The following is a 461,373-nucleotide window of genomic DNA, read 5'->3' as shown; positions in this document are numbered from 1 at the left end:
CTCCGCGCCGCCGCCCTGGTGGCCCTGCTCGCGCTGGCCGCCGGCTGCCAGTCAGACGGCACCGCAGACGATCCGGCGGCCGGTCCCGCCACCGCCGCGCCCACCGCCGACGCCCCGACCGGTTCCGTCGAGCCGTTCGCCGCCACCTCGACGCCGTCCGCGTCCACGCCCGGCGTGACCGCCGCCAACACCGCCGAGGTGTGCGGGGAGGTCGACCGGCTGATCCTCGCCGGCAGCAAGAAGCTCGCCGCCGACTCGGCCGCCGCCACCAAGGACAAGGAGACCACCCCCGACGAGCTCAACGACCGGCTCAAGCGGACCATCGCGGGGCTGGCCGGCGACGTCCGCAGGCAGGCGGCGCGCGCCGAGGACCCGGAGATCGAGAAGCTGATCGGGGACGTCGCGAAGCAGCTCGACGGGGGCGCGAAGGCGGCCAGCCCGGCGAAGTGGCTGGGGGAGACGTTCGTCGACATCCCGCCGAAGCTGGCCCGGGACTGCCACGCCTGACTCCGCGAGACCCCAGGTTGGAAGACCCTTCGACGGTGCGGGCTTACCGCATTGTCGAGGCCCGGGATGCTTCCGTCGGTCGTTCTCGGCGTCGTTCAGACCGGGAGTCGTTTTGCCGAGGGTTCCTCCTTGGCCTGATGAGACTTGCGCAGCAACGTCGGTTCGGCGGCCCCGCGCCTGCGTCACGCCGGAGAAGGACGAATGCGCATTCCACGATCTGATCGCTGCAGATCGGGGCGCCAGGTGCATCGGGGCGCGTAGGCCGACGCTGCAGGCGGGCGGCGTGGATCGAGCTGTCGACCTAGAATGCGAGGCGACCCGAGACACGCGGCGATCAGACACCGGAGGAAGCCGAGATGGCCGAACCCGTTGACCCGTCCGGCCTCGGCCGGGCGCTCTCCGAAACGATGTCCGCTCTCGATAGCATCACCAGCACGGCCGAGGGCAGCCCGCGGCCAGAGGGGTTCGGTGAAGGTGCCGACGGCATGGTGACCGTGACCGTCGTGCCGCCCGGCGAGGTCGCCGAGTTGACGCTCGACCCCCGGGTGATGCGGCTGCCCAGCGAGACGCTGGCCGAGGAGATCACCTCAGCGGTCAACCAGGCCCTGACCGACCTGCGGGGCAAGGCGACCACCATCGGTCCCATCGACCTGAGTGGCCTCGGTGACACGCTGCGCCGGATCCAGGAGGACACCGGGCGGCGGCTTACTGCGTTCACCGATGCCCTCGTTCAGGCGCAGGACCGGATGGCCGCTCGGGGCGGCCGGTGAACGGGGGGATCGAGGTCGACCCGGATCGACTGAGCGGCTCAGGTCGCGCCCTCCAGGATCTCGCCACCCGGTTCGTCGGTGAGCTGGCCGCGTTTCGCGGTGAGCTGGCCGGCTTCGGCCGACCATGGGGCTCCGACGACATTGGTTCGCTGATCGGCGCGGCTCACGACGAGGTTTCGGCCTGGGCCTTCGAGTGCTTCGACAGCGCGTTGACCGAGATCGGGTCGGCCGGCGTGGATCTGGACGAGATGGGCCAACGGTACGCCGCCGTCGAGCAGGCCATCCGGCAGGGCCTCGACGGGATCCGCCAGCGACTGGACGGCTGACCAATGGCACTGGAACTTCCCGGCGAGCTGCGGTCCCTGCTGGGCGTGCTCGGCTACACCTGGCCCGAGGCCGACGAGGACAAGCTCTTCGAGATGGGGAACGCCTGGATCGCGTTCTCTGGGCGGCTCGGCAGCGTGGTTGTCGAGGCGCAGACGGGTGCTACCGAGGTCTGGGTGGCCAACAGCGGCAAGGACGTCACCGCCTTTCAACAGTGGTGGTCCAAGGAGGACAGCCCGGCGGCAAGCCTCTCGGACGGGGCGACCGCCGCACTGCTCACCGGCACCGGCCTGATCATCTGTGCGGCGATCGTGCTTGCCCTGAAGATCGCGGTCATCGTGCAGTTGGTGATCCTGGCCATCCAGATCGCCCAGGCCGTCGCGACATCCGCCGTGACCTTCGGTGCCTCGCTGCTGGAGATCCCGGTCTTCCAGGCGCTTGCCCGGACCGTGGTGGGGAACCTCATTCAGGAGGTTCTGTGGAAACTGGCCGACGGTTGACGCCGGATGGCGAAGGGATCGGGCAAGTCCAGCGGCCGGTTGATGCGGGCGGCGCTGACGTACCTGCGGAAGGCGAACCGGCGTAATCGCCCCGGGCGGATGAACGCTTACTTCCGGAACCATGTCTTCGGCGGGCACGTCAAGCCAGGCAACCCGAAGGGCTCGGGCTATCACTATCGGCCCGGCGGGCAGGACTTCCCCGGCCGGCGGCTGCGACCCGGCACCACCGTCCGCGACCCGCGCACCGGGGCGTACAAGGCGGAGCCCGAGTTCTTCGACCCGACCATCAACCCGCCTCAGGGCACCTGGAAGCCCAAGGCCGGCAATGGTGGGGTCAGCTCGTTCTTTCCCGACAACTGGACGCCCGCGCAGGTCGACGCGGCCATCCCCGGCGCGTTCCAGAACGCCACCCGGGTGCCGGGCACCAACATGTGGCGCGGGACGTATCGGGGAGTCGTGATCGAGGGTTTCTACAATGGCACGGGCGGGTTCACCCACGGCTGGCCCGTCGTCTGACCTGGAAGGGTTCTGCTGTGAACGGCATCAGGTTCTCGACCGACCAGTACCGGCTGCCGACGTTCGAGGTCGACGACCAGCGCCTGCGGGTTCTCGGCGCCTGGTTGATCACCGACGTCTCCAAGCATCCGCTGGTCTGCCTGGACGCCCTGGCCATGGTCGACGACGTCAGCCAGGGGCGCCCGCCCTTCGAGGAGTGGAGCAGCGAGAACTACGCCGTCTCGATCACCCCGGAGGGCGTCACGCTGCGCAACGAGTGGGTGGAGGGCGAGGAGGCCGGATACCCGCTGGCCGAGTTCCGGGAGGCGGTGGAGGCGTACTGGAGCTTCCTCGCCGGTCTGCCGGAGAATCCCCACCTGGTTCGAGAGCACCGTCCTGACCTGCCCGAGTGGGAAGCGGACCTGCTGAACTGGGAAGGGAAGTGGGGCCGGCCGCACCCGTACCGGGGCCGCCTCTTCTGATCCGCCGTCTGCCTCGGGGGCGTCCCGGGGATCACCCCTACCCGGAATCGGGGACCGTCCACTTGTGACCGCGCAACCCTCCCTGCTAACTTTCCTTTGCATGTGCAAGGGTTGGTTATGAGCGGCGAGCCGCCCATCGGGGACGACCTCCTGCGGGTGCTGGCGACCCTGGCCAACCCGCACCGCCTCCGGGTGGTCGCCGCGCTGGCCAGGGAACGCGCCTACGTCAGCCGGCTGGCACGCGAGCTGGGCATCAGCCGGGCCCTGCTCCAGGTCCACCTGCGCAAGCTGGCGGCGGCCGGGCTGGTCTCCGCGCGCCTGGAGCTTTCCGAGGACGGGAGGGCAATGAAGTACTACGAGGTGAATCCGTTCGTGTTCACCCTCACCCCCGAGGTCATCCGGCGGGCGGCCGAGACGCTGACCCCGCCGGACGCGGCCGGGCAGGAGGGGGGATGACCGGGATGAGCGGCCACGACTGGACCGAGGTGATCGGGGCGGCCGGCATCTTCACCCTGCTCGTCACCGTCGTCACGGTGCTGGTCGTGCAGCTGTCCAAGAACCGCCGGGCCAGGCTGTCCGGCGGGCGCGAGGACGACTACCGCCGGCTCGCCGAGGCGTCGGCGCGGGCCCAGGAGGCCAACGAGCGGCTCCTGGCCACGATCGACGCCCGGCTCGGCGAACTGGCGACCCGGACGGCCGCGCTGGAGCGCGTCCTGCGGGACGTCGACTGAGCGCAGGCAAGCAGTAAGGCCCTGGGCCGCCGAGCGGCAACTCGGCGACCCAGGTGGAAGCAGCATCACCTCGCCCGTGGGCGAGTTCTCTGCGCAATGCTCCTTCGAGGAGAGGACAGCATCTCATGCTGCGTACCCGCAGATCCGCCGCCGGCGGTCCGGCGAGCGTCGGCCTCCGCCGGGCCGTCGGCGCGACGCTGGCGGCGGCCGTCGCCTGCACGTTCCTCGCCGGCGCGCCCGGCGCGGCCCGCGCCGATCCGGCAGCAGAGCCGACGGTACGGCCGACGTCAGGCTCGACGGCGTCCGGGCCGATCCGGTGGGCGCCCTGCCCTGCCGACGGGTCCGCCGAGTGCGGCACCCTGTCGCTGCCGGTGGACTGGGCCGACCCGGCCGGGCAACGGTTCGACCTTGCCCTGGCCCGCCGGCCCGCGACCGACCCCGCCGCCCGGGTCGGCGTGCTGTTCTTCGGCCCCGGCGGCCCGGGGGACTCCGGCGTGCAGAAGGTGGTGGAGAGCGTGCGGTTCAGCGCCGAGCAGCGCCGCCGCTTCGACATCGTCAGCTTCGACCCGCGCGGCGTCGGTCGCAGCAACCCGGTGGTCTGCGCGGCGGACCTGCTCGCCCGGGTCCCACAGGTGATCACCGACCAGGCGCAGTTCGACGCCACCGCACGCGACAACGCGGAGCTGCGGGCGGACTGCCGGGTCCGCACCGGCCCCGTCTTCGACCACCTCGACACCCGCAGCGCGGTACGCGACCTCGACGCCGTCCGGGCCGCCCTCGGCGAGGAGCGGCTGACCTTCCACGGCAGCTCCTACGGCACGCTGCTCGGCGCGCAGTACGCCGACGAGTATCCGCACCGGGTGCGGGCCATGGTGCTGGAGAGCGTGATCGACCACAGCCTGCCGATGCGGCCGTTCCTGGCCAGCCAGGCCGTCGCCGCGCAGGACTCGTTCGACGAGTTCGTGGCCTGGTGCGACCGTTCCGTCGAGTGTGCCCTGCACGGCCAGGACGTCCGGGCCCGCTGGGCGGAGCTGCTCGACCGGGCCGAGCGGGGCGAGCTGCCCGACCCGACGCTGACCCCGTTCGCGCTGACCGCCCGCGCCCAACGTGACCTCTACGGCCCCTACTGGACGGTGCTCGCCGACCGCATCGCGACCTGGTCGGCGGCCCCGGCACCCGCCGTCGCCACCGCCGGCCCAGGAGCAGCGGCAACCGCAGCGAGCCCGCTCGCCGTCTTCTGCCAGGACTGGAGTCTGCCCGTCGGCGACTACGCCGAGTACGCCCGGCTCCTGCGCCGGCTCGCCGCGCTCGCGCCCGACGTCCGGTATCCGCTGGTGGTGCAGGCGCTCGCCCTGTGCCTCGGCGCACCCGTCGGCAACCCGCAGCACCGCCTTCGGGGGCGCACCGACGTGCCGGTGCTGGTGGCGGCCACCCGGCACGACCCGGTGAGCGAGTTCGACCGGGCCGCCGCCGTCGCCCGCCAGCTCCGCGGGGTCCTGCTCGCGTACGAGGGGTGGGGGCACGGCAGCTACACCACCAGCCCCTGCATGGGCAGCGCGATCGACCGCTACCTGGTCGACCTGACGCCCCCCGCCCCCACCACCCACTGCCCGGCACTAACCCCACGCTGACCCCCACCCCGCCCCCACCCCGGCTCGGTGATCAAGAGGTTTGCGTCATCCTGGAGATCAACTCTGACGCTTTTCTCTTGATCACCGGGACGGGGCGAGGCCGGGGTGGGGGCGGGGAGGGGGGAGGCGGGTGGCGCGGGATTCCAGGTAGCGGCGCTCGGGGAGGCTGGTGGTGGACCGGGCCGCCGCCCGGTACGCGTCCCGGGCGGCGGCCTTCTCCCCGGCCAGCTCCAGCAGGTGGCCCCGCACGGCGGCGAGCCGGTGGTGCCCGGCGACGCGCTCGTCGCCGTCGAGCGGGGCGAGCAGGGCCAGCCCGGCGCGCGGGCCGTCCACCATGGCCACCGCCGCCGCCTCGTTGAGGGTGACCATCGGGTTCGGGGCGAGCCGGCCCAGCAGCCGGTAGAGCGCCACGATCTGCCGCCAGTCGGTGTCGGCGGCGCTCGGTGCCTCGGCGTGCACCGCCGCGATCGCCGCCTGGAGCTGGTACGGCCCGGGCGGCGACCAGGTCAGCGCCTCGGTCACCAGGGCGGTGCCCTCGGCGATCGCGGCCCGGTTCCACCGGTCGCGGTCCTGCTCGGCCAGCGGCACCAGCTCACCGTCCGGGCCGGTGCGCGCCTCCCGGTGCGCGTCGGTGAGCAGCATCAGCGCCAGCAGCCCGGCGACCTCGCCGTCGTCGGGCAGCAGCCGGCGCAGCTCCCGGGTCAGCCGGATCGCCTCGGCGGTCAGCTCGGCGCGCTGGAGGTCCGGCCCGCTGGAGGCGGTGTGGCCCTCGTTGAACACGAGGTAGAGCACCTGGAGTACGGCGCGCATCCGCTCGTCGCGTTCGGCGGGCGACGGCAGGACGAACCGGGCCCCGGCCGCCTCGATCCGCTGCTTGGCCCGGCGGATGCGCTGGCTCATCGTCGCCTCGGGCACCAGGTGGGCGCGGGCGATCTGGGCGGTGGTCAGCCCGCCGGCCGCGCGCAGGGTCAGCGCGACCTGCGCCGAACGGTTCAGCGCCGGATGGCAGCAGAGCAGGAGCAGCAGCAGGGTGTCGTCGCCGGCCGGCGGCTGCTCGTCGGGCGGAGGGGCCAGCGCCGCGTACGCCGGCTCCCGGAGGGCCACCGCGACCTCGCGGTCCCGGCGGGCGCGTTCGCTGCGCCAGGCGTCGGTGAGCCGGCGGGTCGCCACGGTGAGCAGCCACGCCCGGGGGTTGTCGGGCATCCCGTCGGTGGGCCACCGGGTCGCGGCGGCGAGCAGCGCCTCCTGCACGGCGTCCTCGCAGGCGTCGAACTGGCCGTGCCGGCGCACGAGCAGGCCGAGGACCTGCGGCGCGAGCCCGCGCAGCAGGTCACCCACGGCCACACCGCCCTGCCCGCCGGGGGCGGCCGGACCGCCCCGGCCGGCGAAGACGCCCACACCATCCGGCCCGCCGGGGGCAGCCGGACCGCAGCCGGCCAGCCCGGCGAAGTGGCTGGGGGAGACGTTCGTCGACATCCCGCCGAAGCTGGCCCGGGAGTGCCACGCCTGACGCGGGTGGATCTCTTTGAAGAACCATCAGGGCTGCGACACCTGCCTTCCCGGCTGCCGGGGCGCTAGGCGGTCTGCGATGCCATATCGGCACAAAGCTTGAAATGCGCCCGTTGTTCCGAATGTCGCTCAGGGGGGCGTTCTGATTCATTCTCGCCTATGATATTCCCAGTCGATCTCGGGAGGTATCTCGCTTGAAAACAATTCCTCGTGCTCTTGTGGTCGCTCTGGTGACTGCCGTCGGGCTGACCGCACTGCTCGTCGCTCCGGCGCCCGTCTCCGCATCGGCCGTGGCTTACAACAAGAGGTCGCAGTATCTGGTGGCCAGCCCGAACGAAGGCAATCGCAGTTGCGTGTCGCGGCGGATTCTCCTGGATGAGGGCACCTACCTCAGGGACCTGGCGCTTGTCGAGGACCCGGGTGGGTCGGGCTATGAGGACGTCATTCACGGCACCATCGGTCTCGGTGCGGGATGGTATTTCTGGGAAGACTGCCTGCAGGGCACCTTCTACGGGACCTACGTGCATACCCAGAAACTCGATCCGGACAACCCCAACTGGTCCACGTCCACGTGGACGTTTGAGCACGCTTTCCTGAACGCCAACGGCGACTTCGGCTGGGGCGGGGCTCTCGAGTTGTTGTGATCATCTCGGCGGGCTCCCGTAGCCTCGGTGAGGCCGCCGCTCGGTGCGCGTGCCGGGCGGCGGCCTTGTCCCCGGCCATCCCCAGCAGGTGGCCCCGCACGGCGGCGAGCCGGTGGTGCCGACCAGTTCGCCCGAGACTCCGTCAACCCCCGCATGATCTCGTCCGCCTCGCCGAAGAGGGTGGCCCGGTCCTGCTCCGACATGCCGTCCACGAAGCCGGGCGGTCGCACGTCAGCAGCAGGTGTTGCCCGGTGTGCGGCCTCACCTGTCGGCCGGGCCCCGTCGGCGCGTCCCGGCGGGGGGTCGGGGCCGGTGTGCCGCGCCCGACACCCGGGCCGGGGCGGATCCGCCCGGGTGCAGCGCCGCCCGGTCGGCGGCGGAGGTGCCGGAGGCCCAACCCTCCTCGTCGGCGACGGTGAGCCGCTTGCTGGTCACCCCGGGGAAGAGGTCGTTCAGCCGCTCCCGCACGGCGGTCGCGCGGGAGGCGAGCACCGGCAGCAGCCGCTCCCCACCCTGTTCCCGGGCGGCCTCCCGGCCCGCCTCGTCGGCGGCGGCCCGCAGCCGCTCGCCGATGCGCAGCGCGAACGCGTTGAGGAACGACTCGTCGTACGCCTTCGTGCGCCGGCTGCCGCCGCGCGTCCGGCGCTCGGTGCGGCCCCGCAGCATGGCGGCGGTGGCCTGCACCAGCAGCGACGTGTAGAGCAGCTCGACGGCGGCCAGGTCGGCGGGGAAACCGAGCACCGTGGCGAAGCCCAGGTCGTCGGACCACACCGACTCACACCGGTTCGCCGCCGCCACCTCCTGCACCAGCAGCGCCTTCGCCCCCGGGTACGGCGGCTCGGTGCCCAGCCGCACGCCGCCGGGCGCGTCGCCCCGCTCGGCCGTCGCCTCGACCAGGGCCGCGTCGATGCTGTGCCGGGCCATCAGCTCCTGAGCCTTGCCGGTCAGCGCCTCCGCCTCCGCCGGGAAGGTCGTCGACTCGGCCTTGGCCAGCAGCGCCCGCACCCGGTCGAGCATCCGCGACCCGCTGCCGCCGCGCCCGACGGCCGTGGCCGGGGCGGTCACGCCGGGCGGCGGGCGCAGCACCGCGATCGGCGGCAGCCCCTCCACCAGCGCCAGCACGTCGACGGCGTCGCGCAGGGCGGCGATCCGGTCGGTGCCCTCCCGGGCCGCCCAGGCCGTCAGGTGTCGCCGGTCGTCGTCCCACCACACGGCCGCGTCGAGGCCGGCGAGCTGGTCGTCCCACCAGAGCGGCACCGGCTCGGGCTGGACCCTGCGCTGGGCGGCGGCCACATCGGCCACGAGCCGCCCGGCCGCCGGGCCGAGCCGACGGGTCGCGATGCGGACCAGGTCGACGGGCTGCCAGCCCCGGGGCCAGAGCCGGCCCACGCCGCGCACCAGGCGCGCGGTCAGGGCCGCGTCGACCGCCGCCGGCCCGTCCGGCACGCCGCCGCCGACCACCAGGCGGTCCAACTGCCGCTCGGCGGCGCGCACGTCGGTGCCGCGCGCCGCCGCGAGGGCGTCGGCGACCAGGGCGTCGGCGTCCGGCACGAGCTGCTCCTCAGGGTCGGGTGGCGCAACGTCCGCTGGCCGGGGCGGAGCCGGTCGGCCAGGTCCCGCCGGAAACCGTACCGCCGGAGCAGCACCCGCCGGGCGTGAGCGCCCCCACCGCCGACGAAATGACCGCCGGACGCCTCATCCGCTCCGGGTCGCCGTCCGTATCCATCCGTGCACGGGTGCGGAATCCGTCCGTGCACCGACAGCGGATCGACGGGACGGAGCGCGAGTTGTCGAGTCGTACCCATGCCAGGTCCGGCCCGGGTGGCCACCGCCGGCGGCGCGCCGCCACCCGGAACGGGCCGCTGGTCGCGTGCGTCGCACTGGCCGTGGTGGCGCTGGCCACGGCCGGTGCCGGGGCCGTCCGCCGGGGCGGGCCGGACCAGGCGGGCCGGCCGGTCGCCGCCGCGGGGGTCGCCGCGCCCACCCTCGCCGCGCCGACCACCCGGGCCCCGGGCCGGTCCGCGACCCCGACCGCGCAGGCGCCGGCCGACATCACCTTCCCACCCCGGGGTACGGGCGACTTCCGCGCCGCCACCCTGCGGGGGGCCGTCGCCGGGCGCTCCGGTGAGCTGCTGCGGTACCGGGTGACCGTGGAGGAGGGGATCGACGGCGTCGACGTGGAGCGGTTCGGCCGGGAGGTGGGCGCGATCCTCGCCGACCCCCGGGGGTGGACCGGGGCGGGCCGGTGGCGGCTGCAACGCGTCGGCCCGGACGACCCGGCCGACTTCACCGTCGCGCTCGCCACCCCGGTGACCCGGGGCGTCCTCTGCGGGGACGTCACCGACCACTACACGTCCTGCCGCAACGGCGACCGGGTGGTGATCAACGTGGCGCGCTGGGCGGGCGGCGTGCCGCAGTTCGACGGCGACCTGGCCTCCTACCGCCGGTATCTGCTCAATCACGAGGTGGGCCACCGGCTCGGCCGGGGGCACGAGCTGTGCCCGGGCGCCGGGGGTCCCGCCCCGGTCATGCAGCAGCAGACCCTGGGCCTGCACGGCTGCCTCCCGAACGCCTGGCCCGAGGTGGACGGTGCCGTGTTCACCGGCCCGCCCGGCCAGTACGACGACCCGGTGCCGGCCGGCTGGTGAGGCCGGCCCGGCGGCCCGTTCGGACCGGGTGGTGCGCTGCCGGCACGCAGGGTGAGTGCGATTGACGACGATGACGGCTACCCTGGGGACGACCGGCACCCGCCTTCTGCTACGAGGGACCGCTGCCGGTGCCGATCAGGGGAGTTCCTTTGGGCCCCGCCATGCCGCTGTCCGTTTCGCCGCCGCCCCCCGGTTGCCTGTCGATCGGCCCGCTCACGGTCGCGCAGGGCCGGGGGCGACTCGTCGTGACCGGGGAGATCGACATCGCTACCTCGGGTGAGCTGGCCTCGGTCCTCGCCGCCCTGCTCGACGGCGCGCCGCCGGCCGCCCTGGAGCTCGACTTCGGCGGCGTCCGGTTCCTCGACTCCTCCGGCATCCTGGTGCTGCTGCGTGCCCAGGGCCGGGCCGCCGACCGGGGCTGCCGCCTCACCGTCGCCGACGTGCAGCCCACGGTCCGCCGGGTCCTGGAGATCACCGGCGTGCTGGAGCTGCTCGGCCTGGGCGTCCCGGCCGACCCGCTGACGACGCCGCGCCGACCCGCTGACGACGCCGCGCCGACCCGCTGACGACGCCGCGCCGACCCGCTGACGACGCCGCGCCGACGCGATGACGCCGGAGGTGCGGGTCGGCGCTCCCGGTCAGGGCCGGTCGGCCAGCTCGCCGGTCTCGATCAGGTCGCGGGCGACGTCGAGCAGTTTCACGTTGAGCCCCTGGCTGGCCCGGACGAGCAGTTCGAACGCCTGCTCCCCGGTCAGCCGGTGCCGCTCCATCAGGATCCCCTTCGCCTGCCCGATCAGGTCCCGCACGTCCAGCGCCTGGGAGAGCTGCGCCAGCTTCCGGGCGTCCCCCATCGCCACCGCCGCGTGCGCGGCGAAGAGCACCCCGATCCGCTCCGACTCGTCGGTGAACGCCCCCGGCTCACGCGCGTAGAGGTTCAGTGCGCCGAGGCTGTCCCGGGCCAGGTAGAGCTGGAACGACAGCATGCTGCGTACGCCCAGCCCGTCGATCCGGCGGACGAAATCCGGCCAGCGGGTCTCCGCGCCGACGTCGGGCATCCGCACGGTGTGGTGCTCGAAGAGCGCCGTCAGGCAGGGGCCCTGACCCGTGTCGTACTGCGCCTGGTCGACCCGGCGTACCAGATTGCCCGTCGCCGCGCTGGTCACCACCCGGTGCCGGCCCTCGACCTCGGTGATCGCGGCGTGCCAGGCGCCCGGCACGGTGCCGACGGCGCACCGGACGATCCCGTGGAGGGTGGCGTCCAGGCCGGGTTCGTCCTGGAGCGCGCGGGCGATCTCGGCGAGGCGGGCGGCGAGGTCGTCGTCCGGCCCGGCGGCGCGCGGCCGGCGGCTCGACGTGGCCCTGATCCGGCGCGACCGGACCGGGTCCGGGCGGCTCTCGACGTCCATGACGGCCCCCTTCCGCCGCCGGCCCCTTCTCCTCTCGCCGACGGCCGTGGACCGATACCCGGGCGGTCGTCCGGCCAATCCCCGCCGACCTCGGCGGCCCACTGCCTGCGAGCGCCCCACCCTCGTCAGCGAGCACCCCACCCTCGTCAGCGGGTGCCGCCTCCCGGCGTCAGCGGGCGCCGCCCGCCTCCCTGGCCTCCCGCCGGGGGAAGGACGCCCAGATGTGCTTCGTGTCGTGGGTGGCGTACCAGCCGACGTCCAGGGAGAAGGCCCGGGCGAGCTGGAGGCCACGGCCGCCGGCCCCCAGGGGGCGGGTGCCGGCCAGCTCGGGCACGGTGGTCAGGTCGTGGTCGGCGACGTCGAGGATGAACAGGTCGTCGTCGTGGAGCAGCCGGACGGTGGTGGGCGGCAGCCCGTGCAGCAGGGCGTTGGTGGCCAGCTCGGTGGCGACGAGCACGATCCGTTCGGGGATGTCGTCGAGCTCCTCGCCCTCGGCGAGCGCGTGGCCGGTCAACGCCTCGTGCAGCGAGGCGCGCAGGGCGCGTAGCTCCGCCCCACTGGCCAGGGCCCAGGTCCGCATCTCGACGGCCCGGGGCGGTGGCGGCGACGTCCGCAGCGATCCCATGACCGGGCAGTACCCTGCGTGCTCGTCGTTCACACGGCCCCCCGGCCGGCCCGTCGCCCGGCGGGCCCGGCCGGGGGCCGCGGTCAGGCCAGCGGCTTGCCGCCGGTCACCCCGAGCACCTCGCCGGTGACGTAGCTGGACTCCTGCGAGGCGAAGAAGACGTACGCGGGGGCCAGCTCGGCCGGCTGGCCGGCCCGGCCCAGCGGGACGTCCTGGCCGAACGACTCGACGGCCTCCTCCGGCATGGTGGCGGGGATCAGCGGCGTCCAGACCGGCCCCGGCGCCACGCAGTTGACCCGGATGCCCCGGTCGGCCAGGTTCTGCGCCAGCCCCTTCGTGAAGTTGACGATGCCGGCCTTGGTGGTGGCGTAGTCGAGCAGCTGCGGGGAGGGCTGGTACGCCTGGATCGACGCGGTGTTGATGATCGTGGAGCCGGGCGCGAGGTGCGGCACGGCGGCCTTGCAGAGCCAGAACAGGGCGTACAGGTTGGTCTTGAGGACCCGGTCGAACTGCTCGGTGGTGATGTCGGTGATGCCGCCCTCCTGCGCCATCTGGTGTGCGGCGTTGTTCACCAGGATGTCCAGCCCGCCCAGCTCGTCGACGGCCCGCCGGACGATCTCCGCGCAGTGCTCCTCCTCGCGGATGTCGCCGGGCACGGTGACCACGGTGCGGCCGGCGGCACGGACGAGGCGGGCGGTCTCCTCGGCGTCGTCCTTCTCCTCCGGCAGGTAGGTGATCAGCACGTCCGCGCCCTCCCGGGCGAAGGCGATGGCCACCGCGCGGCCGATGCCGGAGTCCCCGCCGGTGATCACGGCCCGCTTGCCGGTCAGCCGGCCGGTGCCCCGGTAGCTGTCCTCGCCGTGGTCGGGGGCGTCGGGCATCCGTCCGGTCCGCCCGGGGGCCGACTGCTGTCCGCCGGTCTGCTCGTCGGGGGCGGGAAACTGCTCCTGGGGGTCCTGCCTGTCGTACTGGTCGTGGGTCACGGCCGCATCCCTTTCCTCCGGGGCCGGTGGTACGACAGTGAACTTCCCCGGTAGAGCGGGCCCAACCACGGACCGCTACCGTGTTCCGTGTTCCGGACCGGGGCGAGGCAGTCCAGGTGGAGCGGGACGGGCCGGCCGGCGTAACGGCATGGACACATGTGGGGCACCGCAGGGTGCCCGTTGCGGTCCATGATGTTCGTCGGTTGTTCGCATACCGGTTCACGGACCTGACGGGGAAGAAGACGATGACCGCCAGTACGAATGCTCCGAAAGTCAGCGTGGTGGTGCCGGCCTACAACTCGGGCCCGCACATCGAGAGGCTGATCGCCTCGCTGCTGCGCCAGTCGCTGCCGCCGGGGGAGTTCGAGGCGGTCTTCGTCGACGACGGCTCCACCGATTCGACCGGGGCCCGGCTGGACGAGCTGGCCGCCGAACACCCGCACATCCGGGTGGTGCACATCGAGAACTCCGGTTGGCCGTCGCGGCCGCGCAACGTCGGCGTGGCCAACGCCCGCGGCGAGTACGTCTTCTTCTCCGACGACGACGACTGGTTCGGCGACGAGGCCCTGGAACGCCTCTACGCGTACGCCGTCGAGAACGACGCGGACATCGTGATCGGCAAGATGGCCGGCCACGGGCGCTCGGTGCCGCGTGAGCTGTTCCGCCGGGACCGCCCGGACGCCACGCTGGACAACGCGCCGCTGATCGACAGCCTGACGGCACACAAGCTGTTCCGCCGGTCCTTCCTCGAAGAGCACGAGATCCGCTTCGTGGAGGAGAAGCGCCGGCTGGAGGACCACCTCTTCGTGGTGCGGGCCTTCCTGCTGTCCAAGCGCACCTCCGTGCTGTCGAACTACGTCTGCTACCACCACATCCGCCGGCAGGACGCCGGCAACGTGACGGCGCAGGGGCTGGACCCGGCGGGCTACTACGCCAACCTGCGCGACGTGCTGGACGTCGTCGACGCGCACACCGAGCCGGGGCCGCTGCGCGACAGGCTGCACCGGCGCTGGCTGCGCAACGAGATGGTCAGCCGGCTGCGGGGCAAGCGGTTCCTCCGAGAGCCGGCCGACTGGGTGGAGCAGGTGGCGCTGGAGTGCGGCAAGATCATCCGTGAGCGCTTCGCGCCGGGCGTGGCCGCCGGGCTCCCGCCGCTGCAACGGGCGATCACGGCCCTCACCGCGGCCGACGACGTCGCCGGGCTGCGCGAGCTGGCCGAGTGGGAGGCGGGCGTCCGCGTCCAGGCCCGGGTCGACGACCACCGGGTGGACGGGACGGTCCTCACCGTCGACGTCACCGCGCACCTCGCGTCCGGCGACCAGCCGGTGGCCCTCACCGTCTCCGACGGGCGCTACCAGATCGTCCTGCCCGTCGACCTCGCCCCGGAGATTCTCGACGTCACCGCCCGCCGGGCCATGGCCCGGCTCGACGTGGTGGCCCGGCGCAAGGAGGGCGGCGAGGAGTGCTTCCTGCCGGTCGAGTTCCGGGTCGAGGACGCCCCGGTCCAGGGCGCCGGGCCGGAGCGGGTGCATCTCGTGCACCACGCCACCGCCACGGTGGACTTCGCCACCCTGAACTCGGGCCGGACCGAGGGCACCTGGCTGCTCAAGGCCCGGCTCACCGAGAACGGGTGGACCGAGGACGCGCGGCTCCCGCTGACCTTCCGGTGCGCCGCCGACGGTGCCGCCCCGGTGCGGGTCGTGCCCGCCGCGAAGAAGAAGCCCGCCCTGCACCAGCGCGTACGCAACCGCCTGCGCCGGGTGGCCAACCGCCTGCTGGGCCGGTAAGGAAGGGCCCCCTGTTAACGCATTCGGTATAGCAGGGTTCCCCTCTCACCTCTCTCGTGGACCGGCGGGCATCCCGTGGGGCGGATGAACCGTTTCGCCGCTGCCCGCGTAGTCATCGTCAGCGCCGCGCGGCGTCCAGCCGTACGGCGGGGCGGTGCGGCGGCGGCACCGACGATCCGAGGTGTCCCGGTGGCGGGGCGACGGGAGGACCACCATGACCAGCGACCCGCGGCCCGGACAGCGGACGTTGCGCCGGGCCTGGGGACTCACCCGTTCCCTGGCCATCTACCACGGGCAACCCCACAAGCACCGGCGGGCGCTGGAGCTCTACCGGGAGTTCCTCAAGCCCGGGGACGTCGGCTTCGACATCGGCGCCCACGTCGGCGGCCGGGTACGCACCTGGCGGCGGCTGGGCGCGCGGGTGGTGGCGGTGGAGCCGCAACCCGACTGTCTGCAGGCCCTGCGCCTCTTCTTCGGCCGGGACCCGAACGTGACGATCGTGCCCGAGGCCGTCGGCGCGGACGCCGGCCGGGCACGGCTCGCCCTGTCCACCGCCACCCCGACGGTCTCGACCATGTCGACCGAGTGGATCGAGTCGGTCACGGCAGACAGCAGCTTCTCCGGGGTCCGCTGGGACCGGTCCGTCGAGGTCGACGTGGTGACCCTCGACGACCTCGTCGCCGCGCACGGCGTGCCCGCGTTCTGCAAGATCGACGTCGAGGGCTTCGAGGTGGACGTGCTGTCGGGGCTCAGCCGGCCCCTGCCCGCGCTGTCCTTCGAGTACCTCCCCCCGGCCCACGACGCGGCCCTCGCCGCGCTCGACGTCGTGGACCGGCTGGGCGGCCCGGCCGGCGGGTACCGCTACAACTATTCGCCGGTGGAGACGATGCGCTACGCCGCTGACGAGTGGCTCGACGCGGCCGGGCTGGTGCGGCTGCTGGAGCGGTTCCGCCCGGCGGGCCGCTCCGGCGACGTCTACGCCCGGCTGGGCGGGGCCTGAGGCCGGTCCCGGAGCGGGAGCAGCACGGCGTGTAACCGCCGAGCCGATCCGTTCGGTGGAGTGAGATTCGCTCCGATGGTGGTGCGTTCCGCCGCCGGGATCATGTCTGATAGCGATCGGCCGGATTCCGGCGAGGCACGGGGTGGTGAGGCGCTTTCGCCTCCTACGGTGTTCTCGGCATGCCGGCGGGTGGACGCTGCCGGGGCCGACCCGGTGGGCGATGCGGGCGCTTACAGGGGGTTGTCTCGATGCGTGTTCGGAGCCGCGTCATCGCGGGTCTGGTGGCCGGGACTGTCGTGTTGATCGGCCAACCGGTCATCGCGGCGGTGTCTGCCTGGCAGGCGGGTCTCGCCGCCAAGGCGCTCGTCGTCGAAGTACCGGGGCACACCGGCCTGGTGCCCAGCGCACCGCGTAACGACGTCCCGAGGATCACCGACGGTGAGGTCACCGACATCGAGGTGATCGGTAACCGGGTGTTCGTCGCCGGCTCCTTCACCGGGATCGCCAACGTCGGGCAGACCGCGCTCGCGCAGCGGTGGCTGGCGTCCTACAACATCGACACGGGCAAGGTCGACACCGGCTTCCGGCCGACGTTCGACGGGGCCGTCGAGGCCGTCGAGGCGTCGCCGGACGGCTCGGCGCTCTACGTGACCGGCACGTTCAACACCGTTGGTGGCCTCACCAAGCGCAAGGTCGCCCGGCTCGACCCGGTGACCGGCGCCCCGGTCGCCGGCTTCACCGCGCAGGGCAACGGTCGCGGGACCGCCCTGGCCGTGACCAACAACGCGGTGTACGTGGGCGGCCAGTTCACCAAGATCAACAGCACGAACCGCACCGGCCTGGCGGCGCTGAACCCGACCACGGGGGCGGTGGACGCGGGCTTCGACCTGCAGCTGTCCGGCGGCATCGGCGTCGGCGGCATGCTGACCGTGCAGCAGCTCAAGCTGACCCACGACGGCGCGAAGCTGATGGTCGTGCACACCGGCCGGCAGATCGCCGGCCAGGACCGCTACGGGGTCGGCCTGATCGACACCGCCGCCAAGGCCCTGCTGCCGTGGCGGACCCGGCTGTGGGAGGACAACCTCTCCTTCGTCGGCGGCATCCAGCGGGCCTTCGGCGGCGACATCGCGCCGGACGACTCGTACTTCGTGGTCACCAGCGGCTCGGGCGGCGACCGGCCGCCGATCAACGACACCGCGATGGCGTTCCCGGTGGCCGGCGGCGACAACGTCGAGCCGATCTGGATCTCCCGGCACTTCGACAGCATCTACTCGGTCGCCGTCACCGAGGCGGCCGTGTACGTCGGCGGCCACTTCAGCTGGCAGGAGTCGCCGACCGCCAACGTCCCGTGGCCGGGCCTGGACAACGTCGGGTACGGCACGGGCCAGGGCCTCAGCGGCTACGGCCTCGGCGACCAGGTGGTCCGCCGTGACCACCTCGGCGCGCTCGACCCGGCGACGGGCACCGCCCTGGAGTGGAACCCGGGTTCCAGCTCCTACGAGGGCGAGAAGGCGATGCTGGCCACCCCGCGCGGCCTCTTCGTCGGCGGCGACGGCAACACCAAGGGCGGCCTCACGGTGGGCCGGGTCGGCTTCTTCGACCTGGGCCGGGTGCCGGCGCCCTCGGCGGTGGAGACGACGATCGACACGCCCATCGAGGGCCGGGTGAAGCCCGCCAACGGCTCGTTCACCATCGAGGGCCAGGCGACCGCGCCGTCCGGCGTCAAGAAGGTGCAGGTCGAGATCCAGAACCGCGGCTCCAAGAAGTACCTCCAGCCGGACCTGAAGACGTGGGGCTCCTCCGCCGTCATCGTGTCGACCCTGGCCAGCCCGAACGCCACCTCGACCATGTGGTCGCTGGCCGTCTCGCTGCCCGTCGGCGAATACCAGATCCAGGCGAAGACGTTCGGTCGCACCAGCAGCGAGACCGACGCGACGAAGGCCGTCAAGAAGATCGAGACGTTCAGCTTCGACGACCTGCCCCCGACGACGAAGATCAGCGCGCCGGCCGCCGGCCTGCTCGCCACGAAGACCTTCGTGGCCACCGGCACCGCCACCGACGACAAGGGCGTCGAGGCGCTGACCTACTCGTTCCGCACCCCGGACAACCACTACCTCCAGGACGACGGCACCGTCGCGGCGGTCTACAACACGTTCCGCACCGAGCCGGACGTGATCGGCGCGGTGTCGACCACCTGGCAGGTCGAGGTGACCCTGCCGACCGAGGGCGAGTGGCGGATGACCGCCACCGCCGTCGACACCGCCGGCCAGGCCGACCTCAAGGGCGAGGTCCGCGACTGGATCATCGCGGAGGACGGGGTGGCCCCGACGGTGGCCATCACCGCGCCCGCCGCGATGAACCCGCCCACCGCCGCCGCGCCGCTCACGGTCGCCCCCGGCAGCCCGGTCACCTTCTCCGGCACCGCCAGCGACGACGGCACCCTGAAGTCGGTCGAGGTCTACCTGCGCAACACCACCACCCGAGAGTCGCTGGCCGCCGACGGCACGTGGGGCGTGGACGCGGTCGCGGCCTACCACCGGGTGTCGCCGACGAACCTCAACGCCGCGTCGTACAACTGGTCGTTCACCACGGCGTCGCTCACCCCGGGCGTCTACGACTTCCGGGTCCGCGCCACCGACAACCTGGGCCTGGTCACGACGAACGCCAACCTGGGCAAGCTGAGCGTCACCGCCCAGGTGCCGGGCGACGCCTTCCCGAACGGCAAGCTGAACTTCACCGGCACCGACCAGAACGTCGAGCAGCTGCACCTCGGCCTGGCCGGCACCGCGACCGACGACAAGGGCGTGCAGGGCGTCCGGGTGGCGCTGCGCGACCTGGACACCGGCCGGTACGTGCAGCCCAACGGCACGATGGCGGCGAGCTTTGCCACGGTGAACGCCACGCTCGCCGCGCCCGGCGCGACGAGCACCGCCTTCACCCTGTCGATCGACCTGCCGACCAAGGGCGAGTACAGCGTCGAGGCGTGGGCCGTCGACACGTCGGGCCAGCAGGACAGCTCGACCTCCGGGGCCACCGCCAAGTACCTCGTCTACCCGGGCGACCTCGACCCGCGCCTGGAGCCGAGCCTCAGCCCGACCAACGGCGCGGTCTTCGGCGACTCGCGGATCGTGGTGACCGGGCGCGCGGTGGACGACGTCGGCATGTCGAAGGTGGAGGTGCAGATCGTCAACGGCGCGGGCCAGGGGATGAGCTCCTCCGGCACGTTCGGTGGCGGCTCCGCCCCGTGGATCGCCACGTTCCTCACCAGCCCGGGCTCGCCGGGGTCGAACTTCGCCTACACGTCGCCGGTGGTGCCGGCGGGCAAGTACACCATCTCGGTGCGGGCGGTCGACAACTACGGGCAGCTCCAGCAGCCGGCCACCACCATCTCGGTGACCGTCAGCTGAGCTGACGTCGGTTTCACCCGGGCCGCGTCGGGGCGATCTCCGCCCCGACGCGGCCCGGCCCGCATCCGGCCGCCCGACCGGGAGCGGGCCCCGTCACCGGTCGGGGGCCGTCTCCGCGGCCGGGCGACGGGGGCACCCCCGCAGGGCGTACGCGACGAGCCCGACCACCGCGAGGAGCGTCGCGCAGGCCGTCGCGGCGGTGGTGCCGGCCGGCTGGACCAGCCAGGCGGCGATCTGCCACCGCACCTGGTCGCTCGGCCCCAGCCACGGCAGGAGCGCGACGAGGGTCCAGATCAGCGGGGCGATCCAGGACAGCGCGGCGCCCAGCAGCGCGGCGCCGAGCGCGGTGAGCCCGAGCAGCCCGGCGGTGTTGCGCGCCACCACGCCCAGCGGCTCGAACCGCACGTCGGTGAGCGTGCTGACCAGGAGCAGCGCGACGACCGCGGCGGCGGCCGCCAGCACGTGCCCGGCGCGGCGGGCGGGCCAGTTGACCGACGCGGTGTGGTCGAGCGCGTCGTCGGCGCCGCCGAGCGTGGTGCCGACGGCGACCGCCGCGATCAGCGCGGCGGCGCTGACCACCCGGGCGTTGACGGTCTGCCCGTCGGAGAAGTGCGGCCAGCTCGCCCAGAGCGACCCGATCGCGCAGACCGTGCCGGCCAGCGCCAGGGGGACCCGGCGGGCCCGCAGGTACAGCCGGAGCCACCTCACGGCTGCGCCAGGAACAGCAGCGAGTGGAACCGGTCGATCTCGCAGCCGAGCGCGGCGGCCCGGGCCGCCTGCACCCGCTTCCGCTGCTCGTCGGAGGGCAGGTTCCGCAGCTCCCGGAGGGCGGCGTCCGCCTTCTCCCGCTCCTCGGGGGCCGTCGACCCCCGACCGAGGTCCGGCTGCCCGCCGGTGAGCCAGGCGACGGCGACCGCACGGGCCAGGAAGGTCGGGTACCCGGTCTCGCACTCCCGCCACCAGGCGGCGTCGAGCAGCGCTGCCGACAGCTCGTCGGGCGAGACGTCGGAGAAGCCGGTCCAGCCGATCGAGAGGGCGTCGAAGACCAGGGTTCCGTCGTCGCGGACGTGGTTCGCGTCCGACCGGACCGTGTTGTCGACCAGCTGCCGGCCCTCCTCCACGCGGGTGGGTGCGGTGCCGGGCAGCTTCGCGTCGATGAGGGCCAGCGTCTTCCGGGCCGGGCCGACGACCTCGGGCAGCAGCGCGGCGTGCGCCCGGGTCACACAGACCTGGGGGCCGTCGTCGTCGCAGACCAGCTCGACGGCGGCCGGATCGAGCACGGCCGACCCGGAGTATCCGCCGGTGGGCAGCAACGGCACCGCGACGGCGGCGCCGACCACGGCCGGCAGCACGGCCAGTGCGACGGCGCGGCGGCCGACCGCGCCGAGCAGCAGCAGCCCGGTCGTGGCGAGGGCCGCCAGCCACAGCGCCTGGAGCAGGCTGACCGACGACGGGATCGTCTTGAAGTCGTTCAACGAATTGATGGCCGGGGCCAGCAGCAGCGCCGCCGGGTCGGGCCGGACCTTGACGAAGTTCTCGTCGTAGCCGGACATCGAGACGTAGTCGGGCACGAAGGTCAGCACGGCGAACGCGACCACCGCGAGGACGGGGGCGGTGGCCACCCGGGGCACCGCCCGGCCGGCGGCCATGCCCAGCCAGCCGGCGGCGACCAGCGCGAGCGCGCCGACCGCGGTGATCGGGATCGTCGAGACGGGGAAGTATCCGGCGCTCGGCGCCACCCAGGGGATCCCGAGGAGGAACGTCAGCAGGTACACGGTGACCAGCGCGAGCGCGTATCCGGCGGCGAGCGGGACGCTGCGCCGCCACCGGGGGCGGACGGTGGTGCCGAACAGCTCGTCGACCCGGTGCCGCCGGTCGCGGCGTCCCAGCCAGGCGCCGCCGGCCAGCGCCAGCGGCATCAGCATCATCAGCGTGGACCGGGCGTACACCGCCAACTGCGTCCACCGTCCCGCGTACCCACCGGTGACGGTCAGCATGAGCGCGGCGCCGACGATCACCAGCAGCAGGGCGATGCCGGGGACCGCCGAGCGGCGTACCTCGATCCGCATGATCCGCCCGGTCATGCCGCCACCCGCTCCCGGTGGGCGCGCAGCAGCGCCGAGTAGCCGCGCTCGGTGGCGCTGTCCCCGGCGTCGCCGGTGCCGCCCTGCGCGGCGAGCTGCGCCGTGGTGCCCTGCCACACCAGCCGGCCCTCGTGGACCAGCACCACGTCGCTACAGGCCACGGCGACGTCCTCGACCAGGTGGGTGGAGACCAGCACGCAGCTGTCCGACCCGATGTCGCGGAGCAACTCGCGGAAGTCGAGCCGCTGCTCGGGGTCGAGGCCGACGGTCGGCTCGTCGAGCAGCAGCAGCTCCGGGTCGTTGACGATCGCCTGGGCGATCCCGGCGCGGCGCACCATGCCGCCGGAGAGCGTCTTCATCCGGGAGTCGGCCCGGTCGGTCAGGCCCACCCGGTCGACGGCCCGCTGGACCGCGCCGGGGATGTCGGCCTTCGGCATCTCCTTGAGCCAGGCCATGTACTCGACGAACTCCCGGACGGTGAAGCGCGGGTAGAAGCCGAAGTGTTGCGGCAGGTAGCCCAGCCTGCGGCGGACCCGACGCAGGTCAGCGCGGCCGCTGACGTCCTCGCCCAGCAGGTCGAGCCGCCCGCCGGCGGGCTTCACCACGGTGGCGAGCGCCCGCATCAGGGTGGTCTTGCCGGCGCCGTTCGGGCCGAGCAGCCCGTGCACACCGGTGCCCAGCGCCAGGTCGAGCCCGTTGACGGCGAGGCGTCGGCCGGCGCGGACCGCCAGGTTGTCGGCGTGTACGGTCCACGCGTACGTGGTCGGTGCGGTCTCCGCCGCGCTGACGGCACGCATCATCATCTCTCCGTTCGTCGTGTCGTCGGCGGTGCCCGCCGACGGAGAAGGGTGGCGCCGGCCCGGGCGACCGGGGTCGCCGGTGACGCCCGGGCCGGTCAGCTCCGGTCGGCGCGCAGCCGACTGTGGTCGGTGGCCCGCAGGAGCACCGCCGCGCTCAGCGCGACGGTGGCCAGCGCCCAGCCAGGCCAGCTACGGGTCTCGAGGAAGATCGGCAGCTCCTGGCCGACCAGGCTCGGGGTGATCACGCCGGCGGACCAGGCGACCGCCAGGCCGAGCGCCGCCCGGTCCACCCCGACCAGCCCGCCCAGCGCCAGGGCGCCCGCGGTGAAGGCCAAGCACGGCAGCAGCCACACCGCCGGCGCGTGCCCGGTCCACCAGCCCGCCACGGCCAGCACCGGGACGACCGCCGTCAGGATCGCCAGGGCCCGGCGCAGCAGCAGCGACAGCCCGGCGCGGGGCGTGGTGGCGATCAGTTCCCAGGCCGGATCGGTGCGTCGGCTCCACGCGGCGGCCACCATCAGCAGCGGCGCCAGCGGCGCGACCAGCAGCACCGGGGACGGCATCCGGACCGACACCATCTCCAGCAGGACGGCGACGAGCACCAGCGCGGTGGCCGTGGCCAGCCAGGGCAGGAGCCGCGCGGCGACACCGGTGCGCCGCAGCCGGCGACGACGCACCGGTCCGGGCCCGGCGTCGACCCCGGCGGCGATCCCGACGGCCACCCGGTCCAGCAGTTGCCGGGCGGCCGGGTCGACCGCGCCGGCCAGCAGCGCCCGGCAGCCGGCGCAGGACTCCAGGTGCGCCTCGACGGCCCAGACGGTGACGTCGTCGACGCCGTCGTCGCCGGTGGCGTACCGGGAGAGGAGGACGGGGGTGGGGTGGTCGGTCATGACAGCGCCTCCCGTAGCGCGATGCGGGCCCGCCGCGCGTACGTCTTCACGGTGCCCTCCGGCATGCCGAGCAGCACCGAGGTCTCCCGCGTGGTCAGCCCGTCGAGCACCATGGCGCGCAGCACCCGGCGCAGGTTGGGCGGCAGCGCCAGCAGGGCCTGCTCCAGGTCGGCGTCCATCCCGCCGGCCAGCGCCTCCTCCTCGGCGGCGGGGGCGACGGTGGCGAAGGTCTGCACCGTCGGGACCCGAGCGGCGCGGGCGCGGGCACGGAACGCGTCGACCAGCCGGTGCGCGGCGATCGTCCAGAGCCAGCCGACGGCGCTGCCGCCGCCCGAGTGCCGGGCCTGGCTGGCGGCCGACCGCCACACCGCGAGGTAGGTGTCCTGGAGCACCTCGGCAACCACGTCGTCGTCGGCGCAGCGCCGCCGCAGCCGGGCGGTCAACCAGGGCGACGTGCGGCGGTACAGCTCGTCGAAGGCCCGCCGGTCGCCCCGGGCGACGCGGCGCAGCAGCGCACCCTCGTCGAGGGTCTCCAAGCTCTGTCTCACAACAGGCAAGACGATCCCCGGCCCCGCCCCGGTTTCCCAAATGCGGTGAGGCACGTCACACCGAACGGATGTCTCCGCCGGTCCGCCGCCGGGTTGTGGCGGGGTGGCCCGGGTCGACGGGGTCGGGAGCGGGTGCTCCGGCGGCGGCGCTGTTACCGATAACATAGACGCTGATAGTTATCTGGCCCGGGGTTGCCCGGTCCGGCGTCCGCGGCGGCCGGCTCCGCCGCCGAAGAGGAGACAACGATGAGACGTACCACTTCCCGCCGGCGGTGGGTGACCGCCCTGGCGGCCGGGCTCCTGCTGGTCGGCGCCGCCGTGGGCCTGCACGCCCCGGCGGGCCAGGCGTTGGAGAACGGGGTGGCCCGCACCCCGCCGATGGGCTGGAACAGCTGGAACACGTTCGGTTGCAACATCAACGAGGCGTTGATCCGGCAGATGGCGGACGCGATCGTCAGCACCGGCATGCGGGACCTGGGCTACCAGTACGTGGTGGTGGACGACTGCTGGTTCAACCCCAACCGGGACTCCGCCGGCAACCTCCAGGGCGATCCGGGGCGCTTCCCCAGCAGGATGAAGGCGCTGGGGGACTACATCCACGGCAAGGGCCTCAAGTTCGGCATCTACCAGGTGCCGGTGGACAAGACCTGCGCGCAGTACTTCGGCGGGTACCCGGGGGCGACCGGCAGCCGGGGGCACGAGGTCCAGGACGCGCGGCAGTTCGCCGCCTGGGGGGTCGACTTCCTCAAGTACGACTGGTGCTCCCCGGAGGGCTCGATCAACGACCAGGTCGCGACGTTCGCGAAGATGCGCGACGCGCTGGCGGCGACCGACCGGCCGATCGTGTACAGCATCAACCCGAACAGCATCCACGCGAAGACGGGTCCCCAGCGCAACTGGGGCGACGTGGCGAACATGTGGCGGACCACGGAGGACATCACCAACGCGTGGAACACCGGGCAGACCAACGGCTACCCGATGGGGATCCAGAACATCATCGACGTGACCGTGCCGCTGGCGTCGTACGCCCGGCCGGGCGCGTTCAACGACCCGGACATGATGGAGGTCGGTCGGGGCGGGATGACCGACACGGAGATGCGTAGCCACTTCGCGATGTGGGCGATCATGGCGTCGCCGCTCATCGCGGGCAACGACATCCGGTCGATGAACGCGGCGACGCAGACCATCCTCAAGAACCAGAACCTGATCGCGATCAACCAGGACCCCCTCGGCCTCCAGGGGGTGCAGGTGTCCAACGACGGCACCCGCCGGGTGCTGGCGAAGAAGCTGGCCGACGGCGACGTGGCGGTGGCGCTGTTCAACCAGGGCAGCGCGACCACGACGGTCTCGACCACGGCCCCCGCGATCGGCATGAGCCCCGGCACCCTCACCCTGCGCGACGCGTGGACCAACGGCACCAGCACCACCACCACCGGGACGATCTCGGCCAGCGTCCCGAGCCACGGCACGGTCGTCTACCGGGTCAGCGGCCCGGGCAGCACCCCGCCCCCCACCACGACCCCGCCGCCCACCCCGCCCTCGCCCACTCCGCCGCCCACGACGGGCCCGCCGGCGGCCGGGTGCCGGGTCGGCGCGACCGTCAACGCGTGGAGCACGGGCCTGACCGAGGACATCACGATCACCAACACGGGCAGCTCGGCGATCAACGGGTGGTCCCTGGCGTTCACCCTGCCGGCCGGGCAGAGCATCACCGGCGGCTGGAACGCCACCTACGCCCCGACCAGCGGGCAGGTCAGCGCCACCAACGTCAGCTACAACGCGGCGATCCCGCCCGGCGGCTCGGTGTCCATCGGCTTCCAGGCCAACCACACCGGCGACTCGGCCGCACCGGCGGCCTTCACCCTCAACGGCAGCCCCTGCTCCCGCGCCTGACGCGCGGGCCCAGCCCGGTGCGCGCGTGCGGCGCACCGGGCGGGGCCGGTCACGCCCGGCGGCGGGCGACCAGCACGGCGTCGTGGATGGTGACCTCGCGGCCCTCCGGGTCGACCGTGTTCCGGGCCCGGGTCTCGGTGGCCAGCACCTGCCAGGCGGCGGGGTCGAGGGCGGACGCGACCTCCTCGGCGGTGTACATCGCGTCCGGGAAGTGCATCCGGTGGGCGGTGGTGCGCAGGTCACGCGGGTGGTGCCCGACGATCAGCAGCGTCCCGCCCGGCGCGACCGCCGCGGCGAGCCGCGCGAACAGCTCCCGCCGCGCCGCGCCCGGCAGGTGCATGAACTGCGCCGACACCAGGTCGTACGCGCCCTCGGCCGGCGGCCGGACGCGCAGGTCGGCGTGCAGCCACTCGATGCGGTCGGCGACCTCGGGGCCCGCCGCCGCGGCGTGGGCGGCGGCCCGCTCCAGGGCGGTGGCGGAGATGTCGACCGCCGTGACCCGCCAGCCCCGCCCGGCGAGCCAGCCGGCGTCGGCGCCCTCGCCGCAGCCGACGTCGAGCGCCCGGCCCGCCGGCAGCCCGGTGATCTCCGCGACGAGCTGGGGGTTCGGTCGGCCGCTCCAGACCGTCGGCCGGGCGCGGTAGCGCTCCTCCCAGGCGGCCTCCTCGAACATCGTCCGCAGCCGCTCCCGGTAGGCGTCGACGGCGGCGCGGCCCTCCTCGGCGACGAGGTCGGCGTTGACCGCCGCGCCGGCGGTCAGGCCCGCCGCGGCGGAGGAGACGACCTGGGCGCGCACGTCGGCCACGTTGCCCGCGACCCACACCCCGGGCACGGCGGTGGCCCCGGTCGGGTCGGCCGGCACCTGGCTGCCGATCACCTGCCCGCCGAACTCGACGTCGACCGGCTTGCACCCCAGCGACTCCAGCACCGCGGCGCGGGCGGTGAACCGGGGCGCGACGACCACCGCGTCGAGCGCGACGACCTCGCCGGAGGCCAGCCGTACGCCGGTCAGGGTGTCGTCGGTGACCTCGACCGCCGCGACCGGGCCCGGCACGACGGTGATCTCCCGGGCGGCGAGCCGCTCGGCGTCCTCGGCGGCGAGCGTCGCGTCGTGCAGCAGGAGCAGCACGTGCGGGCTCCACTGCCGCCACAGCTCCCCCTGGTGCACGGCTGTCGGCCCGGTGGCCAGGACGCCGATGCGCCGGTCCCGGACCTCCCAGCCGTGGCAGTACGGGCAGTGCAGCACGTCGCGCCCCCACCGCTCGGCCAGCCCCGGCACGTCGGGCAGCTCGTCGACGAGCCCGGTCGCCACCAGCAGCCGCCGCGCCCGCACGGCCCGCCCGCCGTCCAGCGTGACCACGAAGCCGGTGCCCTCCCGGGCCGCCGCCTCGACCCGGCCGGCGACGATCTCGCCGCCGTAGCGGGTCACCTCGTCGCGCCCGGCCGCCACCAGCTCGGCCGGCGGGGTGCCCTCCCGGCCCAGGTAGTTGTGCACGTGCCCGGCCGGGGCGTTGCGCGGCTGCCCGGCGTCCACCACCAGCACCGACCGCCGCGCCCGGGCGAGGGCCAGGGCCCCGCTCAGCCCGGCCGCGCCCCCGCCGACCACCACCACGTCGTACGCCTCGTCCACCGTGCGCCTCCTCCACTCGTCGTGCGCCCACCGTGCCGCGCGGCCCGCCGATCCGACAAGAGAAGTTGCCGGAACGGCAAAACGCCAGGCGGCGGGTGGTCCCGCCGGAGGGGATTGCGGGGCGTGTTACCTAGAACTACTATGCATTGCAGTTCTAGGGATAGGTGGTCGGATGCACATCACCAAGGACCTCGTCGCCGCCTCGGCGACGCCGCTCGTGCTGGGGATCCTCGCCGAGGGCGAGAGCTACGGCTACGCGATCCTCAAGCAGGTCAACGAGCTTTCGGGCGGGCGGCTGGAGTGGACCGAGGGTCTGCTCTACCCGCTGCTGCACCGCCTGGAGCGGCTCGGGCACGTCGAGTCGTACTGGCAGACCCCGCCCGGGGGACGCCGCCGCAAGTACTACCGCATCACCGACCAGGGCCGGGCCGAGCTGGTCGAGCAGCACCGCCAGTGGGCCGCGGTCGTCGACGCCCTGCGCGGCGTCTGGAACACGACCCGGTCCATCAACCCGATCGTGGCACCGGCCTGGGAGGCGGGACGATGACCCTCGACAGCGACAGCGACCTGGAAGGCCAGATCGCGCAGTGGCGGGCCTACACGCGCCGCCGCCGGGAGCTGCACCACGCCGACACCGAGGAGCTGGAGGACCACCTGCGCAGCCGGATCACCGAGCTGACCGAGGCGGGACTGCGCACCGACGAGGCGTTCCTCATCGCCGTCAAGCGCATGGGCAGCCTCGACGAGCTGTCGCGGGAGTTCGCCCGCGAGCACTCCGAGCGGTTGTGGAAGCAACTCGTGCTGCCCGGGGAGCCGGACGCGCCCGCCGCCGCCCGCACCCGCCGCGAACTGCCCGTCATGGTGCTCTGCGCGGCCCTCGCGGCACTCGCGATCAAGGTGCCGAGCTGGTTCGGGCTCGACCTGGCCGACGAGGACGCCGCCTTCTACGCCCGCAACCTGAGCCTGTTCGCGCTGCCGGCGCTGGCCGCGTACTTCGCCTGGCAGCGCCGGGTCGGCGTCCGTGTCGTCGGGGCGCTCGCGGCGCTGTTCGCCCTCGGCGGGGTCGCCGCGAACGCGTACCCGCTCGCCGGGGACTCGCAGTCGTTCGGGCTCACGGCGATCCACCTGCCGCTCGCGCTGTGGCTGGTCGTCGGCGTGGCCTACGTGGGCGGTGACTGGCGCTCCGAGCGGCGCCGGATGGACTTCATCCGGTTCACCGGCGAGTGGGTGATCTACTTCAGCCTCCTCGCCCTGGGCGGTGGCGTGCTCACGGCCTTCACCGCCGGCACCTTCCGGGCCATCGGCATCGACGCCGAGGGCTTCATCAGCTCGTGGCTGCTGCCGTGCGGCGGGATGGCGGCGGTCGTCGTGTCGGCGTGGCTGGTGGAGGCGAAGCAGAGCGTCATCGAGAACATGGCCCCGGTGCTGACCCGGGTCTTCACCCCGCTGTTCGCCGCCACCCTGGTGGCGTTCCTGGCCGCCGTCGCGTGGACCACCAGCGGCATCGACGTCGAGCGCGACGTGCTCATCCTGTTCGACCTGCTGCTCGTCGTCGTGCTGGGCCTGCTGCTGTACGCCATCTCCGCCCGCGACGCCGTGGCCCGGCCCGGCCTGTTCGACCGCCTGCAACTGGCGCTCGTCGTCAGCGCCCTGGTCATCGACGTCCTGGTGCTGGTGGCGATCACCGGCCGGATCACCGAGTGGGGCTTCAGCCCCAACAAGACGGCGGCGCTGGGCGAGAACATCGTCCTGCTGACCAACCTGGCCTGGTCGGCGTGGCTGTTCCTCGGCTTCGTCCGGGGCCGCACCCCCTTCGCCCGCCTGGAACGCTGGCAGACCCGCTACCTCGCCGTGTACGCCGGCTGGGCCTGGGTCGTCGTCCTGGCCTTCCCGCTCGTGTTCGACTTCGCCTGAGCCCGTGCGCCGCCCCGCCCACTGCGGCGGGGCGGGTCACGGGGTCCAGCGGATGCCGGGGTTCACCTGGCCGGTCCAGTTGAAGATGGCCATGTTGTCCCACTGGTTGCCGGTGCCGTTGATGTTCGCCGGGTCCCACCCGTTGCCGGGGACGGCGTACCAGGTCGGCTCCCAGTAGAAGACGCCGACGGCCCCGGCGTCGCGGGCGGTGTTCTGCACCCAGGAGAACTCGGTGGCCTGCCCGCTCCAGCTCGCGGGGTGGCCGGCGCAGGGCTCGCCGCCGTTGATCGCGTTCGGCTCGCCGTCGGCGTTCGCTGCGGTGAACGGGTACGCCGTCTCGGTGAGGACGACGGGCCTGCCGTAGCGGGTCCGCGCGTCGGTGATGACGTTGTAGAGGTTGGCCAGGCTGCCGTGCCACATGCAGTAGTAGGACAGGGCGGTCAGGTCCCACTGGACGCCCTTGGCCCGGATGCCGTCGTAGAACCAGCGCGCGTTGGCCATGCTGTCCGCGTTGGCGGTGTGGACGATCACCTGGGTGCCGCCGTTGCACTGCTTCGTGGCCTGGTAGCCGGCCTTGAGCAGCAGGCTGAGGTTGGTGAAGTCGTTGTTGACGACCTTGCCGTCGTTCCACAGCATGCCCACGTTGATCTCGTTGCCGATCTGCACGCTGTCCGGCGTGGTGCCCTGCGCCTTGAGGCTCGCGCAGACGTCGTAGGTGTAGTTGTAGACGTCGGTCTGCAACTGGCCGATGCCGTGGCTGGCCCAGGCGGCGGGCTTGTACTGCTTGCCCGGGTCGGCCCAGGTGTCCGAGTAGTGGAAGTCGATCATCAGCTTGAGGCCCTTGGCCTTCACCGTCCGCGCGTACGCCAGCACCCGGGCCTTGTTGTTCCAGCCGCTGGCGGGGTTGTTCCAGACCCGGAGCCGGACGTAGTTGACGCCGAGGCCCTTGAGGATGTCCAGCGGGTCCCGCGCCGTGCCGGCGGCGTCGTAGTAGCGCGCGCCGAGGTCCAGGCTGCGCTGCACGCTGGAGACGTCCGCGCCCAGCATGGTGAGCGTGTTCGCGGCCGACGCCGGCGCGGGCGGCACGAGCAGGGCGGCCGGCAGGGCGACCAGCGCGAGGAACGCGGCGATCCAGGCGTGCGGGCGGGAGCGGTGCCGGGTCATCCCGACCTCCTCGGTGGCGGGCGCGGGGCCGGGGCGCGGCACCGCCGGACATCAATTGATGTCAATATATACCACAGGTGGCGGGCCCGTCAGGCGTTCCGCTCCGGGTGGTCGCCCGCCGCCGTCGGGGCGGCAGCCTGGTCGACCGGGCTCACCGCGAACGGGTGCCGCAGCCGCCGCATCGCCTCCTCGCTGCCGTCGAAGGTCACGCCCCGGTCGTCGAGGTCGTCGGCGGTCGGCGTGACGAGGAACAGGGCCGAGCGGTCGTCGTCGTGGAAAGTCATGCGGAGATCCCGTTTCTGGAGAGGAAGAACCTGGGCGGCTGCGGGTGGTGGTGCCGCATGGCCCCCAGTCGGCGCTCACACCGGCGCCCGATCACGATGCCTGACGGCGGAGGGACCTCCTGCCGACACCGTCACTCCGCACCATACCCGGCGCCGCCCGCATCCACGGCGGCCGGACGTCGCCGGACTCAGTCCGTCGAGGCCCCCACCGTGGTCGCGGACGCCCGGCCCTCCTGCCGGGCCCGGTCGAGCAGCAGGTCGAGCCGCCGCTGCCGCCGCCGACGGACGGCCCGCAGCGCCAGGGCGACCGCGACGAGAACGGCCAGCAGGGCGAGCTGCGGCCACGGCACCGCCCAGACCGTCACGGTGGCCGTGGCCTGCCGGACGTCGGCGACGGTCCCGTCGCCGAGTGCCGCCGGGGTCACCGTCACGGTCGTGCGCAGCGGGCCCAGCCCCCAGACGCCGCCGACGCTGGCCTCGGCCACGCGGCTGCCGCCGGGCAGCAGCTCCGCCACCTCGACGGTGGTGTCCCGCCCGGCGAGGCCGAACGCCTCCGAGACGGTCACCCGGCCCGTGCCGGCGGCCCAGACGTTGCCGCCGTTGGTCACCGCGTACCGCAGGCGCAGCGTGCCCGGCGCGAACGGGTTCCAGGACCGGGAGTACGTGGCGGTGAGGTCGTCGACGGCCAGGGCCGCCGTGGCCGTGCCGCTGGCGCGCAGCATGACCCGGAAGCCGACCCGGCTCTCGACGGCGACCGTGCCGCCGGTGCTGGTGACCGACGCCGCGATGCCCGCCGGATGGTCGCCCGGCGCGGCGTCGGCGGGCACGGTGATCGTGAAGGGCACCACCTTCGTCTCGTTCGCGCCGACGGTGACCGTGTCGCGCACCGAGATCCAGGTGCCGCCGTCCTTCGACGTCTCGGTCGAGGGCAGCATGTTGAAGCGGCCCTTGTCGGTGAGATAGCCGTCGGCGGCCTGGAGGCGGAAGACCGCGGCGGCGGCGCTGAAGTTGCGCACGGCCAGGTGTTCCGTCACCACCTGGCCGGGGTCGAGGGTGCGCTCGATCCACCGCCGGCCGTCCGGACCGTCCGGGTCGGCCGGCTGTACCGCCCAGGTCAGCTTCGGCGCGGCGGGTTCCGCGCCGGCGTCGGCGGGCGCGACCGGCACGGCGACGAGCACCGCCGCCAGCACGGCGAGCAGCCTCGGCAGCGCCTGCGGCACGGAACGGATCATCGGGCGTCCTCCGGCGGGGTGCGGGGGCGGGGCCGCTGCCGGCCCCACCCCCGCACGTGATCATTCGAACAGGGACAGGGTCAACGTCGAGGTGTACGCGCCCGCGGCGACGTCCGCCGGGGTGCGCAGGTACAGGTCGGCGTTGACCGAGTACGAGTCACCGGCGACCGCCCCCGAGTCGTACGTCGACATCAGCAGCTCCTGGTCGGCCAGGCCGACATTGTTGCCGGGCTGGGTCGGCTCGTCCAGGACGGTCACGACCTCCTCGCCCTCGGTCACCGAGCCGGTGGCGCCGCCGTCGATCAGCCGCGGCTTCCAGCCGAGGTGACCGGCGCTGATCGGGGCCTGCCCGGAGCTGCCGACGAAGTCGCTCGCGCTGCCGACCACGGCCCAGGCCGCGCCGGCCGGGACCTCGTCGGCGGTGCGGGTGTCGGTGACCGTCACCGTCGGCAGGGTGCCGACGAACTGGCGCACCAGCAGGGTCGAGCCGTCCTCGGACAGCGCCACCGAGTCGCCCGCGACCGACAGAGCGAGCACGCCCGGCTCCCGGATCTCCTCGATGTCGACCGTCACCCGCACGTCGGCGCCGTCCTCCGCCAGGGCCGGTGCCGGCAGCGCCGCCGCTCCGGCCAGGATGGCGGCCGCGGCACCCGCCGCGTACAGCCGCTTACGCTTCCATGTGTTCATTCGATCTCCGTTGACGTCCGTGGTGGGTGGGGTTGGTGGTCATCCGCCGCAGCTCTGGGCGGGGTGGGTGGTGGTGACTTCGGTGGTGACGGTGGTGCCGTCGACGGTGCCGGTGGCGCGGATGGTGGCGGTGCCGGCGGGGATGGAGGTGGCGCGGGTGGTGAAGGACTGGTAGGCGTTGGCGCCGGGTGCGACGTTGGTGACGGTGCGGGTGCCGTAGGGGGTTTCGAGGGTGATGTCGACGGGTGCGGTGTGGCCGTTGGTGGCCTGTACGGCGACGTAGGCGCGGCCGCCGACGCAGCGGGTCTGCGCGCTCGCCGTCACCGGCAGCTCGGGCTGGGCGGTCGCGGCCGCGAACTTCCAGGAGTCGAGCTCGAAGAGGTCCGTGCCGGTGGGGCCGGCGTAGGTGAAGTAGACGTCGTGCACGCCGCTGACGCCCTGGAGCGCGGCGGTCACCTCGGCCCACTCGCCGACGGGCGTGTCGACCTCGACCGTGCCGACCACGGGGCCCGCCACGTCGTCCAGGCGCACCTGGATCCGGCCGCCGGCGGCCAGCGCCCGCACCTTGGCCGTCACGCTCGCCGCGCCGGCCGTGCCGAAGTCGACGGACGACAGCGCCGTCCAGTCGCCGTTGTCGATGTCGCGCACCGCCAGGTTCGGCGCGGAGGTGCCGAACTGGGCGGAGCCGCCGTCGACCTTCGCGGTCGCGATGCCCTTGCTCCAGCCGAAGGTCTCCGCCTCGAACACCCGGTACGGGTTGAAGTCCCGGACCTGGTCCACGCCCGCGTAGGTGCCCACGACCTGCTGGATCGTGCCGTCCGGGTTGAACGTCAGCTCCTGGATGTGCGGGCTGCGGTAGCCCTGCGTGGTGTTGCCGTTGATGCGCTTGTTGAGCGTCGGGGCGTGGTAGGTGAAGTAGTACTTGCCCCCGAACTCGAACACCGACTGGTGGTTGTTGCCACCGGTGCCGGCGCCGAAGAACTGCGACTGGTTCGGGAACAGCACGCCCGCGTAGGTCTCCTTCGGCCAGGACATCGGGTCGTCCGAGATCAGGTAGCCGATCTGGCCGCCGCCGGGGTAGCCGGGCAGCGGGGTCTGGTTGCCGCCGAAGTCCGCCCCGCCGAAGTGCGACGAGTACGACAGGTAGTACTTGCCCTGGCGCTTGAAGACCTGGGCCGCCTCGAACGAGACCGGGGTGTCGACCACCACGGCCGAGCCCTGGGTCGAGACCATGTCGTCGCCGAGCCTGATCGCCCGGATGTTCTTCGGGTTGTTGAAGCGCTCGGCGGCCGGCATGCTCGTCGACGCGGGGCCGCCACCGAAGTAGAGGTAGGCCTGGCCGTCGTCGTCCACCAGCGGGGCCGGGTCGAACTTCCACGCGACGTCCTCGGCGCCGGGGGTGCTGCCGTTGATCAGCGTGCTCGTCCGCTCGCTGGTCCACGGGCCGAGCGGCGACTCACCCGTGATCACGTTGCTGGAGCCGCCGCCGTTGGCGTAGTAGAGGAAGAACTTCTCCTTCCCGTTCACCATCTTCTTGGCCATGCCGGGCGCCCACGAGTTGCCGGTGAACGGCGCGACGCCGTTCGGGCCGGCGACCTGGATCTCGCCGTGGTCCGTCCAGTTCACGAGGTCCTCGGAGGAGATCAGCGTGATCTGGTTGATGTTGCCGTAGTTGATGCTCGGCGAGATGCCCGTGACCGGGTCGGGCGCGTAGCCCTGGGTGTCGTTGGTCAGGTACAGGTAGACCCGGCCGTCGTGCACGAAGCCGAAGCCGTCGGCGCCGAACTTGTGCCCGATCAACGGGTTGTGCTCGCCGGGCAGCTTGCCGACGACCTCGATGGTCCTCGACGGCGGCGGGGGCGGCGGAGCGCCGATCACCGACACGTCGTCGAGCTTGAAGTCCATGAGGTGCAGGGCCGGGTCGGTGGACGGGGTGCTCGTCCACGGCGTCTCGAAGAAGATCCGGGCCGTCGACACGTTCTGCGACGCGGGGATGGTGAACGTCCCGTTGAACTGCGCCCACTGCCCCTTCGTCGCGGTCACGCTCACCAGGTTGGTGTAGGTGGACCCGCCGTAGTGCATGGTGGCGAAGAACTGCTTCGTCGCGGGCCCGGCGGCGTTCTCGTACTTGATCCGGGCCGTCAGGGCGTAGGTCTGCCCCGCCTGCACCTTGCCGCTGAGGTCCTGCATCGGCCCGGAGCCGGTCGTCGCCCGGCCGGTGACGAGCGCCGCGCCCGACCCGGCGTAGGCGTCCGACGTCGCCGACAGCGTCGCGCCGTCGGTCGAGTTGCCGTTGTTCACGAACCAGTCGGCGACGCCGGCCTCGAACCCGCCGTTGACGATGAGGTTCTCCTCGGCGGCCTGGGCCGGTGCCGACGCGGCGGCCAGTCCCGCGGCCAGCATGACGCCGACCGCCGCGATCGCGGTCACCCGTCGCCGGGCGGCCCCTCGCAAGCGTTGTCTCACTCGGTGTGCTCCTTCGTTCGGACGTGCACGTGGTGGTGGTACGCCGGTCGCGTCTTCGGACCGGTCGGCTATGCGCCGCAGCTCTGGGCGGGGTGGGTGGTGGTGACGACGGTGGTGACGGTGGTGCCGTCGACGGTGCCGGTGGCGCGGATGGTGGCGGTGCCGGCGGGGATGGAGGTGGCGCGGGTGGTGAAGGACTGGTAGGCGTTGGTGCCGGGTGCGACGTTGGTGACGGTGCGGGTGCCGTAGGGGGTTTCGAGGGTGATGTCGACGGGTGCGGTGTGGCCGTTGGTGGCCTGTACGGCGACGTAGGCGCGGCCGCCGACGCAGCGGGTCTGCGCGCTCGCCGTCACCGGCAGCTCGGGCGCGGCCCGGAGCACGCCGAGCCGCGCCAGCTGGAAGCTGAGCGACCGCTCCGGCGCGTCGATCTGGTTCTGGGTGCCGAACCGGCCGGCCCGGGCGGCCTTGGCGGTGGCGAGGGCGGCCCGCATCGCCGCCCAGGCGTCCGCCGGGTAGTGGCGGCTGTCGAGCGTCTCGGCGTGCGCGACGGCCGCGTCGAGCGCGTCGGTGTCCAGCGGCAGGCCCTGCGCGGTCAGCGTGTCGCTGAGCAGGTAGTGGTCGAAGTCGACCCGCCCGCCCGTGGTCTGCGTCGCGTAGTTGAACAGCCCGACCCGGTGGCCCATGAAGTGCGCGAGGCTGCCGTCGAGCGTCTGCGGGCCGACCCGGCTGCCGAGCTGCGTCCAGGTGAGCCCGTCGAGGCTGTAGTAGAAGGTGGTCCAGAGCTGCCCGACCGGCGCGGCGAAGTCCAGGTCGGCCTTCACGTGCACCACGGTCGCGTCGCCCAGCGGCACCGTCGTGCCCGGCAGGAAGCTCTCCAGCGCGGCCTGGTCGAGGTCGACCGCGAACGGCTGCCCCCGGTTGACCACGCCGAGGGTGTTCCGGCCGTCGACGCGCTTGACCGCCACGTACGAGAAGCCCCGGTTGTAGGCGGCCAGGCCGGCGACGTCGCCGTCGCGCATGCCGGAGATGTCCATCCGGGTCTCGGCCGACTGGCGCGGGCCGAAGGTGCGCTGCGACAGGGTGTTGCGGGCCTCCTCGAACCAGGCGAGCTCGGCCCGGTTCGACAGCTTCGTGTAGACGTACTCGCCGGTGACGACCTTGCCGGTGGTCAGCCGCAGCCAGCCCTCCCGGTCGGTGAGCGACCAGTACCGGTTGTCCGGGGCGTGGTTCCACTCCCAGGCCAGGTCCAGCCGCGAGCCGTTCGGGGCGATCTCCGCCTCGGTCGGGTGTTCGGTGGTCACCGGCTGCCCGACGACCGAGAGGTCGTCGATCAGGTATTCCACGCTGGACGACGCCGGCTGCGGGTTGCCCCACGGCGTCTCCACCGCGAACTTGACGTTGGCGAGGTTCGCCGTCGCCGGGAACGTGTACCGGCCGGTGACCGTCGTCCACTGCCCGGCCGGGACGGTGCCGAAGGCCATCACCTGCACGCCGGAGCCCCAGTCGGCGGCCAGGTTGAACCGGACGCTGGCCGGGCCCGAGGCGTACTTGATCTTCGCCGACACCGTGTAGGTCACGCCGTGCTGGAGCTTGCCGGCGAGATTCTGGTGGGGGCCGGAGCCGTTGAGCGTGCGGTTGCCGACCCGCAGCGCCGCCGAGCCCGAGGCGGCGTCGGCCGGGTCGAGGGCGAGGGTGGCCCCGAACTGCGCGGCCCACGGCGAGACGCTGCCGGACTCGAAGCCGGCGTTGCCGAGCAGCTCGACGCCGAGGAGCGACTCGTCGAGGTCGGGCGGCGTCGGGATCGTCCACTCCTCGTCCTGGTACGCCTTGTGCGGCGCGTCGTTGGCGAAGTCGTCCGAGGCGACGATGCTCTTCTGCCGTTCGAGGGTCTCCTCGGCCGGGCTGAGCCGGATCGGCTTGTCGAACAGGCCGTCGACCGGCACGACCCCGTTGTTGCCGAACGTCGGCCACCCGTCGGACCAGGTGGCCGGGATGAGCGCGGGGATGCGGCCGATCGGGAACGTGTCGCGGAAGAACATCCCGTGCCAGTCGGTCCCGCCGCCGGTGCGCGCGACCGGCACGAGGCTGCCTTGGGCGAAGCCGTTGGAGTTGAGCACGCCGCGCGCCTCGTAGGTGTTGCCCCCGCCGGCCGAGGTGTACCGCCCGAGCAGGTCCTTCGAGCGGAACATGACGACCTGACGCCCCTGGCCGGAGGGCCAGGTGATGATCACGGCGTAGTACCAGCCGTCGATGTGGTAGAACTGCGCGCCCTCGAACAGGCCGCCGATGAACGGCTGGCCGGCGTAGTCGGCCGCCGTGAAGATGTTCGGGTAGTCCTGCTCGATCGCGGTCAGGCCGGCGTTGAGGCGGACGGCGCTGGTGCCGCCCGAGCCGTAGAAGATGTAGGGCGTGCCGTCGACGTCGAAGAAGAGCGACGGGTCGTGCAGGCCACGGCCGAGGGCGGTGCGCTGCCACGCGCCGTTCTCGATGTCGTCGGTGCGGTAGATGTACGCGCCGTTGAGGTTGTTGGTGTTGAACGCGACGTAGTACATGCCGTCGTGGTAGCGCAGGGACGACGCCCACTGCCCCTGCCCGTAGGAGTTCTGGCCGTTGCGCAGGGAGAACGAGTCGCCGATGCTGGCCCGGTCGAAGACGTAGTTGACCGTCTCCCAGTTGACGAGGTCGTACGACTTCATGATCGGCGCACCGGGGCTCAGGTGCATCGTCGTGCTGATCATGTAGTAGATGTCCCGGCCCTCGTCGTTGTCGGCGGCCGGGACCCGCTCGACGCTGATGTCCGGCACGTCGGAGCGCAGCAGCGGCACGGAATATCTGCCGTCGCCCCGGTCGGTCGACGTGTGGGACGACTCCGGGGACCAGTCGTCCGCCGCCTGCGCCGCCGTGCCGGCGGTCACGAGGCCGGCGCACAGCAGGAGGGCACCCACCGCCGCCAGCGAGACCCGTCGTAGCCCTCCGGAGGCACCACGACTCACGGTTACCTTCATGCGAACTCCTGCCGCCAACGTAACGGGAAGCTCATAGTGTTATCGCTCACATGCGCTGTCAAGACGTTCCCGAGACTTGCCGGAAATCTTCGTGAAACAGGCGTGATGCAGCGTGGAAGCGCTCCCGAAGTGGCAGATCAGGCGCGCTGTGATCAGGTGCAAGTCGCCCACTTCCTGACGAGTCGCCTGAGCGCGACCTATCCGGCAAGAGCTGTCGAGTGCCGAATATCGGGCCTACATGTTTGCGCTAACACGATTCGGTCCACAGAGCGTCACGAAATGACGGTGTCGTCCCCTCACAAACACCCGGCCGGCGCAATTAAGAATGAGTCATGTCGATGTGCCGATGCATTTTCCGGGGTGCCGGGCCGCCCGTCGGACGCCACCGAGGAGGGCTGACCCGGCAGCCGGCCGCCGGGCAGACTGCGAGACGGCCCGCACCGCGCGGGCCACCTCGACCCCGGGAGGCAGCAGATGACTCCGGCCCAGGCCCACCCGACCCCCGGCGCCGCCGGCTGGAGCGACGGCGCGTTCACCAACCCGGTGCTCGCCGGCCTGCACCCGGACCCGAGCGTCTGCCGGGTCGGCGACGACTACTACCTGGCCTGCTCCAGCTTCGAGTACTTCCCCGGGGTGCCCATCTTCCACAGCCGCGACCTCGTGCACTGGGAACAGATCGGCAATGTGCTGGACCGGCCCAGCCAACTGGTGCTGCCCGCGACGATGCCGTCGTCCGCCGGCATCTACGCGCCGACGCTGCGCCACCACGCCGGCCGCTTCTGGCTTGTCGTCACCAACTGCGCCGAGGGCGGCGGCAACCTGATCTGCACCGCCACCGACCCCGCCGGCGACTGGTCGGATCCCGTCCGGCTGCCCGGCATCGCCGGAATCGACCCGGACCTCGCCTGGGACGACGACGGCACCTGCTGGTGCACCTACGCCGGCATCGAGCAGGTGCGCATCGACCCGCACACCGGGCGGACGCTCGGCGGGCCCCGCCGCCTGTGGTCCGGCGCGCCCGGGGCCCAGGCCCCGGAGGCCCCGCACCTGTACCGGATCGGCGGCTACTGGTATCTGCTGATCGCCGAGGGCGGCACCGAACGCGGGCACGCCGTCTCGATCGCCCGCTCGACCGCGCCCGACGGGCCCTACGAGCCCTGCCCCGCCAACCCCGTCCTCACCCACCGGGGCACCAACCGCCCGATCCAGAACACCGGCCACGCCGACCTCGTCGAGGCGGCCGACGGGACGTGGTGGATGGTGCTGCTCGGCGTACGCCCCGGCGGCGGCACCCCCGGCTGGCACGTGCTCGGGCGGGAGACGTTCCTGGCCCCGGTGACCTGGGTCGACGACTGGCCGGTGGTGGGCGCGGTCGAGCCGGTCATGCCGGCCCCGTCGTGGCCCGCACGCCCGGTGCCGCCCCCGCCCGTGCGGGACGACTTCGACGCCGACGGGCTGCACCCGCGCTGGGTGTCGGTGCGGTCCCGGCCCGCCGGGAGCTGGTCGCTCACGGAGCGGCCGGGCTGGCTCACGCTGCGGGCGCGCGGCGCGTCGCTGGACGAGCCCGACGTCACGTTCGTCGGCCGCCGCCAGCAGCACCTGTCGTGCCGGGTGCGGACGCTTGTCGACGCGACCGGGGGGCGCGGCGGGCTCGCCGTACGCCTCGACGAGCGGCACCACTACGGGATCGAGGCGGGCGACGGCGGGGTGCGGCTGCTCGCGCGGATCGGCTCGGTGCTGTCCACGGTGGCCACCCGGCCGGTCGCCCCCGGCCCGGTGCGGCTGCGCGTCGACGTGGTCTCCCCGTCGCCCGGCGACTGGCATCCGGCCAAGGAGCCCGATGTGCTCCGGTTCGGCATCGAGGCGGCCGACGGCGCGTACGACGTGCTGGGCGAGCTCGACGGCCGGTACCTGTCCACGGAGGTCGCCGGCGGCTTCACCGGCCGGGTCGTCGGCATGTACGCCGGGGCCGGCAGCGTCCGCTTCGACTGGTTCGACTACGCCCCCGGCGATGCCGGGGGCGCGGACGGGACGCCGCCGGCCGGGGCCGGACCGGCGCGCTGACAGCGGGCGGGCCCGGAGCCGGGTGGCTCCGGGCCCGCGTCGTGCCGTGCTCAGGGGCTGGTGCAGGAGACGCCGCTGGGCGCGGGTCCGTCACCGGTGGCGGTGAACCCGAACGTGGTCGAGGCGTTCGGGGCCAACGTGCCGTTGTAGGGGGCGTTCTTGACGGTGACGCTGCCGGTGGTGCCGGTGTTGACGCCGTTCCAGACGCTGCTGATGGCCTGGCCGCTGCCCAGCGTCAGGCGCACGGTCCAGCCGTTCAGCGTGGCGGAGGTGCCGTTGGCCACGGTGACCTCGCCCTGGAAGCCACCGGGCCAGCTGTTGACCGCGCGGTAGGTGGCGGTGCAGGTGCCGGGCTCGCCGGTGGGCGGCGGGGTGGTCGGCGGCGGCGTGGTGGGCGGGGGCGTGGTGGGCGGCGGGGTGGTCGGCGGCGGGGTGGTGGGCGGCGGGGTGGTCGGGGGCGTGGTCGACGCGAACTGGCTGAAGAACTTCCAGATCTCGCCCGAGGTCCAGGTCCGGGAGTCGTTGGGGCTGGAGGAGCCGTCCACCGGGCTGGGGGTGTGGTCGCCGTCGAAGGCGGCCCACTGCACGGGGTAGCCGGCGCGGCAGCCGGAGTAGAGGGTCGTGATGTGGGTGAGGCTGCCCCGGCTCGGCTCGCGGGGGCTCTGCGCGGTGCAGCCGTTGTTCCTGACGAACGTGTCGCGCAGCGACCGGCCCGCCGAGATGTTCAGCACGCTGTCGTAGATGCCGTGGATGCCGAAGTACGCTACCGGCTGGGTGCCGGGGTTGCAGCCGCTGAGGTTGGCCCCGGACAGGACGCTGACCGCCCGGATGACGGTGGGCCGGGCGCAGGCCACCGCGTAGCTCATGGCCCCGCCGTAGCTCCAGCCGAGCGCGAAGCGCTGCGTCGTGTCGACGCAGAGGTCGTTCTCGACCACCCGGGAGATGTCGTCGAACAGGGTCAGGTCACGGCCGTTGGTGTTGGCCCAGCCGTTGTCGATGCCCTGCGGCGCGACGAAGATCGTGCTGTTGTTCGACAGCGGCAGCAGCCCGTAGTAGCCGGCCGAGGCGACGTTGTTGGCCGAGCCGTTCAGCCAGTGGAAGCCGAAGATCAGCCGGTAGGGGCGGTTCCTGTCGTACCCGTCGGGGATCCGCAGGATGTAGCTGCGGTTCTGTCCGCTGCTGGAGATCGTGCGCGTGCCGCTGGTCAGCGTGGGGGCCTTCCCACAGCCGGCGGTCGCCGCGAGCGTGCCGTTGGTGGCGGCCTCCGCCGCCTCGCCGAGGCCGCCGGTCAGCACGCCGCCGGCGGTGGCCACGACGAGCGCCGCCGCGGCCGCGACGGAGGAGAGAACGTATCTGTGTTTCCAGTGCCTCGCCATGCCTGGCTCCTTTCATCGGTCGTCCTGTGCGGGTGGGGTGGGGTCGGATCGCCGGCCGGGGCCGGGGTGGCGTGGGACGACATGGCCGTGACGCTGCCGCGCGTCGCCCTGCCCTGGGGGCGACCGTGCCGCCCGTCGCCCTGCCCTGGGGCGACCGTGCCGCGCGTGCCGGAAGTGGTGCAGCCGTGTTAACGCTCACGCATCGATGGTCGTATGTTTTCAGAAAGTTGCGGATTCATCAAGCGATAGTTTCGATCTTGGGTCGGCGGTGCGCACGCGCGGCGCGGCGCGTGCGCGCAGCGTGATCGATCGACTACTTCTCCCGGCGGTGCAACTCCCCGGGCGGTCGGCTCCGTTCTACCTCCGTCACGAGGAGGCAGGCGACTTGAAAGCCGATGACGAACAGGCGTTCCGCGAGTTCGTGACGTCACAGATGGCGTCGCTGCGCAAGCTGGCGTACATGACCTGCGGCGACTGGCACACGGCGGAGGACGCCGTGGCCAATGCGCTGATCAAGCTCTATCCCCGCTGGCGGAGGCTGGAACGGCCCGATCTCTACGTCAAGACCATGGTCTACCGGGCCGCGATCGACGAGACCCGCCGGCCCTGGCGGCGCGAGCGGTCGGTCGGCGACGCCATGCCGGACGTCGCGCTGCGGGACCCGGCCGCCGCGACCGACGAGCGGATGCGCCTGCGGGCGGCGCTCGACGCCGTGCCGGCCCGGCAGCGGGCCGCGGTCGTGCTCCGGCACTACCTGGGCCTGAGCCTGGAGGACACGGCCGGCGTCCTCGACTGCACGGTCGGCACGGCCAAGAGCCAGGTCTCCCGTGGCCTGGCGAAGCTGCGCGAGGCCCTCGCCAGCGAGCACATCAGTCTCAGCGGGAAGCAGATGGAGGAGTGGACCAGTGCAGTTGCGTGATTTCGTGGACGCCGTGACGGGTGAGGAGCCGCCGATGGTCCGTACCGTCGACGACATCGTCGCGGCCGGGCGGCGGGCGGAGCGGCGACGTCGGGCCGGCTTCGCCTCGGCGGGCGCGGCCGGTCTCGTCGTGGTCGCGGTCGCCGGCGCGTTCCTGCTGCCGGCCTTCGGCGCCGGGCGGGACACCGCCGCCGCGCCGGCCGGCGCGGCGGCGGCCCGGCCGGGCGAGGCGAAGTGGCCCGCCGCCGCGCCGTTCACCTTCACCTTCCAGGGGTACGACGCCGGCACGCTGCACGTGCAGGACCCGATCGTGGCGTCCACCACCTACCAGATCGCCTCCGTCTACTCCGACCTCCACACCTCGAACGACAAGCCCGTCACGGCGGAGGAGGCCGAGGCGCAGGGCGACAGCGTCGAGCAGAAGAAGCGGGCCGCCCGGGGGAAGCCGAGCCTGTGGGCGTACCTGACCGTCTACCGGCCGGGGGCCTTCGACCCCGCCGGGATCAGGAACGGCAGGAAGGTCACCGTGGCCGGGCACCGGGCCGTCGAGGCGACGCTGCCGGTCGGCCTCGACCCGCAGGGCCCGGCGGTCGCGGGCAACAAGCTCTTCGCCTGGGAGTACGCCCACGACGCCTGGGCGGCCGTCACGTCGGTTTCCGGCGACGAGGCCACGCCGAGCTTCCAGGACCTCGGGGGCCTGGTCGAGGGCCTCAGGCCCAGCAAGCCGGAGCCGGCCCCGGTGCCGTTCACGGTGGGCTACGTGCCGGCGGGCTACGTGCCGTTGCAGAGCGGCACGCACGCCATGCCCGGCCTCAGCGGCATCGCCGCGGCCCGCGCCGGTGACTACGGCGGCGCGACGTACACCAGGCCGGCCATGCCCACCACGGGCCTCACCGCGCCGTACGACCAGGCCGAGGGCGCCATCAAGGACGGGTTCCACATCTTCGTCACGCCGAGCACCAGCTCGAACCAGTCGCCGGAGCCCGGCACGACGAAGTGCCACCGCAGCACCGACGGCCCCGCGCGCGGTGGCTTCTGCAACGTCTGGAGCGCCGACGGCACCGTCGTCCTCCAGGTCAGCAGCCAGGGCCTCGGCAACAGGCTGCCGCTGGCCGAGGTGGAGAAGATCGCGCGGGGGATCACGGTCGCCGACGTGACGGACGAGTCGACCTGGACCCCGGCCGCGAAGGCCCTGCGCCCGTAGCGGGTCGGCACCGGGGCTGCGACGGTGCCCGGCACGGCCGATCCCCCGGGGGGTGGGGGTGGGGAGCTGAAGCTGGCCCGAGCGCCACGGCGACAACGGCACTGCGCATCACCGGCAGTGCCGTTGTCGCCGTTTCGGGGTGCGGGACGGCCGTCGGCCGCAGCCGAAACTTTCGGGCCTCTCGTTCGAAACTACCGGTTGAAACGTCCGGGGTTGTCTGTCAGCCTTGGTAACCATCGATCGATGTGAACGTTGACCTGGCCCCGTCCCGGCCGGACCCACCACACCCACCCCACCACCAGGAGGTACCGACAGTGCGAGGACACGCGCACCCCCCGCCCCCGGGGAACACCAGGTCAGACCGGGTGCCCCCCGGCTTCCGGGGCCGGCTGGCCAAGCTGGCCGCGGCCGGGATCGCCGCCGCCGTCGGGCTGTTCACCATCGCGGTGGCGACCGGCTCGGCGTCGGCCGCCGACAACCCGTACCAGCGGGGCCCGGACCCCACCCGGGCCAGCGTCGCGTCCGAGAACGGCCCCTTCGCCAACACGTCGGTCGCCGTCCCGACCGGCTACGGCTTCAACGGCGGCCGCATCTACTACCCGACCGACACCAGCCAGGGCACCTTCGGGGCCATCGCGATCTCGCCCGGTTACACCGCGCTGTTCTCGGTCGAGCTGGCCTGGATGGGGCCGTGGCTGGCCTCGCACGGCTTCGTCGTCATCGGCATCGAGACCAACAGCCGCAACGACTTCGACACGGCCCGGGGCACCCAGCTCCTCGCCGCGCTGGACTACCTGACCCAGCAGAGCCCGGTACGCGACCGCGTCGACGCCAGCCGGCTGGCCGTCGCCGGTCACTCCATGGGCGGCGGCGGGGCGCTGAGCGCGGCCATGCGGCGCTCGTCGCTGAAGGCGGCGGTCGGCATCGCGCCGTACTCGCCGTCGTCGAACCTGGCCACCGACCGGGTGCCCACGATGGTCTTCTCCGGGCAGGCGGACACGGTGGTCACCCCGTCCTACGCCACCGGCCTCTACAACAGCCTCCCGACCACGACGGAGAGCGCCTACCTGGAGGTCGCGGGCGCCGACCACGGGTTCATGGTCGGCCGGTCGAACCCGGTGCTGATCCGGACCATGCTGCCGTTCCTCAAGATCTTCATCGACAACGACGCCCGGTACAGCCAGTTCCTCTGCCCGCTGCTGGACTCCAGCGGCGTGGTCACCTACCGCAGCACGTGCCCGCTGCTGCCCACCCCGCCGACCAGCCCGACGGCGACGCCCACCACCACCCCGACCACGCCCCCGCCCACCAGCCCGCCCGGTGCCGCCAGCCAGATCGTCGGCGCGCAGTCGGGCCGGTGCGTCGACGTGCCCAACGCCTCCCGTGCCAACGGCACCCGGGTGCAGCTCTACGACTGCAACCGGCAGTCCAACCAGTCGTGGACGTACACCTCGACCAAGCAACTGCGGGTGTACGGCGACATGTGCCTGGACGCGGCGGGTTCGGGCAACGGCGCGGCGGTCCAGATCTACGGCTGCCACAGCCAGACCAACCAGCAGTGGAACGTCAACTCGAACGGCACCATCAGCAGCGTGCAGTCCGGGCGCTGCCTGGACGTCTGGAGCACGGCCAACGGGGCGCAGATCCAGCTCTACGACTGCCACGGGCAGACCAACCAGCGGTTCAGCCTGACGCCCCTCGCGTGACGATCGTCGTCGACGGGCCCGGGGCGGGCCGGGAGTCCGTTGCAGCCCGACCCGGCCGCACCGCCTGACGCCGTAGTGATCGCCGACCGGCCCCGCTCGTCCGCCGAGCGGGGCCGGTCCCGGTCCCGGTGATCGCCTGCTGCGCAGCACGCCGCTGCCGTTCCTCACCCGGCTCGGTCCTGGGCTGGCGAGGGACCGCGCCTGTGGCGCGCTCATCGACCAGGCTGGCGTCAGAAGCCGGGTCCCGTCCACCCGGCAACCGGTCGACAGCCAGCACCACCGCGCCTCCGCGCGGGACCGGTCGTCGTGACACTCACTGGGACATCGTGCAGCACGAGGCACTGGCCGAGGGATCTGCGGTTCGACCTGGTGGTGATCGCGCCGGTGGCCGCGTACGCCGTGGCGACTCGATGCGCCGGCTACTCGCGCTTGACCCATTGGGTATGCGTGCCCGCATCGGGTCGCCGAGGGCTAGCATCAGGACGCCGCCTGTTACAGGTCGTTGCCCCAGCCCCCCGGCATCAGTTGATTCATGCCGAGGTGAGGCTATGGCCCAGGTGTCCGGCGCGGATTTTGTCATCACCGTACTGACTGCCCCTCGATGCCCCACCGCGTTGGTCTGCCTGGCAGGTGAGATGGACATGGAGGCTGGCCCGGCTTTGTCGGTGATGGGGCGCTCAGGGACCTGACTGAAGGCGGCCCGGTTCCGGGGAGCCGATGCCGTGCTCGGCGCAGAACCGCCGGACGAGCGGGCGGGCGCGTCGCAGGTCGGGGCACTCGCCTCGCGGGACGGCGTCCGTCCCGATTATCCCCTTTTAGTGCACTTCGGCATATTGTCATGCTTTTGTGTGGATACACTCCGGCCCGAGGCTGAGGTGCTCACCGCGAGCGCCGGTACAACTTTCGCATTCTGAATCGTGCCCGCTGGCGGGCTCGTGATTGGTGGGGGCATCCGTGTCGAGATCCGCTTGGCTCGCGTACCGCGTGCGTCGTCGGTCTACCGCGATGTTGATGGCGGGGGCGGTCGCCGCTACGACGATCCTTGTCGGTGTCGTGGGGACACCGGCCTGGGCCCAGTCCCCGGTGCCGTTGGGGGTTGCCGAGACCTACGGGGTGTTGGCCGGTCAGGCGGTCACCGACGTTCCGCCCCCCGTCGGTCCTTCGGTCATCAACGGGGACTTGGGTGTCTGGCCGGGTACGTCGGTTACCGGGGCCCCGGTGGTGAACGGTGCCACGCACGTCGGTGACACAGAGGCGATGCAGGCCCAGGCCGATCTGACCACCGCATACAACTTCGCGGCGGCCGAGCCCACGACCAGCACGGTCGGCGAGCTCGGCGGCCAAACCCTGGTCGCAGGGGTGTACACGTCACCCGCCACCATGTCTCTGACCGGCACCGTCACGCTGGACGGGCAGAACGATCCCAACTCGGTGTTCATCTTCCAGGCGGGATCCGATCTGATCACCGCGGTCGACAGCCGGGTCAGCCTGGTCAACGGGGCCCAGGCGTGCAACGTGTTCTGGCAGGTCAGTAGCTCGGCGACCCTGAACACCCGGACCGTCTTCGTCGGAAGCATCCTGGCGCTGCAATCGGCGACCCTGGGTGAGGGAGCCACCGTCGCTGGACGGGTGTTGGCCCGCAACGGCGCCGTCACGTTGATCCACAACACGATCACGCGACCGTTCTGCGTCGCGTCCATTGCGCCACCGACCATCTCGAAGGCTTTCGGAAATGCGACGATCCCGGCGGACGGGACGACGTCGCTGAGCTTCACCCTCACCAACCCCAACGTGGGTACGGCGTTGACTGGCGTCACCTTCACCGACGCGTTGCCTGCGGGGCTGGTGGTGGCCACTCCGAATGGTCTGACTGGTTCGTGTGGTGGTGGGACGGTCGCTGCGGGGGCTGGTGGTGGCAGCATCAGCTTGTCTGGTGCGACGTTGCCGGCTGGTGGGAGTTGCACGTTCTCGGTGAACGTGACCGGCACGACCAGTGGTACGAAGGTCAACACGACAAGTCCGGTGGACTCGAACGAGAGCGGCCCGGGCGCCGTCGCGTCGGCGAGCGTCACGGTCGGCGCGGCGGTCGTCGCGCCGCCGACGATCGCCAAGGCTTTCGATGACGCGACCATTCCGGCTGGCGGGACGACGTCGCTGGGTTTCACTCTCACCAACCCGAACGTGGATACGCCGTTGACCGGGGTCGGCTTCACCGACGCGTTGCCTGCGGGGCTGGTGGTGGCCACTCCGAATGGTCTGACTGGTTCGTGTGGTGGTGGGACGATTGCTGCGGGGGCTGGTGGTGGCAGCATCAGCTTGTCTGGTGCGACGTTGCCGGCTGGTGGGAGTTGCACGTTCTCGGTGAACGTGACCGGCACGACCAGTGGTACGAAGGTCAACACGACAAGTCCGGTGGACTCGAACGAGAGCGGCCCGGGCGCCGTCGCGTCGGCGAGCGTCACCGTTGCCGTCGCCACGCCACCCACGATCGCCAAAGCCTTCGGGGCCACGACCATCGCCGCGGACGGGACGACGTCGCTGAGCTTCACCCTCAGCAACCCCAACCCGAGCACGCCGTTGACCGGGGTCGGCTTCACCGACGCGTTGCCTGCGGGGCTGGTGGTGGCCACTCCGAATGGTCTGACTGGTTCGTGTGGTGGTGGGACGATCGCTGCGGGGGCTGGTGGTGGCAGCATCAGCTTGTCTGGTGCGACGTTGCCGGCTGGTGGGAGTTGCACGTTCTCGGTGAACGTGACCGGCACGACCAGTGGTACGAAGGTCAACACGACAAGTCCGGTGGACTCGAACGAGAGCGGCCCGGGTGCGCCCGCCGCGGCGAGCATCACCGTCAGGGTTGCGGGAGCGCCGACGATCGCCAAGGCTTTCGAGGACGCGACCATTCCGCTCAACGGAACGACGAGGCTGGAGTTCAGCCTGACCAACCCCAACGCGAACACGACGCTGACCGGTGTCAGCTTCGTCGACAACCTTCCTGCGGGGCTGGTGGTCGCCACTCCCAATGGCGCGCAAACCGACTGCGCCTCCGGCACGATCGCCGCGACTGCCGGGAGCAGCAGCATCAGCCTATTCGGCGCCACCCTGCCGGCCAACGCGAGCTGCACCGTGTCAGTCAACGTCACCGGCACAACCACCGGAACGAAGGTCAACACCACCGCTGCGGTCACCTCGGTCCAGAGTGGTCCGGGCTTGCCTGCCTCGGCAAGTGTCACGGTCGGCGCGGCGGTCGTCGCGCCGCCGACGATCTCGAAGGCTTTCGAAGACGCCACCATTCCGATTGGCGGGACGACCTCATTGGTCTTCACGCTCAGCAACCCCAACGCGCGCACCTCGTTGACCGGGGTCGGTTTCACCGACGCGCTGCCTGCGGGGCTGGTGGTAGCTACTCCCCGCGGTGTGAGTGGATCGTGCGGTAGTGGCACGGTCGCCGCGACCGCCGGTGGCAGCAGCATCCGGCTGACCGGTGCGACGTTGCCGGCTGGCGGGAGTTGCACGTTCTCGGTGAACGTCACCGGCACGACCAGCGGAACGAAGGTGAACACGAGCGGTCCGGTGGACTCGAACGAGAGCGGCCCAGGTGCTACCGCCTCGGCAAGCATCACGGTCGGCGCTGTCGCGGCACCGACGATCGCCAAGACCTTCCAGGATGACATCATCCCCCTCAACGGGACGACGTCACTGAGCTTCACCCTCCGCAACCCCAACCCGGCCATGTCGCTGACCGGAGTCGGTTTCGTCGACAACCTTCCTGCGGGGCTGGTGGTCGCCACGCCCAACGCCGCGCAGACCAACTGCGCCTCCGCAACGGTCACCGCGACTTCCGGCGGTAGCAGCATCAGCTTGGCCGGAGCGACCCTGCCGGCCAACGGGAGTTGCACGGTGTCGGTGAACGTCACCGGCAAGACCGAGGGGAAGAAGGTCAATACGACGGCAGCCACCTCGATCGAGAGCGGCCCAGGCGCTCCTGCCTCGGCAAGCATCACGGTCCGTAAGAGCATTCTGCCCGTCACCGGAAGCCGGATCTCCAGCTACGCCGCGATCGCACTGACCATGCTCGGCCTGGGTGGAGCGCTCATCGTGATGAGTCACCGGCTGGCCCGGCGTCGGCGTCGAACCGCCTAGTGCCTCGTCCTGAACGTTGATCAGGTAATCCGTCAGGTTTTGAGTACCGATGGCCGAGCTGCGCAGGGCGATCGTGGGCGAATGTCCGCCCGGGGAGCCGGACCACATGGAGCGGGGCCGCACCGAGACGGATCGATGACGCAGACCCCCATCGGGTCTGCGTCATCGCCCGGTGCGGCCCCGTTTCCCCGGCTGTCGGCTCCGCCTCAAGCGGTTGAGGTGGCATTGACGTCGGCCAGCCGTTCTTCCGCCGATTGCTGGCCGAGCCCCGTGACTACCTGATCCAGTCGGGCTCAGGCTTCAGGCTGCTGGCCTCTCGTCCTCGGGGGTCACCAGGATCATCCGGCGCCGCCGGGCAGCGAGGAACAACACGCCTCCGACCGCCAGTGCCGCGACGCCGATGCCGCCGATCAGCCCGGCCTGCGGCCCGGTGACCGGCAACCCACCGTCGCCGCCTCCTTCGCCGCCGTCGCCGTCACCGCTCTTCGCGGCCAGCACCACGGCGAACCCGTCCTCGTTGTCGCTGTCGTCCGTGTCGGCCACCCGCACGGCGACGGCGTTCGCGGGCAGCTCGGCCCGAGCAGCCTTGGAGCGGTCGTCCGTCGAGCGCTCGGCGAGGCCCTCCACTTGCACGGTCCCGCCCTGCAGCGTCGCCGGGGCGGCGGCGGACGCCGCAGTCGTCACCAGGTTGAACAGCTCGACCGCCGAGTGGACCGCGTCGTTCGGGTCGGTGTCCTCGGCGGCCGGGACGAGGGTGAGGCTGTCGTAGGTGCAGACCGCCGACCGCCCGGCGTCGGAGAGCACACACTGGGCCGGCGGCCTGGTGAAGGTCGCGCCCTTGGGCAGGCGCAGCGTGACGCGTACCCCGACGACCGTCCGCCGGCCCTGGTTGGCGACGGTGTGCCACACCGCGCCCGTCTCACCCGGGCGCAGCGTCCCGGTGGGCTCGGGCGTGCCGTCGGCCCCGGTCCGCACCGACTGCTTCACGTCCCCGGCGACCACCGAGAGGTCGGCACTGGGCTGGTCGACCAGCTCCAGCGGGAACCACCGGGTGTTGTCGGCCGGATTCGCGTCCTCGCCCGGCCCGCTGGTGACCGAAACCTCGAACCTGCCCGCGTAGGGCTCCGTGGCCCCGGCGGCGGTGGCGTCGATGGGCACGTCGACGGTCTCGCCCGGCCCCGGGATCAGCTCCGGCGACAACTGGCAGTAGAACCCGCCGAAGTCGCCGTCGCACTCGCCCACGCCCCCTCCCGAGTGCCAGATCAGGGTGACCGGCAGGGGGTCGGGGCCCTCCTGCGGCTGGCGGACCCTGACGACGACGTCGCCCGGGGTCTCGTCACCCAGGTTGCTGATCTTCAGATGGGCGACCTTCCGCTCGACCCCCAGCGGGATCGTCGTCCCGGAGGCGTCGACCGCGAGGTCCGGCCCCCGCCCGGCCGCCTCGGCGGGAGCGGCGGGGACGGCCACCCCGGCGAGGAGGAGCAGCGCGGCGGCGACGGTTCGCGGCGGCCGCCGACGACCAAAGCTCATGACAGGACCCTTCGGGACGCGCGGGCAGTGGGGCTGAGAACACTATCGGCGATCGCTTCACTTTCGTCGATCGGCCGTCGCGCCCGTTCGGGCCGTACGCGAGTCGTGCCGTCTCGCGTGACGCCCCAATGAGGTTATTGCCAAGAGTTGGCAACTGCGCGATAGTGGCATCAGTGGGCGGGTGCTCCGGCGACGCGATGATCGGAACCATCGCCGGAGGCCCGCCCGGTTCGTGCGACGACGAGGATCCGAGGAGCTGCCCCGCATGGTCAGGCCCCTGCCCGCGCGCGTGACGGCGACGGCCGTCGCCGCCCTGCTCGCCGTCGCCGGTTGCTCGTCGGGGGCGACATCGTCCGGCGGGACGGGCGACGCCGGCACGCTGGTGGTGGCCACCGCCGGTGAGCCGGACACCCTCAACCCGGTGCTGAACTACGGCGTCGACGGCGCGTCGCTGATCTTCGACGGGCTGGTCGCCCGGGACGCCGGCAACCGGCTGGTGCCGGCCCTGGCCCGCGAGCTGCCGACCGTGTCGGCGGACGGCAGGACCGTGACGGCCAGGCTGCGCGAGGGCGTGCTGTTCCACGACGGCACCCCGCTCACCGCCGAGGACGTCGTCTTCACCTATCGGACGGTGCTGGACCCGAAGGTCGACTCCACCCTCCGCTCGGACCTGGACATGCTCGCCTCCGTGGCCGCACCCGACCCGGCCACCGTGGTGTTCACCCTGAAACACCCGTACGCGCCGTTCCTGCAACGACTGGCGCTGGGCGTCGTGCCGGCGAAGGCGTTCGTCGGGCAGGACGTCAACAAGGCGGGGTTCAACCGCAAGCCGGTCGGCACCGGCCCGTACCGGGTGACGTCGTGGACGCCGGGGGACCGGCTCGTCCTGGCCGCCAACGACAAGCACTGGGGCGGCAGGCCGAAGAACCCGGGTGTCGTGGTGGCGTTCGTCGCCGACGACAACGTGCGCGCCCAGCGGATGCGGGCCGGGGAGTTCGACGCGGCCGAGCTGCCGCCCAGGCTCGCCACCGGCTTCGACGGGCAGGGCGGCTACCGGGTGCACCGGGTCCCGACCGCCGACTACCGGGGCGTGATGCTGCCCATGGGCGGTCCGGTCACCGGCGACCTGGCGATCCGGCGGGCCCTGAACGCGGCGGTGGACCGGCAGGCCATGGTGACCGGCGTGCTCGGCGGCGCGGGGGAGCCGGCGTTCGGGCCGGTGCCGCCCTCCTCGGAGTTCGCCGCGCCGTCGACCGCCGGCAGGCCCGCCGCCGACCCGGCCACCGCGACCGCCACCCTGGACGCCGCCGGCTGGCGGCCCGGCCCGGACGGCATCCGGGTCAGGGACGGCCGGCAGGCCGCGTTCACGCTGATGTACCCGGCCACCGACAGCCTGCGCAAGGAGTTCGCCCTCGCCGTCACCGCCGACGCGAAGAAGGTCGGCGTCAAGGTCACCCCGGAGGGGCTGACCTGGGACGCGATCACCCCACGGATGGGGACCGACGCGCTGGTCATGGGCTACGGCACCCCGTACGACCCGGATTTCGTCTCCTACAAGCTGTTCGGCTCGGCCTTCGCCGGGCAGGGCTTCTTCAACCCCGGCTCCTACCGGTCCGCCGTCGCCGACCGCGCGTTGCAGCAGGGCCGCGACAGCGCCGACCCGGCCGTCCGCAGGGCCGCCTACGCCACCTTCCAGCAGCAGCTCGCCGCCGACGTGCCGTGGGTGTTCCTCACCTACCTCCAGCACACCTACGTCGTGAAGGACACCGTGACGGGCGTGACGCCGCGGGTGGAGCCGCACGAGCACGACGTCGCCAACAGCCTCTGGTGGAACGTGCACGCCTGGACGAAGCAGCCGTGACCGCGGCGACGGCCGGGCGTCGGCGGCTGGCCGGGGCCGGGGCGGTGGTCCGGCGGCGGCTGCTGGTGGCCGTGCCCGTGCTGGCCGCGACCAGCATGGGCATGTTCGCCCTCGGCGCGGCCTCCCCGATCGACCCCGCCCAGCAGTACGCGGGCGCGGCGGCGTTCACCACCAGCGAGGAGAACCTTGCCCAGCTCCGCGCGAACTGGGGCGTCGACGACCCGCTGCCGGTGCAGTACGCCCGCTGGATCGGCAACCTGCTGCGCGGCGACCTGGGCTGGTCCACGAGCCGCCACGAGCCGGTCACCTCCGTGCTGGCCGCCCGCGCCGGCTGGACCCTGCTGCTCGTCGGCGCCGCCCTCGCCCTGGTCCTGGTGGCCAGCGTGCTGCTGGGCACCCTCGCCGCGTACCGGCGCGGCGGCTGGTTCGACCGGGCGCTGCGCGCCGCCGCGTACGCCGTGCAGTCGATGCCGGTGTTCTGGATCGGCCTCGCGGCGATCGCCGTGTTCGCCCTCGCCCTCGGCTGGCTGCCCGCCGGCGGGCTCACCGACATCACCGCCACCGGCACCGACCCCGCCGACGTGGCCCGGCACCTCGTGCTGCCCGTGACGGTGCTGGCGGTCTCCCAGGCCCCGTGGTTCGTGCTGTTCGTCCGCGACGCCGTCGCCGAGAGCCTGCGCGACGATCACGTGCTGGCCGCCCGCGCCCGTGGCCTGCCGGGCCGCACCGTCCTGTTCGGCCACGCGCTGCGCACCGCGCTGCTGCCGTTCCTCACCCTGGTCGGCACGCACCTGCCCGAGCTCGTCGGCGGCGCGGTCCTGGTGGAGACGGTGTTCTCCCTGCCCGGCCTCGGCGCGGTCACCGTCGCGGCCGCGCTGGGCGCGGACTTCCCGTTGCTGGCGGCCACCACCCTGGCCACCACCGTCGTGGTGCTGGCCGCGAACCTCGCCACCGACCTCGCCTACGCCGCCGCCGACCCCCGGGTACGCCTCGATGACTGACCTCGCCCCGCCGCCGGTCGCCACCCCGACCCGCACCCGCCCGGCCCGCCGCCCGCCGGCCCGGTCCCGCCGTGGCCGCCTCGGCGCGGGGGCGGCCGTCGGCGTCCTCGCCGCCGCGGTGGCCGCGTGCCTGCTCGCGCCGCTGCTGTGGCCACTCGACCAGAGTGCGGTGGACCTCGCCCGTACCCGCCTCGCGCCCTCGCCCGACCACCTGGCCGGCACCGACGACCTCGGCCGCGACGTGGCGCTGCGCAGCCTCTACGGCCTGCGGGTGTCGCTGCTGGTCGGCGCGGTCGCCGCCCTGGTGGCCACCGTCGTCGGCGGCCTCGTCGGCGCGGTCGCCGGCACCCTCGGCGGCCGGGTCGACCGGGCCCTCATGCGCGTCGTCGACACCGTCGCCGCCCTGCCGCACCTGCTGCTGGGCATCTTCGTCGTCGCGATGCTGCGCCCCAGCCTCGGCGCCGTCGTCGCCTCGATCGGGCTGACGCACTGGCTGTCCACGGCCCGCATCGTCCGTTCCGAGCTGCTCAGCCTGCGCACCCGCCCGTTCGTCGACGCCGCCATCTCCGGCGGGGCCTCCCGCGCCCGGGTGCTCACCCGGCACCTGCTGCCGCACGTCCTGCCGCGGCTGGCCCTGGCCACCACCCTGATGGTGCCGCACGCCGTCTGGCACGAGACCGCCCTGTCCTTCCTCGGCCTCGGGCTGCCCCCGCACCTCGCCTCCATCGGCAACATGATCAACGACGGGCAGCGGTCCCTGCTCACCGGCGCCTGGTGGGCCAGCATCGTCCCCGGCCTCCTCCTCGTGGCGGTCACCCTCGCCCTCGCCGTGCTCACCGGCCGCTGGCGCGACCGCCTCGACCCCCGCGTCCGGGCGGAGCTGCACCTGTGACCGCCGCCGTCCGCACCGACACCCGCCGCGCGGCGGCCCTGCTGGGCGTCGACGGGCTCACCGTCCGCTTCCGCCTCCCGGGCGGCACCGTGCACGCCGTCACCGACCTGAGCCTCACCCTGCGCCCGGGCGAGCTGCTGGCCGTCGTCGGTGAGTCCGGCTGCGGAAAGTCCGTCCTCGCCCATGCCCTGCTCGGCCTGCTGCCGCGCAACGCCACCGTCACCGGCCGCGCCCACCTGCACCCGCCGGGCGGCCGTCCCGTCGACCTGGTCGACGCCGGTGAACGACACCTCGCCCGCCACGTGCGCGGCCGCGTCGTCGGCCTCGTCCCGCAGAGCCCCGCCACCGCGCTCACCCCGGTGCGCAGCGGCCGGCGGCTGCTGGAGGAGACGCTGCGCGCCCACGGGCATGCCCGCCGCGCCGCCCCCGCCGCCGCCGACCGGATCGCCGCCGCCGTCGGACTCGACCCCGGCGACCTGGACCGCTACCCCCACGAGCTGTCCGGCGGCACGGCCCAGCGGCTGGCCACCGCCCTGGCCCTCGCGCCCGACCCGCCGCTGCTGCTCGCCGACGAACCCACCACCGGCCTCGACCGGCCCCTGGTCGACCACACCCTCGACCTGCTGCGCCGCCGCTGCGACAGCGGCGCGGCCGTCCTGCTCATCACCCACGACCTTGCCGCCGCCCGCCGCGTCGCCGACACCGTCGCCGTCATGTACGCCAGCCGCATCGTCGAACACCGCCCCACCGCCGCCCTGTTCGACGCCCCCGCCCACCCCTACACCGCCGGGCTGCTCGACGCCCTGCCGGACCGGGCCTTCACGCCCGTGCCCGGTCATCCGCCCATGCTCACCGACCTGCCCGACGGCTGCGCCTTCGCCCCACGCTGCCCCCACGCCGGCGACGCCTGCCGCACGCCACCCCGCCTCGTGCCCGACGGCCCGGGGCGGGTCGCCTGCCACCACCGGCTCACCCCCGGAGCACCCGGATGACCGCGACGACCGACGACACCACGCACGGGGCCGCAGCCGGCGGGCTCGCCGCGCACCGGGTCACCGTCCGCTACGGCCGGCAGCGCGTCCTCGACCGGGTCGACCTGCACGTCGCCCCCGGCGAGACGGTCGGACTGCGCGGGCCCTCCGGCAGCGGCAAGTCCACCCTCGCCCGCGTCCTCGCCCTCCTGCACGCCCCCGACAGCGGGCACGTCGCCATCGGCGGGCGGCCCGTCGCCGGCGTCCGGCACCGGGTGCCCGCCGCCCTGCGGACCCGCGTCGCGATCCTGTTCCAGAGCCCCCGCGCCGCCACCGACCCCCGGCTGAGCCTCGCCGACCTCGTCGCCGAACCGCTCCGCGCCACCGGCGTCCCCCGCGACCAGGCGGCCGCCCGTACCGCCGAGCTGGCCGACCTGGTCGGCCTCACCCCCGATCTGCTCGCCCGCCGCCCCCACGCGGTCAGCGACGGGCAACTGCAACGCGCCTGCCTCGCGCGCGCCCTCGTGCACCGGCCCGACTACCTGCTCTGCGACGAGGCCACCGCCATGCTCGACGCCTCCACCCAGGCCCACGTCGCCGCCGTCGTCGGCGACTACCAGCGCCGCACCGGCGCGGGGGTCCTGCTCATCACCCACGACCCGGCCCTGCTGCGCCGCTGGGCGACGCGGGCGGTGGACCTCCCGACGCCGTGACCGGAGCTCTACGCGGTCAACCGGGGGTCACCCCAGGCCAACTCGGGAAGACCGTTGGACCGGCCGCCCGCGACGTTGGCGCCCGCTTGCAGCGGGTTGTCGACGGTGTCCGTCCGGTAGGCCAGCAGTTTCAGCCGCACCGCGTCAGGAGGAAGGTCGATCCTCATCGACCTGGGCTTCCCGAGGGTCGCGCTGACCTTCTTCACCGGGGAGCCGTCGACGAACACCTCGAAGTATCCGACCTGGTCGGCGTCCTGGGCATCGTCGAGGACGCCGACGGTGGCCTCGAAGGTGCGGTATCGGCCGCCGAGGTTGAACTCCACGGTGCCGCGAGGGCTGTTGCAGAACACGGAGCAGCGGTAGACGACGCTGTGGCCGTAGTGCGCTCCCCGGATCTCCGCTGACCCGACATCGATGTCAGACGCCCGGTTGAGCAGGTCCAGATCAGTGGCGTACACGGTCTCCACCGTGGGGCTGGCGGACTGCCCCGGGGTGGCCTCCGGGTGAGGAGACGCCGTGGGCGGCGCAGTGCTGGTGACGCCCAGGGCTGGAGGGGTGGTGGCCCCCGCCGACGGGGACGCTGGCGCGACGAGCTCAGGGCCGTTCTTTCCGGTGACGAAGCTGACGATACCCATCAGGTCGGCGATCAGCCCGATGACGGTGAGCACCGCCACCACGCCGATCATGGCGAGGACACGGTGCAACCAGGACGGTGGTCGTTCAGTCCCCGTGGGGGTGTCGCTCGGCATCGTCATCACCCTCCCCGCCAAGTGTGCCAGCGACGCCCGTGGGGTCCGGGTGAGGGCGCGCTCCGCCGGGCCGGGCCGGCGCGGAGCGCGCGCTGCCGACCTGGCGTCCGTCGGTGTGGCCATCGGGGGCCGCCCGCCGAGCGGCCGCGGAGCCGGCGGGGGGCGTGTCGGGTGCCTGACCTCGGCGGTACGGGCTGGCGGCGTTCCACACGCCGGTGAACTGCTCGTAGAAGTAGTCGAACCACTCGCCCTCGCGTCTGCGGTTCAGTCTGAACGTGGGCCGCAGTTCGTGTTGGCCGCCGAAGGAGCCGAGGCGAACGTCCATGGAGCCGTCGTCGAGTCCGGGATCGTAGGCGTAGAGGGTGTACGGGGGCAGGTAGTCGACCAGGCGCACCTCGAGGGCGTTGCCCTGTTCGAGCCGCCGGTCGAGCAGTCCGAGGTTGATGGCGAGGTGTTCCTCCAGCCTCGTCAGGCCCCAAGCCGGTCCCGCGCGGAAGGCCAGCATGGACATTGCCGCTCCGCCGGGGCGGATCAGCAGAACCTTGACGCGGACGTCGCGGGCCAGCGCCTGCCCGAGATAGTTGTCGAGGAAGGGGATGTGCATCGACAGGGTCGTGCCCCACAGCCATACCTCGTCCTGGGCGCCCTGGATCAGGCGGGAGATCTCGATCAGGTCGTCCTGTTCCACGAAGAACCGGTTGGCGGAGGCGGGCTGCTGCAGATCGCCGAAGCTGCGGTGCCGGGTCTGGATCGACTTCGACTTGTGGATGCGGTCGAGCGCGTCGAGCCACGCCGACACCTCCTGGTCGTCGCGGACGTCGCAGGCGACGAGGAGATTGAGCAGGAGTTGCCTGCCAGGTGGCCGGACTCCGGCGCGGGCCTCTCCGAGCGAAGCCCGGGGCATCGGGCGGTTGTGCGCGATCCCCCACGACTCCAACTCCCGCAGGGACAGATTGCCGTTGCGGGACAACAGGTTCCGGATGCACCCGGCCAGTGCCTCCGTCGTCTGCACCGACTGGAGTTCGGACGCCATGCTGCGGTCGGCCATGGTCCCTCCCCGGGAAAGCTGGATGCGACCGAGTATTGGCGACCTTCGGTGTGTCTGGCACCCGCTCGGGCGTCCGGTCGGACACATCGAGCGTTTGTCGCTCGGCTGAACCCCTGGTGTGCCACCGGACGGTGGTGGTGTCTGAGCCTCAAGGAGACTCTTGTCGGACGGGTGGTCCGAGATGCCTGCTGGTTTCATGCCCACCAACAAGTCGTTCGCGCCAGAATCCTGTCAGCAGAAGGCGCCTTCGGAGGCCGAGAGCGGCCGCGACCGTGTGCTCCGGAACAAGGTGTTCCCGGTGGTGACCGCTGGCGCCGCGTCCGGTGTCGCGCGAGCGCTGACCTCGTGGCTTCTCGACCATGTCAGCCTCTAGCGCGCGGGTATCACCACGGCACATGTGCGCCCAGCGAGAGCCCTCGTTCGCCGGGGCTCACGTGGCCTCGCTGGTGTTTGCACGTCGTCGGGAGCTCCGTGCAAACCCAGCGAGGTGAGCGCTCACATGGCGGACGCGGTGCGACCGAGGCGTTACAGCAGGGACGGTTCGATCAGCCCCGACTTGATCGCGGTGACCACGGCCATCGTCCGATTGGGCGAGCCGAGCTTGAGCAGCAGGCTTGCCACCAGTCGTTTCGCCCCGTGGTCGGAGATGCTCAGGCGACGGGCGATCTGCTTGTTGCTGAGCCCGTCGGCGAGCAGCGCCAGGGTCTCGCTCTCCCGGCTGGTCAGCTTGGCCGGTCGGGCTGCGCGCGCGGGCAGCGGGGCCGCCGCGCGGCGGATCAGTTCGCTCGCGAGTCGGGCCGGGATCTGGCTCTTGCCGACGGCCACCCGGCGGACCGCCTCGTCGATGCTGGTGGGAGTCAGATCCTGGCGGGCCAGGAATCCGTGGGCCCACGGGGGCGCGTCCTTGAGCGCGGTGCGCAGGTCGGTCGCGTCGACCAGGACGAGGACCTTGGTCTGGACGCCGTCCGGTAGTTGGCAGCCGCCGTAGCCGGCCTCCGCGATGATCAGGATGTCGACCGGGGTGGCCGACATGAGCTGGCAGGCCTGTTCCCAGCTCTCGCAGTAGAAATCGTCTCCGACGATGGCCAGGTCGTCCAGTATGGAGTTCAGGCCGCGGCGCACGAGCTCATTGCTGGCGCAGACGGCGACGGTGAGGCGGAGGTCGACCGGCACTTCCCGCGATCCGATCTGGGTCATCGCTTGCGAATCCCCTTCAGGCCGCGGTTCGGCCGGAGTCGGTCGCCGACCGGGTGCGCAGAGAACAGCGGGAGCGGCAGCGCGGTTACCAGACCGCATTCGGCGTTGCCGAACCCTGATCGGTATCCCGAGTCTTCGCTGCTGAGCCTTCCGAGGGAAGGCAGACTTCCGAAATCCACTATGGATCCCCCTTCGTCACCAGCCGACCACGGATTCCCCCGCTGTGGCGTGCGGCGGTCGGCGAGCTTCCGTCCTATATAGACAACCCCCCACGGAGCCGTTGGTCAACAGTTGGCTCATGTGAAACGGCTGAGTGGCCGTATCGATCTTGGCAACGTGGGATATTAATTGACTGTTGTCACTGTTTTGGGTAACGTTTCGGGTTTCGAGCGTGATGAGGACTCTGGTGGGCTGACCGGGTGCGTCCGTGGTGTCCCCTGCGGGGAGTTTCGAGGCGTTCAGACTGGTTGGGGCAGTGCCTTATCCAGGCCGGTCGACGGTCGGGATCCATGATCGTTCGGACGGTGCCGCCCAGGGGGTGCCGCGGCGCACGGTCCGAGGACGGGCGCGGTGGCGTGGCGGCGGCAAGGGTCCGGTTCACGACCGCGTCCGAGGCCGTCGCGGCGCGGGGTTGCCGCACGTGCCTCAGGCGCGGCGACGGGGCGGCCGCCCGCGCCGGCCGGCGGTGCGGTGCGGCTCCCGCGCGGTCAGCCGACGCCGAGCCCGTGCCGGTCCGGCGCGTCGCCCTGGCCGGCCCAGCGGTCGGCGACCGCGACCAGCCGATCGAGGTGGTCCAGCGGGTCGGGGTCGGCCAGCAGCCGGTCGGTCCGGGCGGGGCACGGGCAGTCGCCCCACGCCATCGCCGGGGCCAGCGCGTCGGCCCGGGGGTGCAACCGGAACGCCGACAGCGACTCGACCAGCACCGGACGGCACAGCTCGCAGCTGTCCGGCCGGGACTGCACGACGTCGTCCAACTGCGGGTTGAACCAGGAGATGTCGAGGTCGCCGTAGCCGTCGGGGCCGATGGCGTCGTCGGCGCACGCGGCGAGCAGCCGGACCAGCATCCACAGCGTCGGCGGTTCCCACAGCCCCTGGTCGTGCGCCCAGCCCAGCAGCGTGCCGGCCTTCGCGCTCAGCGGGAAGACCATCTGGGTGCGGTACCCGGCCGCCCGCGCACCGCGTACCCCGGCCAGCGTGTCCAGGTAGGCTTCCCGGGGCGACAGGCCCAGGCCGCCGAGGGTGATGTTGGCGATCGGGTCGAAGCCCAGGTCGAGCAGTGTGCGCGCGGTGTCCAGATAGGCCTGCTGGCGGGTCGGCTTGAGGTGGCACATCGAGCGCACCTGCGGATCCCACGACTCGACGCCGATCTGGCACACCAGCCGCGTGCCGGGGGCGAAGTACCGCCGCAGCCGGTCGAGCTTGTCGCGGTCGCAGACCTCGGGGCGGCTCTCGAACGCGAACGTGGCCGGGCGGCGCGCGGCCGCTGCGCGCAGCAGCCGGTCGCGCATCTCCGCAGGCACCTCCCGGTCGTCGAGCAGGCTCCCGGACGGCGAAAGATACAGGCAGGCGCCCTCGGGAACGGTGGCCAGTTTGCGCTCGACCGAATGGGCAACGACCTCCGGGCGGATTTCGGGGCCGATGCCGTAGTTGCACATGCTGCATTGGCCGGCCCGATCGTACGTGCAGCCTCGGGTGCGGAACCAGAACTGATACATCTGGTATTCGATCCGGGGGGCGCCGAAGGTCACCGGGTAGGTGCGCAGGAATACATTGTTGTATTCGGGGTAGAGTGGGCGTCCAGCGCGAATGGCAATGTTCGCGCGGACCAGCGCGTGGCGAAGGCGACGTTTCTCCGAATCATTCACAGAAATTGCTCCCGCGTCCGGTTGGTGGTTGTGCTCCGACCGCCCGGATACGAGGAATCGGTATCGCCTTTAGGCACCCGTGGCCGGTGAGGACGCCGTTTCGGCATCCTGGGCAAGCCTCGAACCAATTGGCTCGACTCTTCCCCGGCCATGCTACGCAGCGCAGGCGAGACCACCCCCGGTCGTGCGGGGCACACATTCGGGCGATGGTCCGGCGCGACCGGCGGCCATACCCGATCAGCCGGGTTCGGAAGTGCGCGCTTCCCGTCCTTACCCCGGATCGCACCGAGTGCCTATGTTGATCGGCGTCATCCGGCAGCTTGCACGCAGACGGGACGGGACACGTGGCGGAGACTCCACCAGATTTCCTCGGACGGATTCGGTCCGCGCTCGGTGCGCCGGGGCCACTGGTGCTGCTCGGCAACTTCGAGGTCGAGGACCAGTGGGCCCGGGAACAGCCGGGCCTGCCGCGGCTGTCCTCGGCGGGCAGCCGCGCCGTGGTGAACCGGATGGACGAGTTCGCGCTGCTGCTCGGCGACGCGGGCGACACCGTGGTCCTCAAGGCGGCCCCGGATCCGGACTACCTGGCCTACCTGCACGAGCTCGAACTCCCGGTGCCGCGGGTGCTGGCCTGCGGCTCCCAGGATGCCCAGCAGACCGTCACCGAGGACGCGCTGGCCGACTCCCGGCTGGTCGACGAGCTGCGCCGGCTCGCCGCCGGTGGCGCGCGGCTGTGGCCGCACGGCGTCTCCGCGGTGGAGGAGAAGCTGGCCGAGGCCACCGGCCTGCCCCTGGGCGCGCCGGACGCCCGGCTGTGCATCCGGGTGAACAGCAAGATCTACAGCCGACGCGTCGGCGACGAGCTGGGCCTGCGCCAGCCGACGGGGTGGGCCTGTGAAACGCTCGACGAGCTGGAGAAGGTCGCCGGTCCGGTCGCCGAGCTGCTCGCCGCCGGCCACCGGTTCGCCGTGAAGGACGCCCTCGGGGTGTCCGGGCGGGGCATCACCCTGGTGGACGACGTCCGTCGGTTCGAGCGGCTGTGCCGGATGATCCTGGCCCGGGAACGACGAGCCGGTTGCAGCCGGGCCGACGTCGTCGTCGAGGAGTGGGTGGCCAAGGAGACCGACCTCAACTACCAGGTGACGGTCGGCCGCGACGGTGCCGTCCACCTCGACTTCGTCAAGGAGGCGATCACCGAGGGCGGGATCCACAAGGGCCACCGCATCCCGGCCCGGTTGTCCCGGGCGCAGGCCGCCGAGCTGGCCGAGGTCGCCGTCGCGGTCGGCGCGCGGCTGCACCGCGACGGTTACTTCGGCGTGGCCGGGATCGACGCCATGATCGATCCCGACGGCCGGCTCTACCCGTTGGTGGAGATCAACGCCCGGAACAACATGTCGACCTACCAGGTGGGCATCCAGGAGCGGCTGATCCCGCCGGACGCGATCGCGCTGGCCCGGCACTACCCGCTGCGGCTGCGCCAGCCGGTGGCCTTCCACCGGCTGCGGTCGGTGCTGGGCGAACTGCAGTTCGAGCGCCGCAGCGGCGTCGGCTTCCTGGTGAACAACTTCGCCACCGTGAACGCGGCCGCCCCGGCACCCGGCGACGGCCGCGACGGAGCGGCGCACCCGACGTTCGACGGCCGGCTCTACGGCATGGTCGTCGGCCGCTCGGCCGACGAGGTCGCCGAACTGGACCGGCGGGTGGGCGAGCGCGTCGCCGAGCTGGTCGGCGGTGCGGCATGACCGACACCATCGGCGGTCTGGCCGTCACCGACCTGGCCCGCGAGTTCGGCACGCCGCTGTACGTCTACGACGCCGACGTGCTGCGCGAGCGCTACCGGCAACTGCGCGAGGTGCTGCACCCCGAGGTGGGGATCCTGTTCTCCCTGAAGGCGAACCCGAACGTGTCGATCTGCGCGGTGCTGCGGTCGCTCGGGGCCGGAGCCGAGGTGTCGTCACTGGCCGAGCTGCTGATCGCCGGCCGGGCCGGGGTCGCTGCGGAGGACACCATCTTCCTGGGACCGGGCAAGTCCGCCCAGGAGATCGACGCCTGCCTGGCCACCGGGGTGCACGCCATCGTCTGCGAGTCGTGGGGCGAGCTGGCCGAGATCGACGCGCTCGCGGCCCGGCGCGACACCGTCGCCCGGGTCGTGCTGCGGATCAACCCGTCCTTCACCGTCAAGGGTTCGCGGCTCACGATGAGCGGCAAGCCACGCCAGTTCGGCATCGACGAGGAACAGGCGCTGGAGGCTGCGCCCCGGGTGGCCGGGCTGCGGAACGTCCGGCTGATCGGCGTGCACGTCTACATGGGGACCCGCATCCTGGCCGAGGAGGTGGCCGCCGAGAACACCACCCGCATCCTCGACCTGGCCGAACGGGTCGCCGAGCGGCTGGGCTTCGAGCTGGAGACGGTGGACGTGGGCGGCGGTCTCGGGGTCGCCTACTTCGACGGCGAACGCGACCTGGACCTGCGCCGGCTCGCCGACCTCGTCAACCCCGCGTTCGCGGCCTTCCGGGCCCGGCACCCGCGGACCCGGCTGTTCACCGAGCTCGGCCGCTTCCTCACCGCCGAGTCGGGCACCTATCTGGTGCGCGTCCGCCAGGTCAAGGAGTCCATGGGCGAGTGGTTCGCGGTGACCGACGGCGGGACCCACCACCACATGGCGGCGGTCGGCGTCGGCTCGTTCGTCAAGCGGGACTTCCCGATCCGGCTGCTCGGCCGGGAGGCGACCGAACCGGCCCCGAACTGGCGGGTCACCGGCCTGTTGTGCACCCCGAACGACACCCTGTCCACGCACACCCCGCTGCCGCCGCTGCGCCCCGGCGACCTGCTCGGGGTGCTGCGCTCGGGCGCCTACGGGCCCAGCGCCTCACCGGTGCTGTTCCTCAGCCACGGCCATCCGGCCGAGGTGCTGGTCGACGCCGGTCGGCCGTACCTGATCAGGGATCGGGACCGGCCCGCCGACATCGTCGACCGCCAGCGCCTGTACGAGCGGGCACCCGGGGTGCCCTCCGCCTCCATCCCCTGAACCCCTCCTTCCGGAAAGGCACAGGCATGACGAACACCGAAGCCGCCCTGACGCAGGCGCACAGCCGTGTGGTCGACACGCTCGCGGAGATGATCCGACGCGACGTCGGCGCGCTGAGCGCCGACAAGCGCATCGTCGACGACCTCGGTCTGGACTCGACGAGCATCCTCGAGCTGCTGATGAAGCTGGAGGACGAGTTCGGGGTCGAGTTCGACCCGGACACCTTCGAGCCCCGTCACTTCGAGACGATCGGGACGCTCACCGAGTACGTGGCCGGTCAGGCCGAGGAGCAGGAGTAGCATGGCCGACCGCAGCGGCTCGGTCGCGGCCGACCGGTCCGGGACCCGACGCGCCATCGCCGGGCTGGCGCTGCCGATGACGATCGCCGACGTCGTGCTCTTCGTCGAGATCATCGGCGTGGTGGCGCTCCTCGGCCGGGTCAGCAACGAGGCGCTCTACATCCGGTCGTTGACGATGCCGATCCTGCTGCTGTTCGTCGCCATGAGCACGGCGTTCGCCATCACGTACCAGGTCATGGCGTCGATCAGCAGGGGACGCGAACGACCTGAGGACCTGGTTCCGACCGCGGTGGCGCTGTTGCGGGTGTTCGTGGTCACCGGGGTCGTGCTGTGCCTGGTGCTCTACCTCGGTGGCCCCGCGCTGGGCGCGCTGCTGGACGTGCCGGCGGCCGAGCGGGCCGAGTTCGTCCGGTTCCTGCGCTGGACGTCACTGGCCAGCCTGACCGTGGTGCTGCCGGCGCTGTGCTCGGCGGCGCTGCGCGGCTTCGGGCACGCCCGGGCGGCCGCGGTGGTCACCCTCACCAGCGCGGCGGTCGAGTTCGCGCTCGTCGGCCTGCTCGGCTTCGGCGCCGGGCTGGGGCTGTTCAGCGTGCCGATCGCGACCGCGGTGGCGAGCGCGGCCGCGGCGGTCCCCGGCATGTGGTTCATGCGTCGCCACCGGCTGTGGGGTCGCCTCACCGGAGTGCCGGTGCGCGGCGAGGTCGCCGGCTTCCTGCGGGGCGTCGGGCTGCCGGTCGCCCTGTCCTACGTGCTGATCTCGCTGTTCAACGTGGGCATGCTGTGGGTGCTGACGCCCTTCGGCCCGGACACGATCTCGGGCTACGCCGCGGCGTCCACGCTCCAGGCGCTGATCATCATCCCGGGCATCCAGCTCGGCGGGGCGACCGCGATCGTGATCAACCAACGGCGCGGTGCGGGCTCGGTGGACGGGGCGGGGGAGATCCTGCGCGCCGGCCTGGAGCTGACCTTCGTCTTCTACGCGGTGGTGGCGGCGGTCATCTGGCTGCTGCGCGACACGGTCGGGCGGATCGTCTCCGACGACCCGCGGGTGGTCGCCGCGGTCGGGCTCTACATCGGCGTGGTCGCCCTGACCTACCTGGCGCAGGGCCCGGTGCTGGCCTCGCTGACCTTCCTGGAGCACATCGGCAACGGCACGCTCGCCCTGCTGCTCAACGTCATCTACTTCGCCGAGATCGTCGTCGTCGGCGGGGTGCTGGCGCGGGCCCTCGACGACCCGACGGCGCTCTACGCGACCGCCGCCGTGGGCAACGTGGTCGGCCTGGTCGTGGTGGTGATCGCCGTGCGACGGGTGCGCCGGATGCGCCCGGTGGCCATGGTCGAGGCCCCGCTGGCCGGCGGTACGCGATGACGTCGCTGGTCGCGGTGGCGAGCCACATCCCGGAGGCGACGGTGCCGGTGGCCGCGTTCCTGCGCGAGCACGGCATCCCCGAGCCGCGGGTACGGATGTACGAGCGGTTCTTCGGGTTCGACCGGATCCCGCTCGACCCGGCGGCCGGCCCGGCCGACCTGCTGGTCGCGGCGGCGAACGGGCTGCCCGACTTCGCCGCGTACCGGCCGCGGATCCGCTACGTGATCCAGGCGCGAACCATGCCGGTGGTCGCCCCGCACCCGGTCAACCCGCTCGCCGAGGCGTGCCGGCGGCTGGGGCTGGAGGGCGCCACCGCGATCTGCCTCACCCAGCACGCCTGCGCCTCCGGGCTGCTGGCCGTCGAGGTGGCCGGCGAGCTGCTGGCCGCCGACCCCGATCCGCAGGCGCTGGCCCTGCTGGTGGCCGGGGAGAAGGCGTTCACCACGGCGGGCAAGGTGTTGGCCGACACCGGCGTCATGGGCGAGGGCGCCGCCGCCGTCCTGGTCGCCGCCGGTGGTGACCGGGACCGGATGCTGGCCTACGCGACCCGCACCTGCGGGAAGTTCCACCGCGGCGCCTGGCTCGACGAGGAACTGACCGCGGCCTTCCACGACGAGTACCCGGCGCTGCTGGCCGAGGTGATCGACGCCGCGGTGCGCAGCGCCGGGCTCGACCTCGACGACATCGCGCTGATCCTGCCGCACAACGTCAACCGGATGTCGTGGCTGCGGGTGCTGCGGCTGCTCGGCGTGCGCGGCGCCGATCGGCTGTTCATGGACAACCTGGCCGGCTGCGGGCACTGCTTCGGGGCCGACAGCTTCATCAACTACCGGACCGCGGTCGACGCCGGACGGCTGCGGCCGGGCGACCGCTACCTGATGACCTCGGTGGGGCTGGGAGCGACCTTCTCGGCCATGGTCCTCGAGCACTGAGCCCGGTTGCCGCCGCACCGACCCGATCGAGCCCGCAGGAGGAGCCACCGGCATGTACATCACGGTTTCCCGACCGGCCGACAACGGCCGGGCCGGGCCGCGGGATCTGCGCCTGGCCGCGGTCGCCCAGCGCACCGGGATCGACCGGCGCGAGTTCCGCCCGCAGGACCACGACTACTTCCGCGACCTGTACGGCACCTTCGGGCTGGCGGCCGACCAGGAGGGGCTGGCGGCCGGGCGGGTGTCGTTCACCGACCTGGTCGAGGCCGTGCTGCCCGACCTGAAGGGCCACGGCGACCGGTTCGACCTCGCCGTCATGGCCAGCGCGGCGCCGGACGCCGAGCCCGGCTTCCCGATGTGCTTCCTCGACTCGGCCGTCCCGGACGTCGGGCTGGTCTTCGGCGTCGCCGACCTGGGCCTGCTCGGGGTGTTCACCGCGCTGTGGCTGGCCGAGAACCGCAGCCGGCTGGACGCCCGCCGGATCCTGGTGTTCGCCCTGGACCAGGCCAGCGTGCTGCACTCCGAACCGGTGCCGGCGCACCTGCGGGTCGCCGAGGACGCGGTGACCGTGCTGGTCCTGGACGCCGACGCGGCGCACCGGGTCGAGACGGCGCAACCGCATCCCGTGCCGCCCGACCAGGTGGCCGCCCGCTGGTCGGCGCTGCTGGCCGGGGAGCGACCCGCAGCGGTCACCGCGCTGGCCGGTCCCGGCCTGGTGGCCGCCTGCGGCGACCGGCTCCCGGCGGGCACCGTCGCGGTGCCCGCCGGACGCCCGGCCAGCGGCATCTGGTCCGTGCTCGCCGCCGAGTGGGACGGCTGGCGTCGCACGGGCCGCCGGGTGCTGCTCGCCGACTACGACCCCGGGCTGGGTCAGTTCGCCCACTGCGCGATCACCGTCGAGGCCGGCCCCGTCGAGCCCGGTGCCGTCGAGCCCGGTGCCGACGGGCACGTCGTCGACCCCGAGGAGCAGGAGAAGCTGCCATGACCAGGACAGGCACGGCCCTCGGCGCAGCGTGGCCGGCGATGCTCGCCGTCGCGCACGCGAGCGGCTGGTCGGCGGCGCTCACGGCGCTGCACGCCGCCGTCGATCCGGGGGTCGTGGTCCTCGGCCCGGCCGGTCACGGGCTGGTGCCCGACGAACTGGCCGCGACCGCGGACCGGCTGCGCCAGGGCGAGTGGGAGTGGGCCCCGGCCGACACCGTCGAGCGCCTGGACACCGGCGTGCCCGGCCTGACCGGGTTGCGGGCCCGCCGGCCGGTGACCGCCGTCCGGGTGCCGGAGGCGCGCTCGTGGACCACCGCGCTGGCCGGGCTGCGCCTCGGCCTGTCCTACCGGCTGCTCGAAGGCGCGCTGCGCTACCTCGACCGGCGGTACACCGGGGACGTGGTGCTGTTGCAGCACAGCGTGGTCAAGAGCGCGGTCGCCGACGTCGTCATGGAGCAGTTGCAGGTGCGCTGCGCGCTCGACGGCGCCGGGCCCGACGGCCTCGACGCCCCGGCCGTCGCCGACCTGCACGCGCAGATCACCGCCGTCGACCGGGCCGGGGTCCGGCTGCTCGGCGCGCACGGCTACGTCGAGGGCGGTCCGGGCAGCACGGTGTACGTGTCCGAGCTGCTCGCCGACGCCTACCGCGCCGGGACCGGGTCGATGCCAGGGGGGTTCGACGAATGACCGAGCTCGAACCGCGGCTCCGCCGGTTGCAGGCCCAGGCCCGGGAATGGGCCGCGGAGATGCGTCCGTACGCCCTCGAGGTGGACCGGGACCCGGACGCGGTCACCCGGGTGGCGCATCTGCCGGCGCTGGCCCGGGTGGCCGCCCTCCAGATCCCGCCGGAGTTCAACCCGGAGCCGCTGGTGCTCGGCGACCAGACCTACTACCTCATGAGCGCGTCCGAGCGGGTCGTCTTCTTCGAGGAGGGGGCCTGCGCCGACCTGGGCATGATGCTTGGCTCGCCGGGCGGTCCCATGAGCGGCGTCGTGGTGGACGCGCTGGGCAGCCAGGAACAGAAGGAGTGGTTCTACGGTCGGCTGCTGCTGCGTCCGACCTGGACGTTCTTCGCCCTCTCCGAGCCCGAGCACGGCTCGGACGCCGCGAACATGGCGACCCGGCTGACGCCGTCCGCCGACCCGGACGGCCCGGCCCGGCTCAACGGCGTCAAGCGCTACGTGGGCAACGCGGGCCGGGCCGAGTTCGGCGTCGTCTTCGCCCGGACCGGGCCCGGTCCGCTGGGGTTCGCGGCCGTGCTCGTCGACGCGACCGCACCGGGGTTCGCCACCACCCCGGTGCGGACCATCGGCGTACGCGGCGCCGGGCTCGGCGAGATCACCCTCGACGACGTCGAGCTGACGCCCGACCGGGTGCTCGGCGCCCACCTGCGGCCCAGCCGGCGCGGGATGGCCGCCTGGCTGCGCACGTTCAACCTGCTGCGCCCCGCGGTGGCGGTCATGGGGGTCGGCGTCGCCCGCGCCGCCTACGAGTACGTGCTGGCCGAGCGCAGCTCGTTGCGGGTCGCCGAGCGGCTGCGCCTGGAGCGGATGGAACGGGCCATCGCCACCACCCGGCGGATGCTGCGCGCCGCGGCCGCCGCGGTCGACCACGACCCGTCCGCCGGGCATCTCGCGTCGGCGGCGAAGGCCACCTCGGCGCGGCTGGCCGAACGCGTGACGCTGGCGGCCCTCGACTTCTTCGGCCCCGGGGCCCGGCTGGAACACCCGCTGCTGGACAAGCTGGTCCGCGACGCCGGTTCGGTGGAGTACATGGAGGGCACCAGCAACATCCAGCGGCTGGGCGTCTTCGGCGGCCTGCTGCGTGGTGCCTTCCCGCCGTTGCAGGCCGCCCGGCTGCCGACCGAGAGCTGATCCGACCCATGCCGACCGCGGAGGACAGGTGGGGACAATGACCGACGACATCGGCGAGCTGATGTCGGTCGTCGCGCACACGATGGGCGACGTGCTGCTGCGTGCGCCGCTGGCGCCGACCGAGGACTTCTTCGACTGCGGCGGCGACTCGATGCGGGCCGTCGAGGTGCTCTCCCGGCTGATCGAGCGCTACGAGCCGGTGGGCGAGGACGCCGTCGAGCGGCTCCGTTCCGAGCTCCTCACGGCGATCTTCGACGACGCCAGCCCCGCCGCGCTGGCCTCGGTCATCGTCGACCACCGGGGCGTCGAGGTGGAGACGTGACGGCGGCCCCGCGCGACGACGTGGCGGCCGGGGCCGGACCCGCCGCGATCGACGAGCTCGCCTACTACGCCGCGCAGAGCCCGGTCACCGACCCGGGACCGCAGGCCGCCCGCCTGGTCGACCTGCCGGCCGACCCGCTGGCCGTGCGCGCCGTGGTACGCGGGCTGTTCACCCACTTCCGCTCCACCGACCTGGCCGCCCTCGGCATCCCGGCCGGCCGGCTGGCCGAGGTCGACCTGCGCTACTCCGAGGCGATGCTGCGGCGCATCGTCGAGCTCGACGACCGGCCGATCGTCGAGGAGCGCCCGCCCAACCGGCGGATGGTCGGCAGCTGCCGCGACTACGCGGTGCTCTACCTGACCCTGCTGCGCCACGCCGGTGTGCCGGCCAGGGCCCGGGCCGGCTTCGCCTCGTACATCATCCCGGGCTGCACCATCGACCACGAGCTCGTCGAGGTGTGGGACGCCGGGCAGCGCCGCTGGCGTCGGGTCGACGTCGAGCTGCCCGACGTGCACGTCGACGAGACCGACGGGGTGAGCTTCAGCTCGTCGGACGTCCCGCCCGACCGCTTCATCGTCGCCGGCGACGCCTGGCTGCGCTGCCGCAGCGGGCTGGCCGACCCGATGTCGTTCGTCGTCGACCCCGACTTCGAGGACGGGCTCACGAAGGGCTGGCCGTTCCTGCGGCACAACCTGGTCGACGACCTGGCCGGGCTGAACAAGGTGGAGATGCTGCGCTGGGACTACTGGGGCATGACCCGCCACGGCGAGATCAACGCCGCGGACGCCGCGCTGCTCGACCGGGTGGCCGCGGTGACCACCCCGGAGGTCCCCTTCGACGAGGCCAGACGGCTGTACGCGGGGGAACCCGAGCTGCTCACCGTGCCCCGGCGGGTGCTCAGCTACAGCCCGTCCGCGCCTACCCCCGTCGAGGTGGAGCTGGTCGGCGGACTGGGCGGCTAGCGACGCCCCGGCGTCTCCGGGGCGGGCCGGCGGGCCGCGGTCAGCGCGAGCTGACGGGCCAGGTAGGGCGCGATCGCGCTGTCCGGGTGGGTGGCGAGCAGCTCCGGCGGGCCGGCCGCGACCAGCCGGCCCCCATCCTCGCCGCCGCCCGGTCCGAGATCGACGAGCCAGTCGCTCGCGGCGGCGAACTCCACGCTGTGCTCGATGACGACCACCGTGTTGTCCCGGTCGACCAGGTCGTGCAGGACGTCGAGCAGCACCTGGACGTCGGAGAAGTGCAGGCCGGTGGTGGGCTCGTCGATCAGGTAGAGGGTCCCGCCCTCGTCGCGCCGGAGCAGCTCGCGGGCGAGCTTCAGCCGTTGCGCCTCCCCGCCGCTGAGGGTGCCGGTGTCCTGCCCGAGCCGCAGATAGCCGAGCCCCACCTGGGACAGCGTGCGGAGCGGACCGGAGATCGCCGGTGCGTCGGCGTAGAGCTCGATCGCCTCTCCGACCTCCAGGGCGAGGGTCTCGGCGATCGTGCGTCCCCGGTGGGTGATCTCCAGGACGCGCGCCGAGTACCGCAGGCCGTCGCAGGACGGGCAGCGCACCGAGACGTCGGCGAGGAACAGCATCTCGATCCGCACCGCGCCCTTGCCCGCGCAGCGGTCGCAGCGCCCGCCCGCCTCGGTGTTGAAGCTGAACATCGCCGTGGAGTACCCGCGCCGCACGGCCTCGTCGGTGCCGGCGAACAGCTTGCGGATCTCGTCGAACACCCCCAGGTAGGTCGCGGGCGTCGACCGGGACGAGCCGCCGATCGAGTCCTGCGTCACGGTCGTCACCCGGCGGACGTGCTCCGCGCCGCGGAGCCGGTCGAACGGGCCGACGGGGGTGCGCCGCCACCGCACCGCGGCGTCGACGGCCGGCTGGAGCGTCCGGGTGATCAGGGAGCTCTTGCCGCTCCCGCTCACGCCGGTGACGCAGGTCAGCACCCCGATCGGGATGATGAGATCGACGCCGCGCAGGTTGTTCAGCCGGGCGCCGGTCAGTTCCAGCCTGCGGTCGTCCGGGCGGCGGCGCTCCGGCCGGGGCGAGACCACCGCCCGCTCGTTGCGAAGGTACGCGCTGGTGGCCGACGTGCCGTGGGCGACGACCTCGGCGGTCGGACCGGACGCGACGACCAGGCCGCCGCGCGTCCCGGCGCCCGGCCCCATGTCGACCAGGTGGTCGGCCGCCTCCATCGTCTCCCTGTCGTGCTCGACGACGAGCACCGTGTTGCCCGCGTCGGCCAGCCGGCGCAGCATCCCGATCAGCCGCCCGTTGTCCCGCGCGTGCAGGCCGATCGACGGCTCGTCCAACACGTAGACGACGCCGACCAGACCCGATCCGAGCTGCCGGGCCAGCCGGAGCCGCTGGCCCTCGCCGGCCGAGAGCGTGGGCGCGGCGCGGTCGAGCGAGAGATAGTGCAGGCCCACCTCGAGGAGGAACTCGACCCGGGCGTCGACCTGGTCGAGCAGTTCGGCGGAGAGCGCGGCCAGGTAGTTGCCCGCCAGCTCGGCGCGGACCTCGCCGACCCAGTCCCGCAGCCGGGAGACCGCCAGCCCGTTGACCTCCGCGATGTTGCGGCCGGCCAGGCGCACCGCGAGCGCCTCCGCACAGTGCCGGGTGCCGCCGCAGGCACCGCACTGCCGCTGGACCATGAAGCCCTGGTAGAACGCCTTGCGCTCGGGCGAGTCGGCATCCCTGAACAGCCGCTCGATGTGCTCGGTCAGATCGCCCAGGATCCGGTCGGCGGCCGCGGCGGCCAGATCCTCCCAGGGGGTGTCCAGGCCCGCCCCCGCCTCGGCCAGCAGGTCCGGCAGATTCCGCTGCGGCCACCAGGTCTTCTTGCCCCGGCGGCGGTCGCCGTAGAAGGTGAGCGCTCCGGAGCGGACCGACTCGCGGGCGTCGCCGACGAGCCGCGCGGTGTCGACGCGGTAGGTGAAGCCGAGCCCCTGGCAGTGGTCGCACATCCCGGCCGGCGAGTTCGGCGTGAACCACTCCGACGACGTCGCGTGCACCTCGGTGCCGCAGTGCGGGCAGACCCAGCCGGCCGCGAGGTGCCGCACCGGCGTCCGATCCCGCAGCACGGTCAGCCGCCGCTCGGCCCGCAGCTCCCGTTCGACGAGGAGCCCGGCGTCGGCCAGCGTGTCGGCGTCCGGGGCGGCGTTCAGCCGCAGCACCTCGGTCTCGCCGCCGTCCGGCTCGGCGGCCACCAGCCGTACCGGCCCCTCGGCCGCAGCCTCGGCCAGCGCGGCGAGGTGCGCGGCGGTGTCCAGCGGCGCGACCCCGGTGCCGCACTTGCGGCAGTCGTGCCGTCCGGTACGGGCGAAGAGCAGGCGCAGGCGGTCGGAGATCTCGGTGATCGTGCCGACGTTCGACCGTGGGTTGCGGCTGATCGTCCGCTGCTCGATCGCCACGGTCGGGCTCAGGCCGCTGACCCAGTCGACCGTGGGCCTGGCGACCTTCGGCAGCCTGCGCCGCACGTGCGCGGAGAGGCTGTCGAGGTACTGCCGATGTCCCTCGGCGTAGATCGTGTCGAACGCCAGCGACGACTTGCCGCTGCCGGAGACTCCGGTGACGACGGTCAGGCCGCCCCGGGGCAGGGACAACTCCCCGATCCGCAGGTTGTGCTGGCGGACACCGCGGAGCACGATGCGATCCGGGTCCCGCACGTGTTCACCCATCGGCTGTCCCTTCCGGTGCTGCGCGGGGCGTTCTCGGCCACCCGGCCGGCGCGGGCGGGGGCGGGCTGCGGGTCACCCCGCCGCCACCCGGGCGGCGGGCACGCAACGGCGCGGAGGCCGCCGCCGTCGACACCGTCGCGCGTGGAGGTCACCATTGACCGTCCACAAAGGAGCCGCGAGCGCTCATCGGGAAACCCTAGGCGAGGCCGATCCGATTGGCGAGTGCCTATTCGGGGATGCCCTCTGGCCTGCCACATCGGGGCACGGGCCGGCCGGTCTGACGACCTCGTGCCGCCCCGGCACGCCTGATACGGTTGCCGGGCACTGCTCCGGACACCCTGCGCCCGGCCACCGCAGGAACCCTGCGAGCTCCGGGGTCCTGTGCGAAAACTCGGCTCCGCGCGATGAGCACGACGTGCCGGTGCTGACGGCGACGCCGCGCTGCTCCGCACGAGCGGCGAGCCGACCGCGGCGCCGGGCCCGACGATTTTGAATCGCGCGTCGCGTCCGGCTCGGCGGCCCACTTCACCACTGCTCCGGAAAGCGGGGAGGTCTCGCAATGGACGACCGAGATGCGGCCGAGGCGCGACGCGTCGCGGCGGATGCCGGGGAGCAGTGCCCGCTGAGCCCGGGGCGTCCCGTGGCGGCGGGCGTGACCGGGGACGGCCCGGCGTGAGCGCGCTCGCCGTGGTGGACCCGGCCACCGGTGCCGTGTTCGCCTCTGCGCCGGCCTGCACCACGGCGGAGCTCGACGCCACGGTCGCCGCCGCCGCGGCGGCCGCTCCCGGGTGGGCCGCGCTCCCGCTCGACGAGCGCCGCGCCCGGCTGCGTGCCTGCGGGGCGGCGCTCGCCGACGCCGCCGAGGAGGTCGCCGCGCTGCTCAGCCGCGAGCAGGGCAAGCCGCTGGCCGCCGCGCGCGCCGAGGTGGACCTGGCCGCCGGCTGGTTCGGGCACACCGCCGATCTGCCCGGCACCGACGAGGTGGTGGCCGCGGGCCCCACGGCGTCGATCATGATCGGCCGGGTGCCGCACGGTGTGGTGGCCGCGATCGCCCCCTCGAACTTCCCGATCATCCTGGCGGTGTGCAAGGTCGCACCGGCGCTGCTGGCGGGCAACGCGGTGGTGCTCAAGCCGTCGCCGGAGACGCCGCTCGCCACGCTGCGGACGGGCGAGCTGCTCGCGCCGCACCTGCCCCCCGGCGTGCTGTCGGTCCTCTCCGGCGACCACGCGCTGGGGCAGGCGCTGACCACGCACCCGGGCATCGACATGGTGTCGTTCACCGGCTCGGTGGGCACCGGGCAGGCGATCGCCGAGCAGGCCGCGGGCCGCTTCCTGCCGGTGGTGCTCGAGCTGGGGGGCAACGACGCCGCGGTGGTGCTGCCCGACGCCGACGTGACGGCGCTGGCCCCGGCGTTGTTCGCCGGTGCGATGGTCAACAGCGGCCAGTTCTGCGCGGCCGTCAAGCGGATCTACGTCAGCGGCGCGCAGGCCGGCGAGCTGGTCACCGCGTTGGCGAAGCTGGCCGCGGCGGCGGTCGTCGGCGACGGCGGCGACCCGGCCACCGAGTACGGCCCGCTGGTGAGCCGGGCCCAGCTCGACCGCGTCAGCGCGCTGGTGGACGAGGCCGCCGCCGCCGGCGCGCGGGTGGTGACCGGCGGCGCCCGGTTGCCCCGGCCCGGCTGGTTCTATCCGCCGACCATCGTCACCGACCTCCCGCCCGGCACCGACCTGGAGCTGGAGGAGCAGTTCGGCCCGGTGATCCCGGTGATCGCCTACGACGACCTCGACGAGGCGATCGCCCGGGCCAACGGCACGCGCTACGGGCTCGGCGCGTCGCTCTGGGGTGACGCCGGGCGTGCCCGTGCGCTGGCGGGCCGGCTGACCTGCGGCACCGTGTGGATCAACACGCACGGGGCGCTGCGCCACGACACCCCGTTCGGTGGGGTGCGCAGCTCCGGGGCCGGCGTCGAGTACGGCTGGTGGGGGCTGCTCGAATACACGCGGATCAAGGTCGTCCACGAGCTCCATCCGGGAGGGTGACTCCCCTCCGCATCCGACACCGGCGGCTCGGCTGCGGTGGGGCCGCTACCCTGGCGGGGCGGCTCCCGCCCGCCCGAACACCCGCGCCGACCGAGGACGTGCATGTCAAGCAGCTGGTCCGTGCACAGCGCCTACTCCGATCCCGGCCGCCACCGGGCGCTGTTCGCGGAGCTGCGCGGCGAGGTGCCGCGCATCTGCGCGGCCGCGCGCAACGTCATCGCGCACTATCGCATCGAGCTGCCCGAGCTGCCCCCGGCGCGGCACGACGAGATTCACAGCCGCTGGTTGGAGGCCATCCTGGAGCTCGACCAGGAGCGCCACCCGGGGCCGCTGACGACGCCGAGGGCGACCGCGGAGAAGGTCGCCGGCTGCTGCCGCGACCACGTGCTGTTCGTCGTCGGCGCGCTGCGCGACCGTGGCGTGGCGGCGCGCAGCCGCGTCGGGTTCGCCTCCTACCTGGCCGAGGGCTACTTCCTGGACCACGTCGTCGCGGAATACCGGGCCGGCGACCGGTGGCGTCGCGTCGACCCCGAGTTCGCCCCCGGCTCGGTCGAGTTCGACGTCGAGGACATGCCCACCGGGCCGGGCGCCCCGTTCCGGACGGCGGCCCAGGTCTGGCTGGCCCACCGGTCGGGGGAGACCGACGCCGAGCTGTACCGGGTGTCCCCGGAGTCGGAGCTGGGTGGGCCAGGGTTCATCCGCGACTGCGTGGTCACCGAGCTCGCCCACCGGCAGAAGGACGAGCTGCTGCTCTGGGACGCCTGGGGCGACGCGGCGCACCAGGTCGACGACCCGCTGGTCGACGAGCTGGCCGAGCTGCTCGTCCGGGCCGACGCCGGCGACGACACCGCCGAGCGCGAGCTGGCCCGGCGCTACCGCGACGACCCGCGCCTGCACCCCGGCGACGCCGTCACCCAGTACTCCCCCTACGGCCAGCCGCCCCGCGCGGTCCGGCTGCGCTGAACCGTCGACGGTCGACGCCATAGCCGTTCGCGCAGGGTCATCCGTGCGCTCGTCCGGATCTTCCGGTTGGCCGCCCGGAGAGCGACCCTGGTCACGGGATCATGAGTCGAAGCCGGAGCGACACGATTCGGGAGACGGTCACATGGCGAATGCGGACTCGATCAATCAAACGGTACGGCCCGCCGACGTCCCGGCCCCGATCGGGGTGGCCGTGCTGGTCGGCAACGAGGTCACCCGACGGGGTCTCGAGTCGATCCTGACCGACCTGCCGGGGGTCGCCGAGGTCTCCTACCACCTGGGTGTGGCCGAGGCCCAGGCTGCGCTCGCGACCGGACGGGTCGACGTCCTGCTGGTCACCAGCTCGGCCGGCAGGGCGGCGCTGTCGGTGGCCGGGGGCGGGGCCAGGGTCCTGGTCCTGGTCGACGACGGCAGCGGCGTCCAGGAGCTGTTCGGCGTCGCGACGCGCCCGCCCGACGGCATCGTGCTGCTGGCCGACCTGACGCCGGACGGGCTGGCCGAGGCGCTGCACCGGACCGCGACCGGGCAGACCCACGTGCCCGACCGGCTGGCCCGCGAGCTGATGGACCAGGCCCGGGTGGAGCTGTCGACGCCGACGCACCCGGCACGGCTCACCGCCCGGGAGAGCGAGGCGATGGGGCTGATGGCCGAGGGCATGAGCAACAAGCAGATCGCCGGACGCCTGGGCATCTCCAGCCACGGGGCCAAGCGGCTGGTGGCCAGCCTGATGCTCAAGCTCGGCTCGCCGAACCGCACCGCGGCCGTGGTCAACGCGATCAAGTCCGGCCTGGTCCGGTGATCAGAACGGGTCCGCCGACGGCAGCAGGATGACCTTGTCGGCGACCCGCGTGTCGAACAGCTCGTAGCCGCGGGCCGCCTCGGCCAGCGGCAGCCGGTGCGAGACCAGGGCGCTCGGGTCGACCCGACCGGTGCGCAGCAGCGCCATCACCGGGTCGCGGGAGCGGATCGGGTTCCCCACCGCGAACCGCAGGGTGAGTTCCTGGACGAACGCCCGGCCGGCCGGGAAGGCGACGTCGTCGGCGCCGTGCGCGCCGACGACCAGCACCGTGCCGTGCGGCCCCGCCGCGTCGACCGCGCAGGCCAGCGCCGCCCCGGAACCGACCGCCTCGATGACGACCGCGGCCTCGTCCCGGCCGCGCATCCGTTGCATCGTCGCGGCGAGCCGTTCGGGCTCCACCACCGCCGGCACCAGCGCGCCGGCCCGCTCCCGCCGGGCCGGGTCGACGTCGCAGACCACGACCGTGGCGCCCAGTTCGGCGGCGCACAGGGCGGCCATCAGCCCGACCGGCCCGGCCCCGACGACCCCGACCAGGCGGTCCGGCCCGACGTGCGCGTCGGTGACCGCGGCGTGGGCGGTGGCCAGGACGTCCCCGGCGAACAGCGCCTGCTCGTCGGTGACCGCCGCCGGCACCGGCCCCAGCACGACGTCGGCGAACGGCACCCGGACGTACTCGGCCTGCCCGCCGGCGACGGCGTCGCCGACGACGGTGGAGTAGCCGAACAGCGTCGCCGACGGGCAGTGGTAGTGCCAGCCGCGCGCGCACCGCGGACACCGGCCGCAGCCGATGAGGTACGAGGCGACGACCCGCTCGCCGACCGCGAACGGCACCTGCGACCCACGCTCGGTGACCACCCCGGCGAATTCGTGCCCGAGCACGGTGCCCGGGGCGAAGCCGGGCATCTCGCCGCGGTAGGGGTGCAGGTCGCTGCCGCAGATCGCGGCGCGGGTGACCCGCACGACGGCGTCGCGTTCGGACTCCAGCCGGGGCATCGGCAGGTCGTCGACGACCTCGACGTGCCGCGGGCCGCGGTAGACGACCCCCCTCATGCCATGCCCACCGTGGTCGAGGCCGCCCTGCGGGGGGTCATCGGGAGTCGTGCCACGGTCCAGCCCTTCTCGGTGAGGTCGACGACCAGATCCGCGTCGGGGTCGTCGCCGTCGCGGCCGACCCGCACGGTCACCGCGCGGTCGCGGTGGTTGACCAGGGCGACGCCGCCGTCGACCGGCACGACCTCGACCTCCGGGTCCGAGCAGCGCACGACGGGACCGACCCCGGCCAGCTCGGTGAGCCGCCGGTAGAACCGTTCCCACGGGGCGAGCGCGAACCGCCCGGCCGCGTCGAGCTGGCGTTCGAACGGGACGTTGGTGAACACCAGCCGGCCCGCGCCGACGGCGTTGACCACGACGGCGGGCGTGCCGTCCGGGTACGTGGCCAGCACCCGGCCGGAGGTCGCCCGGAGCGTGGTGGGCACCGCGCCCGCGACGGCCCAGTCCACCGGCAGCACCTCGCCGTCCCAGCGGATCTCCTGCCGGTCCCGGCCGGTCAGGTCGTAGTCGACGATCTCGGCGCCGACCAGCTCCGCCCCCGGGAAGCCGTGCAGGTGGTCACCCAGCGAGTAGTACACGGTGGCCCCCCGGTGCAGGGCGGCCCGCAGGTGCTCCAGGTCGGCAAGCGTCACCTGGTCGACCGACGGGCAGACCAGCAGGCGGTGCCCGGCGGCCGGAGCCGCCACCACGTCCGCGTCCACGTGCAGGCGTTTGAGCAACAGGTAGGCGAAGAACGGCGAGACGGCGTCGCGGTGGGGATCCAGGTAGGACCCGCCGCCGGCGGGCCGCCCGGTCACCGGCCACACCGCGACCCTGGCCGGTCCGGCCGTGCGGACCAGCGCCGGCGCGGCGTCGACGACCTGCCGGTAGGCCGCCATGGCCGGCTTGGGCGTCCCGTCGGCGCGGTGCAGCCCGACCATGCGCTCGGCCGGGCGTCGGTCGTAGGGCTCGGCGGTGGAGGTGCTGTCCTGCCAGCACCACACGATCACCCCGGCCGCGCCGTTGGCCAGCACCGAGGCGGCCGAGGCGCGCAGGTACGCCGCGGCGACCTCGTCGCTCGCGCCGTAGGTCCCGAGCTCGTCGACCAGGGCCACCCCGTACGCGCCGGCCAGCCGGGCCAGGAACGCCGGCAGCTGGGTGGCCTTCGGCGACAGCGTGGACTCGATGTGCCCGGGCGACCAGAGCGGGAACCCGTGCACCGCCAGCAGGTCGAGGACCCGGCCGGTGGCCGGCCCGAAGGCCGACCCGCCGAGCACGGTCAGCGCGTTGTTGGCCTGGCAGACCAGCACCTCGGGGGCCACCTGCCGGATCGCGCCGACCAGCCGTCCGTACCAGTGGGCGACCTCGGCCGACGTCAGCGTCGCGGCCTCGTCCGGGTCCACGTTGGAGATCTCGTCGCCCAGGTCGAGCGCGAGGACGTTCGCGCGGTCGGCGACCGTGGCGGCCACCGCTCGCACGAACGTCTCCTGGGCCGCCAGCATCTCCGGGTCGCGCCACAGGCTGCGCCCGCCCCGCCACGGCAGGTCCAGCAGTTGGCCGTTCATGAACAGGGTCAACACCGACAGCACGCAGCTCAGCCCGGCGGCGTCGGCCAGCTCGACCAGTCGGCGCAGCCGGGCCAGCGCCTGCGCGTCAACGTGCCCGGGCTCCGGGTGGAAGTCGCGCCAGAAGACGAACACCCGGACGGTGTTGAGGCCGGCGTCGGCGATCCGGCGCAGGTCGGCCGCGACGACGTCGGGATCCCAGTCGACCCACAGCCGGCAGCCGGCACGGACCGGGAAGTAGGTGACCCCGAGGGCGGTGAACGGCTCGTCGTCACGCAGCAGACGGCCCTCGCGCAGGCGGAACGTCATCGCGTCAGCCCTCCCGCGCGGGGGTGCGCAGCGCGGCCGCCAGGGTGTGCACGACCCGCCGCACGTCGTCCTCATCCATCCCGCGATGCAGCGGCAGCGACAGCAGCCGGTCGGCGATGGCGTCGGTGACCGGCAACGGGCTGGCCGCGGCGGCGTAGTAGCTGAGCCGGTGCATCGGCGGGTAGTGCACCGAGGTCTGCACGCCCGCGGCGAGCAGCGCGGCGCGTACCGGACCGCGGTCGGTCCCGGCGGGCAGCACGACCGGCATCAGGTGGTGTGCGGAATCCTCGGCCCCCCGGTCGGCGAACGGCACGACCAGCCCGGGCAGCGCGCCGAGCAGGTCGCGGTAGCCGGCGGTGAGCGCCCGTCGGATCCGGCGGTCGACGCCGAGCCGGCCCAGCTGGACCCGGCCGATCGCCGAGGTCAGGTCGGTCGGCCGGTAGTTCAGCCCGAGGTCGGCGACGTCGTAGCCACCGGACCCGCCGGTCATCCGCTGCTGCGGCGAGGTGCCGATGGAGTGCGAGCGCATCCGGCGGATCCGGTCGAGCAGCGCGGGGTCGCGGGCCAGCACCATGCCGCCCTCGCCCGCGGTGACGTTCTTGGTGGCGTGGAAGCTGAAGCAGCCGACGTCGCCCCAGGTGCCCAGCATCCGGCCGGCCACGCACACGCCCGGCGCGTGCGCGCTGTCCTCGATCAACCGCAGTCGACCGGCCCGGCACAGCTGCGCCAGCGCGGCGATGTCGGCCTGGTAGCCGGCGTAGTGCACGGTGATCACCGCCCGGGTCCGGGGGGTGATCAGCCGTTCCACCTCGGCCGCGGTCAGCACCGGGTCCCCGGCCGCGCGCACGTCGGCGAACACCGGCGTGGCCCGGTGCAGGGCGACGACCTCGGCGGCGGCGACGAAGCCCAGCGCAGGGATGATCACCTCGTCGCCCGGGCCCAGGTCGAGCGCGGCGACGGCCAGGTGCAGCGCGGCGGTCCCGCTGCTCACCGCCACCGCCTGCGGGGCGTCGTGGGCCGCGGCGAACTCCTGCTCGAACGCCTCGGTCACCGGCCCGGCCGACAGCCAGCCGGAGCGCAGCACGGCGACCACGGCGTCGATCTCCTCCTGACCGATCACCGGGTCGGCCAGCCGCACCGCGGCATCCGTCGCGGTGCCCGCCGCCGTCACCGCTCACCGCCGGAGACCGGGAGCCGCGCGGACTCCGTCGGGTAGCCCGCCGCCACCGCGGCCGCCACCTGCGCCCAGGTGTTCTCCCGTCCGACGCGCCGGCGGCCCGCCGCGCCCATCGCGCGGCGTCTCGGCTCGTCGGCCAGCAGGCCGACCAGCGCCTCCGCCAGCGCGCCGGGTTCGGCGTCGACCACCAGGCCGTCCACGCCGTGCCGGACCACCTCGCGCGCGCCCTGGAACGGGCCGCTGACCACCGGCGTGCCGCAGGCCCAGGCCTCGACGAAGACCAGCGGGTACACGTCGGAGGTCGAGGGCAGGCAGAGCAGGTCCGCGGCGGCCAGCAGCTCGTGCTTGACCGTGGCGTCGACGACGCCGAAGTCGTGCAGCCCGTCGGCGGTCGAGGTGGCCGGGCCGTCCGCACCCGGTCCGGCCAGCCAGAACGCCGTCCCCGGGCGGCTGCGCCGGACCAGCGGCGCGGCCGCGAGCAGCACCGGGTAGCCCTTGAACGCGGTCCGGCGGCTCAGGAACAGCACGGTTCCGGTGGCCCCCGCGAAGCGGGCCCGCAGCCCGCTCGGGTCCACCGCCCCGTCCAGGTGCGGGGCCTGCGGGACGTACCGGATCGCCGCCGGGTCCGCTCCGGCGGCGACGACGTTGTCGGCCTCGGCACTGGTCAGCACGTAGACCGCGGCGGCCGCCCGGCAGGCCGCCCGCCCCAGCTCGGGATCGGGCCAGAGCTCGACGGCGGTCGCCGGGGTGAGCACGAACGGGCACCCGAGGTCGGTGGCGGTGCTCAGCGCCACCGCCACCTGCTTCGGGCGGGCGAGGTCGAAGGCGTGGACCACGTCCGGGCGGCCGAACTCGCGCGGGTCGGCGATGCGCGGCCACGGGCCGGCGTCCGGCGGCTGCGGTGGCAGCGAGTCGGTCAGCACGGCGCCCGTGTGCCCGTGCACCGCGAGGTGCTCGGCGGTCTTCCAGGCCATCCGCTCGGCCCCGCTCCACTCGCCGCCGTAGCCGCCGAAGGCGATCAGGACCCGGCTCACGACGCGCTCCGGTGCGCCGCGTACCAGTCGAACGTCGCCCGCAGCCCGGCGTCGAGGGTGACGGCCGGCTCGTAGCCGGTCAGCCCACGCAGCCGGGTCAGGTCGGGCAGCCGGCGGCGCGGGCCGCCGGGGACCGGCCGCACGGCGAACTCGGGGCGCAGCCCGGCGAGGGCGCAGATCCGTCGGGCGAGGTCGAGGATCTCGACCTCCTCCCGGTCGTTGCCGATGTTGACGACCAGCGGATCCGGCTCAGGCAACGCGCACAGCCGCAGCACCGCCTCGACCGCGTCGTCGACGTGGCAGAACGCCCTGGTCTGCTGCCCGCCGTAGAGCGGGAACGGGTCGGTGCCGGCCAGGGCCCGCTCGATCAGCTGCGGCACCACGTGCTCGTTGCCCATCCGTGGGCCGTAGACGTTGTAGAAGCGGGCCACCCGCACCCGGCCCGGCGGGCCGGCGTGCAGGAACAGGTACTCGGCGACGAGCTTGCTCAACGCGTAGGACGTGCGCGGCGATCGCGGCTCGCCCAGCACGAACGGCGCGTCCTCCGGGACCGGCAGTTCGGCCAGCCCCGCGGTCGCGGCGCCGTCGCCGACCTCGCTGGTGGAGCTGAGGAACAGCACGCTCGGCTGGGTCCGGGCGCACCAGTCGAGCAGCGAGACGGTGGCCAGCACGTTGGTGCGCATGGTGTGCACCGGCCGGTCGGTGACCCGCTGCACGCCGACCACCCCGGCCAGGTGGTAGACGGCGTCGCACCGGTCGAGGTCCGCGGGCAGCGGTGTGGTCAGGTCGTGGCGGACCAGCTGCACGTCGCCGGCGAGGGCGTGCAGCTCGGGGTCGTCGGCGCCGCGGGAGAAGTCGTCCAGGACGGTGACCTGCACGCCCTCGTCGAGTAGTCGTCGCACCAGGTGCAGGCCGATGAACCCGGCCCCTCCGGTGACCAGGGCGCGGTCAGCCACGGCCGAGCCGCAGGTAGGTGAGCCCCTCGACGCCGGTGAGCTCGGCGTCGAGCAGGCCCCACATGTCGAACACGACGCCGCGGCCGCGCATCCGGCCCAGCAGCTTGTCCGCGGTGAGCGTGGCGTAGCCGGGGTGGTCGGACAGCAGCACGACCGCGTCGGCGTCGGCCACCCCCTCGTCCAGCCCGACCGGTTGGTAGCCGAGCTCGGCGATCCGCTCCGGGCGGACGATCGGGTCGTGGCCGGCCAGCGTGCGTACCCGGCCGCGCAGCAGGGCGGCGACGTCGGTGGCGGCGCTGCCGCGCACGTCGTCGGTCTCCGGGCGGCCCTTGTAGGCGATGCCACACACCAGGACCTTCGCGTCGGCGAGCCGGCCGGGGTCCGGGTCGGTCAGGGCCGCGACCACCCGCTCGACCGCGTGGCCGGGCACGCGCTCGTTGGTCCGCCGGGCCGCGGCGACCATCGGCATCTCGGTGTGGCCGGCCGTGGCCGCGCTGTGCATCAGCAGGTACGGGTCCTTCGTCAGGCAGCTGCCGCCGACGAAGCCGGGTCGGGACAGGTCGGGCCGGGGGTAACGGAGGTTGGCGGAGGCGATCAGCTCGGTGGCGTCCAGGCCAAAGGCCGTGGCGGCCAGCGCCACCTCGTTGCCGAACCCGTAGATGAGGTCGGTGTGCGCGTTGCAGATCAGCTTGATCATCTCGGCGGCCTCCAGCGAGGACACCAGCACGCGGTCCGGGCAGACCGCCGCGAACAGGGCCTCGGCCCGCTTGGCCGAGGCGTCGTCCAGGCCCCCGATGATCTGCGGGAGCGAGGCCAGCTCGGCCATCGCCGAGCCCTGGATGATCCGTTCGGGGCAGAAGGCCAGCAGCGGGGAGGCCGTGACGCGTCGCATGGCCGGCTCGACGAGATCGCGGCAGGTGCCGACGGGCACGGTGCTGCGTACCACGAGCAGCGTGTCCGGGGTGATCCGCGCGGTCGCGGCGGTGACGGCGGCCCGCAGCGGGCCCAGGTCGCAGCGGCCGGTGGCCGGGTCGACCGCGGTGCCCACGCAGATGATCACCGCGTCGGGCGTCGCGTCGGGCAGCCGGTCGGCCACGGTGAGCGCGCCGTCGTCCAGCGCGGCCAGCGCCTCGGCCAGCCCCGGTTCGAAGAACGGCGGCCGGGCGCGCGTCACCGCGTCCCGGACGTCGGGGTTGACGTCCACTCCGACGACGCGGACTCCGGCGCGGGCCAGGGCGACCGCGAGCGGCAGGCCGACGTAGCCGAGTCCGACGACGGCGACCTCTGGCGGGGGTGTGGTCATGTTCGGGTACTCCTCCTCGTGGCGGTGGTGCCGCCCGGCGCACCGGCGCCCCGACCGGCGATCAGGTCCCGCAGCGCGGGGGCGGCGACCTTGCCGAGCGCGGTGCGCGGCAGCCGGTCGACGGCATGGACGTGGTGCGGGACCTCGTAGGCGGTCAGCCGCTGCCGGCAGCCGGCGACCACCGCCGCCGGGTCGGTGCCGGGCGTCAGCTCGACGACGGCGTGGATCTCCTCGTTGCCGCGGGCGTCCGGCAGCCCGCAGACGTGCACCGCGCGCACGCCGGGCAGCTCACCGATCAGCCGCTCCAGCCTGCGCGGGTTGACCTTGCGGCCGCCGACGTTGATGAAGGTCGCCTTGCGGCCGACGATCGTCACGTCCCCGGCGTCGTCGACGTCGACCAGGTCGCCGGTGTCGTAGTAGCCGTCCGGGCGCAGTGCCTCGGCCCCGCCCCGGCCGACGTAGCCGGTGAACATCGTCGAGGTCCGCACCAGCAGACGCCCGGCGGCGGAGCCCCGGACCGGCTCGACCCGCCACCGCACGCCGGGGACGAAGCCGCCGACCCCCTCGGCCGGCCACGGCCGGGACCGGCCGGACTGGCAGGCGATCAGCCCGGTCTCGGTCGAGCCGTAGACCTGGCGGACCGGGCAGCCGAGGCGACCGCCGGCCGCCCCGGCCGCCGCCGGGGTGAGCGGCCCGCCCGAGCAGAGGGCGACCCGCAGCCGGTCCGGCCGGACCCGCCCGTGCAGGAGGTCCGGGACCAGGCCGTACACGAACGGCGTGGCCAGCAGCGCGGTCGCGCCCGCGTCGAGCCCCTCGACCAGGCCGCGCCCGGTGAACCGCACCAGCAGCGCGAGCGTGCCGCCGGACAGCACCGCGGCGCACAGCGCCCCGACGAACCCGAACGAGTGGGCGAGCGGAACGGCGGCCAGGATCGTGTCCCGCTCGTCCAGGCCGAACAGGTCGCGGTAGAGCGCGCCCCCGCGCAACGCCGCTCCCAGCGGGACCGCGGCCACCCGGGGTTCGCCGGTCGATCCGGAGGTCAGTTGCAGCACGGTCGCCGCACCGGGCGTCCGGTCCGGCCACTCCGCCTGCGGCGCGCCGGCGACCAGGTCCTCGACGGCCAGCCGGCGCAGTTCCCCCGTCGCCGCGGGCCGCGGGCCGTCCACCGCCGCCACCACCGCGCCCGGTCGGGCCGCGTACACCGCGGACAACGGGTCGGCCAGGTAGGAGCTGTCGTGCTCGACCAGGACGACGTCGAACCCGGCGGCCAGCAGGCCGAGCAGCACGGCCGCGTGCGCGCCGGTGTTGACCGTCGCCACCACGACCGCGCGGCCGGCGGGCAGCTCGGCGGTCGCGCGGGCGGCCACCCGCCGCGCGGTCGCGGCCAGTTCCCGCCAGGTCGTCCCGGACCAGCCGGCGGCGGTACGCCAGCGGACGGCCGGGGCGTCCGGGCGCTCGTCGGCGTGGGCCGTCAGCCGCTCCCGCAGCGCGGCGACGGCGTCGTGGTCGGCGTGCGGCGCGCACGCCGGGCGGCGGTCAGTTGGCATGCGAGACCCGGAACTCGTCCCGGTCGACGCCGGGTAGGTAGACCTCGGGGGTGTCGGTGAACTCGGCCACCGCCCGCTCGTAGCGGCCCGGGGTGCCGATGTCGTGCCAGCTGCCGGTGAATCGGTAGGCCCCGACCGCCCGGCCCGCGCCGATCAGCGAGGTGATCAGGTCGGGCATGTCGACCACCGACTCCGCGGCGATGAACGAGCGCACGGACGGGTCGACGACGTAGACACCCATGCTGACGTCGACCCGGACGCGGGGCTTCTCGGTCACCCGGCACACCCGGTCGTCGGCGATCTCGAGGGCACCGGAGTCGATCGTCACCTCGGTCTGCCGACAGGCGATCGTCATCGCGCAGCCGCTGCTCCGGTGCACCCGGTGCACGTCGGCGAAGTCCAGGGTGGTGAGCACGTCGCCGTTGAGCACCAGGGCCGGCTCGTCCCAGTCCGCGACCAGCAGCAGCGGGCCGGCGGTGCCCCGGGGCTGGGCGTCCACCGAGAAGTCGACCACCATGCCCTCCGGGATCGCCCCGAACAGGTGCTCGCGGATGGCCGTCTGCAGGTGCGACACACAGAGCGTGACCCGCTCGACCCCGCAACCGCGCAACTGCCGCAGGAGGATGTCGAGCAGCGGCCGGCCCCCGATGTCCATCAGGATCTTCGGTCGCTCCGCGGTGAGCGGCAGCAGGCGCCGCGCCTTGCCCCCGGCGAAGATGATTGCGCGCACATCAACTCCCACTCATCGGGTCGGCCGGGAATCGGCGACGATCAGCGCAAGCGATCGTCGGCAGTTCTTCCGAGCCTCGGCACGAACGCAATTTTCGATCGGTTGCGGTCGGCCCGAAATGCTCGTCCGGGCGCGCCAACAACCGCACATCCCAGCCATAGCCGAAGGTGCGCCGGCGATCCGGCCGACCGGGCTTGACAGGACACCGGCCGCGGTCGACGCGGCCGGGCGCGCCGCGCGACGGGCACGGTGGACCGGCCCGTCGGCGGGCGGAGAACAGGCGATGGTACGGCGGCTCAGCCGGCCGTCAGCTCGCGGCGCGCACCCTCCGGTGGCGTCGCGGACGGTCCCGACCCCAGCGCCGGACGGCCGATCGGACCCAGCGCCCGGGCCAGCACCCGGGCGGTCTCCAGCACCGTCCGGTCCCCCAGGCGGGGGCCGGCCACCGCGACCCCGATCGGCACGCCGCGCGCGTCCAGGCGGACCGGGACGACGACCGACGGCAGGTAGCACATGCCGGTCACGCCGGCCCACACCAGCTGGTCCCAGTACGGCCGAGGCCGGCCGTCGACGGTGATGGTGCGCTGGGCGAACGGGCGGTGGTCGTGGGCCGGCGCGGTGTTCGGCGCGACCGGCAGCAGCAGGGCGTCGTAGCGACTGAAGAACGCCCGCCAGCGCAGGCCCATCCGGGTGCGCAGCTCGTTGGCGACGATCCAGTCGCGGTGGCTCTGGTGGACGTGCTCGCCGCCGAGCACGCCGGTGGGCGGCCGCATGCCGGCGGCGATCAGCTCGGCCTCCTCGCCGGAGATGTCGTCGATCGCGGTGCCCGCGATGAGCTTGCGGAAGATCTGGTCGCTCTGCTCGAGCCGGATCCCCAGCGGGCTGGTGGCCCGCACGGCGACTCCGGTCCCGGCGAGGGCGTCGGCGGCCTGTTCCACCGCCGCCCGCACCTCGCCGTCCACCGGGCAGTAGGGGTCGTCGAACCAGGCCGCCACCCGGCGCGGCCGGCTGGCCGGGGGCAGGCTCAGCCGCCAGGCGGCCCGGTCCCAGGGGTCCGGGCCGCTGATCGCGTCGAACAGGATCTCCAGGTCGTCGACGTCCCTGGCCAGCGGCCCGACCATGGCGATGTCGGGCAGGGCCCGGTTGAACGGCATCGGCGGCACGTGGCCGTACATCGAGACCGTGCCGAAGGTCGGCTTGAGACCGATGACGCCGCAGAACCCGGCCGGGATCCGGATGGACCCGGCGACGTCCGAGCCGATCTCCAGCGGCGTGAACCCGGCCGCCAGCGCGCCCGCGGCCCCACCGGAGGAGCCGCTGGTGGTCAGCGTCGGGTCCCACGGGTTGCGGGCGGTGCCGAACAGCTCGTTGTAGGCCTGCAGGTCGCGCGAGGCGCGGGGGAGGTTGGTCTTGCCGAGGATGATCGCGCCCGCGCGCCGGGCCCCGGCCACCGCGGCCGCGTCCTCGTCGGGGACGAAGTCGGGCAGCAGGCCGCCGGTGGTACGCAGCCCGGCGGTGGCGAAGCTGTCCTTGACCGTCATCGCCACGCCGTGCAGCGGCGGCAGCGGGTCGCCGCGCACCACCGCCTCGTCGGCCGCGGCCGCCTCGGCCTCGGCGCGTTCGTTGCGGGTCACCACGAGCCCGAGCGCGCCGTCGTAGCGGTCGATCCGGGCCAGCAGCGCGCGCAGGTACTCCCGGGCGGAGAGCTGCCCGTCGGCGATCGCCCGCGCCACCTGTCGGGCCGGCCACCAGCACAGCTCGTCGTCCATCACACCTCGGCTCGGTCCGCGGCGAGTCGGTGCGCGACGCCCGACGCATTCCCGGCTGTTTCACCCGCCCGTCGACATTGGTCCCGGCGAATTGTGCACCGTTCTGCGCCGGAGTCCCACGACAGATGAGCCGGAAGAACGGGCATGGCCGTTTGCGCACTGACCTGAGCCCTGACCGCCGATTACTGTCCGGGAGATGGCGCGACGACTGCGGCCGGGCCGCCCCACCGGCGGGCGCGGGCGGTGAGCCGGGTGCGGGTGCTGATCGGGCGCCAGCCACAGGTCGCCGGCCGCTTCCCCCGCCCTGGTCCACCGACCCACACAGGAGGTCGTCAGACATGTCGCCATCGGACGCCGGCACGGGGGAGTTCCCGCTGACCTGGGCCCAGCAGCAGTGGATGGCAGGTCCGCCGCCGCTGGACGAGAACGACGCCTGGCGCTACGAGCTCAGCCTCCCGGTGCCCGTCGGGCCCGGCCTCACGGTGCCCGACACGGTGGCGGTGGCCGGCGAACTGGTGCGCCGCTACCCGCCGCTGCGGTCGCGGCTGCGCCGCGGCGTCGACGGGCAGCTACGGCAGGAGGTGTTGGCGCCCGACGACCCGGTGGTGCTGGACGGGGTGCAGCGGCTCGGGGTGTGGTGCTTCGACTTCGTGACCGACGCGCTGTTCGACGCCGGCCGGCGGATCGGCCAGTTCGTGACCGACCCCGACGCGGGGAACCTGATGATCGTGGTGCCGCCCGTGGACACCGGTGGCGACGTCGAGATCTCGGTCGCGCACGCCTTCGTCGACGCCAGCGGGGCCGGCGCACTGGTCGCCGCCTTCCTGGCCGTCCTGCGCGGTCAGCAGGGCGCGCCGATCCAGCGGACCTGCTACGACATCCTCGAGTTCGAGCGCGGCGAGCGCGGCGCGGAGCTGTCCGCGCGCAACGTCCGCTACCTCGTCTCCACCGCACGCCGCGCCGAGGAGCGGGGCCTGAGCGACCCGCGCGGGACGGCCCCGGAGCCGACCGTGGACGGCTGCCGGCTGCGCAGCCGCAAGCTCCTGCGGGCCCTGGCCCGCAGCCGACCGGACTCCCGCCTGGCCCGTGCCGCGCTCGTCCTGGCCCTGGCGCTGATCGCGTTCTGCCGGGTCCGGGGGACCGACGGCGCGTGGGTCACCATCGTCGTCGGCAACCGGGCCACCCCCGAGGCGGAGTCCTTCGTCGGCCTGGCCATGCAGTGGGGTGCGCTCAGCGAGACCCTGCGGCCCGAGGACTCCCTGCGCACCGTGCGCGACCGGCTCACGCTGCGCCTCGCGCAGAGCCTGCGGCACGGCCGGTTCGACCCGCGCCGGGTCGAGGAGGAGTTCGACCGCGCCGGCATCGGCGGACGTCCGGTCTTCACCTTCAGCCACTGGGAGTCGCCGACGACGGACTGGGACACCGCCCGCAAGCCCGTCGAGGAGCACGCGGTGCAGTCGGACCACTACGAGTGGGCCAGCATGCCGGCCGGAGCGGGCGGGGCCGGCATGGAGGTCAACACCTCCACCCTGATGGATCAGGCGCTGCTGAAGGTGAAGTGGGACCGGCGGCGTTACGCCGACGCCCGCATGCGCGACTACATCGCGCACGTCGAGCGGATGCTCGACCTGGCCGTCGACGATCTCGACGTGCCGGTGGCGCGGCTGCGGGACCTCGACCTGACCTGAGCGCGAGCACTCGGGGTGGCCCACCGCGCCGCCCCGAGGCCGGCGGAGCGTCCCCGATCGGGATTCCGCGGCGGGCCGATGGCGGTCGCCGCGACCGGTCGCCGCCGTCGGCCCCCGGGTCCTCGGCGGGGGAGCGCTGGTGGCGACCTTGCCCCATCGATGCATGTGCATCTATCCTTTGGCGGCCCATCGGCTGCCAGTGCCGGCAATCGAATATCGTCGAATCGCTTCGACAACCCAGCGTGACGGTTGGCTCGAAGACGGGAGATGCTCGTGAGATCCACCCTCAGGAAGGTCCAGTTCGCCATGCTCTCCGGCGTGCTGGCGCTGGCCGGAACCGCAGCCGTGCTGCCGAGTTCCGCGTCGGCCGACAGCATGGCCCAGCTCAACGCCACCCAGCTCGTCGCCGACCTGGGGGCGGGCTGGAATCTGGGGAACGCCCTGGAGGCCAACGCCAACGGGATCCCCAGCGAGACGGCATGGGGCAACCCGGTCGTGACCCAGGCCTTCATCGACCGGGTGAAGGCGGCCGGATTCAAGACGATCCGCATCCCGGTCTCCTATCTGGGAAACATCGGGTCCGCCCCGAACTACACGATCAACTCCGCCTGGCTGAACCGGATCCAGGAGATCGTGGACTACGCCTACGGGCGCGGCCTGTACGTGCTGATCAACATGCACGGCGACGGTTACAAGACCATCACCGGCTCGTGGTTGATCTGCGACTCGTCGAACCAGACGACGATCAGGGACAAGTACCAGAAGGTCTGGCAGCAGATCGCGACCAGATTCCAGAGCTACGGCGAGCGCCTCATCCTCGAATCCATGAACGAGGAGTTCGACGGCCAGTACGGCAATCCCACCCAGCCGTGCTACTCGAACATCAACGCCTACAACCAGATCTTCGTGGACACCGTCCGGCGGACCGGCGGGAACAACGCCTCGCGCTGGCTGCTCGTCCCCGGCTGGAACACCAACATCGACTACACCGTGGGCAACTACGGCTTCGTGCTGCCGACCGACCAGTACCGGTCGTCGTCCATCCCCGCCAACGAGCAGCGACTCATGATCTCCGTGCACTACTACGACCCCTGGGACTTCGCCGGCGAGGAGAACGGCACCATCACGCAGTGGGGGCCGGCCGCCACCAACCCGGCCCGGAAGTCGACCTGGGGACAGCAGGACTTCATGGACGGGCAACTGAAGAAGGTGCGCGACACCTTCGTCTCGCGCGGATACCCGGTGTTCGTCGGTGAGTACGGTTCGGTCGACAAGACGTCGGCCGACTCGACGAACAACAGGTACCGCGCGGACTACGCGCGCACCCTGGTGTCCACCGCCAAGAAGTACGGGGCGGCCACCGCCTACTGGGACAACGGCTACAACGGGGCGTACGGGTTCGGGCTGTTCAACCGCAGCAGCGCCACGGTCACCCAGCAGGGCATCATCGACGCCATCATGAGCGCCATCGGCAGCACCACCCCGACCACGCCGCCGACCACCACGCCGCCCCCGACCACCGCTCCGCCCACCACCGCCCCGCCGACGACCCCGCCGCCGACGGGCAGCCGGTCCTGCGCGGCGTCGTACACGGTCACCGGTCAGTGGCAGGGCGGCTTCCAGGCCGAGGTGCGGGTGACCGCCGGCGGCTCGGCGATCAGCGGTTGGACGGTGACCTGGACGTTCGCGAACGGACAGCAGGTGTCGCAGGCGTGGAGCGCGACGCTGACCACCAGCGGCACCACGGTCACCGCCCGCAACGTCAGCTACAACGGTTCGCTCAGTGCCGGCGGCAGCACGACCTTCGGCTTCCTGGGCTCGTCGGGCGGCACCAACGGGGTGCCGTCGTTGTCCTGCGCGGCGAGCTGAGCAGGGCGTGAGCCAGCGGGCCGGGCGTCACGGACGCCCGGCCCCGGCCCCCCACGGCTGCCGACCGCTGCCAGCCGGCGCGTCTCGTCCCAGTCGCACCCAGCGCCCGGCGTGGGTCCCGGTTCCCGGGCGTGGTCGATCGGGCCCGGATCGTGTCATGCTGCACGGACCCGACGGGAGGACGGCGATGACTGCTGGCGATGCCGTACAGGTCAGGCCGGCGCGACGGTCGCTGCGACCGCTGGTGTCCGGGGCGACGCTGGTCGCGGTCCTGGTGTTGCTGTTCGGCCTGCCGTGGTGGACGTTGACGGTGGCGGCGCGGTGGCCGGCGGCGGTGGTGGCGGCCGGCACGAGCGTGTTCGTCGTCGCGCTGGTCGCGTTGCCCGTTCTGATGTATCTCGGGCACGGCCACCGGCGGCTGGACGCGGCGGCCCGCGCGGGGGACACCCTGCTCGGCCTGGTGTGGATCCTGTTCGTCTGGGCGCTGATCGGCAATGTGGCCCGGCTCCCGCTGGCCGCGGCGGGGGTCGCCGACCCGGTGCGGTCGCGATACGTGGCGGCCGGCGCGGCGGTCGTCTCGGTCGTCCTGGCCGTCTGGGGCTACGCCGAGGCGATGCGGGTGCCCCGGGTCCGGCGGGTGGACGTCACCATCGACCGGCTGGGAGCGGGTCTCGACGGCGTCCGGGTGGTGTTGCTGACCGACACCCACTACGGCCCGATCGACCGGGCCCGCTGGTCGGCCCGCACGATCGAGGTGGTCAACGGCTTGGCCCCGGACATCGTCTGCCACACCGGCGACATCGCTGACGGCACGGTCGACCAGCGTCGGGCGCAGGCGGCGCCGCTGGGTGCCGTCCAGGCGCGGCTGGCCCGGGTGTACGTGACGGGCAACCACGAGTACTACGGCCAGGCGCAGGGCTGGGTCGACCACATGCGGACACTTGGCTGGGAGCCCCTGCACAACCGGCATCTCGTGGTGGAGCGGGGTGGCGACCGGCTCGTCGTCGCCGGGGTGGACGACGTGACCGCCGCCTCGTCCGGCGTCGTCGGTCACCGCGCCGACCACGCGGCGGCGCTGGCCGGCGCCGACCCGCAGCTGCCCGTGCTGCTGCTGGCGCACCAGCCGAAGCAGATCGACGACGCGGTCGCGGCCGGCGCGGACCTGCAACTGTCCGGGCACACCCACGGTGGCCAGATGTGGCCGTTCCACTACCTGGTCCGGCTCGACCAGCCGGTCGTGCAGGGGCTGAGCCGGCACGGCAGGACCCAGCTCTACACGAGCCGGGGGACCGGGTTCTGGGGTCCTCCGTTCCGGATCTTCGCGCCGAGCGAGATCACCCTGCTCACCCTCCGGGCGGGATAGCCCGTCTCAGCAGTTGATCAGCGCCACACCGGACGTGCGGTCTTCTGCTCGCCGTTCGGGCAGGTCGTGGGCGGATCTCTGTCAGCCAGCCCGAAGCCGCTGGCTGGCAGCGCCCCCGACACTGTGCGGGCGGTGGTTTGCGTACCCCTGCCACCCTCACCGCGTGTCATCCAAACTGATTCGCGGCCTCGCCGCGTTCGCGCTGGCCCTGGGGCCAGTCGCCGTGATCACGGAACCCGCCGTGGCGGCGCCCGTGTGCGACGTCCCCGAGCCACCTCCGGTGTGCGGCGGGGACGTCGACGACGACAACGCCTGGGTCAACCTCACCTCGGCCAGCCGGGTACCGGCCGGCGTGCAGGTCAAGGGGAGCGCCGGTGATCCGGACGCCACCACGTCGGTCCAGGTCATCGCCAAGATCTCCGGTGTGGAGGTGGGCCGGTTCGGTGTCGCCTCCGGCTCGGCCTTCATCCGGACCCTCCCCGCCCGGTACGGGGACACCGTCTGCCTCACCGTCGTCAACCAGGGAGCCGGGGTCGGCGAGACCGCCTGTCGGGCGCTCGCCGTCCGGTTCGACCCGTTCGGCTCGTTCGACGAACTCTCCCCCGGGCCGTCCGGCCTGCGGGTGCGCGGCTGGGTCATCGACCCGGACACCGCCTCGCCGCTGACCGTGTCGGTGCGGGTGAACGGCCGGCTGTACACCGCGCTGGTCGCCTCGACGACCCGCACCGACGTGGCCGCCAGCTACCCCGTCTACGGCGGCGACCACGGCTTCGACCTGCTGGTGCCGGCGGCCCGGGGCGACCACACGGTCTGCGTCACCGCGATCAACGCCGGCGCGGGGGTGGACACCGCGCTGCCCTGCCGGACGGTCACCCAGGGCGGCGCACCGGTGATCGACCACTTCCTGGTCCGGGCCCCCGACTACCCGACCCCCCGGATGGAGGTCGACGTACGGGTGGGTACCCAGGACGCCACCCAGGTCAGCGTGTGGCGGGGCCCCACACCGAACGGGCCGTGGACCGACTGGCCCACCCCGCACAGCACCTGGAGCAACCCGGCCGGGTACTGGGAGATGGACCTGACCGTGGACTGGGGGCGCACCTACTGCTACCTCGCCACCGCGTACAACGCGTACGGCTCGCACACCCCGCCGGCGGTCTGCGCGACCACCTGGGCCGGGGCGTACCCCCAGCCGGCCCGGGTGGGGGTGACCGGAGTCTCGGACACCTCGATGATGCTGAGCTGGGACGACGTCGCCATGGGCGAGGCCGAGTGGCGGCTGGTCCGGTCCGGGGTGCCCGACGTGGTGCTGGCCGGCACCCCGGGCACCGGACGGATGAGTCACCTGGTCACCGGGTTGCAGCCCGGCACCCAGTACTGCTTCCTGCTCGGGGCTCGCTCGCCGGGCTGGGCGGGCAACCCGTACTTCTTCTGCCAGTGGACCGCGAAGGCGGCTGCCGACCCGACCACGTTGCAGGGCGTGGCGGCCATGAACCTGTGGAACTGCGATCCGCGCGGTCGGGCCGGCACGGTGTGGTCGACCGACGCCAACGGCCGCTGGGTGCGGCAGGGCGCGCTGCCCAACAGCCTGGTGGCGGGGGCCTGCGGCCCGGCGACCAGCGCACCGGCGGCCCGGGTGACCCTGCCCAGCGGGCGGACCACCACGCTGGCGGTGGTGGTGGTCGACAGCCGGTACTGCGTCGCCGACGACCCGTACGACGCCAACTGCCGGGTCTGGCAGACGCCGCCCACGCTCGGTGACCCGAAGGGCATCACCGAGAACCGGCTCCTGTTGGGTTGACCGTGCTGTCCAGGGGTGGGCGCGACGTTGTCGGCCCACCCCTGGGCCTTCCGTTATGCCGATGCGCCAGGATGCCGAGGATCCCCGCCGGCGTCGGTTCCCCGATAGCGCTGCGGACCGTCACGTCGAGAGGCCCGGCCCCGATCCCCGCCGGCTCGCTGGCGTCGACCGTGCCGGACGCCGTCGCCCCGATGATCCGGCTGGCGGAACCGTCGGCAGCGACCACGTACACGTCGGCGCTGATCCGACGTCGACGCAGACCGGCCTTGGTCGACGGGCCGAGCGCATTGAGCTCTGTCAGCGGAGCGGATTCCGGCCGACAGCCGAGCAGCCGCACCTGCGTCACCATGGGCGCGGTGTCGGCGTGCGAGAGGGCTTGAGCCGACAACGAGACTCCCCGCTGATGACAGAGTCATCCCAAAGTGTTGACGGTGTCATCTCGACTGCATACGCTGGTTGTGTTGACGCCGTCATCTTGCCGCGCCGAGGCCCCTCGGCCTGCGGGGGTCGACATCCGCACGGATGCCACGGGCGTCACGCAATCGTCGAGGAGTGTCGATGAGAGTCTTTCTCACGGGCGGATCGGGCTTCGCCGGAGGAGCAATCCTCCGGCGGCTGGTCAACGACGGGCACACTGTGCACGCGCTCGCGCGGTCCGCGGCCGCCGCGGACGCGATCACATCGGCCGGCGGGCTCCCGGTCGGCGGTGACCTGTCGGACCTGGCCAGGTCCGGCAACGGGCCTGCCTGGCTACAGATTCTCGGCGAGGTCGACGCCGTGGTGCACTCGGCGGCCTTCATGGCCTTCTGGGGACCCGACCAGGTCTTCGTCGACCGCAACCTGCTGCCGACCCGCGACCTCTACCAGGCCGCCGTGGACGCACGGGTCAGGCGATTCGTCCTGGTGTCCGCGGCCAGCGTCTCCACCGGCACCAATCACGACCACACCGTCGACGAGAACTCCGACCCGGGCAAGGCGAACATCGCCTACAGCCGCGTGAAGCTCCGCACCGAGCAGGAACTGCTTGTCCTGCCGCACGGGAACACGTCCCTGGTCGTCATCCGTCCACCGTTCCTGTGGGGCCAGGGCATGACCCACACCTTGCAGGGATTCATCGACTCCGTGGAAGCCGGCCGATTCTCCTGGATCGACGGAGGGCGGCACATGGTCGACTTCTGCCACGTCGACAACCTCGCCCACATCATCGCGCTGGCACTCGACCGTGGGGATCACGGCTTGATCTGCTACGTCACCGACGGCAGCCCTCGCCCCGCCCGCGACTTCCTCACCCCGCTGCTGGCCACCCGCGGCGTCGACGTCAGCGCGGCCAACAGCGTTCCCCGGGCAGTCGCCTCACCTCTGGCCACGCTCATGCAGACCGCCGCGAAAGCACGCCGCAGCGCCACCGCACCACCGCTCACCCCTTGGATCGTCTCGTTCATGGGCCGCGACCGCGTCTACGACATCACCCGAGCGCGACTTCGACTGGGCTATCGGCCGGCGATCACCGTGGAGGAAGGGCTCCGGCAGATGGCGCGATCCCGCACCGTGGGCCGCTGAATCTCGCGTCCACGCCACCCGACCGGCGGAAGGAACCTCCATGAGGCAGTTCACAGTGGATGACCAGACGTCGAAGGTGCGTCGAGTCACGTTCGCAAACCCACCGCACAACCTGATCGGCGCGGACACCGTGGCCGAGCTGTTGGACATCGTCGACCGTCTGAGCGGCGAGGAACAGGCCAGCGTCGTCATCTTCGACAGCGCGACGCCGGGGTTCTTCCTCAACCACGTCGACAGCGACCAGATCCCGGCCATCGCGGACATGGCCGGCAGCGGGCCCTTGCCCGAGTTCGTCGAACTCGGCGTGCGCCTGGCTGCCGCACCGTTCGTCAGCATCGCGTCGATCCGGGGACGTGCCCGTGGCGGCGGCGCGAAGTACACCGCCGCCTTCGGCCTGCGCTACGCCAGCCGGGAACAGGCGATCTTCTGATCTTCTGCCAGCCCGAGGTCGGCCTCGGCCTGGTCCCCGGCGCCGGCGGCACCGAACGACTGACACACCTCCTCGGCCGCGACCGGGCTTTGGAGGTACTCCTGACCGGTCAGGACTACGACGCGGACCGCGCCGCACAGTACGGCTGGGCCGCCCGGGCGATCCCCGACGCCGAACTCGACGACTTCGTCAACGCTGTGGCCCGGCGGATCGCCAGCTTCGACAGGCAAGCCATCACGGCGGTCAAAACCCAGGTGAACCGCTCCACCTTGCCGTCGGAGGAGAACCTGCTGGCGTCGTTCGTCGAGTCCGCCCGATCCACCACGGGACCTGGCGTCGAGGCGCGAGGGCGGGCCGTCGGCAAACTCGTCGCCCAGATCGGGATCGACGACCTCGAACGAAACCTGGGCCACCACCTCGAGTCGCTGGCCGAACAGCCGTAGCAACCTCAGGGGCCGGCAGCCACGACCCTTCGCCTACGGTCGGCGAAGGCGTCCTGACCCGGCCATAGGATGAGCGGATGATCCGGGCTGAGACCGCCGCCGCGACACGCCAGGCCCTGCTCGAAGCGGCGGCCGAGCTGCTTGACCAGGGCGGCCTCGAAGCCGTGACCCTCCGTGCCGTCGGAGCGCGGGCAGGGGTCACCCGTGGAGCCCCCTACCGGCACTTCCCGGACAAGGAACACCTCATGATCGCGGTCGGCAGCCAGGCCTGGGACGAACTCGGTCAACGAATCGGCGCCATCCACCGAGACCCCAGCCTCACCGCGGCCGCAAAACTGCGGGCCCTCCTCGCCGCTTTCATCAACCTCGCCCGCCGCCAACCCCATCTCTACCGGCTGATGTTCAGCAGCCCCGCCAGCGATCCCACCGCGTTCGCCCGGGCTGCCCAGCCAACGCAGGACGAATCCCTGCAAGTAGTCGCCGCCGTGACCGGCGAACACCACGCCCGCCGATACGCCGCCCTACTCCTCGCCAGCGCCGACGGCATCGCCGGCATGGAACTCACCGGCCAGCTCGGCGGCGACAAATGGCAGACCACCGCCGAAGAGCTGATCGACACCCTGGTCACCATGGTCGCCGCGCAAACCCACGGAAGCGCCACGTGAGGTTCCCCCGGTATTCGGATGTCGGATGGCCCGCCGGCCCGCGCGGCGTCGCACCGAACTCCTGACGATCACAGATACTGGCCGATCGCGGGCGGTTGGTCGTGGCCGCCGAAGCTGGTCGGCAGGTCCTCCACCACCAGCTTCCGGACGACCTCCGCCGGCGCGTCGGCCAACTCGATGATCCGTGCTGCCTGCTTGGCGACGGTCGCCTCCAGCAGGTTGCGTACCGTACGGCCGTTGCCGAACGACGACCCCGGGGAAAGACGGGCGAGCGTCCTACGAACCCGGTCCGGTACGCCGTCGGCGAGCTGGTAGCCGGCGTCGTGGGCGAGGACGGTGAAGATCTGCACCAGCTCGTCGAGGTCGTAGTCGGGGAACTTGAGGAGCGTGGGGAACCGGGATGCCAGACCACTGTTCGCCTCGAGGAACCGCCGCATCTCGACCTCGTAGCCGGCTGCGATCACCACCAGGTCGTCCCGATGGTCCTCCATCAGCTTGAGCAGCGTGGCGATGGCCTCGTGACCGTAGTCCCGCGGCGAGTCGGACATCGACAGCGAGTACGCCTCGTCGATGAAGAGCACGCCACCGAGCGCCCGTTCGAACGCCGCGTGGACGCGCGGGCCGGTCTGCCCGATGTACTGGCCGATCAGGTCCGTCCTGGTCACCTCGACCAGATGACCGGAAGCGAGCAGCCCGAGGTCGGCGTAGATCCGGGCGATCAACCGGGCCACCGTGGTCTTCGCGGTGCCCGGATTTCCGACGAACACCATGTGCCGGGATCCTCGGCTCACCGCGAGCCCGGCCCGGGTCCGCAGGCTTTCCGCCCGGGCCTCCGCGACCAGCAGCCGCACCCGCGCCTTGACGTCGGGTAGCCCGATGAGCGTGTCCAGCTCCGCCATCGGGTCGCCCTTGTGGGCGGGCGCGAGCACGACGGACGCCGGTGCCGTGATGTCCTCCACCAACAGCTCGGCCAGCTGCCCGACCGTGGGTGCGGCCGACCGGCTGACCCGCATCGCCTGGTGCGACGCGGACTCGTCGACGAGGTTACGGACCACCCGGGCGTTGTCGAAGCCGGCGGCGCGCGGCATCCGCGTGACCAGGTTCCGGACCCGGTCGAGCACACCGTCGGCGGGAACGAACCCGGACGCCCTGGCCTCCCGCTCGAAGAGTCGCACCAACTCGTCGTCGGTGAAGTCGACGAAGTTGAAGGTGTTCGGAAACCGCGCCGCCAGGCCGACCTCACTGGACAGGAACTCCGCGACGTCCTTGGGCTGCCCGGCGATGACGACCACCAGGTCCTCGCGGTGCTCCTCGATCAACCTGGTCAGCGTCGCAGTGGCCTCGCGCGCGGCGGGGTTCTCCGGGACCGCCCGACCGACGTTGATCATCAGGACGCCGTTGAGCGCGTTGCGTACGGCCGCGGTCACCTTGGCGCCGTTGAGCAGCTCCGCCCTGGCCACCTCGACCAGGTGGCCGGAGGCCAGCACGCCGTACGCGGCATAGACCCGGCCGATGATCGTGGCGATGGTGGTCTTCCCGGTGCCCGGGTTGCCGGCGAACACCATGTGCCGTCGGTTGCGGGCCGGTGGCAGACCGGACTCGCGGCGTAGCGCCTCGACCCTGGCCTCCGCGCGGAGCCGGACGACGCGTTGCTTGACCGGGGACATCCCGATCATGTCGTCGAGGACGCCCATGGCGTCCTGCTCGGTGTGCTCGCCCGGGGCGCCCCCGGGCCGGGCCGGTCGGGGTGGGGCGGTCGTGGGCTGCGCCGGTCCCGGAGTGTCGGCGAGGGCGGACACCAGCGGGTTGATGACGGCGGGCCGTGGCTGGCCGAGCATGCGCAGGCTACGCAGGTATCTCAGGCAGAAGAAGAGCCCGCTCTGCACGTCCCGGTGCGGGCCCGGCCAGCCGTTCAGCGCGGTGGCACAGCTCCACTCCAGGCCCACCCAGATGCGTGCGGTCTCCGCCTCGCCCGCGATGATCGCGTGGTCCAGCCACGCGAACACCGTCCGGTACCAGACGTCGTAGTCGAAACCGGGCTTGAGCATGTCGTACGCGCGGCGGACGGCGTGGAAACCGTCCTGGCCCAGCCCGGTCGTGGCGATGACGGCGGGCACCGGTTTGCCGAGCTTCAGCAGCATGGCGGCGACCAACTCGTCGAAACTGCCGACCTCGGCACCCACCGTGTCCACCAGGCGCTGGTGGGCGGCCCGGAGGCCGGTCAGAGTCCAGGACAGGTAGTCGGCCGGTCCGGCGTAGTCGGGCAGGGCGGCCCGCTCCGCGTCACCGAGCAGGGCCGATCCCCACTGGGCGGCGAGTTGCCGCCTCGACCCCGTCCGGTGCTGTTCCAGTAGCGCCGGGTCCTCGGCTATCCGGGCGTACAACCTGGCTAGCGTGTGTCCACGCTCGGCGAACGGTGGTGCCTCGACGAGTATCCCGAGACAGTCGCGGTAGTAGCGGATGATGCGGTCCCGGCGTGCCGGGCTGTCGGAGTCCGCGAAGACGCGTCCCGGTGGGACCGGCATGACCTGGGTCTGCCAGGTCGCCTCCGGGTCCGTCGTCGGAGTCAGGGGTGCCGTCAGGCGGTCAGCCACCAGGAGGTCACCGAGCCGCCACAGCGGGCCCGACACGCTGGTGGACGCCCCGAGCGCGCCCTGCGCCAGCCACTTCACCTCCTCGACCGCCATCGACGTGCCCGGCTTGAGTCGTGCCGCCCGGGCGGGCAGGTCGGTGAGCCCTTCCCGGGCGGCGACGGCCATCAGCCGGGCACGGGTGTCCTCGAGCCACCCCGCGGGCGGCACCCATGGCCTGGTCGGCCCGAACACGTTGAGGTGCGGCGATCCGGTCAGCAACGGCACCAGATGGTCAGGCAGATCGATCCGGCCACTGGCGGGCCGCGCGGCGACCGGGGCGGCACTACCCGGGGGCCAGGTGGTCATGCCTGAACTCTAGGTCTGACCACCGACACTTCTCCGGCTCCACCTCCGGCCGGCCCGCTGGAGCGGGAGCCGCTAGATGATCTTCGATGACGTGTGCCGTTTGTGCTCGTCAGCGGATGCCAACCCAGGCGTTCCGGTGCCAGGGAACGACCCGCGCACCGGCTCGGCCAACCCGCCACCCCACTCTCAACAGCCAACATGGCCGCCGTCGAGAGTGAGCCGTCACCGGCGACTACGAGGGGACCTGCCTCGGCGTGTCACCGACCCGGCGAACGTTCGTGGTCAACGCACCAGCTAGGCGACCACCTCGCGCCCAGACCCCGGACCCGACGCCGTTCATCGGGATCCGGCAGGCTGAGATCGGCCGGCTCCGTCGGTGCCGCGTTCACAGGTGGCGGCGGCGGGCCATGTTCGACGACGCGGTTCTTGAGCCGGCTGCTCTCGGCGGACCGGATATCCCATTGTTCTGGGATGGTTGCCAAACGGAACGGGTGGCTACGCTCGCCGTGCGGGCTTGAGGCACCTTCTGCCTTCCGCGCTTTTCGCCGTTTGATTCGGCCGTGCGGATTCCGCCATTCTGTGAAGCGAGGTTCGATGCGTCCGTTCCCGTCCTGTTGGCGTACCGGTATGGCCCTACTCCTGGCCAGCGTGAGCGTCATGCTCGTCGTGCTGGGAGGGGGACCGGCCACCGCTGGTGGCCCGCAACCTCCGCCGAGCAGGCCGACGGAGCCGTCGACCGGGCCCTGCCCGCTCGGCAAGGCACCGCGCGACATGGAGATCGGTGAGTTCAAGGACTTCGTCGCCAAGCACGAGAGCCCGCACGGGCTCGCCGGGGATCCTCACGTCTACGTCGACACGAAGGGGCACCCGACGGTCGGCATCGGCTTCAACCTCGACCGGGCCGACGCGCGAGCGCGCCTTGCCGCTGTGGGCGCCAACTACGACGACGTGCGGGCCGGCCGTGTCAACCTGACGCAGGTCCAGATCACCATCCTGTTCGAGCAGACCATTGCGGACGCGACCACCGACGCGTACGCCCTGGTCCCGAACTTCGACCTGCTGTCGACGGCCCGGCAGGCCGTCCTGATCGACATGATCTTCAACCTCGGACGGACCGGTCTGGCCCAGTTCCAGAACATGCTGGCCGCCCTCAACCGCGGCGACTACGAGACGGCAGCCTCCGAGATGGAGAACTCGGCCTGGAAACAGCAGACGGGCACCCGTGCCACCCAGGACGTCACCCTGATGCGCCGAGGGCTGATGTGCGACCCGCTCCCGCCGGGCGTCATCCCCGTGATCCCTCCCGTGTCGTCTGACATCCCCGGCTATGTCCACCCCGGGGGCACCGGATACCCGGGTGGCGTGATCACCTTCCAGCCGTCGAACGGCGACGGCACCGGCGACGGCGGAACCGACACGATGCGCTGCAACTTCAGGAAGATCGAGGTCTTCTACAACAACCACTGGATCACCGTGCTCGACATCTACTGCTGACCGTCGGCAGGCGGGACGGCCACGCGCTGGCGATGCCGCATCGATCGGCGGTAACGTTACCGCGTGGTCGTCCGCCGCCGAGCCAACGGAGGGCAGGCCCAGCAGAACGTCGTCGCGGCACTCGCCGACATCACCGCCGCCCGCCCCCACTTTCCCGACCTGTTCGGGCAATGCACCCAGCTGCTCCGCGACGTCCTCGGGTTCGACGCGGCCTGCTGGCATCTGAACGACCCCGTGACCGGCCTCATCACCACCATCCACTCCGACGGACTGGACCCGCGCGGATTCGCCCAGGCGGCGCTACTGGAGTTCGGCCGCGACGACGTGGCGACATTCGCCAAGATCCGAAGCAGCGGCCAGCCGGCGGAAACCCTGAGCAACGCCACCCAGGGACACGTCGCCCGCAGCATCCGCTACCGAGAACAGCTCCAACCCGCCGGGTTCGGCGACGAACTGCGGGCGAACTTCGACGCACAGGGCGGCCGCTGGGGATGCGCGGCATTCATGCGCGCAGCCGACCGAGGCCCCTACACGCCGACCGAACTCCGGATCGCCCGTCAGATCGCCCGGCAACTCGGAACAGCCCTGCGTGGCATGCACCACCCCGCGCCCGACCCCGGCCTGGAAGCCGAACTGCTCCCGGCGGCGGCCGTGCTCGGCCCCCGCGACGAGCTCCTGGCCGCCGACCCGGCGGCAGAAGCACTCATCGCCGAGCTGAACGCGAACCAGCCCCAACTCGGCGTGCCCGCCTCCTTCCTCGTCGTCGCCGGGCGAGCGCGACGGATGCAGACGGCCCGCGCCCGAGTGCGCAGTAGACGCGGCACCTGGCTCGTCCTGCACGCGTCGCTGCTCGACGGCCGAGCCGACGGCCGGATCTGCGTCGTCGCCACCATCGCGTCACCGGCGGAGATCATCCCCGTCGCACTCATCGGTTACGGCCTGACGCCCCGCGAACAGGAAGTCGCCCTTCACGTAGTCCGCGGCAGGAGCACCAACGACATCGCCCGCATCCTCTCGCTGACCAACCTCACGGTCCAGGACCACCTGAAGACCATCTTCGCCAAGACCTCCGTACGCAGCCGTCGCGAACTGGTCGCGCACCTGTTCGCCGCCACAGCACCCGAGACGTGGTGAGTGTCCTTCCCTTCGTAGCCTGGAGGCACGGACCTTGAGGGACAGAGGTTCATTGCTGCGGCGAGAAGGCAGTTCGATCCGGTGACCTGGGATTCACCAGTGGGACTGGGGCCAACTGGGTGCTGGGGAACCGCGAGGCTCGCGGTGATGCCGCTGCCGCACAGTCGGCCGAGGCCATTTCAGCCCGCCAGCTTCGTAGAGCCCCCATGATTCTGGGATGGCAGACGTGCTGAGCGCCCGATTACATTGAGTCGGCCGAGGGAACTCCAAGGATTGTGTACCTGGTTGTGCAGTCCGTCTGCTGTGGCATGTGGAGGCTAGCCGACGGCCTGTGCGGGAAGAGGGCTCTGATGTACGAAGCCAGACAGGGACGGCGCCGCTCGTGCGTCACGCCACTACTCGGTCTGACCACTGCTTTCGTGATTGCACTGACCGTCGGAGCGTCGCCGGCGCTCGCCGATCTCGAAAAGCCGCCGAAGCCGCCGCAGAACGGGCCTTGCCTAGACGGGATGAAGCCACGACAAATGGAGCTGGCCGAGCTCAAGTTGTTTATCGCGAACCATGAGAGTTCGCACGGGCTGGCCGGCGACCCGCACGTATACCTGGACTCGGAGGGTATCCCGACCGTTGGCATCGGGTTCAACCTCAACCGGGGTGACGCGGCAGCCCAGCTCGCCGGGGTCGGCGCGAACTACAACGCGGTGCGCGCCGGCCAAACCGACCTGACCCAGCTGCAGATCACGCGGCTATTCGAACAGGACGTCGCCCGGGCCATCGTGGACGCGCGGGCGTTGGTGCCAGGCCTCGACTCGATCAGTACGGCCCGACAGGCCGTGGTGATCGACATGATCTTCAACCTGGGCCGGACCGGGCTGTCACGATTCACGAGCATGCTCACGGCCCTGAACCAAGGCGACTACGCGACCGCGGCGAAGGAGATGCAGAACTCCGCCTGGTACGACCAAACCGGCAACCGTGCCCGGCAGGACGTCACCCTGATGGACCGGGGAATTGTGTGTGACCCCCTTGCGCCCCAGTTCATCCCGCCGATGCCGCCCCCGGTGTCGCCGGACATCCCCGGCATTCCGGCGACAAGGCCCGGCTATACCCCGTACCCCGGCGGCGTGGAAACCTACCAGCCGGGCTGGGGCGGCAGTCCTGGCGGCGGCAGCGCGCTTTGCTCGATCAGCAAGATTGAGGTGTACTACCAGGAGTCGTGGATCGGCGTGATCTTCATCGATTGTTAGGATCAGGCGAAGGGGCGCAGAGCCGGGTGGTGCCGTCCGGCCCATCGCGGTGTCCCAGTCCGTCTCCACCAGGCGGTCACCGTCGCGAACCAGCGGCCGGGTCGGCCGGTCGGTGCTGTGGTTGGCCTGCCAACCGTGCAGGTCCTTGGGGTCGAGCCGTGTCGACGGCGCGAGGCGGCGAGCTAGATCCGGTTGGAATGCGCCGGGCCGCCGCCGACGGCCTCTACCAGCTTTTCGAGTCCGCCGGGAACCTCGCCGGCTTCTGGCTGGCCATCGCCGCCCAGTGCCTGCTGCTGCCACCGGTCGTGATCCTCGCGGACCGGATGCTCCGCCGCCCCGCACCCGAACCGACAGGGGTGTCGTGAACCCGGCAGAAGCGATCACCACCGCTTACACCGTCGCCGAGCGGCTCCGCGCGGACGCCGTCGAGCGGGACCACGCCAACCAACCCCCGCACGCCGAGATCGAACTGCTGCGCGACAGCGGCCTGCTCGCCCTCGACCCCGGCGACCACCCCACCACACACGCCGTGACCCGGATCGTGGCGGCCACCGACCCGTCGATCGGTCACCTCCTCGGCTACCACTACCTGTACCTGTGGCGGGCCACGCTCTACGACAACGCCGGGCTGGCGACCTCGCTCCGCCAGGAGGCCGCCACCAGCGGCCGCGGTCAGCAACCCACGCGACACCATCACGGCCACCACGACCAGCGACGGACTCCGCGTCTCGGGCCGCGGCGCGTTCGCCACCGGCTGCGCCGTCGCCGACCGCCTGCTCGTCAGCGCGATCCGCGACGACCACACGGCACGCCTCGTCGTCGTCATGCACGGCAGCGGCAGTGGGATATCGCACCCACCGGACTGGGACAACCTGGGCCAACGTCTGACAGCGAGCGGAAGCGTCGCCTTCGACGACGTCCGGGTCGGCCAGGGCGACGTGCTGGGCACCTTCCCGGCAGACGAAGACGAGTCCAGCCCCCGCCACCTACGCCTGTCCCTGGTGTCGCTGGCCTTCCAGGCAGTCCTCGCGCAGGTTCTCGTCGGCATCACTGCCGGCGCGATCAACGAGGCCACCAGATACACACGCGATCGTTCGCGCCCCTGGCCCGCGAGCGGACTCGAGCAAGCCGTCGACGATCCCCACGTGTTGACGGGCTACGGGGAGCTCACCGCAGCCCTGGACGCGGCGCGCCTCCTGGCCGACCACGCCACCCGCGCCCTCACCGAGGCCGACGCCCGCGGCCCCGCCCTGACCCCGACCGAACGCGGCCGGACGGCACTGACCGTCTCCGCCGCGAAGGTCGTGTCCAGCCGACTGGCCACGGATGCGACGAGCCGGATCTTCGAGTTCACCGGCGCGCGTGCGACGGCCCGCGCCACCGGGGCTCGACCGGTTCTGGCGTGACGCCCGCACGCTCACCCTGCACGATCCCGTCGCATACAAGGCCCGGGAACTCGGCGACCACCTTCTCACGGGGCGGTATCCACGCATGACGGCACACAGCTGACCGACCCCCGGCATCCGGCGGTGGTCCGACAGAGAAGACCGCGGTGAGGAGCCTGTCGACGCGGGTTGTTCAGATCCGGTCACCGGTGTGGTCCGCGTGGGCACTCGAGGCCGGGGAGTCGACCACGACCGCGAGCGGCTGAGGGGTGACTCCGTCACGCCTCTCGACCCCTGACAGCTGGCCGGGCCGTATCCGAGCCGGCCAGTACCCGGGTGAGACGTTCACACATGCTGTCGGTGGAGTCGCCTTCGGCGACGATCGCCTCGATCCGCGCCAGCCGGGCCCGGGCTTGACGCACCTCGTGCTCCAGCCGGGTGGCGCGGGCAGCGGTTGCGCCTACCTGCCGTCGACAGGCGTCGAGGCGTTCGAAGTCCTCCGGGCGAATCGCCACCCATTCGCTGCCGTCCACGAGCACGGCCACCCTGTCGATCCTATTGCCCATTCGTCACCTTCTCGTCGGACGGATCGAGGCTGCTGCCGCGATGTCTCTTTGTCTCGAAGGGGGACGCGCCAACGCCGATCGCTTCTGGACACCTAGGATAGACAGCAGTGCTGGTTCGCTGTGACGTTCGAGCGTCGCGGCGTCGTAAGAGGGAACCCGGTGCGAGACCGGGACTGCCCCGCAGCGGTGAGTGGGAACGACCGCCGTCATCAAGCACTGGACCGCGAGGTCTGGGAAGCGACGGCCAGTAGGCGACCGGACAGGTCATGCCCACGAGTCCGAAGACCTGCCCGCACCGCGTACGCCGGCCGGTGTGCGCCGCTGACGGTCTCTCGGGAAGGCCGGGGCGGAAGCCGGTGCGCCCCTGCGCCTCTTCCCTCCCGCCCTCGCGCGAGTCCTCGGACGCTTCGAGGGAAGGACCCATGAGCACCACATTCGGTCAGAGCACCGTGCTCGGTTATCCACGTATCGGTGGTAACCGTGAACTGAAGAAGGCCGTGGAGGCCTACTGGGCGGGCCGCATCGACGCCGCGGAGTTGGAGAGCACCTCGGTCGCGCTGCGCGCCGGGGTCTGGCGGACGCTGCGCGATGCCCGCCTGGACGCGATCCCGTCGAACACGTTCTCCTACTACGATCACGTCCTCGACACGGCGGTGGCCGTCGGCGCGGTCCCACGACGCTTCGCCCGACTCGGCCTGTCAGGGCTCGACACCTACTTCGCCATGGCCCGCGGCGTCGACGCCGAGCCGGCGCTGGAGCTGACGAAGTGGTTCGACACGAACTATCACTACCTGGTCCCGGAGATCGGATCCGACACCGTCTTCGCCGCGAACCCCGACAAGGCGTTGCGTGAGTACGGAGAAGCCCGCGCGCTGGGTATCGAGAGCCGACCGGTTCTGGTCGGGCCCGCCACGTTCCTGCTGCTGGCCAAGACCTCCACGCCAGGTGCGAAGGCGTTCGATCGGATGGCCGAACTCGTCGACGTGTACGCCGACATCCTTCGTGCCCTCGCCGCCGCCGGTGTCACGTGGGTTCAGCTGGACGAACCCGCCTACGTGGCCGACCGCACCACGGCCGAGATCGAGGCGCTACACGATGCGTACACGCGGTTGTGCTCCGTGCGGCAGCGGCCGAGGATCTTCGTCGCCACCTACTTCGGGGAACTCGGTGACGCGCTGCCCGCGCTGCTGGACACGCCGGTCGAGGCGCTCGGCCTGGACCTCGTTGCCGGGCCCGGCAACCTGCGACGTCTCGCCGGAGCCGGCCCACTGCACGGCAAGACGATCGTCGCCGGGCTCGTCGACGGTCGCAACGTCTGGCGCACCGACCTGCGGGCGGCGATAACGACCGGTGCCGCGGTCACCGGGCTCGCCGACCACGTCGCCGTGTCCACCTCCTGCTCCCTGCTGCACACGCCGGTGGACCTCGCCGCCGAGACCGCGCTCGATCCGCAGCTGCGACGGCGGTTGGCCTTCGCCCGGCAGAAGGTCGACGAGGTCGTCCTGCTCGGCCGCGCCCTGCGCGACGGCACGACGCCGCTGCCCGAACCGCTACCACCCGCCCCGAAAGCATGGCGCGACGACACCGTGCGGGGCAGGCTCGCCGCGCTGCGCCCCGGTGACAGGCAACGGGGCGACCACCGGCGGCGGGCGTCGGCCCAGCAGGCCCGGTTGCACCTGCCGCCGCTGCCCACCACGACCATCGGCTCGTTCCCGCAGACCGCCGAGCTGCGGGCGGCCCGCGCCGCACATAGGTCCGGCCGGCTCGACGACTCCGGCTACGTCCAGCGGATGCGCGCCGAGGTCGAGCATGTCATCCGGCTCCAGGAGCGGCTGGGCCTCGACGTGCTCGTGCACGGCGAGCCGGAACGCAACGACATGGTCCAGTACTTCGGCGAGCAACTGACCGGTTTCGCCACCACCGAGCACGGCTGGGTGCAGTCGTACGGCTCCCGCTGCGTCCGTCCGCCGGTCATCTACGGCGACGTGGCCCGCAGGGCTCCCATGACGGTCGCGTGGTCGTCCTACGCGCAGTCGCTGACCGGCCGGCCGGTCAAGGGCATGCTCACCGGGCCGGTGACGATCCTCGCCTGGTCGTTCGTGCGCGACGACCAGCCGATCGACGTCACCGCCGACCAGGTCGCCCTCGCCCTGCGTGACGAGTGCCGCGACCTTCAGGCGGCCGGCATCCGGGTGATCCAGGTCGACGAGCCGGCGCTGCGCGAAACCCTGCCCCTGCGCGCGGCGGACCAGGATGCCTACCTGGACTGGGCGGTAGGCGCGTTCCGCCTGGCAACCAGCGGCGTCGCCGACGACACGCAGATCCACACCCACCTGTGCTACTCCGAGTTCGGTGAGATCATCGCCGCCATCGACGCCCTCGACGCCGACGTCACCAGCATCGAGGCGTCCCGCTCGAAGATGGAGGTCCTCGGCGACCTCGCCGCGGCCGGCTATCGCCGGGGAATCGGGCCAGGCGTGTGGGACATCCACTCGCCCCGGGTGCCGCCACGTGAGGAGATCGTCGAGGCGCTTCGCCGGGCCGTGGCGGTGGTGCCGGCCGAGCGGCTGTGGGTGAACCCCGACTGCGGCCTGAAGACCCGCGGCTACCCCGAGGTCGAGGCGTCCCTCGCGCACCTCGTCGCCGCCGCCGTCGAGCTGCGCGGCAGGTGACCGCGTGCCGGGCGGGACGCCGACACCGTCCCGCCCGGCACGGCCGAACGACCGTGTCATCCCGTCGCGGCGGTCACCGTGCGTCGATGTCAGGCGACTCATTGACACGTGCCGCCCCGCCCGGCCAGACTGACCCGACAACTTCATCAGCGCGTCCGTGTGGGGGAAGTCCGGTCGAAGTCCGGCGCTGGCCCGCAACGGTAGGCCATCGGAGTGCGCTCCGATGACGAGCCCGAATACCCGACGTACGCGCGATTCCGCTCCCCACCCGTCGTGGCCCACGGGTCGGAGTCCCGGTCGACCCCGCGCCGTGGTGGTCGTTCGGGTTCTGACGACCGCCGGGCCGGAAAGGCGCTTCCGATGGTCGTTCGCCTGAGCCGGCACCGCCTGCTCGCCCTGTTCTGCGGTGTGCTCGCCGCACTCACCCTCACCACGCCCGCGCTCGCCGCGCCCGCACCCGCTGGCACGACGCGGGCGGAGGCTGCCGCCGGGTGGCTGGCCAGGCAACTGGTCGACGGGGAACGCTTCGAGGTGGTCTACGACGGGGTTGCCTACCCGGACCAGGGGCTCACCCTCGACGCGGTGTTCGCCTTCGCCGCTGCCGGCGTCGCCGACGACTCCGGCACACGGGCGCTGGCGTGGGTCACCCGGCCGGATGTCCGCGACGCGTACGTGGGCGACGGCGCGACCGAGGCGTACGTCGGCGCCACCGCCAAACTCGCCCTCGCCGTCGCGGTGCGCGGCGGTGACCCGACGGATGTGGGCGGGGTGGACCTGGTCGCCCGCCTGCGCTCGCTCCAGTCGCCGACCGGCCGGTTCACCGACCGGTCGGCGTTCGGCGACTACAGCAACGCCTTCAGTCAGTCCTTCGCGATCCTCGCTCTGGACCGGACCGCACAGGGCGTGCCGGCGGCGGCCGCGTCCTGGCTGGCCGGCACCCGCTGCGCCGACGGTGGCTACCCGCTGCTGCCCGCCCAGCCGGTCTGCACCTCCGACGTGGACGCCACCGCGCTCGCGGTGCAGGCGTTGCGGGCGGCCGGCCGCGGGGCCGACGCCGCCCCGGGGCTGCGCTGGCTGCTCTCGCTGCAGGGCACGAACGGCGGGTTCGCCAACGCGGCGGGAACACCGAACGCGAACAGCACCGGGCTCGCCGCGCAGGCGCTGCGCGACGGTCACCGGCCGCTGGCCTGGGCGCGGGCCCGTACGTTCCTCGCCGGACTCCAGGTCGACTGCGCCGGCGCGCCAGCCGACCGGGGGGCGGTCGACTTCGACGGCGGCGCCTTCGACCCGGCCACCGCCGCCCGCGCCACCGCGCAGGCCGTCCTCGGTCTGACCGGCGCTGGGTACGCCCACCTGTCCGCCGCTGGCGCGACGACCGGCGCACCGACGCCCGACTGCCCGTGAGCCGTCCCGTCGCTCGCCTGATTCTCATTCGTCTGCTCTCGGGGAGGACCCATGTCTCGAATCGTCATTCGTAGGCGGCTTGCCGGACTGTTGGCCGCCGCCGTCGCCGCCGTCGCGCTGACCGCCGTCGAGCCTGCGCCGCAGGCCGCGCACGCCGCCGCGTGTACCGGCACGTCGGGGGTCACCGTGGTGGTCGACTTCGCCGCCCTCGGCGGCGGGGTCCAGGTGGCCTGTGCCCTCGGCGACCCGGCGACTGGGCTGGCCGCCCTCCAGGGCGCGGGCTTCACCGTGACCGGAACCTCGCGCTGGGGACTGGCGTTCGTGTGCCGGATCAACGGCAAGCCCACCGCCGCGACCGAGCCGTGCGTCAACACTCCACCCGTCACCGCGTACTGGTCGTACTGGCACGCGCCGAGCGGCGGCGCCTGGTCCTACAGCACGTCCGGCGCGACCAGCTACAACCCCGCGCCGGGCAGCGTCGAGGGCTGGTCCTTCGGCGCGGGCGCCCCACCGAGCATCGCCGCTCCCTGACCCGTCGACCGACGTGCCGGGTGCCGGCCACCGCTCTGGCGTCACTCGACGCGCGGGCGGTACCGTGTCGGCACCCGGTTCACGCCGGGCACACAACTGCATACGTCCCGTGTGGGGGAAAGCCGGTTGAAGCCGGCGCTGACCCGCAACCGTGAGCGGAGCATCGACTCCGCGAGCCGGAATGCCTCGTCCGGGACGAGCGGCTTCCACTGTCGAGGTCTACAGGGTGAAGTCCGGGCCGCCGAGGTCCGTCCATCCCGCTCAGAGCGTCACGCGAGCGGGGTGCCGTCTCCTCGGGCGCGTTCCGGCACCTTCACCGACCGCTCTGCGAAAGGCACCTCCATGCCCCTGTCCCGGCACCGGCGGATCGGCACCGGTCTCGTCGCCAGCACGGCGGCGACCCTCGCCGCGATCGCCGCCCTGCCCCTGACCGTGGTGGCGGCACCCGCACCGGCCGACGCCGCCGCGGCACGCGAGGCCGCGTCCTGGTTGGCCGGTGAGGTCACCGACGGGGCGCTTCCCGGGCCGTTCGGCGGCCCGGACTGGGGCCTGACCATCGACGCGGTCATCGCCTTGTCCGCGACCGGGGTGGCCGCCTCGACCCGGCAGACGGCGACCGCGCAGGTCGCGGCGCACGTGCGCTCCTACAACAGCTACGACGACTGGGGCATCGAGGGCTTCACCGACGGTGGGGCCACCGCGAAGCTGCTCTACGCGGCCGCCGCCGCCGGAGCCGATCCCACCGACTTCGGCGGCTTCGACCTGCGGGCCGAGGCCCTGTCGCTGGTCGCCGGGGCGGACGCCGGGCATCAGCGGGGGCGGATCACCAGCCGCACCACCGCCGACAGCGGTCCGGACGCCAGCAACACCTTCGACCAGTCCTTCACGGTGCTGGGCTTGGCCCGCAGCGGCGACGTCCCGCAGGACACCGTCGACTTCCTCGTCCGGCAGCAGTGCGCGGCCGGTGGCTTCCGGCTCTACCCCGACACGGGGGACGGCCCGTCACCGTCGTGCGACGAGCAGGCCGATGCCACCCTCGACGTCGACTCGACCGCGATGGCCGTGCAGGCGCTGCTGGCCGCCGCCGACGAGGGGGCCGCGGGTGCCGCCGACGCGGCAGATCGGGGCGTGACCTGGTTGGTCGCCCAGCAGCATTCCGACGGGTCGTTCGGCGGCTCGGGGCCGACGACCGGCGCGAACTCCAACAGCACCGGCCTGGCCGGGCAGGCGCTCGCCGCCGCCGGACGCCAAGCCGAGGCCGCCCGCGCAGCGGGCGCGCTCCGCGTGCTCCAGCTGACCACGTCGCACGGCGGCGAAGCCGCCGCCGACGCGGGGGCCATCGCCTACAACGCCGAAGGCATGACCGCCGCTGTCGGGTCCGGGATCGACGACGTCTCCCGGGACCAGTGGCGCCGGGCCACCGCGCAGGCCCTGCTCGGTCTCGCCCAGGTGCCGCTCGGCCGCATCGGCCTCGACCTTCCGCCGTCGTCGCCCGGGCCGACTCCAACGGGCACGGCCTCACCGACCGGAACGGCGTCCCCCACGCCCACCGGGTCGCCGACGCCGACCGCACCGGCCAGCCCGACCCCGAGTGCGTCCGCCAGCACCACGGCACCGGCCCCGTCACCCACCGTGTCGGCGACCGCCGCCCCGACCGCCACGCCGACCGCCCCGGGGGGTGCGGGTGGCCTACCGACGACCGGCGCGGCGATCACCACGTACGTGCTGATCGCGCTCCTGATGGTCGGTGGTGGGTCGCTGCTGCTGCTCCTCAGCCGACGGAGGGCGACGTGATCGTCCGGATCGTCCGCGCCGGGCTGGCCGTCGTCCTGGCCGCCGTCGGCGTGGTGGGCGAATCGGGCAGCCCGGCGATGGCAGCCGGTGCGGCCGGCTACTGCCCGGACGCCTCCGGCGTCACGGTGGTGGTCGACTTCAACGAACTCGGCGGCGGGACGGTGGTGCGGTGCGCCCGGGGCGAGCAGTCCACCGGCCTGACGGCGCTGAAGAGCGCCGGTTTCCTGGTCACCGGCACGCTGCGCTGGGGCGAGGGGTTCGTCTGCCGGATCGAGGGCAAACCGTCGGCGGCGGCCGAGAAGTGCGTCGACACGCCTCCGGCCAGCGCCTACTGGTCGTACTGGCATGCGGCCAACGGCGGCAGTTGGACGTACAGCGACAAGGGTGTGCTCAACCGCAAGCCGCCGGCCGGCACCTTCGAGGGCTGGTCGTTCTCCCTCAACCGCACCGCCAACGACGCGCCCCGTCCCGGCATCGCACCGAAACGACCGTCGCCACCACCACCGCCCACCACCGGTGGCGCACCGGTCACGCCACCGGCCGGCGGCGGGCCGGTCGCGTCTTCGTCGGCGGCCGGCGGTGGCCCCGGTTCGGCAGCGCCGACGACACGCGCGTCCGGGTCTGCGGCGCCCTCCGCTACGACACCGGTCAGTGGATCGCCGGAGACACCTGGCGCGCCGGCCACCGCGCCGCCGACCGGCGGGTCCGGCGGCCCATCGCCGGGCGACTCCGAGGAACCGGTGCTGACCGGTGTCGCCGCACCCCGTGACGACGGTGGCGTCCCGCTGGGCACGGTGACGGGGGTGTTGCTGCTGGCGGCACTCGCCGCCGGTGGCGTGATCGCCGCGAGGCGGCGGCGGGCCGTCGACCAGGATGACTGACCGGGACAGGCGTCACTCGGGCACGACCCCCCGAGCCGGCCGGGCGACATGGTGGTGGCCGGCGCCACCGTTGCCCCGAGGCCTGCACCCGGGAGCGTGGTGGCTCTGGGCGCTGGGCCTGGCCACGGCGGCCAGTCACACCACCAATCCGTTGCCGCTGGCACTGCTGATCGCCGTCGCCGCGCTGGTGGTCGTCCGGCGGCGCGGCGACGCGCCCTGGGCGCTGGCGTTCCGGATGTACCTGGTGCTCGGCGCGGTGATCGTGGTGATGCGGGTGGTGTTTCGCATCGTGTTCGGCGGCGGGCAGGGCGACCACGTGCTGATCCGGTTGCCGGAGATCCCGCTTCCCGCCTGGGCGGCCGGCATCCGGTTGTTCGGCCCCATCGCCGTCGAGCAGGTCCTCGGCGGGTTCTACGACGGGCTGCGGCTGGCCGCGATGCTGATCTGCCTCGGCGCGGCGAACGCGCTGGCCAACCCGAAACGGCTACTCAAGGCGGTGCCCGGCGCGTTGTACGCGGTCGGCACGGCCGTCGTGGTCGCGTTGTCGGTCGCCCCGCAGCTGGTGGAGAGCGTGCTACGGGTCCGCCGGGCACGCCGGTTGCGTGGCGCGTCCGGGCGCGGGATGCGGGCGCTGCGGGGCATCGCCCTGCCCGTGCTGGCCGACGCGCTGGACCGGTCCCTGGCCCTCGCGGCGGCGATGGACTCCCGGGGTTACGGCCGGACCGCGGCGGTGCCCCCGGGCCAGCGCGCCACCACCGGCGCGCTGGTGCTCGGCGGGCTGATCGGCGTGTGCGCCGGCACGTACGGGCTGCTCGACACCGGGCCCGGTTACCTCGGCCTGCCACTGCTCCTCGGCGGCCTGGCCACCGCCGTGGCCGGGATGCTGCTGGCCGGCCGCCGGGTCCGCCGCAGCCGCTACCGGCCGGATCGCTGGCACCCGGCCGAGCTGCTCGTGGCCGGCTGCGGCGTGGCCGCCGCCGCGCTGACCATGCTGGCCGGCTCGGTCGCCCCGGAACTGCTCTATCCGCCGGTCAGCCCGCTCACCTGGCCCCGGTTGACGCCGCTGATACTGCTCGCCGTCGCGGTCGCGGCGGCCCCCGCCTGGCTGGCGCCGCCACCACCCGTGGCGCGGGCCACCCGCCCACCGGCGGTGGTCCCGGCACTCCCCGCCCCAGGCCCGCGGGTGGACACGGCGCGTCCCACCACCACGTCGTCGCCGGTGACGGGAGGTCCCTCATGATCACCTTTGACCGGGTCACCGTCCACTACGTCGAGGGCGGGCCGCCGCCGCTGCGGGACGTGACGCTCCGCGTCGAGGAGGGCGAACTCTGCCTGGTCGCCGGCCGGACCGGTGCCGGCAAGTCGACCCTGTTGCGGGCGATCAACGGACTGGTGCCGCACTTCACCGGCGGCACCCTGCACGGCACCGTCACCGTGGACGGCCGGGACACCCGCCGGCACCCGCCGCGCGACCTCGCCGACGTCGTCGGCGTGGTCGGCCAGGACCCCATGGCCGGGTTCGTCACCGACACCGTCGAGGAGGAACTGGCGTACGGGATGGAGCAGTTGGCCCTGCCACCGAGGGTCATGCGCAAGCGGGTGGAGGAGACCCTCGACCTGCTCGGCATCGCGGACCTGCGCGATCGGCCGCTGCGGACGCTTTCCGGCGGCCAGCAGCAGCGGGTCGCCATCGGCGCGGTGCTCACGGCCCATCCCCGGGTGCTGGTGCTCGATGAGCCCACCTCCGCGTTGGACCCCACCGCCGCGGAGGACGTGCTCGCCACCATCACCCGGCTGGTACACGACCTCGGCGTGACCGTGGTGTTGGCCGAGCACCGGCTGGAGCGGGTGGTGCAGTACGCCGACCGGCTGCTCTACCTGCCCGGCGACGGGAGCGTGATCGACGGGACACCGGCAACGGTGCTGGCGCACATCGACATCGCGCCGCCGCTGATCGAGCTGGGCCGCCTCGCCGGCTGGACACCCCTGCCGCTGTCGGTGCGCGACGCCCGTCGGCGGGCGTCCGACCTGCGGCACCGGCTCGCCGGCGTGGATCCGCCGCCGGCCACGGAGGTGACGGACAGGGCGGCGGCGCTGACCGCGCGGAAGATCGTCGTACGGTATCCGGGCACGGTCGCGGTGGCCGGCGTCGACGTCGACCTGCGTCCCGGCGAGGTCGTCGCGTTGATGGGCCGCAACGGGTCCGGCAAGTCCAGCCTGCTGTGGGCGGTGCAGGGCAGCGGCCCCCGCCACGGCGGCACCGTCGCCGTGGCCGGACCTCAGGGGACCGTCGACCCGAAGAGCCTGCCGGCGGGCCGGGCCCGCCGGCACGTCGGCCTCGTCCCGCAGAACTCCGGCGACCTGCTCTACCTGGAGACCGTCGACGCCGAGTGCGCCCAGGCCGACCGGGAGACCGCAGCGCCGACCGGCACCTGCCGGGCGCTGCTGGACCAGCTCACCCCCGGCCTGCCCGCCGACCGGCACCCCCGCGATCTGTCCGAGGGGCAGCGGCTGGCCCTCGCGCTCGCCGTCCAGCTCACCGCCGCTCCGCCGGTGGTGCTGCTCGATGAGCCGACCCGTGGCCTGGACTACCACGCCAAGCGGCAGTTCACCGAGGTCGTCCGCACGTTGGCAGCCGCCGGCCGCGCCGTGGTGGTCGCCACCCACGACGTCGAACTCGTCGCGGCCCTCGCCGATCGGGTGATCGTCATGGCCGAGGGGGACATCGTCTCCGACGGCAGCACGGCGGAGGTCATGCTCGCGTCACCGGCTTTCGCCCCGCAGGTGGCCAAGGTCCTCGCCCCCGCGCCGTGGCTCACCGTGGAACAGGTCGCCGCCGCGCTGACCCAGAGCCGGGCACCGGCGTGACCGTGTTGCGGGTCGCCCCGCGTACCGCCGTGGTGCTGGCCCTGGCCTCGGCCGCCGCCCTGGCGACCTTCACCTGGCCGTTCTTCGTCCCCGCGCAGCCGGAATCCACCGCCCGCACCGGCGAGGCACCGCTGGTCTTCTTCCTGATGCTGCCGGTGCTCGTGGCGCTCGTGCTGGCCGAACTCACCTCCGGCGGCATGGACAGCAAGGCCCTGGCGATGCTCGGTGTGCTCGCCGCCGTCAACGCCGCGCTGCGCCCCCTGGGCGCGGGCACCGCCGGCATCGAGACCGTGTTCTTCCTCCTGGTCCTCGCCGGCCGGGTCTTCGGTCCCGGATTCGGGTTCCTGCTCGGTTCGACGTCCCTGTTCGCCTCCGCCCTGCTCACCGCCGGCGTCGGACCGTGGCTGCCGTTCCAGATGCTGTGCGCGTCCTGGATCGGCCTGGGTGCCGGCCTGCTTCCGCCGAGGCTGCGCGGACGGGCCGAGACCGCCGTCCTGGCCGGATACGGCGCGCTCGCCGCCTACGGCTACGGCCTGCTGATGAACCTGTGGTTCTGGCCGTTCAGCACCGGCGCGGACACCCAACTGTCCTACGTCGCGGGCGCGCCGGTGCTGGAGAACCTGCACCGCCTCGCCCTGTTCACCGCAGTCACCTCCACCTTCGGCTGGGACACCGGCCGCGCGATCACCACCGCGGTGGCGATCGTCCTGGCCGGCCCTGCGGTGCTCGCCGCGCTGCGCCGCGCCGCGCGCCGGGCCGCGTTCGACGCTCCGGTCACCTTCGTCGCAGCCGAACCGCAGCCGCCGGACACTGCTGCCGACAGCGCCGAGGTCGCAGGCCCGACCGGCACTGACATGGCCGTTCCCGCCGCCGGGCCGGCCCCTGCGCCACCCACCCAACCGCCCGGATCCATGGGCAAGGGCGATGGGGGAGGTAGGTCACATCCAGGGCCGAGCCGGCCGTCAGCTGACCAGGAACGCTAGGCTGGTTACCGGCGCTGGTTCGCCCAGGCGTTGTCACGCTCGGGCGTCGTAAGAGGGAACCGGTGGGAATCCGGGACTGCCCCGCAGCGGTGAGTGGGAACGACCGCCGTCACCGGCACTGGGCCCGTAGGGCCCGGGAAGCGACGGCCAGTAGGAGACACCGGCGTACCCGGTCATGCCCGCGAGTCCGAAGACCTGCCCGCGCTGCGCACACAAGAGGTGTGTGCGCAGCCGTCGACCTCGCGGGCGGGTCGAACGGGTGACGCGCTGCGGCGGGTCCTCGACGTGCACTGCGAGGAGGCGCTCTTTCGATCTGCGGCTACATCCGTGTTCGATACGCGGGCCTGCGGCGTTCGACCTACGGCATCCAGCAGGTTGGTCAACTCCTGCCAGCCATTACCCGGCTCCGGTCACGCGCAGGTCGGCGATCAGCAGGTCGAGCAGCCGTTCCTCCATCACCGCGCGGCCGGTCCGCCGCATCGACTCGCCCAGCGACTCGTCCCACGGTGTCCGGGTGGGCGTACCGATCAGTGCCGTGCCGGTGCCCGCCCTCGGCAGGTAGTCAGCTGCGGTCATCCGCCACGGGACCGCGCCCCGATATCGCTGGAGAGCCGCCGCAGTCAGTCGTACGCCGGTCCAGTCGAAGTCGTTGCGCCACCGGATCGCCGCTCCGTGAGCGGCGCCGAGCAGTGTGTGGACGGCGACCGACGGCACTCCTTCGGTGCAGATCAGCGGTGGGGCCTGGGCACCGAGCGTTGTGGTGGCCGCGCGCAGCACCGCGGGGTTCTCGCAGACGTACACCTCGTCGCAGTCCAGTGTGAGCGGTGCCAGGCGCAGTTGGTGCAGGGTGACCCGGATCGGCACGCCGGCCTGCGCGGCCTCGGTGAGCCACCGCCCGAGCAGGCCGCCGGTGGCCCGTACGTTGAGCACCAGCACCTGACTGGCGAGGTCGTCCGGGACCAGACCGACCGATTCCCACAACGCCCGTTCCCGCTCACCGTCGACCGGGAGCGCCGCCTGCTGCCAGGTGGCGACGGCACGGAGGACGAGCCCGCGTAGCGGCCCGTCGTTCGTAGTCGATCGGGGACAGGTTGCCGGGACTCGAGTGGCGTCGGCGCGGGAAGTGCCATGTCTCGATCCACTCGAAAATGGCGTTGGCCAGCTCCTGGCGGGTGGCTCACGGCTGACGTTCGAGCAGCTCCAGCTGCATCGAGCCGAAGAACGACTCGACCATGCTGTTGCCGTCGCAGTCGCCGATGGAGCCCATCGAGCCGAGCAGCCCGGCCGGGCGGAGTCACTGCCCAAGCCCCAGCCGGTGTATTGGCTGCAGTGGCCGGAGTGGACCACGGTTTGCCCCTCGGTGGGGCGGCGTCGCCAGCGGGCCATGTCCAGGGCGTCGATGACCAGCTCGGAGCACAGTGGTCGGCGATCGACCAGCGCACGACCCGGCGGCGGCAAGGAGGAGCGCAACAAAAACGGCAAGGAGTCGCATCCCCTTGCCATAACTAACATATACCGCAACCGGGGGCTTGCGGCAAGGCCTGGGGGTGCGCGCAGAATCGCTGTCCGTAACTGGAATCCGCGTGGAGATGGGGGTTGCGACATGCGGGTATTGCTGTCGACATTCGGTGGCCGTGGCGATGTCGAGCCACTGGTCGGGCTGGCGATCGCGCTGCGGGAGGCGGGCGCGGGCGTGCGGGTGTGCGCCCCGCCGGACTGCGCCGAGCGGCTGGACCAGTTCGGGGTGGAGTTGGTGCCGATCGGCCAGTCGGTGCGCGAGATGGTGCACGGGCCGGCCCCGACCACGGTGCCGGACGTGCCGCGCAAGGCCGCCGAGCTAATGGCCGAGCAGTTCGCCGAGCTCCCAGCGGCCGCCGAGGGCTGCGACGTCATGGTGGCGACGGGCCTGTTCCCGGTCACGGCGAGCGTGCAGTCGGTGGCGGAGCGGCTGGGCATCCGCTATGTCTACGCCGCGTACTGCCCGATCTTCCTGCCGTCGCCGGCCCACCGCCCGCAGCCAGCGCCGACCCGGCCGCTGCCGCCGGACGTCACGGACTGGAAGGAGCTCGACGCGCTGGCGATCGAGGGCTACAACGCGGTCTTCGGCGCCGCCCTCAACCGGGAACGGGCGGCGATCGGCCTGTCTCCGGTCGACAACGTCCGCGACCACGTCTTCACCGCGGACCCGTGGCTGGCCGCGGACCCGACCCTGGCCCCGTGGCCGGCCGACGCCGCGAACCCCGTCGACGTGGTGCAGACCGGCGCGTGGATGGTCCCCGACCCGCGTCCGCTCGACCCCGGTCTGAGGGCATTCCTCGACGCCGGCGACCCGCCCGTGTACGTCGGCTTCGGCAGCATGCCCGCACCGCAGCACGCCGCGGAGGTCGCCCTGGCCGCGATCCGCGCGCATGGCCGTCGCGCCGTCGTCTCCCGCGGCTGGGCTGGCCTGACCCCGTCCGCCGACGCGGACGATGTCCGCGTGGTCGCCGAAGTCAACCACCGGGCGCTGTTCCGGCGCTGCGCCGCCGTCGTGCACCATGGCGGCGCCGGCACCACGACGACGGCCGCGTTGACGGGCGTACCCCAGGTGTTGGTTCCGCAGATGGCTGATCAGCCGTACTTCGCCGCCCGCGTCGCTGCCCTGGGCATCGGCGCCGCCCACTCCGGCCCGTCTCCGACCGTCGAGTCCCTGGCAGCCGCCCTCGGGCAGGCCCTGTCGCCCGAGACCCGGTCCCGCGCCGCCACGACGGCCGCCACCATCCGCCCGGACGGCGCTGCGGTGGCCGCGAACCTCATCCTCGACCTCTGACGCCCGCGCCAGTCCACTTCTGTCGGGCCGACGCGTCTGGTGCAGGCGCGTCGGCGGGGCGTGCTGATGACGTTCGACATCGCTGATGGTCGCATCCGCTGGATCGCGTCGTTTCCCGACCGGCGGAGACTGTCTCGCGTCGAGCGCGGCTTTCCTGATGGCTGGAGGTCAGGAAATCTGGGCTTCTGAGCCTAGACATCTTCGGCGGTGTGGCATACTCTTCTTCGAGTCAAGGGGAAAGATCCGTCAAGACGCAGACGGGTCGTCCGGCCGTGGGGTCACGACGGGCGGCGAGGAGAGGGACAGGCTGCACCGTTCCCTCCTGAGAGGCAGTAGGCAGAGTAGGAGCACGTCAGTCCCGGCGGAGTGCACGCCGGGGTGCAGGTGGGGCCAGGGCTCTCTTCGGGGCTCCAGCTGATGTTCGCCGCACGTGTCGGGGTCATGAAGTCGCGTGGGCTCCGGCGCCGGCAGACCGCACGACAGCAAGAGAAAGAAGTGGCAGAGGAAAGGGAGGGCCGTACACCGTTGGATCGCCCGCCGTCGGCCGTCATGTCAGGCCGGGCGGACACCGCAGTTTCCATCGAACGAGAGGTGGTCTCCGGTCACGCATATGCGATCCTCGCACCCGAAGCCGTCAGTGACGGTTGGTGCGGATACGACGAGCCGACGTTCCTGTCGGCAGATGGTGTTCTGACCCGTAACCCTGGGCCCCGGCGCGTAAGCGCCGGGGCCCTCGACGTGGAGGTGACATGGGGCGAAACCCCGATGACATGTTCGGCGACGAGAACACTCCGGCCTACACCATCGGTCAGGCCGCGGAGATGCTCGGCACCACGCAGGACTTCCTGCGCCGCCTGGACGAGGCGAAACTGATCAACCCGCACCGCTCCGGTGGCGGGCACCGCCGCTACTCCCGCTACCAGCTGCGCCTGGCCGCCCGGGCCCGCGAAATGGTCGACGACGGCACCGCCCTGGAGGCCGCCTGCCGGATCATCATCCTGGAGGACCAACTCGAGGAAGCCCTCCGGCAGAACGAGAAGCAGTAGCCCGACCGCGGTGACGGGGCCGGCCGGCACGCCGTCGTGCGAGGTGGTCGGCGAGCGATGAGCCAGCCGGCCAGGCGAAGGTTCCCGTCCCCGCTCGGTCCTGGCACCCCCGCTCGTCGCACCTCTTCACATCCCGGCCGGCGACCGGGATGCTGTGCGTGACCGGCGGTCCGAGGCGGTCGCCGTCCTACGTCGGCTGGCACGCCCGGGCACGCCGGGTCGGCGGCGGGTAGCGTCCGATCATGGCCAGCGGCGGAACGGACGACGTGGGTGGCGGGTGGAACACCGCTCGCGGCACCGACGACGTGGCGTTGTTGTCGGAAGAGATCACCGTTGCGCGGGTGACGGCGCTGCGTCACGCGGTCGCCGCAGCAGCCCGTTCGGCGGGTCTGGCCGGCCACGGGCTGGAGGACTTCGTCCTGGCGGTGCACGAGTTGGTCACCAACGTGGTGCGCCATGGCGGGGGCAGCGGCGAGGTGCGAGAGGGGATGCGGTGCCAGTCGCCGCCGACCGGACCGAGCAGGCCGCCGCTGGCCAGGCGGCGGCGGTGCTCAGGTAGTGGGCCGTCATGACCACGATCGTCGAGTTCGGCGCGGAGGGTGTTGGCGAAGCCCTCGGCCGTACCGAGTTGGCCGCGTAGGGCAGTGGTGGCGGGTGGGGAACGTGGCAAGCCTGTCGAGCAGGTCGGCGCGGTCGGTGCCGGCCGCGGTGTCGAGGGCATCGAGGACGGTGAGGAAATCGCGCGACTCGTCGAGGGAAACGGCGTCACCCGGGGGGCGCGTCCACGATCGCCAGGCGCGCCGGGTCGCCGAGCACGGCGTGGATCCGAGCGCGCCTCCGCAAAAAAGCAAGCTCAGCGGCCAGGCCCACCGACCGCCATCGGACCCGACGATGGATCATGTGTTACAGTAACCGAGTTGCAGTTTTGATTTCCGTAGACGTTTTCCGGCGCCTGATGGGGCATCTGAAACCCATCCAGGCGCTTTTCGTTTTTCGTGTCGTTTCGACGCGGGTGATCAACGCGGCGGCGTAGGGGTCCGCACAGTGCGGCCTCTGACAGCCTGCGAAGGAGCAGACATGACTACAGGCACCGTGAAGTGGTTCAACGCCGACAAGGGCTTCGGCTTCATCAGCCCGGACGACGGCGGCGCCGACGTCTTCGCCCACTTCTCCGCGATCTCGGCGAGCGGCTTCCGCAGCCTCGACGAGAACCAGAAGGTGGAGTTCGACATCACCCAGGGCCAGAAGGGCCCGCAGGCGGAGAACATCCGCCCGCTCTGATCCACGCTCTGCGAACGGCGGCCCGACTGGTTCAGCGGGCCGCCGTTCGGCGTCTCATGCGCTCTTCGGCACAGCGAAATCGTCCGATCGGCAAGAGGCCGGCCATGGCTCAGTAATGCTCCGCGTTCTCCCGTGGATCGATGAGGCCTCGGGCGCTGGTCTGCCAAGGTCGACTGTCAGCCGTCCAAGGCGCGCCTCTGGCTCATGAACTAGGCAGACACAAACATCGACCCATACTCCTAACGTGCGGTCGCGGCCAGGTTGAGCACACCATGGTCGGACTCGACGCCGTACCTCCTGATGATGTCAGCCAGCCGGGGCCGGGGTACACGGCGTTACGTCCTGAAGGGTTGATGACTATGACGACGACCTACTCGGGTCCTGTGAGGCTGATTCTGGTCGACGGTGCCTGCATCTCCGGCATGGCTTCCCTCAGCACCAACCAGCGCGGCGGACTCAACGGCTGGGGCGGCACGTTCCGTCCGGACGAAGGAAAACTACGCAGTCCCAGTCGAGGGCTTCGCCCAGTTCCTCACACCCCAGCCGGGAAACGCCGACGGGCTCTCGCACTGGATCAACGATGTTCGCGCGGCAGATCTGCCCCATCTGCACGCCTATGCTCGGGGCCTGGAACGGGACCGCGACGCCGTGAACGCGGCGCTCACGCTTCCGTACAGCAACGGCCCCACCGAAGGCGTCAACACCAGGACCAAACGGATCGCCCGTCAAATGCACGGACGAGCGGGCTTCACCCTGCTCCGCCACCGCATCCTCCTCGGGTAACGGCACGCACGCTCCGTCACCACCGAATGTGAGACAGGGCCGTTCGTTGACAGACCTGATCGCGCCCACGTACCCCTGAGCGGTCGCTCGACTGGGAGCTCAGTCAGCGTCAGGCAAGTCGTACCGCCCGTACGCCGCCGAACACGGACCCAGGGCGTCATCGTCGAGGTGGGCCCGGGCGGTGGCGCGGCCCAAGTTCCACTCCTGCCACGCGTCGCGCCGGTTGGACCCCGACGAGGGCGCCGAGCCGCCGGTCAGTTCGTTGGTGATTGCGGCCAGCGCGCAGGAGCGGTACGGCTCCGGCAGCTTCTGCAGCGCCGGAACGGCGTCGGCGGACAGGGTGCTGAGGTAGTACACATCGATCCCGTGCTTCTCGAACCGGTTCACGTTCTGTTGGGCGATGAACGCGTCGGGATTGAGCACGGCTAGGCCGATCAGCGCGCCGACGGCCGCGGCGAGGGCGGCCCGGGGCACCCATCGTCCCCGCAGCTTGATCCCGGCCACCAGGATGAGCAGGAACAGCACTCCCAGCCACAGTTCGCCGACGGTCACCAGCAATCGTTGCCGGGTGAACCCGTACGCCTGCTCGTAGGCCGCCATCCGGGAGAGGGCCGAGGCGACGATGACCAGGGTCAGGGCCGACAGCAGCCCCAGCAGCGTGCGCAGCAGCACCCGGTCGGACACCGTGGCCCGGGGCGCGATCTGGGCCGCTACGCCCACCACGATCACGGTGAGCCCGGTGACCACCAATAGCTGCCAGAAGCCGGCCCGGGCGTACTCGGCGTACGTCAGCCCGGCGGTCTTCGCCACGTGCTCACCGCCGCCGAACAGGACCGTCGCCTGGACCGCGACGAAGCCCGCGAACAGTGCGACCAGTCCGCCGACCGGAAGGGCCCACTCGACCCGGCGGACCAGCCCCAGCCGCGACCCCGGTTCGGGCATGGTCGTGCCGGTCAGCAGACCGTAAGCCGCGACCGCCGTCACCACGACGGCGGCCGCCGCCGACCCCAGCCACTGCACCGAGGTGCTGCCGTCGACCGATGGGATCAGCACGGACAACACCTCGGCGAACGCCGCGTCCGCCTCGGCCAGCAGGAACCCGAAGACGGCCAGCAACGCCACCGCTACCAGCCCGGCGATGGTGGTCCGCCGGGCCGCGCCCCGATCCTGAACGCGGATCCTGATCGCGTCCTTGAGCAGCCATTGCAGCGCGGCCGGCACCGAACCGACCACCCGCAGCGGGGCGGCAACCAGGCTGCCGGCCGACCAGCGATCGGCCAGGGCCACGCAGCCGACCACCCCAGCGGCAAGCATGCACAGGACGAACAGCCACTCCGCCGCGCGCACCGCGCCCACGGCGATCAGCGCCACCACGGCCACGGCCTCGCCGGCCCGGACCGTCGTACGACCGGACCACGCAAAACCGCTGCCGGCCGAGACCACTATCGCGGCGGCGACGGCGAGAGCGGTCAACAGCCACCCGATGCCCGGCCGGTCCCACGACAGCGCGACGGCCGCCACGATCGCGGCGCCCGCGGTGGCGGTGATCGCCGCTCGGGGCCGTGGCGCGGGCGTGGATTCGGGCGGCCCGGACTCGTGCGACGACGACTCGTGCGACGACGAGGCTGGCGACGACGGCTCGGGTGGCTCGCTCGGTGGTGGCGTGGCGGTCGTGACGGGCAACGACATCAGATTCCCTTCGGACGCGGTGACGCGGCTTGCGGATCTGTGTCTAGTGGGCGGCGGGTTGTCCGGCTTCGGGAATGCGGTATGGACAAACAACAGTGGACAACCGATTCGGCCGTTCCTGTGGTTCGAGGTTGTCCGGTTTCCGGATGTGGGAACTAAACAACCGTCGACCAGGCCATTCGACGACGGCCGCTGATAGCATTCGCGTCTGTCGTTGGAGGTGGGAAATGCCGCGTCCGGAGCGTCCGGTGGATCCGGGCGAGGGGCCGGTGCAGCGGTTCGCCCTCGCCTTACGGGAGCTGCGGCAGTCAGCGGGCAATCCGACGTACCGCGCGTTGGCCAAGCGGGCGCACTACTCGGCAACCGCGCTGGCGCAGGCCGCTGCGGGCGACCGGCTGCCGACCCTGGCGGTGGCGGTGGCGTACGCCCGCGCCTGCGATGGCGACCCCGAAGAGTGGACGGCCCACTGGCGGAGTGCGGTCGCGGAACTGGACGCTGCGGCGCCACCGGCGACCGGTGCCCCCGATCAGGTCGGGGACCGGCCGCCGTACCTGGGCCTGGCCGCCTACGGACCCGACGACGCGGACCTGTTCTGCGGTCGGGACCGCCTCGTCGCCGACCTCACGGACCGGCTGGCCCGGCACCGGTTCGTCGCGGTGGTCGGGCCGTCGGGCTCGGGTAAGTCGTCCCTGCTGCGGGCCGGGCTACTGCCGGCCTGGTGCGCGAACGAGGATCTGCGGACCGTGGTGATCACCCCCGGTGCCCACCCGGTGCGGGAGCTGGCGGACAACCCGGTGGCCCCGGGCGCCGACAGTCTGCTGATCGTCGACCAGTTCGAGGAGGTGTTCTCCCTCTGTGCGGACGAGTCCGAGCGGGAGACCTTCATCCGCGCGTTGCTCGCGGTGGCGGGCGAGGTGGGCGGCCGCACCTGGGTGGTGATCGGGTTGCGGGCCGATTTCTACGCGCACTGCGCCCGCGTGCCCGAGCTGGTGGCGGCGCTGCAGGACGCGCAGCTGCTGGTCGGCCCGATGACGCCCGAGGAGCTGTCGGTCGTCGTCACCGAACCGGCGGCCCGGGCCGGGCTGATGGTGGAGAAGACCCTCGTCGCCACGATCATCGCCGAGGCGGCGTCCCGGCCGGCGGTGTTGCCGTTCGTCTCCCACGCCCTGTGGGAGACCTGGCGGCGGCGGCGCGGCGCCGGGCTGTTCCTGGCCGGCTACGAGGCGGCCGGCGGCCTGGACGGCGCGCTCGCGCAGTCGGCCGATCGGGTGTTCGGGGAGCTGGACGAGGAGCACCGCCGGGCGGTCCGGCGGATCCTGCTACGGCTGACCGCGCTGGGCGACGGCACCGAAGACACCCGCCGGCGAGTCCCCCGCGCGGAGCTCGGCGACGACGCCGTCACCGCGCACGTCCTGGAACGCCTCGCGGCGGCCCGGTTGGTGACGATCGGCGAGGAGACCGTGGAGATCGCCCACGAGGCGCTCATCCGGGGCTGGCCGACGCTTCGGGACTGGCTCGCCGCCGACCGCGAGTCGCTACGCGCCCACCGCCGCCTCACCGGTGCCGCCACCGACTGGGCGACGCACGGCGAGGACGACGCGTTCCTGTACTGGGGCAGCCTGCTCGCGGGCTGGGCCGACCGGGACACCGAATCCCTCAACGGGACCGAACGCGATTTCCTCGCCGCCAGCCTGGCCCGGCAGAACCGCGACCACGCCCGCCGCCGGCGGCGGCTGCGGGTCACCATCGGCAGCCTGGTCACGGGCCTGGTCACGGTCAGCCTGCTGGCCGTCCTCGCCGGGGTACAGACCGTCACGGCGAATGCCCAACGCGACCTCGCCGTCGCCAGCAGTCTGGCCGCCCAGTCGCGCGCGGTGCTGACGACCCAGCCTGACCTGGCGAACCTGTTGGCGCTGGCCGGGCTCGGCCACTCCGTGACGGCGCAGACCGTGGCCAGCGCGCAGGCGGCACTCTCGGCCCCGATGCACGTCGCGCGGCCACTGATCGGGCACTCCGGCGCGGTGACCGCCGTCGGGTACAGCCCCGACGGCGGCACCGTCGCCACCGGTGGCGACGACGGCACCGTACGGTTGTGGACCGCCGGCCCGACCGCCGCGCTCACCCAGGGCAGTGCCGTGACGGCGATCGCCTTCACCCGGGACGGACGCCTGCTGGCGACCGGGGGAGTCGACGGGACCGTGCGACTATGGGACGCGACCACCCACCAGCCCCTCGGCACGTTGACGGGTCGCGCCGCAGTCAACGCGGTGGCCTTCCATCCGGACGGTACGGCCATCGCGACCGGGCACGCCGACGGTGCCGTCCGGCTCTGGGACACCCGCACCAGCCTTTCCCGGCCCGTGCCGGTCGGCCACGACGGCCCGGTGAACGCGGTGACCTTCGACCGCACCGGGCTGATCCTGGCCACCGGCGGGGACGACAACACCGCCCGGCTGTGGAACACGGCGACCGGTCAGACGACGATCCTCTCCGGCCACACGGGCGAGGTCTTCGCGGTCGCGCTGAGCCCGGACGGCACGACCCTCGTCACGGGTTCCGCAGACGGCACCGCGCGGATCTGGGACGCCACGACCCACGAGTCCCGGGCCAGTCTCGTCGGGCACACCCGCGTCGTGCGGGCCGTGGCGTTCGGGGCCGACGGCCGCACCGTGGTGACCGGAAGCTGGGACGGCACCGCGCGGATCTGGGACACCACCACGCACCAGCCCCTGGCCACCCTCACCGGCCACACCGACGAGGTGCTGGCCGTGGGGACGAGTCCCGACGGTACGACCGTCGTGACCGGCAGCCGGGACGGCACCGCCCGCACGTGGGACACGAGGACGAGCCGGTCCGTCGCCACGCTCGGGGGCCACACCGGCTACGTCGACGCGGTGGCGTTCAGCCCGGACGGCCGGACCGTCGCCACAGGAAGCAGGGACGGCACCGTCCGCCTGTGGGACACCGCCCGGCACGGTCAGCTCGCCGTCCTCGACGCCAGGGCCGGCTTCGTCTTCACCGTGGCGTTCAGCCCGGACGGAACGACCCTTGCCACCGGTCACAAGGATGGCCGGATCCGACTCTGGGACACCAGCACCCGCCACCAGAAGGCCACCCTCACCGGGCACACCGACGGCGTCGCCTCCGTCGCCTTCAGCCCCGACGGCCAGCTCCTGGCCAGCGCGTCCACCGACGGAACGGCCCGGTTGTGGGACCTGGCCACCCGACGCGCGTCCGCCGTGCTGACCGGCCACACCGGCTGGGTGGACGCCGTGGACTTCAGCCCCGATGGCAGCACCGCCTCGACCGCCTCGACCGACGGCACGGTCCGGCTCTGGGACTCTGACGCCGGCAGCACCATCGTTACCCTGGCGCCCAGGACCGGCCATCTGAACGCGGTGGCGTTCAGCCCGGACGGCCGTACCCTCGCCATCGCCCCCGCCGACGGCACCACCCAGCTGTGGGACATTGCCGCCCGTCGAGTGGCGTCCGTCCTGACCGGACACACCGCAGAGGTGAACGCGGTCGCGTTCAGCCCGGACGGGCAGACCATCGCCACCAGCAGTCGGGACGGCACCACCCGCCTGTGGGACCGCGACCGTGGCCGGACGATCGTCGGTCTCACCGGTCACGTCGGCTGGGTCACGGGGGTAGCCTTCAGCCCGGACGGCAGGACGCTGGCCACCACCTCCTGGGACCGCACCGCCCGCCTTACCCCCACCCCGGACACCTGGCCCGCCGAGCTCTGCCGCCGAGCGGGACGGAACCTGACCCTCGGCGAATGGGCCTACCACGTCGGGTCGGAGCCCTACCGGCGTCTCTGCCCCGAGCTACCCTCCGGCCAGGGAGCCGACCCCACCGCGCCCGCACTGACCTATCCCGACCTCTCGCCTTCCGCCGGTGGCTGACTGATTCGGCGTCTGCGCTGTCGGTGGGCGGCGCTGGTGCCACTGCTGGTCGAGACCCTCGGCGACAGCTCCCGGCTGCGCTGGTCCATCGACCTGATGATGGAGGAGTTCCGCGAGGCGCGGCCGGGCTCGGACCTGATGGCCCAGCACCTGGCCCACATGATGCTGGTCCAGGCTCTGCGCTTGTGCCTGTCCATCCGCTCCGGCGACGAGATCGGCTGGTTCGCCGCCCTCGCGGACCCGCAGATGAGCGCGGCCCTTGCCGCGGTGCACGCCGACCCTGCCCACCCGTGGACCGTGCAGGAGCTTGCCGCGCTCGTCGGCATGTCCCGCACCACCTTCGCCGAGCGCTTCCGCGCCCGCGCCGGCGAGACACCGATCGCCTACCTGACCCGTTGGCGCATGATGCTCGCCGGTGAGAAACTCCGGCACAGCGACGACACCATCGCCCGGATCGCGAGTTCTCTCGGCTACGTGTCCGAGCACGCCTTCAACACCGCCTTCAAGCGCGTCATGGGTATACCGCCCCGGCATTACGCCCGTTCCATGGCAAGGGAAACCATCGGCGAGCACCAGAGAGGCGGTTTGGCGCGGTTGCGGAGTTCATGAAGACATCTTCCGACTCGATTCATCTGGTGCCGAACGCACTGCCCGTCTTGTCGCTTCGACCGTATTACCGGTTGTCGTATGCCGCACGGGCGGCGTCGATGTGGGGAAGGTGCGTGATGCTCCACTCGAGCAGCGGCGCGGTGGCCTCGCGCAGGGTCCGGCCCATCGTGGTCAGCTCGTAGCTCACGTGGGGCGGCATTACCTCGCGAACCGTGCGGGTCAGGATCCCGTCGCGTTCGAGGTCGCGCAGCGTCACGGTAAGCATGCGCTGGCTGATGCCGTCGATGGCCCGTTTGAGCTCGGTGAAGCGCTGCGGCCCGTCCTTGAGCATGCGCACGATCAGCAGCGCCCACTTATCCCCGACGATGCCGAGGACTTCGCGGGCCTGACACGGGTCCTGCACTGGTTACCTCCTGAGAACCGGGGCACCGAAATGTGCCGTATTGCCGGGGGCGCGTCGCAGGGATCACGATGTTTCCGGTTACCCAACGGTACCGAGGCACGAGGAGGAACCAAACGGCCATGGCCACATTTCTACTGGTACACGGCGCCTGGCACAGCGGGCGGAGCTGGGACCGGATAGTCCCGCTCCTGGAGTCGGCTGGGCACCGGGTGCTCGCGCCGTCGCTGACCGGCTACGGCGACAAGGCACACCTGCTGGGCCCCGAGGTCGGGCTCAGCACCCACATCGACGACATCGTCGGCCTGATCGAAGGCGAACGACTCGACGACGTCGTGCTCGTCGGGCACAGCTACGCCGGGTTGGTCATATCGGGAGTTGCCAACCGGGCCCCGCAGCGGATCGCGCACCTGGTGTTCCTTGACGCGATGGTCCCCGAAGACAGCGAGAGCGCGGTCGACGTCCTTCCGGTCACCAAGCAGCTCATCGACGTCGCCGTGGACGGGTGGCGGGTTCCGCCGATGCCGGAGCAGCCGCCGCCGATCGGCTTGTTCGGGGTCACCGATCCCGACGACGTCGCCTGGTTGCGCTCGATGCTGTCGGACCACCCGGTGCGGTCCCTCCAAGAGCAGGTCCGGCTGGACAACCCGGCCGTGCGCACGATCCCACGCACACACATCCACTGCGTTAAGGGTCGGCCGGCGGGCATCACCCTACGTCCCGTCCCAGCAGGCGACCGGGTACGGGAGCTACCGACCGGCCACGACTGCATGATCACCATGCCTGTCGAGCTCGCCCGACTGCTGCTCGAGGCGGTCTAGTGTGTCCGCCCGATCGTGGACGTGGATGAACCAGTGCGTCCGACCATCGGCCTACGCGACCAATGCGTCGCTTAGTACTCCAGCCGCAGATGGTGGATTCGGTGTCGTCGCTGGTAGTGGGCCCGTTTGGCGCGGAATTGGTGTCGGCGTCGCCATCGTGACCATCGATGTACGTGGTCGAAGGGTGGGGTGGTGGTGATCAGGTGTGCCAGGAGACGGCGGACCTCGCCGAGACTGAGGGGCACGAGCTGTTCATGATCAGGTTCTGGGTCCCCCTTTTGGCGTGGGCGGTGGTGACGGCGAGGTAGGCGTGGGCCCACAGAACGAGCGTTATGTGGCGGTACCAGGCGTCGTAGCGGCGGACCTGGTAGTGGTCCAGGCCGACTTCGGTCTTCGCGCTCTGGAAGCACTCCTCGATCGCCCACCGGGTTCCCGCGACGCGGATCAGGGTTTCGTCGTCGGTGTCGGCGGGGCCGAAGCACAGGTAGTAGGCACGGTCGTCGGGGTTGGCGATGCTGCGTCGGATGAGCAGCCAGTGCCGGTAGCCGTCGGTGCCGGTGTCGGGCAGGGTGGCCGTAGCCCAGTCGTAGAGCCGCGGTCCCTTCGCTCCGTCTCCGCAGCTGCGCCGCTTCCACGCCTCAACGGGAGCGCCGGCGGCGAGGACGTCGGGCCGGGAGTTGCCTACCGCCGTGGGGATGCGCTGGTTGCGAGGCACAGCGAGGACGTAGCCGATCCTGTGCTGCTCCACACGGGTGCGGAACTTCGAGTCCTGGCCGTAGGCCTCATCGGCGGTGACCCATCGGGCTGGCAGTCCGGCGGCGATTGTCGGCGGCCAGCTGAATTTCCCCGTGGACGGCCAGTACCAAAGCTACGCAAGGTAACGACAGGTACCTCATCGCCCTGCGTTCGCAAAGGCAACGATCTCGTCGAGTCCAGGGCGATAGCCGTCGCTGGTGTCCACCTCGATCGCGGGCACGTCGAGCCGGATGGGCTGGAAGCCGTCGTGGCCGACGGCATGGGTTTGATGGTCGCCGAGGTAGGCGTCGGCATGGGCACGCCGAGTCGCGTTCTCGTCCTGCCGTCGCTGGACACGGTCAAAGGCCGTCTGCGCGTCGACCTGGCAATGCACAACCCGGATGTCGGCGATCCCGATCAATGGCTGCAGGCCGGGGCACCACAGGCGGTCTTGGAAGGCCGCCTCGGCGACCGTGGTGACGCCTGCGGTCAACAGCAGTTGAAGCACCTTGAAGAACGTGGGCAGGGTCCTCAGGGACAGCTCGTCGGCCGGTGCGGCGATGAAGTCGCCGGCCGCGTGGACCATGCCCTCCTTGATCTCGTCCCGGCAGATCGCCGGGCAACCGATTCGCCGGGCGAGCAGGTGGGCGAGTGTCGTCTTGCCAGCCCCCGACGGTCCGCTGATGACGACAAGGGTCGGCGTTGTTCCCATCACGTCGTTATAGCTCGGCCAGGTGCGCGGCGCAGCACCGGGAGGGATCAGCGCTGAGTAGTCATCTACGGCCAGATACCTCCCCGCTAAGTGGCCGCCAGCGGGGAATCTGAACTGGCCACCAACAGGCGATGGCGCGGTCGAGCATGCGTAGGCCGAGAGCGGGTTTGGTGGCGAACCCGACCCCGGGGCTGATCGCGGCCTCGGCACGGCGGGCGGGGTCGTCACACCAGCCGCGCGGCAGGTACAACTCCCGATCGACCAGGGTCCGGCCTGCCGGGGTGGCGTAGGCAAGGAACACCCCGAGCTGGCAGTTCTCCGTCCGACCGGCCGTGCCGGAGTACTGGCGCTGCACCCCGGCCGACTTGATTCCCTTCTTGAGGAATCCCGTCTCGTCGACGATTAGCACCCCGTCGTCGTGGCCGAGGTACTCGTTCACGTAGGCGAACAGGTCGTCACGAACAGCGTCCGGATCCCACACGGATTTGTTGAGCAGCCGTTGCATCCGATTCGGCGTGGTGTCACCGGCAGCTTCGGCGAGGGTCCAGCCGTTCTTGCTGGCCAGGTGCGACAGCAACCCGACCAGGTAGGCCAGCGCCTGCCGGCGTGGCTCTGCACGCCCGAACCGGTGCGCGAATCGCGCCAGCAGATCGTCCAGCCCTGCCTGCCAGCCCACGATCTCATCGATCAACACAAGCACGGGAGCCTGCCCGCCCTACAACTGACCACAACAGACAGGAAGTGCGCTCACCCAGCTCACCCCGCGACTAGCATCGACATCCGCAGCTACCCGGCCGACGCCGGGAAGGCGTCAACCATGGCGATGAACTGCGGAAACTCCAGATCAGGCAGGTGCGGCTGGAGTATTAGTACTCCAACGTCATTTGGCCTGCCTGCGCTGGTAGTGGGATCGGCGGACTCGGGTGCTGACCGTCGATGCCTGCCGGGGGCAGGTCCGACAGACATCGGCCGTCGGCGTTCGACCTGGCCGACAGGCGGGGGAGTGCCCGGCCGCTGACGCCCGGGGCGAAGCGGCCGGGCCGCCCCCTGGCATGAATAGGACAACGGTCCATAATGGACTGATGCCCGACGTTGCCAGTGAAGTAATGAATGCGATCCTCGACGAGAGCGAAGCGCACATCCAGAAGACCGGGCAGGTGCCTCGGCCGCAGGTGCACATCGTGGCCGAGGACATGGACGAGCCGTACCAGTACATCGGTTACATCGCCACCCGGCCGTTCTACCGGGGAGCCGACGCGGCCACCGCGGTCGCCGACCTTGGCCGCCTGCCGTCCGCGCTGGCCGCGACCAGGCTATTCGTGGTCTGGGAAGAGGTCGACCTACGACTGGCGCTGGAGATGCCGAATCATCAACCGGTCCACGGCCTGTCGGTCGTCGACGTCCGATCCGATGGTCACACCATGCTGTGGCTGCCGTTCGAGGTAGCCCAAGACGACGCGGGAATTATCGTGATCTGGGGGAAGCCGACCCGCCACGAGAACGTCAAACTGCACGCACCCATCGAAGCGCTGATCGAGACGTGGCGTGCGTCCTGCGGGGATCTGGAACGCACCGTCCTCGACCTGCAGGGATCCGGCTACCAGATCAATTGGTCCATCGCGTTCAAGAAGTGACGCGGGCCCACCCGGGGTAAGCGGGCCTGCGACGCCCGTCGCGGTCCACGGCGGCAGTCGTGGACAGCGGCAGTGGCGCACGACGGCCCGACAGCCGGTGTCGCCGCCCTACAGCCCGAGATGCACGTGGCTGGCCCACCGGGATGGCCGGTCCGGGTGCTCGTCGCGTAGTCGGGCAACCGCCTGCCGTAGGGCGCGGGCGGCGCGGCTCGGATCCGCCCGGCCGGCGGTGAGTGCGGCGTACACGTCGTGGGCGATCGACGCTGCCGCGTCGTCCCTGACGTTCCACAGGGTGCCGATGACACGTGGATAGCCGGCCAGGTGGAACGCGGACGCGATGTGGATGACCTCGTCGGCGAGGTCGGTGGTGGTGACGGCGGTGTCGCAGGCCGACAGGTACGCCAGTGACGCCGACCGCAGCCGCAGCCGGGAGATCCCCGTAGCGGTCAGTGGCTCGGTGACGTGGTCGTGCAGGAGCAGCCGACTGTCCGAGGGGTTTGCTGCGGTGGTGGCATGGCAGGCGAAGTGCGCCCAGGTGCTGTTCTCCATGGCCTCGATCACCGCGGCGGAGACCGCCTGCGGGCCGATCAGGGTGCGGGCCTGGGGTGCCTGCTCCGCGACGAGGGCGGCCTCGCGCAGTGCGGCGGGCAGGTCCGTCTCGTTTGGGGTGTTGGGCATGCCGACCACCAGCGTCCGTCCCGGTTCCGTGGACGTGCCGGCGGCGCGGGCGTGGATCAGCGCCCGGATCGACGGTGTGTACGACGGGATGCACTGATCCAGCACCGACGGCCCGTGCGGGCGTCCTGCCGCGTGCAGCGGCAGAAGGGTGAGCGGACCGGTCGGCACCCACCACAGCCGGTCGTCCGGTGCCGGAGCGAGCGCATCGAGAACGGGGCTGGCAACGGCATCCCACAGCCACGCCAGGGTGTCGGTGATGATCGTGTCGCCGCGTTCCTGCCGGGTGCGGAACATCGAGGGGATATCGTCACGGACCGCTGGGAGGAACCGCGCCACCACCTCGGTGAGCCGGTCCGAGGTGAGGTCGGGCAGCGGCAACGCCCGGATCCCGTCCGGGGTGACGAGGAGAGCGTCGCAGCGGTGCGGGCTGACGTTGACGAGCACGATCGGCCCTGCGGTAGCCCCGGCGGTGAGGTCGGCGGCCACCGGCGGCAGGAGGAAGCGATCCAGTCCGGGCGACCTACGGATCCGGGCCACCACCGCGTCGAGTTCGTCGGCCCACCTCCGACGGTCCTCGGCCGCATGCTCGCCCCCACTCTCAATCCTCGCGCTGAGCAGGTCGAAACGGTCGGCAAGCGCCGGGTCGTGCGCACGTAGTTCGGCCAGGTCGGTTCGGCCGTCCAACGCCTGTGAGGTCAGCACGGTACGGCCCAGTTCGAGCAACTCGACCGCGCGCTGCGGGGACCCGCCGGCCACCGCGAGCGCAGCCGCGTCCCGAGCCAGGCCGGCAAGGCGACCGAGCCAGTACTGTGCGTCGGTACGGTGCAGGCCCCGCGCGGCGCGCAGCGGCAGCAGCCTGACTGCGGTCTCCAGGCCCTGCGCGGCCAGGTCGGTCCGGCCGGCGGCGACCGCGATGTCGCCCCACGCTCGGGCGGCATCGAGTCGTGGGCCCACTGCCGCCGTCCGGTGCGCCGCCGCCGTCCGCAGCACGTCGATCGCCTCGATGAAGTCCCTCTCGTCGGCGTTGACGGTGCGCCGGGCGTCGAGGGCGTGCGCGAGGATGCTCAGCATCGTGCTGCGGCGGGGGTGGTCGGGGGACAGGGAGTCCAGGGCCAGACGGGCCAGGTCGACGGCCTCGTTGAGGGCCGTCGTGTCACCGGTCTGCTCGGCGCGTAGCCGTAGCGCGTCGGCGAGCACCGCTTGGGCCGTTGGCCGCTGCGGATGCTTGGACGGGGCCTCGGACAGGGCCTCACGCAGCAGTCCGACTGCGTCGTCCAGTTCGGATGTGTCAGTGGTGAAGCGACTGCGCTGCGTCTGGAGCACGGCAAGGCTCGCCACGTGGTTGAGTCGGAGCGGATGGTCGGCCGGCACCGCCGCCGTGGCCTCGTGCGAGGCCTCGAAGGCGGCGTCGAGGTCCACCAGGTTCCCGGTACGGTCGAACAGCGCGTGTAGCGACTCCGACAACACCAGCTGGTAACGCGCGTGTTCGGGATGAACAGGCGGAACCGCCGCCACTGCCGTGCGTCCCGCGTCGATGGCCTCGTGCAGCGACTGGAGTTCGCCGGTGCGCCGGTACCGGGCGTCCAGCGTCCGGGCGAGGTTCGCGTGGTAGGCGGCGAGCATCCAACCGACACCTTGGGGGGCAGTCGCGGCGGCCCGGCCGAACGTGATCGCCTCGTCGAGGACGGCGAGAACGCCGGTGAGCGCGTACCGGGCCTCCAGGAAGTTGCACAGCATCATCGCTGCCTGTGCCCAGCGCCGGTCGTCGGGCCGCAACCACCCGAGGGCGCGACGGCCGTCTGAGATGGCCTGGTCGAGGTCGTCGACGTCGCCGGTGGCACGGAACCGAACGTGCCGGACGGTGGCGAGGTTGACCAGGCACGTCGCGGCATTGTCGTCGTGGTCGGGCAGCACGTCGACCGCCGCCGCAGACGCTGCGATCGACTCGTCGAGACTTGCGCGGTCACCGGTCGCCTCGTACCAGATGCGCAGTGCGGTCCCCAGCGCGTCCAGCCGTCGCGCCGGCGTGTCGCCGGCCGGGTACCTGCCGGCCTGCCGTGCCGCGCGAACGGCGGCGGTCACGTCGGCGAGGTCACCACCGTGCTCGTAGCGCTGTTGCAGGAGTTGGCTGAGGTCGACCAGGTAGAGCCCCCGACGGGGGTCGTGGTCCGGCATCACGGCCAGGGCGTCGCGCACCGCCCGACAAGCCTGATCCACCGATTCCGGCGCTAACGTGGCGAGCGCCTCACCCACGGCAGATCGGGCGATGTCGAGAGCGTCCGCCGGCCTGTGGGTCACTCGCGGCGGCGACGTTGCCGCCGTGAACGCGTACCCGTGGTCGGCGAACGTCGCCATGGTCGTGGCGAAATCTGGCGGGTGGATGCTCCGCCAGGTGGCCAGCAGGGTGTCGATCGGCGCGGGCAGCGGGGCCCGATGCCGCGCCCGAGCCGCCTGCCGCCGCATCGGCGACCCGATGCCGGCGCCGACGACTGCGGGGAGGGGATACCAGGCCAGGCTGTGGTCGCCGGCCGTGGCTTCCAGGACGACCAGGGAGCTGCCACCCACCAACGGTTCCCCCAACGCGGCCATCAGATCAACCTGCTCCCACACCACCAGCAGGTGACTGGCGGGCAGCGCCGCCGCAGCGAAGCCCAACGCGCCGATCGCCGTCGCCGCGTCCGTGCCGCTGGCGAAGGCCCGCGCCTCGACACAGCCGACGTAGGGCTGCCGCAGACCCTCGACGAACAGGTGGACCTGGGGCCGCGGTGCCATCGCGGTCAGCCGCAGCTGCTCCTCGGCGGCCCTCCGCACGCTCTCCCGGACCCGGTCGAGATACTGGTAGCAGCTCACCGGTGCCTGGCCGGTCACTGGCCGGTGAGAGGATCCTCGGTGCCGTCCCCGGTAGCGTCGGGTCGGGCGAGCGCGCGGATGATCCGTTCGATGTCCCGCGCCGAGTAGTTACTGGCGTCGGTCAACCCGTCCTCGTCGACCTTGATGCGCTTGCCCCGGTGCCGGTCGAAGAACGCCTTGAGCCCAATCCCGACCGCGACCCACGCCGCCGGAGTATCAGCCACCGCCACCAGGGTCGTCATGAGATCACTGCCGGTGGTGCGGAACGCCGCCGGGCTCCGCTGCACTGCCACCTCCTGCGCGGCCAGCAGTGCCCGCACCTCACCGACGTACTGCTCAGTTACCACGAACTCCACGACACCGGGCTGCTCAGACCGCTGCCAGGTCAGGATGATCTCTTTGGTGTCCGAGTCCGTAACCATGCCTGACGTCCCTCCCGACTATCGACAGTGGAGCAACACACTGTAGCGGTGAGGGCCAGCCTGACAGGTGAGCCACGATGATCACTGATGGCGTGACTGTGATAGCCCTGGCGGGTGAACGCCCACGAGGAGAGAGCACATGTCTGAAGACCAGTCCGACGCAGCCGCGATCATCACCGAACTACTCGACCCGGGCCTCTCCCCGCAGGCCTTCCGGGCGGACCAGACGACACCCGTCCAGGCAACGGCCTGGCTCGGCGGCAGCGACGCACTGCAACAGCTCGGCCTGCGCCCGGGAGCACCGGTTCACGCACCCGACCTGACGCACGTCCTGCTTGGGCGACACGCCCGTAGCGGCGTACGGGTGCTGCCCGACCCGGCCCTGTACAACCTGGTCTACCTGGCCCCCCGCTCCCTGTCGATGGCGTGGACGCAGCTCGACGCTGCGGCGCAGATCGCCATCGAGGAGGCGGCACGCACCGGTATCCACCGCATGCTGGAGCACCTGATGCGCTGCGTCCCGCTGATCGACGGGGTCCGCCCGGCGCGGTCGTTCGTCGCCGCGTTGGTGTCTCACGCGGTCGGCACCCGTTCCGCCGCGGCAGGACCCATCCCGCCGATGCTGCACGTCCACTGCTGCCTGTTCGCTGTCCAGGACGAGGATGGGGCACTGACCCAGCCCGACGAGCCGGCGCTGGCCGACGACGACGTCCAGCGCGAGTGTGACGCCCTCGTCGAGACTCACCTGGCGAACCGTCTCGTCGCGCTCGGCTACCGGGTCAGGAACACCGCCGGGGCGGTCACGGGTCACTCCTTCGAACTCGACGGAGTGCCCCAGTCCCTGCTCGACAACGAGGACTTCTGGCGCAACACGGGATGTGCGACCGCCGGCGGATGACAGGACACCGGACGTCGCCGTCAATCAGCGCCCAGCCCGGCCTTGATCCTGGCGGTGTCGCGCGGAGCGCGGATGGCCGCCGGGCCCGGCGCGGTGTCCGGCGACATCGCGATCGGTGCCGTCGGCAGGGGCGGGCGGCTGCGGCCTCCGGCACCATCTGCTCGGGGCAGTCGACGTCGATCGGTCGGCCGTCAGCGTGGGGGACGCCACTCACCGGGAGCTCCCCGGAGCAGACGGAGCCGATGAGCCCCGTCAGCCTCGTGCCCGGCTCGGGCGGTGCATCGTCCGGTAACGGCCGGGCGGGGCACCGTGGGAGCGGGTGAAGGCGCGGCTGAACGCCGGCGCGGAGTGGTAACCGACGGCCGCCGCGATGGACTCGACGGGTTGGTCGGTGGTCCTCAGGCGGTCGGCGGCGAGGTCCAGCCGCCATTGGACCTGTCCTGCGTTGGCCGTTTCGTGCGTGAGTGGCGCAAGGAAGCGGGCACTCGAAACGTCTGCGCGCGCCGTGGCCAGAGAAGCCGCTTACCTCTCTCCTGCTGTCGTATTGATCACACCCTAGGTCGAGGTTTCGCTGCAACGGGTGGCTCTGTGTCACGAGGGTGACCTGTCGCTGTGGGGCGTGCCGAGTCACCTTCAGTGATCGAGGCAGGTCGAAGCGGTTCGGAGATGGCGACCGCCCGTCGGGTTGTGTGACTGCCCCGCCCGGCCAGGTGATGTTACGCAAAGTCACGTAGTGGCTGCCGAATGCAATTTCGGCTACAGTCCCGCATCAATTGATCACCATGGGCGTCGTGGGAGGCCCTGTGCTGGACGGTATGGGCAACTCGACACCCATCGGACTCGATGGTCACGGCAGGAGCTTCCCAGAAAGGATGGGCCTGCTGCCTCGGTGCGGGGCGCTTGTGGCTTCGACTGTCACGTGGCTGCTCCTGTCGGCGACGGCAGTGGCGGTGCCGACCGTTCTCGCTGCTTCGCCGGCGCGTGGGGCGTCTCCGTCGTGTAGCGGGTCGGCGGTTTCCGAGGCTGAGGCGCTTGCTTCGGCAGCGGCGTGTGACATCCCGGTGGCGGTGGAGTCCTCGCGTTCCGAGTACACGCAGGTGGTGGCGCAGCCGGATGGTCGGCTGTCGTTCGAGTCGGCGGTGGTGCCGCAGCGTGCGCGTCAGGAGGACGGTTCGTGGGCCGATGTCGATCTGACGTTGCAGGCAGGCGGCGATGGTCTGGTCAGGCCGGCGGTCTCGGTTGCGGACGTGGCCTTCTCCGGGGGAGGAACGGGGCCGCTGGTAACCCTGCGGCGCTCCGGTAAGACGCTGCAGATGTCCTGGCCGGGCGCCTTGCCCGCCCCGGTTCTGTCCGGCGATGGAGCCACCTACCCGGGGGTCTTCCCGGACGTGGATCTCGTGGTCCACGCCACCCACACGGGGTTCACGCATGTGTTGGTCGTGAAGTCCGCTCAGGCGGCGGCCAACTCGACCCTTCGCAAGATCACTCTGCCGGTGAGCGGTGACGTCGACCTTGATGCGCAGCCGGACGGGTCGCTCCAGGCCAGCGCCGGGGCGGCGGTGATCGCTCGCACCGAGCCGGCGCGTATGTGGGATTCCACGGCCGGCTCGGCCCTCCGCTCATCCGCGGCGCGTTCCTCGACGCTGGCGGCGGGCGATGCGGCGCTGACGGGTGAGGTGGTCACCAACGTCACGGCGGGCGGGGACCTGGAGCTCATCCCCGACTCGGCGTTGCTCGACTCCGACGAGGTGACGTTTCCGCTGTTCATCGACCCCGCGTGGTCGGTGGCGGAGTCGAAGTGGGCGTACGCCACCAGTAACGGCTGCACCAACACGGACTACACGATGGCGCGGGTGGGTTACAGCCCGGAAGGGCCGTGCGTGGGGGCGAAGTTCCGCTCTTACTTCACGTTCCCGATGACCAACGGCACCGTGGCCCTGGGCGGGAAGCACATCGAGTCGGCGTACGTGCAGATGAAGCTGTACCACTCGTACTCGTGTGGTGACTCGCCCGCGCACATGTACCTGACGCCCGCGATCAACGCCACGATGAAGGCGTCGTGGTCGGGGATGACGTTGAAGAAGTGGCTCGACGCCACCGACGGGCATGCGAACAAGGCGGGCGGCTGTTCGGACTCGCCGCAGGACGACATGGTCATGAACTTCACCGGCTCGACGGTCACCAGCCAGGTCCAGACCGCCGCGACGGGAAACTGGAGCACCCTGACCGTGGGGTTCTGCGCCTGCAACGACACGGGCCAGTACGAGTCGGACCTGGAACGGTGGAAGAAGTTCCGGCCGGCCAACGCGAAGCTAGTCGTGGACTACGACTCGAAACCGGGCAAGCCGAACAAGCTCCAGGTCGCCGGTGTCGACTGTCCCGTCGACGGGGTGACCATCGGCACCACCACCCCGAAGTTCTCCGCCGTCTATCCCGACGGGGACACCGGACAGACACTGACGGGCACCTACGAGTGGATCGAGGTGCCGGCCGCCGGTATGAGCGCGGTGACGGACACGGTGCCCACCCGAAAGACACCGCCGGCTCCCGCTCCGGCTTCGGCGGGCACCCGTGGCACGACTGCCACGGTCACCGTGGTCACTGCCAAGAACTACGCGTTCCGGGTGAAGACCGTCGACCCCGCCCCGTACCAGATCGGGAGCGGCTGGTCCGCCTGGTGCCAGTTCTCCGTCGACACGTCCGTGCCGCCGCCGCCCGACATCACGCCTCCCACCTTCACCCCACCGGATACGGGCCCCGGGCCGGGTGAACCCATCACCGTCACGATTTCGACGACCGCGGCTGACGTCGCCACGTTCCGCTACAGCTTCACCGGCCCGCCCGCCACCCTGTACGGCCTGCGCGCCTATCCCGGTGACGGCGTCGGCGGATTCTCGGCCACGTTCAGCGAGGCCGCCTCGGCCTGGTACACCGACGGCACCGTCCTCAGCCCGGGCGACCTCTCCGGCGACGGCAAGCCCGACGTCGTGTTCCGCCGGCAGGAAACGGCCAGCCTCTACCTGGTCAGGGGCGACGGCGCGGGTGGCTTCCTGGGCTCACCCGAGTTCCTGGAAGGCGCGAACTGGTCCACCGCGCAGTACCTGTTCTCACCGGGTGACTTCACCGGCGACGGCGCACCCGACCTGCTCTACCGTGACGCCGCCACCCAGAACCTGTGGATGCGCCCCGGCGCGGTCGGCGGCGGCCTGCAGACCACCTCGGTGCAAATCGGCACGGGCTTCTCGACCGCCAACTGGATCTTCTCGCCCGGTGACTTCAACGGCGACGGCAAGCCCGATGTGCTGTGGCGCAAGACCGACGGCACCTTCTACATGATCCGCGGCAACGGCACCGGTGGTTGGGTCACCGGAGTCTCGGAGAACATCGGTTCCGGCTGGGGTGGCGCCGCGCTGTTCGGCCGCGGCGACTTCTCCGGCGACGGCAAGACCGACGTCCTGGTGCGCCTGAACTCCACCGGCGAGGTGCGCCTGCACCGGGGCAACGGCACGGGCGGATGGTTGGACACCGTCGGCGTCACCAAGGGGACCATCCCACCAGGTGGAGGCGTCTTCACCCCCGGCGACTTCACCGGCGACGGCAAGCCGGACATCCTCGCCGCCGTAGCCGCCGCGCCGAGCTTCGGTGAGGTCCCCGCCGTCACCAGCCCCACCGATCCGAACGTCAAGACCGCCCAGGTGACCGTCCTCGCCTACAAGTACGGCAAGAACATCTTCTGGGCCCGGAGCATCGACGCCGTCGGAAACCTGGGCAACACCAGCTCCAAGGAGGTCGAGGTCGCGAAACCCTCGCGCCCGGTCGTGAGGTGGAGCATGGAAACCTACCCCGGGCACGACCAGACTGCGGCGTTGGCGGACAACCAGCCACTGCTGGGCGACACCGACGCGGCCGGCCCTCTGGCCAACGACACGCCGCTGACCACCAGCAACGTCAGCTGGGACAACGACGCCCGACTGATAGGCGGACAGACCGCCGCCATGACGGGCACCGGGAAGCAGGCCCAGACCACCGGCCCGGTCATCGACACCACCAAGTCGTTCAGCGTGGCCGCATGGGTACGCGTCACCGACACCGGCACGACCTGCTGTAGGACCATCGTCTCCCAGGACGGCGCCGTCACCAACGGGTTCAACCTGTACTACGTCCCCAACCCGAAGCAGTGGGGATTCTCGATGTACAACGCGGACGGCACCAGCACGCAGGGAAACTTCGTGTTCGCCCCCGCGGTGGCGAACACCTGGACCCACCTGTCCGCGGTGTACGACGACGAACAGAAGCAGATGCGCCTCTACGTCAACGGAACCCTGGCCGGCACCGCCAGTCACGACTCGACGTGGAACGCCACCGGGGCCTTCCACGTCGGCTACGGCAAGTGGGGCGCCGGCCAGAGCAACACCGGCCCTGGGCAGATCGCCGACGTGCAGGTCTACAACCGTGTGCTGGTCAACCACGACTTCACCGGCCAGTTGGCCTCCGACCCCGACTCCGGTGGCGTCAACGAACCAGGCATCCTCGCACCCACCGAGGTCGGCCGCTGGGACTTTGAGTGGGGAGCCCATCCCTGCTACGTCACCGACCAGGCCGACACCTGTGACGCCCAGGACAGCACCCCGTTCGCCCGGTATCTGGCGCTCAGCCGTGGCAGTGGCATCGCCCGCGGCAACCGCGGCAACGGCCTGGAACTGGACAACCGTTACTTCCCCGAAGAAGGGGAGAACAGCGAGGTCACGCAGGAAGCGGGCCGCTCGGCCGTCATCACCGGCGTGACGACGGACGAGGACGGCGTCGACTACATCGTCTGGGCGAACACCCCCGTGCTGCGCACCGACCAGTCCTTCACGGTGTCGACCTGGGCGCGAGTGGACCGCACCGACATCACCCAGACCGTCATCGCCCAGGACGGGGCCACCCACAGCGGCTTCCTCCTGCAGTACGTCGCCGGCGCCACCGCCGACGCCGGCACGTGGAAGTTCAGCATGCCCGCGAACGCGGGAGCCACCAACGCCGCCGACACCACCAGCGTCACCGCTGCGGCACCGGAACCGGGCACCTCCTGGCATCACCTCGTCGGTGTCCTCGACGCGCAGAAACGCGAGCTACGCCTGTATCTCGACGGCGCCCTGGTCAGCACAGCGACGATGAAGACGGCCTGGACCCCGTGGCAGGCCGCCGGACCGCTGACGGTGGGACGCTCCATCGCCAACGGCACCACCACCGGCTGGCTCCACGGCGGAGTGGACGACATCTCCGTCTTCCAGGGAGCCCTCGCCCCAGCCCAGATCAACGCCCTGTACCAGACGCAGGTCGTCGAAAGCTAAGCAACCCACCACGCCTCAACCCGGGCGGGCGGATACGTGCTCATATCCGCCCACCTGGCATCTCCCGCTCAACCCCTCTCGTCTGCAGGACGGTGGAGACACGATGCTCGATCTGACGTCAATGGTGATGCGCTCGAACCCAGCCGCGCGTCGCCAGACCCGTATCACGCAGCTCCGCGTTCTGCTCTGCGGCGTGGTGGCCAGCTCACTGGTGAGCAGCGCCATGGTCGTCGGTGAGCCGGCCCAGGCCAAACCCACTCCACACCTCGCCGCCCAGACCTCCACCACCAACAGCCACGGCGGCCACGCCAAGGGCAAGGCATGGCCGCACACGATCCAGCGACGGGACGCGCTGCCCGCGCCGAAGTGGCCCGCCCCCGCCACCGCCAGCGCCGCCCTCCCGGAACCGAGCGCCCGCACCGCTGGACCGGTGCGCCTGGGGCAGCTGCCAGTACAGGTGGCACGCAGCTCAGAGCCGACAGGCGAAGCGGTCTCGTCGGTGACGGTCCAGATCCTCGACCGGGCCACCATCCCCGCGAGTCTGCGCGACGGCCTGCTGATGCGCGTCACCGGCGCGACCGAGGGTGAGCCCGGCATGGCGGCCCTGTCGGTCGACTACGCCGGCTTCCGCAACGCCTACGGGGGCGACTGGGCGTCCCGCCTCAGACTGTGGCGGGTTCCCGCCTGCGCGCTGACCGATGGGCAGAAGCCCGGATGCGGCGTCACCGCCCTGCGGTCGTCGAACGACACCACAGCCGGCACCGTAACGGCGGAAGTGCCCGTCACCGCCGCCAGTTCGGCCGCCGCCACGGACACCCTGATCGCCCTGTCCGCCGGGTCCTCGGGCCCCTCCGGTGACTTTGGGGCCACGCCGCTGCAGGCGTCGTCGACGTGGTCGGCGGGCGGCTCGGCCGGCAGCTTCTCCTGGTCCCAGCCCATCCGGGTGCCCCCGGCCGTTGGTGGTCTCGCGCCGTCGATCAACGTTTCCTACTCGTCGGCGAGCGTGGACGGGCGGTCGTCGGTGACCAACAACCAGCCCTCCTGGATCGGGGAGGGCTTCGATTACTGGCCCGGCTACATCGAGCGCCGCTACGTGCCCTGCCTTGAGGACATGGCCGGCAGTGCCAACAACACCGTCAAGACCGGTGACCTGTGCTGGCGCTCCGACAACGCTACGCTGCTTCTCAACGGGCGTGGCGTCGAACTCGTCTACGAAGACGGCCGGGGATGGCACCCCCGTGAGGAGGACGGCTCCCTCATCAAGAAGGAGACGGGAGCCAGCAACGGCGACAACAACGGCGAGTACTGGAAGGTCACCACCTCCGACGGCATCCAGTACTACTTCGGCCAGCACAACCTGCCTGGCCAGAGTTCCGCCACCAACTCCACCTGGACCGTTCCCGTGGCCGGCAACCACACCGGCGAGCCGTGCCGACAGAGCACGTTCAGCTCGTCGTTCTGCGACCAGGCGTGGCGGTGGAACCTCGACTACGTCATCGACACCCGCGGCAACACCCTGTCGTACTGGTACAACAAGGAAACCAACAAGTACGCCCGCAACATTGACGACGACGACGATGCCTCCTACGTCCGCGGCGGAACTCTCGTCCGCGCCGACTATGGAACGTGGGACCGCGGGGCAGCCGACCGGTCCGTCACCCCTACCGCCCAGGTCCTCTTCACCACCGCCGACCGCTGCCTCACCTCCTGCTCCGTCGACGCCAACTGGCTCGACACCCCCAAGGACCAGGAGTGCGACGACACCTCCTGCCCCGGCAATTACTCCCCGACCTTCTGGTCCACGAAACGCCTGACCAAGATCACCACGCGGGTCTGGGACACCACGAAGACCACCCCGGACTGGCAGAACGTCGACGCCTGGACCTTCACCCAGTCGTTCCCGCCGACCGGTGACGGCAGCGACCACGACGGCCTGTGGCTTGAGAAAATCACTCAGGAAGGGCTCGTCGGCGCTACCGTGACGATGCCACCGGTCACGTTCAGCCCCGTCTCGATGCCCAACCGGGTCTTGACCAGCAACAACACCAGCAACAACTGGCAGCGCATCGACTACCTCGTCACCGAGACCGGCGCGAAGATCGACATCGAGTACTCGCTGCCCGAGTGCACCGCCTCCAACCTGCCCTCGTCGCCACAGAGCAACGACAAGCGCTGCTACCCAGTCCGGGTCATCGACCCTGACGACCCACAGGGCGAGGATCTGGAAGACGAGTGGTGGCACAAGTACGTCGTCAAGGCCATCTCCGAGTCCGACGTCCAACTGTCCAACGGCGCAGCCCCACCGAAGTTCACCTACTACGAATACGTCGGCGCGCCCGCCTGGCACTACTCCGACGACGACGGCCTCACCAAACCGAACCGTAAGACCTGGAACCAGTTCCGCGGCTACGCCACCGTCAAGACCCGCGTCGGTGACGAGCCCGGCGCGCAGACCCTCACCGAGACGCACTACCTGCGCGGCATGCACGGAGACCGGCTGACCTCCACCACCACCCGTACCGTCACCGTCCCTGCCTCACTGGGCACCGAGACGGTGTACGACGAGGACCAGTTCACCGGCATGGTCCGCGAACAGATCGTCTACAACGGCACCGACACCAAGCCCGTGTCGAAAACGGTCAACGTGCCCTGGCGGTCCCCGGCGACCGCCTCCCGGACCATCAACGGTGACACCGTCACCGCCCGCTTCGTCCGTACCCAGAAGACCTACAACGCCACCGCCCTCGGCGTCGACGGCAACCGAGGCTGGCGCACCACCAGCAGCCAGACCTGGTACTCCGACACCTACGGCACCATCGACAAGACCCAGGACAACGGCCTCGACACCGCCGGCGATGAGAAGTGCGAAACCCGCACCTACAACCGCAACATCGGCGCGAACCTCATCACCGCCGTGAAGCGGTCCACCGTCACCGCACTACCCTGCGCGACCGCCCCCACCAGCACCGCCCACATCATCTCCGACACTCGCAACTACTACGACGCCGCCACCAGCCCCGACACCGCGCCGACCACAGGAGCGATCACCAAGGTCGAACAGCTCAAGGACTGGACCGCCGGCAGTGGCACGACCTGGCAGACCACAACCCAGAACACCTTCGACGCCTTCGGCCGGCTGACCTCCAGCACCGACATCAAGGGCAACGTCGTCAACACCTCCTACACCCCGGCCAGCGGCGGCCCCGTCACCGGCACCACCACCACCCGGCCGGCACCCTACAACTGGACCAGCACCACCGTCCTCAACCCGTACTGGGGCTCCACCACCAAGATCACCGACTTCAACGGCCTCGTCACCGACGTCGCCTACGACGGCCTCGGCCGAGTCTGGCGGGTCTGGACCAGCGGCTGGGACAAGACCGGCCACGAGAACAACCCATCGGTCGAGTACACCTACCACTTCGCACCCAACCGCGACGCCTACCCCTACACCACGTCGACAGTGCTCAACGCCGCCGGCGGGCACCGCACCACCTACCAACTCTTCGACGGCTTCCTGCGGCCCCGCCAGACCCAGACCGCCGGCGCCCTGCCCAACGCGACCCTCGTAGACGACACCATCTACGACAAGCTCGGCCGCGCCGACACTCGCTACAACACACACGTTGAGGCGGGCGCCCCCTCCGGCACCCTGTGGTGGAAACCCGAGTGGGCAGTGCCCTCACTCGTACGCACCATCTACGACAACGCCAACCGGGCCACGGCGGAGATCTTCCTGCACGGCGACGGCGTCACGAATCTTGTCGAGAAGTGGCGTACCAACACCACCTACGAGGGTGACTTGACTACCGTCACTCCACCGGCCGGCGGCACGCCCACCACCACGATCGTTGACGCTCAGGGCCGCACGGTGGAGCTGCGCGAGCACACCACTAACCAAGGCGTCAGCGGCCCCTACCAGTCGACCTGGTACACCTACAACGGCAAGGACCAGCTCACCACGATCGTCGACCATGCCGGCAACACGTGGACCTACACCTTCGACGTCAAGGGCCGCCAAACCTCTGCGAAGGACCCGGACAAGGGAACCAGCACCAGCCAGTACAACGACTACAACGAACTGGAAAAGACGACCGACGCCCGAGGCGAGGTCCTCTGGTACGTCTACGACGCCCTCGGCCGCAAGACCGAACTCCGCGACGACTCCGCCACCGGAGCGCTGCGCGCCAAGTGGAAGTACGACCAGCTCTACACCGGCTCTACCGCCAAAGCGAAGAACCAACTGACCGAGTCCTACCGGTACGACCCACCAGGCTCGACGAACATCTACAAGTGGCAGATCGGCGCCTTCAACCCCCGCGGCCAACCCAGCACCACCAACTACGTCATCCCCGCCGTCGAAGGAACTGGTCTCGCCGGCACCTGGGCCTACGGTCACGGCTACTCACCGTACGACGGCACACCCACCTACACCGGATACCCGAACAAGCCCAACGGCAGCACCATCAACACCGGCCTGCCCAACGAACAGGTCGAGACCGTCTACAACGCCACCACCGGCCTGCCCACCTCGCTGACGTCGACCAGCGCGGGCACCTACGTCACCCTGCAGACCTACACCGAGTTCGGCGAACCCAACATCACCACCCGCCAAACCTCCGGCGGCCTCTACGTAGAAGACGCCACCTACTACGACGACGTGACCCGCCGCGCCAACCGCATCACCATCCAGCCGCAGACCGCCGCCGGCACGGTCTCCGACCGCCGCTACACCCCCGACGACGCCGGCAACATCACCACCATCACCGACACCCCGGCCATCGGCAGCAGCGAAACCCAGTGCTTCCGGTACGACACCCTGCGCCGCCTCACCTCCGCCTGGACCCCCACCGGCAGCACCCCCTGCAGCACCAACCCCACCACCGCCAACCTCGGCGGCCCCGCACCCTACTGGCTCGACTGGACCTTCGACGCGGTCGGCAACCGCACCCAAGAGGTTTCCCACGGCATCATCGGCAACACCGAACGTATCTATACCCACCCCACCGGTGGCCCGAATGTGGCACGCCCGCACGCCGTCACGCAGGTCACCAACACAGTCGGCACCAACCCCGCCGTCGTCACCAACTACGGCTACGACAACGCCGGCAACACCACCTGCCGGCCCGTCGGTGTCGCGGCCAACGCCTGCCCACCCGACGCGCAGTCACAGAATCTCGCCTGGGACGCCGAAGGCCGCTTGGCCGCCATCTCCGGCAATGCCCCCACGGCCGGCAGCAACATCTACGACGCCGACGGCAACCGCCTCCTACGTCGTGATGCCACCGGCACCACCCTCTACCTCCCCGGCCAGGAGATCCGCCGCGAGAACACCACCACCGTCAACGGCACCCGCTACTACACCTTCAGTGGCCAACTCATCGCCAGCCGCAACCCAACTGGACTCACCTGGACCTACACCGACCACCAAGGCACCCAAACCACCGCTATCAACGCCACCACCCACGCCGTCACCACCAGACGACAAGATCCCTTCGGCCAACCCCGCGGCGGCACGCCTAGCTGGCCCAACGCCAAGGGCTTTGTTGGCGGCGACCAGGACCCCACCGGACTCGCCCACCTCGGAGCTCGCGAATACGACCCCAGCCTCGGCCGCTTCATTAGCGTCGACCCCCTCATGGATCTCACAGATCCCCAGCAATGGCACAGCTACGCCTATTCAAGCAACTCTCCAGTTACATTCAGTGATCCCACTGGCCTCATCGACGAAGACTGCGCTCGGCCCAACATCGACTGTTCTGACTATGATCCGGGCAACGAAGGTGCCAATCGGGATGCGAAGGAGAAGAATTCGTGCTGGCCGGCACGGTGTGCGGGAGTAAGCGCTCCGAAGCCGCCGCTGAGGTGTGTGAACTGTAATACGGGGGCCGGAACACCGGGAAGTGTCTGGATTGTCCAGGCTCCAGCATTCCTGTGGGGCCCGCCCCCCGCCCCTGGGCAGTGTCTCGGTCCGACGGTTGCCCTCTCTTGTGGCGACGGTGGGTACCGGAACGGCTGCGGCCAGTTGGTGCGTGACTTTTCCTCTGTTGATCAGCCTTGTCAGGCGCCGCCACCTGCTACCCCCGCTGAGGATGACGACGATGAACCTTTCGGTACGGTGAACGTGTGTGCCGGCGCAGGGTTCGTGGTCGCCGGAGGGTTCTCACTGGAAGGCTGCTTGGAGTTTGACGACAAAGGTTTCGGGCTGGGGGGTGGATTCAAGGTCGGCGCAGGCCCGAGTGTAGGCGTTGACGCCACTATTGGAATCAATTACTCCAATCAGCAGATTAAGGATAAAGGTGGCTGCAACCCCTACGCCCAAGTGTCGGGCGGTGAGGCTCTGGTGGGGGTGGCAGGCGGCGAGTCCGACTTTGAAGGCAATTATCAATTCGGGATCGCGGGGGGTGTCGGAGCAGCCTTTACTCCCTTCCCGCCGTTTGCCTACACGGTCACAGCTGGAGTGTCATGTGCGGACGCGTTCTACCTAGTCGAATACTAAGGGTGAACTATAGTGAATGATCAATCGGCGAAGTCGAGGATCCGGCAGAGTGGACGGTGGCGCGCCGCCGTCGTCGGGCTTCGGGTTGGTGTCGTGAGTCTGCCGATCCTGCTCGTCCTGATGTTGTTGGGGCGTGTTGCCGGTGCCAAAGAGTTGGTCGTCCCAATCATCTTTTCAATCCTTCCTATCACGGTTATCTCGATTCTTGTCGGATGGGTAAGTGCGGTGCTTCTGGTTCGCGAGACGAGTCGCTACACAGGCGCAAGAACCGGATATATCAATCCTGCTCGCGTCTGGGACCTCCTGCAGGCGCTGATCTCTGATCTATGCAATTTCCGTAGATGGTAGACGAACGCAACGTTCATCGGGCAGCTAATGCCTCGTCTTGAACGTTGATCGTGGAATCCGCTGATTCTGAGAGTGGACCGGGCAGGTCGTCTCCCAGCACTCGTGGGGGGAGGTGATGGCCGGTGGGCAGGCGGCCGGAGCTGTTCGTCCGGCAGATCTCGATGGCGAGAGTCAGCGGTTGCGGCGGATCACCGGACCGCGAAGGACTCGGCGATGCTGTGTAGGGCGATGATGGTGCTGATGTCTGCCAGGGACAGCCGGCCCTGGACATCGCCCACCTGTTGAAGGCGACCGAGGACTACGTCCGCGACGTGATCCACGCGTTCAGCGAGCGGGGGTTCGACGCCCTCGACCTAGAATGGAGCGGGGGCGCACTGGGACGGATCGATGAACAGACCCGTGACTGGAACTGTGTCATCGCACGGTGCGGCCCCCGCTTCCTCGGCCAGCCCTTCTCCTGCTGGTCGCTGACCAAGCTTCGCGACTACCCTTATCGCGGCTGGTCACGTCACGACGATCAGCGTCGAGACGATCCGCCGGATCCTGCACGAACGCGGGATCTCGTGGCAGCTCTCGTTGTCGCCGCCGGACGCGGCTGGGTAATCATGGCTGCGTCCGGCCACCGCGCCGGGCGAAGATTGCCACGACGCGTGGGGCTACGTACAACTCCAAATGTGCGTGGCGCTGCGCCCGCCCGCGTCGGGTGAGGATCGCAACGCGCGATCTGTTGCTGGCATCACCCACGCAAGTCGAGGCTGCGCCCGGCCTCCGCGCCGGGCGAGGGCCGCATCGCCGCAGAGCACAGGGCGGTCAGGGGCACGAACGAGACGCTGCGCCCGGCCACCGTGCCGGCCCGGCGTTCGGGTCTGCTGCACCGGTAGGTGACATCTGAGATGGCTTGCCCTGGTGGCGGGCTGGAAGGATGTCGCTGTGCCCAAGCCTTACCCTCGTGAGTTCCGTGATGACGTCGTGCGGGTGGCCCGCGACCGCGAGCCAGGTGTGACGGTCGAGCAGATCGCGAAGGACTTCGGGGTCCACCCGATGACGTTGTTCAAGTGGCTGCGCCAAGCCGACGTTGATGCTGGCGCGAAGCCCGGCACGACCGGTGGCGAGTCAGCCGAGCTGCGCGAGGCCCGCAAGCGGATCCGGTTGTTGGAGCAGGAGAACGAGGTCCTGCGGCGGGCCGCGGCGTACTTGTCGCAGGCGCATCTGCCGGGAAAAGGCTCTACCCGCTCGTGAGCGAGCTGGCCGCCGACGGGATCCCCGTCGCGGTGACGTGCCGGGTGCTGAACATCGCTCGTCAGCCCTACTACCGGTGGCTCGCCCGGCCTGTCCGCGACGCCGAACTCGTCGCTGCTTACCGCGCGAATGCCCTGGTCGACGCCCACCGCGATGACCCGGAGTTCGGCTACCGGTTCCTGATCGATGAGGCCCGCGCCGCCGGAGAGCCGATGGCAGAGCGCACCGGATGGAAGATCTGCTCGGACAACGGCTGGTGGAGCGCCTTCAGCAAGCGCAGGAAGCCCGGCAAGGGTGGCAAGGCCGGTCCACCGGTTCACGACGACCTCGTCAAGCGAGACTTCACCGCCGACGGCCCGAACCGGTTGTGGCTGGCCGACATCACCGAGCACCGCACGGGTGAGGGCAAGCTCTACCTGTGCGCGATCAAGGACGTGTGGTCGAACCGGATCGTCGGCTACTCCATCGACTCACGGATGAAGTCCCGCCTGGCCGTCACCGCGTTGCACAACGCCGCAGCCCGCCGTGGTGACGTGGCCGGCTGCGTGCTGCACACCGACCGCGGGTCGCAATTTCGCAGCCGAAAATTCGTCCACGCCCTAAACCAGCACGACGTGACCGGGTCGATGGGCAGAGTCGGCGCCGCCGGCGACAACGCCGCCATGGAATCGTTCTTCGGCCTGCTGCAGAACAACGTCCTCGACCGCCGAACCTGGACGACCCGGCAGCAGCTCAGGACCGCGATCGTGACCTGGATCGAACGGACCTACCATCGCCGACGACGCCAACGATCCCTGTCCCGGTTGACCCCTATCGAGTACGAGACCATCATGACCCCACCGGCCAGTCAGGCCGCGTGACTGAAACTGTCACCTATCGGTGCAGCAGACCCGTTCGAGCACCACCGGCTCGTCCAAGACAAGGCCGGACTCGTGCGCGACCGGGTTGCGGATCCCGCTGAAGCACCCCACGCCGAAGTTCTCGGCTCCCACTTGGCGGCTCTTCCACGTATCGGATGTGCGGTCACCAGCGAAGCGCAACCGAGGCTCACCTGGTTTGGGATCGTTCGTGCTGAAGGCGCTGCGGCACAGCTTTGTCTCTCCGAGGTCGTGTCGGCCGAGCTTCTGCTGGAGCCGGCCGTTGACGGCCCGCGCGGCTACCCACACGGCCTCGGTCTGGTTATTGCTTTCCCAGAACGGGCGCGCTGCCTCCCAGACCCACGGATGGAACTGGTCGGCGACCAGGTCTGGTGCATCGGGCCGCAGCCGGCGGCGAGCTTCCTCGCCATACTGGTACAGCCCTGAGGCCTGCAACGCCGCATTGCGCGCGTTCCACCACCGCCCACGCCACTCGTCGTACTCCGACGAGTAGTCTCCCAAGCCCGGTCGGATCGTGTTCTCGGCCAGCCGCATGATCGGCTCTTGGCGTCGAACCTCGCGGTCGAGGTCGTCGCGCTCATCTTCGGTGTCGCGGCGCGACGTCATCTCCAAGTCAGACAGCCGGTCGATCATTCGAGCGAACTCATTGAGTTGATCGGCAGCCCACGTTGCGTCCACTGCGCGAGTGTACGAGCGTGCAGCGTCTCCCTCCGAACGACAGAACCCACCTCAGGTTGCCGCGGGTCAGCGCGCCCGGCAGGCTACGACGGCGTTGCGCGAGCTAGAGGCGTGATGACATGGTGGCGGTGGAACAAGTCGGCGAAGAACGTCGTGAGAGTGACGCGCCCCTGGCGCCGATCCAGCAGTTCGTGAGCTCCGAAGCGGTGCACCTCGTAGCCGGCGAGGGTGAGCTTGCGGCTGCCTGCCATGGTGCGGGCGTAGGTGGGCGGATCGGCGATCCACTGCTGTCCGGTGGGGCCAGTCCGTCGTTCGACGGCGTAGTGGTTGCGGCCGTCGACCTCCAGCACGATCCTGCCGCCACCGGGAACGAGCAGGAGGAAGTCCATACGCAGCTGCAGCAGCGCGGCGGTGCCGCGCATCTTGATTGTCTGCGGGTCCCAGTACAGCCAGACCTCGGGCAGTAGGGCGGGGAGGTGGTGTACGGCGGCACCGTGGATCTCGTGATACAGGTCGAACAGCAGCCGCTGCGGAGGCGAGTTCTCGGGCAGGCTTTGCCGTAGCCGCCGGTACAGCTGCGTCTTGGCATCCTGATCGCTGCCGAGCCGGTGGGTGTCCTTGAACCAGGCTTGCAGGTCACGCCACAGGACACCATCGGCGGTAATCGGCCGGTCATAGACGAGTACCTCGGCCGGGTCGCTGAGGATCTCGACATCGTTGTCGATCGCGTCGCTCAGCCGCAGGTCCGGCTTTCGGGAGGAGGCGAAGATCAGGTTCTTCGGTCGGCCCTTCCGTGACCGGGTGGCCACCACCTCGAACACCGGGTAGCCGTCGGGGGCTCCAGTTTCCCGAAGTTCTAAGCCTGCGGCCGTCAGTGGTGGGTTCATCTGAGCGACGAGGCGGCGCTGCGCGTTCTCGTCCGGAATGGTCTCGCTCGACGTGATTCCTTGGATGAGGAGCCCGAACCGTCGGTCGGAACTTTCGTCTATCGCCCCGACCGCATCGAACACCTCCTCCACGGTCCAATCCGGGTTGAGATGAAAGTGCTGGTCGATGCGTGCTCCCACGCTGAGGTCCCGTCCGCCCCAGAGCACGCCGCCGCCGAGGTCGAACAGGCTTCCGAGCAACGCGCGGAACCGCCGGTAGTAGTCGTTGAGTTCGCTGCCAGTCAGTGCCCGCGCGATCTCCCGCCTTGCCCGCTTCGGGATGCGCGGGTGTTCCTCCGTGGCCCACACCAGGTCCTGCAGGGTGCGGCGGTCCGCGTCCAGCCAGTCACACGCGGCCAGCATTGTGCGCGCTACCTCGATCAACCGGTCGTCTCGGAGCACGGCCAGGCTGCTGTCCGTGCGCTCTGTTTTGGTGGCACCGGCGGTGGACGCGGGCAGGCCAACCCGGAGCAACGCGTCGTCGAGTGTCTTGTGGGTGGCTGCCTGGCCAATCTGGTGGGCGATTCTGCCGACGACGTCACGCAGATCCGGAAGGTTGTCGACACCAGGCATCGTCAGATTCTGACAGACGTCAACGTTCGGATGCAGGTGGTGGTAGCGGGGGTGTGCGCCATGCTGGCCAGGTGTAGGCACGGGGTCGGGCACACCTGCGTTGGCAAGAGAGGGGACCTGAGCGCGACCGACTTCTCGCACTTTGCGACTTGTCGCTGCCTGGCTCGCCATAGTCGGAGTATTGCCGATGTCTGGTCTAGGCAACGACAGTGTCGGTCTTGCCGCGGTGAGGGCGACGTAGGTCGCGCGTTGCCCGTCGTGATCTGGTGTGAGACCGGCCGCGCGATGTTTGTTGCTCGGTGGAAGTCAGCCGGACTCCAACGGCGTGCCGTTCCCCGCCTTTAGCTTGTGGATGGTCAGCCCGGGGACTGGGCGGGCGACAGCGCGGCGTAGGTAGTCGGCCAGCAGGGCCGTTGTGGCAGGTGAGATCCTCGGACCGCCTTTGTCAGCCGGCGGTCCGTGGGCAGGTACTTCCGGGCAGGTCGCCTTGGAGCCACGACGGTTGCCGTCAGGGGACGTGACAGGTCTGTCCCGTGTGCCGGGACGTGTTCCAGCCGCCGCGACCACCACGTGGTTCCCGCCGGCCGATGGGAGGCATCCCTCGATCGGATCCAAGATCCGCCACCCGGATTACCCGTTCAAGGCTGCATGACGAGGCACTAGTCGCCAGGGTTGGCTATGGCCCAGCGGAGAAGACTCGTGTAGGCGGCGATCGCGGCGTACACGTCCTTACGTAGTCCGGCCATGGTGATCAGTTGGGATCTGCGGGTTCGACGGTCGATAAGGTGCCACTCCACTCGCTGGGTCTTGCCTGACCCGTCTGGTCGTGGATAAGCCTTGTCGATGACTCGGGTGATGTTTCCGTGCGCCAGATCGTTGCGGCGTCTGATAGCTGCCCATAGCTCCTCGCGTGGGAAGCTGCGGTCTGCGTCCGGGGATGCGCCGCTCGCTAGAAGCGACTCGACACGATGTAGTCGTTTGCCGATCATCCACTGGTCTGTCTCGCTTCGACGCGCCTCGGGGTCATCTGGCTTCTCCAGCTGAATGATCACGTCGCCGAGAAGGTCCTCTAGGATGGTGCTCTGCGTGATGACTAGGCCTCGCCGTTGATCGAGTACGCTGCGCTCGGCGATTTCTTCCCAGTCAAGGTCGACTTCGTCGTGGAATGACAGGAGGAGGTCGTAGTCGGAGAAGACGTTCAATGGTTCGTCCGAGTCGTCGTCGAACGACACGTTGACCACGTCGACCGACATCTCCTCCATGATCCGAACGTTGTTCTCGTCCAGCATCCCGGCGTAGGCCCAGTCGACGGTGTACGAACAGGCCAGGTCGGGATAGTCCGGTGTCCGGAAGGCGCAGCGCCAACCGCGGAGTTCGGGAACGAGATCGGAACTCTCGTGCCGCACATCGCCGTGGCGGGGGCATCTCATGTGTGCGGCGATCGAGGCCGCCTGCCAGCGTCGAAGTACCGCGACCTGCTGAGCGGTGAACGGTGCGTGGACCTTTGGTGTGTCGGTTGGAAGTCCGATCATGATTCGGAGGGCCATTCGGTGTCTCCACTACCTAGTATCGAACGGCCGCCTCGGTGTGGACGTCACGCCGCGCCCCTATCCTGCCGTAGCGCCGTCATCCTGTGCGGCCGTCATCACGGCGAATGCGGGCTGCTGGTGAGGACCGGGATGGTGAACGGCTAGGCTGCACGCGCCGGGACCATGCGGCGACCTGGCTGAGCAGTAACCCCAGGCGGGCCACTATCCTGCCAGGCGATGGGTCGTGGTGGTGAAGGTCGGGATCATGGTCGGTGCAGGACGCAGATGACCTTGCCGAGGACCGTCGCGTGGTCACCAGGCAGTATCGGGAGTGGGGTTGCGGGGGCGAGTTCGATGCGTCCGTCTCGGGTTCGGTACTGCTTGACGGCCTTCGCGTACCCAGGCGGCGAGGGCCGCCATCGCCGCACGCTGCGTCGTCGGACTGGCTTCCTGTCGTACCTTCTCGACGAGGCGCTCCCGACGTCGCCGTGCCGCCTCCCAGTAGGCGGCCAGTTCGCCCGAGATCAGCACCTCATCGGCGGCGCTCCAGAAGTAGTGCGGGTCATGGTCTAACAGGCCGAAGTAGAGATCGCCGTCAGCCAGGCGAGCCTCGGCCGCTTGAGTGTCTGCCCCGTACCTCAGCAGTTTGTCCGCAGCCCGCCGGTAGGTCGCCAGCGCTCCCGGAGGGTAGCAATGCAGCCCGTCTGGGAGCGACAGCTGGTCGAGACCACCAGACTCAGGCTGACGGTAAACCATCTCCCTGCCACGGACCTTGACGCGAGTGCACTCCGGGTCGGCGTGCCACACCTGCCCCGTCTTTGTCGTCCACATCTGAACGGACACGCCTGTGTCCTGTCCCGAGACATGTGTCAAGGGGAAGTCTCGATAGATGTGTCATGAGTTGTTGATCAAGCTGTTCGGGTGAGGCTGATGTAGTTCCGGTCGGGGGTCAGGCGGAAGTGGCCGAGGGGTTGGCCGTCGTGGTGGTAGACGGTGATCCGGGTTTGGTCGCGGATGGCGGTGACGGTGGTGCCGGCGTGGGTGGTGCCGACGCTGGTGCGGTGTCCGGCGACGGAGATGGCGCCGGTGTTGGCTACGAGGCAGTGGTGCAGGGTGGCGTCGGTTTGCGTGGGGAGGCTGGTGGGCCCGCCGAGGCTGGGTGCGTCTGTCCATGCCTGGGCGGGGGTGGCGCGTTGTGGTAGGGCGCTGTGGCGTCGTTCGGTGTTGTAGTAGCGGCGGTAGATGTCGAGCAGGTTCTGCAGCTCGGCGTGGGTGCTGGGGGCGGGTTGGGTGCTCAGCCATTTCTTGAGGGTTTGGTGGTGGCGTTCGACCTTGCCGCAGGTCTGTGGATGGTAGGGGCTGGAGTTGATTGGCCGGACGTGGTGGTCCAGGAGGCACTGGACGAAGGTGGAGATCGATCCGGGTCGGGTCAGTCGGCTGGTGAACGCGGTGCCGTTGTCGGACAACGTGATCGCGGGGGCGCCGTACTCGCTGAAGGCCTGCCTGACCGCGGTGATCGCGCCTTCGGCGGTTTCCGCGGTCGTTGCGTGACAGCTGACGAGGGTTCGGGTGCAGTCGTCCAGGACGTCGAAGACCGTGGCGGGGGTGCCGTCGGCGAGCCGGACGTTCGTGGCGTCGATCTGGTAGCAGTCGCGGGGCCGGGCGTAGGCGAACCTGCGGAACGAGCTGCGTGGCCGTTTCGCCGGGTTCCGTTCGAGCAGGTCATGCCGGGCCAGGACCCGGTTGATCGTCGACCTTGAGGGCACCCGCCACGCCGGAGCGGTAGCGGCGTGCACCTCGATCAGGGCGTCGCGGATGAAATCGGCTCCGTTGTCCAGGCCGAGTGCGGCGCGCAGCTTGCAGATCCAGGCGTCCAGGTCCGGCGGCGTCGCCCGCGGACAGTTGTGCGGCCGCCGGGACCGCTCATGCCATTCGCCCTCGTCCCGGATCCGTGCCTGATGCCGGTACACGGTACGGACGGACACGCCATGCTCGCGCGCGAACTCGGCCACGTTGATCCGCACCCCCGCAGCCAACTGGGCATCGAGCAGGTTCATGACATGCCGCCGAGAAGCCATGGCAGGCACCATGTACCAGCCCGCCCAAGATCCCTACCAACTGACACATGTATCGGGACTTCAACACTGACAGATGTCATGGGACTGAATAGAACGGACACGCCTGCCCAGGGACCCAACGGCAGATCCGCCAGGGTGACCTCACCATCAACCCGATGATCATTGCGCACCAGATGCATACCGACCACTCGCCTACCACATCGCGGCCACCCGGCCGATCATGGATGAAGGACCTGTTGACGCTACATCCTCCGACCGACAGACTCGCGCCTTCTGCAGCTGGCGCCTGGCCCTCCTTGGCCAGGTCGAGCCTTACCATCAGGCAGCGCGTGGCCGCCTTGGGACGGGTTCCGGACGGCGGTGCGGTTACAATCATGGTCACGCATGGAGTTCGGGACAGTACCTGAACCACCGCAGAGCACCGTGTTGAGGCATGGAGCGTCGGACCGCGCCCTCGCCACCGCCTCCCAATCCGTTCGCCACGCCTTGACTGCCTGTGGGCCGTCATGCGAGAGGACATGCCACCGTGACCATCTACTCCACCCACCCGAACCGCGGAAAGACCCAGGTCCTGGCCTCCTACCGCACCCCCAACGACGACATCACCAGTACCACCGTTACCAGTTGCGACGACCCGATCCTCGCCCGAACCGTTGTCGACGCGCTCAACCGCATCTCCGCCTGCGCCACCCTCCCGCTGTGCGTCTACGACCGGCGTGGAAACAGCTCAAGCCACTACCCGGCCGGCCACCTCGACACGTTGAGCGACCCGACGGCACGGGCCGGCCTGCTCGTCGGCACCCACAGCCTCTGGTACGAGCTGGTCATGTTCGAACTGCACACCGCGTTCAGCGACCTCGACCAGGCACTCCACGACACCCCGGCCCCGGTCCAGCTCGCCATCACCCAGGAACTACAGGCCGAGGCCCGCGACCTGCGCGCCGAACTGCTCAATTACAGCGAGAACGTCGAACCGACGACACCGGTTCAGCGATCGTGGCAGCGCTCGTTCCCGTTCGTCGCCCACGAGGGCGGTATGCCCCAACTCGACACGTCGACCCGGGAGTCGCTTGACCGACTGGAGGAAGGCGCTACCACTGCGGCTTTAGCCGAAGGCGTGGAGGGGCTGCGGGCACTGCTGAGCGCCTACCGACTGACCGACAATCAGGGCGCGATGCTGGACGTGTCGGCGCTGTCGATTCTCGACGACCCGTCGTGGGGACCTGCCTACTACCTGTCCATCGACAGCCCCGTACCCGGCGGAACGCATCCGCGCGGGTGGAGCGTCTACCTGGGCCGGTGGGAGCTAGACGATCCCGACGACGAAGACAGTGGCGACTCGACCGGCAGTGCGGTCGTAGTCTGCGACCTGCCTACCGCGCCCAGCGCCGCCGACCTCGTGCAACTACTCAACCTGAGCGCTGCGGGCACCAGCCAACACGAAGTCTGGGCGACCACACCGGTCGGCGATCCACTCACCGGTACCGGCTTCATCGTTACCAGCAGATACGACTCGCACAAATAGGGCGTAAAATCCGGGACAGGTTGGATCGTGGGGCGATCCGACCTGTCCCGATTGACCTGGCTGATCTGAGTAAGGCCAAGGTGGAGAGGATCGGTGCGACTAGTTTTCAGGCGGAGCCGACAGGGTCATCTACGAGTTTCGGCAAGTCGAAAGGTGCTGTTGCGTTGGCGGATCGGTGGGCATGCCGGGGCCGCGTCAGCGGTACTGGTCAGATCGATCGCGCCAGTTCGGTGAACGCGGCGGCCACCCGTAGCGTGGGCGGGGCATCGGTGGCGAGTTCGTAGTGTCCGCGTCGGAGGTTCCGCACGAAGGCGTGTCCAGTGATGCTCGTCTAGGCGGTGCGGTCGGTGCGTAGTCCGCGCATCGGTTTGAGTCGGCGTTTGAGCTGGCTGTGGTCGGCCTCGATCGGGTTGTTGGCGTGTCGTTCGACGTGGTGCCACGCCGACGGGACCAGGTTGTCGAGCACTCTCGGGTAGACCGGGTTCGCGTCGGTGACCACCTTGGTAGGCGTGACCTTCAGCGTAGTCAGCGCCCGGTGGAGGAACCGCCGGGCCGCAGCGGCGTCCCGATGCGTCGAGACGAGTAAGTCGATGACCTGGCCATGCTGGTCGCCGGCCCGGTAGACGTACCGCCATACACCGTTGACCTTGACGTAGGTCTCGTCCACGAACCAACGGTCACCCGGACAGTGGCGGGAACCGGGCGGCGTCTGCCAGCAGCGGGGTGAACCGCTGCACCCAGCGGTAGACGTGACGTGATCGGCCCTCGACACCGCGTTCGACCAGCAACTTCTCCACATCCCCGTAGGAGAGGTTGCACCGCAGGTACCAGCGGACAGCCAGGACGATCACCTCGGGTGGGAACCGGAACCCGATGAATGCCGACGGCGGTGGGGACCAGGACCGGACCCGAGACAGCAACCTCACCCGCCCAGCAGACAACACGGCCAAGCTGGAGTCGATCATGCTTTCGCTCCACGCAACAGGCCTGGTGGGGTCGATAGGCCAACGCGCATCCGACCCCGACGAGCAGGTGACGGCCTGGCTGATCGGCAGCAGCCGCCGGGTGGGGATGGCCGACTTGCCGTTGGGGTTGTGGGCGGGCGCGGTAGTGGGCTTTGCCGAATCGCCGCAGCAACCCACGTCAGAACGCGCCAGTAGAGACATCGACGGTTCCGGCCATCAGGCAGGCCCGAAACGCGTACCGTCACGCGGTTCGCGCTGCGCGCCGATGAGCTTGCGGAGTTGGGCCACCAAGGCATCCTCTCCAGCAGTTGCTGGCGCTACCTCCAGTTCCGGCATGCGGCCGGCCGCTAGCTGCTCGTGCGGGATTGTCGCCGCCGAGCCGCCCAGCTCCAGCAACTCACGCTCAGGTACCACTCGCGAGCGATCCACATGCTCGTCCAGCCGATCAGCCCAAGCCCGCATCGCCTCGGCCGTCGCACGAAGATGCCGCGCCTCTTCCGCGCTCATCTCGGGTCCGCGGGGTTCAAGCGCGAAACCCGGCACACCCGGTACCTCCTCCAGCGCAACCCTTTCCGAAGTCTGCGGCGCCGCGACGATCTGCGGCTCCACAGCGCTAACCTCCGGCTCAGCCGCTGCGGCCCGGCGGCGAGCTTTTCGAGCCTCCCGGAGCTTCTGCAATCTCGCCGCGCCGTACGGGATTATGCGTTCTTTCACATACGGGATCGCGCGGTCTTTGATCAAGCTCTCGGCGCGCGGCGCGGCCCACTCGTAACCTTTGACCAGCCCCCATCGGACGAACGCCTGAAGCACCTCCTTGTGCTCGTCCGACAACTCGAACTGCCGCCGATCGTGCTCGTACCTGCTTATGGAATCGGTGTTGCGCGATGGCGCGCCGATGTAAGCGGCAACGTCGGCGCTGGTTGCTAGCCTGAAGGTGATTTCACTGCTTTTACGTGAGCTGCCCAGCTCATGAGCAGAAGCACTGAAGTCGCCCGGAACCTTCTTCGAGTTGAACGGCTCTTCCGCGTCGTTCCACCTGACCACCGCCAGTACCTCAGTCATGCGTAGTCCCCGCCTCGCTGAACTGTCACACTCGCGCACAAGATGCTTGGCGCGACCCATCGATCACCGACCACCAATCGTCTCAGGCCGTTGGCGATCCGTACACCCGGTCTCGCATGTATCCGTGACGACGACGAAGGCGGCCTGCACGGTTGCCGGCGCTCTCACGCGAATCCGCAAGAACGCCCCACCGCAGCGAGATACCTCTTCAGGTTCCAACTGCACGTCCCGGGACAATCTTCTGTGCGGGTCCTTCGCTGGGTAACCTGGAGGCCCGACGGCTGTCTCGCTATCCGCACCGAACCGGGAAACGCGCTGATCAGAGCCCGCGCCATTCGGGCTGACAGGGGTCAGTGACCGTTCCAGGTCATCCCGACCGGCCGGTTCGTGCTTATGGGACGGCCTGATCGCGTGTCATCGGCTCAGTCGACTGTGCGGTGCACTCGGCGGGAAGTCGAATTGCCAAACGCCTGCTTATGCCCCAGTGCTCGGTCCCTTCGGCAATAGATCTCCAGGGCCACGATAGCGCAGACGGATGCCGGTGTCAGTGCGGCGCCGGCGGGCGCGCAGGACGCCTTGCCGTTCGTGATCGAGGAGAATGGCCGCCTCGCCGAGGATGTCGAAGCCTGTAGACCAAATGTTGATCTTACCTGGGCTGGCGTCGGTAATCCGCAGCCATGTGTCTGGCTCGGGGGCTGCCCCGTACCAGGTGACTTCCTGCACGTCCTTGGTCTGCTGACTCCAGCGGCGGGCGCCGCGTGTTCGCGAGGGATTGACGAATGCTTCCCATGCTGATCGTGACTCGGGTGTTGGCCAATCCGGGTTGAGAGCGTGCTGTGGGCCGAGGTTATCGATCCACCGGCGCATGCCGTCCGTCGAATCGAACGTGGCTTCGGTGCTCGTGACCGCCGATATGGCTGCGAGACGGTGGTCGAAGCCCTTGCGGATGAGGATCGAGGCGGCCTGGTTGAAGGTTCCCGTCTCGATCGTGGCCATTGCCGAGCCCGACAAGATGTCGGCATCGGCGTTACTCTGGGCCACTTCGTACACCTTGGCGGCTTCCATTCCCCAGACCAACCGGTAGATGACGTCGTCCTCAATGAACTGGGCCACCTCGACACGGTCGCCGCGAACCTCGCTCAGGGCCGATCCGCGTACCCAGTGCCGTAGTACGTCGTCCCAGTTGGCGAGATTCGTCTTCGGCTCGAAGACCTCGATCGCGAATACGGCGTCGGCGATCAGCACGATCAGGTCAGCGGCTGTTGCATGATCTTCTTCGAGGATGGCGGTTTCGGTCTGGCCCGTGAGGGCGATGATGCGACCGGATACCTGGGAGAGTTCGGAACCGTCCTCTGCCCCCAGTCCCGCCAAGAACCATCCGCGGCGCTGGGACGGTGTGGCTGTCCGCCATAGGTGCCTGGTCCGGCTGTAGACGAGCGCACGCACGGCTGCCGTGGTGATGTTCTCGTTGCGGCGGAGTTGCCGGTCCCATAATGAGTCGCGGAGTGCGTCGGCGACGATCTGGGTCGCGGCGTCGGCGATAACGTCCTGGTCGCCGTCCCCGACGATGCTGAGGATTCCGATGTCGAGAAGTTTGAGGCCTTCTCGCCAGCTTGCGGCTGCGGTCTCCCGCATGTGAGCGGTCTCGTTTGTCACTACGGGCAGAGCCCAGTCGGGGCCGCCGGTGAGGTATTCGAGTAAAGGCTCAACCGTGGTTAGCCCTTGTGAGCGGTACATCCTGCTCAGCAGGGCGCGACCGATTGTGATCAGTCCCGACTGGAGATCCTTTTCGCCGTCCCCTTGCGTCAGTTGGAACCACTCACGGCGGCGTCCTGGTGTCGGAGCGAAGATCGGGTAGAGGACGAGTCCTTCCGTATCGACGAACGCGCGGCCGGCGCGGCCGATCACGTTCGCGAACTCGGAGCTTCTGATCAGATCCTGGCCGCGGTGTAGCCCGTGAAAGAGCACTGCGGAGGCGGACAGGTTGAGTCCTTGGGCGAGAGTGGGCGAGGCGATGGTGACCTTCAGGATGCCGCGCTGCAAGAGACGTTCGATCTCGCGGCGGAAGGGGCCGGGCAACGCGCCGTGGTGAATGGCCACGCCGAGCTCAAGACACTTCAGGATGGGGTGGTCGCCGCCGAACCACTCGGCGCCCACGGCTAGCGCATCGCTCAGGTCGACGTCGGGCGGCAGCAAGGATCTCACGAGGCCCCGTGCGTGAAGATCGACGATCGCGCGGGCGTAGGGCTCGACGGATTTGCGCAGGGGACAGAAGACCAGGACGGTCTGGCCTTCCTCGACCAGCCGCCACCCGGTGGCGATGACGTGTTCACGCTGGTCGCTCGGGAACATCTTCCTGCGCCGCCCGCTTGGCTTCTTCTCCTCGAAGTAGTGTTCGATGAACGGCTGCTCCGTGCCGAGAGTGATGGACAGCCGTGCATGGTCTCTGCGCCACTCGACGAGGCCGAAGCGCTGCTGCGTTGGGCGCCACAATTCGTGGTGCAGACCGTCCGCCTCGTCGTCGGTGATCCACGCAACGAAGTCGTCCAGCTCGGGCCCGGAGGGAAATACGGCCGATAGGCAGAGAATGCGACGTTCTGAGGCGTCTGGGCGGCGCAGCAGCCGTTGGATCTGGGCTTCGTAGCGGACCTCACGCTCGGAGGCCCCAATCATGTGCCCCTCGTCCAACACGACCAGGCCGATGTCGTCGAGCAAGGACGGGTCCGATCGAAGGGCGAAGTCTAGCTTCTCGGGGGTCGCCACGACGATCTCGCTGGAGCGAAGGGTGTCCTCGTCGACGTCGCTGGTTCCCATGCTCCCGTAGAGAGACGAGACCCGGATGCCCAGCGGAGTAAACGTCCGGCCAAGGATTTGCTCAGTTTGCGCGGAGAGCGCTCGCAGCGGGGTGACGTAGACCGTACGCCGCTGTTGCGCGAGACAAGCCAAGATCGACAGCTCCGCGATGCGGGTCTTGCCCGCGCTGGTCGGCAGCGAGACGACGAGATCCCGTACGTCCTGGAAGAGCCGGTCGACGACATGCAGTTGCGAGGGCCATAAGTCGATCTCAGCGCGCTCCCGTGCCAGCAGCGACGCAACGAAGGTCCGACGCAGATACCGCCACCGCTCGACACGGTCTGCAGCCCCAGGCGGCGGATCGCTCGGAATGTTCGTCTCTAGGCTGGTATCGAACAGGCCACCCATCAGATGCCGGGTAAGCCGGTAAACCCACCATGGCCCGGGGGCGCTCACGTCCGAGGACGCCTGCTCACCGTCTCGCAACTCGGCGAGAGCATTCTCCAGCAGGGCTCGGTTGCCGATCTCGATCGCGAAGAGCCCGGCCGCGACTGCCGACAGGTAGTTCTCGCTCAGTAGGAGGACAACGGGGCCGAACTGCTCGGGTGGTGTCTCGTCATCCACCTCGTTACCCACCGGGTTCAGGGCTGCCAGCAACGCCCCGTCGGCAACTTGGTCCGAGGATCGCAGTGACAGGGTCCGCCGCTCGATGGAGCCCAGGTTGCGCATGAGCAGGTCCGCCAGCGTCTCCTCCATCTGAGTCAGCCGTCCCGACTGCCGGCTCTTCTGGATCAGCGAGAACGCCCGCGCGGCGAAGCCACCAAGGTGACTGGCCGCGCCAGCAACAAGACCATGAAACGCTAGATCTGCCGCAGAGGCCGCGTTCCGGGTCGCTGCTTCCAGGGCATAGGAACTCTGGCGGAATCCCTGCTGTGCGAGGGTGACCTGCTCGGGTGAGTCGTTCTGCGCGATCTCCAGCAGCTCAAGGCTGGTCGATAGCAGCGCGTACCCGTAGTTGAGAAGGTCGGCGTCCAGAAAGGAACTAAAGTTCGGTGCATCCGGGGGCAGGATGCCGTCACGGCGGATCATCGACTGGGCCTGGCCTTGAGCCAAGAGCCGGTTACGGAAGCCGGCATCGGTGGCCGAGGTCAGGATTTCTACCAGTTCCTGCGCCTCACGAGCCACCGGCGGACACCTTCTCGTAGGCTTCCCGGATGAACTGCTGGTGGCCCTGAACCCGGAACGTGATCGTCAGCTGCGACACGGAACCCCGGTAGGATTCGAGGTCCGCCGTCACGTACTCGCTCGGGTTGTTGCTCGTGAAGAGGAACATCAGATGATCGACATCCTCGGGGCGGACGCCCTCGCCCAGCTGCAACGCGAGCACAGCGTCCCCGACATCGCTGTCGGCCGTGGACAGTAGCCGTTCGGCAAACTGGGCGAGAGACTGCGGTGACGGCAACTCTCCGTTGCGCGACAAACCGGCGCGCGCCTCGGCGACTGTGTCCTTATACAGCTTGGCGCGGCTCTTGGCCTCCGCCTTGATGATGCGTAGCTTGCCGTCAGAACCGAACTTGGCTCCGAGCGCGTCGTCGCCCCTCATGGCCCATTCCTGGTGGTCTCGGTCGATGAGCCGGCTCGGCCCGACCACGCACCCTCGCTCCTCGTGAAGGTAGGCCGTCGCAAGGATCTCGCCCATGTCGCCGGATCGGGCGCTGGCCGAGGTAGGAAGTTTCTTGCGAAGGAACTCTGCGACGGCGTTCTTGCCCAAGCGCTCGGCGATGCGCGCGAGCGAGCCGGACTTGGTGTACGTATCGGGTAGACCGGCTGCGATCGTGGTGACACCCGTGGCGTCGTCGTGGGACTCGATGAGGCCGGCAAGGTGGCCGCCGGTTGGTACCGGTGCACTAACCGTGCACCATCGCCGAAAATCCGACATGCCTTGACGTTCACGCATCCTGTCCGTCTCCGAGCTTCAGGGGACAGACTGTATCGAGCCGACGGGCGCGTCGTGTCCCTTGTGGCTGTACGTAATGCGACTGCCCTGGCCTGCGCCTCCCACAGCGGGCTGCACAGGCGATAGTGGCCGGTCGGCGGATCCAACGATGTGGCCGGCCGGGCACCCGCCCGGCCCGCAAGCGCGAAGCCCGATCGCCCTACGGATCAGAAGGTTAGGGGTTCGAGTCCCTTTGGGTGCACACTTCACGATCAAGGCCGTGACCAGCGGAAACGCGGGTCGCGGCCTTGATCGCTTTCGCGGGCTGGGACGGATCATCCCAGGATTTGGAATCTGGTGCTCTGGTGGTGCTCCTATGTCGGCGTGCTGGTTCGGCGGTGGTTCGTGCTGGTTGGTGCTGACCAGTGCGTTTGCGTGTCGCCTGGTCTGGATCATGGTCGGGGCGCTGGTACTTCAGGGGTCGGCCATCGGCCATCGGCCACTGTGGTCGACGATGTGGATCTTGGTTTCCGAGGTGGATGTCGGTCGGTTGGTCGCCGTTGACCTGGGCTGGCGCGGGTGACGCGCGTGGGTCGGGATGTCATTGAGGCGATCATCGGCGGTGACGATCGTTGGCCTCGGGCATCTGATTCCCGCCTTGTCTCTGGGGGCGGGACGTGGGTCGACTGGTCCGCTTGCCAGGACATGCCCTTCGTGGTGAGGAGACTGCCTTTCGGGGCTGGGCGGGACGGGATAGAAGAGCTCGAAGGGGGTCCTCAAGAGGTTGCCGGTGGGTCGATTGGAGGCTGATTCGTCGCGTCAACATCGCTTGGGGTGTTGACTGCGGTGCAGTCGCGGCAGTTGGGCTGTGTGGCGAGGTGTTGGCGTGCCCAGAGGCCGGCGTCGGTTTCTTGTCGGCGAGGCGGAACGGCGCCGAGCTGTAGGCGACGCAGTAGGTGAAGGTTGGTGGGCAGTGCTGCGACGTCTGTTGCGCGCAGGCGCGGGTGGTGGACGATGAGCGTCTCGTCGCTCATGGTCACCAGGGCCCGGTACTGACGTAGGTCGTTCGGGCCGTCGGGTTGGAAGAGGGTCTCGTTGTGGCGGCTGGGACGGAGGATGTGCTTGCCATTCGGGTGAAGATGATCGAGGAACCATTCGATGAAGTCAGTGCGTACTGGCCCGTGTGTGGGGTCGTGGTGGTCGACCGCCCGGGCCCGGCGCACGAGGTCGGCGAGGGTGCGTGAGTCGACCGCGAGGAACGTGGGGTCCCGGGGGAGTTGCCACCGCTTCCAGGTGGGCCGGATGTCGGGTGCGGTGGCCGGCCGTGGGAGGCGCGGTGCCTGCTCCAAGAACGCGGTGTCGATGCCGGCTCGGGCGAAGTGCTTGCGGAGCCAGGAGCGCTGGAAGTCGTTGGCGGTCTGCCAGGTGCAGACAAGTCCGTCGTACTCGCCGACTGGCCGGGGCTGGTCGGCCCAGGGCAGGTTGTGGCAGACGTCGGCAATGAGCCGGATCTCGGCAAGGTGCCCATCTGGGTGTCTCGACCGGTCCGGGCTCGACGCCAGCGCCCGGATCTCGATCATCGCGGCTGACAGCAACACTGCGATGGCCGCGCGACGATGATCGCGTGACCATCCGTTACGTGGCTTCCGGCGTACGGGCACCACGGCACGGTATCCCTCGGCGCTGGGCGAGGAACGGGTGATCTCAACGACAGGCTGCCCATGAGGGCTACTCGGTAAAGGTGATGCCAGGCTCGGGTGTCCCGACCGCTTGTCGCGCATCGCGTGCGTTGCGCGATCGGCTGTGGCGTGTCCAGATTGCGACGTCGCGCAGGCGCAGCAGGCTGGGTGAGTCGACGCCGGCTGGGCGGAGTCCCGGATGCGCGGGCATGCTGATGGCCCGGCGTGGTGGCCGGGGTCCTCCAAGTGCTGGCTCGTCGGGATGCGGGGGCAGGGTTCAGGTGACTGGCTGTGGTAGCGCGGCCCGGCGCGTGAACGCGTTGACCAGGTCTACGGCCCAGGGCCAGCCCTCGGCGATGCGTAGGCGGGTGCGTCTGGCGGTGCGGGTGATGCGGGCTGCGACGTGTAGTAGCCGGTAGCGCAGTTTCTTGGGCTCGGCGGTGGCCAGTTCGCCGTCCAGGAGCAGGTGATGGGTCCAGGCAAGTAGGTCGATGCCGGTGAGGGCGCAGGATCTGCACGCTGCGTTTGTCGAGGGCGACCGACCGACCGCCGTCCGGCGGGGGTCTTGGGTTGGCCTTCGACGGTCTGGTAGCCGGCGGTGGTGCGGTTGCGTTCGATGGTCAGGGTGCCGCGGTCGAGGTCGATGTCGGACCACCGCAGCCCGCACAGCTCACCGCAGCGCAGTCCGCGCAGGCCGGCGAGCCACCAGAGGGCGAACAGGGGGTCGTCGTTCACTGCGCTGAGGAACTCGGCGAGGTGGTCGGCGGTCCAGACCGCGACGGCCGGCCGGGCGCCGGTCTGTTCCCAGGACTCGACGCGGGCGTCGGTCCAGACCTTGGCGTGGGGTTGCTGGTAGCCGGTGATCTCGATGTGCCGGGCCGGGTTGCAGTCCAGGATGCCTTCCTTGACCGCGAGGTTGAGGGCGGCCCGCAGGGTGGTGCGCAGATGGTTCATCGCCGAGGCGGACTGCGGACGGCCCTTGCTGTTTCTCGTCGCCGATATCTGCGCGAACACGGTGCGCAGGAGCGGGGCGTCGAGGTCGGCCAAACGGTAGCGGCCGAGCTGCGGGATGAGGACGTTCTCGACGTCTCGGGTGTAGTGAAAGCGGGTGGTGGGCCGGATCTTCGTGCGGTTGTCGAGCCAGTGCCGCAGCCACCGCTCGACCGTCCAGCCCTGTGCCGTCCGGTCCGCCTGCGTGGCGGTCAGCCATTCGTCGCGAGCGTGGCGGGCGGCGGCCTGCGAGGGGTTGCCGCCACGGCGGATCCGCTCGCGGCGGCCGAGTAGGTTCGTGGCTGAGCAGTGGAAGTACCAACTGCCGTGTCTGCGCTCCGATAGTTGAGGACAGGACCGCTCGAGTCGCCGCCGGTTCGCGTCGCGGCATCCGCACCGTTTGAAGATCACGCCTGATGTCGTCATGCCGGTGACACCTCCTGCTGTATGGGGGCAGGATGCGCCGCTTCCGACGCGACTGCCATGGCGGCCGGCGGTGTTGTGCGGGTGTCGCGTCTTCAGGCTACGAATGCTCTCGGCCGCGCTCGACCGTCGCCATCGTTACCGTCGCGCTCGCGCCAGCGGCGCGCGGCCCTACTGAAGTACTAGCAGGGCCGCGCGCAGGGGGAGCGCTGCACCGGGCTGCTGATTCTGCTGTTGAACACGGCTGGCAGCTCGGACCGTACGGCCGCCCCGCAGGCGCCCTGGACCAGGTCGGTCCCGTCTTGCACGTCAACCGTCTCGATGCTCGCCGACGCGTGCTCCATACTCGGCGGCGAGCGGCCCGCAGACACCCGCCCGGCTACTCGTCGTGGCCCTGGCGGACATCCCGCCGATGCCCGCCGCGTGGCCAGGACTTGTCCGGCGCTCCCCGTTCGCCCGCCCTCGAACTTTGGCGGTGGAGGGCATGATTGGAGCCGTGAACGCCAGACTGCGCGACGATCTTATGAGGGAGTCGCGGGTGATGTTCACAAGCGGCGATGCCCGGCAGCGGCTCGCGGCGATGGAGTGGTTCCTAGCCGTCCGGCCCGCGTTGACGCAGTTGACCGAGGCGGGTGTGCCGGAATCAGCGGAGCTGCTGAATGGAATGATCCCCTTTCTTGTGGTCCTGAAGGACTGGCCGGCAGTCGCTGACCATAGTGAACGAGGCCGCCGTCTTGCCGTGCGTGCCGACCAATACTTGATCTTCACGCAGAATCTCGGAATCGCTTTGCAGTACCTTGAGCGCGATGTCGCGGCAGAGCAACTGTCTCACGAGGTTGTCGACGGGGCAGGACGGATCGGTGAAGATGGCTTACGCGCTCGAGCCCTCGCCCACCTCGGTCAGCTACGGCGAAACGCGCGCCGTTATGGTGAAGCTGCAGATCTGTATCATCGGTCAGCTCTCGTCTACCGTGCGTGCGGCGACCTGGCCGGCGAAGCGCGTGCCTTCGGCGACGTCTCGCAGATGCTCTTCGCGACAGGCCACCACGAGGCGGCGGTCAGGTGCGCCGAAGAGTCGCGGGAGCTGTTCCGGGGTACTGGCGATCCCGAGGGTGAGGCACGTGCCGTCCGGGATCTCGCTGAAGCCCTCATGGTTGAAGACCGCATAGAAGCAGCTGTCGAACTTCTCGACGAGGCGGTCGCCCTATTCGACGCCGTGCCGTCGCCGTCCGCCGCTGCGGGAACGGCCCTGGCCGCAAGTGAGTTCCTGGCCCGGCGGTGCGGTAATTTGCCGGACGCCATCCGGTACGCGCAGCTGGCCGAGGCGCGCCTCCCCGTAGAACCGCAGGTCGTGGCGTGGCGGACGCAACTGGAGACAGAGGCGGACCTCCGGCAATTGTGTGCGGCTCGCACCAGGGCGGTAGCTGAGCAGCTGGTGGCTCAGCGGCCATTACTTCTCACAGAGCTCGCTCTGGATCTTGCCTTGCAGCTCCGCCGCGACTGCTCTGCTCGGGAACGCCGCCGGTTGGACGTGCTGTTGGCGCATCCGGACTCGGCCTTGCCTGCACGGCTCGAGGCGCAGTGGCGGTTTTTGCAGGACCTGTCGGGTGCGGCCGAGTTGCCGGACCGATTGCGAGGGCTGCTCCGCCGGTTGCTGCTAAACGACGAGCGTATCGGGACAGTGCTCGAATCGATGATCACGGCGGTACCTGCGGATCGGTATCCCGCCGTGCACGGCTTCCTGCTTCTTCAGCGGGCGCTAGCGATTGAGGCTGGCGCGAGAGGCCGCCGACGCGAGGCCATCGACTGGGCTTCCGCAGCGGCGGACCTACTGGAACAGGCGGGCGCGGAAGAGCAGTCTGCCGCCGCGCTGCTGATGGTGGGAAGTTGGTGGCGTCAGCTGGGCGGCCCCGATCCGCGCGGTGAGTCCGACAACGCAATCCGAGCGCTGAGGCGTGCGCTGCTGACCTACCGTCGCCGGACCCACCCTGCCAATTGGGCGAGAACGATGCTGGCGCTCGGCAACGCCTATCTCGAGTATCCGGTGGACCGGCGTGCATCCTTGCGGCGGGCGCGGGATCGGATCATCGCGGCGCTTGCGATCCTGACGATCGAGCATGACCCGCAGGCTCATGCAACCGCCATGATGGACCTGGGTCTCGTCTGGTCGGCGGAGGAGCTGGCAGACGTCCCGGGCAGCCTCGCCCACGCAGAGGAGTATTTGGCTAATGCACTCTCGTTGCTCGAAGACGCGGAAAAAATCGCAGCATGTCACACCAACCTCAGCCTCGTCCTCCGCGCTCGCATCGACGGTGATCGAGACGCAAATCTCGACCGGGCATTGCACCACGCTCGCGCTGCCCAGATCTTCTACGACGCGGAGGGGAGCCAGGTTGATCAAGCACAGGCCGCGGATGCCGTCGGTACTGTCCTCGCGATGCGGGCTGCCGGGGAAGGCCGACCCGCTCCGCATGAGGCCATCGAGGCCTATCGCTACGCCCTCGCGCTCGTGCCGGTCGACCAGGCGCCGCTCATCCACGCCGGTATCGCCGGAAACCTCGCCAACGCTCTGGAGTCATCGGCCAGACTGGATGCCGAGTTCCTCGCCGAGGCTGTTCGCCTCTACGAGACGGCGGTGCGTCTCTTTCGGCACCATGGCGCCGCCAGCGAGGAGTGTAAGGCCAGTCGCAATCTCGCTTACGCGCTGAGCCGGCTCTTCGACCCGGACCACGATCGGATTGTTGCCCTCCTGACCCGATGTCTTGCCGCCCGGCCGATGGCTGAGGTGCCCTCGCAGTGGGTTGAGTCAGCCCTTGATCTTGCAGAGGCCCTGACCGTACGCGGTCGAGTTGGCGATGCAGATTTGGTCACGGACCTGCTCGAGCGCTGCCATCAACTGGCAACTACCGGTATGGCGCCGGCACACGCTGGCAGGGTGTCCGCGGCCCTCGCGCATCGGTACGGGGCTGCGGACGACTGGCCACATGCGGCGCAATTGTTCCTCGAGGCCGTTGCTGAAGTCGAGAATCGCTACGGCACTGTCGTCACCGGCGCCGGCCGCGAAGCCGAACTCTCCCGCGCTGCTGGCCTGCACCAAGACGCCGCGTACGCCCTCGCCCGATGTGGTCGACTCGAAGAGGCAGTGGCAGTCCTCGAGACTGGCAGGGCGCGTGAACTCGGCCGACTGCTGGACCGGGACCGTAGCGACATCGAGCGACTTCGTACGCGAGCCGCCCGGCAGGCGGAGGACTACGAGGCCGCCGTCCTGCTCGTTGCCGAAGCCGAACGCCGACAACGCCTCCTCCTACCAGAGGACGAGGCGCAGCGCTGGCAGGTACGCGGCATGCTGGCCGATGCGCAGTCTCGGATGGGAGCGGCGCTGGAGGCAATCCGGGCACTACCCAAGTTCGAGAACTTTGCAAAGAGACCCGAGGATGTTCCGTTTCGAGCCGCTTCGCCTGAAGCGCCGATCTGCTACCTGCTCACCGCCCGACCCGGCAGCGCCGCCCTGTTGGTCACCGCCTCCCGCGAGATTATTGTGTGCTTCGGCCCGCTCACCGTTGGCATCCTCTTCGACACTCTGACCTCCGTCGAGGCTCCTTACGACAACGCGGTGCTCGACCTGCTAGGAAACAGATTCCTCGGCGCGGTGGGCGAGTTGCTGGTCAAGCGCGGGACACCCGGCGTGGTCCTAGTGCCGACGGGACTGCTTGGTGCCCTACCGCTGCATGCTGCGCGCTACCGCAGAGCCGGCCAAACCCGTTACTTCATCGACGATGCCGACGTCTCGTATACGCCGTCCGCTCGAGCGCTGCTCGCCGCGCAAGGCGCGGTGCCGTCTGACGAGGCCAGGCTACTCACTGTGCGGCCCGACGACGCGCTATCCCACACCGTACGGGAGGTCGCCGCCGTGCGGAGGCTCTTCAGCGGTCGGGTGCATGATCTCCCCGGAGCCACGGCTACCCGGGAGGGGGTCCTCGCCCGGGTGCGGGACGCCACCCACGTCCATTTCGCCTGCCACGGCAGCTATGACCCGGTAGAGCCGCTGCGGTCGTGCCTTTATCTCGCGGGATTCGACAAGCTGAGTGCACTCGACCTCTTTGATCACGACCTCCTACGTGACGTGCAGCTGGTGGTCGCCTCTGCCTGCGAGAGTGCGGTCACCGATATCGTCCGTACTCCCGATGAGGCGCTCGGACTTCCGGGGCTACTCGGTTACGCCGGAGCGGCGGCTGTGGTCGGCTCCTTGTGGCGTACGAACGACAAGTTCGGGGCGCTGTTGGTAAGCCGCTTTTACGCCAACTATCGGGACGGTGACACTCCGGCGCGGGCTATGGCAAGGGCGCAGCGATGGATGCGCGATGCCGGTCCCGGGGACCTGAAACAGTTCGCGGCCGAGACTGGAGTGTCTGCCGGGTCGCGCCATGCCGCCACGCTCCCACAGGTGTGGGCCGCGTTCGTGGTGGTCGGAAGTTCCAGCAGGCCGGTGCGGTCGCGACGACGCTGAGGCGCACCCGTACGAGGTTCAGCCCGGCATGGACGTCGATACCCCCGGCTACAGGTCAGTCCGAAAGGTCAGCGGATCGGGTGGTCTTGGCGAGGGCATGTGATGGCTATTGTGGTTGGCCATGGAACGCTCCGAGGGCTGGGACGCCGAGACGATCGGCGACGCGCTGGACTTGTTGCAGGATATGGTCTTGTGGGAATTGGTGCCTGAGCGGTGGGAACACATCGAAATCCTGCTGAGCCGGCTCGAGGTGGCCCTCGCCACCGGGGAAGCCGACGAGGTTCGGGACGTCGTCGTTGAGCTGGAGCTGAGCGGGCCAGTACGGGCGCATCGGATCGGATCGGCTGAGAAAGGCGGAATGCCGGAGCCGGTTCTCGATCGCCGGAACACGCTCGTGCATTCGCTAACCGGGGATCCACACCGCCAGAGCAGGGAGCAACAGGACACGCCGCCGACCAGGGGCGACCGTGGTGACCGACCCGATCGCTGAGCAGGAGTTCGTTTTACACCTGTTCGCTCCGCTCAGCGGGCCGGACGCCGAGCTCGCGCTGCATCAGGTGGCGCTGCTGTGGGAAGCGTGCCGTACCCAGCTGGGCATGACGCGCGCGATCGACGGCACCTCGCTGCCCGCGAACCTTCCCGTCGATGCCCACATGCCAGAAGGTGCGCTGGCGGGACTTCAGGACCCGGCCGTCAATTTCCAAGCCATCGCGCGACGCGAGCACGACGTCCTGAACGTCTCGCTGGTGATGGCCACACCGTTGGCGCCGCCGGTGCGGCGGAATCGGGTCGGCGCCGCAGTCGCCCCCGGGTGGATCGAGTACAGCCGGTGGTGGCGGGGCCTGACCGCAGGCGGCGTCAGCGCACTGCTGGGCGGTGCCGCTATCTATCAGGCGAAGTCGGCCGAACCTGAGCAAGCCGACGTGCGCGCGGCGTTGCCGGAGCAGGATGATGACGGCGATCGGTGGTGGACGAGGGAAACGCCTGTTGATCACTTCACCGTCTGGGAGGTGACACCGGGGGGCGACCACGCGCTGCGGCGACTCGTCGTGCTGGGCCGACCCGACGAGGACGACCGCCTTAGCCGGTTTACCTGGAGCTCCGGCGACGTGCTCCTACCGCCGCTGGGCCGCTATCTGATGCACGCCGCCAAATTGCGCTATGCGGCCCGCGTCCGTGGTGACGGGAGCCAGCTGGATCGAGTCCGGTACCGCGCCGCAACCCGCATGGACCGGATCACCGAGCTGTTGATCGCCGGACGCTCGCCCGCAGATGAGGCGGACGGACTCGCTGCCGACGAGGCCGCCGTGATCGGCACGCTGCAAGCGCTGAACAGCATGCGGCGCAGCGTCGACATCGCGCGCGAGAACATGACGTCAGCCTTGGCGGAGCCACTGCCCACGGATCGGGCCCTGGCGCCGGCGTTGACGCAGTGGCTCGCCGACGACGTCTACTTCTTGGAACAGGTCCGCATCCGGGCGGAACGGACACGACAGGTGCTCCCGTCTTCGGTGGATCCGGCGCCCCCGCGCTCGGCAGTCGTCGTACGTTCCGCGCAGCCGGCACCGGCGCAGCCCGTCACGATGGAACAGCGGATGTGTTTCGGGGTCGACGTGGTCGCGTTCACCGGCCGCACAGTGCTGCAGCAGATGGAGATACGGCGGCGGCTGGCCGAAATCGTGCGACGGGTCTTCGATGACATCGGCCTGGCAATGCACGACGCGGATCATCAGGACGCAGGTGACGGGATGACGGTCGTTCTTCCCGCGCGCATTGAGCCGCATCTCGCACTTCCGAAGCTGCTCAACGGCTGGCGTGCGCTGGTGGCGGCCGACAACGCCGCGCATCCGGAGGATCGGATTCGGCTGCGTCTGTCGGTGGCGGCCGGGCCGTTCCACGCGGCGGCGATCGGGTTCACCGGCGACACCGTCATCGAGACCGGCCGGCTGCTGGACAGCGAGGCCCTGCGCAGGGCCGTCACCGACCATGCCGACGCGGACCTGGCGGCTCTGATCTCGGACCGTCTGCACGCGAACGTCATCGCCGAGGGGCATTCCGGTCTGAACACTGGCCATTTCACGCAGCTGCGGGTGCGGGCCACGTCGTATGACAAGCTGGCCTGGCTCTGGGTCGGTGGGCCGGTGCCGCCTCGGCCGCCGAAGAGGCCGCCGGATCCACCTTCGCCACGGCACGCACCGCGGGATGAGCCGAAGCGGGAGCTGTTCGTAATCCACGGCGACGCCGAACGTGCTCGCAAGGCGCTCTTCGATTTTCTCCGCGATATCAGGTTGCGACCTCTGGAATGGGATGATTTGGTCGCCCGGACCGGCAGCGTCGCCCCCGAGCGCGGTGCGGTGCTCCGGCAGGCGTTCGCCGACCACACCGCCTCTCTGGTGCTCTTCGCGCCCGGTCCCGGCGGGTCACCTGACGTGCTCGCCGGCATGGCCGTCGCATTGCAACCCGACCGCACGATCCTGGTGCGGCTGGGTAGGGCAGGTCTACCGGACGCGCTTAGCGGCCGGTTCGCCGTCCATCTCGACGGTGCGAGCCCTGTCGGTCTCCATCAGCTGGCCCAGCTGCTGCGACGTCTCGGCTACGCCGTCGAGACGGACGGCACGGACTGGCTGGACACGAACCGATTCGAGGACTTCTGAACCGTCCACCCCAGCAGAGACGCCCTAAAGGGAGTCGAGGAATGCCCGGAGCTCCAAACGATCTATCCTGGCGAAATCCTCCGGTCGCAGCACGATGCGGAGCTGACTGGTGCGCAGGCGTTCACGGGATGCGGCGACGAACGACAGAAGGATGAGCCGCACGATCGACTGCTGGTCCAGTGCGTCCACCCGGGCCAGGGCCGCACCGGTGACCGGCATGGCCAGTGGCTGCCGCCCGCCATGTTCTTCCACCGCGTCCCATAGCCGGGAGAGGCTGTGCCACAGGACATCCGCCGAGGAACGTGCGACCAGACCGCCGGACATCGTGCTGTAGGCGACACAGAAGAAGTGCCGGCGTGGCATGCCCAGTACGGCCACGGTTCCGAGCGGGTAGCGGTCTAGCTTCCCGTGGGCCTTGTCGGCCCGGAGTACCGTCGACCGGGTCGGCTCACCGGCCAGTGCGGTCCGCAGGTCGGCGTCCAGCCGGTTCAGGTCGCCGTCGTACTCACGACTGAGGAACTGTGCCTGGACGCTCCCCTCATTTACGATCCTGCTGTCAGCCGGATCGGTGTCGAACACGTCGGTGAACCCGATGACCAGATGTGCGTCCTGCTGCTCGAACAGGTCTCCCGGGACGATCGCGATCCGGCAACGGGGATGGTCGAACGACCGGGTCACCGCCGAGGCCGGACGGGCGCGGAGCAGCCCGAACGCGATCGACCCGGCGGCCATCACGACGGCGACCAGACCCGCATGGCCCGGAAACGGCGAGCGGTCCCAGACCGCCTGGTAGGACTGGGCCAGCAGGGCGAACACGCCGAAGGCGGCGAAGGACTGGGTGGCCCAGATACGCAGTGCCCGCTGAGTCATCGACTGCCGTCCATGCTGCGATCCTCGTCGAGGACTGCGGCATGTCGCAATGCCATCTCGGACCGAGGTGTCAGAACGTACGGTCGTACGCCGCCAGGTTCCTGAATCGGTCGACGTCCAACCAATCGGTGCCGTTCGTGTTGACGACACATCCGGCGCCCTTGAGGCGTTGGACGATCTTGTGGAGGCTCTCGACCGTGCCGTCGAAGTGAATGGTGTTGAGACCGGCCAGGTCGGAGACCGGGCGCAGGGTCCCGATCTCGATGATGACCGTGCGGCTTCGCTGGAGTGCCAGCGCCATGCCGGCTTCCAGCAGGACATTGGGGCGGACCTGACCGGTGAGTTCTCCCTCGAATGCCCGGTCGCCGCGGTCGCGCAGGCTCTCGTGCAGGATCGCGCCGTCGTCGGGGGTCATCAGGACGACGGCGGCCTGGTTGGTCTCGAAGGCTTTGGCGAGGACCTCGCCCATGTACGGCGACGGGCCGCCCGTGGTCCGCACGACCTCCTCCCAGTCCAGCGGGTGCAGGTCGATGGACCGGAGAAAGCCCCACAGCGCCCGGCGTGCCTGCTCGTCCCGGCCGTGGATGACGAAGACGTCGCGGTTGTCGGGCATGGGTGGTGACACTCCTGTCGGTTCCGGGCGGAGGCGAGACGGGGAGAATACCCCCGAGCGGTACGCCAGCGTGGGTGCGGGCTTGGGTCAGCCGTCCGCCGTGTCCGGCCATGCGGTAACCACCCACGGCCCGCACACGTATGCCGGGCGGCGCGCCCACCGCTTCTGTACCGCGGACAGCGCTGCCGCTGGTGGGACACCTGCGGCCAGCTCCGCGTGGTAATCGCTCATCAGAGCGGGCGCGGTGGTGTCGTTGACCGGCCACAACGGCGCGGTGACGACTGCGGCGCCGGCCAGCAGGAAGGCGGTCGCGGCGCTCAGAGCCTCGTCCGGCAGGGTCGCGCCGGTGAGAGCGGCGTCGCAGGCGCTGAGCACGACATGGACGCGCCTTCGCGCCGAGTGCGCACGCAATCCCACGCGGATCGGTGGTCGGACTCGCAGCACCGTCTGCTGCGGATGGTCGACGTCGACGTCGCAATGACAGGCAAGGTGCACGATGTCAGCGGCGAGCAGGCCGTCGAGCACGGTGTCGTCGGCGAACCCGCCAGCGGGCGCGGCGCTGCGGTCGATGTGCGTCACCGCGCCCGCGTGCCGGCGAGCCACCCGTTCCGCCTCGCGCCCCGCGGCCGGGATCGGCCGGTCAGCCGGGCTGGTGTCGGCCCACACTACGACTCGGGGCGCGACGGCGGGGGCCTTGGATGGGGGTTTCCGGCTGGGGGCGGTGGCCCGGATCAGCAGGATCGGGTCGTAGGCGCCCAGCGCGGCTCGTTTGCTCGGTTCGCCGCAGGTCGTGAGCGGCAGCCAGGCCAGCCGTCCCAGCGGGAGCACGGCCAGCCGTCCGGCTGTGGCGACCAGTGGCATCAGCGGAGCCACCAGCGAGTCCAGGGTCCAGGCGGCGAACTGGTCAGCCGCCTCCAGCAGGATCGGCATCGCGTTCGAGCTGTCCTCGGCACGGCGCAGCGCCTCACGGAAGCGGCTCGCCTGATCCGCCACGGCCGGTTCGGTCGCCTGCGGCAGCTCCACGTACTGGACGCTCCCGTTCGGCGCTACCAGGACCGCTACGCCGCCGGCTCGGGTACAGCCGAGCAGCAGCACATGCCGGTCCATGCCTGCGGCTGCCGCCACGATGCCGGCGAACGACGCGGTGTCCGCGCGGATGTCCGTCGCCTCGGCGATCAGTGTCGCCGACGCCTGTTCCAGGTGGACGGCGGCCGCCGCGGCGTCGCCGGCCCGGACCGCGGCCAAGGCGGCCAGCGCCCCAATGCCCTGCACACCCGAGCGGGCGCGTTCCTTGTCGGGATGCCGTGGCCGTATCCTGGTCAGCGTCCCGGCTGCCTCCAGCGCGGCCCGGAACGCCTGCTCCGCCTCCGGCCACATCCCCACCCGCCAGGCGATGTCACCGAGCCGCCTGCCGGCGACCACCGCCAGATGCGGGTAACCGGCACCGAGCACCTCGTCGAACAGGTCGGCGGCACGTTGCAGGGTGTTCATGTCGGTACGGCCGCGACGCAGATCGAGGTCGAACCGGTCCTGCAGCCGGGCACCGAGGTTGAACGCGATCGTCGCCGTCATGGACCCCTCGATGTCGTCCTCGGCCCGGCCTGCCGCCGCCAGTGCCTGTTGCAGGCGGTCGATGGCGTGCGTCAGCGCGTCCTCCGCATCGTCCTGCTCCCATCGATCTGTCAGCCACATTGCCCAGTTGTTCAGGTACAGCGCCAGGTCCGGAGAGCCCTCGCGGGTGGCGGCGACGGCCTGCTCGGCGTGCCGTTCGGCGGTGACGAGATCGTCCCGGCTGCCGCGATGGTGCGCCCGAGCCGCGTGGAGACGGCCCGCGGTGTCGTGGCGCGCCGCGAGGTCCCAGCTGTCGGGGGCGGTCGCCTCGACGGCCTCGTTTGCGAGTGCGACCGCCCGGTCGAGATCGGCAAGTTCGGCACGAAGCTCGAATCGGGCCAGTAGGTTGTTCGCCTGGTTATTGGCGACGGTGGGGAGGGTGTCCCGGTCCACGCCATCGGCCAGCAGGCGATCGATAAGCCTGATTGCCTTGTCTAGGTCGCTGCTGTCGCCGAGCAGGTCGTAGCGCTCGGCCAGCAGGGAGGCGAGGTTCGTGGCGTACTCGCCGTCACGCCCCTGCCCGCGGACGAGTTCCAGAGCCGCCCGGGCGTCGCTGATCGCGGCGGCGAACCCGGGCTGGTCGTCACGCAGTCGTGCCATGACCGAGCGCACCGTCGACCGGACAGACAACGCCAGGGCCCGATCCGCGTCGACGGTCGCCTCCCGCACCGCGTTCTGGGCGGACACCGACGCCTCGGTGAGGGCGTCCCGCTCGCCGGTCCACTCGTATCGGGTGAGCAGCACCGACGCCAGCAACCGGTGCAGCGCCACCCGGACCGTGGCGGTGGCGGGGCGTCCGGCCGTGATCGCGGACCGGGCAAGCTGCTCGGCAAGGGCGAGGAGTTCTCGGTCGTAGCGCTGCTCGGCGACCTCGGCGACCAGGCCGGCCACGTTGACCATCTCGGGACCCGCCGTCGCTTGCTCCAAGCCCGCGGCCACGGTCCGCAACGCGGCGTCGAGCCGGTCTCGCTCGCCGCCGCGCCGCCAGAGCTGCAGGTGGACGCCGGCCAGCGCGGAGATCGCCACCGGCCGCTCCGGATCGTCGGTGGCCGCCGCCATGAGTGCGTCCTCCAGCAGCTGCCGGGCCCGCTCGAGGGACTCCGGCTCCCCCGGCACATCTGATCGTGTGGCGAGGCGGCCGGCGAGGGTGGCGGTGGCCTCGAGCCGGGCAGCAGGCGGTGAGGCCGCCCAGACCTGCTCGGCGATTGCGCAGGCTTCCCTGAGGTCGGCGATCCTGCCGTCGCGCCGGTAGCGGTCCATCAGGTCGATGCCGAAGTTCGTGGACAAGTCGAGACGCATCCACGCCGGAACCTCAGCACCGAGACCGTCCAGCGCCTGCCGCCGGATGCTGATGGCGTTGTCGAGTTCACCATCGCCCGCCCACGACTCGGCCAGCTCGTCCATCGCCGTGACCCAGGCTTCGCTTCCGGTCGTGGCTGCCCGCACCGCCGCCGCCAACGCCATGCGATCGGGCACCGCGTCCTCCCGCCGTCACGGCCGAGAATAGACGGAGCGACGGACACCGGCGAGTCTCCGCGACAATGCGGGGATGGAGCATGCTGACGAGGTGCTGCTGACCGCGCTGGCCGACCGGGTCCGGTCGTTCGTGGAGAACCACGACGGTGCCGTGGTCACCTCCGACGAGGCGCTGTCCGACGCGCGATCGGTGCTGCAGGCCGTGCGGGCCGGTCGTTTCGATCAGCAGGGCATCGCCAGCGCACTGTACATCGTGGCAGCGCTGCACTGGGCCCGGTATCGAGTGCTACCGCCCGGCCGGCAGGAACTCGACTACCTGGCAGCCAAACAGTTCTTCGGTTACATCGCCCCGCTGTCCCCCGAGCGGGTGCCGCAGCCCCTCTGGCCGGTGCTGGGCCTGCGCCCGGCGGGCGACAGTCCCGATGACCCGGCCGCCGTCGAGCGCCGGATCGCGGCGCTGGCTCAATGGGGCGCCGCACTGGCCGCACGCTGTCGGCACCGGCCGCAACCCGGCGATGCCGATGATGCTGTACGCGCCTACCGCGAAGCCGTCACGCTGGCACGGACGGCCGGCGACCCGCAGACGCCGGTGCTGGTCGCCAACCTCGCCGGTGCTCTGATGCTGCGCGGCTTCGCGGACCTCGCGGTACTGGATGAGGTCATCGCGCTGATCGACGAGGAACTGCCCGGCGCGGACGAGCGGGGAACGCACATCCTGTCGTCCAACCTGGCTGTCGCCCTGCGACACCGTTTTCAGCTCACGCGTCGGCACGACGATCTCGCTCGATCGGCGGACTTGGCCCGCCGGCGGGTCGAGCTGATGCCTGCCGGGGACCCCCTACGAGCCGGCGCGCTGTCGACTCTCGCAGTCACACTGGGCAGCTTGTTTGAGATGACCGGGCGGCCGGCGGACCTGACAGCCGCGGTAACCGCGGCGCGAGAGGCGGTGACCGCCCGAGATGCCGACCGCATGAGGCGTGCCGGTCACCTCACCAACTTGGGCAACCTGCTGCGGATCCGCTACGAGCACTACCGGCACCGCGATGATCTCAACCAAGCGATCACAGCGGGTGCCGAGGCGCTCGACATCGCTCGGGACCACCATGAGGCGGCAGCGATGTGGTCGAACTACAGCGCGGCGCTGCGGGAGAGGTTCCGGCTGGCCGCTGATAACGCGGATCTGGAGGCGGCCATTGACGCGGCACGTCATGGTCTTCGTACGGCACGGGACGGTAGCCCCCACGTCGTGCCGTGCGCCATCCATCTGGGATGCGCCCTGCTGGACCGTTATCACGCTACAAACGAAGTGGGAGATGTCCGTGAGGCGGTCGACATGCTCCGCACAGCGCTCGCCGCAATCGAACCGGAGCACCGGTTCTACGGCCCAGCGTCGGTCAACCTCGGCATCGGGCTCCGAGCTTTGTTCGGATGCACCGGCGATCGTGCCGACCTGGACGCCGCCGTCGACGCCGGCCGAACCGGGCACGCCACCCTGAACACGGATGACCCCTCCCGAGCTCTCGATGCGCTGAACCTAGGCCAATCGCTGATGGCCCGCTTTCAGCGGTCGACGGACACCGCCGACGCCAGAGAGGCCGCCGCGCTATTCCGGGAGGCCGCCGAATCGGTCTTCGCCCCCGCGAAGCTCCGCCTGGACGCCGCCCGCACCTGGGCAGATCTGGAATCAGATCTGCAGTTCGGCAGCGCACAGAACGTGACCGCCTATCGGACAGCGGTCGAACTGCTGCCTCTTGTCGCCTGGCGCGGCCTGCCGACGACCGAACGCGAGGATCTTGTGGGTGCGTATGCCGGCCTGATCGATGACGCGGCGGCCGCCGCGATCGAGGCGGGCCGCCCTGAAGAGGCCGTTGAACTGGTCGAAGGTGGCCGAGCAGTGCTGTGGGGGCAGTGGCTTGCCACCCGCGGTGACCTCTCCGAGGTGGTTGCCGCGTCCCCGGAGCTGGCCGCGCAACTGCAAGCCCTGCGTACGGTGCTCGACCGCGACCCCAGTGTGTCTCCCGCCGACCCGCGAGCCCACGAGCAACGGATGACCGCCGCGCAAGCGTGGGAAGCTGCGGTGACACGGGCACGTCGGCTACCGGGCCTTTCCCGTTTCCTCAGGCTGCCGACATTCGAGCAACTGCGTGCCGGGCTTCCGGACGGCACCACGGTCGTTGTCACCGTCAGCCGGCACCGCTGTGACGCCCTGCTTCTGACCAGACCCGACGGCGTACGGGTCGTCCGGCTGCCCGACCTGACCTTCGACGACGCGTACGACCTGACCAACGAACTGCTGCGCGCCCATGAGACGGCCGACGTCGGCGGTGACCCGGCCACCCACGAGAAGGCCATCACCGCGACGCTGTCCTGGCTGTGGCGGACCGTGGTCGCCCCGGTGCTCGCCGAGATATGCCCACCTGGGCCCGACCACCGCGTCTGGTGGTGTCCCACCGGCCCGTTGACATTGCTTCCGCTGCACGCCGCCACCAGCATCGACGGCCGGGAGAGCGCCTTGGACCGGGTGGTCGCGTCGTACACGCCGACGGTGCGCGCACTGACCGAGCGCCGCGAGCCGGAAGCCACTACGTCGGTGACCGATGTCCTCGCCGTGATCCAGCCAGCGACTCCCGGATCGGATCCGCTGCCCAACGCCGTCCGTGAACTCGACGCGCTGCGTGAGCTGACCGGCGGAGATCTCACTGAGCTGGTGGGTACGCGGGCCACGCGCGCAGCGGTCGTCGCGCAGGTCGCTGAGCACCGGGTCGCGCACTTCAGCTGTCACGGCATACAGGATCTGCGGAATCCCGGCCGCAACGGGCTCGCGGTGCACGACGGATTTCTCACTGTGGCGGATCTGCGCGCCGGTGCGCCGGCGCTGCGCGGTGACCTTGCCTTCCTCTCGGCCTGCAAAACGGCCGTCGGCGGGGTTCGGCTGTTGGACGAGGGGCTGACCGTTGCCGCGGCGCTGCACCACGTCGGATACCGACGCGTCATCGGTACGCTCTGGTCGGTGCCCGACCGGCGGGCCGCCGAGGTCAGCATCTCCGTGTACCGGCGCATCATCGTGGCCGGTCGGCTCGAGTCCTCCGCGTCCGCCTGGGCTCTGCAGGAGACGCTACGCAGCCTGCGCAACCGCTTTCCGAGGAATCCGAGCGTCTGGGCGTCGTTTGTGCACATCGGGGGTTGAAGGATGGCGGTAGCAACACGGATACCTGAGGCGAGCTTCAGGTGATCACAGCCGAGGTCATCGACGCTGCCGACCTATTCGAGACAGCGTTCTTGAGGCGCGTACTACCGCCTCGTGCCGCCTACGATCCCCGGGATCGCCGAGCTGATGACGCCGCCGCGCAAGCGGGCGACGATGAAGACCCGCTGACCGCAGGCCCTCGCGGCGCCTCTTGTGGGCCAGGGCAGTGGATCCGCGTCGCTTCTAGGCATCTTGGGTATCGCGGTGAGGAGTAGGAGTGGTGGCGCGGATAGATGTGAAATGGCGTCGACCGCGGACGTATACGACGGCGGCTTGCCGTCGCCTGGGAGGCGTCGGTGGGCACCACTGGCGAGGCAACACCCTGGACGGCTGCCGGCGTCGGAGCCGACAGGTGGCCCACCAAGCGCGACGACGCCGGTGGTTGCCAGCCGTGATGGTGCTCCGTTGGTGCTCGGATGTTCGGAGCTTGACCAGTACGCTCGGAACAGAATCAGCATAATGGGGCCCGCGCGGCCGATCGCCACACCGCAGGATGGCGCACTCCGCTTGCAGCACCGCGCTGACCAGCAGATACTCAGCCGCCTGTTCCGGCACGCAGCAGCACTCACCGATACGCGCGAAGTAGCGGTTACGCAGCGTAGGGAGCATCTGACGGTTTCGGACTACGGATCAGAAGGTTAGGGGTTCGAGTCCCTTCGGGCGCACTTTCACGATCAAGGCCGTGACCAGCGGGACGTGACGATCGCCCAGTGCTGCTTGGTCAGAAATCGCAGGCGTTTGCAGCAGTCCCGACGGCTCTGCCGGAGGCAGGTAGTCCGTGAAGTACGTCGAGGATGACTTGCCAGCGGAAGGGCTCATCGTCCTGGGGTGGGCGTAGGACTTGGGTGGGGGTGAGTCGTACGCCGTGGTCGGCGAGTAGTCGCAGGTGGGCGTCAAACGCGGGGTGGCGGGCCAGGGTGGGTTTGACGTAGGGAGAGGCGATGATCGGTAGGCCCGTGCCGAGGGATTCGTTGAGGATGCCGAGGGCCAGGCTGTCGTTGATGCCGGTGGCCCACTTGTTGATGGTGTTGAAGGTTGCCGGGACGACGGCGATGGCGTCGGCGCGTGGCAGGGTGCTGGGTTCGTCGGGGTGGCGCTGTCGGTATCTGACGGGATGCCCTGTCGTGGCGGCCAACTGTTCGGCGGGGAGCCAGGTGTAGGCGGTTTCGGTCGCGATGATGTGCACGTCCCAGCCGTCACGTTGTGCTGCTTCCACAAGTTCGGTGACGTGCCGGGCTGGCGGAGCGGCGCAGGTCACCAGGTAGAGCAGCCGCATGTTCGCAGGTTCGGGCATTACGCGGTGATCTCCGCTCGTTCGGCGAGTGCTCGCAGGCCGGGGGTGACGGCGCGGCGTTCACGGGCGAGTAGGTCACCGATCAGGTGGCGTGTTCTGGCGTGCACATGCACCGTCTGGGGTGCGATGCGTTCGGCTTCGAGCAGGTGCAGCACGGCTGCGGGATCGTTGTCGGGTGAGGTGGCGTTGGCCGCTGCGAGGTCGAGGTGAACCTGGGCGCGGCGGCTCATCAGCGCTTTCGGCAGCGATGAGGTGTCGAGTTGTTCGCCGAGATGGATGGCTAGCTGTGGTCGGTCTGTTCGGGCGGCGATATTGATGCGGTGGATCATGACGTTCGTTGGTCCGAAGCCGGTCCAGAGGTCGTTGCGGTCAGCGCCGATCCGTTGGGCTAGGGCGTACGCGTCGTTGAGATGCCGTTCGGCGGTGGCGGGCTGGGCTTGGCGGGCGGCGACCAAGGCTGCGAGCAGGGTCAGTGCTCCCTGAGTCGATAGCGTCCGAGGCCCGTGTGGATGTGGGGTCGCTGCGACGCGGTCAAGGGCCGACAGCACCACTGCCTCTGCGCTGTCGGTGCGGTTTGGCATGGCCAGCAGTGCGGTTCCCACGGAGAATGCCGCTGCGGCGACGAGGGCGGTGTCCTCGGCTTGGTCGGTGGCGATGCGGGCGGCGCGGTCGGCAGCTATCCAGGCGAGGCTGGGGTCGCCGAGTTTGACGGCGACCTTGGAGGCGGCGAGGTTCGCCGCCGAGAGGACGGCAGCGGCTCGGATGCGATGGTTGTCGGCGCAGACGCGGGTAAGGACGTCCGCCTGCTCGATCGTGTCGGCCAGCTCCCGGATCGTCTCGGCGTAGTTCCCACGCTGGTAGAGGCTGTGGATGTGCGCGACCCGTTGACGGACCTCCGGGAGCATGGTCGGGTCGATCGCCTGTTTCGGTTGGTGGGGTGCGAGCAGGTGGTGGCGAAGGTGGGTGAGCAGGCGGGCGGCAGTGCGGTTGTCGTCTTCCTCGCGGTGGCCAGCCTCCGCGTCAACGGCTGACGGCTGCCGGTGTCGTGTGGTCGTGAGGTCAGTTTCTGGCCGCTCGTTGTGGGGTTGCTTGTTGCCGAGTTCGCGGTGTTCGCAGGCTGTGGCGTCGTTGGCTGTCATGACCGCCTCGGGTGTTGCTCCCCACCGTGCTCGCTGGGCGGCCTCGGCTCTTTGCGTGTTGAACTCGGCGTGGAGATGTCGGTAGGCGTCGTAGGCGGCCAGTAGCTGACCGTCTGCTTCCAGCAGCGCATCGCAGCGAAGCCAGAAGATCCGGTCGACGACCTGCCGGCCGCGCTCGACCATGGCCAGGGTGCTGCGTGTCGTGTGTACCTGACGTGCGAGGGCTTGCTGGATGAGCCCTCGCGACGTACGCAGGGCGGCGAGTCTGCGACCGAGATCGTTTCTTGCGTGCTGGAGGTCCTGACGATCGATCATGGGCTCGGCCTTCCGCCTGCATCGGCCCGCGTCGAGCCGATTGTTGCGGTGCTTGGTACACGGCGATTCGACACTATCGGATCGCGGGCGGGCTGGGTGTGGAGCTGAATCGTGTGGCGTGCTGGCGTGGCGGGTAGGACTCCACTTCTACCTCCTGGGCAACGCGGGAGCGCTGCCGAAGATGGCCTCCGTGGCCGCTTGGGCGAGCGTGGCTTGGGTGGTGGCGGGGAGACCGAGCCGGTTCCAGTGGAAGATCACGTGTTCTGCGATGACTGCGCGTAGGCCACGGGTGAGCCTGCCTGTCTCGCGTAGGTGTCGGAGGGCGGTTCCGGCGTTGTCGAACCCGGCCTGCCAGTCGCGGGTGTCGCGGGTTGAGCCGAGTAGGAGGTGGCGGACCTTGCCGGTGAAAGCCTCCCAGGTGTGGGGAATGGTTAGCCGGTTGAGGTGTTCGGCCCGGTGCTGGGCGACGCGGGCCCAGACGTCGCCTTGTTCGTTGAGGTCCAGCCCTGCGGTGCGCATCAGCGCGGTGCACAGGGTCAGTGAGCGTTCCCGACGGTCGACCGGCGGGGTGTGGAGGTAGGTGAGGAGGTGGTGGCTGTCGTGGTGAAACAGCGTGTGGGCGGCGTTCATCGCTTCGGGGCCGCCGAAGGCGTGGATCTCGGGTTCGTAGATGTCGGTGGTCCAGGTGACCGCGTCGGTGAGTAGGCGGTGTACTGGATCGCGGCCGTCATGCGGTGGGGCTGGCAGGTAGCGGATGCGCCAGGCGCCTTTGCGTATGAACCACCAGGAGGTGATGAGCCCGGACGTCTCGGCGGCGGGCAGGATGTGGCGTAGGTGCGGTACGGCGTGTCGTTCGCGTTCCTGGCGGTCCTGTCCGGGGTAGGTGATGGTGACCTGCTTCCAGGTGCCTTCTTCCATGGTTGGCCTTTCGTCAGGTGAGTAGGAGGCAGGCGTCCCAGGAGGTTGAGGTGGCGGCGGCTGTGGCGAGGGCGGAGCCGGTGGTTCCGTCGAGGAAACCGGTGCCTTCTTCCTTGGTGCGATTGGCGTTCTGGTGCAGACGTGCCAGTGGGGTGAGGGATGTCGGCGCGAGGGCGTCTGCGGTGATGCGACGGCCGGTGGCGAGCAGCCCGGCGGTGCCGTGACAGAGGCTGCGGTCGTTGAGCCGGCGGATCTGGGCGGGGTCGTCGACGCAGGCGGTGAAGGCGGCTTCGGCGCGGCGTTGGCGGATGGTGTCGCCCAGGGCGAGGGCGGCCAGTTGCTGTGCTCGGGCGATGCCGGGAGTGCCGTAGCACCAAGAGGGGCGCAGCGGTTGCCGCTGTGCTGGTGTGCCGTGGTGTAGGTCGGCGAGGGTGAGTGTTTGCGGCCACCAGGTGGCGTCGGTGCTGTGTTGCTGCCAACTGTCGAGCCATCGGCAGATGCGGTGGATCGCGTCAGTGTGGCCGGTGACGGTGATGCCGTCGCTCAGGGTCAGAGCGAGGAGCGCGAGCGGGCCGGTGATGCCGTGGGCCATACCGTGGTTGGCGTGGCCTCCGGGTGGTGGCGGCTGGTTGCGGTCGGAGCTGTTGGCGCACCACCAGCCGGGAAGTCCGTTGAGGGGTTCGGTGAGCCGGACCAGGTAGTCCAACACCTGGCGGAGCAGGTCGTGGTCGCCGAGGCGGCGCAGGGCGACACCGAGTCCGGTCAGGCCGCGGATGAGGTCGTACTCGGCGTAGTGCGGCCGTAGGCGGGCGTCGAGGCGGCGGTGGGCTGCGTTCAGCCGCCGTCGGGTCACCGTGGCGGTCCCGGATGCTGCGACCGCTCGTGCGCGGGCGAGGCCTGGGTGGCTGGTCGAGGCGAGAACGAAGGCGAGCGCGGGGGCACCGTAGTAGAGGCTGGCGCCGTCGGAGATGCTGACGCCATTGGCGGTGGCGTCTCGCAGGGCGGCGTGTGCGGCTGGCCAGTTGCCGGTTTCCAGGTGCAGGAGGGCGACGCCGGCTGCGCCGTCGGCGAGTGACTGGCCGGTTGTCATGTCGTTTCCCGGTGGGTGCGGGCGACGGCGCGGGCCAGGCGCAGGCAGTGCCGCTCGGAGGCGGTGTCGACGCCGATCATCCGGGCGTGGTGCAGGTGCAGCAGGTCGGCCAGCACGTGGTCGAGATCGAGGCCGTCGGTGTGGGCCAGCCTCCGGTAGGTAGCCAACGCCGTGGTGAGGTCGTCGTCTCGGTGGGGGATTCGGGCGAGGTCGAGTTGGGTGGGGTTCAGGCGGGGGCCGCTGCGGTGGGGGACGTGCTCGGTGAGCCAGCGGGGTCCGTCGCTGGTGAATCCGTCGGCGATGGTGATCATCGTGGCGGCGGTGGCGGCTTGCCGGTCGCCGGTCAGCCGTCGTAGGGCCGTGCGGGAGTCAGCGGCGAACACCGCTTCGGCGGCGGCGAGGGCCGGGCCGGTGCCGTGACGGGTTTCCGGCCGGTAGGTGTGCAGGGTGTAGTCGTGCAGGACGCCGTCGTGTTCCAGGCGCTGTGCCCACCGGGCGAGGTTCCCGGCGGTGTCGGTGGATCGCCCCACCCGGTGTTGGGGGATGCGCAGCCCGTAGGTGGGGTTCGGGGTCGGGGTACCGCAGAAACCACCAGCCGGCCGGCAGGATGTTGGTGGGCTGGCGGGCGAGATCGGCGAGGATGTCGTCTGGCCGGCCGTACACCCTGGCTTCCAGCCACGGTGACTGGCCGGGTCGGTGCCGCAGGGCCGATACGGCACGGACCGGCCGGGGCGGCGGGGCGGCCGGCGGCGCGGCGGTGAGGGTGAGCAGGAGTTCGGCGGGCCTGCCACCGATCCAGCCAGCCGGGCCCGGGGCCTCGGTGAGGATGGTGCGGGCATGTCGGGCGAGGTGCGTGCGTAGTACTGCCAGGTGGGCATCGTCGTCCAGGTCCAGACGCAGCCGCACGTCGTCGTCTCCCACCAGGACCTCGCCGGGGATGCGGTGCCGGTCACGGTGTCGCTGCCAGGTGTCGCGCCACTCCGGCCACGGCGCAGTGCGAGGAAAGGCGGATCGGTCGATGGCCCAGCGGGCGGGGTGCAGGACGCTGCGTCCGTGGCGGACGCGTGGCAGGTATGGCAGGCCGTGGGCGTGGCCCCAGTCGAATCTGCTGCACGGAGCCGACCACGCCGTCCAGATCTCGGTCAGGAACCGCAGCAGGGGCTGTTGGAGACCGGGTAGCAGCACGCTGTTGAGCAGCAACGGCTCGATCGGTCGGCCGGTTGTGCGCGACACCAACCAGAGTCGTTGGCCGTCGCCGGTCACGGCGAGGTCCGCGACGGTGTAGGGCGGATCGGGGTGGAAGTCCCCGACCGGCAGGACCGGCAATAGTTCCGGGGTCCGGGCGAGTGGCGCAAGGTGAGCGTCCAGTGGCGGGCCGGACAGTTGTGTCACGTGCGCGCCGGGCAGGACGGTCGGTAGGCGCTGGTAGACCTGCTGCCACGATGCCAGCTCGGCGCTGGTGAGCAGGTGGAGGAACCGGCCGGAAGCGGCACCGGCGTGGCGGGATCCGCTGACCACGGTCAAGGTGAACGCGCCTCGGTCCAAGTCGCGTGGGGTATCGGCGGCGAGGGTGAACCGTAGCTCGGTGTGCGGCATCAGCGGTCGGTCGTCGCTGCGAAGGCGGCCGATCAGCTCGTCGTCGAGGACTATCTCCGCGCAGTCGTTCAGCGCCGACTGCTGGGCGAGCTGCGCGAGCAGGCGGTCTCGGGTGGTGAACACCGCAGGTACGCGTCGGGTCGAACCCCGGTATCCGGCGGGAAAGCCCAGGACGTTCAGCACGTCGCGTATCGGAACGGCCGCGCCCGGACCCCACCGTTCGATGAACGCTGCGTGGTACTCCGCCCATCCGGGATGCGGTGGCGCCACCGCCGCCAGCGTCGACGCGGCCCGGCCCGCCTCACGCAGCACCGCCGGGGGCAGCGTTACCGCGGCGTCGATCCGCAGATCGACCGCGACGCGGTCGCCGGGGTCGGGTAACGCAAGGTGGCGGGCCAGGTACGTGGCCGGGTCGGTGACGGTCATCGCCGGCCGCAGCGCGGACAGAAGGACACCCGCCCGTACCAGCGAGGCCAGCAGGCGTTCGGTCACGTCGACCTCGGTGAGCGTCGCCCCGGCGATCCGGGTGGCGAGTTCGGCGAAGCGCAGCGGGGACGTCGCCGCGTCGAGCGCCGCCTGGATTGGCCCGGTCAGGCGAATCTCCACATCCCACCGGCGGTCGCCGTCGGAGCGGGCGCAGGGCAGCACCCACCTGTCGCCGCGGCGGTAGCCCAACGAGTTCGTCACCACCGCGACGTTGCGCAGCAGGGCCAGGTCCTGCTCGGCCCGCGCGGTGTGGTCGGCGACGAACTGCCCGTCAGGTCGGGGCACTTCGTGATGCGCCTCGCCCCAGCGGACCGACGCGCGGGCACCGAACTCGACCGGGGCGACGCCGGCGAAGGTGCCGAACGGGGTCGCGCGGGTGGTCCATCTCAGCAGGTACCGGACAGCCGACTCGATCACGCGTCGCAGCCGGTGTGGCGGGACCGGCTCGTTGCCGGTCACGGCCTGGGTGATCTGCTCAGCCAGGTGTGGTGTGGCGCCAGCGACGGCGACGGCGAACCCGGGCAGCGCCCATGCCGTCGTCAGCCACTCCCGCCACTGCTCGGGCTGGTCGGACGTCAGGTCGGGCCATGCGGGAAGGGCCATACCGCTCGGGTAGGCGGCGACTCTGATCATCGCCGCACCAGCCGTGGAGAACATGACGCACCCTCGAAACCGGGGGCCCGGCGTTGGTCAACGCCGGGCCCGGAAGGCGTGAAAGCCGGTTACCTGCCGCCGGAGCAGGCGTTGGAGCCCGTGTTGCCCGAGCCGCAGTTGTCGTCGGTGTTGGTGGCGTACCCGCTCGCGGCGGGTCCGGCGTCCACCAGGGTGACGTCCAGGTCGTACTCCTCGAGTTCCTTGGTGTCCACTCGCTTTCCTTCCTATGCGGGGGTGAAGGTGAGGACGACACGGCTGTGCCGCTTGTCCAGCACCGTCCCGGCCGGCAGGTCGCCGTCGGGAGTACCTGCGGGCAGGACGTGCAGCACCGGCGAGGGCTGGCCAGCGTCCACCCACGCGCGCATGTGCCCGACGAGGCGCCCCGCCTCAGCAGGGGCGTCGGGCCCGTGCGCGCACGCGCCCAGGTCGAACATGTCCTCGGTCCAGCGCAACGCCGACCGGTAGGTGAACGTGCCCTCGCGCAAAATGGCGGGCGTACCGAAACGCCACGCGGGAGCGACGACTCCGGCGTCGACCGCCTCCTGCTGCGCGGAGAGCACCACGAACTGACCCGCCTCGTCGGCGAGTCGGGCCGCCAGCCACAGGTCCAGGTCGGCAAGGACGGTGCGAGGCGGCAGGCTCACCCCGGCCCACGCCTGCTCCCGCCGCCGCGTCAGCAGGCCGCCGACGGATTCCGGATCGATCCGCTGTCCCTCGTCCAGCCGCAGGTGGACGCCGTCGGCGATGTCGACGTACCGCATCTCGTGGGCGCCGGCGCCCTGCATCGCCACGAACCCACACAGCCGCTGGCTGTGGCCGACCAGCCGGTCACCAACCCGGCGCAGCGCCCACGACCGGGTCATCCCGAACGTCCGCAGCGGCGCGACGAGCACACCATCCTCGGCCAGCTGCGCCATCCACGCCGGGGGAATGTCCCACGCACCGGCCGTCACGATGATCAGGTCGTAGCGGCGGACCGGCCCGATCGGCTGCTCCGCGTCCGCGCACACAACCGTGACATCGCCGTAGCCCGCTGCCGCGAGGCACGCCACGGCCCGCGCGGTCACGTCCGGGTCGATGTCCACGGTCCGCACCGAACCCGACGCGCCTACCAACTCCCGCAACAGCGACGCGTTGTAGCCACCCGATCCGACCTCCAGCACATGCCGCCCCTGCAACCCGCCGAGGGCGTCAGCGGCCTGACCGAGCATCTCCGCGATCAGCCACGGAGCCGACACGGAACTGACGGTCTCGTCGCCGCGCCGCTTGGTGATCACTGCGGTGTCGCTGCGGTACGCCTCCTCCACCGCCACCCCCGGCGTGAACAGCTCGCGGGGAACCGTCCTCAGCGCCGCCTCCACCTCCGGCCGCATCGTCAGCCCCTTCGCCGCGTGATCAGCGACCAGCTGATCAACCATCGCGGCCCGAAGGCCCTCACCGCTCACCGTGTGAACACTCATGTACGCGCCACTCTCCCCGTCAGTCACATCCACCCCACCCGGACGCTCTTGCTCATCAACCCGAGGATGAATACGACCTCGGATGACACCTACACCAGCCAGGAGGCGCACGGTCCTCGCGGAACCAGGCCACCGCGCCGAAGTGGGTTGCGTCCACGGAAGTGGTGTACGACTTGCCCGTGTTGGGCGTGTTGCGTAGATGAGAGACGGCCATCGCGTCGATCCTTCAAGACGACCAAGTCAGAGAAGGAAGAGAGAACGCGATGGCCGCTTCAGAGAGTGTGAACCCCGTTGACCTGCTGCGCGAGCAGATCGAGGGCGCGTCGCCGGACGTGTTGCAGGCGATGATCAAAACGTTCGCGCAGGCGGTGATGTCCGCCGAGGCCGACGCGATCTGCGGCGCCGGTTACGGACAGCGCAGCGACGAGCGGGTCAACTCCCGCAACGGCTACCGGCCTCGGGAGTGGGACACCCGGGCCGGCACGATCGACCTGGCGATCCCGAAGCTGCGGCAGGGCTCCTACTTCCCGGACTGGCTGCTGACGCACCGGCGGCGGGCCGAGCAGGCCCTGGTCTCAGTGGTCGCCACGAGCTATCTGCTCGGGGTGTCGACGCGGCGGGTGGAGAAGCTGGTCGAGCAGCTCGGGATCCGGCAGCTGTCGAAGTCGCAGGTCTCGGAGATGGCCGCCCACCTGGACGCCCAAGTCGAGGCGTTCCGCAACCGGCCCCTCGACGCCGCCCACTACACGTTCGTGTGGACCGACGCGTTGACGATGAAGGTCCGCGAGCACGGCCGCACCGTCAACGTCCACGCTCTGGTCGCCGTCGGGGTCAACGCCGACGGCCAACGTGAAGTCCTCGGCGTCGACGTCGCCTCGGACGAAGACGGGGCCGGATGGCTGGCATTCCTGCGGTCCCTGACGGCCCGCGGACTGTCCGGCGTCCAGCTCGTCATCTCCGACGCCCATCGCGGCCTCGTCGCAGCGATCGGCGCCGCGCTGCCCGGCGCCGCCTGGCAACGATGCCGCACCCACTACTTGCGCAACCTGCTCACGAAGGTCCCCAGATCGGCGCAGCCGTGGATCGCCACCCTCGTCCGCACGATCTTCGACCAGCCCGACGCCGACGCCGTCCACGCCCAGTTCCGGCGGGTCGTCGCCACGATCGAAGCGAAGTTCCCCGCTGCGGCCGAACACCTCGACGCCGCCCGCGACGACCTGCTCGCCTTCACCGGCTTCCCCCGCGAGATCTGGCGCCAGATCTGGTCCAACAATCCCCAGGAGCGGTTGAACAAGGAGATCCGCCGCCGCACCGACGTCGTCGGCATCTTTCCCAACCGGGCGGCGATCATCAGACTCGTCGGCGCGGTCCTGGCCGAGCAGACCGACGAGTGGACCGAAAGACGCCGCTACATGGGCCTGGAACTCCTCGCCAAAGCCCGCCTGATCACCGTCGACACCCGCCAACACGACACCGACCAGCCCAACGCAGCACCAATCGCCGCATAGCATCAGACCGGATCACGCGATGGCCGTCTCTTACACCACCAGCGCGGACGTGACCCTTGGCGCGGGGGACCCGTTGTCGCCGTTCCAGCGGCGGCCGTACTGGTCCGGTAGGTCGCCCCAGCCCTCGTACGGGGTGGGCTGGGCGGCCATCAGGCCGAGTTCGTCGAGTGGGTCGATGCGGTGGTCGGCGACGGTGCACAGGTGGGTCCAGTCGTCGCCCATGTCGAACACGTAGGTGAACTGGTCGCTCGGGGTGAGTTGGCTCAGTGTGGTCCTGTCGCTGTCCACCGCGTCGTCCGGCATGTCTTCCCACGTTCGGAAGGAGCAGACGGGGGTCTGGTCGGCCAGGGTGAACAGCCGTAGGTGCGCGAGGTCCCAGCGGGCGAAGGCCAGGTCGATGGCCGTGCCCAGTTGCTCGAACGTGTGCGACCTGGCGGCGGCGAGGATCCGGCCCGGCCGGGGCCAGTAGTCCTCGCCCCGCCCGGAGACGGGTTCGACCCGTATCGACAACCACGTCCTGGCCACCGTTGACCTCCCGCTGCCGCTGCCGCTGGCCGACCACGCTACCGCCGCGCCACGGGCCCGCATGCCAGGACACGCCTCGCACCGCTCGCACCCGGCGTGCCGCGCCGCCGGGTGCTGTCACCACGTCACCGCGAGTTTCTTCAGCAGGGAGACCGATCATGCGATCGCCACGACGAACCCGAACCCCTACGCCCGCCACCGGTGAGGCGTCCCGCTGTGAGGAGCAGCAGGCGTGGACCGTCGAGCGGATCCGCGCGCTGGGTCCGAGCACCGACCTCGCGACGGCCGCCGCGGTCCTGGGCATGTCCCGGTCGGCCGCCTACAAGCTGGCGCGCCGCGATGCGTTCCCCACGCCGCTGTACCGGGTCGGTGCCCACTACCGGGTACCGACCGCGCCGATCCTGGCCATGCTGCACCTACCGCATCCGACCGACCCCGGCTTCGACGAAAGGGCCGCTGACGACCGCGGTGACCCGCCATGACCGCCTCACCGTATCAGCCACGCCCCACGCGGTGCCCTTCGGCCTCGCCGGGGCCGAAGGGCTGACCCCGCCGGCCGCAGTGTCGACCCTGTCGGCGGCCGATCCGTCGATGACTTGATCGTCGCGGCGTGTCACGCGTGGATGTCGATCGACAAACCGATGCCGCACCCCCAAGCCGAGGAGCACCACACGCTATGCCAGACGGGAGCATCTTCAAACGCTGCGGCTGCCGCCATCCCGATACCGGCAGGCCGCTGGGCAACGACTGCCCGAAGCTGCGTCGTCCCAACAAAGCCTGGAGCTTCGAGCACGGCCACTGGGCCTACCAGCTGGAACTGCCGGCCACCAGTGACGGCCGGCGACGGCAGTTGCGCCGGTCCGGGCTGTCGACCCGCCGTGACGCCGCCGCCGAGCTGGACCACGCGCGGGCCCTGCTCGCCCTCGCCGTCGGGGACCGGCGCCGCCGCACCGAGATCGCCGACCTGCTGCAGACCTGCGTACGGTCGGGCCGGCCGCTGCCCGAGGTGGACCGGATCCGGCAACGGCTGCGCGGTGACGGTTCGCTGGCCGACATGGTCACCGTCGGCGAGTACCTCACCGAGTGGCTCACCCACCTCACCGTCGATGACAACACCGCGGTTGGTTACGAGTCGCTCACCCGGGTGCACCTGATCCCGCACCTCGGAGAGATCCCACTGGACAGGCTGCGTACCGGCCACATCAAGACCATGTTCGCCGCGATCGAACGCCGCAACCAGGACATCCGTGAGGCGAAGGCCAGCGCGGACCCTGACGTGCGCGCGTCCGTCGTGGGTGTGCGGCCCACCGGCGCGTCGACGCGGCAGCGTATCCGCGCCTGCCTGCGTAAGGCCATCAACGACGCTCTCGCCGAGGAGGTGATCGTCGGTTCCAACCCCGCCGCGCTGGTCAAGGTCCCCGCCGACCGGCCGGTGCCGATCGTGTGGGAGGCCGAACGCGTACAACGGTGGAAGGCCACCGGGAAGGTTCCCGGACCGGTCATGGTCTGGACCGACGAACAGATCGTCGCGTTCCTCGACCACGCCCGCGAACACATGCCCGACCTGTACCCGATGTGGCACCTCATGGCCTACCGCGGCCCCCGCCGCGGCGAGGCCTGTGGGCTGCTCGACGCCGAGGTCCGCCTCGACAAACGCGAGCTGACGATCAACCACCAGATCGCCACCCACGGCTACACGCCGGTGCGCAAGAAGCCCAAGAGCAGAGCGGGCAACCGCGACCTCGCCCTCGACGCCGACACGGTCAGGGTCCTCGCCGCCTACCGGGCCCGCCGCGCCCAGTGGCGCCTCGCCGCCGGCGAGGCGTGGCCCGACACCGGCCTGTTCTTCGTCCGCCCCGACGGCCAGCCGTGGCATCCCAGCGGGGTCACCCAACGCTTCCGCAGACTCGTCCGCCAAGCCGGGTTCCCACCGATCCGCCTACACGACCTGCGACACAGCGCGGCCACCATCGCCCTCGACGCCGGAGTGGACATCAAGGTCGTCTCCGAACAACTCGGCCACTCCACCACCACCCTCACCCGCGACACCTACCAGAGCGTCACCAGAAAGATGCGCCACGACGCCGCCGACGCCGTCGCCGAGAAGATCCAACAAAGGCGGCCCAGAACCGCATAGCTACCCGCGTGCCGCCGTCGGCGGGTTCTACCGGCTCGGCTAGCGTGCCCGCCATGGTCGCGCGTTCGTCCACCCGTGGTGCCGCCCGGTGGCGGGCTCCGGCGGCACCGAAACTGCCGGCGTCACCGGACCTGACCGCCGCCGGGGACCTCGCTATCGGCGACGAGGCGACGTTCGAGCGGCTGGGCCTGGGCGACTTCGACCTGTCCGGGCGCTCGGCGGACGGCGCCGAGTTCACCCGGTGCCGCTTCACCCGCACCGACCTCAGCGGTACCCGGCTGGAGGCGGCGCGGTTCGCCGACTGCGTGTTCGAGGGTACGAACCTGGCGAACCTGCGGGCGGAGAGGTCGTCGATGCTCCGGGTGCGGCTGTCGACGGCGCGGATGACGGGCTTGCAGTGGGTCAACGGGGCGCTGCGGGACGTCACGATCTCGGACAGTCGGCTGGACCTGTCGTCGTGGCGGTTCACGGCCTTCTCGAGCGTGGTGTTCGAGGGCTGCAACCTGACCCGTGCCGACTTCCAGAACGCGGACCTGCGGGGCGCCCGCTTCACCGACTGCGACCTGACCGGCGCGCAGTTCTCCCAGGCGAGCATGGACGGTGCCCGTTTCGCCCGCTGCGACCTCACCGGGATCGGCGGCGTGATCAGCATGACCGGCGCGATCCTCGCCCACCAGGACCTCGTCGCCCTGTCGTACGCCCTCGCCGGGGCGTTGGGCGTCCGCATCGAGAACCCCGACGAGGAGTAGGCCCACTGCGCCCGAAGCCGCCTCCCGCCTGTTGCCGGGAGGGGCAGCCTGGGTGGCGGGCGCGTGTCTCTGTTCTCGTTCGGCGACGTCGCGCGGGGCGATGCCGTTCGATGTTGGGCGTGTCGGCTGCTTGATTTCGGCAACATCAACTGCGGTGTCGACTAGATTCTGTGGCATGGGTTTGCTGGATGACGCGGTGGCGGTGCTGGACGAGCGGGGTGTGCTGGAGCCGCTGGGCGGGTTGATCCGGCAGGTCTACCGGCGGGCCGCGGACCGCCACGAGCCGGACCTCGGCGATGACGCGATGAGTTTCGGCACCACGGTGTGGCGGAACCTGACGAACCTCGGCAAGGCGGCCTTCGACGGGGTCAACGGGGTACGGGTGCGGGTGGAGGACAACTCCCTGGAGATCCTCTGCGCCGGCTATGTGGTGCGGTTGTACTCGTTGCAGGGTGGGATCGAGTCGATCCGCTGGGAGGGCAGCGAGGCCCGCCTGGGTGGGGCGGTGGAGAACAGCCGCGACGGGCAGTTGGCCTTCGACGACGACGAGCAGTTCCCGGAGGTCTTCGCCGGTGTGGTGCCCCCGAAGCGGCACCTGCGGGTCGCGCACACCGGAGACATCGGCACGGGTGAGGCGACGGCGTACCTCGGGTTGCCCCGTGACAACCGTGAGGGCGGGTCGCCGTGGTTCGAGGTGACGCTCTGGTTCGGTGACGCCACCACCGGAACGCCGCTGCCGGTCGTCGCCGGCCCGGTCGGGGTGCCGGGGCAGCGGCACGACGAGCTGCCCGTGCCGGAGCTGCCGCTCGGGACGCTGCGGCCTGCTGGCGGCGTCGGCCGTACCCTCGGTGTTGTCGCTGGTCGACGGGCGTGACGGGCGGGGTTCGCCCGCCGGTGCCGGTCACCGCGGCCGTGGCGGGGTTCGAGCCGCACGCGCTGGGGTTGGCGCGGCGGTGGCGGCGGATGCGGAAGAACGAGTTGGCCCGGCAGGTCGGGGTGACGGCGGCGGCGGTCAGCCAGTACGAGCTGGGGCAGGCCCGCCCGTCGGCGGCGGTGCTGGCGCGGTTGGCGTTGGCGTTGGCGATGCCGGTGGAGTTCTTCGCCGCCGGTGTCCCGGCGCCGGCGTCGCCGGGGCGGGCGCACTTCCGTAGCCTGCGGGCCACCAGCCAGGCGGAGCGGGACCAGGCGGAGGCGTTCGGCGAGGTCGCCTGGCGGATGGTCGAGGTCGTGGGCCGGCAGTTGCGGCTGCCGCAGTTGCGGCTGCCGCAGCTCGACTGGCCGGAACCCGCGCGAGCCGAGGACGTCCGCACGGTCGCCGCGGCGGCACGTGCGGAGTTCGGGCTCGACGACGGGCCGGTGCCGCACATGGTGCGGCTGCTGGAGGCGCACGGGGTGATCGTGTTGTCCCTGCCGGACGCCTCCGAACGGGTCGACGCGTTCTCGCACTGGTACGGCCAGCGGCCGTTCGTCTTCCTCAACCCGGCCAAGAACGACAAGGCCCGCTCCCGGATGGACGCCGCCCACGAACTCGGCCACCTCCTGCTGCACCACGACGCCGAGCCGGGCAGCCAACTCCTGGAACGGGAAGCCACCGCCTTCGCCTCCGAGTTCCTCGCCCCCAGCACCACCCTCGCCGCCGAGCTTCCCGCCCGGCTCGACTTCGACCGGCTGCACGAGCTGAAACGCCGCTGGGGCATCAGCCTGAAAGCCCTCGTCTACCGGGGACACGACCTCGGCGTCTACCGGGACCACACCTACCGACGCGGCATGAGCCTGCTCGCCCAGTGGGGCCACCCCGAACCCGGCGACCTCGGCCCCCGCGAACAACCCACCCTCCTCGGCAGAGCCGCCACCCTCCTCAACCACCAACACACCACCATCGAAGAACTCGCCGCGCAGGCCGGCCTCCCCGCGGCCCTCGCCCGCACCGTGATCGACGCCGCCACCGAACACCTCCCCGAACTACGACTCACCCCAACCGGCCCCTGACCGGAGCCGGAGCACCCCCGGTCAGGGGATCCCCGCTCGGGGTACATCGCTTACTCAGGCGGTGTGACGGTGGGTGCTGTCGGCTCGACGTGGTGGCTGTCCCACACCCACTGGTCGTCGCCGTGGTCGACCAGGGTGCTGCACCGGTAACGCAGCAGGTCCACGTCCGTGCTCGGGTCCGGGCCGCCGGGATGCGGCGGCGTCGGGTCCAGCGCCGCGTCCGCGTTGTAGACGAGCCGGTCGGCCAGCCGGTAGTCACGGCGGAAGCCGGTGCGCCACTGCGAGTTGCCACCCCAGCCGTGCGACAGGTCAGCCACCGCACAGGGCACTCGTGTCAGGTGGGCTCGTGCGGCCTCACATCCGGGATCTCAACACGTCGACCTCACAGCCTCGTGCGGCTGGATCGAAGCCGTGTTCCATCAGCCAGCGGATCGCCAGCAGGCTTCGCAATGACCACCACGCGCGGATGATGTCGAGGTCGACGTCGGTGCCGTAGCCGGCGAGGACGTCACCGAGGTGATTCTCGTGCCCGAGCGTCAGGATTGCGAGGTCGTACAGGGCGTCGCCCTGGCCTGCCTCGGACCAGTCGAGCACGCCGGTGATCTCGTCGTCGTCGACGAACACGTGGGCGGTCTGCAGGTCGCCGTGCATGAACACCGGAGTCCACGGCCGAAGCGCGGCTTCGGCGACCCGGCGGTTGCGGGTGACCAGGTCAGCGGGAAGGACGTCATTCGTGACGAGCCATTCGCATTCGTCGTCGAGTTGTGATGCCAACTCGTCGAGGCGGCGACCGGGCCACGGCGGCACCGGCGCGTCGTGCAGCATCCGTGCTGCGGCTCCGGCCGCCGCCCACGCCGCCGAAGACGCGGTTGACGGCTCGCCGAGGCGGCCGAGTGCCCTTCCAGGCAGGGCGGCGAGCGCGAGTACGGGCGGCTTGCGCCACAGGATCTCCGGCGTGGGGATCGGTGCCATGGTCATCGCCTCGACCTCGACGTCGGTGCGGGTCTGATCGGCGTCGATCTTCAGGAACACGTCTCCGACGCGCAGGGTCGCGCGCTCGTGATGGGCGACGACGACTTCGACCTCTGCCACGTCGGCCAGTGTCGCGGAGATGACCGTCGACGTCACCGGGTTTCTGTTGCATGCCATCGCGCGGTCGCCGCAGCCCGCTGTCCGGTCGCGTGGCCGACTCGCTCACGTCGGCTCTGAGCGACGCATGGTGACGTCGCAGTCGGTTTCGCAGCGGGTCCAGGTGACCCCCGGAGAACGCTCCGAGGTTCGCCGGTCGGCGGTGCGTACGGCGCAGAGAGCCCTTTCGATGATCTTCGATGATGTGCGCGACGTGTGCTCGCCAGCGGATGCCAGCCCGGGTCAACCGGCGCCAACGCGGGTCACCACAGCCGATCGTGGTCGCAAACGGGGGTTCGTGTGCTCGAGCTGTGGTCCTGGGCTGCGAGAACGGGGTTCCGGGGAACGTGGGTGAACGTGGGCCACTCCCTGCCACCCCAGGTGAACCCCCAGGTCGCTAGACTAGGCCCTCGCGCCCCCGTAGCTCAGGGGATAGAGCATCGGTTTCCTAAACCGTGTGTCGCAGGTTCGAATCCTGCCGGGGGCACCTCGAAGATCAGCAGAAACGCCACCTGAGCAGCGGATACGCCCCCATATCGATCGATCGTCCTGGGCGGTCGGACATCACCCGTAACTCCTGTTCGCAGCCAACCCCGCAGAGCGTCTGCAACGATCTTGGCAGCGCGAACGAGCGGTTCGATGCGGTTTGCAGTCGTCTAGGTGCTCCATCCGGTTGAGGATCCTTGAGTGGGTCCCGCTTCGAGTGCCAGTCCTCGATGCCGTCGGATGCGCACCTCAGCCGTGGTGGGCGGTGGGCTTTGCTGGTGCCTGTGGCGGTGAGCCTGGCGGGTGTCAACGCCGGCTGAACTTTGACCCCTGTGTTCCGGTCGAATGTTGACCCCCTTGCTGGTTGTTGATGTTCAGTCGTTGGTCTTGGTGGCTGCGGGGACGCGGCCGAGGTCGCGGTCTTTGAGCCGGTAGCTGTCGCCCTTCATCGAGATGACCTCGGCGTGGTGGACGAGGCGGTCGATCATGGCTGCGGCGACTACGTCGTCGCCGAACACTTCGCCCCACCGGCCGAAGGGTTTGTTGCTGGTGACGATCAGGCTGGCTCGTTCGTAGCGGTTGGAGACGAGCTGGAAGAACAGGTTCGCCGCTTCGGCTTCGAAGGGGATGTAGCCGACCTCGTCGACGATCAGCAGCGGGATCCGGCCGAGCTTCACGAGCTCGTCTTGCAGGCGGCCGGCGTGGTGGGCGTCAGCGAGGCGGGACACCCATTGGGCGGCGGTGGCGAACGCGACCCGGTGCCCGGCCTGACAGGCCCGGATCCCCAGGCCGATGGACAGATGGGTCTTGCCGGTGCCGGGAGGGCCCAAGAAGACGACGTTCTCCTTCGACGCCACGAAGTCGAGGGTGCCCAGGTGGGCGATCGTCTCCCGCTTCAGGGACCGTTGGTGGTCGAAGTCGAACTCCTCCAGGCTCTTGCGGGCCGGGAACCTCGCTGCGCGGATGCGGCCCTCACCGCCGTGGGCTTCGCGGGCGGCGACTTCGCGTTGCAGGCAGGCGGCGAGGAACTCCTCATGCGTCCACGACTCGGCCCGGGCCCGCTCCGCCAGGCGTTCGACGGAGGCGGCCAGGGACGGCGCCTTCAGTGCGCGGGTGAGGAACGCGATCTCCGAGGCGACGTTGCGGCTGGTCTTGGCGGCCATCACGCAGCCACCTCAACGTCCAGGCCGAACAGGCGGTCGTAGTCACTCAGCGGCCGGCGTTCGACCTGGGCGTCGACCGCGGTCGTCGGCTTGTGTTGGGCGGCGACGCGCAGGTCCGCGGCGGCTTGCCGGTGGGCGGGGTCGGTGATGCTCTGATGCTTGGCCCAGCAGCGGTCATGCCGGGCCACCGTCCGGCCGTCGCAGAACACCGCCACCTGGTCGCCGTCGGCGGTGACCTCGACCCGTCGCCCGACCACGGATGGGTGCACCGAGTAGTCGTTGCCGTCCACGCGAACGTAGTGATCGCGGGGCAGCCGAGTGGTCTGCCGCCAGCCGACCACCGGCGCGACCGGCGGCAGCGGCAGCATCACCTGCAGGTCGGCGTCCCACCGCTCAGCCGGCCGGCAGCCCAGCATCCGATGCTGGCGGTTGTTCGCCCGCACCAACCACTCGGACATCTGGACGTTGAAGTCCTGCGGTGAGGCGAATCGGCGTCCGGGCAGGAACGAGGTCTCCAGATAGCCGTTGGCCCGCTCGACCAGGCCCTTGGCCTCCGGGTCCGCCGGCCGGCACTGGATCACCTTGATACCGAGGGTCCCGCGGAAGGCGTTCATCGCCTCCGTCAGCTGAGGCCTGCCGCCCCGCCACTGCCCGACGGCGGACTCGTTGTCCCACACCAAAGCCTTCGGCACCCGGCCCCACCCGGAGATCAGCGTCCAGTGCCCGACCAGCAGGTCCGCCGACTGCCGCGACGGGATCATCACCGCCGACAGCCACCGCGAATACCCGGACACCATCACCAGCACCGGCGGCCGACCGACCTGCCCGAAGCCCAACGGCACGTCCGCTGGCGGGAACCACAGATCGCACTGCGCCAGCTCACCGGGCAGATACTCCGTCCGCTGCGCCGGGTCGGGTCGGCGGAACAACGGCCGCAGCTGCTGCACCCGATCAGCGAACACCGTCTTGCCGCGGGTCCACCCGACCCGTTCCATGATCACCGTCGTCGGCATGTCCGGGAACTCGGCCAACAACGCCCTGATCTGCGGCTCGACCGCGTCCACGATCGAACCCTTCGCCGCCCGCTGATAGCGAGGCGGCTCATGACTGGCCAAGGCCTTGCGCACCGTGTTCCGCGAGACACCCAGCCGCCGACAGATAGCCTTGATCGCCATCCGCTCCGCCCGGTGCAACCGACGGATCTCCGCCCAGTCCTCCACGCTCAGCACCTCCCGATGCTTCCGAAAGGGGTCAAGATTCAGCCGGAACCACGGGGTCAGTTTTCAGGCGGAGCCGACAGCGGGTCTGGTCATGGGGTGCCGTTGCGGCACCGGGACGATGCCAGGGTGGTGGCGGCGTGCAGCAGGCGCGGTCGCCGGTGGAGTCCGACCGGGCCGACCGGGCCCTCGGCGCGGCGGCCACCGCCGCGTTCGGCGCCGTGCGCGGCGTTGCGGTGGTCCGCGTTGTCCGAGGGCGGTCCCTGCGGCCGTGATGGCGGCTCTTGCAGTCCCTTAGCTCAAGGTGAAGGTCACGTCGTCGACGTCGAAGGCCGTGACGCCGTTGCCGGCGGTTTCGCTGGCGAGAAAGCTGGCGGTCGCGGTGCGGTCGGTCGTCGCAGTCCCGGTCGACATGCTGTACTGCCGCCACTGCGACCCGCCGTCGAAGGCCAGCGAGAACCTCGTCTTCGGGGGTATCCCGGTGACTGCGAGGCCGACGTTCAGGTAGTCGCTGCGGCTGGTCTCCGTGGTGGTGGTCCGGACCCAGAAGCGGACCGTCAGGTCGCAGCCGGCCGGCACCGTGACGGTGGTGCGTAGCAGGTCGGTGTGTGTCACGTCCAGCCCGGCGAAGGCGGCGTACGCGAGGCCGGTGTGTGCGGGCCGGGCCGTGTCGCCGAGTACGACCATGCGGGGACCGACGGTCCAGCCGGTGGAGCCCAGCTCGAACCCCGGGTTCGCGTGGATCTGCCCGGTGCAGGGCGCGTCGGCCGTCGTCCGGTCGTGGGACGCGCCGCCCGCGGCGACGAGCAGCAGGGCCGCAGCCCAGGCGGTGGTGATGAAGGCCTTCACCGGTCCTCCCATGTGGGAATATTTAAGTCTATCGATTCTCATCGACCATGCGCGATGGATGCGGGCGCGTCAAGCCTTTCCCGCTGTCGCGGCCGAGATCCATATCCGCAGCGTCGGGGACGGGCACTCCATTACCGGGGCCTCCCCGGCACCGCGAGGTGTGGCGCCAGGGGCCGCGCGGTGGACGGCGACCGAGGTCGCCAGCGCGTCTGGGTGGTCGGCGTGGCGGTTGTCCCGCAGGGTGCCTTGGCGGACCAGGTTCTGCCGGCGTCCGGACGCCGCCTCGACATCGTTGGGGAGGTTCAGCCGCACAGCTACCGACAGCGTGCAGCGGGGAGTAGGTCTGCCGGCTCGAAGTGTCCGTGGACGGCATCGCCCAGGGCGGGCCGGAGCTGCTGATCGTGGCCGTCAGCGGGGCGGCGCCGGACGTGCCGTGCTGCGCTCCGACGCCGCCGCGCTCGACCTCGACCTCGGGGAGAGGCACCCGTCGGCGTGCCCTCGTCGACCCGGACGGTGACCCGCGCCAACGCCGGTGACTGTCCGTGGACCGTGGCCGCCGCCCTCACCGTCACCCCCGGCTGATCGGCGCCTCGACGTCGGTGCTCAGCCGCGCCGGCGCCACCGACGCCGGTGGGGTCGCCGCCCCGTCGCTGGCGCTGAGCGTCTCGGGGCGGCTGGCCACCACGACCGGCAACGGCGATCTGCGGGTATGCGCCGAGGGTCACGTCGGTGACGTCAGCGGCTGGCCCGGCTTCGCCGGCTGGAGGCCATCGAGGACATCACCATGCTCTGCGTGCCCGATCTGGTCACCGCCGGCCAGCAGGGGCCATCGACGACGAGGCGTCAGGGCCGTGCCGCTGGCGATGATCGTGGACTGCGAGCTGGTGGGTGACCGGGTGGCCGTCCTCGATCCGCCGTCCGGCCTGCACCCGCAGCGGATCCGGGAACGGCGGATGGGCGTCGCCGGCTGCGACTCCAGGTGCCGCCGGTCCGGATCCCGTCGGTGGATCGAGGCTCAGGCCGCCCGCCGCCAGTAGACGCTGTACTCGTCGATCACCTGAAGTGGTTCGGTGACTCCCTGGGCCGCGCGGAACTCCTGGACCGCCTTGCGGCAGGCCGGAATGACGTAGTCGTCGATCACGACGTATCCGCCCGGGCTGACTTTCGCATACAGGTTGACCAGGGCGTCCCTGGTCGACTCGTAGAGGTCGCCGTCGAGTCGCAGCACGGCGAGTTGGCTGATGGGCGCGTGTGGCAGCGTGTCCGAGAACCACCCCGGCAGGAACCGCACCTGGTCGTCCAGGAGCCCGTAGCGGGCGAAGTTGGCTTGTACGACCTCCACCGGGATGCCCAGCACGTCATTGCAGTGGTGCAGCCCCAGGGCCTGGTCCATCGGGTGACCGTCGGCCCCGGTGTCCGGGATCCCTTCGAACGAATCCGCCACCCACACCGTCCGGTCCCGGATCCCGTAGGCCTCGAACACCCCACGGGCCATGATGCACACGCCGCCGCGCCACACGCCCGTCTCGATGAAGTCACCGGGGACGCCGTCCGCGATGACCTGCTCCAACAGGGCGCGGATGTTCCTGATGCGCTTCAACCCGACCATGGTGTGCGCCATGCTCGGCCAGTCCTTGCCGTTCTCCCGGTTGGTCGCCTTGAACTCCCGCTCGTGCAGCCACTGGTTGGGCACCGGCGGGTCCTCGTAGATCAGGTTCGTGACGACCTTTTCGAGGAGATCAAGATAGAGACTTCGGGGATGCTCCATGACGGTCCTTCGCGCATTGGGATCGGCTGCGGCCACGGCGGAGGGCTCAGCGGGGAGGCGGGCGGCCTGCGGGGGCTTTCGGCATTTCCCCGCATTCTCGGTCCACCGAGGAGTTCACGGAACCACCCGCTTGCGCGGATCCGGTTCCGGACCTTCGTCCTCGCTCGGATCCCCGGACCGGAGTGACGCGGGCGCATGACTCGGGGCCGGAATCGTGCACCGCCAGACGAATCGATGTGCGGGGCGGTGGTCCCGGCCGCAGATCGAGCGAACGTCTGTACTCATCTGGCATATGATCGCACGCCCTTCGTCAGGGAATTCCCTAGTGTTCGGCGCGGTTGCGGGCTCGCCGATGTCATGGAAAACACTAGACAAGTGATTCCCGACGCCGGGTGGGCCGGCGTGGCGCCGAGCGCGGTCGCGGCGGCCAGGGACACCGGAGCCCCGCCCCGAATCCGCCGGCCAGGGCCCTCGCCGCGCGGCAGGACCTCGGTCGATCCGTCGGTCGGACCGCCGCCCGCTGCCCCTACCCGCCAGGAAGGTGCACCCTGTTCTGCTGTGGGCCAAGGTCTCGACGCCCGCCGCCTTGCGAATCCGCTGCCCCCTTCTTTTCCTGCCCTCGATCAATCGAGGTTCATCGACATGAAAGGGGCTAGGATTCCGCCAGTGCCGACCGGGCCCCGTCGCCGGATGCCCGAGCCGCGCCGAACGAACTGACCGGTCTGGCGGACGCCGCACGACGATGGGCCCGTTCACCGATCGTGCGCGATGGAGGATTGATGATCGCGAGCGCCGCACCCGTGGCTCCCCTGGCTTCACATCAATTGTTGTTGTTTCTTCTCGAGGTCGGGGTCCTGTTGCTGCTGGCCGTCATTCTGGGCCGGTTGGCGCAGCGTTTCGGCCTGCCGGCGGTCGTCGGCGAGTTGCTGACCGGGATCTTGCTCGGGCCGTCGTTGCTGGGCCAGTTGGCGCCCTCCGTCGGGCATTGGCTGCTGCCCGGTGAGCCGTCGCAGATGCACCTGCTGGACGCGCTCGGGCAGTTCAGCGTCGTGCTGCTGGTCGGCGTGGCCGGGCTGCACGTCGACCTGCGACTGATCCGACGCCGGGCCGGCACGGTCGCCACGGTGACCATGGGTGGCCTCCTGCTGCCCCTCGGGTTGGGCGTGGCCACCGGCCTGCTGGTGCCGGCGGCGCTGTTGGCGGCGACGGACCAGCGCGTGATGTTCGCCTTCTTCCTCGGGGTGGCGATGGCCGTCAGCGCCGTGCCGGTGATCGCCAAGACGCTCACCGACATGCGGCTGATGCACCGTGACGTCGGTCAGCTCATCCTCGCCGCAGCGTCCCTGGACGACGCGTTCGCCTGGTTCATGCTGTCGCTGATCTCGTCCATGGCGGTCAGCGCCCTCACCGTGGGGAACGTGCTGGCCTCGCTGCTCAACCTCGTCCTGTTCATCGTCGCGGCGGCGCTGATCGGCCGCCCGGTGGTCAGGCGTGCGATGCGGTGGGCGAACGCCCAGATCGACGTGGGGCCAGCCGTCGCCATCGCGGTCGTCACCGTCCTGCTGTTCTCGGCGGCCGGACACGCGCTCGGCCTTGAGGCGATCTTCGGCGCATTGGTGGCGGGAGTCCTGCTCGGGCTGCCCGGAGGCGTCGAGCCGGCCCGGCTGGCGCCGTTGCGTACCGTGGTGCTCTCCGTGCTGGCGCCGCTCTTCCTGGCCACCGCCGGGCTCCGGGTCGACCTGCGCGCCCTCGCCGACCCGGTGGTGCTCGTGGCCGGTCTGGTGATCCTGGTGCTCGCCGTCCTGGGCAAGTTCTGCGGCGCGTACCTGGCAGGCCGGCTGACGCGCCAGAGCCACTGGGAGGCGGTCGCCCTCGGGGCGGGACTCAACTCACGGGGCGTCGTGGAGATCGTCATCGCGATGGTCGGGCTGCGCCTGGGCATCCTCAACACCGCCACCTACACGATCGTGGTGCTCGTCGCCGTCCTCACGTCCGTCATGGCGCCGCCGATGCTCCAGCGGGCGATGCGCCGGATCGAGCACAATGCCGAGGAGGCGCTGCGGGAGGAGAACCAGGCGCAGTTGATCACCCGCCCGGTGGTGCGGTGAGGCCGCTGCCCGGGACGCCATGCTGCCCCGTGCAGCGTGCATCGCCTGGAGGGACCGCGCTGGTACGTTCGGGCACGCGACGACGCGGGCCCGAGGGAGAGAATGGTGACGGTGCGGTTCTTGGCGCGGACCCTGCGCGGCCTGGAGGAGGTCGCGGCCAGGGAGGTGGCCGGGCGCGGCTGCGGGGTCGAGCACCAGCGGCACCGTGAGGTGTGGTTCCGCGCGAGCCGTCCGGAGCCGAGCCTGCTCGACCTGCGTACCGTGGACGACCTGTTCCTCCTCGCCGGGGTGACCGAGGACGCGGACCACACGAAGGCGGCCCTGGCTGCCTTCACCCGCCTGGCGCGCGACGCTCCGCTGCGGCAACTGCTCGAGGTGCGGAAGACCTACGGCTACTCCGCCCGGGCCGGGACACTCGATGTGGCGGCGTCCTTCCTCGGCCGCCGCAACTACAACCGGTACGACGTCGAGGAGGCCGTCGGCCGCACCGCGGCGGCCCGGTTGGGCCTGCGCTTCCACTCCCGCCGCAACGGCGAGGCGCCGCCTGAGGGCAGCCTCTCGCTGCGGGTCACCGTCGAGGGCACCCAGGCGGCCCTGGCGGTGCGGATAGCCGACCGGCCGCTGCACCGGCGCTCCTACAAGACATCCTCCACGCCGGGCACGCTGCACCCGCCGTTGGCCGCCGCGCTGGCGTGGCTGGCCGGGATCCGCGCCGGGATGCGGGTGGTCGACCCGTGCTGCGGCACGGGCACGATCCTGCTCGAGTCCGGCGGGCTGAGTCCGGGAGCCGTCCTGCTCGGCCTGGATCACGATCCGGCCGCGGTCCGCGCGGCTGTGGCCAACGCGGGGGCACTCGACGGGGTCCGCCGTGGTTCGGCAGGTGGGACGCCCGGCGTCACCTGGGCGGTAGGTGACGCCGGGCGCCTGCCACTGGGCGCCGGGACGGTGGACCGCGTGGTCAGCAATCCACCGTGGGACCGTCAGGTGCTGGCCCGCGGTGCCCTCGCGGACGATCCGGCGCGGCTCTTCCGGGAGATCCGCCGGGTGCTTGCAGCCGACGGCCTGGCCGTGTTGCTGCTGCACGAGTTCGAGGAACTGACCGGGGCGGTCGCCGCCGCCGGGCTGGGCGTCGACGACGTGCGGGTGGTCAGCCTGTTCGGCACCCATCCGGCCATGGTGACCCTGTCCGGCTGAGCCGTCAGGGCACGACCTCCAGCTGGGCCATCATCCCGAGGTACGAGTGCTCGGGGTAGTGGCAGTGGTACATGTACCGGCCGACGAAGGGCGCGTCGAAGGTGACCTGGAAGCGGACGGAGCCCTTGGGCGACACGTACACCGTGTCCTTGAGACCGGTGTCCTCCGGAGCCGGCGGCCCGCCGTTGCGGCCGAGCACCTGGAAGTGCACCAGGTGCAGGTGGAAGGGATGGTCGAAGGGGTACGGATCGGTGTCGCCGTTGACGATGTTCCAGATCTCCGTGGTGCCCCGCTTGACCTGGATGTCGACCCGGTTGGGGTCGAACACCTTGCCGTCGATGAAGGCCGTCGGCGGCCGGCCGGACATGTCGAACTTCAGTTCCACGGTCCGCTCCACCGTCGGCGTGCCCAGCGGCGGCAGCTCGCGCAGGCGGTCCGGCACGCGACTGGTGTCGATGACCCTGGTGGACCCCACGTCGAAGCGCAGGATCGGGTTGTCGCCGTCGAACAGGTAGACGGGGCCGCGTCCGCGGTGTTCGGCGAAGTCGATCACGATCTCGACCCGTTCACCGGAGGAGACCGCCAGCTCGGTGTGGGTGGTGGGAGCGGGAAGCAGGCCGCTGTCCGAGGCGATCCGGACCATCGTCTGGCCGCCGAGGTTGAGCCGGAAGACGTGCTTGAGGGCCGCATTGAGCAGCCGGAACCGGTAGCGGCGGGGAGCCACCTGGAAGTACGGCTGAACCTTGCCGTTGGCCAGGATCGTCGTGCGGTCGTCGGGGTTGCCGAAGACGAACGCACCGGATTCGTCGAACTGCGCGTTGCGCAGCAGGATCGGGACGTCGTAGCGCCCCTTGGGCAGGTGCAGGTGCCGCTCGGCGGGGTCCTCGATGAGGTAGAAGCCGTGCAGGCCGCGGTAGACGTGGTCGGCCTCGTAGTCGTGGGTGTGGTCGTGGTACCACAGCGTGGCCCCGCGTTGGACGTTCGGGTAGTCGTAGACCCGCGAGCCGCCCGGCTCGATGATGTCCATCGGGTGCCCGTCACTGCTGGCCGGCACGCGGCCACCGTGCAGGTGCACGTTCGTGTGGCTGTCCAGCCCGTTGGTGTAGGTGATCCGGACGGGGCGGTTGGTCCGCGCCCGGATCGTCGGGCCGACGAACGAGCCGCCGTAGGTGTAGGCCGGGGTGGACAGTCCCGGCAGGATCTGGACCTGGGCCGGCTCGATCGGGATCTCGTAGACGTCGACGCCGCCGGCCTGGGAGACCGGGCTCAGCTGCGGTGGCACCGGCATCGGCTCGGTGAACGGGGTGACCGTCACCGTGGTCGCGCCGACCTCGCTGACTGCCGGCAGCAGGTGATTCGCGTGCGGGCTCACCGGCGCTGCCTCAGCGGTCGGTGAACCCTTGAACACCAGGCGGGCCGCCACGCCGGTGGCGGTGGCGGTTCCGAGGGCGAGTAGCTGTCGTCGGTTGAACATGGCTGGGCACCTTAGTCAATGTGACGGGGCAGGGGACGCGTGCCGGATCTGGAAAGGCGCACCGCACGCGGTCGATGCACGCGGCCCACCTGCCATGGCGGCCTTTCGAGGCGGCGGGGTGAGTCTGGCACGAAACATCCCGCTGATCGAACCGTCAGCGGGAAGTCGAACCGGGTTCGTCGAATTCTAGTCAGTTTCCCACTCTTCGCGCTCTGCCGGCGGCGCCGGCACCCGCGATCCTCGGCCCCTGTCCTGGCGGATCCGCGGTTGTGGGGGAAACCCTAGTCAGTTGTCAGGCACGGCTCGATAGGGTCGGATCAGGCGAGCCCAAGGTCAATGTCCGCGCCTTCGGCGGGCCCGGGGTCAGGTCGTGCGCCGCGGACGTGGCGAGGCTTGACATTCTCGGCCGAAAGGCGAACCTGCCGACGCTGACAGCGCGGAAGTCCGCGATTTCGCCGCAACCCGAAGGGGCAGGCTCAGCCCATGACCATGGTGGTACGGCACCCGGCCGAGCGGGTCGAGTGCAGCCCGATCGCCCCTCGGCGCGACGCCGCTGGCGTGACGCCGGTCCCGCTCACCCCGAGCGCTGCGCGTCCCCGGTCCGACCGGACACCGCCGGTCCACCGTGGGCAGGAGCCCCGGCGGTGATCGGCTTGCTGGGCCGGCTCCCGGGGGTGAACGCCGTGCTCGGGGCCGTCTCGAAGCAGCAGGCCGAGCCGACCCTCGACGAGGTGATGGCCGAACGTTTCCGCGAACGGACGGATCCGCGCCGGGGCGACTGGGCCTACGCGCACTTCATCGATCTGCGCGACGCGCTCGCCGAGGTGCTGGGCGACGCTTCCGGCAACTGGCTCGACTACGGCGCGGGCACGTCGCCGTACCGGAACCTGTTCACCGCGGCCGATCTGAAGACGGCCGACATTCCCGGCGGCGAGTCCTACCCGGCCGACTACGCGCTCGACCACGACGGACGCTGTCCGGCACCCGACGCGACGTTCGACGGCGTGCTGTCCACCCAGGTCCTCGAGCACGTGACCGACGCGGACGCCTACCTGCGTGAGGCGCTGCGGCTGTTGCGGCCCGGGGGCCGGCTGGTGCTGTCCACCCACGGCGTGTGGGAGGAGCACGGCGGTCAGGACCTCTGGCGGTGGACGGCGGACGGCCTGGCCCGGCAGGCCGAACTGGCCGGGTTCGCCGTCGACCGGGTGCTGAAGCTGACCTGCGGGCCGCGAGGACTGCTGCTCCTGCTGCGCTGGTACGGACGCGAGAACGGCTGGCCCGCGATCGGCCCGGTCGGGTTGGTGCTGCGCTCCCTGTGGTTGGTGGACCACCTGCTACCCAGCTCCCTGGACACGTATCTGGATCGCGCATTCGGCGATCTCGGGAGACGCGAGGGCCCGGACGCGCCGTTCTATCTGGACCTTCTGCTCGTCGCCCGGAAACCCCACACGAAGGAGACCGCTACGTGAGTCGGACCGCATCAGCGTATGACGAGAGCGTGGTACGACAGGTGAACGCGCGGACGGACTGCCGGGTCTGCGGCGGCACGCTCCGTACGATCCTCGACCTCGGCGACCAGTATCTGCAGGGGTCCTTCGTCAAGCCCGGGACACCCGAGCCGCCGGCGGTCAAGTTCCCGCTCGAACTCACCCGCTGCGTCGGCGACTGCGGCCTCGTGCAGCTGCGGCACACCCTGCCCCCCGGTCTGCTGTACGACACCTACTGGTACCGCTCGCGCATCAACGACACCATGCGGACGCACCTCAGGGAGATCGCCGAATCCGGGGTGGCGGCACTCGGCCGGCCGCTCCGGCGGGCCCTGGACATCGGTTGCAACGACGGCACCCTGCTGCAGAACCTGCGCGGGGCCGAACTGTGGGGGATCGACCCGTCGAACGCGACCGACGACGCGCCCGAGGGCATCACCCTGGTCCGGGACTTCTTCCCCAGCCCGGCGCTGGACGAGCACGCCGGGACGTTCGACGTCGTCACGTCGATCGCGATGTTCTACGACGTCGAGGACCCGGTGGCGTTCGCCCGCGCGGTGGAGCGGATGCTCGCTCCCGGTGGCGTCTGGGTGGTCGAGGTCGCCTACCTGCGCGAGATGCTGGCGACCACCGGGTACGACAGCATCTGCCACGAACACCTGTCGTACTACTCGCTCTCCACCCTGACCTTCATCCTGCGTCAGGCCGGGCTCGAGATCAGGCGGGCAAGCGTCAACGGGATGAACGGCGGCTCGATCTGCTGCGTCGTCACCCGGGCCACCGAGGGCGCCGACCACGCCGACGGGTCGGTGGCGGAACTCGCCGCGCAGGAGCGCGAGCTGGGACTGGACCAGAGCGAGCCGTACGAGCGGTTCGCCGACAACGTGCGGGCGCACCGCGACGAACTCGTCAAGATGCTGCATGGTCTGCGCGACAGCGGAAGCACCGTGCACGTCTACGGCGCCTCCACCAAGGGCAACACCCTCCTGCAGTACTGCGGGATCGACCGCACGCTGATCCCGTACGCCGCCGAGCGCAACCCGGACAAGGTCGGCGCGCGGACCCTCGGTACGGACATCGAGATCATCAGCGAGGCCGACTCGCGGGCCCGCCGCCCGGACCACTACCTGGTGCTGCCGTGGCACTTCCACGACGAGATCGTGGCGCGCGAGGCGGCCACGGTGGCGGCCGGAACCAAGCTGATCTTCCCGCTGCCCAGCCTGCGGGTCGTGCAGGCGTCGCGGACCGACTCGCGGGTGGGGTCGTGACCGGCTCGCTCGTCCAGCGGCTGCTCGCCGCGGCGGACGCTCCCGACCCGGGCGTGCACCTCGCGGCCGAGGATCCGGAAGCAGTGGTGGCCGTGGCCATGGCGGAGGTGGCGGGCCGGACCGTCCTCTACCCGGGCCCGGCGACGCCGCTGACCGTACAGATCGACGTGGACGTCGCTGACGCGCGACAGATCTCCTACCTCCTGGCGGCCGGTCCGGACGGGGGCCAGGCGCGGCCGGGCCGGACCGACGACCCGTGGGTGCGAGTCCGGTACGACCTGGCGGCGCTGGTGCGGGACGTGTTCGGGCCGGCCGGCCCGTGGACCGGTACCGGCCGGGACGTGGTGATGAAGGACGAGCCCGGCCCGGTGGAGTACAAGCCCGACGACCCGTGGCTGGTACGGCGGGAAGAGGCGACCCGCGCGGCCTACCAGGCTCTCCGCGCGTGCGAGCCGTACCGTGGCGACCTGGCCGCGCTGGCGCTGCGGTTCGGCTCGGACAAGTGGGGCGGGCACTGGTACACCTCCCACTACGAGCGGCACCTCGGCGGGTTCCGGGACCACCGGCTGAACCTGCTGGAGATCGGCATCGGCGGCTACCACGAGCCGGACGCCGGCGGGGCCTCGTTGCGCATGTGGAAGCACTACTTCCACCGCGGCAGCGTGTACGGGCTCGACGTGTACGACAAGTCGCTGCTGGACGAGCCACGGCTCACCACGCTCCGTGGTGACCAGGCCGACCCGGCGATGCTCGCCGACCTCGCGCGGCGGCACGGCCCCTTCGACATCGTGATCGACGACGGCAGCCACGTCAGCAGCCACGTCATCACCGCGTTCCAGGCGCTCTTCCCCCACGTGCGCCCCGGCGGCGTGTACGTGATCGAGGACCTGCACACCTCGTACTGGCCGGAGTGGGGTGGAAACGGCACCGACCTGTCCGACCCCGCCACGTCGGTCGGCTTCCTCAAGACACTCGTCGACGGTCTGCACCACCGCGATCGCCTCCACGACGGTCCGTACCAGCCGACGTACCCGGACCTGACCGTGACGGGGCTGCATCTCTACCACAATCTCGCGTTCGTCGAGAAGGGCCGTAACACCGAACAGGCCAACGCCACGTGGCGGCCGCGGAACGACCCGATGCGCGATCTGCCGAAACCGCAGCGGTCAGCGGGGGAGTGAGGACTCATGCGTGTCGTGTTGGTGACGATGGCACTGCGGGTGCCGACGGATCCGAGCCACTGGATCACGGTCCCGCCGCAGGGCTATGCCGGCATCCACTGGATCGTGGCGAACCACATGGACGGCCTGCTCGAACTCGGCCACGAGGTGTTCCTGCTCGGCGCGCCGGGCACGACGCCGGTCGCACCGGCGGTCACCGTGGTGGACGCGGGCGAGATCGAGGACATGCACGCCTGGCTGAACGGCCCTGAGGCGGCCACGATCGACGTCGTCCACGACTTCTCCTGCGGGCAGATCGATCCCGACCGGCTTCCCCGGGGCATGGCGTACCTGTCCACCCACCACCTGACCGGCAAGCCGAAGTATCCGCGCAACTGTGTGTACGCCTCGTATGCCCAACGGGCCCAGGCGGAGAACGACGTCGCGCCGGTGGTCCGCATCTCGGTGAACCAGGCGCGCTACCCGTTCCGGGCCGACAAGGACGACTACCTGCTCTACCTCGGTCGGATCTCGGAATGGAAGGGCACCTACGAGGCGGCCGCCTTCGCCAGCGCCGCCGGGCGTCGCCTCGTCGTGGCGGGCCCGTCCTGGGAAGAGGACTACCTGGCCCGGATCCTGCGCGACTTCGGGGACAGCGTCGACCTTGTCGGCGAGGTGGGGGGCGACCGGCGGCTCGACCTGATCTCCCGCGCGACCGCGATGATGGTCCTGTCGCAGAGCACCATGGGGCCGTGGGGCGTGGTGTGGTGTGAGCCCGGATCGACCGTGGTGTCGGAGGCCGCGGCGTGCGGGACGCCCGTCATCGGCACGCCGAACGGATGCCTGGCCGAGATCGTGCCCGCGGTCGGAACGGTCGTGCCCGAGGGCGCGGACTTCACCGTCGAACAGGCCCGGAGCGTCGTGGCGGCGCTGCCCGGGCCGGACGCGGTCCGGGCGGCGGCGCTGGAGCGGTGGGACCACGTCGTGGTGGCCAAGGAGTTCGAGGCCATCTACCACGACGTGCTCGCCGGTCGTACCTGGACGTGACATCCGGCTCTCCCAGTCGGTGGGACGACGCCAGCCGGCGGCGACGCACCTGCCAGTCGGCCGGCACCGAGTACCCGTGATGTCCCTCCGGGCCCACTGACGAATGGAGTTCATCGTGAAGATCGAGGTCCTGCAGCCGAGCTGCAACCTGGACACCGTCCGGGACGGCCGGGGCGGCATCTTCACCTGGGTGCCACCAGAGCCGATCCTGGAGTTCAACCTCATCACCATGCACCCCGGCAAGGTCCGTGGGCTGCACTACCACCCGCACTTCGTGGAATACCTGCTGTTCGTCGACGGGGAGGGGGTGCTGGTGACCAAGGACGATCCGGACGACCCCGACTGCCCGGAGGAGTTCATCCACGTCGCCCGGGGGACGTGTACGCGCACGCCCTCCGGAGTGATGCACGCGGTCTACTCGATCACGTCGCTGTCCTTCGTGGCCATGTTGACCCGACCGTGGGACGAGTGTGATCCGCCCATCGTCCAGGTGCAGCCGCTGCCGCACACCCTCGCGGCGAACGGCTGAGCGCCCGAGCGGGGCGACCCGCTGGTGAACCGTTGACGATGGCCGGAGGCGCAGGTCACCGGCTTTCCACCGGGTCGCCTTCCAGCGCGTGGCGCCAGAGCGCCCCGATCGCCTCGGACAGCGTCCGCCGCGGCGTCCAGCCGAGCAGCTCACGCGCCGGCCGCAGGTCGACCCGGGTCCAGTCCTCGGCGCCTGCGGCCGGCGCCGGCAGTTCGACCACGGTGGCCGGCACCTGGCTGATGTCGACGAGCATGGCGACCAGCGTGCGCACGGACACCGACTCGCCCCGGCCGATGGCGATGGGAACGGTCGTGCCGGGCACCCGGATCGCGGCCCGGATCGCCTCGGCGACGTCGCGCACGTCCACGTAGTCGCGGCGGGCGTCCAGCGCGGTCAGCTCGATGTTCGCGTGCCCGCCACGACGTGCCGCCTCGACCAGACTGCCGGCCACCAGGCCGAGCAGGCTGGCCGGCGGCACACCGGGGCCGGTGACGTTGGCCAGGCGCAAAACCACCGGGTCCACGGTCCCCTGCGCCGCGGCCTCCAGCACGGCCTCGGTCGCGGCGAGCTTGAACCGGTCGTACTCGCTGGCGGGTCGGGACGACCGCTGGGCGGCCCCGGGCGCGTCCGGTGCGGCGAGCCCACACTCGAGCACCGATCCGAGGTGCACGAACCGTGGCACCAACGAGGTCATCGCCAGCGCCGTCAGGATGGCCTCGGTCGCCCCGACGCAACTCGCCTCAAGGCCCCGTCCGGTCAGACCCCACTTGCCGCCCGTGGCGTTGACGATCGCCGCCGGGCGCTCGGCGGCCAGCATCGCGGCCAGCTCCCCGGGCCGTACCCCCGAGACGTCGATCGCCCGGAACCGGTACCCGGTCGTGGCCCTGGGCGCGTTTCTCGCCACGACGAGCACGTCGTGCCCCGCGGCCACGAGGTTCTTCGCGACCTGGCGCCCCAGGAAGCCGGTGCCTCCGAACACGATGACGCGGTTGTCGCTCACTCGTACCTCCTGGACGACGACTCGACCGGTTGGCGGACGGTCAATCGGGACAGAGCTCGATCCAGTGGAAGCCCGTGGACGGCAGCGACCCGACCTCGGCGATCCGCAGACCCGCCTTGGCGCAGAGGCCGGCGAAGTCGTCCCTCGTCCGCTCCATCCCCTGACCGTTGACGAGCAGGCCCAGGTCGGTGAGGTAGGTGGTGGGGCTCTGCCCGGGCAGCACGGTGTCCGGCATCAGGTGGTCGACGAGCAGGATGCGTCCCTGTTCCCTGGCGGCGCGGGCACAGTTGCGCAGGATCACCGCGGCATGCTCGTCGTCCCAGCCGTGGATCACGCTCTTGAGCAGGTACAGGTCGCCATCGCGCGGCACCTCCGAGAAGAAGTCTCCCGTTTCGATCCGGCAGCGGGCCGTCAGACCTGCCGCTTCCAGGGTCTGCTCGGCCGCGTGCACACCGGACGGGCTGTCGAAGAGCACCCCGCCCAGCCGGGGGTGCTCGGCCAGGATCTCGACGAGCGACGTCCCGTCGCCACCGCCGACATCGACGACCGTCCGGAAACGGCCGAAGTCGTACGCGCCGGCCAGCACCCTGGCGACTCCCCGGGTGCCCTGACTCATCGCGGCGTTGTACAGCTCGGACAGCTCCGGATGGGACGACAGGTAGCCGAAGAAGTCGATCCCGAACGCCTCGTCGAAGGCCGGGCCGCCGGTGCGCAGGCTGAACTCGAGGTTCTGCCAGGCGCTCGTCATCGTCGGATCGGTCAGCATCCGGGCCAGCGGGTACATCGATCCCGGCCGGTCGCTGCGGAACAGCGCGCCCACGGGGGTGACGGTGAACCGGCCGGGGCGGGGTTCGGCGAGCAGGTCGAGCGCGGCGAGCGCACGCAGCAGCCGCAGCATCGGACCCTCCTGGAAGCCGTACTCGGCGGCGACACCTGCCGCGTCCCGTTCCTCGTCGCCGATCGCGTCGGGCAGCCGCAGCCGGACCGCGAGCGCGACCACGTGCGTCGCCATCCCGCCGAACACCAGCCGCAGCACTGCCGGCCACGGGGAGCTCGCAGGGCTATCCACGGGCGAGTCCCGCCCGGATCGCCCGCTCGACCGGGACGTACTGCCCGTCGGCGCGGTCCAGGTCGAACTCGCCGGTCGGTTGCAGCGAGGGCTGGGCCATGAACCGGGGGCTGGTGCCGGTGTTGGTGATCGGCGTGTGCACCAGGAACGGATGGCAGAGGTAGGCGTCGCCCGCCCGCCCGGTGGCCATCGCGAGGGGGCGGTCCGCGCCCACGTCGCGGCAGGCGAGGTAGGTCCCCTCGGCGCCGTAGGGCGCCAGCAGGGGCGGCACGTCCAGGTGCGAACCGACCCGGATCAGCGTGGGCGCGTCACGCTCGCCGGTGTCGGAGTAGAGGAGCAGCACCAGCAGGGCCCGGCCACGCGAAACCAGGTTGCTGCGGAAGATCCGGTCGTAGTCCGGCGGCACGAGCGGGAGCTCGCCCTCCCAGTCCTGGCCGCTGCTCATGGCGGCCACGCCCTCGGGGCTGAGGAAGCTGGCGTCGATGTGCCAGCCGTAGTCCTCGGCCTGTTCCGGATCCCGGTCCACCGGGAAACGGATCGGGAACGTCCCGACCATGTCCAGCGGTCGCCACCGGCCCGCACCGACGAGCTGGTCGTACGCCTCGACCAACGCCGGGGTGTTGGCGCTCTGCACGAACGCGTCGTCGCCCCGCAGACCGAGCCGGACGACCTCCCTGGTCCAGGTCGAGCTGTCGTCGGGATCCACGTCGAGTTGCTTCCAGAGCAGATTGCGGCACTCGGCGGCGAGCGCGGCGGGGAAAGCGTTCGGCACCCGGACGAAGCCGTCGGCGACGAAGCTCTCGATCTGCTCGGCTGTCAGCATGCGCCCCTCCTCATGAAACTCCCCTGCCGGACCGGTTATATCCTGACGGCGCCGACGGTAGGCAGTTCCTGCGGAAGACTAGCGATTCCACCAGAGGTGCGGTCACGCCCGTTGTCGGGTGATCTCGTACAGCGTGATCGAGGCGGCGACCGTCGCGTTCAGCGAACTCGCCGACCCGACCATGGGGATCCGGAGCACCACGTCGCAGTTGTTGGCCCAGAAACTGCTCATTCCGCTTGTCTCGTTGCCGACGACGACGGCGGTCGGCCCGGTGAAGTCGTGATTCCAGATGTCGGTGACCGCGTCCTCACTCGTGCCGACGAGCGTCATCGCGTCGATCGTCCGCAGCCATTCCAGCACGGCGGTCGGGGTCTCGGCCCGCACCGCCGGAACGGCGAACAGCGAGCCGCGGCTGCCCCGAACCGTCTTCGGGTCGTAGAGGTCGGCCGCCCGGCCCGCGACGATCACCCCGTCGATGCCCAGCGCGTCGGCCGAGCGCAGGAGCGAGCCCACGTTGCCCGGACTGATCGGACGGTCGAGCACCACCAGAACGCCGTTCGGGCGTACGCGGATCCGGGTGAGGTCGTCCGGAGGGATCGCGACGACGGCGATCAGCTCGGTGGTGTCCTCGTCCTTTCCCGCGAGCTCGTGCAGCAGCTCCGGGGACAGCCGGATCACCTCGTCGGCGACCTGCTCCCTGACCAGGTCACGCGCCCACTGCGATCTCAGGTTCCCCGCGTGCAGCAGCGCCCGGATCCGCCAGTGGTGCGCGATCGCCTCGTTGATCGGGCGTACGCCCTGCACCAGGAACTCACCCAGCCGGTGCCGCGTGTTCCGGTTGGTCAGCAGCGCCTCCCACTGCTGGAATCTGGCGTTGCGCCGCTCCAGCCGGGCCTCCACGCCACGCCTCCGCGGCCCTTCTCCGATCTTGGACATGGCTGAGACCCTTCCCACGAACCCGGCTTGCGTGCCCTGCGGCGGGACAATCATGCCGGTCGTCCGCACGGGCCGGCGGGCCGGGGACAAGTGTCGGCGTCGGCTGGGGTGGCACCCGCCGTGTTCTCGGCGGCGGCCCCGAGCCCGATGCCGGCGAACGCATCGTGCTCCGTCGGCGGGAAATACCACACGAAGATCCGTTCCACATCTAGGTGGAATTCCAGACTAGTTGCGATGCGGCCATCATAGAGTCGTGGTCCGGTGGACGAAGGCCGGGGCGGCTCCGAGCTGCGGTGATGATCAACATGAATTGCGAGGAGGAGAATTCATGCGGACACCGGACATGTTCATCGGCGGTGTCGGGACGTTCATTCCGCCGCGGGTGAGCGTCGACTGGGCGGTCGCCCGGGGCCTCTATTCGGCCGAGGACGCCGAGGCGCACGAACTCGTCGGCGTCGCGGTCGCGGGCGACATGCCTCCCCCCGAGATGGCACTCCGGGCCGCACAGCAGGCGGTCAAGCGGTGGGGCGGGTCGCCGAAGGAGTTCGACCTGCTGCTGTACGCCAGCACGTGGCACCAGGGACCGGACGGCTGGCCGCCGCAGTCGTACCTGCAACGGCATCTGGTGGGCGGCGACCTGCTCGCCCTGGAGATCCGGCAGGGCTGCAACGGTCTGTTCAGCGCGATGGAACTCGCCGCCAGCTACCTGACCGCCGTTCCGGAACGCACGAGCGCCCTGCTCGTCGCGGCGGACAACTACGGCACGCCGCTGATCGACCGCTGGTCGATGGGACCCGGCTTCATCGGTGGCGACGCCGCCTCGGCCATCGTGCTGACCAAACAACCGGGGTTCGCCCGGCTGCGTTCGGTGTGCACACGGACGATGACGACCGCCGAAGCCCTGCACCGCGGCGACGAGCCGCTGTTCCCGCCCAGCATCACGGTCGGCCGCACCACGGACTTCAGCGCCCGGATCGGCCAGCAGTTCGCCAGCCGCAGCCCGGCGGCCGCAGCCATGGCCGACGTGCCGCAGCGGGTCGTCGAGCTGGTCGACCAGGCGCTGGCGGAGGCCGAGATCGGGATCGGCGACATCGCCCGGGTGGGGTTCATGAACTACTCCCGCGAGGTGGTCGAGCAGCGGGTGATGACGATGTGGGACCTGCCGATGTCGCGTTCGACCTGGGAGTACGGTCGCGGGATCGGGCACTGCGGCGCCAGCGACACCATCCTGTCCTTCGATCACCTGGTGCGCACGGGGGAGCTCCGGCCGGGCGACCACATGTTGATGCTGGGCACCGCACCCGGCGTCGTGCTGTCCTGTGTCATCGTCCAGGTCCTCGAATCGCCGGCCTGGACGAAGTGACGCCGGGCAGGCGGGGGACCCCCGCCCCGGCGTCGGGTCTGCGGCGGTGGCCCGGACCACGACGGCCGACGGCCGTGGGCCCGCTCCGCCCGTTCCGGAGGCCGGAGCGTCCAGGTGCCCGCCGGCACCTGGACGCTCACACCGAGGGCGGGTGGTCCACGTCGCCTACTTCTGGTCGCGGCGCAGGATCAGGTAGCAGACCCCGTCCTCGTTGACGAACTCGTCCAGCAGCGGCGTCAGGCCGGCCTCGACGGCCAACGAGGAGATCACGTCGATGCCGTGGAAGGAGAGGAAACCCTTGAACTCGACCGGGTTCGCCGTCAGGTACCGCTCCGCGTAGAAGTGGAAGAAGCTGCGCGTCGACGCGCCGATGTCGAGGAAGTTGACCCCGAACCTGCCGCCGGGCCGCAGGATCCGGGCGATCTGACGGAAGTAGTGGAAGAACTCGAAGACGTTGAGGTGAATGAACACGTTCAGCGAAAAGCCCGCGTCGAACTCCGCCGACGGCAACGCCGCCAGGTAGTCGTTGTCGATGTGGTGGTAGTCGACGTTGGCATGGTCCTGGCAGGTGACCCGTGCCTTGTCCAGGAAGGACCGGCTGACGTCGGTGCACAGCATCCGTCGCACCGAAGGCGCGAGGACGTTGGCCATGATCCCCTCGCCGCTGCCGATCTCGAAGATCGACGACTCCGGGGTGATCCCGAGGCGCTCGGCCATCCACTTCGCCCGGTCGACGCGGTCCTGCAGGTACTCGTCGCGGGGCTGGGTGCCGGCGAGCTGGATCTGCATCTCGTCCGGCGTCCTCCACTCCCAGACCATGTTGAGGTCGCCCATGCTCCGCAGCGGCGGCTTGGGGCCGGTGGCGGGTGTTCCTTGCGCGTTGCTCATCAGACCTCGCTCACGGTGTCCTGGGTGATTTCCTTACGTTGCGGCCCTCGCCCGGTCACCAACCCGGCGACGTCGGAGGCGGTCAGCTCACCCTCGCGGGCCAGGGTGACGAGCAGGTCGGCGACCTGCGCGGCGGTCGGCGCGGCACCGACGGACTCGCTGAGCTCGACCGCCCGGCGCCGGTACCGGTGGTCGAACAGCACCTCACCGATGGCCTTGTCGATCGCGTCGCGGTCGATCAGCAGCCCGGGCAACGTCTTGGTCGCTCCCTGCGGATCCAGCCGCCGACCGTAGATCTGCCCGTCGAAGTTCAGCGCGAGTGACAGCTGCGGCACCCCCATGGCGATGCCGTTCATCAGGCAGTTCGCGCTGCCGTGGTGGATGAGCAGGTCGCAGTCGGGCAGGATCAGTTCGAGTGGGCAGTTGCGCAGGACCCGGACGTTCGGTGGCAGCGTGCCCATCGCGTCCACCTCGGACAGCGCCGCCGTGAGCACCACCTCGGTGGCCAGTTGCGCCGCGGTCTCGACCGCCTGTCGAAGGGCCGGCAGCCGCTCGCCGAACACCCCCGTCGCGGAGTTGCCCCACACCACGCACACCCGCTTGCCCTTGACCGGGCCCAACAGCCAGGGGTCGACGTCCTGAGATCCGTTGAAGGGGTGGTATCGGATGGGTATCCGCAGCGCGTCGCCCATGGGCGGAATGGCCACGTCCGGCGACGGATCGACGGCGTACTTGATGTCGCGCCGGGTCCACTGCACGCCGTACTTCTCGAAGCAGGAGAGGGGATCCCCCGCCATCATGTTGAGCCCCGGCTCGGTCTCCACCGTGCCGATGAAGCCCGGCCCGAAGAAGACGCTGGGCACGTCGTTCAAAATGCCGACCAGCGCCCCCTCGACCGCCATGATGTCGTACACCACCAGGTCGGGACGCCAGGACGCGGCGTAGTCGACGGCGTTGTCGAAGCTGCGCTGGACCGCGGCGATGGACCTCTTCCAGAAGTCGCTCAGCATGCCGGTGTCGAAATCGCGCACGGAGCCGAGCGCCTCACCGGTGAAGGGATGCAGCGGCAGAGGCATCTCCCCGCTCTGCGGCGGGGTGTTGATCGCCAACGACCAGTAGGCCAGCCGGGCGCTTTCCATCATGTCGGCGGAGTCGAGCATCGACACCGGCATCAGGCCGGTCGCCTGGACCCCCGAAACCTGCTGGGGCGGGCAGGCGACCCGGACCTCGTGCCCGGCCGCCCGGAACGCCCATGCGAGCGGAACCATGCACATGTAGTGTCCAGCCCAGTTGGACACGGTAAACAGAATCCGCATCGGAACCTTTCCCTAGCGCCGTACCTGCACGGGTCGCTTGTTCACGTGCCGAGCCCGATCACCACACAAGCGCGAATCGACCGGCCCGGCGCGACAGGCTCCGCTGCGGTCGGCGGCTGCCCGACCGAGAGTAGCGGACCTGGACTAGCGTTTTCCCCACACCTGATCTTCGGCGGCAAGGAAACGCCTCGCATATGCATCAACCATTCTTCGCTCTGGGCCAGGAACTGTCGCGGCACCGTACGAAATCGTTGCGGAGGTCGTCGTTCAGGACACCCCGTCGTCCACCAGGCGGGTCGGATCGAGCGAGTTCATGAACGAACGCAGGGCGTCGAGATGGGTCGCGGGCTTGTCCCAGCCGAGCTCGGCGCACCAGGCGATCAGGTCCGTCAGCTCCTGGGTGGCGCGCGCCTTCTCCTCGGCCGACAGGCTGGCGACCGAGAGATCCTGCGGCCACTGCACCACGTTGGCCAGGTCCACCTCCAGCCCCTCGGTACGCGCGAACTCGAGCACGTTGCGCAGGTCCCACAGGTTGTGCCGCTGCGGGGACACCTGGAGCCAGACGTCGAAGTCGGACCGGAGCAGGCGCAGATTGGCCACGAAGTCCGCCCACTTCCCGCCGGCCCGGATGTATTCGAACACCTCGCCGACGCCGTCGCAGGAAGCCCCGATGCCCACGCTCTTGAAGTGCCGTAGGAGCTTTATCGCGTTGTCCGGGGAGACGGTCAGGTTCGAGTTGTACTGGATGTCGACGTTGTGCGCGTTCCCGGTTTCCACGAGCAGCTCGAGCATGGCGAAATGACCCGGTTGCAGGAAGGGTTCGCCGCCCGCGAAGTACAGCTTGCGGATCAGGTGCGCATTCTCCCGCAGCGTCGCCCACAACTCGTCGTCGTCGCGGTACGGGTCGATGACCGCGGACGACCACGACGGGCGTTGCTTGGCGCCCCAGGAGGAACTCACCGGGTAGGTGCACATGACGCACCGCAGGTTGCAGAGGTTGCCGAACCTGATGTCGAGAAAGAACGGGAACTCCTCGACCGTGCCGTCCGCGGCGGTACGGGCGGCGAGCGCATCGAGGTCGTACTCCTGGTGGAACCGGCGGTTGACGTTCTGCCGGTAGGACTGGGCGCCGTGGTCCTCCCGGAAGTAGCAGTACTTGCACGCCTCCACGCGCTCGCCACCGAGCATCGCCAGCCGGGTCCGCTTCATGTTGGGGCTGTTGAAGGCCTCCCGGATGCCCATCACGCGGTCCGGGTTGTCCTTGGCGTACCGCGAGCCCGGGGAGCAACCGATCGCGTCGTCGTTCAGCGCGAACGCCGGCTCCTCCTGCTCGTCGTACAGCTCCGTGTGGTACATCGAGTCGTCGACGCAGCACCGGCCGTAGACGCCGTCGATGGAGGCGCAGAGGTGGATCCACGGCAGCACACACGCGGTCTGATCGGCCGTCGGGGACGGGGTGGCGTGGCTGTCGCCCGGAACGCTCATCGGATGCCCCCCGAGCTCACCATCGCCAGTACTCCTCGTGCGCGAAGCGCAGCGTGTCGATCTCCGGCCGGTCCACCCAGTGCCGGAGCGACTCGGCCGGCTGGTAGTCGAACGGCTCCTCGTCGCCGAACTGCGGCTCGTTCGCCCGCATCTGGATGCAGGAGCGCAGGACCTGCTGTTTCAGCCCGATGTACTCCGCGCTGTGCGGGCCCAACTGCCATTCCACCTCGGCCGGCCGGTACTCGAAGTAGATGACCCGGCGCTGCTTGCCGACCACCGCGGGCGCCCCGTGCAGCGTGAGAATGTTGTGCAACAGGAGGTCCCCCGGCTGCATCACGGCTGGCACCGCCCCGGTGGTGTCCCATTCGCTCGCGTTGAGCTGGTCCGCGGTGGCGGTCAACCGGTCGTCGCCCCAGTAGTTCGACTCCGGGATGCACCAGACGCAGTTGTCCTCGGGGGCGGGGTCGAGGTAGATCCCGGCGTCGATGACCCGGCCCGCACCGGTGACGCCGACCGCGTTGTCGTAGAGCCCGGCGTCGCGGTGCCAGGCCAGCCTGGGCGCTCCGGCGGGTGTCTTGAAGACCATGCTGTCCCAGGTCGGGATCAGATTCGGTCCGACCAACTGCTCCATGATCCGCAGCAGCAACGGATGACCGGCCAGCATGGCGATGGGTCGGGCCTTGTCGACGACGTACTCGATCCGCACCGGCGCGGCGCCCGGCTGGTCGGGCTCCAACGTCCAGACCGTGTCCTCCATGGACCGGGTCGACCACGCCCGGTCGATCAGGGCCCGGCCGGCCTCCTGGACGTCGGCCAGTTCCTGCGGTGTGAGCAACCCGCGGACGACCAGGACACCCTGCCGGCGAAAGGCCGTGACGTGCTCGGGCAGCAGCCCCGTCCGCCGGATGTCGCATTCCGCGATCCGGTTGACGACACGCAGGTCTCCGACGGAACTCATCAGTCCACACCCTTCTGATCAGCGGTCGCGGGCCCGGCGGCGCGGTCCGCGACGAAGTACCAGTCCTGCTCCAGGGCCGTGGTGAGCGCGGCGCGGCTCAGCGCCCGCCCGCCCGCGAGCCACGCCGGCAGGGTGAACACCTGGTAACCCAGCTCCTCCACCAGCAGTGACCACAGGTCATCCGTCGTCGTGCCGTACTCCCGCATGACGTTGTCGCCGCCATGCTCGAAGACGATCACCGGCCGACCACGCCGCAACGTGTCGCGCGCCCCCCGCAGGGCCAGCACCTCGCCCCCCTCGATGTCGATCTTGATCAGGTCGACACGTACGTCCGCGGGAATGACGTCGTCCAGGCGCACCGTGTCCACGGTGATCTCGTGCAGCGTCTCCGCCGGCCGGTCGTAGGGACGTCGGCGCAGGCCGCTGTAGCCGGGGTTGGACACCACGTGCACGAAGCTGTGCCGGCCCGCGGCGTCGGCGGCTGCCGCCCTGACGACCGTGACCGACGGCAGCCGGTCTGCCAACTCGTCGGCGAGTGCGGGCAACGGTTCGACGGCGAAGTGGTTGCCCTCCGGCGCCACCCGGACCAGGTGCTGGGTGATCTCGCCGACGCCGGCGCCGAGGTCCACCGACACGGCCGTCCGGCCGCAGACCCGCTCGATGATCTCGACGGTGAGTCGGTCGTAGTCCTCGTTGCGCTGGGCGGGGTCGGCCGCCAGGGAGCCGCTCACGCCGGCCGGGTCCGTCCGATGCCCAGTCGCGGGCTCGTCATCAGGTACAGGCCGGTCTCCGGGTCGAACAGCTCGAGCCCGTCGATCTTGTTCAGCCCCTCGCTGACCGGCGCTTTGGGGACACCGGCCTCCGCCATCCGGCGGGCCTGCTCGGCGGCGAGGAAGAGCTGGCCGACCGAGTTGCCGGCGTCGGCCGCCGGTAGCTGCGGCGGAACCGAGCGACCGGCCATGGCGTCGCTCACGTCGGCGAGCCCGGCGATCAGCTGGGCGAACGCCTTGGCGCCGTCGACCCGTTCGAACTCGGCCTCGTCGTGCTCGCCGATCAGCCGGTCGGCGAGGGCGAAGTAGTTCGCCTTGCCGGCCTGCTGCTGGTAGACGGCCGCGACCAGGGTGAACAGGCGCTCGAAGGCGTTGCGGTAGAGCGTCTCGTAGAACCCGTAGGCCTGCTCCTCCTCGACGTCGCCGTTGACGATGCCCAGGATCGACGCCGACGCGAGCATGCCGCTGTAGAGCGCGAGGTGCACGCCGGTCGACAGCAGCGGGTCCAGGAAGCAGGCGCTGTCGCCCGCGGCGAAGTAGCCGGGGCCGCAGAAGCTGTCGGACACGTACGAGAAGTCCTGCTCGACCCGGACACCCGGCTGGTACGTCCCGGTCGCCACCAGGCTCCGCACCGTCGGCGACTCCTCGACGAGCGCGGCGAGCATGTCCTCGAGTGAGCCGTGTTCGCTGCGGCGTTCGAGGAAGCGCTTCTGGTGACACACGAACCCGACGCTGTAGCGGTTGCCCCGCAGCGGGATGACCCAGTACCAGCCGTCCGGCGCGCCGATCACGTTGATGCCACCCTGCGGCGAGTTGGGCAGCAGTGATCCGCCGTCCCAGTAGCCCCAGATGGCGACGTTCTTGAACGTGTCGTTCGCCCGCCGGTGCTTGAAGTGGCGGGCGGGGATCATGCCGGCACGGCCGGAGGCGTCCACGACGAAGTCGAACTCGGTGGTGCGCCGCTCGCCGCTGTCCGGCTCGGCCCACTCCGCGGCCACCGCGCGGTCGCCGTCGAAGATCACCCGCTTGACCTCGGCGTTCTGGATAACCGTCGCGCCCTGTTTGGCGGCGTTGTTCAGCAGCACGTGGTCGAAGTCGTCGCGGTCCACCTGCCAGGACCTGACTCCGGGACCGAAGATCTCGGTCCAGTCGATGGCCCAGTCCTCCTTGCCCCACCGCAGCAGCACACCGTTCTTCTGGGTGTAGCCGCGGGCGTCGACGTCGCTCAGCGCGCCGACGAAGTCGACGATGGTCCGGCACGAGGACGCGATCGACTCGCCGATGTGGTAGCGCGGGAAGGTCTCCTTCTCCAGCAAGGTCACCGACAGTCCCGCACGCGCGAGCAGTGCCGCGGCGGTCGATCCGGCCGGACCGCCACCGATAACCAAGACCGTGCTGACCATGAGGCTCCCAATCGTGAGGAGGACGGGACGTGATCCTTCTATTGAGAACATCACCGTACGGCGTGTCCAGATTGGCGTTCTACGATCACTGGGAAGGTCTAGTGGGAGCGCTAGTGTCATGCGCCCGAAGTGATCTACGATGGGGCTGGTTGACCGTCTGGCGTCAACCTGATCCCAGCATGTTCGGCCCGGGAACGGGTTCTCGCCGAATTGCTGGGCGGAACCCTCGAATTGGTCGGCTGTCGGCTGCGGGGGGCTTGGTGTGCGCCGCGCCGGGCACTGTCGTCCAGACATTAATGCGCATGGAGGGTTCGTGAAGATACTCTTTCTGCCGGGGCCGGTGAAATCGAACGTATTCGGGGTGGGGGCCCTGGCCGTCGCCGCACGGGTGAGCGGCCACGAGGTCATCGTCGCGTCCACCGTGGAGGGCGCCGCCGCGGCGACGGGCATCGGCCTGCCCGCCGTGACGACGAGTGAGCTGACGCTGACCCAGCTTCTGACCACCGATCGCGCCGGGAACGCGCTGGAGTTTCCTACCGACCCCGCCGAGTTGCCGACCTTCGTCGGCCACATGTTCGGTCGTCTCGCCGCCGTCAACCTCGGCCCGACGCGTGACCTCGTCACCGGCTGGCGGCCGGACGTCCTGGTGAGCGGGCCGCACGCCTACGCCGGCCCGCTGCTGGCCGCCGAGTTCGGCCTGCCGTGCGCGCGGCACCTGCTCACCGGGACCCCGATCGACCGGGACGGCACGCACCCCGGCGTCGAGGACGAGCTCGAGCCCGAGCTGAGCGCGCTCGGCCTCGACCGGGTGCCCGACTTCGACCTGGCGATCGACATCTTCCCGGCCAGCATCCGGCCCGCGGGCGGACCGGTGCAGCCGATGCGGTGGACGCCCACCAGCGAGCAGCGGCCCGTGGAACCGTGGATGGTCACGCCGGGGGACCGGCGCCGGGTGCTGCTGACCGCCGGCAGCCTGGTCACGCCGACGCACGGCATGGACCTGTTGTGGAACCTCGTGACCGCGCTCGCGGACCTGGACGTCGAACTGGTCGTCGCCGCCCCGGAGGAGGTCGGCGCGCTGGTCCGGAAGATGCCCGGGGTGGCGCACGCGGGCTGGGTTCCGCTGGACATGGTCCTGCCCACCTGCGCCCTGATCGTGCATCACTCCGGCACGATGACCGCGCTCACCGCCATGCAGGCCGGTGTCCCGCAGCTGATCATCCCGCAGGAGAGCCGGTTCGTGGACTGGGCCGGGATGCTGGCGACCAAGGGCATCGCGATCAGCCTGCCGCCCGGTGCGGACACCGAGGACGCCCTCGCGGGTGCGGCCCGCCGGCTGCTGACCGAGCCGGCCTACGCCACGGCCGCGCGTGCCCTGGCCGACGAGATCGCCGAGATGCCCCTGCCGGTCACCGTCGTCGACGTGCTGCGGGACCTGACCGAGAAGGCGCGGTGATCTCTGGGGATTTCTTGGACCGTCCCGCCCTACAGTCGGTGCCGAATCCCGTCCGCTCTGGCGAAAGGGGAGTTCATGTGACGACCGAGCCGGATCGATCTCGATACCTCTACCGACAGATGCGTCTCATCCGGGAGTTCGAGGAGCACTGCCTCGAAATGGCCGTCGCCGGGACGATCGTCGGTGGTATCCACCCCTACATCGGTCAGGAGGCCGTCGCGGTGGGCGTGAGCGCCCACCTGCGAGAGGACGACGTCATCACCAGCACCCACCGTGGGCACGGCCACGTGCTCGCGAAGGGCGCCGATCCGAAGCGGACCCTGGCCGAGCTGTACGGCGCGAGCACGGGCCTCAACCGGGGGCGTGGTGGGTCGATGCACGCCGCCGACGTGGGGCTGGGCGTCTACGGCGCGAACGGGATCGTGGGCGCGGGCGCACCCATCGCGGTGGGCGCGGCCTGGGCAGCCCGACGCCAGGGCCGTGACCAGCAGGTGGCCGTGGCGTACTTCGGCGATGGCGCACTCAGCCAGGGCGTGGTGCTCGAGGCCTTCAACCTGGCGGCGTTGTGGTCGCTGCCGGTGCTGTTCGTCTGCGAGAACAACGGGTACGCCATCAGCCTGCCGGTCGACCGGGGCCTGGCGGGCGACCCGGTGCGTCGGGCGGCCGGGTTCGGCCTGACCGCCGAAGCGGTGGACGGGATGGACGTGGAGGCGGTCACCGAGGCCGCGGGGCGGGCGGTGGCCGCCTGCCGTGCCGGTGGGGGACCGCACTTCCTCGAGTGCGTCACCTACCGGTTCCGTGGTCACCACACCGTGGAACACCTGATGGGCATCAACTACCGCGACGAGGCCGAGGTGGCCAGCTGGACGGAACGTGACCCGCTGGCGCGCCAGCGGGCGCGTCTCGCGCCGGCGGTCGCCGACGAGGTCGACGCGGAGATCGCCGCGCTGATCGCCGAAGCCGTCGCGTTCGCCGGATCGAGTCCCGGGTCCGACCCGCGCGACGCTCTGGACTACCTGTACGCCGGCACGGCGCCGACGCGGCCGGGAGCGTGATCCGATGCCGAGTCTGTCCTACATCGCAGCGTTGAACCAGGCCCTGCGCGACGAGATGGCCCGTGACGAACGGGTGTGCATCTTCGGCGAGGACGTCTGCCTGGGCCTCACCGGCATCACCAAGGGGCTGGCCGAGGCGCACGATGGCCGGGTGGTGGACACGCCGCTGTCCGAGCAGGCGTTCACCAGCCTGGCCACCGGGGCCGCCATCGCCGGCCAGCGTCCCGTCGTCGAGTTCCAGATCCCGTCCCTGCTGTACCTGGTGTTCGAGCAGATCGCCAACCAGGCGCACAAGTTCTCGCTGATGACCGGCGGCCAGGCCAGCGTCCCGGTCACCTATCTGGTACCCGGCTCCGGGTCCCGGTCGGGCATGGCCGGGCAGCACTCCGACCACCCGTACAGCCTGCTCGCGCACGTGGGGGTCAAGACCGCGGTGCCGGCGACGCCCAGCGACGCGTACGGCCTGCTGCTGTCGGCGATCCGGGAGCCGGATCCGGTCGCCGTGTTCGCGCCGACCCTGCTGATGGGCACGTCCGAGGAGATCGACGGTGACCTCGACGCCGTGCCGCTGGGCAGTGCCCGTACGCACCGGGAGGGCACCGATGTCACGGTGGTCGCCGTGGGCCATCTGGTCCCGGTCGCCCTCCAGGTGGCCGCCGACCTGGCCGGCGAGGCGTCGGTCGAGGTCATCGACCCGCGCACGGTCTACCCGGTCGACTGGGAGACCCTGGGCAAGTCGATCAGCCGGACCGGTCGGCTGGTGGTGATCGACGACTCGAACCGGATGTGTGGTTTCGGCGCCGAGATCGCGGCGACCGCGGCGGAGGAGTTCGGCTTGGCGGTACCGCCGAAGCGGGTGTCCCGGCCCGACGGCGCAGTGATCCCGTACGCCCTGAACCTGGACCACGCGCTGCTGCCCGACGCCCTCGAACTCACCAAGGCCATCCGGGCCGTGCTGCGTCGGTAGCTGCTGTGGGGGTATCGGACGCGGTGTTGAAGGAGAGAGGCCGGCACATGACATCGGGACGCCCGCGGGTGGCGACCGTCACGGTGACCACCAACGAGAGCAAGTGGCTGCGTCGCTGCCTGGGGGCGCTTGTCGACAGTGACACCGAAGGATTCGATCTTGACGTGCACCTGATCGACAACGCCTCCACCGACGGCAGCGCGGAGCTGGTCGCGCGGGAGTTCCCGAGCGTGAAGATCACCCGTAATCCCACCAACCTCGGGTTCGCCGGCGCCAACAACGTCGGCATCCGGGCCGCGCTCGCCGCCGGCGCCGACTACGTGTTCCTGGTCAACCCGGACACCTGGACCCCGCCACGGCTCGTCCGGGCGATGGTCGAATTCGCCGAGCGTTGGCCGGAGTACGGCATCGTCGGCCCGCTGCAATACCGCTACGACGCCGAGTCGACCGAGCTCGTCGAGTTCAACGACTGGACCAACACGGCACTCTGGCTGGGCGAACAGCACGCGTTCGCGGGCGACGGGATGGCTCATCCCTCCCCGGCCGGCAGCCCGCAAGGCCGCGCGCCGAGGACCCTGGAGCACGCGTACGTCCAGGGCGCGGCGCTGTTCGCGCGGGTGGCGATGCTGCGCGAGGTGGGCGTGTTCGATGAGGTGTTCCACACGTACTACGAGGAGGTGGACCTGTGCCGGCGGGCCAGATGGGCGGGCTGGCGGGTGGCCCTCCTGCTCGACGAGGGCCTGCAACACCACGGCGGCGGCGGTGCGGCCACGCGCAGCGCGTACACCCGGGTGCACATGCGGCGCAACCGTTACTACTACCTGCTCACGGACGTGGACTGGCACCCGACCAAGGCGACCCGGCTGGCCGCCCGGTGGCTGGTGGCGGACCTGGTCGGCCGGACCGTGGTCGGCAGGGTGGACCCGATGACCGGGGCCCGGGAAACCCTGGCGGCGGTGCGCTGGCTGGCGGGCCACGCGCCGACCATAGCGGAACGTCGACGCAGTCACCGGGCGTTGCGCGCGGGCCGTACGCCGGCACGGCGTGAGGTGGCGTCGTGACCGGGCCCCGCATCCTCATCTCCGGCAACTTCCACTGGCAGGCCGGGTTCAGTCACACGGTGGAGGGCTACGTCCGGGCCGCCGGCGCGGCGGGCTGCGAGGTCCGGGTCAGCGGCCCGCTGTCGCGGATGGACGACCAGGTGCCCGGGCTCCTGCCCGTCGAGCCGGACCTCGGTTGGGGCACCCACCTGGTGGTGATGTTCGAGGCCCGGCAGTTCCTGACGCCCGAGCAGATCGAACTGGCGACCCGCACGTTCCCCCGGTCGCGCCGCCTGGTCGTGGACTTCGACCTGCACTGGGCCGACGAGCATCCGGAACTGGGCGTGGACGGCACGGCGGGCAAGTACACCGCCGAGAGCTGGCGCTCGCTCTACAGCGAGCTGAGCGACGTGATGCTACAGCCGAAGCTCACCGGGAAGATGGCCCCGGGAGCGGAGTTCTTCTCGTGCATCGGCATGCCCGAGACCGTGTGCCACCCGTTGACTCTCGGCCGGCAGCGGGACTACGACCTGCAGTACATCGGCAGCAACTGGTGGCGTTGGGAGCCGCTGACGGCCCTGGTGGAGGCGGCGGTGACGCTGCGTCCCGTGCCGCGCATGCGGGTCTGCGGCCGTTTCTGGGACGGCGCCACCTCTCCCGGGTTCGAGGACGCGACCACAAGCGTCCCGGGCTGGCTGGCGGAACGCGGCGTCGAGCTCTGCCCGCCGGTGGCCTTCGGGCAGGTGATCCCGGAGATGGGCCGGTCGCTGATCTCACCGGTCCTGGTCCGTCCCCTGGTGGCGGGCACGGGCCTGCTGACGCCGCGCATGTTCGAGACCCTGGCGTCGGGCGCCCTGCCGGCTCTCTCCGCCGACGCGGAGTTCCTCGCCGAGGTCTACGGCGACGAGTGCGCGCCCCTGCTGCTCGGCGACGATCCGGCCACGACGCTCGCCCGCCTCACCACGGACTTCGAGCGGCATGCCCGGATCGTCGGTCGGATCCAGGACCGGGTGCGGGAGGAGTACGGCTACCCCCGCGTCCTGCGGAACCTGCTGGCCTTCTTCGGGTAGGGGGGCGTGGTCGGGCCGGCTATCCCCAGTCCATCCACGGGCGGGGCTCGGGGTCGGCGACCTCGGCCGGCGCGCTCATGAACACCAGCACGTACGCGCGCCGAGGCTGGTCGGTCAGGTTCGGGCCGGCGTAGTGCGGGGTTCGGAAGTCGTGCACCACCGCGCCCCCGGGCGCCAGCGGGCAGGCGACCGCGCTGGTCGGGTCGACGTCGTCGGTCATCAGGCCACGGATGCGGTCGTCGTTGTCGATGTGGTGGTGCGGGAGCACCGGACCGCGGTGGCCCCCCGGCAGGTAGTGCAGGCAGCCGCTCTCGACGGTGGCCTCGTCCAGGGTCGTCCAGATGCTCAACCCGCGCCGCCTCCACCGGGGATCCATGTAGGCCTCGTCCTGGTGCCACGGCGTCGGAGCGCCGTATCGCGGCGGCTTCAGGATGGCGTGCCCGTAGAACTCGAGCTCTTCCTCGGCCATATCGAGAAAGGCTGACGCAATTGACCGGCACCGCGCGAAGTGCGGGCTATCCAGCAACTCCGGTACGTATTTCTCCGGCTTGATGATCTGCGGCAGCAGTGGCGGCCCTTCGCGGTCGCGTTGGCCGGCGATATCGTAGAAGTCCTCCGCGCCCGGGGTCGCGCGCCGGACGAAAAGCCGGTCGTAGGCCTGGCGCAGCCACGCCACCTCCGACTCGCTCGCGACCTGCGGGAGTATCGCGAACCCACGACTGCGGAACTCCTCCCGGTCACGGTGGTCTATGGTGCCCACCACTTCCATCGCGTCCATGCCGTCTCCTTCAAGGGATGACCTCGACAGTCACGATATGGGTGCGGCACCCGACAGTCATCACCCCAGGTCAGGATTAGGGAACGGCCTAGAATCTGCGGACAAGTCGAATGTCGCCCCCCGTTGTGTCAGACTCGCCGTGTCCCTTTTCGAGCGGAAGCAGCCATTCATGACCCGACACCACGCCGTCCTCCCGGGCGGCGGCACCACGCGCGCCCTCCTCGCGCGGGCGCGGCCCACCGTGCGGACGGCCCCCGGCGGCGGCGCGCTCCGGCACGTGACGTCACGCGGTCGACGTGCTGTCACCGGCGTTCGAGTGGTGTTCCCGCTGCCGGCCGAGCGCCAGGGCTGACCGTGCCGACGGCGATCGTGGTGGGTGCCGAGGGCCAGGACGGGGTGTTGTTGAGCCGGCTGTTGCGGGCCCACGACTACCGGGTGGTGCCGGTGGGCCGGCACGGCCCGGTCGACATCGTCCGGCCCGACGACGTGGCCGAACTGGTGACCGAGCTGCGACCGGACGAGATCTACCTGCTGGCAGCGGTGCAGAACTCCGCGCAGGACCCGGTCGCCGATCCGGTGGAGCTGGCGCACCGGTCGTACGCCGTCAACACGTTGGCCGTGGTGCACTTCCTGGAGGCCGTCGAGCGGCACAGCCCGGCGACCAGGGTGTTCTACGCCGCCTCCTCACACGTCTTCGGCAGGCCGGACACGCCGGTACAGGACGAGACCACGCCGCTTCGACCGACCTCCGTCTACGGCATCAGCAAGGCGGCCGGTCTGCTGCACTGTCGTTCCTACCGGGCGCGGGGGGTGTTCGCCTCGGTCGGCATCCTCTACAGCCACGAGTCCCCGCTCCGCCGCCCCGGCTTCGTGTCCCGCAAGATCGTGGACGCCGTGGTCCGCATCCAGCGCGGCGAAGCGTTCCGGCTCGTGCTCGGCGGCCTGGCGGCCGAGGTGGACTGGGGCTACGCGCCGGACTACGTGGATGCGATGAGGCGGATTCTCGGCCTGGCGACAGCGGACGACTACGTGGTCGCCTCGGGGGTGCGGCGCACCGTCCGCGAGTTCGCGGAGACCGCCTTCGCGGCGGTCGGGCTGGACTGGCGCGACCACGTCGAGGAGAACGCCGCGGTGCTCACCCGGCCGAGCGTGCCGCTGGTCGGCGACGCGAGCCGGTTGCAGGCCGCGACCGGCTGGCGCCCGAGCGTCGACTTCGCCGGCATGGTGCGGGCCCTGCTGCGGGCGGCGGGTGCCGACCTGGTCGGGACGGGCCAGGACGGATAGCCGACCTGTCCGTGCGCGCTGCTTGTTCAGCCTGGTCGGCTGGTCCGACTCCCGGCGTCGCCGTCGATCGATAACGGACCCTTTAGTAGGGAAATCACGGGACAGACTTCGGTACCGTCGAAGAACCAGTCGCCTCCACTGCCGGAGTCCATCGTGAACCACGTTCCTGTCCCGGTCCGAACATCCAGGATCGACTCGTGAAAGCGCTGGTATTGGCGGGTGGAATCGGCTCGCGAATGCGCCCGATCACCCACACGTCAGCGAAGCAGCTCATTCCGGTCGCGAACAAACCGGTCCTCTTCTACGGCCTGGAAGCAATTCGTGACGCCGGGATCCGGGAAGTTGGCATCATCGTCGGCAGCACCGCGCCGGAGATCGAGCGGGCGGTCGGTGACGGCTCGCAGTTCGGCTTGAAGGTGACCTACCTGCCGCAGGACGCCCCGCGCGGTCTGGGGCACGCGGTCCTGATCGCCCGGGACTTCCTCGGCGACGACGACTTCGTGATGTACCTGGGCGACAACTTCGTCCTCGGTGGCATCAACGACGCGGTCGAGCGGTTCCGCCGGGAACGCCCGCACGCCCAGCTGATGCTGACCAAGGTCAAGGATCCGCACGCCTTCGGCATCGCGACGATGGGCCCGGACGGCCGGGTCGTCGATGTCGAGGAGAAGCCCCGGTATCCCAAGAGCGACCTCGCTCTGGTGGGCGTGTACGTCTTCAGCCCGGTCGTGCACGAGGCGATAGCCGAACTGAAGCCGTCGTGGCGCAACGAACTGGAGATCACCGACGCCATCCAGTGGCTGATCGACCACGACAGGCGTATCGAATCCACCATAATCACCGGATTCTGGAAGGACACCGGCAGCCTCGCGGACATGCTGGAGATGAACCGGTTCATCCTGGAAAGCCTCGACTCCGAGGTGAGTGGCGAGGTCAGTGCGGACACCGAGATCACCGGTCGGGTCGTGATCGGGCCCGGGGCGGTCATCACCGGGTCGCGGATCATCGGGCCCGTCGTGGTCGGGGCCGGCTCGATCATTCGCAACTCGCAGCTCGGCCCGTTCACGTCGATCGACTGCGACTGCACCGTCATCGACAGCGAGATCGAGCAGTCCATCGTGCTCCGCGGCGCCTTCATCGACGGCATCGGCCGGATCGAGTGGTCGATGATCGGCCGTGAGGCGCGCCTGACCCCGGGCCCGCGCGCGCCGAAGACGTACCGCTTCGTCCTCGGCGACCACAGTGAAGTACGGGTAGGCGTGTAGTGCCGAGGGTCTTCGTGGCCGGTGGCGCCGGCTTCATCGGCTCGCACTACGTGCGGGAACTCGTCGCCGGGGCGTACGCCGGGTGGCAGGGCTGCGAGGTCACGGTGCTCGACAGCCTCACCTATGCGGGAAACCTCGCGAATCTCGCCGGGGTGCGGGACGCCGTCACCTTCGTCCGCGGTGACATCTGCGACGGCCGACTGCTCGCCGAGGTCCTGCCCGGCCACGACGTGGTGCTGAACTTCGCGGCCGAGACCCACGTCGACCGGTCCATCGCCGACTCGGCGGAGTTCCTGCGGACCAACGTTCAGGGCGTCCAGTCGCTCATGCAGGCGTGCCTGACCGCCGGAGTGCCGACCATCGTCCAGGTCTCCACCGACGAGGTGTACGGCAGCATCGAGGCCGGATCCTGGAGCGAGGACGCGCCGCTGGCGCCGAACTCGCCGTACGCCGCGGCCAAGGCGGGCGGTGACCTGATCGCCCTGGCGTACGCGCGGACGTACGGACTGCCGGTCCGCATCACCAGGTGCGGCAACAACTACGGTCCATACCAGTTCCCGGAGAAGGTGATCCCCCTCTTCCTCACCCGTCTGATGGACGGTCGGTCGGTCCCGCTCTACGGCGACGGGCGCAACGTCCGCGACTGGATCCACGTGGCCGACCACTGCCGTGGCATCCAGACGGTGGTCGAACGCGGTGCGTCCGGCGAGGTCTACCACATCGCCGGGACGGCCGAGCTGACCAACCTGGAACTCACCCAGCACCTGCTGGACGCGGTCGGCGGAAGCTGGGACGCCGTCGAGAGGGTGCCCGACCGTAAGGGCCACGACCGCCGCTACTCGCTTTCCGACGCGAAGCTCCGGGCCCTGGGCTACGCCCCGCGCGTCCCCTTCGCCGACGGCCTGGCCGAGACGGTCGCGTGGTACCGCGCGAACCGGCACTGGTGGGAGCCGCTGCGGAAACAACTCGACGCCGTCCCGCACGACTGACGGTGCGGCACCGCGATTGTCCATGTTCTCAGCCAACCTTCGAAGGAGCCCGGTATGGCTCACTGCCTGGTCACGGGTGGCGCCGGTTTCATCGGTTCGCACCTGGCGGGACGGTTGACCAGTGACGGGCACCGGGTCACCGTGCTCGACGATCTCAGCGGCGGCAGCGCCTCCCGCGTGCCCGCGGGCGCCGATCTGATCGTCGGCTCGGTGACCGACGCCGACCTGGTGGAACGGGCCTTCGCCGAGCACCGCTTCGACCGGGTCTTCCACTTCGCGGCCTTCGCAGCCGAAGCGATCAGCCACTCGGTCAAGAAGCTCAACTACGGCACCAACGTGATGGGCAGCATCAACCTCATCAACGCGTCGTTGCAGACCGGGGTGTCGTTCTTCTGCTTCGCCTCCTCGGTCGCCGTCTACGGTCACGGTGAAACGCCGATGCGAGAAACCTCCATCCCGGTGCCGGCGGACAGCTACGGCAACGCCAAGCTCGTCATCGAGCGCGAACTCGAGGTGACGGCGCGGACGCAGGGCCTTCCGTTCACCGCCTTCCGCATGCACAACGTCTACGGCGAGTGGCAGAACATGCGCGACCCGTACCGGAACGCGGTCGCGATCTTCTTCAACCAGATCCTGCGTGGCGAGCCGATCACGGTCTACGGCGACGGCGGTCAGGTGCGGGCGTTCACGTACGTGGGCGACGTCGTGGACGTGGTGTGCCAGGCGCCCGACGTCGAGGAGGCCTGGGGCCGGAGCTTCAACGTGGGCGCGGCCAGCACCAACACCGTGCTGGAGCTCGCGGAGGCGGTCCGGGTGGCGGCCGGCGTTCCGGATCATCCGATCGTGCACCTGCCCGCGCGCGACGAGGTCCGGGTGGCGTACACCGCGACCGACAGCGCCCGGAAGGTCTTCGGCGACTGGGCGGACACCCCGCTGGCGGACGGACTGGCCCGGACCGCCACGTGGGCGGCCGGTGTGGGACCGACGGAACTGCGATCGTCGTTCGACATCGAGATCGGCGGCCATCAGGTTCCGGAGTGGGCGCGGCTTGTCGAAAAGCGCCTGGGATCGGCGCCTCGCTGACAGTGGTGAAAACACCAGTTTCCCGCGCGCACCCGAACACTAGGCTTGGAATCCATGGACCGTAGGGAGATTCAGCGTCGCGCGAAGGAACTCGAGCCGTGGGTGAACGGATTCGAGTTCGAGGGAATTCGTTATGCGGAGGGCTCCGACCACGGATATCTCCTCAGCCAGGATCCAGCCGATCGGGCCCGGGCGTTCTACGAGGCGTTTCCCGGTGCGACCCGGATCCTGGAGCTCGGTGCGCTCGAGGGTGCGGACACCCTCGCATTGGCCCGACAGCCCGGCACCAGCATTCTCGGGCTCGAGGGTCGCGAGGAGAATCTGCGTCGCGCCGAGTTCGTGATGGAGGTGCACGGTGCCACCAATGTGGAACTGCGGATCGCCGACGTGGAGACGCTCGACTTCGCCACCCTGGGGCGGTTCGACGCCGTCCTCTGCGCCGGCCTGCTGTATCACGTCCGGGAGCCCTGGGCGCTGCTCAAGGACGCCGCCCGGGTTTCCGCCGGGATCTACCTGTCGACCCACTACTGGGGCAGTTCCGACGGGCTGGAGACGCTGGACGGGTATTCCGTCAAGCACGTCCGTGAGGAGCACCCGGAGCCTCAGGCCCGCGGGCTGAGCGTGGACGTGCGCTGGTTGGACCGGGCCTCGCTGTTCGCGGCCCTGGAGAATGCCGGCTTCGTCGAGATCGAGGTGCTGCACGAGCGCACGTCGGCGGAGGTCTGCGACATCGTCGTGGTCGGCCGTGCCCGGCTGGGTGCGCAGATCCGTCGATTCCGGGAGGATGGCTTCGTCAACGCCGGTCCGGTCTTCGCCGACGACACGATCGCGCGGCTCAAGGCCGGTGCCATCGACCTGATCTCCCGCTTCACCGAGCACGGCCACGTCTCGGACGACTACTGGAACTACGACGTCGAGAACGAGGCTCCGGTGCTCTACCGGATCCACAACCTGGAGAAGCAGGACTGGGCCGAACGCGAGCTGCTGTTCCGCCCGGAACTGGCGGAGCTGGCCGCCGCGTTCGTCGGGTCACCGGTCGTGCCCACCGCCTTCGCCCTGGTCCTGAAGGAGCCGAAGAGGGCGGCGGGCGTCCCGTGGCACCGCGACCGGGCCAACGTCGCACCGCACACGGTCTGCAACCTGAGCATCTGCCTGGACACCGCAGGCCCGGAGAACGGCTGTCTGGAAGGTGTTCCGGGCTCCCACCTGCTGCCCGACGACATCGACGTCCCGGAGATCCGCGACGGTGGGCCCCGAGTGCCCGTCCCGTCGAAGGTGGGCGACGTGATCGTGCACGATGTCCGGCTCGTGCACGGCTCGGGCCCCAACCCCAGCGACCAGTGGCGCCGAACCATCGTCATCGAGTTCGCGAATCCCGCGATCTCACTGCCGAGCCTCCCGTCCTGACCGGCCGGACGCGGATGCCGCCTGCGGCGACCCCACCGGGTGCCTCCGCGAACCTGCGCGGCCCGCGCCGCGCACGTGCCCACATTGGCCGCGGCAGATCGACTCTGCCGCGGCCGATGTCCCGGCCGATCCGTCCGGTGTCCCGGCTCGTCAGCTAGCTCTTCGACGAGAGCAGCCCGGTCACGTGGTCGGCGATGGCCGTCACGGTGGGTTGCTGCCAGAAGACGGTGGTGGGTAGGCCCAGCCCGAGTCGTTTCTCCAGCCGACGCCGGATCACCACCGTCATCACGGAGTCCAGGCCCTGATCCGCGAGCGGGCGCCTCGGATGCAGGTCGTCCACCGCGAGCCGCATCTCGGTCGCGATCTGGAGACGAACCTCCTCCAGCACCCGTTCCCGCAGCTCGGCCGGCGGCAGGTCGGCCAGGGACATCGCCGGCTCCGCGGGGCTCGCCTCCTCGGTGCCGGCCGGGGCGGGCGGCTCGTCGATCACCGGGTAGCGCAGGCCGGGCAGCGCGGCCAGGACCCGGCCGTCCGCGGTGGCCACGAGGGCGTCCACCGTGTCGGGGCGGTCCTCGTCGAGCCGCACCTCGACGAGGACGGTCTCGGGCGGCGGGCCACTCGTCGCCACCTCGTCGATCTGCACCACCATCCGCAACTGCGGGATGCCGGGAAACGCCGCCGGCGCGATCGACATCACCGCGTCCAGCACCGACGCCCAGGTGGACGTCTCGGCGGTGTGGACGCGGGCCCGGAGGACACCGTACCCGGAGAGCAGCTGATCCACCGACCAACCGAAACCGGTCGACGGGACACCCACCTCAGCGAGCCGGCGATGGATCGACCCGGGGTCGGCCGGCTCCAGTCGGTACTGCTCGGGGTCCACGAGGGTCCGTCCCGTGAGCGCCGCCGCAGCACCGTCGGCCACGGTCGCGTCGGCGTGGACCAGCCACGGCGGATCCTCGCCGGCATCCCCGCCGGTGGCCCGGGAGGCGAGCCGGACGGCGTCGGCCTCCTGGATGACCTGGATCTCCCGCAGGTCCGCCGTCATCAGCGGGTGCCGCATCGCCACGTCGGCCAGGACCGGTGGCACGCCGTCCCGCTCGGCCGCCGCCAGGAACGTCACCACGAGCACGGCGGCGGGCACGATCTCGACGCCGTTGAGGCTGTGGCTGCCCGGGTAGGGCCGGTTGGAGTCGTCCAGGCTGGTCTCCCACACCCGCACCGCGCTCCCCGCCAGGCTGCGCCGCGCACCGAGCAGGGTGTGCGAATCAGGGTCGTGGCCGCGCCCCCCGCTCCGGGAGACCGGGGCGGGATAGTGCCAGTGGCTGCGGTGCCGCCACCGGTAGACCGGCAGGGTGACCAGTTCTCCCGACGGGTGCAGGGCCGTCCAGTCGACGGGCACCCCGATGCAGTGCATCCCGGCGAGTGCGGTCAGGAAGCCGCGTACCTCGGACTGATCGCGGCGAAGCGTGACGCCGACGTACGCCTCGTCGTCGGAACCGCCCAACGTCTCGTGGATCGAGTGGGTGACCACCGGATGCGGCGACACCTCCACGAAGGCACGGAAGCCATCGGCGAACGCCGCGGTGACCGCGGCGGCGAGCCGCACGGGCTGGCGCAGGTTCCCGGCCCAGTAGGCCCCGTCGGCCGTCATCGCCGCACGCGGGTCGTCCAGGGCGGTGGAGTAGACCCGGATCCGCGGGCTGTGCGGCGTGAAGTCGACGGCGGCGGTCAGCTCGTCGAGCAGCGGATCCATGTGCGGGCTGTGGAACGCCACGTCGGAGGCCACCCTGCGGGTCACCAGCCGCTCGGCATCCCACTGGGCGATCAGCGCATCCAGGGCCGAGGGATCGCCGGAAACCACCGTCGACGACGGCGACGACGCGATGGCCGCCACCACGTCGCTGCGACCGGCCAACCGCTCGGCGACCTCCTCGAACGGCAACGACACCATGGCCATCGCGCCCTGGCCCGCGACGCGTCGCAGGAGCGCCGATCGCCGGCAGATCAACCGGCCGCCGTCCTCCACCGTCAGCAGGCCGGCGGTGACCGCGGCGGCGATCTCACCGACGGAGTGGCCGATGACGGCGTCCGGGGTCACGCCCCGCGACCGCCACATCGCGGCCAGTCCCAGCTGCATGACGAAGATCATCGTCTGGATCCGGTCGACCGCGTCGAACTCACCGTCCAGCAACGCCTGCCGTGGCGAGAAGCCGATCTCCTCCAGGAAGACGGCTTCCAGGGAGTCGACCACCCCTGCGAACGCCGGTTCGGTGACGAGTAGTTCCCGGCCCATCCCCGCCCACTGGGAACCGTGGCCGGAAAAGACCCAGAGGAGCTTCGGAGGGTCCCCGAGCGGCGATCCCGTGACCACGCCGTCGACCGGTTCGCCCGCGGCCAGGCCGCGTAGCGCGGCACCGAGACCGTCCGCGTCGGCGGCCACGGCGACCGCCCGGTACGCGAGATGCGAACGCCGCATCGCCAGGGTGTGTCCCACGGAGGCCAGGTCGGCGTCCCGGGAGAGCCAGCCGGCGAGCGCCGACGCCTGCTCGCCCAACGACGCCGCCGAGGACGCGGAGACCGGGAACAGGGACTCACCGGTCAGCGGGCTGCGCTCCCGTCGCGTGCGCGGTGGGGCCTGCCCGAGCACGACGTGGGCCACCGTCCCGCCGTACCCGAAGCCGGACACGCCGGCCCGGCGCGGTCTCCCGCGATCGGGCCAGGACTGGTGACGGGTCACCACGCGGACGTTCAGCGCGTCCCAGGCGATGGCCGGATCGACGTCGGTGACGACCGGGGTGGCCGGTATCTCGGCGCGGTCCAGGGCGAGCACCGCCTTGATCACTCCGGCGATGCCCGCGGCGCCTTCCAGATGGCCGATGTTGGCCTTGACCGAACCGATCAGGCAGGGCTCGCCGTCGGCGCGAGCGTGCCCGTACACGGCACCGATCGCGGCGGCCTCCATCGGGTCGCCGAGCGGGGTGCCCGTGCCGTGCGCCTCGACGTAGTCGACCGAGCCGGGCGCTATCCCGCCGCTGCGCAGGGCCCGTTCCATCACGTGCTCCTGGGCCTGCCCGCACGGGGCCATGATCCCGTTGGTGCGACCGTCCTGGTTCACGGCGCTGCCGTGCAGCACCGCCAACACCCGGTCTCCGTCGCGCTCGGCATCGGCGAGGAGCTTCAGCACGACGACGCCGCAGCCCTCGCCGCGGCCGTACCCGTCGGCGGTGGCGTCGAAGGACTTGCTCCGCCCGTCCGGGGCCAGCGCACCCGCGGCGCCGAGAGTGATGGACTGGCCTGGGGAGACGATGAGATTGACGCCGCCGACCAGAGCCACCGTGCTCTCGCCCAGCCGCAGGCTCTGCGCGGCGAGGTGCAGGGCCACCAGCGAGGCCGAACACGCGGTGTCCACGGTGAGACTCGGCCCCCGCAGGTCCAGGACGTGGGAGACGCGGTTGGAGAGCGCGCAGGCGGCGGCGCCGATCCCGGTCCAGGCGTCGATGTACGGGAGGTTCTCGAGCTGGTGGGCACCGTAGTCGTAGGTGCAGGCACCGGCGAAGACACCGGTGTCCGTGCCGGCCAGCTCGCGCGGTGCGATGCCCGCGTGTTCCAGGGCCTGCCAGGCCACCTCCAGCAGCAGTCGTTGCTGGGGATCCATCAGCTCGGCCTCGCGTGGCGAGATGCCGAAGAAGTCGGCATCGAAGCCGTCGATCTCATTCAGGAAGCTGCCCGAACGGTTAGCCCGGCGTACGGCGTTCTCGAACTCGGGCCCCAGGTCCCGGTACGGCTCCCATCGGCTGGCCGGCACTTCGCCGGTGGTGTTGTGCCCGCCGGCGAGCAGGTCCCAGAAGCCGTCCGGGGAATTGACGTCGCCGGGGAACCGGCAACCGATGCCGATGACCGCGACCGATGGAGAGGCCCCCGCGAGCGGCTTGATTGCTTTCGGTTCCACGAACATCCCCTGTTGTCGATTGCCTGAACGGACGGTCGGGCGGGCATCGCCTCGGGCGGGTTACGCCCCGCGGCGCATCGAGGACTGCCGCGACCGGGCCGGTCGCCGCGACTCCGGGCGGCGCACCGCGCGTCAGACTCCATATCCCATACGGCGATCCAACGAACTCTACAAACGGTCTATATGACAGTGATATAGAACTTCTCCTAGACATTTTCTGACGCGCCCCCGGCAGGGCCTCCCGCGAGGCGATCCGGAACCGGACTCCCGCCCGGTCGTGCGGGTGCCCGGCTTGCGGTGGTTGGTGTGGACGCGCCCCGGGCATGGGCGGCGGGCGACGCCGCCGATCCGATGACCATCGGCGAATAGGGAAAGACCTAGAATCCGCCGGCGAGATGTCGGATCGGCAGCCGAGGGCTCGATCGGTCACGATGGACCGTGCGAGGATCACGCGGATGTTGTCGAAGGCACGGGAGTCATTGACGATGACCGAATACGGTGCCATCGCGCTGGATGTCGGTGGGGTCATCTATTACGATGAGCCGTTCGAGCTGGCGTGGCTGCAAGCGACGTACGATCTGCTCCGATCTGACGACCCGGCGATCACCCGGTCCGTTTTCATCGAGCATGTCGAGCGTTTCTATCACTCCCCGGACGACGGAGCCGCAGGCCGGACGCTGTTGCATTCGCCGGCCGCCGCCCGAGCCTGGGCGCAGATTCGCCGGGCCTGGCACGAACTCGCCCAGGAGATGCCGGGCGCGGTCCGGGCGGCGGTGACGCTGGCCCGCGAGGTCCCGACGGTGATCGTCGCCAACCAGCCCCCGGAGTGCGCGCGGGTGCTGGATGCCTGGGGACTGACAGAGGCCTGCGCGGGCGTCTTCCTCGATTCGCTCGTGGGCGTCGCCAAGCCGGATCCGGCGCTGCTGGGAATCGCCCTGGAACACCTCGGTGTCGCCCCCGCCGACCTGCTGGTCGTCGGCAACCGGCACGACCACGACGTCCTGCCGGCGCGGGCGCTCGGCTGCCCGGTCGCCTTCGTCCGCGCGGACCCCGGCTACCGGCCGCCGTCCGGCGTCCACCCCGATCTGATCCGGGCGTACACGTCGCTCCGCGCCGTCCGGACCGCGCCGCCGGCCGGTGACGACGAACGGGTGTCCGTCGTCGCCACGCTGGCGGCCCTGGCTCGTTCCTCGGCCACGGGCCTGCGCCCGGTCACTCGCGCCGAGTCGTCGTGACGGCAGCCCAGGTGAGGAGATGCCCGACGGCCGTCATCGGCGCCACCGGGTTCATCGGGTCCCGGCTCGTGGCCCAACTGACCCGCGCGGGGCACCCGGTCGCCCGCTTCAACCAGGCGCACCCGCCGGTGGTCGACGGGCGCCCGGCTGCCGGCCTGTGCGACGCCGAGATCGTACTGTTCCTCGCCGCACGGTTGAGCCCGGCGCTCGCCGAGCGCCATCCGGAACTGATCGTCGCCGAGCGCAGGCTGCTCGTCGACGTCCTGACGGCCCTGCGGCACTCCGCCCCCTTCCCGGTGTTCGTACTGGCCAGCTCAGGCGGCACGGTGTACTCGCCGGACGCGTGCCCGCCGTACGACGAATCGGCGTTGACCAGGCCCACGTCGGCGTACGGGCGCGCCAAGCTCGGGCTGGAACGCGAACTGTTGGGTCACGCCGACCATGTCCGTCCCGTGATCCTGCGGCTCAGTAACGTCTATGGGCCCGGCCAGCGCCCGGCGCACGGCTACGGCGTGCTGTCGCACTGGCTGGACGCCGCGGCCAGGCGGCAGCCGATCCGGGTCTTCGGTGATCCGGAGGTGGTCCGCGACTACGTGCACGTGGACGACGTCGCCGAGATCCTCAAGGCCGTGCACCGCCGTACGGTCACTACCGGTCCGGAGGGAATCCCGACCGTGTTGAACGTCGGCTCAGGGGCGCCCACCTCCCTGGCCGATCTGCTCGCGGTGGTGTCGACAGTGGTCGACCAGCGGATCGAGGTGATCTGGGAAGGCGGTCGCCAGTTCGACAGAGGTGGCAACTGGCTGGACTCCTCGTTGGCACACGAGACCCTCGGCTGGCGGGCCAGGATCGGTCTGACGGACGGCGTACGTGAATGCTGGGAACACGTGCTCGCGCATCAGACCGCCGCCGAGCGATGATCACGCCCCCACCTCAGCAGGAGCTGATCATGAAGGACGCCCCACGCGGTCACGGCACCGTAGAGACACGCCAGCGGCAGGCGCAGGCGGGACTCCGGCGCGGTGCGATGCCGGTCCCATTCCTTCCGGAACCCCGCCCACGCCTGGCCACGCCGTGACTCGCACCGACCCTGCCAGTACGCCCGCCGCAGCAGGTAGCGCAGGGTCAGCCGGGCGGGATCCACGTCGTGGGTCACGGAGCAGTCCGGCAGGAGTTGCTCCCGGGCCCCCGCGTCCTTCATGAGCTTGACGAACGTGGTGTCCTCGCCGGACTGGAGGTTGCCACCCGTCCGGCTCAACGCGAGATCGAAGTCGAGGCCCTTGGCATGGGCGAAGGCGGTGTCCACCGCCATACAGGCACCCCAGATCTTGATCTCGCGGTCGTCCCGGTGCCAGCCGAGCAGGTGGAACTGACCGGACGTCACGTACCAGGGCAGGGGGCGTGGTGGACGGGCGAGCCGAGTGCCGACGACGTGGGTGCCCGCGCGCAGGCTCTCGCGGACCGCCGTGACGGCCTTGGCGTCCAGCCGCACGTCGTCGTCGACGAACATCACGTGGTGATTCGGCCACCGGGCCAACATGAGATTCCGCGAGGCGGACAGGCCGCCGGTGGCGCCGAGAACGCGCATCGTTCCGCCGGCGGCATCCACCTCGGCCGCGACCGACTCCGCCTCCGGAGTGCTCGGCCGGTCCAACTGCACGAAGTACTCGTCACCGGACAGTTGGGCCAGGTTGTGGTGTAGGTGCTTACGCACATTCTCGACACTGAATGCGCATATAGCCACTACCATCGGATAATCGGAGGGCCCTTTTTTCTTCGTTTCCATGAGACCTCGAATCGTCCCTGCCGATGGGTCATGGGGTTGCACGGGCTGGTTTCCGTTCCGTTCAGTCGAGCCTTTCCCGGCAAACCTCCGGGGGCCAGGTCCCCACCGAAAGGATGCCCATCGAGTACACCTTGGCGATGAGCGCGGGCCGATTGGGCACACGTAGCCGCTGCAACAACTTGCTGACGTGGTATTCGACGCCCTGGCGGCTCAGGTAGACCTTGTTCGCGATATGCACGGTGCGCTCACCCGCTGCGATGCTTTCGATGATGCGGGCATCCAACTCGGAGAGGGGAAGCTTCAGACCCACAGTTTCATCTCCAATCCCTACCATGACTTGATTCGCAAGACGAGTCGATGGAACGGCGCACTGCGTCACGGTGTCGTCTTCCAACGCTTAAGTCAGGCCGAACCGGCCGTGAATCAGCCGGACGCAGGCGTGCTCAACCCGATGGAGGCCACCGAACCGGCGGCCGGCCGACGTTACGCGGTGCTGGGTCCGGACATTCGGCAGAAAGCGTCGCGCGACCAGCGGATTCCGAGACGATTGGTTGCCGGGTGCGGCAAGCCGGCGCAGCCGGTTCACCCGCCATCGGAGTTGACCTGAAGGTGTCGGAAAACCTAGCTGACAGTAAACATCCCGTAGCAGTCGCACCCCCGCTTTGCCTGCGATCGATACGTAGGTCATCCGTGTGGCCACTCCCAGAACTGACCTAACGTGGCAGTAGTGTAACCGAAAGTTGCACGTATCGCCTGCCCCGATCGGGTAAATGATCGACGGTTGTCGCTCTCTGATCGGAATTGACCCATGCGGGTCCATCGATGCCTGCGTTCGGGGGTACGCCCTGCTCCGGGCCGCGTGCGGGGTGGTCCAGCGGCTTGGCCGCAGGGGCCACCGATGGATCGAACGCTACCCTGAGTCGCGGAGTGACAACTATGAGCTCGTGCTGAGGCTTAGTGAAACACCTAGTCTCCGGGGCCTGGATCGTCCATTGAGCTGGGTGTTTTCGCCATTGATGACCCCTAGAGGGCTAAGGCGGCTTTCGAGTCGTCCGAACGCTTCGCCCGTTCTGCGGGGCCCCTCAAGGGGGCCGGCGCGGGCCTCCCCGGTGCGGCCGTGGTCTCGCCGCGCCTCAGACCTCGTGGGGCAGCCGCACGCGCGGTTGCCCTGATTTGACCCGAATTTCATCGATCAGGCGAGCCCGGGCGCAGATCTCCACCGTCTCGGCGGCACGCTGACCCGCGACGGCGACGGCTCCGACGAAGGCACGCAGCGTGTTGGCGAACTGATCCTCCGGCGGAAGGGTCAGTTCCCGCCTGACCTCCTCGTGTTCCAGCCTGATGACGGGCCGTCGCGTGGTAGGGGGCGTGTAGGCGCGTTCGACGACGATCCGCCCCTCGCTGCCCCACAGCACATAGTCCGACCGGTACGCGTGCTCGAAGCCGAAGGTCAACTGGGCGGTCCGGCCGTCCGGAGTGGACAGCAGGGCGCTGCCGGACACGTCGACGCCGCGTTCGGGGTCCAGTTTCAGCGTCGCGCCGACGACCTCCAGCTCGGGACCGAGGAAGAGGCGGGCGGCGCTCAGCGGATACATGCCCGTGTCGAGCAGTGCCCCACCGCCCAGATCCGGCCGGTAGCGGATGTCGTCCGGGCCGAGGGGAGGGAATCCGAACGCGGCGTTGACCTCGCGCAGTTCGCCGATCTCGCCGCCCTCCAGCAGATCCAGGACCGCGCTGTGCAGACCATGCCGGAGAAAGGTCAGATTCTCCATCAGGGCGAGGCCGAGGGACCGGGCGGTTTCCACCATCGCCACGGTGTGGGCGTACCGTGTGGTCAACGGCTTCTCCACCAGGACGTGCTTACCGGCCTCAAGCGCTCGGCCGACCCATTCGTGGTGCAACCCGGCGGGCAGGGGAATATACACCGCGTCCACGTCCGGCCGGCTCAGCAGCGAGCGGTAATCGGCGGCCGCCGCGCAGCCGAACTGGCCGGCGAACGCACGGGCCTTCGCCTGTTCTCGGGCCGCGACGGCGACGAGTTCGGTCGTCGGCTCACGCAGGATCGCCGGCAGGGTCCGCCGCCGTGCGATGTCGGCACATCCCAGTACGCCGAACCGGATCGGATCGTTCACCACCGCTCGCTGGGGCACCTCACTCACCACAGGCTGTGCAGGCAGGCAAGCAGACTGCGTGCTTCGACGTTGAGGTAGTAGCCGTGCCGCAGCAGCGTGGCGAGCTGATGGACGGCGACCCAGCAGAAGGTGTCCGGCACCGCCGGAAGGTCGTCGCCGACCTCCACCAGCATGTAGCGGTTCTCGGCGCGGTAGAACCGGCCGCCCTCCTCCGCGAGGACGGTGTCGAACAGGATCCGCTCGCTCGGGGCGTTGAGTATCAGGTCGAGGAAAGGAGGCCGCTGTTCGGCATCCGAACTCGGCGTGCACTGGACCGTGGGTCCCATCTCCATGGCATCCAGCAGCCCCACCTGGAACCGAGCGTGCACCAGCACGTGCGCCACCCCATTGATGATCCTGAGCGCGAATGCGATGATCCCCCGCTGCCGCGGATGCAGCAACGGTTGACTCCACTCGGTGACCTCACGGTTGTTGATGCGTACCGTGACCCCGACGATGCTGAAGTGTCGCCCGTCCTCGCGGGAGATCTCATACGGCGTGTGCCGCCAGCCGCGCAGGTCGCGGAGCGAGATCCGGCTCACCGCCAGCTCGTGCCGGCTCTTGGCCTCGGTGAACCAGCTCAGCACCGCCTCCGTGGAGCGGTGCGACGGACCCTCGCCGCTGGCGGACCGGGCCAGCGCGGCGGCCATGGCGGAGTTCGCGGGGACCACTCCCGAACCGGCGAAGAAGGTCGACGGCAGGCAGGACAGCACGGAACGGGTGTCCATGTTGACCAGAACGTCGATGCGCAGGAGCCGCCGAACCTCGTGCAGCGGCAGCCAGTAGTGGTAGTCGGAGGGCGGCACGTCGTCGACCAGCACGACCATGTTGCGGTTCCGCTTGTGCAGGAACCAGGAGCCCTGCTCGGACTGCAACACGTCGACCAGGACCCGGCCGGCGCCCGGCCGGGTGAAGTATTCGAGATACCTCGTGCCGCCGCCCCCGTGGACCCGCGTGTAGTTGCTGCGGGTCGCCTGCACGGTGGGCGACAGCTGCATCATGTTGATGTTGCCCGGCTCGACCTTCGCCTGCAACAGGCAGTGCGGGACGCCGTCGACGAGCTTCATCAACATGCCGAGAATCCCGATCTCCGGCTGATTGATGATCGGCTGGTACCACTCCGCCACCGCACCGTACGTCGTTCGCACGTGCACGCCCTCGACCACGAAGAAGCGGCCGCTCTCGTGCGCCAGGTTGCCGGTGGTCTCGTCGAACGCCCAACCACGCAGCTCGTCCAGCCGGATCCGCTCCACCTCGCAGGAGGTCATCGTCGACCGTTCGGCAAGCCAGGACCGGAAGGCGGGGCTCACCCCGCCCGCCGCCGGCTCCCACCACTCCATCGGGTCATCCCCGGACGTCATGAGCTTGCCCTCGGACAACGCGGGAAGCTCGCTCACCACAGATCGGCCAGCTCGCGAATGACGCCGCCCTCACTGCACTGCGGACCCGACAGCAGACGGAGATCGCTGTCGACCATCATCCCGACCAGCTCCTCGAAGTAGACCGTCGGCTTCCAGCCGAGGCGCTGCTGGGCCTTCGTCGCGTCGGCGCAGAGCAGGTCGACCTCGGCCGGACGCTGGAGCGCCTCGTCGAGGACGACGTGGTCACGCCAGTCCAGGTCGACGTGGGCGAAGGCCAGCTCGACCAGCTCCCGCACGCTGTGCGCGATCCCGGTACCCAGGACGTAGTCGTCAGGCTCGTCCTGGGCGAGCATCATCGACATGCCGCGGACGTAGTCGCCGGCGAAACCCCAGTCCCGCTCGGCCATCAGATTGCCCAGTCGCAACGAGTCCCGGAGCCCCAGTTTCACGGCCGCCGCGCCCAGCGACACCTTTCGCGTCACGAACTCCGGTCCGCGGATGGGTGATTCATGGTTGAAGAGCATGCCGGAGACCGCGTACATGCCGTACGACTCGCGGTAGTTCTGCACCGTGTAGTGGCCGAACACTTTGGCGACGCCGTACGGACTGCGTGGGTGGAAGGGCGTCAGCTCATTCTGGGGGGTCTCCCGCACCTTGCCGAACATCTCGGACGACGAGGCCTGATAGAAGCGTGGCCGACTCGGGCCGGGGGTACGCGAGCTGGTGATGCCTGCGACGATCCGGACGGCTTCGAGCATGCGCACCACGCCCGTCCCGGTGATCTCCGCGGTGGTGTTGGGCTGCCGCCACGAGGTGGGGACGTAGGACAGTGCGCCGAGGTTGTAGATCTCGTCCGGCCGAACCCTGTCCACCGCCGAGATCAGGCTCGACTGGTCCATCAGGTCGCCGTTGACAAGCCGAACGTCGGGGTGCACCTGCCGGCCGCAGCGCGCGCTCGGCGAATTCTGGCCCCGCACCATTCCATAGACGTCATATCCAGCGGCCAGGAGGTGCCGCGCAAGATAAGTACCGTCCTGACCGGTAATCCCTGTGATCAGCGCTCGCCTAGTCAGGATAATCTCCAGCCCCTGTGACCAACCCTCGATGTGATCGCGTCGAGGGATGGCGAACTACCGGGTTGCCCCGAGGAAAGGCATGTCCCGTTGCCGTGACTCACGGTACTGGAAAATGGAGCAGGGATCACCCTTCTCGAATGCAATATAGGGAGCTCACTAGAGGGTGCAGCCGTGCGCGAAGAACCGGCAATCCGTACTGCTTACGGGTGGGCCGGCCCGGCGTCGTTGAGGTCGGCCGCCACGAACAGGGCCGCCGCTCGTGTGCCCACCCTCAGTTTTCGCCGGGGGCGTGCCGCCCCGATCGGCGGAACCCGGCGGCCCCGCACGATCACCGCGATCACCGCGGCCGGTCGAAGCACCGAAGCGACGGCGGTGAGCATTCCGTGCAGGCCCCGACCGGCATGACCGCCGGTCCACTCCGTCTGTTCGCCGTACGGGACGTCCGTCACGACGAGATCCGGTTCGCTGCCCCCGACCGCCGAGGCCAGCGCCGTCGGGTCGAAGACGTCGGCCTGTCGGACGGCGTACGGGAGGGGGCCGCCGGCAGCCTCGAGCCGGCGGCTCAGCCGTCCGGCCGCGGCCGCGGCCTCGGCGTAGCCGGGCTTGTCGAAGCGTCGAGCCCGCTCGGTCAACTCCGCAGCCCGTGCCGCCAGGCCACCCTCGGCGAGCAGGCCGACATTGGCTGCCGCCAATGTCAGGGCCGCGTCGGCGTCGATGTCCGAGGCCAGCAGCCTCGCGATCGACCGCCGGTGCAGAATCCCGAGCACGGTCAGCAGGTAACCGCTGCCGCAGCACGGATCCCACAGGACCGCCGGGTCGGTGCCGCCGCGCACGTCGAGGGCGTGCTGGAACACCTCGGACGCGAGCCGCACGGGGAAGGCGGGAAAGCCCGGGGCGGACCGGAGAACCGCCCCGCTTGCAAGATCGCCGTAGTCGTCCCGTGTCGTCTCGTACCGATAGCCCACCCTGCTCCGATCTCTCCGCACGCCAGGGTAGCAATGGGTGTGGCCGGTGCCGCAGCACCGCTACGCACCCGCCGGGAACGAGCTTGAGGCCGGCCCGCTCATGCCTCGACGTCGCAACCGTCCTGGTCCCTGATCCACTGGTAGGCCCTGGCGATTCCCTCGGCGAGGGCTGTCCGTGCGGTCCAGTTCAACTCCCGGCCGGCCCGGGTCACATCGAGGGCGGAATGCTGGAGCTCGCCGAGACGGGCGGCCGCGAACACCGGCTGGACCGCCCGGTCGGCCGTCGCGGCGATCACCTCCAGCAACTCGAGGATGCTGGTGGAGGTGCCGGTGCCGATGTTCCACACGCCCGCGCCGCCGTGCTCGGCCGCGGCCAGGAACGCTTCGACCACGTCGGCCACGTAGACGTAGTCGCGGGTCTGCTTGCCGTCGCCGAAGATCGTGGGCCGGCGGCCGGAGAGCAGGTTCCCACAGAATATGGACACCACGCCCGCCTCGCCGGCGGGATCCTGGCGAGGGCCGTAGACGTTGCCCAGTCGCAGGACCGCGTGGGCGGTGCCGTACAGCCGGTTGTAGAGGGCCACGTACTGCTCCGCGCAGTACTTGGCGGCGCCGTACGGCGCCGCAGGCTCCGGGCGGGCGTCCTCGGGGGACGGGATCGCGCTGATCGCCCCGTACAGGGCTCCGCCGGTGGAGGCGAACACCACCCGGGCCCCGACGGCTCGGGCCGCCTCCAGGACGTTGACGGTGCCGAGCACGTTGACCCCGGTGTCGCCGCTGGCATCCGCGACCGAGGTGCGGACGTCGGCCTGCGCGGCGAGGTGGTAGATCAGGTCCGGACGGGCGTCCGCCACGATCGCGGCGAGAGCCTTCCCGTCGGTGATGGACTCCTGATGGAAGGCGACACGGACGGCCAACCGGCCGCACCGGCCGGTGGAGAGGTCGTCGACCACGGTGACGGTGTCGCCGCGCTCCAGCAGGGCGTCGACCAGGTGTGAGCCGATGAAGCCGGCGCCACCTGTCACGAGGACGCGCATGGACGGGGATCCGTGGCGGAAGAAGGAATTGACTTCGTTGGCCCTGCGATAAACAGTATCTTCACGAGGCCCTCCGTGTGTGTCCGCCGAATGTATATGGGAACGGCTCGCCGGCACAGGCCGGAAACGGCCCCGCATTGAAGCTCGAGTGATACGCCTAGACTTCACCGCCACCGGCTACTGGAGGGCCTACGCTAACCGGTGTCCACACATTCGCGGGCCGCATGTGCGTTGGCGTCGTTCCCGACCGTCAGCCATGCAATGGTGGTTTCGGTCGTGGGTAGGCGACCAGGGTCGGAATAGTGCAAAAGGAAGCGGGCGATGGCTACAGACACAGCGAATTCGCCGGTGGTGGGAGACCTGCGGGCACCGAGCACACCGGAAGGCCGCACCATGGTCGACCTGCTGACCGGCGTACTCCCGCAGATCCGGTCGGAGGCCGGTGACAACGACCGGGACGGCACGTTCCCGGTCGAGGTGTTCGGGCAGTTGGCCAAGCTCGGCCTGATGGGCGCGACCGTGCCCACCGCGCTCGGCGGGCTCGGCGTCCACCGCCTGTACGACGTCGCCGTCGCCCTGATGCGCCTGGCCGAAGCGGACGCCTCCACCGCCCTGGCACTGCACGTCCAGCTCAGCCGCGGGCTCACCCTGACCTACGAATGGATGCACGGCTCCCCGCCGGTGCGGGCGCTGGCCGAGCGGCTGCTGCGGGCGATGGCGACGGGGGAGGCCGCCGTCTGCGGGGCACTGAAGGACGCGCCGGGCGTCCTCACCGAACTGACCGCCGATGGTTCCGGCGGCTGGCTGCTCAACGGCCGCAAGATCCTGGTCAGCATGGCGCCGATCGGTACCCACTTCTTCGTGCACGCCCAGCGCCGGGACGCCGACGGCAACGTGGTGCTGGCCGTTCCGGTGGTGCGGCGCGACGCGCCCGGGCTGACCGTCGGCACGCACTGGGACGGCCTCGGGATGCGGGCCTCCGGCACCCTCGACGTCAGCTTCCACGACTGCCCGGTCGCCGCCGACCACGTTCTCGACCGCGGGCCGGCCGGCGCGCGCCGGGACGCCGTCCTGGCCGGGCAGACGGTCAGCTCGATCACCATGCTCGGGATCTACGCCGGTGTCGCGCAGGCCGCGCGGGACCTCGCCGTCGAGACGTACGCGCGTCGTCGATCGCGGCCGGCGGCCGCCGCCCTCGCCCTGGTGGCCGGCATCGACACGCGGCTGTACACGCTCCGGGCCGTCGCCGGCGCCGCGCTGCTCAACGCGGACCTCCTGGCCGCGGACCTGACCGGCGATCTCGACGAGCGCGGGCGCGGGATGATGACCCCGTTCCAGTACGCGAAGATGACCGTCAACGAACTGGCCCCGGCGGTCGTCGACGACTGCCTCTCGCTGCTCGGCGGCCAGGCGTACGACGGGCAGCACCCGTTGGCACGGCTCTACCGCGACGTCCGGGCCGGTGGGTTCATGCAGCCCTACAGCTATGTGGATGGCGTCGACTACCTGAGCGGCCAGGCGCTGGGCGCGGACCGGGACAACGACTACATGAGCGTTCGGGCGCTCCGCTCCCCGGATCCGGCGGGAGAAAGGTGAACATGACCATCCGAGTGTGGGACTACCTGCCGGAATACGAGAAGGAACGGGCCGACCTGCTCGACGCGGTGGAGACGGTCTTCGAGTCGGGCAACCTCGTGCTCGGCCGCAGCGTGCTCGGCTTCGAGACCGAGTTCGCCGCGTACCACGACGTGGCGCACTGCGTCACGGTGGACAACGGCACCAACGCGATCAAGCTGGCCCTGCAGGCGTTGGGCGTGGGGCCCGGCGACGAGGTGGTCACCGTCGCCAACACGGCGGCGCCGACCGTGCTGGCGATCGACGCCGTCGGCGCGATCCCGGTCTTCGTGGACATCCGGCCGGACGACTACCTGATGGACACGACCCAGGTGGCCGACGTGATCACCCCGGCGACCAAGGCTCTGCTGCCCGTCCACCTCTACGGCCAGTGCGTGGAGATGGCGCCGTTGCAGCGGCTGGCCCGCGAGCACGGGCTGCTGGTGCTGGAGGACTGCGCGCAGTCGCACGGCGCACGACACGCAGGGCAACTCGCCGGGACCATGGGCGACGCGGCGGCCTTCTCCTTCTATCCGACGAAGGTGCTGGGCGCCTACGGTGACGGCGGCGCCGTGCTCACCGGTAGTGAGACCGTGGACCGTGACCTGCGCCAACTGCGCTACTACGGCATGGAGAGCGTGTACTACGTCGTGCAGACGCCCGGCCACAACAGCCGGCTGGACGAGGTGCAGGCGGAGATTCTCCGGCGCAAGCTGCGCCGGCTCGACGAGTACATCGCCGGCCGCCGCGCGGTGGCCGAGCGCTACGCCGCCGGGCTGGGCGACATCGCCGAGGCGACCGGGCTCGTCCTGCCCGCCCTCGCCGACGCCAACGAACACGTCTTCTACCTCTACGTCGTCCGTCATCCGCAGCGGGACGCGATCCTGGAGCAACTGAAGCGGCGTGGAATCACGCTGAACATCAGTTACCCGTGGCCGGTGCACACCATGACCGGCTTCTCGAAGCTCGGCTATGCCGCCGGATCGCTGCCGGTCACCGAGCGGATCGCCGACGAGATCTTCTCCCTGCCCATGTATCCGTCCCTGCCGGTCGACGTGCAGGACACGGTGATAGGCGCATTGCGCGACGTACTCACGACGCTCTGAGCCGCCGGTAGCACTGGAGGACGCCACCCATGATCAGCCCAGCCGACCGGGCACGGCCACGAGCCACCTGCCGCGCCTGCGGTGGAACCGTCGTGCAGTTCCTCGACCTCGGCCGCCAGCCACTGTCCGACCGCTTCCTGACCGAACCGGAGATCCCGCAGGAGTACTTCTTCCAGCTCGCCGTCGGCCTCTGCGAGACGTGCACGATGGTGCAGCTCATGCAGGAGGTCCCCCGGGAGCGGATGTTCCACGAGGACTACCCGTACTACTCGTCCGGTTCCGCCGTCATGCAGAAGCACTTTGCCGACACCGCCCGGCAACTGTTGGAGACGGAGGCCACCGGCCCGGACCCGTTCGTGGTCGAGATCGGCTGCAACGACGGGGTGATGCTGCGGACCGTGCACGAGGCCGGCGTCCGGCACCTGGGCTTCGAACCGTCGGGCAAGGTCGCCGAAGCGGCAAGGGCCAAGGGCCTTCGGGTACGCGGGGACTTCTTCGAGGAGTCCACCGCCCGTGAGGTACGCGCGAGCGACGGCCCCGCAGATGTGATCTTCGCGGCGAACACCATCTGCCACATCCCGTACCTCGACTCGATCCTGCGGGGTGTCGACGCGCTGCTCGGGCCGGACGGCGTCTTCGTCTTCGAGGACCCCTACCTGGGCGACATCCTGGCGAAGACGTCGTTCGACCAGATCTACGACGAGCACTTCTTCCTGTTCTCGGCGCGCTCCGTGCAGGCGTTGGCCGCGTCGTTCGGGTTCGAGCTGGTCGACGTGGACCGGCTGGCCGTGCACGGCGGCGAGGTCCGCTACACGCTGGCCCGTGCGGGTGCACGCCGCCCGGCGGACCGGGTGGCCGCGCTGATCGCCGAGGAGGACGCGGGCGGCGTCGCGACGCTGGCCCGGCTGGACCAGTTCGCTGCCCAGGTCGGCCGGATCCGCGACGACCTGCGGGCGTTGCTCGAACGGTTGACGGCGGAGGGCAAACGGGTGGTGGCCTACGGGGCGACCGCCAAGAGCGCGACCGTGGCGAACTTCTGCGGCATCGGGCCGGACCTGGTGTCGCGGGTGTACGACACGACGCCCGCCAAACAGGGCCGCCTGACCCCGGGCACGCACATCCCGGTTCATGCGGCGGACGAGTTCCCGACCGACCCGCCGGACTACGCGCTGCTCTTCGCGTGGAACCACGCCGACGAGATCATGGCGAAGGAGCAGGCGTTCCGGCAGGCCGGCGGGGCCTGGATCCTGTACGTTCCGCACGTTCACGTGCGGGATTGAGTGGGGCCGTGCAGGTAGCAACCGAACTCGCCGTCGAGGGCGCGTACGTCTTCACCCCGCGGGTCTTTCCCGACCCGCGGGGGGTCTTCGTGTCCCCGTACCTGGACTCGGTCTTCACCGAGACGCTCGGATATCCGTTGTTTCCCGTGGCGCAGACCAGCTACAGCGTCTCCCGCCGCGGCGTCGTCCGCGGGCTGCACTACACCACGACGCCGCCCGGTTCGGCCAAGTTCGTCTCGTGCCCGTACGGCCGGGTCCTCGACGTGGTGCTCGACGTCCGGGTCGGATCGCCGACCTTCGGGCGCTGGGACAGCGTGGTCCTCGACTCCCAGGGCTTCAGGTCGCTGTACCTGCCGACGGGGGTGGCGCACATGTTCGTCGCCCTGATGGACGACACGGTGATGTCTTACCTGCTCTCCACGGAGTACGTCTTCGAGAACGAACGGGCGTTGTCACCGCTCGACGACACGCTCGGCCTGCCCGTTCCCGCCGACATCGAGCCGATCCTGTCGGATCGGGACCGGACCGCGATCACCTTCGCCCAGGCCCACGCGGCCGGGGTGCTCCCCCGGTACGAGATCTGCGCCGAGATCGAGGCGCGTTTCGCTCAGGGACCGCACCGTACGGCGTAGACCGTGCAGAAGATCCACCTGGGCGCGCCATCCGGTCACGGCGGTGAAGGCGGATGCGTCGACCACCAGACTGTGGAAGTCGGTCTGCCGGGCACTGGCGGGCGGCGCGACGGAGACGACCGGCACCGGCGGACGCCCCGTCTCCTCCGCGACCAGCGCGGCGATCGTCCGGAAAAGGTCACCGACCGGTTCGCCGCGGCGGCTGCCGAGCGGCCAGTGCCGGCAGACGAGCGCATCGGCATGGTCGAGGGCGGCGACGAAGGCGCTCGCCGCGTCGTCCACGTAGAGCAGCTCTCGCTGGATGGTGCCGTCGTGCCACATGGTCAGGGGTTCGCCGGCGAGCGCGCGGCGGATCATCGTCGACACGACCCCGCGGTCGTCGCCGCCACCCGGGCGGGCCGGCCCGAAGACGGTGGGCAGGCGCAGCGTGACCCCGCGGAGGATGCCATCGGCGGAGGCCCGGTCGAGCAGCGCTTCGGCGGCCGCCTTCTGCCGGTCGTATCCGGTCTCCGGGTGGTCGGGTTCGGTCCCGTCGACGGGCATCCGCTGCGCCCGGCCGACCTGTGACGCCGAGCCGGCGAAGACGACCACCCGTGGCCCGGTCCCGGCCCGCGCAACCTCGACCAGGTCACGGACGACGCCGAGGTTCACCCGCGCCGCGGTGCCGTCGCCGTCGGCGCTGCGCCACCCGGCGGTGTTGAGCACCAGGTTGATCACGGCATCCGCGCCCTCGACCGCCGCCGCGACCGCGCCTGTCTCGGTGAGGTCGGCGGTGACCACCTCGAAATCCGCGGCGGCCGGCTCCGGTGCCACAGCGGATCGGCGGGACACCGCCCGGACGGTGACTGGGCGGTCGGCCAGCGCGGTCAGGACGGCCGAGCCCACGAAACCGGACGCGCCGAGCACCGCGATCAGCGGGCGGTCCGTCATCGCCCGGCAGCTCCGGACCGGTACAGCGCCTGCCAGTAGAAGCTCCACGGGACGGCTCTCGCATCTGCGAGCAGCGCCCAGTCGCGGCCCGGCCGGTAGGCGTCGATGAACCGGCGGGACTGCGCCGCGACGGCGCGGTCGTCGAAGATGTCCACGATGTCCCTCAGCAGGCCGGTCCGCAACGCGAGCTGGACGACCGCGTCGCCCTGCGAGTGCCCGTCCAGGCTCTTGTCGAGGTACTTGCCGACCGGGTTGTTGACGTAGAGGTGGTCGGCATGGGTGGCGATGAGGTCCAGGTAGGCGCCGACGGTGTCCGGGGTCATCTCCGCGAACGAGTCGATGTTGATGGCCAGGTCGAACCGGAGCTCCCGCAGGGCGCCGCCGGCCTCCGCCTGGTCGACGCCGTGAAAGTGCACCTTGGCAAGCTGCTCGTCGGTCAGCACCGCGCCGAGGTAGCGGCTGGCCAGGTCGAGCGAGTTCTCCAGATCGACGATGTGGTACGCGGCGATCTCGTGGTTGGACAGCAGCGCGTGGCAGGTCCGCCCGTAGCCGGCGCCGATCTCCAGGATGCTCGTACCGTCGAGGGTCATCCGGCTCTCGATGAACTCCACCTCGAGCACCGCCTGCAGGTAGTCCATGCAGACCGCTTCGCCGTCGTAGGTGATCGAGAACGGATCGCCGACCTCGCGGTTGGCGATGCGGCGCAGCCGGGCCCAGTTGGCCGGGCTCAGGCCCGCCGCGAGGGTGAAGACGAGCGTTTTCAGATAGCGCACACCATTGACCCGCGGGTCCCAGAGCGCCAGCTTGTAGTTGACCTCGCTGGACTTGAAGTTGCTCAGGTCGCCGACGGCCTCCCTGGTGACCTGGGTGTTGTTGTAGAGCTCCCAGAGCGGGCTGCGGCCGTACGTCTGGCTCATGTGCCCCCCCCGCGCCGATCGAATCACTCGATGGTGACCGTACCGGCTATTTACTAGCGGTTCGCCTAGAGCCACCGTTCAAGATCACGGTGACAGGGGCTCGCCTACCCCGCGCGTCGCCGGCCGTACGCCCCCACTCGCGGGGCGCACCGGCCGGCGACGCTGTCGTCGTTACGGGGTCACGGAGAGCAGGTGGGCCTTGTAGCCCTCACCGTAGGTGCTGGTCGGGGTGCCGTTGTAGTCCTGGATGAGGACGTTGCCGCCGCTGCATCCCCACGGGTTCCAGGTCCACGCCGTGTAGCCGATCCGCTTGGAGTCCAGCCAGGTCATCACCTGGTCGATGTAGTCGTGGGCGCAGGTGTCCTGGCCGATCTCGCCGGCGTGCACCGGCACCTGCGCGGCGACGGCGCCGATCTGGCTGTCCCAGCAGGAGGCGGTGACGCAGGCGTTGAAGTTGTACGAGTGCCACGACGCCACGATGTTGCCGAGCGGGTCGTTCGGCTTGTAGGTGAGCCACTGGCTCAGGTCGTTGGTCCAGGTCAGGCCGGCGACCAGCAGGACGTTGCTGGCACCGGTGGCCCGGACGGCGTCGACCAGGTCCTGCATGCCGGCGACCTCGTAGGTGATGCCGGTGCAGGTGCCGCCGTCGCGCAGGCAGCGCCACGCGGCAGCCATGTCCGACCAGTTGTTGGCGGCGTCCGGGTAGGGCTCGTTGAACAGGTCGAACACCACGGCGTCGTTGCCCTTGAAGGCGTTGGCGACGCCGGTCCAGAACTGCGGAGTGTGCTGCATGCTGGGCATCGGCTTCTGGCAGGTGGCGTTGACGTCGGCGCAGGCGGAGATGTTGCCGGTGTACTGCCCGTGGGTCCAGTGCAGGTCGAGGATCGGGTTGATCCCGTTGGCCACGAGCAGGTTCACGTAGTCCTTGACGGCCTGCTGGTACGTCGCGCCGCTGGGCGAGCCGGAGAGGCCGAGCCAGCAGTCCTCGTTGAGCGGGATCCGCACGGCGCGGATGTTCCACGCCTTCATGGCGTTGACCGAGGCCTGGTCGACGGGGCCGCTGTCCCACATGCCCTTGCCCTGCACGCAGGCGAACTCACCGCTGGCCCGGTTGACTCCGAGCAGCCGGTAGGTCGCCCCGCTCGCCGTCACCAGCCGGTTGCCGGAGACCTTCAGCGCGGGCGCGGCCCCGGTCGGCGGCGGGGTCGTGGGTGGGGGAGTGGTGGGCGGTGGGGTCGTGGGCGGGGGAGTGGTGGGCGGCGGGGTCGTCGGCGGCGGGGTGGTGGTCGGCTCCGGGGTCGGCGAGGTCACCGAGCCGGTGCAGGTCGTGCCGTTGAGCGCGAACGACTTCGGCACGGGGTTGCTGCCGCTCCACGAGCCGTTGAAGCCGATCGTGGTCGATCCGCCCGTGCCCAGCGATCCGTTCCAGCTCAGGCTGGCGGCCGAGACGCTCGTGCCGGACTGCGACCAGGTGGCGCTCCAGCCCTGGGTGACCTGCTGGCCGCTGGTCGGGAAGTCGAAGGTCAGCGTCCAGCCGGTGAGGGCGGAGCCGAGGTTGGTGATGGCGACGTTCCCGCTGAACCCGCCTGTCCACTGGCTCTGCACGGTGTATGCCACGGAGCAGCCGGTGGCCGCGGCCGAGGCGGGGAAGGTGAGCCCGGCCAGGCCGGCGGCGACCAGGGTCGCGGTGGTGCCGACGGCCAGCAGGGCATGACGATGTCTCATCTGATCTCCTCGTGGTCGAGAGGGGATCGTCGATGGGAGCGCATCGAAGAGCTTTGTTTATTTACCTCACTAAGTCAAGCTGACGTCCGGCCCTGCTTCCCGGCCGGCGCGGGGCCGGTGGTGTGCCGGGCGATCACCGTCTCGGTGGGGCACCACCGTTCCCGGACCGGCTCGCCGTCGAGCAGGGCGAGCACGGAGGCGGCCACCAGCGCGCCGAACTCGTGCACGTCGAGGCTCATCGTGGTGAGCTGCGGGGAGGACAGGCGGCACAGGCTGGAGTCGTCCCAGGCGAGCATGCTCAGGTCGCGGGGGACCGCCAGGCCCAGCTCCCTGGCCACCTCCAGGCCGCCGACCGCCATCAGGTCGTTGTCGTAGATGATCGCGCTGGGCGGGTCGCCGTCGCGCAACAGCCGGACGGTCGCCGCCGCGCCCGACTCCTCCGAGTAGTCGCCGGTCAGGACCACGGCGTCGATGCCGGCCGGGGCGGCGGCGGCCAGCAACGCGGCCGTGCGGGTGCGGGTGTGCCGCAGGCTGTCGGGCCCGCTGATCCGCGCGATCCGGCGGTGCCCGAGGCCGGCCAGGTGCGCGACCGCCGCCCGTACCGAGCCGACGTCGTCGCGCCGCACGGCCGGGGTGTCGCCGGCTGGCTCGCCGGCCACGACCACGGGGAGGCCCAGGTCGCGCAGGACCGCCGGCCGGGGGTCCGCGGCGGTCGGGTTCACCAGCACCACGGCCTCGGCCAGCCGGAGCTGTGCCCACCGGCGGTAGGCGGCGATCTCGGCGGCGTGGTCGGCGACGATGTGCAGCAGCACCGACCGGCCGTGCTCGGCGAGACGTTCCTCGATGCCGGAGATGAACTCCATGAAGAACGGCTCGGCGCCGAGCAGGCGGGGCGCCCGGGCGAGCACCAGGCCGACCGCGCTCGTCGTGCTCATTCCGCCCCCATCACAGGTCAGCGGGCCGATCCGGGCAGCGGCGCGAACTCCCCGTCGAGGCTCTCCGACACCCGGAGCCCGCGGTGGAACGGGACCAGCTCGGACTCCAGGACCAGGGCGGCGGCCCCGACGGCGGACGCGGTGGCGGCGGACCGGGACAGCCGTACGTCGACGGGGTGCGCGGAGCGGGAGAACACCGTGTGCAGCTCCTGGCGGAGCACGGGCAGGTAGACCGAGCCGGCGACGGCGAAGCCCGGCCCGGTCAGCACGATGACCTCCAGGTCCATCACGTTGGCCAGGGTGCGGGCGGCCGCCGCGACGTACCGCGCGGACCTCTCGCACAGCGCCAGGGCCCGCTGCTCCCCGCGCCGGGCGGCGCGGCCGATCGCGGCGAAGTCGCGGGCCACCGCCGCGGGGCCGGCGCCGGTCGTGAGGCCGAGCGCCCGGGCCAGGCCGGCGTCCGCCCGCCCCGCCGCGACCACGGCGGCGGGCCCGGCGACGGCCTCCACGCACCCCCGCGCGCCGCACCAGCAGGGCGGGCCGTCCGCGGCCACGCAGACGTGCCCCAGCTCGCCGGCGTTGCCACTCGGTCCGCGATAGGTGATCCCGTCGATGACCAGCCCGGCGCCGAGGCCGCTGCCCATGTAGAGGGCGGCGGCGGCGCTCGCCGTGCCGAACCCGCCCGCCCAGTGTTCGCCCAGGGCGGCGGCTGTGGCGTCGTTGTCCAGCACCACCGGCAGCTCGGTCGCCTGCTCCAGCGCCGCGCCGAGCGGGAACTCCCGCCAGTGCCGCAGCTCGGGGTTCAGGCCGGCGACCCCCCGGCCGGTGAGCGGGCCGGGGAAGACCAGCCCCACCCCGACCAACCGGGCCCGGTCCACGCCGACGCTGTCGACCAGGGTCGGTATCTCGGCCGCGATCCGGGAGACGACCGTCGCGGGCGCCTCGACGCCGACGCCGGGCCGGGAGATCCGGGCCACCACGATCCCGGTCAGATCGGTCAGGACGTACGTCATGACGCCCTGGCCGAGGCACACGCCCACCGCGTACCGGGAGGTGTGGTTGAGCCGGAGCAGGACCCGCCGTTTTCCGCCGGTCGACTCGGCGTGGCCGGTCTCGACGACCAGGCCCTCGTCGATGAGCTTGCGGACGAGGTTGGAAATGGTGGGCGCAGTGAAGCCGGTCACGCTGATCAGGCCCACCCGGCTGATCGTGCCGGCTGCCCGGATGGCGTCCAGCACCGCGGCCTTGCTGCTCGCGTGCGGCAGCTTGTCCGCCCTCGGTCCGCTCACTGCTCCCCGGTCACGCCGTCCGAATCCCCAGCAGAGCATAGGCGTTCGCCGCTGCCGCCGCGCACGCCTACCGGCGGCCGGCGCGCGGGGCCGGCCGCCCGTCCCCCGTCGGGGGCGACGCTCAGCGTCGCAGTTCGCGCCAGCCCGAGCTGCCTCCGCGCCACGCCCCCGCGAGGATGCTCGCGGAGCTGTGGCTGGAGCATTCCAGCACCTTCGAGCGGCCGTGCTCACCACCGATCTGCGCCTGGACCTCCCAGCGCTGACCATCGGTGCGGATGTAGACGTCGCGACGCCCTCGTTTGGTTGCGTCCCCGTTCCACCAGTGTTCCTCGACGATCACCTCGCGACGGTACCAGCAGGCGCGGGTGCGGCGGCAGCCGCGACGGCGAGGGAATCTCGCACGGGCCGGCCGGGCCCGGGCCCGGCCGGCCCGACGCCGCGACTCACGTGCGGCGGCTCAGCGCGCGGCGCGCAGCGCCTCGGCGAGGGTGGTCGGCTCGCGGCCGATCAGCTTCGCCAGGTCGTCGCCGTCGACGTACAGCTCGCCCCGGGCCAGGCCCAGGTCGCTGTCGGCCAGGACGGCGGCGAAGCCCTCGGGCAGGCCGGCGGAGACCAGCACCTCGGTGAGCTTCTCCGCCGGCAGGTCGGTGTAGCCGACGGCCTGGCCGGTCTGCCGGGACACCTCCTCGGCCAGCTCGGTCAGGGTGAACGCCGGGCCGCCGAGCTCGTACACCCGGTTGGTCTCGGCGGCGCCGGTGAGCGCCGCGGCGGCGGCCTCGGCGTAGTCCGCGCGGGTCGCGGCGCTGACCCGCCCGTCGCCCGCCGCGCCGGTCACACCGAACTGGAGGTACGTCGCGAGCTGGTCGGTGTAGTTCTCCAGGTACCACCCGTTGCGCAGGATCACGTACGGCAGGCCCGACGCGGTGATCTCCCGCTCGGTGGCGAGGTGCTCCCCGGCGAGGATCATGCCGGAGCGGTCGGCGTTGGCGATGCTGGTGTAGACGACCAGCCCGACGCCGGCCTCGCGGGCGGCGGCGACGACGTTGTGGTGCTGGGCGACGCGCTGCCCGACCTCGCTGCCGGAGACGAACATCAGCCGGTCGGCCCCGGCGAACGCGGCGCGCAGCGACCCGGGGTCCGTGTAGTCGACCTGCCGGGTGGCCACCCCGTGTCCGGCGAGGCCGGCGAGCTTGCCGGCGTCCCGGCCGAGCGCCACGATCTCCCCGGCGGGCACGCCCCGCCGCAGCAGCGCGGCGACGATCAGCTCGCCGAGGTGGCCGGTGGCTCCGGTGACGACGATGGACATGGTGTGCTCCCTCTCGATGCCGGAGACGATCCCCTGGTCGGGGGGTGTGCTCCGGGTCGGACGATCCGTCGTCCGGTGCAACGGGAAGCAACCGCCATCACTTCCCGTTGGAGAGTAGGCACCTTGAAGTAAGGGACTAACTGATGGAGAGTGTTGGGATGGAAGCCACTCCCTTCGCCCGCGACTGCGGCAGCCGGCAGGTCCTCGACCGGATCGGCGACCGGTGGAGCGTGCTCGTCGTCCTCACCCTCGCCGACGGCGGGAGGCGCTTCAGCGAGCTGGCCCGGCGCATCGAGGGGGTGAGCCAGAAGATGCTCACCCAGACCCTGCGCGGCCTGGAACGCGACGGCCTGATCACCCGCACCGCGTACGCGACCGTCCCGCCCCGGGTCGACTACGCGCTGACCGGCCTCGGGCGCAGCCTGCTCGACCTGGTGGGCGGGCTGGAGGCATGGGCGACGACACACCTCGGCGAGGTCGAGGCCGCCCGCGCCCGCTACGACGCCGCCGGCTGAGCGCCCACCCGGGCCGGCCCGGTGCTGGGCGGCGCGCCCGGTGGGAATCCGATGTAACGGGAATCGGCTGCAAAGCGCTGCGTTCCGGAAGCGCCCGTCCGGTCGTACTCCGGACATAGGCTGCACCGGGTCGGAGGTCGGACACGGGGATCGAGGGGGCGTGTCCGGCCGCCGCCGCCCCACCGGCACCACCGGGCCGCGCCCCACCAGCACCGGGCCGCCGCCGTACCCGGCACCGGTCCCGCCGGTCCGCCCGGCGCGGTCAGGCCGCCAGCTGGTCGACCCGGCTGAGCACCCGGTCGATCAGGCCGTACTCCCGGGCCTCCTCGGCGGTGAACCAGCGGTCCCGGTCCGAGTCCCGCTGGATCTGCTCCAGGGAGCGCCCGCTGTGCCGGGCGATCAGCTCCTGCATCGTGCGCTTGACGTGCAGCATGTTCTCCGCCTGGATGGTGATGTCGGCGACCGTGCCGCCGAAGCCGCCCGACGGCTGGTGCATCATGATCCGCGAGTGGGGCAGGGCGTACCGCTTGCCCGCGGTGCCCGCGCAGAGCAGGAACTGGCCCATCGAGCCGGCCATGCCGAGCGCCAGGGTGGCCACGTCGTTGCGGATGTACCGCATCGTGTCGTAGACGGCCATCCCGGCGCTGACCGAGCCGCCCGGCGAGTTGATGTAGAGGTAGATGTCCCGCTCGCTGTCCTCGGCCGCCAGCAGCAGGAGCTGCGCGCAGATCTGGTTGGCCGACTCGTCGGTGACCTCCGTGCCGAGGAAGATGATCCGTTCCCGCAGCAACCGCTGGAACACCTGGTCGCCGAAGGACGGCTGGCCGCCGTCCCGCATCCACACGCCGTACCTGGTCATCGTGATCGACCTCCACGCTGCCGGCGGGCGACGGACTCCGCCCAGGGGAACCGGTCCACCCAGCGTCCGCCCTGCCGGCGCGCGGTTCCCAGCGCTTCTGCCGGAGGCAGATCCGCCGACGGCAGAACCCGGCCGGGCCTAGCGGGCGGTCAGCCGCCGGCCCGCCCGGCCCCGCCGCCGGGCCAGCGCCCGCACGGTACGCGCGGCGGGACGCCTCAGCGGCGCGGCCGCGAACAGCCGGACCGGCAGGACGTGGACGGCCGGGCCGGGGTGCGGCGTCGCCCCGCCCACGGACACCACGGACGCGCCCAGGCCCACCCCGCCGACGTGCAGCAGCCGGCCGCCCGCGCTGGGGGTGACCCCGCCGAGCCGGAGCACCCGGCCGGCGGCCACCGGCTCCCGGCACTCCACCCGTGGCCCGCCCTGCGGGGGCGCGGTCGGGTCGGCGTGGAAGCCGACGCGCAGGCGCGGGCCGGGCTCGCCGCCCACCGGGACCACCTCGTCCAGCCGGGCCAGGGCCACCCGGGGCGCGGCGGGCACCCGCCGCTCGACCCGGCGCAGGTCGTCGCGGGCCTCCTCCAGCAGGTCCGACAGGTCGATGCCGAGGGCGCGGCAGATCGCCGCCAGCACCTCGGAGCTGGCCTCCTTGCGCCCGCGCTCGACCTCGGAGAGGTAGGGCAGGGACACCCCCGCCGCCTCGGCCACCTCGCGCAGGGTGCGGCCCTGACGCTGCCGCACCCGGCGCAGCACGCCGCCGATCACCCGTCGCAGCAACGACATCCGGGCCTCCTCTTGGTGGGCGCTCCTGCCCCCATCATGCCGGTTCGGCGGGCGGCACACCCACCCCGCCCGCGCCGGGTGCCGACGCCGCCCGGCGCGGCGACCGGCTGCCGACCACCGGCGTTGTCCCGGGCTGCCGGGCCGGTCGGGCGCGCACCCGCTATGTTGTGCACGTGCAGGCGACGGAGGCGGAGCAGGTCCCGCGGTGATCCACTTTCCCGCGCAGCGGCGGGGCCCGCTGAGCGCGCTGAGCCTGCGCCTGGCCGCCGCCCTGGGCCTGGTCTTCGCCGTCGTCACCGCGGTCTACCTCGACCGCGACGGCTACCGCGACGTCAACGAGGACGGCCTGACCCTCCTCGACTGCTTCTACTACGCGGTGGTCTCCCTCTCCACCACCGGGTACGGCGACATCACGCCGGCGGCACCGTCCGCCCGGCTGGTCAACGTCCTGTTCGTCACCCCGGCCCGGGTGCTCTTCCTGATCATCCTGGTCGGCACCACCCTGGAAGTCCTGACCGAGCAGTACCGGACCGGCCGTCGTCTGACGCGGTGGAGGAAGAGCGTGAAGGACCACGTCATCATCTGCGGCTACGGCACCAAGGGCCGCAGCGCGGTCTCGGCGCTGCTGGAGAACGGCCTCGACAAGTCCCGGATCGTGGTGGTCGAGCGCAGCCCGGCGTCGCTGCGGCAGGCTACCTCGGCGGGGCTCGTCGCGATCGAGGGGTCGGCCACCCGTTCCTCGGTGCTCAACGAGGCGCACGTGCGCAACGCCAAGGCGGTGATCATCGCAACCGACAGCGACGACGCGTCGGTGCTGGTCGCGCTCACCGTCCGGCAGCTCACCGCCGGGCAGGTGCGGATCATCGCGGCGGCCCGCGAGGCCGAGAACGCGCCGCTGCTCAAGCAGAGCGGCGCCCACCACGTGATCGTCTCCTCCGCCACGGCGGGCCGGCTGCTCGGCCTGTCCACCTCCGCGCCGCCGCTGATCGACGTGGTGGAGGATCTGCTGACCCCGGGGCAGGGCATGGCGCTGGCCATGCGTTCGGCGGAGCGCGACGAGGTCGGCCGCTCCCCGCGCGAGCTGGACGCCCTGGTCATCGCGCTGGTCCGCCGGGGCAAGGTGGTCACGCTCTCCGACCGGGCCGGCGCGGTCATCGAGACCGGCGACATGCTCGTGCACGTCCGCGACGACCGGCCCCAGCCCGCCGGCACGCCGGGCTGACCGCCCGCCGCGCTTCTTCACGACGAAGGGCCCGCCACCATTCGGTGACGGGCCCTTCGCTCGCCTGACGGGTCGCCCCCGCACGGGGACGGATCAGAGGATCGTCCAGGTGTCGCCGCTGCCCAGCAGGCCGGCGAGCTGCTGCTCCGGGGTCTCGGTGACCTTCGCCTTCGCCTCCTCGACCTGGGCCTGGACCACGCTGTCGTAGGACGGGCGGTCGACCGAGCGGAACACGCCGATCGGGGTGTTGCTCAGGTCGAGCCCGGGCAGCCGGGACAGCGCGAACGCGTACGCCGGGTCGGCGACCGTCGCGTCGTGCACGACGATCTCCTCCGGGCGGACCGACGCCGTCTCCCGCACCTCCAGGCCGAAGCCGCCCGGCGGGTGGACGACGCAGAACCGGCCGTCGGCGCCGAACGTGATCGGCTGCCCGTGCTCCAGCCGGATCAGGAAGTCGTCGCGGGTGGCCGGCTCCTTGAGCTGGTCGAACGCCCCGTCGTTGAAGATGTTGCAGTTCTGGTAGATCTCCACGAACGCCGAGCCCTGGTGCTCGGCGGCGGCCCGCAGCACCGACTGGAGGTGCTTGCGGTCGGAGTCGATGGTGCGGCCGACGAAGCTCGCCTCCGCGCCCAGGGCCAGCGAGATCGGGTTGAACGGGGCGTCGGCCGAACCGGCCGGCGTCGACTTGGTGATCTTGCCGACCTCGGACGTCGGAGAGTACTGCCCCTTGGTCAGGCCGTAGATCCTGTTGTTGAACAGCAGGATCTTCAGGTTGACGTTGCGGCGCAGCGCGTGGATGAGGTGGTTGCCGCCGATCGACAGCGCGTCGCCGTCGCCGGTGACGACCCACACGGACAGGTCCGGGCGGGACACCGACAGGCCCGTGGCGATCGCCGGGGCGCGGCCGTGGATCGAGTGCAGCCCGTAGGTGTTCATGTAGTACGGGAACCGGGACGAGCACCCGATGCCGGAGACGAAGACGATCCGCTCCCGGGGGATGTTCAGCTCCGGCATGAACTGCTGCACGGCGGCGAGGATCGCGTAGTCACCGCAACCGGGGCACCAGCGCACCTCCTGGTCGGACTTGAAGTCCTTCGCGGTGAGCTTGAGGGCGACGGGCTCAGACATTCTTCAGGACCTCTTCCAGCATCGTCTCCAGCTCGGTGGCCGTGAACGGCAGGCCGCGGACCTGGTTGTAGCCGATGGCGTCGACCAGGTACTTGCCCCGGATCACCTGGGCGAGCTGGCCGAGGTTCATCTCGGGGATGACCACCCGGTCGTAGGAGCGCAGCACCTCGCCGAGGTTGGCCGGCATCGGGGCCAGGTGCCGCAGGTGGGCCTGCGCGACGGACAGGCCGCGCTGGCGCAGCCGCCGGCAGGCGGCGCCGATCGGGCCGTAGGTCGAGCCCCAGCCCAGCACCAGCAGCCGGGCGTTGCCGTCCGGGTCCTCCACCTCGACGTCCGGCACCGGGATCGCCTCGATCCGGGCCGCCCGGGTGCGCACCATGAAGTCGTGGTTCGCCGGGTCGTAGGAGATGTCGCCGGTCTTGTCGGCCTTCTCCAGGCCGCCGATGCGGTGCTCCAGCCCCGGCGTGCCCGGGATGGCCCACGGGCGGGCCAGGGTCTGCGGGTCGCGCAGGTAGGGCAGGAACGTGCCGTCGTCGCCGTTGGGCGCGGTGGCGAACTCGACCCGCAGGTCGGGCAGGGACTCCACGTCGGGCAGCAGCCACGGCTCGGAGCCGTTGGCGACGTAGTTGTCGGAGAGCAGGAGCACCGGGGTGCGGTAGGTCAGCGCGATCCGGGCCGCCTCGATGGCCGCGTGGAAGCAGTCCGACGGGGACTTCGGGGCGATCACCGCGACGGGGGCCTCGCCGTGCCGGCCGTACAGGGCCATGTTGAGGTCGGCCTGCTCGGTCTTGGTGGGCATGCCCGTCGACGGGCCGGCCCGCTGCACGTCCACGATGACCAGCGGCAGCTCCAGCGCCACCGCGAGGGAGATCGTCTCGCTCTTGAGCGCCACGCCGGGGCCGCTGGTGGTGGTGATGCCGAGCATCCCGCCGTACGACGCGCCGAGCGCCGCCCCGACCGCGGCGATCTCGTCCTCGGCCTGCATCGTGATCACGCCGAACCGCTTGTGCTTGCTCAGCTCGTGCAGGATGTCCGACGCCGGGGTGATCGGGTAGGCGCCGAGGAACACCGGCAGGCCGGAGCGGACGCCCGCGGCCACCAGGCCGAGCGAGAGCGCCGCGTTGCCGGTGATGTTGCGGTAGGTGCCCGGCACCATCTTCGCCGGCTTCACCTCGTACCGGACCGAGAAGGAGTCGGTGGTCTCGCCGAAGTTCCAGCCGGCCCGGAACGCCGCGACGTTCGCCGCGACCAGCTCGGGGCGCTTGGCGAACTTGCGCTCCAGGAAGCGCAGGGTCGACTCGTACGGCCGGGAGTACATCCAGGAGAGCAGGCCCAGGGCGAACATGTTCTTGGCCCGCTCGGCGTCCTTCTTGGACACCTGCTGGTCGGCGAGCGCCCGGACGGTCATCGAGGTGAGCGCGACGGGGTGCACCACGTAGCCGTCGAGGGAGTCGTCGTCGAGCGGGCTGGCCTGGTAGCCCACCTTGGCGAGGTTGCGCTTGGTGAACTCGTCGGTGTTCACGATGATGTCCGCGCCGCGCGGCAGGTCGGCCAGGTTGGCCTTGAGCGCGGCCGGGTTCATCGCGACCAGCACGTTCGGCGCGTCGCCCGGGGTGAGGATGTCGTAGTCGGCGAAGTGCACCTGGAAGCTCGACACGCCCGGCAGGGTCCCGGCGGGGGCCCGGATCTCGGCGGGGAAGTTGGGCAACGTGGAGATGTCGTTGCCCAGCTGGGCCGTCTCCGAGGTGAACCGGTCACCGGTCAGCTGCATGCCGTCGCCGGAGTCGCCGGCGAACCGGATGACCACCCGGTCGAGTTGACGGATCTGCTTCGTCACGCCTGCCCCTCGCTTCGCTCGGCGCGGTCGCGCGGGCGGCTGAACATGATGGTGACCTCGCCTTGCCCGGCCACATGACCTCCTTGACACAGCGCTGCCCCGCACCGCCCCGTGGGTGGTCCGGTCCGGTCTGGGTTCCTACCAGAGAGCCTACGTCGGATGAGATGTCGAGCTTGCCCAGTGGTCCGCCGACTGGGAACGGATTCCGGGCGCTTACGTCAGGGTTTGTGGTTGTTTGCCCCGCCCGCCGTAATCAGAATCACCGGTCGCCGGGCGGGCCGGTGAGCCGGCGGCGCAGCGAGACGGTCGCCAGCGCGAGCGCCAGCACCACCAGCAGCACCGAGATCACGATCAGGGCGACCGCGCCGCGCTGCGCCGAGCTGAGCCCGCCGTCGGGGTGCCGCCCGGCCCCCGCGGCGGTGAGCACCCCCTGGGATCCGGCCGGGGCGGGCGTCGCGGCCGGGGTGGCCATCGCGGCCGCCGCGGTGATCCGGAAGCTCATCTGCACCTGCCGGGCCAGCCCGCTGCGCGGATCGAGGCGGCCGACCACGGCGCCGGACAGCGGCGCGTCGCGTTGCGCCTCGGCGGTCGCGCTGACCGTGAGCCGCAGGGTGGCGGCCCCGCCGGCCCGCACCGCGCCGACGTCGCACCTGGTGCGGGTGGCGCTCAGCGCGGCACAGAAGGCCGGCGGGGCCGGGACCGTGACGCCGTCGGGCAGGACCACGTCGATCCGCCCGTCCGCGTCGACCTCTCCGGTGTTGCTCAGCCGGACGCCCAGCTCGCTGGCGCTCCCGCTGATGTCGAACGCGACCCCGTCGGCCCGCAGCGCGATGCCCGGCACCGGCGGGCCCGGCGGGAAGAGCACCGCGAATCCCTCGTTGTCGTCGACCGCCCCGGCCACCCCCGGGGCGGTGGCGCTCACCCGCACCGCGCCGCTGAGCGGCATCCGTCGCCACGCGTCGCCGTCGACCCGCACCGAGAGCAGCGCGCTGAACCGCGCGCCGGCCGCCGCCGTCCACGCCCCGCAGAGGTGCCCGCCGCCGTCGGTCGGCGCGCAACCGGCGGTGCCCGCGTCGGTCAGCCCGGCCGGCAGGGTGTACGAGAGCCGGACCTGCTCCGCGACGTCGCCCGTGTTGGCCACGGTGATCCGCAGCGTGGTCGTGGTGTCGGCCGCGTTCCAGTACGCGTCGGTCAGCACGACGTCGTCGGTGCCCACCCACACGCCGAGGCGGCCCGACACCGGCGCGTCCGGGCCGGGGGCCGACGTGCGTGCCGGCGGGGTGGTGGTCGGGGCCGGCGGCCCGGCGGTGGTCGGGGGCGCGGCCGTGGTGGCGGGCGGGCCGGCGGGCTCGGCGGGCGTGCTGGGCGGCGGCCCGGTGGGCGTGGGGGCCGGGGCGGTGGTCTCCGGCGGGGGCAGGGTCGGCGGCGCCTCGGTGGGCGACGGCTCGGCGGGCGTCGGCTCGACCGGTGGGGTCTCCTCGCCGGGGTCGCCGGCCGGTCCCGCCGGAGGGTCCGCCGACGCGGCGGCCGCCCGGGCCGGCGTCGGCGCGGCCGTGGCCCCGCCGGGCGGCCCCGCCGCCGAGACGAGCAGCCCGACCGCCACGGACGCGGCGAGCAGCGCCGCCCGGCGTCGGTCGGCTGCCCGCCGAACGGGGCGTACGTCCACGCGGGCCACTCCTCCGCCGACAGTCGGTGACGGTTCAATGGTCGGTAACAGTTGCCCGGCGGCACTAGTCTCGCTGGGAAACAGTTTCGTAACGTGCTCCGGTACCGGCACGGTAGGCTGACCCACCGTGACCGGTTACCTGGGCTCGTACGCGACGCTCGGGCTCCTGCTGCTCGCCGCCGCCCTCTTCTTCGTCGTGGCGTTCGCCGCGAACCGGGTGCTGCGTCCCGCCCGCCCGGCGGACCCGCCCGGCAAGCGGGCCGGCTACGAGTGCGGCCTCGACCCGGTGGGCGGCGACTGGGCCCAGATGCAGATCCGCTACTACGTGTACGCCTACCTCTACGTGCTGTTCGCGGTCGAGGCGGTCTTCCTCTTCCCGTGGGCGGTGGTCTTCGACCGGCCCGGCTTCGGGCTCGTCACGGTCGCCGAGATGGGCGTCTTCGTGGGCGTGCTGGCGCTGGGCATCCTCTACGCCTGGCGCAAGAACATCCTCCGCTGGACCTGAGCGCCGACGCCCGGTCGGGGCCGGCGGTCCTGCCGGGGCCGGCGGGGCACCGGGGGTCGACGGTCAGGCCAGCCCGCGCCGGGTGACGGCCGGCGGGCGGTCGCCCCGGATCGACGCCACCATGTCCAGCACCCGCCGGGTCGGCCCCACCTGGTGGGCACGGAACACCCGCGCGCCCAGCCAGGCCGACAGCGCGGTCGCCGCGAGGGTCCCCTCCAGCCGCTCGGCCACGGGCAGGTCCAGCGTCTCGCCGATGAAGTCCTTGTTGGACAGGGCCACCAGCAGCGGCCAGCCCGTGCCGGAGAGCTCGTCGAGCCGACGGGTGATCTCCAGGGAGTGCCGGGTGTTCTTGCCGAAGTCGTGCGCCGGGTCGATGAGGACGCCGTCGGGGCGTACCCCCAGGGCGACCGCGCGCTCGGCGAGGCCGGTGACCGTCGCGACCACGTCGGCCACCACGTCGGCGAAGGCCGCCCGGTGCGGGCGGGTGCGCGGCTCCAGCCCGCCCGCGTGCGAGCAGACCAGCCCGGCCCCGGTCTCGGCGGCGACCCGGGCGAGCGCCGGGTCCGCCCCCGACCAGGTGTCGTTGAGCAGGTCCGCGCCGGCCGCGACCGCCTCCACCGCGACCTCGGCCCGCCAGGTGTCGATGGAGATGACCACGTCCGGGAAGGCGGCCCGCACGGCGGAGATCGTGTCCACCGTGCGGCGGATCTCCTCGGCCACGTCCACCTCGTCGCCGGGGCCGGCCTTGACCCCGCCGATGTCGATGATCTCCGCGCCCTCGGCCACCGCCCGCTCCACCGCGCGCAGCGCGCTGTCCTGTGCGAAGGTCGCCCCCCGGTCGAAGAACGAGTCGGGCGTGCGGTTGACGATGGCCATCACCACCAGCTCGCCCGGCGCGAAGGTCCGGCTGCCGAGCCGAAGCGCCCCGGCCATGTCGCCTCCCGATCTCCCGCGGCCGCCGATCCGTCGCGGCCACCGGTCTCCGCGGCCGCCGATTCCGCGGCCGCCGGTCCTCCGTAGCCGGCCGGGCGACCCGGCCGCCCCCCGACGCTAGCGGGTCGTCCGGTGATCCTTCCTGGCGGTACGACGGCACAGATCCGCACCGATCTGTGGGAGGACCGCCCGGCGGGGTCGCTCCGGGCCCGTTCGCGTGCCACGATCTCTTGCATGGGTCAGGTGCTGCTCACGCTGGTCGTCGCGCTCACCGTCGCGGCAGTGGTCTTCGGGGCGACGGTGCTGGTCACCGGTCGCGATCCCGGCCTCGCGCCGGTCGAGCCGGACGGGCGGGCCGTCCCGCTGCCGGTCAGCCGGCCGCTGCGGGAGTCCGACGTGGGGGGCGTCCGTTTCGACACGGCGCCGCGCGGGTACCGGATGTCCCAGGTCGACCAGGCGCTGCGCCGGGCGGCCTACGACATCGGGTACAAGTCCGAGCTGATCGGCGTGCTGGAGGCGGAGGTCACCGCGTTGCGCGAGGGACGGGTCGCCGACGCCGACGCGCTGCGGCACACCCGCGAGCAGGCCGCCGCTGCCGCCGCCGAGCAGGCCGCGGGGGCCGACGCCCCCATCGCGGCTGCTGCCCCCACCGGCGCGGACACCACCGGTGCCGCCGCCCCGGCCACCGTCCCCGCCACCGGAGCCGACCTCACGGTGACCGCCGCCGCCCCCGAGGCCGGCGACCGCGAGGCGACCGACCACCCCGTCCGGTCGGAGCCGGCGTGACCGGCTCGGCGGACGCCGAGGGCCTCCGCGAGGCGGCCCAGCCCGGCGCGGGCGAGGTCACCGCCACGGTGATCGTCAACGCCCCGGCCGAGCGGGTGTTCGCCGGGCTGCTGGCCTGGGAACGACAGTCCGACTGGATCCCGTTCACCACCGTCCGGGTCGTCGAGGGCGACGGCGGCGAGGGCAGCCTCGTGGAGGCGGTCACCTCGCTCGGGCCGGCGGTGCTGCGCGACGAGATGCGGGTGGTCCGGGTCGACGCGCCGTACGAGATCGGCGTGGTGCACTGCGGCCGCCTGCTGCGCGGCCCCGGCGTGCTGCGCTGCACCCAGATCGAGGGCGGGCGCACCCAGGTCGTCTGGCACGAGTGGTTCCACGTGCCGGGCGGCGCGGCCGGGCGGGTGGCGTGGCCGGTGCTCTGGCCCGGGTCCAAGGTCAGCCTCACCCAGGCGTTGAAGAAGTTCGGCCGGCTGGTCGAGCAGGGCTGCCTGCCCTGACGACCGCCACCGCGCCGCCCGGTGCGGGCGGGTCCGGGTCGGGTGCGGCCGGGGCGTTACCGCCAGGTCGCCGACCTGGCGGGGTCCCGAGGGGGCGGATACCGCCACCACGCCCGGGCGCCCTTGCCCGGCCGGCGGCTGCGGCTAACGTGTGGGCCGTGACTGACCTGGTGATCGGCGCGGACGGACTGGCCCGCTGCGCCTGGGGGGCGAGCACCCCGGACTACCTCCCCTACCACGACCGGGAGTGGGGGCGGCCCCTGCGCGGCGACGACGCGCTCTACGAGCGGATGACCCTGGAGGCGTTCCAGTCGGGCCTGTCCTGGCTGACCATCCTGCGCAAGCGCCCCGCGTTCCGGCTGGCCTTCGACGACTTCCGCATCGAGGCGGTGGCGGCCTACGGCGACGCCGACGTGACCCGGCTGCTGGCCGACGCCGGCATCGTGCGCAACCGGGCCAAGATCGAGGCGGCCGTCGCCAACGCCCGGGCCGCCCTGGAGCTGCCCGAGGGGCTCTCCGCGCTGCTCTGGTCCCACGCGCCGGCGCCCCGGGCCGCCCGGCTGGCCTCGTTCGCCGACGTGCCGGCGCTCACCCCCGAGTCGACCGCGCTGGCCAAGGCGCTGAAGAAGCGCGGGTTCCGGTTCGTCGGCCCCACCACCGCCTACGCGCTCATGCAGGCCACCGGCATGGTCGACGACCACCTGGCCGGCTGCCACGTCACCGGCCCGTCGCCGGCGTGATGGGATCGACCCCATGACCGACACCGACGACCGCCCCGACAGCACGGTCCCCGTCCGGCCCGACGGCGGGCGGGGCGTCACCGCCTGGGCCGTGCTCCTCCCGCCGGGCCGCTACGACGCCGAGCGGCTCGTCCACCACGACACGCTGGAGCTGACCGGGCTGACCGCCGTCGGCACGGCTGACGATCCCGCCGGGGCCACCGTCACCACTGCCGCCGGGGCCGGGGGCGCCGCCGCCGGTCCCCGGCCGGGCGACCCCGTGGCCGTGCTGACCGAGGGCCCGCTGCGGCTGGTGGCCCTGGGCCGGGTCGCCCGGGCGACCGCCGAGCGCCGGGAGGACCCGGACGACCCGCAGTCCGACCCGGCGTCCGGCGCGTTCGTGGTCGCGTACACCCGGCGGGTCTTCGACGAGCCGGTGCCGGCCGACGGGCTGGCGCTCGACGGGCCGGTCAGCGCGCTGCCCGCCGACGCCTACCGGGCGCTGGTCGCACGGCTCGGCCCGCCGCCGGCCCGCCGGTCCTGGCTGGTCAGCCTGGACCTCCCGATCGAGGCGGCCACCCCGGCGGAGGCCGTCCGGCTGTTCTGGTCCTACGTGCGTGACCTGGGGCCCCGCGAGCTGCCGGCCTTCGTCTCGCCGTCCGGCGACGAGCTGGCGATGCAGGCGTTCGTGCTGGGGGCCGAGGCCAACCAGGACCCGGAGGAGGACTGACCCGCGCCGGTCACCAGACGGCGCCCAGGCGGCCCGACCAGCCGTCCAGCACCTCGGCCGGGTCGGTGTGCAGCACCTGCGCCAGGAGCGCCGCGTAGACGTCCCGGAAGTCGGTGGTGAACTTCAGGTCGCCGTCGTCGAGCTCGGTCAGGCTCGGCGGCTCGCCGTGCAGCCCGCCGCGCACCCCCGCCCCGAGCAGCAGCACGTCGGACGCCGTGCCGTGGTCGGTGCCGTCGGAGGCGTTGGCATGCACCCGGCGGCCGAACTCGGAGTAGACCGCCACCACCACCCGCCGCCCGGCCTCGCTGCGGGCCATCCGCTCGGCGAAGCCGGTCAGCGCCCGGTCCACCTGGCCGAGCAGCACCTCCTGGAGCTGCCGCTCGTCGGCGTGCGTGTCGAAGCCGCCGAGGGAGACCGAGAAGACCCGGGTGGTCACGCCGGCCTCCACGCACCGGGCCACGAGGTCGAGCTGCGCCTCCAGCGGCGTCCGCGCGCCCCCGGTGGCGGTGGCCGGGGCCTGCTCGCCGTCCGGGTCGTCCTCGGCCGCGCCGGTCGTGTCGCGTACCCCCTGGATCAGCTCGTCGACCGAACGCAGGTCCGCGAAGCAGGCGGCGGCGCGGGCCCGCGCCACGGACTCGCCGGGCTGGGCGGCGGCGAGGGCGGCCAGCGCCGGCTCCGGCAGGCCCCGCGCGGCCCCGCGGTCGGTCACCGGCACCGAGGCGCCCGCGCTGCGGGCCCCCGCGAGCAGGGGCGGCAGCGCCGGCTCGAACGACACCGCGAGCCGGGGGTCCCCGCCGGCCCGGTCGAGCCAGCGGCCCAGCCAGCCCGTGCTGCCGGGCCGCTCCGGCTCGGCCGTGTGCCAGATGTCCATCGACCGGAAGTGGCTGCGGTCCGGCTTCGGGTAGCCGACGCCCCGGACGACGGCGAGCCGGCCGGCGGCGTACAGGCCGTGCAGGCCGGCCAGCGCCGGGTTCAGCCCGACGGCATCGTCGAGCCGCTTCACCTCCTCCGCCCGGTAGGCCAGCTCCGGGCGGGCGGCGGCGTAGGCCGGGTCGGCGTACGGGACGACGGTGTTCAGCCCGTCGTTGCCCCCGTACAGGGTGACCAGCACCAGGGTGCGGGCGTCCGGGTCGGCGTCCCCGGCGGTGGCGAGCAGGTCGTCGAGCGTGTACGCGGTGGCGCCGGCCGCCAGGGCGGTCGCGCCGACCACCCCGCTGGCGACGAGGAAGCGGCGTCGGGTGAGCCTGTCCATCGTCTCGTCTCCTCCCGCTCAGCTGACGGTGTACTCGGGGCTGACCAGCCCGGCGGCCAGGAGCTTGCGCGGCTGGCCGGCCAGCGGGTCCAGGGCGGCCCGCGTGCGTGCGCTCCACGCGTCGACGACGAGCAGCCGGGCCAGGGCATCGGGCCGGCCGGCGGCCGGCGCGGCGGCCAGCCGGTCCAGCACGGTGGGCGCGGCGACGCCGGCCAGCAGGTCGGCCAGCCGCAGCCGGGCCTGCAACGACGAGGTGGTCAGCCAGGCCACGCCGGCCGGCCAGCCACCCACACTGGGCGGGCGCAGCGGCACCTGGTCCAGCGCGGTGAGGCCGGCGAGGAGCTGCCGCCGCCGCTGCTCGGACAGGCGGGACGGCCGGACGCCGAGCTGGCGCAGCGCGCCGACGGCCCACTCGACCGGCTGCTTCACCAGCGTGCCGGCGGTCCGCCCGAACTCGCCGGCGGTGAGCACGGCGCGCAGCGTGGCGAGGGTGTCCGGGCCGGCGAGCCCGGCCGGGGCGGGCGTCTCCGGGCCGGCGTACCGGAACCAGAGCCGACGGGCGACGAACTCCCGGGCGGCCGGCTGCCCGGCGAGCAGCGCGGCGAACCCGGCGGCGTCGAACGGGCCGGTGCGACCCAGGATCGTCTTCGCGCCGGCGTCGTGCCGGCGCGGCTCGAACCGGGCCGCCCCGGTGCGCCGGTCCACCACCCAGCCGGTGAGCGCCCGCGCGCCGGCCTTCACGTCGGCCTCGGCGTAGTTGCCGACGCCGAGGGTGAACAGCTCCATCAGTTCCCGGGCCAGGTTCTCGTTCGGTGCGGCCCGGGTGTTCTTCTGCCCGTCGAGCCAGAGGATCAGGGCCGGATCGCGCACCATCGCCTCGACCAGTGGGCCGAGCGGTCCCCGGCCGTGCCGGCGCAGGGTGGCGAGCTGGCCGAGCATCAGCGGCGCGGAGCGCACCTTGCGGACGCTGGTCGCCCAGTGACCGTGCCAGAAGAACAGCAGCTTCTCGCCCAGCCCGTCGTCGGCGGCGACCATCCGGTCGAGCCACCACCCGGTGACGCGCAGCACCTGCTCCCGCCGCCGCTCGTTGGCCTGCTGCCGCTGCTCACGGCTCGACTGCCGGGTGATCCCGGCGTGCGGGTCGGCACCGAGCGCCGGGGGCGGTGTCGCCGCCGCCCCCCGGTCCGGGCCCGGGGGGTCGAGCAGGGCGTCGAGCGTCGCCGCGAGGCCGGCCCGCTCGGCGGCGTCCACCTCGTCGGCGGTCGGCCCGAAGGTCGCCCGCCGCAGCAGGTGCGCCACCGCTTCCCGATCAGCCATGACACCGACCGTACGGAGCCGGTGTTCGAGAACGGTAAGGACGAGGTCCGGGCAGCGTTCAGCGGCCCTCGAAGACCGGCGGCTGCTTGTTGACGAAGGACAGGGTGGCGGCGCGGTGGTCGGCGGTGCCCCCGCAGATCGACTGGGCCTGCGCCTCGGCGGCCAGGGCGTCGGCGAGGGTGCCGGCGTCGGCGATGGAGAGCTGCCGCTTGATCGCCCCGTAGGCGACGGTCGGGCCGGCGGCGAGCCGGGCGGCCAGCTCCTGAGCGGCCGGCAGCACCTGCTCGTCGTCGTCGACCAGGCGGGTCAGCAGGCCCAGCCGGCTGGCCTCGTCGGCGGCGACCGGCTCGGCGAGCATCAGCAGCTCGACGGCCTTGGCGTGACCGACCAGCCGGGGCAGGGTCCAGGAGGCGCCGGTGTCGGCGGCGAGCCCCACCCCGGCGAAGGCCATCAGGAACCGGGTCTTCGGCCCACCGATGCGGAAGTCGGCCAGGAAGGCCAGCGACGCCCCGGCCCCGGCGGCCATCCCCCGCACGGCGGCCACCACGGGCTTCGGCAGGTTGGCCAGCCGGGCGGCGATCGGGTTGTAGTGGGCCCGGACGGTGTCCACCGGGTTCACGCCCGGCGACTCCAGGACCTGCACGTGCTCGCGCAGGTCCTGGCCGGCGCTGAACGAGCCGCCCGCACCGGCCAGCACCACGGCCCGGCAGGACCGGTCGGACTCCAGCTCGGCCAGGGCGTCCCGGAGCGCCTCCTTGAGCGCCACGTCGAGCGCGTTCATCGCCGTCGGTCGGTTGAGGGTCAGGGTGACGACGGCGTCGGTGCGGTCGACGAGCAGCGGCTCGGTCACGTCTTGACGACCCTTCTCTCACGGTTGGTGGCGTCGAGGCACTGCTCGACGTACCGGTCGGCGGCCGGCCGCAGCCGGGTGGCGTGCCGGTCGAAGAAACTGGCCGCGGCGGTGCCGGGCCAGCGCTCGGGCAGCAGCGCCGGTGGGAGCTGCGGGTCCCGGAACAGGAAGGTACGCCATGCGTGCACGAGCCGGAACCGGGCCGCGTACGCCTCCTCGTCGTCGCTGCGCACCGTGACCGCGGCCAGCAGGGGGCGCTGCTCGGCGACGAACTGCTCGTAGGCGTGCCCGATCTCGGTGAGGTCCCAGGCCCGGCGGACCACGCCCATCGCGCCCGGGGTGCCGGCGGTGTGCGCGGCGGTGAACCGCTCGTACCGCACGCCGGCCTCGTCGAGCAGGACGTCGACGTCCTCCGCCGGCCGGGTGGCCACCCAGGTCTGCTCGTCGAGGGAGCCGTAGCCGAGGAAGCTGAGGTTGGCGGCGAGCCGCTGCCGTTCCCGGCGGGAGGCGGGGCTGTCCAGGACGAGCATGTCGAACCGTCCGTCCCAGCTGACCCGGCCTGTCCGGTAGATCCGGGCGGCCGCCTCGTCGAGTCGCCGCGCGGCTTTCGGTGTGATCGAATAGCCCGGCCCCGAGGCCAGCCGGAGGGGGTCGAGCCAGCCCTGGCGAACCATCCGGCTGACCGCCGTGCGCACCGCCGGCGGGGCGATCCCGAGCGGTGCGAGCAACCTGACCAGGGCGGCGACCGGTGCGCGGCCGCCCCGGGGTCGGAGGTGGTCGCCGTACAGGTCGAAGAGTGCCGACCGTGCCTGCATGACCGCACATTGTGACAGGCCTTCTCAAGATAAGCTAGGTCCTGTTACATCAATGCCTCTTCGGTTTGGGTCCGGCGGTGTTCATCAGGGAAAATCGTTGGTCGACCCCGCCGTGCACGTCGCGGTGGGTGATGGCGAAGAGGCTGTGGGGCAACCCACCGACCCTGTTGCAGGTCTGAGGGGAGACGACATGGCGGCGATGAAGCCGCGGACGGGCGACGGTCCGCTGGAAGTCACCAAGGAGGGCCGGGGCATCGTCATGCGGGTCCCGCTGGAGGGTGGTGGCCGGCTCGTCGTCGAGATGACTCCCGACGAGGCCAACGCGCTCGGTGACGCACTGAAGGCAGCCGCCGGCTGACCGAGGCACGGTCCGGGCGGCGGTTGCCGCGCGGGCGGTTCACACCTCCCTGAGCCACCGGCCCCGCCGGTGGCTCAGGGCTTCGCCCTGGGCCCGGTCGCGTCCGGGCCCTCTTCCGACCCATCTGGAGGTCGTTCCAGCGTGCTTGCCATCCGTCTGGTGGGTGGGCCCGAGCGGCCCGACGCCCTGGCCCTGCCCATCCGACCCGCCGGGGTGGCCGGGGACGGGGCGGCGCGGGCCGTGCTGCTGCCCGGCCTGCCGGCGCTCGCCGACGACGTGCTGGCCGAGGCCGCCGCCCTGGTCCCGGCGGCCCGGGCCACCGGGCGGGCCGGCGAGGCGCACGTCCACCTGCGGCCGGGCCGGGTCCCGGCGCGGCTGCTGCTGGTCGGGGCCGGCGCCGGCGACGGCGACGAGGCCGGATGGCGGGCGGCGGGGGCGGCGCTGGCCCGCGCCGCGTCCGGTGAGACACATCTCACGATCATGATGCCGGTCGATGCCGCGCCCGACGCGGTGCGCGGCCTCGTCGAGGGGCTGCTGCTGGCGTCCTACCGCTTCCGGCTCACCGAGGCCGGCGAGACGCCGGCGCTGAGCGGCGTCGACGTCGCCGTCGGCGACCCCGCCGCCTACGCGGACGCGGTCGAACGGGCCGAGGTGACCGCCCGGATGACCCGCCTGGCCCGGGACCTGACCAACACCCCGTCCTCGGTGAAGGACCCGCAGTGGTTCGCCGAGCAGGTCGAGGCCGCCGCGGCCGGCCGCCCCGACCTGCGCCTGCGGGTCCGGCAGCCAGACGAACTGGCCGCCGAGGGATTCGGCGGCATCCTCGCCGTCGGCGGCGGCTCCGCCAGCGGCCCGCGCCTGGTCGAGCTGGACTGGCACCCCGCCGACGCGCGCACCCACGTCGTCCTGGTCGGCAAGGGGATCACCTTCGACACGGGCGGCATCTCCATCAAGCCGGTGCCCGCCATGAAGCTGATGCGCAAGGACATGGCCGGCGCCGCCGCCGTCGTGGCCGCCACGCTGGGCGCGGCGGCGCTGCGGCTGCCGGTCCGGATCACCACCCTGACGCCGCTGGCGGAGAACGCGGTCAGCGGGTCGGCGTTCCGCCCCGGCGACGTGATCACCCACTACGGCGGCGTGACCAGCGAGACCACCAACTCCGACGCCGAGGGGCGGCTGGTGCTCGCCGACGCGCTGGCGTACGCCGTCGCCGAGCTCAAGCCCGACCTGCTGATCGACCTGGCGACCCTGACCGGGGCGAACATGGTGGCGCTCGGCAAGCGCACCGGCGCGCTCTACTCCGACAACGACGAGCTGGCCGCCGACGTGCTGGCCGCGATCGACGCGGCGGGGGAGTCGGCCTGGCGGATGCCGCTGCCGGCCGACTACGTCGAATACCTGGGCAGCGACGTGGCGGACCTCTACAGCGCCCCGAACCAGGGCGGCGGGTCGGTGCTGGCCGCGCTCTACCTGCGTGAGTTCACCGGCGACCTGCGGCAGCGCTGGCTGCACGTCGACATGTCCGCGCCCTCGTGGGCCGACGGCGACGCCGCCGAGCTGACCCGGGGCGCCACCGGCTGGGGGGTGCGCGGCCTGCTGCGCTGGCTGGCCACCCTCGGGTGACGTGCGCCTCCCCGGCGGCGGGGGCGGCTCAGGGCCTCCCGCGGCGGGCGGCGAGCCTCAGCACTTCACGGCGGCGAGCAGGCCGTGGCCGACGGGGAGCAGGGCCGGCGTCCAGTCCTCGGACTCCCGGAGCGCCTTGATCGTCTCCCGGGTGGTCACCGTCTCCACGTCCCGGGCCGCCGGGTCGGCGATCCGCCCGTCGGCCAGCGTGCCGTGCAGCGCGAGCACCCCGCCGCGGCGCAGCAGCCGCAGCGCCGCGGCCACGCAGGAACTGAAGTTGGTGGCCTCGGTGTCGACGAAGACCATGTCGTACGCGCCGTCGGCGAGCCGGGGCAGCACGTCCAGGGCCCGGCCGGTGATGATGCGGGTGCGCCCCGCGGGGAAGCCCGCCTCGGTGAAGATCCGACGGGCGATCCGCTGGTGCTCCACCTCGACGTCGATGGTGGTGAGGACGCCGTCGGCGCGCATGCCCCGCAGCAGCCACACGCCGCTCACGCCGGTGCCGGTGCCGATCTCCACCACCGCCCGCGCGCTCCCGGCGGCGGCCAGCAGCCGCAGCGCCGCCCCCGTGCCCGGGGTCACCGCGTCGAGGCCCACCTCGCGGGCGAGGCTGCGGGCGGTCCGCAGCACGAGGTCCTCGGTGACGTACGACTCGGCGAACTGCGACGCCGGGGTCGTCGAGCTGCCGGAACTGGCGGCCGTGGCGATGGGACACCTCCGTCGGGGGCGGGTTGGCGGTATGAGCCTAGAGGCGGGGCCGAACGGACGCAGCCGCGAGTCCGGTGCCCGACGATCACGGTGGAACCTGCCCGATCGGGCGGTTCCCACCGGGCGGTCACGCACCGCAACCACTGACTGCACTCGCGGCATTCGTGTAATCCTGGATGCGGTATCCCCGTCGTCGGACCGGTCAGCCCTGCCGGTCCGGAGCGAGGGGCCGGGGACGACTGGGAGGCACCGACGTGACCGACGGCTGGGACTGGCGCCAGCCTGGGGGAGCTCCGACCCCGGCGGCACCGCCGGGGGCCGGTGCGCCGCCGGCCGGACCGCCGACGACGCCCGACGGCGTCCACCGGGGCGCCCCGGCCTCGCCCTGGTGGTCCGACGCGCTCGCCGACCCGTGGCGCGACCCGTACGCCCCGGCGGCCGTGGTGGTGCCCGGCCCCGTTGACGGCGCCGCGGAGCCGGAGCCGGTCGTCGACCCGGACGCACCGCGCCGGCCGACGCTGCGCCAGCTGCTGCTCATCCCGCTGGTCACCGCGCTGCTCGCCGGGACCCTCGGCGGTGCCCTGGGGTACGCCTTCGCGGTGCGTGGCGGCGCGGCCGGCGGCCCGGTGCTCGGCGCAGGTCCCGCCGAGGCCCCGGCGCTGGCCCAGCGCAAGCCGGAGTCGCTGGCCGGGGTCGCCGAGCGGGTCCTGCCCAGCGTGGTCACCGTCCGGGTGGCCGGCATGGGCGGGACGAGCGAGGGTTCCGGCTTCATCGTCAGCGCCGACGGCTACGTGATCACCAACGACCACGTCGTCGCCGGGGGCACCGGCAAGGCGTCGGTGGTGTTCAACGACGGCAGCACCGCCGCCGCCAGCGTCGTCGGGCAGGACCCGGAGTCCGACATCGCGGTGATCAAGGTGTCCTCCGTCACGGGCCTGCGACCGGTGGAGTTCGGCGACTCCGACGCCCTCGCGGTCGGCGACCCGGTGCTGGCCATCGGCTCGCCGCTGTCCCTGGCCAACACGGTGACCGCCGGCATCGTGAGCGCCCTGGACCGGACGATGCAGGCGGGCGACCCGGGCGGGCCGACCCGCTACTACGCGGCCATCCAGACCGACGCCGCGGTCAACCACGGCAACTCCGGCGGCCCGCTGGTGGACTCGGCCGGCCGGGTGATCGGGGTGAACTCGACGATCAAGTCGCTCGTCGCCGACGGGCAGGAGGCCGGCAACATCGGGCTCGCCTTCGCCATCCCGATCAACCAGGCGAAGCGGGTCACCCAGGACATCATCGGCACCGGCAAGGCCCGCCGTACGGTGATCGGCGCCCAGGTCGGCGGCAGCGGCGCGGCCAGCGGCGGCACCGGCGGCGTACGCCTGGCGTCGGTGGAGCCGGCGGGCCCGGCGGCCGCGGCGGGGCTGCGGGCGGGGGACGTGATCCTGCGGCTCGCCGGCCGCCCCATGACGGACCCGACCGACCTGATCGCCCTGGTGCGCAAGTTCGCCCCGGGGTCCGTGGTGACGGTGGAGTACCGGCGCGGGTCGAGCCGGCAGAACGCCTCGGTGACGCTCGCCGCGGACGCCAAGTGAGAGTCGACAGCCGACCGGCCCCTCCCCGAGGGGCCGTCACCTGCGTACGCTTGGCCTGATGCCGACGAGGAGGCCCAGCAGTGTTCGAGAACCTCAACTGGTGGGAGATCGCCGCGCTGCTGCTCCTGGCGCTGCTGATCTTCGGTGACCGGCTGCCCAACGTGATCAGCGACGGGCTGCGCATGGTCCGCAACCTGCGTGCCATGGCCCGCAACGCGACCGGCGACCTGAGCCGCGAGCTGGGCACCGACATCCAGCTGGAGGACCTGCACCCGAAGGCGTTCATCCGCAAGCACCTGCTCAGCGAGGAGGACGAGCAGGCGATCCGGAAGCCGCTGCAGGGCGTCTACGACAGCCTCCGCGCGGACGTCACCGGCGTGCACGAGGACCTGAAGGACGTGGCCAAGGCGGTCGACCTGCGGTCGAACAGCACCAGCGGCGCGGTCACGGCCACCTCCGGCGGCGCGGCGACGGCACCGGCCCCCCGCACGGCCAGCTACGACGACGCCACCTGAGCCACGCCCTCGTCGCCGCCGGCCCCGTCCGCCCGGCCCGTCCGCCGGTCCGGGGCGCGTCCGCCGGCCCCGGGGCGACCGATGCGCGCGTCGGCCCCTAGGGAGCTGAGTCGGATACGACATCGCCCCCCGCCCGGGCTCCCAGCTGAGCAGGACCGGGGTGAGCGTGTCGCGTCCCGCCGGCCGGCGCGACCGCCGGGGCAGCCGACCCGTCGGGCAACCCACGCCGCCCCGGCGAGATCGACTGATGTCGTATTCGACTCAGCTCCCTAGCCGCCGCGAGGGGAGTCGCCCGCGGGGAGGGCCCGGGGCCTGACCCGCTGCCCGCGCGTGACCGGCCCGCGCGTGACCGGCCCGCGCGTGACCGGCCCGCGCGTGACCGGCCCGCGCGTGACCGGCCCGCGCGTGACCGGCCCAGCCGCACCAGCCCGGGCCGGCGCCAGCGGTCAGCCGGCAGCGGTCAGCGGGCGGCGGTCAGCGGGCGGCGGGCTTGAGGCCGAGGGGCTTGCCGAGCAGCGACTCCCGCCGCACCGCGAGCCGGTCGGCGACCTGGCCGAGGGCCTTCGCGGCCGGCGACTCCGGCTCGGCGAGCACGATCGGGTTGCCGGCATCGCCGGCCTCCCGGACCCGGGTGTCCAGCGGGATCTGCCCGAGCAGCGGCACCTGCGCCCCGATCGTCCGGGTCAGCGACTCGGCGACGGTCGCGCCGCCGCCGGCACCGAAGACCTCCATCCGGGAGCCGTCGGGCAGCTCCAGCCACGACATGTTCTCGATCACGCCGACCACCCGCTGATGGGTCTGGAGCGCGATCGCGCCGGCCCGCTCGGCCACCTCGGCGGCGGCGGCCTGCGGCGTGGTGACCACCAGGATCTCGGCGTTCGGCAGCAGCTGGGCCAGCGAGATGGCCACGTCGCCGGTGCCCGGGGGCAGGTCGAGCAGGAGCACGTCCAGGTCGCCCCAGTAGACGTCGGCGAGGAACTGCTGCAACGCCCGGTGCAGCATCGGGCCGCGCCACACCACGGCCGCGTTGCCCGAGGTGAACATGCCGATCGAGATCACCTTCACGCCGTGTGCCTGCGGCGGCATGATCAGATCCTCCACCCGGGTCGGGCGGCCGTCCGCGCCGAGCATCCGGGGCACCGAGTGGCCGTAGATGTCCGCGTCGACGACGCCGACGCTCAGGCCCCGGGCGGCCAGCGCGGCGGCCAGGTTCACCGTGACGCTGGACTTGCCGACGCCGCCCTTGCCGCTGGCGACCGCGTAGACGCGGGTGCGGGAGCCGGGCTGGGCGAACGGGATCACCGGCTCCTCGGTGGCGGAGCCGCCGCGCAGCTTCGCTTGGAGGCCCTGGCGCTGCTCGGGGCTCATCACCCCGAACTCGATCTCCACGCCGGTCACCCCGGGCACCGCGCCGACGGCGGCGGTGATGTCGGCGCGCAGCTTGTCCTTGAGCGGGCAGCCGGCCACGGTGAGCAGCAGCTCGACCCGGACCACACCGTCGTCGCCGACCCGGGCGGAGCGGACCATGCCGAGATCGGTGATCGGCCGGCGGATCTCCGGGTCGTCGACGGTGGCCAGGGCGGCCTGGACGGCGTCCTCGACGGTGCTGACGGGTGCTGACATGCCCGCAATGCTACGTCGGGGGCGATAGGTGCCGGCCGTCGGCGGGCCCCGGTGTGAGCGAATCGATGGCCCGCCCGGCCTGGTCAGCGCGCCCACCCGCCCCGGCCGACCCGCCCGGCCGGCGGTCAGCGGGCGTCGGTCGACCCCTCCGGGCGGGCGCCCCGGGCGAAGTCGCCGTCCAGCTCGTCGAGGGGCTCGTCGAGCTGCGCCGTGCCCCCGCGCGGCGGCGGGCGCTCGTGCGACGGGCGTTCCTGCTGCCGGCGCTCCAGCCGCTGCCGGCGCTGGGCGGCCTCGTCCAGCTCCTCGGCCAGCCGGGCCAGCTCCGACCGGAGGAAGTCCCGGGTCGCCACCTCGCCGAGCGCGATCCGCAGCGCCGCGACCTCCCGGGCCAGGTACTCGGTGTCCGCCTTCTGCATCGTCGCGCGCCGCCGGTCCTCCTCCAGCGCCACCCGGTCCCGGTCCGTCTGCCGGTTCTGCGCGAGCAGGATCAGCGGGGCCGCGTAGGACGCCTGGAGGGAGAGCACCAGGGTCAGGAACGTGAAGGTGTACGGGTCGAAGCGCAGGTCCGCCGGGGCGAGGGTGTTCCAGCCGAACCAGGCGGCGATCACCACCGTCATGTAGACGATGAAGTTCGCCGTGCCCATGCCCCGGGCGATCCCCTCGGACCACCGGCCGAACGCCTCCGGGTCGAACCGGGGCAGCTTCACGCCCCGGGGCTCGCGCGGCTGGTCGAGCCGCTCGGCCCGTCGCTGCTCACTCATCGACGCCGTCCAGCCCCTCGTGCACGGGTGCGGGTGCGGTCGGGGCGTCCCGGTCCCGCCAGTCGCGCGGCAGCGAGTGGTCCAGCACGTCGTCGACGGTCACCGCGCCGACGAGCCGGTTGTTGCGGTCCACCACCGGCATGGCGACCAGGTCGTACGTGGCCATCCGGCGGGTGATCTCGGGCAGCGGGGTGGCCGGGCGCAGTGGGTCGATGTCGTTGACCACCACCCCGCCGAGCAGGTCGGCCGGTGGCTCCCGCAGCAGCCGCTGGAAGTGGACCATGCCCAGGTAGCGGCCGGTCGGGGTGGTCAGCGGCGCGCGGGTCACGAAGACCTGCGCGGCCACCGCGGGGGAGAGCTGCTCCTCCCGGATCCGGGCCAGCGCCTCGGCGACCGTGGCGTCCGGGGGGAGGATCACCGGCTCCGAGGTCATCACGCTGCCCGCCGTGCCCGACGAGTATTTCAGCAGCTGGCGGACCGGGTCGGCCTCGCCCGGCTCCATCAGGTCCAGCAGCACGTCCTGCTCGGTCGGGGGCAGCTCGTTGAGCAGGTCGGCGGCATCGTCGGGGTCCATCTCCTCCAGCACGTCCGCGGCCCGTTCCCGGTCCAGCGCGGCGAGGATCTCCACCTGGTCGTGCTCGGGCAGCTCGCTGAGCACGTCGGCCAGCCGCTCGTCGTCCAGCGCCGCCGCCACCTCGTTGCGCCGGGTGTCCGGCAGGTCCTGGAGGGCGTTGGCCAGGTCGGCGGGACGCATGTCCTCCAGGACGGCGAGCAGGTTCGCCGTGCCCCGGTTCTCGCCGATGCCACTGAGGCCGCGCACCCGGTCCCACTCGACCTGGTGCAGGTGGCCGCGGCGGGTGAGCCGACCGGTGTGCTCGCGGACGGCGACGCGGGTCAGCGACCACTCGCCGCCCCGGCTGCGCTCCATCGCCACGTCGACCACCGAGCCGGGCTGGCCGCCCGGGTCGAGCTGCACGCGCCGGTCCAGCAGCTCCTGGAGCACCAGCAGCTCGTTGGGGCGCTTCTCGAACCGGCGCAGGTTGAGCGTCCCGCTGCCGAGCACCACCGCGTCGGCGTCGATGGTGGTGATCCGGTTGATGGACAGGAAGATCCGCCGGCGCATCGGCATCTCGGCGACCAGGCCCACCACCTCCGGCGGGCGCTGGGTGGGCCGGAGCCGGGCCACCGCGTCGCGTACCCGGCCCACCTGGTCGCCGTTGGGGTCGAAGACGGCGACTCCGGCGAGTCGGGCGATGTAGACCCGGTTCGGCGTGCTCACGGGCACCAGCCTAAGCGCCTACTGTTTATCAACATGTCGACCTTGGCCTACGAGATCGTGGACGTCTTCACCGACCGCCCGTTCGCCGGCAACCCGCTCGCCGTGGTGTTCGGCGCCGAGGGGCTGGCCACCGAACAGATGCAGGCGCTCGCGTTGGAGTTCAACCTGTCCGAGACGGTGTTCGTGCTGCCGCCCACCCAGGTCGGGACCACCTACCGGGCACGGATCTTCACGCCCACCGACGAGCTGCCGTTCGCCGGCCACCCCAGCGTCGGCGCGGCGGTCACCGCGAGCCGCCGGGGCCTGTTCGGCGTGGGGCAGATCACTCAGGAGTGCGGGGCCGGGGTGCTGCCGATCGAGGTGACCGCGTACGGCGCGACGCTCACCGGTGGCGTGCCGACGCTCGGCCCCGAGCTGGACCTGGAGCCACTGCTGGAGATGGTCGGCCTCACCGCCGCCGACCACGCCGGGCCGCCGCCCCGGGTCGCCGGGTGCGGGCTGGAGTTCCCGTACCTGCCGGTGTGGCCGGACGCGGTGGCCCGCGCCCGGGTCGACCCGGTGGCGGCGGAGCGGTACGGCCTCGAACATGTCAGCGTCTTCTCCTGGGACGCCGACGCGCAAACCGCGCACGCCCGGGTCTTCGTCCCGGGACGCGGCGTGCCGGAGGATCCGGCGACGGGCTCGGCCGCCCTCGGGCTCGGCGTGTGGCTGGTCGCCAGCGGGCTGCTCCCCGGGGAGGGGCGCTCCGCCTACACCGTCCGGCAGGGCGCCGAGCTGCGCCGGCCGTCCGTGCTGGCCTGCACGGTCACCGCGGCCGGCGGTGCGGCGGTCGGGGCGACGGTGCGCGGCGACGTGATGCCGGTGGCGCGCGGCGAGATCGCCGTCCCGCCCTTCGTCGGCTGAGGTGCAAGGAAGGGCCCCCTGTTAACGCCCACGGTAGAGAAGGGAACCCCTCTCACCGGCCACGGGCGGCAGGCTTCCGCCGTACGCTCGCGCGGGCCGGCGGGCATGCGGGAGGATGCCGGGGTGACTGACGAGGTGGACGGGCGGTTCGGCACGCCCCTGGTCGACGAGGCAGTGAAGAAGGCCGCCGTCGCCTGGGTGGGCGTCGCGGGCGGGCCGGCGCGGGCCCTGTGGTGCGTACCGTCGCCAGGGTCGCTCCTGGTCGTGAGCGGCCCCGGCGAGCAGGCCGCGCCCGGGCTCGCGGAGGCGGCCGAGGCGCAGGTGACGCTGCGCGGCGACCACGGCGGCCGGATCGTCACCTGGCCGGCCCGGGTGACCCGGCTGGCCCCGGGCACCGAGGAGTGGGCGACCGTCGCCCCGACGGTCGCCGCCAAGCGGCTCAACGCCCCCGGGGCCGCGGCCGACCTGGCGCAGCGGTGGGCCACCGACGGCTGCGCCCTGGTCCGGCTCACCCCGGCCGGCGAACCGGCCGCCGGCGACCGGCTGCCGGACGCCTCGCTGGCCGAGCCGCCCCGGGCGGCCCCGGTGGTCCGGGTCACCCGTCGACCGTTCCGGCTGCACCGCGTCCGCCGTCGCTGACCCGACCCCCCGCCGTGCGCGGGCCGGGCGTCGGGTCAGGCCGGTAGGGCGACCGGGCCCACCAGGTCGAGGACGTCGCTCAACGAGCCCAGCTCCGGCCCGTCCCAGGCCGGCTCGGCGTTGAACACCATGTGCCCGGCGAGGTCCGGGGCGGCCAGCCGCACCGCCGTCATGCCCGCCCGCCGCGCGCCGGTGAGCTCCTGGCTGCCGCCGTCGCCGACGTACAGGCAGTCGCCCGGGGCGAGCCCGAGCGGGCCGCACGCCGACAGGTAGAGCGCCGGGTCGGGCTTGCAGCGCCCGAGCTGCACCGAGAAGACCCGCACGTCGAGCAGCGGGGCCACGGCCAGCTGCGGCAGGAACTCCGGCAGCTCGTGGGTGCAGTCGCTGACCAGGCCGGTGCGTACGCCCGCCGCGCGCAGCGCCGTCAGCACGGGCACCGCGTCGGCGCGCAGCCGGGTGTCGGCGTGGACCGCCCGCCGCCGGGAGGCGACGGCCGCGCGCAGCGCGCTCTCCGGCGGGTGTACGCCCGCCTGCGCGCACACCCAGCGCAGGGTCGCCACGGCGTCGCCGAACCGCCCGCTGGCCCGCTGGTAGTAGCTGCGGTCGAGCACGTCGACGAGTGCGTCGACCGGGCAGCCGAGCAGCTCGGCGGTGGACCGGTGGGCCGTGCCGCGTTGCACGGAGCAGGTGAGCGTGCCGAAGAAGTCGAACAGCACCGCGCGAAAGACGGGCATGGGGAGGTGCCTCCGGGCGTCGAGGGGGAGGGCCGCCGGCAGGATGCGACGATCGTAGTCGAACGATGACGTTCTGTGGTGACGGATGGTCGGCGGAGGCTCGTGTGAGGATTGCTTCCCGTGCCCGTCCCTCACCATCACCGCCCGGTGGGTCCGCTGACCGGCGGGGTCCTCGCCCTGGCCGTCCTCGCGGTCTCGTCGTCCGCGCCGCTGGTCGCCTTCGCCGCCGCGCCCGCCCTGGCGATCGCCTTCTGGCGCAACCTGCTCGCGGTCGGCGTGCTGGGCCCGTTCGCGCTGGCCCGGCGGCGGGCGGAGTTCCGGGCGTTGACGCGGTCGGCGGGCGGCGGCGACGGGCCGGCGGACGGGCACGCACCGGCGGGCGTCGGCCGGCGCGAGGGCTGGTGGTGCGTGCTGTCGGGGGTGGCGCTGGCCGCCCACTTCGCCACCTGGATGCCGAGCGTCCAGCTCACCTCGGTCGCCGCCGCCGTCGCCCTGGTCGCCACCCAGCCGGTCTGGCAGGGGCTGATCGCCCGGGGCCAGGGCCGCCGGCTGCCGCCGGCCGTCTGGGTCGGCATCGCGGTGGCGGTCGGCGGCGCGGTGCTCGCCTCCGGGGCCGACTTCGCCGTCTCCGGCCGGGCCTTCGCCGGTGACCTGCTCGCGGTGGCCGGCGGCCTGTTCGCGGCGATCTACACCGCCCTCGGGGAACGGGCCCGGGCCACCGTCACCACCACCACCTACACCACCATCTGCTACGGGGTGTGCGCGCTGATCCTGCTGGTCGTCTGCCTGGTCGGCGGCGTGCCGCTGGGCGGCTACGACACCGGCACCTGGCTGGCGATCCTCGGCTTGGTGGCCGGGGCCCAGCTGCTCGGCCACTCGATGTTCAACTACGCGCTGCGGCGGGTCTCCGCGACCACGGTCAGCCTGCTGATCCTGCTGGAGGCACCCGGGGCGGCCCTGCTCGCCTGGGCCTGGCTCGGCCAGTTGCCCCGGGTCGGCGCGCTGCCGGGGCTCGCGCTGATCCTGGCCGGCGTCACGGTGGTGGTGCTCGGCGGGGCCCGCGCCGGCCGCCGCGCCGTTCCCGTCCCGCTGCCGGCCGACGCCGCGCCGCTGTCGGCCGGCCCCGGCCCGCTGCCCGGGTCCGCACCCGACCGATCGGCGTGACGCGTCCCTCCCCGCACGCCCCGAACTCGCCGGGGTGAGCCGTCACGGCTCGACGCCGACCGCCTTCGCGCTGGCCACCCAGAGCCGGGCGGCGAGCTGCGGGTCGGTGGCCTTGCCCAGCGGTCGGCGGGGCCGGCGGTCGGCGTAGTAGCCGCCGTCGACCAGCCGGGCCGGATCCTGGTTGGCCAGCCAGACCAGGGTCTCCGCGCCCTTCTCCGGGCTGCGGAACGGCATGATCCGCATGCCGAGGGCGACCAGCCGGCTGTCCGCGCCGAACCGGGTCCGCACCACGCCCGGGTGGAAGCAGTACGCCGGGATGTCCGGCCAGCGCCGGGCCGCCTCGCCGGTGAACAGGATGTTCGCCTGCTTGCTGGTGCCGTACGCGCGCATCGACCGGTAGCCGCGCAGGCTGCCGTTGAGGTCGTCGGGGTCGAGGACGCCGCTGCGGTGCGCGCCGGAGGCGGTCACCACCAGCCGGCCGACCCGGTCCCGCAGCAGGGTGCTGAGCAGGAACGGCGCGAGGTGGTTGGCCTGCATGGACAGCTCGAAACCGTCGACGGTGGTCACCGGGCGCAGCACGATCGCGCCGGCGTTGTTGGCCAGCACGTCGATCCGGTCGTACGCGGCGCGCAGCCGCTCGGCGAGCCCCCGCACGTCGTCGAGGACCGCGTAGTCGGCCCGGAACAGCTCGGGCCGCTCGCCGCTGGCCTCCCGCACCCGCTCGCCCGCGGCCTGGAGCCGGGCCGGGTCCCGCCCGACCAGCGCCACCCGGTCGCCCCGGCGGGCCAGCTCCACCGCGGCGGCCAGGCCGATGCCGGAGCTGGCGCCCGTCACCACCACGGTCCGCCGCCCCGTGAGATCCTCCACAGGCCCGTTCACCCCAGTCACGGCACGAGGTTACCGTGGCGTCACAAGCACCTTTGCGATCGTTCAGTCATCCGGTCGCCGAACAGGTGGCGTCGGCCTGCCCGCCGCGCCGTAAGGAGGCCCCATGACCGTCGCCGGTCGTCCCCGCCGGTCCTGCCTCGCCGTGCCGGGCTCCAGCGTCAAGATGCTCGGCAAGGCCCAGGGCCTCCCCGCCGACCAGGTCTTCCTCGACCTGGAGGACGCCGTCGCCCCGCTCGCCAAGCCGGACGCGCGCAAGAACGTCGTGGCGGCCCTCAACGAGGGCGACTGGGCCGGCAAGACCCGGGTGGTCCGGGTCAACGACCTCACGACCCCGTGGACGTACCGGGACGTGATCGACGTCGTGGAGGGGGCCGGCGCGCACCTCGACTGCGTCATGCTGCCCAAGGTGCAGGACGCCGCCCAGGTGCAGTGGCTGGACCTGACGCTCACCCAGTTGGAGAAGACCCTCGGCCTGCCGGTCGGCCGGATCGGCATCGAGGCGCAGATCGAGAACGCGGCCGGGCTGGTCAACGTCGACGCCATCGCCGCGGCCTCGCCCCGCGTCGAGACGATCATCTTCGGCCCGGCCGACTTCATGGCCTCGATCAACATGAGGTCGCTGGTGGTCGGCGGGCTTCTGCCGGACTACCCGGGCGACCCCTACCACTACATCCTGATGCGCATCCTGATGGCCGCCCGGATGCACGACCTCCAGGCCATCGACGGCCCGTTCCTCCAGATCCGGGACACGGACGCGTTCCGCGAGGTGGCGAAGCGCTCGGCCGCGCTGGGCTTCGACGGCAAGTGGGTGCTGCACCCCGGCCAGATCGACGCCGCCAACGAGGTCTACTCGCCGGCCCAGGCCGACTACGACCACGCCGAGTTGATCCTCGACGCCTACGAGCACTACACCTCGGAGGCCGGCGGCCGGCTCGGCGCGGTGATGCTCGGCGACGAGATGATCGACGAGGCGTCCCGCAAGATGGCCCTGGTGGTCGCCGCCAAGGGCCGGGCGGCCGGCCTGACCCGCACGTCGCGCTTCACGCCGCCCACCGGGTGAGCCGACGCCCCGTGAGCTGCGAGCCGGCGGGCGGCGGTGCCGCCCCGGGTGGGGCGGCACCGGGCCGTCAGTAGCCGTAGCCGGTTCCGCGGTCGCTGCTGGAGCTGCCCGTGCTGATGGCGATGATGATCAGCGCCACGTAGCCGAGGATCGCCAGCACCATCAGGCCGGTGAGGATCCAGCCGACGATGATGGCCGCCTTCGCCATCCCCTCGCCGCCCTCGCCCGTCTCGCGGATCTGCTTGCGGGCCACGTGCCCGAGGATCGCGCCGATCGGCGCGGTGATGCAGGAGCCGATGCCGACGAGGGAGAGCACCAGCGCCGCGATCGCCATCCCGTTGGTCCTCGGCGGCGGCGCGTACCCGTATCCCGGGTAGCCCGGGGCCGGGTGACCGGCCGGGGCGTAGCCGGGCACGGCGTAGGGGTCGGCGACCGGCGCGGCCTGCTCCATCTTCATCCCCGCGTACGGGTCGACCGGCGCGTTCGGGTCGCCGCCGGCCGGCGGCCCGCTCGCCGGCAGCGTCGGGTCGACCGGCGGCGTGGCCGGCTGGGACCAGGGGTCGCTCGGGCTGTCGGCCGGTGGGGGGTATGTCATGGGCTCTCTCCGCGTCTCGTCGAGGGTGCGCGGTCAGGGTAGCCAGGGCGACCCAAAACGCGGCACGTCACCGGGTGCCGCGTTGCCCGGAGCAGGGCGAACAGGCAGGATCGCGGCATGGCAATCGACGCGCGCGGCGCGGACCGCTCCGGCAGCCGATCTCGACGGGACGTGAGCCGCCCGGGGATGCCCCGGCGCAGCCGCCCCACCGCCGGGGCCGGCCCGGCCGACGAGGACGCCCCGGTGGCGCTGCCGGAGCCGGTCACCATGCGGCTCGACGGCCGGGTCGCCCTGGTCACGGGCGCGGGCAGCGCCGACGGCATCGGGTACGCCACCGCCCGCCGGCTGGCGGACCTGGGGGCCCGGGTGGCCATCGTCTCCACCACCCGGCGCATCCACGAGCGGGCCGGCGAGCTGGGGGTGACGGGTTTCGTCGCGGATCTCACCGACGAGTCGGAGGTCGGCGCGCTCGCCGACGCGGTGGCCGAGCAGCTCGGCGACGTCGAGGTGCTGGTGAACAACGCCGGCCTGGCGAGCCGGGCCAGCCCAGAGGTGCTGCGCCCGGTGGCCCAGCTCAGCTACGACGAGTGGCGCGGCGAGATCGACCGGAACCTGACCACGGCGTTCCTGTGCAGCCGGGCGTTCATCGGTGGGATGGCCGAGCGCGGCTGGGGCCGGATCGTCAACCTCGCGGCCACGGCCGGTCCGGTGAACGCCCTGCCCACCGAGGCGGCGTACGCGGCGGCGAAGGCGGGCGTGGTGGGGCTGACCCGGGCGCTGGCGATGGAGATGATCGCCGACGGGGTGACGGTGAACTCGGTGGCCCCGGGCACCATCCACACCGCCGCCTCCACCGTGGCGGAGATCCGGCAGGGCCTCGGCACGCCGGTGGGTCGCCCCGGCATTCCGGACGAGGTGGCCGCCGCGATCGCCTTCCTCTGCTCGCCGGCCGCGTCGTACATCACGGGGCAGATGCTGGTGGTCGACGGCGGCAACAGCGTCCGGGAGGCGCAGTTCCGCTGACCGCCCCGGGGCCCGGCCGGATCAGTTGTAGGAGCTGCCGTCCGTGGAGCCGCCCCAGAAGACCAGCCCGAGCCAGCCGCAGCAGGCGATCAGGCCGATGACGGTGAAGACGTAGCTGAGGATCAGGCCCCAGGTGGCGAGCTGGTCGCCGTCCTCGCCGGTGCGCCGGATCTGCCGCTTGGCCAGGTGGCCGAGCACGATGCCGGCGGGGGCGAAGACGAACGCGAAGACCAGCGACAGCACGGCGAGGACGTTGGTGCCCCGCCCCTGGCCGGCAGGCGGCGGATACTGGCCCTGCCCCGGCGGCGGGCCGTACTGCCCGTAGCCCGGGGGCGGGGCCCCGTACTGGGCGGGCGGCGGTGGCTCGTACGGCGACGGCGGTTCGTGCTGGCCTGGCGGCGGCGGGGGCTCGTACGGGGATGGCGGTTCGTCCGGCTCGCGCGGTGGATAACTCATCCGGCACCTTCCGCTACCCGTCGTGACCTGGCCTATTGCGGACGCTACCCGCAGCGGTGAACCTTTTCACAGCGGTTGGGTGGACCGGCCGCCTTGGCCCCGCCGGCCCGGCGGGCCGATACTTACCGAACGTTCAGTTACCCGCGAGTAGTGCACTCGTGGGTGACGTGTCGACGAGCGACGTGCCGATTCCCCCGGAGGCTGAGATGGCCAGACTCGCCCAGACGCCCGGCCTGACCGACGTGCAGCGGTCGATCCTGGAGACCGTCCGGGAGTTCGTCGACAAGGAGATCATCCCGCACGCCCAGCGGCTGGAGCACGCCGACGAGTACCCCACGGACATCCTCGACGGGATGCGCGAGCTGGGGCTGTTCGGCCTCACCATCGCCGAGGAACACGGCGGGCTCGGCGAGTCCCTGCTGACGTACGCCCTGGTGGTCGAGGAGCTGTCCCGGGGCTGGATGTCGATCTCCGGCATCGTCAACACCCACTTCATCGTGGCGTACCTGATCTCGCAGCACGGCTCCGCCGAGCAGCGGGCCCGGCTGCTGCCGAGGATGGCCACCGGGGAGGTGCGTGGGGCGTTCTCGATGTCGGAGCCCGAGTGCGGCTCGGACGTCTCGGCGATCAGGTCGAAGGCGGTCCGCGACGGCGACACCTACGTCCTCGACGGCCAGAAGATGTGGCTGACCAACGGGGCGTACTCCTCGGTGGTGGCCACCCTGGTCAGGACCGACGCCGGGGCCGACTCGGTCTACGGCAACATGAGCACCTTCCTGCTGGAGAAGGAGCCCGGCTTCGGCGAGACCGCGCCCGGCCTCACCATCCCCGGCAAGATCGACAAAATGGGCTACAAGGGCGTCGAGACCACCGAGATGATCCTCGACGGCGTCACCGTCCCCGCCTCCGCCGTGCTCGGCGGGGAGGATCGGGTCGGCCGGGGCTTCTACCAGATGATGGACGGCATCGAGGTCGGCCGGGTCAACGTGGCCGCCCGCGCCTGCGGCATCTCCATCCGTGCCTTCGAGCTGGCGGTCGCGTACGCCCAGCAGCGCCGGACGTTCGGCCAGCCGCTCGCGCAGCACCAGGCGATCGCGTTCAAGCTCGCCGAGATGGGCACGAAGATCGAGGCCGCGCACGCCCTCATGGTCAACGCCGCCCGGCTCAAGGACGCCGGCCAGCGCAACGACGTCGAGGCCGGCATGGCCAAGCTGCTGGCCTCCGAATACTGCGCCGAGGTCGTCCAGGAGGCGTTCCGCATCCACGGCGGCTACGGCTACTCGAAGGAGTACGAGATCGAGCGGCTGATGCGGGAGGCCCCGTTCCTGCTCATCGGCGAGGGCACCTCGGAGATCCAGAAGACCATCATCTCCCGCGGCCTGCTGCGCGACTACCGCCTCTGACGGTGCAAGGAAGGGCCCCCTGTTAACGCATTCTGCATAGGAAGGGCCCCCTGCAAACCCGCCGGCAGGCGGCGCGCCGGCGGGGCGGCAGGGAGCGCGCCGGCGGGTGGCCGTCAGCCGAGGCGGGTCAGGTCCCCGGCGGCCCGCTCGATGATCAGGCAGCGGTCCTCGACGTAGTCGACGCCGGCCTCCTCGGCGATCCGCCGCGCCTCGGGCGAGACGATCCCGAGCTGCAACCACACCGCGGGCGCGCCGATCGCCACCGCCTCGCGCACCACCCCGACGGCGTCCCGCGCCGGCCGGAACACGTCCACCAGGTCCACCGGGTGCGGGATGTCAGCCAGCGACGCGTAGGCCCGCTCGCCGAACAGTTCGTCGACCGTCGGGTTGACCGGGATGATCCGCCAGCCGTACCGCTGCATCTGCGCCGGCACCCGGTGCGCGGCCTTGCCGGGGTCGCGGGACGCGCCCACGACGGCGATCACGGCGGAGTCGGCGAGGATCTGCTGGGCGCTGCGCATCCCGCGACTCTAGCCCGCCGCGCGGGTCAGAGCAGGGTGAGCTGCTCGGCCGGCGGCGGGCCCGGCTCGGCTGCCGGCCGCCGACCCTCGCCCACCCCGGCGCGGGGCAGGCCATGCCGCCGGGCGGCGATGCGCACCCGGGCGGCCACCTCCCGCTGGTACGCCTGCGGCGCGTACGCGCCCGCCCGGTAGAGCTCGCGGTAGCGGGGGACGAGGTGCGGGTGCTCCCGGCCGAGCCAGCGCGCGTACCACTCGCGGGCGCCGGGGCGCAGGTGCAGGACCAGCGGCGTCACGCTGGCCGCCCCGGCGGCGGCGACGGCCGACACGGTGGCGTCGATCGACGCGTCGTCGTCGCAGAGGCCGGGCAGGACGGGGGCCATCAGCACGCCGACGGAGAAGCCGGCGTCGGTCAGCGCCCGGACGGCTGCCAGTCGGCGGCGGGGGCTCGGGGCGCCGGGCTCCACCGCCCGCCACAGCGCCTCGTCGAGGAACCCCACCGAGTACGCCAGGCCGACCCGGGTCACCTCGGCGGCCCGGCGCAGCAGGGGCAGGTCCCGCAGCAGGAGGGTGCCCTTGGTCAGGATCGAGAACGGGTTCGCGAAGTCGCGCAGCGCCGCGATGATCTGCGGCATGAGCTGGTATTTCCCCTCGGCGCGCTGATAGCAGTCCACGTTGGTGCCCATCGCCACGGGCGCGCCGCGCCACCCCGGCGCGGCCAGCTCCCGGCGCAGCAGCTCGCCCGCGTTGACCTTGACGATCACCTGCCGGTCGAAGTCGGCCCCGGCGTCGAGGTCGAGGTAGGTGTGCGTGTTGCGGGCGAGGCAGTAGACGCAGGCATGCGAGCAGCCCCGGTAGGGGTTGACCGTCCACTCGAAGGGGACGCGGGACGTGCCCGGCACCCGATTGATGATCGACTTCGCCCGCACCTCGTGGAAGGTCATCCCGGCGAAGCCGGGCGTGTCGAAGGTGCGGATGGCCGCGCCGGGCAGCGCCAGCGGCAGGGGTGGAGCCGCCGGCGCTGCCCGCTCGGAACCGGCCTCGTCCGGGGGAGCGGAGAGGCTGTCCCAGCGCATGCACCCCATTCGAACACGCGTACGAACGAAGTGCAAGTGACGTGCCGGACACCGGCGTACGGCCGGCGGGGCGTCGGGGGGAGGATGAGGGCATGGAGAGGTCGACCTTCGTCTTCGACGGCGACTGCGCGTTCTGCACGAAGTGCGCGGAGTTCATCGAGCGCCGCATCCCGACCCGCGCGCGGGTGCTGCCCTGGCAGTTCGCCGACCTCGACGCGCTGGGTCTGACGGCGGCCGAGTGCGCCGACGCGGTGCAGTGGGTCGGCGCGGACGGCTCAAGGGCCGCCGGGCCGGACGCGATCGCGCGGCTGCTCGGCGACAGCGGTCCCCTGTGGCGGGTCGCCGGGGCCGGGCTGCGGTTCCCGCCCGTCCGCCTGGCCGCCTGGCCGGTGTACCGCTGGGTGGCCCGCAACCGGCACCGGCTGCCGGGCGGCACGGCCGCCTGCGCCGTGCCCTCGGCCCCGCGGGACTGACCCGCACCACGCCCGGACCAAGCCCTCGCCACGTTCACGCCACGCCCGGACCAAGCCCTCGCCCCGCCGGCACCACGCGCGCGACGCGCCCCGCCCCGCACCACGCCCGCGGCGCGGCGAGCGGCCGTTCCCCGCGGGAACGCCCAACGGGCCTATGGCTGGTGCAGCGGCGCGGGGCGGCGGCCGTCGCCCGTGGCCGCCCAGGGCTGGTCGTCGAGCTGGCCGGGCCGCCCCGCCGGCCCGTCCCGGCGCGGCCGTCCCCGTGGTCCGCCCCGGCCGAGCCGGCGCAGCCAGACGACCGGACGCACCCGTTCCAGCGGCAGGAAGCTGGCCATGGCCACCAGGTGCGGGGCGAACGAGATGGTGATGGTCGCCATGGTGACCAGGTGGAACGAGTAGAAGAAGCCGACCGTGGCCAGCCGCCAGCGGGGCGGCAGCACGAAGACCACCGGGCTGAGCAGCTCGAAGGCGAGGATGCCGAACTGCGCCACGAGCAGCAGGTGCGGCACGCCGGCGATCAGGTCGGCCAGGTCGGTGCCGCGCCGGATGATCGCCTTGGCGAGCACGGAGCCGGTGGCCCAGTCGAGGCCCCCGAACCGGAACTTCGCGAAGGCGGCCAGGAAGTAGGTGCAGATCACCGCGATCTGGGTGACCCGCAGCGCCCAGCCGCCGGCCTCGGTGCGGGTCGGGTCGCCGTGCCGGGCCCGGCCGGCGGTGGGCAGCGCGGCGAGCGCGACGAGCAGGCCGAACCGGTCGTGGTCGACCTTGCCGTAGCTCATCGCGATGATCATCCACTCCAGGTAGAGCGCGAAGACCGACCAGCCGAGCAGGCGGTGGGCCCGCCCGGTCGCGGCGAGCAGGGCGAGGGCCAGCAGCGCCCAGAAGATCGCGCCTACCAGCGCCGGGGTGGGGGTCGGCAACGGGAGCACCCGCCCGACGAGCAGTGGCTGATAGAGGTCGCCGGGCACGCTCGCGCGGGCGCGCACCCAGGGGGTGAAGAAGACCAGGTCGGCGGCGACGAAGAGGTAGACCAGGGTGCGGAAGGCGGCCACCCGGCCCCGGGGGACCGCCTCGGTGAGCCAGCCGATCACCCGTCCGCCCGCCAGCTCACCACGGTCTCGTCGGTCCAGCGCCCGGTCGGCCGGGCGTCGGCGATGCCGTACCAGCGGATCACGATGCGCACCTCGACCAGCGCGGCGGCGTCGGGGTGGCGTTCGGCGTACGCGTCGGCGACCCGGCGCAGCCGGGCCGGTTCCTCGACGTACCGGCTCTGCTGGCCCTCGATCTCGGCCCGGCGGATGCCGGTGGCCTCCTGGCCCAGGTCGACCAGGGCCCCGGTGCGGTCGACGCCCTCGACGCGGGTGTCGGGGGCGGCGGCGTCCGGCGGGTCGGACGTGGAGTACATCCGGAACGGCCCGAACGGGAAGTCGTCGTCGGTGCCCCAGGCGGTGCCGGCGAGCAGCACGACGAGGCCGAGCGCGGTGGCGGCCAGTCGGGCCCCCCGGCCCCGGCGGGTCAGCGTTTCCATCGGTTTCCGACGCTACGGGATGAAGGGCGCCCTTCGGGTCCCTCCGTCGGGTGGCCCGCCCCAACCGTACCGGTGACGCCCCGCCGGACGGCGGCCCTGCTGACGCGGCGGCGGCCGGGCCCCGGTGGGGGCCCGGCCGCCGGCCGGCGCGGGCTCGGTGAGCGCCCGGCGCTCAGTGCTTGTGCTCGGCCAGCTTCTTGCGGACGTCGTCCATGTCGAGGGCCTGGACCTGCTCGATGAGGTTCTCCAGGGCCGACTCGGGCAGCGCCCCCGGCTGGGCGAAGACGATCACGCCGTCCCGGATCGCCATGATCGTCGGGATCGAGCGGATGTCGAACTTCGCGCCGAGCTCCTGCTGGGCCTCGGTGTCGACCTTGCCGAAGACGATGTCGGGGTGCTTGTCGGAGGAGCGCTCGTAGACCGGGGCGAACCGCTTGCACGGGCCGCACCACTCCGCCCAGAAGTCGACGAGGACGATGCCGTCGCCGCCCGCCACCTCGTCGAAGTTCGTCGTGGTCAGCTCAACGGTTGCCATGTGGACTCTCCGATCACCGCGGAATCACGTACGCCTGCTGGAACCAGGACGGGACCCGGCGCATTCCCGGGCGTCCGCCCCCGAAACCCGGCGGGGCCGGGATCGGGGTGCCAGCGTATCGATTCTCATCTGTTGCCGGCCTCCTTGCTGCATGCACATGCATGACGCATTTGCGTGACGGGACGTGATGGGAGCGTTTCCACAGGTGGGGGGCCCGATTGCTGATCAACTTCGATGATCTGATGCCTGACTAGCGACGATTCGACCTGCGGTGATCGCTCCCACACTTCATGATCGTTACTCTTCGTATTGTTACGAAACGATAAATGTGACCCCGGTCTCTGTTGACCGGGGCGCGCGGTGGGGCAGAATCTTCCCCATCAGAGCGTGGGCGGCGGGTGCCGGGGAGGGCCCCGCCGCTCATTGCGTCTCCCCCCGGGAGCGCGGCCGGTGTGACATTTCCTCGGCCGCCGGCGGCCCCCGGCCTCGCCTTAACCCTCGATAAGGCATGCTGGCCCGAACTCCGTCGCCCGCCCGTGAAGGGGACCCCGATGCAGTTCGGCCGCTACTACGAGGAGTTCGAGGTCGGCGCGGTCTACCGGCACTGGCCGGGCAAGACCGTCACCGAGTACGACGACCACCTCTTCTGCCTGCTCACCATGAACCACCACCCCCTGCACCTCGACGCGCACTACGCCGGGTCGGCGAGCCAGTTCGGCCGCAACGTGGTGGTCGGCAACTACGTCTACTCCCTGCTGCTCGGCCTGTCCGTGCCCGACGTCAGCGGCAAGGCCATCGCGAACCTGGAGGTCGAGTCGCTGCGGCACGTCGCACCGACCTTCCACGGCGACACCATCTACGGCGAGACCACCGTCCTGGACAAGCGCGAGTCCTCCTCGAAGCCCGACCGGGGCGTCGTGTCGGTCGAGACCCGCGGCTACAAGCAGGACGGCACCATGGTCTGCGTCTTCCGCCGCCGGATGATGGTCCCCAAGCAGGCGTACGCCGCCGCGACCGTGCCCGAGGGCGTCGACCCGGAGCGGCCGAGCTTCCCCGAGCCGCGCTGACCCCGTTCGTCCGCCGGCGGTCCGCGCCGCGCGGTTGCGGGAAGGGCCCCGACCGGCCGTACGGGGTCATATGCTGGCGCCGGAGGTGCCCATGAGCCACTCCGTCGCCGGAGAGCCGTCCTCTGCCGGCCGCCGCGCCGCACCGCTGACCACCGCCGCCTACTCCGCCGCCGAGTGGGACCTGCTGACCGGCCTGCCCGGCCGGGTGCTCGTGGCCGCCGCCGAGCCCGCCCCCGGCGGCCCGCCCCGGGGCGTCGCCGCCGGGCTGGCCGGCCTCGACGCCGTGGCCGCCGGGCGGGCCTCCGACAGCGACCTGGTGCGTGCCGTGGTCGCCGCCATCTACGCCCGGCACGACGGGGCGGCCCCCGAGGACCGGCTCACCGACCTGGTCGACGTGCTGGCCGCCTGCCGGGCCACGGTCCGGGTGCTGCGCCGGCGGGCCGACCCCGCCGACTCCGCCGCGTACCGGCAGTGGGTGCAGTCGGTCGCGGCCCGGGTCCGCCGGGCCACCGCCGGGGCCCCGGCGGGCGGGCCCGCGACCCCGGCCGACCGGCGGTTCCTGGACCGGCTGGGCGGGGCCCTCGACCTGGGCTGAACCCGAGCGACCCGACGAGTGGCCCCGGCGCACCCGGCGGCGCGGGGCGGCTGGGAGGTCCGTACCCTCTCCAGATCGTGACCGGTGATCAGCCTGAGGTCGGCGTGGGGCCGTGGACCGGCGACCCCCCGGACGACCCGCGCTACGACCCGGAGCTGCTCGCCGAGGGCGACCGGCGCAACGTCGTGGACCGGTACCGGTACTGGCGGCGGGAGGCCGTGGTGGCCGACCTCGACCGGCGTCGGCACGACTTCCACGTGGCGATCGAGAACTGGCAGCACGACCTCAACATCGGCACCGTGGTCCGCAACGCCAACGCCTTCCTGGCGGCCGAGGTGCACATCGTGGGGCGGCGGCGGTGGAACCGGCGGGGCGCCATGGTCACCGACCGGTACCAGCACGTCCGGCACCACGAGACGATCGGGGAGTTCGCCGCCTGGGCGGCGGACCGGGGCCTGCCGGTGGTCGGCATCGACAACCTGCCCGGCTCCCGGCCGTTGGAGACGACGAGCCTGCCCCGCCGCTGCGCGCTGCTGTTCGGCCAGGAGGGGCCGGGGCTGTCCGAGGCCGCCCGGTCGGCCTGCGACCAGCTCTTCTCCATCGCCCAGTACGGCTCGACCCGGTCGATCAACGCCGGGGTGGCCAGCGGCATCGCCATGCACGCCTGGATCCGGGCCCACGCCGGCCCGCCGCCCGCCTGACGTCCGCCGCGCCGTGCCCTGCCGCGGCCCGCCCGCCGCATCCCACCGCGCCGTGCCCCGCCGCGGCCCGCCCTGCCGCGTCCCACCGCGCCCCGTCCGCGTGTTCGCGCCGCCATGTCGGCGACATGGCGGTGTCCCGGGCTCCCGGACCACCCAGTGTCGGCGACATGGCGGGGCCGGTCCTCCCCGGACCGGGGCCGGCCGGCGGGTGGCGACGCGCCGGGGGATTCGGCCGCTCCACTTGACTGTGGGCCGAGCCGGGGTGACGGTGGAAACGTGAGTGTCGCGGTGAGTTGCCCCAGGTGTGGTGGATCCGTCCGGGAGCCGGACCTGATGCACACGGAGTGGCGCTGCGCGCGCTGCGGTCCCGTGCCGCCGCTGCACGTGCCGGAGCACATCGGAGCGGAGATCGTGGCCAGCGTCGTGGGCCGGGTCGCCGCCGCCGGTCCCGCCGACGGCCCCGCCACGCCGGTCTGGTGCCCGTGGCCGCTGCCGCCCGGCTGGACCCTCACCGGCGTGGCGTACGCCGGGGACGAGCGCGCCGGGGTGCGGGCCACCGCCGTGGCCTTCGCCGGGCCCGAGCCGCTCGGCGGCGGCCCCGCCGACCTGGTGTTCGTGGCGGAGGAGCCGGGCGTCGGGCTGGGCACCCGGTTCGCCGGCATGGCCGGCCCCGACCCGGGTCCGCAACTCGCCGAGGCGCTGGACGATCCCGGCCCCGGGCATCCGGGGCATGTCGGGCAGGCCAGGATCCGTGTCGCCGGCCACCCGACTCCACTGTGGCTCGTGAATTCTCCGACGGATCGAAGCGCGTACGCCGGCGAGGCTCGGGGATTGTGGCTTCATGCGATAGCCTGGCCGGCGAGCGCGGGACATCTGCTCGCCGAGGACGTGGAGTTGCACGACCTCACAGAGTGGACGCCGTCCGAGCTCGTGTACGGCGCTCCGTCTCCGTACCTGCACGGGAAGGCCTGACGAGCCGAGAGGCTTGGCGAGTCTGCCCGTTCTGTCGGAGAGCGGACGCAGAGATTCACTGTACGACACCTAACTGATACTCTGGGTGCCGCTGCGGTAAATGGACCCGGCGCCGCGCGAGAGGATGGCCCGCCATGGTCAAGAAGGTCCTCACCTGGGCCGGTATCGCATTCTTGATCTTCTTTGTTGCGTACCGGCCAAATTCCGCCGCAGACGTCTTCAAGTCGATCGGCGGCGGCATCATGGACATCGCCCAGGGGTTCGGCGACTTCTTCACCAGCCTCATCGCCTAACCGCCGATGGGCAGCCCCTCCGGTCCGCCTTTCGACCCCGACGACCCCGACCGGGAGCGCCGGGACCGAGACACGGAGCCGATCCCCAGGGTCAGGCCCGACGACATTCCGGGCCCAGGCCCGGGGCCGGGCTTCGCCGACGGTCCGCCATTCTCCGACGACGCCGGCTACGGCGACGGTCCCTTCGGCGGCCAGGCGCGTTCCGGCCGGGCCTGGGTCCGTGACCCGGAGGCCGACTACCAGCCGCCGCAGATCTCCGAAGAGGAGCTCGCCGGGCTGCGGGTCGACGCCTCCGGCATGCCGCTCGGCCCCCGCCGGGTCCTGCCGCTGGAGGACGAGCCGAGCTCGCTGGTGGCGCGCTACCTCTTCCCCACCGAGCGCTACCGGGGCGAGTGGAAGCGGCACTGGATCCACCTGACCACGCCGATCCTGGTGGGCATCGGGGCGACCTTCGTCCTCGGCTACCTCTCCGGCTTCCTCGCCGGGCGGGACGTGGGCGCGCTGACCACCATCGCGGTGCTGCTCTGGTTTGCCGTGATGGGCTGGGTGGCCTGGAAGGTCGCCGACTGGTGGTACGACCGGTTCATCCTGACCAACAAGCGGGTCATGGTGGTCAACGGCATCGTCACCCGCAAGGTGGCGATGATGCCCCTCGCCCGGGTCACCGACATGAAATACGAGCAGAGTCCCACCGGCCGCGCCCTCAACTACGGCACGTTCGTGCTGGAGTCCGCCGGCCAGGACCAGGCGCTCCGCGAGATCAAGAATCTACCCAACCCGAACGAGCTCTACCTGCGCGTCGTCGAGGAGATGTACGAGCCGCAGGCGGTCGAAGCCCGGCTGGGCAAGGAGGCGGACGAGGCCAAGGCCGACGACGGGGCGTGAAACTTTCCGTCCGAACATCGGAGGAACGCCGCACCTTTCGCCGTCGCCCGGTCCGCCCCGGGCATGACAACCTGCCATGCAGGCACGGGGGTGCGGGAGGTGAGCGGTGGCCGCGAAAGACCCGCTGGAGGAGGAGTTCCGCGAGTTCGTCGCGGCCCGCTCCGGGGCGCTGCTGCGCACCGCGTACCTGCTGACCGGCGACTGGGCCACGGCCGAGGACCTGCTCCAGACCGCGCTGACCAAGACCTACCTCGCCTGCAAGCGGCTCGGCGGCATCGAGGCGATCGAGCCGTACGCGCGTCGCGTCATGGTCAACACGTCGACGAGCTGGTGGCGGCGGCGCTGGCACGGTGAGCGGCCGACCGAGGTGCTGCCCGAACGCGCCGGGGTCGACGAGATCGAGCAGCAGCTCGACCGGGACGTGCTGTGGCGGCAGCTCAGGGCGCTGCCCAGCCGGCAGCGGGCGGTGCTGGTGCTGCGCTTCTACGAGGACATGTCGGAGGCCCAGACCGCCGCGCTGCTGGAGATCTCCCCGGGCACCGTGAAGAGCCAGACCTCCCGGGCGCTGGCCACCCTGCGCCGACGGCTGGGCGCGCAGGCCGCCCTCGACCTGACCGACGCCGCAGCGGAGCCGCAGCCCGCCGGGCGGACGGGCAACCGGCCCGACCCCCGGACGCGGCCCGCCGCCGCCCGCTCCCGGCCCGCCCGGCAGGCCGACCCCGCCGCCCGCCCCGCCCCGGCGGCCCCGCCCCGTCCCGCCCCCGCGGCGGTGCCCGCCGTGCCGCGCCCCACCCGGGCCGGGACGCCCGCCGAGCCCGCCCCGGCCGGCCCCGGCCACCGGCCCGCCCCGGCCGGCGGCGCGCCGCTCCCGGTGGCCGTCGAGGCCGTCGTCGCGCCGCTCGGGGCGCCGGCCGAGGCCGTCGGCGCGGAGCGGAGGTGAGCGGGGTGACCGGTCCCGGTGACAACCGGACGCCCGTTCCCGCGCGTCCAACAGTCGTGACGGCGGACGAGTTGGAGCGCGCCCTCCGGGAGACCTTCTCCCGGCAGGCCGCCGCGCCGCTGCCGGGCACCGTCGACCCGGCCGGCCTGGCCATCCGGCGGGCCACCCGGGTCCGCCGCCGCCGGGTCCTCACCGGCACCGCCCTGGCGGGCGTGGCCACGGTGCTGGTGAGCGTCGGCATGGTGCAGCTCAGTCCGCAGTCCGGCCAGTCCACCCCGCCGACCGTGGTGCTCGGCGACCCGCGCGGCTCCTCCTGGCCGGTGCCGGAACCGGTGTCGAGCCCGTCGGCCGGATCGCCCCGACCGGCCCTCGGGCCGGCCGGCGGCGCGGTGGACCTGATCGTCGACGGCACCCTCTACACCGCCGGGAACACGAACATCACCCTCGGGGTCGTCGCCGCCGACCGGGCGCAGCGCGTAGCGGACAAGGGCGGCTGGCTGGTGGTGGGCGCCCCCACCGTCGCCGGCCGGGCCCTGCTGTCCGTGCACCCCGACGGCAGCACCCGGGTGCTGCTGGCGGGCGCGGAGGCGATCGCCGTCGCCCCCGACGGCGGCCAGGTCGCCTGGCGCGACGGCGACCGGATCTCCCTCGCCGGGATCGTCGCCGACCGGCTCGTCGCCGTCGCCGGCACGACGGCGACCGGCGCGGCCGTGCCGGTCGGCTTCGCCGGCAACTCCGTTCTGGTACGCCGCGACCCGGCCCGACCCGGTTACGCGCTCTGGCATCCGGCCACCGGCGGGCTCGCCACCGACGGCTGGCGCGACGTCCTCGCCGTCCACGGGGCGCTGCCGGACGGCCGGCTCGTCGGCCTGGTCCCCGCCGGCACGCCCCGACGCCCCTGCCTGGCGCTGCTCGACCCCGCCCGGGCGCTGGCGACGATCCGCACGGCCTGCGGGCCGACCCTCAGCGCCGACGGGCTCGGCGGGGTCTCCGCCGACGGCCGCTGGCTGCTGTTGAACGGCCGCACCGGCTCGCCCGACGGCACCGGGGCGCTCCTGGTCGACCTCGCCACCCTCGGCGGCACCCCGGTCGCCCGCCCTGCCGGCCCGACGCTGGCCGGGGCGGTGTGCTGGACGCCGGCCGGCGCCGCCTGGTATGTGGCCGCCCGGGGCGGGCTGGTGCCGGTGCGGCCCGACCGCGTGGTCGCCGGGGAGCCGGCCGTCGCCAGCCCGGTGACCGGCGTCGAGCCGGCCGACCGGCCGGTCGTCGTCACCGACCCCGCACCGTGACGGGCAGCCGGCACCGATCCGGCACTCCGACCTGCCGTGGGCGTCGACCCGCCGCTCTGACCTGCCGTGGGCGTCGACCCCGCACCCTGACCTGCCGTCGGCACCGGTAGCGTCGGACGATGACCCCGCCCCCGGTGCCGGCCGCCGCCCGGATCGACCTGCACACCCACTCGACGGCCAGCGACGGCACCCTCACCCCGACCGAGCTGGTCCGGGCCGCCGCCGACGCCGGCCTGGACGTCGTGGCGATCACCGACCACGACACCACCGCCGGGTGGGCGTCCGCCGTGGCCGCGCTGCCCCCCGGCCTCACCCTGGTCCGGGGCGCGGAGCTCTCCTGCCGGTGGCACGGGGCCGACCCGCCGGTGGCGCTGCACCTGCTCGCGTACCTCTTCGACCCGGACGAGCCGGAGCTGGGCGCGGAGCTGGCCCGGGTGCGGGCCGCCCGCGAGGCGCGCGGCGAGCGCATCGTCGCGCTGCTGCGCGCCGACGGCGTCGAGCTGAGCTGGCCGGAGATCCTCGCCGGGGCGGCCGGCGGGACGGTGGGCCGCCCGCACATCGCCCAGGCCCTCATCCGCGCCGGGCTGGTGGCCACCACCACCGAGGCGTTCGGGCCGGACTGGCTGGGCGAGCGGTACCGGCTGCCCAAGGACGACATCGACGTGTTCCGGGCGGTCCGGCTGGTGCGCGCCGCGGGCGGCGTGCCCGTCTTCGCCCACCCCCGGGCGAGCCGGCGCGGCCGAATCGTGCCCGACGAGCTGATCGTCGCGCTGGCGGCGGCCGGGCTCGCCGGCCTGGAGGCCGACCACGAGGACCATTCCCCGGCCGAGCGGGCGCACGTGCGGGCGCTCGCCGCCGAGCTGGGCCTCTTCGTCACCGGCTCGTCGGACTTCCACGGCACGCACAAGACCGTCCGGCTCGGCGCGTTCACCACCTCGCCCGAGGCGTACGGGCGGATCGTGGCCGGGGCCACCGGCGTGACCCCGGTCGCTTCGGCCTGATCCGCCTCCACCTGCGCGGCTACCCTCTCCGGGTGGATCTGAAGCTCTTCGGTGAGGTCTTCGTGACCCTGCTGGTCATCGTCGACCCGCCGGGCATGATGCCGATCTTCCTCGCGCTCACCGGCCCCCTGTCCGCCCGGGACCGCAACCGGGCCGCCTGGCAGGCGGTGGCCCTGGCGCTCGGGGTGATCGTGGTCTTCGCCGTGGCCGGGCAGACGTTGCTGGCGTACCTGCACGTCGACCTGCCGGCGCTCCAGGCGGCCGGCGGGCTGCTGCTGATCCTCGTCGCCCTGGAGCTGCTGACCGGCAAGGCGGACGACCCCACCCAGCAGGCCACCTCGAACATCGCCCTGGTGCCGCTGGGCACCCCGCTGCTGGCCGGGCCGGGCGCGATCGTGGCGACCATGCTCTTCGTCCAGCAGGCCGACCGGGCGCTCGACTACGGCGCCATCGCCGCGGCCATCGTGGCGGTGATGCTCACCGTCTGGGTGGTGCTGCGCTTCTCCGGCGGGATCGTCAAGATCCTGCGGCCGGGCGGGATCGAGGTGCTCACCCGGATCGCCGGCCTGCTGCTCGCCGCGATCGCGGTGCAGCTCATCGCCGACGCCATCGCGGCCTTCGTCACCCAGTACGCAAACGCGGCCTGAGCGGCGCCACCGTGGGCGTGGCCGATCCGGCGGCGCGACCCGCCGGCCGGGTCGGGCCGGCTGTCGTATCCGGGTGGCAGGATCGCGGGGTGCGACCAGCCTCCTCATCCGGCCGCCCCGCCGGCCGACCCGCCGCCGGGTCGGGCCGGGCCCCGCGCCCCCGCGCCGGCCAGCCCGCCCAGTCCCGCCGGGCCGCCGAGCCCGAGCAGCTCGGCTTCGACGGCATGCCGGAGCGGCTGTTCGTGTGCACCCCCAGCAAGCTCGGGGCGTACGCGGACTGCCCCCGCCGCTACCGCTACTCGTACGTGGACCGGCCCGCGCCGCCGAAGGGCCCGCCGTGGGCCCACAACTCGCTGGGCGCGAGCGTGCACAACGCCCTGAAGAACTGGTATGCCCTGCCCGTCGGCCGTCGCCGCCCGGAGGCACTGGCCGGGCTGCTGCGGGGCACCTGGGTGCGCGACGGGTTCCGCGACGACGAGCAGGAGCGCGACGCGTACCGGCGGGCGCTGGCCTGGCTGGAGTCCTACGTCGAGACGCTGGACCCGCAGGCCGACCCGGTCGGCGTCGAGCGGGTGGTGGCGGTCAGGACGGCGGTGCTGGCGTTCAACGGGCGCGCCGACCGGATCGACCTGCGCACCGGCGCGAGCGGGCCGGAGTTGGTCATCGTCGACTACAAGACCGGCCGCACGGGGCTGGACGCCGACGACGCGCGCGGCTCGCAGGCGCTGGCCCTCTACGCGTACGCCGCCGAGCGGGTGTTCCGCCGGCCGTGCCGCCGGGTCGAGCTGCACCACCTGCCCACCGGCACGATCGCGGCCCACGAGCACACCACCGAGTCGCTGGCCCGGCAGGTCACCCGCGCCGAGGAGACGGCGCGGGACATCATGGCCGCCGAGCGGGCCGTCGCCGACGGGTCCGACCCGGACGACGCCTTCCCGGCCGAGCCGGGGCCGCGCTGCGGCTGGTGCGACTACCGCCGCACCTGCCCGGCGGGCGCGCAGACGCCGGGCAAGGACCCCTGGGCGGCCATGGACCGCCGGGACTGACCCCGCCTGGCCTGTGGCCTAGCCCGGGCTGGCCCCGGGCGCGTCATGTCGGGCTGATGGCGGTATCAGAGCGGTGGGATACCCCCATGTCGGCGACATGATGCCCAGCCCCGCCCCGCCCCGCCCGGCCGGTGCGGGTCAGCGGGGGGCCAGGCGGGCGGCCCGTTCCTTCGCTGCCTGCTGCAACGGCCCCTCCCGCCAGCGCTGCGGCAGGGCCGCCAACGCCAGCCGCAGGGCGCGGACGGTGAGGTCGGCCGACAGCTCGGTGGTCGGCAGCCCCAGGCCGCCGTACAGCCGGCGGGCCCAGGGCGGCAGCAGCGCGAACGCGGTGCCGGCGACGCCGAAGTATGCCAGCCGGGCCGGCCCGAGGTTCATCCCGACCCGGGCCGGCAGGTTGAGCTTCCACGGCAGGGGCGGGGCGGTGAGGAAGACGGCCGTCTCCGCCGCCTCCCGGGTCATCCGCAGGGCCGGCCGGACCTGCCGGTAGTAGTCCGCGACCTCGGCCGCCGTGCCGGGCACGTCCGCCGGGTCGAGCCCCACCAGGGCCGCCGCTCGGCGCTGCTCGGTGTAGTAGCCGTCGACCTCGGCGTCGGTCAGCGGCAGCCCGGCCCGGCGGGCGGTGCTGAGGAACGACTCGACCTCGGTGACGTGCACCCAGCGCAGCAGCTCCGGCTCGTCGATCCGGAACTCCTGGCCGGTGTCCGGGTCGGTGGCCCGCATCCGGCCGTGCAGGCGGCGCAGCCGGTCCCCGGCGGCCTCGGCCTCGGCGGTGGTGCCGTAGACGGCGGTTTCCACGTAGGTGGCCGTCCGGACCAGCCGGCCCCACGCGTCGGTGCGGTAGTTGCTGTTCTGGGCCACCCCGGCGATGGCCCGGGGGTGCAGCGCCTGGAGGTAGAGCGAGCGCAGGCCGGCGACGATCAGGATCGGCTCCTCGTGCACCTTCCACGTGACCGATCCCGGACCGAACAGGCCGAGGTCATCGGAGTCCACCCGACCAAGGGTGCCACGCCCGGCCGCATCCCCGGGCGGGCCGGGACGGCGCTGTCAGTCGTCGGCGCGGCGGCGGGCCTGGCAGGTGGGGCAGAGCCCCCAGAAGGTGACCTCCGCCTCGTCCACCTCGAAGCCGTGTGCGGTGTCCGGGTCGAGGCAGGGCTTCTCGCCGACCGCGCAGTCGATGTCGGCGATCTCGCCGCAGCCCCGGCACACCACATGGTGGTGGTTGTCGCCGGCCCGCGCCTCGTACCGGGCGGGGCTGCCGGCCGGCTCGATCCGGCGGGACAGCCCGGCGCGGGACAGCGCGCCGAGGACGTCGTAGACGGCCTGGGTGGAGACCGAGTCGAGGCGTTCCCGCACCCGCCGGGTGATCTCGTCTACCTCCAGGTGGCCACCGGCGGCGAGGACGTCGAGCACGGCGAGGCGCGGCCGGGTGACCCGCAGGCCCCTCGACCGCAGCAGTTCCTCGCCACCGGACATGAACTCAATGACAGCACGGGGCGCACCGGGCGACAAGCGAGCGGCTGACCTGGGTGGCCCGGGCCACAGCGCCTGAAGTCGGCGTACGCTGACGCCGCGGGGATCATGACGTACACGGCCGGAGGTGTCGGTGTTCAGGGAGATCAACGGGCTGCCAAGCCACATCCTGGTGATCCACGCGGCGGTGGTGTTCGTGCCGCTGCTCGCGCTGCTGGCCAGCGCGTACGGGCTGGTGCCGAGGTGGCGTCCCCGGCTGGGCTGGGCGGTGGCGGGCCTCGCGGTGCTGACCCCGATCGTCACGTGGGTGTCGACCGAGACGGGCGAGGCCCTGGAGGAGGCGTTCGAGGAGAAGGGCTTCGACCCGGCCCTGCTCGCGCAGATCCACGACCACTCCGAGTACGCCGAGACGCTGCTCTGGTTCACCGTGGGGCTCGCCGTGGCCGCCATCGCCCTGCTGCTGGTGACCCGCAACGACGACCGGGTCTCCCGGCTGCCGTCCTGGGTGCCCCTGCTGCTGACGGTCGTGGTGGTCGCGTTGGGCGTGGCCTCGCTGGTCTACGTCTTCCTCACCGGCGACTCCGGCGCCGAGGCGGCCTGGGGCCGGGTGCTCTGAGCCGACGCGGCCGGGGCCGGCCGGCGCGGGTGGCCGGGCCGCTGCCCCGGGCCGACCGCGCGGTCAGCGGAGCGCGGGGGAGCCGCGGTCAGCGGAACGCCCTGGAGCACAGCAGGCAGAGCAAGACCAGCAGCACCACGCCGGCCACCGCGCCGGCGACCCAGGTGACGTGCTGAGCGCGCTGCTCGACCGCGTCCAGCCCCGCCATGTCCTGCGGCGGCAGCTGGCGGGGCGGGGCGGCCCGCACGTGCAACGGGGGACGCCAGCCGGGCGGCGGTGGCGTGCTGGGCGGCGGCCCGCCGTATCCGGCCGACGGGTCGGCGCCGGCCGGGCCGGGCTCCGGTGGGCGCTTCGGGTCGTCGGTCGCGCCGTCGTCGGGCGGGCGACGCCAGTAGTCGTCCTCGGGGCGGTCACCGCTGGGCGTGGTCACGCCGACCGACGCTACCAACCGTCGGGCCGCGTGGCCGGTCGGACGCGGGCCGGAACCCGGGTAGTCTTGCCGCTCGTGAGCATCGACCCGGGGGCGCAGGCGCGCGGCGACGACGACCGCGCCGTCGACCTGAGCGAGGACTTCGTGGTGCTGCCCGAGCAGACGGCCGACGACACGGACCGGGGCTGGGGCGAGACGTCGGGCGGCAACGACGACTGGCTGCTCGCCGAGCGCCCGCCGCACTGGAGCTGAGCGCCCCCGCACCGGGCGCGCCGGCCGGCCCACCCGCGGCAGGAGCCGACGGTTGGTCCGGCCCTGCGGGAGGAGTCGACGGTTGTTCCGCCCCCGCGGCAGGAGCCGACGGCCGGCCGCGCCTGTAGGCCCGGGCCGGCGCGGGCCTCACCCCCGCACCACGATCGCGAAGCGGCTGCCCTCGGGGAGCCCGACGGCGCGGTGCGCCTGCTCGGGCCGCAACGCCAGGTAGAGCGCCGAGGAGCCGTCGGTCGCGCCGGCACCGACCACGTCGAGCACCAGCGCCCGGGGCGCCAGCAGGTCGGCGTCGCCGGCCTGCCGGCCGGCCGGCACGGCGAGGAGGTCAACCCGGGCGCCCGGGCGGACGACCGCGAGCGCGGCCGGCTCGGCCAGCCGGATCGGCACCCCGACCGCCCCGTCGGGCAGCGGCAGGGCGGCCGGCGGCGCGGCGGGGTCGGAAGCCGCCTCGGCGGGCGGTGGCGCGGCGGGGCCGGGGGAGTGGTCGCCGGCCGGCGGCGGGCAGCCGGCCGGGGTCTGGAGGACCGCCGCGGCGAGCCCGAGGAGGGCGGCGACCAGCGCGGCGCGCAGCAGCGTCGCCCGCCCCGGCAGCCGGGGGCGGCGCAGCGGCCGCAGTGATCCGGTGTCCGCCCCGGCGTTCCTCATCCGGCCCTCCCGCCCGCCCCCGGCGCCAGGCGGTGCCGGGAGCAGCAGGCTAGGCCGCGCGGGGGCCGTCCCGCCGGGCCGGGGGCGGAACCTGTGGACAACCGGGCCGCCTGTGGACAACGCCCACCGGGGCCGATGATCTGCTAAGGCCCGGAATCGAGGTGAACCGTGGAAGATCCCGGCCCCGGAGGGGCCCTCTTCTTCCAGGATCTCCTGTGGCCGGAGCTGCCGTCGTCAGGAGGTGCTGGCGGCGGGGGCCTTGGCCGTGCCGCTCGACGAGGACGAGCCCGACGAGCCCGAGGAGCCGGACGACCCCGAGGACGAGCCCGACGGCGAACCCGAGGAGCCGGACGAGCCCGACGACGCCGAGGAGCCGGCGGACGAGCCGCCCGAGGCGCTCGACGAGCCGGAGTCGCCGCCGGAGGACGACTCCGAGGCGGCCGGCTTGCCGCCGTTCTTGGCCGCGTCCGAGCCGGAGCGGGAGTCGGTGCGGTAGAAGCCCGAGCCCTTGAAGACGATGCCGACGGAGTTGAAAACCTTGCGCAGCCGCCCCGCACACGCCGGGCACTCGGTCAGCGGCTCGTCAGAGAAGGACTGCACCGCCTCGAGCTGCTGGCCGCACTCGGTGCAGGCGTACTGGTACGTGGGCACGGTCTCCTCCGGATCTGGCACGGCCGGTTGGCACTCGACTCATTCGAGTGCCAATGGTGCGTCATCGGACCCGGGTTCGTCCAGCGGAAGTGCCCGGACCGACACGGAGTCGCCCGTCAGCGTACGCAGCCCGCCGGAGGGGCTCACCACCGCGCGGACGGGTCGATCGTGCGGCTCGGCGGGCAGCCGCGCGACCAGCTCGCCGTCGTGCAGCAGGGCCACCGTGAGGGCGTCCGCGCCGACGCGGGCGAGCGCCCGGTCGTAGCTGCCGCCGCCGCGCCCCAGCCGCCGCCCGCGCCGGTCCACGGCCAGGGCGGGCACCACCACCAGCCGCGCGTCGGCGATCGCCGCCCGGCCGAGCCGGGGACCCGTCGGCTTCCGCAGGCCCCGCCCGGCCGCGACGAGGCAGCCCGGCCCGGTGTACGCCGCCCAGTCCAGGTCGAGGTCGTCGCGGAGCACCGGCAGCAGCAGCTCGCCGCCCGGCGGCAGCGCCGCGCGCAGCGCCTCGGGCAGCTCCGGCCCGCCCGGCTCCGAGCCGACGGGGACGTACGCGGTGACCCGGGCCGGGCGCAGCCGGCGCACCAGATCGGTCAGCGCGGCCCGGACGCGCGCCGCGGCCGCCGCCCGCTCCGGGACGGGCAGCGCGCGGCGGCGGGCGAGCAGCTCCATCCGGGCCCGCCGCTTGGCCTCGTGGGCCACTTCCGCTCCATCAGAAAAATCCGGCACGCAACACTCCTGACGCAACGTTTGTCTCACGGTCGCACTGTGTCAGCATCGCTACATCGGGCGCGGAACTTCCGGGGGGAGCGTTGACGCTACGCGGGCGGTTGACGGCGGCCTTCCTCACGGTGGTGCTGGGCCCCGTCCTGCTCGGGGCGTTCTTCGTCGGCCTGACCATGACGACCGTCGACCGCAACCGGGCGGCCGAGCAGCTCGGCCTGGCCGCCGCGACCGTGCGTACCTCGGTCGACGCCCTCTGCCAGCAGCTGCGCGCGGCGGCCGACGCGGTCGCCCTGGCCCCCGACGCCGCCGGGCGGGCGGGCACGGCCGGGCAGGTGGTCGGCCGGGGCCTCGCCGCCGCCGTGCTGGTCACCGACGTGGCCGGCGTCCCGACGTACGTGACCCCCGGCGCCCCGGCCGCCCCCTGGCGGGACTGCGACGCCGCCGACCCGGCCGCCGGGCCGGTCGCGGCGCTCGCCGCCCGGGTCGCGCTGCGCGACCGGGCCGGCGGCGACCTGGGCGCGGTGGTCACCGCGCAGCCGGTCGACCCCGGCCTCGTCGGGCGGCTCGCGGCGGTCACCGGCGTCGCGGTCACCCTCCTCGACGGCGCGCCCGGCTCCGTCGGGGTCGCGGCCACCACCGAGGCCCCGGCCGTACGCGACGGGGTGCTCGCCGCGGCGCGCCGGGCCGCCGGCGGCCGGGTCACCGGCACCGGCGACGGCCGCTACGTCCGCCGGATCCCGCCCGCGCCGGGGCAACCGCTGCCGCTGGTGCTCTCCGTGCCCAGCGAGCAGCCCCCCGACCTGTACGCGGCACTGGTCGGCGCGGTGCTGCTGGCCGGGCTGCTGGCGGTGGCCGTCGCCTGGCGGCTGGCCCGGGTCACCACCCGCCCCCTGGTGGAGCTGGCCGGCGCGGCGGACCGGGTGGCCCACGGCGACCTCGCCACCCGGGTGCCGGTGCGCAGCCGCGACGAGCTGGGCCGGCTGGCCGACGCGTTCAACCGGATGACCCGGGAGACCGGCATCTACGTGCAGGCGCTCACCAGCAGCCGGGACCAGCTGCGCGGCCACCTCGCCGTGCTCGGCGACACCCTGGCCAGCACCCACGACCTGCAACGCATCCTGCGGGTCATCCTGCACAGCGCGATCGCGGCCACCGGGGCACGGGCCGGGGCGGTGCTGCTGGTCGACGGCGGCGTGCTGGTCGGCCGCTGCGCCGAGGGGCTCGACGGGCGCTGGTCGCCCGACGCCGGGGCGGACCAGGAGGCCACCGACGCGGCCGGCCTGCGGGTGCCCGTCGGCGGCGGGATCGTCGGCGCGGTGGCCGCGACCGGCCAGCCCCGCCGGGGGCGGGCCGACCCGGTGGCGGAGGCCGCCGGGGAGCCGCGCTGCGAGACGTACGTCGCGGTGCCCTTCGCCGCCCCCGGCGGCCCGGCCGACCCCGGCATCCGGTCCGGGGTGGACCCGGGCGCGCCCGGCGGCCCGGCGGCGGCGCTCGGCGTGCTGGTCCTCTACGACCGGCTCGGCGGCGACGAGTTCGACGACGCCGACCTGGAGACCCTGCGGACCTTCGCCGGGCACGCGGCCGTGGCGGTGGACAACGTGCGGGTGCACGAGGAGGCCCAGCGGCTGTCGTTGACCGACCCGCTGACCGGGCTGTGGAACTACCGCTACCTGCGCGAGTCGATCCGCCGCGAGGTGGAGCGGGCCAGCCGGTTCGGCCGGATGCTGAGCGTCCTCGCCCTGGACCTGGACAGGTTCAAGGAGGTCAACGACACCTGGGGGCACGCCGCCGGGGACGCGGTGCTCGTCGAGTTCGCCCGCCGGGTGCGGGGCGAGATCCGCGAGGTGGACCTGGCGTTCCGCCGGGGCGGGGAGGAGTTCGTGGTGCTGCTGCCGGAGACCGACGCGCGGGGCGCGGCGATCGTCGCCGAGCGGCTCGGCACGGCGACCCGGGAGACTCCCGTCCCCGTGGAGTCGGGCGGCGGGGCCCGGATCCGGGTGACCGTCTCCGTCGGCATCGCCGTCTACCCGGACCACGCCTCCACCGGTCAGCAGGTCCTCGACGCGGCCGACGACGCCCTGTACGCGGCGAAGGCGGCGGGCCGGGACACCTGGCGGCTGGCCGAGGCACGGCCCTGGCCGCCGGTGGAGGAGCTGGCCGTGCCGGCCGGTTCGGTCAGCCCGGCCGACGGCCTGCCCCGCGCCGGCGGCGCGTCTTCCGGTCCTCACCCGTCGCAACACGGCCTTGGCCGATAGTCTCGCGACATGTCGGAGCACTCAGCGAACCCCTCAGCGGCCACCGCAACCGGTCGTTCCCGCGCGGTCAAGGCCGTCATCCCGGCCGCCGGCCTGGCCACCCGGTTCCTGCCGGCCACCAAGGCGGTGCCCAAGGAGCTGCTGCCGGTCGTCGACCGGCCGGTCCTGCAGTACATCGTCGAGGAGGCCACCCAGGCGGGCATCGGCGACGTGCTGCTGATCACCGGGCGCGGCAAGACATCGATGGTGGACCACTTCGACCGCCGGCCCGACCTGGAGGCCCGGCTGGAGTCCAAGGGCGACGCCGAGCGGCTGGCCGCGGTGCGCCGCCCCAGCGAGCTCGCCGAGATCTACACCTGCCGGCAGCCGGAGCAGCTCGGCCTCGGCCACGCCATCGGCTACGCCGAGTCGCACGTCGGCGACCAGCCCTTCGCGGTGCTGCTCGGCGACGAGTTCGTCAAGCCGTCCGAGCCGCTGCTGCCGGCGATGCTGGAGCTACAGGCCCGCACCGGCGGGATCGTGCTGGCCTTCTTCGAGGTCGACCCGGCCGAGACCAAGCGGTACGGCATCGCCTCCGTCGCGCCCGCCGAGCCGGAGCTGACCGACATCGGCGAGGTCGTGAAGGTCACCGGCATGGTCGAGAAGCCCAAGCCGGAGGACGCCCCCAGCAACCTCGCCGTCCTCGGCCGGTACGTGCTGCCGGGGCGCATCTTCGACGCGATCCGGCGCACCGAGCCGGGCAGCGGCGGCGAGATCCAGCTCACCGACGCGATGGAGCTGCTGCGCACCGAGGGCGTCCCGGTGCACGCGATCGTCTACCGGGGCACCCGCTACGACACGGGGATGCCGCTGGGCTACCTCCAGACGGTGGTGCAGCTCGCCTGCGAACGCGAGGACCTCGGCGCGGAGTTCCGCAAGTGGCTCGCCGAGTTCGTCAACAACGGCGACGAGACCGTCACCGAGGCGATCCTCAACGGCATGCGCGACTCGTCGGGCGGTCCTAATACATGACCGCGACGGCCGACGCCGAGGCGGCCGCGAACGAGTTGACGCCGCTCGCCGACTACCTGGGCAGCGTGCTGCGCAGGTTACGCGCGCTGCCCCCGCTCGACCTCGACCTGACCCAGGCGCACGGCAACGTCCTCGCCGAGGACGTCGTCGCGCCGCACTCCTACCCGGCCTTCGACCAGGCGGCCGTCGACGGGTACGCGGCGCGTTGGGACGACCTCTCCGGCGCGGGCCGGGCGGCGGGCGGATACGCCGACCGCTCCGGCCCGCCCGGGTCCCGCACCGTGCGGCTCAACGTGGTCGGCGACCTCGGCGCGGCGAGCTGGCGGCCGGTGCGGCTCACCCCGGGGGCCTGCTTCTCGGTGGCCGCCGGCGCGCCGCTGCCGATCGCCGCCGACGTGGTGGTGCCCGTGGAGTGGACCGATCAGGGCATGGCCGCCGTGGAGATCTTCCGCACCCCCAAGCGGGGGTACGGGGTGCGCCGCGCCGGTGAGGAGCTGCCGGCCGGCACCCTGCTCGCCCGCGCCGGCACGTACGTCTCCCCGGCCCTGGTCGCCGTCTTCGCCGCCACCGGCATCGGGCACGTGGTGGTGCGGCCCAGCCCCCGGGTGGTCATCGTGGCCACCGGCGACGAGCTGGTCGACGTGGGCCGGGGCAGCCAGCCCGGGCAGGTGGTGGACGCGAACTCGCACGCCCTGACCGCCGCCGCCGCCGAGGTGGGCGCGCTGGCGTACCGGGTGGGGATCTGCGACGACGACCCGGAGGGGCTGCGCGGGCTGCTGGAGGACCAGACCCTGCGCGCCGATCTGATCATCACCACCGGCGGCACCGGCACCGGGCCCGGCGACATGGTGCGCCGCATCCTGTCCCGCCGGGAGGGCGGCCGGGCTGGGCCGGTCACCTTCACCGAGGTGGCCCTCTATCCCGGCACCGCCCTCGGATTCGGTACGGTCGGCGCCGAGGAGGTGCCGGTGGTCTGTCTTCCCGGTGAACCCGGCGCGGCGCTGATCGGCTTCGAGGTGCTGGCCCGGCCCGCCATCAACCTGTTGGCCGGGGCCGAGCCCGTGTTCCGGCCGAGCGTGCGCGCGCACCTGCTGGAGACCATCACCTCGCCGGGCGGGCTGCGCGAGTTCCGCCCCGCGCACGTCGCCGAGCGGCGCGGCGGCGGCTACACCGTCCAGCCGCTGCCGGGCGGGAAGTTCACCCTGTCCGGCCTGGCCGAGGCCAACGGGCTGATGGTGCTCGGCGAGCGCGTCACCACGGCCGCCGCCGGCTCCACCGTGGACGTCCTCCTGCTGGACCGGCGCCGGTGAGCGCGAGGAGTGAGCTTGCGAGCCCCGCAGTCGCGAGCGGAAGGCTGGCCCGGTGAGCTCTTTGTGGTCGGGGCGGTCGCCGGGGTGGCCGGTGGTGCTCGCGGACGGCCCCGTGCTGCTGCGGCCCTACCGACGCTCGGACGCGGCGGCCTGGTCGGAGGTGCGCCGTGCCAACCGGGCCTGGCTGGCCCCGTGGGAGTCGGCGCTGCCCGGCAACTGGGACGAGCTGAACTCTCCGGCGGCGTTCCGCTGGGTCCACAAGGACCAGCGCCGCTCGGCGCGCACCGGCGAGGGGATGCCGTTCGCGGTCTGCCTGCGTGAGCACGGCGGGGAGCGGCTGGTCGGGCACCTCAACGTCGGCAGCATCGTCCGGCGGGCGTTCTGCTCGGCGTACGTCGGATACTGGGTGGACTCCCGGGTGGCCGGGCGGGGCGTCATCCCCACCGCGCTGGCGCTCGCCGTGGACCACGCGTTCGGCCCCGGCGGGCTGCACCGGATCGAGGTGAACATCCGGCCGGAGAACAAGCCGTCCCGCCGGGTGGTGGAGAAGCTCGGCTTCCGCGAGGAGTCGTACCACGTGCGATACATGCATATCGACGGTGCGTGGCGCGATCACATCGGATACGCCATGACCAGCGAGGAAGTCGCCGCCGAGGGCGGCCTGCTGGCCCGCTGGCACCGGCTGCGCGCCGCCGCGGGGTGAACCGTCCCACCCCCGCCTGATCGGCGCGGCGCACAATCAACGTGGTCGGCGGCCCGTAACCTCAAGTAACTGCAAGCTGCGGCAAGCGCTGCCCGACCGCATCTTCGACCGCCCGGGACGGTGCCAGTCGAAGATTCTGCGGCCGTACGGCGGTTGCCCCGAACCTGGTGACGGGAGGGGTGAGGGTGCCGACCTCGGTGCTCCTCGCCGTCCTCGCCGCCGCCGGTCTGCTCGCCCTCGCGCCGGCGCTGGTTCGCCGGTACGACGCCACCGAGCGGCTGGTGGCGGAGCGGGCGCAGTCGACGGCGCGGGTGCTCCAGCGCCGCCGGCGGCGACGCACTGTCCCCGGACGCCGGCCGGTCAACCCCTCCCGATCTCTCGTTGTCACCTTGAGCGAGGATGTGAACACGGGTGGTCTCTCCGCTCCCGTGTCCGCCCCGCCCGCACCGGCGCGGCGACGCGGCCGGCTGCGCGCCGTGCCGCCGGCCGCGAAGTCCCGTCGACGGGCCGCGCCCCGTCGCCGGCCGCACACCCCGGCGATCTACCGCAGGCGGCGGGTGCTCGCCGCCCTGCTGCTGCTCAACGTCGTCGAGCTGATCGGGGTGGCCGTGGTCGGCCCCGGCTTCTGGATCGGCTTCTCCGTCACGGCCACCCTCCTGGTGACGTACGTGGTGCACCTGCGCAAGCGGGCCCTCGCCGAGCGCCGCCGCCGACGCGCCCACGCGCGGGAGGCCGCCTGGCTGGCCGCCCGGCAGGCCGAGGTGCGCCGGGAGCAGGCCCGCCGGGCGGCGGCCCGCCGGGAGGCCCAGCGCCGCCTGGCGGCCCAGCGTGAGGCGGTCCGCCGTACGGCGATGGGCCTGGACCGGCCCGCCGACCTGCCACCGGCGGCCAGCGGCGGCGGCTCGGTGTCGTACCGGCGGGCTGGGGGGCTGCGGGGCCGCCCGTACCAGTCGGGCCGCACCTCCCACTCGGCCTGACCGGCCTCTCCCGCCGGGCCCGGCTTGATCGACTCGCCCGGCCCGGCTTGATCGACTCCATGTCGGCGACATGGCGGGGTACAAGGGGTCGGGATGCCGCCATGTCGCCGACATGGTGAGCGTCGACCGGCCCGTGAGCAGGCACGGGCCGGGCGGGCGGGGCGGATTCGCATGGCGGGCGGGTGTGCTGTTAGTCTTGTCGCCGGCCCGCCTGGTGCAAGCCAGGTGGGACCGAAGCCGGTTCGCCGGCGGAGGGGCTGTGGCGCAGACCGGTAGCGCACCTCGTTCGCATCGAGGGGGTCAGGGGTTCAAATCCCCTCAGCTCCACCCAGTTCAAAGGCCGTTTCCCAGTCTGGGAGACGGCCTTTTTCGGTTTTGTGCAGCAGCAAGGCTATTGCTGATCGGCGGTAAGGAAGGGGGGACTGTCCCCGGTCGGTTGGTTTCGCTGGTTGGGCGTGGATGTGGTACGTCCAGCCTTCCAGTAGTTCCGTCTTCACGGGACGGACGGCCGGCTCCTCGGACTCCTTGCGCTGCCACATACTCACGGAAACCACCGTACCGGGCAGCGCCATCGATGCCGGTTCTCCGGGCGGGGTGGCGTATTCGAGGACCTGGTCCGCAGGCCCGAGGCGCTCGCTCAGCGGGTCAGCAGCGCGCGGATCTCCCCGGCGACCACGCCGGGAGCCTCCTCGGCCATGAAATGACCACACGTGACCGGGACGTGGTGGAGGTCCGGGGCCCATGCCTTCCACAGCCCGGCGGCGTCGAAGCCGAGCACGGCCCCCCAGTCCTGCTGGAGCACGGTGACCGGCATGGCCAGGGTGCGACCGGCGTCGCGGTCGGCCCGGTCGTGTTCGACGTCGATGCCGGCCGAGGCCCGGTAGTCGGCGACGATCGACGGAATGGCGGCGCGGGCGGCGTCGAGGTAGGCGCGGCGGATGTCGGCGGGGATGGCCTGCGGGTCGTTGGTCCACAGGTCGAGGAAGTGGCCGAAGAAGTCGTCGGAGGCCCCGGCGATCATCTTCTCGGGCAGGCCGGGCGGCTGGGCCATCAGGTAGAGGTGGAAGCCGACCTGGGCGCTGACCCCGTGCATGACGTTCCACATGTCCAGCGTCGGCAGCACGTCCAGCGACGCCAGGTGCGTGACGTGTTCCGGGTGGTCGAGCCCGGTGCGGATCGCGACCAGCGCACCCCGGTCGTGCCCGGCCAGGGCGAACCGGTCGTGGCCCAGCGCCTTCGCGAGAGCCACCACGTCCGTGCCCATGGTCCGCTTGGAGTAGGTGTCCGGGCCGGCCTCGGCCGGCTTGTCGCTGGCGCCGTAGCCGCGCAGGTCCGGGCAGATCACGGTGTGCTCCGCGGCCAGGTCGGCGGCGACGTGCCGCCACATCAGGTGGGTCTGCGGGAAGCCGTGCAGCAGGACGATCGGGCTGCCGGAGCCGGCCACCGCGGTGTGGAGCTCCACGCCGTCGGCGACGGGGACGCGTACGTGGTCGAACTTCATGTTTCTCACACCTTCTCTCGGGGTCGCCGACAACTGTGCGAGGTTCGGATGAGCAGCGGATGAGCGCCGGGATAGCGTGGCTCCGTGCACCGTGGGCCTGTCACGTTCGGCGTTCTCGGCCCGGTGATCGCCGAGGACGCACAGGGCCGTCCCGTCGCGTTGAAGGGGCCGATGCACCGCGCGGTCCTGGCACGGCTGCTGGTGGCGCGCCGCCGGGTCGTACCCGTCAGTGATCTTGTCCAGGACCTGTGGGTGGCGCCCCCGGACGGCGCGGTGTCCGCCGTGCGGACCTTCGTCGCGGCGCTGCGCAGGGCGGTCGAGCCGGACCGCCCGCCACGGGCGCCGGCGACCCTGCTGGTCACCCAGGGCGTCGGGTACGCGCTGCGCTGCGAGCCCGATCAGGTGGACGCCTGGCGGTTCGAGGAGGCTGTCACCAACGCCGGCGCCATGGATGCGGCCGCCGCACTGGCCCGGTTGGACGAGGCGCTCGCCTGGTGGCGTGGTCCCGCGTACGCCGACTTCCCGGACGCCGCCTGGGCGCGGGCCGACCGCTCACGACTCGCCGAACTGCGCCTGCAGGCCGTCGAGGGGCGGGCCCAGGCCCGGCTCGACCTGGGGCGGGCCGCCGAGGCCGTTCCCGACCTCGACGAGCACGTCATCGCGCATCCGTGGCGGGAACTGGGGTGGCGGTTGTTGGCGCTGGCCCTGTACCGGTCGGGTCGGCAGGGCGACGCGCTGGCGGTCCTGCGCCGGGCCCGGGAGCTGCTCGCCGGCCACCTGGGCGTGGATCCGGGGCCGGCCCTGCGCGCGTTGGAGACGGACATCCTGCGGCAGGAGCCGGGCCTGGCCGGGCCCGCCCGGCCCGATCCGGCCGGCGAGGCGTTGATGCGGGCCGTCTCCGCCTACGACCGGGTGCTCGCCGGTGGCGCCCGGGTGCGGCTGGAGTCGGCGGTCGGCCTGCTGCGCAACCTCGCGGTGACCGGAGCGGGCGGCCTGGAGGCGGCCCGGGAGCAGCGCGCGGCGACGATCAGCGCCGCCGAGGAGCTCGGCGACCCGGCGTTGACCGCGCGGGTGATCGGTGCGTACGACGTGCCGGCCAGCTGGCCTCGCTCCGATGACCCCGGGCAGGCCGCCGGCATCGTCGCCGCCGCGGAACGGGCCCTCGTGGTCCTCCCACCGGACGGCCCCGACCCGGTCCGGGCCCGGCTGCTGGCCACCATCGCGATCGAGTCGCGCGGCACCCGTGACCCGCGGCCACGCGAGTACGCCCGGCAGGCCGAGGCGATCGCCCGCGAGCTGGACGACCCCGCGCTGCTCGCGTTCGCGTTGAACGGGGTGTTCATGCAGAGCTGCCATCGCACCGGCGGCTCGGCGCGCCGCGATCGGATCGGCGCCGAGCTGGTGAGCCTGGCGCGCCGGCACGGCCTGGCCTCCGCGGAGGTGCTGGGTCACCTGATCCGGCTGCAGTCCAGTTGCGCGACGGCCGCGTTCGACCGGGCCGACCGGCACGCGGAGGCCGCCGACGACCTGGCCGGCCGGCACGAGCGTCCCCTGGTCGGCGTGTTCACCCAGTGGTATCGGGCGCTGCGCGCCGACGTCGCCGAGCAGGCGTCGGTGGAGCGGGCCGAGTCGCTGTACCGCAGCGCGGCGGCCCGGCTGGACCAGGCGGGCATGCCCGGCATGCGCGACGGCCTGCTGCCGCTGGCGCTGCTCGGCCTGCGCCTGCGCCGTGGCCTGCCGCTCGCCTCCGCGGACGACCGGTGGGGGCCGTACGGGCCGTGGGTGCGGCTCCTGCTCGAACCGGGCCGGACCGCGCTCGCCGACGTGCCGGACCCGCCTGCGGACCTGCTCGCGGAGGCGCTGTGGTGCCTGTTCGCCCGGGCCGCGACCGCCGCGGCCGACCGGGCCGCCATGGAACGGGCCAGGCGGGCGCTCGCCCCGGCGGCGGCCGAGTGGGCCGGCGCGTCGAGCGGGGCGTTGACGGTCGGCCGCGTCGCGGATCAGCTGGCGGCGCTGGACGCCGCGCTGCGACCCGGCTGACCCGTCAGAGGTAGGCGATCTCGCTGAAGGTGAGCGGGATGAAGCTGGTGGGGCCGCCGTAGGTCCAGGTGATGTAGGCGTCCGCGCCGGTGCGGTATTCGCCGGACATCCGGGGTATTCGGTGTCGGCACTCGCGGTGGTGGTGCTTTGACATCCTCTCCGTTCTAAGAGGGCCTAACTTAATGAGTTGGGCGTAACCGACTGGATGTGAGGGTCGTTCCGTCTGAACGTGAGGAGGGGTGAGCAGCCGCCGTGGATCGTCTCGGACGAGTTGTGGGCCGAGATCGCGCCGCTGTTGCCACCCCGCCCACCACGCCGCAGCCGGTACCCGGGGCGTAAGCCGTTGGATGACCGGAAGGTGTTGTGCGGGATCCTGTTCGTGCTCTACACCGCGATCCCCTGGGAGTACCTGCCCCAGGAACTCGGGTTCGGCTGCGGGATGACCTGCTGGCGCCGGTTGCGGGACTGGAACCAGGCTGGGGTGTGGCAGCGGTTGCACGAGCTGCTGCTGGCCCGGCTGCGCGGCGCGGGGCAGTTGGACCTGTCGAGGGCGGTGATCGACGGCTCCCACATCCGGGCGCTCAAGGGCGGCCCAAAACCGGTCCGAGCCCGGTCGACCGCCGCAAGCCTGGCTCGAAACACCACGTCATCACCGACGCCGGCGGCATCCCCCTCGCCATCACACTGACCAGCGGGAACAGACACGACTCCACCCAGACCACCGCCCTGCTCGACGCCATCCCCGCGATCGGCGGCCGGCCAGGGCCACCACGGCGTCACCCCGACCGGCTGTACGCCGATCGGGGCTACGACTACGACAGCCACCGCCAACAAGTCCGGGCCCGCGGCGTCACCCCGGTCATCGCCCGACGCGGCACACCCCACGGCTCCGGCCTCGGCACCCAACGCTGGGTCGTGGAACGCACCATCGCCTGGCTGCACTGGTTCCGCCGCCTGCGCATCCGCTGGGAAATCCGCGACGACATCCACGAAGCCTTCCTCAGCCTCGCCTGCGCCCTCATCTGCTGGCGCCAACTCCAACGCACCCAGAGTTAGGAGTTCTAAAGGACGGAGGTTCCCTCCACGCTGCGTGTGGACCGCGCGGCGTCCGGGTGGGTTACCGCTTCGCCGCGCGGTGCCGGGACGGGTCCCGGTCTTACCCGCGCTCCACGGTCGTTTGAGTTGTCCGCCTGCCCGGCGGCCAACACGTTGACGGCGGCGTTGACGTCCCGGTCGTGGGTTGCTCCGCAGGGGCAGTCCCACGACCGGACGTTCAGCGTCATCTTTTCGGTGAGCCGGCCACACTGCGAGCACATGCGGGTGGAGGGGAAGAACCGGTCCACCCGGGCGAACGTCCGCCCGTACCGGGCGGCCTTGTACTCCAGCATGCCGGTGAAGCCGGCCCAACCGGCGTCGTGGACGGACTTGGCGAGCCGGGTCCGGCCGAGACCGGCAACGCACAGGTCCTCGACGTACACCGCTTGGTTATCGCGGATGATCGCCGTGGACAGCTTGTGCTGCCAGTCCCGCCGGGTGTCGGCCACCCGCGCATGGGCGCGAGCTACTTTCATGACGGCCTTCTTGCGGTTGGCCGAGCCCTTCTGCTTGCGTGAGAGGGCCTGTTGCAGCCGCTTGAGCTTGCGCGCCGCGCGGCGCAGGAACTTCGGCGCGGCCACCTTCGTGCCGTCGGACAGGACCGCGAAGTGCGTCAGCCCCAAGTCGATACCGACCTCCGAGTCCAGCTCGGGCAGCGCCTCGTCCTCGGCCCTGGTCACGACGAACGAGGCGAAGTACCGCCCGGCGGCGTCCCGAATGATCGCCACGCTGGACGGGTCCGACGGCAGCGTCCGGGACCAGCGCACGTCCAGGTCGCCGATCTTCGGCAGCCGCAGACGGCCGTTGTCGAGGACCTTGAACCTGGCGTTCCTTGTGAACCGGATCGCCTGCCGGTTGTCCTTGCGCGACCGGAACCTCGGCGGGGCGACCATGCGGCCCTTACGCCTGCCGGTGACCGAGGCGAAGAAGTTCCGGTACGCGGTGTTCAGGTCCGCCAACGCTTGTTGCAACACCACCGCCGACACCTCGCCCAGCCAGGCCCGCTGCGGCATCAGCTTCGCCTCGGTGATCACACGGCGCGACAACTCCCCGTCGGAGACGTACTTCTCGCCCGCCTCCCGCGCGCACTGGCGAAGGCGCAGCCCGTCGTTGAACACCACCCGCGCGCATCCGAACGCCTTCGCCAGCGCGATCTGCTGGCCAGGCGTCGGGTAGACGCGGAAGCGGTAACGCAGCTGCACGACCACGAGTCTATCATGTTGGTCTATGGCTAATCTCGAAGGCATTCGCACTGGCAGGCATTGCGCTTTCGCCATGCACGTCCACTTGGTCTTCGTGACCAAGTTTCGGCACAAGGTGTTCGGCGACCGGCACCTGTCCCGGATGGAACAGATCATGCGGGACGTCTGCGCCGACTTCGAGGCCGAACTGGTCGAGTTCAACGGCGAGGACAACCATGTGCACCTGCTAGTGAACTACCCGCCCAAGGTCGCCGTGGCCCGGCTGGTCAACAGCCTCAAGGGCGTCTCATCGCGCCGCCTACGGCAGGAATTCCCCGACCTCGTACAGCACTACTACCGGGCGAACAAGCTGTGGTCGGGCTCGTACTTCGCAGGCTCAGTGGGCGGGGCGCCGCTGAGCGTCGTGAAGCAGTACATCGAGCAGCAAAACCGCCCGGTCTAACAGGGTGTCGGTGACGATGAACCGCTTGCGACGAGCCCGGCCAGGGCCGCCTCGTCGGGGCCGAACCAGGCGAGCAGCTCGGCCGCGTACCCGGCGAGCTGCGGGTCCGGCTCGGCGAGCCACCGGACGTACCGGTCGGTGTGCCGGGCCCCGGCCTGGAAGGCGTCGGCCGCCCAGCGGACCGCCGCGTCGTCGGCCAGGCCCGCGACCCCGTCGTGCTCGCACAGGTCGCCGGCCGCCAGATGGCGGGCCACCAGCGCCGCCTGGTCGGCGGTGACGCCGTCGGCGGCGGCGAAGGCCCGGCGCGGGTCGAACGGCAGCGCGTCGTCGCGCCGGCCGCCGAGCGCCACCGCGCGGAGCAGGCCGACCACCGCCGCCCGGTCGCCGGTGGCGGGGTCGTCGGCGAGCGCCGCCAGGAACGGCACCACGTGGCGGCTCGCCTCCCACCGCGTGCCCTGGTGGCAGACGGCGCCGGCCAGCTCGGACAGCGCGCGACGCCGGGTCGGCGCGTGCGTCGACCGGAGGGCCCGCACCTGGCCCGGCACGTCGTCGGCCGGGCCGTACGCGTGGTGCAGCGACCCCCACGGGACCCGGTCGAGCCCGGCCAGCGGGTCGGTGGACGCCGTCACGCCGGTCAGCGCCGTTCGAGCGTGAGCAGCGGTTCGGCGAGCGGGGGCGACGGCGCGTCGGGGTCGGCGGCCACGGCCTCCTCGATGCTGCGCAGGCCGGCTTCGACCTCGTCGGGGTCGAGCTGGGAGAAGAAGGAGAGCGCGCGTAGGCGCAGCCGGTCGAGCACGTCGGCCCGGGTGCCGTCGGAGGGTTGGGTGACCGTGCCGAAGCCGGTGACCCGCCAGCCGGCCGCCGTGAACGTCGCGACGACCTCGTGCAGCGGCTGGAACTGCGCGAGGTCCGCGGCGAGGCCGCGCGGGAAGTGGCCGAGCCACCACGGCTCGGGGTGGTGGTCGCTGAAGTTGCCGCGCAACAGCAGCCGCCCGCCCGGCCTGAGCGCCCGGGCCAGCTCCCGTACCGCGCGGGGCTTGTCCTGGACGTGGTGCCAGACGCAGAACATGAGCGCGTAGTCGGCGCTGCCGTCCGGCACGGGCAGGTCCTCGGCGGCGCCCGCCAGGTAGCGCACGTCGGGGCGCGGGGGCTGCGCCTGGGCCACCTCGCGCATGCGTACCGAGGGTTCGACGCCGGTGACCGGGCCGAACGCGCTTGCCAGCAGGGGAGTGAACCGGCCGGTCCCCGAACCGACGTCCAGCCCCGCCAGTGGACGCCGCTGCGGCAGCGCGGCGGCGAAGGCGCTCAGCCAGGCCCGCGACTGCTGCGCGGTGAGCGCCCGGCCGCGCGCGTAGTGCCGGTGCTGCTCCCGGTCGTAGTCGACCCGCCTCATCCGCAGCCCCCGTCAGCCAGCCGGTGTCCGATGTATCGCATCGATACATCGGCACGATACTGGGCAGCGCGCGAGAAGGCCATGCGCGTCGCGGGCCGGAACCGCCGGGGCCGGGGCCACCTCGCTCGGTGACCCCGGCCCGCTCGCGGGTCAGCTGCCGCAGATGCCGTACCCGTTGAGGCTCCACGAGCCGGCGAAGCCGTCGGCGTCCTCGTGCGCCCCCACCCGCACGGTAGTGCCCCCGGTGATGTTGACCGCGCTGAGCAGCACCTGACCGTTGCCGGCGTTGATGTCCGCCCCCGCGCTGTAGAGCCCCTTGCCGGCCGGGCACGACTTGAGGGTGCTGTCGGACGGTTCGCTCGCGCCCGTCCCCGTCACCACGATCCGCTCCAGCCCGGCGGGCGCGGTGGCGCAGACCGCGATCGCGGTGGCGCTCCAGCCGGCCGGCGAGGTGCCCTGCACCGCGACCGCCCGGACGGTCACCGACGTCAGGTCGAACGACGGCACCACCTGGTCGAGCACGACGTCGCCCAGGCCGCTGTTGACCCGCCCGCCCATCCCGATGACCTTCTTCGTCCCGCAGCTCGCCGTGACGTACTCCGTGCCGGCCGCCCCGGTCGCGGCCACGACCTGGTAGCCGGCCGGCGCGGTGGCGCACTGGGCGAGGGCCTGGAGCCCCCAGTCGCCGGCGAAGTTGACCGGGCCGGCCTCCCGCATCGTCGCGATGAAGCCGGTGCCGTTGGCCAGTGGCTCCAGCCGGTCCAGCCCGACCCGGCCGGCGGCCGACGAGCCGGCGGGCAGGAAGCCGCCGCCGCCGGTGACCACCTTGCCGACCGGGCACGACGCGAGCGCCGACTTGTCCGCGCTGCTCTCGGCCGCAGACTGGGTGACCGTCTCCAGCCCGGCAGGCGTCGCCGAGGCCGGTGCCGCCCAGCCCACGGCGGCGATCACGGCCGCCGTCGACGCGATGACCGTCAGCGCACCCTGTCCCCTGGTTACTCGCATGTCGCTCTCCCTGTCCACCGTGGCCGGCGTCGTGCCGGCCGGCCTCCCGCCGGACCGTGGTGGCGGCGGATGGGGAGAGCCTGGGCGAACCCGCTTGTCGTCCGCTTTCCGACCGCTTGTCGCCGGCCGCGCCGGCCCCGCCGTCCATAGACTGTGGTCGTCCGATCACGACCGACGAGGAAAGCCATGCGGTGGTCCCTCCTTGGCCCTGTCCAGGCGACCGCCGGGGGCCGGGTCCTCGCCATCGACCGTCCACAGCAACGCGCGGTGCTCGCGCTGCTGCTCCTCAACGCCGACCGGCTGGTGCCCGCCGGGCAGCTCGTGGCAGCGCTCTGGGCCGACGAGCCGCCGACCAGCGCCCGTAACCAGGTGCAGGTCTGCGTGTCCCGGATCCGGTCGGCCCTGCGGGACGCGGGCGCGGGCGACCTCCTGGTCACCCAGGGCGGGGGCTACCGGCTCACCGTGCGCGGGACGGAGCTGGACCTGACCGAGTTCACGGCGGCGGTCGAGCGGGCCCGGGCCGAGGAGGCGGCGGGCCGGCCGGGGGAGGCGGCGCGGCTGCTGCGCGCGGGCCTGGCGCTGTGGCGCGGGCCGGCGCTGGCCGGGGCGGCCGGGGCCTTCGTCGACGCCGCCGCCACCGACCTGGACGAACAGCGGCTGCTCGCCTGCGAGCGGCTGGCCGCCGTGGAGCTCGGCCTCGGCCGGTTCGCCGCGATCGCGCGGACCCTGCGCCCCCTGGTGACCGCGCATCCGCTGCGGGAGCCCCTGGTGACCGGCTACCTGCTCGCCCTGGCCGGCTGCGGCCAGCGGGCCGCCGCGCTGCGGCTCTACGTCGAGACCCGCCGTCGCCTCGTCGACGAGCTGGGCGTGGAGCCCGGCCCGGAGCTGAGCCGGGCCCACCTGCGGGTGCTGCGGGGGCAGTGGCCGGACGGGTCCGCGCCCCCGGAACCGCCGCCGCCCGGGCCGGCGTCCCCGGAACCGCCCCCGGAGCTGCCGCCCGCCCGGCCCGCGCCCCCGGAGCCCCCGCCCGCCGGGCCGACCCCGACGCAACTGCCCGGCCAGCCCGCCTGGTTCACCGGGCGGGCGGCGGCGCTGCGGCAACTGGACGCCCTGCTGCCCGCCGACGCGGCGGACGCCGGCCGGGACGGCGGGGCGGGCCGGGCGGTGGTGATCTCCGCGATCGCCGGCACCGCCGGGGTCGGCAAGACCACCCTGGCGGTGCACTGGGCGCACCGGGTCGCGCACCGCTTCCCGGACGGGCAGCTCTACGTCAACCTGCGCGGGTTCGACCTCGACGGCCGGGCCGTCCCGCCGGGCGAGGCGCTGCGCGGCTTCCTGGAGGCGCTGCACGTGCCGCCCCAGCGGGTGCCCACCGACCTGCCCGGGCAGGCCGCGCTGTTCCGGACGCTGCTCGCCGACCGGCGTGTCCTGGTGCTGCTCGACAACGCCCGCGACGACGGCCAGGTGCGCCCCCTGCTGCCGGGCTCGCCGGGCAGCCTGGTCGTGGTGACCAGCCGCAACCGGCTCACCGGCCTGGTGGTCAGCGACGGGGCCCACCCGGTCGCGCTGGACCTGCTCCCGCCGGCCGAGGCGCGGGAACTGCTGGGCCGCCGGCTCGGCCGGGCCCGCGCCGACCGCGAGCCGGCGGCGCGGGACGAGATCGTCCGCCGGTGCGCGGGCCTGCCGCTGGCCCTGGCCATCGTGGCGGCGCGGGCCGTCGGGCAGCCCGACGCGCCGCTGGCGGCGCTCGCCGCCGAGCTGCGGGACACCGACCCGGACCGGCTCACCGCGCTGGCCACCGGCGACCCCGCGACCGACGTGCGGGCGGTCTTCTCCTGGTCGTACCGGGCGTTGGACGCCGACTCGGCCCGGCTGTTCCGGCTGCTCGGGCTGCACCCGGGTCCCGACGCGGCACGGCCGGCGGTGGCCAGCCTGACCGGCCTGCCGCCGGCCCGGGTCGGCCCGCTGCTGGCCGGGCTGGCCCGGGTGAACCTGCTCACCGAGCGCACCCCCGGCCGGTACGCGATGCACGACCTGCTCCGCGCGTACGCGTCGGAGCTGTGCCACGGGCTCGACCCCGAGGCGGAACGGGAGGCCGCCCGGCGTCGCCTGTTCGACCACTACCTGCACGCCTCGCACGCGGCGGACCACCTGCTCGACCCGTACCGGCTGGCCCGACCCGCCGCGCTGCCGCCGCCGGAGCCGGGGGTGACGGTGGGCGACCGGCCGGACCACGCCTGGGCGACCGGTTGGTTCGCCGCCGAGCACCACGTCCTGCTGGCCTGCGTGGAGCAGACGGCGGCCACCGGCCTGGACCGGCACGCGTGGACGCTGGCGGCGGCCCTCACCACGTACCTCGACCGCAGCGGGCACTGGCCCGAGCTGGCCGCCGCGCAGCGAACCGCCCTGGCGGCGGCGCTGCGCCGGGGGGACCTGGCCGGGCAGGCCCTGGCGCACCGGGGGCTGGCCATCGCCTGCACCTGGTCGGGCGACCACGAGGCGGCGCACCGGCACTACCGCCGCGACCTGGAGCTCTACCGGGAGCTGGGCGACGACACCGGCCGGGCGCACACGCACCTCGGGGTGAGCTGGGTGCTGGCGCGGCAGGGCCGGCTGCGGGCCGCGCTGGACGAGACCCGGCTGGCCCTCGACCTGTACCGGGCCGCCGGCTACCGGGTCGGGCAGGCCAAGGCGCTCAACAACCTGGGCTGGATGCACGCCCGGCTCGGCGAACCGGAGCCGGCGCTGCGCTGCTGCCAGGCGGCCCTGCGCCTGCACGAGGAGAACGGCGACCGGCACGGCGCGGCGCTGACCTGGGACAGCCTCGGCTACGTGCAGCACGGCCTCGGCGACCACGACCGGGCCGCGGACTGCTACCGGCGGGCGCTGGCGCTGCACCGGGAACTCGGCGACCGGTACGACGAGGCGGAGGTGCTGGACAACCTGGGCGACAGCCTGCGGGCTGCCGGTGACCTCGCCGCCGCCCGCCGGGCGTGGCGGGAGGCGTTGGCGATCTTCGACGAGCTGCGCCACCCGGACGCCGACCGGCCCCGGGCGAAGCTCGCCGACCCGGCGACCGGCTCCCCGGCCGCCGGCCCGGTCGCCGCGGCGGCGGCGGGTGCCCCGGCGGGCGCGGCGGCGGCGTCAGTGACTGGCGGCGAGCTTTAGCACCAGGTCGGCGGCCCGGCCCACCCCGCCGGCCCGGCGGCACTGCTCGCCCCAGTGCCGGCTGCGTTCCCGGAAGCTCTCCTCGGTGAGCAGCCGGCGCAGCTTCCCGGCGACCTCGCTTGCGTCGACGTGCGGTGGGCGGTCGAGCGCCAGCCCGACCCCGACGTCGACCGCGCGGGCCGCGACGTCGTAGCAGTCCAGCCAGAACGGGGTCATCAGCATCGGCTGTCCGAAGTGGACGCCCTCGTGGAAGCCGTTGGCCCCGCCGTGGCAGACGAACGCCCGGACGTTCGGGTGGGCCAGCACGTCGAGCTGGGACGGGATCCACTCCTCGATCCGTACGTGCGGCGGCAGCGGGCCGGGCAGCAGGTGCCGCTGCGCGGCGGGCAGCTTCCACAGCACCTGGTGCTCGGGCCCGATCGCGGCCAGCGCCTCGGCGAAGGCGCGCACCTGCGGGCCGGTGAGCCGGGCCAGGGTGCCGAGGCAGGCGTAGACGACCGAGGTCTGCCGGTCGAGCCAGCCGGTCAGCTCCCCGCCCTGCCCCGGACCGCCTGACGGGCTCTCGCCCGGGGCGGGGTCGCGGAGCGGCACCATCGGGCCGAACAGGTGCAGGTGTTCCGGCGCGGGGAAGGGGTATTCCAGCCCGAACACCGTGTAGCCGAAGACGGCCGTCGCGGCGGCGCTGTATTTCTCGGGGTCGCCGAACGCGTTGTCGATCCGCTGGGCGCGGCGGTGCCGGGCCTGTCCGGCGAGCGCGCGCAGCAGCGACAGCCGCAGGCGGGCGCGGAAGGTCAGGTTGGTCCAGCGCTGCCGGGGGCCCAGCCGGCGGGGCAACCCCGAGGTGGGCGTCGGGTAGTCCCACGGCAGCCGGCTCAGGTAGACGTTGCTGGGCGGGAACGCCAGGCTCAGCACGTATGGCACGCCCCGGGCCAGCGCCGCGTCGAGCGCGCCCAGGTTCAGCATGTCGATCACCATCAGCGAGGGCCGGATCTCGTCGATCTGTTCGAGGGTCCGCGCCCGGACCCGGTCGGCCACCTCGGGGATCCGGATCTGCCGGGCGAGGGCGACCAGGCCCGCGGTGGTCATCGGCCCCCGGGTCATCGCCGCATAGAGCTCGTCGTCGACGCGGAGCACGGTGTCGCCGGTGGAACGGAAGCGCAGCGGGCTGCCGGTGGCGTGGGCCGCCACCCGGTCCCGCGCCTCCTCCTCGGCGGCGAACCACAGGCCCGGCTCGCCGCGCCGGGACAGCTCCCCGGCGATGGCGAGCAGGGGGTTGAGCTGCCCCGGGTGCGCGGGGCTGGCGAAGAGGACGGAGCGCATGGGTGTCCCTCCTACGGCCGGAGCCGTACCGGCAGCTGGTCGTATCCGCGCAGCACCCGGGTCGCGCGGCGGCGCGGCGTCCCGGCCAGCGCCGCGTCGGGGTAACGCTCGAAGAACGCGCGCAGCCCGAGCTGGCCCTCCATCCGGGCGAGCGCCGCGCCGAGGCAGTAGTGCACCCCGCTGGAGAACGAGAGGTGGTCGCGGGCGTTGGCGCGGGTGACGTCGAAGCGGTCCGGGTCGGCGAAGACGGCCGGGTCCCGGTTCGCGCCACCCATCATCGGCACGACGACCTCCCCGGCACGCACCCGCACGCCGGCCACCTCCGTGTCGGCGAGGCAGTAGCGGGCGGTGGTCTGGGCGGGCGAGTCGTAGCGCAGGATCTCCTCCACCGCGTTGGCCCACCCGTCGGGCCGCCCGCGCAGCTCCGCGAGCTGGTCGGGATGGCGGATGAGCAGGTGGATGCCCGTGCCGAGCAGGTTGACCGTGGTCTCGAACCCGGCCACCAGCAGCAGGCCGGCGATGGCCAGCAGCTCGTCCTCGGTGAGCCGCTCGCCGTCGCTGTCGAGGTGCACGAGGCGGCTGAGCAGGTCGTCGCCGGGGTCGGCGCGCAGCCGGGCGAAGTGCCCGCGCAGCCAACCGTTGAGCTGCCCGATGGCGGCCTCGGCGGCACGGTATTCCCGCAGCGTCAGCCCGAGGTCGAGTGTCGGGGTGGCGGCCTCGCCCCAGGCCAGGAACCGCTGCCGCAGGTGTTGCGGCACGCCGAGGATCTCCGCGATCACGGTGAGCGGCAGCAGGCTCGCGTAGCGCCCGACGACCTCCACGGCGCCGGCCGCGTCCGGGGCCAGGCCGTCGAGCAGGGCCGCGGCGTGCCGCTCGATCCGGGGCCGCAACCCCTCGATGGCCCGAGGGGTGAAGACCTTGGCGACCAGGCGGCGGTAGCGGGTGTGTGCCGGCGGGTCGACGACCAGCATCGAGGGCGGGTCCGCCGGCCCGATGGGCCGGCCCCGGCGGCCGAGGCGGCGCAGCACCGCGAGCGGGCCGGGCGCCGGCAGCGAGCCGGGGTCGCTGCTGAACGCCTCGCCGCGCAGCACCGCGACGACCGCGTCGTGCCGGGTGGTGCTCCACATGAGCCGGCCCCGGACCAGCGCGCCGGCCTCGCGGACCTCCCGGTAGAACGGGTACGGGTCGGCGCGGATCGCCGGGTCGAAGAAGAGGCGGGCCTGCGCGTCGCCCCGGCGGGCGGCGGCGCTGATGCCGAGCCGGGCCAGGCCGTGCCGGTCGACCCAGCGCAGCAGGGTCCCCGGTCTGGTCAGCTCCACCCGAACCTCCCGCCATCGGCCATGTCGGACGCCCGCGCAATTCCCATCGTGGCCACGGGCGCGTCAATTCCTATCGGCGCGGGGGATTTGCCGAGGTGATCTCGAAAAACACTTATACCCTAGCCGGAGACGTCGGCGCAACGACGTCTTTCTTTGCATGAGAATTCGATGTGAAGGTGCCGAACTCGCTGACGTAAACGTCGCTCCTCCGGTACTGTCCAGCGCCATGGCAGCGACGAAAGTCGATCAATATTGTCATGTGACGGTGCGTCGGTCGTGCGGTGCAGTCGTAAGGGGTGAGCAGTGAGGAATGTCGACCGGGCACCGTTGACCACAGTTCAGGCCGACATCTGGGTAGCTGGTCGACTATGTCCGGAGCTGCCCCAGTTCAACGTCGGGGGATACCTGCGGTTCACCGGGCCCCTCGACCTCGACCTCATGCGTACCTGCATGAAACGGGCCGTCCTGCGGAACGACGCGTTGCGGCTGCGTTTCGAGGAAGAGAACGGTGAGCCATATCAGTGGGTCGAGGACGAGCCACCGGTAATTGCCACCATCGACTTCTCGGAAGACGCCGACCCCCGCGCGGCCTGCCATTCCTGGATGGCCCGGTCGTTCGACCGCCCGTTTCCGCTGCGCCGGAGCCGAATGTACGAATCGGCCCTGCTCGTCGAGAGCGAATCGGTCAGCTACGCGTACCTCAACGCCCATCACCTCGTGACCGACGGCTGGGGCGGGCGGCTGCTGCTGCGGCAGGCCAGCGAGGACTACGCCCGCCTCCTGAGCAACGGGGCGGGCGCCGGGGAACCGCCGTCGTCGTCGTACCTGGCGGTGGCCCGCGCCCGGGCCGAGCGCCCGCGGCCGGCACCCGGGGAAGCGGACCGCGAGCACTACCGCGCCGCGCTGGCGGGCGTCGCGCCGGCCCTGTTCCCGCGCCGCGCGACCGGTGGCCCGGCCGGCGACGGCCCGGTCGACGGCGCCGCGACCGGCGACAGCCCGATCGACAGCGCCGCGACCGGCGACAGCCACCCGGCCGGTGCCGGCGGCCCGGCCGGCGTCCGGCCCGCCGCCGGCGGTCGGCACAGCTTCCCCATCGACCGGGCCCTGGTCGACCGGATCACCGCCCGGGGCGAGTCCCCGTTCACCGTCGTCGCCTCGATCCTCGCCACCTACCTCGCCCGGATCCACCGCACCGACCGGGTCGTGCTCGGCGTACCCGTGCTCAACCGCCGGACCCACGTCGAACGCCGCACGGTCGGCCACTTCGCCAACGAGCTGCCCCTGCCGGTCCGGGTCGACGGCGCGCGGCCGCTGGCGGACCTGGCCGCCGAGGTGCAGACGACCCTGCGCGCGCTCTGGGCCCACCAGGGGGTGTCCCGGGGCGACCTGCTGCGCGGCGTGGCCCTGCCCGACGGCGGCCGGCAGCTCTACGACGTGACCCTGTCCTGGATGCGCTGGCCGCGCCCGGAGCCGATCCCCGGCGTCGAGCAGCAGACGATGGCGCGCAGCCGGCTGCACGACGGGCACGCCCTCGCCGTCCTCGTCAACGACTTCGACGACGGCCCGCTGACGGTGGACCTCGACTACGCCCCGGACGTGTTCGACGCGGACTTCCCGATCGAGGCGCTGGGCCGGCACGTCGTCACGCTGCTCCGCAACGCCCTCGACGAGCCCGACCGGCCGCTCGCGCGGACCCCGATGCTGCCCCCGGTCGAGCGGGACCGGCTCACCCGGGGGCTCAACGACACCCGGGCCGACCTGCCCGACGACCTGACGGTGCACGGCCTGTTCGCCCGGCAGGCCGCCCGCACCCCGGACCGGACCGCGCTGGTCGTCGACGGCACCGACGAGACGGTCAGCTACGCCGACCTCGACGCCCGCGCCAACCAGGTGGCCCGCGCCCTGCGCGACGCCGGGATCGGCCGGGGCGACCGGGTCGCCGTCCTCGCCGACCGGGGACCGGGGCTGCTCACCGCGATCCTGGGCACGCTGAAGGCGGGCGGGGCGTACGTCGCGGTCGAGCCCGACCATCCCCCGGCGCGCCTGCGGCACCTGCTCACCGACAGCGGGGCCCGGGTGCTCGTGGTCACCGGCGACACGCCACCGCCGCCGGTCGGCCCCGGGGTCGCCGTCTGCCACCTCAAGGCGATGACCGACCGGCCGACGGCGCCCCTGGAGCCGGTCGCCGACGGCGCCGACCTCGCGTACGTCTGTTACACGTCGGGCTCCACCGGCCGCCCCAAGGGGGTGCTGATCGAGCACCGCTCGGTGGTCAACCGGCTCGCCTGGATGCAGCGGCGCTACCCGCTGACCGGCGACGACGTGCTGGTGCAGAAGACGCCCGTGTCGTTCGACGTCTCCGTGTGGGAGCTGTTCTGGTGGGCGCTCGCCGGGGCCCGGCTGGTGCTGCCCGAGCCGGAGGTGCGGCGGGACCCGGCCGTGCTGCTGCGGACGGTCGCCCGGCAGGGCGTGAGCGTCGTCCACTTCGTACCGTCGATGTTGGGGCCCTTCCTCGACCTGCTCGCCGACGACCCCGCGGCCCGCGCGGACGCCGCCGGACTGCGGCTGGTCTTCGCCAGCGGCGAGGAGCTGCCGCCCCGGCACGTCGACCGGTTCCACCGGCTGCTGCCCGCCGGGCCGCCCGCCCCCAGGCTGGTCAACCTGTACGGGCCGACCGAGGCGACGGTCGACGTCTCCCACTTCGAGTGCCGGCCCGACCCGGCCGGGCGGACCGCCCGCGTGCCGATCGGCCGCCCGATCGACAACATCCAGCTCTACGTGCTCGGCCCCGGCGACGAGCCGCAGCCGGTCGGCGCGCCCGGCGAGCTCTGCATCGCCGGGATCGGCGTCGCCCGGGGCTACCTGGACCGGCCCGAGCTGACCGCCCAGCGGTTCGGCGTCGACCCGGTGACCGGCGGCCGGCTGTACCGCACCGGCGACCTCGCCCGCTGGCTCGCCGACGGCACCGTCGAATACCTGGGCCGCCTCGACGACCAGGTGAAGATCCGGGGCAACCGGGTCGAGCCCGGCGAGGTCCAGCACGCCCTGGCCGCCGTGCCCGGCGTGCGGGAGGCGGTCGTCGTGGCCCGCACCGACCCGGCCCGGGGCACCCACCTCGTCGGCTACTACCGGGCCGACGCCGACCTCGACCCGGCGTGGCTGCGCGCCCAGCTCCTGCACGGGCTGCCCGACTACCTGGTCCCCGCCCTCTTCCACCGCCTCGACCGGATCCCGCTCACCGCCCACGGCAAGCTCGACCAGGCCGCCCTGCCCGACCCGGCCGCCGGGTCCGCCACCGATCCCGCCGTCGGGCCCGTCGACGGCGGCCCGCCCGCCGGTGCCGCCCGCGCCGACGCCGGGACCGGGCCGGGCCCCCGCGACGAGGTGGAGCGCACCCTCGCCGCGATCTGGGCGCGGGTGCTCGGGGTGCCGTCCGTCGGCATCCACCAGGACTGGTTCGCCGTCGGCGGCGACTCGATCCTCGCCCTGCGGGTCGGCGCCGAGGCGGCCCGGCACGGCCTGCACGTCACCGTCGCCGACCTGGTGGCCCGGCCCACCGTGGCGGCGCTGGCCGCCCACGCCCGCGCCGCTGCGTCGCCCGCCGGTGGGCAGGACGCGCCGCCGGAGCCGTTCGGGCTGGTGTCGCACCTGGACCGGGCCGCGCTGGGCGACGCGCAGGACGCCTTCCCGGCGACCCGGCTCCAGCTCGGCCTGCTGTTCCACGGCAGCGAACGCGAGGACGCCACCGCCTACCACGACGTGTTCCGCTACTCGCTGCGGCTGCCGTGGGACGAGGTCGCGTTCCGCGCCGCCCACGCCCGCCTCCTCGACCGCCACCCGGTCCTGCGCTCCTCGTTCGACCTGGGCGGCTGCTCCGAGCCGCTCCAGGTCGTGCACGCCCGGGTGACCGGCGGCCTCGACGTCGCCGACCTGCGCGACCTCGACGCCGCCGCGGCCGACGACGAGGTGCTGGCGCACATGCGGCAGCGGCGTCGCCACCGGTACGCGTTCGACCGCGCCCCGCTGCACCTGATGCGGGTGCACCTGCTGCCGTCCGGTGCCGTCGACCTGGTGTTCAGCTTCCACCACGTGCTCCTCGACGGCTGGAGCGTGGCCACCGTCGTCGGCGACCTGCTGCGGACCTACCTGCGCCTGGTCGGCGTCGACATCGACCCGCCCCGGGCGGCCGCGCTGCCCTCCCCGGCGGCGTACGTCGTCGAGGAACGCCGCGCGGTCGACTCCGCCGCCACCCGCGACTTCTGGCGGGCCCGGCTCGACGGCGCGGAGCTCACCCAGATCGAGGGCTGCCGCCAGTACGAGCCGCCCGGCGACGAGGGGACGATCATCCGGCACGTCCCACTGCCCGACGACCTCCAGGACCGGGTCCGCGGCTTCGCCGCCGCGCACGGGCTGCCGGTCAAGTCGGTCCTGCTCGCGGCGCACTGCCTGCTGCTGCGGCTGTACTCCGGCGCGGCGGACGTCACCACCGGCCTGGTCACCCACGGGCGGCCGGACCGGCCCGGGGCGGAACTCGTCGCGGGGCTGTTCCTCAACACCGTGCCGCTGCGGGTCACCCCCGGCGCGCGTACCTGGCTGGAGCTGGTCCGGCAGGTCCATGGGCAGGAGCGGGAGTGTCACCCGCACCGGCGCTACCCGCTGCACGCCATCGTCGGCGACCGGGGCGGCGAGCCCGTCTTCGAGACGGCCTTCAACTACGTCCACATGCACGTGCTGACCCCGCTGCTGGAGCTGACCGAGGTCGAGCTGCTCGGCTTCGACACCTGGGAGGAGACCAACTTCACCCTGCTGGTGAACGTGTTCGTCAGCCCCGCCGACCGGCGCGTGTCGCTGCGCGTCGACGCCGACGGGCGGACCCTCACCCCGGCGCAGACCGACCTGCTGATCGACGCCTACCTGCGCATCCTCGCCCGGATCGTGGCCGACCCGCAGGGCGAGCCGGACTTCGGCTTCCTCGCCGCCGCGCCGCAGCCCGCCGGCCCGCCCCTGGAAACCCCCGGCGACGTGGGACGCCGGCTCGCCGCGCACGCCAGGAACACCCCGGACGCCGTCGCGGTCACCTTCGACGCCCCGCCCGCCGATGCGGCGAACAGCGCCGGGCCTCCGAGCACTGCCGCCTCCGACGGTCCCGCCGCCCCCGGCGGCCCGCCGCAGCGGTGGACCTACGCGCGGCTCGACGAGATGGTCGACCGGATCGCCGTCGGGCTGCTGCGCGCCGGGGTCCGGCCGGGGCATCTCGTCGGGATCGCCCTGGACCGGTCGCCGGAGATGATCGCCGCGATCTACGGCATCGCGCGGGCCGGGGCCGCCTGCGTCCCGCTCGACGTGACGTACCCGGCGGAGCGCATCGCCGCGATGGTCGAGCAGGCCCGGCCGGCGCGGATCGTGACGCACCGGCGGCACCGGGGCCTGGTCGGCGACCCGGCCACCGTCCTCGACGTGGCCGACCTCGTCGCGGACCCGGCGACGGGTGGCGTCGTCGCGGACCCGGCGACCGGTGGCATCGTCGCGGGGCCCGCAGTCACCGACGAGGCCGTGGCGCTGCCCCAGGTCACCGCCGACGACCTGCTCTACGTCCTGTTCACCTCCGGGTCGACCGGCGTGCCCAAGGGCGTGGCGATGACCCACGGCGCGCTCGACAACTACCAGGCGTGGCAGATCCGGGCGGCCAGCGCGGCGGTCGGCGGCACCACGTTGCAGTACGCCCCGCTCAGCTTCGACGTGTCGTTCCAGGAGATCCTCACCACGATCAGCGCGGGCGGCACCCTGCGGATCATCGACGAGGATCTTCGGCGGGACGTGCCGGCCCTGCTGCGGCTGCTCGACCGCGAGGCCGTCGCCCGGATCTTCCTGCCGTACGTCGCGTTGCAGCAGCTCGCCGAGGCCGCGGAGCTGCTCGGCATCCACCCCCGCGCGCTGCGGGTGGTGATCTCCTCCGGCGAGCAGCTGCGGGTGACCGCCGAGATCCGGCGCTTCCTGGCCGCCCTGCCGGCCGGCGCGGTCCTGGAGAACCAGTACGGGCCGACCGAGACGCACCTGGTCACCGCGTACCCGATGACCGGCGACCCGGCGCGGTGGCCGAACCTGCCGCCGATCGGGCCCGCCATCGACGGGGTCGAGATGCACCTGCTCGACGAGCGGATGCGGCCCGTGCCGACCGGGGTGACCGGCGAGCTGTACTACGGCGGGATCCAGGTCACCCGGGGCTACCACGGCCGGCCGGGCCTCACCGCCGAGCGCTGCGTGCCCAACCCGTTCGGCCCGCCGGGCAGCCGGCTCTACCGCACCGGCGACCTGGCCCGCTTCCTGCCCAACGGGGACCTGATCTGGGTGGCCCGCACCGACACCCAGACCAAGATCCGTGGTTTCCGGGTGGAGCCCCTGGAGGTGGAGATGGCGGTCATGGAGCTGGCGGCGGACTACCCGGGCATCCGGGAGGCCGCCGTCGTGGCCCGCCGCCGGGAGGGCGTCGACTCCTACCTCGCCGCGTTCCTCGTCGGCGACCCGGACGCGGTCGACCTGGCCGACGTACGCGGCCGGCTGCGCGCCACCCTCCCCGAGCACCTGGTGCCGGCGCGCTGGCAGTGGCTGCCGGCGATGCCGCTGACCCCCAGCGGCAAGCGCAACGACCGCGCCCTGCGCGAACTGCCGCTGGACCTGGCCGAGGCGCCCCGCGTCGCCCCCCGCGACCGGTACGAGCGCGTCGTCGCCGACATCGCCGCCGACCTGCTGCACCTGCCGGCCGTCGGCGCGCACGACAACCTGTTCGAGCTGGGCGGCACCTCGCTGACCGCGATGCGGCTGGTGGTGATGCTGGAGAAGCGGTTCGGGGTGGCCGTGCCCGTCTCGGCGTTCGTCGCCACGCCGACCGTGGCGGGCGTGGCCGCGCTGCTCCGCTCCGGCGGCGCGGACCTCACGTTCGACCCGCTGGTGCCGATCCGCGCCCGGGGCGACCAGCGGCCGCTGTTCCTGGTGCATCCGCTCGGCGGCAACGTGCTCTGCTACGTCCCGCTGGCCCGCCACCTCGGCGCCGACCAGCCCCTGTACGCGTTGCAGGCCGCCGGGGTGGACGCCGGCACCGAGCCGCTGCGCACCGTGCCGGAGCTGGCCGCCGCCTACCTCGACGCGATCCGCCGGATCCAGCCCGACGGCCCGTACGTCATCGGTGGCTGGTCGTTCGGCGGGGTGGTCGCCTTCGAGATGGCGCGGCAGCTGCGCGACAGCGGGGCCCGGGTCGACCGGCTGATCCTGCTCGACCCGATCGCCCGCCGGCCCGGCGACCCGGTGCCGGTCGCCGACGACGTGCTGCTCGACTGGTTCTTCTGGGAGCTGATGCGGCTCGGCCACGACGGGCCACCGGCGCGCGGTGTGCCGGCCGAGCTGACCACACCCGAGGCGAAGCTCGACTTCATCGCGAGCCGGGCCGGCGAGAGCGGGGTGCTGCGCCCAGGCAGCACGCGCGGCTCGGTGCGCCGCCTCTTCGCGGTCTTCCGGGCCAACTGGGAGGCGATCATCTCCTACCGGCCCGAGGTCGTCGACCAGGACATCACCCTGCTGCGGGCCGCCGACCCGCTGCCCGCCGTGCTGAAGCCGATGCACGATCTCGCCGGCACCCTGCACCTCGACCCGCGCAACGGCTGGGGCGAGCTGACCACCGGCCGGGTCGACGTGATCGACGTGCCCGGCGACCACCTGGTGCTGATGGACGAGCCGTACGTGGCCGAGGTGGGGCGGCGGATCACCGGGCTGCTGGCGGGGGACGCCCCGGCCCGCCGGCCGGTCGGGGACGCGCGATGATCGCCCCCGCCGGCTCCGGCGGCCCCGCCCGCGGCGAGGGTCCGGTGCAGGCCGCCGGTTCGGGCCGCCGCCGGCCGAAGGCGATCGTCATCGGGGCCGGCATCGGCGGCCTCGCGGCGGCGAGCGCGTTGCGCCGCGTCGGGGTCGACGTGGAGATCCACGAGCAGGCCCCGGAACTCCGGGCGGCCGGCTCGGCGCTCTCCCTGACCGCCAACGCCCGCGTCGCGCTGCGCTGCCTCGGCATCGACCTCGACGTCGAGCGGCGCGGCCAGGTCTACCCGGAGCTGCACTTCCGCACCGCGACCGGGCGGCCGATCAGGACGGTCCGGTTCGCGCACCTCGGCGACCGGGTCGGCGCGCAGAACGTCGCCATCCACCGCGCCGAACTGCACCAGGCCCTGCTCACCGAGGCCGGGGACCCGCCGATCCGGCTCGGGTCCGCCGCCCGCCGGTTCCACCGCCACCGCGGCGGCATCCGGGTCGAGTTCGCCGACGGCACCAGCGCCGACGGCGACCTGCTGATCGGCGCGGACGGCTTCGGATCGGCGGTACGCCGGCAGCTCGTTGGCCCCGAGCGGCCCCGGGAACCCGGGTACGTGTGCTGGCTGGCGACCGTCGCGTACCGGCACCACCTGGTCCGCGACGGCTACGCCGCCCACTACTGGGGGCGGGGCCAGCGGTTCGGGCTGGTGCACCTCGGCGGCGACCACGTCTACTGGTGGGGCACCCGCAACATGCCGCCGGAGGCGGCCCGCGACTGGCGTGGCGGCCGGGACGAGATCCTCCGCGCGTACGCGGGCTGGGCCGACGAGGTGGTCGCCACCGTGGCCGCCACCGCCGACGCGGCGGTCATCAGCGTCCCCGCCCGGGACCGCCCCGCCCTGCGCCGCTGGGGTGACGGCGCGGTGACCCTGCTCGGCGACGCGGCGCACCCGATGCTGCCGAGCCTCGGCCAGGGCGCGGCGATGGCGGTCGAGGACGCGGTGGTGCTGGCGCGGTGCCTGGCCGGGGCCACCGACCTGCCGGGCGCGTTGCGCCGCTACGAGGCGGCCCGCCGCGACCGGACCCGGCGGATGATCCGCCAGGCGCACTCGCTGAGCCGGATCGAGCAGCTCGCCAGCCCCGCCGGGGACCTGGCCCGCCGCGCGTACCTGCGGTGGCTGCCCACGCGCCTGGTCGACCGCCGCAACCTGGCGGACCTGACCTTCCCCGACGTCCTGCCGGCGGCCGGGCGGTGAGCGCCGCGTGCGAGGCCCACCGGGAGCTCAGCCCGCTGGAGCGCTGGTACTGGATCGCCGACCAGGTCTCCCCGCTCAACGTCATCGCCCGGGTCCGGGTGCGCGGGCACCTGCCGACGGAGCTGCTGCGGGCGGCGCTGGACGAGCTCCAGGCCCGCCACCCGCTGCTGCGGGTGGCCATCGCGACCCGGCCGGACGGCCGGCGACCCCGGTTCGTGCCGACGGACCGGCCGATCCCCCTGCGCCGGGTCGCCCCCGCCGATCCCGCCAGCCCTGCCGTGCCCGATGCCGCCAACCCCGTTGATCCCGCCGGGCCGGCTGATTCGGCCGGGCCCGGCGACCCCGACGCCGGCTGGCTGCGCGAGGTCGACGAGCGGGAACTGGCCGACCGGGTCGACTGGCGGACCGGCCCGCTCTGCCGGGCGGTCGTGCTGACCGCCGGCGCGGCCGCGCCGACGGCGCGGCGCGGGCAGCCCGCGCCCGCCGGCCCCGGGCCCGCCGCCGGGGACACACACGACCTGATCCTGACCCTGCCGCACTGCGTGGCCGACGGCACGACCGCGCTGTCGCTGCTGCGCCAGTGGATCGAGCACGCCGACCGCCTGGCCGCCCGGGACCCGGCCGGCACGGAGGGCCGCACCCCCGGCGGTGTCGCCCCGCAGCGGGAGCCGGCGCTGCCACCGGCCGAGCGGATGTTCCCCCGCCGGTTCCGGGGCGTCACCGGCGCGCTGCGGCTCGGCGGGCAACTGCTGCGGGACCTGTACGCGGTGCGCCGGCACCGGCCGGCCCGGGTGACCCCGAGCCGGTTCGTGCCGTTCACCGAGCGCCGGAGCCGGCTGCTGCACCGGACGCTCACCGCCGAGCAGGTCGCCGCGCTGGCCGAAGCGTGCCGCCGGGAACAGACCACGGTGCACGGCGCGCTCGCCGCCGCCATGGTCCTCGCGGTGGCCGCCGAGACACCCCCGCCCGCCCCGGGGCACGTGGCGATCGGCTCCCCGGTGGACTTCCGGGCCGCGCTGACGCCCCCCGTGCCCGAACGGGCCGTCGGCGCGTACGTCGCGACCGTCCCCTCGTTCGTGTCCTGTCGGCCGGGCGCGTCGCTGTGGGAGGTGGCCCGGTCGATCAGCGGGGACCTCGCGGGCCGTCGCCAGCGGGGCAGCCACTTCGCCATGGTCGACCTCGTCCGCCTCTCCTGCCCGCCGTCGGTCGCGGCCAGCGGCCGGTTCGTGGAGCTGACCGAGCGGACCGGGCCGGTGAACCTCTGCCTGTCCAACCTCGGCCGGTACGACTTCCCGGACCGGATCGGGGCCTGGCGGCTCGCCGGGGCGCAGTTCGTCGCGGGGCTCTCGGTCTGCGGCTACTTCGTCGCCACGGCGAACACCAGCCACGGCGAGCTGGCCTGGAACTTCGTCCACGTGGCGGAGGCGGTCCCGGACGCCAGGGCGGCCCGCCTCGTCGCCGCCTGCGTCGACGCCGTGCTGGCCGAGATCGATGGGGAGCCGACGGACGGCGGGCACGTCCAGCCGGCGAGGGCCGATGTCGCGGCGGTGCCGGCCGGGACCGACGGAAGGGCGGGAACATGATCGGGGCCGGACGGCGCATCGACGCACGGGGCCGGGCGGTGGTGGTCACGGGGGCCTCGTCGGGGCTCGGCCGCGAGGCCGCGCTCCACCTGGAACGGGCCGGCTTCCGGGTCTTCGCCGGGGTGCGTGACCGGGCCGCCGCCGACGACCTGGCCGCCGCCACCACGGCCGGGCGGCTCACCCCGCTCCGCCTCGACGTCACCCGGGCCGACCAGATCCGGGGCGCCGTCGACGAGGTGGCCCGGCAGGTCGGGGCCGGCGGCCTCTGGGGGCTGGTCAACAACGCGGGGATCAGCCTGCCCGGCCCGCTGGAGTGCCTGCCGCCGGAGCAACTGCGGCGGCAACTCGACACCAACGTGGTCGGCCAGGTCGCCGTGATCCAGGGCTTCCTGCCGCTGTTGCGTACCGGCCGGGGCCGGATCGTGAACGTCACCTCCGGCCTGGGCCGGGTCGCCCTGCCCTACCTCGGCGCGTACGCGGCGGCCCAGTTCGCCAAGGAGGCGGTCAGCGACAGCCTGCGGCGTGAGCTGCGGCCGTTCGGGATCGCGGTGTCGGTGGTCCAGCCGGGGGCGATCCAGACGCCGATCTGGGACAAGGTCGCCCATGCCGGCACGGAGACGATGGCCCAGGCGGCGGGGCGGGCCGGCGACCTGTACGCGGAGCCGTTCGGCCGCTTCCTCGCCCGGCTGGCCGCGCAGGCCCGGCGCAGCGGGACCACCCCGGCGGACTTCGCGCGGGCGGTCGCCCGGGCGCTGACCGCCGCGCGGCCGAGGACCCGGTACCCGGTCGGCGGCGACGTGCGGCTGGGCAGCCTGGCGGCCCGCCTGCTGCCCGACACCCTGCTCGACCGCAACTTCGCCCCGCTCGTGCGGGCCCGCCCCGACCGGCGGCCCCTGACCGGGGAGCCGCGCCCCGCGCCCGGTGACCAGGGCCCCGCAGCCGGGGAACCGCGCCCCGCGTCCCTCGCCCCGACCAGCAGTGAGGACTGACCAGCATGGACGCCGACCAGCAGGCCCGGACCCAGGCCCAGGCCCTGTTCGCCCGCAATCTGGAGTTGATCTCCGAGGGCCGGATCACCGAGTGGGTGGAGCTGTTCGACCCCGAGGGGGTGCTGGAGTTTCCCTACCCCCTGCCGGGCATCCCCGCGCGGTTCACCGGCCACCGGGAGCTGTACGAGCACATGAAGGACTTCCCGAAGCAGTTCGACGTGCGCTTCTCCGGCCTGACCTTCCACGAGACCACCGACCCGGAGCTGGTGGTCGCCGAGTTCGTGGGTGACGGCCGGGGTGTCGTCACCGGTCGACCGTTCCACCAGGTCTACATCTCGGTGGTCCGGTTCCGGGACGGGCGGATCGTCCACTTCCGGGACTTCTGGAACCCCCTGGCGACCATCCGGGCCGGGCTGACGATCGGGCACGCCTGGCGTGGCCTGGTCGACCTGCTGCGGCCCGCCGCACGCCGCCGCCCGAAAGGGCCGGGCCCCGGTCGGGGGTGACCGGTCGGCCCGCCACCCCGCTGGGTGGGGACGGACGGGGGGCCGGCCCGCGGCGGCGGACCGGCCCCCACGTACGCGAGGTGGTGCGGCTACGGCTTCCAGGAGCCGGCGGTCTCCAGCTTGTGCCGGTATTCCAGCGCGCCGTTCTTGTTCGCCACGTCGAAGGTGACGCTGCCCGTGCGCTTGCTGCCCTCCCGCAGGTTGACCCCGGAGTCGAGCAGGTCGCCGCAGCCGGCCAGCGCGCCGGCGATCCCGTTCGCGGTGGTGCCGTCCTCGGCTACCCACTGGAAGTAGAACGGGTTGATCGACATGTTGCCCTTCTTCACCGTCGCGGTGACGTCCGCGATCAGGTAGAGCCCCTTGTCGGGGTCGGGCGAGTACGACTTGCAGCCCTTCGTCGAGGTGCGGAACCGCAGCACCGTGATCTCCAGGGTGCCGTCCTCGTCGTTGATGATCAGGGTCTCGCCGGCCTTCATGTTGAAGGTCTCCCCGTCGGCCGGGTCGGACGACGACGAGGAGGTCGGGCCGGCGCTCGGCAGGCCGCTCGGCGCGGTGGTGACCCGGGGCGGGGCCGGGAACTGCCGCTCGGCCTCCTTCGCCGCCTCGTTGGCCGAGGCGATCAGCGCCACGATGCCGCCGACGCAGCAGAGCAGCGCGAGCACCACCGCGACGACCACGATGATGACGATCGGCTTCTTGCTGCTCTTCTTGGCCCCCATCGGCGGGCCGAGCGGGTAACCCGGGCCCGGCGCGTAGCCCGGGCCGGGCGGGTACGCCCCGCCGGGCGGCGGCGGGTAGGCCGGACCCGGCGGCGGCGGGTAGGCCGCCTCCACGCCCGGCTGGTACGTCGGGTCGGGGGTGGGCGGCGGCGTGAACCCACCCGGCGGCGGGTACGGCGCACCGGACGTCGGCTGGTACGGGGTACCCGACGTCGGCTGGTACGGCGCGCCGGACACCGGCGGCGGATAGGGCGCGCCCGAGACCGGCGGCGGCGGGTACGGCGCGCCCGAGACCGGTGGCTGGGCGGTGGTCGGCGGCAGGGGCGGCGGGGCGGTCGGATCGGCCGGCCACGGGGGCACGGGTGTCGTCGCTGGATCCTGGTTCGGCTGGTAGGGGTCTTGCGGCGGCCCGTATGGGTCCTGGGGGTGGCTCACCGTACTCCTCGGCACCTCATCGCGATCTCGAACGCCCTGACGGTATCGCTCCTGCCCAAGTCGGGGATCACCCCGACCGTCTCAGCGGGGTAACAGGATGGCCGCGGTACGGACCACGTCGGCGTCGACCGCGAACCGCCCGGTGACCGTCGCGGGCGGATCGGGCACCGGGGCCGCGTCCAGCCGGGCGGGGGAGATCCGGGCCGTGAACAGGCCGGAGTCCGGGTCCAGCTCGACGCGGGCGTCGTGGAAGCCCAGCCACGTGCCGACGACCGGGTGCCACACCTTGTAGATGGTCTCCTTGGCGCTGAACAACACGGCCGCCCAGGGCGCGGTGGCGGGGAGCCGGGCGCAGTCGGCCCACTCCTCGGGCAGGCCGACCAGCCGGCGTACCCCCGGGTTGAGCTCCCGGTCCCGCAGCTCCGCGTCCATGCCGACCGACCGGATCTCGTCGGCGCGGGCCACGGCGGCGGCGCAGTAGCCCGGCGTGTGGGTGATGGTCCCGACCACCCCGGGCGGCCAGACCGGGGCGCGGTCCGGCGCGGCGGGCACCGCGACGGCCGGGACGCCGAGGCCGGCGAGCGCCCGCCGGGCGCAGACCCGGCCGGCGGTGAAGTCGCGCCGTCGGCGCTCGACCGCCCGCTCGCTCAGGCAGGCCCGCTCGGCGGGCAGCAGCTCGCCGTCCCAGTCGTCCCCACCGGCGACGGCCACCGCGACCTCGGGCGGCAGCAGGTCACGCATCGCAGCCCCCGCCGCTCCCGTCGCGGCCCCGGCCGCCCCGCACGCCGCTCATCGCCGTCGAACGTACCGCACCCGCCCCCGCGCCGGTGGCCCGTGGGACCGGCGGCCGGAGCGCGCCGGCCCCACGGGCCACGGCGGGGTCAGGGCCGGCGGGGGCGGCGGGTCAGCGCGAAGCCGACGACGCCGGCCACCGCCGCGAGCACCCCGCCGACCGCGGTCCAGACCCACCGCGACGACAGGTCCGGCAGCCAGCCGGTGAGGAGGCTCCCGTCGTCCTCCTCGTCGGCCGGGGCCGCCGCCGGGTCCCCGGTCAGCACCGTCCCGGCCTTCGTGTTGGGCACCAGCGGGGCCTTCAGCTCCCCGTCGTCGGCGGGGGCGTCGCCGTCGCCGACCTCGGCGACCAGCAGGTCCACGTCGACCGGCAGGCCGAGGTCCGGCTCCGGCAGCTCCACGACGGAGAGCCGCACGAAGTACGTGCCGGGCAGCGGGTCGGCCGACCACGGCTCGGCCCACGACCGGACCCGGCGCAGGGTGCAGCCCAGCGCCACGCTCGTCGCCGACGCCCCGGCCGTCGGGGTCTGCGCCCCCGCCGTGCACGCCTGGCGGCGGCGCAGGCCGTCGAAGACCTCGACCGTCCAGGTGGAGTCGCCGGTGCGGCCCTTCGGGAAGGTGACCGTCGCCGCGATGTCGTGGATCTGCCCGGCGCTGGCCGGGAACGACCAGTAGAGGTAGTCGCTGGTGGACGCGCCGACCCGGACCGGCTGGCCGGCGGTGATCGACGTGGCGGTCAGGAACGAGGTGCCGGCCTTGGTGACCGTGGCGGCACCGGGCGAGGGGGTGGGCGCGGCCAGCGCGGGGGCGGCCGGGAGCGTCAGCGCGGCGGCGGCGACCAGCGCCGCCGAGGACCGGATCAACGGGGTACGCATCGTCAGTTCTCCCTCCAGGTGGCGACCCACCAGCGGGTGAGCAGCCCGGCGACGAGCCCGGTGACCAGGCCGGCCAGGGTCAGCAGCAGCAACAGCACCCAGCCCCGGCCCAGGTCCGGCCCGCCCGGGTCCGGCGACGAGGCGACCACGTCGACGGTCAGCTCGATCGGCATCCCCGGGGCGGCCCGGGTGCCGGGGCGCGGCGCGAACGCGTTGCTGACCACCAGGCAGACGGTGGTCGGGGCGGCGTCGCCGGCCGCCGGACCCGGCGTCTCCCCGTCCCCGTCGCCGTCGCCGTCGGCGTCGGCGTCCACGTCGTCGTCGGCGGCGGCCGACCAGCGCAGGCCGGCGGAGACCACGTCGGTGCGACCGCTGCCGGCGTCCACGCCCCGCACCAGCTCCCGGCCGTCGGGGGCGGTCGCGCGCAGCAGCACCGCGTGGTCGGGGTTCACCGGGCGGTCCAGCGCGATGCTCACCGAGGCCCGCAGCTCCTGACCCGGGCGCACCGGGACCCGGTACCAGCGGTGCTCGGAGAACTGCTCCCGGTCGGTGTAGACGCCGGGGGCGAGCAGCGGCGCGTCCGGGCACCGGGCGGAGCCGCCCACCACGGTCGGCGCGGCGGTGTACGTGTCCCGGGCCCGGTCCACCAGTTGCTTGATCCGGCCGGTCAGCTCGTCCGCGCTCTGCGCGGCCGTGTACGTCCCGCCGGTGGCGCCGGCGATGCAGAGCAGCTGCCTGCGCACCTTCTCGTCGGGGGCGAGCCCGAGGGTGTCCACCACCAGCTTGGTGCCCTGGGCGGCCAGCTCGCGGGCCACCTCGCACGGGTCCGGCGGGGCGCAGGTGTCCTCGCCGTCGGTGATCAGCACGATCCGGCGGGCGGTGGCGCCGGTGCCGAGGTCGGCGGCGGCCGAGCGGAGCGCCAGCCCGACCGGGGTGAACCCGGTGGGCCGGAGGGTGGCCACGGCCGCCTTGGCCTGGGCCCGGTCCACCCGGCCGACCGGCACGATCTGCTGGGTGTCCTGGCACCCCACCTGCTTGTCCTTGCCCTTGTAGGTGGCCCCGAGCACCCGGATGCCGAGCTGGGTCTCCTCGGGCAGCGCGTCCACGACCTCGTTGAACGCCTGCTGCGCCACCGAGATCCGGCTGCGCCCGTCGATGTCCCGGGCCCGCATCGAGCCGCTGACGTCGAGCACCAGCTCGACCCGGGGCGGCTCGACGACGGGGTTCTCCTCGTCGGCCCGCGCCGGTGCGGGACCACCCAGCGCGACCGCCGGACCGACCAGGACGGTTGCCGCCAGCAGTCCGCGGAAGACGGTTGTCCATCGTCTCTTGTTGATCACCGGGGCGAGTGTAGTGAGATCCACTTTGGAGGCTCAGGCGGCCCTCGGGCGCGCCGGGCCGGGGCGGATCGGCGGCGGGCGCGGCCGGAAACCCCGATGTGTCCCCGCCGGATGACTGACGGTTAGCTGCCCCGCGTAAACCATTAGGCTGGTGTGCTCCGTCGGAAATCTGACCCGAGTCCACCCGTTGTGCCGGTGGTGCCGTGTGGTTAAGCTCCTATTGCGCGCCCCAATCGCCCGCTTCCCCCGTGGCAGGCGATCGGGGCGCGCGTCTTTGCGTCCCGGACCGTTTCCCACGCCCCGGAGGCCCGCCAACCGGGCCCGCTTCGGGGCCCGGTTGTCCGATATCCGACGCCGGCGTCAGATCCAGCGGCCGTCCAACCACATCCGGGCCGACCACTCCGCGTACGGCAGCACCTTGCCCACGAAGATCGGATAGAAGTACGCGAAGCAGATCGCCACCAGCAGCACGTACGCGCCCACGATGACGCCGCCCACGAGCCGGCGCTCCGCCACCTCGTCCTCGCCGGCGGCGGCCGCCTCCCTGGTGGCCGGGGCCCGCGCCCCGTCGGTGGCCGGGGTGACGATCGCGCCCAGCACGTAGACGACCGCGAGGACCAGGAACGGCAGGGCCGGCGCGGTGTAGAAGGAGAACATCGTCCGGCCGTCGAAGGCGAACCAGAACCAGGGCAGCAGCCCGGCGGCCACGCAGAGCAGGATCGCCCCGGCCCGCCAGTCCCGCCGCGCGAGGCCGATCCAGGCCGCGCCGAACAGGGCGGGCAGGAACGACCACCACAGCAGCGGCGTGCCCAGCAGCAGGATCTCCGAGGCGCAGCTCGGCGCGCCGCAGGCCCCCTCGCCCGACCAGTGGAAGGCGACCGGCCGGCCCAGCAGCAGCCACTGCCAGGGCCAGGACTGGTATTTGTGCGGGTCGTCGAGCTGCTTGTGGAAGCCGTACGCCGCCTTGTGGTATTCCCACAGGTTGTTCAGCGCCCCGATGATCGGGGTGTCGCTCAGGCCCGGCACGTTCGGGTACCGGGCGGCCAGGCGGTAGTAGCCGTCGTCGGTCAGCAGCCAGCCCGACCAGGTCGCCACGTAGGCGACGACCATGAGGACGCCGGCCAGCACCAGCCAGGGCAGCTCGTCGAGGAGCGCGTCGCGCCACGGCCGGCGCACCCCCGCGGAGCGGCGGACGCCGACCTCCCACAGCAGGGCCAGCAACGCGAAGGCCGGCAGGAAGTAGAGGGCGCTCCACTTGACCGCGCAGGCGAGGCCGAGCAGCACCCCGGCGGCCAGCCGCCACCACGGCCAGTTCCGCCAGCCGCCGGCGGGCCGGCCGGCGCGGCCGGGCGCGGTGGGGTCGAGGCCGGCGTCCAGCGCCCGGCTCCACCGGCGACGCCGGGCGTCCCGGTCGAGGACCAGCGCCCCGAACGCGGCCAGCACGAACAGCAGCAGGAAGATGTCGAGCAGGGCGGTGCGGGACAGCACCAGGTGGAAGCCGTCGAGGGCGAGCAGCAGGCCGGCGGCGCAGCCGAGCGTGGTGGAGCGGAACAGCCGGCGGCCGATGCGCACCAGCAGCAGCACCGACACGATCCCGGCCAGCGCCGCGCCGAAGCGCCAGCCGAACTCCGGAGCGGTCGTCATCAGGTGCCCGGGCACGGAGATGTTGTGCTCGGCGTCGGAGTAGCCGAACGCCCACTCGCCCAGGCCGATGAGCCACTTGCCCAGCGGCGGGTGCACCACGTACGACGGGCCGTTGTCCTTGTAGTTCCACTCGACGCCCTTGTCGACGAGCCCCCAGCCGTCGCGGGCGTAGTAGATCTCGTCGAAGATCTTGCCCTTGGGGTAGCTGAGGCCGACCAGGCGCAGGATCGCGGCGATCGCCACCACGACGGCGGTGGCGATCCACGAGTTGACGTCGAGTCGGGCGTCGATGGTGGCGAGCCGCCGCCGCACGATCGCGGGGACGCCCCCGCCGCCGTCGGGGGTGGGGGGCGGCCCGGACTCCTCGGTCGCGTCGCCGGTGGACCCGGCGTGCTCCGATCCCGCCCGGCCCGCGCTCGCGCTCTGCGCTGTCGACGCACTCGTCACGCAGCGATCGTAGGCTGCGGAGGTGCCCGGTGGCGTCCATCGTCCCCGATATCGGTACAACTGTCGATGAAGGAGCGCATCTCTTGGGTGAAATGTCCGAATTCGGACGCCTGATCCTCCTCGGCGCGCCGCTCGGCAACCCGTCCGACGCGTCCGCCCGGTTCCGCGAGGTGCTCGCCGCCGCCGACGTGGTCGCCGCCGAGGACACCCGGCGGCTCACCCGGCTGGCCCGCGACCTCGACGTCACCGTCGGAGGCCGGATCGTCTCCTACTTCGAGGGCAACGAGGAGCGGCGCACCCCCGAACTCGTCGAGGTCCTCCGCGAGGGATACGTCGTCGCCCTGGTCACCGACGGCGGGATGCCCAGCGTCTCCGACCCCGGCTACCGGCTGGTCCGGGGGGCCCTCGACGCCGGGGTCCCGGTGACCGCCGCCCCCGGGCCCAGCGCCGTCACCACCGCCCTGGCCCTGTCCGGCCTGCCCAGCGACCGGTTCTGCTTCGAGGGCTTCCTGCCCCGCACCCCCGGCGCGCGGCGGTCCCGGCTGCGCGCCCTGGCCGGCGAGGAACGCACCCTGGTCCTCTTCGAGGCCCCGCACCGCATCGCGGGCGCGCTCGCCGACCTGGCCGCCGAGTTCGGCGTCGACCGCCCGGCCGCGCTCTGCCGCGAGCTGACCAAGACGTACGAGGAGGTGGTCCGCCGCCCCCTCGGAGAGCTGGCCGCCTGGGCCGCCGAGCGCGAGCCGCGCGGCGAGATCACCCTCGTGGTGGCCGGCGCGCCGCCGGCCGCCGCGCAGCGCCCCGACGACGAGACGCTGCGCGCGGCCGTCGCCGAGCGGGAGGCCGCCGGCCTGTCCCGGCGCGACGCGATCACCGAGGTCGCCACCGCGTACGGCCTGCGCCGCCGCGACGTCTACACCACCGTCCACGCCTGAGGTGTAAGGAAGGGCCCCTTGTTAACGCTTTCTGTATAGGAAGGGCCCCTTCCTAACCGGCGGGCGGGGCGCGCGCAGCCGGGGCGGGCGGCGGCGGGGCCGGGCGGCGAGCGCAGCCGGGGCGGGCGGCGTCTACCAGGCGGCGGCGAGGAAGCCGACGCTGATCACCAGCGGACCGGCCACCGCCATCGCCACCGCCCAGCGACGGGCCCGCCGGTCGGTCAGCCGGGCCGCGCCGGTGTACCGGGCGATCCCCGCCCCGCAGGCCAGCACCAGCAGCAGCCCGAGCAGCCAGCGCAGGTGCCGGCCGGCGCCGGTGTCGGCGTACGCGGTGTCGCCCGACGGGCCGGTCATCCGGGCGGTCAGGGTCGAGCCGGCGGCGGCGCGCTCGGCGGGCACCCCGCTGACGCGTACCCCGAAGGCGATGAACCGCTCGCCCTCGGCGGTGAAGACCCCCCGGCAGCGCTGGGTCAGTCCCGCGCCCGTGCACTCGCCGATCACGACGGTGCCGGTGGTGGCGTGCCCGAGGGCGAGCCAGAACGGGCCGGCGCTCACCCAGGCGAAGAAGGCGGCGAGCAGGCTGAGCGCCAGCAGGGCGGAGAGGCCCTGCCACGGGTCCGGCGGGTGGGCGGGCCGGTCGGCGCGCCGTCGGCGGGCCTCTCCCCGGGGGTCCGCGTCGGCGGCTCGTCGCCACCACCAGCGTCGGCGGCCGTGTTCCTCGCGCAGGGGGGTGCCGTCCCAGTGCACCTGTTCGATCGGGGCCCAGAACAGCCCGTCGTCGCCCGACGCGTCCTCGTCGGGGGCGGGCGTCGGGCGGAGCCGGCCGCCGGGCTGGCGGACCGGCACCCGGCGCGGCACCGCGTCGACCGGGGCTCCGGTGGTCGGCTCCACCTCGACCGGCTGGTCGGGGCCGGCCGCCTGCCCGGGCAACGCCGGCGGGCCGGGCAACATCGCCTGCCCGGGCAACACCGGCGGGCCGGACTGCGTGGGCGGGCCGGGCTGGCCGGTCGGGGCCGCCTGCGGGGCGGGGCCGGGCTGGGCCGGTGGGCCGGCTTGTCCGGGTGGGCCCGCCTGGGCAGGCGTGCCGGGTTGGCCGATCGGGCCCGCCTGTCCCGGCGGGCCAGGCTGAGCGGGTGGGGCAGGCTGGCCGGGTGGGCCAGGCTGAGCGAATGGGCCCGGCTGGGCGGGTGGGCCAGGCTGGGCCGGCGCGCCGGGCTGTCCTGGCGGGCCCGCCTGGGTGGGCGGGCCTGCCTGCGCGGGTGGGGCGGGCGCCGCTGCGCCGGGCGGCTCCTCGTGTCCCTGGGCGGCGCGTCTGCCAGTCACGGTTTCATTGGACACCGGCAGGTGAAGGCGACAGGGCAGGTCAGGCCGCGTGTCGGCGACAAATCGGGCGACCGGCCCGGTGCGGTCGCGGCGAGCCGGCCTATTGGTTCGCGGTGGCCCCGCGCCGGTCACTAGGCTTGCTGGTCATGAGTCACGTTCTCGCGGCGGTAGCCTGGCCGTACGCCAACGGCCCGCGCCACATCGGCCACGTCTCCGGTTTCGGCGTTCCCTCCGACGTCTTCGCCCGGTACATGCGGATGGCCGGCCACGACGTGCTCATGGTCTCGGGCACCGACGAGCACGGCACCCCGATCCAGGTGCAGGCCGACGCCGAGGGGGTCACCCCCCGCGAGCTGGCCGACCGCTACAACCGGGTGATCGCCGAGGACCTGCGGGCGCTGGGGCTGTCGTACGACCTGTTCACCCGCACCACCACCCGCAACCACTACGCGGTGGTGCAGGAGCTGTTCGCCGGCCTGCACCGCAACGGCTACATCGTGCCCAGGGTGACCACCGGGGCGATCTCGCCGTCGACCGGCCGGACCCTGCCCGACCGCTACATCGAGGGCACCTGCCCCATCTGCGGTTACGACAGCGCCCGTGGCGACCAGTGCGACAACTGCGGCAACCAGCTCGACCCGGTCGACCTGATCAACCCCAAGTCCAAGATCAACGGTGAGGCGCCGGAGTTCGTCGAGACCGAGCACTTCTTCCTCGACCTGCCCGCGCTCGCCGACGCGCTGCGGGAGTGGCTGGACGGCCGGGAGGGCTGGCGGCCCAACGTGCTGCGGTTCTCGCGGAACCTCCTCGACGACCTCCAGCCCCGGGCCATCACCCGGGACCTGGAGTGGGGCGTGCCGATCCCCCTCGACGACTGGCGCGACCGCCCGGACAAGCGGATCTACGTCTGGTTCGACGCGGTCATCGGCTACCTGTCGGCGTCGATCGAGTGGGCCCGCCGCACCGGCGACCCCGAGGCGTGGCGCAGGTGGTGGTCCGCCGACGCCGAGGGCAAGGACGCCCGCAGCTACTACTTCATGGGCAAGGACAACATCGTCTTCCACTCGGTGATCTGGCCGGCGCTGCTCGGCGGATACTCCGGCGCGGGCGACCACGACGGCGAACCCGGCGCGCTGGGCCGGCTCAACCTGCCCACCGAGGTCGTCTCCAGCGAATACCTCACGATGGAGGGCCGCAAGTTCTCCTCGTCCCGCAAGGTCGTCATCTACGTGCGCGACTTCCTCGAACGCTACGACGCGGACGCGCTGCGCTACTTCATCGCGGTCGCCGGGCCGGAGAGCAACGACACCGACTTCACCTGGGCCGAGTTCCTCCGCCGCAACAACGACGAGCTGGTCGCCGGCTGGGGCAACCTGGTCAACCGGTCGGTGTCGATGGCGGCGAAGAACTTCGGCGCGATCCCGTCGGTCGACCCGGCCGGGCTCACCGAGGCCGACGAGGCGCTGCTGGCCACCGCCCGCGCCGGCTTCGACACCGTCGGCGACCTGATCGGCCGGCACCGGCAGAAGCAGGCCATCGGCGAGGCGATGCGGGTCGTCGCCGAGGCCAACAAGTACCTGTCGGAGCAGGCACCCTGGAAGCTCAAGGCCGAGGCGGACAAGCCCCGGATGGGCACCATCCTGCACGTCGCGCTCCAGGTGGTCAGCGACGCCAACACCCTGCTCACGCCGTTCCTGCCGCACTCCGCGCAGCAGATCCACGAGCTGCTCGGCGGCACCGGCGTGCACGCCCCGATGCCGGTGCTGGAGGAGGTCGACGACCTCGACGGCGGGCCCGCGTACCCGGTGCTGACCGGCGACTACACGGTCGGAGCGCGCTGGGAGTCGGTGCCGCTGGAGGCGGGCCGGCCGCTCGCCGCGCCGAAGCCGGTGTTCCGCAAGCTCGACCCGTCGATCGTCGAGGAGGAGCTGGCCCGGCTCGCCGGCTGACCCGACCCGCCCCGTGACCGTCCCGCAGTGACGGCGACCTGGCGGCGTCCCGACCTCGGGACACCGCCAGTCGCCGTTTCGGCGCGGGACGGCCCGGCGCGAGACAGCCCGGCGCGAGAACCGCCAGGCTCAGCGCCGCGCCATCGCCGGGGCCACCACGAACTCCAGGATCGCCCGGTTCACCTCGTCGGCGTTGGTCCACGGGATGCCGTGCGGCGCGCCCTTCAGCGTCACCAGCCGGCTGTCGGGCAGCATCGGCTGCAACCGCTGGCCGGTCACCGCGTACGGCAGGACCTGGTCCTGGTCGCCCTGCACGATCAGCACCGGCACGTCGATCCGGGGCAGGTCCGGCCGGAAGTCGGTCAGCCAGGCGTCCACGCTCTGGTACGTGCCGATCGCCGAGGCCCGCGCGCCGATGTCCCAGTGCGCCCGGTACGCCTCCTCGCTGACCAGCCTGCCCTTGTTGTCGGAGTAGTTGAAGAAGCTGTCGCAGAAGCTGGTGAGGTAGGCGAACCGGTCGGCGAGGATCGCCTGCTGGAAGCCGTCGAAGAGGTTGCGGTCCACCCCCTGCGGGTTGTCCGGGGTCTTCAGCAGGAACGGCGCGATCGGGGCGAGCAGCACCGCCCGGTCCACCCGGTTCGACCCGTACGTGCCCAGGTAGCGGGTGACCTCGCCGGTGCCCATCGAGTGCCCGACCAGGATCGCGTTGCGCAGGTCCAGCTCGGTCATCAGCACGTCCAGGTCGGCCGCGAACGTGTCGTAGTCGTAGCCGGCGGCCGGCTGGCTGGAGTTGCCGAAGCCCCGCCGGTCGTACGTGATGGTCCGGTAGCCGGCGGCGAGCAGCGCGTTGGTCTGCTTCTCCCACGTCGCCCCGTTGAACGGGAAGCCGTGGATCAGCACGATGGGCTGGCCGGCGCCGTGGTCCTCGTAGTACAGGTCGATGGGCGCGGTGTTCTCCGCGCCGACGGTCATGAAGGGCATCTCGTCTCCCGGTGCGGGGTCGGGTCGTCGGACGCCCCGCGCATTCCCGACCCGCCCCCCGATATGCCGGCCCGCCGGGACCGCGCCGCCGGGACCGCACCGACCGCCCCGCCGGGACCGCCCGGTCAGAGCGGATAGGACACGTCGACCATCCGGTCGTCGGTCACCTCGGCCACCGGGGCCCACACCTCGTAGACGCCCCGTTCCTGGCACTGCGCCCCGGTCGCGGCCACCGCGTCCGGATCGGGCCGGGTCAGCCGCAGCCGCAGCCAGCTCGCCTCCTCCCGCAGGACCAGGCAGGGCACGCCCCGCCAGGCGGCGTGCCGCAACCGGCGGGCCACCGCCTCCACCGGGTACCGGGCGGCCCGGGTCATCGCCAGCACCCGGAACCCGCCGGGCAGGTCGGCGACGGCCTCGTACACGGCGCCGGCGTACCCGCCGACGAGCTGCGTCGACCGGGCCGCCTCCCCGGTCGGCAGCCACTCCTGGTCGGGGGAGAGGTCCGGCACCCCGGCCAGCAGGTGCCGCCACTGCGGGCCGACCATCCGCAGCCAGCCCCGCTGCTCGGCCTGGTAGCTGTAGAGCACGACCTCCTCGCCCGACGGCGGGTAGGCCAGCAGGGTGGCGTTGGCCGGCATCGGCAGGTCGGCGAAGTCCCGGGTGACGAACTCCGGGACCAGCTGCGCCTCGCTCGGCACGAACCCGGTGCCCAGCACCGACGGGCCGAGCCGGTCCCGGGGCGGCAGCGCCGTCAACCCCCGGTGCTCCGCGCCGACGGGCCGCACGTAGTCCGCCGGGTCCGCCGCCCGCCAGCGCAGCGCGTACGCCACCTCCAGGTCGTCGCGGCCGCCCGGCGAGTCGGTGCGCAGCACCGCCAGGGCCGCCGGGGTACGCAGGTGCGCCACGTCGTGCTCGCGGTGGCAGAAGCCGTGCGGCAGCCAGCCCCGGGCGTAACCGGCGAGCTGCCGCGCGGAGAGCACCTTGACCATGCGGGTGCCCCGCCGGACCACCGCCGACGCCCGCACCGCCGCCAGCGTCGGGTCGCCGGCCGAGGCCGGCTGCTGGCTGAGCCGCTGCACCTGCGGCCAGCCCCGCTCGCGGTGCAACGGCACCAGCAGCGGCGCGTCCGGCTCCTCGGTCGGCTCGGCCGCGCCGTGCACCGCGTCGACCTCGCTGACGTGGGCGAACCGCCGCCACGGCAGTGGCGCCCCCGGCCGGGGAGACCACTCGAAGCCGGGTGCCTCCTCGGCGCTGAACAGCTCGTACGCCGCGCCCCGGGCGATCGCCTCCGCCAGGTAGGTGACGCCGCCGCACGTGACGCGCAGCCCCGCCCGCGCTTCGGCGGCTCCACTTGCCTGAGGGGCGACGCTCACTCCGGCGACGCTAGGCCCGCCGCGTTCCGGGCGAGTGAACGGCCGGTGACGGGCCGATGACCGGCGCCTGGTCGGCGCGCTGCCCGCCGCAGCGCCGGCACACCCCGGAGGGGCCTGGGCGGCGGACCGGGCCGACCGCCGGTGTGTGATGCTGGCGGCGATGACCGAGTCGACCGAACCCCGCCGGCAGCGGGCCGCCCGCCGGGCCGGCGAGTTCCCGCCCGCGCCCGAGCCGCTGCCCGGCCCCGTGCCGGACAGCCACACCCACCTGGACATCACCGTCACCGAGGCCGGCGCGCCGGCCGGCGGGGCGGGCGGCAACGCCACCGCCGACGACCCCGTCGCGGCGGCCGTCGCGGTCGCCGCCGAGGCCGGCGTGGACCGGCTCGTCCAGGTCGGCGTCGACGTCGCGTCCTCGGCATGGAGCGCCGACGCCGCCGACCGCTACCCGGCGGTGCTCGCCACCGTCGCGCTGCACCCCAACGAGGCGCCCCGCCTCGCCGACCTCGACGAGGCGCTGCGCGCCATCGAGGCCCTCGCCGCCCGCGACCGGGTGCGCGGCATCGGCGAGACCGGAATGGACTTCTTCCGCACCGGCGACGAGGGCCGCGCCGCGCAGGAGGCGAGCTTCCGCGCCCACATCGACATCGCCAAGCGGCACGGCAAGGCCCTCGTCGTCCACGACCGCGACGCCCACGCCGACGTGCTGCGGATCCTCGACGACGAGGGCGCCCCGGACACCGTCGTGCTGCACTGCTTCTCCGGCGACGCCGACTTCGCCCGCGAGTGCGTCCGCCGCGGCTACCTGCTCAGCTTCGCCGGCACCGTCACCTTCGCCAGCGCCGCCGCGCTGCGCGAGGCCGCCGTGCTCACCCCCCTCGACCAGATCCTCGTGGAGACCGACGCCCCCTACCTCACGCCCACCCCGCACCGGGGGCGGCCCAACGCGTCGTACCTGATCCCGCTCACCGTCCGCGTGCTGGCCGAGACCACCGGCGCGGACCTCGACGCGCTCTGCGCCGCCCTGTCGGCCAACGGCGAACGCGCCTTCGGCCCGTGGTGACCCCCGGCCTGCTCGGCCCGGCGGAGATCCGGGACCTCGCCGCCCGCCTCGGCGTCAGCCCCACCAAGAAGCTCGGCCAGAACTTCGTGCACGACCCCAACACCGTGCGCCGCATCGTCGCCGCCGCCGCGCTGACCGCCGACGACGTCGCCCTGGAGGTCGGCCCCGGCCTCGGCTCGCTCACCCTCGCCCTGCTCCCGGCCGCCGCGCACACCCACGCCGTCGAGATCGACCCGACGCTCGCCGCCGCGCTGCCGCAGACCGCCGCGCGGCACGCCGGCCCGTACGCCGACCGGCTCACCGTGCACCGCGCCGACGCGCTGCGCGTCACCGCCGCAGAACTGGCCGACCCCGCGCCGACCGCGCTGGTGGCCAACCTGCCGTACAACGTGGCCGTGCCCGTGGTGCTGCACCTGCTCGCCGCGCTGCCCAGCCTGCGGCACGGCCTGGTGATGGTGCAGAAGGAGGTCGCCGACCGGCTCGTCGCCGGCCCCGGCTCCAAGGTGTACGGCATCCCGTCGGTCAAGCTCGCCTGGCACGCGCACGCCCGCGCCGCCGGCCGGGTCCCGCCCAACGTGTTCTGGCCGGTGCCCAACGTCGACTCCGGACTGGTCGCCTTCACCCGCCGCGAGCCGCCCCGCCCGGAGGTGCCCCGGGAACGGGTCTTCGCCGTCGTCGACGCCGCGTTCGCCCAGCGCCGCAAGACCCTGCGGGCCGCCCTCGCCGGGTGGGCCGGCGGCCCCGACCGGGCCGCCGCCGCCCTCGTCGCCGCCGGGGTGGACCCGGGCGCACGCGGGGAGTCACTCACCGTCGAGCAGTTCGCCGCCGTCGCCGCGTCGGCCCCGACCGGCACGCCGGCCGCGCAGTAGGCTGGCGCGGTGCCCGGACCCCGCAACGCGTACGACCTGGTTGACGCCCGGTCCGCGCCGGCCGCCGACCCCGCCGAGGAGCTGATCGTGACCGAGCCGTTCGACATCCGCCTGCGCCTGCGGGGCATCGTCCCGTGACCGAGGCCTGGCGACCGGACGACGATGACGACCAGCAGCGACGCGGGGCCGCCGGCCCCGTCCGGGTGCGGGTCCCCGCCAAGGTCAACCTGCACCTCGGGGTGGGCCCGCTGCGCCGCGACGGCTACCACGAGCTGAACACCGTCTACCACGCGATCTCCATCCACGACGAGCTGACCGCCCGCCGCGGCGACACCCTCACCCTGACCATGGAGGGGGAGGGCACCGGCGAGCTGGCCCTCGACGACACCAACCTGGTGATCCGGGCCGCCCACGCCCTCGCCGGCTACGCGGGCGTCCTGCCGCACGCCCGGCTGCACCTGCGCAAGCAGATCCCGCTCGCCGGCGGCCTGGCCGGTGGCAGCGCCGACGCGGCGGCGGCCCTCGTCGCCTGCGATGCGCTCTGGGGCACCGGCCTGTCCCGCGACGAGCTGGCCGGGATCGCCGCCGACCTCGGCTCCGACGTGCCGTTCCTGATCCACGGCGGCACCGCGCTGGGCACCGGCCGGGGCGAGGCCGTCAGCCCCGTGCTGGCCCGCCCCACCTCCTGGCACTGGGTGGTCGCCATCGCCGACGGCGGCCTCTCCACCCCCGCCGCGTACGCCGAACTCGACCGGCTCCGCGCCGCCGGCACGGCCGGGCCGCCGCTGGGCAGCACCGACGGGCTCCTCGCCGCGCTGCGCCAGCGCGACCCCCGGGTGCTCGCCGCCACCCTCGGCAACGACCTCCAGGCCGCCGCGCTCGCCATGCGCCCGTCGCTGGCCGCCACCCTCAAGGCCGGCGAGGCCGCCGGGGCGCTCGCCGGCATCGTCTCCGGCTCCGGGCCCACCTGCGTCTTCCTCGCCGCCGACGCCGCCGACGCCGAGCGGATCGCCGCCGAGCTGGAGGCGGCCGGGGTGTGCCGCGAGGCGCGCACCGCCCACGGCCCGGTGGCCGGCGCCCGGATCGGCTGACCCACCCGCGCCCGACCCGCCCCCGGGGCGGGCCGGGCGCGTCCGCGTACCCTGGGAGCCAGGCGTCCCGAGGTGCCCGCCGGCACCGGGACGCCTTGATCATGAAAGGTGGGGCAGTGGCCAACATCGTCAACCTGGACCGGGTGTCCAAGGGCTACGGCGCCGCCGGGCCGCTGCTCACCGACGTCTCGCTCGGCCTCGACGACGCCGACCGGATCGGCGTGGTCGGCCTCAACGGCGCCGGCAAGTCCACCCTGCTGCGGATGCTCACCAAGCAGGAGGACCCCGACGACGGCCGCGTCACCCACCGCCGCGACCTGCGCGTCCTGTGGCTGCCGCAGGCCCTCGCGCTCGCCCCCGAGGCCACCGTCCGGGACGTGGTGCTCGGCACCGGCTGGCTCGACCAGAGCATGGGCGCCGAGCACGAGTGGGCCGGCGACGCCGGCGTCCGGGCCATCCTCGACGGCCTCGGCATGCCCCACCTCGGCCTCGACCAGCCCGTCGGCCCGATGTCCGGCGGCGAGCGCCGCCGCGTCGCCCTGGCCGCGCTGCTGGTCCGCGAGTCCGACCTGCTCATCCTCGACGAGCCCACCAACCACCTCGACGTCGGCGGCGTCGACTGGCTCGCGAAGCACCTCGTCGGCCGGCGCGGCGCGCTCGTCGTGGTCACCCACGACCGGTGGTTCCTCGACGCCGTCTGCACCACCACCTGGGAGGTCGCCGACCAGACCGTCCGGGCCTACGAGGGCGGCTTCGCCGCCTGGACCCTCGCCCGCGCCGAGCGGGAACGCGTCGCCGCCGCCACCGAGGCCCGCCGGCAGAACCTCCTCCGCAAGGAGATCGCCTGGCTGCGGCGCGGCCCGCCCGCCCGCACCTCCAAGCCGAAGTTCCGCATCGACGCCGCCAACGCGCTCATCGACGACGTGCCGCCGCCGCGCGACACCATGTCGCTGCAACGGCTCGCCACCGCCCGGCTCGGCAAGCAGGTGTACGACCTGGAGCACGTGCGGCTGCACGCCGGCCCCAAGGAGATCCTGCGCGACACCACCTGGCAGGTCGGTCCCGGCGACCGGATCGCCATCCTCGGGCGCAACGGCGCCGGCAAGACCACGCTGCTGCGGCTGCTCGCCGGCATCACCCGCCCCGAGGCCGGCCGCTTCCACACCGGCTCCACGGTCAAGCCGGCCTTCCTCTCCCAGGAGCTGGCCGAGCTCCCCGGCCACCTGCGCGTCCTCGAAGCCGTCGAGGAGGTCGCCCGCCGGGTGCAGCTCGGCGACCGGGAGGTCTCCGCCGCCCAGCTCGCCGAGGTGTTCGGCTTCGACGACCGCCGGCTCTGGACGCCCGTCGGCGACCTCTCCGGCGGGGAACGCCGCCGCCTCCAGATGCTCCGGCTGCTCGCCGCCGAGCCCAACGTGCTGCTGTTCGACGAGCCCACCAACGACCTGGACACCGACACCCTCGCCGCCCTGGAGGACCTCCTCGACTCCTGGCCCGGCACGATCATCGTGGCCAGCCACGACCGGTACCTCATCGAACGGGTCACCGACGCCGCGTACGGGATGTTCGGCGACGGCCGCCTCGTGCACCTGCCCGGCGGCGTCGACGAGTACCTGGCCCGCGCCGCCGACCGGCAGCCCGCCGCCCCGGCCGCCCCCGCCGGGGCCCCCGCCGCCGGCACCCCCGCCGCCGGCACGGGCGGCATGTCCGCCGCCGAGGCCCGGCAGGCCAAGAAGGAACTCACCCGGCTCGAACGGCAGATCGCCAAGCTGGACCAGCGGGAGGCCACCCTCCTCGACCAGCTCGCCGCCAACGCCACCGACTACGCCCGGGTCGCCGAGCTGGACGCCCAGCTCAAGGACGTCCGGGCCGAACGGGAACAGGTCGAGGAGAGCTGGCTGGCCCTCGCCGAGCAGGTGCCCGGCGGCTGACCAGGGCAACCGGGCGGGGGGTGTGCGGCGTCACAGCCCGCCGTGCGGGACAATCGCAGGCGACCCCTCACCCGCACGGTCTTGGAGACTCAGACATGGCCCACACCCCCGTCAACCACCCCGCGCGGCCGATCTACCGGGCGATCGGCGGGCTCGTTGGTCTGTACTTCCTGGCCTTCGGAGTGCTCGGCCTCGTCGCCAGCGCCGGCAACGACATCCTCGCCCAGGACGACACCACGGTGCTCGGTCAGGGCACCAACCTCGGCTTCTCGCTGCTGAGCCTCGTGCTGGGCGTCGCGATCCTCACCGGCACCGTGATCGGCCGCAACCTCGACGTCGCGATCAACCAGTGGCTGGCGTACGCCCTCATGGTCCTCGGCCTCGCCGAGCTGGCCTTCCTCCAGACCGACGCCAACGTCTTGAACTTCACCATCACCACCGACATCGTGGTGCTCACCCTCTCCATGGTCCTGCTGATGGCCGGCATGTACGGCAAGGTCGGCACCGACGAGGAGAACGAGGCCTGGCAGAAGGCCCGGCTCGTCCTGTAGGCCCGCACACCGCAGCGGGGGTCGGCACACGCCGGCCCCCGCTGCGGCGGTTCGGCCCGCGTCCGACGCCCGGCGGGGTGACAATCCTTCCGACTGGTGTCAAACGGACGGAGGGGTCATGGCGCACTTTCCGGTCAACCACCCGGCCCGGCCGCTCTACCGGGTCCTCGCCGGGCTCGTCGGGCTCTACATCCTGCTCTTCGGCGTGTGGGGCACGGCCGCGACCTGGGGCGAAGGTCTCTTCGACCGGGGCAGCCACTGGGCCCTCGGGCTCCGCACCAACCTGGCGTTCTCGCTCGTCTCGGTGGTCTTCGGCATCGTGCTGCTGATCGGGGCGTCCCGGCGCAGCAACCTCGGCCACTACATGAACCTCACCGCCGGCGCGGTCTTCCTCGTCACCGGCACCCTGATGATGGCCGTCCTACAGACCTCGGCGAACTTCCTCAACTTCTCGATGTCCACCGTCATCGTGTCGCTGCTGTTCGGGCTGGTGCTGCTCGCCACCGGCCTCTACGACAAGGTCGGCCCGGCCGACCACGCCGAGGCCGAGGACCGGCGTCGCCGCGACCCCGTCCCCGGCCACCGCTGACCCGACGACCGAGCGGCCGCCGGCCCCGCCGTCACCGGCCCCGGGACGTGATCAGCGTCGGCTTCGCCTCCAGGTGCGACAACCCGTTCCAGGCCAGGTTCACCAGGTGCGCGGCCACCGTCTCCTTGCGCGGCCTGCGCACCTCCAGCCACCAGCGCCCCGTCAACGCCACCATCCCCACCAGCGCCTGCGAGTAGAGCTCGGCCAGCTTCGGGTCGTACCCCCGGGTCTTGAACTCGGCACCGAGGATGTGCTCGACCTGGTGCGCGACGTCGTTCATCACGCTGCTGAAGTTGCCCGTCGCCGACATCAGCGGCGACTCCCGCACCAGCACCCGGAACCCGCTGGTCTCCTCCTCGATGTAACCCAGCAGGGTCAGCGCCGCCTGCTCCAGCAGCTCGCGCGGGTGGCCGGCGGTCAGCGCCGTGGTGATCCGGTCCAGCAGGGCCCGGACCTCCCGGTCCACCACCACCGCGTAGAGCCCCTCCTTGCCGCCGAAGTGCTCGTAGACCACCGGCTTGGAGACCTTCGCCCGGGCCGCCACCTCCTCTATCGAGGTGGCGTCGAAGCCCCGCTCGGCGAACAACTGCCGGCCGATCGAGATCAACTGCTCCCGCCGCTGGGCCGCCGACATCCGCACCCGCGACGGCGGCTTGCCCGCCGCCGGCACCGCGCGCCGCCGCCCGCCGCCCGTCCCGCCTCCGCCGACCGGACCCTCTGCCATGCCGTCACCTCGCCGGCGCGCCGTGACGCCCTGTCGTGGAATGCTGCCGCCGTCGTTGGTCGCGCCGCCGTCGTCGGTCATCCGGCCATCCTGCCAGGCTGCGGCCGGCCCGACCGACCCGTTTACCGCGGCCGACCCCGCCGCGGCGGCTCCGGGTGGGCCAGCTTGGCCGCGATGCGCTCCGGCTTCGGCCAGCGCACCGCCCACGCGGCCCCGGTCCGCTCCAACAGCCAGATCACCCGGGCCGAGATGTCGACCTGCCCGCGCAGCACGCCGTGCCGGGCGCTCGTCGGCTCGGCGTGGTGCAGGTTGTGCCAGCTCTCGCCGAACGACAGGATCGCCAGGGGCCAGAAGTTGGTCGCCCGGTCGCCCTGGCGCATCGCGAACGGCCGCTCGCCGTAGACGTGGCAGACCGAGTTGATCGACCAGGTCACGTGGTGCAGCAGCGAGATCCGCACCAGCCCGCCCCAGAACAGCGCCGTCAGCGCGCCCCGCCACGACCAGGTGAGCAGGCCGCCCATCAGCGCCGGGCCGAGCACCGTCACCACCACCAGCACCGGGAAGAGCCGGTCCACCCGGCGGGTCGCCCGGTCGGCGAGCAGGTCCGGGGCGAACCGCTCCCGGTTGGACAGTTCCCGGCCGAACAGCCAGCCGACGTGCGCGTGGAACAGCCCCTTCGCCAGCCCCCGGATGCTCTGGCCGAACCGCCACGGCGAGTGCGGGTCGCCGTCGAGGTCGGCGAACGCGTGGTGCCGGCGGTGGTCGGCGACCCACTGGATGATCTCGCCCTGCACCGCGAGGGAACCCGCCACCGCCAGCGCCACCCGCAGCCACGGCCGAGCCCGGAAGGAGCCGTGGGTGAAGTAGCGGTGGTAGCCGACCGTGATGCCCAGCCCCGAGACGACGTACCAGAACCCGGCGACCGCCACGTCGGTCCAGCCCAGCCAGCCGCCCCAGGCGACCGGCAGCGCGGCGAGCAGGGCCAGGAACGGGACGACCACGAACGCCCACAGGGCGACCAGGATGCCCCGCGACTGCGGGCCCTGGGTCAGCGGCTTCGGACCGGTGGGGCGGGGCTCGGTCAGAGCGGTCGACATGGCACCTCGCAGCGGGACGACGGAGATCACGAAGTTACGCCTACGTCACCGTAACTTAGGGCGTCGGGGAACGCGCGAGACAGTTCCCGGCATGGATGCGTGGTGTGTCGTACGCCCGTCCTAACCTGCTGTTCGTGGACGACTTCCAGCTCTTGGGCGACTCCCGGGCGGCAGAGGTCCGCCGACTGCGCACCGTCGAACAGCTCAGCGTGCGCGAGATCCGGGCCCGCACCGGCCTCGGCCGCAACCGCGTCCAGGAGTTGCTGCGCGGGGTGCCCGACATCGCGGCCCGGCTCGGCGTGGCGACGTCGACCGCGTACCGCTGGGTCCAGGGCGTGCCGTGGGAGCCCGACGCCGAGGCGGCCCGCGAGCGGCGCCGGGCGATGACCGACGCCCAGCGACCCGACGCTGGTCGAGGTCTTCCTCCGCTTCGTCGAGGCGATGGGTGTGCCCCGCGGGGCGCTGTCGTTCCGGGTGAGCATCCACGAGTCCGCGGACGCTTCGGAGGCGGTCCGGTGGTGGGCGGAGCGGGTGGGGGTGCCCGTCGACGACTTCCGGCCCGTCTCGCTCAAGCGGCACCGGCCCGCGACGGTCCGGCGCAATACCGGCGACGGCTATCGCGGCTGCCTGACGGTGGAGGTGCCCAGATCGCGGCGGCTCTACTGGAAGATCGAAGGGATCATGGCGGGAATGGGCGCTGGCGTGGAAGCTGTGGGGCGCTAAGGTGTACTAGTCCGGCCAACCGATTGGTTTGTCCGTTTTAGACCGTCCCGGGTCGTCTAATGGCAGGACGTCAGGTTTTGGTCCTGATTATAGGGGTTCGAATCCTCTCCCGGGAGCTTCCGCTGTATCGCCGTCCTCGCGTGGTTAGCATGGCCGCGAGACTGTCGCCGTCCCGACGGGAGCCACGTCGTGTCCCAGCCCCACCTCCGCACCGTCGTCGTGCTCGCCGCCGGGGAGGGCAAGCGGATGAAGTCGGCGCTGCCCAAGGTGCTGCATCCCCTGCTCGGCCGGACCCTGCTCGGCCACGTGCTCACCGCCACCGGCCCCCTGCGGGCGGAGCGGACCGTCGTCGTGGTCGGCCACGGCGCGGACCGGGTCCGGGCGCACCTGGCCGAGGTCGCCCCGGAGGCCGTCCCGGTGCTCCAGGCCGAGCAGCGCGGCACCGGCCACGCGGTCCGGATCGCCCTCGACGCCGTCGCCGACGCCGACGGGACCGTGGTCGTGATCAACGGGGACGTGCCGCTGCTGCGCCCCGAGACGGTCGCCGCGCTGGTGGACGCGCACGAGTCGGCCGGTGCGGCGGCGACCGTGCTCGCCGCCGAGGTGCCCGACCCGACCGGGCTCGGGCGGATCGTCCGGGACGAAGCGGGCCGGCTGCGGCAGATCGTCGAGGAGCGCGACGCCACCGCCGAGCAGCGGGCGCTGCGGGAGATCAACGCCGGCAGCTACGCGTTCGACGCGGTGCGGCTGCGCGACGCGCTGGGCAAGCTCTCCACCGACAACGACCAGGGCGAGGAATACCTGACGGACGTCTTCGCCCTGCTGGTCTCCGCCGATGAGCCGGTCGGGGTGCACGTGGCGACCGACCACGTGGAGACGCTGGGCTGCAACGACCGGGTCGAGTTGGCGGCGCTGCGCCGGCTGCTGCGCGACCGGGTCAACGAGGCGTGGATGCGCACCGGGGTGAGCATCCTGGACCCGGCGACGACGTGGATCGACGTGACGGTGGCGGTGGACCGGGACGCGGTGATCGACCAGAACACGCAGCTGCGCGGCCGGACGGTGGTGGGCGCGGAGGCGGTGGTGGGCCCGGACGTGACGCTGATCGACACGGTGGTCGGGCCGGGGGCGACGGTGCTGCGCAGCCACGCCGTCGACGCCGAGGTCGGCGCGGGGGCCAGCGTCGGGCCGTACGCGTACCTGCGGCCGGCGGCGCGGCTGGCCGAGAAGGCCAAGGTCGGCACGTTCGTCGAGGTGAAGAACTCCGAGGTCGGGGCGGGCGCGAAGGTGCCGCACCTGTCGTACGTGGGTGACGCGACGATCGGGGCGCGGGCCAACATCGGCGCGGCGACGATCTTCGTGAACTACGACGGGGTCAACAAGCACCGCACGACGGTCGGGGAGGCGGCCTTCATTGGCTGCGACACCAGCCTGATCGCCCCGGTGGAGGTGGGGCCGGGCGCGTACGTCGCGGCGGGCAGCGCGATCAGCCAGAACGTGCCGCCGGGGGCGCTCGGGGTGACCCGCGCGCCGCAGCGCAGCATCGAGGGGTGGGTGGCCCGGAGGCGGGCCGGCACGGCGTCGGCGGAGGCGGCGGAGCGCGCTTTGCGGGCTGCGGCGGAGGATGCTCCTGGGGCATAGTGGGGCGCAAGGGAAGGTGAGGCAATCCACGAGGGCGCCGAGGCGGTTCGGGGGCCGCCAGGCGGGGGAGATACTGCAAACCCACTAGTCCCCGGCCCCACACCGCAGCCGGGCACACCGACCAACGGGAGCAGACGGGCCCATGGGCAGCATCGTCGCCGAAAACCGCAAGAGCCTGATGCTCTTCTCCGGACGTGGTTTCCCGGACTTGGCCAGGGAGATCGGTGAGGTCCTCGGCGTCGCGCCGACGCCCGCCGACGCGTACGAGTTCGCCAACGGTGAGATCTTCGTGCGCTTCAAGGACTCGGTACGCGGTTCGGACGCCTTCGTGGTGCAGTCCGTGACGCACGGGGTCAACACCTGGGTCATGGAGACCCTGATCATGGTGGATGCGCTGAAGCGTGGGTCGGCCAAGCGGATCACCGTGGTCCTGCCGTTCTACCCGTACTCGCGGCAGGACAAGAAGCACCGTGGCCGGGAGCCGATCTCGGCGCGGCTGGTGGCGGATCTGCTGAAGACGGCGGGGGCGAACCGCATCCTGACGGTGGACCTGCACACCGCGCAGATCCAGGGATTCTTCGACGGCCCGGTGGACCACCTGTTCGCGATGGACGTGCTGGCCGAGTACGTGGAGCGCAAGTTCGCCGGGCGGCCGATGACGGTGGTGGCGCCGGACTCGGGCCGGGTGCGGGTGGCGGAGCGGTGGACCGACCGGCTGGGCGGTTGCCCGCTGGCGTTCATCCACAAGACGCGGGATCCGTTGAAGCCGAACCAGGTGGTCGCGAACCGGGTGGTCGGTGAGGTCGAGGGCCGGGTGTGCCTGATCGTCGACGACATGATCGACACCGGTGGGACGATCGCCAAGGCCGCCGACATCCTGCGGGAGTCGGGCGCGGCGGAGATCGTGGTGGCGTCGACCCACGCGCTGCTGTCGGATCCGGCGACCGAGCGGCTGAAGAACAGCCCGATCACCGAGGTCGTGGTGACGAACACGCTGCCGCTGCCGCCGGAGAAGCAGCTCGACAAGATCACGGTGCTGTCGATCGCGCCGCTGCTGGCCCGGGCGATCCGGGAGGTCTTCGACGACGGCTCGGTGACGACCCTCTTCGGTGGCCTGAGCTGAGGTGGGCACCCCGCGCCGGCCACCGGGACGGTGGCCGGCGCGGTCCGGTGTTGGGCGTTTTCACTCCTGACAGCGGGCGGGGCGGGGACTGCCGTCGGGCGCGTATTCAGCTCGGGTAGACTGTTGCGGTTGCCACGGCGAGGGTGCCCGGCGGGCCGCTGAAAAGCACCGCACGGAGGCACCGTGATCGACGCGGTGCTCCGGGCAGTCGTTCATGACGCATGAGCCCCAGCGAGCCCCCTCGCCCCAGCACCGCAAGACGACAAGCCGCCGCAGCGAAAAGCATCAGGAGTTTCCCCGTGTCCGAGGTAAAGATCAGCGCCGAGCCCCGTACCGAGTTCGGCAAGGGTGGTGCCCGTCGTACCCGCCGGGCCGGCATGGTGCCCGCCGTGCTGTACGGCCACGGCGAGAAGCCGAAGCACATCGCGCTGCCCGCGCGTGAGTTCGCCGCCGCGATCCGTAAGGGCGGCGCCAACCAGTTGTTCGCGATCGAGGTCAGCGACGGCACGCAGGTGCTGGCGCTGCCGAAGGCGATCCAGCGTGACCCGATCAAGGACAGCTTCGAGCACGTCGACCTGCTGCTGGTCCGCCGTGGCGAGAAGGTCACCGTCGAGGTCCCGGTCCAGCTGACCGGCGAGGCCGCGAAGGACACCCTGATCGTGCACGACCACGACACCCTCTCGGTGACCGCCGACGCCACCAAGGTGCCGGACCACCTGGAGGCGTCGATCGAGGGCCTGGAGGCCGGCACGCAGGTCACCGCCGCCGACGTGGAGCTGCCGTCGGGCGTCGAGCTGGCCGCCGACCCGGAGCTGTCGGTCGCCGCCGTGACCGCCGCCCCGACCGCCGAGCAGCTGGAGGCCACGCTGCCCGAGGTCGAGGCCCCCGCCGAGGAGGCCGAGGCCGGCGAGGAGACCGCCGAGGGTGCCGAGGCGCCGGCCGCCGAGGGCGAGGAGGCCCCGGCCGAGGCGAAGACCGAGGCCTGACCGGTCTGTTTTTCCGTGCGACAGGCGCCCCCGACCCCGGGGGCGCCTGTCGTCGTATCGGGACCGGGTCTGAGCTGGCCGCCGGGTGCGGCGGCGGAGCGGGAGGGGTGTGGCGTGACGGACGAGGCGGGGCCGTGGCTGGTGGTCGGCCTGGGGAACCCGGGCCGGGAGTACGCGGGCAACCGGCACAACGTGGGCTTCATGGTGGCCGAGCTGCTGGCCGCCCGGGTGAGCGGGAAGTTCGGCCGGCACCGGCGGGCGGTGGCCGAGGTGGCCGAGGGGCGGCTGGGGCTGGGCGGGCCGAAGCTGGTGCTGATGAAGCCGCTGACGTACATGAACCTCTCCGGGGGGCCGGTGGCCGGGTTGGCGCAGTTCCACAAGGTGCCGCCGGGCCGGGTGATCGCGGTCCACGACGAGCTGGACATCGGCTACGGGCAGGTGCGGGTCAAGTGCGGCGGCGGCGAGGGCGGGCACAACGGGCTGCGTTCGATGTCGAAGTCGCTGGGGACGAAGGACTACGTGCGGGTGCGGTTCGGCATCGGTCGGCCGCCGGGGCGGCAGGACCCGGCCGACTACGTGCTGTCGGACTTCTCCGCCGCCGAGCGCAAGGAGCTGGAGTTCCTGGTGGACCGGGCGGCGGACGTGGTCGAGTCGGTGGTCACCCGGGGTGTGGAGCCGACCCAGAACCTGTATCACGGGGCCTGAGCCGGGCGGGGCGGCACGGCGGGCGGTCGTGCGGCCGGTAGTCTGCGCCTTTCCGGCGGACCGCGGCCGGCAGGTGGGCGTGGCCGGCAGGTGGGCGTGGCCCGTGGGGCGGGTCGCGGCGAGGCGACGGGAGCGAGTGGTGGGCAGTCCTCCGATGATCGACGGCGCGTTCGCCCGGTGGCTGGCGACCCAGGCCGGGCAGGCGTTGCTGGCCGTGCGGGCCGAGTTGGGGTTCGCCGACCCGGGGGCGTTGCGGTCGGCGGGGGACAAGGTCTCGCACGACCTGATCCGCACCGAGCTGGCGAAGTGGCGGCCGGGGGACGCGGTCTGTTCGGAGGAGGACGAGGGGTCGCGGCTGGCGTGGGCGGCCGAGGTGAGCGCCGGGGCGGTGTCCCGGCTGACCGCCGACCGGGTGTGGATCATCGACCCGTTGGACGGGACCCGGGAGTTCTCCGAGGAGGGCCGTTCGGACTGGGCGGTGCACGTGGCGCTGTGGGCGCGCACCGCGTCGACGCCGCACCGCCTGGTGGCGGGCGCGGTGGGGTTGCCGGCGCAGCACCGGGTGCTGGGCACGGACCTGCCACCGGCGTACCCGCCGATGACCCTGGAGGCGGCGACCTCGGACGGCGGAAGGACCATCCGGTTGGCGGCCAGTCGTAGCCGTCCGCCGGTTTTCCTGACCGATCTGGCGGAGGATGTGGGCGCTCATCTGGTGCCGATGGGCTCGGCGGGGGCGAAGATCGCCGCTGTGGTGACGGGTGAGGTCGACGCGTACGTCCACGCGGGCGGCCAGTACGAGTGGGACTCGGCCGCTCCGGTGGCTGTGGCGACGGCCACCGGCCTGCATGCTTCCCGGATCGACGGTTCTGCGCTGAAATACAACGAGGCCGACCCGCGCCTGCCGGATCTGCTGGTCTGCCGCAAGGATCTCGCCAGCCGGTTGCTTGCAGCGCTGCAGAGGCATTCCGGGTAGCCTGAGCAGTCTTCTTTACGTGTCCGACCGGAAAGGTCTGGAATCCATGAGCGCAGCCGAGCGGATCGAGGCCGGGTCATGACCGCCCCCGCCGCGTACCAGGTCTCCCACCTCGACGCCCTGGAGGCGGAGAGCATCTTCGTGATGCGTGAGGTGGTTGCGGAGATGGAGCGGCCGGTGCTGCTCTTCTCGGGTGGTAAGGATTCGATCGTGATGTTGCGGTTGGCGCAGAAGGCGTTTGCGCCGGCGAGTGTGCCGTTTCCGGTGATGCATGTGGATACGGGGCACAACTTTCCCGAGGTGTTGGAGTATCGGGATCGTCGGGTGGCGGAGTTGGGGTTGCAGTTGATCGTGGCGTCGGTGCCGGAGGCGTTGGCGCGGGGGTTGGTGCGGGAGTCCGGGGACGGGATGCGGAACCGGATCCAGACGCCGGTGTTGTTGGACGCGGTGGAGAAGCACCGGTTCGACGCGTTGTTTGGTGGGGCGCGTCGGGATGAGGAGAAGGCGCGGGCGAAGGAGCGGGTGTTCTCGTTCCGGGACGAGTTCGGGCAGTGGGATCCGAAGAACCAGCGGCCGGAGTTGTGGTCGTTGTACAACGGTCGGCATCATCCGGGTGAGTCGATCCGGGTGTTCCCGTTGTCGAACTGGACCGAGTTGGATGTGTGGCACTACATCGCGCGGGAGCGGATTCCGTTGCCGTCGATCTATTTCGCGCATGAGCGTGAGGTGGTGGAACGCGACGGGATGTTGTATGCGGTGAACGAGTTCTTCACCCCTCGGGCGGGTGAGGAACGGTTCGTGGAGGTGGTGCGGTACCGGACGGTGGGGGATGCGTCGTGTACGGCGGCGGTGCGGTCGGACGCGGCGAGTGTGGCGGCGGTGATCGAGGAGGTGGCCGCGACGCGGGTCACCGAGCGGGGTGCGACGCGGGGCGACGACCGGGTCAGTGAGGCCGCCATGGAGGACCGGAAGCGGGAGGGGTACTTCTGATGAGCATCGACATGGCGCCGGTCGAGGTGGAGGCGCGGCCGATGGACCTGTTGCGGTTCGCGACGGCCGGGAGTGTGGACGACGGTAAGTCGACGTTGATCGGCCGGTTGTTGTATGACACGAAGTCGTTGTTCACCGATCAGTTGGCGGCGGTGGAGGCGGTGTCGGCGGCGCGGGGGGACGAGTACACGAACCTGGCGTTGTTGACCGACGGGTTGCGGGCGGAGCGGGAGCAGGGCATCACGATCGACGTGGCGTACCGGTACTTCGCGACGCCGCGGCGGAAGTTCATCATCGCGGACACGCCGGGTCACATTCAGTACACGCGGAACATGGTGACGGGGGCGTCGACGGCGGACCTGGCGTTGATCCTGGTGGACGCGCGTAAGGGCCTGGTGGAGCAGTCGCGGCGGCACGCGTTCCTGTGTTCGTTGTTGCGGGTGCCGCACCTGGTGTTGTGTGTGAACAAGATGGACCTGGTCGACTTCGACCGGGAGGTGTTCGAGGCGATCGCGGACGAGTTCACGGCGTTCGCGGCGAAGCTGGACGTGCCGGACCTGACGGTGGTGCCGGTGTCGGCGCTGCGGGGGGACAACATCGTGTCCCGGTCGGAGGACATGCCGTGGTATGAGGGGCCGTCGTTGCTGCACCATCTGGAGCGGGTGCACATCGCCTCGGACCGGAACCTGCAGGACGTGCGGTTCCCGGTGCAGTACGTGATCCGGCCGCAGTCCACCACGGTGACCGACTACCGGGGGTATGCCGGTCAGGTCGCCTCGGGCGTGTTGAAGGCCGGTGACGAGGTGATGGTGTTGCCGTCGGGGTTCACCTCGCGCATCGCCGCGGTGGAGACCGCCGACGGGCCGGTGGAGGAGGCGTTCCCCCCGATGTCGGTCACCGTGCGGCTGGAAGACGAGATCGACATCTCCCGTGGAGACATGATCTGCCGGCCGCACAACGCCCCGGCGGTGGCGCAGGACATCGAGGCGATGGTCTGCTGGATGGACGAAACCCGCCCCCTGACCGTCGGCGGCCGCTACGCCATCAAGCACACCACCCGCTCCGCGCGGGCCATCGTGCGGGGCCTGCACTACCGCCTCGACATCAACTCCCTGCACCGCGACGAAACCGCCACCGAGCTGAAGCTCAACGAGATCGGCCGGGTGCGGCTGCGCACCACGATCCCGCTGCTGGCGGACGAGTACCGCCGCAACCGCACCACCGGCGGCTTTGTGATCATCGACGAGGCCACCAACCGCACCGTCGGCGCGGGCATGATCGTCGAGGCCGCCTGAGCCTCTTCCCGGCCCCCGCCGGTGCCCGGCGGACGCCGCCCGGCGTTGTTAACAGGGGCCCCTTGCTATGCAGAATGCGTTAACAAGGGGCCCTTCCTTACAGGCGGTGGGCGCCGGGGGCCGGGGTGGCCAGGTGGAAGCCGGGGGCGCGGAAGCCGCGCTCGGCGTACCGGGTGGTGACGGCGTCGGCCACCGCGTCGGCGCGGTCGGCGTCGACCAGGGCGAGGACGCAGCCGCCGAAGCCGCCGCCGGTCATCCGTGCCCCGTACGCCCCGGCGGCGAGGGCCGCCTCGACCGCCGTGTCGACCTCCGGCACGGTGATCTCGAAGTCGTCGCGCATCGACGCGTGGGAGGCGGTCAGCAGCGGCCCGATGTCGCGTACCCGGCCGGCGCGCAGCAGCGCCACGGCGTCGAGCACCCGCTGGTCCTCGGTGACGACGTGCCGGACGCGGCGGCGGGTCTCGTCGTCGTCGAGGCGGGCGAGGGCGTCGTCGAGGTCGGCGGCGGCCACGTCGCGCAGGGCGGGCACCCCGAGCAGCCCGGCGGCCTTCTCGCAGGCGGCGCGGCGGGAGGCGTACTCGCCGTCGGCGTGCCGGTGCGGGGCCCGGCTGTCGATCACCAGCACGGCCAGCCCGGCGGCGGCCAGGTCGAACGGGATGTGCTCGACGGCCTCGGTGCGGCAGTCGAGGAAGAGGGCGTGGCCGGCGCGGCAGCGGATCGCCGCGGACTGGTCCATGATCCCGGTGGGCGCGCCGACGTAGGCGTTCTCGGCCCGCTGGGCGAGCCGGGGCCGCCCCTCGGCCGGCAGGTCCAGCCCGCCGAGGTCGACGAGGGCGGCCAGCACGGCGGCCTCCAGCGCGGCCGACGACGACAGCCCGGAGCCGAGCGGCACGTCGGAGGCGACGGCCAGCCGCGCCCCGGGCACCGGGTGCCCGGCCTCGCGCAGCGCCCACACCACCCCGGCGACGTACGCGGCCCAGCCGGTGACCCGGCCGGGGGCGGCCACCTCGTCGCCGCCGAACCCGACCTGGTCGCCGGTGAGCTCCGACCAGACCGTCCAGCGGCCGTCGTCGGCGGGGGCGGCGGCGGCGACGGTGCGCAGCGGCAGCGCGAACGGCAGCACGAAGCCGTCGTTGTAGTCGGTGTGCTCACCGATCAGGTTGACCCGGCCGGGCGCCGCCCAGCGGCCGGCGGCCGGTGCGCCGTACCGCTGGTGGAAGCCGGCGGCGGCCCGGTCGGCGACGTCCCCGGCCGGCGCGGGCGAGGGGTGCGCGGGGTCGGTCACGGGCGCTCCAGGATGTGCGTGCGGTAGAAGGCCCAGGCGTCGCCGACCATGTCGTGCAGGGTCGGCTTCTCGGGCGTCCAGCCCAGCTCCTCGCGGGCCAGGGCGGAGGAGGCGACCAGCTCGGCCGGGTCGCCCTCGCGGCGCGGGGCCACCTCGACCGGCAGCGGCCGGCCGGTGACCTCGCGGACCACGTCGACGACCTGCCGGTTGGTGAACCCGGCGCCGTTGCCCAGGTTGTAGACGCGGTGCCGGCCGGGCGCGGCGGCGGTGAGCGCCAGCAGGTGGGCGCGGGCCAGGTCCTCGACGTGGATGTAGTCGCGCACGCAGGTGCCGTCGACGGTGGGGTAGTCGTCGCCGAAGAGCTGGAGCTTCTCCCGCCGGCCGGCGGCGACGTCGAGGGCGATCGGGATGAGGTGGGTCTCCGGGTCGTGCCGCTCGCCGATGGCGACGTCGCCGCGCAGGTACGCCCCGGCGACGTTGAAGTAGCGCAGGGACACGGCGGCCAGGTCGTGCCCGATCGCCTCGGAGGTGAGCGCCATGTCCACGGCCAGCTTGGTGGCCCCGTACGTGTTGGTGGGGGCCTTGACGGCGGTCTCCGGAATGGGCAGCTCGGTCGGGTTGCCGTAGACGGCGGCGGTGGAGGAGAAGACCATCCGGGGCACCCGCGCGGCCCGGACGGCGTCGATCAGGGCGAGCGAGCCGACCGTGTTGTTCTGCCAGTACAGCTCGGGCCGGACCATGGACTCGCCGGCGGCGATGAGGGCGGCGAAGTGCAGCACCCCGTCGAAGCCCGCCTCGGGGGTGAGCACCCGGGCCGCCTCGTGGATGGGCGCGTCGACCCAGGTGGCGTCCGGGGCGAGCGCCTCGCGGTGCCCGGTGCGCAGGTCGTCGAGGACGACGACCTCGTGGCCGGCGTCGACCAGCATCCGGGTCACCACGCTGCCGATGTAGCCGGCGCCGCCGGTGACGAGCAGTTTCACGTCGGGGTCCTCCTGCCTGGCCGCGCCTCGCCGCGGCCGTCCGCGCTCACCCTACGGCGGCCGGCTGTGGCCGCGCCCGGCGTCGCCGCACCGCCATTCCATCACAATCTTTCAGGACTGAACAGATACGCACACCGTCACTCCGGGTGGACGACCTGTGCCGAAGCGTCGCGGGCCCTACGATGAGTTGTCATGCGGGAAGCGGGTGGTCCCGGGCTCCGCCGGCGACCGGTGGGGCGGCTCCGACGCGAACCGGGCCCCCTGGCCCGCGCCGTCGCCCGGCTGGTGGTCCGGGCCGCCGACGGCGCGACCCGGCTGGTCACCGACCTGCTCGGGGCGAGCCCCGCCGCCGGCCGGGAGCGGATCAGCGAGGCCGAGCTGCGGGACCTGGTCGCCGCCAGCACCGTCCTCGACGCCGACGAGCGGCGGATCATCGACGAGGTGCTGGCCGCCGGGGCGAGCCTGGTCCGCGAGGTGATGATGCCCCGCACCGAGGTCGTGTTCCTGTCGGTCGCGATGACCGTCGCCGAGGCGGAGCGGCTGGTCCGGGCCGAGACACACCGCCGCTACCCGGTCGTCGACGGCACCCACGACGACGTGGTCGGCTTCGTGCACCTGCGCGACGTGCTGCTGCGGCCCGACCTCGACCCGGGCGTCACCGTCGGCGAGCTGACCCGGGAGGTCAAGCGGCTGCCCGGCAGCAAGCGGGTGCTGGCCGCGCTGACCGAGATGCGCCGCGAGGGCCACCACCTCGCGGTGGTGGTCGACGAGTACGGCGGCACCGCCGGCATCGTCACCTGCGAGGACCTGATCGAGGAGCTGGTCGGCGAGATCCACGACGAGCACGACGGCGACCCGGAGCCGGAGCCGACCGGCCTGCCCGCCGTGGTCGACGGCCGGCTCAACCTCGCCGACTTCGCCGAGCGCACCGGCGTGCGGCTGGCCGCCGGCCCCTACGAGACCGCCGGGGGGTACGTGATGGCCGCGCTGGGCCGGCTGCCGGTGGTGGGGGACGAGGTGCCGGTGGCCCCGTCGAGCACGGACGGCGGAGACCGGGATCCGGACGACCCGCCCGGCGGGTGGCTGCTGCGGGTGCTCGCGCTGGAGGGCCGCCGGGTGTCCCGGCTCGCGGTCTCCGTGGTGCGCCTGCCCGAGCCGCGACGCGAGGTCACCGGCCCGCTCGCGGTGGCGGAGAGCCGACCCGCCGGCCCGTCATGACGGACGCCGGGGGTTGCTGACAGAATGCCGGCATGTCCGACGTACCCGCCCGCCCCCGCGTGTTCTCCGGCATCCAGCCGACGGCCGACTCGTTCCACCTCGGCAACTACCTGGGCGCGGTGCGGCACTGGGTGGCGTTGCAGGACACCCACGACGCGTTCTACTGCGTGGTCGACCTGCACGCCATCACGGCCGGGCACGACCCCAAGGTGCTGCGGCAGCGCACCCGGGTGGCCGCCGCGCAGCTCTTCGCCGTCGGCCTGGACCCGGAGCGCAGCACGCTGTTCGTCCAGTCGCAGGTGCCCGAGCACTCGCAGCTCGCCTGGGTGCTGGGCTGCATCACCGGCTTCGGCGAGGCCAGCCGGATGACCCAGTTCAAGGACAAGTCGCAGAAGCAGGGCAGCGAGCGCTCCAGCGTCGGCCTGTTCACCTACCCGATCCTCCAGGCCGCCGACATCCTGCTCTACCAGGCGCACGCCGTCCCGGTCGGCGAGGACCAGCGGCAGCACCTGGAGCTGTCCCGCGACCTGGCGCAGCGGTTCAACTCGCAGTTCGGCAAGACGTTCGTCGTGCCCGCGCCGCACATCGTCAAGGACACCGCGAAGATCACCGACCTACAGGACCCGACGGCCAAGATGTCGAAGTCGTCGTCCTCGCCGACCGGCATCATCGACCTGCTGGAAGACCCGGCCCGCTCGGCCAAGAAGATCCGCTCGGCGGTCACCGACACCGGCCGGGAGATCGTCTTCGACGCCGAGACCAAGCCGGGCGTGTCCAACCTGCTCACGATCTACTCCGCGCTGACCGGCCGCAGCGTCGACGACCTGGTCGCCGCGTACGCGGGGCGGGGCTACGGCGACCTGAAGAAGGACCTGGGCGAGGTGGTCCGGGAGTTCGTCACGCCGATCCAGGAGCGCACCCGGGCCTACCTCGACGACCCGGCGCAGCTCGACAAGCTGCTCGCGGCCGGCGCGGAGAAGGCCCGCGCGGTCGCCTCGGCGACGCTGCACGAGACGTACGAGCGGGTCGGGTTCCTCCCGCCGGTCCGCTTCGGCTGACCGCCCGGCGCGACGGTGCGGGTGGAGACGGGCGGGTCGGTGGCCGGAGGGGTGGCGCGGAGCGTGGATCGCAGGGACGGGGCGCCGCAGGCCGGCGACACCATCCAGATCGGGATCGCGGTGGACATCCCGGAGCCGTGGGGCGGCCTGCTCACCCGGCGGCGGGTCGAGGCCGGCGACCCCCTCGTGGTGCCCGCGCACGTGACACTGCTCGGGCCCACCGAGATTCCGACGGCGGCGCTGCCGGCGGTCGAGCGGCACCTCGCCGGGGTGGCCGCCACGCACCTGCCGTTCACCCTGCACCTGCGGGGCACCGGCACGTTCCGCCCGGTGACGCAGGTGGTGTTCGTGGCGGTGGCCGCCGGGATCAGCGAGTGCGAGCTGCTCGCCGCCGCGATCAACTCGGCCCCCGAGCTGCACCGGGAGGCCCGGTTCCCCTACCACCCGCACGTCACGGTGGCGCAGGACGTCGCGCCGGAGGCGCTGGACCGGGCGTACGAGGACCTGGCCGACTTCTCGGCGATGTTCGAGGTCGACTCGTTCACGCTCTTCTCGCACAGCGGTCAGACCCGGTGGCAGCCGCGCCGGGACTTCCTGCTCGGCGTGTCCTGAGCCGGCGACGCTCTCCCGTGCGGGCGGCGGATCGGCGAGGATGACGGCGTGGAGGTCTTCGGGCGGATCGAGGCCGGCATCGACCGGCGGGTGAGCGCGGCGCGTCGCCGGTCGCGGACCTTCGACCACCTGTGGCGGGCCGGCAACCTCTACGCGGAGGTGCTCGGCGGGCGGCTGGCGGCGGCGATCGCCTACTACGGCTTCTTCGCGGTCTTCGCGCTGGCCCTGGTCGCGTACTCGATCTTCGGGGCGATCCTGGAGGACAACGACGAGGTCAGCGACGCGGCGGCCGGCTTCCTCAAGGAGAACCTCCCCTTCCTCGACCCGGCGCAGATCGCCCAGAGCAGCAACACGGTCGGGGTGGTGGGCCTGGTCATCCTGGTCTTCACCGGGATCGGCTGGGTGGAGGCGATCCGCTCGTCGCAGCGGCTGATGTACGGGCTCAACCAGCAGCCCGGCAACCTGGTGGTGCGCCGGCTGGTCGACCTGGGCGTGCTGGTGGGGGTGTTCGTCCTGCTCGGCCTGTCGGTGGCCGCCGTGGACGCGCTGGAGTCGCTGCTGCGCTTCCTGCTGCGCAGCACCGGCTCGGTGGGGCTGACCATGATCAGTGCCGTGCTCAGCGTGCTGGTCAACGCGGTGCTGGCCGCCGCCCTGCTGGTGGCGGTGCCCCGGCTGCGGATGAGCCGCCGCCGGCTGCGCCCGGTGGTGTTCGCCGTGGCGGTGGGCATCACCCTGCTCAACACGGTCGGGCGGTTCTACGTGGTGCGCACCGAGCGGAACCCGGCTTACACGGTCGTGGCGGGGGCGGTCGGCCTGCTGCTCTACCTCTACCTGCTCAACCAGCTCGTGCTGTTCGGCGCGGCGCTCGCCGCGACCAGCCCGTACGGCCGGGTGGTGGACCTGGCCGAGGGGGCGGCGCCGGCCGACCTCGACGCCGAGGCCGACGCCGACACCGGTCCGGGCACGCCCGGCGGGGCGGGATGACCCGCGCAACGTTCGGCTGATTCGGGCGGATGCCCCACCCGGGAACGTGAGGGCCGGGCCATGATGGGCGCGTGGGCGCACTCGTGACGTTGGACCTGCCGGACGACTCGCCGATGCTCGGCCTGCCGTGGATCATCACGTTCGGCCCGCTCGACGACGTCGACGAGTGGGAGCCGGTGGTCTGCGGCCCCTACGAGCGCCCGCACGCGCTGGCCCTCGCCGAGTCGGTGGTGGCCGAGGAACAGCTCATGGCCGTGGTGGAGCCCCTGGTGCCCGCCCTGTCGCCCGACGAGATCCGCGGCGAGATCGCCGCCGCCCGCATCGCCGCCTCCGACGAGGCGGCCCGGATCGAGGCGTCCGACCTCTACGGTGACTTCGACGACGTGATCGACGACGAGCTGGAGGCCGCCGCCGAGGCGGCCGGGGAGCCGGCCGGGCCCCGTCCCGCGCCCGCCGAGGCCGAGCTGCGGGCCGGCTTCGCCCGCATCGCCAAGCTGCTCACCGAGAAGGGGAGCTGAGCCGGCCGCCGGCCCGGTCGGGCGGGGTGCCCGCCGCCCTGCCGCTCAGTGCGTGCCGCCCAGGTTGAGCACGACCACCCCGGCGATGACGAGCGCCACGCCGACGACCTTCGTCACGCTGAGCGGCTCGCCGAGGAAGGCCGCCCCGACCGCGACGATCGCCGCCGTGCCCAGCCCGGACCACATCGCGTACGCGACGCCGACCGGGATGTCCCGCACCGCGAGCGAGAGCAGCCCGAACGCCGCCAGGTAGGCAACCGCCAGCCCGAGCGTCGGCCACAACCGGGTGAACCCGTGCGTCGCCTTGAGCAGGCTCGTCCCGACCACCTCGGACGCGATCGCGAGCACCAGGAACAGATACGCCATGCGGCGATTCTCCCCGCGCCGGTCGCGGCAGACCCCGCGCCGTCCCGGATGGACGTCGGCGCCCCGTGGAGCGGAACTCCACGGGGCGCCGGCGCCACCTTCACCCCCCACCACAAGGGGTCGGCTGTCCTGGCCGCCCGTCGGCGCGCGGCACGACGGACGACCAGGGGTCCACTGCGGGCTGTACCCGGCTCAGCGCCGTTCGAACCACGCGGCGGCGTCGACCGGCAGGACGTGCCCCGTGCCCTGCCCGGTCAGCTCCGCGCTGGCCACGACCGGATCGCCGTACCCGTCGATCCGCACCGGCGCGTCGCTGAGGTTGACCACGCAGGTCAGCTCCGCGCCGCCGCCGGTGCGGCGGAACGCGAGCACGCCGGGGCCGGTCGACTCCAGCCAGGTGACGCCGTCGGCGTCGCGGGCGAGCGCCGGGTGGGTGCGCCGGGCGCGCAGCGCCGCGCGGTAGAGCTCCAGGGTCGAGCCGGGCGCGCCGGCCTGGGCGGCGACCGAGAGGGCGGCCCAGGTCGCGGGGGCCGGCAGCCAGCTCAGCTCGCTGCCGGCCGGCCCGAAGCCGTACGGGGCCAGCTCGCCGCTCCACGGGATCGGCACCCGGCAGCCGTCCCGGCTCTCTCCGGTGCGCAGGAACGACGGGTCCTGACGCAGCTCGTCGGGCAGGTCGAGCACCTCCGGCAGGCCCAGCTCCTCGCCCTGGTAGAGGTAGGCGCAGCCGGGCAGCGCGAGCATCAGCAGGCTGGCCGCGCGGGCCCGGCGCAGGCCGACCTCGCCGTCGCCGTAGCGGGTGACGTGCCGCTGCTTGTCGTGGTTGGACAGCACCCAGGTGGTCGGTGCGCCGACGATGGTCGCCTCGGCCAGCGCGGTGTCGATCACCTTGCGGAACGAGTCGGCCGACCAGGTGGCGTCGAGGAAGTCGAAGCTGAACGCCTGGTGCAGCTCGTCGGGCCCGATGTAGCGGGCCAGCCGCTGCGGCGTCTCGGCCCACGCCTCGGCCACGGCCATCCGGCCGCCGGGGTAGCTGTCCAGGATCGGCCGCCAGGCCCGGTAGATCTCGTGCACCTCGTCCTGGTCGAAGTACGGCAGCCGGCCCTTGCCGAGCAGCTCGGACTGGCGTCGGCCGCCGGTCATCGAGTTGAAGCCGACGTCGGGCAGCCCCTCGGCCTTGATCATGCCGTGGGCCACGTCGATGCGGAACCCGTCGACGCCCCGGTCGAGCCAGAAGCGCAGCACGTCCTCGAATTCGGCCCGCACCTCGGGATGCCGCCAGTTGAGGTCGGGCTGGGCCGGGTCGAACAGGTGGAGGTACCACTGGCCGTCGGGCACCCGGGTCCAGGCCGGTCCGCCGAAGATGCTCTCCCAGTCGTTGGGCGGCAGCTCGCCGTGCCCGCCCCGGCCCTCGGCGAACAGGTAGCGGGCCCGCTCCGGGGAGCCGGGGGCGGCGGCGAGCGCGGCGACGAACCACGGGTGCGCGCTGGAGGTGTGGTTGGGCACGATGTCGACGATGATCCGCAGGCCGAGCGTGTGCGCGTCGGTGATCATGTGGTCGAAGTCGGTCAGGGTGCCGAACATGGGGTCGACGTCGCGGTAGTCGGCCACGTCGTAGCCGCCGTCGACCATCGGCGAGGTGTAGAAGGGGGTCAGCCAGAGCGCGTCGACCCCGAGGTCGCGCAGGTACGGCAGCCGCTCCCGGATGCCCTGGAGGTCGCCGACGCCGTCGCCGTTGGAGTCGGCGAAGCTGCGGACGTAGACCTGGTAGACGACCGCGGAGCGCCACCAGTCGTCGTCGGAGGTCAGCGGCGTGGGGGTGCTGGCGGTCATGGGTGGCGATCCCCGTTCTGTGGCGCGGGACGGCGTGGGTGCGGGGCACGGCGGTGTGCCACCGGTGGTCAGAGCAGAATGCCGTCCCGCGGCTGCAAGAGTCAAGCAGGGCTTGCGCAAGAAATGACGGCGGTCAGCCGGCGCTCCTGGCCAGCGCGGCGGCGGGCTGCCGCGCGGCCGGCTGCCGGACGACCGCCGTGGAGCCGCGCACCACCAGCTCGGGCCGGAACAGGTACTCCGAGTGCGGGGCGGCGTGCCCGTTGATCTCGTCGACCAGGGCCCGGACGGCGGCCACCGCCATGGCGATCACCGGCTGGCGCATCGTCGTCAGCGGCGGGTCGGTGAAGGCCATCAGCGGCGAGTCGTCGTATCCGACCACGGACAGGTCGCCGGGGACGGACAGCCCGCGCTGGCGGGCGGCCCGGATCGCGCCGAGGGCCATCAGGTCGGAGCCGCAGACCACCCCGGTCACGCCGCGCTCCAGCAGCCGCCCCGCGGCGGCCTCCCCGCCCTCCACCCCGAAGAGGGTCAGCTCGGCCAGCTCGGCCAGCTCGGCCTCGGGCAGGCCCGCCAGGCGCGCCATGGCGGCCCGCCAGCCGGCGACCCGGCGCTGCACGGGGACGAACCGGTCCGGGCCGGTGATCAGCCCGATCCGCCGGTGCCCCAGGGCGACCAGGTGGGCGACGGCCAGCTCGGTCGCCTCCCGGTCGTCGCAGGAGACGAAGGGCGCGGCGATTCCGGGCACGTACCCGTTGATCATGACGACGGGCAGCGGCCGGGCGATCAGCGCGCGGTACCGGTCGTGGTTGGCGGCGGTGTCGGCGTGCAGGCCGGAGACGAAGACGATCCCGGAGACCTGGCGGTCGAGCAGCATCTCGACGTACTCGTCCTCGGTGACGCCGCCCGGGGTCTGGGTGCACAGCACCGGGGTGAAGCCGCTCTGCGCCAGGGTCGACTCGATCACCTGGGCGAACGCCGGGAAGATCGGGTTGTCCAGCTCCGGCACCACCAGGCCGACGAGGCCGGCGCTGCGCTTGCGCAGCCGGGCCGGGCGCTCGTAGCCGAGGACGTCGAGGGCGGTGAGGACGGCCTGCCGGGTCTCCGGGGCCACGCCGGGGCGGTCGTTGAGCACCCGCGACACCGTGGCCTCGCTGACTTCGGCCTGTTGGGCGATGTCGGACAGTCGAGCGCGCATGGCGGCACTTTAGCTCACGGGCAAGTTCTTGCGTACCTTTCTGCAAGCCCTTCCGGAATCTGCAACCTCTTGCTAACGTCCCCGCAACATGCGAGAGCAGCGGCGCAGCATCCCCGCGCCGGTTGGCAAGAACTTACAGAGGTTCCCACTGGCGGGCCGCCCTTCCCCCGGCGGACCGCCATGACGACAGGAGTACCGATGCGCATCCGTACCGCGGGTGTGGTCGCCGTCCTCGGCCTGGCGCTGGCCGCCTCCGGCTGCGGTGGCAGCGACGACGACAGCAGCGCGCCGGCCGCGAAGGAGTCCGCCGGCGCCACCGGCGGGAAGCTGGTGATCTGGGCCGACGACAAGCGCACCGCCGCCCTGAAGCCGTTCGCCGAGTCCTTCGGCCAGGCCAACGGCGTGACCGTCGAGGTCCAGGCCGTCTCGAAGGACCTGCAGACCACCTTCGTCACCGCCTCCCAGCAGGGCAGCGGCCCCGACGTCGTGGTCGGCGCGCACGACTGGATCGGCAACCTGGTCCAGAACGGCGCCATCGACCCGGTGCAGCTCGCCGCCGACCAGAAGAGCGGCTTCAACGAGACCGCCGTCAAGGCCGTCACCTTCAATGGCCAGCTCTACGGCGTGCCGTACGCCATGGAGAACCTGGCGCTGATCCGCAACACCGAGCTGGCCCCCGAGGCCCCGAAGACGATCGAGGACCTGGTCGCCGCCGGCAAGAAGCTCAAGGCCGACAAGAAGGCCAGCGAGATCCTCTGCCTCCAGTCCGGCCAGAACGGCGACGCGTACCACATCTACCCGCTGTACACCTCGGCCGGCGGCTACCTCTTCGGCACCGCCGCCAACGGCGACTACGACCCGAAGGACCTGGGCGTGGGCAAGCCGGAGTCGATCGCCGCGTTCCAGAAGATCGCGAAGCTCGGCGAGAAGGGCGAGGGCGCGCTCAAGCGCTCCATCACCGGCGAGAACTCGATCGCCACCTTCACCGGCAAGAAGTGCGCCTTCCTGGTCTCCGGGCCGTGGGCCATCGCCGACGCCAAGAAGGCCAACATCGCCTACGACATCTCCCCGGTCCCCGGCTTCGCCGGCGGCAAGGAGGCCCAGCCGTTCGTGGGCGTCCAGGCGTTCTACGTCGCCGCCAAGGGCAAGAACAAGGCCCTGGCCCAGGAGTTCGTGGCGAACTACACCACCAAGCCGGACCTCGCCGTGGCCCTCTACAACGCCGAGCCGCGCCCGCCGGCGCTGACCGCCGCGCTCGACCAGGTCAAGGGCAGCGACCCCGACCTGGCCAAGTTCACCGAGGCCGGCAGGAACGGCCAGGTGCTCCCCGCGATCCCGGCCATGGCCGCGATCTGGGACCCGTTCGGCAAGGCCGAGGCCGCGATCATCGGCGGCGCCGACCCGGCCAAGACGATCACCGCGGCCGGCAAGACGATCTCCGGCCAGATCAAGTAATGAGCACGAAGCTGTCCGGCCCGGGGTCCACGCGGACCCCGGGCCGGGGGCCCGCCGGCCCCGGGCTCCCGCGCACCGCCCGCACCGCGCGGCACCACGCGCCGATCACCGCGACCGGCCTCGCCGTCAAGGTGGTCCTGCTCGGCCTCGTGGCCGGGATCGCGCTCTGGGCGGCCTTCCCGCTCGTCGAGGCCGAGAAGTGGGTCGGGCTGGCCCTGCTCGCGGCCACCACCGCCGGCCTGTTCTACCTCTACCTCACCCCCCGGCACATCCCCGCCAAGTACCTGGTCCCCGGCACGCTCTTCCTGATCGCCTTCCAGGTCTTCCCGGTGCTCTACACGGCCAGCACCGCCTTCACGAACTTCGGCGACGGCCACCGGGGCAGCAAGGACGAGGCCATCGTCGCGATCCAGAGCTCCTCGGTGCAGCAGGTCCCCGGCTCCACCGAGTACGCCCTGTCCGTCGCCACCGCGGGCGACCCCGCCACCGGCGCGCTGGTCTTCCTGGTCACCGACCCGGCCACCGGCGTCGTCTCCGCCGGGGACGCCGACGGGCTGCGCCGGCTCGACCCCGCCGACGTCACCGTCGGCTCCGGCGGCAAGGTGACCGCCGCCGACGGCTACACCGTGCTCAACTTCGGCCAGGCCAGCGCCCGCAGCCAGGAGATCACCGACCTGGTGGTGCCCACCACCGGGGGCGCGCTGCGCTCCTCCGGCCTGTCCCGCGCCTACGAGGGCCGGGCGATCCGGGCGTACGACGCCGGGTGCGACTGCGTCACCGACAGCGAGAGCGGCAAGCGGTGGACGGCCGACGAGAAGACCGGCTCGTTCGTCGCCGCCGACGGCGAGCGCCTCGCCCAGGGCTGGCAGGTCAACGTCGGGCTGGAGAACTTCTCCCGGGTGCTCACCGACCCGAACATCTCCGGGCCGTTCTTCGGCACCCTGCTGTGGAACTTCGCCTTCGCGATCGGCTCCACCGGGTTCACCTTTTTGCTTGGCATGGCCATCGCGCTGGCCCTGCACTCGCCCCGGATGCGCGGCACCAACCTCTACCGGGTGCTGCTGATCCTGCCGTACGCGATGCCGTCGTTCGCGATGCTGCTGGTCTGGCGGGACATGTTCAACACCGACTTCGGCCTGGTCAACAACCTGTTCGGCCTCGGCGTCGACTGGTTCGGCGAGGCCTGGTCGGCCCGCGCGGCGGTGCTGCTGGTGCAGCTCTGGCTGGGCTACCCGTACATGTTCCTGGTCGCCACCGGCGCGCTCCAGGCGATCCCCAAGGAGCTGACCGAGGCCACCTCGGTCGACGGCGCGTCGCCCTGGCAGTCGTTCCGCGCGGTCACCCTGCCGCTGCTGCTCGTCGCGCTGTCGCCGCTGCTGATCGCGTCGTTCGCGTACAACTTCAACAACATCAACGCGATCTGGCTGACCACCGAGGGCGGCCCGTTCCCGGCGGACAACCCGCGCAACGGGGCGACCGACCTGCTGATCACCTACACCTACCGGCTGGCCTTCGGCGCGCAGGGCGCGGAGTTCGGCACGGCGGCGGCGGTGTCGATCTTCATCTTCGCGATCGTGGCGACGGTGTCGGCGATCAGCTTCCGCAACACCCGCAAGCAGGAGGAGGTCTACTCGTGACCACCTACGCGCACCCCCCGGCCGTCGACCGCGCCGCCGCCGGCCGGCGGCGCAGCCGCTGGCTGGCCCAGGTCGGCTGGCGGCACGTCGTCGGGGTGCTGGCCGTGGCGTTCAGCCTCTTCCCGATCCTGTTCGTGCTCTCGGCCGCGCTCAACCCGCTCGGCACACTGTCGTCGACCTCCCTCGTGCCGACCGGCGGGGTGTCGGGCGAGAACTTCGCCGACCTGTTCGCCGACACGGCGTTCGGGCACTGGTTCGTCAACTCGCTGCTGATCGCCGGGCTGGCCAGCCTCGTGTCGATCTTCCTGTCCTCGCTGGCGGCGTACGCGTTCTCCCGGATGCGCTTCGCCGGCCGCCGGGTCGGGCTGCTCACCCTGCTGCTGATCCAGATGTTCCCGCAGTTCCTGGCGATCGTGGCGATCTTCCTGATCTTCACCACGGTCACCGACCTCTGGCCGGCGATCGGCTTCAACACCCCGTGGGGCCTGTTCCTGCTCTACATGGGCGGCGCGCTCGGCGTGAACACCTGGCTGATGAAGGGCTTCTTCGACACGCTGCCCCGGGAACTGGACGAGTCGGCCACGATGGACGGCGCGTCGCACGCCCAGGTCTTCTTCCGGATCATGCTGCCGCTGGTGGCGCCGATCCTGGCGGTGACCGCCCTGCTGTCGTTCATCGGCACGATCAACGAGTTCATGATCGCCAACGTGTTCCTGACCGACACCGAGTCGAAGACCCTCGCCGTCGGCATGTTCGGGCTGGTCGCCGGCGAGCGGAACAACAACTTCGGGATGTTCGCGGCGGGCACCCTGCTCACCGCCGTCCCCACCGTGCTGGTCTTCCAGCTCCTCCAGCGGTACATCGTCTCCGGCCTCACCGCCGGAGCGGTCAAGGGCTGAGCCTCCTCGGCTCACGCTGCGGCAAGGGCGTCGTGTCGACGTACACCGGAGCGGTTTCCGGGCGGACCGCCGCGGTCGGGTGACCGGCCGCGGCGGGTGCCCGCCCACTCCCCGTCGAACCGACCCGAAAGGCCGCGCCATGTCCCCGCGCCGCACCGTCTCCCCGGACCGCACCGTCTCCCTGAGCCCGCACCACGACGGCTCCGCCGCCTACGTCCCCGAGCAGGAGCCCGCCCTCGGGCAGACCGTCCCCGTCCTCGTCCGGGTCCCCGCCGAGGCCGACGTGCGCGCCGTGCACGTGCGCAGCACCCCCGACGGCGAGCCGCGCTTCGCCGAGGCCGTCGTCGACCGCCGCACCGGCGCCGACGTCTGGTGGCGCGCCGACGTCGAGGTACGCAACCCGGTGAGCAACTACCGGTTCATGCTCACCGACGCCCGGGGCGACTACCGCTGGCTCACCGCCGCCGGCCTCGCCGACCACGACGTGCCCGACCACGGCGACTTCAAGCTGGTCACCCACGCCCCGCCGCCGGCCTGGGCCCGCGACGCGGTGATCTACCAGATCTTCCCCGACCGGTTCGCCCGCTCCGCCGCCGCCGACGGCCGCGCCGCCCCCGACTGGGCCGTCCCCTGCGACTGGGACACCCCCGTGGTCGGGCGCGGCCCGCAGACCCCCCGCCAGTTCTACGGCGGCGACCTCGACGGCATCGCCGAGCGGCTCGACCACCTCGACCGGCTCGGCGTCGACACCGTCTACCTCACCCCGATCTTCCCGGCCCGCTCCAACCACCGCTACGACGCGGCCAGCTTCGACACCGTCGACCCGCTGCTCGGCGGCGACGCCGCGCTCGCCCGGCTCGCCGACGCGGTGCACGCCCGGGGCTGGCGGCTGCTCGGCGACATCACCAGCAACCACACCGGCGACGCCCACCACTGGTTCACCGCCGCCGTCTCCGACGTGACCGCCCCGGAACGCGAGCTGTACTACTTCGACGCGGTGACCGGCGACTACGAGTCGTGGAACGGGGTGAGGTCGCTGCCGAAGCTCAACTGGGGCAGCGCCGAGCTGCGCCGCCGCTTCGCCACCGCCGAGGACTCGCTGCTGCGCCGCTGGCTGCGCCCGCCGTACTCGCTCGACGGGTGGCGGGTCGACGTGGCGAACATGACCGGGCGGCGCGGCGCGGACGCGTACACCCACGAGGTGGCGCGGCTGCTGCGCGAGGTGGTGGCGCAGACCCGGGCCGACGGGCTGGTGCTCGCCGAGCACGGCCACGACCACACCGGCGACCTGGACCGCGACGGCTGGCACGGCACGATGAACTACGTCGGCTTCACCGACCCGGTCTGGTCCTGGCTGCGCCACGGCTCCGAGCCGGGCGCCGCCCCGGCGTCGGCGGCCGGTGGCGTGGCCGCGGCGGCGCTGCCGAACTTCCTCGGCACCCCCGGCGGGGTGCGGCGGCGCGACGCCCACGCCGTGCGGGCCACCATGGACAGCTACCGGTCGCTGGTCTCCTGGCGGTCGTACGTGCACTCGTGGCAGCTCCTCGGCTCGCACGACTCGGCCCGGATCCGCACCGTGGTCGGCGACGCCGCCCGGCAGGAGGTGGCCGCCGGGCTGCTCGTCGCCATGCCGGGGACCCCGGTCGTCTTCGCCGGGGACGAGCTGGGGCTGACCGGGACGAACGGGGAGGGCTCGCGTACCCCGATGCCGTGGCACCGGCCGGACACCTGGGACGTTGGCACGTTCGCCGCGTACCGGCGGCTGATCGCCTTGCGCCGGGCCGAGCCGGCGCTGCGCCACGGCGGCCTGCGCTGGGTGCACGTCGACGCGGACACGCTGGTCTTCCTCCGCGAGACGCCCACCGGCGGCGTGCTGGCGCTGGCCCGGCGCGCGGCCGGCGTCCCGGTCCGGGTCGCGGGCCTGCCGGCGGGGGAGAACGTCTACGGGGGCGCCCCGGCGTTGCGCCCGGACGCCGACGGCACGGTGACCCTCCTGGCCGACGGCCCCACCTTCCAACTCTGGCGCCTGTAGGCGCAAGGAAGGGCCCCCTATTAACGCTTTCGGTAGAGAAGGGGACCCCTCTCACGCGGGGTGTTAACAGGGGGCCCTTCCTTGCGTGCGGGGAGGGGGCGGGCGGGTCGCTACTACAAGACGTCGTTGATGGGGGAGGATGGCCGGATGGAAGCTCTTCGCCTGGTACTCCTCTACGTTCACCTGATCGGGTTCGCGCTGCTGCTCGGCGGTGCGATCGCCCAGTACGTCAGCGGCCGGCTGCGGATCAACGCGGCGATGCTCTGGGGGTCGGTCATCGGCCTGCTGACCGGAATCGGGCTGTCCGCCCCGTTGCGCGACGGCGACGAACCGGCCCCCGCCAAACTTGTTACCAAGTTGGTGCTCGCGCTGCTGATCTTTGTCATGGTCTTCTTCTCCCGTAAGCGGGAGACGGTCAACCGTGGCCACTTCCTCGCGATCGTCGGGTTGACCCTGGTCAACGCGGCGGTGGCGGTCTTCTGGCGCTAACGCGCTGGCCAGGGGAGGAGCCGCGGAACCGGACGTTCGTGACGCCCGACCGGTCCACTACCGGCACGAGAAGTGATGTGCCCCACCCAAGGGTTACGTAGGGGTAACAGGCACTCAACAGTCGTGCACGATTGTCGGCCGGTGGGTGGGCGCGGGCGTACGCTCCCGTCCGTAACGTGGGACGCCGGCGGCCACAAAGCAGGCCGGCTCAAGGGCTGCCACCGCGCAGAGCGGTGTGCAATGGGAAGGAGAACGTCTTGCGCTCTGTGCGTGGGATGCGGATCGCCTCCGCCTTCGTGGCGGGTGGGCTCGTGCTGGGCGCCGCCGCGTGTGGTGAGGCCCCCAAGGACGACAACGGCACCGGTGACGCCGGCGCCAAGAAGTACAGCGCCTGCATGGTGACCGACGTCGGCGGCATCGACGACAAGTCGTTCAACACCTCCGCCTGGAAGGGCCTGCAGGAGGCGCAGAAGGCCAACGGCAACATCGACATCAAGTACGTCGCGTCGAAGGCCGAGGCGGACTACGAGGTCAACCTGACCCAGTACGTCAACCAGAAGTGCGACTTCATCCTGGCCGTCGGTGGCCTGATGGGCGACGCGACCTCGAAGATCGCGAAGGCGAACCCCAACCAGCAGTTCGGGATCGTCGACTCGAAGCTGCCGGAGACGAACGTCTACCCGATGCAGTTCGACACCGCCCAGGCCGCGTTCCAGGCCGGCTACCTGGCCGCCGGGATGAGCAAGAGCGGCAAGGTCGGCACCTACGGCGGCCTGCCGATCCCGCCGGTGACGATCTTCATGGACGGCTTCGCCGACGGCGTGGCGTACTACAACAAGACCAAGAGCAAGAACGTCCAGGTCCTCGGTTGGAACAAGGAGACCCAGAAGGGCTCCTTCACCAACGACTTCGTCAAGCAGGACGAGGGCAAGAAGGTCTCCGACACGCTGGTCGCCCAGGGCGCGGACATCATCATGCCGGTCGCCGGCGGCGCGGGCCTCGGCACCACCGCGGCGGCGCAGGCCTCCGGCGGCAAGTACTCGGCCATCTGGGTCGACGCCGACGGCTGCGAGAGCACCCCGAACTGCTCGGCGCTGCTGACCACCGTGGTCAAGAACATCGCCGACGCCGTCAAGGAGGCCGTGGTCAAGGCCGCCGGTGGCGAGAAGCTCCAGGCCACCCCGGGCTTCGTGGGCACCCTCGCCAACAACGGCGTGTCGCTCGCCCCGTACCACGAGTTCGACAGCAAGGTCCCGGCGGACCTGAAGGCCGAGGTCGAGAAGATCAAGGCCGACATCGCCGCGGGCACCGTCACGGTCACCTCGAAGGCCCAGCCGGCCAAGTGACCGCCCCGCCACCCCGCCGCGTTCCCGGCGGCGGGGCCGGCGGGACCCCAGGCACGACGACCGGCCGCCTCGACGCACGCGGGGACACCACCCGCGGGGTCGGGGCGGCCGGTCCGCACCACCCGACGCCCGGGCGGACCCGGTGACCGGCGGCTCGGCAGCGGCTACGCTGCACCATCGCTCGCACTCCAGGAGGTTGCGCTGAGACTCGAACTGCGCGGCATCACCAAGCGGTTCGGTGATCTGGTCGCCAACGACCACATCGACCTGACGGTGGAGCCTGGAGAGATCCACGCCCTGCTCGGCGAGAACGGCGCCGGCAAGTCGACCCTGATGAACGTGCTCTACGGGCTCTACCAGCCCGACGAGGGCGAGATCCTGGTCGACGGCGCGCCGCTGAAGCTGAAGGGCCCGTCCGACGCGATCGCGGCCGGGATCGGCATGGTGCACCAGCACTTCATGCTGGTGCCGGTCTTCACCGTGGCCGAGAACGTGATGCTCGGCGCCGAGCAGGTCAGGGGCGGCATCGCCGGGTTCCTCGACCGGCGGCGGGCCCGGCGCGAGGTCGCCGAGGTGTCGCAGCGCTACAACCTGCGCGTCGACCCGGACGCGATCATCGAGGACCTGCCGGTCGGCATCCAGCAGCGGGTGGAGATCGTCAAGGCCCTCACCCGGGACGTCGACCTGCTGATCCTCGACGAGCCGACCGCCGTGCTCACCCCGCAGGAGACCGAGGAGCTGCTCACGGTCATGCGGTCGCTCAAGGCCGCCGGCAAGTCGATCGTCTTCATCACCCACAAGCTCGGCGAGGTCAAGGCCATCGCCGACCGGATCACCGTGATCCGGCGCGGGCGGACCGTCGGCACCGCCTCGCCGACCGCCAGCCGCGACGAGCTGGCCGCCCTGATGGTGGGCCGCAGCGTCCGGCTGACCGTGGACAAGCAGCCCGCCGCCCCCGGCAAGCCGATCCTGGAGGTCGCCGGCCTGGTCGTCGACGACGACCGGCAGATCCGCGCGGTCGACGGGGTCGACCTGACCGTGCACGCGGGCGAGGTGCTCGGCGTGGCCGGGGTGCAGGGCAACGGGCAGACCGAGCTGATCGAGGCGATCATGGGCCTGCGGCCCGTCCTCGCCGGCACGGTCACCCTCGACGGCGAGCAGGTGCACGGCTGGTCGACGAAGAAGGTGCTGCGCGCCGGGGTGGGCTACGTCCCCGAGGACCGCAGCGTCGACGGGCTCGTCAAGGAGTTCAGCGTCGCCGAGAACCTGGTGCTGGACATCTACGACCGGCCGCCCTTCGGCAAGGGCCTGTCCCTGCAACCCGACGCCATCGCCTCCTCGGCCCGGGAGCGGATCGAGCAGTTCGACGTCCGCACGCCCTCGGCGGACGCGCCGGTCGGCACCCTCTCCGGCGGCAACCAGCAGAAGGTGATCGTGGCGCGGGAGCTGTCCCGGCCGCTGAAGCTCTTCATCGCCGCCCAGCCGACCCGCGGCGTCGACGTCGGCTCCATCGAGTTCATCCACTCCCGGGTCATCCGGGAACGGGACGTGGGCACCGCCGTCCTGGTGGTGTCCAGCGAGCTGGACGAGGTGATCGGCCTGGCCGACCGGATCGCGGTCATGTACCGCGGCCGGGTCATCGGCATCGTCGGCCCGGACACCCCCCGCGAGGAGATCGGCCTGCTGATGGCCGGCATCACCCCCGACGCGGCCCCCGCCGCCGACCCGGCCGCCCCCGCCGCCGACCCGGCGGCCCCGGTACCCGCCGCCGACCCGGCCGCCGACCCGGCGACCCCGGCCCCCGGGGCGCGGCAGCGGGACCCCGACGCGGCGACCCCGGCCCCCGACGGCCCCGGTAGCGAGGACGAGGCATGAGCAACCCCAACCCGGCGTCGGGCTCGCCCGACAAGGAACCGGCGACCGCGACGCAGGCCGCGCAGGCGGCGGCCGGCGGCGTCGACCGCGTCGCGACGGCCACCGCGCCGAAGCGGCCGGCGCAGGAGCCCCGCCCGTCGCTGGGCCGGCTCTTCCTGGACAACCTGTGGGCGGCCAACACGGTGACCGTCACGGTGCTCGCGGTGCTGCTGGCGATGCTCGTCGGCGCCGTGCTGATCATCGTCTCGGACCCGGACGTGCTGGCCACCTACGGCTACATCACCGCCCGACCGTCCGACGCGCTGAACTCCAGTTGGACGGTCGTCAGCGAGGCGTACGCGAACCTGTTCAAGGGCGCGATCTTCGACCCGGAGGCGGCCGGCTTCACCGCCGCGCTCAGCCCGATCTCGGAGACGCTGACCTACACGGCCCCGCTGGTGTTCACCGGCCTGTCGGTGGCGCTCGCCTTCCGCGGCGGCCTGTTCAACATCGGCGCGCAGGGCCAGGCCACCATCGGCGTCATCCTCGCCGCCCTGGCCGGCTTCCTGCTGCCGTTGCCCCCGGTGCTGCACCTGCTCGTCGCCGTGCTCGCCGGCGCGGCCGGCGGCGCGCTCTGGGGGTTCGTCCCGGGCATCCTCAAGGCGCGCACCGGCGCCCACGAGGTGATCAACACGATCATGCTCAACTACGTCGCGCTGTACTTCCTCTCCTGGATCATCATCCAGAGCGGCGTGCAGAACCCGAACCGGGCCGACGCCATCAGCCGGCCCGTCGACTCCTCCGCCCAGTTCCCCCGGCTGCTCGGCGACAACCTGCGGGTGCACGCCGGCATCCTGCTCGCCGTCCTCGCCACCTGGTTCGTCGCCTGGCTGCTCAACCGCTCCACCTTCGGCTTCGAACTGCGCGCCGTCGGCGCCAACCCGGACGCGGCCCGCACCGCCGGCATCAGCGTCCCCCGCACGTACGTGCTGATGATGACCATCGCCGGCCTGCTCGCCGGCCTCGGCGGCAGCCAGATGGTGCTCGGCTCCACGGCGAACGCGCTCACCCCGCTGGTGGTCGCGCAGATCGGGTTCGACGGCATCCTGGTGGCCCTGCTGGGCCGGGTGAAGCCGTGGGGCGTGCTGCTGGCCGCGCTGCTGTTCGGCGCGCTCCAGGCCGGCGGCAACCGGATGCAGGGGTACGCGGGCATCTCCCTGGAGCTGGTCACCGTGCTCCAGGCGCTGATCGTCATCTTCATCGCCGCGCCGGCCCTGGTGAAGGCGATCTTCCAGCTCCGGGCCGCCCGCGCCGCCCGGTTGCAGACGAGCCTGGCGAAGGGCTGGTAAGGCATGTCAACCATGGCTGTCCCGGACGTGGCGGTGGCCCAGGTCGACGAGGGCTTCTGGACCCGTACCCGGAAGATCGGGGCGGTGCTGCTGGCCCTCGGGGTCGTCGCGACGGTGGTCTTCGGCGCCCTCGCCACCGACCAGCAGGCCCGCTTCACCCTCAGCGAGACCGACGGCGGCGCGGCGCTGGAGATCGACGGCACGATCGGCGCGATCCTGTTCGGCGTCATCGCCGCGGCGAGCGGCGTGGCCCTGCTCACCGGGGTGCCCAAGCGCTGGCTCACCACGCTGCTCGGGGTCGGCATCGTCGCCTTCGTGCTGTCGTTCCTGTGCTGGCAGGTCTCGGCCGCCCCCGAGGGGCGCAACTTCATGCCGATGGTCAACATGGTGCGGGGCACGTTCATCCTGGCCCTGCCGCTGATCTTCGGCGCCCTCGCCGGGGTGCTCTGCGAACGGTCCGGCGTGGTCAACGTCGCCATCGAGGGCCAGCTGCTGATGGGGGCGTTCAGCGGCGCCCTGTTCGGCAGCCTCTCCGGCAGCGTCTGGGTGGGCCTGGTCGCCGCCGCGGTGGGCGGCGCGTTCATCTCGCTGCTGCTCGCCGTGTTCGCCATCCGCTACCTGGTCGACCAGGTCGTCATGGGCATCGTGCTGAACCTGCTGGCCGTCGGCGTCACCGGCTTCCTCTACGAGCGGCTGATGCAGACCGACGCGCAGAAGTACAACTCCGCGCCCCGGTTCGGCGCGTGGGAGATCCCGCTGCTCTCCGACATCCCGGTGCTCGGGCCGGCGCTGTTCCGCAGCAACCTCTTCCTCTATCTCGGCCTGCTGCTGGTGCTGGTCATCCACATCGCGCTGTTCCGCACCCGGTGGGGCCTGCGGACGCGGGCCGTCGGCGAGCACCCGACCGCCGCCGACACCCTCGGCGTGAAGGTGCTGCGCGTGCGCTACCGCAACGTGCTGCTGGCCGGGGTGGTGGCCGGGATCGGCGGGGCGTCGTACACGCTCGCGCTCTACTCGTTCACCAAGAACATGATCGGCGGCAAGGGCTTCATCGCCCTCGCCGCGCTGATCTTCGGCCGGTGGAGCCCCACCGGAGCCCTGCTGGCGGCGCTCTTCTTCGGCTTCGCCGACCAGCTCGGCACGTACCTCGGCGCGATCGGCAGCGGCATCCCGAGCCAGTTCCTGGCGATGCTGCCCTACCTGGCGACGATGCTGGCCGTGGCCGGGCTCGTCGGCCGGGTCCGGGCGCCCGCCGCCGACGGCAAGCCGTACATCAAGGGCTGACGCCGGCACCCCGTCCGGCGGCACCCTTGGTGGGGCCGACCAGCGTGAATTGGGCAGAATGGTGGAATGACCGAGATCGACTGGGAACGCCTGCGGGCCGCCGCCACCGAGGTGATGCGGCACGCGTACGTGCCGTACTCGAAGTTCCCCGTCGGGGCCGCCGCCCTCGTCGACGACGGCCGTGTCGTGGTCGGCTGCAACGTCGAGAACGCCGCGTACGGGGTGGTGCTCTGCGCCGAGTGCGGGGTGGTCTCCTCGCTGCACGCCACCGGTGGTGGCCGGATCGTCGCGCTGTCCTGCGTCGACGCCACCGGCGAGCCGCTGATGCCGTGCGGCCGGTGCCGGCAGCTGCTCTGGGAGCAGGGCGGCCCGCAGTGCCTCATCGAGGCCAAGGACGGCCCGCTGACCATGGCGGAGCTGCTGCCGCACGCGTTCGACGTGGCCGACCTGGAGGCGGTGACCGGCGAACGGCCGGTGCCCGTGGTGCCGGACCGGCTGGCCGCCTGGCGGGGGCGGGGCACCGTCTTCGTGCACGCCGACCTGTCGGCCGGCAAGCAGGTGTGGACGGCCTACTGGGAGCGGTCGGCCGGGGACACCGAGGGCGCCGAGACCGGCGTGCTGGAGGAGGGCCCGAGCTGGGCCGACGCGGCCGAGGCGGTCGCCTGGGGGCTCGCCCGCACCCCGCGCGTGGTGGTGGTGGACGAGACCGGAACGATCTTCTGGGCCGGCGAGGGGGAGCCGCCGCAGGAGATCCCCGCCCGCTGGGGTGGTTGAGCTGGGGGTGGGCCCGACCACGCCCGGCTCCGGGCGGTCAGGCTTGATCCCTGCGCCGGGCACGGTCGGGCCCACCCCTTCCGTGGCCGCCGACCCGCGCGGGCGGGATCCGCAACGACTGGAGAGATCTGAATGAGTGCCTTCACGGCGGTGGACGTCATCCGCGTCAAGCGGGACGGCGGGGTGCTGGGCGACGCCCAGATCGACTGGGTCGTCGACGCGTACACGAGGGGTCTGGTCGCCGACGAGCAGATGTCGGCGCTGGCCATGGCGATCCTGCTGCGCGGAATGACCACGCCGGAGATCGCCCGCTGGACCGCCGCGATGATCGCCAGCGGCGAGCGGCTGGACCTCTCCGCCGTCGACCGGCCGACCGTCGACAAGCACTCCACCGGCGGCGTCGGTGACAAGATCACCCTTCCGCTCACCCCGCTGGTCGCGGCGTGCGGCGGCGCGGTGCCGCAGCTCTCCGGGCGCGGGCTCGGCCACACCGGCGGCACGCTGGACAAGCTGGAGTCGATCCCGGGCTGGCGGGCCGCGCTGAGCAACGACGAGTTCATCCGCCAGCTCCGCGAGGTGGGCGCGGTGATCTGCGCGGCGGGCGCGGGCCTCGCCCCGGCCGACCGCAAGCTGTACGCGCTGCGCGACGTCACCGGCACCGTCGAGGCGATCCCCCTGATCGCCAGCTCGATCATGAGCAAGAAGATCGCCGAGGGCACCGGCGCGCTGGTGCTCGACGTGAAGGTCGGCTCCGGGGCGTTCATGAAGTCCGTCGACGACGCCCGCGAGCTGGCCCGCACGATGGTCGCGTTGGGCGGCGCGCACGGCGTGCGGACGGTCGCCCTGCTCACCGACATGTCCACCCCGCTCGGGCTGGCCGTCGGCAACGCCGTCGAGGTCACCGAGTCGGCCGAGGTGCTGGCCGGCGGCGGGCCCGCCGACGTGGTGGAGCTGACCCTCGCCCTGGCCCGGGAGATGCTCGACGCGGCGGGGCTGCCCGACGCCGACCCGGAGGCGGCGCTGCGCGACGGCCGCGCGATGGACGCCTGGCGGGCGATGATCCGCGCCCAGGGCGGCGACCCGGACGCGCCCATGCCCACCGCGCCCGAGGTGGAGGTGGTCCGCGCCGACGCCGACGGCTTCGTGGCGTCGGTCGACGCGTACGCCATCGGGGTGGCCGCCTGGCGGCTCGGCGCGGGCCGCGCCCGCAAGGAGGACCCGGTGAGCTTCCCGTCGGGGGTGGTGCTGCACAAGCGCCCCGGCGACCCGGTGCGGGCCGGTGAGCCGCTGTACGAGCTGCGCGCCGAGCACGCGGCCCGGATCCCGGCGGCGCTGGCCGAGGCCGACCGGGCGGTCCGGATCTCGCCGACCGCCCCGGCCCCGGAACCGCTGGTCATCGAGCGGATCGGCTGACCCGTCCCCGCGTGCGCGCCGGTGCCCGCCTGCCGTGGTGCCGACCGTCGTGAACCGCTATTCTCCCAGGCCAGGGGGACGACCGGCGCTTAGCCGATGCGACTGACAGGGGTCTGAGCCGTGCGCGTACCCGCTCCCGACCCGCGCGAGGTCCGTGACGCCAGCCTGGACGAGCTGTCCCGGCTGGGGCTGCCGCTGCCACCGGAGCAGTTCCCGCTGGTGTGGGAGCCGGGCGACGAGATCGAGCTGCGGCCGACGGTCGAGATCGAGGCGCGCATGGCCGTGCTGCACGTGATCCTGGCCCGGTGCTTCGGCATGCCCGCGCAGGCGGCGATGAGCTGGCTGCTCAACTCCCACCTCGTCGACCTGGTCACCCCGCCCGAGTGGCAGTTCGTGATGGGGGGCCGGGGCGACCACCGGTCGTTCGTGCTGCACCACGACGCGCTGTTCTCGCTGGCCTGGGTGCTCGGCCTGACCAAGCAGCTCGACCCGACGCTGCCGGTGGACGAGCGGCTGGTGGAGCGGCTGCCGCACATCGCGGGCGGGGAGAGCTTCGAGCACTGGCGCTCCCGCATCCTGGCCGCGCCCCAGCACCCGGCCGACGCGGCGGCCCTGCTCGACCTGCACTACTGCCTCGACTGGGCGTACCTGGAACTGGAGCGGGACGGGCGGTCGCGGCCCGGCCTGGTCGACGCCAACGCGATCGGTCAGCGCCGGTGGGCGCTGGAGTGGGCCGTGGTCCTGCGGGGGCCCTACCACGACGAGCCGCCGGGCTGGGAAGAGGTCGACCTGTCCACCTGAGGGGCGTCGCCGGCGGGCACGGCGCCCGGTTCAGCGGGGGCGGTACACGCCGAGCCGGACCGCGAGGGTCACCCCGACCGGCTCGGGCAGGGCGGCGATCCGGGCGGCGAGCACGGCCGGGTCCGTGTGCCGGGCGCTCGGCCCCATCCCGACCAGCGTGGCCACCTCCGGCGCGGTCAGGTCCAGCCGGGCCCGCAGCACCGTCTCGGCGGCCCGGTCGAAGTGGTCGACCAGGCTCCCGGCGACCCGGTCCGTCTTGTCGGGGTCGACCTTCAGCAGGTCGAGCGCGTCGACCAGTTCGGCGAGGTGGTCCCCGGCCGGGGTGACCACGAGCAGCACGCCGGCCGGGTGCAGCACCCGGCGGAACTCCGCGCCGTTGCGCGGCGCGAAGACGTCGAGCAGCACGGCGACGCTGCCGTCGGCCAGCGGGAGCCGCCGCCAGGTGTCGGCGAGCGCCGCCGCCGCGCGCGGGTGGGCCCGCGCCGCCCGGCGCAGCGCCGGCTTGGAGACGTCCAGGGCCAGGCCCACGGCGTCGGGCAGCGCCGCCAGCACCGCGGCGAGGTGCCGGCCCGTGCCCGCCCCGGCGTCCACCACCAGGGGGTACGCCCCGACGCCGCCGCCGGACTCCGCGCCCCCGTCGGCCGCCGGCGTGTCCTCCAACGCGGCGCGCGCGGTGGCGGCGAGCGCGGTCGAGACCGGGTCGTAGTGCCCGGCGGCGAGGAAGTCGGCCCGCGCGGCCACCATCTCGGCGGTGTCGCCCGCGTGCGGGGCCCGGCCGGCGAGCAGGTCGACGTAGCCCTGGCGGGCCACGTCGAAGCTGTGCCGGCGCGGGCAGCGCAACGCCCGGGCGGCCCCGGCGGCGGCCCCGGTGAGCGGTTCCGCGCAGACCGGGCAGCGCAGCCGGCCGACGACGCGGGGGTCCATCACCGCGCCATCCTCCCAGCCGGTCGCGTCGGCGGCCCGTCCGGTGGCCACTAGGGTCTCAGCATGGTCGCAATCTCATACGAGGACATCGTCAAGGCTCCCAAGGCGCTGCTGCACGACCACCTCGACGGCGGCCTGCGGCCGGCGACGATCGTCGAGCTGGCGGCCGAGGTCGGCCACGAGCTGCCCACCGTCGACCCCGGGGCGCTCGGCCGCTGGTTCGCCGAGGCGGCGGACTCCGGCTCGTTGGAGCGCTACCTGGAGACGTTCGCGCACACCGTCGCCGTCATGCAGACCGCGCCCGCGCTGCGCCGGGTGGCCCGGGAGTGCGCCCTGGACCTGGCGACCGACGGGGTCGTCTACGCCGAGGTGCGGTTCGCCCCCGAGCAGCACCTGGAGCGGGACCTGACCCTGGACGAGGTGGTCGAGGCGGTCGTCGCCGGGTTCGCCGAGGGCACGGCGCTCGCCGCCGACGCCGGCCACCCGATCCGGGTGGGCACCCTGCTCACCGCGATGCGGCACGCCGCCCGGTCGCAGGAGATCGCCGAGCTGGCGGTGCGGCACCGCGACGCCGGGGTGGTGGGCTTCGACATCGCCGGGGCGGAGGCGGGCTTCCCGCCCACCCGGCACCTCGACGCGTTCGAGTACCTCCAGCGGGAGAACTTCCACTTCACCATCCACGCCGGCGAGGCGTTCGGGCTGCCGTCGATCTGGCAGGCGATCCAGTGGTGCGGCGCGGACCGCCTCGGCCACGGGGTGCGGATCGTCGACGACATCACCCCCGGCGGCGACCGGCCGACGCTGGGCCGGCTCGCCGCGTACGTGCGGGACAAGCGGATCCCGCTGGAGCTGTGCCCGTCGTCGAACGTGCAGACCGGCGCGGCGGCGTCGATCGCCGAGCACCCGATCGGGCTGCTGCGCGACCTGCGGTTCCGGGTCACCGTGAACACCGACAACCGGCTGATGAGCGGCACCTCGATGTCCCGGGAGATGGCGCTGCTGGTGGAGGCCTTCGGCTACGGCTGGAAGGAGCTCCAGTGGTTCACGATCAACGCGATGAAGAGCGCGTTCATCCCGTTCGACGAGCGGCTGGTCATCATCGACGAGGTGATCAAGCCGGCGTACGCGAAGCTGCTGGGCTGATCAGGGCCTGATCAGGAATGGTGCGGGTGGCCGGCGAGCAGGTCGGCCACCCGGCGCAGCACCTCGCCGGCGGGGGCCGGCCGGGCGCCGAGCCCCGCCTGGCGGCGCAGCACCGCCGGCTCCGCCCGCAGCAGGGCCAGCCCGCGCCGCAGCAGCACCCGGGGTGCCTTGCGCTGCTCGGCCAGGTCGCGGGCGAGCCGCCGCAGGAAGGTGGCGCCGCGCGGCCGGCGCAGCGCGTACGCCCCGGCGAGCAGGCCCCGGCGCCGGCATTCATCGACGATCTCGGCGGCGAATATCCCTTCGGCGACGAAGAGTGGCGATCCGGCCACCTCGAATGTCCGGGTGGCCACTTGCCGGTCCGCGCCGATCGCATAAACCGGCACTTCGGCCTTGCCGTCGTGGGCCAGCCGGGCAATCGTTTCCACGGCCGCCCCGGCGTCCCACGAGCGGGGTGAGTCCCAGTCCACAAGGCCGTCGTGGCGCGGCAACGTAGGGTCATCACCGTCCTTGTAGAAGTCGTCCAAACAGAGGACGGGAAGCCCGGTTCGTTGAGCTATGTACGACTTTCCGGAGCCAGAAGGGCCGGCGAGAAGGATGACGCGATGGGGGTGTTCCATTACTCTCAGTCACTCCGGCCAGACGGATTGCGAGCAAATTGCATCAACATCTCATCACACCTTCGGCGACGGCCAGGCTGGGCTTTCTCTTTGGAACACGGCGTGATGGAATCTCGGAGGTCCGACCCGCCGGGTCGGTCGCTGGGCGTTGCCCGGGGCAACGCGCGGACGCTGTGATCGCGAGGGCGGTGACGTGAGCAAACGACCGAAGACGGCGGGTTCCTTCCTGTCGCGACTGCGTCGGCCGGCCGGCCGGCTCCGCGACATGCCGATCTGGTCCAAGCTCGGTCTCATCATGATCGTGCCGACCATCGCCACGGTCGTCGTCGGCACCAGTGGCCTCGTCGACAACCTGGAGACGCTGAACAACGCCAACCGTTCGGGCGACCTGGCGAACCTGGTGGGCTACTCGGGCGACCTGGTCAACAGCCTGCAGGACGAGCGCACCTCCGCGGTGCTGCTGCTCGGCGCGAGCGGCGACCAGGCCAAGGCGCAGTACCAGGAGGCGTACAACCGGGTCAACAGCCGGGTCGACCAGGCGAAGTCTCCCTACCTGAGCCAGCGGGCCAAGGTCGAGGACCTGCCGAACAGCCTGGAGAACCTCCTCGACGGCATCGACCAGAACCTGAAGGACCTGCCCGGCACCCGCAGCCAGGTCTTCAACGGCAAGCTGAAGATCATCGACGCCATGCAGGCGTACGAGGGCCTGATCAACGACCTGCTCTCGATCCGCGACTCCGCCACCCAGCTCGCCGGTGACAACGACCTGAGCGACCGGATGCGCGCCGCGGCCGCCGTCGCCCGGGAGAAGGAATACCTCTCGGTCCGCCGGGTCGTGGTGCACCGGGCGCTCATCCAGCGCGAGCTGACCCCCATCCTGCGCACCGACTACATCGCCAGTGGCACCGGTCAGCAGCAGGCGTTGCAGAGCTTCAAGGCGGTGGCCAGCCAGGCCGAGGCGGACCTGCACGACCAGACCGTCGCCGGCGGCGACCGGCGCGAGGCGCAGAACTACACCGGCTGGCTCGACGGCAACATCAACGGCAGCATGGCCGACGCGCCGTTCGGGCCGGACCAGTGGGACGCGGCCATGGTCGCCAACGCCAAGCTGATCCGCACGGTCGAGGCGAAGCTGGACGGCGACGTCGTCGAGCAGGCCGACGCGCTCCGCTCCGACGTGCAGCGCACGGTGTTCCTCCAGACCGGCCTGCTGCTCAGCATGCTGCTGCTGGCCATCCTGTTCGCCTACCTGGTCGCCCGGTCGATGGCCCGCTCGCTGCGCGACCTGCGGCAGGGCGCGCTCAACATCGCCCAGTACGGCCTGCCGCAGGCCGTCGCCCGGCTGCGCGACCCGCAGCTGTCCAGCCAGCTCTCCCCGGTGCAGGCGGCCAACCAGATCGCCGAGCCGCTGCCGGTGCGCAGCAAGGACGAGTTCGGTCAGGTGACCGAGGCGTTCAACGCGGTCCACCTGGAGGCCGTGCGGACGGCGGCCGAGCAGGCCGCGCTGCGCGCCTCCGTCGCGACCATGTTCGTCAACCTGGCCCGCCGCTCGCAGATCCTGGTCGACCGGCTGATCGGCCACCTCGACCGGCTGGAGCGCGGCGAGGAGGACCCGGACCGGCTGGCCGAGCTGTTCCAGCTCGACCACCTGGCGACCCGGATGCGCCGCAACGACGAGAACCTGCTGGTGCTCGCCGGCGCCGACTCCACCCGCGTGCAGCGGGAGCCGGCGGCGCTGATCGACGTGCTGCGGGCCGCCCAGTCCGAGGTGGAGCACTACACCCGCATCGAGTTCGGGGTGATCGACCGGGACATCGAGGTCGCCGCGCACGCGGTCAACGACCTGGTCCACCTGGTCGCCGAGCTGTTCGACAACGCGACCGCCTTCTCGCCGCCCGACTCGCAGGTGATGGTGGAGGCCCGCCGGGTCGGCGACCGCGCCAGCCTCTACGTCGAGGACCGGGGCATCGGCATCAGCGTCGAGCAGCTCTACGAGCTCAACGAGCGCCTCGCCACGCCGCCGCAGGTGGACGTGGCCGTCTCCCGGATGATGGGCCTGGTCGTGGTCGCCCGGCTGGCCTCCCGGCACGGGGTGAAGGTCGAGCTGCGGCCCGGCACCGACCGGGGCACCGTGGCCGACGTGACCCTGCCCACCACCGTGCTGGTGCCCCGCGCGCTCTCCGGCCGGGTCCAGCAGCCCGGCGCGCTGCCGGCCCCGCCCGCGCAGCTCACCGGCTCGCAGCCGGGCGGGTCCCCCCCGACCCTCGGCGCTTTCGCGGCCTTCGGCAACGGCCCCGCGGCCCCCGCACCCAGCCAGCGGCCGGGGCACTCGGGCAACCAGGTCACCCTGGGCGGCCGGTCCTTCGACCCGGCCTCGCGCAACGGCCACGGCGCGCCCGCGCCGACCGGTCCCACGCGGTCGATGCCGGCCTGGTCGGACCTGACCGGCGCCGCCGGCGCCGCCCCCGCCCCCCGCACCGCCAACGGGCAGCAGATCGACCCGCTGCCGCAGCGGCGGGCCCCCGGCGACGGCGACCCGGCCACCAGCGGCCAGCAGCCCGTCATCCCCCGGCAGCTGCCGAGCAGCCCGGAGGCCCGGGGTTGGACTCCGCCGCCGGTCTCGGTGCCGCCCGTCTCCGCGCCGCCCGTGCCGCCGGTCTCCGCGCCCCCGGTTCCGCCGGTCTCGGCACCGCCCGTCTCCGCCTTCCCGGTGTCGGGTCAGCCCGTCTCGGCCGCCCCGGTGTCCGGGCAGCCGATCTCCGGGCAGCCGGCCGGCACGCCCGTCTCCGGTCAGCCGTACTCGGCGCAGCCGTTGCCCAGCCGGCCGGCGCCCGCAGCCCAGGGGCCCGCGGCGCCCCCGGCCTGGCCGCCGGTGGCCGCCCCGGAGCCGGCCACCCCGCCGGTACCGGAGCGCCTCGCCGCCGCCCTGGACATGACCACCGAGCTGCCCCGGGTGCCGCGCACCGAGGCGCCGAGCGCGCCGGCCGCCCGGCCGGTCATGCCGCCGACGCCGGCCCGGCCGACGACCCCGCAGGCGCAGAACCGGCAGCAGCGCTACGCGGACGAGACGATGGAACTGCCGATCTTCCGGGAGCTGGAATCGGCCTGGTTCCGCACCCGCCGCTCGGGCCCGGAGGAGGCGGCGGGGGTCACCCCGCCCGCACCCGCCAACGGCGCCGCAAGCCCTGCGAACGGGGCCGTGACCCAGCAGTTCTCCGCGGTCGACGTCACCGGCCGGGCCGTCCAGACACCAGCACCCCGGACGACAGGTAACGCACCGATGGCAGACACCGCGATGGCCGGAGGAGTGCCACGCGACAACGGATCGCCGAGCAACGGCGGCGGTCGCCCCGGCCTCGCCGACGCCTTCGGCGGCCGGCGGCCCACGTCGCAGGGCAACGCCTGGGAGACGGCCGCGGACGACGGCTGGCGGGCCGCCACGGCGGCCACCGAGGTCCCCGTGGCGGAGACCACCCGCAAGGGCCTGCCGAAGCGGGTGCCGATGGCCCAGCTCGTGCCCGGCGGGGTGGAGAAGCCCACCACCTCGGTCCAGCGCCGCACACCGGAGGGCGTCCGAGGTCTGCTCTCGGCATACCATCGAGGCGTGCAGCGTGGGCGTACCCAGCCCGACGGCAACCCGACCACCCCGGAGGAAGCTTCGGGTGGGCAGCAATCCTCGCAGTCTGGCTCAGGCCCGGTGGCCGGGAGCGGGCAGAAGGAGCAACAAGGATGACAACTACGCAGGATCTCGGTTGGCTGCTGGCCAACTTCGCCGACCGGGTGCCCGGTGTCGCGCACGCGGTCGCCGTCTCCGCGGACGGCCTGCTCCTCGCGTCGTCACGAGACCTTCCGCGTGACCGGGCCGACCAGCTCGCCGCGATCGCGTCCGGCCTGGTCAGCCTCACGCAGGGGGCGGCCCGCTGCTTCGAGGGCGGCGCGGTGCTGCAGACGGTGGTCGAGATGGACAACGGCTTCCTGTTCCTGATGTCCATCTCGGACGGCTCGTCGTTCGCCGTGCTCGCCGCCCGCAGCTGCGACGTCGGGCAGGTCGGATACGAGATGGCCCTCCTGGTCGACCGGGTGGGCGACGCGTTGACCCCGCAGCCGCGTACGGCTGTGGGGATGATGGGCTGACCCGCGCGCTGGCCGGTGGGTCAGGCGGGGCGGCAACGACAGAAACGACGGGTTCCACCGGGTCCAGCCGGTGTCGGGGACGAAGGAGGTGAGCGGCGACATGGATCGTGACGAGCCGACCGGAGCGTTGGTCCGTCCGTACGCCGTGACCCGCGGTCGTACCCGCCCCCGGCTGGACATCGCGTTGGAGGCGCTCGTCGAGACGACGGTGCGTGGTCGGGCCACTGCCGGTTCCAACGGCGGGCAGGGCCGGGAGCACCAGTACATCGCCGCGCTGTGCGACGGACGTGTGCAGTCGCTTGCCGAGATCGCGGCGCGGATGCAGCTCCCGCTCGGCGTGGCTAGGGTGCTCATCGCCGACATGGCGACGGACGGCCTGGTCGCGGTCCACGAGCCGACCATCCTGGACGACTCCGACGACGCGGTGGGCACTGAACTGCTGGAGAGGGTGCTGAGTGGACTTCGCAGGCTCTGACATGTCGCACCGCCCGCCCGTCCCGAGCGGGCGCGTGACGTCGGCGAAGATCGTTATCGCCGGTGGTTTCGGCGTCGGCAAGACGACGCTGGTCGGCTCGGTCTCGGAGATCACGCCGCTGACCACCGAGGCGATCATGACCTCCGCCGGCGTGGGCGTCGACGACACCCGGCAGGTGCCGGGGAAGACGACGACCACGGTGGCGATGGACTTCGGCCGTATCTCGATCGACCGGGACCTGATCCTGTACCTGTTCGGCACCCCCGGCCAGACCCGGTTCTGGTTCATGTGGGACGAGCTGGTCCGGGGCGCCATCGGCGCGGTGGTCCTGGTCGACACCCGGCGGCTGGCCGACTGCTTCGCGGCCATCGACTTCTTCGAGCACCGGCGGCTGCCCTACCTGGTGGCCATCAACTGCTTCGACGGGATGCAGTACCACGACCCGCAGGACGTCCGGGACGCGCTCGCGATCTCGCACGAGGTGCCGGTGGTGGCCTGCGACGCCCGTAACCGGGAGTCGACGAAGCACGTGCTGATCTCGCTTGTCGAGTACGTGCTCACGATGCGTCGCTCGCGCGCGGTCGCGCCGGCCTGATCGACGACGGGACGCGCCCGACGACCGGCACTCCGCCGGGTCGTCGGGCGCTTCCGGCTGTCCGGGGCCGGGCCGCGACCCGTTGCCGTTGGTGGCGGGCGCCTGCACGCCGCCGTCGGCCGGCACAGGCCCGGCTGGGTCGGGAGCGCCCGCGCCGGAACCCGTGGCCCTGCGCCCCCCATGATGCGCCCCCGGCTGCCGTCACCCTCCCTAGGGGACGCTCTCGCCGCCCCTGAGGGACGTCAGGCCGCCGCAGGGGTATCCGGGAGGTCCACCCGGGAGCTCTCCGCCGCCGTGGGGCCGCGTACGCCGGCCCGCCCCGGTGACCCGCTCCACGCGGAGCCGGGGCGGCCGTGCCGCCCCGGCGGGATGGTCAGGAGCGGTAGCCGGCGGAGCGGTACTCGTATTCCCGGTCGTCGTCGCGGTCGCCGGTGTCCCGGGTGAAGTCCCAGCCGCCGGCCGCCTCACGGCCCGGTCGGCCGCCGACGGCGAAGCCGCCGATCTCCTGCCCGCGACGCCAGCCCCGGAAGTAGCCGGTGGTGTTCTCGGCGAGGCTGGCCGCGTCGCGGACTATCCGCAGGGGACGCTCCTCGCGCAGGGGCGAGCCGGGCACCAGGTTGGCCTGCGGCACCCGCTTGGGCAGCCCGGCCTTGGTCTCGGCACCCACCGCCGGGCGGGCGGCCTGCTCGGCGGCCTGCCACCCGGTGTCGGCGGTGCTCGACCAGTCCAGGTCGGCCTCGTCGTCGTGACCGACGAACCAGGCCGACTTGGCGGCGGCGAAGATCAGCAGGTCGCCGTCCCCCTCGTCGGAGACCGGCGGGGTGCGCCGCTCCATGGGGGCGGACCGGGGCGGCTGGGGCGGGGCCGAGCGGTGCTCCATGGCGGGCCGCTGCTCCGCCGGGCCGCGCTGGGCGAGCGGGGACCGGTGCTCCATCGCCGGCCGCTCGGGGCGGGGCTCCGGGGCGGGACGGTCGGCGCGGGACGCCTCGCCGCGGTCGACCAACCGCAGCGGCGGGGGCTCCAGGCGCGGGTCCGCAGCCGGGCCCGACCCCTCCCGCAGCGCCCGGTCGGCCAGCGGCGGCGGCTCGACCAGCCGCAGCATCGGCGGCTCCTGGGGCAGGTCGTCGGCGAGCCACGGCGGGGTGACCCGGCCCTCGGCCGCCGGAACCACCTCGGTCGGCGCGTCGATCTGCCGCTTCGCCCGCTCCTCGAAGGGGCGTACGACCGGGTTGTTCGGTGAGCTGTCGGCGGGGTCCTCGGGGTTGTTGACCAGCGGCCAGTTCGCCCGCGAGCCGGGGGGCGCCGACTCCTGGCCGGGACGCGGAGCCGGCAGCGGGACGCTCAGGTCGGTGGCGCTGAAGCCACCGGTGGGTGGCGGCGCGGACTCGCCCGTCGTCTTGGGCCGGGGCGGGATGATGGTGCGCTGCCGCTCGGCCCGCGCGTTCTGGATCGCGGCCGTGGTCAGCGTGGGCCGGAACGGCTCACCGGCCTCGGCCGGCGGCACGGATCCGCGCTCGCGCTGGCTCGGCGCGATCGGGGTGATGCCCGGCGGCGGGGGCGGCGGGGCGGAGACCGGCCGGTTGGTCGGACCGTCGATCAGGCGACGCGGCTCGGGCGCGGAACCGGGCGGGCCGTCGATCAGACGGCGCGGCTCCGGCGACGGCGGGCCGTCGATCAGGCGGCGCGGCTCCGGCGACGGTGGGCCGTCGATCAGGCGGCGCGGCTCGGCCGACGGCGGGCCGGAGACGGGCGGGGTGGCCGAGGCGGCCGGGACGACCGGGCGCGGGGCGACCGGCGGCGGGGCGACGGGCTCCGGCGCGACCGGCGGCGGGCCGAGCGGGCGGGGCTGGGCGGGCAGGCCGCTGCCGGGCACCGGCTCGGGCCGGCTGCGCCGCCCGGCGACGGGCTCGGGCTCGGTGGGCCGCAGCGCACGCAGGCCGGAGCCGGGGAGCTCGGCGATCGGCTCGCCCCGGCGGGCGGCGGCCCGGCGACCCGACGGCGGCGCGGGGGTGGTGACCCGGGCGTCGAGCGCGCCGACCAGGGCCTCGCAGCCCGCGTCGCACGCCCGCACCGAGGCGACCGCTTGGCGGACGGTCTCCGCCACGGCGGAGGTGAGCGCCCGGCTGACCGCCGCGCGGCGCGGGGTCTCGGCGATGGCGACCCGCAGCGCGGTCACCGCATCGTTGATCTTGCCTTCGTCGGCCACCCCGTCGGCCGCGAGGTGGGCGGCGATGGCGTCCGCCGCCACCGACACCTCTCGACCCCGGGCGATCGTCCCGCCCAGCATGCCGGGCTCGGGCAGGGCGTCCAGCACGGCCAGGGCGACCGGCTCGGCCGGGTCCGGGTACGCGCGCAGGGCGGCCGGGTAGAGCTCCCGCAGCACCTCGCGCAGCGCCACGGCGGCGGAGTGCCGGCCGCTGGCGAGCGCGGCGTGCGCCGAGAGGACCTGCTTGTAGCCGGCGAGGTCCCGGGGCGCCGGCAGCGTGACCGCCGACAGCGCGCCTGCCTGGAGGGCCCGGGCCAGCCCGACCGCCCGGCGCTCGGCCGGCGGGGACTGCATCTCCTCCAGCGAGTCGTCGTCGGCGAACCGCTCGGCGAAGTCGTCGACGGAGTCGTCGTCCGCGATGGCCAGGGGACGCCCGGCGGCGCTCAGCAGCGAGGTGACCGTGTGGTCGTCGCTGTCGGCGGCGATCGCGGCCCCGCTCGGCCCGCCCGACCGCTCCACGAGCAGCGCGACCAGCTGGGCGTAGCCGGCCGGGTCGTCGCCGATCTCGCAGACATGGAGCAGCCGACCTGCGTCGTCGACCACAGCGGACGTCAGCGTCGAACCGGCCGAGGCCGGTCGGTCGGCCGGATCCGCCGAGGCCAGACCGCAGTACACGCGCACGAGCGCCACGGCGTCGTCCTCCTCCCGGGACTGAGGTCTTTCTCTGCCAGAGACTGATGCTCCCTGGAACGCGTCAGTCGCGCCAGTCCACGACCGCAGAGATCTTGCCGACAATGGTGCGCCACCCGAGACTCGCCGTCTGCGCGCCGATCTTCTTGAGCCGACGCCGACCGAGGAAGCCCCCGATCCCGCCGTTTGCGGTGGCCCGCAGGGCTTCGTCCAGGTCGTCGAGGCTGGAGCCGGCGGAGAGCATGTCCAGCACCGCGGGCAGCCGCAGCGCGTACGCGATGTCCCGGGCCACCTCGCCGGCCTCGATCAGCAGGGTCGAGTCCCAGGTGTCGTGCCCGCCCCGCAGGTTCTCCACGACCAGGTCGAGCTCGTAGGTGTCCTCGTCGAGCGGGACGATGTCGGCCGGTTCCACCCGTTCGGACAGTTCATTCCAGCTGTCCAGTTGAGACATGTCGTTGGGCGCGCCGGACCTGACGAAGCTGACGAGCGACTCGGGCGTCTTGAACAGCAGCAACTTGCCCCGGTGGCTGAGGAAGACCGGCACCTCCTCGTCGCCCGCCTCGTCCTCGTCCTCGGCGTCGTCCGGTTCCTCCGTCGCCTCGGCGTCGGCGTCGCCGTCTGCGGTGTCGCTGACGCCGCCGTCGGCGGTCGGCTTGCGGCGGCGGGACTTCCCGTCCGCCTCCTCGGCCTCCTCGGCGTCGGCCTCGGCGAACTCGGCGGCCAGCTCCTCGTCGAGGATGACGACCTCGTCGTCGTCCTCGTCGTCGGTCTCGACCGCCTGCCTGCGGGCCAGGAACGGGTCGTCCTGGTCGCGCTCGGCGACGTCGGTCGGGGTCAGCTCCCGTGCCGGTCGGTACGCCCGCAGCGTGAAGCCGGTGCCAGCGGGCAGGGCGATCTCGACCGGGTCGATCCGCAGCTCGTCCCAGAGCGCGCGGTCGGCTTCGCGCGCCGACGGGCGCTCGGCGTCCTCCTCGACCTCGTCGAGGGTGCCGTCGGTCTCGTCGAGCTCGGGCTCGTCGGCGTCGGGCCGTTGGGGCGACTGGCGGGCCACGCTGACCTCCGTGTGCTTCGGGCTGCCCACCCGGCGGCGTCTCCGGCCGCCGAGTGACTCTGGGCACATACCCTAGTGTGCGACTCCGGGAGGCCGGTGCCCGCACCCCGGTGCCGGTCCGCGTGGCTCACAAGTGGCAGGTGCCTATGGGCGGGTCCCCGCGCGACCGCCGTGCTCTCGCCGGGGAGCGGGCCGGCTGGCGGAAGTCCCGCGAAACCGTCGGCAGTTTCGCGGCGACACCCCCGCTGCTGCGGGCCCGACCTGTCCCGCCATCCCCCGTGCCTGCCCCGCGCCCCCACCCGCTGCGCCCCGGTCACTCTTGGTGACGGTCGGCGGCAGCTGTCGTCGAGAGGACATGGCTTGCTCTGCGTGACGGTCGATGGACTCGACCGGGATGACTTGTCCACCCCTTTGCTCTGCACCATCCGCGCAACGCCTGGCCGGCTGCGCGGATGGGAACCGGGTGCGCCGGTTCGGGTCCGGCGCGTGGTCACCCTGCGTCAACCGTTGCGTATTCGGGTGCAGAACAAAGGAGGGAGCGGACGTGGGCGCGTCGGGCGGTCCCGGTTGCGATGGGTGACGAACGGGCGCGCGGGACGCCGGCGCGTCAGGGAGCCTCCGGCTTCCGTCGCCCGTGGAACGCGGCCGCGCCCGGGGTCTGCTCCGACGGAGCCTGTGCCGGCCCGGCCGGCGGGCGGCGCGCCCGGGGAATCCCGGAGCCGGCTCAGGGGCGGGGCGTCAGCGCCAGGTAACCGCGCTCGGCCGCCTCCTGGAGCAGCCACTGGTCCCGGTACCAGCCCGGCGCGGCGACCAGCTCGTCGTGCCGGCCGCGCTGGACCACCCGGCCGGCGTCGAGCACCACGATCTCGTCGAGGCCGGCGAGCCCGCTGAGCCGGTGGCTGATCAGCAGCACCGAGTGCCCGGCGGGGGTCGCCGCGAGCGCCGAGGCGAGCACCGCGTCGGCGGCGGCCGGGTCGAGCCCTTCGGTCGGCTCGTCGAGCACCAGCACCCCGGGCGCGGCGAGCAGCGCCCGGGCCAGCGCGAGACGCTGCCGCTGGCCGCCGGAGAGCTGACCGCCCTCCTCGCCGACCACCGTGTCCCAGCCGGCCGGTTGGGCGCGTACCCAGTCCAGCAGCCCGGCCGCCCGGGTCGCGGCGGTCAGCGCCGCCTCGTCGGCGGCGGGCCGACCGAGCAGCAGGTTCTCCCGGACCGTGGCGTGGAAGACGTACGCCTCGGCGAGCAGGCCGCCGACGGCCCGGGGCACCTCCTCTTCCGGGTACGCCGACAGGTCGGCCCCGTCGAGGGTGACCCGGCCCTCCGCCGGGTGCACCGTGCCGGTGAGGACGGCGGCGAGGGTGCTCTTGCCGGCGCCGCTCGGCCCGACCACGGCGATCCGGCGGCCGGCCGGCAGGTCGAGGGTGAACCGGTCGAGGGCCGGGGCGGCACCGGCCCGGTACCGCACGGTGACCTCGTCGAAGCGCACGTCGTGCGGGGCCGGGCCGACGGCGGTGGCGGTGGCACCGGCGGCCGGAGCGGCCCCGCCGTCCCCGGTGCGGGCCCCGCTCCCGCCGGTGCCCGCTCCGCCGGCCGTGGCTCCGGTCCCGCCGGTGCCCGCACCGCCGGCTCCGCCGGTCTCCGGGGCGGTCAGCAGGGCGGCCACCCGGACCAGGCCGGCCCGCAGCTGGGTGCGCTGCCGGGCGGCCCCGACCAGTGCGAGCGCCACCTCGACGGCGGCCAGCGAACCCACCGCGAGCACGCCGACCAGCACCCCGCCGACGCCGCCGCGCAGCGCGGTGACCACCACCGCGCCGGCGGTCGCCCCGGCGATCAGCACCCCGGCGGCGTCCACGGCGAAGCCGGTCGCGGCGAGCCGCCGTTCCAGCCGGGCCAGCCGGCGGGCCCGGTCGTCGGCGGCGGCCAGCGCGTGCCCGGTCGCCCCGAACGCGGCCAGGTCGGCCGCGCCGTGGGTGAGGTCCACGGCGTCCGTGGCGAGCGCGCCGCGCAGCGGAGCCACCTGGTCGGCGGCGTGCCGGGTCAGCGCGGTGGCCGCGAGCGGCAGGGCCACCCCGGCGACGAGCAGGCCCAGCGCCAGCACCCCGGCGGCGGGGAGCGACACGACGGCGGCCCCGGCCACGGCCAGCACGCCGACCGTCGCGGCGGCGGCCCCCGGGACGAGCACCCGCAGCAGCAGGTCCTGCACGGCCTCCACGTCGGACACGAGCCGGCTCAGCGCGTCCCCGGTGCGTTGCCGGGCGGCGTCGCGCCGGGCGGCCAGGGCGGCGAAGACCCCGGCCCGGACGTCGGTGATCATCCGCAGCACGGCGTCGTGGCCGGCGAGTCGCTCGGTGTAGCGGAACACGCCCCGGCTGATCGCCAGCGCCCGCACCGCGACGATGGCCACGGTGAGCCGGTCCAGCGGCGGCCGGCCGGCGGCGCTCATCAGCAGCCAGGTGGCGGTGGCCATCAGGGCCAACCCGGCGAACTCGGTGGCGGCGGCGAGCAGCCCCGCGCCGACCAGCCGGCCCAGGTACGGCCGGGCCAGCCGCAGCACGGCCCGCTCGGCGGCCCGGGCCTCCCCGCCGGTGCTCATCGGGCCGCCTCCTCTCCGGCCGGCGCGGCGGCCACCCCCGCGCCGGGACCGCAAGCCGCTGGGCCGGAAGCCGCCGAGTCGGGAACTGCTGGGCCGGGCGCTGCTGCGCCGGGCGCTGCTGGGCCGGGAGCCGTTGCGCCGGGAACTGCCGCACCGGGAGCCGCCGGGCCGGGAGCCGTTGCGCCGGGGGTCAGCTCCGTGACCCGTCCGTCGTCGATCCGCAGGATCCGGTCGGCGTCGGCGAGCAGCGCCGGGCGGTGGGCCACCAGCAGGGCGGTCCGCCCGGCGACGAGCCGACGGGTGGCGGCCAGCACCCCGGCCTCGCTGGCGGTGTCCAGCCGCGCGGTCGGCTCGTCCAGCAGCACCACCGGCGCGTCCCGCAGGAACGCCCGCGCCAGCGCGACCCGCTGCCGCTGGCCGCTGGACAGGCCGTGCCCGCGCTCGCCGAGCACGGTGTCGAGCCCGTCGGGCAGGGCGGCGACCACCTCGTCCAGCGCGGCGTCGGTGACCGCGTCGGCGAGCGCGGCGGCGGGCGTGCCGGGAGCGCCGAGCCGGATGTTGTCGGCGAGCGGTGCGGCGAAGAGGTGGGCCCGCTGCGGCACCCAGGCGACCTGACGCCGCCAGCCGTCGCGGTCGGCGGCGGCCAGGTCGACGCCGCCGACGGTGACCCGCCCGGACGTCGGGGCGACGAAGCCGAGCAGCAGGTTGAGCAGGGTGCTCTTGCCCGCCCCGCTCGGCCCGACGATCGCGATCCGCTCGCCGGGCCGGATCGTCAGCGTGACGTCCCGCAGCGCCACGGTCCGCTCGTACGCGACGGTCACGCCCTCGAACCGGATCTCGCCGCGCCCGTCGGGGGCGGGCCGCGCCCCGGCGGGCGTCGCGGCGGCCGTAGGCCCGGCGGGGGCGCCCGGGTCGGTGGCGGAGAGGGTCAGCGCCTCGTCCAGCGCGGTGAGCCCCTCCATGCTGGCGTGGAACCGGCTGCCGGCCGCCCGCAGCGGGAGGTACGCCTCCGGGGTGAGCAGCAGCACCAGCAGCGCGGTGGCGAGCGTGATCCCGCCGCCGAGCAGCCGGATGCCGACCGGCACCGCCACCAGCGCCACCGACAGCGTGGCGACCAGCTCCAGCACCAGCGCGGACAGGAATGCGATCCGCAGCGTCCGCATCGTCGCGGCCCGGTGCCCGTCGGCCATCCGGCGGACCACCTCGACCTGGCTGTGGGCCCGGCCGAACGCGCGCAGCGTGGGCAGCCCGGCGACCATGTCGAGGAAGTGCCCGCCCAGCGTCGACAGCCGCCGCCACTGCCGCTCGGTGGCGGCCTGCGCCTGCCAGCCGAGCAGCGCGCCGAAGACCGGGATCAGCGGCAGGGTCAGCGCGATGATGACGGCCGAGCCCCAGTCGGCGAAGGTGATCCGGGCCAGCACGGCCACCGGCACGGTGACGCTGAGCACGAGCTGCGGCAGGTAGCCGGTGAAGTACGCGTCCAGGGCGTCCAGCCCGCGCCCGGCCAGCGTGGCGAGTTGCCCGGCCCGCTGCCCGGCGACCCAGCCGGGCCCGTGCCGGCCGACGGCGGCGAGCAGGTCGGCCCGCAGCGCGGCCTTGACCGTCGCGGCGGCCCGCGCCGCCACCGTGCCCTGCGCCCAGGCGACCAGCGCCCGGCCGGCCACGGCGGCCAGGAACCCGGCGAGCGCCGGCCGGGCCAGCCGCCCGTCGAGCGCGCTGGCCAGCACCGTGGCCAGGGCGGTGGCCTGCCCCACGACCAGCAGCGCCGTCAGCCCGCCGAGGACCGCGAGCACGGCGAGGTCGCGTCGGGCCGCGGGGACCCGACGCAGCAGACGCGGGTCGAAGGGACGGCGGTTCACCGGTACACCGGTGTCCTGCCGTCGGTCCGTCCCCGGAACACCCACCAGCACATCGCCTGGAAGCCTAGTAGGGCCGGCAGGAGCGGCAGCGCCAGGAGGTCGTTGATCATGTCGGCGTCGTGGCGGTGTCCCGGCCGCCGGATCCCGCCAGCCCGCCGACATGATCTGCCGCTGCTCGCCGACATGATCAACGGAAGCGGGGATTCAGCTCAGGAAGAGGGAGACCGGCAGCGCGACCAGGTTGGCCGCCACGGTCAGCGCGGCGGCCCCGAGCAGCCGGGGTGGCCGGTCGGCGACCAGCAGCCGCTGGACGCGTACGTCCAGGTCCCGGTCGCCGAGCCCGAGCGTGCCGGCCGGGGTGATCCGGTGGCCGGCCGCCGCGAACCGGCGCAGCGCCCCCGCCAGGGGCGCCTCGGCGTGCACCTCGCGGGCCTTGTCGTCGGCGCGCATCTCGACCAGCAGCGCGACCCGCTCGTGCGCGTCGCGCACCCAGCGGAACCAGGGCAGCGCCCGGCACAGCGCGGTGAACGGCAGCAGCACGAGGTCGTGCCGCTCCTGCGCGTGCGCCCGCTCGTGGGTCAGCACCGCCGCCAACTCGGCCCGGTCGAGCATGCTCAGCGCCCCGGCGCTGACCACCACCCGGGGCCGCACGCCCGGCAGGCAGTAGGCCGCCGCGCCCGGGTGGTCCAGTACCAGCGCCCCGGGCACCTCCGGGTCCCGCCGGGCCACCAGGGCGAGCAGGTCCCGGTGCCGCCGCTGGGCCCGGACGGTGGCGTGCACGCTGCGTACCGTCGTGGCGAGCAGCACCGCCCCGATGCCGAAGCCGACCCCGACGAGGCCGAGGTGGACCGCGCCGAGCCCGGCCGGCAGGGTGCCGTGGGCCAGGTCGTCGGCCAGGGCGAGCAGCGCGCCTCCGGTGGGCCGGTCGTACGGGGCCACGCCGAGCGCCATCGGCAGGCCCATCGCGGAGAGCCCCAGCGCCAGCCCGACCGCCTGCCAGCAGACGATCGCCACCCGGGGGGCCCGCCACGTCCAGGTCGACGCCGCCAGGACCTGCGCCGTCAGGTAGCAGGCCAGGACCGCCCCGGCGAAGTGCACGGCGTACGCCATGACGCCGGCCCTACCGGTCCGTCGCCTCGTCGGCGAGGGCGGGCTGCCCGGCTCGGTCGGCCCGGGGGGCGTCGACCCGGTCGGCCAGCGGTCCCGCCCCGGCGCGCTCGGCCGGCGGGGCGGCCGCCTCGGCGCCGAGGGCGGCGCGCAGCACCTCGGCCTCGGTGCCGGTCACCGACCGGGCGAAGCGCACCAGCGCGGCGTCCCGGCTGCCGCCGAGGTCCAGGGCGTCGAGCATGAGCTGGGCGATGTGCGCCTCGCGGCTGGCCGCGGCCTGGTAGCGCCAGGCCCGCCCCTCCCGCTGGCGGCGCACCATGCCCTTGCCGGCGAGCCGGTCCAGCACGGTCATCACCGTGGTGTACGCCAGCTCGCGGCCGTCGAGGGCCTCGGCGACCTCGCGCACGGTCGCCCCGTCCGACGTGCCCGGGACGGTGTCCCACAGCACGTCCATCACCGCCCGCTCAAGATCACCCAGCCGCGTCACGCATGAATCCTACCCCCCGTAGTAGACCCGTCCCACGGCAGCACACGTGAGCCGTAACCCTCACGCGGCTCGGCCCAGGTCAGGTTTTCGGGGGGAGCCCGCCCGCGGAGGGATCAAGCCTGACCGCCCGGAGCGGGTGGGCTCCCCCCGAAAACCCCACAAGCTAGACCCCCTTGGGATGCCACACCGTCTTCGTCTCCAGCAGCGCCGTCATCCGCGTGACGCCCGGGTCGGCGTGCCAGTCGTGGTCGGCCGCGGCCGGCCGGAGCACCCGCTTCAGGTTCTCCGCCGCCTTGACCTCCAGCTCGGCGGCGAGCGCCGCGTCGGCCACCCCGGTCAGGTCGATCGCGTTGACGTCCATGTGCGCGGCCAGCGTCGGCACGGTCTCGGTGAGCGCGCCGGTGAGGACGTTCACCACCCCGCCCGGCAGGTCGGAGGTGGCCAGCACCTCGGCCAGGGTCACCGCCGCCAGCGGCTCGGTCGGGGAGGCCGCCGCCACCACCGTGTTGCCGGTGACGATCGCCGGGGCGATCACGCTGACCAGGCCGAGCAGCGCCGGGGCCGCCGGGGCCACCACGGCCACCACGCCCGTCGGCTCGGGCGCGGACAGGTTGAAGTACGGCCCGGCGACCGGGTTCGCGCCGCCGTAGACCTGGGGGAGCTTGTCGGCCCAGCCCGCGTACCAGACCCAGCGGTCGATCGCCGCGTCGACCTCGTCGCCCGGCACGCCCAGGGCCACGAACTGCTCGCGGCGGCCCTCCAGCATCTCGGCGACCCGGTAGAGGATCTGACCCCGGTTGTACGCGGTCGCCCCGGCCCACCCCTGCACGGCGGCGCGGGCGGCGACGACGGCGTCCCGGGCGTCCTTGCGGGAGGCCAGCGACACGTTGGAGTCCTGCACGAGATACGACCGTCCCGACTCGCTGCGCGGGAACTTCCCGCCGATGAAGAGCTTGTACGTCTTGCGCACCGCGACCCGCTCAGACATCGAGGTACCCCTCCAGCCCGTGCCGGCCGCCCTCGCGACCGTAGCCCGACTCCTTGTAGCCCCCGAACGGCGAGGTCGGGTCGAACTTGTTGAACGTGTTGGCCCACACCACCCCGGCGCGCAGCCGGTCGGCCAGCCACAGGATCCGGGAACCCTTGTCGGTCCAGATCCCGGCCGACAGCCCGTACGGCGTGTTGTTGGCCTTCTCGACGGCCTCGGCCGGGGTGCGGAACGTCAGCACGGACAGCACCGGGCCGAAGATCTCCTCCCGGGCGACCCGGTGCGCCTGGGTGACCCCCGTGAAGATCGTCGGCGCGAACCAGAACCCGCGCTCGGGCAGCTCGCACGGCGGCGACCAGCGCTGCGCCCCCTCGGCCGCGCCCGCGTCGGACAGCTCGCGGATGCGGGCGAGCTGCTCGGCCGAGTTGATCGCGCCGATGTCGGTGTTCTTGTCCAGCGGGTCGCCGACCCGCAGCAGCGCCATCCGGCGCTTCAGCGACTCCAGCACCTGCTCGGCGACCGACTCCTGCACCAGCAGCCGCGACCCGGCGCAGCACACGTGCCCCTGGTTGAAGAAGATGCCGTTGACGATCCCCTCGACCGCCTGGTCGACCGGCGCGTCGTCGAAGACGATGTTCGCGGCCTTGCCGCCCAGCTCCAGGGTCACCTTCTTGCGGGTGCCCGCGACGGACCGGGCGATGGCCTTGCCCACCTCGGTCGAGCCGGTGAACGCGACCTTGTCCACGCCCGGGTGCTCCACCAGCGCCCGGCCGGTGTCGCCCGCGCCGGTGACGATGTTGACCACGCCGGCCGGCAGGTCGGCCTGCTGGCAGATCTCGGCGAACAGCAGCGCGGTCAGCGGGGTGGTCTCCGCCGGCTTCAGCACCACCGTGTTGCCGGCGGCCAGCGCCGGGGCGATCTTCCAGGCCAGCATGAGCAGCGGGAAGTTCCACGGGATGACCTGCGCGGCCACGCCCAGCGCCTTCGGGTCGGGGCCGAACCCGGCGTGGGACAGCTTGTCGGCCCAGCCCGCGTAGTAGAAGAAGTGCGCGGCGACCAGCGGCAGGTCGACGTCCCGGGACTCCCGGATCGGCTTGCCGTTGTCGAGGGACTCCAGCACGGCCAGCTCGCGGGAGCGCTCCTGGATGAGCCGGGCGATCCGGAACAGGTACTTGGCCCGGTCCCGGCCCGGCATCGGGCCCCACACCTTCTCGTACGCGGTGCGGGCGGCGCGGACCGCGCGGTCCACCTCGGCCCCGCCGGCCCAGACGACCTCGGCGAGCACCTCCTCGGTGGCCGGGTTGACCGTCTTGTGGAGGTCCTCGCCGGCGACGAACTCGCCGTCGATGAACAGGCCGTAGGACGGCCTGAGGTCGACGATCGCGCGCGACTCGGGCGCGGGGGCGTATTCGAAGATCACGCTCAGTCCAGGGTGAAGTAGTCGGGACCGGAGTAGACGCCGGTCGTCAGCTTGGTGCGCTGCATGAGCAGGTCGTTGAGCAGGCTGGACGCGCCGAACCGGAACCAGTCCGGGTCCAGCCAGTCGCCGCCGACGGTCTCGTTGACCAGGACCAGGTACTTGATCGCGTCCTTGGTGGTCTTGATCCCGCCGGCCGGCTTCACGCCGACCTGCCGCCCGGTGGCGGCGCGGAAGTCGCGGACCGCCTCCAGCATCACCAGGGTCACCGGCAGGGTCGCCGCGACCGGCACCTTGCCCGTGGAGGTCTTGATGAAGTCGCCGCCGGCCAGCATCGCCAGCCAGGACGCCCGGCGCACGTTGTCGTAGGTGGCCAGCTCGCCGGTCTCCAGGATCACCTTGAGGTGGGCTGCCGGTCGCCCCTGGCGACCGCCATCGGCAGAGCCGCAGGCCTCCTTGACCGCCTTGATCTCGTCGTAGACCTCCTGGTAGCGCCCGGCCAGGAACGCGCCCCGGTTGATCACCATGTCGATCTCGTCCGCGCCGGCCGCCACGGCCGCCCGGGTGTCGGCGAGCTTGACCTCCAGCGGGGCCTGGCCCGACGGGAAGGCGGTCGCCACGCTGGCCAGGTGCACGCCGCTGCCCCGCAGCACCTCGGCCACGTGCGGCACCATCGCGGGGTAGACGCAGACCGCGCCGACGTGCGGGCAGGACGGGTCGGCCGGGTCGGGGCGCAGCGCCTTGGCCGCGAGCGCCCGCACCTTGCCGGGGGTGTCCGCCCCTTCGAGGGTGGTCAGGTCGACCATCCGGATGGCCAGGTCGATCGCCTGGGCCTTGGCCGTGGTCTTGATGGAGCGGGTGCCGAGCTGGGCCGCCCGCTGCTCCGCGCCGACCTGGTCCACGCCCGGCAGGCCGTGCAGGAAGGTCCGCAGAGCGGTCTCGGATCGTCCCAGCTCGGAGAGATCCGACCGGGCCGACGTCGCTGTCGCCGTCATGCCCGGAAGTCTACGCACCCGCGCGTCGCGTGATCTTGGTCACGCGGCACCGGTGGGCGGTGCCCGGCCACCGGCGGACCTTGACAGTTGTCGCTCCGTCGTGACGGCAACCGTCCAGGATCGCCGTGCGGGCCGGGTGAGCGGCGTCGCTCCCCGTGTCCCGGGACCCGACCGTTCGGTAGGTTGACCGATCGTGGACGTACACGTCATCGATCACCCGCTCGCCCAGTCGCGGCTGACCGCCATGCGGGACGCGCGCACCGACTCCTCCTCCTTCCGGGCCGCGCTGCACGAGCTGACCACCATGCTCGTGTACGAGGCCGCCCGCTCCTTCCCCGTCGAGAAGTACCCGGTGCAGACCCCCGTCACCGGTGCCGAGGGCACCCGGCTGGCCAACCCGCCGCTGCTCGTGCCCGTGCTGCGGGCCGGCCTCGGCATGGCCGACGCCGCGCTCGGCCTGCTCCCCGAGTCGTCCATGGGCTTCGTCGGCCTCGCCCGCGACGAGGACACGTACGAGCCGCGCGCCTACATGGAGTCGCTGCCCCGCGACCTCGCCGGCCTGCCCGTCCTCGTCCTCGACCCGATGCTCGCCACCGGCGGCTCCCTGGAGCACTGCTGTCGGCTGCTCGCCGACCGGGGCTGCACCGACATCACCGTGCTCTGCGTGCTCGCCGCGCCCGTCGGCATCCGGCGGCTGGAGGAGTCCGGTCTGCCGCTGCGCCTGGTCACCGCCTCGATCGACGAGGGTCTCAACGACAAGATGTTCATCGTCCCGGGCCTCGGCGACGCGGGCGACCGCCAGTTCGGCGGCATGCCCCGCTTCTGACGTGCTAAGGAAGGGCCCCCTATTAACGCTTACGGTATAGAAGGGTCCCCTTCTCACCCGGGCGGGAGGCGCGGGTCGAGCCGGCTCGTCAGGCGGGTGCGCTCGTCGGGGCGAGTTGGGGCGCGCGGGGGTGCGCTCAGGCGCTACCGTCTCGGGCCATGACTGGTGTTGCGCTGGCCGAGGAGTTGCTGCTCCTCGCGTACGACGATGAATCCGGCAAGGCGACCATGCCGCGGATCAGCCTCGACCTCGGGATGGCCGCCGCCGTGCTGATCGAGCTGGCCCTCGCCGGCCGGGTCGCGTACGCCGACGGGAATTTGGTGGTCACGGACCCCGCGCCCACCGGCGAGCCGATCCTCGACGAGGTCCTGGGCCGGATGGCCGCCGACACCCCGCACAGCCCGTCGTCGTGGGTGCAGCGGCTGCGGCACGGCCTGCGCGACCGGATCCTGGCGACCCTGGTCGCCCAAGGCGTGGTGCGCGACGTCGAGGAGACGGAGCTGGGCTTCATCCACGTGCACCGCTACCCGACGGCGGACGCCACGGTGGAGGAGGACACCCGGCGGCGGCTCGCCGAGGCGCTGGCCGGCGGGCAGCTCCCCGACGAGGCGACGGCGGCGCTGGCCACCCTGGTCGCCGTGCTGCGGATGGAGCCGGCGCTCGGCCTGACCGGCGACGCCGCCGTCGACGCCCGGCGGCGGCTGGAGGAGATCGCGGGCGGGGCCGGCTTCTCCGGCACCGTCAGCCTGGACGACTCGGTGGTGCGCCCCTCGGTGGCCCTGGTCGTCACCGCCCTGGGTCAGGCGGTCGACGCCGCCCTCGGCAAGCGCGCCTGAGGCGGCGACCGCTGAAGCGGCGGCCCCTCAGTCGGCGGCGTTAGGGCGGCGGGTCCCTGGAACAGCGGGCGGCCCTGGGGCGGCGACCCCTGAAACGGCGGCCCTGAGGCGGCTCCAGGGGCGACGACCCGTGAGCCGGCGCGCCTGGGGCGGCCTCCCGAGGGGCGAGGGACCGTCAGGGAGCGAGGCGGTCGGCCTTGACCCCGGCGACGAAGGCGGACCAGGCGGTGGGCGGGACGGTGAGGGCCGGCCCGCCCGGGTCCTTGCTGTCGCGGATGCCGACGATGCCGGCGAGGTTGTCGGCGACCTCGACGCAGTCGCCGCCGTTGGTGCCGCTGCGGGTGCTGGTGCGCCAGCGGGCGTCGGTCAGGTCACTCATAGCACTCTCCCCGGATGGCATCGATCAGCTCCGCTGATTGTCCCTCGCCGAGGGCAAGGGAATCCAGGCCGGACCAGACCCGTTCGTACGCGGCGATCTCCGCCGGCTGGTCGAGGTAGAGCGCGCCGGTGAGCCCCTCGACGTAGACGGTCGGCGGCTCGGTCGGCGCGCCGAGCGCCGAGAGCGGGAAGTCGAGCAGCACGAACGTGCCGGCCTCGGCGGCCAACGGCGGCCCGGCGGCCAGCGGCAGCACCCGGACGGTGATGTTGTGCCGCTGGCCGACGGCCAGCAGGTGCCGGAGCTGGTCGGCCATCACCGCCCGGCCCGGCACCGGTCGGCGCAGCACCGCCTCGCTGAGGATCACCGTCAGCTCGGGGGCCGGGGGCAGCCGACGGGCCAGCAGCCCCTGCCGCTGGAGCCGGAAGCCGACCGCCTTCTTGCGCTCCTCCTCGCCCAGCTCGGGCCGGTTGTGCCGGAACAGCGCCGTGGCGTAGCCGGGGGTCTGCAACAGCCCCGGCACCAGCTCGGCGTTGTAGTGCCGGATGCCGCTCGCGGCGTTCTCCAGGCCGACGTAGAGCGAGAACCACGACGGCACGGAGCTGCCGTGGGCGTGCCACCATCCCTCCGCCCGGCTCACCTCGGCGAGCCCGAGCAGCACGCGCGCCTGGTCGGGCGTCGCCTGGTAGAGCTCGCAGAGCATCCGCACGTCGGGCGTCTTGGCCGAGGTGAGGCCGCGCTCGATCCGCCAGAGCTTCTGCCGCGAGCAGTCCAGCTCGCCGGCCGCCGCGTCGATGCTGACGTGGGCGCTCTCGCGGAGCTGAGTGAGCAGCCTGCCGAGTTGCCGTCGCGGCACGGTCGAGCCGTGTGTTTCACGCACCGTGCAATACCTTTCCGCCGGAGATGCAACACCCGGACACCGCATTCGCAACGTCGAAGAAATTGAATGCCAAAGGCGTCGGGAAATGGTGGGAGCTGATGCGCCGATGCTAGTGAGTCGAACCGTTGGTAAGCAAGGGATCACGCCGGGTTGGTGTGTGCGGTCTCGGTGCCGGCGCTGCCCGCCGCCGTGATCCGCGCAGCCAGCGGGCCCCGCGGGGCGGCACGGGCACACCGCCCGCGACGCCCCTCCGCCCCCGTCGAACACGCGCCGCGCCAGGCCGAACCCATTCGAGAATGGTCGGCTGTCCGGCCGTCTCCCGCCGTCTCAGAGGTAAGAAGGGAACCCTTCTATACCGTAGGCGTTAATAGGGGGCCCTTCCTTACACCAGGGCGGCGATTTCCGTGCGGAGGGCCGCCAGCGCCGCCGCCGCGCGGCTGCGGGCCGCTGGCACGTCGTCGTCCGCGACCGGCTCCACCACCTCCAGGTACGCCTTCAGCTTCGGCTCGGTGCCCGACGGGCGGATCACCACCCGGGCCGCCTCGTTGCGCAGGATCACCACGTCCGCCTCGGGGAGCAGGTCCCGCGCCTCGGTCACCGGCTGCCCGAGCAGCGTCGTCGGGGTGGCCGCCCGCACCCGGGCCATCGTGTCGGCGATGATCCGCAGGTCGTCGACCCGCACGGAGAGCTGGTCGGTGTGGTGCACGCCGAACTCGGCGGCCAGCTCGTCGAGCCGGTCGGTGAGGGTGCGCCCCTGCGCCTTCAGGCCGGCGGCCAGCTCGGCGACGGTCAGCGCGGCGGTGATGCCGTCCTTGTCGCGGACGTGGTCCGGGGCGACGCAGTAGCCCAGCGCCTCCTCGTAGCCGTAGACGAGCGGGGCGGAGCCGCCGCCGGCCCGGACGATCCACTTGAACCCGGTGAGCGTCTCGTCGTAGGGCAGGCCCCGGGCGGCGCACATGGCCCGCAGCAGGGAGGACGACACGATGGTGGTGGCGTAGAGGCCCTGCACGCCCCGGCGCATGAGGTGGTCGGCGAGCAGCACGCCCACCTCGTCGCCGCGCAGCATCCGCCAGCCACCGGATCCGTTCGCGCCCGGGCCGGCGACGCCCGCCGCGCCCGTCGTGGCGGGATCGCGGACGGCCACCGCGCAGCGGTCCGCGTCGGGGTCGTTGGCGATGGCCAGGTCCGCGTCGGTGCGCCGGGCGAGGCCGACGAGGCGGTCGATCGCCCCCGGCTCCTCCGGGTTGGGGAAGCTGACGGTCGGGAAGTCCGGGTCCGGCACCGCCTGCTCGGGCACCACGCCGGGGATGCCGAAGCCGGCGCGGGCGAAGGCCGCGGTCAGCACGGCCGCGCCGACGCCGTGCAGCGGCGTGTACGCCACCTTCAGCCGCCGGGCCCCCGCCGGGTCGACCACGGCGGCGGCCCGGTCGACGTACGAGACGACGACGTCGTCGCCGACGACCTGCCCGGCCGGGCCCAGCGGCACGTCGGCGAGGGGGCCGACCGCCCGGATGGCGGCCTCGATGCCGGCGTCGGCGGGCGGCACGATCTGCGCCCCCGCGCCCAGCTCGCCGCCGAGCTGCGCGCCGAGGTAGACCTTGTAGCCGTTGTCCTGCGGCGGGTTGTGGCTGGCGGTCACCATCACGCCGGCCGCCGCGTCGAGCTGCCGCACCGCGTACGCGAGCACGGGGGTGGGCAGCGGGCGGGGCAGCAGCAGCGCGGCGCGGCCCGCGCCGGTGGCGACCTGGGCGGTGCGCTCGGCGAACTCCCGCGAGCCGTGCCGGGCGTCGTACCCGATGACCAGCGGGCCGGTGGCGTCCTGGGCGGCGAGCCAGGCGACGAGCCCGGCCGCGGCCTGGGTGACGACGGCCAGGTTCATCCCGTTGGGGCCGGCGCGCAGCGGGCCGCGCAGCCCGGCGGTGCCGAAGGTCAGCGGCCCGGCGAACCGGTCGGCCAGCTCGGGCGCGCTCGCCGGCAGCTCGTCGAGCACGGCCTGGAGCTCGTCGCGGGTGGCCGGATCGGGGTCGTCGTCGAGCCACCGCCGGGCCTGGTCGCGAAGGTCGTCGAGGCCGCGCGCGCCGTCGCGGTCGCGCGTCTCGTCAAGGTCAGTGGGTTCCGCCGCCATGGCTCTTGATAGCACGGCGGCGGATCACCACGTCGCGTCGGCCCGGCCGGGCCGGTGTCGCGCCGGCCCGAGCCGACCGCCGTCGGGTCGCCCGGCCGGGGTCAGTTGCTCCCGCCGCCGAGCTTGAACGACGCCACCATCTGATCGAAGATCGGCTTGCTCTCGGCGAACCGGGCGTCGGTCGAGGAGAGGTAGAACGAGTAGACCTTGCCCTCGTGCACCACCCCGCGCCACACGCCGTGCCGCTTGGTGTCGCCCTCGCCGCACGTGTATTCGAACTCCGCCGCCGCCTTGCCGTCGAGCTCCTGCTCGGTCATCGACACCTGGTTGTACGGCTTCTGGCAGGAGGCCGACCGGCTGCGCAGGCCGTTCGCGGCGGACTCGGCCCAGCGCATCGACGAGGTGCTCCACCGTTCGGAGAGGATGCGCACCTTGCGGCCGTTGTCCTCCGGGTCGACGTAGTCGACCCACACGGCCCCGTCGGCGCTGCGGCGCTCCCAGCCCTTCGGCACCTGCACGGTGACGCCCTTGGCCGACTGCTCCTGCATCTCCACCCCGGGCCCGGCGGGCGCGCCCGCGCTCGGCTGCCCCTGCGGGGTGGCCGGCGACTCCGGGTCGTCGCCGCCGGTGAAGGCGAACACGGCGACCAGCAGCAGCACGGCGAGGCCGCCCGCCGCGGCGAGCTGCACCTTGCGCGGCCAGCCCTTGACGGTGGCGACGAGGCGGCCGCCTGCGCCGCCGCCGGTGGCCGGGGCGGGCGCGCCGGCGGCCGGTGCGGTCCACGGCTGGCCGGTGCCGGGCACCGACCACTGGCCGCCGCCGTATGCTCCGCCGCCGACGCGCTGGGTGGCGTCGGGGGAGCCGCCGAAGCCGGGGACCGGCTGGGTGGCGTCGGGCTGGCTGCCGTAGGTGACCCGCTGCGTCGCCTCCGGCCGGGGCCCGAACGGCACCTGCTGCGTCGCGTCGGGCGAGCCGCCGCCGAAGCCGGGCACCTGCTGGGTGGCGTCGGCCGCACCGCCGCCGAAGCCGGAGACCCGCTGCGTCGCGTCGGGCGAGCCGCCCTGGGGCACGCGCTGGGTGGCGTCGGCGGGGCCGCCGTACGTCATCCGCTGGGTGGCCTCCGGCGCGGCGTTGCCCGCGTCGACCCGCTGGGTCGCCTCCGCCGAGCCGCCGTACGTGCGGCCGGCCGGCGGCGGGGGCGGCGCGGTCATCGCCCCGGTGGGGGTGTGCAGCGGGCCGGCGAGCGCGTCGGCGCTGGTGTCGTCCAGCGCGGCGGCGCTCGCGGCGGCGGCGGTCTTCTTCTTGCCCTTCTCGCCCCGGCGCAGCTCGGCCAGCCGGTCGGTCAGCGACTCGCCGGGGGCGAGCATCGCCCGGCCGCCGATCTGCCCGCTGGGCTTCGGCTCCTCGGCGGGCGGCGGCGCGACGACGGGCGGGCGCGGCTTGACCGGCACCACCGCGTACGGGTCGGTGACCGAGTTGACCGCGGTGGCGGTGCTGGTCAGCGGGCCGGCGAGCAGCTCGCGCAGCATCGCGCGGGAGGTGTGCACGTCGAGGCGGCGGGCCGGGTCCTTCTCCAGCAGCCCCATCAGCACCCGGGTCAGCGGGCCACTGCGCTGCGGCGTGGCCGGCGGGTCCTCGACCACGGCGTGCATGGTCTCGATCGGGTCGCCCTTGTCGAACGGGGGCCGGCCCTCCACCGCCGTGTAGAGGGTCACGCCGAGGGAGAACAGGTCGCTCGGCGGCCCGAAGTCCTGGCCCATGGCCCGCTCGGGCGAGATGAAGTGCGGCGAGCCGAGCACCATCCCCGGTGTGGTTAGCTGCACGTCGGTGGGGAGCTTGGCCACGCCGAAGTCGGTGAGCACGCACCGGCCGTCGGTGCAGATCAGCACGTTGGCCGGCTTGACGTCGCGGTGCAGCACCCCGCTCGCGTGGGCCACCTCCAGCGCGCCGAGCAGGGCGATGCCGATCTTGGCGACCGCGCGGGGGGCCACGGGCCCGTCCTCGATCACCATGTCGGCGAGGCTGCGGGCGTCCAGCAGCTCCATCACGATCCAGGGGCGGCCACCCTCGGTGACCACGTCGTAGACCTGGACGACGGCCGGGTGCTGGATGGCCGCCGCCGCGCGGGCCTCGCGCAGCGTGCGTTCGTACATGGCGTCGCGGTCGCTCGGGGCCAGGCCCGGCGGGAGGACGACCTCCTTCACCGCCACGTCGCGCCGCAACAGCGTGTCTGTGGCACGCCAGACCGTGCCCATGCCGCCGTTGCCCACCGCGGACCGGAGCGAGTATCGGTCACCGATGGTGGTGCCGGCTGCCGCACGTCCGTGGGGTGGGCTGACTGGTCCGCCGCTCCACGTCGGGATCTGAGTCACAGAAAAGCCACCGGGGGAAATCGAGGGGGCTGGGACACAACACCCCTATCTTGCTGGTTCCGACGCCCGATGCGAAACCCGACGCGACGGACGTTTACCGAACCGGACCCTACGTGGCCAGGTGTTCACCCCTCGAGGGCGCCGGGAAAGACAGGGGTCCGGTGTGCGGAATCCCTCACCCTCCGGCGCGGCGGCACGTCCTACCATCCGGGGATGAGCGAACCGCGGTCGAGCGAGTCCGGCTTCCCGATCAAGGGCGTCTACACCCAGGCGGACCTGCCGGAGGACCTGCCCGACCGGCTGGGCGGGCCGGGGGAGTTCCCGTACACCCGTGGGGTCTACTCCACCATGTACACCTCCCGGCCGTGGACGATGCGACAGTACGCCGGTTTCGGCACCGCCACCGAGAGCAACGCGCGCTACCACCAGCTCCTGCGCGCCGGCACCATGGGCCTGTCCGTCGCGTTCGACCTGCCCACCCAGATGGGGTACGACTCGGACGACCCGATCGCCCACGGCGAGGTCGGCAAGGTCGGGGTCGCCATCGACTCGATCGAGGACATGCGGCTGCTGTTCGCCGGCATCCCGCTGGACAAGGTCTCCACCTCGATGACGATCAACGCGCCGGGGTCGGTGCTGCTCCTGCTCTACCAGCTCGTCGCCGAGGAGGCCGGGGTGCCGGGCACGGCGCTCAACGGCACCATCCAGAACGACATCCTGAAGGAGTACATCGCCCGGGGGACGTACATCTTCCCGCCGAAGCCGTCGCTGCGGCTGGTCGCCGACACGTTCGCCTACTGCCGGGCGGAGGTGCCGAAGTGGAACACGATCTCCATCTCCGGCTACCACATGGCCGAGGCCGGCGCGACGCCCGCGCAGGAGATCGCGTTCACCCTGGCCAACGGCATCGAGTACGTCCGGGCGGCGCTCGCCGCCGGGCTGGCCGTGGACGACTTCGCGCCCCGGCTGTCGTTCTTCTTCGTCGCCCGCACCACCCTGCTGGAGGAGGTCGCGAAGTTCCGCGCCGCCCGGCGGATCTGGGCCCGGCTGATGCGCGACGAGTTCGGCGCGAAGAACCCGAAGTCGATGATGCTGCGGTTCCACACCCAGACGGCAGGCGTGCAGCTCACCGCCCAGCAGCCCGAGGTGAACCTGGTCCGGGTGGCGATCCAGGGGCTCGGCGCGGTGCTCGGCGGCACCCAGTCGCTGCACACGAACAGCTTCGACGAGGCCATCGCGCTGCCCACCGAGAAGGCCGCCCGGCTGGCGCTGCGCACCCAGCAGGTCCTCGCGTACGAGACGGACCTGACCGCCACCGTCGACCCGTTCGCCGGGTCGTACGTGGTGGAGGCGATGACCGCCGAGATCGAGGCGGCCGCGGTGGAGCTGATGGAGCGGGTGGCCGACCACGGCTCGGTGGTCGACGCCATCGAGGCGGGCTTCCAGAAGCGGGAGATCGAGCAGTCGGCGTACCGGATCGCCCAGGAGATCGACTCGGGCGAGCGGGTGGTGGTGGGGCTCAACCGGTTCACGGTCGACGCCGACGAGCCGTACGAGCCGCTGCGGGTGGACCCGACGATCGAGGCGGCCCAGGCCGAGCGGCTGGCGAAGCTGCGGGTCGAGCGGGACGACGCCGCCGTCGAGCGGGCGCTGGGCGAGCTGCGCGCCGCCGCCGAGGGCACGGCCAACGTGCTGCATCCGATGAAGGAGGCGCTGCGGTCGCGGGCCACGGTCGGCGAGGTCTGCGGCACCCTGCGCCAGGTCTGGGGCACCTACCGCCCCAGCGACCGGTTCTGACCCACCCCTGATCCGTCGGTTGAGGGGTCGCAAAGCGTAACCGGGCGGGTCTAGGGTCGCCGGTGTGAGCCCAACCGGGGCGGCCCCGGTGTGTGTCCGCCCGGGGCCGTGGGTAACCCGTCCGGGTGAACGGGACGGACAGCGTGTGTGAGAGCACGCCGGCCCGTCGTGTCACCGTCGGGAGTCGCCCGGCCGCCGAGTGCGGTCGGTTAGTTGTCTGAGCGGCGGTGAGCCGAAGCGACTAATGCGACAATTCGGTAGCGACGGCCCCGGATCGAGGGTGATTTCGTGACCGCCGAGTCGGTTACGGGTTGTAGGAGGTGTGGGGCAGATGACGGCGTTCAACCGCGATCTACCTGCTGTCCCGCAGATTATGGAGCCCTCCCACCAGGGCTTTCGTGACGCTGCGCGGTCCGATCACTACGGGAATGATGTTGCACAGAGTCACCGTCGAAGGTCTAGGCTGGCGGCTGTCATCCCCGAAGATCCATCCATTCCTAGTGATCGAGATTTCGACGTGACGAGTGCGTTGACGCTGCCCAACGGCAGCCACCTGGCGTCGTCGGCCTGGCCGGAGTCGCCGTCCGGGTCGCAGCCTTTGCCCTTCGAGCTCGACCATATGCTCGCCCTCCGGATGCCCGGCCTCGTCGCCACCCGCCGGCACATCCACTCCCACCCGGAGCTTTCCGGCGAGGAGTTCGAGACGGCGGCCCTGATCGCCCGCGAGATGTCCCTCGCCGGCCTGCGTCCCCGCCTGCTGCCGAAGGGCAACGGGGTCATCTGCGACATCGACGGCCGCCCCGACGGCCCGGTGGTCGCGCTGCGCGCCGACATCGACGCGCTGCCCCTGACCGACGTCAAGGACGTGCCCTACCGGTCCACGAAGGACGGCGTCTGCCACGCCTGCGGCCACGACGTGCACACCACCGTGCTGCTCGGCGTCGGCATGCTGCTGGCCCAGCTCGCCGACCTCGGCGAGCTGGACGGCCGGGTCCGGCTGATCTTCCAGCCGGCCGAGGAGATCCTGCCCTGCGGCTCGCTGGAGGTCATCGAGGCCGGCGGCCTCGACGACGTCGTGCAGATCTTCGCGCTGCACTGCGACCCCAACCAGCCCGTCGGCAAGGTCGGCCTGCGGGTCGGCCCGATCACCGCCGCCGCCGACAACGTCACCGTGCGGCTCACCGGCCCGGGCGGGCACACGGCCCGCCCGCACCTGACCGTCGACCTGGTCGACGCGCTCGGCCGGCTGGTCACCGAGGTGCCCGCCCTGGTCAGCCGCCGGGTGCCGGCCAACAGCGGGCTGCTGCTGGTGTTCGGCCACGCCTCGGCCGGCACCCGGTACAACGTGATCCCGTCCGAGGCGACCGCGTCCGGCACCCTGCGGGTGATGGACCGCGACACCTGGGACGAGGCCCCCAAGATCGTCGCTCAGGTGGTGCGGGACGTCATCGCGCCCACCGGCGCCACCGTCGACCTGGAATACCTGCGCGGCCGGCCCCCGGTCACCAACGACGCCAGGGCGATCCAGGTGCTGACCGCGGCGACCCACGCGGCGCTCGGCCCCGACGGGGTCGCCGAGACCCCGCAGAGCATGGGCGGCGAGGACTTCAGCTGGTATCTGGAGCACGTCCCCGGCGCGCTGGCCCGGCTCGGCGTCGGCCGCGCCGGCCCGAACGTCGACCTGCACCGCGCCTCGTTCGACGTCGACGAGCGGGCCATCGCGGTCGGCGTCCGGGTCATGGTGCAGACCGCGCTGCGGGCACTGGCGGCGGCGCGCTGACGGGCGGCGTCGGCGTCCGTCGCCGACGCCGCCTCAGCACCGTCAGCAGCACGGCCACCGGCACGCCGATGGCCACCGCGAACGGCAGCAGCGCCCCGAGCACCGTGAGCAGCACGCCGAGCGAGGCGACGAAGGCCGTCCAGCCGCCGCGCAGGCCGACCAGGAAGCCGGTGTCGGGCTCCGGGTCCCGGACGTCCGCCTCCGGCCCCACGAAGGTGACGGTGATGGTGGAGAGCGCCGTCAGGTCGGCCAGGCGGCGCTTCTTCGCCTCCAGTGAGGCGAGGTCGGCCTCCCGGCGGGCCACCTCGCTCTCCAGCGTCACCAGGTCGCCGATCGAGGTGGCCCGCGCCAGCAGCTTGCGGCCGCTCTCGACCCGGGCCCGCTGGGTGGCGATCCGCGCGTCGAGGTCCACGGTCTCCTCGGTCACGTCCTCCGTGCGGATCGCCCGCTGCTCCTGCCGGCCGAGCCGCGCCAACTCCTCCAGCACGGCCGTGAACCGCTCCGCCGGCACCCGCAGTTGCAGCTCCGCCCGGGCGTTGGCGGTTCCCCCGCTGCTGCGCTCGTCGCCGCCGACGAAGCCGCCGACGCCGGTGACCGCCGTGACGGCCGACCGGGCGGCGGCGTCCACGTCGTCCACCCGTACCCGCATGGTTCCGGTGTAGATGATCGACCGCTGGTCGACCCGCAGGTCCGGCGACCCGCCCCCCGCGCCGGAGCGCGCCCCACCGGCGTCGGCCCCCGGCCCCGCCTTCGCCCCGCCGGCCGGGGCCTCCTGCTGCGGCGCGACGGCCGCCGAGTCCTGCGCGCCGCCGTCGCCGCCGTCGGCGCTGCACCCGCCGACCGCCAGCAGCGCCACCAGGCCCACCGCGGCCCACCACCTGCGTCTATCGTGTCCGTCCATCAACAGCTCCGATCGTCTGCGCCCCCCGTCGGGCGATACGTCAGACGCGGCGCGGCACCGGGCCGGTTCCGGCAGACTGCGCTCAGGGACATCACGATTCGATCAATCGAGGAGTCACGATGCAGCTCACCAAGTACGCCCACTCCTGTCTGAGGGTCGAACACGACGGCGGGGTGCTGGTGGTCGACCCCGGCGTCTTCAGCGACCCGGCGGCGCTGGACGGGGCGGACGCGGTGCTGATCACCCACGAGCACCCCGACCACGTGGACGTCGCGGCGCTCACCCGGCAGCTCGACCGCCGGCCGCTGCGCATCCACGGCCCGGCCTCGCTCGCCGGCGTCCTCGGCGACGTGGCCGAGGCCCTGGAGCCGGTCGCGCCCGGCCAGTCGTTCACGGCGGCGGGCGTGCCGGTACGCGCCTACGGCGGCCGGCACGCCGTCATCCACCCCGACATCCCGGTCGTGGACAACCTCGGATACCTGCTCGACGACGTCGTCTACCACCCCGGCGACTCGCTGGTGGCACCCGGGGACGTCCAGGTGGACACGCTCTTCGCGCCGGTCCACGCCCCCTGGTCGAAGTTCTCCGAGGTCGTCGACTTCATCCGCGCGGTCGCCCCGCGGCGCGCCTTCGCCCTGCACGACGGGCTGCTCAACGACAACGGGCTCGCCGTCCTCGACCGCCAGTACGCCGCCCTCTCCGGCACCGACTACCAGCGCCTCGAGCCGGGCAGCCGGCTCGACGCCTGAGCGATGCCGCTCCCGCAGGATCTCCTCCGGCGGCTCTACACCGAGCCGCCGGAGGCGTTCGTCGCCACCCGCGACGCCGCCGTCGCCGAGGCCCGGCGCGCCGGCGACCCGGCCACGGCCCGCGAGATCGCCCGGCTGCGCCGGCCCACCGTGGCCGCCTGGCTGGTCAACCTGCTCGCCCTGCGCCGCCCCGAGCTGGTGGCCGACCTGACCCAGCTCGCCGAGGCGCTGCGCGCCGCCCAGCGCGACCTGCGCGGCCCCCGGCTGCGGGAGCTCTCCGGCCAGCGGCGGGCGGCGGTCGCCGCGCTGGTCGCCGAGGCCCGCCGGCTGGCCGCCGACGCCGGCCAGCCGGCCGGGAAGCTGCCGCTGGGCGAGGTGGAGGCGACCCTGAACGCCGCGCTCTCCGACGCGGAGGTGGCCGGGCAGGTGCGTTCCGGCCGGCTGCTGCGGGCCGCCAGCTACGCCGGCTTCGGCGAGGTGCCCCGCCCCCAGCTCCGCCTGGTCACCGGCGGAGAGGAGCCGCCACCCGCCGGCCCGACCGCCGGCCCCGGGCGGCGCGCCGCCGACCGGAGGACGGGTCGTGCCGAGCGCACCGGCCGCGCCGATCAGGCCGACCGGAAGGCCGGCCGCGCCGATCACGCCGACCAGGCCGCCCGCGAGGCGGACCACGCCGCCCGCGAGGACGACCACGCCGGGCGTGCCGCTCGGAAGGCCGGCCGTGCCGGGCGGGACGCCGCCCGTGCCACCCGGGAGGCCGAGCGGGCCGAGCGGGCCCGGCAGCGCCGGGCGCTGGAGCGGGAACTGACGCGGGCACGTGCCGATCAGGAGCGGGCCGAGGCGGAGCTGGCCGGCGCGGCGGAGGCCGAGCACGACGGCGGCGAGGAACTGGCCGGCATCGAACGCGCGCTGGCCGAGCTGGAACGGCGGCGCGCCCGGGCCGAACAGGAACTGAGCCGCCGGAAGCTGGCCCGCCGGGCGGCGGAGCGGGCCGTCACCGCCGCCCGCCGCCGCACCGGCGAGGTCGAGGGCGCGATCGAGGCGGTGGACGCCGAGGACGGGGCTGCGGCGGAGGGCCCCGGCGGGGCAGACTGAACCCGATGACGCCGGAGCAGGTCGCCGCCGCGAGCAAGCCGTTGGTGCTGGGGCTCGGGGCGGCGTTCACCCGCTGCCCGGCCACCCTGCGCCGGGCCGGCCGGCTCGGCATCCCCGGGTGGGCCTTCCACGTCGCCGGTCGGGCCGGGGCGCTGGGCGACGTCCGGGCCGCCACGGTGACCGCCGCCCTCGGCTTCGTCGCCCCCGACGCCGTCGCCGACGGGTGGGACGCCGCCGTCCGGGTGCTCCGCCCGCCGGAGGTGGCGGCGGCATACCTGGCCGAGTGCTGCCGGTGGGGCACCGAGCACCTGACCGCCGTGACCGGGGCGACCCGGCTGGCGACGCTGCTGCACCGGGTGGTCGACGCGGCCGATGCCAGCGCGATGCCGCTCTTCGCCGCCTGGCGGGCCATGCCGCCGCCGGCCGACTCACCCGCCGCCCGCGCCGCCGTCGGGCTGCTGCTGCTCCGGGAACACGTCGTCGGGGCGTGCCTGCTGGCGTCGCGGGCCGCCGGGCTGACGCCGCTGGAGGCGATGCTGACCGGCCCGGAGGGGGAGTCCGCCGCGCTCGCCTGCGGCTGGCCGCCGCCGTATCCCCCGGTCGGGTCCCTGGTGCGCCGCCGGCTGTGGGCCGACGCGGTGACCGACCGCCTGATGTCGGTCGGCTTCCGGGCCCTCACCCCGGCCGAGGGCGTCGAACTGCTCGACCTGCTGACCGCCGTACACACCCAGGTGCAAGGAAGGGCCCCTTCCTAACGCCTGAGGTAGAGAACGGTCCCCTTCTCACCACGCCGAGCGCGGCGCGGCGGATGCGGCGGGATGAGGCGCGGCGGGCGAGGCCCGGCGTCGACGCGTCAGGGGGAGCCGGGGGAGAGAAAATGGGGGGCGTGGGCCCCGGGGTGGCTGCCAGGATCGCCCCGTGACCCTTCCCGCCGGCTGGGCGGCACGCCGCCCCACCCTCGACGACGTACCCGCGATCCTCGCGGTCGTGCACGCCGCCGACACCTTCTCGATCGGCCACCCGGACTTCGACGCCGAGGACGTCGAGGCCGCGCTGACGGCACCCCACTTCGACCCGGCGCGCGACTCCTGGCTGGTCAGCGACCCGCAGGGGCGGCTCGTCGCCTGGTCCCTGGTGGACAACCCGACCGGGGTCGGCCGGGAGTTCGTCGACGTCCTCGTCGACCCGGAGCACGGCGCGGCGGTCCGCGCCCCGCTGCTCGCCCGGATGCTGGACCGGGTCGCCGAGCGGGCCGCCGAGCGGGGCCTGCCCGCGCTGACCGTCCGCGTCTCGGCGTACCGGCCGGAGACCCGGTGGGCGGCCGAGCTGGCCGGGGCCGGGTTCACCCTGGTGAAGCGGTATCTGCGGATGAGCCGGGAGCTGGCCGACCTGCCCGCCGAGCCGCCGCTGCCGCCGGGGGTGACGGTCCGTCCGCTGCGCGCCGACGACGAGGCGGACCTGCGGCTGTTCCACCGGATCTTCGACACGGCGTTCCGGGACACCCTGGACTACGAGCCGGTCGGGTACGACCAGTGGCGCGAGCACCTGCCCGCGTACGCCAGGACCTGGGACGAGTGGTTCGTCGCCGAGGTCGACGGTGAGCCGGCCGGCGCGTTGCAGTCGTCCGACCAGGCGTTGGCGCAGGACATGGGCTGGGTGCGCACCCTGTCGGTGCTGCCGGCGCACCGGCGGCGCGGCGTGGGGGCCGCGCTGCTGCGGCGGGCCTTCGCGGTCTACGCGGCCAAGGGGCGGCGGCGCGCCGGCCTCGGCGTGGACCTGGCCAACCCGACCTCCCCGGCGACGCTCTACCACTCCGTGGGGCTGCGTGAGCAGCACTGGGCCGACATGTACGAGCGCACTGTCCCCGCCGCCGCCGCGTGACGGGAACCGGCCGCCCCCGGGCAGGAACCCCGCCGCTGTGTGACGGGCCCGCCGCCGCCGGGTGACGGGCGGCCCGGCGGTGTGGGCCAGGCGACCCGGTGCCGGGCCGCCGTGCGGCCCGATCCGGGACAGAGCAGACTTGGAGGCGTGGGAGACGCGCTATGCCGACGCGGTGCCGGTGGGGCGGGACCGCAGCTCGCTGACGTAGTCGTCGGGCGCGCCCGCCTTCTCGGCGGCGTTGGCGATCTCCGACAGGTACCAGGCCGTCGGCAGGCCGCCCTCGTAGCCGTCGAAGACGTAGACCCAGGCGGTCACGTCCCCGTCGAGGGTGGAGACCCGGACGTGCAGCTTCCGGTACGTCCCGGAGGTCACCCCCTCGATCTCGTCGAGCTGGGCGGCGTCGTAGGGGTGGATGTCGTAGAGCGCCACGAACACCCGGTCGCCGGGGGACTCGACGACGGTGCTGACCGCGCCCTCCCAGCCGATCACACCCTCGCCGGCGAAGGTGAGCCGCCAGCCCTCCAGCCAGCCGACGCCGACCATCGGGGAGTGCGGGCAGTAGGCGCGCATCCGGGCGGGATCCAGGTTTGAGCCGTAGGCGGCGTAATGACGCACGGCGATGACGATAGCCCGGCGGACGGGTGGGGGAGAATACGACGGTGCGTGTCGGACGTGTCGGGGAGAAGAAAGTCACTGTGAGCATGGACGAGGGGCGACAGCTGTGAGCCAGATCGTGATCATCGGCGGTGGGCCGGCCGGGTACGAGGCGGCCCTGGTCGCCGCCCAGTTGGACGCCGATGTCACCGTGGTGGAGGCCGAGGGGGCCGGCGGCGCGTGCGTGCTGTCCGACTGCGTACCGTCGAAGACGTTCATCGCCAGCTCCGAGGTGGTCACCGGATACCGGGACACCGAGGAGTTCGGGGTGCACTCCGACGGGCTGGAGGCGGTCACCGTCGACGCGCGGACCGTGCACGAGCGGGTCAAGCGGCTCGCCCTGGCCCAGTCCGCCGACATCCACGCGAAGCTGGTCAAGGCCGGCGTCACCTTCGTCGCCGGCACGGCCCGGCTCGGCGAGGACATGCTGGGCCACACCCACCGCGTCGTCGTCACCCCGGCCGACGGCTCCGGGAAGCACTCGATCGACGCGTCGACCGTGCTGGTCGCCACCGGCGCCACCCCGCGCCAGCTTCCCACGGCCGTGCCCGACGGCGAGCGCATCCTGACCTGGCGGCAGGTGTACGACCTGCCCGAGCTGCCCGAGCACCTGATCGTGGTCGGCTCCGGCGTCACCGGCGCCGAGTTCGCCAGCGCGTACCTGGCGATGGGGGTCCCGGTCACCCTCGTCTCCAGCCGGGACCGGGTGATGCCGCACGAGGACGCCGACGCCGCCATGGCGATCGAGCGGGTGTTCCGGTCCCGGGGCATGACGATCCTCAACAACTCCCGCGCCGAGGGCGTGCGGCGTACCGCCGACGGGGTGGAGGTGGAGCTGGCCGATGGCCGGCTGGTGCAGGGCTCGCACGCGCTCATCGCGGTCGGCTCGATCCCCAACACCGCGGGCCTCGGCCTCGCGGAATACGGCGTGGAGCTGGCCCGGGGCGGCTACGTCACCGTCGACCGGGTGTCGCGCACCAACGTCCCCGGCGTCTACGCGGCCGGCGACTGCACGGGCGTGCTGCCGCTGGCCAGCGTCGCCGCGATGCAGGGCCGGATCGCGATGTGGCACGCGCTCGGCGAGGCGGTCCGGCCGCTGCGGCTGCGTACGGTCGCCGCGAACGTCTTCACCGACCCGGAGCTGGCCACCGTCGGCGTCTCCCAGGACGAGGTGGACGCGGGCCGGACCCCGGCCCGTCAGGTGATGCTGCCGCTGTCGGGCAACGCGCGGGCGAAGATGGACGACCTCGCCGACGGCTTCGTGAAGCTGTTCTGCCGCCCGGCCAGCGGCCAGGTGATCGGCGGCGTGGTGGTGGCCCCGAAGGCCAGCGAGCTGATCCTGCCGATCACGATGGCGGTGGAGAACAACCTCACGGTCAACGAGCTGGCCCAGACCATCACCATCTATCCGAGCCTGTCGGGCTCGATCACCGAGGCGGCCCGTCAGCTCATGCTCCACGAGCTGGAGTAGCCGAGCCGGCTCTCCCGGCACCCCGCGCCAGGTCAGTCGGTCGGGGGTTCGGGGCGGGCGCGGCGGGTGCCGAAGGCGGTCATCGCCCAGCCGGCCGCCGCGAAGCCGGCCGCCGCCGCCCCGGCGATCACCAGCAGCTGCCACGCCGACTCGGTCAGCGCCGTGCCGCCGAGGTGCCCGATCAGCGTCCCGTAGGTGGCCCAGCCGGCCGCAGCCAGCGCCTCGTACGTGATGAACAGCCGGTAGGGGTACCGGCTGCGGCCGGCGGCGAAGCAGGCGGCCATCCGGCCGCCGGGCACGAAGCGGCAGAGCAGGATCACCAGCGGCCCCGGTTGGCGCAGCCCCCGGGTCACCCGGCCGGCGATCCGGCGGGCCCGGCCGGGCGCGGTGGTCGTCGCCGGCCGGCGGTCCGGCGCGCGCCGGCCCAGCAGGTAGCAGGCGAGGTCGCCGACGAAGACGCCGAGGGCGCCGACGCCGATGGTCACCGGCAGGCTCAGCCCGCCGTACACGGTGAGCGCGCCGCCGGTGATCATCAAGACCTGCGTGGGTACGACCGGCACGAAGGCGTCGACCGCCAGCAGGCCGAGCAGGACCAGATAGGCCCAGAGCGGCGAGGCGACGTTGGTCAGCAGCTCAGGCACGACTCCCACCTCGCCGGGTCCGGCCGATCGGATGCACCGAGCCTGCCGGCCTGCCCGACGTCACCGCAGCCCACCCCGGCCGCGGGTGACCGCCGACACGGCCGGCGGGCCGGTAACCTCCCCGAACGGGTGGAGGCGGTCGGCGCGTCCGTGACGAGCGGCGTACCGTTGTCGGGGCGCGGCCCCGCACGTCGGGCCCTCGTTCCCGACGTCCGGGCCGCCAGGGCCGCCGGCAGGTCCCGTGCCGGCGGCCCGCCAATGTCACGACGCTCAGCCCTGGACCGCGACGGGCCTGGGTCCCGGTTCGCCGGCGGCGACCGGGTCCGGCTGGGTGAACTGGGCCTGGTAGAGCCGGTAGTACGCGCCCCGCGCCGCCAGCAGCTGCTCGTGGGTGCCCTGCTCGACGATGCGGCCGTTCTCCATCATCAGGATCAGGTGCGCGTCGCGGATGGTGGACAGGCGGTGGGCGATGACGAAGCTGGTCCGGTCGGAGCGCAGCGCCGCCATGGCCCGCTGGAGCAGCACCTCCGTGCGGGTGTCCACCGAGCTGGTCGCCTCGTCGAGGATCAGCAGCGACGGCTCGGCCAGGAACGCCCGGGCGATGGTGATGAGCTGCTTCTCGCCCGCGCTGACGTTGCTGCCCTCCGAGTCGATGACGGTGTCGTAGCCGTCGGGGAGGCTGCGCACGAAGCGGTCCACGAACGTGGCCTGGGCGGCGGCCACGATCTCCTCCTCGCTCGCGCCCGGCCGCCCGTACGCGATGTTCTCGCGGATCGTGCCGCCGAAGAGCCAGGTGTCCTGGAGGACCATGCCGATCCGGCCGCGCAGGTCGTCGCGGCGCAGGGTGGTGATGTCGACCCCGTCGAGGGTGATCCGGCCGGCGTCCAGCTCGTAGAAGCGCATGACCAGGTTGACCAGGGTGGTCTTGCCGGCGCCGGTGGGCCCGACGATGGCCACCGTGTGCCCCGGCTCGGCGACCAGCGACAGGTCGGTGATCAGCGGCTTGTCCGGCTCGTACCGGAAGGAGACGCGGTCGAACTCGACGCGGCCGTGCGGGTCGGCGACCCGGGCCGGCACGGCCGGGTCGGGGCTCTGCTCCTCGGCGTCGAGCACCGCGAACACCCGCTCGGCGGAGGCGATCCCCGACTGCAACAGGTTGGCCATCGAGGCGACCTGGGTCAGCGGCTGGGTGAACTGCCGCGAGTACTGGATGAACGCCTGCACGTCGCCGAGGCTCATCGTGCCCGACGCCACCCGCAGCCCGCCGACCACGACGATCGCGACGTAGCTGAGGTTCCCGATGAAGTTCATCGCCGGCATGATGATGCCGGAGATGAACTGGGCGCCGAAGCTGGCCCGGAACAGCTCCTCGTTCTTGGCGGTGAAGGCGGCCTCCACCTCGCGCTGCCGGCCGAAGACCTTCACCAGCTCGTGCCCGGTGAACGCCTCCTCGATCTGGCCGTTCAGCTGGCCGGTGTGCGTCCACTGGTCGATGAACCGCTGCTGCGAACGCTTCGCGATCGCGCCGGTGACCACCACCGACAGCGGCACGGCGACCAGGGCGACCAGCGCCAGCAGCGGCGAGATCCAGAACATCATGGCCAGGACGCCGACCACGGTCAGCAGCGAGGTGAGCAACTGGCTCAGCGTCTGCTGGAGGGTCTGCGAGATGTTGTCGATGTCGTTGGTGACCCGGCTGAGCAGCTCGCCCCGGGGCTGCCGGTCGAAGTACGGCAGGGGCAGCCGGTTCAGCTTGTCCTCGACGTCGGCGCGCAGCCGCAGCACCGTGCGCTGCACCACCCCGGTGAGCAGCCAGCCCTGCCACCACATGAGCACGCTGACCGCCACGTAGAGGGCGAGGGCGAACAGCAGCACCCGGCCCAGGGCGGCGAAGTCGATGCCGACCCCGGGCACCACGTCCATCCGGGCCAGCATGTTGGCGAAGTTGTCGTTGCCGGCCGCGCGGGCCGCCGCGACGGCCTGCTCGGCGGTGGCCCCGGCCGGGAGCTGCCGGCCGAGCACCCCGCGGAAGATCAGGTCGGTGGCGTGGCCGAGCACCTTCGGCCCGTACGCGCTGAGCGCGACGCCGACCAGCGCGAGGGCGACGATGGCGACGAGCTGGAGGCGGTGCGGCCGCAACCGGCGCAGCAGCCGCCGGGCCGACGGCCCGAAGCTGATCGACTTCTCGGCCGGCATGCCGGCGCCCATCCACGGCGGGCCGCCGCGCTGGCGGCCGGGAGGCAACCGTTTCGGCGTGGCCGCCTCCGCCCGGGTCGCCCCGGTGGGCCGCTGGTCCGGCAGGGCCGTCATGCCGGCACCTCCGCGGTCTGCTGGGACGCGACGATCTCCGCGTACGTCGGGCAGTTCTCCAGTAGTTCGGCGTGCCGGCCCATCCCGACGATGCCCCCGTCCTCAAGCACGATGATCTGGTCGGCGTCGACGATCGTGGAGACCCGCTGGGCCACGATCACCACCGCCGCGTCCCTGGTGACCGGCCGCAGCGCCGCCCGCAGCCGGGCGTCGGTGCCGAGGTCGAGCGCCGAGAACGAGTCGTCGAACAGGTAGATCTCCGGCTTGCGCACCAGGGCGCGGGCGATCGCGAGGCGCTGCCGCTGCCCGCCGGAGACGTTGGTGCCGCCCTGCGCGATCGGGGCGTCCAGCCCCTTGGGCAGCTCGGCGACGAAGTCGCGCGCCTGGGCGACCTCCAGGGCGGCCCAGAGCTCGGCGTCGGTGGCCTCCGGGTTGCCGTACCGCAGGTTGCTGGCGATCGTGCCGCTGAACAGGTACGGCCGCTGCGGCACCAACCCGATCCGCCGCCACAGCTCGTCCGGGGCGAGGTCGCGCACGTCCACCCCGTCGACCAGCACCGCCCCGGCCGTGGCGTCGACCAGCCGGGGGACCAGCGTGAGCAGGGTGGTCTTGCCGGCCCCCGTGCTGCCGATGACGGCCGTGGTGCGCCCGGCGGTCACCGTGAACGAGATGTCGTGCAGCACCGGCGCGCTCGCCCCCGGATACTGGAACCGGACGCCGCGCAGCTCCAGCGAGCCCCGGCTGGGCACCTCGGTCACCGGCGCGGCCGGGGGGACGACCGTCGATTCGGTGTCCAGCACCTCGACGACCCGCTCGGCGCAGACCGCGGCGCGGGGGATCATCATCATCATGAGGGCCGCCATCATGACGGCCATCAGGATCTGCATGAGGTATTGCAGGAAGGCGGTGAGCGCGCCGACCTGGACCTGGCCGGCGTCGACGGGTGCCGCGCCGAACCAGAGCACGGCGATGCTGGAGACGTTGAGCACCAGCAAGGCGATGGGGAAGACCAGGGCCGTCAGCCGGCCGGTGCGCAGGGCGGTCGCCGTGAGGTCGGCGTTCGCGCGGTCGAAGCGCTCCGTCTCGTACGGCTCCCGGACGAACGCCCGGACCACCCGGATGCCGGTGATCTGCTCCCGCAGCACGCGGTTGACCACGTCGATGCGGGTCTGCATCAGCCGGAACCCGGGCACCATCCGCCGGATGATCAGGGCGAGCGCGAGCGCGAGCGCCAGCACCGGGACGCTGACCAGCAGCAGCCAGGACAGCCCGATGTCCTCGCGCAGCGCCATCACCACCCCGCCGACGCTCATGATCGGCGCGGCGACCAGGACGGTGCAGCTCATCAGCACGAGCATCTGCACCTGCTGCACGTCGTTGGTGTTGCGGGTGATCAGCGAGGGCGCGCCGAAGCGGGCCACCTCGCGGGCGGAGAACCGGTTGACGTGGGCGAAGATCTCGGCGCGGACGTCCCGGCCGAAGCCCATCGCCGTGCGCGCACCGAGGTAGACCGCGGCGATGGAGCAGGCGATCTGCGCCAGGCTGACCAGCAGCATCCAGCCGCCGGTGCGCATGATGTAGCCGGTGTCGCCCCGGGTGACGCCCTGGTCGATGATGTCGGCATTGAGGCTCGGCAGGTAGAGCGAGGCCATGGTGCCGACGAACTGGAGCGCCAGCACCGCCGCCAGCGGCCGGCGATAGGGGCGCAGGTACGCGCGGAGCAGCCGGATCAGCACGCAGAGGTCTCCGGTCTCGTGTCGGGGTTCGTCATGTCTGGTTCCTCTCCACTGCCGATGACCTCCAGCAGGAACTGCCGGATCACGGCCGCCTTCGCCGGATCGGCGTCGACCGAGGTCAGCGGTCGTCCGGACTGCATGAGTGTGGTGAGCGCGGCGATGCGTTCCCGGCCGGCGGGGGTGAGGCCGAGCCGCACGCTGCGCCGGTCGGCGTCGTCGCGCTGCCGCTCGACCAGGCCGTCGCGCTCCAGCGTGTCGACGATGCCGGTGAGGGTGGCCGGGCGGATGAAGCCCGCCTCGGCGACCGCCCGGAGGGGCAGCTCGCCGTGGCGGGCCAGGGTCAGCAGGGTGACCATGCCCGCCTGGGTCAGACCGTGCTCCTCGGCGAGGTAGCGGTTCCACCGCTGGCCGACGACGTGGCCGGCGGTCACCAACAGCCGGCCCAGCGGCACGTCCCCCAGCCCGATCAGGTCCATGCGCTCATGTTAGCTCCCTGATAGTCAGGCCCCAAACGAAATGGCGGCAGCGGCGGTGAGGAAGGCCACCTGGAGCAACGCGCGAGGAACGAGCGGGGTCACCGGCCGGCCGGCGAGGGTCAGCCCGCGCCGGGCGGCCGAGACGTTGGCCGGGAACATGGCGAGCAGCAGCAGCCCCAGCCCGGCCGCCGCCCACCCCGCCGTGGCCGGCACGAGCAGCGCGACGGCCCCGGCCAGTTCCAGGACGCCGGTGACGGTCACCAGCAGCTCCGGGCGGGGCAGCCGGGGCGGCACCATGGCGACCAGGTCCGCCCGGCGGGCGGTGAAGTGGGCGGACGCGGTGAGCGCGAACAGGGTCGCCAGCCCGACCCGCAGCGCGGGGTGCCAGCCGTCCAGGGCGGCCACGCCGAGCAGCCCGGCCAGCCGGGCCGCGGCGAAGCCGGCGACGAGAGCGATCAGGGGTGCCATGAGGCCTCCTCGGTCAGGGGAACTTGTCGCTGACTAGATTGCGCCGGGCTCGCTATCTTGTCAATGACAAGTTAGGCTTCGCCCATGACCGGACCCCGTGGCTACCATCACGGTGACCTGCGCCGCACCCTGCTCGCCGCCGCCGTCGAGGCGATCACCGAGGCCGGGCCGGCGGCCCTGAGCCTGCGCGACCTGGCCCGCCGGGCCGGGGTCTCGCACGCCGCCCCCGCCCACCACTTCGGCGACAAGGCGGGGCTGCTCACCGCGCTCGCCGTCGAGGGCTTCGACCTGCTGGCCGCAGCGCTACGCGGGGCCGGCGACCTGCTCGACGCCGGCGTCGCGTACGTCCGCTTCGCGGTCGGGCACCGGGCCCACTTCGAGGTGATGTTCCGCCCGGAGCTCTACCGGCACGACGACCCCGAGGTGGCCGCCGCCCGCGAGCGGGCCGGCGCGGCGCTGCGGGCCGGCGTGGCCGCACTCCCGCGCGACGCCACCGCCCCGGACCAGGACTCGGACGCCCTCGCCGCCTGGTCGATCGTGCACGGATTCGCGACCCTCTGGCTGGCCGGCGCGCTGCCGCCCCGCACCGGCCCGGACCCGGAAGCCGCCGCCCGCACGGTCATCCGCCGCCTCTTCGACTGACGCCGGCCCGGTGGCTCGTCGGTTGACGTCGGCTCCTTCGCTGACGTCGGCCCGGCGCAGAGCGTGCCGGTGCCCCGGCTCAGCGCGGAGCGCGGCGCTGCGTCGGCTCGGCCGGGGTGCCGTCGGCGTACTCGCGCATCACCTCGGCCGTCTCCCGCAGGAACGCGGCGGTCGCCGCCGCCTGCTCCGGGGAGAGCCGATCGACCGCCCGCTCCACCCCGGCGAGCATCGGCCGCAGCGCCTCGACCACCTGCGCGGCGGCGTGGTCGGTCACCTGGAGACACAGCCTCCGCCGGTCGCGCGGATGCGGGGCGCGCGCCACGTGCCCGGCCTGCACCAGCCGGTCGACCAGGGTGGTCGCCGACGCCGACCGGATGCCCAGCCGGTTGCCCAGCTCCACGGGGCCGAGCGGCTCCGTGCTGGCGACGAGGTGGTCGATCGCGGCGGCGTCGGTCGCCCCGACGCCCAGCCGCCGGCCCAGCGCGGCGCGGATGTCCCCGGCGACCCGGAGCACGTCGCGCAGGGCCGCCACCGTCTCGCTGTCCGCCGCCTGCGGGCCCGCAGCCCCGTTGCCCGGCGTCCCACCGTCCACCGGCTGCCGGTCCGCAGCCCCGTTGCCCGGCGTCGCGCCGTCCGCCGGGCTCGCCGGGGCCCCCGGCACGCCAGCGCCCGCCGGCAAGGCGGGCGAAACGTGCTCCATGGGTAAAAGTTAGCATCCGGCAACAGTCTGCTCGCCAAGTAATCGATCGGGCACGCGGGCGGAAGGAACGCGGGTCACCAACTCGTCGGGAGGGGCATCCCCTCGGTGTAGCCGGCCGTGCTCTGCACCCCGACCAACGCCCGCTCCGCGAACTCCGCCAGGCTGCGCGCGCCCGCGTACGTGCACGCGCTGCGCACCCCGGAGACGATCTCGTCGATCAGGTCCTCGACGCCGGGGCGGTCCGGGTCGAGGTACATCCGGGCCGAGGAGATGCCCTCCTCGAAGATCGCCTTACGGGCCCGGTCGAACGCGCCGTCCTCGGCCGTGCGCGCGCTGACCGCCCGCGACGAGGCCATCCCGAAGCTCTCCTTGTACCGCCGGCCGTCCGCGTCGGCGTACAGGTCGCCGGGGGACTCGTAGGTGCCGGCGAACCAGGAGCCGATCATCACGTTCGACGCGCCGGCGGCGAGCGCCAGCGCCACGTCGCGCGGGTGCCGCACCCCGCCGTCGGCCCAGACGTGCCGGCCCAGCTCCCGCGCCGCCGCCGCGCAGTCCAGCACCGCCGAGAACTGCGGCCGCCCCACGCCGGTCATCATCCGGGTGGTGCACATCGCGCCCGGTCCGACGCCCACCTTCACGATGTCGGCGCCGGCCGCGACGAGGTCGCGTACCCCGTCGGCGGTGACGACGTTGCCGGCCGCGACCGGGACGCCCGGGTCGAGCTTGCGCACCGCCCGCAGTGCGGACATCATCCGCTCCTGGTGCCCGTGCGCGGTGTCCACCACCAGGGTGTCGACCCCGGCCTCCAGCAGCGCGGCGGCCTTGCCCGTGACGTCGCCGTTGATGCCGACGGCCGCCGCGATCCGCAGCCGGCCCCGGTCGTCCACCGCCGGCCGGTAGAGGGTCGCGCGCAGCGCGCCCTTGCGGGTCAGCACCCCGACGAGGCGGCCGTCGCCGTCCACCACCGGCGCGAGCCGCCGTCGGGCCGCCGAGAGCCGGTCGAATCCGGTACGCGGGTCCGCGTCCGCCGGCACCGTGTGCAGCTCGGTCGACATCACGTGCCGGAGCTGGGCGAACCGGTCCACCCCCAGGGTGTCCGCCTCCGTCACCACGCCCAGGGGGCGGCCGGTCTCGTCGACCACCACCACCGCGCCGTGCGACCGCTTCGGCAGCAGGTGGATGGCGTCGCCGACGGTGTCGGTGGGGCCGAGGGTGATCGCCGTGTCGTGCACCAGGTGCCGCCGCTTGACCCAGCCGACGACGTTGGCCACCACGTCGATCGGGATGTCCTGCGGGATCACGGCGATCGCGCCGCGCCGGGCGACGGTCTCGGCCATCCGCCGGCCGGCCACCGCCGTCATGTTCGCCACCACCAGGGGGATGGTGGTGCCCGTGCCGTCCGAGGTGGCCAGGTCGACGTCCAGCCGGGAACCGACCTCGGAGCGGGCCGGGGCCATGAAGACGTCGTTGTAGGTCAGGTCGTGCGCGGGGACCGCGCCATGAAGGAACCGCACCCGGCCATCATCGCCGGACCCGGGCTCCGCCGCCCGCGCTGGGCACGGAAAACACCCCCGTGCGGGTCCGCGCAGCCCTGCGCACACGCCACCCGGTGCCCGCCGCGCGGCGGCGCGCAGGGCGTTAGGAAGGGGCCCTTCCTATACAGAATGCGTTAACAGGGGGCCCTTCCTTACGCCTCAGGCGATCGTGCAGATGGGGGCGCCGGCGGTGATGACCGCGCCGACCTCGGCGGACAGCCCGCTGACCGTGCCCGCCTTGTGCGCGTGCAGCGGCTGCTCCATCTTCATCGCCTCCAGCACGACGACCAGGTCGCCCTCGGCGACGGTGTCCCCGTCGGCGACGGCGATCTTCACGATCGTGCCCTGCATCGGCGAGGTGAGCGCGTCGCCGTCGACCGCCGCGCCGGCCTTGGCCCCGCCGACCCGGCGGGCCGCCTTCCGCGCGGCGGGCGCGGCGGCGACCGTGCCCGCGCCGAGGCCGGCGGGCAGCGTCACCTCCAGCCGCTTGCCGCCCACCTCGACCACGACCGTCTCGCGTTCGGCCGGGCCCTCGGCGGGGCCGGCGACGGCGGTGAACGGCGGCACGGTGTTGTCGAACTCGGTCTCGATCCACCGGGTGTGCACGGTGAACGGCGCGGCGGTGAACGCGGGGTCGCGGACCACGAGGCGGTGGAACGGCAGCGCCGTGGCCATCCCCTCGACGACCATCTCGTCCAGCGCCCGCCGGGCCCGCTCCAGGGCCTCGGTGCGGGTCTCGCCGGTCACGATCACCTTGGCCAACAGCGAGTCGAAGTTGCCGCCGATCACGTCGCCGGCCGAGATGCCGGCGTCCACCCGGACGCCGGGGCCGGTGGGCAGCCGCAGTGCGGTGACCGTGCCGGGTGCGGGCAGGAAGTTGCGGCCCGGGTCCTCGCCGTTGATCCGGAACTCGATGGCGTGCCCGCGCGGCGTCGGGTCCTCGGTCAGCCGCAGCCGCTCGCCGTCGGCGATGCGGAACTGCTCGCGGACCAGGTCGATGCCGGCGGTCTCCTCGGTGACCGGGTGCTCGACCTGGAGGCGGGTGTTGACCTCCAGGAAGGAGATCGTGCCGTCCGCGCCGACCAGGTATTCCACCGTGCCCGCGCCGTGGTAGCCGGCCTCCCGGCAGATCGCCTTGGCGCTGTCGTGGATCTGGGCGCGCTGGGCGTCGGTGAGGAACGGCGCGGGCGCCTCCTCGACGAGCTTCTGGTGCCGGCGCTGGAGCGAGCAGTCCCGGGTGCCGACGACGATCACGTTGCCGTGCTGGTCGGCGAGGACCTGCGCCTCGACGTGCCGGGGCTGGTCGAGGTACCGCTCGACGAAGCACTCGCCCCGGCCGAACGCGGCGACCGCCTCGCGGGTGGCCGACTCGAACAGGTGCGGGATCTCCTCCAGGGTGCGGGCCACCTTGAGGCCGCGACCGCCGCCGCCGAAGGCGGCCTTGATGGCCACGGGCAGGCCGTGCTCGACCGCGAACGCGGTCACCTCGTCGTGGCCGGCGACCGGGTCCGGGGTGCCGGGGACCAGGGGCGCGCCGGCCCGCTGGGCGATGTGCCGGGCGGTGACCTTGTCGCCGAGGTCGCGGATCGCCTGCGGGGTCGGGCCGATCCAGGTCAGGCCCGCGTCGAGGACGGCCTGGGCGAAGTCGGCGTTCTCGGAGAGGAAGCCGTACCCGGGGTGGACGGCGTCCGCGCCGGCCTGCGCGGCGATGGCGATCAGCTTGTCGATCCGCAGGTACGTCTCGGCGGCGGTGTCGCCGCCCAGGGCGTACGCCTCGTCGGCCAGGGTGGCGTGCAGCGCGTCCCGGTCGGAGTCGGCGTAGACGGCGACGCTGCCCAGGCCGGCGTCGCGGCAGGCGCGGATGACGCGGACGGCGATCTCGCCTCGGTTGGCGATGAGTACCTTGCGCACCTGGTGGCTCCTCCCGGGATGTTACTGACGGGGAGTTTATCGGCCGAGGTCGCGGCCCTAACGATCGCTCAGTGTGGGATGCGGCACTGTCCCGCCGCCCATAGTCAAACTTGCCTAATACGCTTTTCCGGTGTCTGCCACTCGGATGATGATTCTCGGCCTGGTCAAGTGGATGCAGCCGGTGCACGGCTACGACGTCCGCCGCGAGCTGCTCAGTTGGGGCGCCGACAAGTGGGCCAACGTGCAGCCCGGCTCGATCTACCACGCGCTGCGCAAGCTCGGCGAGGAGGGACTGCTGCGCGAGGTCGCCACCGAGCAGGTCGGCGTCCGGCCGGCCCGGACGACGTACGAGATCACCCCGAAGGGGGTCGACGAGTTCGAGACCCTGCTGCGCGACCTGTGGTGGGGCAATCATCAGACGAACGACCCGTTCATGGCGGCGTTCGCGTTCCTGCCGGCGCTGCCCAGGCCGGAGGCGGCGGCCGCGCTGCGCAGTCGGGGGCAGGTGCTGCGGGCCGGCGTGGAGAGCATGCGCGCCTCGATGGCGTCGGCCTGGATCCGCGACTCCAAGCCGGCGGGCGTGAGCTGGACGTACGAGCTGTGGATCGCCAAGGGCGAGGCCGAGGCGGACTGGTGCGAGCGGGTCGCCGACCGGATCGAGGCCGGCGTGCCGTACCTGCCGGAGGGGCTGGCCGGACGGGACGACTGGCACCTCGGGGAGGGAGCGGACGAGCCGCGATAGTCAAAGTTGACTATAAAAGCTATATCGCGTTAGCCTCGCCGGGAGTGTCGGGGTCACCCGTGTGGCGTGGCGTCCCCGGGGGGAAGCCGGCCCGTCCGGCCAAGGACGACCAGGAGCAAAGATGATCGAGACCAGAGGGCTGCGGAAGTCGTTCCGCTCCCGTGCCGGTCGACAGCACAAGACCGTCGACGCCGTCCGCGGCGTCGACCTGGACGTCGCCGAGGGGGAGATCTTCGGGTTCCTCGGCCCGAACGGCGCCGGCAAGACCACCACCCTGCGGATGCTGGCCACCCTCATCGCCCCCGACGGCGGCCAGGCCACCATCGCCGGGGCCGACCTGCTGCGCGACCCCGCCGAGGTGCGCCGCCGGATCGGCTACGTCGCCCAGGGCGGCAGCACCTGGGACGACTCCACCGCCCGCGAGGAACTGGTCCTGCACGCCCGGATGTACGGCATCGGCAAGGCCGACGCCCGCCGCCGCGCCGAACGCGCCCTCGCCGCCTTCCAGCTCACCGAGTACGCCGACCGCAAGTGCAAGACCTACTCCGGCGGCCAGCGCCGCCGCGTCGAGATCGCCCTCGGCATCATCCACGACCCGCGCATCGTCTTTCTCGACGAGCCGACCACCGGCCTCGACCCGCAGAGCCGCGCCTACATGTGGGACGAGATCCGCCGGCTGCGCGCCGAGGGGATGACCGTCTTCATCACCACGCACTACCTCGACGAGGCCGACGCGCTCTGCGACCGGATCGCGATCATGGACCACGGCGAGGTGGTCGCCGAGGGCACCCCGACGGGCCTGAAGCACGAGATCTCCGGCGAGGTGCTGCTCGTCGGGCTCGACGTCGCCGCCACCCCGCAGGCCGCCCAACTGCTCGACGTCGAGCCGTACATCGTCAAGCTGGAGACCGTCGACGGCGGCGGCCTGCGGCTGACCGTCGACGAGGGGGCGACCGCCATTCCGCAGGTCCTGCGCCGACTCGACCACGCCGGCGTCGCGCTCAACTCCATCGAGCTGCACCGCCCCAGCCTCGACGACGTCTTCCTCACCAAGACCGGCCGCTCGCTGCGCGAGTCCTGACCTCCCCGGAGTCGATCATGAAGTTCGCCCGCGACACCTGGCTCGTCTTCCAACGCCAGACGCGGCTCCTGCTCCGCAACCCGGTCTGGGTCTTCGTCGGAGTCTTCCAGCCGGTGATGTACCTGCTCCTCTTCGCCCCGCTGCTCAAGCCGGCGCTGAACGCGCCGACCCAGGCCGAGGCGTACAAGATCTTCGTGCCCGGCCTGCTGGTCCTGCTGGCCATCTTCGGCGGCCTCTTCCAGGGCTTCGGCCTGATCGCCGAGCTGCGCGCCGGGGTCATCGAACGGTCCCGGGTCACCCCGGTCAGCCGGCTCGCGCTGCTGCTCGGCCGGTCCCTGCGCGACGTCGTGTCCCTGCTCGCCCAGGCCGTCATCATCACCGTGCTCGCGCTCCTGTTCGAGCTGCGCGTGTTCATCGGCGACCTGCTGCTGGCGTACCTGATGCTCGCCCTCATCGCGCTGATGACCTCGGCCGTCTCCTACGGCGTCGCGCTCAAGGTCAAGAGCGAGGACGCGCTCGCCCCGCTGATGAACACCGTCGCCCAGCCGGTGCTGCTGCTCTCCGGCATCCTGCTGCCGCTCACCTTCGCCCCCGGCTGGCTCCAGGGCATCGCCGAGTGGAACCCGTTCTCCTGGGCCGTCGACGGCACCCGGGCCCTGTTCGCCGGCGACCTCGGCAACGACAAGGTCTGGCAGGGCCTCGGCATCATCGCGGTGCTGGCCGCCGCCGGCGTCGCCTGGGCCGCCCGCCAGTTCGCCCGCAGCGTCCGCTGAGCCGCGCGCCCGCGGTGCAAGGAAGGGCCCCTTGTTAACGCTTTCGGTATAGGAGGGGCCCCCTCCAAACAGCCTGCCCCGCCGCGCCCCACCGTGATCGGGGCGCGGCGGGGCAGCCCAGCGCCCGTGCGGGTGAGCGTTCGGGCGGAAGCCCGCCCGTCAGCGCACCCGGGCCAGGGTCAGCCCGTCGGCGATCGGCAGCAGCACCGGTTCCACCCGGACGTCGGCCATCACCTCGTCGTTGAACGCGGCGACGGCCCGGTCGTCGGCGTTGCTCGGGGCGAGCACCCGACCACCGCGCAGCGTGTTGTCCACCGCGACGACGCCGCCCGGGCGCATGCGCGGCACCAGCTCCGCCCAGTAGACCGGGTAGCCGACCTTGTCCGCGTCGATGAACGCGAAGTCCAGGTGCCGCTCGTGCGGCAACTCGCGCAGCGTGTCCCCGGCTGGCCCGATCCGCAGCTCGATCCGGTCGTCGACCCCGGCCCGCGCCCAGTACCGCCGCGCCACGTCCGTGTACTCCGCCGAGATGTCGAAGCAGGTCAACCGCCCGCCCTCGGCCAGCCCCCGCGCGATCGCCAGCGAGGACATGCCGGTGAAGGTGCCCACCTCCACCGCCCGCCGCGCCCCCACCAACCGGGTGAGGAACGTCAGGAACGCGGCCTGCTCGGGGGCCACCTGCATCCTCGCCTCGGCGGGCAGCGCGGCGAGGGTCTCCTCGACCAGGTCCCGCATCACCTCGTCCGGGGCCGATCCGTGGGCCACCACGTACGCGTGCAGTTCCGGGGTCAGCGGCAGCGACTTCGTCGTCATGACCGGACCGTACCCAGCGCCTCGACCTCCTGGCCGCCCGGCGCGACCTTCGTCCACAGGTCGATGATCCGCAGGTCCAGCTCACCGAGAAGACGACGCAGCAGCGGCAGGGAGAGCCCGACCACCGTGCCCGGATCG

General features: G+C 72.4%; 386 protein-coding genes, 3 tRNA genes, 10 pseudogenes and 2 riboswitches (2 of these 401 only partly in view). Of the genes and pseudogenes, 219 read left to right on the top strand and 180 right to left on the bottom strand.

Features of this window, described 5'->3' with window-relative positions; all coding sequences use genetic code 11:
* From HDA31_RS26760 to HDA31_RS26720, 9 genes are all read left to right on the top strand, one after another.
* Nucleotides 1-507: the 3' portion of a hypothetical protein gene (locus tag HDA31_RS26760; RefSeq protein ID WP_178063106.1), read on the top strand. 9 nt of this gene lie to the left of the window's left edge; the window shows 507 of its 516 coding nt (coding positions 10-516); its start codon lies beyond the left edge, outside the window; its stop codon occupies nucleotides 505-507.
* Nucleotides 508-863: 356 nt separating this feature from the next.
* On the top strand, nucleotides 864-1,277 hold the full coding sequence (locus HDA31_RS26755) for a YbaB/EbfC family nucleoid-associated protein (RefSeq protein ID WP_178063107.1): 414 nt from the start codon (nucleotides 864-866) through the stop codon (nucleotides 1,275-1,277).
* Nucleotides 1,274-1,603 carry a hypothetical protein gene (locus HDA31_RS26750; protein WP_246384306.1) on the top strand — a complete coding sequence of 110 codons (330 nt, stop codon included), beginning with the start codon at nucleotides 1,274-1,276 and terminating at the stop codon, nucleotides 1,601-1,603. Before HDA31_RS26755 ends, HDA31_RS26750 begins: the two co-directional genes overlap by 4 nt.
* Before the next feature lie 3 nt (nucleotides 1,604-1,606).
* On the top strand, nucleotides 1,607-2,101 hold the full coding sequence (locus HDA31_RS26745) for a WXG100-like domain-containing protein (protein WP_178063108.1): 495 nt from the start codon (nucleotides 1,607-1,609) through the stop codon (nucleotides 2,099-2,101).
* Nucleotides 2,102-2,107: 6 nt separating this feature from the next.
* Nucleotides 2,108-2,617, top strand: coding sequence for an EndoU domain-containing protein (locus HDA31_RS26740; protein ID WP_246384307.1), 510 nt, complete (start codon nucleotides 2,108-2,110; stop codon nucleotides 2,615-2,617).
* A 17-nt stretch (nucleotides 2,618-2,634) separates the two neighbouring features.
* Nucleotides 2,635-3,078, top strand: coding sequence for a hypothetical protein (locus HDA31_RS26735; RefSeq protein WP_178063109.1), 444 nt, complete (start codon nucleotides 2,635-2,637; stop codon nucleotides 3,076-3,078).
* A gap of 117 nt (nucleotides 3,079-3,195) precedes the next feature.
* Nucleotides 3,196-3,534, top strand: a complete 339-nt coding sequence (locus HDA31_RS26730; protein WP_178063110.1) for an ArsR/SmtB family transcription factor — start codon at nucleotides 3,196-3,198, stop codon at nucleotides 3,532-3,534.
* Nucleotides 3,531-3,809 (top strand): hypothetical protein, encoded by a 279-nt coding sequence (locus tag HDA31_RS26725; protein ID WP_178063111.1) that lies wholly within the window; start codon nucleotides 3,531-3,533, stop codon nucleotides 3,807-3,809. The genes HDA31_RS26730 and HDA31_RS26725 overlap by 4 nt, the downstream gene beginning before the upstream one ends.
* Nucleotides 3,810-3,934: 125 nt before the next feature.
* Complete coding sequence (locus HDA31_RS26720; RefSeq protein WP_178063112.1) at nucleotides 3,935-5,440, top strand: alpha/beta fold hydrolase; 1,506 nt, start codon at nucleotides 3,935-3,937, stop codon at nucleotides 5,438-5,440.
* An 81-nt stretch (nucleotides 5,441-5,521) separates the two neighbouring features.
* Here HDA31_RS26720 and HDA31_RS26715 read toward each other — a convergent pair whose 3' ends face one another.
* The gene (locus HDA31_RS26715; RefSeq protein ID WP_178063113.1) at nucleotides 5,522-6,916 is read right to left on the bottom strand and encodes an RNA polymerase sigma factor; all 1,395 of its coding nucleotides are present in this window, start codon (nucleotides 6,914-6,916) and stop codon (nucleotides 5,522-5,524) included.
* 251 nt (nucleotides 6,917-7,167) lie between these two features.
* Between HDA31_RS26715 and HDA31_RS26710 the strand changes: the two genes are divergently transcribed.
* Nucleotides 7,168-7,593, top strand: a complete 426-nt coding sequence (locus HDA31_RS26710; RefSeq protein WP_221486695.1) for a hypothetical protein — start codon at nucleotides 7,168-7,170, stop codon at nucleotides 7,591-7,593.
* Nucleotides 7,594-7,854: 261 nt separating this feature from the next.
* Here HDA31_RS26710 and HDA31_RS26705 read toward each other — a convergent pair whose 3' ends face one another.
* A complete protein-coding gene (locus tag HDA31_RS26705; RefSeq protein ID WP_246384309.1) occupies nucleotides 7,855-9,144 on the bottom strand; it encodes a DUF2786 domain-containing protein in 1,290 nt (429 codons plus the stop codon).
* Between the two features lie 185 nt (nucleotides 9,145-9,329).
* Between HDA31_RS26705 and HDA31_RS26700 the strand changes: the two genes are divergently transcribed.
* Nucleotides 9,330-10,241, top strand: a complete 912-nt coding sequence (locus HDA31_RS26700; RefSeq protein ID WP_311774376.1) for a DUF3152 domain-containing protein — start codon at nucleotides 9,330-9,332, stop codon at nucleotides 10,239-10,241.
* Between the two features lie 161 nt (nucleotides 10,242-10,402).
* Nucleotides 10,403-10,807: an STAS domain-containing protein gene (locus tag HDA31_RS26695; protein WP_260422072.1), complete on the top strand. Its 405-nt coding sequence runs from the start codon at nucleotides 10,403-10,405 to the stop codon at nucleotides 10,805-10,807.
* A 72-nt stretch (nucleotides 10,808-10,879) separates the two neighbouring features.
* On the opposite strand, the gene HDA31_RS26690 is transcribed toward HDA31_RS26695, so the two are convergent.
* The 3 genes from HDA31_RS26690 to HDA31_RS26680 form a co-directional block, all read right to left on the bottom strand.
* A complete protein-coding gene (locus HDA31_RS26690) occupies nucleotides 10,880-11,647 on the bottom strand; it encodes a GAF and ANTAR domain-containing protein (protein ID WP_178063116.1) in 768 nt (255 codons plus the stop codon).
* Between the two features lie 169 nt (nucleotides 11,648-11,816).
* Nucleotides 11,817-12,272, bottom strand: a complete 456-nt coding sequence (locus HDA31_RS26685; RefSeq protein ID WP_178063117.1) for an ATP-binding protein — start codon at nucleotides 12,270-12,272, stop codon at nucleotides 11,817-11,819.
* A gap of 83 nt (nucleotides 12,273-12,355) precedes the next feature.
* Nucleotides 12,356-13,255, bottom strand: a complete 900-nt coding sequence (locus HDA31_RS26680; RefSeq protein ID WP_178063118.1) for an SDR family oxidoreductase — start codon at nucleotides 13,253-13,255, stop codon at nucleotides 12,356-12,358.
* Between the two features lie 245 nt (nucleotides 13,256-13,500).
* On the opposite strand from HDA31_RS26680, the gene HDA31_RS26675 reads away from it, so the two are divergent.
* From HDA31_RS26675 to HDA31_RS26665, 3 genes are all read left to right on the top strand, one after another.
* Nucleotides 13,501-15,042, top strand: coding sequence for a glycosyltransferase family 2 protein (locus HDA31_RS26675; RefSeq protein WP_178063119.1), 1,542 nt, complete (start codon nucleotides 13,501-13,503; stop codon nucleotides 15,040-15,042).
* Nucleotides 15,043-15,256: 214 nt separating this feature from the next.
* On the top strand, nucleotides 15,257-16,042 hold the full coding sequence (locus HDA31_RS26670) for an FkbM family methyltransferase (protein ID WP_178063120.1): 786 nt from the start codon (nucleotides 15,257-15,259) through the stop codon (nucleotides 16,040-16,042).
* A gap of 248 nt (nucleotides 16,043-16,290) precedes the next feature.
* Nucleotides 16,291-19,449, top strand: coding sequence for an Ig-like domain-containing protein (locus HDA31_RS26665; RefSeq protein WP_178063121.1), 3,159 nt, complete (start codon nucleotides 16,291-16,293; stop codon nucleotides 19,447-19,449).
* A 93-nt stretch (nucleotides 19,450-19,542) separates the two neighbouring features.
* Here HDA31_RS26665 and HDA31_RS26660 read toward each other — a convergent pair whose 3' ends face one another.
* The 5 genes from HDA31_RS26660 to HDA31_RS26640 form a co-directional block, all read right to left on the bottom strand.
* Nucleotides 19,543-20,157, bottom strand: coding sequence for a hypothetical protein (locus HDA31_RS26660; RefSeq protein WP_178063122.1), 615 nt, complete (start codon nucleotides 20,155-20,157; stop codon nucleotides 19,543-19,545).
* Nucleotides 20,154-21,533 (bottom strand): hypothetical protein, encoded by a 1,380-nt coding sequence (locus tag HDA31_RS26655; protein ID WP_178063123.1) that lies wholly within the window; start codon nucleotides 21,531-21,533, stop codon nucleotides 20,154-20,156. Before HDA31_RS26655 ends, HDA31_RS26660 begins: the two co-directional genes overlap by 4 nt.
* Nucleotides 21,530-22,333, bottom strand: coding sequence for an ABC transporter ATP-binding protein (locus HDA31_RS26650; protein ID WP_074475373.1), 804 nt, complete (start codon nucleotides 22,331-22,333; stop codon nucleotides 21,530-21,532). The genes HDA31_RS26655 and HDA31_RS26650 overlap by 4 nt, the downstream gene beginning before the upstream one ends.
* Nucleotides 22,334-22,428: 95 nt before the next feature.
* Nucleotides 22,429-23,223 (bottom strand): zf-HC2 domain-containing protein, encoded by a 795-nt coding sequence (locus tag HDA31_RS26645; protein ID WP_178063124.1) that lies wholly within the window; start codon nucleotides 23,221-23,223, stop codon nucleotides 22,429-22,431.
* Complete coding sequence (locus tag HDA31_RS26640) at nucleotides 23,220-23,771, bottom strand: RNA polymerase sigma factor (protein ID WP_246384311.1); 552 nt, start codon at nucleotides 23,769-23,771, stop codon at nucleotides 23,220-23,222. Before HDA31_RS26640 ends, HDA31_RS26645 begins: the two co-directional genes overlap by 4 nt.
* A gap of 246 nt (nucleotides 23,772-24,017) precedes the next feature.
* Here HDA31_RS26640 and HDA31_RS26635 point away from each other — a divergent pair, with 246 nt between their 5' ends.
* Nucleotides 24,018-25,664, top strand: a complete 1,647-nt coding sequence (locus HDA31_RS26635) for a cellulose binding domain-containing protein (protein ID WP_246384313.1) — start codon at nucleotides 24,018-24,020, stop codon at nucleotides 25,662-25,664.
* Nucleotides 25,665-25,713: 49 nt separating this feature from the next.
* On the opposite strand, the gene HDA31_RS33240 is transcribed toward HDA31_RS26635, so the two are convergent.
* Nucleotides 25,714-27,294, bottom strand: coding sequence for a bifunctional NAD(P)/FAD-dependent oxidoreductase/class I SAM-dependent methyltransferase (locus HDA31_RS33240; protein WP_178063126.1), 1,581 nt, complete (start codon nucleotides 27,292-27,294; stop codon nucleotides 25,714-25,716).
* Nucleotides 27,295-27,466: 172 nt separating this feature from the next.
* Here HDA31_RS33240 and HDA31_RS26625 point away from each other — a divergent pair, with 172 nt between their 5' ends.
* Both HDA31_RS26625 and HDA31_RS26620 read left to right on the top strand, forming a co-directional pair.
* Entirely contained in the window at nucleotides 27,467-27,841 is a 375-nt protein-coding gene (locus HDA31_RS26625) for a PadR family transcriptional regulator (RefSeq protein WP_178063127.1), read from the top strand.
* Nucleotides 27,838-29,208, top strand: a complete 1,371-nt coding sequence (locus HDA31_RS26620; protein ID WP_178063128.1) for a permease prefix domain 1-containing protein — start codon at nucleotides 27,838-27,840, stop codon at nucleotides 29,206-29,208. The genes HDA31_RS26625 and HDA31_RS26620 overlap by 4 nt, the downstream gene beginning before the upstream one ends.
* 36 nt (nucleotides 29,209-29,244) lie before the next feature.
* Here the strand turns inward: HDA31_RS26620 and HDA31_RS26615 are convergent, their stop codons facing one another.
* The 6 genes from HDA31_RS26615 to HDA31_RS26590 form a co-directional block, all read right to left on the bottom strand.
* Nucleotides 29,245-30,372 carry a glycoside hydrolase family 53 protein gene (locus tag HDA31_RS26615; RefSeq protein ID WP_178063129.1) on the bottom strand — a complete coding sequence of 376 codons (1,128 nt, stop codon included), beginning with the start codon at nucleotides 30,370-30,372 and terminating at the stop codon, nucleotides 29,245-29,247.
* An 89-nt stretch (nucleotides 30,373-30,461) separates the two neighbouring features.
* Nucleotides 30,462-30,656 carry a hypothetical protein gene (locus HDA31_RS26610; RefSeq protein WP_178063130.1) on the bottom strand — a complete coding sequence of 65 codons (195 nt, stop codon included), beginning with the start codon at nucleotides 30,654-30,656 and terminating at the stop codon, nucleotides 30,462-30,464.
* A 188-nt stretch (nucleotides 30,657-30,844) separates the two neighbouring features.
* A complete protein-coding gene (locus HDA31_RS26605; protein WP_178063131.1) occupies nucleotides 30,845-31,888 on the bottom strand; it encodes a hypothetical protein in 1,044 nt (347 codons plus the stop codon).
* 60 nt (nucleotides 31,889-31,948) lie between these two features.
* Nucleotides 31,949-32,575, bottom strand: coding sequence for a hypothetical protein (locus HDA31_RS26600; RefSeq protein ID WP_074475170.1), 627 nt, complete (start codon nucleotides 32,573-32,575; stop codon nucleotides 31,949-31,951).
* A 39-nt stretch (nucleotides 32,576-32,614) separates the two neighbouring features.
* Nucleotides 32,615-35,041 (bottom strand): family 43 glycosylhydrolase, encoded by a 2,427-nt coding sequence (locus HDA31_RS26595; RefSeq protein WP_178063132.1) that lies wholly within the window; start codon nucleotides 35,039-35,041, stop codon nucleotides 32,615-32,617.
* A 68-nt stretch (nucleotides 35,042-35,109) separates the two neighbouring features.
* On the bottom strand, nucleotides 35,110-38,034 hold the full coding sequence (locus tag HDA31_RS26590) for a family 43 glycosylhydrolase (protein WP_311774375.1): 2,925 nt from the start codon (nucleotides 38,032-38,034) through the stop codon (nucleotides 35,110-35,112).
* Between the two features lie 486 nt (nucleotides 38,035-38,520).
* Here HDA31_RS26590 and HDA31_RS26585 point away from each other — a divergent pair, with 486 nt between their 5' ends.
* Nucleotides 38,521-40,110: a glycoside hydrolase family 43 protein gene (locus tag HDA31_RS26585; protein ID WP_178063133.1), complete on the top strand. Its 1,590-nt coding sequence runs from the start codon at nucleotides 38,521-38,523 to the stop codon at nucleotides 40,108-40,110.
* Between the two features lie 50 nt (nucleotides 40,111-40,160).
* Here the strand turns inward: HDA31_RS26585 and HDA31_RS26580 are convergent, their stop codons facing one another.
* The gene (locus tag HDA31_RS26580) at nucleotides 40,161-41,486 is read right to left on the bottom strand and encodes a CE1 family esterase (RefSeq protein WP_178063134.1); all 1,326 of its coding nucleotides are present in this window, start codon (nucleotides 41,484-41,486) and stop codon (nucleotides 40,161-40,163) included.
* A gap of 385 nt (nucleotides 41,487-41,871) precedes the next feature.
* Between HDA31_RS26580 and HDA31_RS26575 the strand changes: the two genes are divergently transcribed.
* The 4 genes from HDA31_RS26575 to HDA31_RS26560 all read left to right on the top strand — a co-directional run bounded on the left by HDA31_RS26575 (nucleotide 41,872) and on the right by HDA31_RS26560 (nucleotide 49,455).
* Nucleotides 41,872-42,405, top strand: coding sequence for a SigE family RNA polymerase sigma factor (locus HDA31_RS26575; protein ID WP_074475165.1), 534 nt, complete (start codon nucleotides 41,872-41,874; stop codon nucleotides 42,403-42,405).
* Complete coding sequence (locus HDA31_RS26570; RefSeq protein ID WP_178063135.1) at nucleotides 42,392-43,609, top strand: hypothetical protein; 1,218 nt, start codon at nucleotides 42,392-42,394, stop codon at nucleotides 43,607-43,609. The genes HDA31_RS26575 and HDA31_RS26570 overlap by 14 nt, the downstream gene beginning before the upstream one ends.
* Before the next feature lie 365 nt (nucleotides 43,610-43,974).
* Nucleotides 43,975-45,315, top strand: a complete 1,341-nt coding sequence (locus HDA31_RS26565) for a poly(ethylene terephthalate) hydrolase family protein (protein WP_246384314.1) — start codon at nucleotides 43,975-43,977, stop codon at nucleotides 45,313-45,315.
* Between the two features lie 1,011 nt (nucleotides 45,316-46,326).
* Nucleotides 46,327-49,455, top strand: a complete 3,129-nt coding sequence (locus tag HDA31_RS26560; RefSeq protein ID WP_178063136.1) for an ice-binding family protein — start codon at nucleotides 46,327-46,329, stop codon at nucleotides 49,453-49,455.
* Nucleotides 49,456-49,755: 300 nt separating this feature from the next.
* Here HDA31_RS26560 and HDA31_RS26555 read toward each other — a convergent pair whose 3' ends face one another.
* Nucleotides 49,756-50,985: a COG1361 family protein gene (locus HDA31_RS26555; RefSeq protein ID WP_178063137.1), complete on the bottom strand. Its 1,230-nt coding sequence runs from the start codon at nucleotides 50,983-50,985 to the stop codon at nucleotides 49,756-49,758.
* A gap of 265 nt (nucleotides 50,986-51,250) precedes the next feature.
* Between HDA31_RS26555 and HDA31_RS26550 the strand changes: the two genes are divergently transcribed.
* Genes HDA31_RS26550 through HDA31_RS26530 form a run of 5 tightly spaced genes read left to right on the top strand, consistent with a single transcriptional unit; the run spans nucleotide 51,251 to nucleotide 56,423 of the window.
* A complete protein-coding gene (locus HDA31_RS26550) occupies nucleotides 51,251-52,846 on the top strand; it encodes an ABC transporter substrate-binding protein (protein ID WP_178063138.1) in 1,596 nt (531 codons plus the stop codon).
* A complete protein-coding gene (locus HDA31_RS26545; protein ID WP_178063139.1) occupies nucleotides 52,843-53,847 on the top strand; it encodes an ABC transporter permease in 1,005 nt (334 codons plus the stop codon). The genes HDA31_RS26550 and HDA31_RS26545 overlap by 4 nt, the downstream gene beginning before the upstream one ends.
* Nucleotides 53,840-54,739 (top strand): ABC transporter permease, encoded by a 900-nt coding sequence (locus HDA31_RS26540; protein WP_178063140.1) that lies wholly within the window; start codon nucleotides 53,840-53,842, stop codon nucleotides 54,737-54,739. Before HDA31_RS26545 ends, HDA31_RS26540 begins: the two co-directional genes overlap by 8 nt.
* On the top strand, nucleotides 54,736-55,731 hold the full coding sequence (locus HDA31_RS26535; RefSeq protein WP_219824987.1) for an ABC transporter ATP-binding protein: 996 nt from the start codon (nucleotides 54,736-54,738) through the stop codon (nucleotides 55,729-55,731). Before HDA31_RS26540 ends, HDA31_RS26535 begins: the two co-directional genes overlap by 4 nt.
* Nucleotides 55,728-56,423 carry an ABC transporter ATP-binding protein gene (locus HDA31_RS26530; RefSeq protein ID WP_178063141.1) on the top strand — a complete coding sequence of 232 codons (696 nt, stop codon included), beginning with the start codon at nucleotides 55,728-55,730 and terminating at the stop codon, nucleotides 56,421-56,423. The genes HDA31_RS26535 and HDA31_RS26530 overlap by 4 nt, the downstream gene beginning before the upstream one ends.
* A gap of 8 nt (nucleotides 56,424-56,431) precedes the next feature.
* On the opposite strand, the gene HDA31_RS26525 is transcribed toward HDA31_RS26530, so the two are convergent.
* Nucleotides 56,432-57,109 carry an NPCBM/NEW2 domain-containing protein gene (locus HDA31_RS26525; RefSeq protein WP_184871979.1) on the bottom strand — a complete coding sequence of 226 codons (678 nt, stop codon included), beginning with the start codon at nucleotides 57,107-57,109 and terminating at the stop codon, nucleotides 56,432-56,434.
* Nucleotides 57,110-57,143: 34 nt separating this feature from the next.
* Entirely contained in the window at nucleotides 57,144-58,220 is a 1,077-nt protein-coding gene (locus HDA31_RS26520) for a hypothetical protein (RefSeq protein WP_178063143.1), read from the bottom strand.
* Nucleotides 58,221-58,416: 196 nt separating this feature from the next.
* Here HDA31_RS26520 and HDA31_RS26515 point away from each other — a divergent pair, with 196 nt between their 5' ends.
* Nucleotides 58,417-58,593 carry a hypothetical protein gene (locus HDA31_RS26515; protein ID WP_178063144.1) on the top strand — a complete coding sequence of 59 codons (177 nt, stop codon included), beginning with the start codon at nucleotides 58,417-58,419 and terminating at the stop codon, nucleotides 58,591-58,593.
* A 152-nt stretch (nucleotides 58,594-58,745) separates the two neighbouring features.
* Here the strand turns inward: HDA31_RS26515 and HDA31_RS26510 are convergent, their stop codons facing one another.
* Both HDA31_RS26510 and HDA31_RS26505 read right to left on the bottom strand, forming a co-directional pair.
* Nucleotides 58,746-59,417, bottom strand: coding sequence for a response regulator transcription factor (locus HDA31_RS26510; RefSeq protein WP_178063145.1), 672 nt, complete (start codon nucleotides 59,415-59,417; stop codon nucleotides 58,746-58,748).
* A 707-nt stretch (nucleotides 59,418-60,124) separates the two neighbouring features.
* Nucleotides 60,125-61,282: a radical SAM protein gene (locus tag HDA31_RS26505; RefSeq protein ID WP_178063146.1), complete on the bottom strand. Its 1,158-nt coding sequence runs from the start codon at nucleotides 61,280-61,282 to the stop codon at nucleotides 60,125-60,127.
* A 410-nt stretch (nucleotides 61,283-61,692) separates the two neighbouring features.
* Between HDA31_RS26505 and HDA31_RS26500 the strand changes: the two genes are divergently transcribed.
* The 10 genes from HDA31_RS26500 to HDA31_RS26455 are packed head-to-tail and all read left to right on the top strand — an operon-like array spanning nucleotide 61,693 to nucleotide 71,052.
* Complete coding sequence (locus tag HDA31_RS26500; RefSeq protein ID WP_246384315.1) at nucleotides 61,693-63,024, top strand: preATP grasp domain-containing protein; 1,332 nt, start codon at nucleotides 61,693-61,695, stop codon at nucleotides 63,022-63,024.
* Complete coding sequence (locus HDA31_RS26495) at nucleotides 63,021-64,310, top strand: type III PLP-dependent enzyme (protein WP_178063147.1); 1,290 nt, start codon at nucleotides 63,021-63,023, stop codon at nucleotides 64,308-64,310. The genes HDA31_RS26500 and HDA31_RS26495 overlap by 4 nt, the downstream gene beginning before the upstream one ends.
* Before the next feature lie 26 nt (nucleotides 64,311-64,336).
* On the top strand, nucleotides 64,337-64,609 hold the full coding sequence (locus HDA31_RS26490; RefSeq protein WP_074475152.1) for an acyl carrier protein: 273 nt from the start codon (nucleotides 64,337-64,339) through the stop codon (nucleotides 64,607-64,609).
* A 1-nt stretch (nucleotide 64,610) separates the two neighbouring features.
* Nucleotides 64,611-65,978: an MATE family efflux transporter gene (locus HDA31_RS26485; RefSeq protein WP_074475151.1), complete on the top strand. Its 1,368-nt coding sequence runs from the start codon at nucleotides 64,611-64,613 to the stop codon at nucleotides 65,976-65,978.
* Entirely contained in the window at nucleotides 65,975-66,910 is a 936-nt protein-coding gene (locus tag HDA31_RS26480) for a 3-oxoacyl-[acyl-carrier-protein] synthase III C-terminal domain-containing protein (RefSeq protein WP_074475150.1), read from the top strand. Before HDA31_RS26485 ends, HDA31_RS26480 begins: the two co-directional genes overlap by 4 nt.
* A gap of 52 nt (nucleotides 66,911-66,962) precedes the next feature.
* Nucleotides 66,963-67,895, top strand: coding sequence for a hypothetical protein (locus HDA31_RS26475; RefSeq protein ID WP_178063148.1), 933 nt, complete (start codon nucleotides 66,963-66,965; stop codon nucleotides 67,893-67,895).
* The gene (locus HDA31_RS26470) at nucleotides 67,892-68,581 is read left to right on the top strand and encodes a hypothetical protein (RefSeq protein ID WP_178063149.1); all 690 of its coding nucleotides are present in this window, start codon (nucleotides 67,892-67,894) and stop codon (nucleotides 68,579-68,581) included. The genes HDA31_RS26475 and HDA31_RS26470 overlap by 4 nt, the downstream gene beginning before the upstream one ends.
* Complete coding sequence (locus tag HDA31_RS26465; protein WP_178063150.1) at nucleotides 68,578-69,768, top strand: acyl-CoA dehydrogenase family protein; 1,191 nt, start codon at nucleotides 68,578-68,580, stop codon at nucleotides 69,766-69,768. The genes HDA31_RS26470 and HDA31_RS26465 overlap by 4 nt, the downstream gene beginning before the upstream one ends.
* A 37-nt stretch (nucleotides 69,769-69,805) precedes the next feature.
* Complete coding sequence (locus HDA31_RS26460; protein ID WP_074475146.1) at nucleotides 69,806-70,090, top strand: phosphopantetheine-binding protein; 285 nt, start codon at nucleotides 69,806-69,808, stop codon at nucleotides 70,088-70,090.
* Nucleotides 70,087-71,052 carry a transglutaminase-like domain-containing protein gene (locus tag HDA31_RS26455; RefSeq protein ID WP_178063151.1) on the top strand — a complete coding sequence of 322 codons (966 nt, stop codon included), beginning with the start codon at nucleotides 70,087-70,089 and terminating at the stop codon, nucleotides 71,050-71,052. The genes HDA31_RS26460 and HDA31_RS26455 overlap by 4 nt, the downstream gene beginning before the upstream one ends.
* On the opposite strand, the gene HDA31_RS26450 is transcribed toward HDA31_RS26455, so the two are convergent.
* Entirely contained in the window at nucleotides 71,049-73,754 is a 2,706-nt protein-coding gene (locus tag HDA31_RS26450; RefSeq protein WP_221486693.1) for an excinuclease ABC subunit UvrA, read from the bottom strand. The genes HDA31_RS26455 and HDA31_RS26450 overlap by 4 nt on opposite strands.
* A 672-nt stretch (nucleotides 73,755-74,426) precedes the next feature.
* Between HDA31_RS26450 and HDA31_RS26445 the strand changes: the two genes are divergently transcribed.
* The 3 genes from HDA31_RS26445 to HDA31_RS26435 all read left to right on the top strand — a co-directional run bounded on the left by HDA31_RS26445 (nucleotide 74,427) and on the right by HDA31_RS26435 (nucleotide 77,574).
* Nucleotides 74,427-75,794 carry an aldehyde dehydrogenase family protein gene (locus HDA31_RS26445; protein ID WP_178063152.1) on the top strand — a complete coding sequence of 456 codons (1,368 nt, stop codon included), beginning with the start codon at nucleotides 74,427-74,429 and terminating at the stop codon, nucleotides 75,792-75,794.
* A 102-nt stretch (nucleotides 75,795-75,896) separates the two neighbouring features.
* Complete coding sequence (locus HDA31_RS26440; RefSeq protein ID WP_178063153.1) at nucleotides 75,897-76,757, top strand: transglutaminase domain-containing protein; 861 nt, start codon at nucleotides 75,897-75,899, stop codon at nucleotides 76,755-76,757.
* Nucleotides 76,758-76,899: 142 nt separating this feature from the next.
* Entirely contained in the window at nucleotides 76,900-77,574 is a 675-nt protein-coding gene (locus HDA31_RS26435; RefSeq protein WP_178063154.1) for a helix-turn-helix transcriptional regulator, read from the top strand.
* On the opposite strand, the gene HDA31_RS26430 is transcribed toward HDA31_RS26435, so the two are convergent.
* The 9 genes from HDA31_RS26430 to HDA31_RS26390 all read right to left on the bottom strand — a co-directional run bounded on the left by HDA31_RS26430 (nucleotide 77,575) and on the right by HDA31_RS26390 (nucleotide 88,993).
* Nucleotides 77,575-78,624, bottom strand: a complete 1,050-nt coding sequence (locus HDA31_RS26430) for an alcohol dehydrogenase catalytic domain-containing protein (protein ID WP_178063155.1) — start codon at nucleotides 78,622-78,624, stop codon at nucleotides 77,575-77,577.
* Nucleotides 78,621-80,477 (bottom strand): cellulase family glycosylhydrolase, encoded by a 1,857-nt coding sequence (locus tag HDA31_RS26425; RefSeq protein WP_178063156.1) that lies wholly within the window; start codon nucleotides 80,475-80,477, stop codon nucleotides 78,621-78,623. Before HDA31_RS26425 ends, HDA31_RS26430 begins: the two co-directional genes overlap by 4 nt.
* 4 nt (nucleotides 80,478-80,481) lie before the next feature.
* A complete protein-coding gene (locus HDA31_RS26420) occupies nucleotides 80,482-81,615 on the bottom strand; it encodes a DegT/DnrJ/EryC1/StrS family aminotransferase (protein ID WP_246384316.1) in 1,134 nt (377 codons plus the stop codon).
* Nucleotides 81,616-81,644: 29 nt separating this feature from the next.
* Nucleotides 81,645-82,688, bottom strand: a complete 1,044-nt coding sequence (locus HDA31_RS26415; protein ID WP_178063158.1) for a glycosyltransferase family 4 protein — start codon at nucleotides 82,686-82,688, stop codon at nucleotides 81,645-81,647.
* Entirely contained in the window at nucleotides 82,685-83,644 is a 960-nt protein-coding gene (locus tag HDA31_RS26410) for an NAD-dependent epimerase/dehydratase family protein (protein ID WP_074475138.1), read from the bottom strand. The genes HDA31_RS26415 and HDA31_RS26410 overlap by 4 nt, the downstream gene beginning before the upstream one ends.
* Nucleotides 83,637-84,947 carry a nucleotide sugar dehydrogenase gene (locus HDA31_RS26405; RefSeq protein WP_178063159.1) on the bottom strand — a complete coding sequence of 437 codons (1,311 nt, stop codon included), beginning with the start codon at nucleotides 84,945-84,947 and terminating at the stop codon, nucleotides 83,637-83,639. The genes HDA31_RS26410 and HDA31_RS26405 overlap by 8 nt, the downstream gene beginning before the upstream one ends.
* Nucleotides 84,944-86,494: a class I adenylate-forming enzyme family protein gene (locus HDA31_RS26400; protein ID WP_178063160.1), complete on the bottom strand. Its 1,551-nt coding sequence runs from the start codon at nucleotides 86,492-86,494 to the stop codon at nucleotides 84,944-84,946. Before HDA31_RS26400 ends, HDA31_RS26405 begins: the two co-directional genes overlap by 4 nt.
* Nucleotides 86,484-87,224: a nucleotidyltransferase family protein gene (locus tag HDA31_RS26395; RefSeq protein ID WP_074475135.1), complete on the bottom strand. Its 741-nt coding sequence runs from the start codon at nucleotides 87,222-87,224 to the stop codon at nucleotides 86,484-86,486. The genes HDA31_RS26400 and HDA31_RS26395 overlap by 11 nt, the downstream gene beginning before the upstream one ends.
* A 296-nt stretch (nucleotides 87,225-87,520) precedes the next feature.
* Nucleotides 87,521-88,993 (bottom strand): amidase family protein, encoded by a 1,473-nt coding sequence (locus HDA31_RS26390; RefSeq protein WP_178063161.1) that lies wholly within the window; start codon nucleotides 88,991-88,993, stop codon nucleotides 87,521-87,523.
* Nucleotides 88,994-89,331: 338 nt separating this feature from the next.
* Here HDA31_RS26390 and HDA31_RS26385 point away from each other — a divergent pair, with 338 nt between their 5' ends.
* The 4 genes from HDA31_RS26385 (at nucleotide 89,332) to HDA31_RS26370 (ending at nucleotide 95,714) form a co-directional block, all read left to right on the top strand.
* A complete protein-coding gene (locus HDA31_RS26385; protein ID WP_074475133.1) occupies nucleotides 89,332-90,681 on the top strand; it encodes a hypothetical protein in 1,350 nt (449 codons plus the stop codon).
* A 273-nt stretch (nucleotides 90,682-90,954) separates the two neighbouring features.
* The gene (locus HDA31_RS26380; RefSeq protein ID WP_246384318.1) at nucleotides 90,955-92,550 is read left to right on the top strand and encodes a cellulase family glycosylhydrolase; all 1,596 of its coding nucleotides are present in this window, start codon (nucleotides 90,955-90,957) and stop codon (nucleotides 92,548-92,550) included.
* A 187-nt stretch (nucleotides 92,551-92,737) separates the two neighbouring features.
* Nucleotides 92,738-93,913: a metallophosphoesterase gene (locus HDA31_RS26375; RefSeq protein WP_178063162.1), complete on the top strand. Its 1,176-nt coding sequence runs from the start codon at nucleotides 92,738-92,740 to the stop codon at nucleotides 93,911-93,913.
* Nucleotides 93,914-94,076: 163 nt separating this feature from the next.
* The gene (locus tag HDA31_RS26370) at nucleotides 94,077-95,714 is read left to right on the top strand and encodes a fibronectin type III domain-containing protein (protein WP_178063163.1); all 1,638 of its coding nucleotides are present in this window, start codon (nucleotides 94,077-94,079) and stop codon (nucleotides 95,712-95,714) included.
* On the opposite strand, the gene HDA31_RS26365 is transcribed toward HDA31_RS26370, so the two are convergent.
* Nucleotides 95,686-96,063 carry a hypothetical protein gene (locus tag HDA31_RS26365; RefSeq protein WP_178063164.1) on the bottom strand — a complete coding sequence of 126 codons (378 nt, stop codon included), beginning with the start codon at nucleotides 96,061-96,063 and terminating at the stop codon, nucleotides 95,686-95,688. The two genes, HDA31_RS26370 and HDA31_RS26365, sit on opposite strands and share 29 nt — an antisense overlap.
* A 209-nt stretch (nucleotides 96,064-96,272) precedes the next feature.
* Between HDA31_RS26365 and HDA31_RS26360 the strand changes: the two genes are divergently transcribed.
* The 4 genes from HDA31_RS26360 (at nucleotide 96,273) to HDA31_RS26350 (ending at nucleotide 98,812) form a co-directional block, all read left to right on the top strand.
* Complete coding sequence (locus HDA31_RS26360) at nucleotides 96,273-97,274, top strand: NAD-dependent epimerase/dehydratase family protein (RefSeq protein WP_178063165.1); 1,002 nt, start codon at nucleotides 96,273-96,275, stop codon at nucleotides 97,272-97,274.
* Nucleotides 97,275-97,329: 55 nt separating this feature from the next.
* Nucleotides 97,330-97,704 (top strand): enoyl-CoA hydratase-related protein, encoded by a 375-nt coding sequence (locus tag HDA31_RS31870; RefSeq protein WP_219824989.1) that lies wholly within the window; start codon nucleotides 97,330-97,332, stop codon nucleotides 97,702-97,704.
* A complete protein-coding gene (locus HDA31_RS31865; protein WP_219825072.1) occupies nucleotides 97,701-98,147 on the top strand; it encodes an enoyl-CoA hydratase/isomerase family protein in 447 nt (148 codons plus the stop codon). The genes HDA31_RS31870 and HDA31_RS31865 overlap by 4 nt, the downstream gene beginning before the upstream one ends.
* A 77-nt stretch (nucleotides 98,148-98,224) precedes the next feature.
* The gene (locus HDA31_RS26350; RefSeq protein ID WP_178063166.1) at nucleotides 98,225-98,812 is read left to right on the top strand and encodes a TetR/AcrR family transcriptional regulator; all 588 of its coding nucleotides are present in this window, start codon (nucleotides 98,225-98,227) and stop codon (nucleotides 98,810-98,812) included.
* Nucleotides 98,813-98,880: 68 nt separating this feature from the next.
* Here the strand turns inward: HDA31_RS26350 and HDA31_RS26345 are convergent, their stop codons facing one another.
* Nucleotides 98,881-101,751 carry an AAA family ATPase gene (locus HDA31_RS26345; protein WP_178063167.1) on the bottom strand — a complete coding sequence of 957 codons (2,871 nt, stop codon included), beginning with the start codon at nucleotides 101,749-101,751 and terminating at the stop codon, nucleotides 98,881-98,883.
* A gap of 771 nt (nucleotides 101,752-102,522) precedes the next feature.
* On the opposite strand from HDA31_RS26345, the gene HDA31_RS26340 reads away from it, so the two are divergent.
* The 5 genes from HDA31_RS26340 (at nucleotide 102,523) to HDA31_RS31860 (ending at nucleotide 107,032) form a co-directional block, all read left to right on the top strand.
* Nucleotides 102,523-103,245, top strand: coding sequence for a glycoside hydrolase family protein (locus tag HDA31_RS26340; protein WP_178063168.1), 723 nt, complete (start codon nucleotides 102,523-102,525; stop codon nucleotides 103,243-103,245).
* 63 nt (nucleotides 103,246-103,308) lie between these two features.
* The gene (locus tag HDA31_RS33235; RefSeq protein ID WP_178063169.1) at nucleotides 103,309-104,379 is read left to right on the top strand and encodes a helix-turn-helix transcriptional regulator; all 1,071 of its coding nucleotides are present in this window, start codon (nucleotides 103,309-103,311) and stop codon (nucleotides 104,377-104,379) included.
* 350 nt (nucleotides 104,380-104,729) lie between these two features.
* A complete protein-coding gene (locus tag HDA31_RS26330; RefSeq protein WP_178063170.1) occupies nucleotides 104,730-105,626 on the top strand; it encodes a glycoside hydrolase family protein in 897 nt (298 codons plus the stop codon).
* Nucleotides 105,627-105,823: 197 nt separating this feature from the next.
* Entirely contained in the window at nucleotides 105,824-105,991 is a 168-nt protein-coding gene (locus HDA31_RS26325; RefSeq protein WP_178063171.1) for a hypothetical protein, read from the top strand.
* A 459-nt stretch (nucleotides 105,992-106,450) separates the two neighbouring features.
* The gene (locus HDA31_RS31860) at nucleotides 106,451-107,032 is read left to right on the top strand and encodes an acyl-CoA dehydrogenase family protein (protein ID WP_219824990.1); all 582 of its coding nucleotides are present in this window, start codon (nucleotides 106,451-106,453) and stop codon (nucleotides 107,030-107,032) included.
* Between the two features lie 257 nt (nucleotides 107,033-107,289).
* Here the strand turns inward: HDA31_RS31860 and HDA31_RS26315 are convergent, their stop codons facing one another.
* Nucleotides 107,290-107,556, bottom strand: a complete 267-nt coding sequence (locus HDA31_RS26315) for a hypothetical protein (protein ID WP_178063172.1) — start codon at nucleotides 107,554-107,556, stop codon at nucleotides 107,290-107,292.
* Between the two features lie 115 nt (nucleotides 107,557-107,671).
* Nucleotides 107,672-107,885, top strand: a riboswitch (cobalamin riboswitch).
* A 114-nt stretch (nucleotides 107,886-107,999) separates the two neighbouring features.
* Between HDA31_RS26315 and metE the strand changes: the two genes are divergently transcribed.
* From metE to HDA31_RS26275, 8 genes are all read left to right on the top strand, one after another.
* Nucleotides 108,000-110,249: a 5-methyltetrahydropteroyltriglutamate--homocysteine S-methyltransferase gene (gene metE, locus HDA31_RS26310; RefSeq protein ID WP_178063173.1), complete on the top strand. Its 2,250-nt coding sequence runs from the start codon at nucleotides 108,000-108,002 to the stop codon at nucleotides 110,247-110,249.
* A 360-nt stretch (nucleotides 110,250-110,609) separates the two neighbouring features.
* Nucleotides 110,610-111,653 (top strand): prenyltransferase/squalene oxidase repeat-containing protein, encoded by a 1,044-nt coding sequence (locus HDA31_RS26305; protein ID WP_178063174.1) that lies wholly within the window; start codon nucleotides 110,610-110,612, stop codon nucleotides 111,651-111,653.
* Nucleotides 111,654-111,704: 51 nt separating this feature from the next.
* Nucleotides 111,705-112,184: an SCO2322-related protein gene (locus HDA31_RS26300; RefSeq protein WP_074475104.1), complete on the top strand. Its 480-nt coding sequence runs from the start codon at nucleotides 111,705-111,707 to the stop codon at nucleotides 112,182-112,184.
* Between the two features lie 342 nt (nucleotides 112,185-112,526).
* The gene (locus HDA31_RS26295; RefSeq protein WP_376701415.1) at nucleotides 112,527-113,978 is read left to right on the top strand and encodes a cell wall anchor protein; all 1,452 of its coding nucleotides are present in this window, start codon (nucleotides 112,527-112,529) and stop codon (nucleotides 113,976-113,978) included.
* Entirely contained in the window at nucleotides 113,975-114,859 is an 885-nt protein-coding gene (locus HDA31_RS26290) for an SCO2322-related protein (RefSeq protein WP_376701414.1), read from the top strand. The genes HDA31_RS26295 and HDA31_RS26290 overlap by 4 nt, the downstream gene beginning before the upstream one ends.
* Nucleotides 114,852-116,099: a CbiQ family ECF transporter T component gene (locus tag HDA31_RS26285; protein WP_246384323.1), complete on the top strand. Its 1,248-nt coding sequence runs from the start codon at nucleotides 114,852-114,854 to the stop codon at nucleotides 116,097-116,099. The genes HDA31_RS26290 and HDA31_RS26285 overlap by 8 nt, the downstream gene beginning before the upstream one ends.
* Complete coding sequence (locus tag HDA31_RS26280; RefSeq protein ID WP_178063175.1) at nucleotides 116,096-117,727, top strand: ABC transporter ATP-binding protein; 1,632 nt, start codon at nucleotides 116,096-116,098, stop codon at nucleotides 117,725-117,727. Before HDA31_RS26285 ends, HDA31_RS26280 begins: the two co-directional genes overlap by 4 nt.
* Nucleotides 117,724-118,710, top strand: a complete 987-nt coding sequence (locus HDA31_RS26275) for an ECF transporter S component (protein WP_246384324.1) — start codon at nucleotides 117,724-117,726, stop codon at nucleotides 118,708-118,710. Before HDA31_RS26280 ends, HDA31_RS26275 begins: the two co-directional genes overlap by 4 nt.
* Nucleotides 118,709-118,927, top strand: a riboswitch (cobalamin riboswitch). (Overlaps the previous gene by 2 nt.)
* A 179-nt stretch (nucleotides 118,928-119,106) precedes the next feature.
* Here the strand turns inward: HDA31_RS26275 and HDA31_RS26270 are convergent.
* Complete coding sequence (locus HDA31_RS26270; RefSeq protein WP_311774390.1) at nucleotides 119,107-119,574, bottom strand: DUF2399 domain-containing protein; 468 nt, start codon at nucleotides 119,572-119,574, stop codon at nucleotides 119,107-119,109.
* 63 nt (nucleotides 119,575-119,637) lie between these two features.
* Nucleotides 119,638-119,763: pseudogene (locus HDA31_RS32690) on the bottom strand (TIGR02679 domain-containing protein); the annotation flags it as partial.
* A gap of 550 nt (nucleotides 119,764-120,313) precedes the next feature.
* Between HDA31_RS32690 and HDA31_RS26265 the strand changes: the two are divergent.
* The 6 genes and pseudogenes from HDA31_RS26265 to HDA31_RS26245 form a co-directional block, all read left to right on the top strand.
* Nucleotides 120,314-121,519, top strand: coding sequence for a glycosyltransferase (locus tag HDA31_RS26265; RefSeq protein WP_178063176.1), 1,206 nt, complete (start codon nucleotides 120,314-120,316; stop codon nucleotides 121,517-121,519).
* 66 nt (nucleotides 121,520-121,585) lie between these two features.
* Nucleotides 121,586-121,708: a hypothetical protein gene (locus tag HDA31_RS32685; protein ID WP_260422069.1), complete on the top strand. Its 123-nt coding sequence runs from the start codon at nucleotides 121,586-121,588 to the stop codon at nucleotides 121,706-121,708.
* 560 nt (nucleotides 121,709-122,268) lie between these two features.
* A complete protein-coding gene (locus HDA31_RS26260) occupies nucleotides 122,269-122,565 on the top strand; it encodes a helix-turn-helix domain-containing protein (protein ID WP_178063177.1) in 297 nt (98 codons plus the stop codon).
* Nucleotides 122,566-122,807: 242 nt separating this feature from the next.
* A complete protein-coding gene (locus HDA31_RS26255) occupies nucleotides 122,808-123,137 on the top strand; it encodes an ATP-binding protein (protein ID WP_260422068.1) in 330 nt (109 codons plus the stop codon).
* 505 nt (nucleotides 123,138-123,642) lie between these two features.
* A complete protein-coding gene (gene cspE / locus HDA31_RS26250; protein WP_013283833.1) occupies nucleotides 123,643-123,846 on the top strand; it encodes a transcription antiterminator/RNA stability regulator CspE in 204 nt (67 codons plus the stop codon).
* Between the two features lie 501 nt (nucleotides 123,847-124,347).
* Nucleotides 124,348-124,629: pseudogene (locus HDA31_RS26245) on the top strand (transposase); the annotation flags it as partial.
* Between the two features lie 99 nt (nucleotides 124,630-124,728).
* Here the strand turns inward: HDA31_RS26245 and HDA31_RS33230 are convergent.
* Nucleotides 124,729-126,150, bottom strand: a complete 1,422-nt coding sequence (locus HDA31_RS33230; protein ID WP_178063178.1) for a DUF4153 domain-containing protein — start codon at nucleotides 126,148-126,150, stop codon at nucleotides 124,729-124,731.
* A 16-nt stretch (nucleotides 126,151-126,166) separates the two neighbouring features.
* Here HDA31_RS33230 and HDA31_RS26235 point away from each other — a divergent pair, with 16 nt between their 5' ends.
* The 3 genes from HDA31_RS26235 to HDA31_RS26225 are packed head-to-tail and all read left to right on the top strand — an operon-like array spanning nucleotide 126,167 to nucleotide 130,835.
* Nucleotides 126,167-126,514: a hypothetical protein gene (locus HDA31_RS26235; RefSeq protein WP_178063179.1), complete on the top strand. Its 348-nt coding sequence runs from the start codon at nucleotides 126,167-126,169 to the stop codon at nucleotides 126,512-126,514.
* 31 nt (nucleotides 126,515-126,545) lie between these two features.
* Complete coding sequence (locus HDA31_RS26230; protein WP_178063180.1) at nucleotides 126,546-130,226, top strand: WD40 repeat domain-containing protein; 3,681 nt, start codon at nucleotides 126,546-126,548, stop codon at nucleotides 130,224-130,226.
* A gap of 36 nt (nucleotides 130,227-130,262) precedes the next feature.
* Entirely contained in the window at nucleotides 130,263-130,835 is a 573-nt protein-coding gene (locus HDA31_RS26225; RefSeq protein WP_246384326.1) for an AraC family transcriptional regulator, read from the top strand.
* Nucleotides 130,836-130,899: 64 nt separating this feature from the next.
* Here the strand turns inward: HDA31_RS26225 and HDA31_RS26220 are convergent, their stop codons facing one another.
* Nucleotides 130,900-131,238: a winged helix-turn-helix transcriptional regulator gene (locus tag HDA31_RS26220; protein ID WP_178063181.1), complete on the bottom strand. Its 339-nt coding sequence runs from the start codon at nucleotides 131,236-131,238 to the stop codon at nucleotides 130,900-130,902.
* A gap of 68 nt (nucleotides 131,239-131,306) precedes the next feature.
* Between HDA31_RS26220 and HDA31_RS26215 the strand changes: the two genes are divergently transcribed.
* Nucleotides 131,307-132,056: an alpha/beta hydrolase gene (locus tag HDA31_RS26215; RefSeq protein ID WP_311774374.1), complete on the top strand. Its 750-nt coding sequence runs from the start codon at nucleotides 131,307-131,309 to the stop codon at nucleotides 132,054-132,056.
* A 199-nt stretch (nucleotides 132,057-132,255) separates the two neighbouring features.
* On the opposite strand, the gene HDA31_RS26210 is transcribed toward HDA31_RS26215, so the two are convergent.
* From HDA31_RS26210 to HDA31_RS26200, 3 genes and pseudogenes are all read right to left on the bottom strand, one after another.
* Nucleotides 132,256-132,867, bottom strand: a complete 612-nt coding sequence (locus HDA31_RS26210) for an IS701 family transposase (protein WP_260422583.1) — start codon at nucleotides 132,865-132,867, stop codon at nucleotides 132,256-132,258.
* Between the two features lie 81 nt (nucleotides 132,868-132,948).
* On the bottom strand, nucleotides 132,949-133,503 hold the full coding sequence (locus HDA31_RS26205) for a P-loop nucleotide/nucleoside kinase family protein (RefSeq protein ID WP_178063183.1): 555 nt from the start codon (nucleotides 133,501-133,503) through the stop codon (nucleotides 132,949-132,951).
* 130 nt (nucleotides 133,504-133,633) lie between these two features.
* Nucleotides 133,634-134,203, bottom strand: a pseudogene (locus tag HDA31_RS26200) (IS701 family transposase); the annotation flags it as partial.
* A 382-nt stretch (nucleotides 134,204-134,585) separates the two neighbouring features.
* Between HDA31_RS26200 and HDA31_RS26195 the strand changes: the two are divergent.
* The gene (locus HDA31_RS26195) at nucleotides 134,586-135,137 is read left to right on the top strand and encodes a hypothetical protein (protein ID WP_178063184.1); all 552 of its coding nucleotides are present in this window, start codon (nucleotides 134,586-134,588) and stop codon (nucleotides 135,135-135,137) included.
* Nucleotides 135,138-135,245: 108 nt separating this feature from the next.
* Here HDA31_RS26195 and HDA31_RS33225 read toward each other — a convergent pair whose 3' ends face one another.
* Both HDA31_RS33225 and HDA31_RS26185 read right to left on the bottom strand, forming a co-directional pair.
* Entirely contained in the window at nucleotides 135,246-138,683 is a 3,438-nt protein-coding gene (locus HDA31_RS33225; RefSeq protein ID WP_178063185.1) for a CHAT domain-containing protein, read from the bottom strand.
* On the bottom strand, nucleotides 138,680-139,087 hold the full coding sequence (locus tag HDA31_RS26185; protein WP_178063186.1) for a hypothetical protein: 408 nt from the start codon (nucleotides 139,085-139,087) through the stop codon (nucleotides 138,680-138,682). The genes HDA31_RS33225 and HDA31_RS26185 overlap by 4 nt, the downstream gene beginning before the upstream one ends.
* A 139-nt stretch (nucleotides 139,088-139,226) precedes the next feature.
* On the opposite strand from HDA31_RS26185, the gene HDA31_RS26180 reads away from it, so the two are divergent.
* Complete coding sequence (locus HDA31_RS26180) at nucleotides 139,227-139,985, top strand: relaxase domain-containing protein (protein ID WP_178063187.1); 759 nt, start codon at nucleotides 139,227-139,229, stop codon at nucleotides 139,983-139,985.
* Between the two features lie 252 nt (nucleotides 139,986-140,237).
* On the opposite strand, the gene HDA31_RS26175 is transcribed toward HDA31_RS26180, so the two are convergent.
* On the bottom strand, nucleotides 140,238-140,498 hold the full coding sequence (locus HDA31_RS26175; RefSeq protein WP_178067075.1) for a helix-turn-helix domain-containing protein: 261 nt from the start codon (nucleotides 140,496-140,498) through the stop codon (nucleotides 140,238-140,240).
* A gap of 359 nt (nucleotides 140,499-140,857) precedes the next feature.
* Here HDA31_RS26175 and HDA31_RS26170 point away from each other — a divergent pair, with 359 nt between their 5' ends.
* The 4 genes from HDA31_RS26170 to HDA31_RS26155 all read left to right on the top strand — a co-directional run bounded on the left by HDA31_RS26170 (nucleotide 140,858) and on the right by HDA31_RS26155 (nucleotide 154,267).
* Nucleotides 140,858-145,321 carry a LamG-like jellyroll fold domain-containing protein gene (locus HDA31_RS26170; RefSeq protein ID WP_178063188.1) on the top strand — a complete coding sequence of 1,488 codons (4,464 nt, stop codon included), beginning with the start codon at nucleotides 140,858-140,860 and terminating at the stop codon, nucleotides 145,319-145,321.
* A gap of 103 nt (nucleotides 145,322-145,424) precedes the next feature.
* Complete coding sequence (locus tag HDA31_RS26165; RefSeq protein ID WP_246384329.1) at nucleotides 145,425-151,820, top strand: RHS repeat domain-containing protein; 6,396 nt, start codon at nucleotides 145,425-145,427, stop codon at nucleotides 151,818-151,820.
* A gap of 93 nt (nucleotides 151,821-151,913) precedes the next feature.
* Nucleotides 151,914-152,168, top strand: coding sequence for a hypothetical protein (locus tag HDA31_RS26160; protein ID WP_178063189.1), 255 nt, complete (start codon nucleotides 151,914-151,916; stop codon nucleotides 152,166-152,168).
* A gap of 930 nt (nucleotides 152,169-153,098) precedes the next feature.
* Nucleotides 153,099-154,267 (top strand): IS3 family transposase gene (locus HDA31_RS26155; protein ID WP_178067077.1). Its coding sequence is split into 2 segments (ribosomal slippage): nucleotides 153,099-153,383 and nucleotides 153,386-154,267, totalling 1,167 coding nucleotides; the frame shifts between segments, so codons are not numbered across the junction.
* A gap of 9 nt (nucleotides 154,268-154,276) precedes the next feature.
* Here the strand turns inward: HDA31_RS26155 and HDA31_RS26150 are convergent.
* The 5 genes from HDA31_RS26150 to HDA31_RS26130 form a co-directional block, all read right to left on the bottom strand.
* Entirely contained in the window at nucleotides 154,277-154,963 is a 687-nt protein-coding gene (locus tag HDA31_RS26150; RefSeq protein ID WP_219824991.1) for a TIGR02391 family protein, read from the bottom strand.
* Nucleotides 154,964-155,046: 83 nt separating this feature from the next.
* Nucleotides 155,047-156,462 (bottom strand): AbiJ-related protein, encoded by a 1,416-nt coding sequence (locus tag HDA31_RS26145; RefSeq protein WP_178063190.1) that lies wholly within the window; start codon nucleotides 156,460-156,462, stop codon nucleotides 155,047-155,049.
* 659 nt (nucleotides 156,463-157,121) lie between these two features.
* Entirely contained in the window at nucleotides 157,122-158,009 is an 888-nt protein-coding gene (locus tag HDA31_RS26140) for a hypothetical protein (RefSeq protein ID WP_178063191.1), read from the bottom strand.
* 294 nt (nucleotides 158,010-158,303) lie between these two features.
* Nucleotides 158,304-158,834, bottom strand: a complete 531-nt coding sequence (locus tag HDA31_RS26135) for a hypothetical protein (protein ID WP_178063192.1) — start codon at nucleotides 158,832-158,834, stop codon at nucleotides 158,304-158,306.
* Nucleotides 158,835-158,899: 65 nt separating this feature from the next.
* Nucleotides 158,900-160,069 (bottom strand): DDE-type integrase/transposase/recombinase, encoded by a 1,170-nt coding sequence (locus HDA31_RS26130; protein WP_178063193.1) that lies wholly within the window; start codon nucleotides 160,067-160,069, stop codon nucleotides 158,900-158,902.
* A gap of 526 nt (nucleotides 160,070-160,595) precedes the next feature.
* On the opposite strand from HDA31_RS26130, the gene HDA31_RS26125 reads away from it, so the two are divergent.
* Nucleotides 160,596-161,594: a hypothetical protein gene (locus HDA31_RS26125; protein ID WP_178063194.1), complete on the top strand. Its 999-nt coding sequence runs from the start codon at nucleotides 160,596-160,598 to the stop codon at nucleotides 161,592-161,594.
* A gap of 208 nt (nucleotides 161,595-161,802) precedes the next feature.
* Here the strand turns inward: HDA31_RS26125 and HDA31_RS26120 are convergent.
* The 4 genes and pseudogenes from HDA31_RS26120 to HDA31_RS26105 form a co-directional block, all read right to left on the bottom strand.
* Nucleotides 161,803-162,511, bottom strand: a pseudogene (locus HDA31_RS26120) (IS6 family transposase).
* A gap of 264 nt (nucleotides 162,512-162,775) precedes the next feature.
* Nucleotides 162,776-163,621 carry a hypothetical protein gene (locus tag HDA31_RS26115; protein ID WP_178063195.1) on the bottom strand — a complete coding sequence of 282 codons (846 nt, stop codon included), beginning with the start codon at nucleotides 163,619-163,621 and terminating at the stop codon, nucleotides 162,776-162,778.
* A 474-nt stretch (nucleotides 163,622-164,095) separates the two neighbouring features.
* Nucleotides 164,096-167,599: a DEAD/DEAH box helicase gene (locus HDA31_RS26110; protein WP_178063196.1), complete on the bottom strand. Its 3,504-nt coding sequence runs from the start codon at nucleotides 167,597-167,599 to the stop codon at nucleotides 164,096-164,098.
* On the bottom strand, nucleotides 167,589-168,371 hold the full coding sequence (locus tag HDA31_RS26105; protein ID WP_178063197.1) for a Hachiman antiphage defense system protein HamA: 783 nt from the start codon (nucleotides 168,369-168,371) through the stop codon (nucleotides 167,589-167,591). The genes HDA31_RS26110 and HDA31_RS26105 overlap by 11 nt, the downstream gene beginning before the upstream one ends.
* 259 nt (nucleotides 168,372-168,630) lie before the next feature.
* Between HDA31_RS26105 and HDA31_RS26100 the strand changes: the two genes are divergently transcribed.
* Nucleotides 168,631-168,933 carry a hypothetical protein gene (locus HDA31_RS26100; RefSeq protein WP_178063198.1) on the top strand — a complete coding sequence of 101 codons (303 nt, stop codon included), beginning with the start codon at nucleotides 168,631-168,633 and terminating at the stop codon, nucleotides 168,931-168,933.
* A gap of 193 nt (nucleotides 168,934-169,126) precedes the next feature.
* Here HDA31_RS26100 and HDA31_RS26095 read toward each other — a convergent pair whose 3' ends face one another.
* Together HDA31_RS26095 and HDA31_RS26090 are read right to left on the bottom strand one after the other, a co-directional pair.
* Nucleotides 169,127-170,011 (bottom strand): hypothetical protein, encoded by an 885-nt coding sequence (locus HDA31_RS26095; protein WP_246384331.1) that lies wholly within the window; start codon nucleotides 170,009-170,011, stop codon nucleotides 169,127-169,129.
* A gap of 295 nt (nucleotides 170,012-170,306) precedes the next feature.
* Nucleotides 170,307-170,630, bottom strand: a pseudogene (locus HDA31_RS26090) (transposase); the annotation flags it as partial.
* A gap of 239 nt (nucleotides 170,631-170,869) precedes the next feature.
* Between HDA31_RS26090 and HDA31_RS32665 the strand changes: the two are divergent.
* The 4 genes from HDA31_RS32665 (at nucleotide 170,870) to HDA31_RS26070 (ending at nucleotide 178,603) form a co-directional block, all read left to right on the top strand.
* Nucleotides 170,870-171,313 (top strand): hypothetical protein, encoded by a 444-nt coding sequence (locus HDA31_RS32665; RefSeq protein ID WP_246384334.1) that lies wholly within the window; start codon nucleotides 170,870-170,872, stop codon nucleotides 171,311-171,313.
* Between the two features lie 625 nt (nucleotides 171,314-171,938).
* Nucleotides 171,939-175,949, top strand: coding sequence for a CHAT domain-containing protein (locus HDA31_RS26080; RefSeq protein ID WP_178063200.1), 4,011 nt, complete (start codon nucleotides 171,939-171,941; stop codon nucleotides 175,947-175,949).
* Between the two features lie 121 nt (nucleotides 175,950-176,070).
* Nucleotides 176,071-176,439, top strand: a complete 369-nt coding sequence (locus HDA31_RS26075; RefSeq protein WP_178063201.1) for a CATRA system-associated protein — start codon at nucleotides 176,071-176,073, stop codon at nucleotides 176,437-176,439.
* Nucleotides 176,420-178,603 (top strand): CATRA conflict system CASPASE/TPR repeat-associated protein, encoded by a 2,184-nt coding sequence (locus HDA31_RS26070; RefSeq protein WP_178063202.1) that lies wholly within the window; start codon nucleotides 176,420-176,422, stop codon nucleotides 178,601-178,603. Before HDA31_RS26075 ends, HDA31_RS26070 begins: the two co-directional genes overlap by 20 nt.
* Before the next feature lie 24 nt (nucleotides 178,604-178,627).
* On the opposite strand, the gene HDA31_RS26065 is transcribed toward HDA31_RS26070, so the two are convergent.
* The 3 genes from HDA31_RS26065 to HDA31_RS33220 form a co-directional block, all read right to left on the bottom strand.
* Nucleotides 178,628-179,473, bottom strand: a complete 846-nt coding sequence (locus HDA31_RS26065) for a macro domain-containing protein (RefSeq protein ID WP_178063203.1) — start codon at nucleotides 179,471-179,473, stop codon at nucleotides 178,628-178,630.
* A gap of 70 nt (nucleotides 179,474-179,543) precedes the next feature.
* Nucleotides 179,544-180,086: a TIR domain-containing protein gene (locus tag HDA31_RS26060; protein WP_178063204.1), complete on the bottom strand. Its 543-nt coding sequence runs from the start codon at nucleotides 180,084-180,086 to the stop codon at nucleotides 179,544-179,546.
* Between the two features lie 87 nt (nucleotides 180,087-180,173).
* Nucleotides 180,174-183,173, bottom strand: coding sequence for a CHAT domain-containing protein (locus HDA31_RS33220; RefSeq protein WP_178063205.1), 3,000 nt, complete (start codon nucleotides 183,171-183,173; stop codon nucleotides 180,174-180,176).
* 73 nt (nucleotides 183,174-183,246) lie between these two features.
* Here HDA31_RS33220 and HDA31_RS26050 point away from each other — a divergent pair, with 73 nt between their 5' ends.
* Nucleotides 183,247-186,360, top strand: coding sequence for a CHAT domain-containing protein (locus tag HDA31_RS26050; RefSeq protein ID WP_178063206.1), 3,114 nt, complete (start codon nucleotides 183,247-183,249; stop codon nucleotides 186,358-186,360).
* Between the two features lie 99 nt (nucleotides 186,361-186,459).
* Nucleotides 186,460-186,549: pseudogene (locus HDA31_RS32655) on the top strand (transcriptional regulator); the annotation flags it as partial.
* Nucleotides 186,550-187,141: 592 nt separating this feature from the next.
* Here the strand turns inward: HDA31_RS32655 and HDA31_RS26045 are convergent.
* From HDA31_RS26045 to fxlM, 7 genes and pseudogenes are all read right to left on the bottom strand, one after another.
* A complete protein-coding gene (locus tag HDA31_RS26045; protein ID WP_178063207.1) occupies nucleotides 187,142-187,696 on the bottom strand; it encodes a flavoprotein in 555 nt (184 codons plus the stop codon).
* Between the two features lie 17 nt (nucleotides 187,697-187,713).
* On the bottom strand, nucleotides 187,714-189,168 hold the full coding sequence (locus tag HDA31_RS26040; RefSeq protein ID WP_178063208.1) for a helix-turn-helix domain-containing protein: 1,455 nt from the start codon (nucleotides 189,166-189,168) through the stop codon (nucleotides 187,714-187,716).
* A gap of 147 nt (nucleotides 189,169-189,315) precedes the next feature.
* On the bottom strand, nucleotides 189,316-190,086 hold the full coding sequence (locus HDA31_RS26035; RefSeq protein ID WP_178063209.1) for a thiopeptide-type bacteriocin biosynthesis protein: 771 nt from the start codon (nucleotides 190,084-190,086) through the stop codon (nucleotides 189,316-189,318).
* A 13-nt stretch (nucleotides 190,087-190,099) separates the two neighbouring features.
* Entirely contained in the window at nucleotides 190,100-191,176 is a 1,077-nt protein-coding gene (locus HDA31_RS26030) for a lanthionine synthetase C family protein (RefSeq protein ID WP_178063210.1), read from the bottom strand.
* A pseudogene (locus tag HDA31_RS26025) lies at nucleotides 191,173-193,915 on the bottom strand (lantibiotic dehydratase). Before HDA31_RS26025 ends, HDA31_RS26030 begins: the two are co-directional and overlap by 4 nt.
* A 65-nt stretch (nucleotides 193,916-193,980) precedes the next feature.
* Nucleotides 193,981-194,124: an FxLD family lanthipeptide gene (locus HDA31_RS26020; RefSeq protein WP_074475007.1), complete on the bottom strand. Its 144-nt coding sequence runs from the start codon at nucleotides 194,122-194,124 to the stop codon at nucleotides 193,981-193,983.
* A 12-nt stretch (nucleotides 194,125-194,136) separates the two neighbouring features.
* A complete protein-coding gene (gene fxlM / locus HDA31_RS26015; protein ID WP_178063211.1) occupies nucleotides 194,137-195,372 on the bottom strand; it encodes a methyltransferase, FxLD system in 1,236 nt (411 codons plus the stop codon).
* 263 nt (nucleotides 195,373-195,635) lie between these two features.
* Between fxlM and HDA31_RS26010 the strand changes: the two genes are divergently transcribed.
* Nucleotides 195,636-196,880, top strand: a complete 1,245-nt coding sequence (locus HDA31_RS26010; RefSeq protein ID WP_178062888.1) for an IS256 family transposase — start codon at nucleotides 195,636-195,638, stop codon at nucleotides 196,878-196,880.
* A 30-nt stretch (nucleotides 196,881-196,910) separates the two neighbouring features.
* Here HDA31_RS26010 and HDA31_RS26005 read toward each other — a convergent pair whose 3' ends face one another.
* Entirely contained in the window at nucleotides 196,911-197,405 is a 495-nt protein-coding gene (locus HDA31_RS26005) for an IS1096 element passenger TnpR family protein (protein WP_178063212.1), read from the bottom strand.
* A 158-nt stretch (nucleotides 197,406-197,563) separates the two neighbouring features.
* Here HDA31_RS26005 and HDA31_RS26000 point away from each other — a divergent pair, with 158 nt between their 5' ends.
* The 5 genes from HDA31_RS26000 to HDA31_RS25980 all read left to right on the top strand — a co-directional run bounded on the left by HDA31_RS26000 (nucleotide 197,564) and on the right by HDA31_RS25980 (nucleotide 202,280).
* A complete protein-coding gene (locus tag HDA31_RS26000; protein WP_219824992.1) occupies nucleotides 197,564-197,887 on the top strand; it encodes a helix-turn-helix domain-containing protein in 324 nt (107 codons plus the stop codon).
* Between the two features lie 194 nt (nucleotides 197,888-198,081).
* Entirely contained in the window at nucleotides 198,082-199,542 is a 1,461-nt protein-coding gene (locus tag HDA31_RS25995) for a tyrosine-type recombinase/integrase (RefSeq protein ID WP_178063213.1), read from the top strand.
* A gap of 53 nt (nucleotides 199,543-199,595) precedes the next feature.
* Nucleotides 199,596-200,291, top strand: coding sequence for a pentapeptide repeat-containing protein (locus HDA31_RS25990; RefSeq protein WP_178063214.1), 696 nt, complete (start codon nucleotides 199,596-199,598; stop codon nucleotides 200,289-200,291).
* Nucleotides 200,292-200,466: 175 nt separating this feature from the next.
* A complete protein-coding gene (locus HDA31_RS25985) occupies nucleotides 200,467-201,165 on the top strand; it encodes a hypothetical protein (protein ID WP_178063215.1) in 699 nt (232 codons plus the stop codon).
* 20 nt (nucleotides 201,166-201,185) lie between these two features.
* The gene (locus tag HDA31_RS25980) at nucleotides 201,186-202,280 is read left to right on the top strand and encodes an XRE family transcriptional regulator (RefSeq protein WP_219824993.1); all 1,095 of its coding nucleotides are present in this window, start codon (nucleotides 201,186-201,188) and stop codon (nucleotides 202,278-202,280) included.
* 50 nt (nucleotides 202,281-202,330) lie between these two features.
* Here the strand turns inward: HDA31_RS25980 and HDA31_RS25975 are convergent, their stop codons facing one another.
* Both HDA31_RS25975 and HDA31_RS25970 read right to left on the bottom strand, forming a co-directional pair.
* A complete protein-coding gene (locus HDA31_RS25975) occupies nucleotides 202,331-202,597 on the bottom strand; it encodes a hypothetical protein (RefSeq protein ID WP_178063216.1) in 267 nt (88 codons plus the stop codon).
* 37 nt (nucleotides 202,598-202,634) lie between these two features.
* Nucleotides 202,635-203,408 carry a phosphotransferase family protein gene (locus tag HDA31_RS25970; RefSeq protein WP_246384336.1) on the bottom strand — a complete coding sequence of 258 codons (774 nt, stop codon included), beginning with the start codon at nucleotides 203,406-203,408 and terminating at the stop codon, nucleotides 202,635-202,637.
* Between the two features lie 414 nt (nucleotides 203,409-203,822).
* On the opposite strand from HDA31_RS25970, the gene HDA31_RS25965 reads away from it, so the two are divergent.
* Nucleotides 203,823-203,895 (top strand) — tRNA-Arg (locus HDA31_RS25965).
* Between the two features lie 373 nt (nucleotides 203,896-204,268).
* Here HDA31_RS25965 and istB read toward each other — a convergent pair.
* The 4 genes from istB to HDA31_RS32650 all read right to left on the bottom strand — a co-directional run bounded on the left by istB (nucleotide 204,269) and on the right by HDA31_RS32650 (nucleotide 207,817).
* Entirely contained in the window at nucleotides 204,269-205,057 is a 789-nt protein-coding gene (gene istB, locus HDA31_RS25960) for an IS21-like element helper ATPase IstB (RefSeq protein ID WP_178062895.1), read from the bottom strand.
* Nucleotides 205,057-206,286, bottom strand: a complete 1,230-nt coding sequence (gene istA / locus HDA31_RS25955) for an IS21 family transposase (RefSeq protein ID WP_178062896.1) — start codon at nucleotides 206,284-206,286, stop codon at nucleotides 205,057-205,059. The genes istB and istA overlap by 1 nt, the downstream gene beginning before the upstream one ends.
* Before the next feature lie 282 nt (nucleotides 206,287-206,568).
* A complete protein-coding gene (locus tag HDA31_RS25950; protein ID WP_178063217.1) occupies nucleotides 206,569-207,123 on the bottom strand; it encodes a hypothetical protein in 555 nt (184 codons plus the stop codon).
* A 568-nt stretch (nucleotides 207,124-207,691) separates the two neighbouring features.
* Nucleotides 207,692-207,817: a hypothetical protein gene (locus tag HDA31_RS32650; protein ID WP_260422066.1), complete on the bottom strand. Its 126-nt coding sequence runs from the start codon at nucleotides 207,815-207,817 to the stop codon at nucleotides 207,692-207,694.
* 157 nt (nucleotides 207,818-207,974) lie between these two features.
* Between HDA31_RS32650 and HDA31_RS25945 the strand changes: the two genes are divergently transcribed.
* Nucleotides 207,975-208,160 (top strand): hypothetical protein, encoded by a 186-nt coding sequence (locus HDA31_RS25945; protein WP_178063218.1) that lies wholly within the window; start codon nucleotides 207,975-207,977, stop codon nucleotides 208,158-208,160.
* On the opposite strand, the gene HDA31_RS25940 is transcribed toward HDA31_RS25945, so the two are convergent.
* Nucleotides 208,139-208,891 (bottom strand): TylF/MycF family methyltransferase, encoded by a 753-nt coding sequence (locus tag HDA31_RS25940; RefSeq protein WP_074476984.1) that lies wholly within the window; start codon nucleotides 208,889-208,891, stop codon nucleotides 208,139-208,141. The two genes, HDA31_RS25945 and HDA31_RS25940, sit on opposite strands and share 22 nt — an antisense overlap.
* A gap of 827 nt (nucleotides 208,892-209,718) precedes the next feature.
* On the opposite strand from HDA31_RS25940, the gene HDA31_RS25935 reads away from it, so the two are divergent.
* Both HDA31_RS25935 and HDA31_RS25930 read left to right on the top strand, forming a co-directional pair.
* Nucleotides 209,719-210,999, top strand: coding sequence for a cation:proton antiporter (locus HDA31_RS25935; RefSeq protein WP_246384338.1), 1,281 nt, complete (start codon nucleotides 209,719-209,721; stop codon nucleotides 210,997-210,999).
* A 105-nt stretch (nucleotides 211,000-211,104) separates the two neighbouring features.
* Complete coding sequence (locus tag HDA31_RS25930) at nucleotides 211,105-212,193, top strand: methyltransferase domain-containing protein (RefSeq protein WP_219824994.1); 1,089 nt, start codon at nucleotides 211,105-211,107, stop codon at nucleotides 212,191-212,193.
* A 4-nt stretch (nucleotides 212,194-212,197) separates the two neighbouring features.
* Here HDA31_RS25930 and HDA31_RS25925 read toward each other — a convergent pair whose 3' ends face one another.
* Complete coding sequence (locus HDA31_RS25925; protein ID WP_178063221.1) at nucleotides 212,198-213,667, bottom strand: multicopper oxidase family protein; 1,470 nt, start codon at nucleotides 213,665-213,667, stop codon at nucleotides 212,198-212,200.
* Nucleotides 213,668-214,341: 674 nt separating this feature from the next.
* On the opposite strand from HDA31_RS25925, the gene HDA31_RS25920 reads away from it, so the two are divergent.
* The 5 genes from HDA31_RS25920 to HDA31_RS25900 all read left to right on the top strand — a co-directional run bounded on the left by HDA31_RS25920 (nucleotide 214,342) and on the right by HDA31_RS25900 (nucleotide 219,158).
* Nucleotides 214,342-215,136, top strand: coding sequence for a class I SAM-dependent methyltransferase (locus HDA31_RS25920; RefSeq protein WP_246384340.1), 795 nt, complete (start codon nucleotides 214,342-214,344; stop codon nucleotides 215,134-215,136).
* A gap of 29 nt (nucleotides 215,137-215,165) precedes the next feature.
* The gene (locus tag HDA31_RS25915) at nucleotides 215,166-216,422 is read left to right on the top strand and encodes a class I SAM-dependent methyltransferase (RefSeq protein WP_246384341.1); all 1,257 of its coding nucleotides are present in this window, start codon (nucleotides 215,166-215,168) and stop codon (nucleotides 216,420-216,422) included.
* A complete protein-coding gene (locus tag HDA31_RS25910; RefSeq protein ID WP_178063224.1) occupies nucleotides 216,419-217,603 on the top strand; it encodes a class I SAM-dependent methyltransferase in 1,185 nt (394 codons plus the stop codon). Before HDA31_RS25915 ends, HDA31_RS25910 begins: the two co-directional genes overlap by 4 nt.
* Before the next feature lie 6 nt (nucleotides 217,604-217,609).
* A complete protein-coding gene (locus HDA31_RS25905) occupies nucleotides 217,610-218,629 on the top strand; it encodes a glycosyltransferase (RefSeq protein WP_178063225.1) in 1,020 nt (339 codons plus the stop codon).
* Between the two features lie 115 nt (nucleotides 218,630-218,744).
* A complete protein-coding gene (locus tag HDA31_RS25900) occupies nucleotides 218,745-219,158 on the top strand; it encodes a cupin domain-containing protein (RefSeq protein WP_178063226.1) in 414 nt (137 codons plus the stop codon).
* 55 nt (nucleotides 219,159-219,213) lie between these two features.
* Here the strand turns inward: HDA31_RS25900 and HDA31_RS25895 are convergent, their stop codons facing one another.
* The 4 genes from HDA31_RS25895 to HDA31_RS25880 form a co-directional block, all read right to left on the bottom strand.
* Nucleotides 219,214-220,158 (bottom strand): NAD-dependent epimerase/dehydratase family protein, encoded by a 945-nt coding sequence (locus HDA31_RS25895; RefSeq protein ID WP_178063227.1) that lies wholly within the window; start codon nucleotides 220,156-220,158, stop codon nucleotides 219,214-219,216.
* Between the two features lie 40 nt (nucleotides 220,159-220,198).
* The gene (locus HDA31_RS25890; RefSeq protein ID WP_219824995.1) at nucleotides 220,199-221,227 is read right to left on the bottom strand and encodes a methyltransferase; all 1,029 of its coding nucleotides are present in this window, start codon (nucleotides 221,225-221,227) and stop codon (nucleotides 220,199-220,201) included.
* Nucleotides 221,220-222,050: a phytanoyl-CoA dioxygenase family protein gene (locus tag HDA31_RS25885; protein WP_178063228.1), complete on the bottom strand. Its 831-nt coding sequence runs from the start codon at nucleotides 222,048-222,050 to the stop codon at nucleotides 221,220-221,222. Before HDA31_RS25885 ends, HDA31_RS25890 begins: the two co-directional genes overlap by 8 nt.
* A 102-nt stretch (nucleotides 222,051-222,152) precedes the next feature.
* On the bottom strand, nucleotides 222,153-222,986 hold the full coding sequence (locus HDA31_RS25880) for a TrmH family RNA methyltransferase (protein ID WP_178063229.1): 834 nt from the start codon (nucleotides 222,984-222,986) through the stop codon (nucleotides 222,153-222,155).
* A 328-nt stretch (nucleotides 222,987-223,314) separates the two neighbouring features.
* Here HDA31_RS25880 and HDA31_RS25875 point away from each other — a divergent pair, with 328 nt between their 5' ends.
* Entirely contained in the window at nucleotides 223,315-224,349 is a 1,035-nt protein-coding gene (locus HDA31_RS25875) for a ketoacyl-ACP synthase III family protein (RefSeq protein WP_178063230.1), read from the top strand.
* Nucleotides 224,350-224,514: 165 nt separating this feature from the next.
* Here HDA31_RS25875 and HDA31_RS25870 read toward each other — a convergent pair whose 3' ends face one another.
* The 6 genes from HDA31_RS25870 to HDA31_RS25845 form a co-directional block, all read right to left on the bottom strand.
* A complete protein-coding gene (locus HDA31_RS25870) occupies nucleotides 224,515-225,237 on the bottom strand; it encodes a class I SAM-dependent methyltransferase (RefSeq protein WP_074476997.1) in 723 nt (240 codons plus the stop codon).
* On the bottom strand, nucleotides 225,237-226,505 hold the full coding sequence (locus HDA31_RS25865) for a nucleotide disphospho-sugar-binding domain-containing protein (RefSeq protein ID WP_246384342.1): 1,269 nt from the start codon (nucleotides 226,503-226,505) through the stop codon (nucleotides 225,237-225,239). Before HDA31_RS25865 ends, HDA31_RS25870 begins: the two co-directional genes overlap by 1 nt.
* A gap of 315 nt (nucleotides 226,506-226,820) precedes the next feature.
* A complete protein-coding gene (locus tag HDA31_RS25860) occupies nucleotides 226,821-228,038 on the bottom strand; it encodes a twitch domain-containing radical SAM protein (protein WP_178063231.1) in 1,218 nt (405 codons plus the stop codon).
* A 16-nt stretch (nucleotides 228,039-228,054) separates the two neighbouring features.
* On the bottom strand, nucleotides 228,055-228,996 hold the full coding sequence (locus HDA31_RS25855; protein ID WP_074477000.1) for a phytanoyl-CoA dioxygenase family protein: 942 nt from the start codon (nucleotides 228,994-228,996) through the stop codon (nucleotides 228,055-228,057).
* Nucleotides 228,996-229,727 (bottom strand): FkbM family methyltransferase, encoded by a 732-nt coding sequence (locus HDA31_RS25850; protein ID WP_246384345.1) that lies wholly within the window; start codon nucleotides 229,725-229,727, stop codon nucleotides 228,996-228,998. The genes HDA31_RS25855 and HDA31_RS25850 overlap by 1 nt, the downstream gene beginning before the upstream one ends.
* Nucleotides 229,724-231,169 (bottom strand): NAD(P)/FAD-dependent oxidoreductase, encoded by a 1,446-nt coding sequence (locus tag HDA31_RS25845; protein WP_178063232.1) that lies wholly within the window; start codon nucleotides 231,167-231,169, stop codon nucleotides 229,724-229,726. Before HDA31_RS25845 ends, HDA31_RS25850 begins: the two co-directional genes overlap by 4 nt.
* A gap of 313 nt (nucleotides 231,170-231,482) precedes the next feature.
* Here HDA31_RS25845 and HDA31_RS25840 point away from each other — a divergent pair, with 313 nt between their 5' ends.
* From HDA31_RS25840 to HDA31_RS25820, 5 genes are all read left to right on the top strand, one after another.
* Nucleotides 231,483-232,625 carry a nucleotide disphospho-sugar-binding domain-containing protein gene (locus HDA31_RS25840; protein ID WP_178063233.1) on the top strand — a complete coding sequence of 381 codons (1,143 nt, stop codon included), beginning with the start codon at nucleotides 231,483-231,485 and terminating at the stop codon, nucleotides 232,623-232,625.
* A 119-nt stretch (nucleotides 232,626-232,744) separates the two neighbouring features.
* A complete protein-coding gene (locus tag HDA31_RS25835) occupies nucleotides 232,745-233,680 on the top strand; it encodes a thiamine pyrophosphate-dependent dehydrogenase E1 component subunit alpha (protein WP_178063234.1) in 936 nt (311 codons plus the stop codon).
* A 4-nt stretch (nucleotides 233,681-233,684) separates the two neighbouring features.
* Nucleotides 233,685-234,647, top strand: a complete 963-nt coding sequence (locus HDA31_RS25830) for an alpha-ketoacid dehydrogenase subunit beta (protein ID WP_074477004.1) — start codon at nucleotides 233,685-233,687, stop codon at nucleotides 234,645-234,647.
* Between the two features lie 47 nt (nucleotides 234,648-234,694).
* The gene (locus tag HDA31_RS25825) at nucleotides 234,695-235,708 is read left to right on the top strand and encodes a glycosyltransferase family 2 protein (protein WP_178063235.1); all 1,014 of its coding nucleotides are present in this window, start codon (nucleotides 234,695-234,697) and stop codon (nucleotides 235,706-235,708) included.
* The gene (locus HDA31_RS25820; RefSeq protein ID WP_178063236.1) at nucleotides 235,705-236,757 is read left to right on the top strand and encodes a CgeB family protein; all 1,053 of its coding nucleotides are present in this window, start codon (nucleotides 235,705-235,707) and stop codon (nucleotides 236,755-236,757) included. Before HDA31_RS25825 ends, HDA31_RS25820 begins: the two co-directional genes overlap by 4 nt.
* A gap of 19 nt (nucleotides 236,758-236,776) precedes the next feature.
* Here the strand turns inward: HDA31_RS25820 and HDA31_RS25815 are convergent, their stop codons facing one another.
* On the bottom strand, nucleotides 236,777-237,535 hold the full coding sequence (locus tag HDA31_RS25815) for a phytanoyl-CoA dioxygenase family protein (protein WP_178063237.1): 759 nt from the start codon (nucleotides 237,533-237,535) through the stop codon (nucleotides 236,777-236,779).
* 354 nt (nucleotides 237,536-237,889) lie between these two features.
* On the opposite strand from HDA31_RS25815, the gene HDA31_RS25810 reads away from it, so the two are divergent.
* The 5 genes from HDA31_RS25810 (at nucleotide 237,890) to HDA31_RS32640 (ending at nucleotide 243,563) form a co-directional block, all read left to right on the top strand.
* Nucleotides 237,890-238,819: a GDP-mannose 4,6-dehydratase gene (locus HDA31_RS25810; protein ID WP_178063238.1), complete on the top strand. Its 930-nt coding sequence runs from the start codon at nucleotides 237,890-237,892 to the stop codon at nucleotides 238,817-238,819.
* A gap of 197 nt (nucleotides 238,820-239,016) precedes the next feature.
* On the top strand, nucleotides 239,017-240,084 hold the full coding sequence (locus HDA31_RS25805) for a glucose-1-phosphate thymidylyltransferase (protein ID WP_074477009.1): 1,068 nt from the start codon (nucleotides 239,017-239,019) through the stop codon (nucleotides 240,082-240,084).
* 14 nt (nucleotides 240,085-240,098) lie between these two features.
* Nucleotides 240,099-241,073: a dTDP-glucose 4,6-dehydratase gene (rfbB, locus tag HDA31_RS25800; RefSeq protein WP_178063239.1), complete on the top strand. Its 975-nt coding sequence runs from the start codon at nucleotides 240,099-240,101 to the stop codon at nucleotides 241,071-241,073.
* A 54-nt stretch (nucleotides 241,074-241,127) separates the two neighbouring features.
* The gene (locus HDA31_RS25795; RefSeq protein ID WP_178063240.1) at nucleotides 241,128-242,156 is read left to right on the top strand and encodes an NAD-dependent epimerase/dehydratase family protein; all 1,029 of its coding nucleotides are present in this window, start codon (nucleotides 241,128-241,130) and stop codon (nucleotides 242,154-242,156) included.
* A gap of 54 nt (nucleotides 242,157-242,210) precedes the next feature.
* A complete protein-coding gene (locus HDA31_RS32640) occupies nucleotides 242,211-243,563 on the top strand; it encodes a phytanoyl-CoA dioxygenase family protein (RefSeq protein ID WP_246384346.1) in 1,353 nt (450 codons plus the stop codon).
* A 154-nt stretch (nucleotides 243,564-243,717) separates the two neighbouring features.
* Here the strand turns inward: HDA31_RS32640 and HDA31_RS25780 are convergent, their stop codons facing one another.
* A complete protein-coding gene (locus HDA31_RS25780) occupies nucleotides 243,718-247,515 on the bottom strand; it encodes a type I polyketide synthase (protein WP_246384347.1) in 3,798 nt (1,265 codons plus the stop codon).
* A gap of 455 nt (nucleotides 247,516-247,970) precedes the next feature.
* On the opposite strand from HDA31_RS25780, the gene HDA31_RS25775 reads away from it, so the two are divergent.
* Both HDA31_RS25775 and HDA31_RS25770 read left to right on the top strand, forming a co-directional pair.
* Nucleotides 247,971-248,750, top strand: a complete 780-nt coding sequence (locus HDA31_RS25775) for an HAD family hydrolase (protein ID WP_246384349.1) — start codon at nucleotides 247,971-247,973, stop codon at nucleotides 248,748-248,750.
* On the top strand, nucleotides 248,747-249,670 hold the full coding sequence (locus HDA31_RS25770) for an NAD-dependent epimerase/dehydratase family protein (RefSeq protein WP_178063242.1): 924 nt from the start codon (nucleotides 248,747-248,749) through the stop codon (nucleotides 249,668-249,670). Before HDA31_RS25775 ends, HDA31_RS25770 begins: the two co-directional genes overlap by 4 nt.
* On the opposite strand, the gene HDA31_RS25765 is transcribed toward HDA31_RS25770, so the two are convergent.
* Both HDA31_RS25765 and HDA31_RS33215 read right to left on the bottom strand, forming a co-directional pair.
* Nucleotides 249,649-250,464: a glycosyl hydrolase gene (locus tag HDA31_RS25765; protein ID WP_246384352.1), complete on the bottom strand. Its 816-nt coding sequence runs from the start codon at nucleotides 250,462-250,464 to the stop codon at nucleotides 249,649-249,651. The two genes, HDA31_RS25770 and HDA31_RS25765, sit on opposite strands and share 22 nt — an antisense overlap.
* A gap of 133 nt (nucleotides 250,465-250,597) precedes the next feature.
* Nucleotides 250,598-250,774, bottom strand: a complete 177-nt coding sequence (locus HDA31_RS33215) for a helix-turn-helix domain-containing protein (RefSeq protein WP_246384644.1) — start codon at nucleotides 250,772-250,774, stop codon at nucleotides 250,598-250,600.
* On the opposite strand from HDA31_RS33215, the gene HDA31_RS33210 reads away from it, so the two are divergent.
* Entirely contained in the window at nucleotides 250,724-251,143 is a 420-nt protein-coding gene (locus HDA31_RS33210; protein ID WP_246384736.1) for a hypothetical protein, read from the top strand. The genes HDA31_RS33215 and HDA31_RS33210 overlap by 51 nt on opposite strands.
* A 526-nt stretch (nucleotides 251,144-251,669) precedes the next feature.
* On the opposite strand, the gene HDA31_RS25750 is transcribed toward HDA31_RS33210, so the two are convergent.
* The 5 genes from HDA31_RS25750 to HDA31_RS25730 all read right to left on the bottom strand — a co-directional run bounded on the left by HDA31_RS25750 (nucleotide 251,670) and on the right by HDA31_RS25730 (nucleotide 257,146).
* Nucleotides 251,670-252,668: a Gfo/Idh/MocA family protein gene (locus tag HDA31_RS25750; RefSeq protein WP_219824997.1), complete on the bottom strand. Its 999-nt coding sequence runs from the start codon at nucleotides 252,666-252,668 to the stop codon at nucleotides 251,670-251,672.
* Nucleotides 252,669-252,691: 23 nt separating this feature from the next.
* The gene (locus tag HDA31_RS25745) at nucleotides 252,692-254,104 is read right to left on the bottom strand and encodes an NDP-hexose 2,3-dehydratase family protein (RefSeq protein WP_246384355.1); all 1,413 of its coding nucleotides are present in this window, start codon (nucleotides 254,102-254,104) and stop codon (nucleotides 252,692-252,694) included.
* Complete coding sequence (locus HDA31_RS25740; RefSeq protein WP_311774389.1) at nucleotides 254,101-255,123, bottom strand: GDP-mannose 4,6-dehydratase; 1,023 nt, start codon at nucleotides 255,121-255,123, stop codon at nucleotides 254,101-254,103. Before HDA31_RS25740 ends, HDA31_RS25745 begins: the two co-directional genes overlap by 4 nt.
* A 221-nt stretch (nucleotides 255,124-255,344) precedes the next feature.
* Nucleotides 255,345-256,109 carry an rRNA methyltransferase gene (locus HDA31_RS25735; protein ID WP_178063245.1) on the bottom strand — a complete coding sequence of 255 codons (765 nt, stop codon included), beginning with the start codon at nucleotides 256,107-256,109 and terminating at the stop codon, nucleotides 255,345-255,347.
* A 98-nt stretch (nucleotides 256,110-256,207) separates the two neighbouring features.
* Nucleotides 256,208-257,146: an NAD-dependent epimerase/dehydratase family protein gene (locus HDA31_RS25730; RefSeq protein ID WP_178063246.1), complete on the bottom strand. Its 939-nt coding sequence runs from the start codon at nucleotides 257,144-257,146 to the stop codon at nucleotides 256,208-256,210.
* Nucleotides 257,147-257,467: 321 nt separating this feature from the next.
* On the opposite strand from HDA31_RS25730, the gene evdC reads away from it, so the two are divergent.
* The 4 genes and pseudogenes from evdC to HDA31_RS32635 form a co-directional block, all read left to right on the top strand.
* Complete coding sequence (evdC, locus tag HDA31_RS25725; protein WP_178063247.1) at nucleotides 257,468-258,742, top strand: L-evernosamine nitrososynthase; 1,275 nt, start codon at nucleotides 257,468-257,470, stop codon at nucleotides 258,740-258,742.
* Nucleotides 258,743-258,744: 2 nt separating this feature from the next.
* Complete coding sequence (locus HDA31_RS25720; protein WP_178063248.1) at nucleotides 258,745-259,866, top strand: DegT/DnrJ/EryC1/StrS family aminotransferase; 1,122 nt, start codon at nucleotides 258,745-258,747, stop codon at nucleotides 259,864-259,866.
* A gap of 29 nt (nucleotides 259,867-259,895) precedes the next feature.
* Nucleotides 259,896-261,146: a class I SAM-dependent methyltransferase gene (locus tag HDA31_RS25715; RefSeq protein WP_178063249.1), complete on the top strand. Its 1,251-nt coding sequence runs from the start codon at nucleotides 259,896-259,898 to the stop codon at nucleotides 261,144-261,146.
* Nucleotides 261,047-261,628 (top strand): annotated as a pseudogene (locus tag HDA31_RS32635) (dTDP-4-dehydrorhamnose 3,5-epimerase family protein); the annotation flags it as partial. The gene HDA31_RS25715 and the pseudogene HDA31_RS32635, both read left to right, overlap by 100 nt.
* Here HDA31_RS32635 and HDA31_RS25710 read toward each other — a convergent pair.
* The 7 genes from HDA31_RS25710 to HDA31_RS25680 form a co-directional block, all read right to left on the bottom strand.
* Nucleotides 261,599-262,708, bottom strand: a complete 1,110-nt coding sequence (locus HDA31_RS25710) for an NAD-dependent epimerase/dehydratase family protein (protein ID WP_178063250.1) — start codon at nucleotides 262,706-262,708, stop codon at nucleotides 261,599-261,601. The pseudogene HDA31_RS32635 and the gene HDA31_RS25710 sit on opposite strands and share 30 nt — an antisense overlap.
* On the bottom strand, nucleotides 262,705-263,625 hold the full coding sequence (locus tag HDA31_RS25705; protein ID WP_178063251.1) for a putative sugar O-methyltransferase: 921 nt from the start codon (nucleotides 263,623-263,625) through the stop codon (nucleotides 262,705-262,707). The genes HDA31_RS25710 and HDA31_RS25705 overlap by 4 nt, the downstream gene beginning before the upstream one ends.
* A 171-nt stretch (nucleotides 263,626-263,796) precedes the next feature.
* Entirely contained in the window at nucleotides 263,797-265,350 is a 1,554-nt protein-coding gene (locus tag HDA31_RS25700) for a cellulase family glycosylhydrolase (protein ID WP_178063252.1), read from the bottom strand.
* Between the two features lie 74 nt (nucleotides 265,351-265,424).
* Nucleotides 265,425-266,285, bottom strand: a complete 861-nt coding sequence (locus HDA31_RS25695; RefSeq protein WP_178063253.1) for a LacI family DNA-binding transcriptional regulator — start codon at nucleotides 266,283-266,285, stop codon at nucleotides 265,425-265,427.
* Between the two features lie 17 nt (nucleotides 266,286-266,302).
* Entirely contained in the window at nucleotides 266,303-267,574 is a 1,272-nt protein-coding gene (locus HDA31_RS25690; protein ID WP_246384361.1) for an ROK family transcriptional regulator, read from the bottom strand.
* Nucleotides 267,575-267,695: 121 nt separating this feature from the next.
* Nucleotides 267,696-267,914, bottom strand: coding sequence for a hypothetical protein (locus tag HDA31_RS25685; protein ID WP_074477028.1), 219 nt, complete (start codon nucleotides 267,912-267,914; stop codon nucleotides 267,696-267,698).
* Between the two features lie 117 nt (nucleotides 267,915-268,031).
* Nucleotides 268,032-268,880: an SDR family oxidoreductase gene (locus tag HDA31_RS25680; RefSeq protein WP_178063255.1), complete on the bottom strand. Its 849-nt coding sequence runs from the start codon at nucleotides 268,878-268,880 to the stop codon at nucleotides 268,032-268,034.
* A 158-nt stretch (nucleotides 268,881-269,038) separates the two neighbouring features.
* Between HDA31_RS25680 and HDA31_RS25675 the strand changes: the two genes are divergently transcribed.
* Nucleotides 269,039-269,395 carry a winged helix-turn-helix transcriptional regulator gene (locus HDA31_RS25675; RefSeq protein ID WP_074477030.1) on the top strand — a complete coding sequence of 119 codons (357 nt, stop codon included), beginning with the start codon at nucleotides 269,039-269,041 and terminating at the stop codon, nucleotides 269,393-269,395.
* 262 nt (nucleotides 269,396-269,657) lie between these two features.
* Here HDA31_RS25675 and HDA31_RS25670 read toward each other — a convergent pair whose 3' ends face one another.
* Nucleotides 269,658-270,254: a ClpP family protease gene (locus HDA31_RS25670; protein ID WP_074477031.1), complete on the bottom strand. Its 597-nt coding sequence runs from the start codon at nucleotides 270,252-270,254 to the stop codon at nucleotides 269,658-269,660.
* Nucleotides 270,255-270,392: 138 nt separating this feature from the next.
* Nucleotides 270,393-271,034, bottom strand: coding sequence for a helix-turn-helix domain-containing protein (locus tag HDA31_RS25665; protein WP_178063256.1), 642 nt, complete (start codon nucleotides 271,032-271,034; stop codon nucleotides 270,393-270,395).
* 205 nt (nucleotides 271,035-271,239) lie between these two features.
* Here HDA31_RS25665 and HDA31_RS25660 point away from each other — a divergent pair, with 205 nt between their 5' ends.
* A complete protein-coding gene (locus HDA31_RS25660) occupies nucleotides 271,240-272,256 on the top strand; it encodes a potassium channel family protein (RefSeq protein WP_074477033.1) in 1,017 nt (338 codons plus the stop codon).
* 93 nt (nucleotides 272,257-272,349) lie between these two features.
* On the opposite strand, the gene HDA31_RS25655 is transcribed toward HDA31_RS25660, so the two are convergent.
* From HDA31_RS25655 to HDA31_RS25645, 3 genes are all read right to left on the bottom strand, one after another.
* Nucleotides 272,350-273,384, bottom strand: a complete 1,035-nt coding sequence (locus tag HDA31_RS25655; protein WP_178063257.1) for a 2-oxoacid:ferredoxin oxidoreductase subunit beta — start codon at nucleotides 273,382-273,384, stop codon at nucleotides 272,350-272,352.
* Nucleotides 273,377-275,221: a 2-oxoacid:acceptor oxidoreductase subunit alpha gene (locus HDA31_RS25650; RefSeq protein ID WP_074477035.1), complete on the bottom strand. Its 1,845-nt coding sequence runs from the start codon at nucleotides 275,219-275,221 to the stop codon at nucleotides 273,377-273,379. The genes HDA31_RS25655 and HDA31_RS25650 overlap by 8 nt, the downstream gene beginning before the upstream one ends.
* A 259-nt stretch (nucleotides 275,222-275,480) precedes the next feature.
* Complete coding sequence (locus HDA31_RS25645) at nucleotides 275,481-276,887, bottom strand: hypothetical protein (protein WP_178063258.1); 1,407 nt, start codon at nucleotides 276,885-276,887, stop codon at nucleotides 275,481-275,483.
* Nucleotides 276,888-277,014: 127 nt separating this feature from the next.
* Between HDA31_RS25645 and HDA31_RS25640 the strand changes: the two genes are divergently transcribed.
* Nucleotides 277,015-277,392 carry an NADH-quinone oxidoreductase subunit A gene (locus HDA31_RS25640; RefSeq protein WP_043961720.1) on the top strand — a complete coding sequence of 126 codons (378 nt, stop codon included), beginning with the start codon at nucleotides 277,015-277,017 and terminating at the stop codon, nucleotides 277,390-277,392.
* A 63-nt stretch (nucleotides 277,393-277,455) separates the two neighbouring features.
* Here the strand turns inward: HDA31_RS25640 and folP are convergent, their stop codons facing one another.
* The gene (folP, locus tag HDA31_RS25635) at nucleotides 277,456-278,325 is read right to left on the bottom strand and encodes a dihydropteroate synthase (RefSeq protein ID WP_074477037.1); all 870 of its coding nucleotides are present in this window, start codon (nucleotides 278,323-278,325) and stop codon (nucleotides 277,456-277,458) included.
* A gap of 234 nt (nucleotides 278,326-278,559) precedes the next feature.
* Between folP and HDA31_RS25630 the strand changes: the two genes are divergently transcribed.
* The 4 genes from HDA31_RS25630 to HDA31_RS25615 all read left to right on the top strand — a co-directional run bounded on the left by HDA31_RS25630 (nucleotide 278,560) and on the right by HDA31_RS25615 (nucleotide 281,054).
* Nucleotides 278,560-279,111, top strand: coding sequence for a DivIVA domain-containing protein (locus HDA31_RS25630; protein WP_178063259.1), 552 nt, complete (start codon nucleotides 278,560-278,562; stop codon nucleotides 279,109-279,111).
* Entirely contained in the window at nucleotides 279,108-279,605 is a 498-nt protein-coding gene (locus tag HDA31_RS25625) for an SRPBCC family protein (protein ID WP_178063260.1), read from the top strand. The genes HDA31_RS25630 and HDA31_RS25625 overlap by 4 nt, the downstream gene beginning before the upstream one ends.
* A gap of 158 nt (nucleotides 279,606-279,763) precedes the next feature.
* A complete protein-coding gene (locus HDA31_RS25620) occupies nucleotides 279,764-280,345 on the top strand; it encodes a DNA-3-methyladenine glycosylase I (protein WP_178063261.1) in 582 nt (193 codons plus the stop codon).
* A gap of 13 nt (nucleotides 280,346-280,358) precedes the next feature.
* A complete protein-coding gene (locus tag HDA31_RS25615; protein WP_178063262.1) occupies nucleotides 280,359-281,054 on the top strand; it encodes a hypothetical protein in 696 nt (231 codons plus the stop codon).
* A gap of 10 nt (nucleotides 281,055-281,064) precedes the next feature.
* On the opposite strand, the gene HDA31_RS25610 is transcribed toward HDA31_RS25615, so the two are convergent.
* From HDA31_RS25610 to HDA31_RS25595, 4 genes are read right to left on the bottom strand one after another with little or no spacing between them, the layout of a single operon-like run.
* Nucleotides 281,065-282,306, bottom strand: a complete 1,242-nt coding sequence (locus HDA31_RS25610) for a DUF1501 domain-containing protein (RefSeq protein ID WP_178063263.1) — start codon at nucleotides 282,304-282,306, stop codon at nucleotides 281,065-281,067.
* Between the two features lie 18 nt (nucleotides 282,307-282,324).
* Nucleotides 282,325-283,623, bottom strand: a complete 1,299-nt coding sequence (locus tag HDA31_RS25605) for a DUF1800 domain-containing protein (protein WP_074477042.1) — start codon at nucleotides 283,621-283,623, stop codon at nucleotides 282,325-282,327.
* 58 nt (nucleotides 283,624-283,681) lie between these two features.
* The gene (locus tag HDA31_RS25600) at nucleotides 283,682-284,473 is read right to left on the bottom strand and encodes an enoyl-CoA hydratase/isomerase family protein (protein ID WP_178063264.1); all 792 of its coding nucleotides are present in this window, start codon (nucleotides 284,471-284,473) and stop codon (nucleotides 283,682-283,684) included.
* Nucleotides 284,470-285,288, bottom strand: a complete 819-nt coding sequence (locus HDA31_RS25595; RefSeq protein ID WP_178063265.1) for a PaaX family transcriptional regulator — start codon at nucleotides 285,286-285,288, stop codon at nucleotides 284,470-284,472. Before HDA31_RS25595 ends, HDA31_RS25600 begins: the two co-directional genes overlap by 4 nt.
* A 190-nt stretch (nucleotides 285,289-285,478) precedes the next feature.
* On the opposite strand from HDA31_RS25595, the gene HDA31_RS25590 reads away from it, so the two are divergent.
* Together HDA31_RS25590 and HDA31_RS25585 are read left to right on the top strand one after the other, a co-directional pair.
* Nucleotides 285,479-285,646 (top strand): DUF3117 domain-containing protein, encoded by a 168-nt coding sequence (locus HDA31_RS25590; RefSeq protein ID WP_007455245.1) that lies wholly within the window; start codon nucleotides 285,479-285,481, stop codon nucleotides 285,644-285,646.
* Nucleotides 285,647-285,787: 141 nt separating this feature from the next.
* Nucleotides 285,788-287,269: a leucyl aminopeptidase family protein gene (locus HDA31_RS25585; protein ID WP_178063266.1), complete on the top strand. Its 1,482-nt coding sequence runs from the start codon at nucleotides 285,788-285,790 to the stop codon at nucleotides 287,267-287,269.
* Between the two features lie 57 nt (nucleotides 287,270-287,326).
* Here HDA31_RS25585 and HDA31_RS25580 read toward each other — a convergent pair whose 3' ends face one another.
* On the bottom strand, nucleotides 287,327-287,977 hold the full coding sequence (locus HDA31_RS25580) for an O-methyltransferase (protein WP_219825077.1): 651 nt from the start codon (nucleotides 287,975-287,977) through the stop codon (nucleotides 287,327-287,329).
* Nucleotides 287,978-288,231: 254 nt separating this feature from the next.
* Here HDA31_RS25580 and HDA31_RS25575 point away from each other — a divergent pair, with 254 nt between their 5' ends.
* Both HDA31_RS25575 and HDA31_RS25570 read left to right on the top strand, forming a co-directional pair.
* The gene (locus HDA31_RS25575) at nucleotides 288,232-289,566 is read left to right on the top strand and encodes a S1C family serine protease (RefSeq protein ID WP_376701413.1); all 1,335 of its coding nucleotides are present in this window, start codon (nucleotides 288,232-288,234) and stop codon (nucleotides 289,564-289,566) included.
* Nucleotides 289,567-289,646: 80 nt separating this feature from the next.
* Nucleotides 289,647-290,081 (top strand): twin-arginine translocase TatA/TatE family subunit, encoded by a 435-nt coding sequence (locus tag HDA31_RS25570; RefSeq protein ID WP_074477048.1) that lies wholly within the window; start codon nucleotides 289,647-289,649, stop codon nucleotides 290,079-290,081.
* 474 nt (nucleotides 290,082-290,555) lie between these two features.
* Here HDA31_RS25570 and HDA31_RS25565 read toward each other — a convergent pair whose 3' ends face one another.
* The 3 genes from HDA31_RS25565 to HDA31_RS25555 form a co-directional block, all read right to left on the bottom strand.
* Nucleotides 290,556-291,704, bottom strand: coding sequence for an Mrp/NBP35 family ATP-binding protein (locus tag HDA31_RS25565; RefSeq protein WP_074477049.1), 1,149 nt, complete (start codon nucleotides 291,702-291,704; stop codon nucleotides 290,556-290,558).
* A 125-nt stretch (nucleotides 291,705-291,829) separates the two neighbouring features.
* Nucleotides 291,830-292,465 carry a DUF1003 domain-containing protein gene (locus HDA31_RS25560; protein ID WP_074477050.1) on the bottom strand — a complete coding sequence of 212 codons (636 nt, stop codon included), beginning with the start codon at nucleotides 292,463-292,465 and terminating at the stop codon, nucleotides 291,830-291,832.
* The gene (locus HDA31_RS25555; protein ID WP_178063267.1) at nucleotides 292,458-293,744 is read right to left on the bottom strand and encodes a magnesium transporter MgtE N-terminal domain-containing protein; all 1,287 of its coding nucleotides are present in this window, start codon (nucleotides 293,742-293,744) and stop codon (nucleotides 292,458-292,460) included. The genes HDA31_RS25560 and HDA31_RS25555 overlap by 8 nt, the downstream gene beginning before the upstream one ends.
* A gap of 33 nt (nucleotides 293,745-293,777) precedes the next feature.
* Between HDA31_RS25555 and HDA31_RS25550 the strand changes: the two genes are divergently transcribed.
* Both HDA31_RS25550 and HDA31_RS25545 read left to right on the top strand, forming a co-directional pair.
* Nucleotides 293,778-294,647 carry a PhzF family protein gene (locus tag HDA31_RS25550; protein WP_074477051.1) on the top strand — a complete coding sequence of 290 codons (870 nt, stop codon included), beginning with the start codon at nucleotides 293,778-293,780 and terminating at the stop codon, nucleotides 294,645-294,647.
* Nucleotides 294,648-294,752: 105 nt separating this feature from the next.
* Nucleotides 294,753-295,286 (top strand): hypothetical protein, encoded by a 534-nt coding sequence (locus tag HDA31_RS25545; protein WP_178063268.1) that lies wholly within the window; start codon nucleotides 294,753-294,755, stop codon nucleotides 295,284-295,286.
* A gap of 35 nt (nucleotides 295,287-295,321) precedes the next feature.
* On the opposite strand, the gene HDA31_RS25540 is transcribed toward HDA31_RS25545, so the two are convergent.
* Entirely contained in the window at nucleotides 295,322-296,020 is a 699-nt protein-coding gene (locus HDA31_RS25540) for an HAD family hydrolase (protein WP_178063269.1), read from the bottom strand.
* 147 nt (nucleotides 296,021-296,167) lie between these two features.
* On the opposite strand from HDA31_RS25540, the gene HDA31_RS25535 reads away from it, so the two are divergent.
* Entirely contained in the window at nucleotides 296,168-297,184 is a 1,017-nt protein-coding gene (locus HDA31_RS25535) for a DMT family transporter (RefSeq protein WP_376701412.1), read from the top strand.
* A gap of 42 nt (nucleotides 297,185-297,226) precedes the next feature.
* Here the strand turns inward: HDA31_RS25535 and HDA31_RS25530 are convergent, their stop codons facing one another.
* Complete coding sequence (locus tag HDA31_RS25530) at nucleotides 297,227-298,051, bottom strand: SDR family NAD(P)-dependent oxidoreductase (protein ID WP_178063271.1); 825 nt, start codon at nucleotides 298,049-298,051, stop codon at nucleotides 297,227-297,229.
* A 124-nt stretch (nucleotides 298,052-298,175) separates the two neighbouring features.
* On the opposite strand from HDA31_RS25530, the gene HDA31_RS25525 reads away from it, so the two are divergent.
* Complete coding sequence (locus HDA31_RS25525) at nucleotides 298,176-299,132, top strand: HpcH/HpaI aldolase/citrate lyase family protein (protein WP_178063272.1); 957 nt, start codon at nucleotides 298,176-298,178, stop codon at nucleotides 299,130-299,132.
* Nucleotides 299,133-299,199: 67 nt separating this feature from the next.
* Here the strand turns inward: HDA31_RS25525 and HDA31_RS25520 are convergent, their stop codons facing one another.
* Nucleotides 299,200-299,727, bottom strand: coding sequence for a DUF4190 domain-containing protein (locus HDA31_RS25520; RefSeq protein WP_178063273.1), 528 nt, complete (start codon nucleotides 299,725-299,727; stop codon nucleotides 299,200-299,202).
* A gap of 186 nt (nucleotides 299,728-299,913) precedes the next feature.
* Between HDA31_RS25520 and HDA31_RS25515 the strand changes: the two genes are divergently transcribed.
* A complete protein-coding gene (locus HDA31_RS25515) occupies nucleotides 299,914-300,750 on the top strand; it encodes an SDR family NAD(P)-dependent oxidoreductase (RefSeq protein WP_376701469.1) in 837 nt (278 codons plus the stop codon).
* A 21-nt stretch (nucleotides 300,751-300,771) separates the two neighbouring features.
* Here HDA31_RS25515 and HDA31_RS32630 read toward each other — a convergent pair whose 3' ends face one another.
* Entirely contained in the window at nucleotides 300,772-301,206 is a 435-nt protein-coding gene (locus HDA31_RS32630) for a DUF4190 domain-containing protein (protein WP_246384364.1), read from the bottom strand.
* A gap of 206 nt (nucleotides 301,207-301,412) precedes the next feature.
* Here HDA31_RS32630 and HDA31_RS25505 point away from each other — a divergent pair, with 206 nt between their 5' ends.
* Nucleotides 301,413-302,609: an acyl-CoA dehydrogenase family protein gene (locus HDA31_RS25505; RefSeq protein ID WP_178063275.1), complete on the top strand. Its 1,197-nt coding sequence runs from the start codon at nucleotides 301,413-301,415 to the stop codon at nucleotides 302,607-302,609.
* Nucleotides 302,610-302,722: 113 nt separating this feature from the next.
* On the opposite strand, the gene HDA31_RS25500 is transcribed toward HDA31_RS25505, so the two are convergent.
* Both HDA31_RS25500 and HDA31_RS25495 read right to left on the bottom strand, forming a co-directional pair.
* Nucleotides 302,723-303,130: a CoA-binding protein gene (locus HDA31_RS25500; RefSeq protein WP_178063276.1), complete on the bottom strand. Its 408-nt coding sequence runs from the start codon at nucleotides 303,128-303,130 to the stop codon at nucleotides 302,723-302,725.
* A 26-nt stretch (nucleotides 303,131-303,156) separates the two neighbouring features.
* Nucleotides 303,157-304,203, bottom strand: coding sequence for an Rv2578c family radical SAM protein (locus HDA31_RS25495; RefSeq protein WP_178063277.1), 1,047 nt, complete (start codon nucleotides 304,201-304,203; stop codon nucleotides 303,157-303,159).
* A gap of 92 nt (nucleotides 304,204-304,295) precedes the next feature.
* Here HDA31_RS25495 and HDA31_RS25490 point away from each other — a divergent pair, with 92 nt between their 5' ends.
* Nucleotides 304,296-304,676, top strand: coding sequence for a thiol-disulfide oxidoreductase DCC family protein (locus tag HDA31_RS25490; protein ID WP_074477063.1), 381 nt, complete (start codon nucleotides 304,296-304,298; stop codon nucleotides 304,674-304,676).
* Between the two features lie 152 nt (nucleotides 304,677-304,828).
* On the opposite strand, the gene HDA31_RS25485 is transcribed toward HDA31_RS25490, so the two are convergent.
* The 3 genes from HDA31_RS25485 to trxA form a co-directional block, all read right to left on the bottom strand.
* Entirely contained in the window at nucleotides 304,829-305,767 is a 939-nt protein-coding gene (locus HDA31_RS25485; protein WP_246384365.1) for an MFS transporter permease, read from the bottom strand.
* On the bottom strand, nucleotides 305,764-306,204 hold the full coding sequence (locus HDA31_RS25480; protein ID WP_178063278.1) for a hypothetical protein: 441 nt from the start codon (nucleotides 306,202-306,204) through the stop codon (nucleotides 305,764-305,766). Before HDA31_RS25480 ends, HDA31_RS25485 begins: the two co-directional genes overlap by 4 nt.
* Nucleotides 306,205-306,376: 172 nt before the next feature.
* The gene (gene trxA / locus HDA31_RS25475; protein ID WP_074477065.1) at nucleotides 306,377-306,739 is read right to left on the bottom strand and encodes a thioredoxin; all 363 of its coding nucleotides are present in this window, start codon (nucleotides 306,737-306,739) and stop codon (nucleotides 306,377-306,379) included.
* Nucleotides 306,740-307,290: 551 nt separating this feature from the next.
* Here trxA and HDA31_RS25470 point away from each other — a divergent pair.
* The 11 genes from HDA31_RS25470 (at nucleotide 307,291) to HDA31_RS25420 (ending at nucleotide 316,175) form a co-directional block, all read left to right on the top strand.
* Nucleotides 307,291-307,806: a MaoC family dehydratase gene (locus HDA31_RS25470; RefSeq protein ID WP_178063279.1), complete on the top strand. Its 516-nt coding sequence runs from the start codon at nucleotides 307,291-307,293 to the stop codon at nucleotides 307,804-307,806.
* A gap of 91 nt (nucleotides 307,807-307,897) precedes the next feature.
* A complete protein-coding gene (locus tag HDA31_RS25465) occupies nucleotides 307,898-308,401 on the top strand; it encodes a hypothetical protein (protein WP_178063280.1) in 504 nt (167 codons plus the stop codon).
* A 77-nt stretch (nucleotides 308,402-308,478) separates the two neighbouring features.
* Nucleotides 308,479-309,102: a TrmH family RNA methyltransferase gene (locus tag HDA31_RS25460; protein WP_178063281.1), complete on the top strand. Its 624-nt coding sequence runs from the start codon at nucleotides 308,479-308,481 to the stop codon at nucleotides 309,100-309,102.
* A 276-nt stretch (nucleotides 309,103-309,378) separates the two neighbouring features.
* The gene (locus HDA31_RS25455; RefSeq protein ID WP_311774373.1) at nucleotides 309,379-310,074 is read left to right on the top strand and encodes a DUF6758 family protein; all 696 of its coding nucleotides are present in this window, start codon (nucleotides 309,379-309,381) and stop codon (nucleotides 310,072-310,074) included.
* Between the two features lie 134 nt (nucleotides 310,075-310,208).
* A complete protein-coding gene (locus HDA31_RS25450; RefSeq protein WP_165878125.1) occupies nucleotides 310,209-310,367 on the top strand; it encodes a hypothetical protein in 159 nt (52 codons plus the stop codon).
* A gap of 6 nt (nucleotides 310,368-310,373) precedes the next feature.
* On the top strand, nucleotides 310,374-311,252 hold the full coding sequence (locus HDA31_RS25445; RefSeq protein WP_178063282.1) for a PH domain-containing protein: 879 nt from the start codon (nucleotides 310,374-310,376) through the stop codon (nucleotides 311,250-311,252).
* Between the two features lie 106 nt (nucleotides 311,253-311,358).
* Entirely contained in the window at nucleotides 311,359-312,192 is an 834-nt protein-coding gene (locus HDA31_RS25440) for a SigE family RNA polymerase sigma factor (RefSeq protein WP_178063283.1), read from the top strand.
* Nucleotides 312,193-312,197: 5 nt separating this feature from the next.
* Nucleotides 312,198-313,481, top strand: a complete 1,284-nt coding sequence (locus HDA31_RS25435) for a hypothetical protein (RefSeq protein ID WP_246384368.1) — start codon at nucleotides 312,198-312,200, stop codon at nucleotides 313,479-313,481.
* Between the two features lie 119 nt (nucleotides 313,482-313,600).
* On the top strand, nucleotides 313,601-314,482 hold the full coding sequence (locus tag HDA31_RS25430) for a PHP domain-containing protein (protein WP_178063284.1): 882 nt from the start codon (nucleotides 313,601-313,603) through the stop codon (nucleotides 314,480-314,482).
* A 32-nt stretch (nucleotides 314,483-314,514) separates the two neighbouring features.
* Nucleotides 314,515-315,129, top strand: coding sequence for a MarC family protein (locus tag HDA31_RS25425; RefSeq protein ID WP_178063285.1), 615 nt, complete (start codon nucleotides 314,515-314,517; stop codon nucleotides 315,127-315,129).
* Nucleotides 315,130-315,353: 224 nt separating this feature from the next.
* On the top strand, nucleotides 315,354-316,175 hold the full coding sequence (locus HDA31_RS25420; protein WP_178067092.1) for a RecB family exonuclease: 822 nt from the start codon (nucleotides 315,354-315,356) through the stop codon (nucleotides 316,173-316,175).
* 138 nt (nucleotides 316,176-316,313) lie between these two features.
* On the opposite strand, the gene HDA31_RS25415 is transcribed toward HDA31_RS25420, so the two are convergent.
* Nucleotides 316,314-317,165: an oxygenase MpaB family protein gene (locus tag HDA31_RS25415; protein WP_178063286.1), complete on the bottom strand. Its 852-nt coding sequence runs from the start codon at nucleotides 317,163-317,165 to the stop codon at nucleotides 316,314-316,316.
* A 54-nt stretch (nucleotides 317,166-317,219) separates the two neighbouring features.
* A complete protein-coding gene (locus HDA31_RS25410; protein WP_074477077.1) occupies nucleotides 317,220-317,648 on the bottom strand; it encodes a Fur family transcriptional regulator in 429 nt (142 codons plus the stop codon).
* A 130-nt stretch (nucleotides 317,649-317,778) separates the two neighbouring features.
* On the opposite strand from HDA31_RS25410, the gene HDA31_RS25405 reads away from it, so the two are divergent.
* Nucleotides 317,779-318,261, top strand: coding sequence for a DUF2231 domain-containing protein (locus tag HDA31_RS25405; protein ID WP_178067093.1), 483 nt, complete (start codon nucleotides 317,779-317,781; stop codon nucleotides 318,259-318,261).
* Nucleotides 318,262-318,349: 88 nt separating this feature from the next.
* Here HDA31_RS25405 and HDA31_RS25400 read toward each other — a convergent pair whose 3' ends face one another.
* Nucleotides 318,350-318,691 carry a hypothetical protein gene (locus HDA31_RS25400; protein WP_178063287.1) on the bottom strand — a complete coding sequence of 114 codons (342 nt, stop codon included), beginning with the start codon at nucleotides 318,689-318,691 and terminating at the stop codon, nucleotides 318,350-318,352.
* A 66-nt stretch (nucleotides 318,692-318,757) separates the two neighbouring features.
* Between HDA31_RS25400 and HDA31_RS25395 the strand changes: the two genes are divergently transcribed.
* Nucleotides 318,758-318,943, top strand: a complete 186-nt coding sequence (locus tag HDA31_RS25395) for a hypothetical protein (protein ID WP_074477079.1) — start codon at nucleotides 318,758-318,760, stop codon at nucleotides 318,941-318,943.
* A gap of 147 nt (nucleotides 318,944-319,090) precedes the next feature.
* On the opposite strand, the gene HDA31_RS25390 is transcribed toward HDA31_RS25395, so the two are convergent.
* From HDA31_RS25390 to HDA31_RS25380, 3 genes are all read right to left on the bottom strand, one after another.
* Nucleotides 319,091-319,606 carry a flagellar biosynthesis protein FlgA gene (locus tag HDA31_RS25390; RefSeq protein WP_178063288.1) on the bottom strand — a complete coding sequence of 172 codons (516 nt, stop codon included), beginning with the start codon at nucleotides 319,604-319,606 and terminating at the stop codon, nucleotides 319,091-319,093.
* 234 nt (nucleotides 319,607-319,840) lie between these two features.
* Nucleotides 319,841-320,278, bottom strand: a complete 438-nt coding sequence (locus tag HDA31_RS25385; protein ID WP_246384371.1) for an FmdB family zinc ribbon protein — start codon at nucleotides 320,276-320,278, stop codon at nucleotides 319,841-319,843.
* Nucleotides 320,279-320,296: 18 nt separating this feature from the next.
* Nucleotides 320,297-320,983: a 5-formyltetrahydrofolate cyclo-ligase gene (locus tag HDA31_RS25380; protein ID WP_246384374.1), complete on the bottom strand. Its 687-nt coding sequence runs from the start codon at nucleotides 320,981-320,983 to the stop codon at nucleotides 320,297-320,299.
* Between the two features lie 83 nt (nucleotides 320,984-321,066).
* On the opposite strand from HDA31_RS25380, the gene HDA31_RS25375 reads away from it, so the two are divergent.
* From HDA31_RS25375 to HDA31_RS25350, 6 genes are all read left to right on the top strand, one after another.
* The gene (locus tag HDA31_RS25375) at nucleotides 321,067-323,235 is read left to right on the top strand and encodes a GGDEF domain-containing protein (RefSeq protein ID WP_178063289.1); all 2,169 of its coding nucleotides are present in this window, start codon (nucleotides 321,067-321,069) and stop codon (nucleotides 323,233-323,235) included.
* 9 nt (nucleotides 323,236-323,244) lie between these two features.
* A complete protein-coding gene (locus HDA31_RS25370) occupies nucleotides 323,245-324,246 on the top strand; it encodes a UTP--glucose-1-phosphate uridylyltransferase (RefSeq protein ID WP_074477082.1) in 1,002 nt (333 codons plus the stop codon).
* Nucleotides 324,243-325,556, top strand: a complete 1,314-nt coding sequence (locus HDA31_RS25365; RefSeq protein ID WP_074477083.1) for a molybdopterin molybdotransferase MoeA — start codon at nucleotides 324,243-324,245, stop codon at nucleotides 325,554-325,556. Before HDA31_RS25370 ends, HDA31_RS25365 begins: the two co-directional genes overlap by 4 nt.
* A gap of 94 nt (nucleotides 325,557-325,650) precedes the next feature.
* Nucleotides 325,651-326,259 (top strand): GNAT family N-acetyltransferase, encoded by a 609-nt coding sequence (locus tag HDA31_RS25360; protein ID WP_376701468.1) that lies wholly within the window; start codon nucleotides 325,651-325,653, stop codon nucleotides 326,257-326,259.
* Between the two features lie 179 nt (nucleotides 326,260-326,438).
* Nucleotides 326,439-327,236 carry a divisome protein SepX/GlpR gene (gene sepX, locus HDA31_RS25355; RefSeq protein ID WP_178063290.1) on the top strand — a complete coding sequence of 266 codons (798 nt, stop codon included), beginning with the start codon at nucleotides 326,439-326,441 and terminating at the stop codon, nucleotides 327,234-327,236.
* A 253-nt stretch (nucleotides 327,237-327,489) separates the two neighbouring features.
* Nucleotides 327,490-327,563, top strand: a tRNA-Ala gene (locus HDA31_RS25350).
* 310 nt (nucleotides 327,564-327,873) lie between these two features.
* Here HDA31_RS25350 and HDA31_RS25345 read toward each other — a convergent pair.
* Complete coding sequence (locus tag HDA31_RS25345) at nucleotides 327,874-328,737, bottom strand: alpha/beta hydrolase (RefSeq protein ID WP_178063291.1); 864 nt, start codon at nucleotides 328,735-328,737, stop codon at nucleotides 327,874-327,876.
* Between the two features lie 84 nt (nucleotides 328,738-328,821).
* Between HDA31_RS25345 and HDA31_RS25340 the strand changes: the two genes are divergently transcribed.
* Nucleotides 328,822-330,777 (top strand): AfsR/SARP family transcriptional regulator, encoded by a 1,956-nt coding sequence (locus tag HDA31_RS25340; RefSeq protein ID WP_246384375.1) that lies wholly within the window; start codon nucleotides 328,822-328,824, stop codon nucleotides 330,775-330,777.
* Between the two features lie 256 nt (nucleotides 330,778-331,033).
* Nucleotides 331,034-331,833 (top strand): IS5 family transposase gene (locus HDA31_RS25335; RefSeq protein ID WP_219825078.1). Its coding sequence is split into 2 segments (ribosomal slippage): nucleotides 331,034-331,370 and nucleotides 331,370-331,833, totalling 801 coding nucleotides; the frame shifts between segments, so codons are not numbered across the junction.
* Nucleotides 331,834-331,838: 5 nt separating this feature from the next.
* Here the strand turns inward: HDA31_RS25335 and HDA31_RS25330 are convergent.
* Nucleotides 331,839-333,080 carry an RNA-guided endonuclease InsQ/TnpB family protein gene (locus tag HDA31_RS25330; RefSeq protein WP_219824999.1) on the bottom strand — a complete coding sequence of 414 codons (1,242 nt, stop codon included), beginning with the start codon at nucleotides 333,078-333,080 and terminating at the stop codon, nucleotides 331,839-331,841.
* A 19-nt stretch (nucleotides 333,081-333,099) separates the two neighbouring features.
* Between HDA31_RS25330 and tnpA the strand changes: the two genes are divergently transcribed.
* On the top strand, nucleotides 333,100-333,516 hold the full coding sequence (tnpA, locus tag HDA31_RS25325; protein ID WP_178063293.1) for an IS200/IS605 family transposase: 417 nt from the start codon (nucleotides 333,100-333,102) through the stop codon (nucleotides 333,514-333,516).
* Here the strand turns inward: tnpA and HDA31_RS25320 are convergent.
* The 3 genes from HDA31_RS25320 to HDA31_RS25310 all read right to left on the bottom strand — a co-directional run bounded on the left by HDA31_RS25320 (nucleotide 333,513) and on the right by HDA31_RS25310 (nucleotide 335,914).
* Nucleotides 333,513-334,145, bottom strand: a complete 633-nt coding sequence (locus tag HDA31_RS25320) for a hypothetical protein (protein WP_178063294.1) — start codon at nucleotides 334,143-334,145, stop codon at nucleotides 333,513-333,515. The genes tnpA and HDA31_RS25320 overlap by 4 nt on opposite strands.
* 5 nt (nucleotides 334,146-334,150) lie before the next feature.
* The gene (locus HDA31_RS25315) at nucleotides 334,151-334,909 is read right to left on the bottom strand and encodes a class I SAM-dependent methyltransferase (RefSeq protein WP_178063295.1); all 759 of its coding nucleotides are present in this window, start codon (nucleotides 334,907-334,909) and stop codon (nucleotides 334,151-334,153) included.
* A gap of 150 nt (nucleotides 334,910-335,059) precedes the next feature.
* Nucleotides 335,060-335,914, bottom strand: coding sequence for a hypothetical protein (locus HDA31_RS25310; RefSeq protein ID WP_178063296.1), 855 nt, complete (start codon nucleotides 335,912-335,914; stop codon nucleotides 335,060-335,062).
* A gap of 186 nt (nucleotides 335,915-336,100) precedes the next feature.
* On the opposite strand from HDA31_RS25310, the gene HDA31_RS25305 reads away from it, so the two are divergent.
* The gene (locus tag HDA31_RS25305; protein ID WP_178063297.1) at nucleotides 336,101-339,082 is read left to right on the top strand and encodes an AfsR/SARP family transcriptional regulator; all 2,982 of its coding nucleotides are present in this window, start codon (nucleotides 336,101-336,103) and stop codon (nucleotides 339,080-339,082) included.
* Here HDA31_RS25305 and HDA31_RS25300 read toward each other — a convergent pair.
* Complete coding sequence (locus HDA31_RS25300; RefSeq protein WP_178063298.1) at nucleotides 339,059-340,402, bottom strand: glycosyltransferase; 1,344 nt, start codon at nucleotides 340,400-340,402, stop codon at nucleotides 339,059-339,061. The genes HDA31_RS25305 and HDA31_RS25300 overlap by 24 nt on opposite strands.
* 11 nt (nucleotides 340,403-340,413) lie before the next feature.
* Nucleotides 340,414-341,721: a cytochrome P450 gene (locus tag HDA31_RS25295; protein WP_178063299.1), complete on the bottom strand. Its 1,308-nt coding sequence runs from the start codon at nucleotides 341,719-341,721 to the stop codon at nucleotides 340,414-340,416.
* A 327-nt stretch (nucleotides 341,722-342,048) separates the two neighbouring features.
* On the opposite strand from HDA31_RS25295, the gene HDA31_RS33205 reads away from it, so the two are divergent.
* The 5 genes from HDA31_RS33205 to HDA31_RS25270 are packed head-to-tail and all read left to right on the top strand — an operon-like array spanning nucleotide 342,049 to nucleotide 353,852.
* Nucleotides 342,049-349,536, top strand: coding sequence for a non-ribosomal peptide synthetase (locus HDA31_RS33205; RefSeq protein ID WP_221486688.1), 7,488 nt, complete (start codon nucleotides 342,049-342,051; stop codon nucleotides 349,534-349,536).
* The gene (locus tag HDA31_RS25285; RefSeq protein WP_178063301.1) at nucleotides 349,533-350,774 is read left to right on the top strand and encodes an FAD-dependent monooxygenase; all 1,242 of its coding nucleotides are present in this window, start codon (nucleotides 349,533-349,535) and stop codon (nucleotides 350,772-350,774) included. The genes HDA31_RS33205 and HDA31_RS25285 overlap by 4 nt, the downstream gene beginning before the upstream one ends.
* On the top strand, nucleotides 350,771-352,357 hold the full coding sequence (locus tag HDA31_RS25280; RefSeq protein ID WP_178063302.1) for a phthiocerol/phthiodiolone dimycocerosyl transferase family protein: 1,587 nt from the start codon (nucleotides 350,771-350,773) through the stop codon (nucleotides 352,355-352,357). The genes HDA31_RS25285 and HDA31_RS25280 overlap by 4 nt, the downstream gene beginning before the upstream one ends.
* Nucleotides 352,354-353,346: an SDR family oxidoreductase gene (locus tag HDA31_RS25275; RefSeq protein ID WP_246384376.1), complete on the top strand. Its 993-nt coding sequence runs from the start codon at nucleotides 352,354-352,356 to the stop codon at nucleotides 353,344-353,346. The genes HDA31_RS25280 and HDA31_RS25275 overlap by 4 nt, the downstream gene beginning before the upstream one ends.
* Nucleotides 353,347-353,351: 5 nt before the next feature.
* Nucleotides 353,352-353,852 carry a nuclear transport factor 2 family protein gene (locus HDA31_RS25270; protein ID WP_074477097.1) on the top strand — a complete coding sequence of 167 codons (501 nt, stop codon included), beginning with the start codon at nucleotides 353,352-353,354 and terminating at the stop codon, nucleotides 353,850-353,852.
* 89 nt (nucleotides 353,853-353,941) lie between these two features.
* On the opposite strand, the gene HDA31_RS25265 is transcribed toward HDA31_RS25270, so the two are convergent.
* The 5 genes from HDA31_RS25265 to HDA31_RS25245 all read right to left on the bottom strand — a co-directional run bounded on the left by HDA31_RS25265 (nucleotide 353,942) and on the right by HDA31_RS25245 (nucleotide 360,104).
* A complete protein-coding gene (locus HDA31_RS25265; RefSeq protein ID WP_246384737.1) occupies nucleotides 353,942-354,931 on the bottom strand; it encodes a DUF4352 domain-containing protein in 990 nt (329 codons plus the stop codon).
* Between the two features lie 156 nt (nucleotides 354,932-355,087).
* Nucleotides 355,088-355,747, bottom strand: coding sequence for a 4'-phosphopantetheinyl transferase family protein (locus HDA31_RS25260; protein ID WP_074477099.1), 660 nt, complete (start codon nucleotides 355,745-355,747; stop codon nucleotides 355,088-355,090).
* A gap of 140 nt (nucleotides 355,748-355,887) precedes the next feature.
* Nucleotides 355,888-356,673 carry a peptidase gene (locus tag HDA31_RS25255; RefSeq protein ID WP_178063303.1) on the bottom strand — a complete coding sequence of 262 codons (786 nt, stop codon included), beginning with the start codon at nucleotides 356,671-356,673 and terminating at the stop codon, nucleotides 355,888-355,890.
* Nucleotides 356,674-356,675: 2 nt separating this feature from the next.
* Complete coding sequence (locus HDA31_RS25250; protein ID WP_178063304.1) at nucleotides 356,676-358,013, bottom strand: VWA domain-containing protein; 1,338 nt, start codon at nucleotides 358,011-358,013, stop codon at nucleotides 356,676-356,678.
* A gap of 360 nt (nucleotides 358,014-358,373) precedes the next feature.
* On the bottom strand, nucleotides 358,374-360,104 hold the full coding sequence (locus HDA31_RS25245) for a dolichyl-phosphate-mannose--protein mannosyltransferase (protein ID WP_178063305.1): 1,731 nt from the start codon (nucleotides 360,102-360,104) through the stop codon (nucleotides 358,374-358,376).
* Between the two features lie 92 nt (nucleotides 360,105-360,196).
* Between HDA31_RS25245 and rsmI the strand changes: the two genes are divergently transcribed.
* Nucleotides 360,197-361,036: a 16S rRNA (cytidine(1402)-2'-O)-methyltransferase gene (rsmI, locus tag HDA31_RS25240; protein ID WP_376701411.1), complete on the top strand. Its 840-nt coding sequence runs from the start codon at nucleotides 360,197-360,199 to the stop codon at nucleotides 361,034-361,036.
* 132 nt (nucleotides 361,037-361,168) lie between these two features.
* On the opposite strand, the gene HDA31_RS25235 is transcribed toward rsmI, so the two are convergent.
* Complete coding sequence (locus HDA31_RS25235; RefSeq protein WP_246384378.1) at nucleotides 361,169-362,005, bottom strand: hypothetical protein; 837 nt, start codon at nucleotides 362,003-362,005, stop codon at nucleotides 361,169-361,171.
* Nucleotides 362,006-362,505: 500 nt separating this feature from the next.
* On the opposite strand from HDA31_RS25235, the gene metG reads away from it, so the two are divergent.
* Nucleotides 362,506-364,308 (top strand): methionine--tRNA ligase, encoded by a 1,803-nt coding sequence (metG, locus tag HDA31_RS25230; RefSeq protein ID WP_178063307.1) that lies wholly within the window; start codon nucleotides 362,506-362,508, stop codon nucleotides 364,306-364,308.
* A gap of 129 nt (nucleotides 364,309-364,437) precedes the next feature.
* Here the strand turns inward: metG and HDA31_RS25225 are convergent, their stop codons facing one another.
* Both HDA31_RS25225 and HDA31_RS25220 read right to left on the bottom strand, forming a co-directional pair.
* Nucleotides 364,438-365,289, bottom strand: coding sequence for an alpha/beta fold hydrolase (locus tag HDA31_RS25225; protein WP_178063308.1), 852 nt, complete (start codon nucleotides 365,287-365,289; stop codon nucleotides 364,438-364,440).
* 125 nt (nucleotides 365,290-365,414) lie between these two features.
* Complete coding sequence (locus tag HDA31_RS25220) at nucleotides 365,415-366,662, bottom strand: hypothetical protein (RefSeq protein WP_178063309.1); 1,248 nt, start codon at nucleotides 366,660-366,662, stop codon at nucleotides 365,415-365,417.
* Nucleotides 366,663-366,810: 148 nt separating this feature from the next.
* Between HDA31_RS25220 and HDA31_RS25215 the strand changes: the two genes are divergently transcribed.
* The 7 genes from HDA31_RS25215 to HDA31_RS25190 all read left to right on the top strand — a co-directional run bounded on the left by HDA31_RS25215 (nucleotide 366,811) and on the right by HDA31_RS25190 (nucleotide 372,753).
* A complete protein-coding gene (locus HDA31_RS25215; protein ID WP_178063310.1) occupies nucleotides 366,811-367,725 on the top strand; it encodes a TatD family hydrolase in 915 nt (304 codons plus the stop codon).
* On the top strand, nucleotides 367,722-368,594 hold the full coding sequence (gene rsmA / locus HDA31_RS25210) for a 16S rRNA (adenine(1518)-N(6)/adenine(1519)-N(6))-dimethyltransferase RsmA (protein WP_074477141.1): 873 nt from the start codon (nucleotides 367,722-367,724) through the stop codon (nucleotides 368,592-368,594). Before HDA31_RS25215 ends, rsmA begins: the two co-directional genes overlap by 4 nt.
* A 9-nt stretch (nucleotides 368,595-368,603) precedes the next feature.
* Nucleotides 368,604-368,732 carry a hypothetical protein gene (locus HDA31_RS32605; RefSeq protein WP_256095797.1) on the top strand — a complete coding sequence of 43 codons (129 nt, stop codon included), beginning with the start codon at nucleotides 368,604-368,606 and terminating at the stop codon, nucleotides 368,730-368,732.
* Complete coding sequence (locus HDA31_RS25205) at nucleotides 368,729-369,685, top strand: 4-(cytidine 5'-diphospho)-2-C-methyl-D-erythritol kinase (RefSeq protein WP_178063311.1); 957 nt, start codon at nucleotides 368,729-368,731, stop codon at nucleotides 369,683-369,685. The genes HDA31_RS32605 and HDA31_RS25205 overlap by 4 nt, the downstream gene beginning before the upstream one ends.
* A gap of 116 nt (nucleotides 369,686-369,801) precedes the next feature.
* The gene (locus tag HDA31_RS25200) at nucleotides 369,802-371,613 is read left to right on the top strand and encodes an ABC-F family ATP-binding cassette domain-containing protein (protein WP_178063312.1); all 1,812 of its coding nucleotides are present in this window, start codon (nucleotides 369,802-369,804) and stop codon (nucleotides 371,611-371,613) included.
* A gap of 95 nt (nucleotides 371,614-371,708) precedes the next feature.
* Entirely contained in the window at nucleotides 371,709-372,164 is a 456-nt protein-coding gene (locus tag HDA31_RS25195; protein ID WP_178063313.1) for a DUF4383 domain-containing protein, read from the top strand.
* Nucleotides 372,165-372,282: 118 nt separating this feature from the next.
* Nucleotides 372,283-372,753, top strand: a complete 471-nt coding sequence (locus HDA31_RS25190; RefSeq protein WP_074477112.1) for a DUF4383 domain-containing protein — start codon at nucleotides 372,283-372,285, stop codon at nucleotides 372,751-372,753.
* 31 nt (nucleotides 372,754-372,784) lie between these two features.
* Here the strand turns inward: HDA31_RS25190 and HDA31_RS25185 are convergent, their stop codons facing one another.
* Nucleotides 372,785-373,477 (bottom strand): TetR/AcrR family transcriptional regulator, encoded by a 693-nt coding sequence (locus HDA31_RS25185; protein ID WP_178063314.1) that lies wholly within the window; start codon nucleotides 373,475-373,477, stop codon nucleotides 372,785-372,787.
* Between the two features lie 122 nt (nucleotides 373,478-373,599).
* Nucleotides 373,600-374,574: an acyl-CoA desaturase gene (locus HDA31_RS25180; protein WP_178063315.1), complete on the bottom strand. Its 975-nt coding sequence runs from the start codon at nucleotides 374,572-374,574 to the stop codon at nucleotides 373,600-373,602.
* A 441-nt stretch (nucleotides 374,575-375,015) separates the two neighbouring features.
* Here HDA31_RS25180 and HDA31_RS32600 point away from each other — a divergent pair, with 441 nt between their 5' ends.
* From HDA31_RS32600 to cysN, 9 genes and pseudogenes are all read left to right on the top strand, one after another.
* On the top strand, nucleotides 375,016-375,297 hold the full coding sequence (locus tag HDA31_RS32600; RefSeq protein WP_246384380.1) for a hypothetical protein: 282 nt from the start codon (nucleotides 375,016-375,018) through the stop codon (nucleotides 375,295-375,297).
* A gap of 45 nt (nucleotides 375,298-375,342) precedes the next feature.
* Nucleotides 375,343-375,413, top strand: a tRNA-Gln gene (locus HDA31_RS25170).
* Nucleotides 375,414-375,486: 73 nt separating this feature from the next.
* A pseudogene (gene glmU / locus HDA31_RS25165) lies at nucleotides 375,487-377,016 on the top strand (bifunctional UDP-N-acetylglucosamine diphosphorylase/glucosamine-1-phosphate N-acetyltransferase GlmU); the annotation flags it as partial.
* Between the two features lie 64 nt (nucleotides 377,017-377,080).
* Nucleotides 377,081-378,061 (top strand): ribose-phosphate diphosphokinase, encoded by a 981-nt coding sequence (locus HDA31_RS25160; RefSeq protein ID WP_178063316.1) that lies wholly within the window; start codon nucleotides 377,081-377,083, stop codon nucleotides 378,059-378,061.
* Nucleotides 378,062-378,360: 299 nt separating this feature from the next.
* Nucleotides 378,361-379,047, top strand: a complete 687-nt coding sequence (locus HDA31_RS25155) for a 50S ribosomal protein L25/general stress protein Ctc (protein WP_074477116.1) — start codon at nucleotides 378,361-378,363, stop codon at nucleotides 379,045-379,047.
* Between the two features lie 114 nt (nucleotides 379,048-379,161).
* Nucleotides 379,162-379,752 carry an aminoacyl-tRNA hydrolase gene (gene pth, locus HDA31_RS25150; protein WP_178063317.1) on the top strand — a complete coding sequence of 197 codons (591 nt, stop codon included), beginning with the start codon at nucleotides 379,162-379,164 and terminating at the stop codon, nucleotides 379,750-379,752.
* A 154-nt stretch (nucleotides 379,753-379,906) separates the two neighbouring features.
* Nucleotides 379,907-380,725: an inositol monophosphatase family protein gene (locus HDA31_RS25145; protein ID WP_178067101.1), complete on the top strand. Its 819-nt coding sequence runs from the start codon at nucleotides 379,907-379,909 to the stop codon at nucleotides 380,723-380,725.
* 78 nt (nucleotides 380,726-380,803) lie between these two features.
* The gene (gene cysD / locus HDA31_RS25140; RefSeq protein WP_178063318.1) at nucleotides 380,804-381,715 is read left to right on the top strand and encodes a sulfate adenylyltransferase subunit CysD; all 912 of its coding nucleotides are present in this window, start codon (nucleotides 380,804-380,806) and stop codon (nucleotides 381,713-381,715) included.
* Nucleotides 381,715-383,010, top strand: a complete 1,296-nt coding sequence (gene cysN, locus HDA31_RS25135; protein WP_178063319.1) for a sulfate adenylyltransferase subunit CysN — start codon at nucleotides 381,715-381,717, stop codon at nucleotides 383,008-383,010. The genes cysD and cysN overlap by 1 nt, the downstream gene beginning before the upstream one ends.
* Before the next feature lie 97 nt (nucleotides 383,011-383,107).
* Here the strand turns inward: cysN and galK are convergent, their stop codons facing one another.
* Together galK and galE are read right to left on the bottom strand one after the other, a co-directional pair.
* A complete protein-coding gene (gene galK, locus HDA31_RS25130) occupies nucleotides 383,108-384,295 on the bottom strand; it encodes a galactokinase (RefSeq protein ID WP_178063320.1) in 1,188 nt (395 codons plus the stop codon).
* The gene (gene galE / locus HDA31_RS25125) at nucleotides 384,292-385,275 is read right to left on the bottom strand and encodes a UDP-glucose 4-epimerase GalE (protein ID WP_178063321.1); all 984 of its coding nucleotides are present in this window, start codon (nucleotides 385,273-385,275) and stop codon (nucleotides 384,292-384,294) included. Before galE ends, galK begins: the two co-directional genes overlap by 4 nt.
* 192 nt (nucleotides 385,276-385,467) lie before the next feature.
* Between galE and HDA31_RS25120 the strand changes: the two genes are divergently transcribed.
* The 5 genes from HDA31_RS25120 to HDA31_RS25100 all read left to right on the top strand — a co-directional run bounded on the left by HDA31_RS25120 (nucleotide 385,468) and on the right by HDA31_RS25100 (nucleotide 389,665).
* The gene (locus tag HDA31_RS25120) at nucleotides 385,468-386,493 is read left to right on the top strand and encodes a hemolysin family protein (RefSeq protein ID WP_178063322.1); all 1,026 of its coding nucleotides are present in this window, start codon (nucleotides 385,468-385,470) and stop codon (nucleotides 386,491-386,493) included.
* 32 nt (nucleotides 386,494-386,525) lie between these two features.
* Nucleotides 386,526-387,551, top strand: coding sequence for a tryptophan--tRNA ligase (gene trpS / locus HDA31_RS25115; protein ID WP_074476773.1), 1,026 nt, complete (start codon nucleotides 386,526-386,528; stop codon nucleotides 387,549-387,551).
* Nucleotides 387,552-387,572: 21 nt separating this feature from the next.
* Complete coding sequence (locus HDA31_RS25110; RefSeq protein ID WP_074476772.1) at nucleotides 387,573-388,163, top strand: 2'-5' RNA ligase family protein; 591 nt, start codon at nucleotides 387,573-387,575, stop codon at nucleotides 388,161-388,163.
* A 48-nt stretch (nucleotides 388,164-388,211) separates the two neighbouring features.
* On the top strand, nucleotides 388,212-389,147 hold the full coding sequence (locus HDA31_RS25105; protein WP_178063323.1) for a YhjD/YihY/BrkB family envelope integrity protein: 936 nt from the start codon (nucleotides 388,212-388,214) through the stop codon (nucleotides 389,145-389,147).
* Nucleotides 389,148-389,218: 71 nt separating this feature from the next.
* A complete protein-coding gene (locus HDA31_RS25100) occupies nucleotides 389,219-389,665 on the top strand; it encodes a hypothetical protein (RefSeq protein WP_074476770.1) in 447 nt (148 codons plus the stop codon).
* 45 nt (nucleotides 389,666-389,710) lie between these two features.
* Here the strand turns inward: HDA31_RS25100 and HDA31_RS25095 are convergent, their stop codons facing one another.
* From HDA31_RS25095 to HDA31_RS25085, 3 genes are all read right to left on the bottom strand, one after another.
* The gene (locus tag HDA31_RS25095; protein WP_074476769.1) at nucleotides 389,711-390,031 is read right to left on the bottom strand and encodes a DMT family transporter; all 321 of its coding nucleotides are present in this window, start codon (nucleotides 390,029-390,031) and stop codon (nucleotides 389,711-389,713) included.
* A 192-nt stretch (nucleotides 390,032-390,223) separates the two neighbouring features.
* Nucleotides 390,224-391,861, bottom strand: a complete 1,638-nt coding sequence (locus tag HDA31_RS25090) for a glycoside hydrolase family 13 protein (protein WP_178063324.1) — start codon at nucleotides 391,859-391,861, stop codon at nucleotides 390,224-390,226.
* A 133-nt stretch (nucleotides 391,862-391,994) separates the two neighbouring features.
* Nucleotides 391,995-393,056 (bottom strand): LacI family DNA-binding transcriptional regulator, encoded by a 1,062-nt coding sequence (locus tag HDA31_RS25085; protein WP_074476767.1) that lies wholly within the window; start codon nucleotides 393,054-393,056, stop codon nucleotides 391,995-391,997.
* A 198-nt stretch (nucleotides 393,057-393,254) separates the two neighbouring features.
* Between HDA31_RS25085 and HDA31_RS25080 the strand changes: the two genes are divergently transcribed.
* The 12 genes from HDA31_RS25080 to HDA31_RS25025 all read left to right on the top strand — a co-directional run bounded on the left by HDA31_RS25080 (nucleotide 393,255) and on the right by HDA31_RS25025 (nucleotide 408,389).
* Complete coding sequence (locus HDA31_RS25080; protein WP_178063325.1) at nucleotides 393,255-394,511, top strand: sugar ABC transporter substrate-binding protein; 1,257 nt, start codon at nucleotides 393,255-393,257, stop codon at nucleotides 394,509-394,511.
* A complete protein-coding gene (locus HDA31_RS25075) occupies nucleotides 394,511-396,148 on the top strand; it encodes an ABC transporter permease subunit (protein ID WP_178063326.1) in 1,638 nt (545 codons plus the stop codon). The genes HDA31_RS25080 and HDA31_RS25075 overlap by 1 nt, the downstream gene beginning before the upstream one ends.
* On the top strand, nucleotides 396,145-397,047 hold the full coding sequence (locus tag HDA31_RS25070) for a sugar ABC transporter permease (RefSeq protein ID WP_074476764.1): 903 nt from the start codon (nucleotides 396,145-396,147) through the stop codon (nucleotides 397,045-397,047). The genes HDA31_RS25075 and HDA31_RS25070 overlap by 4 nt, the downstream gene beginning before the upstream one ends.
* Before the next feature lie 139 nt (nucleotides 397,048-397,186).
* Entirely contained in the window at nucleotides 397,187-399,079 is a 1,893-nt protein-coding gene (locus HDA31_RS25065) for a glycoside hydrolase family 13 protein (RefSeq protein WP_178063327.1), read from the top strand.
* Between the two features lie 147 nt (nucleotides 399,080-399,226).
* On the top strand, nucleotides 399,227-399,568 hold the full coding sequence (locus HDA31_RS25060; RefSeq protein ID WP_043961820.1) for a hypothetical protein: 342 nt from the start codon (nucleotides 399,227-399,229) through the stop codon (nucleotides 399,566-399,568).
* A 275-nt stretch (nucleotides 399,569-399,843) separates the two neighbouring features.
* Complete coding sequence (locus HDA31_RS25055; RefSeq protein ID WP_178067102.1) at nucleotides 399,844-400,914, top strand: BMP family lipoprotein; 1,071 nt, start codon at nucleotides 399,844-399,846, stop codon at nucleotides 400,912-400,914.
* 201 nt (nucleotides 400,915-401,115) lie between these two features.
* Nucleotides 401,116-402,789 carry an ABC transporter ATP-binding protein gene (locus HDA31_RS25050; protein ID WP_178067103.1) on the top strand — a complete coding sequence of 558 codons (1,674 nt, stop codon included), beginning with the start codon at nucleotides 401,116-401,118 and terminating at the stop codon, nucleotides 402,787-402,789.
* Nucleotides 402,786-404,117 (top strand): ABC transporter permease, encoded by a 1,332-nt coding sequence (locus tag HDA31_RS25045; RefSeq protein WP_178063328.1) that lies wholly within the window; start codon nucleotides 402,786-402,788, stop codon nucleotides 404,115-404,117. The genes HDA31_RS25050 and HDA31_RS25045 overlap by 4 nt, the downstream gene beginning before the upstream one ends.
* Nucleotides 404,118-404,120: 3 nt before the next feature.
* A complete protein-coding gene (locus HDA31_RS25040; protein ID WP_074476759.1) occupies nucleotides 404,121-405,401 on the top strand; it encodes an ABC transporter permease in 1,281 nt (426 codons plus the stop codon).
* 66 nt (nucleotides 405,402-405,467) lie between these two features.
* Nucleotides 405,468-406,175: a cytidine deaminase gene (locus HDA31_RS25035; protein ID WP_178063329.1), complete on the top strand. Its 708-nt coding sequence runs from the start codon at nucleotides 405,468-405,470 to the stop codon at nucleotides 406,173-406,175.
* Between the two features lie 132 nt (nucleotides 406,176-406,307).
* The gene (locus HDA31_RS25030; RefSeq protein WP_178063330.1) at nucleotides 406,308-407,588 is read left to right on the top strand and encodes a thymidine phosphorylase; all 1,281 of its coding nucleotides are present in this window, start codon (nucleotides 406,308-406,310) and stop codon (nucleotides 407,586-407,588) included.
* A 120-nt stretch (nucleotides 407,589-407,708) separates the two neighbouring features.
* Complete coding sequence (locus HDA31_RS25025) at nucleotides 407,709-408,389, top strand: DUF4272 domain-containing protein (RefSeq protein WP_178063331.1); 681 nt, start codon at nucleotides 407,709-407,711, stop codon at nucleotides 408,387-408,389.
* Nucleotides 408,390-408,419: 30 nt separating this feature from the next.
* On the opposite strand, the gene HDA31_RS25020 is transcribed toward HDA31_RS25025, so the two are convergent.
* Nucleotides 408,420-409,313 carry a putative RNA methyltransferase gene (locus HDA31_RS25020; RefSeq protein ID WP_074476810.1) on the bottom strand — a complete coding sequence of 298 codons (894 nt, stop codon included), beginning with the start codon at nucleotides 409,311-409,313 and terminating at the stop codon, nucleotides 408,420-408,422.
* Between the two features lie 63 nt (nucleotides 409,314-409,376).
* Here HDA31_RS25020 and HDA31_RS25015 point away from each other — a divergent pair, with 63 nt between their 5' ends.
* Complete coding sequence (locus HDA31_RS25015) at nucleotides 409,377-410,456, top strand: adenosine deaminase (RefSeq protein ID WP_178063332.1); 1,080 nt, start codon at nucleotides 409,377-409,379, stop codon at nucleotides 410,454-410,456.
* A gap of 11 nt (nucleotides 410,457-410,467) precedes the next feature.
* Here the strand turns inward: HDA31_RS25015 and HDA31_RS32595 are convergent, their stop codons facing one another.
* Entirely contained in the window at nucleotides 410,468-410,806 is a 339-nt protein-coding gene (locus HDA31_RS32595) for a hypothetical protein (RefSeq protein ID WP_246384381.1), read from the bottom strand.
* Nucleotides 410,807-411,266: 460 nt separating this feature from the next.
* Between HDA31_RS32595 and HDA31_RS25005 the strand changes: the two genes are divergently transcribed.
* The 4 genes from HDA31_RS25005 to HDA31_RS24990 all read left to right on the top strand — a co-directional run bounded on the left by HDA31_RS25005 (nucleotide 411,267) and on the right by HDA31_RS24990 (nucleotide 416,277).
* Nucleotides 411,267-414,806, top strand: a complete 3,540-nt coding sequence (locus tag HDA31_RS25005) for a sensor histidine kinase (protein ID WP_178063334.1) — start codon at nucleotides 411,267-411,269, stop codon at nucleotides 414,804-414,806.
* Nucleotides 414,803-415,207, top strand: a complete 405-nt coding sequence (locus tag HDA31_RS25000; protein ID WP_013283992.1) for a roadblock/LC7 domain-containing protein — start codon at nucleotides 414,803-414,805, stop codon at nucleotides 415,205-415,207. The genes HDA31_RS25005 and HDA31_RS25000 overlap by 4 nt, the downstream gene beginning before the upstream one ends.
* Nucleotides 415,208-415,307: 100 nt before the next feature.
* The gene (locus HDA31_RS24995; protein ID WP_074476809.1) at nucleotides 415,308-415,682 is read left to right on the top strand and encodes a DUF742 domain-containing protein; all 375 of its coding nucleotides are present in this window, start codon (nucleotides 415,308-415,310) and stop codon (nucleotides 415,680-415,682) included.
* A 1-nt stretch (nucleotide 415,683) separates the two neighbouring features.
* Complete coding sequence (locus HDA31_RS24990; protein WP_043961834.1) at nucleotides 415,684-416,277, top strand: GTP-binding protein; 594 nt, start codon at nucleotides 415,684-415,686, stop codon at nucleotides 416,275-416,277.
* A 373-nt stretch (nucleotides 416,278-416,650) separates the two neighbouring features.
* Here the strand turns inward: HDA31_RS24990 and HDA31_RS24985 are convergent, their stop codons facing one another.
* The 9 genes and pseudogenes from HDA31_RS24985 to deoC form a co-directional block, all read right to left on the bottom strand.
* The gene (locus tag HDA31_RS24985) at nucleotides 416,651-419,173 is read right to left on the bottom strand and encodes a transposase (RefSeq protein WP_178063335.1); all 2,523 of its coding nucleotides are present in this window, start codon (nucleotides 419,171-419,173) and stop codon (nucleotides 416,651-416,653) included.
* A gap of 64 nt (nucleotides 419,174-419,237) precedes the next feature.
* Nucleotides 419,238-420,254: a SatS C-terminal domain-containing protein gene (locus tag HDA31_RS24980; protein ID WP_178063336.1), complete on the bottom strand. Its 1,017-nt coding sequence runs from the start codon at nucleotides 420,252-420,254 to the stop codon at nucleotides 419,238-419,240.
* A gap of 694 nt (nucleotides 420,255-420,948) precedes the next feature.
* Nucleotides 420,949-422,814, bottom strand: a complete 1,866-nt coding sequence (cydC, locus tag HDA31_RS24975; RefSeq protein WP_178063337.1) for a thiol reductant ABC exporter subunit CydC — start codon at nucleotides 422,812-422,814, stop codon at nucleotides 420,949-420,951.
* Nucleotides 422,815-422,999: 185 nt separating this feature from the next.
* Nucleotides 423,000-424,673, bottom strand: a pseudogene (gene cydD, locus HDA31_RS24970) (thiol reductant ABC exporter subunit CydD); the annotation flags it as partial.
* A 204-nt stretch (nucleotides 424,674-424,877) separates the two neighbouring features.
* Nucleotides 424,878-425,783: a M56 family metallopeptidase gene (locus HDA31_RS24965; protein WP_074476747.1), complete on the bottom strand. Its 906-nt coding sequence runs from the start codon at nucleotides 425,781-425,783 to the stop codon at nucleotides 424,878-424,880.
* A 10-nt stretch (nucleotides 425,784-425,793) separates the two neighbouring features.
* Entirely contained in the window at nucleotides 425,794-426,267 is a 474-nt protein-coding gene (locus HDA31_RS24960; protein WP_178063338.1) for a BlaI/MecI/CopY family transcriptional regulator, read from the bottom strand.
* Between the two features lie 163 nt (nucleotides 426,268-426,430).
* Nucleotides 426,431-427,255, bottom strand: coding sequence for an aldehyde dehydrogenase family protein (locus HDA31_RS24955; protein ID WP_178063339.1), 825 nt, complete (start codon nucleotides 427,253-427,255; stop codon nucleotides 426,431-426,433).
* Nucleotides 427,248-428,672: an aldehyde dehydrogenase family protein gene (locus HDA31_RS24950; RefSeq protein ID WP_178067104.1), complete on the bottom strand. Its 1,425-nt coding sequence runs from the start codon at nucleotides 428,670-428,672 to the stop codon at nucleotides 427,248-427,250. Before HDA31_RS24950 ends, HDA31_RS24955 begins: the two co-directional genes overlap by 8 nt.
* A gap of 5 nt (nucleotides 428,673-428,677) precedes the next feature.
* Nucleotides 428,678-429,667, bottom strand: coding sequence for a deoxyribose-phosphate aldolase (gene deoC / locus HDA31_RS24945; RefSeq protein WP_178063340.1), 990 nt, complete (start codon nucleotides 429,665-429,667; stop codon nucleotides 428,678-428,680).
* A 193-nt stretch (nucleotides 429,668-429,860) separates the two neighbouring features.
* Here deoC and upp point away from each other — a divergent pair, with 193 nt between their 5' ends.
* Together upp and HDA31_RS24935 are read left to right on the top strand one after the other, a co-directional pair.
* Nucleotides 429,861-430,493, top strand: a complete 633-nt coding sequence (gene upp / locus HDA31_RS24940; protein ID WP_074476743.1) for a uracil phosphoribosyltransferase — start codon at nucleotides 429,861-429,863, stop codon at nucleotides 430,491-430,493.
* Nucleotides 430,494-430,651: 158 nt separating this feature from the next.
* Nucleotides 430,652-431,329 (top strand): GOLPH3/VPS74 family protein, encoded by a 678-nt coding sequence (locus tag HDA31_RS24935; protein WP_178063341.1) that lies wholly within the window; start codon nucleotides 430,652-430,654, stop codon nucleotides 431,327-431,329.
* A gap of 175 nt (nucleotides 431,330-431,504) precedes the next feature.
* On the opposite strand, the gene HDA31_RS24930 is transcribed toward HDA31_RS24935, so the two are convergent.
* The 4 genes from HDA31_RS24930 to HDA31_RS24915 all read right to left on the bottom strand — a co-directional run bounded on the left by HDA31_RS24930 (nucleotide 431,505) and on the right by HDA31_RS24915 (nucleotide 437,082).
* Nucleotides 431,505-431,708 (bottom strand): DUF397 domain-containing protein, encoded by a 204-nt coding sequence (locus tag HDA31_RS24930; protein WP_178063342.1) that lies wholly within the window; start codon nucleotides 431,706-431,708, stop codon nucleotides 431,505-431,507.
* Entirely contained in the window at nucleotides 431,701-432,630 is a 930-nt protein-coding gene (locus HDA31_RS24925; RefSeq protein ID WP_221486683.1) for a helix-turn-helix domain-containing protein, read from the bottom strand. Before HDA31_RS24925 ends, HDA31_RS24930 begins: the two co-directional genes overlap by 8 nt.
* A 337-nt stretch (nucleotides 432,631-432,967) precedes the next feature.
* The gene (locus HDA31_RS24920; RefSeq protein WP_178063344.1) at nucleotides 432,968-434,710 is read right to left on the bottom strand and encodes a phospho-sugar mutase; all 1,743 of its coding nucleotides are present in this window, start codon (nucleotides 434,708-434,710) and stop codon (nucleotides 432,968-432,970) included.
* Nucleotides 434,711-434,811: 101 nt separating this feature from the next.
* Nucleotides 434,812-437,082 carry a serine/threonine-protein kinase gene (locus HDA31_RS24915; RefSeq protein WP_246384385.1) on the bottom strand — a complete coding sequence of 757 codons (2,271 nt, stop codon included), beginning with the start codon at nucleotides 437,080-437,082 and terminating at the stop codon, nucleotides 434,812-434,814.
* A 213-nt stretch (nucleotides 437,083-437,295) separates the two neighbouring features.
* Here HDA31_RS24915 and HDA31_RS24910 point away from each other — a divergent pair, with 213 nt between their 5' ends.
* Together HDA31_RS24910 and HDA31_RS24905 are read left to right on the top strand one after the other, a co-directional pair.
* Complete coding sequence (locus HDA31_RS24910; RefSeq protein ID WP_178063346.1) at nucleotides 437,296-438,879, top strand: acyl-CoA mutase large subunit family protein; 1,584 nt, start codon at nucleotides 437,296-437,298, stop codon at nucleotides 438,877-438,879.
* A 517-nt stretch (nucleotides 438,880-439,396) separates the two neighbouring features.
* Complete coding sequence (locus tag HDA31_RS24905) at nucleotides 439,397-440,659, top strand: amidohydrolase (protein WP_178063347.1); 1,263 nt, start codon at nucleotides 439,397-439,399, stop codon at nucleotides 440,657-440,659.
* Here the strand turns inward: HDA31_RS24905 and HDA31_RS24900 are convergent.
* Nucleotides 440,616-441,560, bottom strand: coding sequence for a DUF4349 domain-containing protein (locus HDA31_RS24900; protein ID WP_074476735.1), 945 nt, complete (start codon nucleotides 441,558-441,560; stop codon nucleotides 440,616-440,618). The two genes, HDA31_RS24905 and HDA31_RS24900, sit on opposite strands and share 44 nt — an antisense overlap.
* A gap of 119 nt (nucleotides 441,561-441,679) precedes the next feature.
* Here HDA31_RS24900 and HDA31_RS24895 point away from each other — a divergent pair, with 119 nt between their 5' ends.
* From HDA31_RS24895 to HDA31_RS33200, 4 genes are all read left to right on the top strand, one after another.
* Nucleotides 441,680-442,309, top strand: a complete 630-nt coding sequence (locus tag HDA31_RS24895; protein ID WP_178063348.1) for an MBL fold metallo-hydrolase — start codon at nucleotides 441,680-441,682, stop codon at nucleotides 442,307-442,309.
* Between the two features lie 3 nt (nucleotides 442,310-442,312).
* Nucleotides 442,313-443,401 carry a hypothetical protein gene (locus HDA31_RS24890; protein WP_178063349.1) on the top strand — a complete coding sequence of 363 codons (1,089 nt, stop codon included), beginning with the start codon at nucleotides 442,313-442,315 and terminating at the stop codon, nucleotides 443,399-443,401.
* A gap of 5 nt (nucleotides 443,402-443,406) precedes the next feature.
* Nucleotides 443,407-444,156: an SCO6745 family protein gene (locus tag HDA31_RS24885; RefSeq protein ID WP_178063350.1), complete on the top strand. Its 750-nt coding sequence runs from the start codon at nucleotides 443,407-443,409 to the stop codon at nucleotides 444,154-444,156.
* Between the two features lie 163 nt (nucleotides 444,157-444,319).
* On the top strand, nucleotides 444,320-445,282 hold the full coding sequence (locus HDA31_RS33200; protein ID WP_178063351.1) for a GNAT family N-acetyltransferase: 963 nt from the start codon (nucleotides 444,320-444,322) through the stop codon (nucleotides 445,280-445,282).
* Nucleotides 445,283-445,441: 159 nt separating this feature from the next.
* Here HDA31_RS33200 and HDA31_RS24875 read toward each other — a convergent pair whose 3' ends face one another.
* Complete coding sequence (locus tag HDA31_RS24875; RefSeq protein WP_043961858.1) at nucleotides 445,442-445,897, bottom strand: gamma-glutamylcyclotransferase; 456 nt, start codon at nucleotides 445,895-445,897, stop codon at nucleotides 445,442-445,444.
* A gap of 106 nt (nucleotides 445,898-446,003) precedes the next feature.
* Between HDA31_RS24875 and HDA31_RS24870 the strand changes: the two genes are divergently transcribed.
* Nucleotides 446,004-447,407 (top strand): NAD(P)H-quinone dehydrogenase, encoded by a 1,404-nt coding sequence (locus HDA31_RS24870; protein WP_178063352.1) that lies wholly within the window; start codon nucleotides 446,004-446,006, stop codon nucleotides 447,405-447,407.
* Between the two features lie 32 nt (nucleotides 447,408-447,439).
* On the opposite strand, the gene HDA31_RS24865 is transcribed toward HDA31_RS24870, so the two are convergent.
* The 5 genes from HDA31_RS24865 to HDA31_RS24845 form a co-directional block, all read right to left on the bottom strand.
* A complete protein-coding gene (locus HDA31_RS24865; RefSeq protein WP_074476729.1) occupies nucleotides 447,440-448,048 on the bottom strand; it encodes a DedA family protein in 609 nt (202 codons plus the stop codon).
* Nucleotides 448,049-448,318: 270 nt separating this feature from the next.
* Nucleotides 448,319-450,358 carry an ABC transporter ATP-binding protein gene (locus tag HDA31_RS24860; protein ID WP_178063353.1) on the bottom strand — a complete coding sequence of 680 codons (2,040 nt, stop codon included), beginning with the start codon at nucleotides 450,356-450,358 and terminating at the stop codon, nucleotides 448,319-448,321.
* On the bottom strand, nucleotides 450,355-452,094 hold the full coding sequence (locus tag HDA31_RS24855; RefSeq protein ID WP_178063354.1) for an ABC transporter ATP-binding protein: 1,740 nt from the start codon (nucleotides 452,092-452,094) through the stop codon (nucleotides 450,355-450,357). Before HDA31_RS24855 ends, HDA31_RS24860 begins: the two co-directional genes overlap by 4 nt.
* Nucleotides 452,088-452,570, bottom strand: coding sequence for a MarR family winged helix-turn-helix transcriptional regulator (locus HDA31_RS24850; RefSeq protein ID WP_178063355.1), 483 nt, complete (start codon nucleotides 452,568-452,570; stop codon nucleotides 452,088-452,090). The genes HDA31_RS24855 and HDA31_RS24850 overlap by 7 nt, the downstream gene beginning before the upstream one ends.
* Before the next feature lie 24 nt (nucleotides 452,571-452,594).
* On the bottom strand, nucleotides 452,595-453,038 hold the full coding sequence (locus HDA31_RS24845) for a DoxX family protein (RefSeq protein ID WP_178063356.1): 444 nt from the start codon (nucleotides 453,036-453,038) through the stop codon (nucleotides 452,595-452,597).
* 84 nt (nucleotides 453,039-453,122) lie between these two features.
* On the opposite strand from HDA31_RS24845, the gene HDA31_RS24840 reads away from it, so the two are divergent.
* Nucleotides 453,123-453,680, top strand: a complete 558-nt coding sequence (locus tag HDA31_RS24840; protein ID WP_178063357.1) for a TetR/AcrR family transcriptional regulator — start codon at nucleotides 453,123-453,125, stop codon at nucleotides 453,678-453,680.
* Nucleotides 453,681-453,759: 79 nt separating this feature from the next.
* On the opposite strand, the gene HDA31_RS24835 is transcribed toward HDA31_RS24840, so the two are convergent.
* The 3 genes from HDA31_RS24835 to HDA31_RS24825 all read right to left on the bottom strand — a co-directional run bounded on the left by HDA31_RS24835 (nucleotide 453,760) and on the right by HDA31_RS24825 (nucleotide 457,826).
* Nucleotides 453,760-454,203: a MarR family winged helix-turn-helix transcriptional regulator gene (locus HDA31_RS24835; RefSeq protein WP_260422556.1), complete on the bottom strand. Its 444-nt coding sequence runs from the start codon at nucleotides 454,201-454,203 to the stop codon at nucleotides 453,760-453,762.
* Nucleotides 454,204-454,454: 251 nt separating this feature from the next.
* Nucleotides 454,455-455,894: a GuaB1 family IMP dehydrogenase-related protein gene (locus HDA31_RS24830; RefSeq protein ID WP_074476723.1), complete on the bottom strand. Its 1,440-nt coding sequence runs from the start codon at nucleotides 455,892-455,894 to the stop codon at nucleotides 454,455-454,457.
* Nucleotides 455,895-456,074: 180 nt separating this feature from the next.
* Nucleotides 456,075-457,826, bottom strand: a complete 1,752-nt coding sequence (locus HDA31_RS24825; RefSeq protein ID WP_178063359.1) for an acetyl/propionyl/methylcrotonyl-CoA carboxylase subunit alpha — start codon at nucleotides 457,824-457,826, stop codon at nucleotides 456,075-456,077.
* 145 nt (nucleotides 457,827-457,971) lie between these two features.
* Between HDA31_RS24825 and HDA31_RS24820 the strand changes: the two genes are divergently transcribed.
* The 3 genes from HDA31_RS24820 to HDA31_RS24810 all read left to right on the top strand — a co-directional run bounded on the left by HDA31_RS24820 (nucleotide 457,972) and on the right by HDA31_RS24810 (nucleotide 460,422).
* Nucleotides 457,972-458,568 carry a PadR family transcriptional regulator gene (locus HDA31_RS24820; protein ID WP_178067105.1) on the top strand — a complete coding sequence of 199 codons (597 nt, stop codon included), beginning with the start codon at nucleotides 457,972-457,974 and terminating at the stop codon, nucleotides 458,566-458,568.
* A gap of 121 nt (nucleotides 458,569-458,689) precedes the next feature.
* Nucleotides 458,690-459,649, top strand: coding sequence for an efflux ABC transporter ATPase subunit, DrrA-related (locus tag HDA31_RS24815; protein ID WP_074476720.1), 960 nt, complete (start codon nucleotides 458,690-458,692; stop codon nucleotides 459,647-459,649).
* Between the two features lie 17 nt (nucleotides 459,650-459,666).
* Nucleotides 459,667-460,422, top strand: coding sequence for an ABC transporter permease (locus HDA31_RS24810; protein WP_074476719.1), 756 nt, complete (start codon nucleotides 459,667-459,669; stop codon nucleotides 460,420-460,422).
* Nucleotides 460,423-460,581: 159 nt separating this feature from the next.
* Here the strand turns inward: HDA31_RS24810 and HDA31_RS24805 are convergent, their stop codons facing one another.
* Entirely contained in the window at nucleotides 460,582-461,235 is a 654-nt protein-coding gene (locus tag HDA31_RS24805; RefSeq protein ID WP_178063360.1) for an O-methyltransferase, read from the bottom strand.
* On the bottom strand, nucleotides 461,232-461,373 hold the 3' end of the coding sequence (locus HDA31_RS24800) for a Maf family protein (RefSeq protein ID WP_178063361.1). 527 nt of this gene lie beyond the right edge of the window; only the last 142 of its 669 coding nucleotides appear in the window; the start codon falls outside the window, past its right edge; its stop codon occupies nucleotides 461,232-461,234. The genes HDA31_RS24805 and HDA31_RS24800 overlap by 4 nt, the downstream gene beginning before the upstream one ends.

Origin of the sequence: Micromonospora carbonacea, assembly GCF_014205165.1 — a bacterium.
In the GTDB taxonomy this organism is placed as follows: domain Bacteria; phylum Actinomycetota; class Actinomycetes; order Mycobacteriales; family Micromonosporaceae; genus Micromonospora; species Micromonospora carbonacea.
The sequence above is the reverse complement of the archived record's forward strand: the minus strand, read 5'-3'. Positions and strand labels throughout refer to the sequence as shown.

Excerpts from the sequence above, each read along its gene's own strand:
- HDA31_RS26755 (WP_178063107.1), top strand. The coding sequence starts at position 864 with ATGGCCGAACCCGTTGACCCGTCCGGCCTCGGCCGGGCGCTCTCCGAA.
- HDA31_RS26745 (WP_178063108.1), top strand. The coding sequence starts at position 1,607 with ATGGCACTGGAACTTCCCGGCGAGCTGCGGTCCCTGCTGGGCGTGCTC.
- HDA31_RS26740 (WP_246384307.1), top strand. The coding sequence starts at position 2,108 with ATGGCGAAGGGATCGGGCAAGTCCAGCGGCCGGTTGATGCGGGCGGCG.
- HDA31_RS26730 (WP_178063110.1), top strand. The coding sequence starts at position 3,196 with ATGAGCGGCGAGCCGCCCATCGGGGACGACCTCCTGCGGGTGCTGGCG.
- HDA31_RS26725 (WP_178063111.1), top strand. The coding sequence starts at position 3,531 with ATGACCGGGATGAGCGGCCACGACTGGACCGAGGTGATCGGGGCGGCC.
- HDA31_RS26720 (WP_178063112.1), top strand. The coding sequence starts at position 3,935 with ATGCTGCGTACCCGCAGATCCGCCGCCGGCGGTCCGGCGAGCGTCGGC.
- HDA31_RS26715 (WP_178063113.1), bottom strand. The coding sequence starts at position 6,916 with ATGTCGACGAACGTCTCCCCCAGCCACTTCGCCGGGCTGGCCGGCTGC.
- HDA31_RS26695 (WP_260422072.1), top strand. The coding sequence starts at position 10,403 with ATGCCGCTGTCCGTTTCGCCGCCGCCCCCCGGTTGCCTGTCGATCGGC.
- HDA31_RS26690 (WP_178063116.1), bottom strand. The coding sequence starts at position 11,647 with ATGGACGTCGAGAGCCGCCCGGACCCGGTCCGGTCGCGCCGGATCAGG.
- HDA31_RS26685 (WP_178063117.1), bottom strand. The coding sequence starts at position 12,272 with ATGGGATCGCTGCGGACGTCGCCGCCACCGCCCCGGGCCGTCGAGATG.
- HDA31_RS26675 (WP_178063119.1), top strand. The coding sequence starts at position 13,501 with ATGACCGCCAGTACGAATGCTCCGAAAGTCAGCGTGGTGGTGCCGGCC.
- HDA31_RS26670 (WP_178063120.1), top strand. The coding sequence starts at position 15,257 with ATGACCAGCGACCCGCGGCCCGGACAGCGGACGTTGCGCCGGGCCTGG.
- HDA31_RS26665 (WP_178063121.1), top strand. The coding sequence starts at position 16,291 with ATGCGTGTTCGGAGCCGCGTCATCGCGGGTCTGGTGGCCGGGACTGTC.
- HDA31_RS26655 (WP_178063123.1), bottom strand. The coding sequence starts at position 21,533 with ATGACCGGGCGGATCATGCGGATCGAGGTACGCCGCTCGGCGGTCCCC.
- HDA31_RS26650 (WP_074475373.1), bottom strand. The coding sequence starts at position 22,333 with ATGATGCGTGCCGTCAGCGCGGCGGAGACCGCACCGACCACGTACGCG.
- HDA31_RS26645 (WP_178063124.1), bottom strand. The coding sequence starts at position 23,223 with ATGACCGACCACCCCACCCCCGTCCTCCTCTCCCGGTACGCCACCGGC.
- HDA31_RS26635 (WP_246384313.1), top strand. The coding sequence starts at position 24,018 with ATGAGACGTACCACTTCCCGCCGGCGGTGGGTGACCGCCCTGGCGGCC.
- HDA31_RS26625 (WP_178063127.1), top strand. The coding sequence starts at position 27,467 with ATGCACATCACCAAGGACCTCGTCGCCGCCTCGGCGACGCCGCTCGTG.
- HDA31_RS26620 (WP_178063128.1), top strand. The coding sequence starts at position 27,838 with ATGACCCTCGACAGCGACAGCGACCTGGAAGGCCAGATCGCGCAGTGG.
- HDA31_RS26615 (WP_178063129.1), bottom strand. The coding sequence starts at position 30,372 with ATGACCCGGCACCGCTCCCGCCCGCACGCCTGGATCGCCGCGTTCCTC.
- HDA31_RS26610 (WP_178063130.1), bottom strand. The coding sequence starts at position 30,656 with ATGACTTTCCACGACGACGACCGCTCGGCCCTGTTCCTCGTCACGCCG.
- HDA31_RS26605 (WP_178063131.1), bottom strand. The coding sequence starts at position 31,888 with ATGATCCGTTCCGTGCCGCAGGCGCTGCCGAGGCTGCTCGCCGTGCTG.
- HDA31_RS26600 (WP_074475170.1), bottom strand. The coding sequence starts at position 32,575 with ATGAACACATGGAAGCGTAAGCGGCTGTACGCGGCGGGTGCCGCGGCC.
- HDA31_RS26585 (WP_178063133.1), top strand. The coding sequence starts at position 38,521 with ATGACTCCGGCCCAGGCCCACCCGACCCCCGGCGCCGCCGGCTGGAGC.
- HDA31_RS26580 (WP_178063134.1), bottom strand. The coding sequence starts at position 41,486 with ATGGCGAGGCACTGGAAACACAGATACGTTCTCTCCTCCGTCGCGGCC.
- HDA31_RS26560 (WP_178063136.1), top strand. The coding sequence starts at position 46,327 with ATGGCGGGGGCGGTCGCCGCTACGACGATCCTTGTCGGTGTCGTGGGG.
- HDA31_RS26555 (WP_178063137.1), bottom strand. The coding sequence starts at position 50,985 with ATGAGCTTTGGTCGTCGGCGGCCGCCGCGAACCGTCGCCGCCGCGCTG.
- HDA31_RS26550 (WP_178063138.1), top strand. The coding sequence starts at position 51,251 with ATGGTCAGGCCCCTGCCCGCGCGCGTGACGGCGACGGCCGTCGCCGCC.
- HDA31_RS26540 (WP_178063140.1), top strand. The coding sequence starts at position 53,840 with ATGACTGACCTCGCCCCGCCGCCGGTCGCCACCCCGACCCGCACCCGC.
- HDA31_RS26530 (WP_178063141.1), top strand. The coding sequence starts at position 55,728 with ATGACCGCGACGACCGACGACACCACGCACGGGGCCGCAGCCGGCGGG.
- HDA31_RS26525 (WP_184871979.1), bottom strand. The coding sequence starts at position 57,109 with ATGATCGGCGTGGTGGCGGTGCTCACCGTCATCGGGCTGATCGCCGAC.
- HDA31_RS26520 (WP_178063143.1), bottom strand. The coding sequence starts at position 58,220 with ATGGCCGACCGCAGCATGGCGTCCGAACTCCAGTCGGTGCAGACGACG.
- HDA31_RS26515 (WP_178063144.1), top strand. The coding sequence starts at position 58,417 with ATGCCCACCAACAAGTCGTTCGCGCCAGAATCCTGTCAGCAGAAGGCG.
- HDA31_RS26510 (WP_178063145.1), bottom strand. The coding sequence starts at position 59,417 with ATGACCCAGATCGGATCGCGGGAAGTGCCGGTCGACCTCCGCCTCACC.
- HDA31_RS26495 (WP_178063147.1), top strand. The coding sequence starts at position 63,021 with ATGACCGACACCATCGGCGGTCTGGCCGTCACCGACCTGGCCCGCGAG.
- HDA31_RS26490 (WP_074475152.1), top strand. The coding sequence starts at position 64,337 with ATGACGAACACCGAAGCCGCCCTGACGCAGGCGCACAGCCGTGTGGTC.
- HDA31_RS26485 (WP_074475151.1), top strand. The coding sequence starts at position 64,611 with ATGGCCGACCGCAGCGGCTCGGTCGCGGCCGACCGGTCCGGGACCCGA.
- HDA31_RS26480 (WP_074475150.1), top strand. The coding sequence starts at position 65,975 with ATGACGTCGCTGGTCGCGGTGGCGAGCCACATCCCGGAGGCGACGGTG.
- HDA31_RS26475 (WP_178063148.1), top strand. The coding sequence starts at position 66,963 with ATGTACATCACGGTTTCCCGACCGGCCGACAACGGCCGGGCCGGGCCG.
- HDA31_RS26470 (WP_178063149.1), top strand. The coding sequence starts at position 67,892 with ATGACCAGGACAGGCACGGCCCTCGGCGCAGCGTGGCCGGCGATGCTC.
- HDA31_RS26465 (WP_178063150.1), top strand. The coding sequence starts at position 68,578 with ATGACCGAGCTCGAACCGCGGCTCCGCCGGTTGCAGGCCCAGGCCCGG.
- HDA31_RS26460 (WP_074475146.1), top strand. The coding sequence starts at position 69,806 with ATGACCGACGACATCGGCGAGCTGATGTCGGTCGTCGCGCACACGATG.
- HDA31_RS26450 (WP_221486693.1), bottom strand. The coding sequence starts at position 73,754 with ATGGGTGAACACGTGCGGGACCCGGATCGCATCGTGCTCCGCGGTGTC.
- HDA31_RS26440 (WP_178063153.1), top strand. The coding sequence starts at position 75,897 with ATGTCAAGCAGCTGGTCCGTGCACAGCGCCTACTCCGATCCCGGCCGC.
- HDA31_RS26435 (WP_178063154.1), top strand. The coding sequence starts at position 76,900 with ATGGCGAATGCGGACTCGATCAATCAAACGGTACGGCCCGCCGACGTC.
- HDA31_RS26430 (WP_178063155.1), bottom strand. The coding sequence starts at position 78,624 with ATGAGGGGGGTCGTCTACCGCGGCCCGCGGCACGTCGAGGTCGTCGAC.
- HDA31_RS26425 (WP_178063156.1), bottom strand. The coding sequence starts at position 80,477 with ATGACGTTCCGCCTGCGCGAGGGCCGTCTGCTGCGTGACGACGAGCCG.
- HDA31_RS26405 (WP_178063159.1), bottom strand. The coding sequence starts at position 84,947 with ATGACCACACCCCCGCCAGAGGTCGCCGTCGTCGGACTCGGCTACGTC.
- HDA31_RS26400 (WP_178063160.1), bottom strand. The coding sequence starts at position 86,494 with ATGCCAACTGACCGCCGCCCGGCGTGCGCGCCGCACGCCGACCACGAC.
- HDA31_RS26390 (WP_178063161.1), bottom strand. The coding sequence starts at position 88,993 with ATGGACGACGAGCTGTGCTGGTGGCCGGCCCGACAGGTGGCGCGGGCG.
- HDA31_RS26385 (WP_074475133.1), top strand. The coding sequence starts at position 89,332 with ATGTCGCCATCGGACGCCGGCACGGGGGAGTTCCCGCTGACCTGGGCC.
- HDA31_RS26375 (WP_178063162.1), top strand. The coding sequence starts at position 92,738 with ATGACTGCTGGCGATGCCGTACAGGTCAGGCCGGCGCGACGGTCGCTG.
- HDA31_RS26365 (WP_178063164.1), bottom strand. The coding sequence starts at position 96,063 with ATGGTGACGCAGGTGCGGCTGCTCGGCTGTCGGCCGGAATCCGCTCCG.
- HDA31_RS26360 (WP_178063165.1), top strand. The coding sequence starts at position 96,273 with ATGAGAGTCTTTCTCACGGGCGGATCGGGCTTCGCCGGAGGAGCAATC.
- HDA31_RS26350 (WP_178063166.1), top strand. The coding sequence starts at position 98,225 with ATGATCCGGGCTGAGACCGCCGCCGCGACACGCCAGGCCCTGCTCGAA.
- HDA31_RS26345 (WP_178063167.1), bottom strand. The coding sequence starts at position 101,751 with ATGACCACCTGGCCCCCGGGTAGTGCCGCCCCGGTCGCCGCGCGGCCC.
- HDA31_RS26340 (WP_178063168.1), top strand. The coding sequence starts at position 102,523 with ATGGAGATCGGTGAGTTCAAGGACTTCGTCGCCAAGCACGAGAGCCCG.
- HDA31_RS26330 (WP_178063170.1), top strand. The coding sequence starts at position 104,730 with ATGTACGAAGCCAGACAGGGACGGCGCCGCTCGTGCGTCACGCCACTA.
- HDA31_RS26325 (WP_178063171.1), top strand. The coding sequence starts at position 105,824 with ATGCGCCGGGCCGCCGCCGACGGCCTCTACCAGCTTTTCGAGTCCGCC.
- HDA31_RS31860 (WP_219824990.1), top strand. The coding sequence starts at position 106,451 with ATGCACGGCAGCGGCAGTGGGATATCGCACCCACCGGACTGGGACAAC.
- metE (WP_178063173.1), top strand. The coding sequence starts at position 108,000 with ATGAGCACCACATTCGGTCAGAGCACCGTGCTCGGTTATCCACGTATC.
- HDA31_RS26305 (WP_178063174.1), top strand. The coding sequence starts at position 110,610 with ATGGTCGTTCGCCTGAGCCGGCACCGCCTGCTCGCCCTGTTCTGCGGT.
- HDA31_RS26300 (WP_074475104.1), top strand. The coding sequence starts at position 111,705 with ATGTCTCGAATCGTCATTCGTAGGCGGCTTGCCGGACTGTTGGCCGCC.
- HDA31_RS26295 (WP_376701415.1), top strand. The coding sequence starts at position 112,527 with ATGCCCCTGTCCCGGCACCGGCGGATCGGCACCGGTCTCGTCGCCAGC.
- HDA31_RS26285 (WP_246384323.1), top strand. The coding sequence starts at position 114,852 with ATGACTGACCGGGACAGGCGTCACTCGGGCACGACCCCCCGAGCCGGC.
- HDA31_RS26280 (WP_178063175.1), top strand. The coding sequence starts at position 116,096 with ATGATCACCTTTGACCGGGTCACCGTCCACTACGTCGAGGGCGGGCCG.
- HDA31_RS26265 (WP_178063176.1), top strand. The coding sequence starts at position 120,314 with ATGCGGGTATTGCTGTCGACATTCGGTGGCCGTGGCGATGTCGAGCCA.
- HDA31_RS32685 (WP_260422069.1), top strand. The coding sequence starts at position 121,586 with ATGACGTTCGACATCGCTGATGGTCGCATCCGCTGGATCGCGTCGTTT.
- HDA31_RS26260 (WP_178063177.1), top strand. The coding sequence starts at position 122,269 with ATGGGGCGAAACCCCGATGACATGTTCGGCGACGAGAACACTCCGGCC.
- HDA31_RS26255 (WP_260422068.1), top strand. The coding sequence starts at position 122,808 with ATGGCCAGCGGCGGAACGGACGACGTGGGTGGCGGGTGGAACACCGCT.
- cspE (WP_013283833.1), top strand. The coding sequence starts at position 123,643 with ATGACTACAGGCACCGTGAAGTGGTTCAACGCCGACAAGGGCTTCGGC.
- HDA31_RS26230 (WP_178063180.1), top strand. The coding sequence starts at position 126,546 with ATGCCGCGTCCGGAGCGTCCGGTGGATCCGGGCGAGGGGCCGGTGCAG.
- HDA31_RS26215 (WP_311774374.1), top strand. The coding sequence starts at position 131,307 with ATGTTTCCGGTTACCCAACGGTACCGAGGCACGAGGAGGAACCAAACG.
- HDA31_RS26205 (WP_178063183.1), bottom strand. The coding sequence starts at position 133,503 with ATGGGAACAACGCCGACCCTTGTCGTCATCAGCGGACCGTCGGGGGCT.
- HDA31_RS26195 (WP_178063184.1), top strand. The coding sequence starts at position 134,586 with ATGCCCGACGTTGCCAGTGAAGTAATGAATGCGATCCTCGACGAGAGC.
- HDA31_RS26185 (WP_178063186.1), bottom strand. The coding sequence starts at position 139,087 with ATGGTTACGGACTCGGACACCAAAGAGATCATCCTGACCTGGCAGCGG.
- HDA31_RS26180 (WP_178063187.1), top strand. The coding sequence starts at position 139,227 with ATGTCTGAAGACCAGTCCGACGCAGCCGCGATCATCACCGAACTACTC.
- HDA31_RS26170 (WP_178063188.1), top strand. The coding sequence starts at position 140,858 with ATGGGCCTGCTGCCTCGGTGCGGGGCGCTTGTGGCTTCGACTGTCACG.
- HDA31_RS26165 (WP_246384329.1), top strand. The coding sequence starts at position 145,425 with ATGCTCGATCTGACGTCAATGGTGATGCGCTCGAACCCAGCCGCGCGT.
- HDA31_RS26145 (WP_178063190.1), bottom strand. The coding sequence starts at position 156,462 with ATGCCTGGTGTCGACAACCTTCCGGATCTGCGTGACGTCGTCGGCAGA.
- HDA31_RS26140 (WP_178063191.1), bottom strand. The coding sequence starts at position 158,009 with ATGGCCCTCCGAATCATGATCGGACTTCCAACCGACACACCAAAGGTC.
- HDA31_RS26130 (WP_178063193.1), bottom strand. The coding sequence starts at position 160,069 with ATGGCTTCTCGGCGGCATGTCATGAACCTGCTCGATGCCCAGTTGGCT.
- HDA31_RS26115 (WP_178063195.1), bottom strand. The coding sequence starts at position 163,621 with ATGACTGAGGTACTGGCGGTGGTCAGGTGGAACGACGCGGAAGAGCCG.
- HDA31_RS26105 (WP_178063197.1), bottom strand. The coding sequence starts at position 168,371 with ATGCGTGAACGTCAAGGCATGTCGGATTTTCGGCGATGGTGCACGGTT.
- HDA31_RS26075 (WP_178063201.1), top strand. The coding sequence starts at position 176,071 with ATGGAACGCTCCGAGGGCTGGGACGCCGAGACGATCGGCGACGCGCTG.
- HDA31_RS26065 (WP_178063203.1), bottom strand. The coding sequence starts at position 179,473 with ATGACTCAGCGGGCACTGCGTATCTGGGCCACCCAGTCCTTCGCCGCC.
- HDA31_RS26060 (WP_178063204.1), bottom strand. The coding sequence starts at position 180,086 with ATGCCCGACAACCGCGACGTCTTCGTCATCCACGGCCGGGACGAGCAG.
- HDA31_RS26050 (WP_178063206.1), top strand. The coding sequence starts at position 183,247 with ATGGAGCATGCTGACGAGGTGCTGCTGACCGCGCTGGCCGACCGGGTC.
- HDA31_RS26045 (WP_178063207.1), bottom strand. The coding sequence starts at position 187,696 with ATGCGGCTGCTCTACCTGGTGACCTGCGCCGCTCCGCCAGCCCGGCAC.
- HDA31_RS26040 (WP_178063208.1), bottom strand. The coding sequence starts at position 189,168 with ATGATCGATCGTCAGGACCTCCAGCACGCAAGAAACGATCTCGGTCGC.
- HDA31_RS26035 (WP_178063209.1), bottom strand. The coding sequence starts at position 190,086 with ATGGAAGAAGGCACCTGGAAGCAGGTCACCATCACCTACCCCGGACAG.
- HDA31_RS26030 (WP_178063210.1), bottom strand. The coding sequence starts at position 191,176 with ATGACAACCGGCCAGTCACTCGCCGACGGCGCAGCCGGCGTCGCCCTC.
- fxlM (WP_178063211.1), bottom strand. The coding sequence starts at position 195,372 with ATGAGTGTTCACACGGTGAGCGGTGAGGGCCTTCGGGCCGCGATGGTT.
- HDA31_RS26010 (WP_178062888.1), top strand. The coding sequence starts at position 195,636 with ATGGCCGCTTCAGAGAGTGTGAACCCCGTTGACCTGCTGCGCGAGCAG.
- HDA31_RS26000 (WP_219824992.1), top strand. The coding sequence starts at position 197,564 with ATGCGATCGCCACGACGAACCCGAACCCCTACGCCCGCCACCGGTGAG.
- HDA31_RS25995 (WP_178063213.1), top strand. The coding sequence starts at position 198,082 with ATGCCAGACGGGAGCATCTTCAAACGCTGCGGCTGCCGCCATCCCGAT.
- HDA31_RS25990 (WP_178063214.1), top strand. The coding sequence starts at position 199,596 with ATGGTCGCGCGTTCGTCCACCCGTGGTGCCGCCCGGTGGCGGGCTCCG.
- HDA31_RS25985 (WP_178063215.1), top strand. The coding sequence starts at position 200,467 with ATGGGTTTGCTGGATGACGCGGTGGCGGTGCTGGACGAGCGGGGTGTG.
- istB (WP_178062895.1), bottom strand. The coding sequence starts at position 205,057 with ATGGCCGCCAAGACCAGCCGCAACGTCGCCTCGGAGATCGCGTTCCTC.
- HDA31_RS25940 (WP_074476984.1), bottom strand. The coding sequence starts at position 208,891 with ATGGAGCATCCCCGAAGTCTCTATCTTGATCTCCTCGAAAAGGTCGTC.
- HDA31_RS25925 (WP_178063221.1), bottom strand. The coding sequence starts at position 213,667 with ATGTTCAACCGACGACAGCTACTCGCCCTCGGAACCGCCACCGCCACC.
- HDA31_RS25905 (WP_178063225.1), top strand. The coding sequence starts at position 217,610 with ATGCGTGTCGTGTTGGTGACGATGGCACTGCGGGTGCCGACGGATCCG.
- HDA31_RS25885 (WP_178063228.1), bottom strand. The coding sequence starts at position 222,050 with ATGCTGACAGCCGAGCAGATCGAGAGCTTCGTCGCCGACGGCTTCGTC.
- HDA31_RS25880 (WP_178063229.1), bottom strand. The coding sequence starts at position 222,986 with ATGTCCAAGATCGGAGAAGGGCCGCGGAGGCGTGGCGTGGAGGCCCGG.
- HDA31_RS25875 (WP_178063230.1), top strand. The coding sequence starts at position 223,315 with ATGCGGACACCGGACATGTTCATCGGCGGTGTCGGGACGTTCATTCCG.
- HDA31_RS25870 (WP_074476997.1), bottom strand. The coding sequence starts at position 225,237 with ATGAGCAACGCGCAAGGAACACCCGCCACCGGCCCCAAGCCGCCGCTG.
- HDA31_RS25865 (WP_246384342.1), bottom strand. The coding sequence starts at position 226,505 with ATGGTTCCGCTCGCATGGGCGTTCCGGGCGGCCGGGCACGAGGTCCGG.
- HDA31_RS25860 (WP_178063231.1), bottom strand. The coding sequence starts at position 228,038 with ATGAGCGTTCCGGGCGACAGCCACGCCACCCCGTCCCCGACGGCCGAT.
- HDA31_RS25855 (WP_074477000.1), bottom strand. The coding sequence starts at position 228,996 with ATGAGTTCCGTCGGAGACCTGCGTGTCGTCAACCGGATCGCGGAATGC.
- HDA31_RS25845 (WP_178063232.1), bottom strand. The coding sequence starts at position 231,169 with ATGGTCAGCACGGTCTTGGTTATCGGTGGCGGTCCGGCCGGATCGACC.
- HDA31_RS25835 (WP_178063234.1), top strand. The coding sequence starts at position 232,745 with ATGCGTCTCATCCGGGAGTTCGAGGAGCACTGCCTCGAAATGGCCGTC.
- HDA31_RS25830 (WP_074477004.1), top strand. The coding sequence starts at position 233,685 with ATGCCGAGTCTGTCCTACATCGCAGCGTTGAACCAGGCCCTGCGCGAC.
- HDA31_RS25825 (WP_178063235.1), top strand. The coding sequence starts at position 234,695 with ATGACATCGGGACGCCCGCGGGTGGCGACCGTCACGGTGACCACCAAC.
- HDA31_RS25815 (WP_178063237.1), bottom strand. The coding sequence starts at position 237,535 with ATGGACGCGATGGAAGTGGTGGGCACCATAGACCACCGTGACCGGGAG.
- HDA31_RS25795 (WP_178063240.1), top strand. The coding sequence starts at position 241,128 with ATGGCTCACTGCCTGGTCACGGGTGGCGCCGGTTTCATCGGTTCGCAC.
- HDA31_RS32640 (WP_246384346.1), top strand. The coding sequence starts at position 242,211 with ATGGACCGTAGGGAGATTCAGCGTCGCGCGAAGGAACTCGAGCCGTGG.
- HDA31_RS25775 (WP_246384349.1), top strand. The coding sequence starts at position 247,971 with ATGTTGTCGAAGGCACGGGAGTCATTGACGATGACCGAATACGGTGCC.
- HDA31_RS25730 (WP_178063246.1), bottom strand. The coding sequence starts at position 257,146 with ATGCGCGTCCTCGTGACAGGTGGCGCCGGCTTCATCGGCTCACACCTG.
- evdC (WP_178063247.1), top strand. The coding sequence starts at position 257,468 with ATGGCTACAGACACAGCGAATTCGCCGGTGGTGGGAGACCTGCGGGCA.
- HDA31_RS25720 (WP_178063248.1), top strand. The coding sequence starts at position 258,745 with ATGACCATCCGAGTGTGGGACTACCTGCCGGAATACGAGAAGGAACGG.
- HDA31_RS25715 (WP_178063249.1), top strand. The coding sequence starts at position 259,896 with ATGATCAGCCCAGCCGACCGGGCACGGCCACGAGCCACCTGCCGCGCC.
- HDA31_RS25710 (WP_178063250.1), bottom strand. The coding sequence starts at position 262,708 with ATGACGGACCGCCCGCTGATCGCGGTGCTCGGCGCGTCCGGTTTCGTG.
- HDA31_RS25705 (WP_178063251.1), bottom strand. The coding sequence starts at position 263,625 with ATGAGCCAGACGTACGGCCGCAGCCCGCTCTGGGAGCTCTACAACAAC.
- HDA31_RS25700 (WP_178063252.1), bottom strand. The coding sequence starts at position 265,350 with ATGAGACATCGTCATGCCCTGCTGGCCGTCGGCACCACCGCGACCCTG.
- HDA31_RS25695 (WP_178063253.1), bottom strand. The coding sequence starts at position 266,285 with ATGAGCACGACGAGCGCGGTCGGCCTGGTGCTCGCCCGGGCGCCCCGC.
- HDA31_RS25680 (WP_178063255.1), bottom strand. The coding sequence starts at position 268,880 with ATGTCCATCGTCGTCACCGGAGCCACCGGCCACCTCGGCGAGCTGATC.
- HDA31_RS25675 (WP_074477030.1), top strand. The coding sequence starts at position 269,039 with ATGGAAGCCACTCCCTTCGCCCGCGACTGCGGCAGCCGGCAGGTCCTC.
- HDA31_RS25670 (WP_074477031.1), bottom strand. The coding sequence starts at position 270,254 with ATGACCAGGTACGGCGTGTGGATGCGGGACGGCGGCCAGCCGTCCTTC.
- HDA31_RS25665 (WP_178063256.1), bottom strand. The coding sequence starts at position 271,034 with ATGTCGTTGCTGCGACGGGTGATCGGCGGCGTGCTGCGCCGGGTGCGG.
- HDA31_RS25655 (WP_178063257.1), bottom strand. The coding sequence starts at position 273,384 with ATGTCTGAGCCCGTCGCCCTCAAGCTCACCGCGAAGGACTTCAAGTCC.
- folP (WP_074477037.1), bottom strand. The coding sequence starts at position 278,325 with ATGGCCGGGGCGCTTCGGCTCGGCAGCCGGACCTTCGCGCCGGGCGAG.
- HDA31_RS25630 (WP_178063259.1), top strand. The coding sequence starts at position 278,560 with ATGGGTCAGGTGCTGCTCACGCTGGTCGTCGCGCTCACCGTCGCGGCA.
- HDA31_RS25615 (WP_178063262.1), top strand. The coding sequence starts at position 280,359 with ATGACCGACACCGACGACCGCCCCGACAGCACGGTCCCCGTCCGGCCC.
- HDA31_RS25610 (WP_178063263.1), bottom strand. The coding sequence starts at position 282,306 with ATGGACAGGCTCACCCGACGCCGCTTCCTCGTCGCCAGCGGGGTGGTC.
- HDA31_RS25605 (WP_074477042.1), bottom strand. The coding sequence starts at position 283,623 with ATGGCTGATCGGGAAGCGGTGGCGCACCTGCTGCGGCGGGCGACCTTC.
- HDA31_RS25595 (WP_178063265.1), bottom strand. The coding sequence starts at position 285,288 with ATGCAGGCACGGTCGGCACTCTTCGACCTGTACGGCGACCACCTCCGA.
- HDA31_RS25590 (WP_007455245.1), top strand. The coding sequence starts at position 285,479 with ATGGCGGCGATGAAGCCGCGGACGGGCGACGGTCCGCTGGAAGTCACC.
- HDA31_RS25565 (WP_074477049.1), bottom strand. The coding sequence starts at position 291,704 with ATGTCAGCACCCGTCAGCACCGTCGAGGACGCCGTCCAGGCCGCCCTG.
- HDA31_RS25560 (WP_074477050.1), bottom strand. The coding sequence starts at position 292,465 with ATGAGTGAGCAGCGACGGGCCGAGCGGCTCGACCAGCCGCGCGAGCCC.
- HDA31_RS25550 (WP_074477051.1), top strand. The coding sequence starts at position 293,778 with ATGTCGACCTTGGCCTACGAGATCGTGGACGTCTTCACCGACCGCCCG.
- HDA31_RS25545 (WP_178063268.1), top strand. The coding sequence starts at position 294,753 with ATGCGGGAGGATGCCGGGGTGACTGACGAGGTGGACGGGCGGTTCGGC.
- HDA31_RS25540 (WP_178063269.1), bottom strand. The coding sequence starts at position 296,020 with ATGCCCGTCTTTCGCGCGGTGCTGTTCGACTTCTTCGGCACGCTCACC.
- HDA31_RS25525 (WP_178063272.1), top strand. The coding sequence starts at position 298,176 with ATGACCGTCGCCGGTCGTCCCCGCCGGTCCTGCCTCGCCGTGCCGGGC.
- HDA31_RS25520 (WP_178063273.1), bottom strand. The coding sequence starts at position 299,727 with ATGACATACCCCCCACCGGCCGACAGCCCGAGCGACCCCTGGTCCCAG.
- HDA31_RS25515 (WP_376701469.1), top strand. The coding sequence starts at position 299,914 with ATGCCCCGGCGCAGCCGCCCCACCGCCGGGGCCGGCCCGGCCGACGAG.
- HDA31_RS32630 (WP_246384364.1), bottom strand. The coding sequence starts at position 301,206 with ATGAGTTATCCACCGCGCGAGCCGGACGAACCGCCATCCCCGTACGAG.
- HDA31_RS25505 (WP_178063275.1), top strand. The coding sequence starts at position 301,413 with ATGGCCAGACTCGCCCAGACGCCCGGCCTGACCGACGTGCAGCGGTCG.
- HDA31_RS25500 (WP_178063276.1), bottom strand. The coding sequence starts at position 303,130 with ATGCGCAGCGCCCAGCAGATCCTCGCCGACTCCGCCGTGATCGCCGTC.
- HDA31_RS25495 (WP_178063277.1), bottom strand. The coding sequence starts at position 304,203 with ATGCGCTGGGACAGCCTCTCCGCTCCCCCGGACGAGGCCGGTTCCGAG.
- HDA31_RS25490 (WP_074477063.1), top strand. The coding sequence starts at position 304,296 with ATGGAGAGGTCGACCTTCGTCTTCGACGGCGACTGCGCGTTCTGCACG.
- HDA31_RS25480 (WP_178063278.1), bottom strand. The coding sequence starts at position 306,204 with ATGGAAACGCTGACCCGCCGGGGCCGGGGGGCCCGACTGGCCGCCACC.
- trxA (WP_074477065.1), bottom strand. The coding sequence starts at position 306,739 with ATGGCAACCGTTGAGCTGACCACGACGAACTTCGACGAGGTGGCGGGC.
- HDA31_RS25470 (WP_178063279.1), top strand. The coding sequence starts at position 307,291 with ATGCAGTTCGGCCGCTACTACGAGGAGTTCGAGGTCGGCGCGGTCTAC.
- HDA31_RS25465 (WP_178063280.1), top strand. The coding sequence starts at position 307,898 with ATGAGCCACTCCGTCGCCGGAGAGCCGTCCTCTGCCGGCCGCCGCGCC.
- HDA31_RS25450 (WP_165878125.1), top strand. The coding sequence starts at position 310,209 with ATGGTCAAGAAGGTCCTCACCTGGGCCGGTATCGCATTCTTGATCTTC.
- HDA31_RS25445 (WP_178063282.1), top strand. The coding sequence starts at position 310,374 with ATGGGCAGCCCCTCCGGTCCGCCTTTCGACCCCGACGACCCCGACCGG.
- HDA31_RS25430 (WP_178063284.1), top strand. The coding sequence starts at position 313,601 with ATGACCCCGCCCCCGGTGCCGGCCGCCGCCCGGATCGACCTGCACACC.
- HDA31_RS25420 (WP_178067092.1), top strand. The coding sequence starts at position 315,354 with ATGCCGGAGCGGCTGTTCGTGTGCACCCCCAGCAAGCTCGGGGCGTAC.
- HDA31_RS25410 (WP_074477077.1), bottom strand. The coding sequence starts at position 317,648 with ATGTCCGGTGGCGAGGAACTGCTGCGGTCGAGGGGCCTGCGGGTCACC.
- HDA31_RS25390 (WP_178063288.1), bottom strand. The coding sequence starts at position 319,606 with ATGAGGAACGCCGGGGCGGACACCGGATCACTGCGGCCGCTGCGCCGC.
- HDA31_RS25370 (WP_074477082.1), top strand. The coding sequence starts at position 323,245 with ATGTCGGAGCACTCAGCGAACCCCTCAGCGGCCACCGCAACCGGTCGT.
- HDA31_RS25365 (WP_074477083.1), top strand. The coding sequence starts at position 324,243 with ATGACCGCGACGGCCGACGCCGAGGCGGCCGCGAACGAGTTGACGCCG.
- HDA31_RS25345 (WP_178063291.1), bottom strand. The coding sequence starts at position 328,737 with ATGAAGTTCGACCACGTACGCGTCCCCGTCGCCGACGGCGTGGAGCTC.
- tnpA (WP_178063293.1), top strand. The coding sequence starts at position 333,100 with ATGGCTAATCTCGAAGGCATTCGCACTGGCAGGCATTGCGCTTTCGCC.
- HDA31_RS25315 (WP_178063295.1), bottom strand. The coding sequence starts at position 334,909 with ATGAGGCGGGTCGACTACGACCGGGAGCAGCACCGGCACTACGCGCGC.
- HDA31_RS25310 (WP_178063296.1), bottom strand. The coding sequence starts at position 335,914 with ATGCGAGTAACCAGGGGACAGGGTGCGCTGACGGTCATCGCGTCGACG.
- HDA31_RS25305 (WP_178063297.1), top strand. The coding sequence starts at position 336,101 with ATGCGGTGGTCCCTCCTTGGCCCTGTCCAGGCGACCGCCGGGGGCCGG.
- HDA31_RS25300 (WP_178063298.1), bottom strand. The coding sequence starts at position 340,402 with ATGCGCTCCGTCCTCTTCGCCAGCCCCGCGCACCCGGGGCAGCTCAAC.
- HDA31_RS25285 (WP_178063301.1), top strand. The coding sequence starts at position 349,533 with ATGATCGCCCCCGCCGGCTCCGGCGGCCCCGCCCGCGGCGAGGGTCCG.
- HDA31_RS25275 (WP_246384376.1), top strand. The coding sequence starts at position 352,354 with ATGATCGGGGCCGGACGGCGCATCGACGCACGGGGCCGGGCGGTGGTG.
- HDA31_RS25270 (WP_074477097.1), top strand. The coding sequence starts at position 353,352 with ATGGACGCCGACCAGCAGGCCCGGACCCAGGCCCAGGCCCTGTTCGCC.
- HDA31_RS25260 (WP_074477099.1), bottom strand. The coding sequence starts at position 355,747 with ATGCGTGACCTGCTGCCGCCCGAGGTCGCGGTGGCCGTCGCCGGTGGG.
- HDA31_RS25255 (WP_178063303.1), bottom strand. The coding sequence starts at position 356,673 with ATGCGTACCCCGTTGATCCGGTCCTCGGCGGCGCTGGTCGCCGCCGCC.
- rsmI (WP_376701411.1), top strand. The coding sequence starts at position 360,197 with ATGTCCGAATTCGGACGCCTGATCCTCCTCGGCGCGCCGCTCGGCAAC.
- metG (WP_178063307.1), top strand. The coding sequence starts at position 362,506 with ATGAGTCACGTTCTCGCGGCGGTAGCCTGGCCGTACGCCAACGGCCCG.
- HDA31_RS25225 (WP_178063308.1), bottom strand. The coding sequence starts at position 365,289 with ATGCCCTTCATGACCGTCGGCGCGGAGAACACCGCGCCCATCGACCTG.
- HDA31_RS25215 (WP_178063310.1), top strand. The coding sequence starts at position 366,811 with ATGCTGGCGGCGATGACCGAGTCGACCGAACCCCGCCGGCAGCGGGCC.
- HDA31_RS25195 (WP_178063313.1), top strand. The coding sequence starts at position 371,709 with ATGGCCCACACCCCCGTCAACCACCCCGCGCGGCCGATCTACCGGGCG.
- HDA31_RS25190 (WP_074477112.1), top strand. The coding sequence starts at position 372,283 with ATGGCGCACTTTCCGGTCAACCACCCGGCCCGGCCGCTCTACCGGGTC.
- HDA31_RS25185 (WP_178063314.1), bottom strand. The coding sequence starts at position 373,477 with ATGGCAGAGGGTCCGGTCGGCGGAGGCGGGACGGGCGGCGGGCGGCGG.
- HDA31_RS25180 (WP_178063315.1), bottom strand. The coding sequence starts at position 374,574 with ATGTCGACCGCTCTGACCGAGCCCCGCCCCACCGGTCCGAAGCCGCTG.
- HDA31_RS32600 (WP_246384380.1), top strand. The coding sequence starts at position 375,016 with ATGGGTGTGCCCCGCGGGGCGCTGTCGTTCCGGGTGAGCATCCACGAG.
- HDA31_RS25160 (WP_178063316.1), top strand. The coding sequence starts at position 377,081 with ATGGGCAGCATCGTCGCCGAAAACCGCAAGAGCCTGATGCTCTTCTCC.
- HDA31_RS25145 (WP_178067101.1), top strand. The coding sequence starts at position 379,907 with ATGATCGACGGCGCGTTCGCCCGGTGGCTGGCGACCCAGGCCGGGCAG.
- cysD (WP_178063318.1), top strand. The coding sequence starts at position 380,804 with ATGACCGCCCCCGCCGCGTACCAGGTCTCCCACCTCGACGCCCTGGAG.
- cysN (WP_178063319.1), top strand. The coding sequence starts at position 381,715 with ATGAGCATCGACATGGCGCCGGTCGAGGTGGAGGCGCGGCCGATGGAC.
- HDA31_RS25120 (WP_178063322.1), top strand. The coding sequence starts at position 385,468 with ATGCGGGAAGCGGGTGGTCCCGGGCTCCGCCGGCGACCGGTGGGGCGG.
- trpS (WP_074476773.1), top strand. The coding sequence starts at position 386,526 with ATGTCCGACGTACCCGCCCGCCCCCGCGTGTTCTCCGGCATCCAGCCG.
- HDA31_RS25095 (WP_074476769.1), bottom strand. The coding sequence starts at position 390,031 with ATGGCGTATCTGTTCCTGGTGCTCGCGATCGCGTCCGAGGTGGTCGGG.
- HDA31_RS25090 (WP_178063324.1), bottom strand. The coding sequence starts at position 391,861 with ATGACCGCCAGCACCCCCACGCCGCTGACCTCCGACGACGACTGGTGG.
- HDA31_RS25085 (WP_074476767.1), bottom strand. The coding sequence starts at position 393,056 with ATGCGCGCTCGACTGTCCGACATCGCCCAACAGGCCGAAGTCAGCGAG.
- HDA31_RS25080 (WP_178063325.1), top strand. The coding sequence starts at position 393,255 with ATGCGCATCCGTACCGCGGGTGTGGTCGCCGTCCTCGGCCTGGCGCTG.
- HDA31_RS25075 (WP_178063326.1), top strand. The coding sequence starts at position 394,511 with ATGAGCACGAAGCTGTCCGGCCCGGGGTCCACGCGGACCCCGGGCCGG.
- HDA31_RS25065 (WP_178063327.1), top strand. The coding sequence starts at position 397,187 with ATGTCCCCGCGCCGCACCGTCTCCCCGGACCGCACCGTCTCCCTGAGC.
- HDA31_RS25060 (WP_043961820.1), top strand. The coding sequence starts at position 399,227 with ATGGAAGCTCTTCGCCTGGTACTCCTCTACGTTCACCTGATCGGGTTC.
- HDA31_RS25055 (WP_178067102.1), top strand. The coding sequence starts at position 399,844 with ATGCGGATCGCCTCCGCCTTCGTGGCGGGTGGGCTCGTGCTGGGCGCC.
- HDA31_RS25045 (WP_178063328.1), top strand. The coding sequence starts at position 402,786 with ATGAGCAACCCCAACCCGGCGTCGGGCTCGCCCGACAAGGAACCGGCG.
- HDA31_RS25040 (WP_074476759.1), top strand. The coding sequence starts at position 404,121 with ATGTCAACCATGGCTGTCCCGGACGTGGCGGTGGCCCAGGTCGACGAG.
- HDA31_RS25035 (WP_178063329.1), top strand. The coding sequence starts at position 405,468 with ATGACCGAGATCGACTGGGAACGCCTGCGGGCCGCCGCCACCGAGGTG.
- HDA31_RS25030 (WP_178063330.1), top strand. The coding sequence starts at position 406,308 with ATGAGTGCCTTCACGGCGGTGGACGTCATCCGCGTCAAGCGGGACGGC.
- HDA31_RS25020 (WP_074476810.1), bottom strand. The coding sequence starts at position 409,313 with ATGGACCCCCGCGTCGTCGGCCGGCTGCGCTGCCCGGTCTGCGCGGAA.
- HDA31_RS25015 (WP_178063332.1), top strand. The coding sequence starts at position 409,377 with ATGGTCGCAATCTCATACGAGGACATCGTCAAGGCTCCCAAGGCGCTG.
- HDA31_RS25000 (WP_013283992.1), top strand. The coding sequence starts at position 414,803 with ATGACAACTACGCAGGATCTCGGTTGGCTGCTGGCCAACTTCGCCGAC.
- HDA31_RS24995 (WP_074476809.1), top strand. The coding sequence starts at position 415,308 with ATGGATCGTGACGAGCCGACCGGAGCGTTGGTCCGTCCGTACGCCGTG.
- HDA31_RS24990 (WP_043961834.1), top strand. The coding sequence starts at position 415,684 with ATGTCGCACCGCCCGCCCGTCCCGAGCGGGCGCGTGACGTCGGCGAAG.
- cydC (WP_178063337.1), bottom strand. The coding sequence starts at position 422,814 with ATGAGCACCGGCGGGGAGGCCCGGGCCGCCGAGCGGGCCGTGCTGCGG.
- HDA31_RS24965 (WP_074476747.1), bottom strand. The coding sequence starts at position 425,783 with ATGGCGTACGCCGTGCACTTCGCCGGGGCGGTCCTGGCCTGCTACCTG.
- HDA31_RS24955 (WP_178063339.1), bottom strand. The coding sequence starts at position 427,255 with ATGTCTGAGCGGGTCGCGGTGCGCAAGACGTACAAGCTCTTCATCGGC.
- deoC (WP_178063340.1), bottom strand. The coding sequence starts at position 429,667 with ATGACGGCGACAGCGACGTCGGCCCGGTCGGATCTCTCCGAGCTGGGA.
- HDA31_RS24935 (WP_178063341.1), top strand. The coding sequence starts at position 430,652 with ATGACTGGTGTTGCGCTGGCCGAGGAGTTGCTGCTCCTCGCGTACGAC.
- HDA31_RS24930 (WP_178063342.1), bottom strand. The coding sequence starts at position 431,708 with ATGAGTGACCTGACCGACGCCCGCTGGCGCACCAGCACCCGCAGCGGC.
- HDA31_RS24925 (WP_221486683.1), bottom strand. The coding sequence starts at position 432,630 with ATGCGGTGTCCGGGTGTTGCATCTCCGGCGGAAAGGTATTGCACGGTG.
- HDA31_RS24920 (WP_178063344.1), bottom strand. The coding sequence starts at position 434,710 with ATGGCGGCGGAACCCACTGACCTTGACGAGACGCGCGACCGCGACGGC.
- HDA31_RS24910 (WP_178063346.1), top strand. The coding sequence starts at position 437,296 with ATGAGCGAACCGCGGTCGAGCGAGTCCGGCTTCCCGATCAAGGGCGTC.
- HDA31_RS24900 (WP_074476735.1), bottom strand. The coding sequence starts at position 441,560 with ATGGACGGACACGATAGACGCAGGTGGTGGGCCGCGGTGGGCCTGGTG.
- HDA31_RS24895 (WP_178063348.1), top strand. The coding sequence starts at position 441,680 with ATGCAGCTCACCAAGTACGCCCACTCCTGTCTGAGGGTCGAACACGAC.
- HDA31_RS24890 (WP_178063349.1), top strand. The coding sequence starts at position 442,313 with ATGCCGCTCCCGCAGGATCTCCTCCGGCGGCTCTACACCGAGCCGCCG.
- HDA31_RS24885 (WP_178063350.1), top strand. The coding sequence starts at position 443,407 with ATGACGCCGGAGCAGGTCGCCGCCGCGAGCAAGCCGTTGGTGCTGGGG.
- HDA31_RS24860 (WP_178063353.1), bottom strand. The coding sequence starts at position 450,358 with ATGACGGCCCTGCCGGACCAGCGGCCCACCGGGGCGACCCGGGCGGAG.
- HDA31_RS24850 (WP_178063355.1), bottom strand. The coding sequence starts at position 452,570 with ATGGACCTGATCGGGCTGGGGGACGTGCCGCTGGGCCGGCTGTTGGTG.
- HDA31_RS24845 (WP_178063356.1), bottom strand. The coding sequence starts at position 453,038 with ATGGCACCCCTGATCGCTCTCGTCGCCGGCTTCGCCGCGGCCCGGCTG.
- HDA31_RS24840 (WP_178063357.1), top strand. The coding sequence starts at position 453,123 with ATGACCGGACCCCGTGGCTACCATCACGGTGACCTGCGCCGCACCCTG.
- HDA31_RS24820 (WP_178067105.1), top strand. The coding sequence starts at position 457,972 with ATGATGATTCTCGGCCTGGTCAAGTGGATGCAGCCGGTGCACGGCTAC.
- HDA31_RS24815 (WP_074476720.1), top strand. The coding sequence starts at position 458,690 with ATGATCGAGACCAGAGGGCTGCGGAAGTCGTTCCGCTCCCGTGCCGGT.
- HDA31_RS24810 (WP_074476719.1), top strand. The coding sequence starts at position 459,667 with ATGAAGTTCGCCCGCGACACCTGGCTCGTCTTCCAACGCCAGACGCGG.
- HDA31_RS24805 (WP_178063360.1), bottom strand. The coding sequence starts at position 461,235 with ATGACGACGAAGTCGCTGCCGCTGACCCCGGAACTGCACGCGTACGTG.